Annotated in this window: 410 protein-coding genes and 7 pseudogenes (2 of these 417 cut by a window edge); 226 read left to right on the top strand and 191 right to left on the bottom strand. The window is 63.4% G+C overall.

Features of this window, described 5'->3' with window-relative positions; translation table 11 throughout:
• Window positions 1–399 carry the 3' end of a LacI family DNA-binding transcriptional regulator gene (locus ACP2YP_RS28835; protein ID WP_426419633.1) on the top strand. It extends 651 nt beyond the left edge of the window, so 399 of the gene's 1050 nt are visible here — the last part of the coding sequence; the start codon falls outside the window, past its left edge; it ends in the stop codon at window positions 397–399.
• A gap of 115 nt (window positions 400–514) precedes the next feature.
• Window positions 515–3031 carry an outer membrane protein assembly factor BamA gene (gene bamA / locus ACP2YP_RS28830; RefSeq protein ID WP_426419632.1) on the top strand — a complete coding sequence of 839 codons (2517 nt, stop codon included), beginning with the start codon at window positions 515–517 and terminating at the stop codon, window positions 3029–3031.
• On the opposite strand, the gene ACP2YP_RS28825 is transcribed toward bamA, so the two are convergent.
• The 6 genes from ACP2YP_RS28825 to ACP2YP_RS28800 all read right to left on the bottom strand — a co-directional run bounded on the left by ACP2YP_RS28825 (window position 3028) and on the right by ACP2YP_RS28800 (window position 9013).
• Entirely contained in the window at window positions 3028–4260 is a 1233-nt protein-coding gene (locus ACP2YP_RS28825; protein WP_426419631.1) for a Zn-dependent hydrolase, read from the bottom strand. The genes bamA and ACP2YP_RS28825 overlap by 4 nt on opposite strands.
• Window positions 4253–5038 carry an ABC transporter ATP-binding protein gene (locus ACP2YP_RS28820; RefSeq protein WP_426419630.1) on the bottom strand — a complete coding sequence of 262 codons (786 nt, stop codon included), beginning with the start codon at window positions 5036–5038 and terminating at the stop codon, window positions 4253–4255. The genes ACP2YP_RS28825 and ACP2YP_RS28820 overlap by 8 nt, the downstream gene beginning before the upstream one ends.
• Window positions 5035–5808, bottom strand: a complete 774-nt coding sequence (locus ACP2YP_RS28815) for an ABC transporter permease (protein ID WP_426426294.1) — start codon at window positions 5806–5808, stop codon at window positions 5035–5037. Before ACP2YP_RS28815 ends, ACP2YP_RS28820 begins: the two co-directional genes overlap by 4 nt.
• Window positions 5809–5878: 70 nt before the next feature.
• Entirely contained in the window at window positions 5879–6823 is a 945-nt protein-coding gene (locus ACP2YP_RS28810) for an ABC transporter substrate-binding protein (RefSeq protein WP_426419629.1), read from the bottom strand.
• Window positions 6824–6929: 106 nt separating this feature from the next.
• Entirely contained in the window at window positions 6930–7658 is a 729-nt protein-coding gene (hutC, locus tag ACP2YP_RS28805; protein ID WP_426419628.1) for a histidine utilization repressor, read from the bottom strand.
• The gene (locus ACP2YP_RS28800) at window positions 7655–9013 is read right to left on the bottom strand and encodes a formimidoylglutamate deiminase (RefSeq protein WP_426419627.1); all 1359 of its coding nucleotides are present in this window, start codon (window positions 9011–9013) and stop codon (window positions 7655–7657) included. The genes hutC and ACP2YP_RS28800 overlap by 4 nt, the downstream gene beginning before the upstream one ends.
• A gap of 98 nt (window positions 9014–9111) precedes the next feature.
• Here ACP2YP_RS28800 and hutI point away from each other — a divergent pair, with 98 nt between their 5' ends.
• Genes hutI through hutU form a run of 3 tightly spaced genes read left to right on the top strand, consistent with a single transcriptional unit; the run spans window position 9112 to window position 13557 of the window.
• Window positions 9112–10326 (top strand): imidazolonepropionase, encoded by a 1215-nt coding sequence (hutI, locus tag ACP2YP_RS28795; protein WP_426419626.1) that lies wholly within the window; start codon window positions 9112–9114, stop codon window positions 10324–10326.
• Complete coding sequence (hutH, locus tag ACP2YP_RS28790; protein ID WP_426419625.1) at window positions 10323–11882, top strand: histidine ammonia-lyase; 1560 nt, start codon at window positions 10323–10325, stop codon at window positions 11880–11882. The genes hutI and hutH overlap by 4 nt, the downstream gene beginning before the upstream one ends.
• Before the next feature lie 10 nt (window positions 11883–11892).
• Window positions 11893–13557 carry a urocanate hydratase gene (gene hutU / locus ACP2YP_RS28785; protein ID WP_426419624.1) on the top strand — a complete coding sequence of 555 codons (1665 nt, stop codon included), beginning with the start codon at window positions 11893–11895 and terminating at the stop codon, window positions 13555–13557.
• Between the two features lie 6 nt (window positions 13558–13563).
• Here the strand turns inward: hutU and ACP2YP_RS28780 are convergent, their stop codons facing one another.
• The 3 genes from ACP2YP_RS28780 to ACP2YP_RS28770 form a co-directional block, all read right to left on the bottom strand.
• A complete protein-coding gene (locus tag ACP2YP_RS28780; RefSeq protein WP_426419623.1) occupies window positions 13564–15570 on the bottom strand; it encodes a putative bifunctional diguanylate cyclase/phosphodiesterase in 2007 nt (668 codons plus the stop codon).
• Between the two features lie 335 nt (window positions 15571–15905).
• Window positions 15906–16889, bottom strand: coding sequence for a hypothetical protein (locus ACP2YP_RS28775; protein WP_426419622.1), 984 nt, complete (start codon window positions 16887–16889; stop codon window positions 15906–15908).
• Between the two features lie 163 nt (window positions 16890–17052).
• On the bottom strand, window positions 17053–17325 hold the full coding sequence (locus ACP2YP_RS28770; protein WP_426419621.1) for a hypothetical protein: 273 nt from the start codon (window positions 17323–17325) through the stop codon (window positions 17053–17055).
• A gap of 274 nt (window positions 17326–17599) precedes the next feature.
• Here ACP2YP_RS28770 and ACP2YP_RS28765 point away from each other — a divergent pair, with 274 nt between their 5' ends.
• Window positions 17600–18409, top strand: a complete 810-nt coding sequence (locus ACP2YP_RS28765; RefSeq protein ID WP_426419620.1) for an extracellular solute-binding protein — start codon at window positions 17600–17602, stop codon at window positions 18407–18409.
• On the opposite strand, the gene ACP2YP_RS28760 is transcribed toward ACP2YP_RS28765, so the two are convergent.
• The 5 genes from ACP2YP_RS28760 to ACP2YP_RS28740 form a co-directional block, all read right to left on the bottom strand.
• Window positions 18383–19081: an ABC transporter permease gene (locus ACP2YP_RS28760; RefSeq protein ID WP_426419619.1), complete on the bottom strand. Its 699-nt coding sequence runs from the start codon at window positions 19079–19081 to the stop codon at window positions 18383–18385. The genes ACP2YP_RS28765 and ACP2YP_RS28760 overlap by 27 nt on opposite strands.
• Window positions 19082–19245: 164 nt before the next feature.
• Window positions 19246–19950, bottom strand: coding sequence for an aquaporin (locus ACP2YP_RS28755; protein WP_426419618.1), 705 nt, complete (start codon window positions 19948–19950; stop codon window positions 19246–19248).
• Window positions 19950–20360: an arsenate reductase (glutaredoxin) gene (gene arsC / locus ACP2YP_RS28750; protein ID WP_426419617.1), complete on the bottom strand. Its 411-nt coding sequence runs from the start codon at window positions 20358–20360 to the stop codon at window positions 19950–19952. Before arsC ends, ACP2YP_RS28755 begins: the two co-directional genes overlap by 1 nt.
• 12 nt (window positions 20361–20372) lie before the next feature.
• Window positions 20373–20843 carry an ArsI/CadI family heavy metal resistance metalloenzyme gene (locus ACP2YP_RS28745; protein ID WP_426419616.1) on the bottom strand — a complete coding sequence of 157 codons (471 nt, stop codon included), beginning with the start codon at window positions 20841–20843 and terminating at the stop codon, window positions 20373–20375.
• 11 nt (window positions 20844–20854) lie between these two features.
• A complete protein-coding gene (locus ACP2YP_RS28740) occupies window positions 20855–21199 on the bottom strand; it encodes an ArsR/SmtB family transcription factor (protein WP_426419615.1) in 345 nt (114 codons plus the stop codon).
• An 825-nt stretch (window positions 21200–22024) separates the two neighbouring features.
• On the opposite strand from ACP2YP_RS28740, the gene ACP2YP_RS28735 reads away from it, so the two are divergent.
• The 4 genes from ACP2YP_RS28735 to ACP2YP_RS28720 all read left to right on the top strand — a co-directional run bounded on the left by ACP2YP_RS28735 (window position 22025) and on the right by ACP2YP_RS28720 (window position 26304).
• Entirely contained in the window at window positions 22025–22876 is an 852-nt protein-coding gene (locus ACP2YP_RS28735) for a 3-hydroxybutyryl-CoA dehydrogenase (RefSeq protein WP_426419614.1), read from the top strand.
• Window positions 22877–23009: 133 nt separating this feature from the next.
• Complete coding sequence (locus ACP2YP_RS28730) at window positions 23010–23474, top strand: group III truncated hemoglobin (RefSeq protein WP_426419613.1); 465 nt, start codon at window positions 23010–23012, stop codon at window positions 23472–23474.
• Window positions 23475–23738: 264 nt separating this feature from the next.
• Window positions 23739–24392: a ubiquinol-cytochrome c reductase iron-sulfur subunit gene (locus ACP2YP_RS28725; RefSeq protein ID WP_426419612.1), complete on the top strand. Its 654-nt coding sequence runs from the start codon at window positions 23739–23741 to the stop codon at window positions 24390–24392.
• A gap of 187 nt (window positions 24393–24579) precedes the next feature.
• Window positions 24580–26304: a methanol/ethanol family PQQ-dependent dehydrogenase gene (locus tag ACP2YP_RS28720; protein ID WP_426419611.1), complete on the top strand. Its 1725-nt coding sequence runs from the start codon at window positions 24580–24582 to the stop codon at window positions 26302–26304.
• A gap of 87 nt (window positions 26305–26391) precedes the next feature.
• Here the strand turns inward: ACP2YP_RS28720 and ACP2YP_RS28715 are convergent, their stop codons facing one another.
• The 7 genes from ACP2YP_RS28715 to xoxF5 all read right to left on the bottom strand — a co-directional run bounded on the left by ACP2YP_RS28715 (window position 26392) and on the right by xoxF5 (window position 34278).
• Window positions 26392–26655: a hypothetical protein gene (locus ACP2YP_RS28715; RefSeq protein ID WP_426419610.1), complete on the bottom strand. Its 264-nt coding sequence runs from the start codon at window positions 26653–26655 to the stop codon at window positions 26392–26394.
• Between the two features lie 58 nt (window positions 26656–26713).
• Window positions 26714–29026: a molybdopterin cofactor-binding domain-containing protein gene (locus tag ACP2YP_RS28710; RefSeq protein WP_426419609.1), complete on the bottom strand. Its 2313-nt coding sequence runs from the start codon at window positions 29024–29026 to the stop codon at window positions 26714–26716.
• A 1-nt stretch (window position 29027) separates the two neighbouring features.
• Entirely contained in the window at window positions 29028–29480 is a 453-nt protein-coding gene (locus ACP2YP_RS28705) for a (2Fe-2S)-binding protein (protein ID WP_426419608.1), read from the bottom strand.
• A gap of 626 nt (window positions 29481–30106) precedes the next feature.
• Window positions 30107–30670, bottom strand: a complete 564-nt coding sequence (gene gfa / locus ACP2YP_RS28700; protein ID WP_426419607.1) for an S-(hydroxymethyl)glutathione synthase — start codon at window positions 30668–30670, stop codon at window positions 30107–30109.
• 31 nt (window positions 30671–30701) lie between these two features.
• On the bottom strand, window positions 30702–31811 hold the full coding sequence (locus tag ACP2YP_RS28695; protein WP_426419606.1) for an S-(hydroxymethyl)glutathione dehydrogenase/class III alcohol dehydrogenase: 1110 nt from the start codon (window positions 31809–31811) through the stop codon (window positions 30702–30704).
• Window positions 31812–31872: 61 nt separating this feature from the next.
• Window positions 31873–32361, bottom strand: a complete 489-nt coding sequence (locus tag ACP2YP_RS28690; RefSeq protein WP_426426293.1) for a c-type cytochrome, methanol metabolism-related — start codon at window positions 32359–32361, stop codon at window positions 31873–31875.
• A 111-nt stretch (window positions 32362–32472) separates the two neighbouring features.
• Window positions 32473–34278: a lanthanide-dependent methanol dehydrogenase XoxF5 gene (gene xoxF5, locus ACP2YP_RS28685; RefSeq protein ID WP_426419605.1), complete on the bottom strand. Its 1806-nt coding sequence runs from the start codon at window positions 34276–34278 to the stop codon at window positions 32473–32475.
• 513 nt (window positions 34279–34791) lie between these two features.
• Between xoxF5 and ACP2YP_RS28680 the strand changes: the two genes are divergently transcribed.
• Entirely contained in the window at window positions 34792–35760 is a 969-nt protein-coding gene (locus ACP2YP_RS28680) for a helix-turn-helix domain-containing protein (RefSeq protein ID WP_426419604.1), read from the top strand.
• 41 nt (window positions 35761–35801) lie between these two features.
• Here the strand turns inward: ACP2YP_RS28680 and ACP2YP_RS28675 are convergent, their stop codons facing one another.
• From ACP2YP_RS28675 to ACP2YP_RS28665, 3 genes are read right to left on the bottom strand one after another with little or no spacing between them, the layout of a single operon-like run.
• A complete protein-coding gene (locus tag ACP2YP_RS28675) occupies window positions 35802–36728 on the bottom strand; it encodes a substrate-binding periplasmic protein (RefSeq protein ID WP_426419603.1) in 927 nt (308 codons plus the stop codon).
• Window positions 36725–37078, bottom strand: coding sequence for a c-type cytochrome (locus ACP2YP_RS28670; protein ID WP_426419602.1), 354 nt, complete (start codon window positions 37076–37078; stop codon window positions 36725–36727). The genes ACP2YP_RS28675 and ACP2YP_RS28670 overlap by 4 nt, the downstream gene beginning before the upstream one ends.
• Window positions 37079–37090: 12 nt before the next feature.
• Window positions 37091–38755 (bottom strand): methanol/ethanol family PQQ-dependent dehydrogenase, encoded by a 1665-nt coding sequence (locus ACP2YP_RS28665; RefSeq protein WP_426419601.1) that lies wholly within the window; start codon window positions 38753–38755, stop codon window positions 37091–37093.
• A 334-nt stretch (window positions 38756–39089) separates the two neighbouring features.
• Here ACP2YP_RS28665 and ACP2YP_RS28660 point away from each other — a divergent pair, with 334 nt between their 5' ends.
• From ACP2YP_RS28660 to ACP2YP_RS28645, 4 genes are all read left to right on the top strand, one after another.
• On the top strand, window positions 39090–39482 hold the full coding sequence (locus tag ACP2YP_RS28660; RefSeq protein ID WP_426419600.1) for a calcium-binding protein: 393 nt from the start codon (window positions 39090–39092) through the stop codon (window positions 39480–39482).
• A 172-nt stretch (window positions 39483–39654) separates the two neighbouring features.
• Complete coding sequence (pqqA, locus tag ACP2YP_RS28655; RefSeq protein WP_012029362.1) at window positions 39655–39735, top strand: pyrroloquinoline quinone precursor peptide PqqA; 81 nt, start codon at window positions 39655–39657, stop codon at window positions 39733–39735.
• A gap of 24 nt (window positions 39736–39759) precedes the next feature.
• A complete protein-coding gene (locus tag ACP2YP_RS28650) occupies window positions 39760–40662 on the top strand; it encodes a hypothetical protein (RefSeq protein WP_426419599.1) in 903 nt (300 codons plus the stop codon).
• 104 nt (window positions 40663–40766) lie between these two features.
• On the top strand, window positions 40767–40976 hold the full coding sequence (locus ACP2YP_RS28645) for a hypothetical protein (protein ID WP_426419598.1): 210 nt from the start codon (window positions 40767–40769) through the stop codon (window positions 40974–40976).
• A 132-nt stretch (window positions 40977–41108) separates the two neighbouring features.
• Here the strand turns inward: ACP2YP_RS28645 and ACP2YP_RS28640 are convergent, their stop codons facing one another.
• The 4 genes from ACP2YP_RS28640 to ACP2YP_RS28625 are packed head-to-tail and all read right to left on the bottom strand — an operon-like array spanning window position 41109 to window position 43929.
• Window positions 41109–41462 (bottom strand): hypothetical protein, encoded by a 354-nt coding sequence (locus tag ACP2YP_RS28640; protein WP_426419597.1) that lies wholly within the window; start codon window positions 41460–41462, stop codon window positions 41109–41111.
• Between the two features lie 47 nt (window positions 41463–41509).
• Complete coding sequence (locus ACP2YP_RS28635) at window positions 41510–42220, bottom strand: ABC transporter ATP-binding protein (protein ID WP_426419596.1); 711 nt, start codon at window positions 42218–42220, stop codon at window positions 41510–41512.
• Window positions 42210–42947 (bottom strand): ABC transporter permease, encoded by a 738-nt coding sequence (locus ACP2YP_RS28630; protein ID WP_426419595.1) that lies wholly within the window; start codon window positions 42945–42947, stop codon window positions 42210–42212. Before ACP2YP_RS28630 ends, ACP2YP_RS28635 begins: the two co-directional genes overlap by 11 nt.
• A 1-nt stretch (window position 42948) precedes the next feature.
• A complete protein-coding gene (locus tag ACP2YP_RS28625; RefSeq protein ID WP_426419594.1) occupies window positions 42949–43929 on the bottom strand; it encodes an ABC transporter substrate-binding protein in 981 nt (326 codons plus the stop codon).
• Window positions 43930–44016: 87 nt separating this feature from the next.
• Between ACP2YP_RS28625 and ACP2YP_RS28620 the strand changes: the two genes are divergently transcribed.
• Complete coding sequence (locus ACP2YP_RS28620; RefSeq protein ID WP_426419593.1) at window positions 44017–44376, top strand: hypothetical protein; 360 nt, start codon at window positions 44017–44019, stop codon at window positions 44374–44376.
• 97 nt (window positions 44377–44473) lie between these two features.
• Here ACP2YP_RS28620 and ACP2YP_RS28615 read toward each other — a convergent pair whose 3' ends face one another.
• Both ACP2YP_RS28615 and ACP2YP_RS28610 read right to left on the bottom strand, forming a co-directional pair.
• Window positions 44474–45292, bottom strand: coding sequence for a quinoprotein dehydrogenase-associated SoxYZ-like carrier (locus ACP2YP_RS28615; RefSeq protein WP_426419592.1), 819 nt, complete (start codon window positions 45290–45292; stop codon window positions 44474–44476).
• Between the two features lie 52 nt (window positions 45293–45344).
• Window positions 45345–46136, bottom strand: coding sequence for a quinoprotein relay system zinc metallohydrolase 2 (locus ACP2YP_RS28610; protein ID WP_426426292.1), 792 nt, complete (start codon window positions 46134–46136; stop codon window positions 45345–45347).
• A gap of 260 nt (window positions 46137–46396) precedes the next feature.
• On the opposite strand from ACP2YP_RS28610, the gene ACP2YP_RS28605 reads away from it, so the two are divergent.
• Both ACP2YP_RS28605 and ACP2YP_RS28600 read left to right on the top strand, forming a co-directional pair.
• Window positions 46397–47278, top strand: a complete 882-nt coding sequence (locus ACP2YP_RS28605) for a substrate-binding domain-containing protein (protein ID WP_426419591.1) — start codon at window positions 46397–46399, stop codon at window positions 47276–47278.
• Window positions 47275–47829, top strand: coding sequence for a PQQ-dependent catabolism-associated CXXCW motif protein (locus ACP2YP_RS28600; protein ID WP_426419590.1), 555 nt, complete (start codon window positions 47275–47277; stop codon window positions 47827–47829). The genes ACP2YP_RS28605 and ACP2YP_RS28600 overlap by 4 nt, the downstream gene beginning before the upstream one ends.
• 169 nt (window positions 47830–47998) lie before the next feature.
• Here the strand turns inward: ACP2YP_RS28600 and ACP2YP_RS28595 are convergent, their stop codons facing one another.
• The 6 genes from ACP2YP_RS28595 to ACP2YP_RS28570 all read right to left on the bottom strand — a co-directional run bounded on the left by ACP2YP_RS28595 (window position 47999) and on the right by ACP2YP_RS28570 (window position 52843).
• Window positions 47999–48298 carry a copper-binding protein gene (locus tag ACP2YP_RS28595; RefSeq protein WP_426419589.1) on the bottom strand — a complete coding sequence of 100 codons (300 nt, stop codon included), beginning with the start codon at window positions 48296–48298 and terminating at the stop codon, window positions 47999–48001.
• A 136-nt stretch (window positions 48299–48434) separates the two neighbouring features.
• Complete coding sequence (locus ACP2YP_RS28590) at window positions 48435–49049, bottom strand: hypothetical protein (protein WP_426419588.1); 615 nt, start codon at window positions 49047–49049, stop codon at window positions 48435–48437.
• On the bottom strand, window positions 49046–49894 hold the full coding sequence (locus tag ACP2YP_RS28585; protein WP_426419587.1) for an ABC transporter permease: 849 nt from the start codon (window positions 49892–49894) through the stop codon (window positions 49046–49048). The genes ACP2YP_RS28590 and ACP2YP_RS28585 overlap by 4 nt, the downstream gene beginning before the upstream one ends.
• Window positions 49891–50697, bottom strand: a complete 807-nt coding sequence (locus tag ACP2YP_RS28580; protein ID WP_426419586.1) for an ABC transporter ATP-binding protein — start codon at window positions 50695–50697, stop codon at window positions 49891–49893. The genes ACP2YP_RS28585 and ACP2YP_RS28580 overlap by 4 nt, the downstream gene beginning before the upstream one ends.
• The gene (locus ACP2YP_RS28575; protein WP_426419585.1) at window positions 50694–51677 is read right to left on the bottom strand and encodes a YVTN family beta-propeller repeat protein; all 984 of its coding nucleotides are present in this window, start codon (window positions 51675–51677) and stop codon (window positions 50694–50696) included. Before ACP2YP_RS28575 ends, ACP2YP_RS28580 begins: the two co-directional genes overlap by 4 nt.
• Window positions 51662–52843, bottom strand: coding sequence for an ABC transporter substrate-binding protein (locus ACP2YP_RS28570; protein ID WP_426419584.1), 1182 nt, complete (start codon window positions 52841–52843; stop codon window positions 51662–51664). Before ACP2YP_RS28570 ends, ACP2YP_RS28575 begins: the two co-directional genes overlap by 16 nt.
• Before the next feature lie 127 nt (window positions 52844–52970).
• Between ACP2YP_RS28570 and ACP2YP_RS28565 the strand changes: the two genes are divergently transcribed.
• Window positions 52971–53474: a DUF3280 domain-containing protein gene (locus ACP2YP_RS28565; RefSeq protein ID WP_426419583.1), complete on the top strand. Its 504-nt coding sequence runs from the start codon at window positions 52971–52973 to the stop codon at window positions 53472–53474.
• A gap of 167 nt (window positions 53475–53641) precedes the next feature.
• On the opposite strand, the gene fghA is transcribed toward ACP2YP_RS28565, so the two are convergent.
• On the bottom strand, window positions 53642–54487 hold the full coding sequence (fghA, locus tag ACP2YP_RS28560; protein WP_426419582.1) for an S-formylglutathione hydrolase: 846 nt from the start codon (window positions 54485–54487) through the stop codon (window positions 53642–53644).
• 88 nt (window positions 54488–54575) lie between these two features.
• Window positions 54576–55196, bottom strand: coding sequence for a response regulator (locus tag ACP2YP_RS28555; protein WP_426419581.1), 621 nt, complete (start codon window positions 55194–55196; stop codon window positions 54576–54578).
• A gap of 205 nt (window positions 55197–55401) precedes the next feature.
• On the opposite strand from ACP2YP_RS28555, the gene ACP2YP_RS28550 reads away from it, so the two are divergent.
• The 5 genes from ACP2YP_RS28550 to ACP2YP_RS28530 all read left to right on the top strand — a co-directional run bounded on the left by ACP2YP_RS28550 (window position 55402) and on the right by ACP2YP_RS28530 (window position 62213).
• A complete protein-coding gene (locus ACP2YP_RS28550) occupies window positions 55402–56760 on the top strand; it encodes a histidine kinase (protein ID WP_426419580.1) in 1359 nt (452 codons plus the stop codon).
• A 181-nt stretch (window positions 56761–56941) separates the two neighbouring features.
• Window positions 56942–59401 (top strand): TonB-dependent receptor, encoded by a 2460-nt coding sequence (locus ACP2YP_RS28545; RefSeq protein WP_426419579.1) that lies wholly within the window; start codon window positions 56942–56944, stop codon window positions 59399–59401.
• A gap of 135 nt (window positions 59402–59536) precedes the next feature.
• On the top strand, window positions 59537–59944 hold the full coding sequence (locus ACP2YP_RS28540; RefSeq protein WP_426419578.1) for a hypothetical protein: 408 nt from the start codon (window positions 59537–59539) through the stop codon (window positions 59942–59944).
• Window positions 59945–60096: 152 nt separating this feature from the next.
• Complete coding sequence (locus tag ACP2YP_RS28535) at window positions 60097–61560, top strand: GH1 family beta-glucosidase (protein WP_426419577.1); 1464 nt, start codon at window positions 60097–60099, stop codon at window positions 61558–61560.
• A gap of 350 nt (window positions 61561–61910) precedes the next feature.
• On the top strand, window positions 61911–62213 hold the full coding sequence (locus ACP2YP_RS28530) for an HU family DNA-binding protein (protein WP_084805933.1): 303 nt from the start codon (window positions 61911–61913) through the stop codon (window positions 62211–62213).
• Window positions 62214–62288: 75 nt separating this feature from the next.
• Here ACP2YP_RS28530 and ACP2YP_RS28525 read toward each other — a convergent pair whose 3' ends face one another.
• The 3 genes from ACP2YP_RS28525 to ACP2YP_RS28515 are packed head-to-tail and all read right to left on the bottom strand — an operon-like array spanning window position 62289 to window position 65247.
• Window positions 62289–62444, bottom strand: coding sequence for a hypothetical protein (locus ACP2YP_RS28525; RefSeq protein WP_200472933.1), 156 nt, complete (start codon window positions 62442–62444; stop codon window positions 62289–62291).
• Between the two features lie 4 nt (window positions 62445–62448).
• Window positions 62449–64854 carry an endopeptidase La gene (gene lon, locus ACP2YP_RS28520; protein WP_426419576.1) on the bottom strand — a complete coding sequence of 802 codons (2406 nt, stop codon included), beginning with the start codon at window positions 64852–64854 and terminating at the stop codon, window positions 62449–62451.
• 9 nt (window positions 64855–64863) lie between these two features.
• The gene (locus ACP2YP_RS28515; protein ID WP_426419575.1) at window positions 64864–65247 is read right to left on the bottom strand and encodes an Hsp20/alpha crystallin family protein; all 384 of its coding nucleotides are present in this window, start codon (window positions 65245–65247) and stop codon (window positions 64864–64866) included.
• On the opposite strand from ACP2YP_RS28515, the gene ACP2YP_RS28510 reads away from it, so the two are divergent.
• Window positions 65246–65419 (top strand): hypothetical protein, encoded by a 174-nt coding sequence (locus ACP2YP_RS28510; protein ID WP_426419574.1) that lies wholly within the window; start codon window positions 65246–65248, stop codon window positions 65417–65419. The genes ACP2YP_RS28515 and ACP2YP_RS28510 overlap by 2 nt on opposite strands.
• A gap of 14 nt (window positions 65420–65433) precedes the next feature.
• Here ACP2YP_RS28510 and ACP2YP_RS28505 read toward each other — a convergent pair whose 3' ends face one another.
• Window positions 65434–66003: a ferritin-like domain-containing protein gene (locus ACP2YP_RS28505; RefSeq protein WP_426419573.1), complete on the bottom strand. Its 570-nt coding sequence runs from the start codon at window positions 66001–66003 to the stop codon at window positions 65434–65436.
• A 150-nt stretch (window positions 66004–66153) separates the two neighbouring features.
• Between ACP2YP_RS28505 and ACP2YP_RS28500 the strand changes: the two are divergent.
• The 5 genes and pseudogenes from ACP2YP_RS28500 to ACP2YP_RS28480 all read left to right on the top strand — a co-directional run bounded on the left by ACP2YP_RS28500 (window position 66154) and on the right by ACP2YP_RS28480 (window position 71354).
• Window positions 66154–66775: pseudogene (locus ACP2YP_RS28500) on the top strand (MarC family protein).
• A 171-nt stretch (window positions 66776–66946) separates the two neighbouring features.
• Window positions 66947–67600 carry a class II aldolase/adducin family protein gene (locus ACP2YP_RS28495; protein ID WP_426419572.1) on the top strand — a complete coding sequence of 218 codons (654 nt, stop codon included), beginning with the start codon at window positions 66947–66949 and terminating at the stop codon, window positions 67598–67600.
• A gap of 12 nt (window positions 67601–67612) precedes the next feature.
• Window positions 67613–69400 (top strand): chloride channel protein, encoded by a 1788-nt coding sequence (locus tag ACP2YP_RS28490; protein WP_426419571.1) that lies wholly within the window; start codon window positions 67613–67615, stop codon window positions 69398–69400.
• Between the two features lie 127 nt (window positions 69401–69527).
• Window positions 69528–70844, top strand: coding sequence for an alpha/beta hydrolase (locus tag ACP2YP_RS28485; RefSeq protein WP_426419570.1), 1317 nt, complete (start codon window positions 69528–69530; stop codon window positions 70842–70844).
• A gap of 132 nt (window positions 70845–70976) precedes the next feature.
• Window positions 70977–71354, top strand: a complete 378-nt coding sequence (locus tag ACP2YP_RS28480) for a hypothetical protein (RefSeq protein WP_426419569.1) — start codon at window positions 70977–70979, stop codon at window positions 71352–71354.
• Between the two features lie 971 nt (window positions 71355–72325).
• Here ACP2YP_RS28480 and ACP2YP_RS28475 read toward each other — a convergent pair.
• Window positions 72326–72544, bottom strand: a complete 219-nt coding sequence (locus ACP2YP_RS28475; protein WP_426419568.1) for a hypothetical protein — start codon at window positions 72542–72544, stop codon at window positions 72326–72328.
• Window positions 72545–72768: 224 nt separating this feature from the next.
• Between ACP2YP_RS28475 and ACP2YP_RS28470 the strand changes: the two genes are divergently transcribed.
• The 4 genes from ACP2YP_RS28470 to uraD all read left to right on the top strand — a co-directional run bounded on the left by ACP2YP_RS28470 (window position 72769) and on the right by uraD (window position 75382).
• On the top strand, window positions 72769–73047 hold the full coding sequence (locus tag ACP2YP_RS28470) for a hypothetical protein (protein WP_426419567.1): 279 nt from the start codon (window positions 72769–72771) through the stop codon (window positions 73045–73047).
• A gap of 90 nt (window positions 73048–73137) precedes the next feature.
• Entirely contained in the window at window positions 73138–73551 is a 414-nt protein-coding gene (locus ACP2YP_RS28465; protein WP_027531871.1) for a DUF3830 family protein, read from the top strand.
• On the top strand, window positions 73552–74487 hold the full coding sequence (gene puuE, locus ACP2YP_RS28460) for an allantoinase PuuE (RefSeq protein ID WP_426419566.1): 936 nt from the start codon (window positions 73552–73554) through the stop codon (window positions 74485–74487).
• A 7-nt stretch (window positions 74488–74494) separates the two neighbouring features.
• A complete protein-coding gene (gene uraD, locus ACP2YP_RS28455; protein WP_426419565.1) occupies window positions 74495–75382 on the top strand; it encodes a 2-oxo-4-hydroxy-4-carboxy-5-ureidoimidazoline decarboxylase in 888 nt (295 codons plus the stop codon).
• Here the strand turns inward: uraD and ACP2YP_RS28450 are convergent.
• Both ACP2YP_RS28450 and ACP2YP_RS28445 read right to left on the bottom strand, forming a co-directional pair.
• A complete protein-coding gene (locus ACP2YP_RS28450) occupies window positions 75379–78105 on the bottom strand; it encodes a molybdopterin-dependent oxidoreductase (protein WP_426419564.1) in 2727 nt (908 codons plus the stop codon). The two genes, uraD and ACP2YP_RS28450, sit on opposite strands and share 4 nt — an antisense overlap.
• Window positions 78102–78929 (bottom strand): FAD binding domain-containing protein, encoded by an 828-nt coding sequence (locus ACP2YP_RS28445; RefSeq protein ID WP_426419563.1) that lies wholly within the window; start codon window positions 78927–78929, stop codon window positions 78102–78104. The genes ACP2YP_RS28450 and ACP2YP_RS28445 overlap by 4 nt, the downstream gene beginning before the upstream one ends.
• Before the next feature lie 147 nt (window positions 78930–79076).
• Here ACP2YP_RS28445 and ACP2YP_RS28440 point away from each other — a divergent pair, with 147 nt between their 5' ends.
• Window positions 79077–80426 carry an 8-oxoguanine deaminase gene (locus ACP2YP_RS28440; RefSeq protein ID WP_426419562.1) on the top strand — a complete coding sequence of 450 codons (1350 nt, stop codon included), beginning with the start codon at window positions 79077–79079 and terminating at the stop codon, window positions 80424–80426.
• A 100-nt stretch (window positions 80427–80526) separates the two neighbouring features.
• On the opposite strand, the gene ACP2YP_RS28435 is transcribed toward ACP2YP_RS28440, so the two are convergent.
• The 4 genes from ACP2YP_RS28435 to ACP2YP_RS28420 all read right to left on the bottom strand — a co-directional run bounded on the left by ACP2YP_RS28435 (window position 80527) and on the right by ACP2YP_RS28420 (window position 85233).
• Entirely contained in the window at window positions 80527–81603 is a 1077-nt protein-coding gene (locus ACP2YP_RS28435; RefSeq protein WP_426419561.1) for a BMP family ABC transporter substrate-binding protein, read from the bottom strand.
• A gap of 79 nt (window positions 81604–81682) precedes the next feature.
• Complete coding sequence (locus ACP2YP_RS28430; RefSeq protein WP_426419560.1) at window positions 81683–82600, bottom strand: ABC transporter permease; 918 nt, start codon at window positions 82598–82600, stop codon at window positions 81683–81685.
• Window positions 82587–83678, bottom strand: coding sequence for an ABC transporter permease (locus tag ACP2YP_RS28425; protein ID WP_426419559.1), 1092 nt, complete (start codon window positions 83676–83678; stop codon window positions 82587–82589). The genes ACP2YP_RS28430 and ACP2YP_RS28425 overlap by 14 nt, the downstream gene beginning before the upstream one ends.
• Window positions 83662–85233 carry an ABC transporter ATP-binding protein gene (locus ACP2YP_RS28420; protein ID WP_426419558.1) on the bottom strand — a complete coding sequence of 524 codons (1572 nt, stop codon included), beginning with the start codon at window positions 85231–85233 and terminating at the stop codon, window positions 83662–83664. The genes ACP2YP_RS28425 and ACP2YP_RS28420 overlap by 17 nt, the downstream gene beginning before the upstream one ends.
• Window positions 85234–85813: 580 nt before the next feature.
• On the opposite strand from ACP2YP_RS28420, the gene ACP2YP_RS28415 reads away from it, so the two are divergent.
• Window positions 85814–86944 (top strand): hypothetical protein, encoded by a 1131-nt coding sequence (locus ACP2YP_RS28415; RefSeq protein ID WP_426419557.1) that lies wholly within the window; start codon window positions 85814–85816, stop codon window positions 86942–86944.
• A gap of 170 nt (window positions 86945–87114) precedes the next feature.
• On the opposite strand, the gene ACP2YP_RS28410 is transcribed toward ACP2YP_RS28415, so the two are convergent.
• From ACP2YP_RS28410 to ACP2YP_RS28385, 6 genes are read right to left on the bottom strand one after another with little or no spacing between them, the layout of a single operon-like run.
• Window positions 87115–87600, bottom strand: coding sequence for a nucleoside deaminase (locus ACP2YP_RS28410; protein ID WP_426419556.1), 486 nt, complete (start codon window positions 87598–87600; stop codon window positions 87115–87117).
• A gap of 13 nt (window positions 87601–87613) precedes the next feature.
• Window positions 87614–89146, bottom strand: coding sequence for an ABC transporter ATP-binding protein (locus ACP2YP_RS28405; RefSeq protein WP_426419555.1), 1533 nt, complete (start codon window positions 89144–89146; stop codon window positions 87614–87616).
• Complete coding sequence (locus tag ACP2YP_RS28400) at window positions 89143–89826, bottom strand: cysteine hydrolase family protein (protein ID WP_426419554.1); 684 nt, start codon at window positions 89824–89826, stop codon at window positions 89143–89145. Before ACP2YP_RS28400 ends, ACP2YP_RS28405 begins: the two co-directional genes overlap by 4 nt.
• Before the next feature lie 11 nt (window positions 89827–89837).
• Window positions 89838–90764: an ABC transporter permease gene (locus ACP2YP_RS28395; RefSeq protein ID WP_426419553.1), complete on the bottom strand. Its 927-nt coding sequence runs from the start codon at window positions 90762–90764 to the stop codon at window positions 89838–89840.
• 1 nt (window position 90765) lies between these two features.
• Window positions 90766–91878 carry an ABC transporter permease gene (locus ACP2YP_RS28390; RefSeq protein WP_426419552.1) on the bottom strand — a complete coding sequence of 371 codons (1113 nt, stop codon included), beginning with the start codon at window positions 91876–91878 and terminating at the stop codon, window positions 90766–90768.
• Window positions 91875–92987, bottom strand: coding sequence for a BMP family ABC transporter substrate-binding protein (locus ACP2YP_RS28385; protein WP_426419551.1), 1113 nt, complete (start codon window positions 92985–92987; stop codon window positions 91875–91877). Before ACP2YP_RS28385 ends, ACP2YP_RS28390 begins: the two co-directional genes overlap by 4 nt.
• Window positions 92988–93391: 404 nt before the next feature.
• Between ACP2YP_RS28385 and ACP2YP_RS28380 the strand changes: the two genes are divergently transcribed.
• The 6 genes and pseudogenes from ACP2YP_RS28380 to ACP2YP_RS28355 all read left to right on the top strand — a co-directional run bounded on the left by ACP2YP_RS28380 (window position 93392) and on the right by ACP2YP_RS28355 (window position 100558).
• A complete protein-coding gene (locus ACP2YP_RS28380; protein ID WP_426426291.1) occupies window positions 93392–94654 on the top strand; it encodes an allantoate amidohydrolase in 1263 nt (420 codons plus the stop codon).
• A gap of 128 nt (window positions 94655–94782) precedes the next feature.
• Window positions 94783–96156: a hypothetical protein gene (locus ACP2YP_RS28375; protein ID WP_426419550.1), complete on the top strand. Its 1374-nt coding sequence runs from the start codon at window positions 94783–94785 to the stop codon at window positions 96154–96156.
• Between the two features lie 257 nt (window positions 96157–96413).
• Window positions 96414–98483 carry an alkaline phosphatase family protein gene (locus ACP2YP_RS28370; RefSeq protein ID WP_426419549.1) on the top strand — a complete coding sequence of 690 codons (2070 nt, stop codon included), beginning with the start codon at window positions 96414–96416 and terminating at the stop codon, window positions 98481–98483.
• A gap of 87 nt (window positions 98484–98570) precedes the next feature.
• Window positions 98571–98738, top strand: a pseudogene (locus ACP2YP_RS28365) (hypothetical protein); the annotation flags it as partial.
• Between the two features lie 186 nt (window positions 98739–98924).
• Window positions 98925–100130 (top strand): sulfotransferase, encoded by a 1206-nt coding sequence (locus ACP2YP_RS28360; RefSeq protein ID WP_426426290.1) that lies wholly within the window; start codon window positions 98925–98927, stop codon window positions 100128–100130.
• The gene (locus ACP2YP_RS28355) at window positions 100127–100558 is read left to right on the top strand and encodes a hypothetical protein (protein WP_426419548.1); all 432 of its coding nucleotides are present in this window, start codon (window positions 100127–100129) and stop codon (window positions 100556–100558) included. The genes ACP2YP_RS28360 and ACP2YP_RS28355 overlap by 4 nt, the downstream gene beginning before the upstream one ends.
• Window positions 100559–100574: 16 nt before the next feature.
• Here ACP2YP_RS28355 and ACP2YP_RS28350 read toward each other — a convergent pair whose 3' ends face one another.
• Window positions 100575–101894 (bottom strand): dicarboxylate/amino acid:cation symporter, encoded by a 1320-nt coding sequence (locus ACP2YP_RS28350; RefSeq protein WP_426419547.1) that lies wholly within the window; start codon window positions 101892–101894, stop codon window positions 100575–100577.
• Window positions 101895–102046: 152 nt separating this feature from the next.
• Entirely contained in the window at window positions 102047–103060 is a 1014-nt protein-coding gene (locus ACP2YP_RS28345; protein ID WP_426419546.1) for a formamidase, read from the bottom strand.
• A gap of 236 nt (window positions 103061–103296) precedes the next feature.
• Here ACP2YP_RS28345 and ACP2YP_RS28340 point away from each other — a divergent pair, with 236 nt between their 5' ends.
• The 3 genes from ACP2YP_RS28340 to ACP2YP_RS28330 are packed head-to-tail and all read left to right on the top strand — an operon-like array spanning window position 103297 to window position 107244.
• Window positions 103297–103965, top strand: coding sequence for a TetR/AcrR family transcriptional regulator (locus ACP2YP_RS28340; RefSeq protein WP_426419545.1), 669 nt, complete (start codon window positions 103297–103299; stop codon window positions 103963–103965).
• 8 nt (window positions 103966–103973) lie between these two features.
• Window positions 103974–105839, top strand: a complete 1866-nt coding sequence (locus ACP2YP_RS28335) for an adenine deaminase (RefSeq protein WP_426419544.1) — start codon at window positions 103974–103976, stop codon at window positions 105837–105839.
• Between the two features lie 13 nt (window positions 105840–105852).
• The gene (locus ACP2YP_RS28330; RefSeq protein WP_426419543.1) at window positions 105853–107244 is read left to right on the top strand and encodes an NCS2 family permease; all 1392 of its coding nucleotides are present in this window, start codon (window positions 105853–105855) and stop codon (window positions 107242–107244) included.
• 8 nt (window positions 107245–107252) lie between these two features.
• Here ACP2YP_RS28330 and ACP2YP_RS28325 read toward each other — a convergent pair whose 3' ends face one another.
• Window positions 107253–107474 carry a hypothetical protein gene (locus tag ACP2YP_RS28325; protein ID WP_027531895.1) on the bottom strand — a complete coding sequence of 74 codons (222 nt, stop codon included), beginning with the start codon at window positions 107472–107474 and terminating at the stop codon, window positions 107253–107255.
• Between the two features lie 347 nt (window positions 107475–107821).
• Here ACP2YP_RS28325 and ACP2YP_RS28320 point away from each other — a divergent pair, with 347 nt between their 5' ends.
• Window positions 107822–108019, top strand: coding sequence for a hypothetical protein (locus tag ACP2YP_RS28320; protein ID WP_426419542.1), 198 nt, complete (start codon window positions 107822–107824; stop codon window positions 108017–108019).
• 21 nt (window positions 108020–108040) lie between these two features.
• Here ACP2YP_RS28320 and ACP2YP_RS28315 read toward each other — a convergent pair whose 3' ends face one another.
• From ACP2YP_RS28315 to ACP2YP_RS28305, 3 genes are all read right to left on the bottom strand, one after another.
• On the bottom strand, window positions 108041–109429 hold the full coding sequence (locus ACP2YP_RS28315) for a vWA domain-containing protein (RefSeq protein ID WP_426419541.1): 1389 nt from the start codon (window positions 109427–109429) through the stop codon (window positions 108041–108043).
• A 6-nt stretch (window positions 109430–109435) separates the two neighbouring features.
• On the bottom strand, window positions 109436–110383 hold the full coding sequence (locus tag ACP2YP_RS28310) for an AAA family ATPase (protein ID WP_426419540.1): 948 nt from the start codon (window positions 110381–110383) through the stop codon (window positions 109436–109438).
• 147 nt (window positions 110384–110530) lie between these two features.
• Window positions 110531–110731 (bottom strand): hypothetical protein, encoded by a 201-nt coding sequence (locus tag ACP2YP_RS28305; protein ID WP_426419539.1) that lies wholly within the window; start codon window positions 110729–110731, stop codon window positions 110531–110533.
• Window positions 110732–110957: 226 nt separating this feature from the next.
• Here ACP2YP_RS28305 and ACP2YP_RS28300 point away from each other — a divergent pair, with 226 nt between their 5' ends.
• Window positions 110958–111932 carry a quinone oxidoreductase family protein gene (locus ACP2YP_RS28300; RefSeq protein WP_426419538.1) on the top strand — a complete coding sequence of 325 codons (975 nt, stop codon included), beginning with the start codon at window positions 110958–110960 and terminating at the stop codon, window positions 111930–111932.
• A gap of 39 nt (window positions 111933–111971) precedes the next feature.
• Here ACP2YP_RS28300 and ACP2YP_RS28295 read toward each other — a convergent pair whose 3' ends face one another.
• Both ACP2YP_RS28295 and ACP2YP_RS28290 read right to left on the bottom strand, forming a co-directional pair.
• A complete protein-coding gene (locus ACP2YP_RS28295; RefSeq protein WP_426419537.1) occupies window positions 111972–112247 on the bottom strand; it encodes a hypothetical protein in 276 nt (91 codons plus the stop codon).
• Between the two features lie 100 nt (window positions 112248–112347).
• A complete protein-coding gene (locus ACP2YP_RS28290) occupies window positions 112348–112956 on the bottom strand; it encodes a S24 family peptidase (RefSeq protein WP_200472974.1) in 609 nt (202 codons plus the stop codon).
• A gap of 164 nt (window positions 112957–113120) precedes the next feature.
• Between ACP2YP_RS28290 and ACP2YP_RS28285 the strand changes: the two genes are divergently transcribed.
• Window positions 113121–113651 carry a GcrA family cell cycle regulator gene (locus ACP2YP_RS28285; RefSeq protein WP_426419536.1) on the top strand — a complete coding sequence of 177 codons (531 nt, stop codon included), beginning with the start codon at window positions 113121–113123 and terminating at the stop codon, window positions 113649–113651.
• Between the two features lie 49 nt (window positions 113652–113700).
• Entirely contained in the window at window positions 113701–114264 is a 564-nt protein-coding gene (locus ACP2YP_RS28280) for a hypothetical protein (RefSeq protein WP_426419535.1), read from the top strand.
• A gap of 46 nt (window positions 114265–114310) precedes the next feature.
• On the opposite strand, the gene ACP2YP_RS28275 is transcribed toward ACP2YP_RS28280, so the two are convergent.
• Window positions 114311–114667, bottom strand: a complete 357-nt coding sequence (locus ACP2YP_RS28275; RefSeq protein ID WP_426419534.1) for a hypothetical protein — start codon at window positions 114665–114667, stop codon at window positions 114311–114313.
• Window positions 114668–115333: 666 nt separating this feature from the next.
• On the opposite strand from ACP2YP_RS28275, the gene ACP2YP_RS28270 reads away from it, so the two are divergent.
• Together ACP2YP_RS28270 and ACP2YP_RS28265 are read left to right on the top strand one after the other, a co-directional pair.
• A complete protein-coding gene (locus ACP2YP_RS28270; RefSeq protein WP_426419533.1) occupies window positions 115334–115519 on the top strand; it encodes a hypothetical protein in 186 nt (61 codons plus the stop codon).
• A 147-nt stretch (window positions 115520–115666) separates the two neighbouring features.
• Window positions 115667–116008: a phasin gene (locus tag ACP2YP_RS28265; RefSeq protein WP_426419532.1), complete on the top strand. Its 342-nt coding sequence runs from the start codon at window positions 115667–115669 to the stop codon at window positions 116006–116008.
• Window positions 116009–116220: 212 nt separating this feature from the next.
• On the opposite strand, the gene ACP2YP_RS28260 is transcribed toward ACP2YP_RS28265, so the two are convergent.
• From ACP2YP_RS28260 to ACP2YP_RS28250, 3 genes are all read right to left on the bottom strand, one after another.
• The gene (locus ACP2YP_RS28260) at window positions 116221–116397 is read right to left on the bottom strand and encodes a hypothetical protein (RefSeq protein WP_426419531.1); all 177 of its coding nucleotides are present in this window, start codon (window positions 116395–116397) and stop codon (window positions 116221–116223) included.
• A 75-nt stretch (window positions 116398–116472) separates the two neighbouring features.
• Window positions 116473–117303 (bottom strand): alpha/beta fold hydrolase, encoded by an 831-nt coding sequence (locus ACP2YP_RS28255; protein WP_426419530.1) that lies wholly within the window; start codon window positions 117301–117303, stop codon window positions 116473–116475.
• Window positions 117304–117444: 141 nt separating this feature from the next.
• Window positions 117445–119241, bottom strand: coding sequence for a ShlB/FhaC/HecB family hemolysin secretion/activation protein (locus ACP2YP_RS28250; protein ID WP_426419529.1), 1797 nt, complete (start codon window positions 119239–119241; stop codon window positions 117445–117447).
• 129 nt (window positions 119242–119370) lie between these two features.
• On the opposite strand from ACP2YP_RS28250, the gene ACP2YP_RS28245 reads away from it, so the two are divergent.
• Both ACP2YP_RS28245 and ACP2YP_RS28240 read left to right on the top strand, forming a co-directional pair.
• Complete coding sequence (locus ACP2YP_RS28245) at window positions 119371–120588, top strand: FecR family protein (protein ID WP_426426289.1); 1218 nt, start codon at window positions 119371–119373, stop codon at window positions 120586–120588.
• A 64-nt stretch (window positions 120589–120652) separates the two neighbouring features.
• Window positions 120653–123397 carry an EAL domain-containing protein gene (locus ACP2YP_RS28240; protein WP_426419528.1) on the top strand — a complete coding sequence of 915 codons (2745 nt, stop codon included), beginning with the start codon at window positions 120653–120655 and terminating at the stop codon, window positions 123395–123397.
• Between the two features lie 19 nt (window positions 123398–123416).
• On the opposite strand, the gene ACP2YP_RS28235 is transcribed toward ACP2YP_RS28240, so the two are convergent.
• The gene (locus tag ACP2YP_RS28235; protein WP_426419527.1) at window positions 123417–123677 is read right to left on the bottom strand and encodes a hypothetical protein; all 261 of its coding nucleotides are present in this window, start codon (window positions 123675–123677) and stop codon (window positions 123417–123419) included.
• Between the two features lie 242 nt (window positions 123678–123919).
• On the opposite strand from ACP2YP_RS28235, the gene rocF reads away from it, so the two are divergent.
• The 4 genes from rocF to ACP2YP_RS28215 all read left to right on the top strand — a co-directional run bounded on the left by rocF (window position 123920) and on the right by ACP2YP_RS28215 (window position 127275).
• On the top strand, window positions 123920–124897 hold the full coding sequence (gene rocF / locus ACP2YP_RS28230; RefSeq protein ID WP_426419526.1) for an arginase: 978 nt from the start codon (window positions 123920–123922) through the stop codon (window positions 124895–124897).
• Between the two features lie 160 nt (window positions 124898–125057).
• Window positions 125058–126329: a sulfite dehydrogenase gene (gene soxC / locus ACP2YP_RS28225; RefSeq protein ID WP_426419525.1), complete on the top strand. Its 1272-nt coding sequence runs from the start codon at window positions 125058–125060 to the stop codon at window positions 126327–126329.
• Entirely contained in the window at window positions 126316–126876 is a 561-nt protein-coding gene (locus ACP2YP_RS28220) for a c-type cytochrome (protein WP_426419524.1), read from the top strand. Before soxC ends, ACP2YP_RS28220 begins: the two co-directional genes overlap by 14 nt.
• Window positions 126877–126990: 114 nt before the next feature.
• Window positions 126991–127275 (top strand): hypothetical protein, encoded by a 285-nt coding sequence (locus ACP2YP_RS28215; protein ID WP_426419523.1) that lies wholly within the window; start codon window positions 126991–126993, stop codon window positions 127273–127275.
• A gap of 3 nt (window positions 127276–127278) precedes the next feature.
• Here the strand turns inward: ACP2YP_RS28215 and ACP2YP_RS28210 are convergent, their stop codons facing one another.
• Together ACP2YP_RS28210 and ACP2YP_RS28205 are read right to left on the bottom strand one after the other, a co-directional pair.
• Window positions 127279–128493 (bottom strand): mandelate racemase/muconate lactonizing enzyme family protein, encoded by a 1215-nt coding sequence (locus ACP2YP_RS28210; protein WP_426419522.1) that lies wholly within the window; start codon window positions 128491–128493, stop codon window positions 127279–127281.
• 391 nt (window positions 128494–128884) lie between these two features.
• Window positions 128885–130132 (bottom strand): NRAMP family divalent metal transporter, encoded by a 1248-nt coding sequence (locus ACP2YP_RS28205; protein WP_426426288.1) that lies wholly within the window; start codon window positions 130130–130132, stop codon window positions 128885–128887.
• Window positions 130133–130468: 336 nt separating this feature from the next.
• On the opposite strand from ACP2YP_RS28205, the gene ACP2YP_RS28200 reads away from it, so the two are divergent.
• Window positions 130469–130513: a hypothetical protein gene (locus ACP2YP_RS28200; protein ID WP_426426286.1), complete on the top strand. Its 45-nt coding sequence runs from the start codon at window positions 130469–130471 to the stop codon at window positions 130511–130513.
• 50 nt (window positions 130514–130563) lie between these two features.
• Here the strand turns inward: ACP2YP_RS28200 and ACP2YP_RS28195 are convergent, their stop codons facing one another.
• Window positions 130564–130749, bottom strand: a complete 186-nt coding sequence (locus ACP2YP_RS28195; RefSeq protein ID WP_426419521.1) for a hypothetical protein — start codon at window positions 130747–130749, stop codon at window positions 130564–130566.
• 244 nt (window positions 130750–130993) lie between these two features.
• On the opposite strand from ACP2YP_RS28195, the gene ACP2YP_RS28190 reads away from it, so the two are divergent.
• Together ACP2YP_RS28190 and ACP2YP_RS28185 are read left to right on the top strand one after the other, a co-directional pair.
• Window positions 130994–131254, top strand: coding sequence for a hypothetical protein (locus ACP2YP_RS28190; protein ID WP_426419520.1), 261 nt, complete (start codon window positions 130994–130996; stop codon window positions 131252–131254).
• A gap of 388 nt (window positions 131255–131642) precedes the next feature.
• The gene (locus tag ACP2YP_RS28185; protein WP_426419519.1) at window positions 131643–131900 is read left to right on the top strand and encodes a hypothetical protein; all 258 of its coding nucleotides are present in this window, start codon (window positions 131643–131645) and stop codon (window positions 131898–131900) included.
• Window positions 131901–132263: 363 nt separating this feature from the next.
• Here the strand turns inward: ACP2YP_RS28185 and ACP2YP_RS28180 are convergent, their stop codons facing one another.
• Entirely contained in the window at window positions 132264–133535 is a 1272-nt protein-coding gene (locus ACP2YP_RS28180) for a hypothetical protein (protein WP_426419518.1), read from the bottom strand.
• 378 nt (window positions 133536–133913) lie between these two features.
• On the opposite strand from ACP2YP_RS28180, the gene ACP2YP_RS28175 reads away from it, so the two are divergent.
• From ACP2YP_RS28175 to ACP2YP_RS28125, 11 genes and pseudogenes are all read left to right on the top strand, one after another.
• Complete coding sequence (locus ACP2YP_RS28175) at window positions 133914–134105, top strand: hypothetical protein (protein ID WP_426419517.1); 192 nt, start codon at window positions 133914–133916, stop codon at window positions 134103–134105.
• A 554-nt stretch (window positions 134106–134659) separates the two neighbouring features.
• Window positions 134660–135229, top strand: coding sequence for a hypothetical protein (locus tag ACP2YP_RS28170; RefSeq protein WP_426419516.1), 570 nt, complete (start codon window positions 134660–134662; stop codon window positions 135227–135229).
• 291 nt (window positions 135230–135520) lie between these two features.
• A complete protein-coding gene (locus tag ACP2YP_RS28165) occupies window positions 135521–136006 on the top strand; it encodes a hypothetical protein (protein WP_426419515.1) in 486 nt (161 codons plus the stop codon).
• Window positions 136003–136329 carry a hypothetical protein gene (locus ACP2YP_RS28160; protein WP_426419514.1) on the top strand — a complete coding sequence of 109 codons (327 nt, stop codon included), beginning with the start codon at window positions 136003–136005 and terminating at the stop codon, window positions 136327–136329. Before ACP2YP_RS28165 ends, ACP2YP_RS28160 begins: the two co-directional genes overlap by 4 nt.
• 29 nt (window positions 136330–136358) lie before the next feature.
• Window positions 136359–136673: pseudogene (locus tag ACP2YP_RS28155) on the top strand (phage terminase large subunit); the annotation flags it as partial.
• Window positions 136674–136974: 301 nt separating this feature from the next.
• Window positions 136975–137433, top strand: a complete 459-nt coding sequence (locus tag ACP2YP_RS28150; RefSeq protein WP_426419513.1) for a hypothetical protein — start codon at window positions 136975–136977, stop codon at window positions 137431–137433.
• Window positions 137434–137550: 117 nt separating this feature from the next.
• Complete coding sequence (locus ACP2YP_RS28145) at window positions 137551–138075, top strand: hypothetical protein (protein ID WP_426419512.1); 525 nt, start codon at window positions 137551–137553, stop codon at window positions 138073–138075.
• A 71-nt stretch (window positions 138076–138146) separates the two neighbouring features.
• Entirely contained in the window at window positions 138147–138413 is a 267-nt protein-coding gene (locus tag ACP2YP_RS28140; protein WP_426419511.1) for a hypothetical protein, read from the top strand.
• Window positions 138410–138898 (top strand): hypothetical protein, encoded by a 489-nt coding sequence (locus ACP2YP_RS28135; protein WP_426419510.1) that lies wholly within the window; start codon window positions 138410–138412, stop codon window positions 138896–138898. The genes ACP2YP_RS28140 and ACP2YP_RS28135 overlap by 4 nt, the downstream gene beginning before the upstream one ends.
• Window positions 138864–139085, top strand: a complete 222-nt coding sequence (locus tag ACP2YP_RS28130) for a hypothetical protein (RefSeq protein ID WP_426419509.1) — start codon at window positions 138864–138866, stop codon at window positions 139083–139085. The genes ACP2YP_RS28135 and ACP2YP_RS28130 overlap by 35 nt, the downstream gene beginning before the upstream one ends.
• Before the next feature lie 75 nt (window positions 139086–139160).
• Complete coding sequence (locus tag ACP2YP_RS28125; protein ID WP_426419508.1) at window positions 139161–140156, top strand: phage tail protein; 996 nt, start codon at window positions 139161–139163, stop codon at window positions 140154–140156.
• Here the strand turns inward: ACP2YP_RS28125 and ACP2YP_RS28120 are convergent.
• Window positions 140142–141134 (bottom strand): acyltransferase family protein, encoded by a 993-nt coding sequence (locus ACP2YP_RS28120; RefSeq protein WP_426419507.1) that lies wholly within the window; start codon window positions 141132–141134, stop codon window positions 140142–140144. The two genes, ACP2YP_RS28125 and ACP2YP_RS28120, sit on opposite strands and share 15 nt — an antisense overlap.
• 71 nt (window positions 141135–141205) lie before the next feature.
• Between ACP2YP_RS28120 and ACP2YP_RS28115 the strand changes: the two genes are divergently transcribed.
• The 9 genes from ACP2YP_RS28115 to ACP2YP_RS28075 all read left to right on the top strand — a co-directional run bounded on the left by ACP2YP_RS28115 (window position 141206) and on the right by ACP2YP_RS28075 (window position 146809).
• The gene (locus tag ACP2YP_RS28115; RefSeq protein WP_426419506.1) at window positions 141206–141892 is read left to right on the top strand and encodes a hypothetical protein; all 687 of its coding nucleotides are present in this window, start codon (window positions 141206–141208) and stop codon (window positions 141890–141892) included.
• Window positions 141893–141894: 2 nt separating this feature from the next.
• The gene (locus ACP2YP_RS28110; protein ID WP_426419505.1) at window positions 141895–142044 is read left to right on the top strand and encodes a hypothetical protein; all 150 of its coding nucleotides are present in this window, start codon (window positions 141895–141897) and stop codon (window positions 142042–142044) included.
• Window positions 142044–142295 carry a hypothetical protein gene (locus tag ACP2YP_RS28105; protein WP_426419504.1) on the top strand — a complete coding sequence of 84 codons (252 nt, stop codon included), beginning with the start codon at window positions 142044–142046 and terminating at the stop codon, window positions 142293–142295. Before ACP2YP_RS28110 ends, ACP2YP_RS28105 begins: the two co-directional genes overlap by 1 nt.
• The gene (locus ACP2YP_RS28100; protein ID WP_426419503.1) at window positions 142286–142669 is read left to right on the top strand and encodes a hypothetical protein; all 384 of its coding nucleotides are present in this window, start codon (window positions 142286–142288) and stop codon (window positions 142667–142669) included. Before ACP2YP_RS28105 ends, ACP2YP_RS28100 begins: the two co-directional genes overlap by 10 nt.
• Window positions 142666–142965, top strand: a complete 300-nt coding sequence (locus ACP2YP_RS28095; RefSeq protein ID WP_426419502.1) for a hypothetical protein — start codon at window positions 142666–142668, stop codon at window positions 142963–142965. The genes ACP2YP_RS28100 and ACP2YP_RS28095 overlap by 4 nt, the downstream gene beginning before the upstream one ends.
• A gap of 64 nt (window positions 142966–143029) precedes the next feature.
• Complete coding sequence (locus tag ACP2YP_RS28090; protein ID WP_426419501.1) at window positions 143030–143458, top strand: GNAT family N-acetyltransferase; 429 nt, start codon at window positions 143030–143032, stop codon at window positions 143456–143458.
• A 215-nt stretch (window positions 143459–143673) separates the two neighbouring features.
• The gene (locus ACP2YP_RS28085) at window positions 143674–144942 is read left to right on the top strand and encodes a CaiB/BaiF CoA transferase family protein (RefSeq protein WP_426419500.1); all 1269 of its coding nucleotides are present in this window, start codon (window positions 143674–143676) and stop codon (window positions 144940–144942) included.
• A gap of 64 nt (window positions 144943–145006) precedes the next feature.
• On the top strand, window positions 145007–146236 hold the full coding sequence (locus ACP2YP_RS28080) for an acyl-CoA dehydrogenase family protein (protein WP_426419499.1): 1230 nt from the start codon (window positions 145007–145009) through the stop codon (window positions 146234–146236).
• A gap of 9 nt (window positions 146237–146245) precedes the next feature.
• Complete coding sequence (locus ACP2YP_RS28075) at window positions 146246–146809, top strand: flavin reductase family protein (protein WP_426419498.1); 564 nt, start codon at window positions 146246–146248, stop codon at window positions 146807–146809.
• A gap of 24 nt (window positions 146810–146833) precedes the next feature.
• Here ACP2YP_RS28075 and ACP2YP_RS28070 read toward each other — a convergent pair whose 3' ends face one another.
• Window positions 146834–147742 carry an NAD(P)-dependent oxidoreductase gene (locus ACP2YP_RS28070; protein ID WP_426419497.1) on the bottom strand — a complete coding sequence of 303 codons (909 nt, stop codon included), beginning with the start codon at window positions 147740–147742 and terminating at the stop codon, window positions 146834–146836.
• 166 nt (window positions 147743–147908) lie between these two features.
• Between ACP2YP_RS28070 and ACP2YP_RS28065 the strand changes: the two genes are divergently transcribed.
• The 6 genes from ACP2YP_RS28065 (at window position 147909) to ACP2YP_RS28040 (ending at window position 154258) form a co-directional block, all read left to right on the top strand.
• Window positions 147909–148892 (top strand): ABC transporter substrate-binding protein, encoded by a 984-nt coding sequence (locus tag ACP2YP_RS28065; RefSeq protein WP_426419496.1) that lies wholly within the window; start codon window positions 147909–147911, stop codon window positions 148890–148892.
• 78 nt (window positions 148893–148970) lie between these two features.
• Window positions 148971–150665 carry a dihydroxy-acid dehydratase gene (gene ilvD / locus ACP2YP_RS28060; protein ID WP_426419495.1) on the top strand — a complete coding sequence of 565 codons (1695 nt, stop codon included), beginning with the start codon at window positions 148971–148973 and terminating at the stop codon, window positions 150663–150665.
• 117 nt (window positions 150666–150782) lie between these two features.
• A complete protein-coding gene (locus ACP2YP_RS28055) occupies window positions 150783–151628 on the top strand; it encodes an ABC transporter ATP-binding protein (RefSeq protein WP_426419494.1) in 846 nt (281 codons plus the stop codon).
• Window positions 151625–152410, top strand: coding sequence for an ABC transporter permease (locus ACP2YP_RS28050; protein ID WP_426419493.1), 786 nt, complete (start codon window positions 151625–151627; stop codon window positions 152408–152410). The genes ACP2YP_RS28055 and ACP2YP_RS28050 overlap by 4 nt, the downstream gene beginning before the upstream one ends.
• Complete coding sequence (locus ACP2YP_RS28045; protein ID WP_426419492.1) at window positions 152407–153174, top strand: ABC transporter permease; 768 nt, start codon at window positions 152407–152409, stop codon at window positions 153172–153174. The genes ACP2YP_RS28050 and ACP2YP_RS28045 overlap by 4 nt, the downstream gene beginning before the upstream one ends.
• A gap of 37 nt (window positions 153175–153211) precedes the next feature.
• Window positions 153212–154258: a peptidase M29 gene (locus ACP2YP_RS28040; RefSeq protein ID WP_426419491.1), complete on the top strand. Its 1047-nt coding sequence runs from the start codon at window positions 153212–153214 to the stop codon at window positions 154256–154258.
• Here the strand turns inward: ACP2YP_RS28040 and ACP2YP_RS28035 are convergent.
• Genes ACP2YP_RS28035 through ACP2YP_RS28015 form a run of 5 tightly spaced genes read right to left on the bottom strand, consistent with a single transcriptional unit; the run spans window position 154255 to window position 159980 of the window.
• The gene (locus ACP2YP_RS28035) at window positions 154255–155247 is read right to left on the bottom strand and encodes a 3-hydroxybutyryl-CoA dehydrogenase (RefSeq protein WP_426419490.1); all 993 of its coding nucleotides are present in this window, start codon (window positions 155245–155247) and stop codon (window positions 154255–154257) included. The two genes, ACP2YP_RS28040 and ACP2YP_RS28035, sit on opposite strands and share 4 nt — an antisense overlap.
• A 3-nt stretch (window positions 155248–155250) precedes the next feature.
• Window positions 155251–156339 carry an NAD/NADP octopine/nopaline dehydrogenase family protein gene (locus tag ACP2YP_RS28030; protein ID WP_426419489.1) on the bottom strand — a complete coding sequence of 363 codons (1089 nt, stop codon included), beginning with the start codon at window positions 156337–156339 and terminating at the stop codon, window positions 155251–155253.
• Window positions 156336–157862, bottom strand: a complete 1527-nt coding sequence (locus ACP2YP_RS28025) for a class I adenylate-forming enzyme family protein (protein WP_426419488.1) — start codon at window positions 157860–157862, stop codon at window positions 156336–156338. Before ACP2YP_RS28025 ends, ACP2YP_RS28030 begins: the two co-directional genes overlap by 4 nt.
• A 2-nt stretch (window positions 157863–157864) precedes the next feature.
• Window positions 157865–159154, bottom strand: coding sequence for an acyl-CoA dehydrogenase family protein (locus tag ACP2YP_RS28020; RefSeq protein ID WP_426419487.1), 1290 nt, complete (start codon window positions 159152–159154; stop codon window positions 157865–157867).
• A 7-nt stretch (window positions 159155–159161) separates the two neighbouring features.
• Complete coding sequence (locus ACP2YP_RS28015) at window positions 159162–159980, bottom strand: alpha/beta fold hydrolase (protein WP_426419486.1); 819 nt, start codon at window positions 159978–159980, stop codon at window positions 159162–159164.
• Window positions 159981–160174: 194 nt separating this feature from the next.
• Here ACP2YP_RS28015 and ACP2YP_RS28010 point away from each other — a divergent pair, with 194 nt between their 5' ends.
• From ACP2YP_RS28010 to ACP2YP_RS27995, 4 genes are all read left to right on the top strand, one after another.
• Complete coding sequence (locus tag ACP2YP_RS28010) at window positions 160175–160936, top strand: SDR family NAD(P)-dependent oxidoreductase (protein ID WP_426419485.1); 762 nt, start codon at window positions 160175–160177, stop codon at window positions 160934–160936.
• A 43-nt stretch (window positions 160937–160979) separates the two neighbouring features.
• Window positions 160980–161816 carry an enoyl-CoA hydratase family protein gene (locus tag ACP2YP_RS28005; RefSeq protein WP_426419484.1) on the top strand — a complete coding sequence of 279 codons (837 nt, stop codon included), beginning with the start codon at window positions 160980–160982 and terminating at the stop codon, window positions 161814–161816.
• Between the two features lie 97 nt (window positions 161817–161913).
• Complete coding sequence (locus ACP2YP_RS28000) at window positions 161914–164265, top strand: bifunctional salicylyl-CoA 5-hydroxylase/oxidoreductase (RefSeq protein ID WP_426419483.1); 2352 nt, start codon at window positions 161914–161916, stop codon at window positions 164263–164265.
• 52 nt (window positions 164266–164317) lie between these two features.
• A complete protein-coding gene (locus tag ACP2YP_RS27995) occupies window positions 164318–165568 on the top strand; it encodes a flavin-dependent oxidoreductase (RefSeq protein ID WP_426419482.1) in 1251 nt (416 codons plus the stop codon).
• Between the two features lie 8 nt (window positions 165569–165576).
• On the opposite strand, the gene ACP2YP_RS27990 is transcribed toward ACP2YP_RS27995, so the two are convergent.
• Both ACP2YP_RS27990 and ACP2YP_RS27985 read right to left on the bottom strand, forming a co-directional pair.
• On the bottom strand, window positions 165577–166035 hold the full coding sequence (locus tag ACP2YP_RS27990; protein ID WP_426419481.1) for a cupin domain-containing protein: 459 nt from the start codon (window positions 166033–166035) through the stop codon (window positions 165577–165579).
• A gap of 30 nt (window positions 166036–166065) precedes the next feature.
• Window positions 166066–167241 (bottom strand): ABC transporter substrate-binding protein, encoded by a 1176-nt coding sequence (locus tag ACP2YP_RS27985; RefSeq protein ID WP_426419480.1) that lies wholly within the window; start codon window positions 167239–167241, stop codon window positions 166066–166068.
• A gap of 252 nt (window positions 167242–167493) precedes the next feature.
• Between ACP2YP_RS27985 and ACP2YP_RS27980 the strand changes: the two genes are divergently transcribed.
• From ACP2YP_RS27980 to ACP2YP_RS27970, 3 genes are all read left to right on the top strand, one after another.
• Window positions 167494–168012: a MarR family winged helix-turn-helix transcriptional regulator gene (locus tag ACP2YP_RS27980; RefSeq protein WP_426419479.1), complete on the top strand. Its 519-nt coding sequence runs from the start codon at window positions 167494–167496 to the stop codon at window positions 168010–168012.
• Between the two features lie 149 nt (window positions 168013–168161).
• Complete coding sequence (locus ACP2YP_RS27975; RefSeq protein ID WP_426419478.1) at window positions 168162–169853, top strand: benzoate-CoA ligase family protein; 1692 nt, start codon at window positions 168162–168164, stop codon at window positions 169851–169853.
• A gap of 21 nt (window positions 169854–169874) precedes the next feature.
• On the top strand, window positions 169875–170333 hold the full coding sequence (locus ACP2YP_RS27970; RefSeq protein ID WP_426419477.1) for a RidA family protein: 459 nt from the start codon (window positions 169875–169877) through the stop codon (window positions 170331–170333).
• Between the two features lie 21 nt (window positions 170334–170354).
• On the opposite strand, the gene ACP2YP_RS27965 is transcribed toward ACP2YP_RS27970, so the two are convergent.
• From ACP2YP_RS27965 to ACP2YP_RS27955, 3 genes are all read right to left on the bottom strand, one after another.
• Complete coding sequence (locus ACP2YP_RS27965) at window positions 170355–171083, bottom strand: CBS domain-containing protein (protein WP_426419476.1); 729 nt, start codon at window positions 171081–171083, stop codon at window positions 170355–170357.
• 96 nt (window positions 171084–171179) lie between these two features.
• Window positions 171180–172154 (bottom strand): CHAD domain-containing protein, encoded by a 975-nt coding sequence (locus ACP2YP_RS27960; protein ID WP_426419475.1) that lies wholly within the window; start codon window positions 172152–172154, stop codon window positions 171180–171182.
• A 15-nt stretch (window positions 172155–172169) separates the two neighbouring features.
• Window positions 172170–173702 carry an AAA family ATPase gene (locus ACP2YP_RS27955; protein WP_426419474.1) on the bottom strand — a complete coding sequence of 511 codons (1533 nt, stop codon included), beginning with the start codon at window positions 173700–173702 and terminating at the stop codon, window positions 172170–172172.
• A gap of 196 nt (window positions 173703–173898) precedes the next feature.
• Between ACP2YP_RS27955 and ACP2YP_RS27950 the strand changes: the two genes are divergently transcribed.
• Both ACP2YP_RS27950 and ACP2YP_RS27945 read left to right on the top strand, forming a co-directional pair.
• Window positions 173899–174738 (top strand): universal stress protein, encoded by an 840-nt coding sequence (locus ACP2YP_RS27950; RefSeq protein WP_426419473.1) that lies wholly within the window; start codon window positions 173899–173901, stop codon window positions 174736–174738.
• 71 nt (window positions 174739–174809) lie between these two features.
• Entirely contained in the window at window positions 174810–177500 is a 2691-nt protein-coding gene (locus ACP2YP_RS27945) for a GNAT family N-acetyltransferase (RefSeq protein WP_426419472.1), read from the top strand.
• A 10-nt stretch (window positions 177501–177510) separates the two neighbouring features.
• Here ACP2YP_RS27945 and ACP2YP_RS27940 read toward each other — a convergent pair whose 3' ends face one another.
• Window positions 177511–177999, bottom strand: a complete 489-nt coding sequence (locus tag ACP2YP_RS27940; protein WP_426419471.1) for a phage holin family protein — start codon at window positions 177997–177999, stop codon at window positions 177511–177513.
• Complete coding sequence (locus ACP2YP_RS27935; RefSeq protein WP_426419470.1) at window positions 178000–178275, bottom strand: hypothetical protein; 276 nt, start codon at window positions 178273–178275, stop codon at window positions 178000–178002.
• A 179-nt stretch (window positions 178276–178454) separates the two neighbouring features.
• Here ACP2YP_RS27935 and ACP2YP_RS27930 point away from each other — a divergent pair, with 179 nt between their 5' ends.
• From ACP2YP_RS27930 to ACP2YP_RS27890, 9 genes are all read left to right on the top strand, one after another.
• Window positions 178455–179591, top strand: coding sequence for an ABC transporter permease (locus ACP2YP_RS27930; RefSeq protein ID WP_426419469.1), 1137 nt, complete (start codon window positions 178455–178457; stop codon window positions 179589–179591).
• Window positions 179592–179593: 2 nt separating this feature from the next.
• Entirely contained in the window at window positions 179594–180364 is a 771-nt protein-coding gene (locus ACP2YP_RS27925; RefSeq protein WP_426419468.1) for an ABC transporter ATP-binding protein, read from the top strand.
• A gap of 3 nt (window positions 180365–180367) precedes the next feature.
• Window positions 180368–181471: an ABC-type transport auxiliary lipoprotein family protein gene (locus ACP2YP_RS27920; protein WP_426419467.1), complete on the top strand. Its 1104-nt coding sequence runs from the start codon at window positions 180368–180370 to the stop codon at window positions 181469–181471.
• A gap of 142 nt (window positions 181472–181613) precedes the next feature.
• Window positions 181614–182327: a helix-turn-helix domain-containing protein gene (locus ACP2YP_RS27915; protein WP_426419466.1), complete on the top strand. Its 714-nt coding sequence runs from the start codon at window positions 181614–181616 to the stop codon at window positions 182325–182327.
• 97 nt (window positions 182328–182424) lie between these two features.
• Window positions 182425–182559, top strand: coding sequence for a hypothetical protein (locus ACP2YP_RS27910; protein WP_426419465.1), 135 nt, complete (start codon window positions 182425–182427; stop codon window positions 182557–182559).
• 245 nt (window positions 182560–182804) lie between these two features.
• Entirely contained in the window at window positions 182805–183533 is a 729-nt protein-coding gene (locus ACP2YP_RS27905) for a Crp/Fnr family transcriptional regulator (RefSeq protein ID WP_426426285.1), read from the top strand.
• 670 nt (window positions 183534–184203) lie between these two features.
• The gene (locus ACP2YP_RS27900; protein WP_426419464.1) at window positions 184204–185175 is read left to right on the top strand and encodes a TRAP transporter substrate-binding protein; all 972 of its coding nucleotides are present in this window, start codon (window positions 184204–184206) and stop codon (window positions 185173–185175) included.
• A gap of 64 nt (window positions 185176–185239) precedes the next feature.
• Window positions 185240–185788 (top strand): TRAP transporter small permease, encoded by a 549-nt coding sequence (locus ACP2YP_RS27895; protein ID WP_426419463.1) that lies wholly within the window; start codon window positions 185240–185242, stop codon window positions 185786–185788.
• Complete coding sequence (locus ACP2YP_RS27890) at window positions 185779–187071, top strand: TRAP transporter large permease (protein WP_426419462.1); 1293 nt, start codon at window positions 185779–185781, stop codon at window positions 187069–187071. Before ACP2YP_RS27895 ends, ACP2YP_RS27890 begins: the two co-directional genes overlap by 10 nt.
• A 93-nt stretch (window positions 187072–187164) precedes the next feature.
• Here ACP2YP_RS27890 and ACP2YP_RS27885 read toward each other — a convergent pair whose 3' ends face one another.
• The 3 genes from ACP2YP_RS27885 to ACP2YP_RS27875 form a co-directional block, all read right to left on the bottom strand.
• A complete protein-coding gene (locus tag ACP2YP_RS27885; protein ID WP_426419461.1) occupies window positions 187165–187863 on the bottom strand; it encodes a molybdate ABC transporter substrate-binding protein in 699 nt (232 codons plus the stop codon).
• Window positions 187860–188096, bottom strand: a complete 237-nt coding sequence (locus tag ACP2YP_RS27880) for a hypothetical protein (protein ID WP_426426477.1) — start codon at window positions 188094–188096, stop codon at window positions 187860–187862. Before ACP2YP_RS27880 ends, ACP2YP_RS27885 begins: the two co-directional genes overlap by 4 nt.
• An 83-nt stretch (window positions 188097–188179) precedes the next feature.
• Complete coding sequence (locus ACP2YP_RS27875) at window positions 188180–188347, bottom strand: hypothetical protein (protein ID WP_426419460.1); 168 nt, start codon at window positions 188345–188347, stop codon at window positions 188180–188182.
• On the opposite strand from ACP2YP_RS27875, the gene ACP2YP_RS27870 reads away from it, so the two are divergent.
• Window positions 188346–190436, top strand: coding sequence for a molybdopterin-dependent oxidoreductase (locus ACP2YP_RS27870; RefSeq protein WP_426419459.1), 2091 nt, complete (start codon window positions 188346–188348; stop codon window positions 190434–190436). The genes ACP2YP_RS27875 and ACP2YP_RS27870 overlap by 2 nt on opposite strands.
• Before the next feature lie 132 nt (window positions 190437–190568).
• A complete protein-coding gene (locus tag ACP2YP_RS27865; protein ID WP_426419458.1) occupies window positions 190569–191351 on the top strand; it encodes an enoyl-CoA hydratase/isomerase family protein in 783 nt (260 codons plus the stop codon).
• A 954-nt stretch (window positions 191352–192305) separates the two neighbouring features.
• Here ACP2YP_RS27865 and ACP2YP_RS27860 read toward each other — a convergent pair.
• The 3 genes from ACP2YP_RS27860 to ACP2YP_RS27850 form a co-directional block, all read right to left on the bottom strand.
• Entirely contained in the window at window positions 192306–192734 is a 429-nt protein-coding gene (locus ACP2YP_RS27860; RefSeq protein ID WP_426419457.1) for a GlcG/HbpS family heme-binding protein, read from the bottom strand.
• Window positions 192727–195702: an FAD-binding and (Fe-S)-binding domain-containing protein gene (locus tag ACP2YP_RS27855; RefSeq protein WP_426419456.1), complete on the bottom strand. Its 2976-nt coding sequence runs from the start codon at window positions 195700–195702 to the stop codon at window positions 192727–192729. Before ACP2YP_RS27855 ends, ACP2YP_RS27860 begins: the two co-directional genes overlap by 8 nt.
• Before the next feature lie 105 nt (window positions 195703–195807).
• Complete coding sequence (locus tag ACP2YP_RS27850; protein WP_426419455.1) at window positions 195808–196542, bottom strand: GntR family transcriptional regulator; 735 nt, start codon at window positions 196540–196542, stop codon at window positions 195808–195810.
• A gap of 133 nt (window positions 196543–196675) precedes the next feature.
• Between ACP2YP_RS27850 and ACP2YP_RS27845 the strand changes: the two genes are divergently transcribed.
• From ACP2YP_RS27845 to ACP2YP_RS27820, 6 genes and pseudogenes are all read left to right on the top strand, one after another.
• Window positions 196676–197878, top strand: a complete 1203-nt coding sequence (locus ACP2YP_RS27845) for a pyridoxal-phosphate-dependent aminotransferase family protein (RefSeq protein ID WP_426419454.1) — start codon at window positions 196676–196678, stop codon at window positions 197876–197878.
• Between the two features lie 55 nt (window positions 197879–197933).
• Window positions 197934–199238 (top strand): MFS transporter, encoded by a 1305-nt coding sequence (locus ACP2YP_RS27840; protein ID WP_426419453.1) that lies wholly within the window; start codon window positions 197934–197936, stop codon window positions 199236–199238.
• A 171-nt stretch (window positions 199239–199409) separates the two neighbouring features.
• A complete protein-coding gene (locus ACP2YP_RS27835) occupies window positions 199410–200609 on the top strand; it encodes a pyridoxal-phosphate-dependent aminotransferase family protein (protein ID WP_426419452.1) in 1200 nt (399 codons plus the stop codon).
• Window positions 200610–200666: 57 nt separating this feature from the next.
• Window positions 200667–201461, top strand: a complete 795-nt coding sequence (locus ACP2YP_RS27830; protein WP_426419451.1) for an enoyl-CoA hydratase/isomerase family protein — start codon at window positions 200667–200669, stop codon at window positions 201459–201461.
• A 132-nt stretch (window positions 201462–201593) separates the two neighbouring features.
• Window positions 201594–202580: a Bug family tripartite tricarboxylate transporter substrate binding protein gene (locus tag ACP2YP_RS27825; protein WP_426419450.1), complete on the top strand. Its 987-nt coding sequence runs from the start codon at window positions 201594–201596 to the stop codon at window positions 202578–202580.
• 325 nt (window positions 202581–202905) lie between these two features.
• Window positions 202906–203703: pseudogene (locus tag ACP2YP_RS27820) on the top strand (YdcF family protein).
• Window positions 203704–203734: 31 nt separating this feature from the next.
• Here ACP2YP_RS27820 and cysN read toward each other — a convergent pair.
• The 4 genes from cysN to ACP2YP_RS27800 all read right to left on the bottom strand — a co-directional run bounded on the left by cysN (window position 203735) and on the right by ACP2YP_RS27800 (window position 207857).
• Entirely contained in the window at window positions 203735–205606 is a 1872-nt protein-coding gene (gene cysN, locus ACP2YP_RS27815) for a sulfate adenylyltransferase subunit CysN (protein WP_426419449.1), read from the bottom strand.
• Window positions 205606–206505, bottom strand: coding sequence for a sulfate adenylyltransferase subunit CysD (gene cysD, locus ACP2YP_RS27810; RefSeq protein ID WP_426419448.1), 900 nt, complete (start codon window positions 206503–206505; stop codon window positions 205606–205608). The genes cysN and cysD overlap by 1 nt, the downstream gene beginning before the upstream one ends.
• Window positions 206506–206529: 24 nt before the next feature.
• Window positions 206530–206670, bottom strand: coding sequence for a hypothetical protein (locus ACP2YP_RS27805; protein WP_426419447.1), 141 nt, complete (start codon window positions 206668–206670; stop codon window positions 206530–206532).
• Window positions 206671–206927: 257 nt separating this feature from the next.
• Window positions 206928–207857: a dTDP-4-dehydrorhamnose reductase family protein gene (locus tag ACP2YP_RS27800; protein ID WP_426419446.1), complete on the bottom strand. Its 930-nt coding sequence runs from the start codon at window positions 207855–207857 to the stop codon at window positions 206928–206930.
• A 285-nt stretch (window positions 207858–208142) separates the two neighbouring features.
• On the opposite strand from ACP2YP_RS27800, the gene ACP2YP_RS27795 reads away from it, so the two are divergent.
• Both ACP2YP_RS27795 and wecB (ACP2YP_RS27790) read left to right on the top strand, forming a co-directional pair.
• Window positions 208143–209429 (top strand): class I SAM-dependent methyltransferase, encoded by a 1287-nt coding sequence (locus ACP2YP_RS27795; protein WP_426419445.1) that lies wholly within the window; start codon window positions 208143–208145, stop codon window positions 209427–209429.
• 36 nt (window positions 209430–209465) lie between these two features.
• Window positions 209466–210548 carry a non-hydrolyzing UDP-N-acetylglucosamine 2-epimerase gene (gene wecB, locus ACP2YP_RS27790; protein WP_426419444.1) on the top strand — a complete coding sequence of 361 codons (1083 nt, stop codon included), beginning with the start codon at window positions 209466–209468 and terminating at the stop codon, window positions 210546–210548.
• A gap of 100 nt (window positions 210549–210648) precedes the next feature.
• Here the strand turns inward: wecB (ACP2YP_RS27790) and ACP2YP_RS27785 are convergent, their stop codons facing one another.
• The 3 genes from ACP2YP_RS27785 to ACP2YP_RS27775 form a co-directional block, all read right to left on the bottom strand.
• Window positions 210649–211422, bottom strand: a complete 774-nt coding sequence (locus tag ACP2YP_RS27785) for a glycosyltransferase (RefSeq protein WP_426419443.1) — start codon at window positions 211420–211422, stop codon at window positions 210649–210651.
• A 41-nt stretch (window positions 211423–211463) separates the two neighbouring features.
• Window positions 211464–213974, bottom strand: coding sequence for a YfhO family protein (locus ACP2YP_RS27780; protein ID WP_426419442.1), 2511 nt, complete (start codon window positions 213972–213974; stop codon window positions 211464–211466).
• A gap of 293 nt (window positions 213975–214267) precedes the next feature.
• On the bottom strand, window positions 214268–215461 hold the full coding sequence (locus ACP2YP_RS27775) for a CaiB/BaiF CoA transferase family protein (RefSeq protein WP_426419441.1): 1194 nt from the start codon (window positions 215459–215461) through the stop codon (window positions 214268–214270).
• A gap of 363 nt (window positions 215462–215824) precedes the next feature.
• Between ACP2YP_RS27775 and ACP2YP_RS27770 the strand changes: the two genes are divergently transcribed.
• Complete coding sequence (locus tag ACP2YP_RS27770; RefSeq protein WP_426419440.1) at window positions 215825–218341, top strand: NF038122 family metalloprotease; 2517 nt, start codon at window positions 215825–215827, stop codon at window positions 218339–218341.
• 106 nt (window positions 218342–218447) lie between these two features.
• Here the strand turns inward: ACP2YP_RS27770 and ACP2YP_RS27765 are convergent, their stop codons facing one another.
• Window positions 218448–220202 carry an acyltransferase family protein gene (locus ACP2YP_RS27765; protein WP_426426284.1) on the bottom strand — a complete coding sequence of 585 codons (1755 nt, stop codon included), beginning with the start codon at window positions 220200–220202 and terminating at the stop codon, window positions 218448–218450.
• A gap of 393 nt (window positions 220203–220595) precedes the next feature.
• On the opposite strand from ACP2YP_RS27765, the gene ACP2YP_RS27760 reads away from it, so the two are divergent.
• Window positions 220596–221348, top strand: coding sequence for a class I SAM-dependent methyltransferase (locus tag ACP2YP_RS27760; RefSeq protein ID WP_426419439.1), 753 nt, complete (start codon window positions 220596–220598; stop codon window positions 221346–221348).
• Between the two features lie 9 nt (window positions 221349–221357).
• On the opposite strand, the gene ACP2YP_RS27755 is transcribed toward ACP2YP_RS27760, so the two are convergent.
• From ACP2YP_RS27755 to ACP2YP_RS27745, 3 genes are read right to left on the bottom strand one after another with little or no spacing between them, the layout of a single operon-like run.
• Window positions 221358–222362, bottom strand: coding sequence for a glycosyltransferase family 2 protein (locus ACP2YP_RS27755; RefSeq protein ID WP_426419438.1), 1005 nt, complete (start codon window positions 222360–222362; stop codon window positions 221358–221360).
• 1 nt (window position 222363) lies between these two features.
• Window positions 222364–223449, bottom strand: a complete 1086-nt coding sequence (locus ACP2YP_RS27750) for an ATP-grasp domain-containing protein (RefSeq protein ID WP_426419437.1) — start codon at window positions 223447–223449, stop codon at window positions 222364–222366.
• Entirely contained in the window at window positions 223356–224252 is an 897-nt protein-coding gene (locus tag ACP2YP_RS27745) for an NAD-dependent epimerase/dehydratase family protein (protein WP_426419436.1), read from the bottom strand. The genes ACP2YP_RS27750 and ACP2YP_RS27745 overlap by 94 nt, the downstream gene beginning before the upstream one ends.
• Before the next feature lie 433 nt (window positions 224253–224685).
• Between ACP2YP_RS27745 and ACP2YP_RS27740 the strand changes: the two genes are divergently transcribed.
• The 3 genes from ACP2YP_RS27740 (at window position 224686) to ACP2YP_RS27730 (ending at window position 227398) form a co-directional block, all read left to right on the top strand.
• The gene (locus tag ACP2YP_RS27740) at window positions 224686–225615 is read left to right on the top strand and encodes a hypothetical protein (RefSeq protein WP_426419435.1); all 930 of its coding nucleotides are present in this window, start codon (window positions 224686–224688) and stop codon (window positions 225613–225615) included.
• Window positions 225616–225846: 231 nt separating this feature from the next.
• Window positions 225847–226767 carry a class I SAM-dependent methyltransferase gene (locus tag ACP2YP_RS27735; protein WP_426419434.1) on the top strand — a complete coding sequence of 307 codons (921 nt, stop codon included), beginning with the start codon at window positions 225847–225849 and terminating at the stop codon, window positions 226765–226767.
• 127 nt (window positions 226768–226894) lie between these two features.
• The gene (locus ACP2YP_RS27730) at window positions 226895–227398 is read left to right on the top strand and encodes a tetratricopeptide repeat protein (protein ID WP_426419433.1); all 504 of its coding nucleotides are present in this window, start codon (window positions 226895–226897) and stop codon (window positions 227396–227398) included.
• A 134-nt stretch (window positions 227399–227532) separates the two neighbouring features.
• Here the strand turns inward: ACP2YP_RS27730 and ACP2YP_RS27725 are convergent, their stop codons facing one another.
• Together ACP2YP_RS27725 and gspD are read right to left on the bottom strand one after the other, a co-directional pair.
• Window positions 227533–228129 (bottom strand): prepilin peptidase, encoded by a 597-nt coding sequence (locus tag ACP2YP_RS27725; protein ID WP_426419432.1) that lies wholly within the window; start codon window positions 228127–228129, stop codon window positions 227533–227535.
• 4 nt (window positions 228130–228133) lie between these two features.
• Window positions 228134–230530, bottom strand: a complete 2397-nt coding sequence (gspD, locus tag ACP2YP_RS27720; protein WP_426419431.1) for a type II secretion system secretin GspD — start codon at window positions 230528–230530, stop codon at window positions 228134–228136.
• A 135-nt stretch (window positions 230531–230665) separates the two neighbouring features.
• Between gspD and ACP2YP_RS27715 the strand changes: the two genes are divergently transcribed.
• The 9 genes from ACP2YP_RS27715 (at window position 230666) to gspM (ending at window position 238383) form a co-directional block, all read left to right on the top strand.
• On the top strand, window positions 230666–232354 hold the full coding sequence (locus tag ACP2YP_RS27715) for a GspE/PulE family protein (RefSeq protein ID WP_426419430.1): 1689 nt from the start codon (window positions 230666–230668) through the stop codon (window positions 232352–232354).
• Window positions 232355–232572: 218 nt separating this feature from the next.
• Window positions 232573–233784: a type II secretion system F family protein gene (locus ACP2YP_RS27710; protein WP_426419429.1), complete on the top strand. Its 1212-nt coding sequence runs from the start codon at window positions 232573–232575 to the stop codon at window positions 233782–233784.
• A gap of 9 nt (window positions 233785–233793) precedes the next feature.
• Window positions 233794–234264, top strand: a complete 471-nt coding sequence (gene gspG / locus ACP2YP_RS27705) for a type II secretion system major pseudopilin GspG (RefSeq protein ID WP_426419428.1) — start codon at window positions 233794–233796, stop codon at window positions 234262–234264.
• Window positions 234227–234766 (top strand): pilus assembly FimT family protein, encoded by a 540-nt coding sequence (locus tag ACP2YP_RS27700; protein WP_426419427.1) that lies wholly within the window; start codon window positions 234227–234229, stop codon window positions 234764–234766. The genes gspG and ACP2YP_RS27700 overlap by 38 nt, the downstream gene beginning before the upstream one ends.
• The gene (locus ACP2YP_RS27695; protein WP_426419426.1) at window positions 234744–235142 is read left to right on the top strand and encodes a type IV pilus modification PilV family protein; all 399 of its coding nucleotides are present in this window, start codon (window positions 234744–234746) and stop codon (window positions 235140–235142) included. Before ACP2YP_RS27700 ends, ACP2YP_RS27695 begins: the two co-directional genes overlap by 23 nt.
• Window positions 235139–235843 carry a hypothetical protein gene (locus ACP2YP_RS27690; RefSeq protein ID WP_426419425.1) on the top strand — a complete coding sequence of 235 codons (705 nt, stop codon included), beginning with the start codon at window positions 235139–235141 and terminating at the stop codon, window positions 235841–235843. The genes ACP2YP_RS27695 and ACP2YP_RS27690 overlap by 4 nt, the downstream gene beginning before the upstream one ends.
• The gene (locus tag ACP2YP_RS27685) at window positions 235840–236754 is read left to right on the top strand and encodes a general secretion pathway protein GspK (RefSeq protein WP_426419424.1); all 915 of its coding nucleotides are present in this window, start codon (window positions 235840–235842) and stop codon (window positions 236752–236754) included. Before ACP2YP_RS27690 ends, ACP2YP_RS27685 begins: the two co-directional genes overlap by 4 nt.
• A gap of 1 nt (window position 236755) precedes the next feature.
• The gene (locus ACP2YP_RS27680; protein ID WP_426419423.1) at window positions 236756–237793 is read left to right on the top strand and encodes a PilN domain-containing protein; all 1038 of its coding nucleotides are present in this window, start codon (window positions 236756–236758) and stop codon (window positions 237791–237793) included.
• On the top strand, window positions 237790–238383 hold the full coding sequence (gene gspM / locus ACP2YP_RS27675) for a type II secretion system protein GspM (protein WP_426419422.1): 594 nt from the start codon (window positions 237790–237792) through the stop codon (window positions 238381–238383). The genes ACP2YP_RS27680 and gspM overlap by 4 nt, the downstream gene beginning before the upstream one ends.
• A 9-nt stretch (window positions 238384–238392) precedes the next feature.
• On the opposite strand, the gene ACP2YP_RS27670 is transcribed toward gspM, so the two are convergent.
• Window positions 238393–241965 carry an autotransporter domain-containing protein gene (locus tag ACP2YP_RS27670; RefSeq protein WP_426419421.1) on the bottom strand — a complete coding sequence of 1191 codons (3573 nt, stop codon included), beginning with the start codon at window positions 241963–241965 and terminating at the stop codon, window positions 238393–238395.
• Window positions 241966–242309: 344 nt separating this feature from the next.
• On the opposite strand from ACP2YP_RS27670, the gene ACP2YP_RS27665 reads away from it, so the two are divergent.
• Window positions 242310–242993, top strand: a complete 684-nt coding sequence (locus ACP2YP_RS27665; RefSeq protein ID WP_426419420.1) for a hypothetical protein — start codon at window positions 242310–242312, stop codon at window positions 242991–242993.
• A 3-nt stretch (window positions 242994–242996) separates the two neighbouring features.
• Here ACP2YP_RS27665 and rffA read toward each other — a convergent pair whose 3' ends face one another.
• Complete coding sequence (rffA, locus tag ACP2YP_RS27660; RefSeq protein WP_426426283.1) at window positions 242997–244079, bottom strand: dTDP-4-amino-4,6-dideoxygalactose transaminase; 1083 nt, start codon at window positions 244077–244079, stop codon at window positions 242997–242999.
• Between rffA and ACP2YP_RS27655 the strand changes: the two genes are divergently transcribed.
• Window positions 243969–244319, top strand: a complete 351-nt coding sequence (locus ACP2YP_RS27655) for a hypothetical protein (protein ID WP_426426476.1) — start codon at window positions 243969–243971, stop codon at window positions 244317–244319. The genes rffA and ACP2YP_RS27655 overlap by 111 nt on opposite strands.
• Window positions 244316–245896, top strand: coding sequence for a hypothetical protein (locus ACP2YP_RS27650; protein ID WP_426419419.1), 1581 nt, complete (start codon window positions 244316–244318; stop codon window positions 245894–245896). The genes ACP2YP_RS27655 and ACP2YP_RS27650 overlap by 4 nt, the downstream gene beginning before the upstream one ends.
• 19 nt (window positions 245897–245915) lie before the next feature.
• Here the strand turns inward: ACP2YP_RS27650 and ACP2YP_RS27645 are convergent, their stop codons facing one another.
• From ACP2YP_RS27645 to ACP2YP_RS27620, 6 genes are all read right to left on the bottom strand, one after another.
• Window positions 245916–247127 (bottom strand): glycosyltransferase, encoded by a 1212-nt coding sequence (locus ACP2YP_RS27645; RefSeq protein WP_426419418.1) that lies wholly within the window; start codon window positions 247125–247127, stop codon window positions 245916–245918.
• Window positions 247124–247891 carry a class I SAM-dependent DNA methyltransferase gene (locus ACP2YP_RS27640; RefSeq protein ID WP_426419417.1) on the bottom strand — a complete coding sequence of 256 codons (768 nt, stop codon included), beginning with the start codon at window positions 247889–247891 and terminating at the stop codon, window positions 247124–247126. The genes ACP2YP_RS27645 and ACP2YP_RS27640 overlap by 4 nt, the downstream gene beginning before the upstream one ends.
• Window positions 247888–249009, bottom strand: coding sequence for a DegT/DnrJ/EryC1/StrS family aminotransferase (locus ACP2YP_RS27635; RefSeq protein ID WP_426419416.1), 1122 nt, complete (start codon window positions 249007–249009; stop codon window positions 247888–247890). The genes ACP2YP_RS27640 and ACP2YP_RS27635 overlap by 4 nt, the downstream gene beginning before the upstream one ends.
• Entirely contained in the window at window positions 249006–249452 is a 447-nt protein-coding gene (locus ACP2YP_RS27630) for a hypothetical protein (protein WP_426419415.1), read from the bottom strand. Before ACP2YP_RS27630 ends, ACP2YP_RS27635 begins: the two co-directional genes overlap by 4 nt.
• 101 nt (window positions 249453–249553) lie before the next feature.
• Complete coding sequence (locus ACP2YP_RS27625) at window positions 249554–250735, bottom strand: CgeB family protein (RefSeq protein ID WP_426419414.1); 1182 nt, start codon at window positions 250733–250735, stop codon at window positions 249554–249556.
• A gap of 146 nt (window positions 250736–250881) precedes the next feature.
• Window positions 250882–252105 (bottom strand): phenylacetate--CoA ligase family protein, encoded by a 1224-nt coding sequence (locus ACP2YP_RS27620; protein ID WP_426419413.1) that lies wholly within the window; start codon window positions 252103–252105, stop codon window positions 250882–250884.
• 86 nt (window positions 252106–252191) lie between these two features.
• On the opposite strand from ACP2YP_RS27620, the gene ACP2YP_RS27615 reads away from it, so the two are divergent.
• Window positions 252192–253343, top strand: a complete 1152-nt coding sequence (locus tag ACP2YP_RS27615) for an AGE family epimerase/isomerase (protein WP_426419412.1) — start codon at window positions 252192–252194, stop codon at window positions 253341–253343.
• Here the strand turns inward: ACP2YP_RS27615 and ACP2YP_RS27610 are convergent.
• The 4 genes from ACP2YP_RS27610 to ACP2YP_RS27595 form a co-directional block, all read right to left on the bottom strand.
• On the bottom strand, window positions 253340–254179 hold the full coding sequence (locus ACP2YP_RS27610) for an ABC transporter ATP-binding protein (RefSeq protein ID WP_426419411.1): 840 nt from the start codon (window positions 254177–254179) through the stop codon (window positions 253340–253342). The genes ACP2YP_RS27615 and ACP2YP_RS27610 overlap by 4 nt on opposite strands.
• A 125-nt stretch (window positions 254180–254304) precedes the next feature.
• Window positions 254305–255588 (bottom strand): ABC transporter substrate-binding protein, encoded by a 1284-nt coding sequence (locus tag ACP2YP_RS27605; protein ID WP_426419410.1) that lies wholly within the window; start codon window positions 255586–255588, stop codon window positions 254305–254307.
• A gap of 44 nt (window positions 255589–255632) precedes the next feature.
• Window positions 255633–256706, bottom strand: coding sequence for a branched-chain amino acid ABC transporter permease (locus ACP2YP_RS27600; protein WP_426419409.1), 1074 nt, complete (start codon window positions 256704–256706; stop codon window positions 255633–255635).
• A gap of 3 nt (window positions 256707–256709) precedes the next feature.
• Complete coding sequence (locus ACP2YP_RS27595; protein ID WP_426419408.1) at window positions 256710–257603, bottom strand: branched-chain amino acid ABC transporter permease; 894 nt, start codon at window positions 257601–257603, stop codon at window positions 256710–256712.
• A gap of 80 nt (window positions 257604–257683) precedes the next feature.
• On the opposite strand from ACP2YP_RS27595, the gene ACP2YP_RS27590 reads away from it, so the two are divergent.
• The gene (locus tag ACP2YP_RS27590; protein ID WP_426419407.1) at window positions 257684–258049 is read left to right on the top strand and encodes an endonuclease domain-containing protein; all 366 of its coding nucleotides are present in this window, start codon (window positions 257684–257686) and stop codon (window positions 258047–258049) included.
• A gap of 68 nt (window positions 258050–258117) precedes the next feature.
• On the opposite strand, the gene ACP2YP_RS27585 is transcribed toward ACP2YP_RS27590, so the two are convergent.
• Window positions 258118–260049 carry a long-chain fatty acid--CoA ligase gene (locus tag ACP2YP_RS27585; protein WP_426419406.1) on the bottom strand — a complete coding sequence of 644 codons (1932 nt, stop codon included), beginning with the start codon at window positions 260047–260049 and terminating at the stop codon, window positions 258118–258120.
• The gene (locus ACP2YP_RS27580; protein WP_426419405.1) at window positions 260046–260867 is read right to left on the bottom strand and encodes an ABC transporter ATP-binding protein; all 822 of its coding nucleotides are present in this window, start codon (window positions 260865–260867) and stop codon (window positions 260046–260048) included. The genes ACP2YP_RS27585 and ACP2YP_RS27580 overlap by 4 nt, the downstream gene beginning before the upstream one ends.
• A gap of 338 nt (window positions 260868–261205) precedes the next feature.
• Between ACP2YP_RS27580 and ACP2YP_RS27575 the strand changes: the two genes are divergently transcribed.
• Window positions 261206–261883: a Crp/Fnr family transcriptional regulator gene (locus ACP2YP_RS27575; RefSeq protein ID WP_426426282.1), complete on the top strand. Its 678-nt coding sequence runs from the start codon at window positions 261206–261208 to the stop codon at window positions 261881–261883.
• Window positions 261884–262011: 128 nt separating this feature from the next.
• Here ACP2YP_RS27575 and ACP2YP_RS27570 read toward each other — a convergent pair whose 3' ends face one another.
• The 4 genes from ACP2YP_RS27570 to ACP2YP_RS27555 all read right to left on the bottom strand — a co-directional run bounded on the left by ACP2YP_RS27570 (window position 262012) and on the right by ACP2YP_RS27555 (window position 266943).
• Window positions 262012–262932 (bottom strand): glycosyltransferase, encoded by a 921-nt coding sequence (locus ACP2YP_RS27570; RefSeq protein ID WP_426419404.1) that lies wholly within the window; start codon window positions 262930–262932, stop codon window positions 262012–262014.
• Window positions 262929–264080 (bottom strand): acyltransferase family protein, encoded by a 1152-nt coding sequence (locus ACP2YP_RS27565; RefSeq protein ID WP_426419403.1) that lies wholly within the window; start codon window positions 264078–264080, stop codon window positions 262929–262931. Before ACP2YP_RS27565 ends, ACP2YP_RS27570 begins: the two co-directional genes overlap by 4 nt.
• Window positions 264081–264714: 634 nt before the next feature.
• Window positions 264715–265977, bottom strand: a complete 1263-nt coding sequence (locus ACP2YP_RS27560) for an MFS transporter (RefSeq protein ID WP_426419402.1) — start codon at window positions 265975–265977, stop codon at window positions 264715–264717.
• A 123-nt stretch (window positions 265978–266100) separates the two neighbouring features.
• Window positions 266101–266943 carry a uroporphyrinogen-III synthase gene (locus ACP2YP_RS27555; protein WP_426419401.1) on the bottom strand — a complete coding sequence of 281 codons (843 nt, stop codon included), beginning with the start codon at window positions 266941–266943 and terminating at the stop codon, window positions 266101–266103.
• 145 nt (window positions 266944–267088) lie between these two features.
• On the opposite strand from ACP2YP_RS27555, the gene purU reads away from it, so the two are divergent.
• Entirely contained in the window at window positions 267089–267952 is an 864-nt protein-coding gene (gene purU, locus ACP2YP_RS27550; protein ID WP_426419400.1) for a formyltetrahydrofolate deformylase, read from the top strand.
• Window positions 267953–268048: 96 nt separating this feature from the next.
• Here the strand turns inward: purU and ACP2YP_RS27545 are convergent, their stop codons facing one another.
• Complete coding sequence (locus ACP2YP_RS27545; protein ID WP_426419399.1) at window positions 268049–269389, bottom strand: hypothetical protein; 1341 nt, start codon at window positions 269387–269389, stop codon at window positions 268049–268051.
• Window positions 269390–270013: 624 nt separating this feature from the next.
• Here ACP2YP_RS27545 and ACP2YP_RS27540 point away from each other — a divergent pair.
• The 4 genes from ACP2YP_RS27540 to ACP2YP_RS27525 all read left to right on the top strand — a co-directional run bounded on the left by ACP2YP_RS27540 (window position 270014) and on the right by ACP2YP_RS27525 (window position 275890).
• Window positions 270014–272062, top strand: coding sequence for a hypothetical protein (locus ACP2YP_RS27540; protein ID WP_426419398.1), 2049 nt, complete (start codon window positions 270014–270016; stop codon window positions 272060–272062).
• A gap of 249 nt (window positions 272063–272311) precedes the next feature.
• Window positions 272312–273346, top strand: a complete 1035-nt coding sequence (locus ACP2YP_RS27535) for a polysaccharide biosynthesis protein (RefSeq protein ID WP_426419397.1) — start codon at window positions 272312–272314, stop codon at window positions 273344–273346.
• A 103-nt stretch (window positions 273347–273449) separates the two neighbouring features.
• Complete coding sequence (gene wecB / locus ACP2YP_RS27530; RefSeq protein ID WP_426419396.1) at window positions 273450–274589, top strand: non-hydrolyzing UDP-N-acetylglucosamine 2-epimerase; 1140 nt, start codon at window positions 273450–273452, stop codon at window positions 274587–274589.
• A gap of 59 nt (window positions 274590–274648) precedes the next feature.
• Complete coding sequence (locus ACP2YP_RS27525; RefSeq protein WP_426419395.1) at window positions 274649–275890, top strand: glycosyltransferase family 4 protein; 1242 nt, start codon at window positions 274649–274651, stop codon at window positions 275888–275890.
• A gap of 208 nt (window positions 275891–276098) precedes the next feature.
• Here ACP2YP_RS27525 and ACP2YP_RS27520 read toward each other — a convergent pair whose 3' ends face one another.
• From ACP2YP_RS27520 to ACP2YP_RS27510, 3 genes are all read right to left on the bottom strand, one after another.
• The gene (locus ACP2YP_RS27520) at window positions 276099–277415 is read right to left on the bottom strand and encodes a lipopolysaccharide biosynthesis protein (protein ID WP_426419394.1); all 1317 of its coding nucleotides are present in this window, start codon (window positions 277413–277415) and stop codon (window positions 276099–276101) included.
• Between the two features lie 141 nt (window positions 277416–277556).
• A complete protein-coding gene (locus ACP2YP_RS27515) occupies window positions 277557–278855 on the bottom strand; it encodes a hypothetical protein (RefSeq protein WP_426419393.1) in 1299 nt (432 codons plus the stop codon).
• An 87-nt stretch (window positions 278856–278942) separates the two neighbouring features.
• Window positions 278943–279329 (bottom strand): glycosyltransferase family 2 protein, encoded by a 387-nt coding sequence (locus tag ACP2YP_RS27510; RefSeq protein WP_426419392.1) that lies wholly within the window; start codon window positions 279327–279329, stop codon window positions 278943–278945.
• Between the two features lie 314 nt (window positions 279330–279643).
• Between ACP2YP_RS27510 and ACP2YP_RS27505 the strand changes: the two genes are divergently transcribed.
• The 3 genes from ACP2YP_RS27505 (at window position 279644) to ACP2YP_RS27495 (ending at window position 282755) form a co-directional block, all read left to right on the top strand.
• Window positions 279644–280810: a glycosyltransferase gene (locus tag ACP2YP_RS27505; protein ID WP_426419391.1), complete on the top strand. Its 1167-nt coding sequence runs from the start codon at window positions 279644–279646 to the stop codon at window positions 280808–280810.
• Window positions 280811–281242: 432 nt separating this feature from the next.
• Window positions 281243–282175, top strand: a complete 933-nt coding sequence (locus tag ACP2YP_RS27500; protein WP_426419390.1) for an NAD-dependent epimerase/dehydratase family protein — start codon at window positions 281243–281245, stop codon at window positions 282173–282175.
• Window positions 282176–282182: 7 nt separating this feature from the next.
• Window positions 282183–282755: a sugar transferase gene (locus ACP2YP_RS27495; RefSeq protein WP_426419389.1), complete on the top strand. Its 573-nt coding sequence runs from the start codon at window positions 282183–282185 to the stop codon at window positions 282753–282755.
• Between the two features lie 9 nt (window positions 282756–282764).
• Here the strand turns inward: ACP2YP_RS27495 and ACP2YP_RS27490 are convergent, their stop codons facing one another.
• Entirely contained in the window at window positions 282765–283685 is a 921-nt protein-coding gene (locus ACP2YP_RS27490) for an NAD-dependent epimerase/dehydratase family protein (RefSeq protein WP_426419388.1), read from the bottom strand.
• Window positions 283686–283728: 43 nt separating this feature from the next.
• Here ACP2YP_RS27490 and ACP2YP_RS27485 point away from each other — a divergent pair, with 43 nt between their 5' ends.
• Window positions 283729–284280, top strand: a complete 552-nt coding sequence (locus tag ACP2YP_RS27485) for a hypothetical protein (RefSeq protein WP_426419387.1) — start codon at window positions 283729–283731, stop codon at window positions 284278–284280.
• A gap of 126 nt (window positions 284281–284406) precedes the next feature.
• On the opposite strand, the gene ACP2YP_RS27480 is transcribed toward ACP2YP_RS27485, so the two are convergent.
• Window positions 284407–284688, bottom strand: a complete 282-nt coding sequence (locus tag ACP2YP_RS27480; protein ID WP_426419386.1) for a hypothetical protein — start codon at window positions 284686–284688, stop codon at window positions 284407–284409.
• Between the two features lie 529 nt (window positions 284689–285217).
• Here ACP2YP_RS27480 and ACP2YP_RS27475 point away from each other — a divergent pair.
• The 6 genes from ACP2YP_RS27475 (at window position 285218) to ACP2YP_RS27450 (ending at window position 290978) form a co-directional block, all read left to right on the top strand.
• The gene (locus tag ACP2YP_RS27475; protein WP_426419385.1) at window positions 285218–286396 is read left to right on the top strand and encodes an ABC transporter substrate-binding protein; all 1179 of its coding nucleotides are present in this window, start codon (window positions 285218–285220) and stop codon (window positions 286394–286396) included.
• Window positions 286397–286470: 74 nt separating this feature from the next.
• Window positions 286471–287340 (top strand): branched-chain amino acid ABC transporter permease, encoded by an 870-nt coding sequence (locus ACP2YP_RS27470; protein WP_426419384.1) that lies wholly within the window; start codon window positions 286471–286473, stop codon window positions 287338–287340.
• 8 nt (window positions 287341–287348) lie between these two features.
• Window positions 287349–288377, top strand: a complete 1029-nt coding sequence (locus ACP2YP_RS27465) for a branched-chain amino acid ABC transporter permease (protein WP_426419383.1) — start codon at window positions 287349–287351, stop codon at window positions 288375–288377.
• Window positions 288374–289129, top strand: coding sequence for an ABC transporter ATP-binding protein (locus ACP2YP_RS27460; protein WP_426419382.1), 756 nt, complete (start codon window positions 288374–288376; stop codon window positions 289127–289129). Before ACP2YP_RS27465 ends, ACP2YP_RS27460 begins: the two co-directional genes overlap by 4 nt.
• A complete protein-coding gene (locus ACP2YP_RS27455; RefSeq protein WP_148775284.1) occupies window positions 289122–289838 on the top strand; it encodes an ABC transporter ATP-binding protein in 717 nt (238 codons plus the stop codon). Before ACP2YP_RS27460 ends, ACP2YP_RS27455 begins: the two co-directional genes overlap by 8 nt.
• 21 nt (window positions 289839–289859) lie before the next feature.
• Complete coding sequence (locus ACP2YP_RS27450; RefSeq protein WP_426419381.1) at window positions 289860–290978, top strand: cobalamin-independent methionine synthase II family protein; 1119 nt, start codon at window positions 289860–289862, stop codon at window positions 290976–290978.
• 61 nt (window positions 290979–291039) lie between these two features.
• Here ACP2YP_RS27450 and ACP2YP_RS27445 read toward each other — a convergent pair whose 3' ends face one another.
• The 4 genes from ACP2YP_RS27445 to ACP2YP_RS27430 form a co-directional block, all read right to left on the bottom strand.
• Entirely contained in the window at window positions 291040–291765 is a 726-nt protein-coding gene (locus tag ACP2YP_RS27445) for a site-2 protease family protein (protein ID WP_426419380.1), read from the bottom strand.
• Window positions 291762–292691, bottom strand: coding sequence for a DUF2167 domain-containing protein (locus tag ACP2YP_RS27440; protein WP_426419379.1), 930 nt, complete (start codon window positions 292689–292691; stop codon window positions 291762–291764). Before ACP2YP_RS27440 ends, ACP2YP_RS27445 begins: the two co-directional genes overlap by 4 nt.
• Window positions 292692–292841: 150 nt before the next feature.
• Window positions 292842–294560 carry a caspase family protein gene (locus ACP2YP_RS27435; protein WP_426419378.1) on the bottom strand — a complete coding sequence of 573 codons (1719 nt, stop codon included), beginning with the start codon at window positions 294558–294560 and terminating at the stop codon, window positions 292842–292844.
• 98 nt (window positions 294561–294658) lie between these two features.
• Window positions 294659–295747, bottom strand: coding sequence for a TIGR02281 family clan AA aspartic protease (locus tag ACP2YP_RS27430; protein WP_426419377.1), 1089 nt, complete (start codon window positions 295745–295747; stop codon window positions 294659–294661).
• A 180-nt stretch (window positions 295748–295927) separates the two neighbouring features.
• On the opposite strand from ACP2YP_RS27430, the gene ACP2YP_RS27425 reads away from it, so the two are divergent.
• From ACP2YP_RS27425 to ACP2YP_RS27395, 7 genes are all read left to right on the top strand, one after another.
• Window positions 295928–297280: a hypothetical protein gene (locus tag ACP2YP_RS27425; RefSeq protein ID WP_426419376.1), complete on the top strand. Its 1353-nt coding sequence runs from the start codon at window positions 295928–295930 to the stop codon at window positions 297278–297280.
• Window positions 297281–297340: 60 nt separating this feature from the next.
• A complete protein-coding gene (gene metK / locus ACP2YP_RS27420) occupies window positions 297341–298537 on the top strand; it encodes a methionine adenosyltransferase (protein WP_426419375.1) in 1197 nt (398 codons plus the stop codon).
• A gap of 125 nt (window positions 298538–298662) precedes the next feature.
• Complete coding sequence (gene ahcY / locus ACP2YP_RS27415; protein ID WP_426419374.1) at window positions 298663–300084, top strand: adenosylhomocysteinase; 1422 nt, start codon at window positions 298663–298665, stop codon at window positions 300082–300084.
• A 150-nt stretch (window positions 300085–300234) separates the two neighbouring features.
• A complete protein-coding gene (locus tag ACP2YP_RS27410) occupies window positions 300235–300654 on the top strand; it encodes a nuclear transport factor 2 family protein (protein WP_426419373.1) in 420 nt (139 codons plus the stop codon).
• A gap of 50 nt (window positions 300655–300704) precedes the next feature.
• Window positions 300705–302171, top strand: coding sequence for a flavin-containing monooxygenase (locus ACP2YP_RS27405; protein WP_426419372.1), 1467 nt, complete (start codon window positions 300705–300707; stop codon window positions 302169–302171).
• 135 nt (window positions 302172–302306) lie between these two features.
• The gene (locus ACP2YP_RS27400; protein WP_426419371.1) at window positions 302307–302969 is read left to right on the top strand and encodes an AAA family ATPase; all 663 of its coding nucleotides are present in this window, start codon (window positions 302307–302309) and stop codon (window positions 302967–302969) included.
• The gene (locus ACP2YP_RS27395) at window positions 302938–303567 is read left to right on the top strand and encodes a phasin family protein (protein ID WP_426419370.1); all 630 of its coding nucleotides are present in this window, start codon (window positions 302938–302940) and stop codon (window positions 303565–303567) included. Before ACP2YP_RS27400 ends, ACP2YP_RS27395 begins: the two co-directional genes overlap by 32 nt.
• A gap of 118 nt (window positions 303568–303685) precedes the next feature.
• Here ACP2YP_RS27395 and ACP2YP_RS27390 read toward each other — a convergent pair whose 3' ends face one another.
• On the bottom strand, window positions 303686–304912 hold the full coding sequence (locus ACP2YP_RS27390; protein WP_426419369.1) for a YbfB/YjiJ family MFS transporter: 1227 nt from the start codon (window positions 304910–304912) through the stop codon (window positions 303686–303688).
• A 36-nt stretch (window positions 304913–304948) separates the two neighbouring features.
• Window positions 304949–305659, bottom strand: coding sequence for an SDR family NAD(P)-dependent oxidoreductase (locus ACP2YP_RS27385; protein WP_426419368.1), 711 nt, complete (start codon window positions 305657–305659; stop codon window positions 304949–304951).
• Between the two features lie 205 nt (window positions 305660–305864).
• Here ACP2YP_RS27385 and ACP2YP_RS27380 point away from each other — a divergent pair, with 205 nt between their 5' ends.
• The 3 genes from ACP2YP_RS27380 (at window position 305865) to ACP2YP_RS27370 (ending at window position 308170) form a co-directional block, all read left to right on the top strand.
• Window positions 305865–306788: a LysR family transcriptional regulator gene (locus ACP2YP_RS27380; RefSeq protein ID WP_426419367.1), complete on the top strand. Its 924-nt coding sequence runs from the start codon at window positions 305865–305867 to the stop codon at window positions 306786–306788.
• A 153-nt stretch (window positions 306789–306941) separates the two neighbouring features.
• Entirely contained in the window at window positions 306942–307097 is a 156-nt protein-coding gene (locus ACP2YP_RS27375; protein WP_014493894.1) for a hypothetical protein, read from the top strand.
• A 143-nt stretch (window positions 307098–307240) separates the two neighbouring features.
• Window positions 307241–308170 (top strand): aspartyl/asparaginyl beta-hydroxylase domain-containing protein, encoded by a 930-nt coding sequence (locus ACP2YP_RS27370; protein ID WP_426419366.1) that lies wholly within the window; start codon window positions 307241–307243, stop codon window positions 308168–308170.
• 30 nt (window positions 308171–308200) lie between these two features.
• On the opposite strand, the gene ACP2YP_RS27365 is transcribed toward ACP2YP_RS27370, so the two are convergent.
• Together ACP2YP_RS27365 and ACP2YP_RS27360 are read right to left on the bottom strand one after the other, a co-directional pair.
• Window positions 308201–309028, bottom strand: a complete 828-nt coding sequence (locus tag ACP2YP_RS27365) for a molybdenum storage protein subunit alpha (protein ID WP_426419365.1) — start codon at window positions 309026–309028, stop codon at window positions 308201–308203.
• A 13-nt stretch (window positions 309029–309041) separates the two neighbouring features.
• On the bottom strand, window positions 309042–309854 hold the full coding sequence (locus ACP2YP_RS27360) for a uridine kinase (RefSeq protein WP_426419364.1): 813 nt from the start codon (window positions 309852–309854) through the stop codon (window positions 309042–309044).
• Between the two features lie 133 nt (window positions 309855–309987).
• On the opposite strand from ACP2YP_RS27360, the gene ACP2YP_RS27355 reads away from it, so the two are divergent.
• A complete protein-coding gene (locus ACP2YP_RS27355) occupies window positions 309988–310446 on the top strand; it encodes a YybH family protein (RefSeq protein ID WP_426419363.1) in 459 nt (152 codons plus the stop codon).
• A gap of 65 nt (window positions 310447–310511) precedes the next feature.
• On the opposite strand, the gene ACP2YP_RS27350 is transcribed toward ACP2YP_RS27355, so the two are convergent.
• From ACP2YP_RS27350 to galE, 3 genes are all read right to left on the bottom strand, one after another.
• The gene (locus ACP2YP_RS27350) at window positions 310512–311213 is read right to left on the bottom strand and encodes a fumarylacetoacetate hydrolase family protein (protein WP_426419362.1); all 702 of its coding nucleotides are present in this window, start codon (window positions 311211–311213) and stop codon (window positions 310512–310514) included.
• Window positions 311214–311248: 35 nt separating this feature from the next.
• Entirely contained in the window at window positions 311249–313051 is a 1803-nt protein-coding gene (locus ACP2YP_RS27345; RefSeq protein ID WP_426419361.1) for an ABC transporter ATP-binding protein, read from the bottom strand.
• A gap of 119 nt (window positions 313052–313170) precedes the next feature.
• Window positions 313171–314184 carry a UDP-glucose 4-epimerase GalE gene (gene galE, locus ACP2YP_RS27340; RefSeq protein WP_426419360.1) on the bottom strand — a complete coding sequence of 338 codons (1014 nt, stop codon included), beginning with the start codon at window positions 314182–314184 and terminating at the stop codon, window positions 313171–313173.
• A gap of 127 nt (window positions 314185–314311) precedes the next feature.
• Between galE and ACP2YP_RS27335 the strand changes: the two genes are divergently transcribed.
• A complete protein-coding gene (locus ACP2YP_RS27335) occupies window positions 314312–315349 on the top strand; it encodes a glycosyltransferase family 4 protein (RefSeq protein WP_426419359.1) in 1038 nt (345 codons plus the stop codon).
• A 457-nt stretch (window positions 315350–315806) separates the two neighbouring features.
• The gene (locus ACP2YP_RS27330) at window positions 315807–316736 is read left to right on the top strand and encodes an IS630 family transposase (protein WP_426419358.1); all 930 of its coding nucleotides are present in this window, start codon (window positions 315807–315809) and stop codon (window positions 316734–316736) included.
• On the opposite strand, the gene ACP2YP_RS27325 is transcribed toward ACP2YP_RS27330, so the two are convergent.
• The 5 genes from ACP2YP_RS27325 to ACP2YP_RS27305 form a co-directional block, all read right to left on the bottom strand.
• Entirely contained in the window at window positions 316733–317614 is an 882-nt protein-coding gene (locus ACP2YP_RS27325; protein WP_426419357.1) for a Pnap_2097 family protein, read from the bottom strand. The two genes, ACP2YP_RS27330 and ACP2YP_RS27325, sit on opposite strands and share 4 nt — an antisense overlap.
• Before the next feature lie 553 nt (window positions 317615–318167).
• The gene (locus ACP2YP_RS27320) at window positions 318168–318422 is read right to left on the bottom strand and encodes a phosphopantetheine-binding protein (RefSeq protein WP_426419356.1); all 255 of its coding nucleotides are present in this window, start codon (window positions 318420–318422) and stop codon (window positions 318168–318170) included.
• 22 nt (window positions 318423–318444) lie between these two features.
• A complete protein-coding gene (locus ACP2YP_RS27315; RefSeq protein ID WP_426419355.1) occupies window positions 318445–319215 on the bottom strand; it encodes an SDR family oxidoreductase in 771 nt (256 codons plus the stop codon).
• Window positions 319216–319430: 215 nt separating this feature from the next.
• Entirely contained in the window at window positions 319431–320735 is a 1305-nt protein-coding gene (locus ACP2YP_RS27310) for a beta-ketoacyl-[acyl-carrier-protein] synthase family protein (RefSeq protein WP_426419354.1), read from the bottom strand.
• Entirely contained in the window at window positions 320722–321279 is a 558-nt protein-coding gene (locus ACP2YP_RS27305; protein ID WP_426419353.1) for a 3-hydroxyacyl-ACP dehydratase FabZ family protein, read from the bottom strand. The genes ACP2YP_RS27310 and ACP2YP_RS27305 overlap by 14 nt, the downstream gene beginning before the upstream one ends.
• A 374-nt stretch (window positions 321280–321653) precedes the next feature.
• On the opposite strand from ACP2YP_RS27305, the pseudogene ACP2YP_RS27300 reads away from it, so the two are divergent.
• Both ACP2YP_RS27300 and ACP2YP_RS27295 read left to right on the top strand, forming a co-directional pair.
• A pseudogene (locus ACP2YP_RS27300) lies at window positions 321654–322142 on the top strand (IS630 family transposase); the annotation flags it as partial.
• Between the two features lie 198 nt (window positions 322143–322340).
• Entirely contained in the window at window positions 322341–323228 is an 888-nt protein-coding gene (locus tag ACP2YP_RS27295; RefSeq protein WP_426419352.1) for a reverse transcriptase domain-containing protein, read from the top strand.
• Between the two features lie 37 nt (window positions 323229–323265).
• Here the strand turns inward: ACP2YP_RS27295 and ACP2YP_RS27290 are convergent, their stop codons facing one another.
• Complete coding sequence (locus ACP2YP_RS27290) at window positions 323266–323796, bottom strand: D-glycero-alpha-D-manno-heptose-1,7-bisphosphate 7-phosphatase (RefSeq protein WP_426419351.1); 531 nt, start codon at window positions 323794–323796, stop codon at window positions 323266–323268.
• Window positions 323789–324859 carry a lipopolysaccharide heptosyltransferase II gene (gene waaF, locus ACP2YP_RS27285; protein ID WP_426419350.1) on the bottom strand — a complete coding sequence of 357 codons (1071 nt, stop codon included), beginning with the start codon at window positions 324857–324859 and terminating at the stop codon, window positions 323789–323791. Before waaF ends, ACP2YP_RS27290 begins: the two co-directional genes overlap by 8 nt.
• 278 nt (window positions 324860–325137) lie before the next feature.
• Here waaF and ACP2YP_RS27280 point away from each other — a divergent pair, with 278 nt between their 5' ends.
• From ACP2YP_RS27280 to ACP2YP_RS27255, 6 genes are all read left to right on the top strand, one after another.
• Window positions 325138–325404, top strand: coding sequence for a type II toxin-antitoxin system Phd/YefM family antitoxin (locus ACP2YP_RS27280; protein ID WP_426419349.1), 267 nt, complete (start codon window positions 325138–325140; stop codon window positions 325402–325404).
• A gap of 8 nt (window positions 325405–325412) precedes the next feature.
• Window positions 325413–325679, top strand: coding sequence for a Txe/YoeB family addiction module toxin (locus ACP2YP_RS27275; RefSeq protein ID WP_426419348.1), 267 nt, complete (start codon window positions 325413–325415; stop codon window positions 325677–325679).
• 399 nt (window positions 325680–326078) lie between these two features.
• On the top strand, window positions 326079–327059 hold the full coding sequence (gene rfaD, locus ACP2YP_RS27270; RefSeq protein ID WP_426419347.1) for an ADP-glyceromanno-heptose 6-epimerase: 981 nt from the start codon (window positions 326079–326081) through the stop codon (window positions 327057–327059).
• 28 nt (window positions 327060–327087) lie between these two features.
• Window positions 327088–328572, top strand: coding sequence for a D-glycero-beta-D-manno-heptose-7-phosphate kinase (gene rfaE1, locus ACP2YP_RS27265; protein ID WP_426419346.1), 1485 nt, complete (start codon window positions 327088–327090; stop codon window positions 328570–328572).
• Window positions 328569–329858 (top strand): O-antigen ligase family protein, encoded by a 1290-nt coding sequence (locus tag ACP2YP_RS27260; protein ID WP_426419345.1) that lies wholly within the window; start codon window positions 328569–328571, stop codon window positions 329856–329858. Before rfaE1 ends, ACP2YP_RS27260 begins: the two co-directional genes overlap by 4 nt.
• Window positions 329859–329941: 83 nt before the next feature.
• Entirely contained in the window at window positions 329942–331864 is a 1923-nt protein-coding gene (locus tag ACP2YP_RS27255) for an SDR family NAD(P)-dependent oxidoreductase (RefSeq protein WP_426419344.1), read from the top strand.
• Here the strand turns inward: ACP2YP_RS27255 and ACP2YP_RS27250 are convergent.
• A complete protein-coding gene (locus ACP2YP_RS27250; protein ID WP_426419343.1) occupies window positions 331842–332615 on the bottom strand; it encodes a glycosyltransferase family 2 protein in 774 nt (257 codons plus the stop codon). The two genes, ACP2YP_RS27255 and ACP2YP_RS27250, sit on opposite strands and share 23 nt — an antisense overlap.
• 103 nt (window positions 332616–332718) lie before the next feature.
• Window positions 332719–333678: a lysylphosphatidylglycerol synthase transmembrane domain-containing protein gene (locus ACP2YP_RS27245; RefSeq protein ID WP_426419342.1), complete on the bottom strand. Its 960-nt coding sequence runs from the start codon at window positions 333676–333678 to the stop codon at window positions 332719–332721.
• Between the two features lie 212 nt (window positions 333679–333890).
• Between ACP2YP_RS27245 and ACP2YP_RS27240 the strand changes: the two are divergent.
• The 6 genes and pseudogenes from ACP2YP_RS27240 to ACP2YP_RS27215 form a co-directional block, all read left to right on the top strand.
• Window positions 333891–334323: pseudogene (locus tag ACP2YP_RS27240) on the top strand (NAD-dependent epimerase/dehydratase family protein); the annotation flags it as partial.
• Between the two features lie 7 nt (window positions 334324–334330).
• Entirely contained in the window at window positions 334331–335743 is a 1413-nt protein-coding gene (locus tag ACP2YP_RS27235) for a mannose-1-phosphate guanylyltransferase/mannose-6-phosphate isomerase (protein ID WP_426419341.1), read from the top strand.
• 182 nt (window positions 335744–335925) lie between these two features.
• The gene (locus ACP2YP_RS27230) at window positions 335926–336930 is read left to right on the top strand and encodes a Gfo/Idh/MocA family oxidoreductase (protein WP_426419340.1); all 1005 of its coding nucleotides are present in this window, start codon (window positions 335926–335928) and stop codon (window positions 336928–336930) included.
• A 10-nt stretch (window positions 336931–336940) separates the two neighbouring features.
• Complete coding sequence (locus ACP2YP_RS27225; RefSeq protein ID WP_426419339.1) at window positions 336941–338128, top strand: DegT/DnrJ/EryC1/StrS family aminotransferase; 1188 nt, start codon at window positions 336941–336943, stop codon at window positions 338126–338128.
• Between the two features lie 240 nt (window positions 338129–338368).
• A complete protein-coding gene (murJ, locus tag ACP2YP_RS27220) occupies window positions 338369–339895 on the top strand; it encodes a murein biosynthesis integral membrane protein MurJ (protein WP_426419338.1) in 1527 nt (508 codons plus the stop codon).
• Between the two features lie 852 nt (window positions 339896–340747).
• Window positions 340748–341128 (top strand): DUF1127 domain-containing protein, encoded by a 381-nt coding sequence (locus tag ACP2YP_RS27215; protein ID WP_426419337.1) that lies wholly within the window; start codon window positions 340748–340750, stop codon window positions 341126–341128.
• Between the two features lie 142 nt (window positions 341129–341270).
• Here ACP2YP_RS27215 and ACP2YP_RS27210 read toward each other — a convergent pair whose 3' ends face one another.
• The gene (locus ACP2YP_RS27210; protein WP_426419336.1) at window positions 341271–342788 is read right to left on the bottom strand and encodes a hypothetical protein; all 1518 of its coding nucleotides are present in this window, start codon (window positions 342786–342788) and stop codon (window positions 341271–341273) included.
• A gap of 249 nt (window positions 342789–343037) precedes the next feature.
• On the opposite strand from ACP2YP_RS27210, the gene ACP2YP_RS27205 reads away from it, so the two are divergent.
• The 3 genes from ACP2YP_RS27205 to ACP2YP_RS27195 all read left to right on the top strand — a co-directional run bounded on the left by ACP2YP_RS27205 (window position 343038) and on the right by ACP2YP_RS27195 (window position 347446).
• Window positions 343038–345347 carry a xanthine dehydrogenase family protein molybdopterin-binding subunit gene (locus ACP2YP_RS27205; protein ID WP_426419335.1) on the top strand — a complete coding sequence of 770 codons (2310 nt, stop codon included), beginning with the start codon at window positions 343038–343040 and terminating at the stop codon, window positions 345345–345347.
• A 122-nt stretch (window positions 345348–345469) separates the two neighbouring features.
• Window positions 345470–345922: a cytochrome c gene (locus tag ACP2YP_RS27200; RefSeq protein WP_426419334.1), complete on the top strand. Its 453-nt coding sequence runs from the start codon at window positions 345470–345472 to the stop codon at window positions 345920–345922.
• A 240-nt stretch (window positions 345923–346162) separates the two neighbouring features.
• The gene (locus ACP2YP_RS27195; RefSeq protein WP_426419333.1) at window positions 346163–347446 is read left to right on the top strand and encodes a cystathionine gamma-synthase family protein; all 1284 of its coding nucleotides are present in this window, start codon (window positions 346163–346165) and stop codon (window positions 347444–347446) included.
• Window positions 347447–347453: 7 nt separating this feature from the next.
• Here ACP2YP_RS27195 and ACP2YP_RS27190 read toward each other — a convergent pair whose 3' ends face one another.
• Window positions 347454–347828, bottom strand: a complete 375-nt coding sequence (locus ACP2YP_RS27190) for a VF_A0006 family four-cysteine protein (RefSeq protein WP_426419332.1) — start codon at window positions 347826–347828, stop codon at window positions 347454–347456.
• A gap of 163 nt (window positions 347829–347991) precedes the next feature.
• On the bottom strand, window positions 347992–348411 hold the full coding sequence (locus tag ACP2YP_RS27185) for a CHRD domain-containing protein (protein WP_426419331.1): 420 nt from the start codon (window positions 348409–348411) through the stop codon (window positions 347992–347994).
• A gap of 153 nt (window positions 348412–348564) precedes the next feature.
• Here ACP2YP_RS27185 and ACP2YP_RS27180 point away from each other — a divergent pair, with 153 nt between their 5' ends.
• Window positions 348565–349491, top strand: coding sequence for a c-type cytochrome (locus ACP2YP_RS27180; protein WP_426419330.1), 927 nt, complete (start codon window positions 348565–348567; stop codon window positions 349489–349491).
• A 106-nt stretch (window positions 349492–349597) separates the two neighbouring features.
• Here the strand turns inward: ACP2YP_RS27180 and ACP2YP_RS27175 are convergent, their stop codons facing one another.
• Entirely contained in the window at window positions 349598–349843 is a 246-nt protein-coding gene (locus tag ACP2YP_RS27175) for an Lrp/AsnC ligand binding domain-containing protein (protein WP_014493934.1), read from the bottom strand.
• 115 nt (window positions 349844–349958) lie between these two features.
• Window positions 349959–351941, bottom strand: coding sequence for a PAS domain S-box protein (locus ACP2YP_RS27170; protein WP_426419329.1), 1983 nt, complete (start codon window positions 351939–351941; stop codon window positions 349959–349961).
• Window positions 351942–352206: 265 nt separating this feature from the next.
• Between ACP2YP_RS27170 and thiD the strand changes: the two genes are divergently transcribed.
• A complete protein-coding gene (gene thiD / locus ACP2YP_RS27165; RefSeq protein ID WP_426419328.1) occupies window positions 352207–353007 on the top strand; it encodes a bifunctional hydroxymethylpyrimidine kinase/phosphomethylpyrimidine kinase in 801 nt (266 codons plus the stop codon).
• A 49-nt stretch (window positions 353008–353056) separates the two neighbouring features.
• Here thiD and ACP2YP_RS27160 read toward each other — a convergent pair whose 3' ends face one another.
• Window positions 353057–353377 carry a DoxX family protein gene (locus tag ACP2YP_RS27160; protein ID WP_426419327.1) on the bottom strand — a complete coding sequence of 107 codons (321 nt, stop codon included), beginning with the start codon at window positions 353375–353377 and terminating at the stop codon, window positions 353057–353059.
• A 1-nt stretch (window position 353378) separates the two neighbouring features.
• Entirely contained in the window at window positions 353379–353759 is a 381-nt protein-coding gene (locus tag ACP2YP_RS27155) for a DUF4267 domain-containing protein (RefSeq protein ID WP_426419326.1), read from the bottom strand.
• Window positions 353760–353879: 120 nt separating this feature from the next.
• On the opposite strand from ACP2YP_RS27155, the gene ACP2YP_RS27150 reads away from it, so the two are divergent.
• From ACP2YP_RS27150 to ACP2YP_RS27135, 4 genes are all read left to right on the top strand, one after another.
• Complete coding sequence (locus ACP2YP_RS27150) at window positions 353880–354452, top strand: TetR/AcrR family transcriptional regulator (RefSeq protein WP_426419325.1); 573 nt, start codon at window positions 353880–353882, stop codon at window positions 354450–354452.
• Window positions 354453–354661: 209 nt separating this feature from the next.
• Entirely contained in the window at window positions 354662–355474 is an 813-nt protein-coding gene (locus ACP2YP_RS27145) for a UDP-2,3-diacylglucosamine diphosphatase (protein ID WP_426419324.1), read from the top strand.
• Window positions 355474–356532 carry a glycosyltransferase family 4 protein gene (locus ACP2YP_RS27140; protein ID WP_426419323.1) on the top strand — a complete coding sequence of 353 codons (1059 nt, stop codon included), beginning with the start codon at window positions 355474–355476 and terminating at the stop codon, window positions 356530–356532. Before ACP2YP_RS27145 ends, ACP2YP_RS27140 begins: the two co-directional genes overlap by 1 nt.
• Window positions 356533–356596: 64 nt before the next feature.
• Complete coding sequence (locus ACP2YP_RS27135; protein ID WP_426419322.1) at window positions 356597–357580, top strand: threonine/serine dehydratase; 984 nt, start codon at window positions 356597–356599, stop codon at window positions 357578–357580.
• Between the two features lie 227 nt (window positions 357581–357807).
• Here the strand turns inward: ACP2YP_RS27135 and ACP2YP_RS27130 are convergent, their stop codons facing one another.
• The 3 genes from ACP2YP_RS27130 to ACP2YP_RS27120 form a co-directional block, all read right to left on the bottom strand.
• Complete coding sequence (locus ACP2YP_RS27130; protein WP_426419321.1) at window positions 357808–359607, bottom strand: caspase family protein; 1800 nt, start codon at window positions 359605–359607, stop codon at window positions 357808–357810.
• A gap of 112 nt (window positions 359608–359719) precedes the next feature.
• On the bottom strand, window positions 359720–359869 hold the full coding sequence (locus ACP2YP_RS27125; protein WP_426419320.1) for a hypothetical protein: 150 nt from the start codon (window positions 359867–359869) through the stop codon (window positions 359720–359722).
• Window positions 359870–360118: 249 nt separating this feature from the next.
• Window positions 360119–361435, bottom strand: coding sequence for a hypothetical protein (locus tag ACP2YP_RS27120; RefSeq protein WP_426419319.1), 1317 nt, complete (start codon window positions 361433–361435; stop codon window positions 360119–360121).
• A 75-nt stretch (window positions 361436–361510) separates the two neighbouring features.
• Here ACP2YP_RS27120 and ACP2YP_RS27115 point away from each other — a divergent pair, with 75 nt between their 5' ends.
• Complete coding sequence (locus ACP2YP_RS27115; RefSeq protein ID WP_426419318.1) at window positions 361511–362707, top strand: MFS transporter; 1197 nt, start codon at window positions 361511–361513, stop codon at window positions 362705–362707.
• On the opposite strand, the gene dgcA is transcribed toward ACP2YP_RS27115, so the two are convergent.
• Entirely contained in the window at window positions 362677–363672 is a 996-nt protein-coding gene (gene dgcA, locus ACP2YP_RS27110) for an N-acetyl-D-Glu racemase DgcA (RefSeq protein WP_426419317.1), read from the bottom strand. The two genes, ACP2YP_RS27115 and dgcA, sit on opposite strands and share 31 nt — an antisense overlap.
• 134 nt (window positions 363673–363806) lie before the next feature.
• Between dgcA and ACP2YP_RS27105 the strand changes: the two genes are divergently transcribed.
• Genes ACP2YP_RS27105 through ACP2YP_RS27095 form a run of 3 tightly spaced genes read left to right on the top strand, consistent with a single transcriptional unit; the run spans window position 363807 to window position 366620 of the window.
• Window positions 363807–364940 carry an MlaE family ABC transporter permease gene (locus tag ACP2YP_RS27105; protein ID WP_426419316.1) on the top strand — a complete coding sequence of 378 codons (1134 nt, stop codon included), beginning with the start codon at window positions 363807–363809 and terminating at the stop codon, window positions 364938–364940.
• Between the two features lie 2 nt (window positions 364941–364942).
• Window positions 364943–365725 (top strand): ABC transporter ATP-binding protein, encoded by a 783-nt coding sequence (locus ACP2YP_RS27100; protein WP_426419315.1) that lies wholly within the window; start codon window positions 364943–364945, stop codon window positions 365723–365725.
• A 16-nt stretch (window positions 365726–365741) separates the two neighbouring features.
• Window positions 365742–366620 (top strand): MlaD family protein, encoded by an 879-nt coding sequence (locus tag ACP2YP_RS27095; RefSeq protein ID WP_426419314.1) that lies wholly within the window; start codon window positions 365742–365744, stop codon window positions 366618–366620.
• Window positions 366621–366848: 228 nt separating this feature from the next.
• Here the strand turns inward: ACP2YP_RS27095 and ACP2YP_RS27090 are convergent, their stop codons facing one another.
• Window positions 366849–372557 carry a negative regulator of septation ring formation gene (locus ACP2YP_RS27090; RefSeq protein ID WP_426419313.1) on the bottom strand — a complete coding sequence of 1903 codons (5709 nt, stop codon included), beginning with the start codon at window positions 372555–372557 and terminating at the stop codon, window positions 366849–366851.
• Window positions 372558–372950: 393 nt separating this feature from the next.
• Between ACP2YP_RS27090 and ACP2YP_RS27085 the strand changes: the two genes are divergently transcribed.
• Together ACP2YP_RS27085 and ACP2YP_RS27080 are read left to right on the top strand one after the other, a co-directional pair.
• On the top strand, window positions 372951–373325 hold the full coding sequence (locus ACP2YP_RS27085; RefSeq protein ID WP_426426280.1) for an Hpt domain-containing protein: 375 nt from the start codon (window positions 372951–372953) through the stop codon (window positions 373323–373325).
• Window positions 373326–373505: 180 nt separating this feature from the next.
• Window positions 373506–373826: a 2Fe-2S iron-sulfur cluster-binding protein gene (locus tag ACP2YP_RS27080; RefSeq protein WP_426419312.1), complete on the top strand. Its 321-nt coding sequence runs from the start codon at window positions 373506–373508 to the stop codon at window positions 373824–373826.
• A gap of 10 nt (window positions 373827–373836) precedes the next feature.
• Here the strand turns inward: ACP2YP_RS27080 and ACP2YP_RS27075 are convergent, their stop codons facing one another.
• A complete protein-coding gene (locus ACP2YP_RS27075) occupies window positions 373837–374304 on the bottom strand; it encodes an acyl-CoA thioesterase (RefSeq protein WP_426419311.1) in 468 nt (155 codons plus the stop codon).
• Window positions 374305–374486: 182 nt separating this feature from the next.
• Between ACP2YP_RS27075 and ACP2YP_RS27070 the strand changes: the two genes are divergently transcribed.
• Both ACP2YP_RS27070 and ACP2YP_RS27065 read left to right on the top strand, forming a co-directional pair.
• Window positions 374487–375515, top strand: a complete 1029-nt coding sequence (locus ACP2YP_RS27070) for an NAD(P)/FAD-dependent oxidoreductase (RefSeq protein WP_426419310.1) — start codon at window positions 374487–374489, stop codon at window positions 375513–375515.
• Window positions 375516–375622: 107 nt separating this feature from the next.
• Complete coding sequence (locus ACP2YP_RS27065; protein WP_426419309.1) at window positions 375623–376240, top strand: DUF2147 domain-containing protein; 618 nt, start codon at window positions 375623–375625, stop codon at window positions 376238–376240.
• Window positions 376241–376270: 30 nt separating this feature from the next.
• Here the strand turns inward: ACP2YP_RS27065 and ACP2YP_RS27060 are convergent, their stop codons facing one another.
• The gene (locus ACP2YP_RS27060; RefSeq protein ID WP_426419308.1) at window positions 376271–377416 is read right to left on the bottom strand and encodes a hypothetical protein; all 1146 of its coding nucleotides are present in this window, start codon (window positions 377414–377416) and stop codon (window positions 376271–376273) included.
• Between the two features lie 344 nt (window positions 377417–377760).
• Here ACP2YP_RS27060 and ACP2YP_RS27055 point away from each other — a divergent pair, with 344 nt between their 5' ends.
• A complete protein-coding gene (locus ACP2YP_RS27055) occupies window positions 377761–378117 on the top strand; it encodes a hypothetical protein (protein ID WP_426419307.1) in 357 nt (118 codons plus the stop codon).
• A gap of 17 nt (window positions 378118–378134) precedes the next feature.
• Here the strand turns inward: ACP2YP_RS27055 and garD are convergent, their stop codons facing one another.
• The 11 genes from garD to ACP2YP_RS27000 form a co-directional block, all read right to left on the bottom strand.
• The gene (gene garD / locus ACP2YP_RS27050) at window positions 378135–379676 is read right to left on the bottom strand and encodes a galactarate dehydratase (protein WP_426419306.1); all 1542 of its coding nucleotides are present in this window, start codon (window positions 379674–379676) and stop codon (window positions 378135–378137) included.
• 112 nt (window positions 379677–379788) lie between these two features.
• Window positions 379789–381237: an aldehyde dehydrogenase family protein gene (locus tag ACP2YP_RS27045; protein ID WP_426419305.1), complete on the bottom strand. Its 1449-nt coding sequence runs from the start codon at window positions 381235–381237 to the stop codon at window positions 379789–379791.
• Between the two features lie 26 nt (window positions 381238–381263).
• Window positions 381264–382622 carry a glucarate dehydratase gene (gudD, locus tag ACP2YP_RS27040; protein ID WP_426419304.1) on the bottom strand — a complete coding sequence of 453 codons (1359 nt, stop codon included), beginning with the start codon at window positions 382620–382622 and terminating at the stop codon, window positions 381264–381266.
• A gap of 26 nt (window positions 382623–382648) precedes the next feature.
• Complete coding sequence (kdgD, locus tag ACP2YP_RS27035; protein WP_426419303.1) at window positions 382649–383593, bottom strand: 5-dehydro-4-deoxyglucarate dehydratase; 945 nt, start codon at window positions 383591–383593, stop codon at window positions 382649–382651.
• 127 nt (window positions 383594–383720) lie between these two features.
• Window positions 383721–384626, bottom strand: coding sequence for a LysR substrate-binding domain-containing protein (locus tag ACP2YP_RS27030; RefSeq protein WP_426419302.1), 906 nt, complete (start codon window positions 384624–384626; stop codon window positions 383721–383723).
• Window positions 384627–384752: 126 nt separating this feature from the next.
• Window positions 384753–386105, bottom strand: a complete 1353-nt coding sequence (locus tag ACP2YP_RS27025; RefSeq protein ID WP_426419301.1) for an MFS transporter — start codon at window positions 386103–386105, stop codon at window positions 384753–384755.
• A 219-nt stretch (window positions 386106–386324) separates the two neighbouring features.
• Window positions 386325–387923, bottom strand: coding sequence for an alkaline phosphatase family protein (locus tag ACP2YP_RS27020; RefSeq protein ID WP_426419300.1), 1599 nt, complete (start codon window positions 387921–387923; stop codon window positions 386325–386327).
• Window positions 387924–388093: 170 nt separating this feature from the next.
• Window positions 388094–389287, bottom strand: coding sequence for a DUF1501 domain-containing protein (locus ACP2YP_RS27015; RefSeq protein ID WP_426419299.1), 1194 nt, complete (start codon window positions 389285–389287; stop codon window positions 388094–388096).
• A 15-nt stretch (window positions 389288–389302) separates the two neighbouring features.
• Window positions 389303–390778: a DUF1800 domain-containing protein gene (locus ACP2YP_RS27010; RefSeq protein WP_426426278.1), complete on the bottom strand. Its 1476-nt coding sequence runs from the start codon at window positions 390776–390778 to the stop codon at window positions 389303–389305.
• Window positions 390779–391032: 254 nt separating this feature from the next.
• The gene (locus ACP2YP_RS27005) at window positions 391033–392985 is read right to left on the bottom strand and encodes a hypothetical protein (protein WP_426419298.1); all 1953 of its coding nucleotides are present in this window, start codon (window positions 392983–392985) and stop codon (window positions 391033–391035) included.
• 104 nt (window positions 392986–393089) lie between these two features.
• Window positions 393090–394172 (bottom strand): lysylphosphatidylglycerol synthase transmembrane domain-containing protein, encoded by a 1083-nt coding sequence (locus ACP2YP_RS27000; RefSeq protein WP_426419297.1) that lies wholly within the window; start codon window positions 394170–394172, stop codon window positions 393090–393092.
• A 425-nt stretch (window positions 394173–394597) separates the two neighbouring features.
• Here ACP2YP_RS27000 and ACP2YP_RS26995 point away from each other — a divergent pair, with 425 nt between their 5' ends.
• The 3 genes from ACP2YP_RS26995 (at window position 394598) to ACP2YP_RS26985 (ending at window position 399156) form a co-directional block, all read left to right on the top strand.
• The gene (locus ACP2YP_RS26995) at window positions 394598–395104 is read left to right on the top strand and encodes a ferritin-like domain-containing protein (RefSeq protein WP_426419296.1); all 507 of its coding nucleotides are present in this window, start codon (window positions 394598–394600) and stop codon (window positions 395102–395104) included.
• Window positions 395105–395235: 131 nt separating this feature from the next.
• Window positions 395236–396651 carry an MFS transporter gene (locus ACP2YP_RS26990; protein ID WP_426419295.1) on the top strand — a complete coding sequence of 472 codons (1416 nt, stop codon included), beginning with the start codon at window positions 395236–395238 and terminating at the stop codon, window positions 396649–396651.
• A gap of 105 nt (window positions 396652–396756) precedes the next feature.
• The gene (locus ACP2YP_RS26985) at window positions 396757–399156 is read left to right on the top strand and encodes a bifunctional diguanylate cyclase/phosphodiesterase (protein WP_426419294.1); all 2400 of its coding nucleotides are present in this window, start codon (window positions 396757–396759) and stop codon (window positions 399154–399156) included.
• Between the two features lie 4 nt (window positions 399157–399160).
• Here ACP2YP_RS26985 and ACP2YP_RS26980 read toward each other — a convergent pair whose 3' ends face one another.
• Window positions 399161–399595, bottom strand: coding sequence for a hypothetical protein (locus ACP2YP_RS26980; protein ID WP_426419293.1), 435 nt, complete (start codon window positions 399593–399595; stop codon window positions 399161–399163).
• A gap of 60 nt (window positions 399596–399655) precedes the next feature.
• Between ACP2YP_RS26980 and ACP2YP_RS26975 the strand changes: the two genes are divergently transcribed.
• Window positions 399656–400243 carry a hypothetical protein gene (locus ACP2YP_RS26975; protein WP_426419292.1) on the top strand — a complete coding sequence of 196 codons (588 nt, stop codon included), beginning with the start codon at window positions 399656–399658 and terminating at the stop codon, window positions 400241–400243.
• Window positions 400244–400308: 65 nt separating this feature from the next.
• The gene (locus tag ACP2YP_RS26970; protein ID WP_426419291.1) at window positions 400309–400908 is read left to right on the top strand and encodes a YdcF family protein; all 600 of its coding nucleotides are present in this window, start codon (window positions 400309–400311) and stop codon (window positions 400906–400908) included.
• A gap of 67 nt (window positions 400909–400975) precedes the next feature.
• Here the strand turns inward: ACP2YP_RS26970 and ACP2YP_RS26965 are convergent, their stop codons facing one another.
• Window positions 400976–402319 (bottom strand): PLP-dependent aminotransferase family protein, encoded by a 1344-nt coding sequence (locus tag ACP2YP_RS26965; RefSeq protein ID WP_426419290.1) that lies wholly within the window; start codon window positions 402317–402319, stop codon window positions 400976–400978.
• A 185-nt stretch (window positions 402320–402504) separates the two neighbouring features.
• Here ACP2YP_RS26965 and ACP2YP_RS26960 point away from each other — a divergent pair, with 185 nt between their 5' ends.
• A complete protein-coding gene (locus ACP2YP_RS26960) occupies window positions 402505–402738 on the top strand; it encodes a DUF1127 domain-containing protein (RefSeq protein WP_426419289.1) in 234 nt (77 codons plus the stop codon).
• Between the two features lie 898 nt (window positions 402739–403636).
• On the opposite strand, the gene ACP2YP_RS26955 is transcribed toward ACP2YP_RS26960, so the two are convergent.
• The 3 genes from ACP2YP_RS26955 to ACP2YP_RS26945 all read right to left on the bottom strand — a co-directional run bounded on the left by ACP2YP_RS26955 (window position 403637) and on the right by ACP2YP_RS26945 (window position 405291).
• Complete coding sequence (locus ACP2YP_RS26955; RefSeq protein WP_426419288.1) at window positions 403637–404098, bottom strand: hypothetical protein; 462 nt, start codon at window positions 404096–404098, stop codon at window positions 403637–403639.
• Window positions 404099–404272: 174 nt separating this feature from the next.
• Window positions 404273–404698: a universal stress protein gene (locus tag ACP2YP_RS26950; RefSeq protein ID WP_128950824.1), complete on the bottom strand. Its 426-nt coding sequence runs from the start codon at window positions 404696–404698 to the stop codon at window positions 404273–404275.
• 56 nt (window positions 404699–404754) lie between these two features.
• Window positions 404755–405291, bottom strand: coding sequence for a SixA phosphatase family protein (locus ACP2YP_RS26945; protein ID WP_426419287.1), 537 nt, complete (start codon window positions 405289–405291; stop codon window positions 404755–404757).
• Between the two features lie 195 nt (window positions 405292–405486).
• Here ACP2YP_RS26945 and ACP2YP_RS26940 point away from each other — a divergent pair, with 195 nt between their 5' ends.
• The 9 genes and pseudogenes from ACP2YP_RS26940 (at window position 405487) to ACP2YP_RS26900 (ending at window position 419033) form a co-directional block, all read left to right on the top strand.
• Complete coding sequence (locus tag ACP2YP_RS26940) at window positions 405487–406947, top strand: NAD(P)/FAD-dependent oxidoreductase (protein ID WP_426419286.1); 1461 nt, start codon at window positions 405487–405489, stop codon at window positions 406945–406947.
• A gap of 87 nt (window positions 406948–407034) precedes the next feature.
• Window positions 407035–407535: a peptide-methionine (R)-S-oxide reductase MsrB gene (gene msrB, locus ACP2YP_RS26935; protein WP_426419285.1), complete on the top strand. Its 501-nt coding sequence runs from the start codon at window positions 407035–407037 to the stop codon at window positions 407533–407535.
• 190 nt (window positions 407536–407725) lie between these two features.
• On the top strand, window positions 407726–409993 hold the full coding sequence (locus ACP2YP_RS26930; RefSeq protein WP_426419284.1) for a flagellar hook-basal body complex protein: 2268 nt from the start codon (window positions 407726–407728) through the stop codon (window positions 409991–409993).
• 34 nt (window positions 409994–410027) lie between these two features.
• Window positions 410028–411908, top strand: coding sequence for a flagellar hook-associated protein FlgK (gene flgK, locus ACP2YP_RS26925; RefSeq protein ID WP_426419283.1), 1881 nt, complete (start codon window positions 410028–410030; stop codon window positions 411906–411908).
• A 20-nt stretch (window positions 411909–411928) separates the two neighbouring features.
• Window positions 411929–413818 (top strand): flagellar protein, encoded by a 1890-nt coding sequence (locus ACP2YP_RS26920; protein ID WP_426419282.1) that lies wholly within the window; start codon window positions 411929–411931, stop codon window positions 413816–413818.
• A gap of 73 nt (window positions 413819–413891) precedes the next feature.
• Window positions 413892–414674, top strand: a complete 783-nt coding sequence (locus tag ACP2YP_RS26915) for a hypothetical protein (RefSeq protein ID WP_426419281.1) — start codon at window positions 413892–413894, stop codon at window positions 414672–414674.
• A 10-nt stretch (window positions 414675–414684) separates the two neighbouring features.
• Window positions 414685–416288, top strand: a pseudogene (locus ACP2YP_RS26910) (hypothetical protein).
• A gap of 16 nt (window positions 416289–416304) precedes the next feature.
• Window positions 416305–417540: an ATP-grasp domain-containing protein gene (locus ACP2YP_RS26905; protein WP_426419280.1), complete on the top strand. Its 1236-nt coding sequence runs from the start codon at window positions 416305–416307 to the stop codon at window positions 417538–417540.
• A complete protein-coding gene (locus ACP2YP_RS26900; protein ID WP_426419279.1) occupies window positions 417537–419033 on the top strand; it encodes a pyridoxal phosphate-dependent decarboxylase family protein in 1497 nt (498 codons plus the stop codon). The genes ACP2YP_RS26905 and ACP2YP_RS26900 overlap by 4 nt, the downstream gene beginning before the upstream one ends.
• A 71-nt stretch (window positions 419034–419104) precedes the next feature.
• Here ACP2YP_RS26900 and flbT read toward each other — a convergent pair whose 3' ends face one another.
• Entirely contained in the window at window positions 419105–419530 is a 426-nt protein-coding gene (gene flbT / locus ACP2YP_RS26895) for a flagellar biosynthesis repressor FlbT (protein ID WP_426419278.1), read from the bottom strand.
• A 324-nt stretch (window positions 419531–419854) separates the two neighbouring features.
• Between flbT and ACP2YP_RS26890 the strand changes: the two genes are divergently transcribed.
• The 5 genes from ACP2YP_RS26890 (at window position 419855) to ACP2YP_RS26870 (ending at window position 428183) form a co-directional block, all read left to right on the top strand.
• Complete coding sequence (locus tag ACP2YP_RS26890) at window positions 419855–422095, top strand: DUF1522 domain-containing protein (protein WP_426419277.1); 2241 nt, start codon at window positions 419855–419857, stop codon at window positions 422093–422095.
• 320 nt (window positions 422096–422415) lie between these two features.
• The gene (locus ACP2YP_RS26885) at window positions 422416–424656 is read left to right on the top strand and encodes a DUF1522 domain-containing protein (RefSeq protein WP_426419276.1); all 2241 of its coding nucleotides are present in this window, start codon (window positions 422416–422418) and stop codon (window positions 424654–424656) included.
• A 244-nt stretch (window positions 424657–424900) separates the two neighbouring features.
• Window positions 424901–427141, top strand: a complete 2241-nt coding sequence (locus ACP2YP_RS26880; RefSeq protein WP_426419275.1) for a DUF1522 domain-containing protein — start codon at window positions 424901–424903, stop codon at window positions 427139–427141.
• A 292-nt stretch (window positions 427142–427433) separates the two neighbouring features.
• The gene (gene flaF / locus ACP2YP_RS26875; RefSeq protein ID WP_027534793.1) at window positions 427434–427802 is read left to right on the top strand and encodes a flagellar biosynthesis regulator FlaF; all 369 of its coding nucleotides are present in this window, start codon (window positions 427434–427436) and stop codon (window positions 427800–427802) included.
• Window positions 427803–427814: 12 nt separating this feature from the next.
• Complete coding sequence (locus tag ACP2YP_RS26870) at window positions 427815–428183, top strand: hypothetical protein (protein WP_426419274.1); 369 nt, start codon at window positions 427815–427817, stop codon at window positions 428181–428183.
• A 14-nt stretch (window positions 428184–428197) separates the two neighbouring features.
• Here the strand turns inward: ACP2YP_RS26870 and ACP2YP_RS26865 are convergent, their stop codons facing one another.
• From ACP2YP_RS26865 to ACP2YP_RS26850, 4 genes are all read right to left on the bottom strand, one after another.
• Window positions 428198–428557, bottom strand: a complete 360-nt coding sequence (locus ACP2YP_RS26865) for a hypothetical protein (protein ID WP_426419273.1) — start codon at window positions 428555–428557, stop codon at window positions 428198–428200.
• Between the two features lie 160 nt (window positions 428558–428717).
• Complete coding sequence (locus tag ACP2YP_RS26860; protein ID WP_426419272.1) at window positions 428718–429215, bottom strand: hypothetical protein; 498 nt, start codon at window positions 429213–429215, stop codon at window positions 428718–428720.
• Between the two features lie 11 nt (window positions 429216–429226).
• Window positions 429227–429595, bottom strand: coding sequence for a flagellar assembly peptidoglycan hydrolase FlgJ (flgJ, locus tag ACP2YP_RS26855; RefSeq protein WP_426419271.1), 369 nt, complete (start codon window positions 429593–429595; stop codon window positions 429227–429229).
• A complete protein-coding gene (locus tag ACP2YP_RS26850) occupies window positions 429595–430731 on the bottom strand; it encodes a flagellar basal body P-ring protein FlgI (RefSeq protein ID WP_426419270.1) in 1137 nt (378 codons plus the stop codon). The genes flgJ and ACP2YP_RS26850 overlap by 1 nt, the downstream gene beginning before the upstream one ends.
• A 269-nt stretch (window positions 430732–431000) precedes the next feature.
• On the opposite strand from ACP2YP_RS26850, the gene ACP2YP_RS26845 reads away from it, so the two are divergent.
• Window positions 431001–431414, top strand: a complete 414-nt coding sequence (locus ACP2YP_RS26845; protein WP_426419269.1) for a flagellar assembly protein FliX — start codon at window positions 431001–431003, stop codon at window positions 431412–431414.
• Window positions 431415–431585: 171 nt separating this feature from the next.
• Here the strand turns inward: ACP2YP_RS26845 and ACP2YP_RS26840 are convergent, their stop codons facing one another.
• Window positions 431586–431954, bottom strand: a complete 369-nt coding sequence (locus tag ACP2YP_RS26840) for a winged helix-turn-helix transcriptional regulator (RefSeq protein ID WP_426419268.1) — start codon at window positions 431952–431954, stop codon at window positions 431586–431588.
• Window positions 431955–432109: 155 nt separating this feature from the next.
• Between ACP2YP_RS26840 and ACP2YP_RS26835 the strand changes: the two genes are divergently transcribed.
• Complete coding sequence (locus tag ACP2YP_RS26835) at window positions 432110–432721, top strand: NAD(P)-dependent oxidoreductase (RefSeq protein WP_426419267.1); 612 nt, start codon at window positions 432110–432112, stop codon at window positions 432719–432721.
• A 213-nt stretch (window positions 432722–432934) separates the two neighbouring features.
• Window positions 432935–433300: an RNA polymerase-binding protein DksA gene (gene dksA, locus ACP2YP_RS26830; protein WP_008142458.1), complete on the top strand. Its 366-nt coding sequence runs from the start codon at window positions 432935–432937 to the stop codon at window positions 433298–433300.
• A gap of 283 nt (window positions 433301–433583) precedes the next feature.
• On the opposite strand, the gene ACP2YP_RS26825 is transcribed toward dksA, so the two are convergent.
• Complete coding sequence (locus ACP2YP_RS26825; RefSeq protein WP_426419266.1) at window positions 433584–433982, bottom strand: winged helix-turn-helix transcriptional regulator; 399 nt, start codon at window positions 433980–433982, stop codon at window positions 433584–433586.
• Between the two features lie 92 nt (window positions 433983–434074).
• Here ACP2YP_RS26825 and ACP2YP_RS26820 point away from each other — a divergent pair, with 92 nt between their 5' ends.
• Both ACP2YP_RS26820 and ACP2YP_RS26815 read left to right on the top strand, forming a co-directional pair.
• Complete coding sequence (locus tag ACP2YP_RS26820) at window positions 434075–435103, top strand: SDR family oxidoreductase (protein WP_426419265.1); 1029 nt, start codon at window positions 434075–434077, stop codon at window positions 435101–435103.
• Between the two features lie 78 nt (window positions 435104–435181).
• The gene (locus ACP2YP_RS26815) at window positions 435182–435961 is read left to right on the top strand and encodes a 2-keto-4-pentenoate hydratase (RefSeq protein WP_426419264.1); all 780 of its coding nucleotides are present in this window, start codon (window positions 435182–435184) and stop codon (window positions 435959–435961) included.
• A gap of 257 nt (window positions 435962–436218) precedes the next feature.
• Here the strand turns inward: ACP2YP_RS26815 and flgH are convergent, their stop codons facing one another.
• From flgH to flgF, 4 genes are read right to left on the bottom strand one after another with little or no spacing between them, the layout of a single operon-like run.
• On the bottom strand, window positions 436219–436983 hold the full coding sequence (gene flgH / locus ACP2YP_RS26810) for a flagellar basal body L-ring protein FlgH (RefSeq protein WP_426419263.1): 765 nt from the start codon (window positions 436981–436983) through the stop codon (window positions 436219–436221).
• Window positions 436984–436992: 9 nt separating this feature from the next.
• A complete protein-coding gene (gene flgA / locus ACP2YP_RS26805; RefSeq protein WP_426419262.1) occupies window positions 436993–438126 on the bottom strand; it encodes a flagellar basal body P-ring formation chaperone FlgA in 1134 nt (377 codons plus the stop codon).
• 10 nt (window positions 438127–438136) lie between these two features.
• A complete protein-coding gene (flgG, locus tag ACP2YP_RS26800) occupies window positions 438137–438925 on the bottom strand; it encodes a flagellar basal-body rod protein FlgG (protein ID WP_426419261.1) in 789 nt (262 codons plus the stop codon).
• A gap of 15 nt (window positions 438926–438940) precedes the next feature.
• The gene (gene flgF / locus ACP2YP_RS26795; RefSeq protein WP_148751395.1) at window positions 438941–439702 is read right to left on the bottom strand and encodes a flagellar basal-body rod protein FlgF; all 762 of its coding nucleotides are present in this window, start codon (window positions 439700–439702) and stop codon (window positions 438941–438943) included.
• 385 nt (window positions 439703–440087) lie between these two features.
• Here flgF and fliL point away from each other — a divergent pair, with 385 nt between their 5' ends.
• The 5 genes from fliL to ACP2YP_RS26770 all read left to right on the top strand — a co-directional run bounded on the left by fliL (window position 440088) and on the right by ACP2YP_RS26770 (window position 443797).
• Window positions 440088–440588, top strand: coding sequence for a flagellar basal body-associated protein FliL (fliL, locus tag ACP2YP_RS26790; RefSeq protein ID WP_426419260.1), 501 nt, complete (start codon window positions 440088–440090; stop codon window positions 440586–440588).
• A 30-nt stretch (window positions 440589–440618) separates the two neighbouring features.
• Window positions 440619–441821 carry a flagellar motor switch protein FliM gene (gene fliM / locus ACP2YP_RS26785; RefSeq protein ID WP_212302942.1) on the top strand — a complete coding sequence of 401 codons (1203 nt, stop codon included), beginning with the start codon at window positions 440619–440621 and terminating at the stop codon, window positions 441819–441821.
• Entirely contained in the window at window positions 441818–442264 is a 447-nt protein-coding gene (locus tag ACP2YP_RS26780; protein WP_200473255.1) for a DUF6468 domain-containing protein, read from the top strand. Before fliM ends, ACP2YP_RS26780 begins: the two co-directional genes overlap by 4 nt.
• 9 nt (window positions 442265–442273) lie before the next feature.
• Window positions 442274–443032 (top strand): MotE family protein, encoded by a 759-nt coding sequence (locus tag ACP2YP_RS26775; protein ID WP_426419259.1) that lies wholly within the window; start codon window positions 442274–442276, stop codon window positions 443030–443032.
• Window positions 443033–443599: 567 nt separating this feature from the next.
• The gene (locus ACP2YP_RS26770) at window positions 443600–443797 is read left to right on the top strand and encodes a hypothetical protein (RefSeq protein ID WP_426419258.1); all 198 of its coding nucleotides are present in this window, start codon (window positions 443600–443602) and stop codon (window positions 443795–443797) included.
• A 20-nt stretch (window positions 443798–443817) separates the two neighbouring features.
• On the opposite strand, the gene ACP2YP_RS26765 is transcribed toward ACP2YP_RS26770, so the two are convergent.
• Window positions 443818–449715 carry a VCBS domain-containing protein gene (locus tag ACP2YP_RS26765; protein WP_426419257.1) on the bottom strand — a complete coding sequence of 1966 codons (5898 nt, stop codon included), beginning with the start codon at window positions 449713–449715 and terminating at the stop codon, window positions 443818–443820.
• Between the two features lie 358 nt (window positions 449716–450073).
• Here ACP2YP_RS26765 and ACP2YP_RS26760 point away from each other — a divergent pair, with 358 nt between their 5' ends.
• Both ACP2YP_RS26760 and ACP2YP_RS26755 read left to right on the top strand, forming a co-directional pair.
• Entirely contained in the window at window positions 450074–450766 is a 693-nt protein-coding gene (locus ACP2YP_RS26760) for a FecR family protein (RefSeq protein WP_426419256.1), read from the top strand.
• A 64-nt stretch (window positions 450767–450830) separates the two neighbouring features.
• On the top strand, window positions 450831–451498 hold the 5' portion of the coding sequence (locus tag ACP2YP_RS26755; RefSeq protein WP_426419255.1) for a tetratricopeptide repeat protein. 184 nt of this gene lie beyond the right edge of the window; 668 of the gene's 852 nt are visible here — the first part of the coding sequence; it begins with the start codon at window positions 450831–450833; its stop codon lies off the right edge, out of view.

Genomic DNA, 451498 nt, shown 5'->3' with positions numbered 1-451498 from the left:
CACCAGATCCTGTCCAGCGAGTATCCGAACTTGCGCGCGCTACCGGTCATCGAGGGCCGCGACGACAGCGCGCGCACACGGGAGCTCACGGCCGCGCTGCTCGCGCGCCATGCCGATCTCCGCGGCCTATATTGCTGCGGCGCCGGAAACCGTGGCATCGCCGATGCGCTCGAGGCCTCGGGCCGTGCGCGCGAGGTGGTGTGGATCACCCATGAGCTGACGCAGTACACGCGGCGTTTCCTGGTCCGCGGCACGCTCGATGCCATCATTAACCAGGATCCCGGCCACGAGGCGCGGTCTGCGGCACGCGTCCTGCTCGCGCATTGTTCCGGCGAGCCGATCAGCCCCGACCAGGAGCGCATCCGCATCGACATTTTTCTGCGGGACAATCTGCCGTGACCCTGGGGGCATCGGCTCAATCAAACTCAATCCCCGGAAACACTGCAGCAATCTGAAAGCCACACCGCGGCCACAGCTTTCCCGTTTCAGAGCATAGGTGCTCTTGAGGTGTGGAATGTCGGTTTTGCGGGCTTGGCTTGTCGCGGCGGTCGTGGGTGGCGTGTCGATTGCAGCTTCACTTCCGCTGGTGCTGTTGCCGCAGCCGGCTGCGGCGGCGCAAGCCACGGACGCGATCGCGGTCGAAGGCAATCGCCGCGTCGAGGCCGAGACGGTTCGCTCCTACTTCAAGGCGGGCCCCAACGGGCAGTTCGATCAGGTCGCCCTCGACGACGGCCTCAAGGCATTGATCGAGACCGGCCTGTTTCAGGATGTGAAGGTCAACCGGGTCGGCGGCCATATCGTCGTGTCGGTGGTGGAAAATGCCGTAATCGGCCGCGTCGCGTTCGAGGGCAACAAGAAGATCAAGGACGAGCAGCTCTCGGCCGAAATCCAGTCCAAGCCGCGTGGAACCTTCTCGCGCGCGATGGTGCAGTCCGACACGCTGCGGATCGCCGAGATCTACCGCCGCTCGGGCCGATACGATGTCCGCGTCACGCCTGAAATCATCGAGCAGCCTAGCAATCGCGTCGATCTCGTCTTCACGGTCGAGGAGGGCGTCAAGACCGGCGTCAAATCGATCGCGTTCATCGGCAACAGCGCTTTCTCGGCCGCGCGCCTGCGCGACGTGATCAAGACGCACGAGAGCAATCTGCTGAGCTTCCTCAGCAGCGGTGACCTCTACGATCCGGACCGCGTCGAGGCCGACCGCGACCTGATCCGCCGCTTCTATCTCAAGAACGGTTTTGCCGATGCGCAGGTCGTGGCGGCGCTGACTGAATATGATCCGGACAAGAAGGGTTTCCTCGTCAGCTTCAAGATCGAGGAGGGCCAGCAATATCGCGTCGGCACGGTCGACTTCCGCTCCAGCATCGCCAATTTCGACGCAAGCTCGCTGCGCGGCTTTTCGCGCGTCAATGTCGGCTCGCTCTACAATGTCGAATCGGTCGAGAAGTCGACCGAGGAGATGCAGATCGAGGCCTCGCGCCGTGGCTATGCGTTCGCCGTGGTGCGGCCGAGCGGTGACCGCAATTTCGAATCACACACCGTCTCGGTGGTGTTCAACATCGACGAGGGGCCGCGCACCTATATCGAGCGCATCAGTCTGCGGGGCAATACCCGCACGCGTGACTACGTGATCCGGCGCGAATTCGACCTCTCCGAGGGCGACGCCTACAACCGCGCCCTGGTTGATCGCGCCGAGCGGCGGCTGAAGAACCTCGACTATTTCAAGAACGTCAAGATCACCACGGAGCCCGGGTCCTCCAGCGACCGCGTGATCCTGATCGTTGACATGGAGGAGAAGTCGACCGGCGATTTCTCGATCTCGGGCGGCTACTCCACGACCGACGGCGCGCTTGCCGAAGTCTCTGTCTCCGAGCGCAACCTGCTCGGAAAAGGGCTCTTTGCCAAGGCGTCGGTGACTTACGGCCAGTATGCCCGCGGGGTATCGCTGTCCTTTGTCGAGCCGTATCTGCTCGACTACCGGATCGCGCTTGGATTCGACACCTACTGGCGTCAGCAATTGTCGAACAGCTATACGAGCTATGGGGTGACGACGCTGGGCTTCTCGCCGCGCCTGGGCTTCGCGTTGCGCGAGGACCTGTCGCTTCAGCTCCGCTACTCGCTCTATCAGCAGAGCATCACGCTCGCCAGCGCCTACAACAATTGCAACAACAATGCGGCCAACACATCATTGGCCTTCAATCCGACGCCGGCCTATATCCAGAGCGTGCTGGGTGGAGTGGACCCGACCAACTCGACGAGTTCAGGTCTCTACGGCTACGGCTGCTACGGTGACGGTGAATCGAGCCTGCCGGTCCGAAAAGAATTGGCGAACGGCCCGACCTGGACCTCGGCGCTGGGCTACACGCTGGCCTACAACACGCTCGACAATACCAAGAACCCGACCGACGGTCTGCTCGTCGACTTCAAGCAGGATTTTGCCGGCGTCGGCGGCGACGTCACCTATCTGAAGACAGCGTTGGACACCAAGTACTACACGTCGCTGGTCTCCGAGATCGTCAGTGTGATCCATCTCCAGGGTGGCGTCCTCAGCAAGATCGGCAACAACGATCTGCGCATGCTGGATCACTTCCAGATGGGACCGAACCTCGTACGCGGCTTCGCTTCCAACGGCATCGGTCCGCGCGACATCACCTACGCGAGCTTCGGCGCCACGGGCGATGCGCTGGGCGGCACGAAGTACTGGGGCGCGTCCATGGAGTTGCAGATGCCCTTCTGGTTCCTGCCCAAGGAGGTCGGCTTGAAGGGCGCCGTCTATGCCGATGCCGGCTCACTCTGGGGTTATCAGGGACCGACCTCGTGGACGGCCACGGGCGAGGTCAATACCAAGGCTTGCCCGACCTGCGGATTGCAATATGACGACAGCAGCGTGGTGCGCTCGTCAGTCGGCGTCGGTCTGATCTGGGCCTCGCCGTTCGGCCCGCTGCGCTTCGACTACGCCGTGCCGCTCACGAAGGGCAAATACGACGTGGTGCAGGAGTTCAGGTTCGGCGGCGGTACGTCGTTCTAGCCTGCCAAAATCCGCAGACAGGAGTCGACGAACACCTGCGCGCCGGTGACGATGTCGGCATCGGCGGTGTTCTCGGTCCAATGGTGGCTAATGCCGCCGATCGAGGGCACGAACAGCATGCCAGCGGGCATGATGGTCGCGAGCATCTGTGCGTCGTGGCCGGCGCCGCTCGGCATGCGCAGCGATCGTCCGCCGGCCAGGGCCTTGCTCGCGGCCTCGATCGCATCCTGGAAGCGGGACTCCATCATGGCGGGCGCGCCCACGCGGATCCGCTCCACGGTGACGGTGCAGGGGCCTTTGGCATTGGCCTCGTCCGCCATCGTTCGCAGCAGCTCCTCCAGCGGCGCGATCACGGAAGGATCGTCGTCGCGGATCTGGAACAGCATCTCGGCGCCGCCGGGAATGATGCTCGGCGCGCCCGGATCGAGCGTGATGCGGCCGGTGGTCCAGACCGTGCGCGGCCCGCATGCAGCGGGGAAACGCTCGTCGATCGCCACGCAGAACTTTGCAAGCGCCAGGCCCGCATCCTTGCGCACGGCCATGCGCGTGGTGCCCGCGTGGTTCTGCTCACCCGCAAAATTGATGCGGTACTGCCAGATGCCGACGATGGAGGTCACGACGCCGATCGCGAGCTTGCCGCTCTCGAGCGTGTCGCCCTGCTCGATATGCGCCTCGAGATAGCCGACGTGCCGTCCCGGCTCGGCAGCGATGCGCGCCCGTCCGGCCAGCCCCATGTCGGCCAGCGCGTCACGCATGGTGCGTCCATCAGTGCGGTCGCGCGCAGCGTCGATGTCGGGTTCGGTCACCTGCCCGATATAGGAGCGCGAGCCGAGGAAGCTGCCGAAATGACCTTCCTCATCACACCACGCAGCGACTTCGACCGCGCCTTTCACGGAAGGATCGGCATTGAGCACGCGCGCGGCCTCGAGCGCATAGACGACGCCGAGCGGGCCGTCGAGCCAGCCGGCATAGTTCTGGCTTTCCAGGTGTGATCCGGCGAGCAGTTTTGGTCCAGCCTTCGCGCTGGTGCCGAGGATATTGCCGATGCCGTCGATCGCCCCCGTAAGGCCGGCCTCGGGCAGCTTCCGCACCAGCCAGTCCAGCGATTGCTTGTGCGGCTCGGAGAAGGTCGGCTTGTGCACGCCAGTCTTGTAGGCGCCGAGGGTACGCAGCGCATTGAGATCGGCGAGGACGCGCTCGCCATTGGCGCGCGGCTTGGTGTCAGGCATGTTCGGCAACCTTCAGCGCCTCGGTGCGGATCTCCTCGACCAGCCGCTCCTTCAACTGGACGAATTCCGGCGTGGTCTTGATCTTGTAGGAGCGCGGATGCGGCAGGTCCACATTGATCTCGGCCTTGATCCGGCCGGGGCGGGCGCTCATGACGATGACGCGGCTGCCGAGGAAGATCGCCTCCTCGATGTCGTGGGTGACGAACAGAACGGTCTTCTGGTCGCGCTCCCAGATGCCGAGCAGCATCTCCTGCATCAAGGCGCGGGTCTGGTTATCGAGCGCGCCGAAGGGCTCGTCGAGTAGCAGGATTTTCGGGTCATTGGCGAGGGCGCGCGCGATCGCCGTGCGCTGCTGCATGCCGCCCGAGAGCTGCTTCGGCCAATGGTTCTCGAAGCCGGACAGTCCGACCTGGCGGATGAAGGCGTCCGCGAGCTTGTTGCGTTCCGCCTCGGACACGCCGCGCTCGCGCAGGCCGAAGGCGATGTTCTCGCGCACAGTGAGCCAGGGAAACAGCGTGTAGGACTGGAACACCATGCCGCGATCCGCGCCGGGGCCGGTGACCGCGCGGCCATCCAGCGTGACGTGCCCGCTGGTCGGACGGTCGAGGCCGGCGACGATGCGCAGCAACGTGGACTTGCCGCAGCCGGAGGGCCCAAGGATGGTGACGAAGTCGTTATTGCCGATGATGAGATCGGTGGGCTCCAGCGCTCTTGTGGGAGCGTTGCCGTGGCGCGCTGGGAAGGTTCGCGAGACCTGTTCGATCTTCAGCGTGGTCATGCGAGCCTCCACGGAAACAGCCAGGCGTTGAACGCCTTGAACATGAAGTCCGAGAGGAGGCCGATCAGCCCGATGACGATGATGCCGAAGATGATCTGGCCGGTGTTGAGCAGTGCCTGGCTATCGGTGATCATGTGGCCGATGCCGGAGGACGAGCCGATCAGCTCGGCGACGATGACGTAGGTCCAGGCCCAGCCCAGCACCAGCCGCAGGATCTCCGCGATTTCAGGCGCCGAGGAGGGCAGCAGCACGCGGCGGATGATGCCGCGGTCGCTGGCCCCTAACGTATAGGCGGCTTCCACCAGATCGCGCCGCGTCGCGCCGACTGTCACCGCAACCATCAGAATGACCTGGAACACCGAGCCGATGAAGATGACCAGCAGCTTCTGCAACTCGCCGATGCCGGCCCACAGGATCAATAGCGGAATGAACGCGGAGGCGGGCAGATAGCGCGCAAAGGAGACGAATGGTTCGAGGAATGCCTCGACCGGCTTGTAGGCGCCCATCAGCACGCCGAACGGCACCGCGATGATTGCGGCGAGCGCAAAGCCGCCGACGACGCGCCAGATCGTCATGCCGATGTCGAACAGAAAGCCCTGCTTGGTGAGCAGGTCATAACCCTCCTGCATCATGGTCAGCGGGTTGGCGAGGAACGTCTTCGACACATGGCCGCCGAAGGTCGCCCACGACCAGAGGGCGACGAACAGCACGAAGAACGCGAGGCCATAGGCCACGCGCTGCCTCGATGTCACGGAATCCAGGGGACGCATCAATAGTCTATCCGAATGGTCGATCTTGTGCTGGTCCCACCGCGCGGCAGGACCAGCAGCTTATCTAGGCTTACTTGATGAAGCTCGCATCGTAGAGGTCCTCGACCTTCGGCGCGGCCTTGATGATGCCGATCTCGAGCAGGAGGTCGGCCGCATCCTTGTTGAAGGCGAGGAAGTCACCCGCGAAAAACTTCTGGTTCGCGGCCTTGTCCTGCCAGCGCAAGTACTTTGCCGAGTTGCCGAACGCCTCGCCGGTCTGCTTCACGTCGGCGCCCATGATCTCATAGGACTTGGCCTGATCCTTGGCGATCATGTCGAGCGCTTCGAAATAGCTGTTGGCCAGTGCCTGCGCCGCCTTCGGGTTTTCGCTGAGGAATTTTGGCGTGCAGCCGAACGTGTCCATCACGATCGGATAATCGAGCGTGGTCGCGATGATCTTGCCCTTGTCGGGAGCGGCGCGGACCGTTGACAGATATGGCTCATAGGTCATCGCGGCGTCATTCTGGCCGGAGACGAAGGCTTGCGCAGCCGCAGCCGGCTCGAGGTTCACGACAGTGACGTCCTTCACGGTAAGGCCGTTCTTCTTCAGCATCCAGGCCAGCGCGAAATAGGGCGAAGTGCCCGGCGCGGAGGCTGCGACGGTCTTGCCCTTCAGCTCCTTGATCGACGTGACGTCGTTGCGCACGGCCATGCCGTCGGCGCCAAAGCTCTTGTCGAGCTGGAAGATCTGCTTGGTCGCGACACCGTTGGCATTCCAGGAGATCCAGGTCTCAACCGTGGTCGCCGCGCACTGCACGTCGCCGGAGGCAATGGCGAGGTGGCGGTCTTTCTGCGGGATCTTCTTGATGGTGACGTCGAGACCATTCTTCTTGAAGATGCCGGCTTCCTTCGCCAGCGTCAGCGGCGCGAAGCCGGTCCATCCGGAGATGCCGACGCCGACCTTGACGTCGTCGGCGAGCACGGGAGTGGTGGCCGCGAGTGCAATGATTGTCGCAAAAACTGTCGAACTACGCATGATTATCATCCTCTTGCCGATCGATGGTTTGACGTCCTGTTGATCTCTGTCGGCCCCTACGGACCGTTGCCCGAAGCGTTGCACGATTTGTGCCGCCATCGTGCTCTCAGCCTCCCTTGAACCGGGCGACAAGGCGGTGAGAAACACCGGGATAGAGCAGGCGCACCGCGGTGATCGTACGCGCACTGCGCCAGGTATAGCGGTCGATCACGAGGCATGGCGCGCCGACCGCGATGTCGAGTGCTTCCGCGGTGCGATCATCCGCGATAATGGCGCTGATCGTATGCTCGGCCTCTGTCCATGGGACATGATGAAGCAGCCACGAGCCCGGCGGCTCGCGCGAGAAATCCGCCGTCGCCGCATCCGGCACGGACGCGAGATCGATCAGCCTGTCCTCAACGGCGAAGGGCACGTTGTCGGCGCTGTGACGGCAGGAGATCGCGACCACCTTGCCGGCTTTCTTGACGCCAAGACGCTCGCGATCGGCGGCGGTCGCAGCGCGCAGCTTGCGGCCGATCAGTTCGTAGCCGTAGCCTCGCCCGAGTGCGGTGATCTCGGCCCGGATGTCTGCAATCTTGAGCACAGCCGACTGATGCTGCGGCCGGCGGACGAAAGAGCCGGCGCGGCGCCGGCGCTCGATCAGGTCGGCCTGCGCGAGCTCCGACAACGCCTTGTTTACCGTCATGCGCGAGCAGCCGTAGCGCGCGACCAGCTCGTGCTCGAATGGAATGCGGTGGCCTGGCGGCCATTCGCCGGTCAGGATACGCTTTTCGATGTCGGCGCGGATACGCTTGTAGAGCGTTGGCTTGTCGGCCGCGTCGATGGCGAGGCTCATGCGACGAGCCTCCGCACGGATGCGTTGAAACGTTCGCGCGCGGCCTGACGCAATTGATGACGCCCGCTTTCAACGACTTTGTTGCCGCCGGCCCAGACGCAATCGATCGCGCCACTGCCTGCCGCAAAAATCCAGCCGTCGATCACGGCGTCGCGCGCGCGTCCCGCGAGCGACGGATGCGCAATGTCGAGCGTGACGATATCGGCGCGCGCGCCCGGCGTGAGGCCCGCACTCGGCTGCGCCAGCGCCCGGGCTCCGCCCGCAAGGGCATCGTCGAACAGTGTGCGCCCGGTCGAACGGCCGGCGCCGCCGGAAAGCACATTGCGCGCGCAATGCTTGAGCCGTTGGCCATATTCGAGCTGGCGCAGCTCGTCGGCGACGCCGACCAGCACGTTCGAATCGGTGCCGACACCGAACAGGCCGCCCGCGTCGAGAAATTCCCGCGCCGGAAAGATGCCGTCGCCGAGGCTAGCTTCGGTTATGGGGCAGAGGCCGGCCACAGCACCGGTCGTCGCGAATGCACTGACTTCCTCGTTCGTGGTGTGGGTTGCGTGAATGAGGCACCAGCGTTGATCGAGCGGCGCATGCTCCAGAAGCCATTGCACCGGCCGTTGTCCGGACCAGGCCAGGCAATCCTCGACTTCCTTCACCTGCTCGGCGGCGTGAATGTGCACCGGTCCGCCTTCGGCGAGCGGAATGACCGCCGCGAGCTCGTCCGGCGCCACCGCGCGCAAACTGTGCGGCGCGATGCCGATATTGGCGCCCGGCAAGTTTGCGATCGCCTTGCGCGAGGCAGCCATCAGCGTGGTGAACTGATCGACAGAGCAGATGAAGCGGCGCTGGCCGTCATGTGGCGCCGCACCGCCGAATGAGCCGTGCGCATAAAAACTGGGCAGCAACGTCAGCGCGATGCCCGATGCCTCGGAAGCCTGCGCAATGCGCGCGGCCATCTCGGCGGGATCGGCGTAGTGCGAGCCGTCGCGATCATGATGCAGATAATGAAACTCGCCGACGCGGGTAAAACCCTGCTCCAGCATCTCGACATAAAGCAGTGTCGCCACGGCGGCGACATCGTCCGGCGTCATCGCCAGCGCAAAACGATACATCGTCTCGCGCCAGGTCCAGAACGTGTCGGTGGAATTGCCGCGCAGTTCGGCAAGTCCCGCCATGCCGCGCTGGAAGGCGTGGCTGTGCAAGCTCGTAAGTCCTGGGAGCGCGATGGCGTGGCGCTCGTCCCCGGCAGCCGGCGCCACGCCCGGCGTCACCGCCGCGATCGCGCCGGCGGTGATCACCACCTGCACGTCATTGGCCCAGCCCGAGGGCAGGAGCGCGGAGGCGAAATGCAGTCGGGACATGATGACACGCCGGCTGGACAGAACCGCCTTACGATTATATGTCTAGACATATAAGTCAAGCATCCCAGGGCGCAGGGACTTCGCGAAGGGACGGTGGCATGGCAGAGCGCTTCGACCGGATCTGGCATAACGCCCGGCTCGCCACGATGCGGGCCGATCGTCACGATCTCGGCGAGATCGAACATGGCGTGATCGCTGCGCGCGGCAGTCGTATCGTCTATGCCGGCCCGCAAGCGGACTTTGCGGTGGATGCGGACGCCATCGAGCGGATCGATTGCGAAGGGCGCTGGATCACGCCCGGCCTCGTCGACTGCCACACCCACCTCGTCTATGGCGGCAACCGTGCGCACGAGTTCGAACTGCGCCTGAAGGGCGCGAGCTACGAAGAAATCGCGCGCGCCGGCGGCGGCATCGTCTCGACGGTGGCCGCGACGCGCAAGGCGAGCGAGGCCGAGCTCACAGCGCAGGCATTGCCGCGGCTCGATGCGCTGATCGGCGAGGGCACCACCACGGTCGAGATCAAGTCCGGCTATGGCCTCGATACCGAGACCGAGATGCGGCAACTCGCAGCCGCGCGCAGCCTCGGCCGTCAGCGGCCGGTCGCGATCCGCACGTCGTTTCTGGGCGCGCACGCGCTGCCGGTGGAGGCCGATGGCAACAAGGATCGCTATATCGATCTCGTCTGCAACGAGATGCTGCCGGCGGTGGCAAAGGCTGGTCTTGCCGATGCGGTCGATGCTTTCATGGAAGATATCGCGTTCTCGGCCGAGCAGACCGCACGCGTGTTCGAGGCGGCAAGGGCGGTCGGGCTGCCGGTCAAGCTGCACGCCGATCAGCTGTCGAACCTCGGAGGTGCCGCGCTCGCCGCAAAATTCTCAGCACTCTCGGCCGATCATCTCGAGCACACTGATGAAGCCGGCGCCGCCGCGATGGCCGAGGCCGGAACGGTCGCCGTGCTGTTGCCCGGCGCCTTCTACTTCATCCGCGAGACGCAGAAGCCGCCGCTCGAGGCGTTCCGCCAGCACGGCGTTCCCATGGCATTGGCCACCGACTGTAATCCCGGCAGCTCGCCGCTGACCTCGCTGTTGCTCGCGATGAATATGGGCGCGACGCTATTCCGGATGACCGTCGCCGAATGCCTGGCCGGCGTCACTCGCGAAGGCGCGCGGGCGCTCGGCGTGCTCGATGAAACCGGCACGCTGGAACCCGGCAAATGGTGCGACCTCGCGATTTGGGACGTCGAACGTCCCGCTGAGCTGGTCTACCGGATCGGCTTCAATCCGCTGCACCACCGGGTTTGGAGGGGCCAGTGACGGAGCCGGGCGCAGCGATCGTCGTCAAACCGGGAATGGTCAGCCTCGACGATCTCGCGCGCGTGCTTGCTGGGCAGCCCGTCGTGCTCGATGCCGCGTTCTGGCCGCGCGTCGAGGCTGCCGCGGCAATCGTCGCGAAGGCTGCGCAGGCTGCTGCTCCCGTCTATGGCATCAATACCGGCTTCGGAAAGCTGGCGTCGAAGCGGATTCCGCCGGACCAGACCGCGCTGCTCCAGCGCAACCTCATCGTCTCGCATTGCTGCGGCGTCGGCCCGGCCACGCCCGAGCCGATCGTGCGGCTGATGATCGCACTCAAAATCGTCTCGCTCGGGCGCGGCGCCTCCGGCGTCCGTCGCGAGGTGATCGAGCAGCTGCAGGCCTTGCTGGCATGCAGAATCTATCCGCTGGTGCCACAGCAGGGCTCGGTCGGCGCCTCCGGCGATCTTGCGCCGCTCGCGCATATGACGGCGGTGATGATCGGGGAAGGGCAGGCGGTCGTCGATGGCAAGATCGTATCCGGCAGCGAGGCGCTTGCCGCGGCCGGTCTTGCGCCGCTGACACTGGGGCCCAAAGAGGGGCTCGCGCTGATCAACGGCACGCAATTCTCGACGGCCTACGCGATCGCCGGCGTGCTGCGCGCATTTCGCCTCGCGCGCGCCGCGCTCGTCACCGGCGCGCTGTCGGTCGACGCCGCCATGGCGTCGACGGCGCCGTTCCGCCCGGAAATCCAGGCGCTGCGCGGTCATCCCGGCCAGATCGCCGCAGCCGCGACTCTGACTGCGCTGCTCGATGGCAGTGACATTCGCCTGTCGCATCTTGAAGGCGACGAGCGCGTACAGGATCCCTATTGCCTGCGTTGCCAGCCCCAGGTTGCGGGCGCCGCGCTCGATCTGATAACGCAGGCCGCGCGCACGCTGATCACCGAGGCCAATGCCGTCACCGACAATCCGCTCGTGCTGGTCGAGACCGGCGAGATCGTCTCCGGCGGCAATTTCCACGCCGAGCCGGTGGCCTTTGCCGCCGATACGATCGCGCTGGCGCTGTCGGAGATCGGTGCGATCAGCGAGCGGCGCATCGCGACGCTGGTCGATCCCGCGCTCAATTTCGGCCTGCCGCCGTTCCTGACGCCGGATCCCGGCATCAATTCCGGCTTCATGATCGCCGAGGTGACGGCGGCGGCGCTCTATGCCGAGAACAAGCAGCGCGCGGCGGCCTGCTCGATCGACTCCACGCCGACCAGCGCCAACCAGGAGGACCACGTCTCGATGGCCGCGCATGCCGCACGGCGCCTGTCAGACATGGCCGACAATCTCGCCGCGATCCTCGGCATCGAGCTGTTGGTTTCAGCCCAAGGCATCACGCTGCGCGCGCCGCATGCGACCAGCGGGCCGCTCGTTGCCGTCATCGCCTTACTTCGCGAGCAAGTGCCTGCGCTCGGCGCAGACCGCTACATGGCCGGCGATCTCGCCAAGGCCGCTGCGTTGGTCGAAGCCGATGCGCTGCCCGCCGCGGCGATCGCTTCGCTTGCATCCGATCCGTTCCCAAGACTCGACTGAAGAGGTCTTCATGAACCGCCGACTGGACAACGACCGCACCATCCGCGCCCCGCGCGGCAGCGAGATCAGCGCCAAGAGCTGGCTGACGGAAGCGCCCTTGCGCATGCTCATGAATAACCTCGACCCTGATGTCGCGGAGCGCCCGAGCGAGCTCGTCGTCTATGGCGGCATCGGCCGCGCTGCGCGCGACTGGGAGAGCTTTGACCGGATCACCGCGGCCTTGCGCAAGCTGGAAGGCGACGAGACGCTGCTGGTTCAGTCCGGCAAGCCGGTCGGCGTGTTTCGTACCCATGCCGACGCGCCGCGCGTGCTGATTGCGAACTCCAACATCGTGCCGCACTGGGCGACGCTCGATCATTTCAACGAGCTCGATCGCAAAGGCCTGATGATGTACGGCCAGATGACGGCGGGGTCGTGGATCTATATCGGCAGCCAGGGCATCGTGCAGGGCACCTACGAGACCTTCGTCGAGGTCGGCCGTCGCCATTATGGCGGCAGCCTTGCGGGAAAATGGATTCTCACCGCCGGTCTCGGCGGCATGGGCGGCGCGCAGCCGCTGGCGGCGACCATGGCCGGCGCGTCGATGCTCGCGGTCGAATGCCAGCCGAGCCGCATCGAGATGCGCTTGCGCACCGGCTATCTTGATCGTCAGGCCGCGACGCTCGACGAAGCGCTGGCGATCATGGCGGAGGCCGCGAAGACCAAGAAGGCGGTCTCGGTCGGCCTGCTCGGCAATGCCGCGGAGATCTTCCCGGAGCTGGTCTGCCGCGGTGTCAAGCCCGACATCGTCACCGACCAGACCAGCGCACATGACCCGATCAACGGCTACTTGCCGAAGGGCTGGACGCTGGCCGATTGGGAAACCAGGCGCGCGTCCGATCCGAAAGCGGTGGAGCGAGCGTCGAAGACATCGATGGTCGAGCACGTCCAGGCCATGCTGGACTTCCACGCGCAGGGAATCCCCACCCTCGACTACGGCAACAACATCCGCCAGATGGCGCAGGACATGGGCCTGAACAACGCCTTCGATTTCCCGGGCTTCGTACCCGCCTATATCCGTCCGCTGTTTTGCCGTGGCGTGGGGCCGTTCCGCTGGGCCGCGCTGTCGGGCGATCCCGAGGACATCTTCAAGACCGACGCCAAGGTCAAGGAGCTGATGCCTGACGACAAGCATCTGCACAATTGGCTCGATATGGCCAGAGAACGCATCAAGTTCCAGGGCCTGCCGGCGCGGATCTGCTGGGTCGGCCTCGGTGATCGCCATCGCCTCGGCCTCGCCTTCAACGAGATGGTCGCGCGCGGCGAACTGAAAGCGCCCATCGTGATCGGCCGCGATCATCTCGACAGCGGCTCGGTGGCAAGCCCCAACCGCGAGACCGAAGCGATGAAGGACGGATCGGATGCGGTGTCCGACTGGCCGCTGCTCAACGCGCTGCTTAATTGTGCCAGCGGCGCGACCTGGGTGTCGCTGCATCACGGCGGCGGCGTCGGCATCGGCTATTCCCAGCACGCCGGCATGGTGATCGTCGCCGACGGCACGCCGGAAGCGGCCAAGCGCATCGAGCGCGTGCTCTGGAACGATCCGGCCAGCGGCGTCATGCGCCATGCGGATGCGGGCTACGACATCGCGATCGACTGCGCCCGTGACAAGGGGCTCGATCTGCCGAGCCTGTAAGTCAAGTCAGGCAACTACCTTGGCGGCTGTGTGGTCCAGGCGCTGGCGCTCCTTCGCAAGATAGTCGTCGATCGCAGCGCCCGGCATCGGCTTGGAGAAATAGTAGCCCTGGATGAGGTCGCATCCGAGCCGACGCAGGGTATCGAGCTGGGCGCGCGTCTCGACGCCCTCGGCCACGCAGGCGATCTGCATGTCGTCGCAGAGGCCCGTCAGCGACTTGATGATCTTGAGGCTCACCGGATTTTCGTTGACGTCGGCGACGAAGCTGCGGTCGACCTTGATCTTGTCGAGCGGTAGACGGTGCACGTGGCTCAGCGAGGAATAGCCGGTGCCGAAATCGTCCAGCGAGATACCGCAGCCCATGGCCTTCAGCGTTGCGATCGACTGCTGCGCGCGAACGAAATCGAAGGTGACGGCCGTCTCGGTGATCTCGAAATCGATCCGGTGCGGCGGCAGGCCGCTCTTCTCGATGATGGAGATCAGCGGCAAAATGCCCTCGGCGGCGCAGACGTCGTGGGCGGAGAGATTGAACGACAGGCGGATGCGGCCGGGCCAGGTCTTTGCGGTCGCGAGCGCGCGCGCCAGCAGCACCTGCGTCAGCGGCCGGATCAGGCCGATGCGCTCGGCCGCCGGAATGAAATCGGCCGGCGACACCCAGCCGAGGCGGGGACTTTGCCAGCGTGCCAGCGCCTCGAAGCCTGCGGTATGCTCGCTCACGGCATCGACGATCGGCTGGAACACCAGCTCCATCTCGGCGTGGAAATCCGCGCTACGCAACAAGTTCTCGATCACGCCGCGGCTGCGGATCTCCGCCTCGAGCTCGCCCGAGAAGATCACGGTGCGGCCGCGCAGATGGCGCTTGGCGTGGTAGAGCGAATAGTCCGCGCATTCATAGAGCGCTTCCGGCGTCGTTGCCGAGCGCGGGTACAACGCAAAGCCGATCGAGCAGGACAGACCGGTATGCGCGGTGTCGAGCTGGTAGGGCAGCTTGACCTGATCGCCGATGCGTTCGCCGAGCCGCGCCAGATCCGCGCCCTCGGGGTCGCCGCACACGACGAGGCCGAATTCGTCGCCGCCGAGGCGGGCGAATTCCACCCGCTGCGGGCCAAAGCCCTCGCAGACTTCGCGGATGCGGCGGCCGGCCTCGATCAGGACGCGATCACCGACCGAATGGCCATAATTGTCGTTGATCGGCTTGAAGCCGTCGAGGTCGATGATGCCGACCGCGACGCGAACGTGTCTGCGCTCGGCATCATTGAACGCGCTCGCCAACTCGGCGAAGAAGCAGCGTCGGTTCGGCAGCTCGGTGAGGGCATCGAGATTGGCGAGGCGGAAATTCTCGTCCGACAGCGCCTGCGTCTCCGCCTGCTGCGCGAGCAGCGATTTTCGGTTGGCGACAAGATCGGCGAAGTCGCGATAGTAGATGAACAGCACCGTCACCATCGCGCCGGAAACCAGCAGATTGTTGACGGCCATCGCCTTCAACGTCGGCTCGCCGGTAACGAAGTAGAAGAGCACGTAGGGCACGTCGACGACGAGTGTCACGATCAGGGCCGCCGATCGCAGATGCATCAAGCAGAAGATGCAGCCGATCACGGTCACCGCCATGTAGAAAGCGACCTGGCTCTTGGCGAAGGGATCTCCATAAGGGTAGAGGGCGAACGACCACGCGGTAAAGCCCGCTGCGAGCGGTGCCGCGATCCAGTTGGTCAGGCGCAAATTGCGCAGGATGTCGGCGTCACTGCGCACGACGTGACGCTGGCGCAGCCACCAGAAGGTCCGAAAGCCTGCTACCGCGACCAGCACGCCCGGCACGATCATGCTCAGCGAGGCCGGCGCCAGTGGCACATAGGTATAGGCCACCGCGATCGTGTTGGTGATCAGGATGAAGTAAAGCAGCGGGATCTGCTTGGAGAAGGCGTCGAACTGCGCGCGCGTCAGATCCGGATCGGTCGGCACACGGAACAGCCGCACGGCGGCGGCGAGGTAGGTTTTCAAATCGACGGCAGGCATTGCAATACGCGCCCCAAATCCCTTCAAAACCGAGGCGATCTTGCACAACGGGGGTAAAGAGCGCGTTAGATGAGTTCGACGAGAAAACGCCAGCGCTGGTTGCACGCTACCGCAGGATTTTCCACCCGCGTGCAGAGGTGACGCCGTGTTAAGGATGTGCGGCGGAAGCGGGCGGTGTCTCGCGCGGCAGATCGTGATCGCGGCTACGTTCTGCTAACCATAGCCGTCCTCGGCTGCGTCGTGCTACCGATCGTCGCGGCGGCCATTGCCGACGAGCGCCGCGCAGCGCGATGAGCAGCAACTGCCTCACGTTCGAAAAACTCCGCGCCATGCGATCAGGCGAGGGCGGCCTGACGTTCCCGCACCGGCTCGCGGGTGCGATCGGCGCCACGCGGCTCGGCGAGCCGGGTGAAGCTGCGCTGGCCCGCAGGCACGGGCGCCTCGACGATCAGGCCTTCGCAGACGATCTGGCCACCGAGCATCTTGAATTCGAGCTTGTCGTAGCGCGGCATCGTCTCGCCGGGCTCTGGCGGCAGCAGTCCGATGCGCCCCTGGATATTCAGCGTGGCATCGCCTGTGCCGTGAAGCCGCGGATTCCACATCCTGATCCCGGTCTCGGCCCAGCGTTGCCGGATCAATGCGGCGCGATCGGCGGGCTCCACGGCTTTTGCACGAGCCTTTGGCGCGCTGGGACTTTTCGGAGCGGGTGACACGGGTGCCGGCTCGATGTCCGTGGCGGCAACCGGCGCGTCGCCGATCGTCTCCTCGGCGACAACGGGCGCGGGGACCTCAGCGTCGACTAGGATGACGGGCGTCTCATCGACGGCAACCGATTCGAGCTCCACGGAAGCGACGGATGCGGGTTCGCCTTCAGTGACGAGCTCGGAGGGCTCGACTGAAACCGTCTCCGTCGCGACAGGCACCAGCTCCTCGACGACCGCCTCGACATCGGCCGGAAGTTCCGGAGATGCATCGCTGACGATAAGGGGCTCAGGCGTCTCGACTGCTTCGACTTCGACAGCGGACACTGGTGCCTCTTCCACGATGTCGGGTTCGACATTCGTCAGGAGTTCCGCAGGCGGATCGCTGGTGATGAGTTCGGGCGCGTCGACCGTCTCGCTCGCAACATCAACCGAGGAGGTTGAAACTTCTTCCTCGATGACAGAGACAGTGGTGTCAGTCCCGGCGACCGGAGCAGCTGCTGTGATGAGGGCAGGCTCTTCATCCGTGGCGATCGGCGCCACGTCGAGGCTGCCGTTGTGCGGCAGAGGCCGAAGCCGATTGAACGCCCATTTCACCGCAGGAATGCGGCTCAGCAACGATATCAGTCTCGAAAGCACTGGGAGTTGTCCAAGAGGTACTCAGGCCGTTGGCAATCGCTGATTCGCCAGCAATGTGAAAAACTGCCCCGGCCGTCACACCTCTGTCAATTGAGGCGGGACCAATTGTAGAACATCTGCACAGCCTCGCGCGCCACGGTGTTCATTCGAAATGCATCGACGCGAGCGGATCTTCGTCGCGGTCGGGCTGGTGCGTTGGCGCAAGCGGGATGGCCGCGTGCAACGTTCTGCGCATGTGCGGATGCGCGAGGGCGCGCTTGTGGACGAGCGCTATGGTGAGCGCTTGGCATTCCGTTGGTTCACCGCCCCAGGCACAGTCGATGCTTGACGACTGTCCGGGCCGGGCCTGCGCCGGGCCGGCGATCGCAAGCGACAAAATGATCCGCAGGGCGGCAACGATGCTTGTCTTGGTCATGGGACGCTCCAAACCGTTTCATCCTAGGGATCGGTCGGGACACGCGATATTCCCCGCCGCGACATGATTGCACGCCGGCTCACGCGGGGTTCAACGGCCGTGAGGCAGGCGTGAGGCGCGTTCCCTGTCGCAAATGACTGTTCGGGAAGCGGCCCGACGCGCAGGGCGACCGCAAGGACATACTGCCCCGGCCGCTAAATCTGCGCCGAACGTCGGGCTTTCCTGCGTCATCCTTCCCACCTAATTAGAACCGTCTGGGGAGTGGGAAAACGCAATGAAGAAGCTTGCCGCGATCGCAGCGGTTCTGGTGTGGTCGACATGCGCCTATGCGCAGGACCGCAGCATGACCGTGGCCTCGACGACATCGACGGAACAGTCGGGCCTGTTCGGCTATTTGCTGCCGCTGTTCTCGAAGGCCGAAGGCATCGAGGTGAAGGTCGTTGCCGTCGGCACCGGCCAGGCGCTGGACATCGGGCGGCGCGGCGATGCCGACGTGGTGTTCGTCCATGACAGGCCGGCCGAAGACAAGTTCATGTCCGAAGGGCAGGGCGTGAAGCGTTTTGACGTCATGTACAACGATTTCATCATCGTCGGCCCGAAGAGTGACCCCGCGAAAATAGCCGGCGACAAGGACGTCGCTGATGCCCTGCGCAGAATCGCGGCTGCAAAAGCGCCGTTCATCTCGCGCGGCGACAAGTCCGGCACGCATGCGGCAGAGCTGAGATTATGGAAAGAGGCGGGCATCGACATCGCGACCGGCAAGGACAGCTGGTATCGCGAGATCGGTCAGGGCATGGGGCCGGCGCTGAACATGGCGTCGTCGTCGAATGCCTATCTTCTGTCAGATCGCGGCACCTGGCTGTCGTTCAAGAACAGGGGCGAGCTTGCGATCCTGACCGAGGGCGACAAGCGGCTGTTCAATCAGTACGGCGTCATGCTGGTCAATCCGGAAAAGCATCCGAACGTGAAGGCAAAGGACGGGCAGGCCTTCATCGACTGGCTGATCTCGCCCAAGGGGCAGGATGCGATCGCCGGCTACAAGGTCGGCGGCGAGCAGCTATTTTTCCCCAACGCGTCCCACTAGCAGGAAGGCGACAGTCGAGACGGCGACGCTGAGCGCGAGCAGGATCAGCCCGAGGCCGAGCGCCAGCGGCAGGTCGCCCTTGCTGGTCTCCAGCGCGATCGCGGTGGTCATCGTGCGGGTAAAGCCACGAATGTTGCCGCCGACGACGATGATGGCGCCGACTTCGGCGATGGCGCGTCCGAACGCCGCGAGAAAGGCCGTCAGCAGCGAGGTCCGGCCGAGTGCGAACAGCAGGCCGATACTGCGTAGCGTCGATAGTCCGTCGATCCGCGCGAGGTCGCCATATTCCGCCCACAGCAGGCTCGCCGGCCGGTGCACCAGCGCAACCACGATCGGGGTCGCTAGCAGCGCCTGCGCGATCACCATGGCCGTCGGCGTGAACAACAGGCCGGCCGCGCCGAGCGGACCGGACCGCGACAGCAGAAGATAGAGCGCAAGCCCGACCACGACCGGCGGCAGGCCAAGCAGCGCATTGGTCAGGACGATGATGACCTGCCGCCCGTGAAAGCGGGTGATCGCAAGCAGGGCTCCGAATGGTGCACCGATCAGCAGTGCGACGATGCTGGCCGTCAGGCTCACGCGCACCGACAGGGCGACGATGCCGATGAGCTCGGGGTCGGCCTCGCCAATCAGCGCGAACGCCGCAACGATGGATTGCGCGAAGTCGTTCATCCGGCCTCAGGCGTCAGCGCCAGGCCGAATGTCCTGGAATGGTCGATGTCGTGGCTGCGAAGTTGCTTCACACGGGTCCCTGCCGTTCGTGCCGACAGTCAGAGAATACAGGGGACCAGCGGTTTGGAAACTCTATTCATTCGCAAGCAAATGCCGCGTCGGCGTCAGGTCGGCTCCTGGGACGCCATTGGCGTCGCGCTTCGCTTCGTGGAAGCTCCGCCCCACAGCCAGCTTGCAAGCGGAATGACGAGGATCGCCCCGATGAGTTGCGCGGCAATGAAGGCCGGAACGCCCTGCGGGGCGATGCCTGCAAAGGTGTCGGATAGGGATCTGGCAATGGTGACGGCAGGATTGGCAAACGACGTCGAGGCCGTGAACCAATAGGCCGATGTGATGTACAGGCCGACCGCGTAGGGAACGGCTGCCGAGGCTCGCGATGCGACGCCAAAAATCGTCAGCAGCAGACCGAAGGTCGCCACGGCCTCGGCGAGCCACTGTCCTGTCCCGCTGCGTTCCGTCAGCGACATCTGGAGCACGGGAAGCCCGAACATCAGATGTGCGATCCACACGCCGATGATTGCACCGGCGATCTGCGCAGCGGTGTAGATCGCAGCATCAGTCCAGGCCGTCTCACCGCGCAGCGCGAAGACGAGGGTCACCGCCGGATTGAAATGAGCGCCCGATACGGGGCCAAACATCAGGATCAGCACGACGAGGATCGCCCCTGTGGCGATCGTATTGCACAAGAGTGCCAGCGCGACGTTTCCGCCCGAGAGCTTTTGGGCCATGATCCCGGAGCCGACCACCGCGGCGAGCAGGAACGCCGTCCCGAGCCACTCGGCAAATGCGCGCTGTGCAAGGCCCGGCATCAGACGCCGCGATCCAGTCGGACGCGCTCGCCGTCCTCCTTGACGAACTCGCCCTGCTGCGGAGGCAGCAGATCCAGCACCAATTCGGAGGGACGGCAAAGCTTCACGCCTTTCGGCGTGACCACGATCGGCCGGTTGATCAGGATCGGATGGGCCATCATGGCGTCGAGAAGCTGGTCGTCGGTCAAGGCCGCGTTGCCAAGCCCGAGCTCGGCATAGGGTGTGCCCTTCTCGCGCAGCAGCTCGCGCAACGAGACGCCCATGCGTACGGCAAGCTGCTGCAACAAAGCGCGCGACGGCGGCGTCTTGAGATATTCGATCACATGCGGCTCGATGCCGGCGTTCCTGATCATGGCAAGCGTGTTGCGCGAGGTGCCGCAGGCGGGATTGTGATAAATGATCGCGTCCATCGCCGATCCCTTTCAGCAGCAGGCCTGTGACGGCTTCGGCGCGGCTTGCGGCGCACAGCAGGCGGATGTCTGCTCATGCGCGACCCGGGCGCGGTTCTCGCCGCTGCCGTCGCCGTAATCGGTGCTCTCGCCGGTGGTGTGAAACGTTTCCCAGGCGATGCCGGCGGGATCGTCGATCCAGGATTTTTCCGACCTGGCATAGCAGCAGGCCGTCTGCCCCTGTTCGATGATGTTGCCGCCGGCCTGGCGCAACCGCGCATAAACCTCTTGCAGCTCATCCCCGGTCTCGACCTGGATGCCGAGATGGTCAAGACCCGGCGCGCGGCCGCGCGTCGAGATCGCGAAATTGACGCGAGGGTCTTCGAGCATCCATTTGGCGTAGTCGGATTTCACCACCGAGGGCCCGCTTGCGAACAGGGCCGAATAGAATCCGATGGAGCGGGAGAGATCGTCGACGGACACGTGAACGTGCAGGCGCTTCATGCTCTGTCCTTTCAAGCCAAAACTTTGCTGCGCTTTCGCGCGGGTTTCGAAGACGGGGCGGGCGCGCACGACACGCCGCCACAGCAGTTTTCGGTGAGGAAGCCGACCAGCGCATTCATGGTCTCGAACCGCGCCGCATAAATCATCGAACGCCCCTCGCGCCGGACCGTGGCGAGCCCGGCCATTCGCAGCCGGTCGAAGTGGAACGTCAGCGTGTTGGGGGCGAGATCCAGCGCTTCCGCGATCGCGCCTGCGGCCATGCCCTCGGGGCCGACCTGCACCAGCAGGCGGAAGACATCGAGACGATTGTCCTGCGCCAAGGCGGCGAGCGCCATGACCGCATTTGTCTTTTCCATATTTCAACGATTATTGAAATGATGGCGGCGCGTCAACTTAAATCTCGGCTGTCCCGACGGGCAAAACACCTCGTCGCCCGCGGCCACCCCGGTCAGTCAAGCCCTGGCTGCAAAAATATTCTTCTTTACCGAAATTCGGAAATGTCGTATGTATCGTTTCATCTCACCCAGCACGAGGGACGGATCGCGAGTCGTCCGGTACGTGGGTGAGTTGCGGTGGACGCGGGCGCGTCGGCACGCAAGGGTCGGGAGCAGGGCGAGCGGAGGATTGAGCCGAACCTCGTGAGCACCTAGCCGCGTGTGACGAACGGCGCGTGTTGCGTACGGCAAAACCGTGTGGTCCTGACTGTCGTCGCTACAGTCAACCCTTGCGGAAGGCGGCAACGGGCCAACCGGCTCCTCGCCGTCAACTTTTCGCAAGGCGACGGAGGCCAAAGGAATTCGGCTCCGGGGAGGGCGCGGCATAAGCCGTCAAACCATTCGCGCAGGGAAGGTCGGGATGTCTCGGCTGCCCTGTACGCCGCTGTGCAGTTCTCCATTGCGCTACACGCGCACAGCGGACCGCGGGTGCCAGCCGGCGCCCGATCTTCCCTGCGCCCTCGGCATTTGAGGGAGCAAAACGAGCCGCAAAACTCGGGCCAATCCGGCCGCGAGACCGCTAAATCGTGTCTTTCGCGGGTGGGAGGCGGCTTTATTCTCGCCACGGATGCTTTAAGGAAGAGCCTGGATGCGGCGCAGCACCTAAGGCGCCGCGGGTCGGAATTCAGGTCAAACCGGGTACGCTGCCGTAAGGCCGCGCCCGCTCAACGAGAAGGACGTCATTCTATGATCAATACCGTTGGCATCATCGGAGCAGGGACCATGGGCAACGGCATCGCCCAGATCTGCGCCGCGGCCGGGCTTTCGGTCGTGATGGTCGACATCTCGGATGCGGCGGTGAACCGCGGCATTTCGACCGTCGGCGGCAGCCTCGAGCGCCTGGTCAAGAAGGAGAAGATGTCGGCGGCCGATCGCGAGACGACGCTCAAGCGCATCACCGGCACGACCGACCGCGCGAAACTTGCCGATTGCGATCTCGTCATCGAGGCCGCGACCGAGAACGAGGAGCTCAAGGTCAAGATCCTGAAGGACCTCTGCGCCACGCTGTCGCCGCGCACGCTGGTTGCGACCAACACCTCGTCGATTTCGATCACCAAGCTTGCGGCCGCCACCGATCGCCCCGATCGCTTCATCGGCATGCACTTCTTCAACCCGGTTCCGGTGATGGCGCTGCTGGAGCTTATCCGCGGCTTGCAGACCTCCGACGACACCCACGCCAAGGCGCTCGATTTCGCCCAGCGCGTCGGCAAGGTGGCGATCACCGCCAAGAACAGCCCGGGCTTCGCCGTCAACCGCATCCTGTGCCCGATGATCAACGAGGCGATCTTCGCGCTCCAGGAGGGGATTGCGACCGCCGAGGAGATCGACGCCGGCATGAAGCTCGGCTGTAACCATCCGATCGGGCCGTTGGCGCTGGCCGATCTCGTCGGCCTCGACACCATGCTGTCGGTGATGGAGGTCTTCTATAAGGGCTTCAACGACCCCAAATACCGTCCCGCCCCCTTGCTCAAGGAAATGGTCGATGCCGGCCATCTCGGCCGCAAGACCGGGCAGGGCTTTTACACCTACGGCGCCTGATCATGGCGCGGGCGGCGGATGATGATCATCCGCCGTCCATCCCGCAATTTGCGCCAGGACAAAGACGTCGCGCGCAATTGGCCCGACAATGAACCGGCGGCTCGCGGGAATAACGAAACGGAAAACGAAGGACATGTCGGATCGACTGAAGGCCGAGCGGGAAGCTGCGGCCACGCGCCGGAACCTGCTGACCCAGGATGCGATCGAGCGTACCGGGATTACCGAGGAGATGATCGGGGAACTCGTCACCCGCTTCTACGGACGCGTCCGCGAGGACGCGCTGCTCGAGCCGGTGTTTGCGATCGTGCAGAATTGGGACCAGCATCTCGCTAAGCTTAGGGATTTCTGGTCGTCGGTCGTGCTGATGAGCGGCCGCTATCACGGCTCGCCGATGCGGGCGCATGTGCCGCTGAGCCTGGTCGGCGATCATTTCGACCGCTGGCTCGATCTGTTCGAACAGACCGCGCGCGAGGTCTGCCCGCCGGCGGCGGCTGCGCTTTTCATCGACAAGGCCCGCCGCATCGCTGACAGTTTTGAGATGGCGTCAGCCACCATCGCCGGCCGCATCGCGTCGCCGCGTCACGCGCTCAGGTCCTGAACACGACAGGCCTGCCTGTAAAACGTGCAGTTGAATCGCTTTGCGGTTGCGTCGTGCTATCAACAACCCGTCGCACCAATTCCCGCATCATCGGTCTGATCTGCAAAATCATCATGCCGATCGCGCGGCACAACGTTGAAATAGCAAAAACGCGTTTGAAAGCGTGCAATCGCGCTCAATCAAAGCGAGCAAAGCCATATTGATGCACTGCGGCGCCAATTCTTCGCCTTCATTTCGGCAGAGTTCCAGCGCCCGCTAGCATGCATGTCGCGCACATCGTTCAACACTGCATTCTCATCCTCCGACAGCACTGCGGAGTCTGAAGCCGACGCGCTCACGGAGCAAACGCGGCGAACGCTGCTGCTCGGCGCGCTCGCCACCACCGCCTGTCTCGGCTGTTCCGCGCCGGCGCGTGCGGGAGAGGATCCGCCCGGCTCCGACGAGCGGCCGCAGAAGGGCGACGTGCTCGTGTTCTCCGAAGGCGACAGTGAGGGAAAGCTTATCAAAGCCGCTGATCTGACGGCCGGCGGTCCGCCGGTGCATGCCTGGCCGCAGGATCCCAAGACGTCGGTGGTGCGCAGCGCCTCGCGGCTCAACGAGATCCTGATCATCAGGCTCGATCCTGCCGAGCTCGACGAACAAACGCGCGCGCGTGCCGTCGACGGCATCATCGCCTATTCGGCGATCTGCGCCCATGCCGGCTGTCCCGTCACCGCCTGGGTCAAGAGCGATGTCGGTGACAAGGAGGTGCTCAAGTGCATGTGCCACAACTCCGAATACGATCCCCGCGTCGGCGCACAGGTGGTGTTCGGGCCGGCACCGCGGCGGCTTGCCGCGCTGCCGCTGGCGCTCGCTGACGGTTCGCTCAGCGTCGCGGGCGGATTCATCGGAAAGGTAGGGGGCGCGCAGCCGGGATGATGACGATGCGGGGTGTGCCCGCGTCACGAGAGGCCGCATCCGCCGATGGGCGGACGACGGGACGAACGACAAGAATTCAAAACAAGAATTCAACGGATGAAAAAGGGGAACGTTCATGAAACCGTCCATGAAAACGTCCAAGAAAACGTCCAAGAAAACGTCCAAGAAAACGTCCAAGAAAAAGTCGATGACCAGGAAGCAATTGCTGCTGTCCGGCTTCGTCGCCTTCACATGTGTCGCCGCGACCGCCGCGATCGCCGGCCCGATCGAGAGCTATGCGCCCGTCACCCAGCAGCGCCTGGAGAATCCGGAACCGGGCAACTGGATGCTCTATCGCCGCACCTATGACGGGCAGGGCTATAGCCCGCTCGACCAGATCAACACCTCCAACGTCAAGGATCTCACGCCGGTCTGGACGTTCGCCACCGGCGTGGTCGAGGGCCACGAGGCGCCGCCGATCGTCAACAATGGCGTGATGTTCGTGGCAACGCCGATGGGGCAGGTGATCGCGTTGAACGCGAAAACCGGCGATGAATATTGGCGCTACAAGCGGCAACTCCCCGACGATCTGTTCCAGCTGCATCCAACCAGCCGCGGCGTCGGCCTGTGGGAAGACAAGCTCTATCTCGCCACCACCGACGACCACGTCGTCGCGCTCGACGCCAAGACCGGCAAGGTGGTGTGGGACACCAAGGTTCAGGATTACAAGAAGGGTCAGTACATGACCCTGATGCCTTTGATCGTCGACGGCAAGGTCATCGTCGGCGGCTCCGGCGGCGAGTTCGGCGTGCGCGGCTATGTCGCCGCCTATGATGCCAAGGATGGCAAGGAGCTGTGGCGGACCTTCACCATTCCCGGCGAAGGCGAGCCCGGTCATGACACCTGGCAGGGCGATGACTGGAAGAACGGCGGCGGCTCGGCCTGGATGACCGGCACCTATGACAAGGACACCAAGACGGTCTATTGGGGCGTCGGCAATGCCGCGCCGTGGCCCGGCGAGATGCATCCCGGCGACAATCTCTACACGTCGTCGGTGCTCGCGCTCGATCCAGGCAATGGCAAGATCAAGACCTATCACCAGTACCACCAGAACGATTCCTGGGACTGGGACGAGGTCGACGCGCCGATGCTGATTGACCTGCAGCGTGACGGCCGCGGCATCAAGAGCCTGGTCCATCCCGGCCGCGACGCGATCTTCTGGGTGCTCGAGCGCACGCCGACCAAGATCAACTACATCGCCGGCTGGCCGTTCGTCTCGACCGACGTCTGGAAGGGCATCGACGAGAACGGCAAGCCGATCCTCGATCCCGCGCACAAGCCGGTCGTCGGCAAGCGCGTCGAGTTCTGCCCGTCACTGTGGGGCGGCAAGGACTGGCCGTCGGCGGCCTACAGCCAGAAGACCGGCCTCGTCTACGTGCCTGCCAACGAGAACTTCTGCGGCGGCTTCACTGGCGAGAAGATCGCGCTCAAGCCCGGTGAGCTCTGGCTCGGTACCAAGCCGGAGGACATAGGCCTGAAGACCAAGCCGGGCGCCGATCATTTCGGCGAGCTCCAGGCCTGGGATCCCGCGACCGGCAAGAAGGTGTGGCAGCACAACTTCCCGAAGTCGCAGCTGTTCGGCTCGGTGACGGCGACCGCAGGCGATCTCGTCTTCGCCGGTGGCACCAACGATCGCAACTTCCGTGCCTTCAACGCCCAGACCGGCGAGCTGTTGTGGGAGCAGAAGACCAACTCCGGCATCATGGGCATGCCGATGTCCTATGAGATCGACGGCACGCAATACATCGCGATCCAGTCGGGCTGGGGCGTGGACGCGCAGCGCATCCAGGACGCGCTCGCGACTAACAACATCGGCATCGAGTCCAACGTGCCGCAAGGCGGCGTGATCTGGGTGTTCGCGCTGAAGAAGTAAGCTCCGCGGCGGATCGAAGACGGCGGAGCAGCGGGGGGTGGCGAGATGCGGCGGACGGCAACGTCCGCCGCATCTTGCGTGCGGGGCTTACTTCCCCTGGCGCTCGACCTTGTCCTTCTCCCTCTGATTCATCTCCCGAACCTTCGGATCGGAGGTGCTCTGCCCGGTGGTCTGGGTCGTGGAGGCGGGCGGGGCGCTGGCGTTGGGGAGCGAGTTCTGGTCGGGCGCGGTGGGACGCGTCGCCGTGGTCGGCGGCGTGGCGGTGTTGCTCTGGGCGAACGCGGCTGTATCAGTCAAAAGAAAGGCGCTCGACAGCAGTGAGACTGCGAGCGCCCTTGGAATGTTGGTCATCGATCTGCTCCTGTCAGATCGAAGAGAAACGGCGCGAGGCCGCCGGATGTTCCGCGTCTCAGGCTTCCAATTGCTTGCCGATCGGGAGCGCGCGGATGCGCTTTCCGGTCGCGGCGAAGATCGCGTTCATCAGCGCCGGCGCGAACGGCGGCACGCCGGGCTCGCCGACGCCGCTCGGCGGCGTGTCGGGTCCGGGCGGCACGATGTAGACGTTGGTCACCAGCGGAGATTCGTCCATTCTGATGACCTGGAAGTCGTCAAAATTCTTCTGCTCCACCTTGCCGTCCTTGAAGGTGACCGCGCCATATTTGGCGAGGCTCAGGCCCATGATCGCCGCGCCCTCGATCTGCGAAGCAATGCGCTCGGGGTTGACGTAGGTGCCGCAGTCGATCGCGGTGTCGACCCGTGGCACCGTCAACTTGCCCTTGTCGTCGACAGCGACCTCGACGATGGTCGCGATGTAGCTGACGAAGCTGCGGTGCACGGCGATGCCGAGGCCATGCCCCTTCGGGACCTGGCGGCCCCATTCGCCCTTCTCGGCGACCAGCTCGACCACCTTGCGCAGGCGCGCAGTGTCGATCGGGTAGCTGTTATAAGGCTCGCCGTAGTTCCACATGTCCTTCACGTTGGGCTTGACGATCCGCGGCGTGCCGATTAGCGCGAGCAGCGTCTCCTTCTGGTCTCGCCCGGTCGCGTTCGCGATCTCGCCGACCATCGACTGCACCGCAAAGGCGCGCGGGATGTTCGAGACCGAGCGGAACCATCCGATGCGGGTGAACGCCGCGGCTTCCGGGTTCTCGCAACTGATATTCGCGATCTCGAACGGCATGTCGACAAGACCCATGCCGAGCTCGAACGCCGCCGCGTGGTTGGCACCGGCGGCGAAGGTCGAGGCGATGGTCGGCGCCACGCTGCGGTGGCGCCAGGCGGTCACCTTGCCGTCCTTGTCCAGTCCCGCCTCGATCCGCTCCACCGAGACGGTATGCAGGAAGTCGTGGTGGAGGTCGTCCTCACGGGTCCATTGAACCTTGACGGGCGTGCCGAGCTCCTTCGACAGCAGCGCCGCCTCGAGCGCAAAGTCGCATTTCGACTTACGGCCGAAACCACCGCCGAGCAGCGTGACATTGACGGTGACATTGCCTTCGGGAATGCCGAGCGTCTTGGCGACGTCCTCGCGCGTGCCGCCGGGGCTCTGCACCGGCGCCCAGATCTCCGCCTTGTCGCGCTTGACGTCGGCGACCGCGACCGGCGGCTCCATGCTGACATGGGCGAGGTGCGGCAGGTAATATTCGCCAATCACGACCTTGTCGGCCGCTTTCAGCGCGGCATCCGCGTCGCCCTCCTGGCGCACGACGAGGCCCGGCTTGCGCGAGGCCTCCTCGAGCTCCTTGCGATAGGCGACCGAGTCGTATTTGCCGTTGGCGCCGTCGTCCCAGACGAGCTTCAGCGCGTCGCGGCCCTTGATCGCGGCACCGGTGTTGCGCGCGATCACCGCGACGCCGCCGAGCGGTTGGAATTTCGACGGCCACGGCCAGCCGCGCACCTGCATGACCTTCTCGACGCCGGGCACCTTCAGCGCCGCGTCCGGATCGAACGAGATGACTTTGCCGCCGGTCACCGGCGGGCGCGCGATCACGGCATATTTCATGTTGGGCAGGCGCACGTCGGCGCCATAACGAGCCTTGCCGGTGGTGATGTCGTGGAGATCGACGATGCCGACCTGGCCCTTGCCGAGATAGCGGAAGTCCTTGGGGTCCTTCAGCTTGAGGCCTTCGATGCTCGGCACCGATTCCTTGGCGGCGTCGGCTGCGAGCTCGCCGAAGCCGAGCTTGCGGCCGCTGGCGCTGTGGACGACCTCGTGATTGACCGCCTTGACCTCGGTCGCTGGCACGCCCCAGCGTTTGGCCGCGGCCTGCTCCAGCATGGTGCGGGCGGAGGCGCCGATCTGGCGCATCGGGATCAGATAGTGCCGCGTGCTGCGCGAGCCGTCGGTGTCCTGGTTACCGAACTTGACCTCGTCGCCATGGGCCTGCTGCACTTTCACCTTGGACCAGTCGGCCTCCATCTCCTCGGCCACGATCAGCGGCAGGCTGGTGCGCACGCCGGTGCCCATCTCGGCGCGGTGGGCGAGAATGGTGACGGTGCCGTCGGGCGCGACCGCAACGAACACGCGTGGATCGACCACGACGCCATGCGGCATCTTGCCGGCGCCGGTCTCATAGGCAAAGGCCTGGCGCGACATGACAGGTGCGGCGAGCACGAAGCCGCCAGTGACACCGAGCCCCTTCAGGATGCTGCGGCGTGAGACCTTCTCGACCTTCAGATTCTTTTCGAAGCCACGAAGCTTCCGGGGATTGCCGATGAAATTCATGTCACACTCCCGTCGATGCGAGATGGACGGCGTTCTCGATGCGCTGGTAGCAGCCGCAGCGGCAGATGTTGCCGGCCATCGCCTCGCGGATCTGGTCATGCGATGGCTTGGGGTTCTCCATCAGGAGCGCCGCGGCCTGCATGATCTGGCCGGCCTGGCAGAAGCCGCATTGGGGAACATTGACCTCGCGCCAGGCCTTCTGGACCGGATGATCGCCGTCGGGATGCAGCCCCTCGATCGTGGTGACTTCGCGCCCCGCGACGTCGTTGATCGAGGTGATGCAGGAGCGGACCGCCTCCTTGTCGACGATGACAGTGCAGGCGCCGCACAGGGCCTGGCCACAGCCGAATTTGGTGCCGGTCAGCCCGGCTTCGTCGCGCAGGAACCAGAGTAGCGGGAGATCCGGGTCGCCGTCCCAGCTCTGTTCCTGGCCGTTGATCTTCACCTTGATCATGATCGTCCCTCGCTCTTCATAAGCTCGATGATTTCAGGATTTGCCGATGTCGATCGGCGAAATGGTCCGTACGTCGTGCCGCCGCATCTCCGCCTGTTATCCTCCGCGGGCAAATCCCGGTAGGAAGCTGGAATGCGAATCGTCATGTGCGGATGTGCTCGATACCTCCCGTTTTGTTCTTAATTGATTGAATGTCGCGCGGCATCATCACGACGAAATCGTAGCAGACATCGCGCCGGGCCGGCGTTCACAGCCAAGTGTTCTTAGCGAGCTGTTCTCGACGTGAAGAGATTCATCTGAGGTTTGTCAAAAGCAGGGCGCGGCAACGCGTCGCGCGATGGGCAATTGCAGAATCTGAGGCGCGGTGAAAAAAGCTTCGTCCGCCAGAGGGACTGCGCGGACGAAGCAGTAGTCCTCAGTCGAGGGAGGGAGAATCGCAGAGACGCTGACTTCAAGCAGGAAGAGGGCGGCACTGCGCAGTCATTCAGAGACCAGGACTGAGGGAACGGAACGCGCTCGCATACGCAAAGTGCACAAGCGGCAAACTCGCCGCAAATCATTCGAGAGCCGCAGCCGTCCGGCTCGCTGGTGACCAGCGAGCGGACGGGCAGCGTCTGGCGGCTTTGTCAGGCGGCTTTGGCCTTCGCCATGTGGGTCGCGATCGCATCCATCAGCGCCGGCGACAGGCAGTCATAGGGCTCGAGCCCGATTTCCTTCAGCCGCGACCGGATGCCGGCCATCTGCTCAGGCTTGACGCCGGATTCGATCACCGAGGAGACGAAGGCGGCGAATTGCGGCGCCTGCGAGCCCTGCTCCTGGAACAGCTCCGGATGGATGAAATCGAGCCCGTAGAACGGATGGTTCTTGTTCTCGATGCGGCCGAACATGTGGGTCCCGCAGGCCTTGCAGGCGTGACGCTGGATCACCGCCGAGGCGTCGACGATCTGGAGCTTGTCGCCGTTCTCGAGCACGGTGACGTTCTGGCGCGGCACCACGGCTACGACCGAGAAGGTCGCGCCCTGCGGCTTCCAGCACTTGGTGCAGCCGCAGGCGTGGTTGTGCGCCACGTCGCCCTTGATGCCGACCTTGACCTGATGGTCTGCGCATTTGCAGACGAGCGTGCCGCCGGCAAAGTGGCCGGTGCCTTGTTTGAGACCGTTGTCGATCGAGGGGTGGAGTGCAACAGTCATGGGTCGATCCTCCTTTGGTGTGACGCTTGAGTTAGAACACGACGACTGAACGAATCGATTTGCCCTCATGCATCAGGTCGAAGCCCTTGTTGATGTCTTCGAGCTTGAGCGTGTGGGTGATCATCGGGTCGATCTGGATCTTTCCGTTCATGTACCAGTCGACGATCTTCGGCACGTCGGTGCGGCCGCGCGCGCCGCCGAAGGCGGTGCCGCGCCAGTTGCGGCCGGTGACGAGCTGGAACGGACGGGTTGCTATCTCCTTGCCGGCTTCGGCGACGCCGATGATGATCGAGGTGCCCCAGCCGCGATGGCAGGCTTCCAGCGCCTGGCGCATCACCGTGGTGTTGCCGGTGCAGTCGAAGGTGTAGTCGGCACCGCCGTCGGTCAGGGTCACCAGGTACGGGACGATGTCGCCGGTGATCTTCTTGGGGTTGACGAAGTCGGTCATGCCGAACCGGCGGCCCCACTCCTCCTTGGAGTCGTTGACGTCGACGCCGATGATCTTGTCGGCGCCGGCCATCTTGGCGCCCTGGATCACGTTCAACCCGATTCCGCCGAGGCCGAACACGACGACGTTGGAGCCCGGCTCGACCTTGGCGGTGTTGACGACGGCGCCGACGCCGGTGGTGACGCCGCAGCCGATATAGCAGCTCTTGTCGAAGGGAGCGTCCTCGCGGATCTTCGCCACCGCGATCTCCGGCAGCACCGTGAAGTTGGAGAAGGTCGAGCAGCCCATATAGTGGTAGATCGGCTTGCCCTTGTAGGAGAAGCGGCTGGTGCCGTCAGGCATCACGCCCTTGCCCTGCGTCGCGCGGATCGCGGTGCAGAGATTGGTCTTCTGGCTCAGGCAGCTTTTGCACTGACGGCATTCCGGCGTGTAGAGCGGAATGACGTGATCGCCCGGCCTCACCGAGGTTACGCCTGCGCCGATCTCGCGGATGATGCCGGCCCCCTCATGGCCGAGGATCGACGGGAAGATTCCTTCGCTGTCGAGACCGTCGAGCGTGTAGGCGTCGGTGTGGCATATGCCCGTCGCCTTGATCTCGACCAGGACTTCGCCGGCCTTCGGCCCTTCCAGATCGACTTCGACGATCTCGAGCGGTTTTTTCGCTTCGAAAGCGACAGCGGCGCGTGTCTTCATCGGTAACTCCTCAAATTCTCGCAGGATGCCAAGACTTAGGTCTCTGCCGGGCTGCAAACGTTCACTTCTTGCCCATGCACGAGTCTTCGTTCTTGGTATAGGCGTCGTTCTTGTCCTCATGCTTGCCGGGACGGGCGCGGCCCCAGGCCTCGTTGGAGCGGGCGCGCAGATAGACGTAGAGATCGTCCATGTAACAGGCGACGTTCGGGTTATCTCCGAAGGCCGGCATCACGTTCTCTGCGGCGGTGGAGATATTCTTGCGGCCCGAGGCGACGACGCCGAGAAAATCGGCATAGCCCATCGTCTTGAGCGAATCCTTCAGTGCGGGCGCATAGGTCGAGCCCATGCCATCCGGGCCATGACACACATGGCAATCCGAGTGATAGCGGCGGTATCCGGAATAGGTGTACCAGTCGACGGAGTCGCCGTTGATCTTGTAGGTCGGGTTACCGTCCTTATCCAGCCATTCGCCAGTTTCGTTCTGCTTGACGGCGGTCGGGTCGCCCGAGCCGTCCGCGACAGCAATTCCTCCGGACGCAACGAGGATCATCATAGCAATGACAGAGCGGATTTTACGCAAGAGGTGTTCCTCGGAGGCATCGGGTGGAGACGAGCCGGCGCGTGGAGTTGATCCACGCGCCGGAGCGATACGGAGGTGGGGCTAGTTCGCGGGCAGCGAGAACACGGTCAGCGTGCCGCCGAGTGCCGTGTAGTTGCTGAGCGCGGCGTAGCCACCGACTGCACCGAGACCTGCGGTCGGATCGGTCAGGCCAGCCGCCAGACCGATGCCGGCCCAGCCGCCTACGCCGGAGAGCACTGCGACGTACTGCTTGCCGCCGTTCTCGTAGGTGGTGACGTTGCCGATGATGCCGGAGGGAGTCTTGAACTTGTAGAGCTCCTTGCCGGTCTTGGCGTCGACCGCCTTCAGGTAGCCTTCGAGCGTGCCGTAGAACACCACGCCGCCGGCGGTTGCGAGCGCACCCGACCAGACCGAGAACTGCTCCTTGTTCGACCAGACGATCTTGCCGGTCTTGCCGTCCCAGGCGATGAAGTTACCCATATGGGTCTCGCCCTGCGGCGGATACATCGAGAGCGTCGCACCCACATAGGGCTGGCCCGCGGTGTAGCTCACCTTGAACGGTTCGTAGTCCATGCAGACGTGGTTGGTCGGGACGTAGAACAGCTGCGTGTCGGGCGAGTAGGCCGCCGGCTGCTCGTCCTTGGTACCGAGCGCGGCCGGGCAGATGCCCTTCACGTTGTGATCTTCGCCGGCCTTGTCGGTCGAAGCTGCATCGAGCACCTTCGGACGGCCATAGGTGGCGGAGTTCTTGTCCATGTCGACGCCGGAGGTCCAGTTCACCTTCGGATCGTACTTTTCGGCGACCAGCAGCTCGCCGTTGGTGCGATCGAGCGTGTAGCCGAGACCGTTACGATCGAAATGCGTCAGCAGCTTGCGCGGCTGGCCGTTGATCGACTGATCCGAGAGGATCATCTCGTTGACGCCGTCATAGTCCCATTCGTCATGGGGCGTCATCTGGTAGACCCATTTGGCGAGGCCGGTGTCCGGGTTGCGTGCCCAGATCGTCATCGACCATTTGTTGTCACCGGGACGCTGCTTCGGATTCCAGGTCGAGGGGTTGCCCGATCCGTAATAGACGAGGTTCAGCTCGGGATCGTAGGAGATCCAGCCCCAGGTCGCGCCGCCGCCGATCTTCCACTGATCGCCTTGCCAGGTCTTCAAGCTGGAGTCCTTTCCGATCGGCTTGCCGAGCGCAGTGGTCTTGTCGTCGACCAGGATCTGGTCATCCGGTCCTTCCGAGAAGCCGCGCCAGGCCAGCTTGCCGGTCTTGATGTCGTAGGCGCTCATGTGGGCCTGAACGCCGAACTCGCCGCCGGAGATGCCGATCAGCACCTTGTCCTTGACGACCATCGGTGCCGAGGTGCCGGTCTCGCCCTTGCTCGGATCGCCGTTCTTCGCGGTCCACGCAACCTGACCGGTCTTGGCGTCGAGCGCGACGAGGGTCGTATCGGCCTGATGCAGGAAGATCTTGCCGTCACCGAAAGCGAGGCCGCGGTTGACCGTATCGCAGCACATCACCGGGATGACGTTCGGATCCTGCTTCGGCTCGTACTTCCAGACGATCTTGTTCTCCTGCGAAAGGTCAATGGCGTAGACCTTGTTCGGAAACGGCGTATGGACGTACATCATGTTGCCGATGATCAGCGGGCCGCCTTCGTGGCCGCGCAGCACGCCGGTCGAGAAGGTCCAGGCGACCTGGAGCTTGCCGACATTTTGTGCGTTGATCTGGTTCAGCTTGGAATAGCGGCTGTTGGCGTAGTCGCCGGTCGGCATCACCCAGTCCTTCGGGTTCTGCGACATCTTGAGGACCTCGTCATTGGCCGAGGCGCTCCCGACGGCGAGAGCCGCCGCGGAGCCAAGAAAGGTTGCCAGTAGCACCTTGCGCATAGTCATTCCTCCGTTGGTCTTGTTTATTGTTTCCGAAGCATTGCTCAATCACCGGGCTTCTCGTCCGGCGTCTGCTCGTGCAGGGCGGTCACGTGGGGGACCAGAAACGATGCTGTGCTGTTTCCTCCTCCGATGAGAGCTACGGGTCCACGTGCAGGAGCGGCCCGTTCTTTTTGTTCCTGCCGCAATTCCTAACGAGTTCGCCAACAGGAAACTTGCCCAAGAGTGAACCCGCTTTGCTCGACAGCGCACGGAGGCAAAGTTTTTGATGTTTGCGGTAGCGAATTCAGCGGCTTCCGTCTCGCCCAGCGCCACGCGCAACGCGCAGGTTCCGCTTGACGAGGGTGCAACTAAGGCGGAGGATTAACTTGCAAGGGTGGCAAAGGAACGATGGCGCTCGTTTCAAAAGTCCGCCCAAATTTGAGGTAAACGTCACGCAATCATGGCTGAGGGCTTCAGCAGGCGCTGGCCGCGATTCGCGTTGATGCTCCGGGATCACCAGTGGCTGGATTAATGTCCGACACAATTCACACGCTCTCGACAACCGGACTGACGCCGAAGCGACAGATCCAGAGCTGGATCGATGGGCTGACGAGTCTGTGCGGACACTTCGATGTCGATCCGCTGGAGGCATCCTCGCTCGAAGGCCGCATCGACTACACCAGCGTCTCGCGCCTGAAACTGTGCCAGATCGAGGTGAGCCAGCATCGCATCGCGCACACGCTGGCGCGTGCCAAGGCCAATGAACACCCCTACATCAAGATCCACTTCCAGACCTACGGCGTGTCTTACTTCGAGCAGGAAGGCCGCCACATCGAGCTGAACCCTGGCGACATCATCGCCTATGACGTCTCCTGTCCGCATTCGATCATCAGCCCCGCCTTCACGCGCCACGATGTGGTGATCGTGCCAAAGTCGCTGCTGCGCGATCGCGGCTTCCCGTCACAGCGGATGCCGGCCTGCAAGCTGTCGTCGCGCACGGGAACGGGGCGGATCGCCCATGATTTCGTCCATGCCACCTTCGACGAGGCGGCGAAGCTGTCGGCCAACAGCGCGGTCGGCGTCGCCGATTCGCTGATCGACCTGTTGCTGCTGCCGCTGCGCGAAGCCGACACGATGTTCGATCGGGTCGGGCCCGAGGCGATGTATGTGCGTGCCCAATTTTTCATCCGCGAGCACCTGCGCGATCCCGATCTGTGCATCGACCAGATCTCCGCCGAGCTCGGCTGCTCCAAGCGCTATCTGCACATGCTGTTCTCAGAGCGCGGCACCACGGTGAGCGATTACATCTGGCAGGCCCGCCTTCAGAACTGCCGCCAGGAGCTCGAGGCCCACGGCGGCAAGACCATCACCGACGTCGCGTTCTCCTGGGGCTTCTCCAGCTCATCGCATTTCAGCCGCGTGTTCCGGAAATATTTCGGCGTGGTGCCGTCTTCGATCCACAAGGGGCAACAGGGCGCTGTTGCCGTCGACGAGAACTAAGTGGGCACTGGTGTGGCAACGCGGCGCTTTGCGACTGGCCGTCACCGCTGAATGATCTTCCCCCAGACGTCGCCGAGGATCGCGGGCTCGCGCGGCGGCAGATAGGTCAGGCCAGCCTGCTTGCCGAATTCGGCGATCTTGCCCTCGGCGGCCAGATCCGTCAGCACCTTGTTGATGGCGTCGACCAGCGCTCCATTGCTAGCGAGCCCGACATAGCCGCGATTGGCCCCGATCGGATAATAATAGCCGGAGGCTGATATCGCCGTATCAGAATGCGCGGCGCGGTGGGCGTCGTAGCGCGCGAGATCGATCAGCGTCGCATCGTAATCGCCGCGATCGAGCGCGCCCAGGAGGTCGTCGCGGGCGGGCACGAGATGGGTGATGTTGTCGATCAGCCGTCCCTTGTCGAAGGTCATCAGGATGGCGTCGCCGAGCGATCCGCTTTCGATCGCGAGGCGCAGGCCGGCGAGGTCGCCGATATCGCCGATCTTGCGGTCGCGCGCTTTCGGCCCGAGCACCACCGTCATCGGCGAATAGACGTAAGGCCGGCTCGGAGCGAGTACGCCGAGCGCAACGCGGCGGCGCCGGTCGTCGCGCGTGGCGCCCGCGAAATCCGGCAAGCGCGCCGTCTTCAGGCCGGGCTTGACGAGGGAATCCGTCGTCAGCGCGTAGCCGCCAACCAGCGAGCAGCGGCCGTCGGACAGCAGGGCATTGGCCTCGAGCTGCGGGCTCGAATCTTCGTCCAGCTTGCTCTCGAACCACTGGATTTTGAGCGGGCGTCCCATTCGCTCCGCGATCGCCTGCGCCAGCAACACGTCGAAGCCCGAATCCGGCTTGCCGCGGTGATGCGCAGAGAGCGGCGGCCGGTCCTCGTCGAGACAGATGCTGAGGGGTTCTGCCGCCCACGCGAGCGTTGCCGGAGCCACAAGCATTGCGGCGAGACCGAGTGCTGCCAGCCGGCCCCTCATGGCTTCCTCCGGCTCGAGATGAAGGCCCAGAGATTTCCGATCTCGTCGTCGCTCAGGATATCGCCCCAGGGTGGCATCTTGTTGTTCTTGCCGTTCTTCACGGTGGTGACGAAGCGCGTCCTGTCGTCGGGAAAGGCGCGCAGGTCCGGCGTGATGGTACCGGAATTCATCATGTTGGGGCCGTGGCAGTGCGAGCATTTCTCGGCATAGGTCGACTTGCCGTGGTCGATCTGCGCCTGCGGCGGATTGCCGTTCGAATCATCCGCGGCGCTAACGGTCGCCGCAAGCGCGACCGTCAGCACCGCGACGGCGGCGAGGATCGCCACCGTCTTGTGAGATATGTCCCTCAACGTCTCTTGCCGCTACTGCTTCACCGCAAAGACCCACAGCGAGCCGCCGGGCGGCACTTTTGCAAGCCGCTCGTCGCCGGAGAACAGCGAGTAGACGCCGCCATAGCCGCTAGTGACGGCGATGTACTGGACGCCGTCCTGCTGCCAAGTCACCGGCTGTCCCTCGATGCCGGAGCCGGTCTGGAATTGCCAGAGCTTCTTGCCGGTGTCGGCGTCGAAGGCCTCGAACTCGCCGGTCAGCGCACCCGTGAACACGACGCCGCCCGCGGTCGACAGCACGCCGGAGAAGCGCGGGATGTCGCTTGCCGCCTCCCACTTCGCCTTGCCGGTCATCGGATCGATCGCCTTCAGATGGCCGCGCGCGCCGTCACCCCATTCCCAGGGATCGGTGAGGTCCATGCCGAGATACCATTCACCCTGCTTGAAGGTGACCGGCTCCGACTTGTACCTGCCGCCGAAGGCGAGCGTGTTGGCATAGGCGAGGCCGGTCTGCGGGTTGAACGACATCGGCTCCCAGTTCTTGCCGCCGAGGATCGACGGATAAACCGTGACCTTCTTGCCGTCGCGCGCATCCTTGACGACGTCGGTCTCGATCGGCTTGCCCGTCTTGAGATCGACGCCGGTCGCCCAATTCACCTTCACGTAAGGATTGGCCGCGAGCACCTTTCCGTTGGTACGGTCGAGCACGTAGAAGAAGCCATTGCGGTTGGCATCCATCAGCACCTTGGTCGGCTTGCCCTCGACATTCATGTCGGCGAGGACCATCTCGGCCACCGAGTCATAGTCGAACGGATTGTTCGGCGAGAACTGGTAGTGCCACTTGATCTTGCCGGTCTTGGGATCCATCGCCAGCACGGAGCAGGTGTAGAGATTGTCGCCGGGGCGCACCGCCGCGTTGAACGGGCCGGGATTGCCGATGCCCCAATAGACCGTGTTCAGCTCGGGATCATAGGACCCCGTGATCCAGGTCGAGCCGCCGCCGAGCTTCCAGGTGTCGCCCTTCCAGGTGTCGCCGCCGGGCTCGTCCGGCGAGGGGACCGAATGCGTGCGCCAGAGATGCTTGCCCGTTGCCGGATCCCAGCCGTCGATGAAGCCGCGGGTGCCGAACTCGGCGCCGGAGATGCCGGTGATGACGACGCCGTCGGCGACGAGCGGTGCCACCGTCATCGAATAGCCTTCCTTGATGTCGGCCGCCTTCTGCCGCCACAGCTCCTTGCCGTCCTTGGCGTCGATCGCGATCACGTTGGCGTCGAGGGTGGTACGGAACAGCTTGCCTTCGTAGAGCGCGCCGCCGCGGTTGATGATGCCGCAGCAGACGATGCGCGGCGTCTCGGCCGGATATTCGATCTTGGATTTCCAGATCTGCTTGCCGGTCTTGGCGTCGACCGCCATGGTCGCGTTGTGAGAGGTCACGTAGATCACGCCCTGGTACACCAGCGGCTGCGATTCCTCGCTGCGATCGTCGTTGAAGGAATAATTCCAGACCGGGACGAGGTTCTTGACGGTGTCCTTGTTGATCTGGTTCAGCGTCGAGAAGCGCTGGAGATTGTAGCCCATCCCGTAATTGAGAACGTTCGACGTATCGGTTGCGCCCTTGACCAGTTGATCGGTCGTCTGTGCGCTCGCAACCGAGCATGCGGATATGACGAGGCTCGCGGCCATCGCAAAGCGTTTCATCCGTTCCTCCCAATATGCGCGCCTTTTGACGCTGCGGGAGCAACACTCCGCCCGAATGTAAAAACCGTCAATACGAAAGTCGAAAGCACGCTGCCGATATGTTGGACGCCAGATGCCAGGCTTGGTGCGGTAATCTTCGAAGAATTCTGCTCGTCTTGCGCGAATGCGCTGCACCAATTTCCACGCCGCGAAGATTGGCGCAGCGCGAGAATTTTAGCCCGACCCGGCTCCGTCGCGGGCGAAGCATCGCAATTCGGCTTGAACCCGGGCCGGCTTGCGGACTTATGTTGTCGCTATCCCCAGCGAATCGGGGCTCATGGTGAGGGAGGTCTGAATGATAACGCGTCGCTCAGTTGCGCTGGCGCTCACGTTTGCTGCGCTCTCCGGTCCGGCCTGGTCGGCATCCGGCGGCGCCGTCAAGATGTTCGACACGGACAATGACGGCACGCTCGATCTGGCCGAGGTGAAGAAGGCGGCCGCCGCGCTGTTCGCAAAGCTCGATTCCGACCATGATGGAACGCTCGACGTGCGTGAATTGCGTGGACGGTTAACGGCAAAAGAACTCGCCGCCGCCGACCCTGATCACGACGGGACGCTGACGCTCGACGAATATCTTGCCGTGGTGGAGCAGCGCTTCAACGCTGCGAATCCCGACAAGGACGGAACGCTGGATGCGAAGGAGCTGAACTCGCGCGCGGGTCGCGCACTGCTGCGGCTTTTGCGTTGAGAACAGCCGCGCTTGACTGGGAGCGAAGGTCGTTTGCCCGAGAGTGAACTGTACGGGTGTGACGCGACAGTTCGCTGTGTTCGTGGTCCGATTCCACGCTTGCGCTGTGCGTGAGGCAGCCCTAGGTTTTTGCCCGGCGCGATGTCGCGCTCAATACTTGGGGAGACCCCGAATGGCTTGGAAAGCTCCGAAGATCGTGGAAGTGCCGGTCGGCATGGAAATCAACATGTACGCCTGCGCTGCGCGCAAGTAAGACTGACGACCTGCCGCGGCTTCGATGGCGAACACCGTCGAAGCCGTGGTAGTGTTCGTGATGCGCATTGGAGCCCGCACAATCTGGATGGCGATCGCGTGCACGCTCACGCTCGTGCCAATGTCCGCGAGGGCCGAAGAGGGCTTCGACAGCGAGCATATCTTCGGCTTCATGATCGGCAGCGATGTCGGCAATCCCGGCGAGCGTGAATTCCAGACCGAGACGACGGGACGCTTCGGCAAGGGCGGTGGCACCTATCGCGCGCTCGGCCATGAGGTCGAGATCGAAATCGTGCCGCTGCCGAATTTTCGCATCGAGGTCGGCGCCACCACCACGCTGCACGACATCACCGGCGTTCCTGATATCGACGACCGCCGCCAGTTCAACTTCCAGGGCCTCTCGCTCGACCTGCGTTATCGCCTGCTCGACCATGGGAGCGCCCCGTTCGGGATGACCATCGCCGCCGCGACCCATGGCGATCGCATCGACGAGGTCAGCGGCGCCAAAGGACGGATGTACGGCACCGACTTCACGCTCGCCTTCGATCGCGAGCTGATGAATTTCGCGGTCGGCGCGCTCAATTTGATCTACCAGCCGCAATGGTCGCGCTTCGACGTGTCGGGGCTGTCCGAGAAGAGCTCCACCATCGGCGCCGCCTTTGCCGGCATGGTGCGCGTGAGCTCCAACGTGCTGGTCGGCGGTGAGATGCGCTACTTCCGCCAGTATGAAGGCATCGGCCTCGGCGAGTTTTCGGGGCAGGCGCTGTTCGTCGGCCCGACCGCCTACTTCCAGCTCTCCGAGCAATCGCGGCTCACCCTGAGCTGGAGCATGCAGGCCTGGGGCCGTCCGGCCGGATCGGGAGCCAATCTCGACCTCGTCAATTTCGAGCGGCATCAGGCGCGGCTGGTGTTCGGGGTGAATTTCTAGCGGAGCGGGTCCCAGCGCGTCCCTCACGTCGGATTGAAACTTCCGGCTCCTCGGGACGTATCCCTTTGTGCTAATCTGAACCGTGCCCGCGCGAGGATCCCGGCATGAATCCGATCGACCTGGTGGTGACTGTGTGTGCGGTGCTCTCGCCCGCGACCTGCGAAGAGCAGCATCTGGTGTTCAACTATGCGGGGTCGCCGACGCAATGCGCGATGGCCGCGCCGCCCTATATCGCGCAATGGGTCGGCGAGCACCCGAAGTGGCAGGCCGTGCGCTGGCACTGTGAATATCCGCACCCGAACGACAAGGCGTGACGTGACCTCGCTCATCCAGCTCCTCATGGTGAGGAGCGCGGAACGCGTGTCTCGAACCATGAAGGCCCGCGTCTCACCCAGCCGCCATCCTTCGAGACGCCTGCTCCGCAGGCTCCTCAGGATGAGGGCAGTCTACTTGGTGCAGTCCTTCAGATCCTTGTCGGCGATCGAGAACACTGCATCGGCCTTGATTTCGATGTCGCGAACGACGCATTGCCGCGAGTTGGGGTAGCTGACCTTGGCATCATAGCGGCCGGGCTCGACGCCGGTGATGCGCAGACGCTCGTCGTGGTCGACTTCCTTGTCCTTGTCGTTCAGGCACTGGTTCGGGCCCCAGTCGGTCTTGCCAACAGGTGCGAGCTGGAAGCCCGAGATCGTCTCGCTGGTCAAATTCCAGAGCCGGATGCCCTTGCCCTTGGTCTGCGCGAGCGCCGCGCCTGGCAACGCAACCAACAGGATGCCGATCGCAATCAGCTGATGGCGCATGGTGACCTCCCTCGACGATCTCGCTGGGTCCAGTTGACCACGAGTTTTCATTTCGATTCAAGCGGCAGTGCTGCGAGCTCCGCCCTGATCCTGGCAAGGTCAGCCTCGCTGCGTTCGGCGCGCGGAATCGAGATCGGCACCTCCTGCACGATGCGCGCGGGGCGCGGCGACAGGAAGAACAGGCGGTCGCCGAGACGGATGGCGTCGTCGATGCTGTGCGTCACGAGCAGCGTCATAACCGAACGACTAGCCACCAGCGTCGCGATCTCGTCGCGCAGGCGGCCGGCAAGCGCGTCGTCGAGCGAGGCGAGGGGCTCGTCGAGTACGAGCAGGTCGGGCTCGACTGCGAAGGCGCGGGCGAGCGCAACGCGCCGGGCGAGGCCCAGCGACAATTCGCCCGGGAAGTGGCTGCGATGCGCGTCGAGCTCCAAAATCCTGAACAGCTCAGCAAGCTTTGCTTCTGAGATGTCGGGCGCGGCTAACCGAACGTTCTGCTCGACCGAACGCCACGGCAACAGCCGCGGCTCCTGGAACACCATGCCGATCCGCGCCTCCGGCGGCCGCGCGACATGGCCGTCAAAGTCGCGGTCGAGCCCGAGGATGATGCGCAGCATCGTGCTCTTGCCGCAGCCGGATGGTCCGATCAGCACGCCGACCTCGCCGGATTGCAGCGCGAAATTGACGGGCGCCAATACCTCCTGCGTTCCGCCCGCGGCACTTCTAAACGTCTTGCCCGTGATCTCGACCTCAAGCCGCACGGGGCCGCCACCGCGTTGCGCGGGCCTCGAATGGCTGCACCAGCGCTGTCTCGATCACGAGCACGACCGCGGCGAATGTCAGGGAATAGGCCAGTAGCCGCGGCGTGTCGAACAGCTGGAAGGCAACGCCGATCTCGAAGCCGACGCCATTCGGCCGTCCCAGCAGCTCGGCGACCAGCACGATCTTCCACACCAGCGACAGGCCGGAGCGGGCGGAGGCCGCGATGTACGGCGCAAGCTGCGGCAGCACGACATGGCGGAACGCGCGCCAGCGCGGCATCGCAAACACGGTCGCCATTTCATCCAGCGAGCTGTCGAGCGCGCGCGTGCCTTCGCGCAAGGTGACGACCGCCGTCGGCAGCTTGTTGATGGCGATGGCAGCGATCGCCGCGGCCTCAGTCAGGCCGGCCCAGATATAGGCGAGCACGATCACCACCAGCGCCGGCAGGTTCAACAACAGGATCAGCCAGGGATCGCCGAGCCGGTCGGCGAGCTTAACCCGTCCCATCAAATAGCCGATGGCGCTGCCGAGCGACATCGCCAGCACGAAGGACAACGCGACGCGCGCCAGCGTTGCACCGAGATGCAGGAACAGCGCGCCGCTCGCGGCTTCCGCGATGATGACGTCAAGCACGGCGGGCGGGGAGGGCAGCTTGGCGCCTCCGACGAACAGCGCGGCGGTCCACCAGATCGCGAGAAACAGGGCGAACGAGAGAAGGCGCAGCACCTCAGTCTCCGGGGACTGCGTGATAGAACGTGCCGGGATCGAGCTCGGCTGTCGGACCGACCAGGTCGCGGCCGCCGATCTCGGCCAGCACGCGATAGAGCACGCGCGCATCCGCTTCCTCATCGTTGATGTTCCGGCGTGGAATGCCGTCACGATAGCGGTCGCGGTAGGTCTTGAGCATGGCCGGATCGGTCGCGCCGGTGAGCGGGGCGATCTTGTCCCAGGCCGCATCCGAGGCGACCAGCAGCTGCTTGGCCTTGCGGGTCATGGCGATGAAGCGCGCCACGGCGTCGCGATGGCTCGCGGCCCAGCTCTCGTCGAAGACGTAGCCGACGGCGGAGACCGCGCCCTTGGCGCCGAGTTTCGGCAAAATCTCCTCGATGCCGGCGAGGCGGCGAAAACCCTTGGCCTCGAGCTGGGCACAGAAATTCCAGAAGTTCAGGCTCGCATCCATTTCGCCGTCGAGCGCCTTCGCGGCAATCAGAGGCGGCGCGCCATAGACGATCGTCGCCTCCGACTTCAGGTCGATGCCGTCCTGCTTCATCCGCGCCTGCAGCAGCAGCCAGCTTTTGTCGATCGGGCCGCCGCCGACGGCGAGCTTGCGGCCCTTCAGATCGGCCAGCGTCTTGATCGGCGAGGAGGCCTGCACCATCACCGCGCCGAGCGCGCTGGAATAGGGATAGAAGGTGAGCTTGGCGCCGAGCGCACGCTCGCGCGACACCCAGAGCCAGTCCGACAGCATGATGTCGGCATTGCCGGCGCGTAGCGCGATCTTGCCGGCCTCGGGGCTCGCAAGCTCGGTGACTTCCAGCGCCAGGTTGGCCTCCTTGTCGAGCCCGGCCTCGCGGATGGCGGCCAGTTCCCAGGAGAACGTTCCGGTCTTCTGCACAGCTAGGCGGATGGTGTCCGCGGCATGAGCCGGCGTGCCCAGCGTCAGCGCCAACGTCGTTGCGAGCGCCAATATTCGTGCCAAAACTCTCATCACCTTGTGAGCCATTTCCTCGACGGGAGTGCTTTTCAGGACAATAGGCATAGCATAGCTTCCATCGCAACCAGCGGGAGGACGCTCATGCGTTTTGCGGGACAGGTACGACCGATTGTCGCCGCGCTGGTCGTGCTCGCGGCAACCGCCTGCGCGGCGCGGGCCGAAGACGCCAACGATTATCCGACGTCGGCGCGCGCGGAATATGTCTATGGCTGCATGAAAGCCAATGGCGAGACGCGGCAGGCGATCGAGCAATGCTCCTGCTCGATCGACGTGGTCGCCTCGATCGTCTCCTACGAGCGCTATGTCACTGCCGAGACCGCGCTCAGCATGTCCCAGGTCCGCGGCAATCTCGGCACCCAGTTCCGGACGTCAGAGCAGGCGAATGCGGCGGTGAATGATTTGCGGCGGGCGCAGGCCGAGGCTGAGGTGAGGTGTTTCTGAATAAGGACTGTCATTCCGGGGCGCGCGAAGCGCGAACCCGGAATCTCGAGGTTCCGGGTTCGGTCCTGCGGACCGCCCCGGAATGACGAGAATAAGCCTAAGTCCCCGGCTTCTCGACGTCCCACTCGTTCCGGAACACGTGTCCGTCCGTGTCCTTGGCCTCCGCGCGGAATCGCTTCGCGCCGTTGGAGACATAGGTGAAGCGCAGATTGGGATCTTCCGAGATCGAGATGCCGCCTTCCATCGACAGCACGGGGCTGTCGTCCTGGGTCAGCGTCAGCTGGTTGATGAAGAAGGCGGGAATATAGAGCTGCGTGACCTGGTCCATCTGCAGGCCGGAATTGTTGGGATGGCCGATCATGATCTGCGCTTCGCGAATGCGGCTCGCCGGCGCCTCCTCGCGCGCGAATTGCCGGTAGCGCATCTGGCCGAGGCGGCTTTGTGCCTCTTCCGCGTTCTTCCCCGCCGGGGCCGAGCAGCCGCCTGACGCCTTCACATAGGTCTTGGAGACGTAAAGCTGGCCGTCGCTGAGCTCGGCGACGGCATGAACGTCGGTGTAATTGTTGACGCGCACGCGCGTGGAGATCTCGGTGACATTGGCGTCCGCGCCAAGCTCGAATTTTGCGGCCATCGGCGCCGGGTTGCGGTCGATCACCAGCGTGATCGAGCGGATGCGGCGGGCATCGCCCGGCGACAGCTTGCTGCGCAGGGTCACCGGTACGATGGCCGCGTCCTCCGCGCGATACGGCATCTCGATGGAAATGACGTCGTTGCCGTCGTTCATCGGACGATTGCTGAAGATATCCTGCACCAGGCCAGGCCAAGGATCGTAGGCCTCTTCGGCGCTCGCAGGCAGCGCGAAGGCGATGCCGAGCAGTGCGGCGATCAGGAGCAGGCGTCGTTTGCATCCCATCATGGTCAAGGTCCTGTGCGGACGACACAGTTATTCGACAAAGGTAGTGCGTCCGCTACTCCCATTCAATTTCCGAAAATGCTGCGGTTGCGTTGCGGGCGTTGTAATCGTCGAACAGTTCCCAATGCGAACGCTCCGTCGCGGCCGCCTTGTCAGCCGCAGTCCGGATCGATTCACCCTTCTTGTTCGAGGCGCGGACGTCCGACAGCAGCGTCGAGAGATATCGCCGTTCATCGGCGAGCGCGGCAGGCCAATCGCTCACAGGGCCGTGACCGGGAACGACGTGGACCGCCGGAACGGCTTCCAGCTCCTTCAGCAGGCCGAGCCAGCCGCGGATGCTGCCATCCACCACCGGAATGTGGCGGAGAAAGACCAGATCGCCCGCGAACAGCGTCTTCGTGGTCTCGTCGAACACCGTCAGATCATTGTCGCTGTGCGCGGCCGACCATGCCCGCAAGGTCAGCCGGCGCGATCCGAGATCGAGCGTCACGGTGTCCTTAACAAGCAGGGTGGGCGGCACGATCTTCACGGGATCGATCAATTCGCTGCCCATGATGCGCTTAAAATTGTCGAGATAATATGGGCCGCGCGTCGCCAGCGCCTGCGGCAGCCTGCTGTGGCCGACGAAGCTGGTTCCGTCCGCGACGAAAGCCGCATTGCCGAAGACGTGATCGGGATGGCCGTGGGTGTTGATGACGTAGCGGATTGGCTTGCTGGTGCGCGCCCGCACGGCCTCCAGCAGCGCCTCGCCTTCACGAAGGCTGCCGCCGGTATCGATCACCGCGACCGCATCCGCGCCGACGATGAAGCCGACATTGGCGATGTCGCCCTCGTTCTCGCGGGTCATCAGCGCGTTGGTCCCGGAGTGCACGAAGATTCCCGGTGCGACTTCGCTCACAGGCAATTCGGCTGCCCCGGCGCGTGCTAGCGTCGCTATCCCCAGCAGGGACAGGGCTGCGATCTTTGACGTGAGATGCGACACTTTTCCGCCTCAGTTCAGGCCTTGCCGCACTGCACTGCAGCACAACAAGCCAACGCAAAGCTTGGCAAACATGGTGCGTCCTACGTTGCATGGATAGCATTCGGGCGAAATGAGGAGGAAGCGCGATGATGGAGGCCGGACGACATCGTCGCTGGTTGTTTTCGCTGTGTGTGATGACGGCGTCTTGCTTGATCGGTGACGCTGCCGTCGCGCAAACGACTGATAGTGGCGATCTCTCGTTCGAGCTGGTCGACCCCAAGGTGCTGCGCGTCTGCGCCGACCCGCGCAATCTGCCGTTCTCCAACGAGAAGGGCGAAGGGATCGAGAACAAGCTCGCCGAGCTGTTTGCGGACAAGCTTCAGAAGAAGCTCGACTACGTCTTCTTCCCTCAGGCCACCGGCTTCGTGCGGATGACGCTGGGCGCGCATCGCTGTGACGTCATCATGGGCTTCCCGCAGGGCGACGAGCTCGTGCAGGGCACCAATCCTTACTATCGGACGTCGTACGCGCTGGTCGCGAAAGCTGGCAGCGGGCTGGAGGACGTCGACACGCTCGAAGATCCGAAGTTGAAGGGCAAGCATGTCGGCATCGTCGCCGGCACGCCACCGGCGACCAACATGGCGATCGCAGGCCTGATGGGCGATGCAAAGCCCTATCCGTTGATGATCGACACACGCTACGACAATTCGGCGCAAGCCATGATCGACGACCTTGCTGCCGGCAAGATCGATGCCGGCGTGCTGTGGGGACCGATGGCGGGGTACTACGCCAAGAAGGCCGGCTCGCTGCACGTGACGCCGCTGGTGAAGGAAACCACCGGCCCCAAACTGGTCTATCGCATCGGCATGGGCGTGCGCGCCGCCGACCAGAACTGGAAGCGGCAGCTCAACAAGCTGATTCAGGAGAACCAGGGCGAGATCAACAAGATCCTGCTCGACTTCGGTGTGCCGTTGCTGGACGAAAACGACCGGCCGCTCGGTGCGGAGACGGCCAAGAAGGCGCCATGAGGCGACATCTTGCCGCTGCGCTCGTCGCCGTCATGCTGGCGGCGCCGGCTTTGGCGCAGCAGCAGGAGCCGTTCGAGCCTGAGGGCTATCGCGCCGACAATTATCGCGCGCCGGTGCCGGCGACACTCGAAGGCACACGCGTGCTCACGACCGCGGAAGCCGAGGCGATCTGGCGCGCGAAGAGCGGTGCCTTCATCGACGTGCTGCCGCGCGCCCCGAAGCCGAAGAACCTTCCCGCAGGCACGGTATGGCGAGACATGCCGCGGAAAAACATTCCCGGCAGTATCTGGTTGCCGGACACCGGCTACGGCGCGCTGTCGCCGGCCATGGACGATTATTTCCAGCGCGGTCTCGCGCGCGCCTTGCACGACGATAAGTCCGCGCTGCTCGTGATCTATTGCCTCGCTGATTGCTGGATGTCCTGGAACGCCGCCAAGCGCGCGCTGGCTTACGGCTATTCCAACGTCGCCTGGTATCCCGAGGGCACTGACGGCTGGGAGCGTGCGAAGCTCCCCACCGAGGAAGGGCAGCCGGAGCCGCGGCCTGAGTAGCAGCGATCGAGCGCAGGTGCGCTCCCTCGCCCCGCTTGCGGGGAGAGGGTTGGGGTGAGGGGGACTTTCCTCACGGACGGTAAGAGTTGGCCTCGCGGAGACTCCCCCTCACCCGGATCGCAAGAGCGATCCGACCTCTCCCCGCAGGCGGGGAGAGGTAAAGGCGGAACTACTGCTTCTGCAACTTCGTCAACGTGCCCGCGCCATCGGTGTCGGTCGCGGTGTACGTCACCCTGTCGCCGGCATGGACGGCATCCAGCATCGCGGCGTCCTTGGCCTTGAACTGTTGCAGCGCGCCGGCGCCGCCGGCACTGCCGCCGACCGTACCTTTCTGGGTCTGCTGGATCGAGATCGTGTTGTTGAGCCGATCGATCCTGGTGACCATTCCGGTCATGTCGTCAGCAAAGGCGCTGGATGCGAGCATCGTGATGGCTGCAGCGCTTGCGAGCATGAATTTTGCTGTTCCCATCGAGGCCTCCCGGCGTTGGAGATTCACATCCACAAGCCATCCTAGATCGATTTGGTTCCGGCAGATAGCGCGACAAACATTAATGATCGCGTTGATATCGCGGGAACTTTTATGAAAGTCGTCAGCAGGGCTGACGCTATTCCATTTCCTGCTGGATGACGCGGCCGAGCGCGAACAGGCGTTGGTCGATCATGGTCGGAACCTCGCAGACGAAGCGCACCACCTTGCGGCGGTCCTCGAAGATGCGGGTCTCCCAGATCAGCTGGTTGCTCATGGCGTCGACCTTGGCGTCGTCACGCGGCGTTGCGTCCTGGAGCGCCTGGAGCTGGACGGTCTCCTCGCGGATCCTGTCGGCGGCCTCGCGCTGCTTGCGGCTGACGCGTTCGAGCCCGCTCATGACCTGCGAGCGCTGGGCATTCAGCGTGTCGAACAGGCCGGTGAACAGCAGCTTTGCGTTGGTCGTCTTGTCGGCGGCGGAACCGGTCAAAAACTCCTTCACCAACTTCTCGGCCTCGTCCAGCGGCGTCTTGCGCGCGGCGAGCTTCGAGACCAGCGCGCTGACCTTGCTGTCGTCCTTCCACTTGCTCTCGGCGTCGTCGAGCGCCGGGCCAGCCCAGACCGCCGCGAGCGAAATGTCCGGCACCTTGGCCTGCGCACAGGGCCAGTCGGGATAGCGCGGATCGGCTGCGCGTGCGGCGGCGGTCGAGACCGCGAACGCAAGGGCTGCCATGGCAAGTGTCCGAACCATCATCCTTCGCCTCCGGCAGGCCCGCGCCGTGCCAGCCCGCGCGAGGGATCATAGGCATAGATCGCCGCGATCATGAAGACGATCGTGCAAGCTCCGACCACGGCCAGCGAGACCCAGTTGACCTGCCCGTACAGCGCGAAGCGGATCAGCTCGACCGCATGGGTGAACGGATTGGCCTGGCAGACATAGTAGAGATAGGGGCTGCCCTCCTGCACCCGCCAGAGCGGGTAGAGCGCCGAGGAGGCAAAGAACATCGGGAAGATCACGAAATTCATCACGCCGGCAAAATTTTCGAGCTGCTTGATGCCGGAGGAGATCAGCATGCCGAGCGAGCCCAGCATCAGCCCTGACAGGATCAGCGCCGGCAGCACGGTGAGATAGCCGATCGGGGGAGGCGTGATGTCCCAGAACCAGGCGATGATCAGGAACGCATAGACCTGGAGCAGCGACACCGCGGTGCCCGCGAGCAGCTTGCAGAACAGGAGGAAGCCGCGCGGCAGCGGGCTCACCAGCAGCGTGCGCATATTGCCCATCTCGCGGTCGTAGACCATCGAGAGCGAGGACTGCATGCCGTTGAAGAGCTGGATCATCGCCATCAACCCCGGCGCGATAAAGACCTCGTAGAGGATGTAGGTCTCGTAAGGCGGGATGATGGAAATGCCGAGCACCTGGCGGAAACCGGCGGCGAAGATGAACAGCCACACCAGGGGGCGCACCAGCGCCGAGACGAAGCGCTCGCGCTGATGCAGGAAGCGCAGGCCCTCGCGCCAGACAATGCCGGTGAGGCAGGTCATGTACTCGCTGGCCGAGAAGCCGCGCGGCGCATCGCGCGTGGTGATGCTGCTCATGCGCCGCCCCCCGGCATGGTTTGCGCGCCGGTCAGGCGCATGAAGGCGGTATTGACGTCCTGCGCGCCGGCCTCGGTAATGACGCGGCTCATCGGCCCCCGTGCCAGCACCTTGCCCTGGTGCAGCACTACGAGGTCGTCGCCGGCCATGATCTCGTCGAACAGATGCGTGGCCCAGAGCACGCCGATGCCTTGCTCGGTCACGAGCTGGCGGACATGGCTGATGATATCGGCCCGCGCCTTGACATCGAGCCCGACGGTCGGCTCGTCCAGCAGCAACAGCCGCGGCCGGTGCAGCAGCGCACGGGCGATCTCCAGCCGCCGCATCTGGCCGCCGGAGAGATCGCGCACCTTGCTGCCGGCGCGGTCGGAGAGGCCAATGCGCGCGAGCAGCTCGGCGCTGCGCGCGGCCGCCTCGCGACGGCTGATGCCGTGGAGGGCGGCGTGATAGAGCAGGTTCTGTGTCAGCGACAGATCGAGATCGAGCGTGCGCGGCTGGAACACGACGCCAAGCAGCCTCAGCGCCTCGCCGGGCCTGCGGCTGATATCATGGCCGAAAATGCCGACGCGACCGGTCTGGATGCCGAACAGCCGCGTGATCAGCGAGAACAGCGTGCTCTTGCCGGCGCCGTTCAGGCCGAGCAGCGCGGTAAAACTCGCGGGCTGCACGTTGAAGGAGACGTCGATCAGCGCGCGACGCGGGCCGTAAGAATGGCTGACGCCGTCGATCGACAGCGCGGGCACCGCGGCCGGATCAGGCCGTGGCGTCTCGCGAGGTTCGGCGATGGGGGCGGGGCTGGTCATGGCGCGATCGTGATGCCCCAGGGCAGTTCGCCCACCTGAATGGTCTTGATCACCTTTTGCGCGGCAACGTCGATGACGGAAACGTCGTTGGACACGCCATTGGTGGTGAGCAAATATTTTTCGTCCGGCGTGAACGCCATGTGCCAGACGCGCTGGCCGACCAGCAGATATTTCGTCACCTTGCGCGAGGCGACGTCGACCACGGCGACGCGGTTGGCGGGGCCGAGCGCGACGAAGGCGGTCTTGTCGTCCTTGGTCATGCCGATGCCGACCGGCTGGATGGCCTCTTTTCTCAAGCCGGGAATCTCGAAATTGACCTTGCCGATGACCTCGTGTTTCTGCGGGTCGACGATCGACACGGCGCCGCCGATCTCGGAGGACACCCACAATTCGGAGGCATCGTGCTTGAACTCGGCAAAGCGCGGCCGCGCATCGACCAGCACGTTGGCGACGATCTGGCGCGAAGAAGTGTCGATGAAATGCGCCATGTTGGTCGTCTCGGACGTGTTGATCAGAATCTTGCCGTCGGGGCTGATGGTCATGCCCTCGGGCTCGACGCCGACCTGGATGTCGCCGAGGCGTGCGCGCTTCTCGAGGTCGATCACGGTCACCGTGTTGTCGTTCTCGTTGGCGACATAGAGTGTCTTGCCCGCGGCATCCTGCGTGAATAATTCGGGGTCAGGACCGGAGGGCAGGGTGTCGACAACGGCTTGCGTCTTGGCATCGATCACCTGGATAGTGTCGTCGTCGCCGACCGCGACCATCACGAATTTTCCGTCGCGCGAGAACTCGATCCCGCGCGGGCGCTGGCCGACCTTGATGGACTTGGTCACGGTCCAGCTGTCGGTGTCGATCACCGACACCGTGTTGCTCTTCTCGTTCGAGACATAGGCGATGAAGGCATGGGCGGGCGCTGCCGCCAGCACCAGTCCGGACAGCAGTCCCGCACGCAACATCCGTGTCTTCATTTCAGCTTGCATTTGCTCTCCGGGCGATCGTAGCCGAGCGTGTCGAGCTCGGAGACCTGGTGCAGAAACCCTTCCTGCGGCGACACCGACACCACCATGCGGCCATCGACCAGCAGGATCGGCTGGCGCAATTGCAGATTCCAGTCGCGCAGCGTCAGCTTGGTGCCCTTGAAAGCGGCGACCGAAAAATCCGGACCCTTGATAAAATCCGTGACCTTCTTGACGTCGCCGGAATGGGTGCGCGAGGTGGCCTCGCCAATCATGCGCACGGCCGTCCAGGCCTGCATGTCGAGCGCGGTCATGCGCCGCGAATTCAGCTTCATGAAGCGGTTCTGCATCTGCGTCGCGCCCCATTGGTCCTGTGCGGCGTCCCAGCTGCGCGGCACCAGGCCGGCCGAGCCCGCGACGGGGCGGGGGTCCCAGGTGCGGTAAGGCAGATAGGCTGCGAACACCTCGCTCTCGTCGGCGGCGACCAGCACGTCGTAGGCGGGCGCCTGCTGCGTGAACACGGGCATCTGCCGCTGGATCAACGTCACGCCGGAGTCCGTGCGGCGCGCGCCGCCGGTGTCTTCGAAGGTACGCTCCTGCACGATCTTGGCGCCGAATCGCGTGGCAGCGCGACGGAGTGCAGCGGCGTAGAGCTTGTCCTCGTCATGCGAGCCGACCACCAGCAGCCAGCGCGGCCATCGCTTCCACACCAGGTACTGGCCGAGTGCGTCGGCCAGCATCGAGCGTGTCGGTGCGGCGTGGATGACATTGGCGCGGCAATCGGCCTCGCGCAGCCGCTCGTCGATGGCGCCGGCGTTGAACAGCAAGGTGCCGCGATCGCGCAAGGCGTCGGCGACCTTCAACAGCGCATCGGCAGGCAGGTCGGTGATGATGAAGCCGTTGTGCTCGGCAAGCGCGGTCGCGGCCTGGACCACGTCCTCACCTTGCCTGATGCGGCGCTCTTCAAGCGTGAAGCGCTGGCCCAGGAATTTTCCGGTGGTGTTGTTGTCCTCGATCGCGAGCTTAGCGCCAGCGACGCCGTCATTGTCCGCGGGCTGCTCGACCAGCGAGAGCGTCGATCTGGTGCCGGCTACACCGAGATAGCCGACGCCGATCGTGACCGGGTCGGCCGCGAGCGCTTGCATCGCTGCCAGACACAGACCGATCGGGCCGAGCAACCATCGGATCATGCTTCCTCCTGACGTTCTCCCCGGCTTGACCGTCGGTGAAGAATTGTCTCTGTTGAAGCATGACCGATTTGGCCGGGCTTGCAACCCCGCATTTGGTCGTCGCGACACGACAAGCGGAATCACGATTATGCGAACGCTGATATGTTTCGCGGCTTTGCTGCTGATGGGTTCGCCGGCGTTCGCCGATCCGCCGAAACTTGCCGTGTTCGATTTCGAGCTGATCGACACCAGCCTGCCCGGCGAGTTCTACGGCTCGAAGTCGGAAGAAGTGCGGCTCGCGCATATCAGCGACCAGCTGCGCAAGGAACTGGCTGAGTCAGGCCGGTTCCAGCTGCTCGACATCGCGCCGGTGCGGGACGCCGCCCGTCACGCCAATCTGCAGGCCTGCGGTGGTTGCGACCTCAAGCTTGCCGGACAGTTAGGTGCGGACCTCGAGATCACCGGCATGGTGCAGAAGGTCTCGAACCTGATCATCAATCTGAACATCTATCTGCGCGACGTGAAGACCGGCAAGATGATCACGGCGGCCAGCGCCGATATGCGCGGCAACACCGACGAATCCTGGTCGCGCACGATGAGCTACTTGATCCGCAACCGCCTGCTCGCGCCGAATTACGGCAAGCCGGAGTAGGTCTCTTCGCCTCTCCCCGCGTGCGGGGAGAGGCCGGAATTTGCGAAAGCAAATTCCGGGTGAGGGGGAGTCTCCGCGAGTCCAACTCTCACTGCCTTTGCCGAAGCAGACCCTCACCCCAACCCTCTCCCCGTAAGAACGGGGAGAGGGAGAGGAGAGAGCGCTCCTCACCCCTTCAATCTCTCCGCATGCCAGTGCAGGTGGTCGCTCATGAACGTCGAGATGAAATAATAGCTGTGGTCGTAGCCCGGCTGACGCCGCAGCGTCAGCGGGATGTTGGCCTTGGTGCAGGCCGCCTGGAGCAATTCGGGCTTGAGCTGCTCTTTCAGGAAATTGTCGGCCTCGCCGACGTCGACGAGGAAGCCGGAATACTTCGCGCCGTCCTCGATCAGCGCCACCGTATCGTGGTTGCGCCAGGCGTCCTTGTTCGCTCCGAGATAGCCAGTCAGCGCCTTGATCCCCCACGGCACCTGTGATGGTGCCACGATTGGAGCGAAGGCGCTGGCCGCGCGATAGCGGTGCGGGTTGCGCAGCGCCACGGTCAACGCGCCGTGGCCGCCCATGGAATGGCCCATCACCGATTGCCGCTTGGCATCGACCGGAAAATGTTCCGCGACCAGCTTCGGCAGCTCGTCGGTGACATAGCTCCACATGCGGTAATTGCGTGCGAACGGCGGTTCCGTGGCGTCGACATAGAAGCCGGCGCCAAGGCCGAAATCATAGGCATTGTTGGCATCGCCCGGCACGTCGGGTCCGCGCGGGCTGGTGTCGGGGGCGACGAAGATCAGGCCAAGCTCGGCGCAGGCTTTGCGGAATTCGCCCTTCTCGGTGACGTTGGCATGGGTGCAGGTGAGACCGGAGAGATACCAGGCCACGGGCAGCCTGGCGCCGTCGGCATGCGGCGGCACATAGACCGAGAACACCATGTCGGTTCCGGTCGCCGCGCTCGCATGGCGATACACGCCCTGGACGCCGCCATAGGACGTGTTGGTCGAGACAGTCTGGATCGCCATGCCGTTGTGCTCCGTGGCATCTCACCACATCAAGAATGCAATGCTTGTGTGACCGAAATTTGTGGCGCGCGCCAAGTCTAACGCAAGATCAGGCCACACCGCTGTCGATCGCCAGCCGTACCAGCTCGACCGAGGTCTTCACGCCGAGCTTCTGGCGCATGATCGAGGAGGTGTTCGCGACCGTCTTGTAGGACGATTGCACCAGCCAGGCGATCTCGGACAGGCTCTTTCCGGCGCTGAGCAGCCGTAAAATCTCCATCTCGCGCGCATTCAGCTTCGACAGCGGGCTTTGCGCCAGTGCGGGCCCTGCGAAGGCGATGCTGCGCGCGATCGCGCTCGGAAGGTAATTGCCGCCTCCGCCGACGGCGTGGATCGCCTCGACGAGATCGTCGGGGTCGCCGGTCTTGGAGACGTAACCCTTGGCGCCGCATTCGATCGCGCGCGCGGCGAAGGCCGGATCGTCGTTCATGCTGAACATGATGATGCGGGCCTCGGGCGCGCGTTCGAGGATGCGGCGCGCGAGCTCGAAGCCGGAGACGGTCGGCAGGTTGATGTCGATGATACAGAGATCGGGGCGCTCGACGATGAAGACGCACTCGCCGTCCTCGGCATCGGCGGCCTCCAAGATCTCGATCTCACCTTCGTCGGCCAGCACGGCGCGGCAGCCGGAGGCGACAATGGGATGATCGTCGACGATCAGAATGCGCATAAGCGTTCCCCGCGACAGCGCGTTCCCTGATAGAACTTGCCTGTTTTGCGCCGCATGATGCCGAACGAGGCGAGACGCGCGCGTCTCATGTCGGATCATGCAACCCGGCCGGGATTGCTGTACGCTTCCGATTAGATATCGGGCGCTTCGTCTCTGTCAACGCTATCGGACGGACGAGCGATCCTTCGTGAGGCAGGCGAAAGCAATGTGGCAAAATCTATCCTTGCGCGGGCGCATCAACCTCCTGCTGGCGCTGCTGCTTGCACTCGGGCTCGCCGTCAACATCGCCCGCCAGGTCGCGGAGGCCGGTCCCCGCGTGCAGGCCGAGGACCAGAGCGTGATCCGGCTGGCGCGCGAGTTCATCGAGATGATCGTTGCCGATCTCAACGAGGCTCCGGATCCCGACGCCAGGCTGGACCAGATCGCGCGAGACCTCAATCGCCTCCGCCATGTCAGCATCGCACTCCGCGACGCCGGCGGGAACCCGCTGACGCCACCGCGGCCCGATACCGATGACGATACGTCAGGGCCGCCGGCCTGGTTCGTCAGCCTGGTTCATCCCGAGCAGACCGCCGTCAGCGTGCCGGTCTTGGTCCGTGGCAAGCCCGGCTCGCTGGTGATCACTTCGCATCCCAATGACGAGATCGCCGAGATCTGGGACGCCATCGTGACGCAGCTCGAGGTCGGTTCTGTCATCGCGCTGGCGCTGTTCCTGGTGATGATGACGGTCGTCGGCCGGGCGCTCGCGCCGCTGGAGTCGCTCACACAGACGATGGGCGAGCTCGAGGGCGGCCGTTACGACGCGCGCGCAACGCCCGGCGGCGCGCCAGAGTTGGCTGCGATCTGCACCAAGCTCAATCATCTCGCGGCGACGCTTGGCGAGGCGGTCGAGGACAAGCGGCGGCTTGCCGAGCGCGCGGTGTCGCTGCAGGACGTCGAGCGCAAGGAGATCGCGCGCGAGCTGCACGACGAATTCGGGCCGTATCTGTTCTCGTTGCGCGCGCATGCCAGCGCTTTGGCGAAGCTCGCCGACGGGCGAGCGCCGAGTGCAGACGCCGTGCGAAAACACGGCGGCGCGCTTCTCGAGCAGATCAACGCGCTGCAGCAGTTCACCCGTCGCGTGCTGGAGCGCTTGAGGCCCGTCGGCCTTGCCGAGCTTGGCCTTGGCAAGGCGCTGGAATCGCTGTCGCGGCTGTGGCGGGAATCGTATCCCGACGTGACCATCAAGACCACGATCTCGCCGGCGCTGGGGGTTACGGGCGAGACCGCCGACCTCACCATCTACCGGGTCGTGCAGGAGGCGCTCACCAACGCGTTCCGCCATGCCGGCGCTACCGCGATCAATGTCGTGATCGAGCCGGCGGAGCAGCCAGGCCGCGACGGCCGCTGCTGTGCCCGGGTGCGGGTCAGCGACAACGGTTGCGGTTTCGAGCCGGGCCAAAAACTCGGCTTCGGCCTCGTCGGTATGCGCGAGCGTATTCTGGCGCTGGGTGGCACGCTCAACGTGGCGTCGGGCGAGGGCGGCGTCACCGTGGAGGCACTGGTTCCAACCGCGGCGGCTTGATCGCGCCCGGTTAAATCGGGGACAATTTTTCAATCGGGAAAAATTCCCGATTTCGTCGGGAAAACGGGCGCGGATTGTGCCCGACCTTTTGTGGCTGGTGCGTGAGCCGCCGCCGACTACACTCGTCACAACCAAACGGCGAAAACCAAAATAGCCGAAGGTTACGGGTGGGACAACGGGAATGCGCAAGCTGGGACACGCGCGACGTCTGCTGATGGTCTCGACCGGGTTGGTGTCTGGACTCTGTTTCGGGACCAACGCCCGCGCTGCGCAGGACGAGGAGACCAACGTTCAAAACCTGCCCGCGATCGAGGTGGTGGCGCCGCAGCCAACCGCCCGGCGTGCACCGTCACGGCCGGTTGCGCGGACGGCTGCAAGCGTCGGCAAGCCCACGACCGGCAGGATTTACGTCTATCCGACAGCGCCTGGTGCCGGCAGGGGTCTCGAGGTCGACAAGGTTCCGTCGGCGATCAACGCCGTTGACGCCAACCAGATCAAGCGCACCGGCTCGCTCAACGTCACGGATGCGCTGCGCGACAACATCGCCGGGGTCAGCATCAGCGAGGTCACCGGCAACCCGTTCCAGCCAAACGTCGAGTTTCGCGGCTTTGTCGCCTCGCCCGTAACAGGCACGCCGCAAGGCCTCGCGGTGTACCAGAACGGCGTGCGCATCAACGAAGCCTTCTCGGACGCCGTCAACTGGGACCTGATCCCGACCGCGGCGATCAGGTCCGTGACGCTGGTGACCAATAACCCCGCCTTCGGCCTCAACGCGCTCGGGGGCGCGATCAATCTGCAAATGAAGGATGGTTTCACCTATCAAGGCGCAGAGCTTGATGTCATGGGCGGTTCGTTCGGCCGCATCCAGGGCTCGGCGCAATGGGGCAAGCAGGTCGACCAGAACTACGGCATCTACGCCGCGCTCGAAGGCCTGCACGACAACGGTTTCCGCAACTTCTCCCAATCGGACGTGCGGCGCTTCTACAGTGACGTCGGCTACAAGGCGGGCGACAGCGAATTCCACGTCAATATGGGGGTCGCCAAGAACGATTTCGGCGCCAACGCCACCGTTCCGGCCGAGCTCCTGGATAAATATTGGGGCGCGACCTACACGACACCGCAGACCAGCTCCAACCGCGTCGGCTATCTCAACCTGACTGCCAAGGCCGACGCGACGCCGACCTGGACGCTCGAAGGCACCGCGCATGTGCGCAGGTACGAGCAGAAGGTCGTCGACGGCAATCCAACCAACGTCGGCGCGTGCACGGCGGACGCGACGCTGCTGTGCTTCGGCGACGGCGCGACGCCCGCGAATGGCACCAATGGCGTGCAGCTTGGCAATCCCTTCGCGTCGGGAACGATCCTCGGTGAGATCGACCGCAGTTCGATACGGTCGACCAGCTTTGGCGTATCGGGGCAGGCCACCAACACCGATCGTTTGTTCGGGCACGAGAATCGCTTCGTGATGGGCACAAGCTATGATGCCAGCGTCACGCGCTACGATGCCGTCGCCGAGATCGGTTCGATCGGAGAGAATTATGTCGTGAGCGGCGGTGGCCTCTTCCTGGGGCCGACCGGCACGATCGACACCGGATTTGCCGGTCCCGTCTCGCTGCGGACCGTCAATCAATATAACGGCGTGTATGCGATGGATACGTTCAACGTCACGGATGCCTTCGCGATCACCGGCGGAGGCCGCTTCAACGTGGCGCGCATCTCGCTGGAAGACCAGCTCGGCACCGCGCTCAATGGCGACTACACCTACACCCGCTTCAATCCGGTGATCGGCGGGACCTACAAGATCACGCCGGAACTGACCGCCTATGCCGGCTACTCCGAGGCGAACCGCGTGCCGACACCGCTCGAGCTCGGCTGCGCCGATCCGAACAATCCCTGTCTCATCGCCGCATTTCTGGTCTCCGACCCGCCGTTGAAGCAGGTCGTGTCCAAGACCGTGGAAGCGGGCCTGCGCGGTAGCAAGGAGCTGAACATCGGCACGCTCGGATGGAAGATCGGCGGCTTCCGCGCCACCAACTATGACGACATCCTGGCCGTCCCCGTTCCCGACCGGACCGGCTTTGGCTATTTCACCAACGTCGGCAGGACACGGCGGCAGGGGCTCGAGGCCGAGGTCAACATCAAATCACCGACGCTTCAGTTCCAGGCGAGCTACAGCTTCGTCGATGCCCGCTTCCTCGACGCATTGACGCTCGGCTCGAACAGCCCGTTCGCCGATGCCGCCGGCAACATCCACGTCCTGCCCGGCAACCAGATCCCCGCGATCCCGCGTCACCGCGTCAAGGTCGGTGTCGAATACGCCGTCACCGACGAGTGGAAGGTTGGCGGTCATGCGCTGTTCGTCTCCAGCCAATACCTGGTCGGCGATGAATCCAACCAATATTCGAAGCTGCCGTCCTACACGGTCTTCAACCTGCACACGTCCTATCAGGTCACCAAGAACTTCCAGCTCTACGGCAAGATAGACAACATCTTCGACAACCGCTACGCGACCTACGGACAGTTCTTCGACACCGGCGCTCTGCCGAATTTCACCAACGGCGGAAACCCCTTCACGGACCCACGCTCGCTGAGCCCGGCAAGGCCAAGGGCGTTCTATGCGGGCGCGCGGGTGACGTTCTGAAGCGGGGTGGAGGAGCCGACGAGCGACTACCGTTTGTGTCGCTCGCTACCGGAATGACACGGGTCGCGCAATTAACCGATCCTTAGTGCTAACCGTGCGGATGATCGGCATGGGTAGACCAAGGGAGACTGTCCCATGCTGAAGGACGGTACCTACGCGGCGTGGTACAAGACGCCGCTCGACCAGGGCACCGGCATCGTCCATGTCGCAGACGGCCAGATTTGGGGCCGCGACAGCCTGATGACGTATCATGGCTCCTGCAAGGTCGATGGCGATCGCTTCACCGCGACCGTGTCGACGAAGCGTCATACCGAAGGACGTGTCACCGTCTTCGGCGTCTATGATGAACTGACGCTGGACATCGAGGGCACGTGCCCCGGCAAGGTCGCGACCTACACGGCGACGGCCGGGCAGGCAGGGGGAGTCGTCCTCCAGGGAACGCTCATTCGGACGGAACAGCCGGCGGCGGTACCTGAACCAACAGGGCAGGTTCCGGCGTTCGATCCCGGCAAGTTTCCAAAGCTGCCGAAGCGCTCGCGCTGAGCGCTGAAGCCGTCGCGGCGCGCCGCTTCGCCTGCATCGACATGTCGCGCCCCCGGGGCAATTCTGCATCCTCAAACTTCGGTGCTGGCGCTTTTCAAACCGCCTGCAGCCCGGCATTGTGCCGCCGCATCAATCGTCTCGGGGCAGCATCAATGTCGGACAAGGTCTCGCGTCGCCGGTTCGCGAAATTGGCGGGGCTTTCCGCAGCCGGAATGGCCAGTCCCGTGTCGTCAGTCGAAGCCAAGCCGACGTCGTCACCGCGCAGCGCCGGCGGCTTTCCGCAAAATTTCCTCTGGGGCACGGCGACCTCGTCCTATCAGGTCGAGGGCGCGGTCGACGAGGACGGGCGAGGGGCCTCGATCTGGGACAAGTTCGTCCGCATCCCCGGCAAGATCGAGGACGGCACCACCGGCGACCGCGCCAACGAGCATTATCACCGCTACAAGGACGATATCGCGCTCATCAAGCAGCTCGGCTGCAAGGCCTATCGCTTCTCGGTGGCCTGGCCGCGGGTGTTTCCGGATGGAGACGGCAAGCCGAACCCGAAAGGGCTCGACTTCTATAATCGCCTGATTGACGAGCTTCTCAAGAACGGCATCGAGCCCTGGCTGACGCTCTATCACTGGGACTTGCCGCAATCCCTGCAGGACCGTTTTGGCGGCTGGCGCTCGACCGAGACCTGCAAGATCTTTGGCGACTATGCGGCCTATGTCACCGAGCATCTGACCGATCGCGTTAAAAACGTCTTCACGCTGAACGAGAGCGGCCGCTTCGTCTATTTCGGCTATGGCATCGGCATCGATGCGCCGGGCCTGACCTTGCCGCAGGCCGAAGTGAACCAGATCCGGCACAACAGCGCGCTCGCGCACGGGCTCGCCGTGCAGGCGGTGCGCGCCCATGGCCGCAGCGGCACGCGCGTCGGGCCGGCCGAGAACATCGATGCCTGCATTCCCGCGATCGATACGCCCGAGAACGTCCGCGCCGCCGAGATCGCGCTGCGCGAGATGAACGCCGGTTATCTCAACGTCATCATGACGGGCCGCTACACCGACGCGTTCCTGCAATACGCCGGCGCCGACGCGCCGAAATACACCGACGCAGAGCTGAAGATCATCTCCTCGCCGGTCGACTTCCTCGGCCTCAACATCTACGCGCCGCAGCACTACATCGTCGCTTCCGACCAGGGTGCGGGCTTCGTGCCGCTGCCGATCCCGAAAGCCTTCCCGCACATGAATTCGGACTGGCTGCGCGTCGGCCCCGAGACGATCTACTGGGTGCCGAAGCTCGCTGCAAATATCTGGAAGACGGATGCGATCTATATCAGCGAGAATGGTACGTCCGGCGACGACCAGGTGATGCAGGACGGCAAGATCTACGACACCGACCGCATCATGTATCTGCGCAATTATCTCGCCCAGCTCCAGCGGGCCACCGCGGAAGGAGCGCCGGTGCGCGGCTACTTCCTCTGGAGCCTGATGGACAATTTTGAATGGGTGTTCGGGCTCAACAAGCGCTTTGGGCTCTATCACGTCAATTTCGATACCCAGGTGCGCACCCCGAAACTGAGCGCGAGCTTCTATCGCAACGTCATCGCGAACAACGCTGCGGGAGCGTAGGTCGTCTCTCCCTGCAGGCGCGGAGAGGTGACGCAAGACTGTGCCGCCACCGCGATGCGGCGATCCAGCCTTATTTTTCAGGGTGAATCGCGCTCCTCCTCCGGCCAAGAGGCCGGTCGTCGCTTGTCGAAAGCATCGAATCAGCTTTAGCAACGCTGCTTGCGGGCCTTTGAAACAAGGCAAAAACCGCTGCCCGAGGCACCTTCCGGTCAGGAAGTAGCTAAAAAGCAGGGGTTTTTTGCCACAGGGGGCCAGAAAAGCCCGTAAAACCGCGACAAAACTGTGCAGAAGGCTCTAGGCCTTCGCCGGTTGGTCTAATATGCAACCGGCAACGAATCAGAGGAGACACGATGCCGACCCAAATGTCCAAATCGCAGTTGATCGAAAAGATCGCGACCGCCACCGAGCTTTCCAAGCGCGACGTCAAGAGCGTCATGGAGACGCTGACGGACGTCGGCCACAAGGAGCTCAAGAAGAACGGCCTGTTCCTGGTGCCGGGCTTCGCCAAGTTCGTGGTCATCAAGAAGCCCGCGACCAAGGCTCGCAAGGGCACCAACCCGTTCACGGGCGAAGAGATGATGTTCAAGGCCAAGCCGGCCCGGAAGATCGTCCGCGCCCGCCCGGTCAAGGCCGCCAAGGACGCCGTGGCCTGATAGCGCAAAGGCCCCCTCGATGAGAGGGGGCCTTTTGTACTGAGTATGTGACCGCGAGGGCTGAGTCGGAGGGGTTCAGCCCTTGCGGCGCTTCACCCGGACCGGGATCGGCTGAAGCCGCGGCTCGGGTCCTGCGAGCGCATCGCGCACCCGGTCGATGGCACGATCGAGCAACTGACGCAGCCGCTGCGTCGTCCGCGATCGCTTCGCTTCTTCCAGCAGTTTCTTCATCGCATCACTCCGCCGCTTCGACCTTCGTATCGACCTTGGCCTCAGCCGGCTCGAGCACTGCGGCGATGGCCTCGTCGACACGCTCCAGCCAGATGAATTCGAGGTTGTCCCGCGCGCTCTTCGGGATGTCGTCGTAGTCCCGCTTGTTGCGCGCCGGCAGCATCACCCGCCTCAGTCCAGCAGCGGCCGCAGCCACCACCTTCTCCTTGATGCCGCCGACCGGCAGGACCAGCCCACGCAGCGAGATCTCGCCGGTCATCGCGGTGTCGCTCCGCACCGTGCGATTGGTGAGCAGTGACGTCAGCGCCGTGAACATCGCCACGCCCGCGCTCGGTCCGTCCTTCGGGGTTGCACCCGCCGGCACGTGAACGTGAATGTCGCTCTTCTCGAACACCTGGGGATCGATGCCGAGCTGCGTGGCTCTGCTCTTCACCAGCGTCAGCGCCGCCTGCACGCTCTCGCGCATGACCTCGCCGAGCTGGCCGGTCAGGATCATCCCGCCGCGGCCGGGCACGCGCGAGGCCTCGATGAACAGGATGTCGCCGCCGACCGGCGTCCAGGCCAGGCCGGTGGCCACGCCGGGAATGCTGGTGCGCTGCGCGATCTCGCCTTCGAAGCGCGGCTGGCCGAGCACCGTGGCGATGTCCTGTGGCGTCACCACGACCTTCGCAGCCGTGCCTTCGGCGACCTGCACCGCGGCATGCCGGAACAGCTTGCCGATCTCGCGCTCGAGGTTACGCACGCCAGCCTCGCGGGTGTAACCCTTGACAATCAGCTTCAGCGCCTCCGGCTCGATCTCGGCCTGCTCGACCGTCAGGCCGTTGGCCTCCAGCTGCCGCCGCACCAGATAGCGCTGCGCGATCTCCAGCTTCTCTTCCTGGGTGTAACCGGCCAGGCTGATCAGCTCCATGCGATCCAAAAGCGGACCCGGAATCTGGTCCAGCATGTTGGCGGTCGCAATGAACACCACGCGCGACAGGTCGAAGGGCACGCCCAGGTAATTGTCCCGGAACGTCCCGTTCTGCTCGGGGTCGAGCACCTCCAGCATGGCGGCCGAGGGATCGCCCTGCACGCCACGGCCCATCTTGTCGATCTCGTCCAGCATCATGACGCAGTTGCGAGCGCCCGCCTTCTTGATGCCCTGGATGATGTTGCCGGGCAGCGCACCGATATAAGTGCGCCGGTGACCGCGGATCTCGGCCTCGTCATGCACGCCGCCCAGGCTGACGCGCACGAAGGGGCGATCCATCGCGCGTGCGATGGACTGGCCGAGCGATGTCTTGCCGACGCCTGGCGGGCCGACGAAGCACAGGATCGGCGCCTTGCCCTGCGGCGCCAGCTTGCGCACCGCCAGATATTCGATGATCCGGCTCTTGATCTTCTCCAGGCCGAAATGATCGGCATCCAGGATGCGACGCGCCTCCTTGATGTCGATCGGCTTCTCCGCGGGCAGCGCCCACGGCAGCTCGATCAGCCAGTCGAGATACGTGCGGACCATGCCGGATTCACCGGCGGCCTCGGGCATGCGCTCGTAACGGCGCAGCTCCTTCTTCGCGTGTGCATCCGCTTCCGGCGGCATGTTGGCCTTGGCGATGGCAGCCGTCAGCTCGGCGACCTCGGCGGCCTTGCCGTCGCCTTCGCCCAGCTGGCGCTGAATGGTCGCCATCTGCTCGCGCAGGATCGCCTCGCGCTGCCGCTCGTCGAAGCTGGCCCGGGTCTTCTGGCCGATCTCATTGCTGATGCGCAGCACCTCCAGCCGCTCGGCCAGATGCTTCGACACCTTCTCGACGCGCAGGGCGAGGTCGATGGTCTCCAGCACCTCCTGCTTGTCCTGCGGCTTGATGTCCATGAAAGAGGTCGCCAGATCCGCCAGCGCGCCGGGCGCGGTGGTGCTCTGGAACATCGCGACCAGCTCGGGCGGCGCCTGCGGCAGCAGCTCGATCGCCTCGATGGCCTGGCGCTGCAGGTTCAGCGCCCGTGCCTCGATCTCGGGCGAGGACGTAGTCGGCTCCGGGATCTGCTGGATCCGCGCGGCCGGGAACGGCGTCCCCGGCAGGAAGTCGAGGATGCGCGCGCGCTGCACGCCCTGGCAGACAATGTGATGGGTGCCGTCGGGCGCGGTGATGTAGCGCACGATGTTGGCGATGGTCGCGACGCGATAGAGATCGTCCGGGCCGGGCTCCTCGGTCTCGGGACTGCGCTGCAGGACGATGCCGACCGGTCGCTGCTCGCGCAGCGCCTGCTGCGCGGCGGCGACGGACTTCGGCCGCGCGATCGCGATCGGCGCGATGGCGCCGGGGAACAGCACCATCTCGCGCACGGGGACGATGATCAGTGCGTCTTCGGGGATCTTCACGTCAGTATTGTTCTGGGAATTGGTCTGTGCGGTATTCATCTGTTCGGTGGCCATGATCGACCCTCAGGATTTGGCGAGGCGCAGTGCGACGCAGCCGTCCATGACGAAGCGGCTGATGGCGTAGCGGCCAAGGGGCAATGCAATGCGGCGCTCAAAACGCCCCTGCGGCAGCTCGAGCCGGTGGATGCGGGCGTTGCGAAGCTCCGGCGGCAGCGTGCGCTGGCCGGAGATGACGAGCGCACCGTCCTGGATCACCGTCTCGACATTGTCCGGATTGACGCCGGGGAGCGCGACCAGGATCAGGAGCTCATGCTCGGTCTCGAGCACGTCGATCGGGGGCTCCCAGCAAGCCTCCTGGCGGCCGAACTGCTGCCGCATCCGTTCGGCGCGGTTGAGCGAGTCCAGGGCTTCGGACAGCATCCAGTCGAAGGGATTTTTGGGTTGCATGGCAAAACTCGGGGAAGGCGCTGCGGTTGGAAAAAGACGATATGGGGATGGTTCCCCGGAAATCCAGCATCGTGCGCTTGCAGCATGCCTGGCCCTCGGACGCGAGCAGGCCCTTGCCGTCAAACGCATCGACGCCGCGGAGACGTTCCGCGGCGTCGAAGGCTTTAGTTAGGCACGGCCTGCCGATCAGGCCGCTTCGCGGTACTCGGCTTCCGCTTCGAGGTTGATAACGGAGGTGGCGAGCTCGGACAGCGTGTGATCAGTCGCCTCTTCCTCGTCCAGCGTCTCCTGAAGCAGCCTTGCGGCGTCAGGCATGCCGAGCTCCTCGGCCCACGTGCGCAGCGTGCCGTAACGGGAGATCTCGTAGTGCTCGACGGCTTGGGCCGCGGCGAGCAGGCCGGCGTCGAGGGCAGGGGCATTCTTGAAGTCCTTCATGTTCTCGGCGCCCTCCTCGGTGATGCCGTTGATCGCCTCGCAGGGCTTGCCGCGCGCGGGCTTGCCCAGCATCTTGAAGATCTGGTCGAGACGTTTGACCTGGCCCTGGGTCTCGCGCAGATGCTTGTTGAAGGCGGCCGAAAGGTCTTTTGAATGGGCGGCCTTGGCCATCTTCGGCAGCGTCTTGATGATCTTGTTCTCGGCGAAATAGATGTCTTTCAGCGTCTCCAGAAACAGGTCGCTCAGCATCTTAGGCGCCTGACGCGGGCGGCGCGATGCGGTCTTTTTCTTAGGTGCACGTTTCTTTGCTCGTTTGGCCATGGATCCTCCTCTTGAGGCGACACGGGAAGGCACGTCCTTCCTCAATCCTCACGCGATCAAGAGCCGGCGTCTGCAAATGTTCCTCGCGAAGGTCCTCGCGAGCCGCTATGGCTGGCCGTCCGACCCACGCTCGCCCGAGACGCCCAAGCCATGCTCGACTTCGCCCTGTCCGCCTTCGTGACGCTGCTGCTGGTGGTCGATCCGGTCGGCCTCGCGCCGGCCTTCCTTGCCGCGACCGGGGGCATGCCCGACAAGATCAAGCGGACGGTCGCGCTGCGCGCGCCCTTCATCGCGGCCTCGATCCTGGTCGTGATCGCGCTGGCCGGAAACTGGCTGCTGCGCCAGCTTGGGATTGGCATCCCCGCGTTCCAGATCGCCGGCGGACTGCTCCTGTTCGGCGTCTCCTACCAGATGATCTTCGGTGACCGGCCGCATCGCGAGGCGCGGGAGGCCGACAAGGCGACCGCAGAGCATGCCTCCGATGTCGCCGTGTTTCCGCTCGCCATCCCCATGATGGCCGGCCCCGGGGCGATCGCGACCACGCTGCTGCTGGCGGGCGATGTCGGTTATGGGGCGAAGCTCGCGATCATTATGGCGGTGGTCCTCTCGGTCTGCCTGATCTGCATGCTTTGCTTCGTCTCGGCGAGCCTGATCGCGCGGACGCTGGGGCGCACCGGAAATGCCGTGCTGTCGCGTGTCCTCGGCATGCTGCTCGCGGCCAGTGCAGTTCGTGATCAACGGGATTGCGGCCGTCCGGGCGGGCCTGTCATAGAGCTGCGACAATCTGTTAATTGTTTGATTTTACAATAGATTTCTGAGATTGGCCGGGCCGCCAGCAAGACGGTGCCTGATCCTGTCCGCTTTTTCTTGCAGTGCCATATTGCTTTGACGTACTCCCGGTCTAACAAGCGCCCATCGCCAAGAGGGTCGAGATGAAATCGAGATGTCGATGACAGAGGACGAGCTCGCCAAGAGACAGGCCATCATCGACGCCTGCCGCCGCATGAACGCGCTCGGCATCAACCAGGGCACCTCCGGCAATATCAGCCTGCGGCATGGAAAGGGGCTTCTGATCACGCCCACCAGCGTGCCCTATGACGCCATGACGCCGGACCAGATCGTGTTCATGGCGATCGACGGCTCGCATGCCCCCGACCAGAAGCCGTCCAGCGAGTGGCGCTTCCATCTGGACATCCTGAAGGCGCGCGCCGACGTCAACGCCGTCGTGCACGCCCATCCGACCTATTGCACCATCCTAGCGATCATGGGCATGGACATCCCGCCGGTGCACTACATGATCGCGGCCGCCGGCGGCGACAACATCCGCTGCGCGCCCTATGCCACCTTCGGCACGGCAGAACTGTCCGAGCATGCCGTGCGCGCGCTGGTCGGCCGGCTCGCCTGCCTGCTCGACCATCACGGCATGATCGCGCTCGGCAAGACGCTCGACAAGGCGATGTGGCTCGCCGTCGAGGTCGAGACGCTGGCGCGGCAATATCATGGCTGTCTCCAGATCGGCAAACCGCCGCTGCTGTCGAGCGCTGAAATCGAACGGGTCCGCCGTCGCATGGCCGGCTACGGCCTGTCGGAAGGGTAGGGCTGGCAGACGGTGTTCGCGCGGATCAGATATTTCGTCGACGGCAAGGGGACGAACCGCACCATGGTCCGGCTGCGCGCACTCCTGCGCAGCAACGAGTTCTACCTGATCCCGCTCTCGCTCGTAATCGGCACGCTGGCCGGCGCGATCGTGACGCTGATGGCCGAGATCGCGCAGATCGCCCATGTCGTGATCTACGGCATTCCGATCGACGTGCGCCTCTCCGCCAATACCTATATCAATCCATGGGCGGCGATGATCGCGCCCGCGCTTGGCGGCCTGCTGCTCGGCGTCATGGAGTGGTGGCGGCGGCGGCTGAAGCTCTCGAGCGCGGTCGACCCGATCGAGGCCAATGCGCTGCGCGGCGGCAACCTGTCGATGCGCGACAGCGTGGTGGTGTCGAGCCAGACCCTGATCTCGAACGGCTGCGGCGCCTCGGTCGGCCTCGAGGCCGGCTACACCCAGATCGGCTCGGGCATCGCCTCGCTGTTCGGCAAGTTCTTCAATCTCCGCCGTACCGACCTCCGCTTGATCGTCGGCTGCGGCGCTGCGGCGGCGATCGCGGCGGCCTTCGGCGCGCCGATCACCGGCGCGTTCTACGCCTGCGAGCTGATCGTCGGGGTCTATTCGGTCGGCAGCGCCGCGCCGATCCTGGCGGCCTCGCTTGCCGGCGCCTTGACCGCGCAATGGCTTGGCGGCGCGCCTTATTCGATTGAAATCCCCAAGGTCAGCGCCGTCGGCGTCGAGCAATATCTTGCGCTGATCGGGCTCGCGCTCGTCACCAGTGGCGTCGGCATCGCGGTGATGCGCTCGTCCTCGATGTTCGAGCGGCTGTTCAAATGGCTGCCGGTCTGGCTGCGTCCGGTGATCGGCGGCCTCATCGTCGGTGGCTTCGCCATCGTCACGCCGCAGGTGCTCGCGGCCGGCCACGGCGCCATGGTGCTCGATCTCTTCCACGACATGACCATCGGCCTGATCGCGATCATCATCGCGCTGAAGGTGACGGCCTGCCTGATCTCGCTGGCCTCGGGCTTCCGCGGCGGTCTCTTTTTCGCCTCGCTGTTCGTCGGCAGCCTGATCGGAAAGTTCTTCTCCGCGGTGCTGCTCTTGATCAGCCCGAACTTCGTGATCGATCCGCTGGTGGCGATGCTGACCGGCATGGCCACGCTGGGCGTCGCCATCGTCGGCGGTCCCTTGACCATGTCGTTCCTCGTGCTCGAGATGACCCGCAATGTCGACGTCACCGCCGTGGTGCTGGCCGGCTGCATCGTCACCTCGATCTGCGTCCGCTTCATGTTCGGCCACTCCTTCTCGACCTGGCGCCTGCATCTGCGCGGCGAGACCATTCGCAGCGCCAACGACGTCGGCTGGCTGCGCAACCTCACCGTCGAGCGTCTGATGCGCTCCGACGTCGGCAAGGTGCCGTCGACCACCACCATCGCCGCGACAAGGAGTGAATTTGCGCTTGGGTCGCGGCCCGGCATCGTCATCGTCAACAATGCTGACGAATATGTCGGCCTCGTCCTGCTGCCCGATTTGTTCTCCAGCGATCTCGACACCATCGCCGATGACATCCAGGTGATCGAGCTCGCGCGCCTGACCGAGATCGTGCTGATTCCGGAAATGAACGTGAAGAGCGCGATGGCGGTGTTCGACGAGGCGGAGGCCGAGATGCTGGCGGTGGTCGATTCCACCGACAGCCGCAAGGTGGTCGGCTTCCTGACCGAGACCTTCGCCCGCCGCCGCTATGTCGAGGAAATCGACAAGGCGACGCGCGGCGTGTTGGGAGCGCTGTCCTAAAGCGCCCACCCCTGGGCAAGTTGACGCTGGCACGCGCAGCGGACTTGCCAGATCGTTCACAACCTCTAGGCTAGGGACCGACGGCCGGGCTGCCGCCAGGGCCGCGCTCCTCGACGAGGGACGTGCGATGTCTGACACGCTTCGCCTGTTGCTTGCCTTGCTCGAACTCGGGCCCCGTTTGAAGGATCTGCTGGGCGACAAATGGCCCCCTTACGCCGAGGAATTGCAGGAGCTCGCCGGGCGCGCCGGCCACGGCGAAGATCCGGATCAGCTTCGCCAGTCGCTCGACCTGCTGGTCGTGCGGTTGCTTACGGAGTCGCCGGCCATGGAACTTGTCGAACGCGTGATGGCAGACATGGCAGCGCCGGTGGCCGCCAAGGAGACCGTGACGCGTCGCGGCCGGGTGTCGCCCGTCGTCCCGGACACAGTCCGGCCGACCACGGATGAGACGACCGGCGTTGTCACCATCCCCGTGTTCTACGGCACCGACCGCGCCCGCGGCGACGACACACCGGCGCATTATTTTGGCGGCGCGCGCGGCACGCTGTCGCTGGGGATCGCAGAGGTCAGCGTGCCCACGCGCGGCCGCGACCTCGGCGACCTCGCCAGTCCCAGTTGGTGGCGTCTCGAATTCTCGGCCAATCCGGAAAAGCATGTGATTCTCACGGCTGTCGCGGCGCTTGGCCGGGACGCCTTCGTCACCAGCCTGAAGGACTCGCTTGCGGCGGCGGGCGAGCACGACGTCCTGATCTTCGTGCACGGTTACAACGTGACATTCGAGGATGCGGCGCGGCGGGCCGGGCAGCTTGCAGTGGATTTGAAATTCGCCGGCCGGACGCTGCTGTACAGCTGGGCGTCGGCGGCGGACACCAAGAAATACACCGTGGACGAGAGCACGATCGATTGGTCGCGCGACAATTTCGAGGCGTTTCTCCAGCTCGCGCTCGGCGAGGTCGGTGCCGGCAAGGTTCACATCATCGCCCACAGCATGGGCAACCGCGCGGTGATCAACACGCTCGAACGCGTCACGTCCTGGCAGCTGCCGGCCGGCGCCGCAAAGCTCGGCCAAATCATCTTTGCCGCGCCCGACATCGACCGCGACCGCTTCGTCCAGCTCGCCGCAAAATTTAGAGGCTGCGCCGTGCGCGTCACGCTCTATGCCTCGTCGCGCGATGTCGCGCTGCTGGCCTCGAAATTCGTGCACGGCTACCCGCGTGCGGGTGAAGCCGGCGAGATGCTGACGGTTGTTGACGGCATCGACACCATCGATGCGTCGCTGGTCGACACCAGCCTGGTCGGCCTGCACCATTCCTATTTCGGCGAGAAACGCTCGATCCTGAACGACATGTTCAACCTGATCTCGCAGCAACTCGCGCCCGACCAGCGCTTCGATCTTCAGGCCGCAGGCGATGCGCGCCGGAAGTATTGGAGCTATCGGGCCTAGAGGATTTACAATGGTTCGAGGCGTGGCAGATTGCCGCGATCACGAAACCATTTCAGCACTTTTCGCGTTATGTGTTGTTTCCATATCTCTTCTTTGGCGAGAACAGAGGGCGCTAAAATGCGTGACAGGTCCGTGAATTCGAGAATTGGCCGCAAAACTGCGCTGGCCGCGCTCACCACTCTCGCCATGGTCGCAGCGTCCATATCGCCGTCGGCTGCCGCGTCTCCGACAGCGGCCAAGTCAACGGCCAAGGCAACGGCCGCGGTGGCAGGGCAAGGCTCGTCCAGCGCGACCGATTTCAGCGCCGCGCGGCGTCGTCACTACTACCGGCGCGGACCGAACGCCGCCGGCCTTGCCTTCATGGGCGTCGCGGCCGGTCTGATCGGCGGCGCGATCGCCGAGAGCCGACGCCAGGAGTATTATGACAATTATTACTATGGCGGCCCGCGCTATTATGGTCCCGGCTACGGTTATTATGGCGGTCCGCGCTACTACTACGATCCGTATTGACGGTTACCGTTGCCCGGCGGGCAAAACAGCTGCACCGCCTGTCAATCCCTCCCGGTAAAAACATTCCGCTTTACCGAAATTCGGAAATGGCGTATCTGTCGCGGCATCCCGGCTCATCCTTGAGGGGCGATCGTACGTCGTCACTGATTGCGAGCCGGGCTTGCGGTGGACGCGGCAGCGTCGGCACGAGAGGTGCGGGCAGGGCGGGTAGTCCCTGTGAGCCCGAAACCGCGCGCGGATGAGCGGCGCTGTCAAGTTCGTCTCGCCAACATTCTTGCGGCGCGTGTGCACACTGCCGCGAGACCCTGTGGCACCAGGCGAGCGCGCGTACGGCAAAACCGTGTGGTCCTGGCCGTCGTCGCTACGGTCAAGCTTTTCGCGGAGGTGTGGGGCGCCCAACCGGGTCAACCGCATCGTCAATTCGCGAAGCGGGGGAGGCCAGAAGGAATTCGGCTCCCGGGAGAGCACGGCATAAGCCGTCAACCCATCGCGCAGGGAAGGCCGAGTGATTGGCACCACCTGTATGCTGCTGTGCGGTTTTCCTGCGCTACACACTCGCGCAGCGGACCGCGGGTGCGAAGTCAGCACCCGGCCTTCCCTGCGCCCTCTTGGATAAGAGGGTGGCAAGAGACTGGAGAGATCAAGCAAAGCTCGGGCGACTTGCGCCGCGAGGCTTCGAAGGTGTGCCTGGAGCTACACACTCGCTGTCATCGCCCGCGAAGGCGGGCGATCCAGTACTCCGAGACGGTTGTGATCGATCCGAGAGGCCGCGGCGTACTGGATTCCCCGCCTTCGCGGGGAATGACAGCGTCATTTGGAGAGCGAAACCGTTGCCTCTTGCTCCGTCATTGCGAGCGCAGCGAAGCAATCCAGAATCTTTCCGCGCGGGCGGTCTGGATTGCTTCGTCGCAAGGGCTCCTCGCAATGACGACGTGGAAGCAGTTGCGCTCTACCGCTCTATCGCTTCCGCTTCACCGTCCGGCTGGCGCCGACATTGCGCCGTTGGCGTAGCGCGACCAGTCGGGTGTGGTCGGCTGCGATGGCCACATGGCCGCATTGGAGTCGCGCACCGACTGGGTGATGGGCGCGGGCTGCGCCTTGCGGACGTGATGGCGATCGCTTGCCGCGGCGGTCTGGATGGTGACGGCGGTGATCAGCGTGGCGCTGAGAATGGCAAGAGTCTTTTGCATGGTTGTTTCTCCCGTGACGACGGCCCGGTCTTGAGATGTGTCATTGTCGTCGCCGCTGACATGGCGACGCGTCCGGCCGAATATCACCGTCGCCGGCTTCACGATGGAGCGAGCAAATTTTTTGGTCCCGGCTAAATATTCGGCAACCGCCCCGCCGGGCGCGGTGGACTTGCCCCCCGCAATCCGGTTGAATGGGGCCAATCGAGGTTTCAGGCGCGACAACGATGTCGAAATATCTGCTGGTCCTGCTTTTGGTCGCCTCACCGGCTGCGGCGCAGGTCAAACTGACCCCCAAAATCTCGGCCGCGCATCCCGACCCCTGTGCCCCGATCGGGCGCACCGCGGACGGCAAGCTGGTCTATTCCATGAAATGCGAGAACCTGCCGGCGCCGCCTGCGCCACCGCCGCAGGCGGAACTGAAGGAGGCGCCCGCACCCACCGCCGAGCCGGAGCCGGAGGTACGCCGAAGCGGCATTCTCGGCTGGTCTTACGACCGCAGGTGAAGGGTCCGGCGCCACTTGCGCGAAGCCCGCTGGAATGCTCTTTGCTTGCAAGTTCCCCGTGGGCCATGGCCCCCGATCCAGAGAGATGAGATGAGCAAACTCGTTATCCGCGCCGGCGATTTCACCTTCGATGCCCGCTTCGAGGAGCAGGCGGCGCCCAAGACCGTCGCGGCGTTTCGCAAGGCGTTGCCGTTCGAGAGCCACATCATCCATGTGCGCTGGAGCGGCGAAGGCGTCTGGATGCCGCTCGGCGATCTCGACTTCGGCGTCGGCTACGAGAACCACACCAGCTATCCCGCGCCCGGCCAAATCATCCTCTATCCCGGCGGCATCAGCGAGACCGAGATTCTGATGGCGTATGGCGGCGTGCATTTCGCCAGCAAGATGGGCCAGCTCGCCGGCAATCACTTCATCACCGTGACCTCGGGCCTGGAGAATCTCGCGACGCTGGGCAAGAGCGTGCTGTGGAAGGGCGCGCTGCCGATTCGCTTCGAGGAAGTCTGAGTGACTGATACAAGCTACCCGCGCGATCTCCGCGGTTACGGCCGCAATCCGCCGCATCCGCAATGGCCCGGCAACGCGCGGGTCGCGGTGCAGTTCGTCGTCAACTTCGAGGAAGGCGGCGAGAACAACATTCTGCACGGTGACCGCGCCTCGGAAGCGTTCCTGTCCGACGTGCTGGGTGCACAGCCCTGGCCCGGCCAGCGTCACGCCAATATCGAATCGATGTTCGAATATGGCTCGCGCGCCGGGTTCTGGCGGCTGTGGCGGATGTTCAACGAGCGGAAGTGGCCGACCACCGTGTTCGGCGTCGCCACGGCGCTGAAGCGCAATCCGGAAATCGTCGCAGCGATGAAGGAGTCCGGCTGGGACATCGCCAGCCACAGCCTGAAATGGATCGAGCACAAGGACATGACGGAAGCGCGGGAGCGCGCCGAGATTGCCGAGTCGATCCGCGTCCACACCGAGGCGACCGGTTCGCGGCCGCTCGGCTGGTACACCGGGCGCTCCTCGATCAACACCAACCGGCTTCTGATGGAGGAAGGCGGCTTCCTCTATCTCTGCGATTCCTATGCCGACGATCTACCCTATTGGGTCAAGGGCGCGAAGGGCAAGCAGCTCATCATTCCCTATACGCTCGACGCCAACGACATGCGCTTCATCAATCCGCAGGGGTTTGCCGAGGGCCAGCAGTTCTTCACCTATCTGAAGGATGCCTTCGACGTGCTCTATGCCGAGGGCGAGACCGCGCCGAAGATGATGTCGGTGGGGCTGCACTGCCGTCTCGCTGGTCGGCCCGGCCGCGCCGCGGGCCTGATCCGCTTTCTCGACTATATCGGCAAGCACGAGCGCGTCTGGGTGCCGACGCGGCTGCAGATCGCGCAGCATTGGCATGACAGGCACGCCCATCTTGCCGCCGATGCATTCGAGATCGGGTAAGGCTGCGATGTCGCAGATCTCGCTCGCCGATCTCAACGCTGCAAGCCAGGCCGACTTCGTCGCCGCGCTCGCCAACGTCGTCGAATATTCGCCCTGGATCGCCGAGCAGCTCGCGGCGCAGCGGCCGTTTGCCGGCGTCAACCAGCTGCATGCCGCGCTGATCGCGGCGATACAAGCTGCGGAACCCGATGTGCAGCTGGCGCTGATCCGGGCGCATCCCGATCTCGCCAACAAGACCCAGCGCGCGGCAGGCCTGACGGTGGAATCGACCGACGAGCAGAACAGCGCCGGCCTCGACCGGCTGTCGGAGGCCGAATATGCGGCGTTCGAGCGCGTCAACAACGGCTACCGTGAAAAATTCGGCTTTCCCTATATCGTCTGCGTGCGCCGCCACACCAAGGATTCCGTGCTGCGCGACTTCGAGACGCGGTTGCGCAACATTGCCAAGACCGAGACGCGACGCGCGATCGAGGAGATCGGACGGATCTCGGCGCTGCGGCTCGATCAGCTCGTCGTCGCCGACGACAAGCTGAAGGTGCACGGCCGGCTCTCAACCCATGTGCTGGATAATCACGCCGGCAAGCCCGCGCCTGGAATTGCGGTGGAGCTGGTCGAGCTCGCGAATCTCGGCGAGAGCCGCGTGATCGCGCGTGCGGTGACCAACGCCGACGGCCGCACCGACCAGCCGCTGATCGGCGGTCGTCCGCTGCCGATCGGCCGCTACGAGCTGCGGTTCAACGTCGCCAGTTATTACGCCGAGCGAAACGTGCAGCTCCCCGATCCGCCGTTCCTCGACGAGATTCCGCTGCGCTTCGCGATCAGCGAGCCCGAGGGGCACTACCATGTGCCGCTGCTGGTGACGCCCTGGAGCTATTCGACGTACCGCGGGAGTTAGTCGCCGAACTTCTCGTGCAGGGCTGGAAACAGCCGGTCTGGCTTGAAGGGTGGTGCGGTGAAGCGGGCACCGGTGGCATCGGCAATCGCGTTGCCGAGCGCGGCGGCGACCGGATTGTACGGGCTCTCACTCATCGACTTCGCACCTAACGGTCCGATGCTATCGGATGTCTCGGCGAACAACACTTCCGTGCGCGGCACATCCGCGAAGGACGGCAGATGATAATCGCGGAATTTGGGATTGGTGACGCGCCCCGTAGCATCGATCACCATCTCCTCGTAGAGCGCCGCACCGAGCGCTTGCGCAACGCCGCCCTCGACCTGGCCGCGGCACTGCATGGGATTGGCGACGACGCCCGCATCCGCCGCCTGCACGCTCCTGAGAATCTTGATCTCACCGGTGCCCTTGTTCACGGCGACGCGAAAGCCCTGCACATTGAAGCCGACGGATCTCGGCGTTCCCTCGGAATTGCCGTGCGCCACGAGCGGACGACCCGCCTCGCGCGCGAGCTTCGCCAGCTCGGTAAAGGACATCCGCCGTACGCCGCTGACGACGAATTCACCTTCGAGCGTGCAACTCGCTGCATCGCAAAGCCATGCGTTGGCGGCGGCCGCCTTCAATTCGGTCGCAAGCTGCATGGCGGCTGCCTGCGTCGCCTTGCCGGCAACGAACGTGCCCGTGCTGCCATAGGCGCCGGTATCGTGGCCGCCATGGGCGGTGTCGGATTGGCGCAGGCGGATCCTGTCGACGGTGGTCGCGAGAACTGTCGCAGCGATCTGCCGGTGCACGGTGCTGGTGCCATTGCCGAACTCGGCGGTGCCGACGGTGAGATCGAAGCCGCCATCGTCGTTGAGCGCGATCATCGCGTCGGCGATATGGCCGGCGGGAGGCGCGGTGTCGATCATGGTCAGCGCGATGCCGTCGCCGGTCAGCCATTCCGGCGACAATTCGGGCTGTGCCTGATCGACCTGCATCGCGCGCTCGACGAGGTCGATGCACTGGTCGAGCCCGTAGGAGCCGTAAAGCACGTCGTGATAGTCGGACGCAGGCGGCGACAGCATGGGATCGCCGCGCCTGACGATATTGCGGCGGCGCATGTCGTAAGGGCTGATGCCGAGTTGCTTGGCCAGCTCGTCGATGGCGGCTTCCACCGCGATCACGGTCTGGGGCAGGCCATATCCGCGAAACGCGCCTGCCGGCACCGTGTTGGTGTAGACCACGAACCCGTCGACCCGCTTGTTGGGGCAGTTATAGACGGCGATGGACTCGGACACCGCGTGGAACATCACGGAGCCGCCGTGATTGCCGTAGGCGCCGGTGTTGGAGAGCACGTCGAGTTGCAGCGCGGTGAGCTTGCCGTCGGCATCGGCGCCGGCCTTGATGTGGACCCGCATCGGGTGCCGCGTCGACGTCGCGATGAACTGTTCTTCGCGGGTGAGCTCAAGCTTGACGGGCCGACCGGTCTTCAGCGCAGCGAGTGCCAAAATATCCTCGACGAACATCTCCTGCTTGCCGCCAAAACCGCCGCCGACGCGCTCGCAGAACACGCGGACCTTGTCCATGGGAAGCCCAAAGATGTCCGAAAGCGCCCGCCGGGTCAGGAACGGCACCTGCGTCGAGGTGCGGACGTTGAGGACGCCAGCATCATCGAGCCAGGCGAGGCCGCCATGGGTCTCAAGCGCTGCGTGCTGCACACGGTGACTGTGGAAGGTGGCATCAAAGGCGACCGCGGATGTGGCGAGCGCCGAGGCGACATCGCCGAACTCGCCATGTATCTCCGCGACGAGATTGCGTTGCGCGTCGGCAACGCGGTTCGTGGTGGTGCGATCGGGATGAACGAGGGGAGCGCCCGGCGCCATCGCCTGTTCAGGATCGATCAGCGCAGGCAAAATCTCGTAGTCGACCTTCAGCCGGCGGCAGGCCTCCTCGGCAGCGCCTTCGCTGTCCGCGACGACGGCGGCGACCTTCTGGCCGACGAAGCGGACGATTTCGTCGAGGATGCGGGTGTCCTCGGGGTCCATCCAGTCCTTCTCGTGCCGCGCCGTCGAGAACAGCACCGGAGGCGCATCCTCATGCGTCAGGATCGCGTGCACGCCGGGTACAGCCATCGCCGCCGATCTGTCGATCGCGACGATCCTGCCATGCGCATGCGGCGAGCGCAGCAGCTTGATGTGCAGCAAGCCGTCGATTTGGGTGTCGAACGTATAACGCGCCGTGCCGCGGACGACGTCCGGGCCCGCGGGCGCCGGCAGACTGCGGCCGAACGCGCCGCCGGCCTCGACGCTGTCCTCGACATTGGTCTTGCCGTTGATCGCGTCCTCGATCGCGCGATAGCCGGTGCAGCGACAGATGTTGCCCTTCAGCGCGGCGCCGAGATCGGTGCGCTGCGCCTGGTTCAACGAGGCGCAGGTGAGGATCATGCCGGCGGTGCAGAAGCCGCACTGGAAGCCCTGCGCGTCGAGGAAGGCCTGCTGCATCGGGTGCGCGCCATGCTCGCCGCCAAGACCTTCGATCGTCGTGATCGCGCGCCGCTCGGCGCGAAACGCAGGGATCAGGCAGCTGTGCACGGGCTCGCCGTCGAGCAGCACGGTGCAGGCGCCGCAATCACCGGCGTCGCAGCCTTTCTTCACCCCGAACTGGCCGAGCTCGCGCAAGAACGTGCGCAGGCACTGGCCGGCGCGTGGCGTTTGCGGAAATGTCGCGCCATTGACCTCGAAGCTCATGGCGGCGCTGCACCCAGAAGCTCGGCGCGGATCTCCTCTGCGAGCCGCAGCGTCATGTGCTTGCGCCAGAGCGGCTTGCCGTGGATGTCGGCATGGTAGAGATCGTCGGTGATTGCCTCGGCGATTGCCGTGCGGAGCGCGTTCGCATCGGGCGGCTTTGGAAACGACAACGGGATCGGGCGCACGGTCGATGCGGTCACGGTCAGCTTCAGCGTGCCAGCGCTGTCGAGGCTTCCGATCAGAAGTGCTGCGGAGCGGCCGACCGGGGCGAGCGAGATCTGGCGAAACGCGCAGCGACGCTTCAGTGCGGCAAGTGGAATGTCGATCTGCCGCAGCAGATCGCCCGGCGCCAAACGGTTGCGCTGGTTGCCCGTCACAAATTCGGCGACGGGAATCCTCTGCTCGCCACCGCCGGCCTTCCAGATCGTGCAGACGCCGTCGAGCGCGGCGGTGAGCGAGATCATCGGCCCTGCCGGCAGCGACATGCAGAGATTGCCGCCCACCGTCGCCGTCTTCCAGATTTTGAAGGAGGCGAGAAAAGCGCGGCAGCATTGGCTGATCAGCGGTGCTGCGAGCCAGTCGGTGGGGCAGGTGAGCGCATCGAGTTGCGAGATCGTGCAGGTGGCGGCGATGCTGAGGTGGCTCTCGGTGATCGTCAACGCCGGCCATTTCAGATCGGTGAGATCAATCAGCCGCGTGAGGTGGATCTGCGGCTCCGAGAACAGCCACGTGCCGCCCGCGAGCCAAGCATCACCTGGCGTCCAAACGGGCAACTGCGCGCGCGTTTGCGGACGGGCGACTGCTGTGATGGTATTCAAGTCCATGGCTGCGCTTAGGCCGGGTGAATTGTGTCGAGGGAAAGTCTTGCAAGACCAGCGCCAACTGGCAACAACAAGTCGCAGCAATAACGCTCTCGCGATGGCCTCTGCCTTGCAGGCCATTCGTTAACGAGGGTGAGGAGAAACAGGATCATGAGCATCGCAAAGCCGATCTGGATCAGGGATCCCCTGGCCATCCTCGCTGATGGCGCCGGGCGCGGAATCGTCGTTAAAGATGGCCGTATCGTTGAACTCGTGCCGGCCGGCGGAACACCGGCGACCGCCGATGCCACGGTGTTTGATGCGAGCGAGCACGTCGTGTTACCGGGCCTGATCAACACCCATCATCATTTTTATCAGACGCTGACGCGGGCGCTGCCGGCGGCGATGGATCGCGAACTGTTTCCCTGGCTCAAGGCACTCTATCCGGTGTGGGCGAAGCTGACGCCGGAATCGCTCGAGCTTGGCGTCACCGTAGCGATGGCCGAGCTGCTACTGTCGGGTTGCACCACCACGACCGATCATCACTATGTCTTCCCGGCGGGGCTCGAAGAATCCGTCGACATCGAGGTCGGCGTCGCAGAACGGCTTGGCGTGCGCGTGCTGCTGACGCGCGGCTCGATGAACCTGTCGCAGCGCGACGGCGGCCTGCCGCCGGATAGCGTTGTGCAGGATGAGGACACCATCCTCGCCGACAGCGCGCGCGTGGTCGCCAAGCATCACCAGCCCGGTGCGGATGCGATGGTGCAGATTGCGCTCGCGCCCTGCTCGCCGTTCTCGGTGACAACGTCGCTGATGCGCGCTACCGCCGATCTGGCCGACAAGCTCGACGTGCGCCTGCACACCCATCTCGCCGAGACCGAGGACGAGAACAAGTTCTGCCAGCAGATGTATGGCTGCCGCCCGCTCGACTATCTCGAACAATGCGGCTGGCTCAATGCGCGGACCTGGCTCGCCCACGGCATCTTCTTCAACGCCGACGAGATGAAGCGCCTCGGCAAGGCGAAGACGACCATCAGCCATTGCGCCTGCAGCAATCAGCTGCTGGCGTCCGGCTGCTGCCCGGTGTGCGAGATGGAGGAGGCCGGCGTCGGGATCGGGATCGGCGTCGATGGCTCGGCGTCGAACGACGGCTCGAATCTCATGCAGGAAGTGCGTGCCGCGTTCCTGCTGCAGCGGGCGCGCTACGGCGTGACCAAGGTGAGTCACAAGGATGCGCTGCGCTGGGTCACCAAGGGCTCGGCGGCGTGCGTGGGCCGGCCGGAACTCGGCGAGATCGCGGTCGGCAAGGCCGCCGACCTCGCGCTGTTCAAACTCGACGAGCTGCGCTTCTCCGGCCATGGCGATCCGCTGGCTGCACTGGTGCTGTGCGGGGCGCATCGGGCCGATCGGGTGATGGTGGCGGGGAATTGGGCCGTGGTCGACGGCGCGATCCCGGGACTGGACGTTCCGGACCTCATTCGCCGCCATAGTTCCGCGGCGCGGGCGATGCAGGCGGGGTAAAATAGAAAGAGGGGGCGACCACAAGTGCCGGGTGCTTCTGGCCACCCCCTCCGAACCTCCTCCGGGAGGAGCAGGTGATTTAGTCAATGCAAGAAGCGTGCTACTTGCCCGGCAGCTTGTCGTCGATGCCCTTGACGTAGAAATTCATGCCGAGAATCTGGCCGTCGTCGAGGTGATCGCCGCCCTTGCACTCGACCGGCTTGCCGTCCTGCCCAACGACCGGGCACTTGAAGGGATGCAGCTTGCCCGCGGTGATCGCGGCCTGGGCATCCTCGGCGATCTTCTTCACATCGTCAGGCATGTTGGTGTAGGGCGCCATCGCGAACATGTGGCTGTCGAGGCCGCCCCAGGTGTCTTCCGACTTCCAGGTGCCGGCGAGCTCGGCCTTGACGCGGTCGATATAGTAGGGCGCCCAGGTGTCGAGGATCGAGGTCATCTGGGTCTTGGGCCCGAACTTGATCATCTCGGAGTCCTGGCCGAAGGCGAGCTTGCCGCGTTCGCTGGCGATCTGCATCGCCGCTGGCGAATCCGTGTGCTGCATGATGACGTCGGCGCCCTGGTCGATCAGCGCCTTGGCGGCGTCGGCCTCCTTGCCCGGATCGAACCAGGTGTTGGCCCAGATGATCTTGACCTTGATGTTCGGATTGATGGTCTGTGCCGCGAGGATCGTCGCGTTGATGCCGGAGACGACCTCTGGGATAGGGAACGAGCCGATATAGCCGAGCACGCCGGACTTCGACATCTTGGCCGCGATCAGGCCTTGAATGTAGCGGCCCTGATACCATTTGGCCGAATAGGTCGACATGTTCTTGTCGCGCTTGTACCCGGTGGCGTGCTCGAAATGCACGTTCGGATATTTCTTGGCGACCTTCAGTGTCGGGTCCATGTAGCCGAACGACGTCGTGAAGATCAGCTTGTTGCCGGCACGGACCAGCTGCTCGATCGCGCGCTCGGCGTCGGGACCCTCCGGCACGTTTTCGAGATAGGTGGTTTCGATCTTGTCGCCGAGCTCCTTCACCAGCGCCTGGCGGGCGAACTCATGCTGATAGGTCCAGCCGAGATCGCCGATCGGGCCGAGGTAAATGAAGCCGACCTTCAACTTGTCGGCGGCGGAGGCTGCGCTGACGCTCCCGGCAAGCAGAAGGCCGGCAGCCAGCGCAAGAAGTGATTTCCTCATCATCAATCTCCAAACAGTCGGGGAAAGCTACGATCCGCAACGTGCGCGCCCCATCGCGCACGCCGCGGAAATCAAAAACCTAGCGGTCAGGCACGAACACGGTGCCGAGCGCGGCCGGCGCGGTCGAGCCGCCGGTGCGCGCGCGGGAGAGCAGGACCAGAACGATGACAGTCGCGAGGTAAGGCAGCGCCGACATGAACTGGGAGGGAATGCCGACGCCCCAGCCTTGCGCATGCAGTTGCAGGATCGTCACCGCGCCGAACAGATACGCCCCGATCACCAAGCGTCCCGGCAGCCAGCTCGCGAATACCGTCAGGGCCAACGCAATCCAGCCGCGGCCGGCGGTCATGCCGGGAATAAAGAACGGCGTGTAGGCGAGCGGCAGATAGGCTCCCGCAAGTCCGGCGCAGGCGCCGCCGAACATCACGGCAAAAGTCCTGATGCGCAGCACGGGATAGCCGAGCGCGTGCGCCGAGACGTGGTTGTCGCCGCAGGCGCGCAGGATCAGCCCGGGCCGGGTCCGGTACAGGAACCACCAGACGCCGACGACCAGCGCCACCGAGAGATAGACGAAGGCGTCCTCGCCGAACACGACCCGGCCGATCAGCGGGATGTCGGTGAGGCCGGGAATGTAAAGATGCGCTGCCGGCGTAATGCGCTCGCCGACAAAGCCGGCGCCAATCAGGCCGGAGAGCCCGATGCCGAAGATTGTGAGCGCAAGACCTGTTGCGACCTGGTTGACGGCAAGCCCGAGCGCCATCAGCGCGAAGAGCAGCGACATCAGGATGCCGGCGACAATACCGCAGAGCGCGCCGATGACGATCGAGCCAGTCAGCCAGGAGCCGCCAAAGCCGCAGGCCGCGCCAACGATCATCATGCCCTCGACGCCCAGATTCAGGACGCCGGAGCGCTCGGTCACGAGCTCGCCGGTCGCCGCGATCAGAAGCGGCGTCGAGGCGGCGAGCACCGCGAGGATGATGGCTTCAGCCAGTTCCACGAGCCACCTGTCGGTTCGGGAGGACCAGCTTGAAGCGGTAGAGAATGAGGGAATCGCAGGCGAGCACGTAGAACAGCAGGATGCCCTGGAAGACCTTGGTGACGTCCAACGGGATCTTCATTGCGATCTGCGCCTGCTCGCCGCCGATAAAGGTCAGTGCGAGAAAAAGACCTGCAATTAATATTCCAATCGAGTTCAACCGGCCGAGGAAGGCGACGATGATTGCGGTGAAGCCGTAGCCGGGCGAGATGCCGGGCTGGAGGTGTCCGACGGGACCGGCGACCTCGATGATGCCGGCAAGGCCGGCCAACGCGCCCGACACCGCGAAGGTCAGGATGATCAGCTGGTTGGCGTTGAAACCTCCGAACCGCGCCGCGCGCGGCGCGGCACCCACCACACGGATCTCAAAACCCTTGATGGTTCGCCCGAGCAGGATTGCTGCTGCCGCAACGACCAGCAACGCGATGATCGAGCCGAGATGCAGCCGGCCGCCTTCGATCAGCAATGGCACCGTCGCCACAGGATCGAACTCGGCCGTGGTTGGGAAGTTGAAGCCGTTCGGATCGCGCCAGGGACCGCGAACAAGATAGTCCAGCAGGAGGTCGGCGACATAGACCAGCATCAGGCTGGTCAGGATTTCACTGGCGCCGAACTTCACCTTGCAGATTGCCGGGATCAGCGCATAGAGCGCGCCTGCGGCCGCGGCGAGCATGAGCATTGCCGGCAGCACCCAGGCGCCGGCGTCGGTGCCTTGCGTCTTCACCGCGATCCAGCTTCCGGCGACGGCGCCGATCAGGAATTGTCCTTCGGCGCCGATGTTCCAGGCGTTGGCGAGATAGCACAGCGACAGCCCGATCGCGATCATCACCAGTGGCGTCGCCTTCACCGCGATCTCCTGGAGCGAATAGCCGTCGGTCAGGGGCGCGATGAAATAGGCTTGCAGGGCGAGCAGCGGATTCTTGCCAAGGATCGCAAACAGGATGGTCATGGTCACGATCGTCATTCCGATCGCAATCAAGGGCGAGACCAGCGCGATTGTGTTGGAGCGCTCAGTGCGCTTCTCAAGCACCAACTGCATGCGAGGCCTCCTTCGGCTCCGGGCTGCTGCCGCCCATCAACAGGCCGAGCTTCTCGCGTGTCGCATCGCGCGTGGCGAGCGGCTCCGACAGGCGGCCGTGGAACATCACGGCGATACGGTCGGCGATCTCGGCGAGCTCGTCGAGATCCTGGCTGGTCACCAGTACCGCGGCGCCCGCGGTTGCGAGATCAAGCAACGCCTGGCGAATGACGGCGGCGGCACCGGCATCGACGCCCCAGGTCGGCTGGCTCACCACCAGCACCGCCGGGTTGCGCAGGATCTCGCGGCCGACGATGAATTTTTGCAAGTTTCCGCCGGAGAGGGATGCTGCTTCCGGATCGCGCTTGGCCTTGCGCACGTCGAATGTTTCGGTCGCCTTGTCCACGGTCTTCAGCATGGCGGCGGTGTCGATGAATCCGTGGTTGACCATGCCGCTGGCGGCGTGTCCGGTGAGCAGCGCATTCTCCGACAGCTTCATGCGCGGCGCGGTGCCGTGGCCGAGCCGCTCTTCGGGCACGAAAGCCGCGCCGAGCTTGCGCCGTTTGGTGATCGAGAGGTGGCCGGCGGCGATGCCCTCGATCACGACCGTGCCGGGGTCCTTCGACAGCCGCTCGCCGGACAATGCGGCGAACAATTCGTCTTGGCCGTTGCCAGCCACTCCGGCAATGCCGAGGATTTCGCCGCCCTTCAGCTCGAGGGAGATGTGCTCGAGCCGCACTCCGTGCGCCTCGCTAGGGGCGAGCGAGAGATCGTTGACGACCAGTCGCGGTATCGTGGTCTGCCGGCCGGCGGCTGCCTTCACTTCCCTGATCTCGCCGCCAACCATCATGCGTGCGAGCGAGGCGGCGGTCTCGAGCCGAGGATTGCAGGTCTGGATCTTCTTGCCGCCACGCAGGATCGTGGCGGTATCGCAGAGCCGCTTTACCTCCTCGAGCTTGTGGCTGATGTAGAGTATGGCGCGGCCCTCGGCCTTGAGCCGTTCCAACACGATGAAGAGCTGATCGGCCTCCTGCGGCGTCAGCACCGCGGTCGGCTCGTCCAGGATCAGGAATTTCGGGTCCTGCATCAGCGCGCGGACGATCTCGATGCGCTGGCGTTCGCCGACGGACAGCTGCCAGACCTCGCGCTTGGGATCGAGCGGCAGGCCATAGGTCTTCGACACCTGCTCCAGCCGCGCCGACATGTCCTTGAAGGATTCCTTGCCGCCGAGGCCAAGCGCGACGTTCTCGGCGACGGTGAGATTGTCGAACAAAGAAAAGTGCTGGAACACCATGCCGATGCCGCGGCTGCGCGCTTCCGACGGGCCGGACAGCACGATTCGATCGCCCTGCCAGCGAATCTCGCCGGCAGAGGGCTGGATCAGCCCATAGATCGCCTTCACCAGTGTCGACTTGCCGGCGCCGTTCTCGCCGAGCAAGGCGTGGATTTCCTTCAGCCAGATGTCGATGTCGATGGAATCGTTGGCGAGGAAATCCCCATAGCGTTTGGTGAGCCCAACCGTCCTGAGCAACGGGGACTCGCCGGAATGCAGGCCGTTAGGCGTCGGATCAAACATTCGCTGATGCGCTTGCATGGGATGAAGTGCCTCAATAGTGGGCTAGTTTGAACCGCCGCGTAAGGTGTGAAAAAGCGTCATCCCTTGCTCAACGCTTCGGCAGGAGGCCGGTCGCGTGAGTCGCGGCCGTTTCCAGACGCAAGGCGTCCCAACAGCCCCTTGCATGGCCTTTGCGGTCGCGCGCTGCACGCGGCGGCTGTTGCAAATTTGTGACGGTTCAAGCCAAATCGGAACCCGATATGCACGCTTGACGTGAAATTGAGCAAAGCCGCGCTCTTCCTCGTATGCACTTCGCCGCGACCACGACGGCGGTCTTCGACAGCCGCGCTTGGATTGTCGCGTCGACGCAAAAGGCAAACAGAATCAAACAGGAATGTTCGGCAATGGCGTCTCCGGCGTGGTCGAGAGCCATTGATGGTGCGGCACCAAATCTCCCAAAATTCCGCAGCGAAACGCTGCGCGCTGCCGAAACAAGCGGCATGCCCTGAAAAAAGTTGAGGCTTCTCACCTCGGGACTTCGGCGCAAGGGTCGCACCAAGGGGCGTTGATTTTTACGTGTCCAAACTTGGGGGTATTGAGGATGTCGTTTCGTTTCAAGGCAATTGCAGCAACGGCGCTGTCACTTGCTACGCTGGCCATCGGTGGCTGGGCTCACGCGGCGGATCTGCCGGTCAAGGCGACCAAGAAGGCGCCTGACCTCCCGTTCTTCCTGGTGATCGATAACCGCGTGTCGTTCTCCTACATCTTCACGGCGGCCCAGCCTGGAGCGTGGTCGCTCAAGCCGGACGGCACGGTAAACGCCAAGACTGCAAAGCAGGTCTATTCGTTCACCCACTTCGATGCTTGGGCTTACGGTACAAATTTCTTCACCATCTCGCTGTTCAAATCCGACCAGAACGATCCGGCGGGGCCGTGTACTTCAACGGGAGTGATCCAAGATCCCTTGAACGGCTTTGCTACGGTAGCGGCAAACTGCGCCGGCGCGACCGAAATCTATGGACTGTTCCGATCGACCCTTGGCTGGAATCAGCTCTTTGACACCAAGGCCTTCAGCGTGGGCCCGCTGCACAACATCTCTTTCGAAGCGGGTATGGATGCCAATACCGAGAACAGATATTTCGGTGCGGCTAAGCGCGATGTGGTCGCCGGTTTGGAATTTGCCTTCGACCTGCCTTACAAGGGGTATTTCAACGTTTCGCCGCTGGTCTACTGGGAGTTCTATAACCACAATTCGTTCAGCCAGTGCGGCGCCGGATGGAGTCCGAACAATCCGGGCGTGACCTGTCTCGCGAACGGAAACACGAGTTACAAGCCGACGTGGGCAATCGAAACCAACTACTACATGGACTTGGGCTTCCTGCCAGAGAACATGCAGTATTTCTCGATCAGCGGCCGCTTGGCATGGTATGGCGCTAAGGGCACGGACACGGAGGGGTTGCCGTATAATCCGGGTAACAACGTTTATAACACCAAGGTGGAATTCAACTCCGAGCCGATCCGTTTGACCATGGATGCTTCCAAGGCGATCTGGGGTCCGAAGTATTCTCACTTCGTCGACGTGTGGGTGGCTTACCGTTACTGGCAGAATAAGTTCGGGCTCGATCACAACGCCCCATCGATCGCGTGTTCCGCCACCGTGGGCGGTGTAGCCCGGCCTAGCGGAGCCTGCACAGAGTCCTCGCTTTACTCTGGCATCACCGTGAAGTTCTGATCGCCCAACGATCTCAGGTAAATGGAGATGACGCCGCGCGGGAACGAGCGGCGTCATCCGTTTTTGAAGTGCCAGAGCGCAGGCTGGATTGGTCGAGGGTGTCATCCACCTCGTTGCTGTCCGCGAATGGGGAGGCGTGGAGGGTTATGATTCAGCGTCTGTAGAGACGCCTACCTCGTCCACACGCCGTCGTGCAGCGCTTCGGCCTCGTCTTCGAGCAGCGGGCCAACCACCGTCGTCGGCCGCTGGCCGCTGGCAAAAACCTCGCGGCAGGGCAGGTCGAGCGTCGGGTTCTCCGGGTGATTGCCGGTGACGCCGCGCAGGCGGTGCTCGCCGAGGCCATAGACCACGCGGCCGATGCCGGCCCAGTAGATCGCACCAGCGCACATCGCGCAGGGTTCGGCGGAGGAATAGAGCGTCGCCGTCGCCAGCACTTCGCGGCTCAGCGTGCGGCACGCTTCCGTGGCGGCCAGACGTTCGGCATGCCCGGTGCCGTCGTGGTCCGGCATGTAGCCATTCTCGGTCTCGATCAGCACCTTGCCGTCGGCATCGACGACGATGCAGCCGAAGGGATGGTTGCCGTGCGTGAGGGAGCGGCGGGCGACCGCGAAGGACAGACGCAAAAAGTGCTCGTCGCGTTCACTCTGGCCGTCCATCGATGCTCCGCGGTCAGTGGCCCGCCATGTGCCGGCCGACCTCGGTGAGATCGGCGTTGCTGGTCCGTGCTTCATACACGAATTCGCCGTGGAACATCACCACCAGCCTGTCGGACAGTTCGAGCAATTCGTCGAGATCTTCGCTGACCAGCAGCACTGCGGCACCGCGGTTGCGCGCAGCCATGATCTCGGCGTGGATCTGCGCCACGGCCGCGAAGTCGAGGCCGAAGCAGGGATTGGCTGCGATCAATACCTCGACATCGCCCGCAAGCTCGCGGGCGAGCACGGCGCGCTGCACGTTGCCCCCTGATAGCGCCGAGATCGGCGTATCCGGTGTGCGGGTCTTGATCTTGTACTGACCGATCTTCTTCTTCGCGTCGTCGCGGAAGGCGCCGCGGTTGAGCCACCAGCCCCCGCTCGCGAAGGGCGCGCGGTCGAACTCGCGGAAGGCGATGTTGTCGGAAACGCTCATGCCGCCGACGCAGGCGTTCTTCAACGGCTCCTCGGGCAGGAGCGACATCTTGTGGCGCCGCATCTCTTCGCGGCTGGCGTGATAGGGATCGCCTGCGACGCGGATTTCACCGCCCTCCGCTTCGCGCTGGCCGGCCAGGACTTCGACCAGCTGGCGCTGGCCGTTGCCGGAGACGCCGGCGATGCCGACGATCTCGCCGGCGCGCACGGTGAGGGAGACGTCATGCACGGCGATGGCGCCGGCATCGTCGAGCGCGCGGACCTTTGCCAGCTCTAACCGCGCCTGTCCGGCCTCGCCGGTCCGCGGCGGCTGCACGGTCAACTCCTCGGCGCCGATCATGGTGCGCGCCATTGCGTCCGGCGTCAGCTCGGCGACCCTGCCGGCACCGGCGAGCTTGCCGCGGCGCAGGATCGTGACCTCGTCGGCGAAGGCCATGACCTCGCGGAACTTGTGCGTGATCATCAGGATGGTCAGCTCGCCCTTGACGACCATGTCGCGGAGCATGCCGAGCACCTCGTCGGCTTCGGCGGGCGTTAGCACCGAGGTCGGCTCATCCAGGATCAGGAAGCGGCGCTTCAGATAGAGCTGCTTCAGAATCTCGCATTTCTGCCGCTCGCCGGCCGAGATGTCGGAGACTTTTGCAGAGAGCGGCACCTTGAAGGGCATGCGGGCGAGGAACGTTTCGAGCTCCTTCATCTCCTTCGGCCAGTTCACCACGGCGGGCACGTCATCGCGAGCCAGCACGAGATTCTCGGCGACTGTCATGGCCGGCACCAGCGTAAAATGCTGGTAGACCATGCCGAGGCCGAGCGCATGCGCGTCCTTCGGATTGGCGATCGCCTGCTCGCGGCCGCCGACGAGGATGTCGCCTTCGGTCGCGTGGTAATAGCCCATGATGCATTTGACGAGGGTCGACTTGCCGGCGCCGTTCTCGCCGAGCAGCGCATGGAACGAGCCGGGCCGCACCTTCAGCTCGACATTGTCCAGCGCCAGGAAATCGCCGAAGCGCATGGTCATGGCGATGGCATCGACGCCGAACGCGCCGGATGGCGGAGGCGGTTCGCCGATGATCACGAAATCGCTCCGATGAAGGCATCCGACGTCGAGACGGCGCCGAACACGCCGCCCTGCATCTTGATCATCTTCAGCGCATGGTCGTGGTTGCTCTTGTCGGTCGCGCCGCAGCAATCGTGCAGCAGCACGCATTCGAAACCGCGGTCGTTGGCTTCGCGCATGGTTGTGTGGACGCAGACATCGGTGGTGATGCCCGTGAGAACGATGTTCTCGATGCCGCGCACGCGCAGCATCAACTCCAGATCGGTGGCGCAGAACGAGCCCTTGCCGGGCTTGTCGATGACAGGCTCGCCCGGCATCGGCGCGAGCTCCTCGATGATGTCCCAGCCGGGCTCACCCCGCACCAGGATGCGGCCGCACGGGCCGGGATCGCCGATGCCGGCGCCGATCTGGCGCGAGCGCCAGCGCTTGTTGGCTGGCAGGTCCGAGAGATCCGGGCGGTGGCCCTCGCGGGTATGGATGACGTGAAAGCCTTGGCTCCGCATCGCCGCGAGCAGCTTCTTGATCGGCTCGATCGGTGCCCGCGTCAGCGACAGATCATAGCCCATCTTGTCGACATAGCCGCCGACGCCGCAGAAATCGGTCTGCATGTCGATGATGATGAGCGCGGTGTTTTGCGGGCGGAGATCGCCATTGTAGGGCCAGGCGTAGGGCTCGGACTTGATATAGCGCTCGGGCATGATTTCGCTTTCTAGCGGGTGATCGACAATTCGGCCGGGGCTCCGGTCAGCGTGCGTTTCGGCGAGCAGGTGATGATCATGATCGCCAGCGTCAGGATGTAGGGCGCGGCGTTGAAGAGGTGATAGCCGGAGGTAACGCCGACCGATTGCAGCGCCGGTCCGAGCGCCGCGGCGCCGCCAAAGGCGAGCGAGGCCCACAGGCAGAGCAGAGGATCCCAGCGCGCGAAGATCACGAGCGCCACCGCCGTGATGCCTTGGCCCGAGGAGAGGCCCTCGTTCCAGCTCCCGGGATAAAACAGCGAGAGGAATGAGCCGCCCATGCCGGCGAGGAAACCGCCGACCATGGTCGCACGCAGGCGGATCAGGAGCACGGAGTGGCCCATGGCACGCGCGGCGTCTGAGCTCTCGCCGGCGGTGCGGATGAGCAAGCCCCAGCGCGTGGTGCGGAACGCCCAATAGAGGATCGGTGCAAGCGCGACGCCGATCAGGAACAAGACGTTGACGCGCAGCGCGGCGCGCAGCTGCGGAATGTCGCTCCACCAGCCGAAATCAATCGCCGGCAGGCGCGGCGCGGTCGGTTCGATCAGCGGCTTGCCGAGATAGAAGGCGAGGCCAGTACCGAACAGCATCAGCGCGATGCCGACCGCGACGTCGCTGACGCGCGGCAGCGAGCAGATGCCGGCATGCAGCGCGCCCAGAAGGGCGCCGGTGACGCCGGCGGCGAGCACGCCGAGCCACGGCGATCCCGTGAGGTAGGAGATGCCGTAGGCGCTCATCGCGCCCATCACCAGCGTGCCTTCAAGGCCGAGATTGATGCGTCCCGCGCGCTCGGTGATGCATTCGCCCAGGCTAACGAACAGGAAGGGCGTGGAGACGCGGATGGCGCCGCCGAGCACGGCGAGCGGGACGGTCCAGAGTCCGATCGATCCGTCTGCCATCTCAGGATTTTCCCTTCAGAATACCGATGCGGCCGTAGAGCGCATCGCTGGCGAGCACGAAGACGAAGATGATGCCCTGGAGTACCAGGACGGACGCGTCGGGCAGTCCGAGGCGGCGTTGCAGGAGGCCGCCGCTGGCGCTGATGCCGCCGAGCAGGATCGCGACGGGAACGATCGCAAGCGGATTTTGCCGCGCCAGGAAGGCAACCAGAATGCCGGTGAAGCCATAACCGGCGGCGAGATTGGCGTTAGTGCGGCCTTGCACGGCCGCAACCTCGACCATGCCGGCAAGTCCTGCGGCGCCGCCGGCGAGGAAGCAGATGGTCAGGATCAGCTTGCTGACGCCGAGGCCGACGATCTTGGCGGCGCGGATGTTGCCGCCGGCGACGCGCGCGGCGAAACCGAAGACGGTGTGATAGATCAGGATGTAGGCGGCGATCGCGGCGATCAGGCCGAAGACAAGGCCCCAATGCACGTCGGTGCCGGGGATGGAGCCAATCATGTTGGTGGCGCCGATCTCGCGGGTTGACGGCTTGTTCAGGCTCGCGGGATCCCGCATCACGCCTTCGACGAGGTGATTGAGGATTGCGAGCGCGATGTAGACGAGCAGCAGGCTCGAGATCGTCTCGTTGACGCCGCGATACTGCCGAAGCGCGCCTGCCAGCATGATCCACAACCCACCGCCGATGACGCCGGCGACGACCATGGCAATCTGTACGACGAGCGGCGGCAGGCCCTGAAGCAGCAGTGCGGCGCTCGTCGCCGACAGCGCGCCAATCAGCAATGCGCCTTCGCCGCCGATGATGACCATGCCGAGTTGCGCCGGCAGCGCCGTACAGAGCGCGGTGAGGATGAGGGGCGCAGCACGCGTCAGTGTATTCTGCCAGGAGAACCAGGTGCCGAAGGCGCCGTAGTACATGTAGAAATAGAGGTCGAGCGGATTCTTGCCGAACATCGCGACGAAGATGCCGAACACCACGAGCGCGCCGGCGAGCGCCGCGCCCGGGATCAGGATATATTCGATCGTGCCGCCGTGGCGTTGGAGAAAGCCGGGGTCGGCGGCCGGGGCAATTGTCCCGACCGCCTCGGCAGAATCCGCCGCTTCCGCTGTCACGAAGTCGCTCCGATCACGCCCTCGACGAGGTAGTCCATCTTCTCGAGCTCGGGATCCTTCTGGCCGCGATCGGTGCCGGCTGCGATGACCGTCTTGCCCTTGTTGTCGACCAGTCCTCCCTTGAAAATGGCGTAGCCATCCGCGGACAAGAACTTGGCCTTGACGTCGTCAGCATGCTTTCGCGCTTCCGCGCCGACGGCTTCGCCATAGGGTGAGGTCTTGACGATCTCCTCCTTGAGGCCGCCGCGATAGAAGTTCGGGATGTTCTCGCCGGCGGCGATCATCTTGACGAACTTCGGGTAAAGCGCTTCCCAATTCCACTCGGCGCCGGTGAGATACGCCTTCGGCGCGAGCGGCGACTGGTTGACGTGATAGCCGCACACCATGGCGCCGCGGCGAGCGGCATTCTCGACCATGGTCTTGGGGCCGTCGACGTGGCAGGTGAGGACGTCCACGCCTTGGTCGATCAGGCTGTTGGTGGCCTCGGCTTCCTTGACCGGCATCGACCAGTCACCGGTGAAGATCACTTGCGTGGTGGCCTTGGGATTGGCGAGCTTGGCGCCGAGCGCGAAGGCGTTGATGTTGCGCAGCACCTGCGGGATAGGCTTTGCGGCAACGAAGCCGAGCTTGCCGCTCTTGGAGGTGTAGCCGGCGACGATGCCCGAGATGTACTGCGCTTCGTCGATATAGCCGAAATAGCTGCCGGCGTTCTTCGGGTCCTTGTCGGTCCAGAGGCCGCCGCAGTGCTCGAAGCGCAGCTTCGGGTACTTGGTGGCCATCTTGATCATGTGCGGATTGTAGTAACCGAACGAGGTCGGGAAGAGCAGGGTGGCGCCGTCGAGGTTGATCATGGACTCGATCGTCTTCTCGACCGCGTCAGTCTCCGGCACCTTCTCTTCCTCGACGACCTTCAGTCCGGGGATCTTCTTCAGCGCCGCCGCGCCCTGCGCGTGTGCCTGGTTGTAGCCGTAGTCGTCGCGCGAGCCGACATAGATGAAGCCGATGGTCGTGTCGGCCGCGAAGGCCGGGCGGGCGCCGGCTGCCGCGCCGAGGGTGAGGGCGGCACCGCCCTGCAACAAGTGACGTCGTGAAATCCTGCTAAAATCCATTGCTTGCTCCCCTTGGCGGCTGGACCGCCTTAATCTCGCGGCTGCGCCGGTCTGGCGGAGCCCGGGCTAGGATGTCGCAAGCTTCATGCCAGAGGCTGCGGAGCGGGCATTTCGAAATAAATCATTGAAAATAATCAAGTAAAACTAACGCAGAAATCCTGATCAGGAAATCGGCAGATTAAATCATGAGCAGTATTATCAGATTGTATGCAAGGGAGTTAAGCAGCCTTAACCGGCTCTCACGTGTGCATGATGGGACCGGCGCGGTCGGCCGACCACCCGCATTCATGCTAACCACGCGCTGGCTTGAAGCGGTGCCGGCCGCCTGAATTCGCTGGCACTGAACTTGTATCGATTGAAGTTGGGACCGCTGCACGGTCTCCAGGATGGAAAGCTTGACCGAGATGGCTGCCGTGACCGCCGTTCAACATGCATCGCTCGGCGAGAAGATCGTGCGCCGGATTAACGAGCTCGCGGCGATCTCGGAAGAAGACGGCAAGCTCACCCGTATCTATCTCACGAAGGAGCTGCGCACGGCCTCGGACCTCATCCTCGGCTGGATGCGTGAGGCCGGCATGAGCGCGCATCTCGATGCGATCGGCAATGTCTGCGGCCGCTACGAAGGCGAGCGGCCCGGCGCCGCCTGCCTGATGCTTGGCTCGCATTACGACACGGTGCGCGACGCCGGCAAATGGGATGGGCCGCTGGGCGTGATCACGGCGATCGCCTGCGTCGCCGAGCTCAACCGCCGCGGCAAGCGCCTGCCGTTTGCGATCGAGGTTGTGGGCTTTGCCGATGAAGAGGGTGTGCGCTTCGCCTCGACCCTGCTCGGCAGCCGCGCCGTGGCGGGCACTTTCGACGAGAGCGTTTTGAACACGCGCGACCGCGATGGCGTGTCGATGCGCGATGCGCTGATCGAGTTCGGTCTCGACCCTGACCATATCGGCGCGGCGGCGCGCGCGCGGCGCGAGCTGCTGGCCTATCTTGAATTGCACATCGAGCAGGGGCCGGTGCTGGAAGCGCAGAATCTGCCTGTCGGCGTCGTCACCGCGATTGCGGGCGCGACACGGCTGGCGGCGCGGCTCACCGGCACGGCTGGTCACGCCGGCACCGTGCCGATGGCGCTGCGACGCGACGCGCTCAGTGGTGCTGCCGAATGCATCGGCGCGATCGAGCAATTTTGCCGGACCGACGAAGGGGGGCTGGTCGGCACCGTCGGCTATATCCAGGCGAGGCCCGGCGCCACCAATGTCATTCCGGGCGAAGTATCCTTCACCATCGACATGCGCGCGCCGACCGATATGCATCGCAAGCGCGCGGTCGCCGACGTCGTCCGCCAGATCGAAGCGATCGCAAAGCGCCGGCAACTGGCGCTTCAGCTCGACGTCACCCACGAGAACCGCACCGCACCTTGCGCGCCCTGGCTGAAGGATCAGTTCGCACAGGCGATCGCCGCCGAAGGTTTTTCTGCCTTCGAGCTGCCGAGCGGAGCAGGGCACGACGGCATGGCGATGATCGACATCGCCGATGTCGGCATGATCTTCGTCCGCTGCCGCGGCGGCATCAGCCATCATCCGGACGAGCATGTGGAGCTGGCGGACGCCGATGCCGGCGCGCGGGTGCTGCTACGGGTGATCGAGAATTTCAGGCCGCGGGAGGGTAGATGAGCTCAGGTAAGGATGCTCAGGAGCCCGCAAGTTCCCGGGTAGAGAGACGAATCAGCAGCGTTTAGAATAAGCCAGCACCGAACCGCAGCCAGCACCGAACCGCCCGAGATATTGGCCGACTTAAGCATATGAACAGCGATATTCCTTTTCCGTCACACCGAGAGAACCGGTTTTACCAGGGCAAGGCTGCGACCTTTGTCGCGAATGCGCTTCAGGCGGTCAACTTTCTCGGTGATCGGTTCCTGAGACAGTCGCATCATTCGTTGTCGGCCATCGAGGACCTCTACCGGCACTCGATGGACAGCGCCTTCTCCGTAACCGAGTCCTTTCTCGTCACGGGCGCACCGCACGCCTCCGCCTATTACCCGCGCGACTTCGCCTGGTTCTATCCCGACGTTCTCGACCCTGAAACCATCATGGATGCACAGGATGCGGTGCGCCGGGCGCGACTGCTCGAAAAGAGCGTGCGCCTGTTGCTGGAGGCGGTTCGCGCCGACGTCGTCACGACGACCATCGTTCCCGCGGGACGCGGCCGGTATCTCGGCGTGAATTATTTCTCGCGTCCCTCGGATACGCTGCTCGGCATCCTCGCCGGCCTCCAGCAGATGCTCTCCGCCGAGGAGCGGACGTCGTCCTATCTGGCGATGTCGCAATGCGCGCATGCCGGTCGTCTGTTGCTGGCTGAATACGGCGGCGATCTGAAGCGCGCGATCCTGAAGCTCGCAAGCGAGCTCGAGCCGTTCGAGGCTGACGGCGCCAGATATTTGCTGTGCGATGCCAGCGGGCCTCGCTCTGCGGCAACGGACACCCGCGCCGAGCGCCGGCGTTTTGTCACCAATGCCTGCGTCTACACGACCTTCGTGTGGGGCGTGCAGCTTGGCGTCGTCGACGAGAACGAGCTGAAGCGGGCGCTCGGGCGCGACCTCGCACAGTACAAGCAGGACCTGCTCCGCCTGTTCGGCAAGGACGGCTATATCAGGCATTCCCTCGATGGTCCGGCGGGCTCGCCAGTATCCTCGGTCGCACTCGATTTCGTCAGCGTGCATCGCGGCTTCTGGGATATGAGCGATGCGAGCGAGCGCGCCTTGTTTGCGGCCACGACGGATTTGATCATCGCCGAACCGCGCTTCCGCATCCCCAGCACGTTCCACTTCCTGGTATCGGCGGATAATCCACGGAACAAGATGATCCACAAGATCGCGGCGCCGGCCTATCAGGGGCGCTCGTCCTGGCCGACGTTCAATGTCGAGTTCGCGGACCGCATGCTGGACTTTGACGAGTTCGCGGGGAGCGATACCTACCGCGCCTGCGCGCAAGGGATACTGAAGGACATTCGCACCGCGACCGAAGTCCACGGCGGTTATCAGGAGCTGATCTCCGAGCAGGGCCTGAAATATCGCACCTGGGCCTACAAGGGCGCAGTGGCCCATTCCTGGTTTCCGCGCTTCCTGTCGGTCTGGAACAGGGCGTACGGAACGCCGCTCCTCCAGTGGAACGACTGAAGGCACCTCAGCGCGTGCTTGGTTTCCTGCTCTCGCTGCGGCCCTTGGAAACCTGGAACCCTCGGGTGGCATCGCCAGCAAGTCATTGACAGCAATCCGTAACCGCCGGCCGATTGTGACAACGTGTCCCTGCACGCTGTCACAATCGCGTAATGCAAGTGACATTCTCACGCAGCATGTCTGACAAGTGCGACCCCTAGCTTGAAGTGCACTGAAACAATTTTTTCAGTGTTCAGAAACGAACAGAGGGGTGTGCAATGCTTTCGAGAACGACACGACGTCTACGCGATCGCACCGTGGTCACCGCCGCGATCCTGTCGCTGATGGGATATGACGTTTATGCGGCGGACGCCAATTCGCTTGGGGGGAGCAACCGGAACGGCGATCGGACTGAGTCGCCGATCAAGCATGTGATCGTTATCCTCGGCGAAAACCGCACGTTCGACCACGTTTTCGCCACCTATGAGCCGGCTCGTCCAGGCGAGCGTGTCGACAACCTCCTCTCCAAGGGCATCATCACCAAGGATGGCTTGCCTGGACCCAACTACGCCAAGTCGGCGCAATTCTCCGCCGTGGTCAACAACACCTACTCCATCAACCCCGGCCAGAAGACTGCCTACAACAGCACGACCAACAAAGTGCAGGCGCCGGGAACCTCCTACGCGCCGCAATCTTGCTACACCTCCGTTGATCAGGCCGCGCTCAATGGGCCCGGGTGCGTCGCAACGCTGCAAATCGCCCAGCAGGCGGATTACGGCCTCCGCCAGCAGGATCTGCCGCTGCTCACGACGGGCGCCACGGGACTTCCCGGCAATTCGCCGGACTCGCGCATACTTGATTTCGACAATCTGCCGAACGGAGCCTATCCGCTGGTGACACTGGCGCAGACCGGCGAAACCCCGACCAGCCTCTACAAGACCTATGGCGGCAGCCCGGTGCACCGGTTCTACCAGATGTGGCAGGAGCTGGACTGCGACGTCGCCAAGGCCACGCATCACAATCCGAGCGGCTGCCAGGCCGACCTCTTCACCTTTGTGGAATCGAGCGTTTCCTCGGGGAGCAACGGCAACCCGACCCCGCACGCCCTCAAGGAAGGCGCGATCGCGCTCGGCTTCTACAACGTCGCCAAGGGCGACGCGCCCTATTTGACCGAGCTTGCGCGCAAGTACACGCTCAACGACAATTTCCACCAGAGCGTGATGGGCGGCACGTTCGCCAATCACATGATGATCGGCTACGCCGATGCGCTCTATTATGCCGACGACAAGGGCGACCCCGCGAAGCCTGATCACGTGCTGGTCCCGGGTTCCAACCCGCCGCAATATGTCAACGAGATCGAGAATCCGAACCCGGCGCCTGGCACCAACAACTGGTATCTCAACGATGGCTATGGCGGCGGCAGCTATTCGAACTGCTCCGATCCGAACCAGCCGGGCGTTGGCCCGGTCGTCACCTACCTCAACGCCATCCATGTGTCGCCGCGCTGTGCGCCGAACGCCTATTACCTCCTCAACAACTACGTTCCGGCGTATATCGGCAGCGGTGCCACCGATCCGATCAACAATGGCCCCTTCACCTTGCCGCCCGTCATCAAGCAGCGGCACATCGGCGACGCGCTGACCCAGGCCGATGTCTCCTGGGCCTATTTCGGCGAGCGCTGGAATGACTTCAAGACCGCGCCGGGTGAAGGCACCAATTTCGGTGCTCTGGACCCGGTCGCCTATCTCTATTGCAACATCTGCAATCCGTTCCTGTTCTCCGCCTCGGTCATGACCAATGCGGCGCAACGCAATGCGCACATGAAGGATACGCTCGATCTTTACGACGCCATCGCCGATGGCAATCTTCCGGCCGTTTCTTTCGTCAAGCCGAGCACGTTCAACGACGGACATCCGTCGTCCTCCCGTGTGGATCTCTTCGAGTCCTTCACCCAGAACATCGTTGACAAGGTGAAGTCCAACAAGGAGCTGTGGAAGTCCACCGCGATTGTCATCACAATGGACGAGGGGGGCGGCTACTACGATTCCGGCTATATCCAGCCGGTCGACTTCTTCGGCGATGGCACGCGGATTCCGTTGCTGGTGGTGTCGAAATACTCGCGCGGCGGACACATGTCGCATGAATACGGCGATCACGTTTCGATCACCAAGTTCATCGAGCGCAACTGGCATCTCAAGCCGCTCGGGCCCAAGACGCGCGACACGCTGCCCAACCCCATAGCGTCGGACGACAATCCCTACGTTCCCGTCAACCGGCCGTCGATCGGCGATCTCTTCGGCAATTTCAACTTCGCCGATCGTCGTGACGATGACCGCGACGACGACTGACCACAACTGATCGGTCCACCGATCGACCCGGGGGCTAATTGGCCACCGGGTCGATTTCATCATTCAGCGTGTCATGGAGTCATTTGCGTGGATGTTGCGCTCTCGAGGAGTGCCGCTTCGATCGACGTCGCGCGTGACGCGTTTGCCGGAGGCGACGTGACTGCCGCGGAACAGATCTGCGCCAGGATTCTCGGCCAAAATCCCTCAGAGTGGCGGGCCTGGGCGCTGCTGACAGAGACGGCGCTCCTGCGGGGCAGGCAGGATGCAGCAGCCGTCAGCGTCGATCGGGCCGTCGCTTTAGCGCCGACAAACCCGATTGCGCTGGTGTTGCGCGCGAAATGCCTGTTCATGACAGGTGATACGCGCCAGGCCTGTGCGGCGACCGACGTCGCGGCACAGCATCTCGACGATGCGCCGGATGCGCTCGATGCGGTCGGTGCGATGTTCGGTCTGCTCGGGCTACAGCAACGGGCGAGAGACCTCTTTCGTCGCGCCGTCCTCGGGCGGCCGGACGTGCCGCAATATCTTTTCAACCTGGCCGCTACCGAGCGGATGATCGGCGCACTCGTCGATGCCGAAATGCATTGCGACGCGGCCATTGCCAGCGACCGCCATTACGGCCTTGCGCACTATTTGCGGTCGGACCTGCGTATCCAGAGCGCCGATCGCAACCATATCGACGAGATGGAAACGCTGATCGGTAAGGGTGGTTTGTCTGCTCCGAGTGAGATCATGCTGCGCTTTGCGGTCGGCAAGGAGTGCGAGGACATCGAGCTCTGGGGGCGCGCCTTCGATCATGTCGAGGCTGGCTGCAACCTGCAGCGCCGATCGCTTCCTCGCGACCCCGCCGCCGAAATTGGCGAGATCGATGCCATCATCCAGGCGCACACGCGACGCTGGATCGAAGCAGCGCCGCGCGGCTACGCCGACGCTGCGCCTGTCTTCGTCACCGGACTGCCGCGCACCGGCACGACGCTGGTAGAGCGCATCATCGCGAGCCACTCGGCGATGCATTCGGTAGGCGAGACCGGCGCGTTCGCGGCCGAGATGCGCCGTGCCATGGCAGAGCGGCCGGGCGGCCGCGACCCCGAAGGCATCGGCAGGCGCTATCTGGATTCGGCCGCGGCGCTTCGCGTGCCGGCCAATGTGCGTTTCATCGACAAGACGCTGGACAATTACCTCTATTGTGGTCTCATCCACGCAGCGCTGCCGTCTGCGAAGATCATCCTCGTGCAGCGGCATCCGATGGACTCGTGCTGGGCGATCTACAAGGCGCACTTTCGCGGCAAGTTCTCGTTCTCATATCAGCAGACCGAGCTTGCGGACTATTACCTTGCGTACCGCCGTCTGACCCGGCACTGGCGCACCGTGCTGCCAGCGAATACACTCATGGAAATCAACTACGAGGACATTGTGCGGGATCAGGCGGCGGCAAGCCGGGGTATCATCGGCTTTCTCGGGCTTCCCTGGGAAGATGGGGTGATGCGCTTTCATGAAAGCCCGGTGCCATCGGCGACTGCCAGCGCCGTTCAGGTGCGCCGCCCGGTCTACGCGTCTTCGGTCGGAAAATGGCGTCACCATGCCGAACGGCTGAGGCCGCTTCGCGAACGCTTGGCACGCGAGATTCCGGAAGCGGAGCTGGCGTGACGATGCTGCGGCTATCGATGCTCCTCGTGATTGCGTCTGCCGTCTTCCTGGCCTTCGGTCGAGCCGCGTCAGCCGAGGTGAAGGTCGAAGGTAAACCGGAGGCCGTGCATCTCGAAGTCCAGAGCGCTTCGCTCCGCGATGTGCTAACGGCGCTGCAAGAGCGCTTCAATCTGCGTTATCGCACCCTCGATGCGCTCGACACGCCGACGACGGGAGTCTTCGATGGACCATTGCGGCGCGTGGTGGCCCGGCTCCTCAGCGGTCATGATTATGCGATGGAGGTCACCGCTGACGGCCTCGACGTACTGGTGCTGGCGCCGCAACAACCCGGCGCCGCCCCGGTCGCTGCGGTGACGCCGGCAAATGCGGCCAGGCCTCCGCTGACGCGCGAGGAACGCAGGCATTTCGAGCGCGGGCACCTGCGCTAGGACGAACGACAATGCCTTAGCCTGCGGTCACATCCACCAGCTCGCCGCCCTCCAGAACCTTGGCTGCCTTGGCGCGGTCGAGGTCGCCTTCCCAGGCGGCCACGACGACTGTCGCCACGCAGTTGCCGATCAGGTTGCCGACTGCGCGCGCCATGCCGATGAACCAGTCGACCGACAACACGAGCACGAGGCCAATCGCCGGAATGCTCGGCACCGCGTTCAGCGTCGCCGCCAGGATCACGATGGCCGATCCCGGTACGCCATGCGCGCCCTTTGACGTGATCAGGGAGACCCCCAGCACCAGCAGGAGATCACCGAAGGACAGCGGCGTGTTGGTGGCCTGTGCGATGAAGACGACGGCAAGCGTGAGATAGATCGAGAAGGCGTCGAGATTGAACGAATAGCCGGTCGGGATGACCAGGCCGACGACCGAATCTTTCACGCCCATGCGCTCCAGCTTCTTCATGATCTGGGGCAGCACCGCGTCGGAAGAGGCGGTCGCGAGCACGATGGTCAGCTCCTCGCGGAGGTAGGCAAGGAATTTGAGGATGTTGATTCCGACGAGCGCCATCACGCCGCCGAGCACGCCCAGCACGAAGATGCCGACCGAGACGTAGAACAGCATGACCAGCGAGACCAGCTGCTTCAGCGAGCCGACGCCGTATTTGCCGACGGTGTAGGCGACCGCGCCGAGCACGCCAAGCGGTGCGACGCGAACGATAAGTCCCATGACGCGAAACAGCACGGTGGAGGCCGCATCGATGATCGAGGTGACGAGCTGGCCTTTTTCGCCGCCGACCAGCGCGAGGCCGACACCGAATAGCACCGCGAAGAACAACACTTGGAGCACGTCGTTGCGCGACAGCGCATCAAACGACGTGCTCGGAATGACGTTGAGCAGGAATGCGCCGACACCTGCGCCCTGCAGCTTGTGGGCGTTGTCGGCATAAGTGTTGAGTGCCTTGGCATCGAGCGTCGAGGGATCGATATTCATGCCATGGCCGGGGCCGAAGAGGTAGGCCAGGATGAGGCCAACCACGAGCGCCACCGTCGTCATCGTCTCGAAATAGACCAGCGCCTTGACGCCGACCCGGCCGACCTTCTTGAGGTCGCCGGCGCCGGCAATGCCGTGGACGACGACGCAGAACACGATCGGTGCCACGATCATCGAGATCAGCTTCAGGAAGGCGTCGCTGAGGATCTTGAGGCTGATGGCGAAATCCGGGGCGACCACGCCGAGGACGATGCCCAGGATCAGGGCCGCGAGGACCTGAACGAACAGCGAGGCGTAGAGCGGCTTACGCTCGGCGGCCGGGGCCGCGGCAATGGTCGACATGACAAGTCCCCCGATTCTGACGACGTTTGGTCCCAAGAAGGAGCAACTAGCGTGCCAGATTGTCGCGGATTATCCAGGAAAACGTCTGGATTTCCGGCCTTGTATCCCCGATACGGCGCCGGTTGCTGCGCCGGGTCCGGGGCTCGAAGCTTTCACTCCGCTGCCTTCGCGGTCTCGCCGAACATCCGTGTCGGCGCGGCGAAGCCGCAGGAGGTGCCGTCGGTGACCTTGACCTGATCCTCCCATGGCAACCGGTAGGTGCCCGTGACCATGTCCTGCATGAAGGTGTAGGGGCAGTCCATCGCGCCACCCTTCACCGCGACATAACCGCGGTGCCAGAGCTGGTAGACGTTGTTTTCGACGCCCCAATTGATGCGGGCTTCGCGCACAAGGTCGGGCCGGACCTCGGCGGTGATGATCTCGTCGGCGCGGCCGGTGGTGCCGTGCGCCAACACAGTGCCGTCGAAATTGACGATCATGCCTTCGCCCATGGAATCGAACGAGCCGTCCGAGCCGCACATGCAGACATTCGCGGTGACCATCAGGTTCTGGAACGAGTTGGCCTGGTTGGTGAACCGCCAGGCATCGCGGATCGGTGCGGTGTAGCCGGCCGTGCGGATCATGATCTCCGCGCCCTTGTAGGCGCATTCTCGCGCCATCTCCGGGAACATGCCGTCGTGGCAGATGATGAGCGCGACCTTCGCGCCGTTCGGACCCTCGATCACGGGAATGCCGATATCGCCCGGCTCCCACGGCTCGACCGGAATCCAGGGATGAAGCTTGCGGTAATAGAGCTTGATCTCGCCGTGGTCGTCGATGATCAGGCCGGAATTGTAGGGGTTGCCGTGCGGGTTGAACTCCATGATGGAGAAGCACCCCCAGATGTTGTTGTCGATGCAGGCCTTCTTGAATGCCGCGACCTCGGGCCCGTCGAGCCGGCACATGATCTCGGGATTGGTGTCCATCGAGAGGCCGTGCAGCGAGTATTCGGGGAACACCACCAGGTCCATGGTGGAGAGATTGCGGCGCGCCTTGCCGACCATCCAGACGATACGCTCGGTCTGCTTGGCGAGATCGGCCTTGGTCGCGACGATTGGCAACTGCAATTGAATCAGTCCGATGACCACGCCCTCAGGCGATTTGTTCAACCCGCCAAGCCCGTTCATGATCAGCTCCCTTGCCGTTCCCTTGCCGTCTGCGCGGCGTCGTTGCGCGCGATCAGTTCTCGGCAGAGCAAATCCGATTTTGGCGCTGCGCAAAAGTCCATTTTTCAGGCGGCGGGTGACAGTCGTGCTCGCGTGGGCCGCCGGCCGCCAAGGGCATGCCGACGCCCATTGTTGCGGCGCGGCGTGCCTCAAGTCTCGGCTTGACCCTCCAATCCGCCTGATGTCAGACTTATGACATGAGTACAGCAAAGCGACATATCGCCAGCCTTCGCGACGAATATGCCGAGATGACGCGGCAGCGCATCGTCGCAGCCTTTGTCGAGACGCTGGAAGACGAGGCGGCCGACGACATTTCCATGGCCGCGGTGGCCAAGCGCGCGAAGGTGGCCGAGCGAACCATCTATCGGCACTTCAAGACCCGCGCGGAGCTGTTTGCGGCTGCCGGCGAGTGGATCGAGGACAACGTCTTCAGCTATATTCCCTTTACCTCGCCCGACGAACTGCCGGATATTTTCCGCAAGCTGTGCAAGCGATTTGATCGCCACCCGCATCTGGCGCGTGCCATTGCGATGACGCGGGCTGGCCGCCGGGTGCGCGCTGGTTTCCGTCGGCACCTGATCGACCAGCATCGCAAGGCGATGGCGCCGCTGGTGCGGCATCTCCCCGCAAAGGAGGTCCGCCAGGCGGAGGCGCTCGCATCCTATCTCAACAACGTGCTGGCCTGGAACGCGATGCGTGAGGACTTTGGCATGTCCAGCGCCGAGATCGCCGACGCGATCGAGTGGGCGCTCACGACCCTTTTGAAGGATGTCCGTCAGCGCAACGCCGCTGCGGCGTGCAACGGCAAGGCTGGCAAATCGCCGCGCAAGCGAACCACTGCGCGCGAAAGCACCGGCGTAGAGTGAGGCAGGCCATGAATGCGATCCCCGACGACCTCCTGATCAATGCGCCCGACGAGGTTCGCATCCGCCAGGACCTGGTGCTGACGGCGCTCGGCCGGCGCCCGGCCGATCGCTCCTTGCGGGTCGGCAGGTTGCTCGATGTGCACAGCCGCACCTGGAGCGAGGATCAGGAGATCGTCTTCAAGGGACGGCGAATCGCCTGGGTCGGGCCGGCCGGCAGCTATCCCGGCGAGGTCCGCGAGCGGGTGCATCGGCCGGATCTTGCGGCCGTCCCCGGCTTCGGCGAGGTGCACAAGCACATCGAAAGCTCGCATCTGACACCGGAATGGGAGGCGGCGCTGGTGCTGCCGCATGGCAATACCTGGACCTGCGAGGCGAGCCACGAGTTCTCCAATGTCAACGGCGCCCGCAATCTCGCGTTCTGGTTCGAAGCACGCCGCCGCGGCTCGCCGCTCAAGATATTTCCGCAGCCGGGATCGGCGGTGCCGCCGACAGCCTATGAGTGGGGCGGCGGCTGGTATGGCCACGACGAGCAGGCGCGTTTTATGGCCGAGAGCCTGATGGTCACCGGGCTCGACGAAGTCATGGATTGGCCGGCGGTGTGGAATCCCGACAATCCCTCCTACAAGCGGCTCTGGGGGATGATCGAGGCGACGTTCGCAGCGCGCGGCGTCGTCGAAGGCCACGCCTCCGGCCTGCGGGATCTGCCCTCCATCAACGCCTTTGCCGCGGCCGGGCTCGCTTCCGACCACGAAGTGCAGACGCCGGAGGAGACCTGGGACAAGCTCACCCGCGGCTTGTTCGTCGAGCTGCGTGTCTACGCGATGGAAGAGATCGTGAAGTGGCTGCTCGCAAAGGGTTTGCAGGACTGGTCGCAGATCGCGTTCACGACGGATGACCGCAGTGCCAGCCACACGCTCGAGCTCGGCGCCAGCGATCACAATGCGCGGGTCGCGATCGAGGCCGGTCTTGCGCCTGAAATCGCAATCCAGTGTCTTACCATCAACCCGGCGCGGCACATGCGCCTCACGCCGTTCGTCGGCAGTCTGGCTCCAGGGCGTTTCGGCGATGTCGTGCTGCTCTCGGACGTAGCCAAGCTCACGATCGCCGAAGTGTGGGCCGATGGCGCGCAGGTCTCCGAGGGCAAGCGCTATCTTGGTCAGGTGCCTGAAATCCAGTGGCCAGATTGGGCAACGAAGACCGTCAACATCAGGCGCATAATCAAGCCTCAGGATTTCGAGCTGCCGGCCGAACCTGGCCGCACCACGATGAAGGCGGCGGTGATCCGTCCCTTCCATTGGCATCCCGAATTCTACACGCTCGAACTCCCGGTGCGTGACGGTGCCGTGCAGCGCGACGAGAGCGAGGCCATCACTAAATTCGCCATCGTCGATCGCTTTTCCGGCGACGGGCGCGTTGCAAAGATGTTCTGGCGAGGCTGTGGTCCGCGCACGCCGGAGACGGCTGTTGCGTGCTCGGTGGCGCACGACAAGCACAACATCTGGGTGGTCGGCTCGTCCGACGCGGCGATGGCAAAGGCGGTCAACGGGCTGATCGAGCTTCAGGGTGGCTGGGCGCTGGTGCGCGAGGGCGAGCTCGTTGCCACCGTGCGTTTCGAGGTCGGCGGGCTGATGAGCTGTCGTTCGGCGCACGCGCTCGATGCCGAGATGCAGGCGCTTTATGCGGAAGGTCGCAAGGTCGACTGGATGTACGAGCCGACGTTCCGGCCGCGCTGGTATCCGGGATTCCCGGAGCGGCTCATGTTTGCAACGCTGACCTGTGCGCCATGGAGCTGGGTGCTGGTGGCACCATGCGAGCAGGCGCCGCTCGGTTTCATCAATGTGCAGACCGGCGAAGCGCATCCGGTGGTCTGGTAGGGGGAGGACTGCGATGAACGAAATGACGAAGCCGAAAGCCGCTCCCGCCGAGCCGGCACCGGGCGCAGCCTTGGGACTGCTTGATCGTACCTTCGGCCTCACCGAGCGTGGCACGAGCGTCGGCCGCGAGGTGATGGCCGGCGCGACGACGTTCGCGGCGATGGCCTATATCATCGCCGTCAACCCTGCGATCATGTCCAACGCCGGGATGGACCGTGCCGATCTCGTCAGCGCCACGGCGCTCGCCGCAATCTTCGGCTCGGTGATGATGGGGCTGTGGGCCAATCTGCCGCTTGCGGTGGCGCCCGCGATGGGCTCGAACGTTATCTTCACCTATGTCATCGTCAAGCAGATGGGCATGCCCTGGCAGGGCGCGCTCGCCATGGTCGCCTTCACCGGCGTGCTGTTCCTGATCCTCAGCCTGTCGAAGCTGCGCGAGAAAGTCGCGAGGGACGTGCCGGAAGCGCTGAAGATCGGAATCCAGGCGGCGGTCGGTACCCTCATCGTCTTCATTGCGCTACGGGGCGCCGGATTCGTGGTCCAGAATCCGTCAACCTATATCGCCATGGGCTCCTTGCGCAGCCCGCCGGTGCTGCTGACGCTGTTCGGCCTTCTGCTCACGCCGGTGCTGGTGGTGCGCCGGGTGCCGGCGGCGCTGATCCTGTCGATCGCGGTGCTCACGCTGATCGGCTTCTTCGTCCCAGGCGCCAACGGCAAGATGGTGACGTCAGTGCCATCAGCCATCATGGCGTGGCCGCGCTGGCCGACCAGCACCTTCATGGCACTCGACATCGGCTATCTCTTCAGCCATTTCGTCGTCGCGCTGCCGCTGCTGTTCTATTTCCTGTGCGCCGAATTCTTCTCGACGCTGGGCACGCTGATCGGCGTGACGGGGGCGGCCAATTTGCGCAAGCCAGACGGCTCGATCCCGAATGCCACCGCCGCATTTGCGACCGATGCGACGGCTTCTATCGTCGGGCCACTGCTCGGAACCTCCGTCGTCACGGCCTATATCGAATCCATCACCGGTGTGCAGGCCGGCGGTCGCACCGGCCTGACCTCGTTGACCGTCGCGGGATTCTTCTTTCTCGCGCTGTTCTTCTGGCCGATCTTCGTCATCATCCCGCCGCAAGCGACCGCGCCCGCACTGGTGCTCGTTGGTGTGCTCATGATGCAAGGACTTGCCCGCATCGACATGACCGATCTCGTCAACGCCGTTTCAATCGTGCTGACGCTGCTGATCACCGTGCTGACCAATAACCTCATCAACGGGATGGCGTTGGGCACACTGAGCTACATCGCTCTGGAAGTGGCAGTCGGCCGGCGGTCGCAGATTCCGGCGATGGTGTGGGGACTCGGGGTTGTCTTCGTCGCATACGCGATCGTGATCGCACAGATCTTTTGACGCGTACGTTAAGCCGCGAGGTCCAGCAATCGGCATGATCCGCGCACCAGCACCTTGCGTCCGATCGGGGTCATCGCGGGCACGCCATCATCAATGACAACGAGACCAAGCTTGACGAGGCTGTCGACGAGATAGGCCTTCGAGAGGCGATTGTTCGCTACGGGATTGCGAAGTGTGCGCAGGGCTGCCCATTGATCTGGCGAAAGATCGAAGTCGAAATCGTCGTTCATGCTGCCTCAAGCGATAGTCACGTCCGTGCGCCCCTGTTAGCGGCGCTGCATGAAGACCATGCGACGACAATGAGTCGGGAATTCGGTGAGCTGTTTAGAACTTCTCTTCACGAATTGCCGCAGTCTGTTGCGCCACAATAGTTAAGATTGTTCGGATACGAATATCGCCCCATCGCTGATCACTAATTGATGATTTTGCTTGATGTTGCGCTGCGACGCAGCGCTGCACAGGAAGCGTTGCTGCCTCATTCTGCGTCGCGATATGCACAGAAATTGATGAGGCGAGCCGGCCAGCGTCTGTTAGCCTGATTCGCGGGGAATGGCTTCATACACAGGAGTGTGAGTGCATGAACAGGCTGGTGGAAGTTCGCAGTCAGGAATCCCTGTGCCGTGAGCGTGCGGCGCTCGATTTTGAGCGTCGGGTTTTCTGGCTTGCGCAAGCCCAGGAATGGGAAAAGCGCGCGCTCGACGAAATTGCCTATCACTTTCGCGAGTGCAATGTCGCTCACTTGGAGCTTGAGCGCTTGGAGCTTGCGCGAAGCTGACGTTGGCCGCGAGCTAAGGACTTACTGGTAAGTCGCAACGATATCGGAGACCGCGCGCTCAAGCTGCTGCGCGGTGGCGCATTGCCGCACTACGCTGCAAAAGGTCGCATAGCGCGGCATCTCGGAATCGCCAAAGCCCCAGGCTAGCCGTCCTTCGGGGTTGAGCCAGACCAGTCGCTTCGAGCGTTCGGAGATTCGGCGCAGAATGTCCGCACGTGGGTCGAGATTGTTGCTGCGGGCGTCGCCGAGCACGATCACTGTGGTCTGCGGCGTCAGCGTGCTCATGAAGTCTTTTTCGAAATCGACCAGCGAAGAGCCGTAATCGGACGAGCCGAAGCCGACTTTGGACATGATCTCGGCCATTGCTTCTTCGGGGGACTTCTTCTCCAGGATCTCGCTGACCTCGATCAGATGCGACGAGAATGCGAAGGAGCGGACGTCGTCCACGACCTCATGCAGCGAGTGGATCAGGAGCAGGAAGAAATCCGAGACTTGCGCAACCGAGCCGGAGACGTCGCATAGTGCCACAATCTTCGGCCGATCGCGGTGCTTGCGCTTCCACGCGGTGAGGAAAGGTACGCCACCCCAGGCGGCGTTACGGCGCAGCGTGCGGCGGACATCAAGGTGACCGCGGCGCTGCCGCTTGCGCGGCTTCGAATAGCGCTCACGCAGGCGGCGCGCGATCTGGCGGATGAGCGCCCGCATCTCCGCGACCTGGCGCCGCTCGATGCGGGCCAGCGGCGCGTTGCGCAGGATTTCGTTGCGGAGGTTTTCGGCCTCTTCGCGGGCATAGAGCGCAAGCCCTTGCGAGACCGTGTCGCGCACCGCTTCGCGCAGGGCGTCGAGCGCGGTTTGCAGGCGTTCGGCCAGCGACGGGTTGGTCGCGGTCAGCGCGTCGAGATCGTCGCGCAAGCGCTGAAGGCCCATGGCGTCGAGGATGCGGCTGGAGAAGATGCCGCGCTGGGTCGAATAGCGGATGTCGGACAGAGAGGCCGCACCGGAGGCGCTGGCGATCGCGGCTTGGATTGCGTTGCGGTCTTGCGACAGCAACATCTGGGCAAGCGGACCCAGGCCCTCGCGAGGTTGACCTTCGCCGACCTCACTCATCGAGCCTGATGACGGAGACTGATCAGCCTGTTGATCCGCATCCTGCGAAGCATCGTCGCTATTGGGCTCGGGCTGATCCTGCCGCGGCTCGGGCTGGCTGAAGAACAGATCGAAACAGTCGCCGAGCGCGAGCTTCTCGTCCTGCGACTTGGCGAGCGTCAGAAGCAGTGCGTCGCGCAGGATAGCACGGTCGGAAAAACCGACCTGCTTGACGGCGCGCATCGCATCGATGCTTTCGGCGGGCGAGACATGGACGCCGGCCCCGCGCGCCGCCCGAAAGAAACGATGGAGGTTCTCGCGCATCGGGCGTCAACCGAAGACGTTGGACCGTGCCGCCTTGGCAATAAAGGTCGTGATCTGCGGGTGAGCTGCCTCGATATCGGCCTCGTATTTCAGGAGCACGTTGAGGGTGTCCTTGACGATCTCGGTGTCGAGCTCGGAAGCCTGAAGCAGCACCAGCACGCGCGCCCAGTCGATGGTCTCGCTGACCGAGGGCAGCTTCTTCAAATCGAGCGAACGGATCTCGTGGATGAAGCCGACCATCTGCCGGCGCAGGGTCTGCGAGATGCCGGGGACACGGCTCTCGACGATGCGCTCCTCCAGCCGCTGCTCGGGGAAGCCGATATGCAGATGCAGGCAGCGCCGCTTCAGGGCGTCGCCGAGATCGCGCTCGCTGTTGGAGGTGAGGATCACCGTCGGCGGCGTGATCGCCGAGACAGTGCCGAGCTCCGGGATCGTGACCTGGAAGTCCGAGAGGATTTCCAGCAGCAGCGATTCGAATTCGGCATCCGACTTGTCGATCTCGTCGATCAGCAGCACGCAGCCGCCCGGCTGCTCCAGCGCCTGGAGAAGGGGACGCGGCTCGACGAATTCCTTGGAAAAGAAAACGTCGCCGAAATCGTGGAGCTGGCCGAGCGCGTCATGCAGCGTCTGCGCACCGCCGAGGACTTCGCCGAGCTTGTCCTTGAGGATCTGGGTGTAGAGAAGCTGCTTGGCGTATTTCCACTCGTAGAGCGCCTTGGCTTCGTCGAGGCCTTCGTAGCATTGCAGCCGGATCATCTTCATGCCCCGCCAGGCCGCAACCGCCTTGGCAAGCTCAGTCTTGCCGACGCCCGCGGGGCCTTCGACCAGAATCGGCTTCTCGATCTGTTGCGACAAATAGACTGCGGTCGCGATCTGCCGACTCGCGATATAGCCCTGCGCGGCGAGGCCGCTCTCCACCGCCTCGATCGAGGTCGAGGCCTTCTGTTCAGCCACGAAAGGGCGCTCCCAAAGGTCTTGCTTGAGGCTTGTTCTGCCTGCGTTCCCGGCAAAGAACAAGCCTCGTTTGGGACGGGCCTGATCCGCGCCGACGGCTGCTTTTTCCGTTCAGCGCAAATACTTAAGGGGCGACTTATGGTGCGGTCAGTGCCGCAGCAGCTCGCCTTTGCGGATGGTCTGCCGCACCTCGGCGCCGCAATCGGCGCATTCGTAGACGAAGTCGATCTTGGCAAGGCTCCAGTGCGGTTCGACCTCGCGCACATACATCGGCAGGAACCCCATGCACGTCGGGCAATTCACAGGCGCGATTTCGATATCCTGATGATGCTGTACATAAGCTGGCATCTCGGCTCTCCTTCGCAGGCGACCACCAAACCCGCGCAAAAGGCTACTGCCGGTCGCGCAGTTACCGTCATCAACTCTTTCGAACAGAGGCGGAACGGCGAAGGTTTGTCGTTCGCTGTGACATTCTTGTTACGTCTCGGTACTGTAACGGGCGGACCAGATGCCTATTTCTCCGGCCAATCCGCTTTTCTCGGACCATCAACGCAACGATAAGGGAGCAACGCCCATGACCCATGCCATTCGATTTCACAAGACCGGCGGTCCGGAAGTCCTGGTCTGGGAGGAGGTCAATGTCGGCAAGCCGGGGCAGGGCGAGGCGCGCATCCGCCACACTGCCGTCGGTCTCAACTTCGTCGACATCTACAACCGCTCGGGTGTGTATCCCGCGCCATTGCCGAGCGGGCTCGGGAGCGAGGCCGCGGGCGTGGTCGAGGAGGTAGGGCCAGGCGTCACCGATCTGAAGCCGGGCGATCGCGTCGCCTACGGTGCATCACCGCTCGGCGCCTATTCCGAGGCGCGGCTGATCCCCGCCGACCGGCTGCTGAAGCTGCCTGACGGCGTCGACGACAAGACCGCGGCTGCAATGATGCTGAAGGGGCTGACCACGCAGTACCTGATCCGGCAGACTTATCGCGTGAAGGCCGGCGACACCATTCTGCTGCATGCGGCGGCCGGCGGCGTCGGCCTGATCCTGAGCCAGTGGGCAAAACATCACGGCGCGACCGTGATCGGCACCGTCAGCAGCGACGAGAAGGCAAAACTCGCCAAGGCGCATGGCTGCGACCATGTCATCATCTACACGCGCGAGGATTTCGTGAAGCGCGTCGACGAGATCACCGGCGGCAAGAAGGTGCCGGTGGTCTATGATTCCGTCGGCAAGGACACGTTCCTGAAGTCGCTGGACTGTCTCGCGCCGCTCGGCGTTGCCGCGCTGTTCGGTGCGTCCTCCGGCGCGGTCGAGCCGCTCAATCTTGGCCTGCTCGCCCAGAAGGGCTCGCTCTACGTCACCCGCCCGACGCTGTTCACTTACGCCGCCAAGCGCGAAAACCTGGTCGCGATGGCGAACGAGCTGTTCGATGTCGTGAAGTCCGGTGCAGTCAAGATCGAGGTGCACCAGACTTACGCGCTAAAGGACGCTGCCAAGGCGCACGCCGATCTCGCCGCGCGCAAAACCACGGGATCGACCGTTCTGACGGTGTGATCTCAGATTGAACAGTGGCGCAGGCTCCCTGAGCCTGCGTCACGCCTTCTCGTGCTTGCGCAGGTCGCGGACGTGATCGTGGCGGATCGCCTGGAGGTCGACCTCTTCAGGCGGAATCTGGGGAAGGGCGGCCTCGGCCAGGATGGCCTCGGTCACGTCCTCGACCGAGTTCTCTGCGATTTCGTGGATGAACGAGATGTTCTGGTACTCGCCTGAGGTGATGCGGGAGATGATCTCGCGCCTTGTGATCTCCGGATCGACGATCGCCTCGCGACCGCGCCGCCCGTAGTCGATCATCACGACGAAATACTGCATGAAACGATCCTGCTGCGCACCCAAGGCCGGGTGCGCAGCAGATTATTTCCGAAAAACGGAATTAAGTCAAGCCGGATTTCCAAAAATCGGAAATCGATGCCTACTTGCCCTTCTTGCGGGGACGAGCCGACCTGGCGCGCAGCCGCTCTAGCTGCCCCTTCGGCATCGAGATGCAGATCTCCCCGACCCAATCGAGCTTCACGCCGACGATCGGTTTGGCGTTGAAGCTGGTGAGGTTGACGACGGAGGGAGATTTGCCCCGCTCGATGGTCTTCAGATAGCGCTCGCCGGTCTTGAGCCGAACCACGGCCTCCTCGCCGTAGAAGCTCGACAGGGGATGGCGCTGGTCCTTGTAGACCACGATGACGTCACCGCTCTGGTACTTGGGCAGCATCGAGTCGCCGACGATCTCGAAGGCGACGGTCTCTTCCATGATCGGGAAGGGCAATGCGATGTCGCCAAGTCCCTCCGGGGGGACCTGTTCGTAGTCGGGCTCGATCACGGCCCCGGCGCCGACCCGGCCCATGATCGGCGCAAGATTGAGCTCGAGATATTCCATGATCGGAACAATTTCCGAGGCCTTCACAAGACGTTCGCCGCCAAGGATTTCCGACACCGCGCCCGGGCGAACGCCCATGGCCGCGGCCAGCCCGCCCTTGCTCTTGCCCGTCTTCTCCAGGCCCCGCTCGATCATCGCAACGTCCAACATGGTGATTCCCTCGATTGCCCATTGGCTCTGCCTCTTGTAATCCGAAATTCGGAATTGATGCAATTATGAATATCAGAATTAGCGCTTGACTTTATCTTCGGAATAACGGAATGTCCGTTCCACCTCCGGATCGTGCGATTCGGGGCGCATCACAGGACAGCAGCATGGAACCGGGCCATTGGCCGTCGGAGCATTCCGACGCGCTTTGCGATTATTTTTTCAAGGGACTGTCATATGCCGAGATCGGAAGGGAGATTAACGCAAGGTTTGGAACGGCTTACACCCGCAATGCGGTGGTCGGTCGCGCCAAGCGGCTCGGGCTCGCCGAGCCCGAACGGACCAGTCCATCGATCGTGCCGTCCTTGCCGGGCGAGCCCGGTCCGCACTCGCCGCCTCGTGTTGCAATACCCGGCCTGAACCTGCCGCCGCCATCGGCACTAAAGCCGGCCAATCCGGTCAAATTACGCTGCGTCGGTGTTCAGCCGCGACTGATCACGCTGCTCGAGCTCGAGCGAGGCGAATGCCGCTATCCCTATGGCGGTGACAAGGAGGGAGAGGAGATCAGCTTCTGCGGTCACCCGCGTCAGCCCGGCTCGAGCTATTGCGCGCCGCACGCGCATCTGACCCGCGGTCCCGGAGCAGTCTCCGGCCGTACCGCCGGTGCGGTCATGCTGAGGCTGGTCTCCGCCGCCTGACCAGCCCGGCCAGTGTCCCTTCTGACGTCAATTCGCAAGGAGTTATCGAGTGGCACGTGCCAGACGCAACATGTCCTACAAATTGACCGGGCTTCACGACCGCCGATCGCGCGACCTGCCGTTCAATGCAGAATTGGCGGAGGTCGAGGTCGACAATCCGCTGGCGCTCGATCCGGACGAGAAGATCGTGGCGATGCGGTCGATCCGCAACGATCCGCTCGGCCGGCTGCACTCGCACCACCAGATCGACGAGTCGCAATATCGGGGTGGCCGGGCCTACCAGAGCGACTGGGAGCGGGCGGAACGGGGCCCGCAGGCCATGGATCCGACCCGCGAATATGTCGATGGCACGCGCTCCCGCGAGCCCGTCACCGAGAGCCAACGCCAGGCCGTATTACGGCTGAACCGGGTCGAGCGCGAACTCGGCACCGACGGCGCCGCGCTGGTGCATGACGTGCTGGTGCTTGGTTTGACCATGGACCAGATCGGGGAGCGACGCGCCGTGCGTACCCAGCGCTGGAACGACTATTTTGCGCGGCGTTTTCGCGAATGCCTCGACCGGCTGGCGCTGGTCTACGGCTTTGCCACCGATGCGTCGGCGCGGCGCCGCTGAATGTGGCTGCCGGCGGCTTCCGCCGCCGGCACTGTTCCGTCGCTCCTCACGGATGCGGCACAATCTGGTAGGGCGTGGTGTAGGGCTCGACGCGAAGCGAGGCGTTGGCCAGCAGCCCGATCTTGGCAGTTGGCGCCTGCTGCATCTCACCGTTCTGTCCGCGGTGCACGTTGTACTGCCAGACCGTGAGGTCGCCCTTCTGCGCCAGTGCGTGCGCGACCGCGCTCGCGTCATTGCCGCCGAGCGCCTGGAGCTCCTCGGGCGACAGCCCGATGATGATCTCGTCCTTGATAGTGACGATCTTGAAAAGGTTCATTTTGGTCTCCTGCGCCCATGCGCACTGTGCCGAGAGTGTCAGAAGCGCCACCGCGGCGCCCTTGATGAGATCGCAGCGAGAAAGCATGCCGTCGTCCTTTGGTGCTGACGCGCGCCCGAATCAAACAGTTCATCAGCCATGGCGCCCGTGATCTGCGTGGCCGTATCGCAACCGCTTGGTCGTACGATCTTGAACAACGGTTCACGGAGCGAGAAATATCGGGAGCGATGAACCCCGACGTGGGGCCTGCGGCCCGCATCAGGATGCTGGAGACCGGCTGCGAAGTCGACGTGCATTTGGCGGGAGATGCAACTGCCGAACTCGGAGCTCAACGATGACGTGTATCGCTGAAGAGGCTCTGGTCCGCGGTTGCCAGTTTCCGATCATCCAGGAAACAGGGTGAAACACAGGTCTAATTGACAGCGGTCAGGTCTGTGTGGTGACTGATTGCTGCTTCTTGACGCAGGTGGGTGACGGCAGCGCGTATTCCTGTTATTCGGAATCGCCGTGGCGCGATGCCGACGAAGCATCGCTAAGTCTACGGTTTGGCTTGCCTTAGGGGTTGTTCCTTGTCATAATTGCAACTTCTCGGGTCGGGTCGAGTCTCTCCAGAAGTGCAGCTCAGCGTACCAATCTGCTGGGGTGCCCCCGACCAGAGTTCGTCGTCGCCATGGCGTTCGGTGACGGCGTGCAGTTCTTGATCGGGCTCCCGGCGCCCGACCCCGAAGGGCCCAGTCCTGTCATAGGTGCGAGATGAAGAACCTCAATTTCGCGGCTGAACTGCACCTTAAGCTCGGCGCGCCCGCGAACGGTACTGTTGAAAGTCTGCGCCTGCTGCGCGCCTTTCTCAAGCTCGCCCCCCGGCAGCGCTTTGAGGTCATCAGGCTCGTCGAAGACCTCGTCACCGACGAAACCATCCCCGAACATCCGCTGTCTTGAGCCCGGCCACGGGCCGACATTGCGCTTTGGCCACCTTTCAGACCGGAAAGCGGGCCGCCAGCTGGCGTCCGTTGCCGGCGTTTGGCCGCTGGAAGGCGGTGCGACAAATGTGGTAATCAGTCAGGAAAAAGAGGGAGGAGTGCGACCATGATCGAACCGAAGCTCGAAGTTCCGGCCGAACTGCGCGACCTGGCTGAGAAAACCATCGACCAGGCCGAGAAGGCATTCGGGATGTTTTTTGATGCCGCCACCAAATCGATGTCGTCCGTTCCCGGAGCGAGCGCGGACGTGTCCAAGCAGGCACTTGCCTTCACCGAGCAGAACATGAAGGCGGCGTTCGAACACGCTCGCAAGCTGGTTCACGCAACCGACCTTCAGGAAGCGATGCGGATTCAGTCCGAATTCCTGCGCAGCCAGTTCACCAATGCCGGCGATCACATGCGCCAGATGACCGGCAACTTCATGCAGCCGGGCAAGGACAAATCCTGACAAGGGAAAGTTCTGATTTCCCGCGCCACGGCCGTGTGCTTACAAATTGATCTTGCGCAGTGACGCGCTGCGCATTTCAATTCCGGTGCAGGTCCATGATGGGCCACCGGATGAACCTCATTCGCCGTCCGTCATCCTTTCTGCGGATCCCTGTCGGTTCACCCGGCAGGGATTTGCATTTTGAGGGCTTGTTTGCGGGCTTGGCGCAAAGCTCAGCCGCAGCACGATCCCGGAAATTGCGAGAGGTCGATGCGGGCGATGATCGACCGCAGCAGCCTGCGGGCCGAACGATAGAGATGGCGTACGAGCCCGGGCACCCGCGCCGGGGGCAGGCCAAGGCCTCGAGTATCAAGGCTCGTGGTATCAAGCTTTTCGATCTGGTGCGACACGTGCCTCTCCATGCTGTACCGCCCTTCTATCGCGGCCGGCATGGAGCTGCGTTGATCTGCCGCAAAGGATCCCGGCTAGTAGTCGCCGGGATTCATGATCATCGGAGAGGTCGTATCGGCCGGCGCGAGCGCGCTGCTGGCGCTGTCGCGCAGGAAGCGGTCAAGTGTCGCCTGGATCTTCTCTTTGACCGAGTCGGGCCCGCGATCGCTCATCTCGGCATGCTGCGCACCGGTATGGATGATGTCGATGCCGCGCGCCCTGGCCTCTTCGGGTGTTGGCAGCACGCCGGGGTCGGTCTGGAAATGCGGATCCTTGGAGCGGAACGACAGGATCTTCATGCGGTCGTTGAGCACGAAGGGCACCCTGAGATTGTCGAGCGTGATCACCTTCGACACGAGCTCGGGATGCTGCTGGGCGACATACATCGAGACGTCGCCGCCGTTGGAATGACCGACCAGCGTGATGTGATCGTAGTCAGCGTTCTCCTGCCGCCCCTTCAACGTGTTCAGCACGTAGAGGATGTTGGCCTCGCAACGCATATAGACCTCGCGCCGGCCGACATATTGCTGGCCGACACGGGTGATCAGAGGCGGATCGCTCGGCAGATCCTGCTGGATGCTGGCAACGAGATAGCCGCGCGCGGCGAGTACGTTGGCGAGGAAGGAATATTCGGTGGCCTTGACCGTGTTGCCGTTGCTGATGATGGCGACCGGAAGCTTCCAGAGGCCGAGATTGGCCTTGGTCTCGTAGTCGCGCCGCACCGCGATCTCGACCAAGATCGGCCGCTGACGCGCGGCGTCGAACAAGGACAGCATGTCGTGACGGATCGCGAATTTGCTGACGACGACATATTGGCCCGCCGCGAGGACGCAGAGAAAGGCCAGGATTGCAAACACCCTCTTCATGGTTCCGTCTCAATCACTTTTGACTGAACATGGCTATTGAAAACCCCCGGATCGAGCGATCGTGAACACGTTACGGGACTAAATTTAGGCAAGTCTGTGAGAAGGACCCCAAAGGGCCGCATCGAGGCAAAGATCGCGCGGCTAGAGGCAACCGCCTCTGCCGCGTTCGGGGCAAAGCCGGAACGCGCTCGACAGGGTGAACAAGAAGCGCGGGCTGCGGCGCTCATTGTCCGGCGCCCGGTAGCTCAGGGGCACGGCCACGCCGAAATCCGCCTGGAAATCCTGCGGCAAGAAGAACCGCACGCCGGCACCGGCCGACGTCAGCACAAGGCCATCGCTCAGACGGTAGCCGTCGTTCCAGGCTGCGCCGGCGTCGCCGAAAGCGTAGAGTTGGTAGCCGCTCCAGTAGCGGAAATTGAGCTTCTGGTCGAAGCGCAGCTCGAGCGAGCCAGCAAGACCGTTGTCGCCGCTGATCTCGGCCGCACCATAGCCGCGGCCGAAGGCTGCGCCGCCGAGATAGAATTGCTGCGAGGTGAACAATGGCCGCGACGCGGTCTGGCTCGCGGCGGAGAGCTTGAGCGACCAGGCGTCGTTGAGGGTCTGGTAGCGCGTGAACCAGAGGTTCAGCACGGAGAAGTTCGAGGAGGCGCCGTCGCGCGACAGCAAATCGTCGGTGAGTTGCGAGGCGCCGAACACGTCGAGGCCCTGGCGATAGGTCAATGTCGCGTAGTTGGTGCCGCCGAAGGGATCCTGGAGGCGGTAATCGGCGGTGAGGCTCGCAGTCCTGATGTGGTCGTTGTACCAGGGGCCGTAGAGATCGTGCTCCGACACGTTGCTGAAAGTCCCAGCCATGGTGAGCGTCAGTCCCGACGATTGCGACATGAAGGGCACGGTGCTTGCCCGCACCTCGAAAGCCTCCGTCGTGGTGATGTCACTGTCGAGACGGCGCGCGTCGCCCGGCCGGACTGCGCTGTAGAGGACGGAGGCGCCGAGGCGTACGCCGTCGACGCCGACCGGTGCGTCATAGGATAGCCGCGCGAAGCCGAGCTCGCGCGGATCGTTGGCAATGGTCGACAGGTTGACCGCGAGCGTGTCGCCCGGCGTGAGGTAGGAGTTGAAGGCGCCCGTCGCATAGGTCTGCCACGGACCGACCGACGATGAGCCGAGATTGTCCAGGCCGAACGAGGTGAAGACGTGCCATGTTTTCAGATAGACGGTGAGGCGGAAGCGACCGGTCGCACCACCGATCTCCTCCAGCGCGGTATCAGTGATCCGAACGCCCGGCCGGCCGTTGATGAGGAGGAGCTGGCGTTCAAGCGTTGCCAGCCGCGACGGCTGCTCGGCCAGGACCGGCCCGAGCATGGGCCTCAGGCCGAACTGCTCGGCGCCGTCCCCCTTTAGATCGGCTTGCACGATGGCGCCTTCGATCACCTGGATCCGGACGCACCCGTCGGCGATGTCCTGCGGCGGCACGATCGCGCGGCTCAGATGGAATCCCTCGGCCCGGTAGAGATCACTGATCGCGCCGGCAATCGCAGCGAGGTCGGCTTGCGAGACTTTCTTGCCGAGATAGGGCTGATAGAGGGTCGCGATACGATCGTGGGGGATGACGTGGCCGCCGCCAATGTTGATGCTGCGCAGCACGAATTGCGTGCTGGTGTCGCCGCCAATGTTCGGCTGGCCTACCGAGGGCAGCCTCACCGGAGGCCGGCGAAGAGATTCCTGCTCGGTTTGGTTTTCAAAATACTTCTCCGGCTGGCGCGGATCGAACTCCGGCTGGTTCGCCTGCTGCGCGAACGCCTGCGGAGTTCCCGCAAGCGTCGGTCCAAACAGCACGAGCACGGCAGCGAGATACAGTCCAACCGCGCCAAGCGCGGACCGTTCTCCGTAGTTTGACTGAGAGGTCTTCAGGCGCCGGTAAGGATTCAGTAGCCACATGATTTTTCATAGTTTTTTATGGTCAACGATTGGTTAACGCGTGCTCCGGACTCGCCGGGTTTCGCTAAGCCAATCTTGAGTGATCTCGGATACGCATCAGGCTCGCGGTAACTCAGGCTGAGGGTCATGATGCTCGTTCGAATTGGAATGCGGTGCGCCTTGATGGCAGTGCTGGTCCTGGGGACGGCCCCGGGTGCATACGCTGCGGATGACGGCGTCTGGTCGGTCAGCAAATCGTCGGGCGAGGTCTGGCTCGCGACCAGCGGCGCCCAGCAGGTGTCGTTGAACCAGGAAGAGACGCTGAAGCCGGGCGATACCATTCGCACGGGGCGCAACGGGCGCGTCCTGCTCGTGCGCGGCGAAGAGACGATTTTGATCTCTCCCAATTCGGTGGTCGGTGTGCCGGCCGAGAAGAGGGAGGGGCTTTCGACCACCATCATCCAGCAGGCGGGTTCGATCCTGCTCGAGGTCGAGAAGCGCAACGTCAAGCATTTCGAGGTCGAGACGCCTTATCTCGCCGCGGTGGTCAAGGGAACGCATTTCAGCGTCACTGTGGGGGCTGGCAGCACCAAGGTCGGCGTGCTCCGCGGCCAGGTTGAAGTCTCCGATTTCAAGACCGGCCAGATTGCCCAGGTCATGCCGGGGCAGGTGGCCACCGCCTTCGAGCACGGCAAGCCGGGTCTCAGCCTGAGCGGCTCCGGCACGCTCAATCCGATCGAGCAGGGCAAGCCGCGCGCGTCGACGATCGAGCGCGTCCCTGTGCCGAAGTCGGGCCTGCCGGTGCCGCGCAATGCGGCGAGCGGCCATGCGATCCATGCGCTTGGTACGATCGACAAGGGTACCAAGACGGCCGGCGCGCCGACGCAATCGCGCCAGGCAAGCGAGGTTCACGCGCCCAAGTCCGGCGTCGTGCGCATCTCGAGTTCGCTCGGCGAGGTCAAGCTGAACTTCCACAAGGTCACGAACGGTCTCGCCCACGACGCCGTCGCACCGGGGCGGGTGCGTAACGCGAATGCCAGCACCGACACGGTGTGGAGCGAGAGCAAGTCGAGCGCGACGAACGCTGCCGCCAACAGCTCGACCATCACGGCGGTCACCGTGAGCAGCAGCACACCCGCTTCCAGCGCCACATCGGCGTCATCGAGTGTGGCGACGACTGTTGCGGCTACCAGCGGATCGACCAGCGATGCGCTCAGCGGGACCTCCGGAAGCGGGAGCAGCGGGACTAGCGCAACCGGCAACGGCGGCAAGGGCAATAACGGCAACGGGAATAACGGCAACGGAAATAGCGGAAACGACAATAGCGGCAACAACGGCAACCACTACGGTTGGTACAAGCATCACTAAGACCGTGCTGTCGTCATAAAGGGGGAGCACTTGGCGGCGTGTGCCGCTGGTGCAGGGGAGCAAGTTGAAACGCTATCGGCCACATATCCTTGTCGTGATCGCGCTCGCAGTCGTGCTGTCCACGGGATGGCACGGCGCGCTTCGCAACGCGCTCACCGACCTGCGCTTCGCCTGGCAGTCGCGCTCCGCCAGCGGCAACGTTGTCGTGGTGGCTATCGACGCCCCCTCGATCGATCAGATCGGCGCGTGGCCCTGGCCGCGCAGCCTGCACGCCGACCTCCTGCACAGGCTCGAAGCCGCCGGCGCGCAGGACGTGGCGTTCGACATCGATTTCAGTTCGCCGTCGGATCCAGCTTCCGACGAGGCCTTCGTCACTGCGCTTCGGGAGGCCGGCGGCTCGACGATCCTGCCGTCGTTCAAGCAGCCGGCGCCAAATGGTGGCGCGGCGCATGTCAACCGCCCGCTGAAATCGTTCAGCAATCAGTCGTGGCCGGCTGTCGTCAATGTCGCGGTTGAATCCGATGGACTCGTTCGCCGCTATCCGGTCGGGGAGAAGCTTGGCGATGCGCAAATGCCGTCGATGGCCGTCGTGCTGGCCGGGCAGGACGCCAATCGGCGGCCGCCCTTCCTGATCGACTTCGGCATTCGGGCGGCCTCGATTCCGAGTGTTTCCTATGTCGACGTGCTCCGAGGAGACGCCGCGGCGCTCGACAAGCTGAGGGACAAGAAGGTCATCGTCGGTGCCACGGCACTCGAATTGGGCGATCGGTTCAGTGTTCCAAATGGCCGCATCGTTGCGGGGCCCGTCCTTCAGGCATTGGCGACAGAATCGGTCCTTCAGAACCGGATGCTGCGCTGGACGTCCGATGCCGGCATGATCGCTGGCCTCGGCGTGATCTGTCTGCTGATGATGTATTCATGGCGCCGTGCTGCACCAGGTGTCCGCGTCGCGATCCTGGTCGCAGCCGGAGCAGGCATCGAACTGACTGCGGTGCTTGTGCAGGAACGTTGGCCGCTTGTCATCGACACGTCGTTGTTCCACATCGCGGTCGTCGCCTATCTGACCGCGATCGCGCTGGACGAGATCGATTTCCGCAGTCTTTTGGGTCGCATCGCGGAAAGCCGTTTTCACCGTATCGCGATGTCGCTCGGCGATGGTCTGGTCTGCACCGACGCAGATCACCGGATCACGGTCTGGAATCCCGGCGCGAGTGCGATCTTTGGCTACATGCCGACAGAGATGATCGGTCGACCGTTCGAGATGCTTTGCGCGCTTCCGACCGAAGCCGGCACAAAGACCTTAGCCATCCGCGACGCCGCGCGGCAGGCGCTGCTGGTCCCCGGTGGGGCCGTCGTCGTCGAGTTCGAGGGCAGGCGCAAGAATGGCGACACCTTCCCGGTCGAGGCGAGCTTCTCAGGTTGGCAGGGAACGGATGGCTTCCAATACGGCGCGATCCTGCGCGATATCTCCGTGCGCAAGCGCGAGACCGAACGCGTCAGATATCTCGCCGAGCATGATGCGCTGACCGGTCTTGCCAACCGCAACACGCTGCATGCGAGGCTTGCCAGCCTGATCACCGTGGCGCAGCGGCGGCCCTCCGAAGTCGCGCTGCTCGTGCTGGGACTCGACGGGTTTCAGCAGATCAACGACATGCTTGGACACTCGATCGGCGATCTCGTGCTGCGGGCGGTCGCTGAGCGCCTGCGGACCGAGGTCGATGGCAGGGCGGTGGTCGCCCGGCTCGGCGGCGACGAGTTTGCGATTGCGCTGAATTGCGATGAGAGCGACGAGCCGATTGCCGCATTCGCTGAGCGGATTGCACGCGCATTCGAGGCGCCGCTTGTGACAGGCACGCGCCAGCACCGCGTCAGGATCAGCATCGGCGTCGCGGTCTATCCGGAAGGCGGACAAAGCGCGGATGACCTCCTGAGCAACGGTCATCTGGCGCTGAGCCGCGCCAAGGCGACCCGGCGTGGCAGCCATGTGATCTTTGAGAGCGCGATCAGGCAGGAGCTGGAGAACCGGCTGACGCTAGAGAGTGAACTCGCGCTTGCCGCCGACCGCGGCGAGTTCGAGCTGTTTTACCAACCTCAGGTTCGCCTGATTGATGGTGGCCTGGTCGGAGCTGAAGCGCTGATCCGCTGGCGGCATCCGGTGCGCGGCTATGTCTCGCCCGGAGAGTTCATGCCCGTGGTCAACACCTCGGCCCTGTCCGAACGGATCGCGCACTGGGTGATGGAGACCGCCGGCCGGCAGGCGCGTGCGTGGGAGCTGTCGGGCAACGCTGTACGCGTCGCAATCAACCTCTCGCCCTCGCAGCTCCAGTCCGGCGATCTCGCGCATTCGGTTGCGGAGTTGCTGAAAACGACCGGGCTTACCCCCTCGCTGCTCGAGATCGAAGTCACCGAGGACATCCTGCTGCATGACGAGGGCCGGGTGCTCGACATGTTCAAGCGGATCCAGCAACTCGGCGTCCGCATCCTGTTCGACGATTTCGGAACGGGCTACGCAAGCCTGAGCTACCTCAAGAAGTTTCCGCTCGACGGGCTCAAGATCGACCGCTCGTTCGTGTTCGATCTGCTCGCGGATTCCGACGACGCGGCGATCGTCGGCTCGACCATCGGCCTCAGCAAGCAGCTCGGTCTTACGGTGGTTGCCGAAGGTATTGAGAATCGCGCCACCGCGGATTTCCTGGTCAGCATGGGCTGCGAAGAGGGGCAGGGCTACTTTTTCGGCCGTCCGATGCCTGCCGGCGCGTTCGAGAAGCAATTTCTGGCGGCCAAATTCGAAGCTGTCAGCGCTGCCTGAGCTGTCACGCCTTTGATTGTCAGCGCCGGCGCGCAACCGCTACGCCAACGAGGAAAGCGACGAAAAGACTGGCCAAGGGTGCTTCGCGCGTGATCGCCGCCACCGTCGAGAGCGGCCGTCCGGGCCTTCGCGCTTCATCGATCACATAGCTGAGGCGATCGACGGCGGCACGCAAACCTCCGGCGACCTCGCCGATGGTGTGGGACACGTCGGTCGCAGCATCGATGGCGCGCTCGGCCATGCCTGGCTGAGGATTGGGCTGCGGTATGTCCGTGCTCAAGCGCGACCTCCAGACCTGACGAAGAAACTGAGGCCGGCACCTTTGGCTATCCGCGCGTGCGCTCGTTTTGAACAGCGGGCCCGAAGACCTTTGGCTATCCGCGACAGGCGCCGTTTTGAACGGCGGGTGCCGGCCTTGCAGAGGAAATGCGGCGTGCGGGAATTTGTTCCGGCTTCTCCGTGAAACGACGGGTGCGAATCTCTGTTACGCTGGTGCAGCCTTGCTGATCTCAGGAGATAGCCGTGACCGATCGAACCAGCACGGATCGAGCCCGGCGCATCGCGTTGCTGGGGGCGCCCATCGATATGGGCGCTTCCCAGCGCGGCACTTTGATGGGTCCCGCGGCGCTGCGTACTGCCGGCCTCGCAACGCTGCTCGAAAGCCTGGATTTCGAAGTCGTCGACTACGGCGATCTGTCCGTGGCCGAGGTCAGGGATCTCGTCGACAGGCCGCCGGAGAAGGCCAATCACTACCGCGAAATCCAGCGCTGGACGCGCATGCTCAGTCGCCGCGGCTATGAGATCGCGCAAACCGGTGCCTTGCCGATCTTCCTTGGGGGCGATCACACGCTGTCCATGGGTTCGGTCAATGCGATGGCGCGGCATTGGCAGGAGCGTGGACGCGAGCTGTTCGTGCTCTGGCTCGACGCCCATGCCGACTACAATACGCCGGAGACGACGATTACAGCCAATATGCACGGCATGTCGGCGGCGTTCCTGTGTGGCGAGGCGGGCCTCGACGGCCTGCTGGGCGATGATCCGCGCGCCTCGATTGATCCCGACAGGCTCGACCTGTTCGGCGCGCGTTCGATCGACAAGCTCGAAAAGGAGCTGATGCGTGCACGCCGGATCAGGGTTGTCGACATGCGCCAGATCGACGAGTTTGGCGTCGCGGTGCTGATCCGGCGCGTCATCGAACGTGTCAAGGCGAGCAACGGCGTGCTGCATGTCAGCTTCGATGTCGATTTTCTTGATCCCTGCGTTGCGCCAGGTGTCGGCACCACGGTGCCCGGAGGAGCGACCTATCGCGAGGCGCATCTGATCATGGAATTGCTGCACGATTCCGGCGTGGTCGGGTCGGTCGACATTGTCGAGCTCAATCCGTTCCTGGACGAGCGCGGCCGCACTGCACGCACGGCGGTCGAACTGATCGGCAGCCTGTTCGGCCAGCAGATCACCGATCGGCCGACACCCAGCAATGCAATCGCGCCGGGTGAGTGACACGCGAGCCGTTTGTGCATTGCGAAGAATGGAACTGCTGTCGCGGCCGGCGGATTTAGGTCAGTCCTGATCTAAATTGCCTGCTTTTGAAATGCACGCGAATTGCAAATGCGCTTCGCGGAAGGTTTCATGCGGGCCGAGCTTTATCCGAGGGTCCGCTATGAGCAGCACGATCGACACCCGCGACAAACCCACGAGGTCCACACGGCGCCGCTTCCTGCAAGGGAGCAGCGCCGTGGCAGGTAGCCTTGTTCTCGGCGCCAGTGGATCGGACGCCGCGGAGACCGAAAATCTTCCGCCCAATGTCCCCGATTGGATGAAAGCGCCGGGCGATCCGATGGGAAGCCAGCCCTATGGCGCGCCGTCGCCGTTCGAGAAGGGCGTCGTCAAGAATATCTCGAAGAACCTCAAACAGTACATCTCCGCGTCCGGCCGGACGCCATTGCAGGAGCTCGATGGCATCATCACGCCGAATGGCCTGTTCTACGAGCGGCATCACGGCGGCGTTCCGACCATCGACCCGGCGCAGCACCGGCTGATGCTTCACGGCCTCGTCGAACGGCCTCTGATCTTCACCATGGACGATTTGCGGCGCTTTCCGTCGGAGTCGCGCATCCACTTTCTCGAATGCTCCGGTAATCCCGGTTACACCAAGCCCTATGGCAAGACGGCCTCGGACCTCGTTGGCCTGCTGAGTTGCGCCGAATGGACCGGCGTCAACCTGAAGCTGGTGCTTCAGGAGGCCGGGCTGAAGCCGGAAGCCAAATGGATCATCGCTGAAGGCGCCGACGCTGCCGCGCTGACTCGAAGCATCCCCATCGAGAAATGCCTCGAGGATGCCATGATCGTCTATAGCCAGAACGGCGAGCGGCTTCGTCCGCAGCAGGGTTATCCGTTGCGGCTGCTCCTGCCGGGTTTCGAAGGCAATATGAACGTGAAGTGGCTGCGGCGCCTGCACGTAACGGCGGATGCTGCATACTCGCGCGAGGAGACCTCGAAATACACCGACCTCCTGCCGGACGGCACGGCACGTGAGTTCTCCTTTTACATGGAAGCGAAATCGATCATCACGCGTCCCTCGGGCGGCCAGCATCTGGGCGCACCCGGCTTCCACGAAATCACCGGCATCGCCTGGAGCGGCCACGGCAAGATCAAGCGGGTCGAGGTGTCCGTCGACGATGGTAACAGCTGGCAGGACGCGCAATTGCAGGAGCCGGTGCTGACGCGTGCCCTCACGCGCTTCCGCCTGCCCTGGCAATGGGACGGCAAGCCCGCGGTGATCCAGAGCCGCGCAATCGACGAAACAGGGTATGTGCAGCCGACGCTCGCCGAGCTGCTTGCGGTACGCGGTGAGAATTATTTCTACCACAACAACGCGATTTGGCCCTGGCGCATCGCCGCCGACGGGGAGGTGACCAATGCGCTGGCGTGAGATATGCGGCGGCGTTCTCGCAATCTTGCTCTGCGCTTCAGCGAGCACCGCGCGGGCGCAGAGTCCTTCCGCGCAGGCGCAAAGTCGTTATGGCATCGGGCGACCGGCCACAGCTGCTGAGATCGCGGGCTGGAATATCGATGTCGGGCGCGATGGTAGCAATCTGCCGAAGGGAAGCGGTTCAGTTAGGCATGGACGCGAGGTGTTCGCTCAGCAATGTGCGTCGTGTCATGGCGACAATGGCGAGGGCGGTCTGGGCGATCGCCTCGTCGGCGGGCAGGGCACCATCGGGACTGCCAAGCCGATCCGCACAGTCGGAAGCTTCTGGCCTTATGCGCCAACGTTGTTCGACTATATCCGTCGCGCCATGCCGCAGAACGCGCCGCAGTCATTGAGTGATGAAGATGTCTACGCGGTGTCCGCCTATGTCTTGAACCTGAATGGGCTGGTAGGAGCGGATGCGACGCTCGATGCCAAATCGCTCGCAGCGATCAAAATGCCGAACCGCGACAAGTTCGTCGGTGATGCTCGACCTGACGTAAAGTGAATGAAGCGAAATGGTCAAGTTCCAGGCATTGGCTCGGAACTTGCCTCAGTCAGGTGCGGAACTCGCGGGCCGCATTTGAATTAACCTGCGTGAGGAAAAACTATGGGTCGCTCGATGACAACTGGCCGCTTCGCAAATTCCATGTCCTCAGCGCTTCGCCATCCCGGCGTGATCGCGTTGATTGTGGCCGGCGTGACGATTGCTGCGATGTTGATCGTTGATCACGGGCCGTGGAACCGCGCCAAGACCCAGCCGGCTCATGTGGCGATGTATGCGACCACGGGCGAAGCTGCTCACGCGGCAGGCGCGAAGGTGCTTCCGACCGAACCGAAATCGCCGGTCGAACCGGAGCGGCCGGGGCCCAAGACGTCCCCGACCGTCAATCCGGTGACGCCGTAAGCGTCAGTTCTTGCGGCCGTAGCTGAGGAGCCCGCCTGTGGTCTTTGGCGGATGGGCGCGAAGGGCCTCTTCGTTGGGCTGGGTGCCCCAGCCCGGACGGTCCGGAATGATCAGATGGCCGTTCTGGATCTCCGGCTCATGCGTGAAAAGTTCGCGGTCCCACGCCAAGCGGTCGATGTCGATCTCCATGATGCGCAGGTTCGGCACCGCCGCGCAGAAATGCGCGTTCATCATCGAGCAGAGATGGCCGTAGAAATTATGCGGCGCGACGTTGACCTCGAACGCTTCCGCGGCTGAAGCGATCTTGATTGACTGCCACACGCCATTCCAGGGTGTGTCGATGATCGCCACGTCCATCGCTTGCTCGTTGAAATAGGGCAGGAATTCGCGCAGGCCCAAGAGCGTCTCGCAGGACGAGATCGGATGCGGACTCTGCCTGCGGATATAGCCGAGCGCTTGCGGATTGAAGCTGTCGATCTCGATCCAGAACATGTCGAGATCTGCGATCGTGCGCAGGATCTTCAAATAGCCTTCGGTCTTGGCGTTGAAGTTGCAGTCGAGCAGGATGTCGACGTCGGGACCCGCGCCGTCGCGGATCGCTTCTAGATGCGTGCGCAGGTCGCGCAGGATCTTGCGGTCGACATTGATCTCGGGCGCAAAGGGCGAGCCGAAGCCGGGCCGCCAGCCGGTCGGTTTGCCGTCGTCATAGGAAAAGATGTTGGTCTTGAGCGCGGTGAATTTCTTCTCGCGCACCTCTCGGCCCATCGCCTTGACGCCGTCGAGGTTTTCGATCGGCGGCTTGTACCAGGACGGATGATTGATCCGCCAGGTCGCGCAATGCGACCAGTAGACCCTGACACGGTCGCGGACCTTGCCGCCGAGAAGCTCGTAGCAAGGGACGCCCAGGCATTTCGCTTTGGCATCGAGCAGCGCATTTTCGATCGCGCCGAGTGCTTGCGCCACGACACCGCCGGCCGCAGGGCGGGTGGCCGCAAACAGTTCGGCGAAGATGCGCTCATGCTGGAAGACATTCTGGCCGATCACGCGCGCGGAGAGGCGCAGGATCGCGGCACCGACGCCCGGCGAGCCGAAGCCTTCGTCGAACTCGCTCCAGCCGACGATGCCGTCTTCCGTCGTCACCTTGACGAAATGATAGTTTCTCCAGCCGGCGTCGCAGGCGAGGATATCGAGACTTGTTGCTTTTGATGATTTTGTCATGTCGCTCCCTATCGCCCGGCCGGGCGTTGTTTTTCTTATGGCGCGGTCACAAGCCCGGCCCAAGCCGCAATTGTTAAACTAACCACCGACTGCCGTGAAGCCTGCAAGCGCTTGGCCGGGCGTCGAACCGATCAAGGCGGGAATGCAGTTTTTAGCCATGATCTCGGTTTTGGCGCTCCTCACGATGAGTGGGGCCGCCGTTTCCGATCGGTTTCTGACAGCCGATCAGCGCGTCGCGCAAGAGGTGGAGTAGCGCGCACGCGCCAGGGCGCTTTGTCTTTGGGGAGAGAGCAATGCTTTCAGTCGACCAGTTCTTGCGGTTCATCAGCGTGCCGGCCGTGTTCGCGGCCTTCGTCATCGCCTCGCAAATTTCGGCAGCGCTGTCGCCGCTCTAACCCATCGCGGAGGAGCCGAGCAAGGCGAGGACGGCAAGCGCCATCAGCGCGGTGCCGAGCCAGCCTACCGTGACGAGCCACGACCGCGCCTTGAAGCGCCCCATGATTGTCCCGTTCGAGACGATCAACATCATCATCGCCATGATCGGGACGGCGACGATGCCGTTGAGCACGGCGCTCCACACCAGCATGTGGATCGCACTGATGCCGGTGAAACCAAGCCCGAAGCCGATCACGGTCGCGGCTGCGATGATGGTGTAGAAGCCGACCGCCTTCTCCGGCTTTGCCTCCAGCGTGGCACGCCAGCCGAAAATTTCCGCAACGCCATAAGCCGCCGACCCGGCCAGCACCGGGATCGCCAGGAGGCCCGTGCCGATGATGCCGAGCGCGAACAGCACGAAGGTGAAGTCGCCGGCGAGCGGCCGCAGCGCCTCGGCCGCCTGCGTCGCCGAACTGATGTCGGTGACGCCGTTGGCGTTCAGCACCGCGGCGGTGGTCAGGATGATGAAGAAGGCGATGCCGTTCGACAGCAGCATGCCGACGGTGGTGTCGGCCTTGATGCGCGCGATCTCGGGATCACCGCCGCTCGGCAGGTCGCGCAGCGGCTTGTCGCGCTTGCCCTGGTTCATCTCCTCGACCTCTTGCGAGGCCTGCCAGAAGAACAGATAGGGGCTGATGGTGGTGCCGAGGACTGCGACCACCATCATGAAATAATCGGCGTTGACGGTCGCCTTCGGCCACACCGTGGCAAGCAGCGCCGTGCCCCACGGGATCTTCACGGTGAAGGCGGTGGCGACATAGGCGAACAGCGATAACGTCAGGAATTTCAGCACCGGCGAATAGCGTCGATAGGGCACGAACACCTGGAGCAGGGTCGAGCCCGCCGCGAAGATCAGCGCGTGCTCGTGATTGAGCCCGCCGATGACCAGCGAGAGCGCCTCCGCCATCGCCGCGATGTCGGCGGCGATGTTGAAGGTGTTGGCGGCAACGAGCAGCCCCACGAGTCCCATCACGATCCAGCGCGGCGCGAGCTGCAGGACGTTGGCGGCCAGCCCTTTGCCGGTGACCCGGCCGATCCGCGCGCTGACGAGCTGGATCGCGATCATGAACGGCGTGGTCAGGAAGACCGTCCAGAGCAGCCCGTAACCGAATTGCGCGCCGGCCTGCGAATAGGTCGCGATACCCGACGGATCGTCGTCGGCCGCGCCGGTGATGAGGCCGGGACCGAGCCGCCGCAGCCACATCGGAGCGGACTTGGCCGGCGCGTCGGAGCGGCCATGCCTGGGGCGGCGGTGTTGCGATCGGTTCGACAGGGCTGACCTTCCGGAAATGACGAATTCAAGGCTCAAGCGCGATCATAGCCGCAAAGTTCCTCGGCCGGCCAGCGACATGCCGTGCCCACGGTCTTTCGCCGGCGGCGGTCTAGCTCCGCTTCAAGACAAGGCCGTGACCCCGCTTACGGCGCTGCGCACTACCCTTGCGAAAAAGCACGTTGAGATTGCAGGGAGCTTCATGAGCCATTGCCGGAACGGCGGAGGCGCGATGGCGTTCTCCTGTCGCTGCAACAGGCTGTCGACAAGGTGGGCAATTCGGCCGCCGCCGTCCGCAAGGAGCTGGCGGTTTAAGCCGGCCCTTTTCCGTCAGATGATTCCGCTCGCCGTCATCGGGGGGCGGGCTACTTGATGCTGACGAACATGCCCCAGGCGGCGGCGAGCGCCGCGCCGGTGAAGACGACCACCGGATTGTCGCAGAACGTGCCGCCATAGCTGCACACGTTCGAGCCGAACTGGCCGAGCTCGTGATGGCTCGCGGAATAGAACAGTCCTGACAGTCCCAGCAATGCGGCGGCGACGTAGTACATCGCGCATGTCTCCTCAAGACGTGTGTGCCAGCATGGCGCGGACAAATTTCATTTCGTCGAATCCGCTTCGTTGCTTTTGATTAAAGTTTGACCCGTCGGGGAAAGCAGCTGCGCCGATCGCGGCCGCGATTGAACCTGCGACCCCGCTTGCGACACCAAGACAGGCAGAGCTTTAGCCATGGCTGCCGCGACCCTGCTGGGCAATTCGGCCTGGTCGTCGCAGCGCTGGTGAACGGATGTTGTCATGAACCCCGCGCTCGATCTCCTCTATCGCCTCGTTGCGCTCGCGGTGTGCGTCTACTGCGTCCGCAAGGCCTGGTATGGCTATGTCGATCGAAAGATCCTGTTCGTCAGCGACGACTGGCTGGACTGGTCGCGGTGGTCGCGGCAGGAGTTTTGCCGGGACACCATGCCGATCCGGTACTGGATGCAGATGGGCGGCACGGCCTTCGGCGCGCTGCTCTGCCTCGTCGGTGCGATCATCGGGTGGCAGCCGAACGTCTGAAGCGCGCGTTGGTGTCGCGCGATGCAGCCTGCACCGAAACCGTTTTGAAACAGTCCTGAAACCAGATCATCCTGAACGCCGTCGCCGTTGGGCCCGACCAACGGAGCGAAAAGGAGATCACCATGATCCAGGTCGGCTCGAAGGAAGAAGTCGCGTTGCTGCTGGCGTTGTTCGGGACCCATACCCAGCCCGTCAGGAGACCTAAGCCGAAATCGCAGCAAGGCTGAGATTAAGAACCCATGCCGGGTCCATATCGAGCGGAAGCTGGCGGAGGAGTGAGGCGCCCAGGCACTTGCCCTGGTCGCTTGAAGAGCTGGCATCGGTTTTGCTGCATGACGTCCTAGTCCCCGGCCCGGCCCATCCGGCCGTTTCAGATTGAGGCGATCACATGCAGTCAACGTCCCGTTTCGAAGCGGCCGCGTCCTTGCAGCTCCACGCCCTGATCTCCGATCTGCACTGGCGCGTCCAGATGCTCGAGAGCGACATTGCCGAGGAGGAGCGCACTGCCGGGAATGCCGATCCCGGCAGTGCCACCTATTCGATGCTGGCCCTCGCGTTGCGCGCGCGCAGAGACAATCTGCTGACCTCGATCGCCTTGCTGCAGGGACGTGAACAGCGCGCGGCGGAGTTGTCGCGCGCTGCGTAGCGGCTGGCAGCTCGGTTGGGAACTTCCGGTTCTGAAGGTGGTTTGGTCAGGTGGTCGGCCTGTCCGCCGATTGACCGGCCTGGAATGGCGGCTCCGGCGCCCAAGCCCCGTCCGTGCCGGGGCCGTTTTTTGCGCTTTGACACGTCGGGCAAAACACTGGCAGAATGCCATCATCGGAAAATCGAAAAAGTCAGGTCGAGCCCGCGCGGAGGCCATCCGCCGCGGGTTTTTTGATGAGCTCCGAACGTTCAGCAATGCGCTAGGGGCAGCGATATTCGCTACGAAAGACGATTGGCACCAGTTCAAGGCCGCTTAGCATGAAAGCCCCGCCGAAGCGGGCTTTCACTTTCGTATATTCGGAGCCTATGCCTCCCCCGGCGTAGCTGGAATCAGCGCTCGTTTTGGCGTCAGATACCAAATCAGAAAAAGTAAGCCGGCCCCGTGGGAGAGAAGAGCCGTCGTCAGCGGAATATTGATGAACTGCTGGACTGCCATGGCAGACGAGAGAAGGACGAAGCGGGGCGGCAATCGCGCTGCCATTGAACTCGCAACTGCGATAATGGTGCCGCAGATCAGAGCTGACACGGGCGCCCACTTCACGCCGACTGAAGCAACTCCTTCCGTCGAGAGCATGGAGGCGTTGAAGTTTCCGAGCGGGTAAGCCTGCGCGATTTCGACGCCGAGCTGGGGGTCATAGGCGCACCCAACTATAGCCCTGATAAAGCCAACCTGGCAAAAATGGGTCGGCGCATGATTGGCGAAGAACGCATTGTAAACGTCAAGCGAAATCGATGGAATCGCGGCCAGTCGAAAATTGATCAGTCCAAATACTTGATAGACTGACCTGTGCGCAGAGGATTCGACAACCAGCGCGACCAGACCCAACGTAACAGGGAAAAGGATGGAGACAATAACGGCGCACCTTGCCTCAAAAAGCCGGCTCAAGCCAAAAAGAAACGCGAGCCAGAACGGGGCCAGCAATGCAAATTTCGTAAGAGTGATGGGGTACAGCGCAAGCATGAGGGCTAGAGCGGCGCACGCCATGACGGGGCGCTTCAACTCCACATAGGAGGCGAAGGCAAGGGGCAGAAGAGCGGATAGAACGATCCCGTTCGCGTATCTAATCGGAGCAGGAAACTCCAAGTCGGTCCGGAACCTGTAGATATCCGTTACCGCTATGAGACGAAAATTGTAGCATGCAGCAGCAATTACCGCGCCAGCGGAAATGAGCAAAAAAACATCCGGCAACCGTTTGGCTACTGCAACGGGGATCTCAAATCGAGGCAATTCTCGTGTGCCATTCGATGCCAAGAAGACGATCATCAGCCCAGAAATGAACGCTGATGCGATGGCCAACGGGTGGTCATACTGAAGTCGCGAGAACGGCGCGAGGCAGAGAAACCCGAATACGATCCAAAAAAAATAGAAAGCAACGACGTATCCAAAAGAGAATTCGCTGCGCTGCAATATCCAAAAGCAAATAGCTGCGAAGACGACGGGGGCGACCAATGCAGGCCCCACCTGCGCGGCATCAAATCGCGGCAGGATGAGGAGGACATTCCCGAATGTCTCTCCGACGCATGCAAGAGATATGCAAATTGAAACGCAGGTCGCCCAAAATAGCCCGGCGCGCATCAGTTGTCATCACGTGCGGGAATGACGTTTTTGAGCACTATAAAGTCAAGGCCTAAGACAATCACTGGTGCAAGCAGGCCCCAAAGAACGACCGACATGATCTCCCCATCTACTTAGGTTCCCGCTCGACTCTTTACACGAAATTCAAGGAATTTGCGCGCATCTTCTTATGGGCTTAATCAGAGGTCAAAGACCGTCCGCATCGTTCGTTTGACACGTCGGGCAAAACACTGGCAGAATGCCATCATCGGAAAATCGAAAGAGTCGGGTCTGGCCCGCGCGGAGCAATCCGCCGCGGGCTTTTTGATGTTGGACACCCGGCCTCGCGCCCAGAGGAACAGTCCGCGGCCTCGGATCTTGTACCGTCAGGAGGCTTCCATGCTGACAGACGCTCAGATCGCCTTGCTTTGCGACATCGGCCAGTCCATCGCCTTCAGCGATGACAGGCACGGCGAGGTGTTCGAGCTCATTGCGGACGGCTACGTCGAGAGGGATGGCAACATCTTCAAGCTCACCGCGAAGGAGGAAGCGGTCGTGATGGATCGCGGTGTGGGGTTGGACGAGGCGTGATCTCGGTTTAACCGAAATTAGGTTGACACGTGTCGGGCAAAACACCGGCACAATGGCGTCATCGGAAATCGGAAAAATTAGGTCGCGCCCGCGCGGAGGCAATCCGCCTCCGCGGGCTTTTCTTTGGAGCCGGCATTCGCTTGACGTCGCTTGGTGGCCAATAGCGGATGTCCAATGGCACTTGGTCAGGCATCGGCTTGTGATCCTAGCGGAAGTTTGCTCTAGCCGGAGCCAACCTGTCGTGCTCTTATTCAGGAGTGGCTTTTCTTTGGTCGCGCGGTCGCCTACTTCGTGGCGCGCTAACCCCGTGGAGTGGCAGCCATGGTGCAGAACCTCATAGCCGCATTTGTCGTAGTGGCTTTGATTATCATGGGCGTGCTTGCTTATGCCCAGAAACATGAAGGGTGCTTGCGCGGACGCTCGCTCCAAACCTTCCAGCCCTGCGGATCAGTCAGCACTGACATATAGCGCTGCCCGCGACGCCGCGGCAAACCTCGCGAGACCTTGATTAGACGGCCTGGGTCTGGTTGTGGCCCACTAGGCGCGATCGGGCAGTGACCGCTTTCAGTCCGACACCAGTCCTGATGCTGACGCCGGAAACTTGGCGAATTCATTCGTTTGCACGTCGGGCAAAACACTGGCAGAATGCCATCATCGGAAAATCGAAAAAGTCAGGTCGAGCCCGCGTGGAGGCAATCCGCCGCGAGCTTTTCGATGTCGGACACTCGGCCTCGCGCCCGGAGGAACAGTCTGCGGCCCCGGATCTTGTCCCGTCAGGAAGCTCCATGCTGACAGACGCCAAGATCGCCGTGCTCTGCGACATCGGCCAGTCCATCGCCTTCAGCGATGAATTGCAGGTGAAGATGCGCGTCGCTGAAGCCATCATGCACGAGCAGATCGGGCGGGACGAGGACTGCACCTTCGTGGCCGAAGAGATCATAAAGATGCGTGTGGTCCTGAGTGGCCTTGTTCGAGAGCGGAGCGCGCTGGGCGACAACGAGCCCATTCTCGTGCGTAGCCCTTTCATTCGCCGTCGTTCACGGGCAGTGGCACGGTCTCGTGTTGCCAAACGACGTCTTGTGCCCCACGGCTTTGAGCAGAGACGGGGTCACGCACACCCGTGAAAGGACATCGACAATCTCAGGCGGTTTCCAGCGCCATGGGTAATGGAAGAAGAGAAGGAGTGTTTTGAGGTCAAGGATGCGAGCGGCTTTATGATCTGCCGCGTTCATCATCGAGATGACCTGCACTCGTGGGGCTATCAGTACGCGCACCAATACCTGTCGCGCGATGAGGCAAGGCGGATCGCGAGAGCAATCTCCCGATTGCCGGAGTTGCTGAAGCGTCCTCAATATTAACATCGCTTCGGTTTATCCTCACAAAGAAGTTGACCCGTCGGGCAAAACACTGGCAGAATGGCATCATCGAAATTTTGGTTCAGCCCGCACGGCGCAATCCGGAGCGGGCTTTTTCATTTCGACATAGGCTTTGACACGTCGGGCAAAACACCGGCAGAATGGCATCATCGAAACGAGTTTGTCAGGCCCGCGCGGGAAGCATCCGCTGCGGGCTTTTTCGTTTCGATTGCAGGAATCGGACGGCGTCCCGCGCATCGCGGCCTCGCCCTCGTTGAAACGCGTTCATGGAGCGCCGACAAGCGCGCCGCCGTCCGAACCACTTTATTGGCCGAGCACGCGCGAACGTGCCGGCCCGCGGCGCGAGCCTTTGCTTGTGCCGCCGCGGTCTCCGGAGACGGGGATAAGGTTCGCGCCGAAACGATCGCGCGTCGTCTCGCGATCTGCCGCATTGTTGTTTTCGTTGGAGAGAAGATGACCGTCTATCTGATATCGCTCGCGCTTGCGGGCCTGGTCGCGATTGTCGTGTGGGAGATTTTTGCATGAGCGATGGTCTTGAAGACGAGCCTGGGGTCGCGCAAGTCTACCGGCCCGTCGCCAGGAAGGCGTCGAAAGCACGAACGCTAACCGAGATCCGATCGCTGGCGCGCAGCCACACCAGGACGGCTATCCGTGTCCTCGTCGGCGTCATGCGCAGCGACGATGTGACGCCGGCGGTGCGTGTCTCGGCCGCCAACGCGATCCTCGATCGCGGCTGGGGCAAGGCGACGCAACCGCTCGAGAACGGCGAGGACGACGTGCTGGAATTGATCCACCGGATCGAACGCATCATCGTGCATCCGGAACGTACTAAGGGCGAGGATGCCTAGCGCTATCGCTCGAGAAGAGGCGCGCTTCCATGTCGACCCTGAAAATTCCAACGGCTAAGATTTTTGCGCCGTTGCTGAAGCCTGCGCGCTACAAGGGCGTTTACGGTGGACGCGGCTCGGGCAAATCGCATTTCTTCGGTGAGCTCCTGGTCGAGACTTGCCAGGCCGAGCGCGGCACGCTCGCGGTGTGCATCCGTGAGGCGCAGCGGACGCTGGCGCAATCGTCGAAGCGGCTGATCGAAGGCAAGATCGCAAGCCTCGGGCTCGGCCACGGTTTCAAGCTCTATAGCGACAAAATCGAGACGCCCGGCGACGGGCTGATCATCTTCCGCGGACTCCTGGACGATGCCGGCAAATACCGGCTGATGATGAAAGCGAGGGATGCCGTCACGTCAAAGCCGATACCGCCGGTGCAAAGGCCGGGCATGGCGGCCAGCCGGGGTGAGCGCGATCAGCATGATCTGCGTGCGTTGAGCGCCCGGCTCTCCAGCTCAGGCGATCTCAAGGACGCGGTCGCGCTCTACCAGGCGAAGACAGCCGGCCGGCGGTGAGGGAGTCTGCGCGAGCAGCTCTTCGCCGAATGAAAGGCAATGAGGGTTTTTTTCTGGCTCTGAAGAGACGGTGTGCATACAGGAAAGGATGCCCATGCTGTTGAGACGTATTTTGCCCGTCATGATTGTCGCGACAGGCCTTCTCCGATCGGTCGATGCATTTGCCGGTGACTACGCCGTTTCCTATGCCTTCGACGGTGAGACGGAGGAGGGTGTCGCCACGGGTGCAACGAACCCGCTCAACGAAGTGGGAACCACGAACGAATGCCAGTATGACAGGCCTTGCACGATAGAGCTGACGAAGTCGGATCTGACGATATCGTTGAACGTACAACGTTCGGGGCGCCATAAGGTGGTCGTCTTTGCCGACGGCGGTCGTAGCCGCAGTATCGGTTGTTGCTATTTTTCGGGCGGGGAGCGGCGCGCCGAAGGCGACCTTACTCAGCCAACGCTTTGGCTGCGCATCTACGATGGGCACGCTCGCAAGAGAAACGAAGTCGTCCAAAATATCCATTTGGGGCTTCTGTATCTCCAATTTTCAAGTTTGAGATAGTTCGGCGTTCGAGAACGCCGCTAATCCACCTTCGCTGTCTTATTCGTCAGCCGTATCCTCCCGCGATCCTTGTCTTGATCGCGGGGCCGGGTCGGCATGCTTCCACAGGAGCTCATGATGGCCACCATCGAGCGACAATACCTGCCTCCCCTGAATCCCGAGACGACGATCGCGGAGGCGGATCGCCCACGTGTGTACGATATCGTTCGCAAGCAGTTGGCCGATCTCCTGGAAGGAGATCAGTCCTACTATCCGGATGGAGTCCAGAAGGATTGGCAGGCGCGGGCCGAAGATCTTGACGGCTTGATCGGATCGATTTCGAGCTTGCGAGGACGTGTCAACGATCCGGCTGATATCCTTGGAGATGTGATCAGACATCTTGGTCGGCATGCAGAAGACTTCCGCGACCGAATCAAGGGGGCAGGGCCATCCGATTCAATCGAGCTGCCGCCGACGCCGTCGCCCACAACCCGGGACAAGAACGAGCTGTACGTTGATCCAAATCCATTTGCTCCGCCGATGAAGGCTCTTCCGCGGCCGCGGCAAGAATGGCCGGTTTCGTCGACCGCTGGAGGCGCCGCGGGCAGCGGGACGACTACGCCGGAGCGGCGCATCGCGCCACCAATATTCTTCCCGTTTTAGGGAAGCTTCCGTCGGTCTTCTCGCCGTACCGACCGGCCGAGCAAAGTGAATCTAGCATAGGAGAACGCTCCATGAGCGAGGACGACAGAAATTTCATCGAACGCGCCGCCTCCATCACTGGAAATCTCTACGGCGAGCCGATGTCACCGGATCGGATCGCGGAGAACTTTGCGCTCTACGGCTTGACGAAGCGCGTCGCCGCGCTCGAGCGGTTCGATGCCGAGCTGGGCGGCGAGATCGATTCGAGCCCCCATAGCTTGCGGCGGCGCGTTCAGCTCGTCGATCTGCGCCGGCGTATGGGTACTCTCCACGAGGCGCTGCGCAACGCGAAGCGATGACCCATCCGTTGCTGAACGCGCTCGCGCAGGCGCGGCGGCGCGACGCGCCGATGTTCGTGAGATGGTGCGAGCTGAACAACGTGGCTCCTTGTCCGGCGACGCCTTCGTCAGTGGCGCGCTTCGTGGGCGATTGTGCATCCCTTGGCGCGGATCGCCTCTGGCCAGCCGTGCAGGAGATATCGCGGATGCACGCGTCGCTGGGTCTTGCCGATCCCACGCTTGGCAGCCCCGCCGCAAACGCGATGAGCGCAGTTGCGGCGGTCGCTCCGCCGCGATCCTGGCCGAGACAGTTCAAGCAACGGTTCGGCTCGCTGCCTTATGACATCCAGGCCTATCTCGCAGCTCACGAGACTCAGCGCGAACGTGCGCTTCGGCGAGCGCAGAACGAAGCGGCAGCCGCCAGCCGCAAGTCGGCGGCGCTTGAAACCCAATTGAAGGACGGAACGAGACATGGCGACGAAGCAGCAGCGCGCGATGAGACTTGAAGAGCGGATCGAGGACCTGCGCGCCGAGATCGATGGCATCATCGACGAACGGGTGGCGAAGATCGCAAGCCAGAGCCCCGGAGTGCCACCCGGCGTGATCCGCAACCTGCTCACGGCCCGCGCGCCGGCCTGCCGCTGTGCGCAATATCTCGAGCTGTGTGGCAGCGAGGCGAAGAATCCGGACTGACAGTCGCAGGGCAGGTGATGCCCTCCGCAACCATAGCGGCGACGATGATGCGCGCCTATAAATCAAGGAAGCAAGATGACTCTGTATAAGTGGTCCCAAACGGCCTCTGCCGACGCAACGGCGGACTCGACGATCAACTGGGCCGAGGGGCAACCCCCCTCCAGCGTCAACGATTCCGCGCGGGCGATGATGGCGGCAATTGCGAAGCACCGCGATGATATCGCCGGCGCGATCGTGACAAGCGGGACCAGTACCGCCTACGTCGTGAACTCGTACCAGGTGTTTCAGTCGCTCCCGCAACTGAACGGCCAGATCATCGCCTTCACGCCCCATACGACAAATGGCGCAACGGTCACGATCAACGTCGATGGTCTTGGTGCCAAGCCGCTTCGGTCCGCGCCAGGGGTTGAATTGCCGGCCGGTACAATTGTCCAGGGGACGCCGTATGCGGCGCTCTACAATAACGGCGATGGGGCCTTCTATCTGGCCGGTTTCTTCAACAATCCCTACAACGTCCCGATCGGCGCTTGCATCGATTTCTTTGGCGCGACGGCACCGAACAGCTCGTTTGTGCTGACGTATGGTCAGGCTGTCTCCCGAACTGGGTACTCGACGCTATTCTCGCTATTTGGGACAACATATGGTGTCGGGGACGGCTCAACGACCTTTAATATTCCGGACTGCCGGGGTCGCGTTATCGCAGGCAAAGATGATATGGGCGGGTCTGCGGCTTCGCGGCTTACATCAACCTATTTCGGAGGTTCGGCGACCAATCTTGGCGCGGTAGGTGGCTCCGAAAGTCACACTCTTACGACGGCTCAACTTGCATCGCATGCACACGCGAATAGCCTGACCGATCTCGGACATCAGCACGGCGGCGGCCAAGCCAGCACTCAAAATGCCTTTGGAGGCACTAACTCAGGTGCCCAGACCACTTGGGGCGGCGGGGCGGGAAATACGGGCTCTGCGACTGCGGGGATCACGATTACAAACGCCTCTGCCGGCAGTGGCAATCCCCACAACAATACTCAACCCACAATCATCGCTAATAAGCTTCTACGCATAATTTGAGGCTGGCGCAGCCGTTGTAGTCAACCTTCCAAGTTTCATGAAGCTTTGTTCGATGGCAACATAGAAGGTCCATGCCATCGGTAGCGTAAAGATGACGGCGAGACCAAAGATAAACATCCAGTTGTCTGAGGATCTTGCGGCCAGCGACAGGCCTATCGGATGTAGCAAGTAGAAACTATACGAAATTCGTCCAATGAAGCGAGCGGGCGGAGTATCCAAAATAGCGAAGAGACGATCTTTGGGGTTATTTGCAATCAAATAGATCAATGCAGCTGAGCCTAGTGTTTCGCCCAATATCGTAATCGCTGTTTGCTTGCGAAGGCCGCAAATAATGAGAATGGTAACAGCTAACGCTGCGTATCCGATCAGCGAGATTCGTTCTGCGCGCAGTGCGCAATAGACAAGAACTCCGACCACGAAGGCGTAAAGAGGTGCCAAATTAGTGAACCCACCTAATAGATGAACATAGGGTCCCCAAGATGAACAAGCGGTTAGGATCACGCAAATTGAAACGAGAGGCCTGGCGCCGAATCGTTGGTACGCCAGAAAGGATGCAAGGATTAGGGGAGATGCTGCACATTCAACGGTCATTGACCACATTGCGCCGTTTATGTCGCTGCGGATCATAAGTGCGTTCATGAGGACGTTTAGCGCATCAAAAGAGGCTTCGAATCCCACGACAAAGCCGAATCGCCAATGAAGAAACGTGAGCAGCAAAACTGTTGAGGCGGCGGCGGGCAGGAGGCGAAATAGTCGATTGATGAAGAATCTGCTCGGATTAGGATTTCGGTCGAGTGATCGCGCCAAGACAAAGCCGCTGAGCACAAAGAACAGCACAACCGGAGCCATACCGGTGACGACAGTGTCGTTCCGCAAGCCGTATGAATGATAGGCAACGACGGAAACCGCGGCTAGGCCCCGAAGCGATTCAAGGCGGGGAAGAAACTCGGCTTGGCGATCTGTATCGCGCTTTGGCATAGCTGCGCGTTTTCCAAATATTGCTGATTTGTATCTTACCGTATCGCCTCACCTCTAACCTGAGTCAACCCATGGTAGACCTCAACGCCCTCTCTGCGGCGAATGCGAAGCGCTGGGCGAATGCCAAGCCGACCCGGAAAGCAGAGGCTGGGAATGCTGCGTTGCGCCTTTACAAGGCGAAGCAGCGCTATCAGGCGGTCGAGCGACAGACGGGCGTTCCTTGGCCCGCTATCGCCGTCATCCACGAACGGGAATCGTCCCAGCAATGGAATGCCTCCCCGGCCCAGGGCGATCCCTGGAATCGTGTCTCGGTTCACGTCCCGGCTGGTCGAGGTCCTTTTGACTCCTGGGAGGCGGCCGCAATCGACGCGCTGGTCAAGTGTCCGCCGTTTCTGGCGCGCCACAAGGATTGGACCATCGCCGGAGCGTTGACTGCGCTCGAAGCCTACAACGGCATTGGCTACGCAGCTCGCGCTGTGCCTTCGCCCTATCTCTGGTCGGGGACCAACCAGTACCGGGCCGGAAAATACGTGCGCGACGGCCTCTACGATCCCGGCAAGGTCGATCCGCAGCTGGGATGTGCGGCGCTGCTGATAGCGCTGACGGAGCTCGATCCGGACATCAGCTTTGCAGGGACAAGGATCGCAAAGAGTTCTGCGAGCGGCGTTCCGGCCACGCCTTCACTGACGAACCCGTCCAAGGGCTCGATCGGCGCGTTCGTCGTCAATTTGATCCAAGCCATCTTTAGAAGGAAATGAACATGCAGACCATTTTTGACGTCATCGTTTTCGCCGCCGGCTTCGGCGCCTGCTGGACTTGCAAGGACACGATGCTCAGGTTCGTGACCGGAACCGAGGCCCAGGTCAAATCGCTCGAGACCAAGCTCGCTTTGCTGCGGGCCATGCTGTGATGCTTGTCCGGATCAAGGCGGCCTGCCTGCACTCCGTGACGATCGCCTGGAGCTACTGCATCGCGCTCGCCGGTGCATTGGCCATGATCGTCGATGACCTTGCCGACGCCCTGGGCGATCCCGGCATCAGGGATCAGATCAGCGCAGCGATCGGCGACGTCAAGGTCACGGGACGCATCCTGCTTGCGATCTCCGTCGTGACAATCATCGCCCGGCTGCGAACGCTGAGGAGAACAAACTCATGTGGATGACGATCATCTCGTTCCTTGGCGGTCCTGTCGTGAGGGCGCTGATCGACGCTTACAGCACGAAGCTGAAGGCCGAGAACGTCGACAGCAAGATCGCGGCGGATCTCGCCGCGAGCGAGATAGCGGCGCAGACGGCCGAAACCAAAGCCGTCATGCAATATCGAACGGCGGAGCTCGGCTATTGGCACGAGCCGGATAAGTTAATTGGATATTGCGTCACGATCTATTTCGCAAAACTCCTTGTCTGGGACAAGGTTCTCGGCCTCGGATCAACAGATCCCCTGGCGGGGTTCGCGGCGATCACCGCCAATCTCGTCGTCTCCTTCTACTTTGCCAAGCGTGGCTTTGAGAATGTTGCAAGGATCATCAGGCGGTGAAGATGCCAGATGACGAAATCAGGGCGATCGTGGCCGAGACGCTCGCCGAACAGCACAGGCTCCAGCAGGACAGCATCGATGCGATCGTGTTGAAGGCGCTGGCATCGGTGCTGGCTTCCTTTGGCATCGAAGATGATGACCGGAAGGAGGTGAGGGCGGATTTCCAACACCTGCGGCGGTGGCGTAAGAGCGTGGAGCAGGCGCAGAGCTACACCTTCAAGGCTGTAATTACGGTGATTGCGACCGGCCTGATGGGGGCCGTCTGGCTCGGCGTGAAGGTCGTGCTGAGCAAGTGAGCTTCTCGCGGCGGTGACGTCGCCGCGTGGTGGATCAGGTCGGTGCGATGTTGTGGGGCAAGCCATGTACAGAATTCGTATGGTCGATGCATCCGATGATGACGTTGCCGACACCTTAGATGATCTGCATCGCCTGACGTTCTTCGATGCCGCGGCCATGCCGCAGTTCGAGCTCGGAGTGTGGTGGCTCGCTTATCACGGCGATGATGCGATCGCCTTTGCAGGCGTCGTGCCGTCCACCTATGGACGCAATAGCGGTTACTTCTCCAGGGTCGGAGTCCTGCAGCGGCACTGGGGCAAGGGGCTCCAGCTCCGGCTGATGCGGGCCGTTGAAGCACGAGGGCGGCGCATCGGATGGGACAGTATCGTTTCGGACACAACGGACAATTGCTTCTCTGCGAATAACTTCATCAAGGCGGGCTATCGGCTTTTCGAACCCGAGGTGCCCTGGGCCTGGTCGCATACGCTCTATTGGCGGAGGTCGCTTCGCTGAACGGGGGTTTCCCGTGGTGCGGAAGGTGGTTCAAATGGCGCGCGCCGACGCAGGCGCAGCCTTGTTCACTTGGACCCGGCAGCTAGACCGCTGCCGGGTCCTTTTTGCGTATTGAAGCGTTGTTGCTGAAGCACTTGCGAAGTCGGCCCTCCCGGGCTTTAAGTTCGCTTGCAGGAAATTCGGCGAGCATAAGCCGATGTAAGGGAGCCCCAGGGATGTCCACCAAGCCTCAATTGCCGGAACGTCCGCTGCGGGCGGCGGGAGGACCGTCCGCACTTGATGGTCTTCTGGTCGTGGATTTCACGCGCGTGGTCGCGGGTCCCGCCTGCACACAGACGCTTGCCGATTTCGGCGCGCGCGTCATCAAGATCGAAAATCCCGATGGTGGCGACGATACACGCGCTTATGAGCATGCCGAGATCGGCGGGGAAAGCGCGGCCTATCTCAGCCTGAACCGCAACAAGAGCGGCATCGCGCTCGATCTCGCCGTGCCGGAGGCGCGCGAGATCGCGCTGGATCTGATCCGCAGGGCGGACGTGGTCGTTGAGAATTTTTCCAGCGGGGTGATGAAGAAGTTCGGCCTGGACTATGAGACTGTGGCGCCGCTCAACCCGCGACTGGTCTATTGCTCGATCTCGGCTTACGGACGCACCGGGCCATTCGCCTCGCGCCCCGGCTTCGATCCGATCACGCAAGCCGAGAGCGGCTTCATGTCGCTCAACGGGTTTGCTGATGGCCCGGCAGTTCGGACCGGCCCGCCGATCGTCGACATGGCGACGGGGATGTCGGCCTGCAATGCCATCCTGCTGGCGCTATTGGCGCGGGACCGGCTCGGCCGCGGGCAGCATGTCGAGGTCGCCCTGTTCGACGTCGCCATGGGAATGACCGGCTTCTACGGCATGGCCTATCTGATCAATGGCAAGAATCCCGGCCGGTTCGGCAATTCGCCGAGCGGGTCTCCGACCGTGGGCGTCTACGAGGCATCCGACGGTCCGCTTTACATGGCCTGCGCCAATGACCGGCTGTATCGGCGGCTGGTGGTCGAGGTGATGAACCGTCCGGATCTGATCAACGACGCCAAATTTGCGACGCGCAAGGCGCGGTCCGAAAACAAGGAACTCCTGCGTGCCGCCATCGCCGAGGTGTTCGCAAGCGACACGCTCGAGAACTGGATGGCGAAGATGAAGCTGGCCAATATTCCGGTCGGCTATCTCCGGACCGTCGAGGAAGGATTCAACGCGCCCGAAGCACGGGAACGCGCACGCCTGAGCCGGATACCGCATCGCACGGCGCAGTGGGTGCCGAACATCGAGCCGCCGATCAACATGAGCCTGACGGCGGCAATTGATCCTGTGGCCGCACCGATGCTGGGCGAGCATACCGAAGACGTCATGCGCGAGACGCTTGGTTACGACCAGAATCGGATTGCGGCTTTGACCGAAAAGGGGGCATTCGGGCTGCGAAAGGCCACGACATCGGACTGAGCGCGGCACCAGCTTGATTTGGCAAGGTTCCCGCCGCATAAATAGTTGAGAGCGAGGGACACGAATGGCGCCTGGTCAAGAGCCGAGTATGGGTCAGTCGGTAGCGACAGACTCCGGCGAACGAGCCTATGCGGCGATGATTGCCAGGGCCCGGTCGCTGCTGCCGCAATTGCGGGAACGTGCGGCTCGCACGGAGGAGCTGCGGCACCTGCCGCCCGAGACCGAGCGGGACCTGCATGATGCCGGCCTGTTCCGGATGCTCCAGCCGAAGCGCGTCGGCGGCGCCGAACTCGACTACGTCGCCCTGATCGATTGCGCCGAGTTGCTCGGGCGGGCCGACGCGTCGGTGGCCTGGAACCTGGCCAATCTGGCAAGCCACCACTGGATGCTCGGCATGTTCGAGCAGCGCGCGCAGGATCTGGTCTGGGGCCGAGATCCGGACGTGCTGATTGCGTCATCCTTTATTTTTCCCGCCGGCCGCGCGCGGAAGGTCGAGGGCGGATACCGGCTGCACGGAAGCTGGCCGTTCTCGTCGGGTGTCGGCTCCTGCGCGTGGAACATGCTGGCAAGCGTCGTCTCGTCCGACGACGAGGCTGACGGTATCGAATACCGCATCTTCCTTTTGCCCAACGCCGACTACAGAATCCTGGATACCTGGAACGTCGCAGGATTGCGCGGCACCGGGTCGTCGGATGTCGAAGTCAGGGACGCCTTGGTGCCCGAGCATATGACGGTCGCTGTCGGTGATTTGGCAGGGGGCGCAACGCCCGGAAGTGGTGTGAACCCCAATCCGCTGTACGCGCTGCCGGTGTTCTCGCTGTTTCCTTATGTTCTCTCCGGCGTCGCGCTCGGGAATGCGCAGGCCTGCCTCGACGATTATGCGGAGGTCGCGCGTCACCGCATATCGACATACAACCGCGCCAAGCTGAGCGACTTCCAGAGCACGCAAATCAAGATCGCGGAGGCTTCCGCCAAGATCGATGCTGCGCGCCTCATCATGCGCGCGGCCTGTCTAGAGGCGATGCAGGATGCGCGACGCAACCGCACGCCCGACATGGCAACCAAGACCAGATATCGGCGCGATGGAGCGTTCTCGGTCAATCTGTGCACTGATGCCGTCTCGATGCTGTTCGCGGCGAGCGGGGCGCGCGGCCTGTTCACGACGGGGGTGTTGCAGCGGCAGTTCCGCGATGCGCACGCGATCAATTCGCACCTCGCCTTCAATTTCGATGCGGCCGGAACCAACTATGGACGTGTGGCGCTTGGACTGCCGTCCGAGAATCTCACCTTGTGAGGCCGGCGGATGAATGATTTGCCAAAGCAGCCGGCCGTTCCCGATCCAGCCAACGAGCTTGCGAGCGACAGCTCACAGATTGATCCCCGCGATTTTCGCAACGCGCTCGGCACGTATGGAACGGGCGTAACGATCATCACAGCTACGGCCGCCGACGGTAAACCGTTTGGCATCACGTGCAACTCGTTTGCGTCGGTCTCGCTGAATCCTCCCCTGGTCCTCTGGAGCCTCGGAGTCTATTCGTCGAGCCTGACCGTGTTTCAGAACGCCAGCCATTTCACCGTTCACGTGCTAGGCACATCGCAGCAGGCGCTTGCAAACAAATTTGCAAAGTCGTCCGAGGACAAGTTCGCTGGCGTGGACTGGACGCCGGGCCTCGGCAACGCGCCGGTGCTTGCCGAGAGCGTGGCCAACTTTCAGTGCCGATCTGTCAATCGCTATTATGGCGGCGATCACGTGATCTTTCTCGGCGCGGTCGAGGCCTATGCCTACAACGCAAGAGAGCCGCTACTGTTTGCGCGAGGGACGTATGGCCGGTTTCTGACTGACGGCGAGCGCAAGAAGTCGCCGTAGGGCGATCCAGGAACGCTGGTCAGTTCAACGGTCTGTGGCCGAGAGCTTGTAGATTTCCAGAGCGTCCGCGCCTGCGCCGCGTGCAGCCTTGGCCAGCCTGAAGATCTGTCCCGCGAGGGTCGCCATCGGCACCGGCGTTGACGTTGCCTGGGCGACATCGGCGACCGTGTCGAGGTCCTTGAGCATCGTCGCGATGTGGCCGAGCGGCGGTGAGTGGATGCCCTGGACCATGCGCGGCACGAAGAGCTGAAGCGGGATCGAATCCGCAAAGCCGCCGGCGAGCGCCTCGGGCAGCCGGCTTGCATCAATCCCTGCATTCGAGGCAAGGCGCGTCGCCTCCGCAAGCACGGCCATTGCGCATCCGACGATCACCTGGTTGCAGAGTTTTGTGGTTTGCCCGGCACCGGTCGGACCCATGTGGGTGAACCTGCGGGCCATGGCCAGCACATAGGGCCGTGCCCGCTCGATGTCGGCGGCCTCTCCGCCGGCCATGATGGCCAGCGTGCCTTCTTCGGCGCCCTTGGTGCCGCCGGACACCGGTGCGTCGATCCAGCCTGCACCGTTCGCCGACTTCAATCGCGCAGCCAGTTCGCGCGCGGCGTCGGGGTGGATCGACGAGAAATCGACCACGAGCTTGCCTACGCCGGGAGCTGCCGCAAGACCTTCCTGCCCGAAGATCACCTCTTCGACGGCGGCGGCATCCGTCACGCACATGAAGACGATGTCGCAACTCGCCAACAGGTCACGAGGCGTGTCTACGCGCTTGGCGCCGGCCTCGACGAGCGGAGCTACTTTGCCTTCCGAACGGTTCCAGACGCTGACGTGATAGCCGGCCTTGAGCAAGCGTCGGGCCATCGGCATCCCCATCAGTCCGAGGCCGAGATAACCGAGCTTCTCGACGCCTTGCGGGTTTGCCTTGCTCGCATCAGCCATAGGTTGCCTCCTTGTGTCGCAGCGCGACCGCTGCGTACCATACAGAACGCATCCCGCAGCGAAACCGGCCGGCATGCATGGCTTGCTTGATTGTTTGAACCATGAAACATTTGGGCCGGTCGGGTTGGGTGGCGTCGGTCGGCGCCGGAGCAACGGAGTGGGCACGATGCGGGCAGTTTCGAGGTGGATGCTGGCAGCCGGGGCTGCGGCGGCCATGATTGCGGGCGCAAGCCCCTCACGGGCTCAGCATACGATCCGCGTGGGCTGGACTATCCCGGCCGAGGAATCCAAATACTGGATGATGCGCAGGCCGGCCGAATTTCCCGATATCGGCAAGACCTATAACATCGAGTGGACCCAGTTTCAGGGTACCGCGCCGATGACGCAGGCCTTGGCGGCCGGCGCATTGGATTGCGCGACGCAGGCGCCCCTCTCGCTTGCCAATGGCGTGGTCGGCGGCAATCTCAAGGCCTACATCGTGGCGCAGCACGTCTTCGAGAAGCCCGGTGGCTTCTCCGTGTATTGGGCGGTCATGGATGACTCGCCGATCAAGACGATTGCAGATCTCAAGGGCAAGACGGTCGGCATTTCCGTCATCGGCGGCGGCACGCAAGGCCCGTTCAACCTGCTCCTGAAGCAGAACGGCATCGATCCGGCCAAGGACGTCAAGCTGGTCGAGGTCGGCTTTGCCGTCTCCGAAGATGCGCTGCGCCAGGGCCGGGTCGATGCGGTCAACATGAACCAGCCGTTTGCGGCGCGTGCGGAGGCCAAGGGCGGCACTCGAAAGCTGTTCTCGCTGTCGCAGGCCATGCCGAACATCGTGCACATTCTGGAAGCTTGCCGCGCCGATTTCGTCGACAAGAACCCGGAGCTGGTCAAGGCCTATGTCCGCGACATCACGTCGGGCATGAAGAAGGCGCTGGCGAACCGCGAAGAGACGTTGAAGGTTGTCAATGAAGTCTTGAAAGCGCCCATCCCGGTGCTCGAGACCTATCTGCTCAAGGATAACGATTTCGGCCGCGATCCTGGTGCGGCGCCGAATTTCCCGGCGATCCAGAAGATGCTCGACATCTATGCGGAAACGGGAATGCTGCCGAAGCTGGATGTCGCGCAGTTCAAGCACCCGACGATCGTCGCGCCAATGCAATAGGCGATCGGGCTGTTCGCTGGACCAATGAGGTCGCAATGTCCCGCCGGGCGCGGGACATTGCATGAAGATGATGCAGGCATGAAGAAGTTGCGATCACGGATAACGACCGACGGCCTCGACCGGGCTCCGCACCGTGCCTTCATGCGCGCTATGGGGCTGGACGACGCGGCCATTGCCAAGCCGATGGTAGGCATCGTCAGCATGAAGGGCGAGCAGACGCCCTGCAACATGACCCACGATTTCCAGGTGGCGGCCGCCAAGACCGGGATCGAGGAGGCCGGTGGCACGCCCCGTGAATTCTCGACCATCTCGGTGTCCGACGGCATCAGCATGAATCACGAGGGGATGAAATTCTCCCTGTTCTCGCGAGAGCTGATCGCCGACTCCATCGAGGCCGTCGTTCATGGCCTCGCCTACGACGCGCTGATCGGATACGGCGGATGCGACAAGACACTTCCAGGCGTGATGATGGGCATGGTTCGTTGCAACGTGCCATCGATCTTCATCTATGGCGGCAGTTCGCTGCCAGGGCGTGTAGACGGGCGGACCCTGACCGTCCTCGACTCTTATGAGGCTGTTGGCAGCTTCATGACCGGAGAGATCGACGCTGCGACGCTCGAGCGGATCGAGCGCGCCTGCTTGCCGACCATTGGCGCCTGCGCCGGCCAGTTCACCGCGAACACCATGGGAATGGTGTCGGAGGCGATGGGCCTGACCATTCCCAATGTGTCGATGGTGCCCGGTGTCTATGCCGAGCGCGCGCAGATATCGCGGCGCGCGGGGCGGTTGATCATGGAGATGCTCGAACGAGGCGGGTCGCTGCCGCGTGACATCGTGACGCGGAAATCTCTGGAAAATGGAGCCGCGATCGTTGCCGCCACGGGCGGATCGACCAATGCCGCGCTGCATCTGCCTGCGATTGCGAACGAAGCCGGCATTGCGTTCACGATCGATGATGTCGGCGAGGTCTTTGCCAGAACACCGTTGATCGGAAACCTGCGGCCGGGGGGCAAATACACGGCGAAGGATGTTTACGACATCGGCGGTGCGGCCGTTGTGATCCGCGAGTTGATTCAAGGCGGGCATATCGACGGCAGCTGCCTGACCATCACGGGCCGTACGCTCGCCGAAGAATATGGCGCGGCCAACGCGCCCGATGGCGAGGTTGTTTACGCGGCTGGCTCGCCGATCATGCCGGACGGAGGTGTGGCGGTTCTGAAGGGCAATCTCTGTCCCGATGGCGCCGTCATCAAAATCGCGGGCCTGAAGAGCCAGTTCTTCGAGGGCGTGGCGCGGGTCTTCGAGGATGAAGAGGCTTGCGTCGCGGCTGTTCGTGGCCGTAGCTACAAGGCTGGCGAAGTTTTGGTGATCCGCAATGAAGGGCCGGTGGGTGGTCCCGGCATGCGCGAGATGCTCGGCGTTACTGCGCTGATCTACGGCCAGGGCATGGGTGAGAAGGTGGCCTTGATCACGGACGGGCGGTTCTCCGGCGCCACGCGCGGCATGTGTATCGGCTATGTATCTCCGGAAGCGTTTGTTGGCGGCCCGCTGGCGCTTGTCTGCGATGGCGACAAGATCCGGATTGATGCCGCCCGGCGTCGCATGGACTTGCTGGTCGATGAGCAGGAACTCGCTGCACGCCGACGCGATTGGAAGCAAGGCCCGCCGCGTCATCGCGCAGGTGCTCTGGCGAAATATGCGCGTCTGGTCGGCCAGGCACCGGGTGGAGCGGTCACGCATGAGGGACCGGCGGAGTGGCCGTGGTTCGACTGAGCGCGTGCGAAAATGGCGACCTGTTTGGCAAGTTTCTTGCTAAGCTCGTGCCGCTGATGGAGGAGATTCGGCAGATCGGTTGCGTGACGTTCGCGCGTGAGTGAAGCGAGAGACGGGATGAAGGTTGTGCCTTCGAGATCGAGCGAATGGATGAGACCGGTGACATCACAAAAGCCGGCTTCTGCGATCATCGAGATCGACCGCGTCTCGCAGGTCTTCCAGACCTCGGCGCGCAAGGACCATTTGGCATTATCAGACATCTCCCTGACGGTCGAGGAGGGGGCGTTCGTCTCCATCCTCGGGCCATCCGGTTGTGGCAAGTCGACGCTGCTTTACATCGTCGGTGGCTTCGTCAGCCCGACCAGCGGCGCGGCACGGATGAAGGGACAGGCGATCACTGGGCCGGGGCCGGATCGCGGGCCGGTATTCCAGGAGTTTGCGCTGTTTCCGTGGAAGACCGTGCTGGGCAACGTGATGTATGGTCCGCGTCAGCAAGGTGTCCGAGCCGCTGAGGCAGAAGCACAGAGCCGCGCTCTAATCGAGATGGTCGGTCTCAAGGGTTACGAGAACTTCTATCCGAAGGAGTTATCGGGCGGCATGAAGCAGCGCGTCGCGTTGGCCCGGACGCTCGCCTACCATCCCGAAGTCCTGTTGATGGACGAGCCGTTCGGCGCGCTCGACGCGCACACCCGGACGCGCTTGCAGAACGACCTTCTGAACATCTGGGAGCGTGACCGCAAGACGGTGCTATTCGTCACCCACTCGGTCGACGAAGCCGTCTTTCTTTCGGACAAGGTCGTGATGATGTCGAAATCTCCCGGCCGCATCCGGGAGGTCATCGATATCGACCTGCCGCGGCCGCGGCGCCGCAACGAGCTGTTGCTCGATCCGCGCTACCAGAAATACGTTGTCGAGATCGAGCGTATGTTCGATGAGGTCGACGAGAGCGGATCACCGTCGTGATCTCGCCGGCGGCATTGGTGAAACGTGGTGCGCCAGTGCTTGCCTGCATCGGGTTGCTGGCGGTGTGGCAGGTCGCGTCGCTCGCGTTGAAGAACGATAGTTTTCCGACAGCGCTTGAGGCGATCCGCGCAATCCCGGATATTCTCGGTGACAAGGAATCTCTGATCAATATCCTAGCCTCGCTACGCCGCATGGCGATCGGGTTCGGCATCGCGGTGCTGGTTTCGATTCCAGTGGGCCTGCTGATGGGCCGTAGCCGGGCAGTCGCAGCCTTCTTCAATCCGCTGCTGATGGTGATCTATCCGGTGCCGAAGGCCGCGCTGATGCCGATCATCATGCTGTGGCTCGGCGTCGGTGACATCACCAAGACGCTGGTGATCTTCCTCGGGGTCAGCCTTCCGGTGATCTATCACAGTTTTGAAGGCGCCAAGGCCGTCGAGGAGAAGATGCTGTGGTCGGGTGCGGCGATGGGGCTTCCGCCCTTGCAGCGCCTGGTCCGGATCGTGTTGCCGGCCGCGCTCCCCGAGATCCTGACCGGGTGCCGCACTGGCCTGGTGCTGGCGCTGATCACGATGATCACCAGCGAGATGATCGCGCGCCAGTCGGGGGCAGGGAACATCCTGTTCAATGCGCTCGATATGGGCCAATACGATACGGTTTACGCGATGATCATCATTGTCGGTGCAATGGGCATCTGTCTCGATTCGGTCTTCGAGCGCGTTCGCGCAAGGCTCGTGCGCTGGTCCGAGCCTCAGTTCGACATGCCGCTGAGCTTCTCATGATGCCACGTTCTCTCTCAGCAAACGTCGTCTTTGGGCTCGCGCCAATCGTGCTGGTGATCGCGCTGTGGCAGGGCCTCGTGTCATTCGGATTCGCGCCGGCGGTTTTGCTGCCGCCGCCGCGCATCGTCTTCAGCCGGCTGCTCCAGCAGCTCGTGACATGGACGTTTCAGCAGGAGATCGCGGCGACCCTGATCCGGCTGTTCGCCGGCTTCGCAATCGCAGTCGTGCTTGGCGTCAGCATCGGCATAGCGGCCGCTGCCAGTCCGGCGATCAACGCCATTGTTCGGCCGATCGTACGGGTGCTGGCGCCGCTGCCGAAGGTCGCGCTCTATCCGGCGCTATTGCTGTTGCTTGGCTTCGGCCACGGGTCGAAGATCACGCTGGTGACCGCGGACGCGCTCTTTCCCATTCTGCTGTCCACCTACTACGGGGCGTCTACGGTGGAGCAAAAGCTGATCTGGTCAGCCATGGCGGCGGGAACGCCGCGTTATGAAATCCTGTTCAAGGTCGTCTTGCCGGCAGCGATGCCGTCGATCCTGACCGGGTGCCGGATCGGTCTTGTCATTTCCTGCATCGTGGTGTTTTTGGCTGAGATGATCACATCGACGGACGGCTTGGGGCATGTGCTGGTCACGGCGGCCCGCACCTTCCAGGCGGTCGACATGTTCGTGCCCCTGATCACGATTTCGCTGCTGGGGTTGATGCTGAATGCGTTGTTGGGCGCCCTGAGGTCGTACCTCTTGCGAGGCTTCCCCGAAGCGTGAACCGACGAACAAGAAACCAGAAGACCGGGAGTGAACCATGCTGGCTGATCGTATCGAGGCAAAGTGGATCGACGCGTTTTGCGAGATCTTTGACCGATGCGCGGTCAAGGCTGGCGATACCGCAGCGATCCTCTCGGAGACGCAGTCGCGCGCTTTGAATGTGCACCTGGCAGAGCTGGCCTTGCTTCGAATGGGAGCGAAGCCGTTTCACGTCGTCATGCCGACGCCGCGTAACCGCAACATCGTTCCGGTCCGCTCAACCGGCGCCAGCGAAGCGATCCAGCGGCTCGGCCCGGTCATCACTGCGCTTCAGCAAGCTGGCTTCGTGGTGGATTGCACCATCGAGGGCCTGATGCATGCGGTGGAGACGCCCGAGATCCTGAAGGCCGGCGCGCGCATCCTGGTGATCTCCAACGAGCATCCCGAGGCGCTGGAGCGAATGGTGCCGGATCCGGCACTGGAGAAGCGCGTTCGGGCGGCGGCCAAGATGTTGCGCGGGACCAAGCGGATGCGGGTCACCTCGAAGGCTGGCACGTCACTTGATGTCGACATGGTCGGTGCGTCCACGGTCGGCGTGTGGGGCTGGACCGACAAGCCCGGCACGCTGGCGCATTGGCCGGGCGGCATCGTTGTCAGCTTCCCGAAGAGCGGGACGATCAACGGCACGCTGGTGATGGCCCCGGGCGACATCAATCTCACGTTCAAGCGCTACCTGACGTCGCCGGTGAAGATGACGTTGAAGGATGATTACGTGGTCGAGCTGGAAGGCGAGGGCACGGATGCGGCAATGATGCGCGCCTATCTCGCCGCCTGGGGCGATCGGGAGGCCTATGCCGTGTCGCATGTCGGTTTCGGCATGAACCCGGGGGCGCGCTACGAGGCGCTGTCAATGTATGACCAGCGCGACACCAACGGCACTGAGATCCGCGCCGTCTCCGGCAATTTTCTGTTCTCGACCGGTGCCAATGAGTTTGCCGGCCGTTATACCGCGGGCCATTTCGACCTGCCAATGATGGGAACGACCATCGAGCTTGATGGCGTCGCGGTGGTGCGGGAAGGCGTGCTTCAGGACGTTTTCGGCTAGCTGCGATCGAGCACGGGCGGGCGAGCGAGGTCGAAGTGCCGGAGCAGGTCCACCATGGCCTGGAGGCGCCTTGCGCGATAGGCGTCAACGTCCATGCCTGAATAATCGAGGAAGCCGGCGCCCGTGCGCAGGCCGATCCGGCCCTCATGCATGTTGCGCGAAATGACATCCGGCGCCCGGTAGCGGTCGCTGCCGAGTGCGCCCTCAAGATACCGGCTGGCGTAATACAGAATGTCGCCGCCGCCCCAGTCGATGAATTCCAGCAACCCGAGTACGGCATAGCGGAAGCCGAAGCCGTAGCGGATAGCCTTGTCGATTTCCTCCGCGCTGGCGACGCCTTCCTCGACCATGCGCGCAGCTTCGTTCATGGCGAGAGCCTGGATGCGGGGGACGATGAAGCCCGGTGTCGCCGCGCAGACGACAGGCACCTTGCCGATGCCTTCGAGCAGCGCCTTGACCTCGTCAATGATGGCGGGATCGGTAGCTTTGCCGGGCGAAACCTCGACCAGTGGGATCAGATAGGCCGGGTTGAGCCAGTGCACATTGAGGAAGCGGCGGGGATTTACGATCGCGCCAGAGAGATCGTCGACGAGGATGGTTGACGTCGTCGATGCAATGATCGTGTCAGGGCCGACCAGTTTTGAAGCCGTCCCCAGCACCTCCCGTTTGAGCTCGACGACCTCCGGAACGCCCTCGAACACCATTCCGGCTCCGGCTAGTGCGGTGCTGCTTTGGCTGGCCGGCACCACTGAAACCCGCGTGATCAGCGGATCAACGTCGGTCTCGGTCAGCAGCCCGAGCTTGGACAAGCTGGCAAAGGTTTTCCTGACCTCGCCGAGTGCATCCGCCTCAAGCTTGGCGAAGTCCTCGGTTGAACGGGCCTTGATGTCGATCATCGTGACCGTGTGCCCCGCATAGGCGAACGCGACGGCGATACCGCGGCCCATGCGGCCGGCGCCGAGACAGGCAATGTTGGCGCGGCTGTTCATCGGTCAAAATCCCTCGCGAAGCAGCATCTGCAATTCGGCCTTGTGAAGCTTGCCGAGCCCCAGGGTCTCCAAGGTCCGGCCGCCTTGCGTAAAATCCTCGCCGCAGATTGCGCCGCCGATGGCCAGGAACGCCTTGGCGAGCGGTGTGGCCACGCCCGCCAACCCGGCGACGGACACCAGCAGCGAAAGCCCCAGCCGCAGATCCTCGCGCATGTAGCGGTGCTCGGTCAGCACGATCCGCTCGCGCCAGTCGCCGGAATCGGTCAGCCGGTCATGCGAGCCGCGGCCATACATCCAGATCTCGCCTTCCCTCGCGTAATGGTGCGCAAGCGGAAAATGCGGGGCGCCATATCCGAGCGCCTTCCGCACGGCGATCCGCTCGGCGTCGAGGGCGTCGGTCACTCGCCGGATCGCGGCTTGCGTTCCCTCCTTGTGGATGTCCCACCGCTCGAAATGCTCGATCGGACCCGCGTTCATCACGATCAGCGGCGGATGGATGATGCAGCCTGCATTCATCAGCGCGCCGGACAGCGCGTCACCGCAAGGCTCGATCACATCGGGGAAGGCGCGTCCAATCACCTCGAGCGCACGTGGCGCCTGATCGAGTGGGAACACGCCGACCGGCAGCCGCTTGGCGCGGATGGTGATCGCGACCTCGAATGGCCCGTGCTTTCGGGTGAGCCATGGCAGTGTACCGGTTTCAGCGAAGCTCGCTTTGGCACGATTGCCTGCGTCCCGCATCGCCTGCGCGAATATCATCGAGCCGAATGTCGCTGGCGGCAGAAACACGACCTGGCCATCCCGCAGATGTGGAGCGAGGAGACGCGCGATATCCTGCTGAGCGAACGCGGGGGCGGGGCACAGGATCAGCTCGGCATCGCTGACGGCTTCGGCGATGTCGGTGGTTACCAGCACCAACTTCACTTCGCGCTGGCCATTGTGGTCCTTCAGCAGGATGCGCGACCCGGCGGCACGATGTGCTTCGACCTGTTCTGCGTCACGGCGCCAGAGTCGGGTCTCATGCCCCGACAGTGCAAAGTCGCCCGCGGCCGCGAAAGAGCCGTTCCCCCCACCCAGAACCGCGATCTTCAAGTTGCTTCTCCTTGCGCGCGCGACTGCGCATCAAGCTGCTTCAGCAGGAAATGCTGGACCTTGCCCAGCGCCGTGCGCGGCAGGTCCGTGACGAAGACGATGTCGCGCGGAACCTTGTAGCGGGCGAGCTGGGCCTGAACATGCGCTCTCAGCTCATCCGCTTCGAGCCGGCAGCCGGATCGTCGGATGACATAAGCGATGGGGACCTCGTCCCAGCGCGGGTCTGGCCGGCCGATCACTGCGCATTCGCTGACGTCTGGATGTTCGAGCAGGACGCGCTCGACCTCTGCGGGATAGACGTTCTCGCCGCCGGAAATGATCATGTTCTTCTTGCGGTCGCGGACCCAGAAATAGCCGTCCGGGTCGCACAGGCCGATATCGCCGGTGCGATACCAGCCGTCGTGCAGCGCGTCTCGCGTGGCGTCCGCATTGCCCCAATATTCGAAGAAGACGTTGGGGCCGCGGACCGCGATCTCGCCCGGCGCGCCCGCCGGCACCTCGTTGCCGGCCTGATCGATCACCTTCGCTTCACAGCACAGGCCGGCAAGTCCGGTCGATCCCACGCGCGAGAGATCGCCGCCGAGGCGGGTGTAGACGGCGATGGGGCAGGTTTCCGTCGAGCCGTAAACCTGTAGCACCGGCACGCCGCGTGCGACGAACCGATCAATCAGGTGGGGCGGCACGATGGTCGAGCCGGTGGCAACGGCCTTCAGCGATGAGAGATCGGTCGTGGCCCAGGCGGGGTGCTCGCTGACGGCCTGGATGATCGCCGGCACCATCACCGTCAGGGTCGGCCGATCATGCGCGATCGCGGCAAGCGCCTTGTTCGGCGTGAAGCGGGCATGGATTGTGACGGTCGCGCCAAGCTGAAGTGCCGCGGTCGTCTGAATATTGAGCCCGCCGACGTGGAAGAACGGCAGCACCGTCAGCACATGATCGTCGGATGTCATGTTGTGCATGTGCTGGCTCATGACGCCGTTCCAGAACAGCGCCTCCTGGCGCAGCACCGCACCCTTCGGCCGCCCGGTTGTTCCCGACGTGTAGACGATGAGCAGCGGGCAGGAGAGATCGGTGTGCGGGTTGCGTCCGCTGCTTCCCTTACGCGCCAGCAAGCTGTCGAAGGTCATGCCGTGTGGTGGCGCAAAATCGAGGCCGACGACAGTGGTGCCCGGCGCGAGTTCGGGAAGGACTCCCTCAAACGCCTGCTCGAGCACCAGCACCCTGGCGCCGGCATCGGTGAGGATGAAGAGCTGTTCGGCGACCGCCAACCGCCAGTTCAGCGGCACCAGCATCGCGCCGAGCCGCGCACATGCATAGAGCAGGACCAGATAGTCCGGCCGGTTCAGGCTGAGGATCGCGACGCGGTCACCGCGGCCGACACCGAACTCCTGCTTCAAGGCTGTTGCGGTCCGTTCGATGCGATCAGCGAACGCCGCGTAGCTCAGCCGCTCCCCCTCGAAGGCGATGGCGGTCTTGTCTGGCGAAAACGCCGCGTTGCGATCGATCAGACTGCAGAGGTCCACCGTCAGTCGTCCGTTTCGCCAGCCTCGTACAGCGCCTCGCGACCGATCCGGTCGAGGCAGAGCTCGGCCGTCCAGGGCAGCATCAGCGAGCCGCAGCGGCTGTCGCGATAGATGCGCTCCAGTGGCAGTGAGCGGAGCATGGCCTGCCCGCCGCAGGTGCGGATCGCAAGCGCGGCGAGCTCATTGGCGCCTTCCATCACCGAATATTGCGCGGCGTAGGCGCGCAGCACCTGCTCCTTGCTTGGATTGGCGTGTGCTTCGGTGACGGCCTGGAACCAGATCGCCTTGATCTGCTCGAGCTTGATCTGCATCTGCGCAACCGCGATCTGCTTGGTCGGGTACATCCGGCGCTTGACCGGAGGCATGCCCGGCACCTCGCCGCGCAGATAGCGCACCGTGAAATCGTAAGCGGCTTGCGCGAGGCCCATATAGGTCGGTGACAGTGTCAGGAACATATGCGGCCAGCGCAGCGCGGCCTGGAAATAGACGCCGCGCGGCATCAACGCGGAATCCTCCGGCACGAACACATCCTTGAACAGCAACGTCCGCGAGACCGTGCCGCGCATGCCGAGAGGATCCCAGTCACCGACGACGGATACGCCTTGCGACTTCGCGGGGATCGCGAGGTACAGCGTATTACGACGCGAGGCCTTCTCGCCTTCCTCGATCTCGGTGCAGAGCACGCCATAATAATCGGCGTGGCCGGACAGCGATGCAAAGATCTTCTTGCCGTTGACGATCCAGCCGCCTTCGACAGGCTTTGCTTCCGTACCGAAGGCGACGCCGCCGGCGGCTGCCGCGCCGCCCTCGGAGAAGGGTTGCGAATAGATCGCGCCGTCCTCGACGATGCGCTTGTAGTGGATGGCGCGCCGCTTTTCGTGTTCCGCGCGGGTCTCCGCGTCCATATCGAGGTCGTCAGCCAGCGGCCCGGACCACAGCGTCGAGCAGACATGCATGTTCCAGGTCAGCGCGGTCGCGCCGCAATAGCGACCGATCTCCGCCGCGGCCAAGGCATAGGTCTGATAGTTCGCGCCTAATCCGCCGTGCTTCTTCGGCACGGCGATGCCGAGCAGACCGACGCGGTGCAGGTCGCGATAGTTCCCGGTCGGGAAGACCGCCTCGCGATCGTAGCTCGCTGCGCGACCTGCGAACACGCTCTGGCCGATCTCGCGCGCCCGCGCGATGATGCCCGCTTGCTCGTCGCTCAGGCGGAACGCCACGGGATCGAAGATCGGCGCATCCAGCGCGACCTTATCGGTGGTGCCAATAGTCTTGCTGACTTGCATGGTCATTGCGCAGTCACCCGTGTTTTGCAGCAACGGAATCGACGAAGCTGCCGAGAGCTTTGTCGAATGCGTCAGGCCGCTCGAGGTTGGCAAGGTGGCCGACGCCGGGGAGTTCGACATATTCGGCTCCGGGAATGTAGGTTGCCGTTTTCGCCATCATCGGCGCGGGCGCGTTGTTGTCTTTGGAGCCAGACAGCAGCAGCGTCGGCACGGAAATGTCCTTGAGCGTGCTGCGTTGGTCGAATCCGACCAGCGCCAGCATCATGGCGCGATAGCTCGCCTCTGGCACGCTTCCCATGCACTCGCGCGCAAGCTCCATGCCTTTGGGATCGGGATCGTCGCCGACGAGCTCCTTCACCAGGGAGGGTGCCAGAGACTTCATGGTCTCGCCGCGATCGAGCGGGCCCAGCCGTGCCGCGATGAACGATTTCTGCCAGTCGCCGCCAGCCTTGCCGAAGGCCGGGCTGGTCTGTGCGAGGACGACAGCGCGCGCCAGTTTCGGCGATTGCACCAGCCATTTCTGGACGATCATGCCGCCGATCGAATGGCCGACCAGAATGGGGCTTGTCGCCCCGATCTGCTCGATGAATTGCTGGAGTGCATCGGCCAGGGCAGCGATGCTGACGCTGGGGAGCGGCGCCGAGCCGCCATAGCCCGGCATGTCCCACGCCATCGCGCGGAAACGATTGCCGAATGTGGCAAGCTGCTGCTGCCAGGCCCGCGCTGCGCCGCCAATGCCATGCAGGAAAATCAGGGGTATCGCACCCGGATCGCCCGCGGCTTCATAGGCGAAGCGTTCGTCCCTTGTTATCATTGGGGCAGGCTGCGACACGCGACATCCTTTTGCTTGGCCAGGCGATGCTAACAGGCCTGTGGGCGATGGGAAGAGATAATTTTATACTTAAAGCAATTTTCAGGCCGCTCTCTCGCGCGGGCGTTTGCGGCGTCGATCCGCGCTTTCGTTGCAAAAGTTTGAAGGTTAAAATATATCGGAGGAACGATCAGCAGATCTTGAGGGAGCCGCGCATGTCCGGATTACCGCATTCGCCGCACGCGCTGGTGACTGGTGGCGGTCGCGGCATCGGCCGCGCGATTGCGGCGTCTCTTGTCGGCGCCGGTGCCACCGTGACGGTGCTCGGCCGGAATGCCGCTACTCTCGAAGAGGCGGTGAGCGCGGGGGCCGCGCATTTTGCAGCCGTTGCCGACGTCTCGGACGAAGCTGCGCTGAAGGCAGCGGTCGCCGCAGCGCATGCGCGAAAGCCGATCGATATTCTGATCGCCAACGCCGGCAGCGCCGAATCCGCGCCATTTGCGAAATCGGACGGCGCGCTTTTTGCGCGCATGATGGTCGTCAATTTCATGGGTGTTGTCCATGCCGTCCAGGCAGTGCTTCCGGGGATGAAGGATCGCCCCTATGGGCGCATCGTCGCGATTGCATCGACGGCCGGGCTCAAGGGTTATGCATACGTAAGCGCGTACACGGCGGCAAAGCACGCCGTGGTCGGTCTTGTGCGTTCGCTTGCGCTGGAATTGGCCGGCAGCAACGTAACCGTGAATGCGGTCTGCCCCGGCTTCACCGACACCGATCTGGTTGCCGGCAGCATCGACAACATCATGAAGAAGACCGGGCGAACCCGCGAGCAGGCGATCGCCGAGCTCGCAAAGCACAATCCGCAGGGGCGCCTGATCACACCTCAGGAAGTATCCAATGCCGTGCTGTGGTTGTGCAGCGAGGGTGCCGGTGCGATCACAGGGCAGGCGATTGTCGTCGCCGGTGGCGAAATCTAGTGTGCGTGGCACAGGCGCAGAACAAGAAAGCTGAGGAGATCTCATGAGCAGACCAGCCAATCCTGTCACCGTGCCGCTCGTGGACTATTCGCCGCAACACTTCCTGCTGGCCGTGGTCGACGGCGTTGCTACCGTGACGCTTAATCGTCCCGAGCGAAAGAACCCGCTGACCTTCGAAAGCTACCGGGAGCTGACGGACTTCTTCCGGGCCTGCGCGTTCGATGACGCGGTCAAGTCCATCGTCGTCACCGGCGCCGGGGGCAATTTCTCGTCCGGAGGCGACGTGTTCGAAATCATCGGCCCGCTGGTGAAGATGGACACCAAGGGGCTGACGGCGTTTACCCGTATGACCGGCGATCTCGTCAAGGCGATGCGGGCCTGCCCGCAGCCGATCGTGGCCGCGGTCGAGGGCATCTGCGCCGGTGCCGGCGCGATCATCGCCATGGCGTCCGACATGCGGCTTGCCGCGAGCGGGGCCAAGGTGGCATTTCTGTTCAACAAGGTGGGTCTTGGCGGCTGCGATATGGGCGCCTGCGCGATCCTGCCGCGGATCATTGGCCAGTCCCGCGCCTCCGAGCTTCTGTACACCGGCCGGTTCATGACCGCGGAAGAGGGCGAGCGCTGGGGCTTCTTCAGCCGCATCGTCACGCCGGAGCAGGTGCTGCTCCAGGCGCAGCTGCTGGCCAAGCAGGTCGCGGAAGGACCCACCTTCGGCAACACCATGACCAAGCGGATGCTGGCGATGGAGTGGGCGATGTCGGTGGAGGAGGCGATCGAAGCGGAGGCCGTTGCCCAGGCCTTGTGCATGACGACGGCTGATTTCGAGCGCGCCTTCGAGGCTTTTGCCAACAAGGTCAAGCCGGTCTTCAGGGGCGACTGAGCGGCCTTTTCCTGCGGGAAGCGTGGAACGGGGACTTGCCAGAAATTATTTTAGGCTTAAAATAGTTTTCATGGCCGGGTGAATTGGCGAGGCTCCCATGAAAGTCGCGATCATCGGTGGTGGACCTGCGGGTCTCTACGCAGCGATCCTGCTCAAGAAGCAGCGCCCGAGCGCCGATATCACCGTCTATGAGCGCAACCGCGCCGACGACACCTTCGGCTTCGGCGTGGTGTTCTCGGACGCCACGCTGGACAATTTCGAAAAGCACGATCTTCCCAGCTACCGCCGCATCACCCAGGAGTTCGCCTACTGGGACGATATCGCAGTGCATTTTCGCGGCACGGTGCACCGGGTCGGCGGCAACGGCTTTTGCGGATGCTCGCGGCAAAAATTGTTGCTGATCCTGCAGGAGCGGGCGCGCGAGCTCGGCGTTAGCCTGCATTTCGAAGTGGATATCGACGATGAGTCGCGCTTTGCCGATGCCGATCTGATCCTGCTTGCCGATGGCGTCAACAGCCGTTTCCGCGAGAAATATGCCGAGCACTTCCAACCGGAAGTCGACCTTCGCACCAACAAGTTCGCCTGGATGGGCTCGACCAGGCCGCTCGACGCCTTCACCTTCATCTTTCAGGAGACGGAATGGGGACCCTTCATCGCCCACGCCTACCAATATGAAGCGGGGCACTCGACCTGGATTTTCGAGACCGATCCGCAGACGTTCGAACGTGCGGGCCTGACGGGACTGAACGAGACCGAGTCCGCCGCGCGGATGGCCGAGATCTTCGGCTGGTTTCTCGATGGGCACAAGCTGCTCACCAACCGGTCGATGTGGCGCAATTTCCCGATGATCCGCAGCAAGCGCTGGGTCAAGGACAACATGGTTCTGCTCGGCGATGCCAAGGCGAGCGCGCATTTCTCGATCGGCTCGGGCACCAAGCTCGCGATGGAAGACGCCATCGCGCTGGCCGAAGCGATGGCAAGGGCACCCGACATCAAAGCTGCACTGGATGTCTATGAGCACGGCCGCCGCGAAGAGGTCGAGAAGACCCAGCACGCCGCCGACGTCTCGCTGGTCTGGTTCGAGCACGTCGACCGCTTCTGGGATTTCGATCCCGTGCAATTCGCCTTCGGCGTGATGACGCGCTCGAAGGCCATCACCTACGACAATCTAAAACTCCGCGCGCCCGATTTCGTCGCCGAGGTCGAGAAGTCCTTCGCCAGGCAGGTGCGTAGCCATGGTTTCGACGTCAGCACCGACAAGCCGATGGTGCCGCTGTTCCAGCCATTCCGCTTACGCGAGATGGAGATCGCCAACCGCGCCGTGGTGTCGCCGATGTGCATGTATTCGGCGAAAGAGGGGGTGCCGACCGACTTTCACCTGGTGCATTACGGCTCGCGAGCCATCGGTGGCGCCGGCCTGATCTTCACCGAGATGACCTGCGTCAGCCGCGACGCCCGGATCACGCCCGGCTGCGCCGGATTGTGGAATGACGAGCAGGAGACTGCATGGCGGCGCATCGTTGATTTCGTCCATGGCAATTCGGCTGCAAAAATCTGCCTGCAACTCGGGCACGCCGGCCGCAAGGGCGCGACCAAGCTGATGTGGGACGGCATGGACCGTCCGCTGGAGGAGGGCGGCTGGGAGGTATTCTCGGCATCGCCGCTCCCCTATTTCCCCGACAGCCAGGTGCCGCGCGAGCTCGATCGCGCCGGCATGAACGCCGTGCGAGACTTTTTCGTTGCCGCGGCCGAGCGCGGCGAGCGCTGCGGCTTCGATATGCTCGAACTACACTGCGCCCACGGCTATCTGCTCGCGAGCTTCATCTCGCCGCTGACGAATAGCCGTACGGACGAATATGGCGGTTCGCTCGAAAACCGGCTGCGCTTCCCGCTCGAGATATTTGAGGCACTGCGGGCGGTGTGGCCGAAACACAAGCCGATGTCGGTGCGCATCTCAGCGACTGATTGGGCGGATGGCGGCATCACCGGCGATGATGCGGTGGCCATTGCGCGTGCTTTCGCCGAAGCCGGTGTCGATCTCGTCGACGTCTCGACGGGGCAGACGGTTCGCGATGCGCAGCCGGTCTATGGGCGCATGTTCCAGACGCCGTTCTCCGACCAGGTCCGCAACGAGGCGCGGGTGGCGACCATGTGCGTCGGCAACATCACGACCGCGGACCAGGCAAATACGATTTTGGCCGCCGGCCGGGCAGACCTCGTCGCGTTTGGGCGGCCGCATCTGGTCGACCCCTTCTTCACCATGAAGGCGGCGGCCTGGTACGGCGCAAACGACGCATTCTGTCCGCCGCAATATCTGCCCGGAAAGGACCAGATTTTCCGCAACAGCGTGCGCGATCGGCAGGATCTCGAGGAGCTGCGAATTAAGGCTAAGCCCAAGACCCGGGCCGAGCTCAAGGCGGAGGCGACAAAGCCGCTTGCGGCGGAGTGACCGCCCGTGCGACGTTAACTCAATTGCCTGTGTATTGAGTGGAGTAGGGGCGATGAAGGCGATTGTCGTCGGCGGCGGTATCGGTGGTCTCACCACGGCTTTGATGCTGCGGGCCCGCGGCATCGGGTGCGAGATTTTCGAGCAATCCGATACGATCCGCGAGCTCGGCGTCGGTATCAACACGCTGCCGCACGCCATGCGTGAGCTTGCCAGTCTTGGCCTGCTGCAGAAGCTCGACGACGTCGCGATCCGTACCGACCAGCTCTACTATCTCAACCGCCATGGCCAGGAGGTCTGGCGCGAAGCCCGCGGCGTCGACGCCGGCCACGACGTGCCGCAGTTCTCGATTCACCGAGGCCGTCTCCAGGGCGTCATCCATCGCGCCGTCGAGGAGCGGCTGGGAGCGGAGGCGATCCACACCGGCTGCCGGCTCGGCGCCTTCACGCAGGACGAGGGCGGCGTCACTGCGTACTTCTTCGATCGTGTTGGCTCGCATATCCATACCGCGCGCGGCGATATTTTGATCGGCGCGGACGGCATCCATTCGCGCGTGCGCGACACGCTGTTTCCGAACGAGGGACCGCCGTGCTGGAACGGCCTGATGCTGTGGCGCGGTGCACGCGACTGGCCGCTGTTCCTGACCGGCAAGTCGATGATCGTCGCCGGTGGCCTCAACGCCAAGGTGGTGATCTATCCGATCGCGGAGGGATCGAGCCCAGCGAGCCGCCTCACCAACTGGGCGGTGCTGGTGAAGGTCGGCGAGGGCAATGCGCCGCCGCCGCGGAAAGAAGACTGGTCGCGCCCGGGCCGGCGCGAGGAGTTGATGCCGCATGTCGCGCGCTTCTCGGTGCCCTATATCGACGTGAAGAGCCTGATCTCGGCGACGCCCGAATTCTACGAATATCCCACCTGCGACCGTGATCCCTTGCCCTATTGGTCGTCCGGGCGCGTCACCCTGCTCGGCGATGCTGCGCATCCGATGTATCCCGTTGGCTCCAATGGCGCTTCGCAGGCGATCCTCGACGCGCGCTGTCTTGCGGATGCGCTGGTGCGCGCCGAGCATCCGCGTCAGGCCTTGATGGAATACGAGAAGAAGCGCCTGCCGATGACGGCGGACATCGTCCGCTCCAACCGGCGCGGCGGCCCCGAGGGCGTCATCGACGCCGTCGAGCAGCTTGCGCCCGACGGGTTTGACAATGTCGACAACGTGCTGAGCTATTCCCAGCGCGAGGCGATCGTGCGCGGTTATGCCAGCAAGGCCGGATTCGCCGCGGTGCCGGGACTCGCGGCGGTGCGCGCCTAAAGCAGCTGTTAGCCGGCGCCGGGCGGCGGCGGCAGGAAGTGGATGTTGAACTCGGCGGCCATCGCCACCACGTCCTCCGGCTTCTGTTCCTTCATGTTGTGAAGGCCCCAGAACAGGTCGAACAGCTTTTTGGTCGGCGAGACCCAGAACAGAACTTTTGCGGTCTGTTCCGACTTGTTGAAGATGCCGTGCGGCACGCCCATGCCGAGACGGATCAGATCGCCGGGCGTTGCCTGCGCCTCCGAATTGCCGAGCACGAAGTCGAGCTTGCCCTCCAGCATGTAGAGATATTCGTCCTGGTCGGGATGAATGTGTGGCGGCACGAACGTGCCCGGCGGCAGCGTGGCGTGCCAAGAGAAGCTGTTCTCGGTGTTGCTCTTCGGCACATAGGTCTGGCCGAGGATGTTCCAGGAGATGCCCTGGATTCCTTCATTGGCCCGCGTGATGCCGGTGATTTCGCTCTTCATTGCAGTCCTCCCTGAACGCGACGCGCGGCCTTAGTTCGCCGCCTTGCAATCCTTGGCATAGCGGTCGCCGTAGTTCTCGAAAACCTTCTGGACGATCTCGGTCTGGAATTTGCCGTCCGGGCGCTTGGCGACCTTGGTCAGGTAAAAATCCTGGATCGGATAGCCGTTGGTGTTGAACTTGAACGACCCCCGCAGCGACGTGAAGTCCGCCTTCTTCAGCGCAGCCGCCACGGCCTCCTTGTTGGAGAGATCACCCTTCACGCCCTTGACCGCGCTGTCGATCAGCATCGCAGCGTCGTAGGCCTGGAAGGCGTACGTGCCGGGCACGCCATTATAGGCGGCCTCATAGGCGGCAACGAACTTCTTGTTCTGGGGATTGTCGAGATTGGGCGCCCAGTTCGCGCCGCCAAACATGCCAACGGCTGCATCCTGCTGCGCCGGCAAGGTGGATTCATCCACGGTGAAAGCCGATAGCACCGGAATGCTGTCGGCGAGACCGGCCTGCTTGTACTGCTTGACGAGGTTGACGCCAAGGCCGCCCGGCATGAACGTGAACAGCGCATCGGGCTTCTGCGACGAAATCTTGGAAAGCTCCGGCTGGAAGTCCAGCGTGTTGAGCGGCATATAAGACTCTTCGACGATCTCGCCCTTGTAGTCGAGCTTGAAGCCTGCGACCGAATCCTTGCCGGCCTGATAGTTCGGCACCATCAGATACATCCGCTTGTAGCCCCGATCCTGCGCGACCTTGCCGAGGATCTCGTGGACCTGATCGTTCTGATAAGACGTCACATAGAAGAACGGGTTGCAATCCTTGCCGGCAAAGGTCGACGGGCCGGCATTTGGGCTGATCAGGAAGGTCTTCGATTCCGTCACGGGCCGGTGGATCGCCTGGAGGATGTTGGAGAAGATCGGTCCGACTACGAAATCAACCTTGTCGCGCTCCAGAAGGCCCTTGACCTTGGTCACGGCGGCATCCGGCTTGAGTTCGTCGTCGACCACGACCACCTCGACATCGCGTCCGCCCATCTTGCCGCCGAGGTCCTTCACGCCGAGTGCAAAACCGTCGCGAACCTGCTGGCCAAGTGCTGCGGCGGGGCCAGACAGGGTCACGATAACGCCCAGCTTGATCTTCTCCTGAGCGAGGGCAGGGCTCATCGCGGTGCCGAGCAGCAACGCGGTCGCAGCCAAGGTCAGTTGTGTCTTCATAATCTATCCCCCGTGACATCAGGGCTTGCGTTGCAAGCCGCGTACTCCGATGCAAGCTTATGCCGATGACGGCGCCTGCGGCAAGCCAAGCTCAAGGCCTCACCGTCTTGCGGGCAGCGGTGCATGCAAGCGTCGCGCCAATTATTTGAAGCCTAAAGAAACTGGCGTGCGGTCGATTGTTGCAGCTTTGGGCTTGCGGCCGGCGTCGATTTATTTGAAGCTCAAAACGTTGGGGAATCCGTGCCGGCGCCAATGCCAGCCGTGAGTGACTGCATCGAGATGCTCGATTCCGAGACCAAGGCCGTCGAAACGCCGGAGGACCATGCCGAAGAGCTTCGGCTGTGGCTGCGCCTGCTCACCTGCACGACCCTGATCGAGGGAGAAGTCCGCGGCCGGCTGCGGCAGCGCTTCGATGTCACGCTGCCCCGTTTCGATCTGATGGCGCAGCTCGACAAGGCGCCCGACGGCATGACACTGTCAGATGTCTCCAAGCGCATGATGGTGTCTAACGGCAATGTCACCGGCCTCGTTGAGCGCCTGGTGGAATCCGGCCATCTCGACCGCCGCACCTCGGAGACTGACCGCCGCGTCCAGGTCATCCGCCTTACGAAACTCGGCCGGGCCGAGTTTCGCAGGATGGCTGCGGAACACGAGACCTGGATCGCCGACCTCTTCGCCGACCTCACGCCAAAGGACGTGCGCGAGCTGATGCGGTTGCTGGCCAAGACCAAGGTGTCGGCGCAGAAATCGGCCGGGCGTCGCCGGCTCTAGGCGCGGGCCGACGCGCCCTTCTCATCCCCCCTTGCCGCATGAAAATGCATGGGATGCCCAAAATCCACTATTGCGCCGAATTGTTTTAAGCCTAAAATGTTTCCCGAGTTAGTGCTGCCGGGTGCTTTCCATGCGCAAAGGAGCGTGCGATGGCCAACGCCGCCAAGGTTCAAGTCTCGGGCTCGCATGACGGCAACGCCGCGACCGCCCATGTCGATACGTTCGCGCGGCAGCATCTGCCGCCGCCTGAGTTCTGGCCGGAATTCATCTTCACGCGGCCGGAGCTGCTCTATCCGCCGCGTTTGAACTGCGTCAGCTATTTCCTCGACCGCTGGGTCGAGCAGGGGCATGGCGATGCGCCTTGCGTCATCAGTCCCGCCGTCAGCTACACCTATCGCGAGCTTCAAGCGTTGGTGAATCGTATCGCCAATGTGTTGGTCGGCAAGCTCGGTCTTGTCACCGGTGGCCGCGTGCTGCTGCGCTCCGCCAACAGTCCGATGATGGTCGCGACGTATCTTGCAGTGATCAAAGCCGGCGGCATTTGCGTGGCGACCATGCCGCTGCTGCGCGCCAAGGAGCTGTCCTATCCGATCCAGAAAGCGGAGATCACGCTCGCGCTCTGCGACGGAAAACTCTCCGATGAGATGGAGAAGGCGAAGCTGGCTGCGCCCGGTCTCAAGCACGTGGTCTATTGGGGCAATGGCGCGGTCGACTCGCTCGAGGCGTTGATCGCGGACGCGAGTCCGGAGTTCAGGGCCGTCGACACCGCCTCTGACGATATCTGCCTGATCGCCTTCACGTCGGGCACGACCGGCGATCCCAAGGGCACCATGCATTTCCACCGCGACATGCTGGCGGTGTGCGACGGCTACGCGCGTAACATCCTGCGGGCCGAGCAGAAAGACCGTTTCGTCGGCTCCGCGCCGCTGGCCTTCACCTTCGGTTTCGGCGGCGTGCTGTTCCCGATGCACATCGGCGCGTCCTTCGTCGTGCTGGAGAAGACGACGCCCGACGATATCCTCTCAGCAATCGAGCAGTACAAGACCACGGTCTGCTTCACGGCGCCGACCGCGTATCGCGCCATGATCGCCAAGCTTCCGGGCCGTGACATCTCCTCGCTGCGGAAGTGTGTCTCCGCAGGCGAGACGCTGCCCAAGTCGACATTCGATGCCTGGCTGAAGGCCACCGGCATCAAATTGATGGACGGGATTGGCTCGACTGAGCTGCTGCACATCTTCATCAGCGCGACCGAGGACGACATTCGTCCCGGTGCGACCGGCAAGCCCGTGCCCGGCTATGAGGCGAAGATCGTTGACGATGACGGCAACGATTTGCCGCCGGGCACGATGGGGAAGCTCGCGGTGCGCGGGCCGACCGGCTGCCGTTATCTCGCCGACGAGCGGCAGCGGAAGTATGTCCAGAACGGCTGGAACATCACCGGCGATACCTATCTGATGGATAGCGACGGCTACTTCTGGTACCAGTCGCGCTCTGACGACATGATCGTGTCATCCGGGTACAATATCGCGGGCACGGATGTCGAAGCAGCGCTGCTCACGCATCCGTCGGTTGCCGAGTGCGGCGTCGTCGGTGCGCCGGACGAGGCGCGCGGAATGATCGTGAAGGCCTATGTCATTGCCGCGCCGGGCGTGACGCCGGATGCAAAGCTTGCAGCCGAGTTGCAGGAGCATGTCAAACGTGAGATCGCGCCTTACAAATATCCACGCGCGATCGAGTTCGTGACGCAACTGCCGAAGACCGAGACCGGCAAACTGAAGCGCTTCGCCTTGCGGCAACTGGCGCAGGCGGCGGCGACGTCTTCGGGCGCCGCGGCAGAATGAGATGAGGATCAGGAATTGTCCGTGACGACGCCGAAAGGCCCACAACTTGCGGTGCTGCCGTCTGCTGCCGAGGCTGACACCAGCCCCAGGGTGCAGGTGCTCCAGCCCTCAGGCTGGCCGATGCCGAAGGGCTATGCCAACGGCATGGCTGCCGAAGGGCGCATCGTCGTCACTGGAGGCGTGATCGGCTGGGATGCCGAGGAGCATCTCGCGGTCGGCTTTGTCGCGCAGGTGCGCCAGACCCTGAGCAACATCGCGGAAATCCTTGGCGAGGCTGGCGCGCGGCCTGAGCACCTCGTGCGCCTGACCTGGTACGTCGTCGACATGGAGGAATACCTGACGAATCTGAAGGAGCTCGGCAGGATCTACCGCGCGGTCTTCGGTGCGCATTATCCCGCGATGGCGCTTGTCCAGGTCGTCCGCCTCGTCGAGAAGACGGCGCTGGTCGAGATCGAAGCCACCGCCGTTATTCCTCGCTGAACTGTGCTCAGCTTGCCTTGGTTAGCTTGCCTTGGCGAGATCGTCGTCCTCGGGCGAATTCAGATAGACGCCTGACATGGTGTCGACCCAGCACAGATGGTCGTGCACTTTCTTGACGCCCTCGACATTCTCCGCGGCGACGACCGCGGCCTGCCGCGCGCGGTCCTCGGTGATGACGCCGCTGAGGTGGACGATGCCGTCGCGGACGATGACGTTCAGCCCGAACGGACACCAGTCGTTCTTCTCCATCGCATCGATGATGCGCCCGCGGATGTGATCGTCGTCGGCGGTCGGATCCGGCACTTCGCGCGCGAGGCCGGCCACGGCTTGCAGCAGGTTGGCGCGTGACACGATACCGACGACGTTGTCGCCGCGAACCACCGGCAGCCGCTTCACGTTGTTCCGTTCCATGAGATCGACGATCTCGGCGAGCGCCGTGTCTTCGGTGATGGTCACAGGCGAGGCGGTCATGACCTCCGACACCCTGCGGCCGTGCTCATGGACGAAATCGCTGGCCGTCGTACCGGGGCCGAGGATGAACCGCAGCCAGCGGCCGCGCTTGCGCCCGGTGCCGATTTCGCTACGGCGGATGAAGTCGCCTTCCGAGACGACGCCGACCAGCTTGCCGTTGTCGTCGACGACGGTGAGGCCGCTGACGTGGCGCTTCAGCATGATGTTCGCGGCCTCGACGATGCTGGTGTCGGGCGTGATCGAGATAACCGAGCGGGTCATGACCTGGTGGGCGCGCATGGGGGCTCCGCAAGTTCACACAAAATATCGATGTGCAAAGCTTAGATCAGCGGCGGAGGCTTGGTTTGACTCAGGTCAAGCAGCGCTGGTGTCGAGCTAATCCTCCGGCTCCGAGTCCGGTGTCAAGTCGGAGGAGCGGATGGGCTTGGCCTTGTCCAGCTTGCGATAGGCCGTCGAAGCCGTTCGCAGCAGCTTCTTTTCTCGCTTGCGGTCGAGGAAGCGAATGCCGGCCTCTGGAGCGGCCTCGTTCAACGACGCGGCGAGCGCTTGACCGCGCGCATCGTCGTTCAACTGTCCGAGCGATTTTTGCGCCCTGCGCAATTGCTTGAGGATCGACTTCTGCTTCGTCAGCGACTTGTCGGCGAAGAGATCCTGCAGCGACTCGATCGAATAGGTCACTCGCTTGTTGAGAATCCGCAGCTTGTGCCGTTTCTCGACGTCGAGCTTGCGCAGTTTCCTGGCTTTTCTGAGCAGCGTATTTTCCCATTCGGCCAGTTGCGCCGTCGCATGGTCGGCAAGCGCGCAGCGGCGCAGCCGGATGGCTTCCTTGCTGCGCCTGGTTGACCAGGGGCCGCTCTCGATCCAGCTCGAGGTCTGCTCGACCAGGCGGCGATATCGTGCCGATTTCAGCGCGCGCGCCAGCAGGCGATGGCTTTCAGCCCGCTTCTCGTCCCAGCGCTGGAGCTCGGCGATCACGGCGAGCTCGTCGCCAACCTCAGCCACGACGCATTCGATGGCAACGTCGAGGTCCCGCACCAGGCCGAGCTGACTGTTCAGCCATTTCAACTCGGCCCAGACTTTGGGGCGGAGCGCATCGTCGACCATGGGAGAAAAGAAGCGAATGGCGGTCCGCAGACGGCTCAGCGCAACTCGGATCTGATGCAGCGCCTCCGGATCGCCACGACAGGTCCCGTCATGCTGGGCGAGGACGGCGGCGAGGTGACGGCGGGCGATGATCCGAAAGGCGGTGTCGCAGGCCATGCCGGGGCTCAGGCGCCCGGGCAGCATGTTACGGCTTGCCGCCGGCCTGACGCGGGCGGTCGCCGTCGAACTCGTGGTGGGTCGCGCCATCCTAGCCCGCGCCAATCAGATTACCTTACCTGCCTCAGCGATCGTGTCCTGGCAGCTCTGGAGCGTCTGCGCTTGTGTCCCGGATGCATCGATGGTCGTCCAACCGATATGGCCGATATTATAGTGCTCTTGCAACGCGGCAACCTCTTGCGTCGCATCGGATGCGTCGCCGCGGCGACCGCCGATTCGGGCCTGCCGGGTCGCCAGATCCGCCACCAGGAAGAGGCCGGTGAGAGGCACATTGCAATCCCGGGCCAGCGTGGCGAAGGCGTCTCGCTCGAAACCTCGGGCGAACACGCCGTCGACGATCGCCGAATGGCCGTGGGCCAGCACGCGCCGGGCGCGCTCGGCCAATGCCTCGTAAACCCGGGCCGCAAGCTCTGGCGTGTATGCGGATGGCGGCAGCCGGTCCGTGTCGGCGACACCGAGCATCTGTTTGCGAATGACGTCGCTGCGCAGCACGACGGCGCCCGGCTGCGGAGCGATGGTTGGCGCGAGCGCGCGTGCCAAAACCGTCTTCCCGGTGCCCGACAGTCCGCCTACCGCGATGAGGCGGGGGCCGGGAGGCTGTATCAACGCCCGGGCGAGCTCAAAATAGCGGCGTGCCTCGTCGAGAATGCTGGCATCGTCGGAATGCGGCGGCTTCAGCCGTGCGAGCGCTACCTGTGCGCGGATCGCTGCGCGAATGGACATGAACAGCGGCAGCGCGCCGAGCGCGTCGAGGTTTTCCAGCGGCGTCGCGGCAAGATACTGGTTCAGGACGGTGTTGGCTGCCAGCGGCTGAGCGTGGCGCAGCAGATCCATCAGGGTGAAGGCGAGGTCGTAGAGCACGTCGACAGTCGCCATCTGCGCGTCGAACTCGATGGCGTCGAACAGCACAGGCTGCTGTTCGATCAGCACGATATTCGCAAGATGCAGATCGCCGTGACAGCGGCGCACGAAGCCTTGGCGGCCGCGTTCTTCAAGCAAGTTGCGGGTGCGCAGGAACGCCGCGTGTGAGGCCTGCGCAAGCCGCTCGATCTCCGCGGCCGGCACATGATTGCCATTCCGCAGGCCAGAGCTGTTGCCGTCGATCAGGGCGGGGATGGAGCAAATCCATGCCTCATCGTCGGCGGGCGTTGCTGCTGCATGCGAAGCCGCGATCGCGTCGGCGATGGACGACGCAAAGTCCGCATCGAACTGTCCGGCCTTCGCCAGATGATCCAGCGTCCGGCTCTCGTCGAAACGTGACATGTCGACGGCATATTCGATCGGCCGGCCGTGGCCGGCGACCTTTACCGATCCGTCCGGCTCTTCCGTGATGGCAACGATGCGACGATAGATCTGGGGCGCGTGCGGCCGATTGATCCGGAGCTCCTCCTCGCAGGCCGCCTTGCGCTTGTCGAGGGTAGAATAGTCGAGAAATGGATATTTGACTGCCCGCTTGATCTTCAGCGCGCGCGTCCCGTCGAGGAAGACCGAAGCCGCGTGCGTGTCGATCCGCTTGACGCCGGCATGCGCGGTCAGTGCCGCGAAGATCCGTTCCTGGGTCGCAGAATTGTCTGTCATTCCTGCCGGCATATTGCAGATGGGGGCGCCAAGCGGTCCGGCCGTAAACCAGGGTAACCCTTAAGTCGAGACCGCGACCAGTCCTTGACTTCCGTCAAAGGCTGTCGTCGGCTGGTGACTTCGGAGTTTTCCCGGCTTGATGAGGATCAAGCATCCGGACCGAAGACGGCCTATTCTGGCCGGCAAGGAGAATCCGATGCCCATCAAGGACGTCTTTCTGCCGCTCGTTGGCGAGCCGCGTGCACCCACACTGGCCGCAATTGAAAAGTGCGTCGCCGTTGCCGCCGACCTCGGCGCCAGGATCACCGGCCTCGCGCTCGAGGACGATGTTTTCGTGCGGCCGAAGGTGGTATTTCCCGATGACCCGGAGGCCGCCGAACTCAGCGTTGTGCGCGAGGCCGGCGATATGCAGCAGCTCCTGAATGCATTCACCAATGCGGCCTCGCGTACCGGCATTCGGGCCCAAAGCCGATCGGGCAGGGTCCCGGCGGACCAGATCGCATCGACCCTGGCCGAGCATGCGCGCTTTAGCGACCTCACTTTGATCCCCGTGAAGCCGCACGACAGCCGAACCGAAAACATCGTTGAAACGTTCCTGTTCCAGTCCGGCCGGCCGCTGCTGCTCTGTCCGGAGCAGCATGTCGAGGCGCTGCGGCCGGAATTCGAGAATGTTATGATTGCCTGGGATCACTCGGCGCGGGCTGCGCGTGCGGTCGGCGACGCATTGCCGATCATTCAGGCCGCTACCTCAGTCCGCGTGGTGACTGTGGCGGACGACAAGACTGAAGCGATCGCGCAATCCGGCCTGAGTCTCGTTCACCACCTCCGGGAACACGGGGTTTATGCGTCTTTCGAAACCGTGAAAGGCAGCGGCAGCTCGATCGGCAAGGTGCTGGGCAGTTGCGCGCAATCCCATGCCATCGACGCCATCGTCATGGGCGCCTACCATCACTCACGCCTGAACGAGGTCGTCTGGGGCGGTGTGACCAAGACCGTCATCGGCCAGCCACCGTGCTGGGTGATGATGTCGCACTAGGGGCATTTCAACGCATATCCGGGTTAGCTTCGTAGCAGTCGGACCTGTCGCCCGAACGGACGAATGCAATCATGTCGACTTACCGCCTGAAAAACCTGTTGTCGCCCCGATCGGTCGCGCTGGTCGGCGCAAGCTCCCGCCCGGTCTCCGTCGGACGCGCGGTCCTGGAGAACATTCGCAAGGCGGAATTCAAGGGGCTGTTCGGTTTGGTGAACCCGCGCCATGCCGAGATCGGCGGCGTTGCGGCGGTGAGCAGTCTCGAGCAGTTGCCATTCGTGCCCGAGTTGGTGGTCATCACAGCGCCCGCGCGAGAGGTCCCCGACATCATCGACCAGGCCGGCCGTCGCGGATCGGCCGGCGCCCTGATCGTCTCGGCTGGGCTCGGTCATGGGCCTGGATCGCTCCAGGAAGCCGCCGTCGCTGTCGCCCGCAAATACGGCATGCGGCTGATCGGCCCCAACTGCCTCGGCATCATGATGCCCGGCGTAAGCCTCAACGCGAGTTTCGCGGCGCATATGCCGGGGGCTGGAAACCTCGCGCTGATCTCGCAGTCGGGCGCGATCGCGGCCGGGATGGTGGATTGGGCTACGCAACGCGGCGTTGGCTTTTCCGGCATCGTCACGATCGGCGATCAGATCGATGTCGATATCGCGGACCTGCTCGACCATTTCGCGATGGACCACAAGACCCGCGCGATCCTGCTCTACATCGAGGCCATCAAGGACGCGCGGAAATTCATGTCGGCGGCGCGCGCGGCGGCGCGCGTGAAGCCCGTCGTCGTGGTGAAATCGGGCCGCATGGCACAGGGCGCGAAGGCGGCCGCCACGCATACGGGCGCGCTCGCAGGCGCCGACGCGGTCTATGATGCGGCCTTCCGCCGCGCCGGCGTCCTCCGGGTGTCCGATCTGCGCGAGCTGTTCGATTGTGCCGAGACGCTCGGCCGAATCAGATCGCCGGCGGGTAAGCGCCTCGCCATTCTGACCAATGGTGGCGGCATCGGTGTCCTGGCGGTCGACCGGCTGGCGGACCTCGGCGGAATTCCCGCGCCCATGACACCCGATACGCGTGAGAAGCTCGATGCGGTGCTGCCGCCAACCTGGTCGGGCGCCAATCCCGTCGATATCGTTGGCGACGCCGATGCGTCGCGCTATGCCGCGGCGCTGCAGGTGCTGCTCGACGATCCAGGCAATGACGCGGTCCTCGTGCTCAACGTGCAGACCGCGATCGCATCGGCCGCGCAGATCGCGACGACCGTGACCGAGCTCGTCGGCAAATATCGGGAGAAGCACCGCAGTTGGGCCAAGCCCGTGCTTGCGGCCTGGGTCGGGGCCGATCAGGAGATCATTGCGACGCTATCAGGCGCGGGCATCCCGAACTATCCGACCGAAGATGACGCGGTGCGCGGCTTCATGCATCTGGTCCGGCATCGCGAGGTGGTGGACGAGTTGAGCCAGGTTCCCCCGGCGATGCCGGACACCTTCGTGCCGGATGTCGCGGCTGCGAGGCAGATCGTTGCGACGGCCATCGCTGACGGACGCAAATGGCTCGAGCCCGTCGAGATCAAGCATCTGCTTGGGTGTTATGACATCGCCATGGTGCCGACCTATGCGGCCGCAGATGTCGAGCAGGCGGTCGCCCATGCGGATGAGATATTCGTGCAAGGGGCGACAGTCGTGCTCAAAATCATGTCGCGCGACATCGTGCACAAGTCCGATGTCGGCGGTGTCGTGCTCAATCTGACCACGCCGGATGCAGTGCGCGCGGCGGCTGTCGATATTCTCGCCCGCGCCAAGAAGCTGCGGCCGGAAGCCCGCATTGATGGTGTCATCGTGCAAGCCATGGTCGTCAAGGCCAAGGCGCGCGAGCTGATCCTGGGCCTCGCTGACGATCCGACTTTCGGCACCGTCGTCGTGTTCGGCCGCGGCGGGACGGCCGTGGAGATCATCAACGACAAGGCCCTGGCGCTGCCGCCGCTCGATCTGCAGCTCGCCCGCGACCTGATCGAGCGCACCCGTGTGTCGCGGTTGTTGCCAGCGTACCGGGACGTGCCGGCTGTCAAGCAGGACGCAGTAGCTTTGGTGCTGGTCAAGCTGGCGCAGATGGCGACGGACATCCCCGAAATCCGCGAGCTCGATATCAATCCGCTGCTCGCGGATGAAACCGGCGTAACTGCTGTTGATGCCCGCGTCGCGGTGGCGCCGCCCCAGCGGAAGTTTGCGGGCTCCGGTCCCGCCAATTTCGCCGTCCGCGCTTATCCGTCGCAATGGGAGCGTCGCCTGGCCCTCAAGGACAGTTGGCGCATCTCGGTGCGGCCCCTGCGTCCCGAGGACGAGCCGACCATCCACGAATTTCTGCGCCACGTCACGCCCCACGATCTCCGCTTGCGCTTCTTCGCGCCGATGAAGGAGTTTACCCATGAGTTCATCGCGCGCCTGACCCAGCTCGACTACGCGCGCGCCATGGCGTTTATTGCGTTCGATGAGAACAACGAGATGGTCGGCGTGGTGCGGCTTCACTCGGACTCGATCTACGAGAGCGGCGAATACGCGATCCTGCTGCGGTCCGACCTCAAGGGCAGGGGGCTTGGATGGGCCCTGATGCAGCTGATCATCGACTACGCCAGGTCGGAAGGGCTCAAGACCATCTCGGGCGACGTGCTCAAGGAGAACGTCGTGATGCTGGAGATGTGCCGGCAGCTCGGCTTCGAGATCAAGCCAGATCCGACCGAGCCTGACATCTGCGACGTCCGGCTGAAGCTCTGAGGCGCGGCGGCTACGAGCGCACTTCGGTCGCTGCGTCTGCGGCGGGCTCTCTGGCCGTCTTTCGCATGTTCTTGACGATGATTGCGATCAGCGGCACCAGCACCGGCACGATCGTGCTGAGCGGATGATGCACCGCGCCGGTCAATTGGGCCTGAAATGTCCGGGCTTCGACCTGGAGGGCCTCGATCGACGTGCCGTGGATTTCATTGGCGAGCTCGATGTCGCGGCCCGAGGGCGGGCGTCCGGCGACGATGAACAGGACCGCCGCGATGGCGAAATTGATCGCTCCCAGGACGGCGGCTGCGGTGATTGCGCTCCAGATCTGGACGAGGGCGAAATAGGCGGACAGCTCCAGCATCAGGAGCCCGAACGCGGCGATCAGGGCCGCAAAGGCGCGCAGACCGAGTCCGATCAGCAGGTGCCGGAGCCTGATATCCGCGATGATCCTGTCGGTGCGCCACAGGGCACGCAGATGCTTGACGACATTCTCCGTATTCACCTAGTGCCTCCTCAGCATGAAGCCGACGACTACGCCGAGCGCAAAGACGGACGCGAGCGAGGCGACAGGGCGTTCTGTGATGAGATCATGGAGCTGCTCCTGCTCCTCGCTGACGGTTTCGCCAAGTTCGGCCAGCGCGGCGTTGATCTGATCGGCGAGGACCTCGGTACGGTCCTTTGACGTCTCGAACATCTCCTCGCCGGCGGTGCTCAGCAGACGTGCGACGTCGACCTTCAGTGCTTTCAGCTCGTCGCTCATTCTGCCGGTGTCGAACATTGGCGGTCTCCATTGAATGGCGAGAGCCTATGCGGGCGGGCCTGACGGCCATTGATTTGGGTCAAGGGGACGAGAGCGGACCTGTTTGAGGCAGGTCTGTTTGAGGCAAGTCAATCGAGCCGCCCTATGCCGGCCTAGAACACAACCATTGGGGCTGGTCGTCCCATGAGGATATGCGCGTGAATTCGGAACCTCTGCTGCTGGCAACTCCCTTGGGTGGTGCGCTCGAATTGCGGCCCGAGGGGTCGTGGATCGCGGCCAATGTCGCAAAGCTTGAAACTTTATCCCGATCGGTCGGGGCGGATGTCGATCGATCGCGAGCCGTGACCCTCGACATGTCTGGCATCAGCGCGCTCGACACGCTCGGTGCCTGGATCCTGGAGAAATTGTCGCGCAAGGCGGCATCATCCGGCAGGCCGGCCGAGATCATCGGTGTGGCAGATCATTTCAGCGGCCTGCTGGAGGAGGTGCGGCAGGTCAATCGCCACACGCCGGCGCCGGCGGCCGTGCCCAATCCGGTCCTGCTCAGGCTGAACGATCTCGGCAGGGCCACGATCGGTGCCCGCGATGACGTTACGATCTTTCTGCAAATGCTCGGCGCCTTGTTCATGGCCGCGATCCGCGTCGTGCGCAGGCCGCGCTCGCTGCGGCTGACATCGCTGGTCTATCAGCTCAACCGGATCGGGTTTCAGGCGATTCCCATCGTCGCGCTGATCACCTTCCTGATCGGCGCCATCATTGCCCAGCAGGGGTTCTTTCATTTCCGCAGGTTCGGCGCAGAGTCCTACACCGTTGACATGGTCGGCATCCTCGTCCTGCGCGAGCTCGGCGTGCTGATCGTCGCCATCATGGTCGCAGGACGTTCGGGAAGCGCCTACACCGCCGAGCTCGGCTCGATGAAGATGCGCGAGGAGATCGACGCGCTCTCGACCATGGGGCTCGATCCCGTCGACGTTCTGATCTTGCCGCGCGTGGCCGCGCTCGTTATCGCGCTGCCAATTCTCGCCTTCATCGGATCGATTGCCGCGCTCTACGGTGGCGGCCTGGTTGCGCAGTTCTACGGTGACATGGGGCCGGCGATCTACATCGCGCGGTTGCATGAGGCCATCTCCGTCACCCATTTCGAGGTCGGCATCCTGAAGGCGCCGTTCATGGCGCTGGTGATCGGAATCGTCGCCTGCAGCGAGGGATTGCGCGTCAAGGGCAGCGCGGAGTCGCTCGGTCGGCAGACGACCACGTCCGTGGTGAAGTCGATCTTCCTGGTGATCGTGCTTGACGGCCTGTTCGCGATCTTCTTCGCCTCGATCGGGATGTGACCATGCCCGGACCTCAGGAGGAATTCGCGATCCGCGTCCATGACCTCGTGGTGGGTTTCGGCCGTCAGACCGTGCTCGATTATTTGTCGCTCGACGTCCGCCGCGGCGAGATCCTCGGGCTGGTGGGCGCGTCCGGTGGCGGCAAGTCGGTGTTGATGCGCACCATCATTGGCCTCATCCCGCGTCGCAGCGGCACCATCGAAGTGATGGGACAGCCGATCAGTGGCGCGCATGACCGCAGCCGGGCAGCGACATGGGGCATCCTGTTCCAGCAGGGCGCGCTGTTCTCGTCGCTGACGGTCCGGCAGAACGTTCAATTTCCGCTTCGCGAAAATCTCGCAGTGTCACAGGAGCTGATGGACGAGATCGCGATCGCCAAGCTCGAGATGGTCGGGTTGCGTGCGCAGGACGGCGACAAATATCCGTCGGAACTGTCCGGCGGCATGACCAAGCGCGTGGCGCTGGCGCGCGCGCTCGCGCTCGACCCGCCGATCCTTTTCCTCGACGAGCCGACGTCCGGCCTCGATCCCATCGCCGCCGGAGATTTCGATGTGTTGATCCGGACGCTGCAAAAGACCCTGGGGCTGACCGTCTTCATGGTCACCCATGACCTCGCCAGCCTCACCACGGTGTGCGACCGCGTTGCGGCGCTCGCCGACGGCAGGATCGTGGCGATCGGTCCGATGCGCGAACTGCTGCAATCCGAGCATCCCTGGGTGCGGGCCTATTTCCACGGCAAGCGCTCGCAGATGCTTCAACACGAGATGAGATGAGACATGGAAACCCGCGCTCCCTACGTGCTGATCGGCAGCTTCGTGCTGGCCGCGATCCTCGCGGTGTTCGGCTTCGTCTATTGGCTGAACAACAGCGGCGGGATCGGGCCGCGCACGAATTACCACGTGCAGTTCCAGGGGCCGGTGCCGGGCCTGCTGGTCGGTGCCGGCGTGCTGTTCAACGGCATCCGCGTCGGCGAGGTGACGCAGCTCGGCCTTGCGTCTGACAATCCGCGCTTCGTCAATGCGACGATCTCGGTTGCCACGACGACGCCGGTGCGCACCGACACCAAGGTTGGGCTCGATTTCCAGGGGCTGACCGGCGTGCCGGTGGTGACGCTGGAGGGTGGCATGATCGTCGCCAAATCCGGCGAGCGGCTGACGCTGATTGCCGAGGCCGGCGCGGGCCAGAGCATGACCCAGGCGGCGCGCGATGCCCTGCGGCGCGTTGACACCGTGCTGGAGGACAATTCAGGCCCGCTCAAGGACACCATCGCCAATCTCAAGACGTTTTCCGATGGTCTTGCGCGCAACACCGGCAAGCTCGACGGCATTCTGGCAGGCCTCGAGAAGATGACCGGCGGAGGTGCGCCCGCGCAGAAAATCACCTATGATCTCCGCGCGTCCCAGAATCTCGGGCCGGCCGGCAAGGCGCTTTCGGCGTCGCTGGCGATTCCCGAGCCGACCGCTGTCGCGATGCTCCAGACGCAGCGCATGCTGTTCTCACCGGTTGGCGACAACCAGGGCTTTGCCGACTTCCTGTGGGCCGACAGCATTCCAAAGCTGGTGCAGGCGCGGCTGATCGACAGCTTTGAGGACTACGACATCGCGCATGCCCCGCTGCGGACGACTGACCTGGGGCAAGCGGACTACCAGCTCCTGATTGACATCAGGCGCTTCCGGATCGCCACGGAGGGCGAGACCCGCGTCGAAATCGGACTGTCGGCGCGGATCGTCGACAAGGCTGGCAAGGTGATCGCATCGCGCCTCGTCGAGACCAGCGAGAAGCTCGACAAGGTCGAGCCGGCTGCAGCGGTCGCAGCGTTCGACGTGGCCTTCGCCCGCATTGCCAGGGAGCTGATCGGCTGGACGGTGCAAGCGGTCTGACATTCGAGCTCTTACAATAGAACAGGCGGGAATGTCCGCCAAAATTGATCTGGGTCAATCGACTTTGGCGCCGTGCAGTAAAATGCAGCCCGCGCGGTGGACTCGGCCAGAGACGGAGGACAGCCGGCGCTTGGAGCGGTGGATGAGGACTCCCGTGGTGACGATCGAGCCGAATGGTCATTTCTGTAGCGATTGCGCGGTCCGCAGCTTCGCGGTTTGTTCGTCGCTGGACCCGGCCGAGCTGAAGGAGTTCGAGCATCTCGGGCGCCGCGTCCATTTCGCCACGGGAGAGACCGTGTTCTCCGAGGAGGACATCACGACCTCGTTCTACAATCTGCTCGAGGGCGTCATGCGGCTCTACAAGCTGCTGCTTGACGGCAGGCGGCAGATTGTGGGCTTTGCGCTGCCCGGCGATTTCCTGGGGATGAATATTTCGGGCCGTCACAATTTCTCGGCCGATGCGATCGGCACGGTGGCCGTGTGCCAGTTCGCCAAGGTGCCGTTCGGTCGCTTCATTGAGGACCGGCCGCATCTGCTCAGGCGAATCAACGAGCTGGCGATCCGTGAGTTGAGTCACGCGCGCGACCACATGGTCCTGCTCGGCCGTCGCTCGGCGGATGAAAAGGTCGCGACGTTTCTGCTCGGCTGGCGCGAGCGGCTGATTTCGCTCAAGGGATCGTCGAATACGGTCCCCCTTCCGATGAGCCGTCAGGACATTGCAGACTATCTTGGCCTGACCATCGAAACCGTCAGCCGCACCTTCACCAAGCTGGAGCGGCACGGAGCGATCGAGATCGTCCACGGCGGAATCAGCCTGCGCGACCCCGCACGGGTCGAGGCCCTGGCGGCGGCCTGAATTCTGGCCCTGCCGACCGCCCGCTCATTTTTGATTCCGATCAATGACACCGGTTGCGCGTCGCGAATACTGGCCTGAACAAGGTTGGGAGGGTACAATGCCGATTGACACGCTGCTGGTCACCATTGCCGTCGTGGCCGTCTTTGTCGCATTTGCGGCCGCGCTGGCTTGGGCGGACCGACAGACCAATTCAGTTCGGCTCGATTCGGATGCGGAGCGCCGAAGTTCCTGAGATCACTGTCGCATTCTGACGCGACAGCCAGGGGTGTTTGGTTGGCAGGCTCAACTGTGGCTTGCTCTCTCTGCAACTCTGCATGGTCTAAAACGCATCGGCGCACCCTGCGGGTGCGCTTCCGCGCGAGACCGCGGCATTTAAACAGCATTTGCTTCAAATTGTGTCCGTGCTTTCCGGTTGAAAAGCCGGGCAACACTGACTACGCAGGAACTCCAGTGCCTCGCAGTCTTAGGAGTCCCGGCGTGCCTCAGGACAAGACCGGCGACCCCCGGCAGCCGTCGGGTAACAAACTCGCGGTTCTGCGCAAGCACCCGATCTTCGCGGATCTGGAACCGGACGCGCTTGATCAGCTCTGCCGCTATGCCAAGCACAGCACGGTCAAGCGTGGTGCGACGATCGCCGCCAAAGGCGACCCCGGCAACAATCTGTTCGCGGTGATCTCCGGAACAGTGAAAATTTCCTCTTCGTCGCCAGATGGCCGGAATGCCATTCTCAATCTGATCGGTCCCGGAGAAATCTTCGGTGAGATCGCCGTGCTTGATGGTGCACCGCGGTCGGCGGATGCGACCGCCAATACCAATTGCGAGCTCTACATCATCGATCGCCGCGACTTCCTTCCGTTCGTGAAGAGTCAGCCGGCGCTGGCGATGAAATTCATCGAACTGCTCTGCGCGCGGCTGCGCTGGACCAGCCAACAGGTCGAGCAAGTGATCCTGCAGAATCTGCCGGGCCGGCTGGCGAGTGCGCTGCTCGGCCTCACCGAAGAGCGCAAGTTCGACTCCGGCAGTGGCACCCTCGCGATCACCCAGCAGGAGATCAGCGAGATGGTGGGAATGACGCGCGAGAGCATCAACAAGCAATTGCGCGCGTGGTCTGGACGCAACTGGGTTCGCCTTGAGCACGGTGCCATCGTCGTGCTCGACATCGATGCGCTGCGCGAGCTTGCCGAAAGCGGCCTCGACGGCGAGTGATCTAGCCGCACGCCACGCTCGAGCAGGTACATGGTGGCGTCATAGCCGGCATGGGCGTTTCCCTCGAGTTGGTTCGTTACGTTTTCGAAGCATCTCGAGGGGGCTCTGCCCACGACGTCAAGTAACGCTCCCTCATGGTCATATTCGGAAAAAATGAACTTTCTGCCGATCGTCCCCGGAGGCACCGCGTGGTCGATCAATGCAACTCCAGCATCGATCAATGCCGCATTTGGCTTGGACTCAGAATGCCGCCCGCCCTAGGGACGACACTGGCGATATCGCGCCGATGCGGCGCGTTCGTACAGGATGAGGCCATGGTCTCGCCCGAACCTCAAGCCGCAATCAATAGCGGTCGAGCACAAAACCAGAGGAACGCCATGGATACGATGAGCATCGTTACCGCGCAACCAGCATTGGCCGCTGACGCGGCCCGATCGCCGGGGAGCCGGCAGTTGCCGCACAGGTCCCCTGCAGGAGCGGGCACGATGAGCGTCGCGCTGTCCCGCCCGGGCAGACATTACCAATCAGCCAACGCCCCTCGACTTCGCCACGCAATCCTACGAAGGTGGTGCAGTTGCAGCGCTTGACTTCACACCTGAAGTGGAGCGACCCAAGGCGGCCCGCAGCACGTGCCCAACGACGATATAATCAAATCAGGAGGAAACCCCAGATGAAGACATTAATCGGTATCATCGCAGCCGCTGCATTGGCAGTGTCGGCGCCACTCGCAACCGCACGCGATTTCCGCTCTGCCGACATCCACCCGGCCGACTATCCGACCGTCGAGGCCGTCAAGTTCATGGGCAAGCAGCTCGCGACGGCGAGCGGCGGCAAGCTCGGCGTAAAGGTGTTTCCGAATGGCGCCCTGGGCTCCGAGAAGGACACCATCGAGCAGCTCAAGATCGGCGCGCTCGACATGATGCGGATCAACGCATCGCCGCTGAACAACTTCGTGCCGGAGACCATCGCGCTGTGCCTGCCCTTCGTCTTTCGGGACACCCAGCACATGCGCAACGTGCTCGACGGGCCGATCGGCGATGAGATCCTGGCGGCCATGGAGCCTGCGGGCCTGGTCGGTCTTGCCTATTACGACAGCGGCGCCCGATCCATTTACACCGTCAAGGCACCGATCAAGTCGCTTGCAGACCTCAAGGGCCTGAAGATTCGCGTCCAGCAGTCCGACCTGTGGGTCGGCATGATCGAGAGCCTCGGAGCCAATCCGACGCCGATGCCGTATGGCGAGGTCTACACCGCCCTCAAGACCGGTCTGGTGGACGCCGCCGAGAACAACTGGCCTTCCTACGAGTCCTCGCGCCATTTCGAGGCCGCCAAGTTCTACAACGTCACCGAGCACTCGCTGGCGCCGGAAGTCCTCGTGATGTCGAAGAAGGTCTGGGACACGCTCAGCAAGGAGGATCAGGCGATGATCCGCAAGGCGGCCAAGGAATCGGTGCCGGTCATGCGCAAGCTCTGGGACGAGCGTGAGCAGGCTTCGCGCAAGACCGTCGAGGCAGCCGGCGTTCAGGTCGTCGCGATCGCGAACAAGCAGGAATTCGTCGATGCGATGAAGCCGGTCTACGCCAAGTTCGCCGGCGACGACAAGCTGCAGAGCCTCGTCAAGCGCATCCAGGCCACGAAGTAAGACCATAGCGCATCGGGGCCGGCGTCGCTGCGAGGCGGCACCGGGCCTCTGCAGGGAGACGCCGATGACAGACCCACACGTCGCAGACCACGAGCAGGAGGTAGAAGGACGCCCGTCGACCGGCTTGCTGTCGCGGATCAATGCCGTCGTCGCGCGGCTCGGCATGTATCTGTCCGTGACCGGCCTGCTCATCATCGTCACCATCGTGTTCTACCAGGTGTTCGGGCGTTACGTGCTCAACTCCAGCCCGACCTGGACCGAGAACCTCGCACTGGTGCTGATCCTGTACGTCACCCTGATCGGCGCCGCCGTCGGGGTGCGCGATGCCGGGCACATCGGCATGGACAGCTTGCTGGTGATGCTTCCGGATCGTGTACGCGAGAAGATCGAGCTCGTGATCCACGTCCTGGTGGCGATCTTCGGCGTTGCGATGGTCTACAACGGCTGGATCCTCGGCGCGTCGGTCGGGACCGTGAAGATCCCCAATCTCGGCCTACCGGAAGTCGTCCGCTACGTGCCGCTGATCGCCTCCGGCGTCCTGATTGTGTCCTTTTCAATCGAGCACATCATTGCTCTCCTGCGTGGCGAAGAGGTCGTCCCCTCATGGAACTGATTATTCTCGGCGCCACCTTCTTCGGCTTCCTGGTCCTCGGCGTACCCGTTGCTTTCGCGATCGGACTGTCGGCGATTTGCACCATCCTTTACGAAGGCCTGCCGGTCGCCGTCATCTTCCAGCAGATGATGTCGGGAATGAACATCTTCTCGTTCCTGGCTATCCCCTTCTTCGTGTTCAGCGGTGAGCTGATGCTGCATGGCGGCGTTGCCGACAAGATCGTGCAGCTCGCCAAGAATCTGGTCGGACACATCCGCGGCGGTCTTGGCATGTCGAACGTGGTCGCCTGTACGCTGTTCGGCGGCGTCTCCGGCTCGCCTGTGGCCGACGTCTCGGCGATGGGCGCGGTGATGATCCCGATGATGAAAAAGGAAGGGTTCGACACCGACTACGCCGTCAACGTCACCACCCACGCGTCGCTGGTTGGAGCCTTGATGCCGACCAGCCACAACATGATCATCTATGCGCTCGCCGCCGGCGGCAAGGTCTCGATCGGCGCGCTGATCGCGGCCGGGCTTCTGCCGGCGCTCGTGCTGATGCTGTGCATGCTGGTCGCCGCTTACGCGGTCGCAGTGAAGCGCGGCTATCCCGCCGGCAAGTTCCCGGGCTGGGCCGAGGTTTTCCGCTCGTTCGCGGCCGCTCTGCCCGGCCTGCTGATCGTCGGCATCATCCTTTCGGGTATCCTGTCCGGCGTTTTCACGGCAACTGAATCTGCCGCGGTTGCCGTCACCTACACGATCGTGCTGACGTTCTTCATCTACCGGACCATGACCTGGAATAACTTCCTGCATGCGGCCGCCAAGGCGGTGAAGACGACGGGCGTGGTGCTGCTGCTGATCGGCGTCTCCACCATGTTCCAGTATCTGATGGGGCTCTACGAAGTCGCCGACTTCGCCGGCGACCTGATGAGCAGGGTGTCCACGCAACCCTGGATGATCTTCCTGCTCATCAACATCATCCTGTTCCTGCTCGGCACGTTCATGGACATGGCTGCGACCATCCTGATCTGCACCCCGATCTTCTTGCCGATCGCAATGAAGGCGGGCATGGATCCGGTGCAGTTCGGCATGCTGATGCTGATCAACTGCGCGCTCGGGCTGAACACCCCGCCGGTCGGAACGACGCAGTTCGTCGGCTGCGCCATCGGCGGCATCTCGGTGGGCGCGGTGATGCGCACCATCCTGCCGTTCTACGCCGCCCTGATCGCGGCGCTGATGTTCGTGACCTACGTTCCTGCCTTCTCGCTGTGGCTGCCCCGTCTGTTGATGGGATACAGGGGATAGCTGTCGTGCGTTCGCCGGCATTGCCCGGCGAACCGCGCTTGCGATAGTTTGCATCACAGCATCAGGGAGAATCTGCACAAATAGCGCTCGCATCTAGCCGGTAAAGCCCGCGCGCTGGCGCAGATCTCTCTGGTCTGCGCCAGTCAGCAGTGCGATCAGCGCGGCGGCTTCGTTCGGATGCGCCGCTTGCGTGGTCACGCCGGCCGTATACATCGTGACGAGCTCGCATCCCGGTGGCAGCGATCCGGACAGCGCGATGCCATCGGTTGCGATGATCTCGGTCGCCTGCGTGCATCCGATCGGCCACGTCGCGGTGGACGTCGCCAGTTCGCGCATCGCCGTTGCGCCGTTGGGAAAGATCTTCAGCCGCGATGTGACCTCATAGGCGATGCCGAGCTGATCCAGCACCTTTGCGACGTGCTGGCCCGCGGTCGACGCCTTGGTGTCAGGAACGTAGATCGCGTCTGCGGACCGCAGCGCTTCGCACAGATCGGCTTCAGTCTTCGCAATCACCTTGGGATCGCGGCTGCGAACCGCCAGCGCGGTCTCGACCCGGCCGACATCGGCGATCGAGGACGGGACGACAAGCTTCTCTGCGGCTAGCTTCGCAAGGAGGGCCTGCGTCAGGATCACGAGATCAGCTGGCGTGCTCGCGCGCAGCTTGTCCGCCATCACACCAACCGCGCCGAATTCGCCATCGATGCCGAAGCCGGTCTTCGCCTCGAAGGCCTCGCTGAGGCCGCGTACCAGGCCTTGCGCCGCGCCGCCGCTCAAAATGTTCACTGTGGTCACGATGCAAGCTCCATGGCTGCGATGATTTTGTCCGGTGTGATCGGCAGGTCGCGCACGCGCACGCCGAGGCAATCATGGACTGCGTTCGCGATCGCCGCTGTCACCGGGCCGTGCGCGGCTTCGCCGGCGCCGACCGGCTCGACGATACGGACCGCGTGCGCAGGATAATCTTGCGCCAGGGACGGGCTTGCGGAGAATGTGGTGAGCAGGCCGGCGGCCAGCGCCAGCATCAATTGTCGGGCCCTCACACCCACCTCCCTGGACTCGTTCTTGTTGGCCGGCACTGTAGCGGCAGCGGGCGCAAACTGTCGACGCCTCACAAAGTCGATTTCCGCCGGAATATCGGGCCGTATTCGGTGTGGCTGCGGGTCATCTCGCGGTCGCGGGAGGAACACGCCTCGCGCATGGTTTGAGCATTTTGCATGGGCGTTGCCGGATAAATGCCCTCGGCTGCCCGGTATTTTGGTGTTACGAAATTGGTCATGAACCAGCACACCAAGATCGAGATCCGCCACTCCACCTGTCCGCACGATTGCCCGTCGGCCTGTGCGCTCGATATCGAGGTAGTCGAAGGCCGCAGCATCGGCCGCGTCCGCGGTTCGAAAAAGCAGACCTACACGGCTGGTGTGGTCTGCGCCAAGGTCGCTCGCTACGCCGAGCGCATCCATCATCCCGAAAGGCTGATGTATCCGTTGCGCCGGACCGGGCCCAAGGGCTCCGGTCAGTTCGCGCGGATTTCCTGGGACGAGGCGCTCGACGAGATCGCCGATCGCTTCAATCAAGCCGAGCGCGAGTTCGGCGCGCAGTCGATCTGGCCGTACTACTACGCCGGCACAATGGGGCTGGTGATGCGTGACGGCCTCAACCGCCTCACGCATGTGAAAAAATATTCGCGCTTCTATTCGACCATCTGCTCCAACATCGCGCGCGTCGGTTATGCCATCGGCACCGGCAAGATCGCCGGCGTCGATCCGCGCGAGATGGCGCTGTCCGACCTCGTGGTGATCTGGGGCACCAATCCCGTCAACACGCAGGTCAACGTGATGTCGCATGCCGCGCGTGCGCGGAAGGAACGCGGCGCCAGAATCGCAGCCGTCGACATCTACGACAACGAGACCATGAAGCAGGCGGACATCAAGATCCTGCTGCGGCCCGGCACCGACGGCGCGTTCGCCTGCGGCGTCATGCATGTTCTCTTCCGCGACGGCTATGCCGACCGCGCCTATATGGACAAGTACACCGATTGCCCGGATGAGCTCGAGGCGCATCTGAAGACGCGCAACCCCGAATGGGCCTCTGCAATCTCTGGCGTGCCGGTGGCGGAGATCGAGGCCTTCGCCAAGGCCGTCGGCGAGACCAAGCGGAGCTTCTTTCGGCTCGGCTACGGCTTTACGCGTTCGCGCAACGGCGCGACGCAGATGCATGCGGCGAACTGCATTCCCGCGGTGACCGGCGCCTGGCAGTACGAGGGCGGCGGCGCCTTCTTCAACAATTACGCGCTGTGGCACTTCAACGAATCCGTCATCGAAGGTCACGACGCGCTCGACAAGTCGACCCGCGCGCTCGACCAGTCGCAGATCGGCCGCATCCTCACCGGCGATGCCGAGGCCCTGCTGGGCAAGGGCCCGGTCAAGGCGATGCTGATCCAGAACACCAACCCGATGACGGTGGCGCCGGAGCAGGCGCTGGTGCGGCAGGGCTTTGCGCGCGAGGACCTGTTCGTCGCGGTGCACGAGCAGTTCATGACCGAGACGGCTGAGATGGCCGACATCGTGCTGCCGGCGACCATGTTCATGGAGCATCACGACCTCTATTACGGCGGCGGCCACCAGCACATCTCGGTCGGCCCGAAGCTGATCGACCCGCCTGGCGAATGCCGCTCCAACCACCAGGTGCTGCAGGCGCTGGCGCCGCGGCTTGGCGCAGCGCACAAAGGCTTCGAGATGACGCCGCGCGAGTTGATCGACGCGACGCTGAAGCTCAGCGACCACGGCGACATCGCCGGCCTCGAGGCCGATATCTGGCGCGATCTGCAGCCGGACTTCCGCACCTCGCATTATCTCGATGGCTTCGCTCATCCCGACAAAAGATTCCATTTCAAGGCGGACTGGGCGCATCCGCCGTTCGGCCGGACCATGGGCGATTTCGATAAAATGCCGTCGCTGCCCGACCATTGGGCCGTGATCGAGCACACCGATCGGGCCCATCCGTTCCGGCTCGCGACCAGCCCGTCGCGCAGCTTCCTCAACACCACCTTCAACGAGACCCCGTCCTCGAAGGTGCGCGAGGGCAGAGCGAGCGTGATGATGCATCCGCTGGATGCGGCCTCGCTCGACATCGCCGACGGCGACGCCGTGACGCTCGGCAACACCCGGGGCGAGACCACGCTGATCGCCGCACTGTTCGACGGGGTCCGGCGCGGCGTGCTGATTGCGGAGTCCGTGCATCCGAACAAGAATCATATCGGTGGCCGCGGCATCAACATGCTGACGGGAGCCGAAGCCGTTGCGCCGATCGGCGGGGCTGCGTTCCACGACAACAAGGTCTGGATCAGGAAAGCAGTCGCGGCCTGAGCCGCGCTCGCGCATCGATCGCGCGCAAATTTGTGTCGAGGCGCTAAGGTGGCGCCGCCTGACAGATTGCTGTTGCACCGCGCACGCGAGCTGCCGCAAATGGCTGCAGACCGGGAGCAAGGATATAGCGTCATGACCGACACCACTGGCGTCATCACCGAGAAGCGCGGGCAGGCGTTCTGGATCACCATCAACCGGCCGGAAAAGCGCAACGCGCTGAACGGCGACGTCATCGCCGGCATCGCACGCGGCTATCGCGACGCGGATGACGACAAGGACGTCCGCGTCATCGTGCTGACAGGTGCGGGCGACAAGGCATTTTGCGCCGGCGCGGACTTGCAGAATTCCGGTGCGGCTTTCGCGATGGATCATTCCAAACCGAACGTCGATTATGCCGATCTGCTGCGCCTGTCGCAGAATGCGACCAAGCCAGCGATCGCGCGCGTCGGCGGTGTCTGCATGGCCGGCGGCATGGGGCTTCTCTGCATGACCGACATGGCGGTTGCGGCCGATCACGTCATCTTCGGCCTGCCGGAGGTGAAGGTCGGCGTGTTTCCGATGCAGGTGCTGAGCCTGTTGCAGGACATCGCACCGCGACGCCTCGTCAACGAATGGGCGCTCACCGGCGAGCCGTTCGATGCGAAAGCCGCGCAAGCGGCGGGCCTGCTCAACTACGTCGTGCCCACGGCCGAGCTCGACGCCAAGGTCGACTGGCTGATCGGCCGCATCGTCGACAAATCCCCGACCGCGATCCGCCGCGGCAAATACGCCATGCGCGCCATCGCCTCGATGTCGTTCGACGAGAGCATCGCCTACACCGAAAGCCAGATCGCACTGCTGGCGATGACCGAGGACGCCAAGGAGGGGCTGAAGGCATTTGGCGAGAAGCGCAAGCCGGTCTGGACGGGAAGGTAGAGGGGACGCTCTGGTGTCCCGCACGCGCTGCAACGCGTGAGCGTTGCTGCGCAGAGCCGGGACCCAGAAGGCCGCACGGTACGGTGCTGCATGGGCCCCGGCTCTGCAGCGCATCGCCGAAGAGGCGCTGAACTGCGTCCAGGGCACGAGAGCGGTTTCCACCGATCTCAATTCGATTTTCAAACAGCAGACACACCTTCGCCTTCTCGCGGCGTATTCCGCCCGAGCTTTGCTCGCCGCTTCACGCCCTCTCCGAAGAAAGGGCGCAGGGAAGGCCGGGTGCCGGCTGGCACCCGCAAAACTCCCGTGCGAGAATGATGCACACGCAAGGCACAGGAGCGGTACAGGGCAGCCAAACATCCGGCCTTCCCTGCGCAGTGGTTTGACGGCTTATGCGCGCTCTCCCCGGAGACGAATTCGGTCTTGCCTCCGTCGCCTTGCGAAAGTCACGGGCGTCGCCCAGGTTGAAGCGACGCCGCATTCGCAAGGCTTGGCCGTAGCAACGACGGCCAGGACCACACGGTTTTGCCGTACGCGAGCTTCCCTGCGTCGCCCCCGAGGGCTATGCAGGGCATCGAGCGCCGTTCGTACAACGCGGCTTGCAAGTCGCTCACGGGGTTCGGCTCAATCCATCGCCCCGCCCTGCGTCTCACATCCGCGACGGCGCTGCCCAGCGTCCACCGCAGCCCGATCCGCGGTTCGTGACGACGTACGACCGCCCCTTTCGCCGGATCAGGATGGGCAATGTGTACGATAAAACCGAATTTCGGTAAAGCGGAATATTTTTGGGAGCGGTGGTTGACAGCGCGGTTGGATGTTTTGCCCGTCGGGTAACACAAGATTTGGCGTCATTCCGGGGCGCGCGTAGCGCGAGCCCGGAATCCATTTGTCCGCATCGCGCGCCGCGCGATGGATTCCGGGTTCGCGCCAAGCGGCGCGCCCCGGAATGACGAGCTACCCCGCGTTGGCTTTCAGCCCGGCCGCCTGGATGCCGGCCACCGCGCAAGCCTCGTCGTTGTCAGACGTGTCGCCGGAGACGCCGACGGCGCCAAGGAGCGTCGTGCCGTCCATGACCAGCACGCCGCCGGGGACCGGCACCAGCGCGCCTTTTGCAATCGTGTTCATGGCGTCGATGAAATAGGCCTGCTCCTGCGCGCGCTGGTACAGCGCGCGCGAGCCCATGCCCATCGCGAGCGCGCCATAGGCCTTGCCATGGGCGATCTCGGCGCGCATCAGGCTGGTGCCGTCCTGGGCGGCTGCGATTTTGAGCACGCCACGCGCGTCGAGGATCGAGACGACCAGCGGCTTCAGCTTCAGTTCGGTGGACTTTGCCAAGGCGGCGTCGAGGATTTTTCGGGCGGTATCGAGCGTGAGGTCAGCCATGGCTGGGTTCCTTTGTAGCGGTTGAATTGGAATTGGTCTCGGCGCGATCGAGGCTCATCGCCAGCACGCGGGCGACGTGGAGCGCCTCGCGTTGCGCGCCGTCGTGAATCTGGTGGCGGCAGGAGGTGCCGTCGGCAACGACCAGCGTCGTCTGGTCTGCGCGCCGCACCGCGGGCAGCAGCGACAGCTCGGCCATCTCGATTGAGGCGTCATAGGTGTCGGCGCCGTAGCCGAACGCGCCGGCCATACCGCAGCAGCTGGACTCGATGGTCTCAACCGCAAGGCCGGGGACGAGCCGCAGCACCTGCTCGACCGGCTTGAAGGCGCCAAAGGATTTCTGGTGGCAATGGCCGTGCACCACGGCTTTGTCGGCGACGGTGCCGAGTGGCAGTTGCAGCCGGCCGGCCTCGGCCTCGCGCACCAGAAATTCCTCGAACGTCAGCGCATGTGCGCCGACCGCCTTGGCGTCGTCGTCCTTGCGCAGTGAAGCCAGCTCGTCGCGGAGCGTCAACAGGCAGCTCGGCTCGAGACCTATGATCGGCACGCCGCGGGCGGCAAAGGGCGCGAAAGCGGCCACGAGACGGTCGAGCTCGGACCTGGCTTCATCGACCAGTCCGGCTGAAAGGAACGTGCGGCCGCAGCACAGCGGGCGACTGCCGCTGATGGGCTTCGGCAGATGTACGCGATAGCCACCGGCCGCGAGCACGCGTAGCGCTGCCTCGAGATTCTCGCGCTCATAGATGCGATTAAAGGTGTCGGCGAACAGCACGACCTCGCAGCCGGTTTCCGGACCGACGCTGTCGGCCGGCGGCACAAACAGGTCGCTACGGAAGGCGGGCAGGGCGCGGCGCGCGCTGATGCCGGCAAAGCGCTCGAACAGCTTTCGCAGCAGCGGGCTGTGGTTGCGCAAATTCGCCAGCGGCGCGAAGCGCGACGCGAGGTCGGCGTAACGCGGGAGATAGCCGACCAGCCGATCGCGCAAGGTCAGGCCGTGGGACGCGGCGCGCGCGGCCAGCACCTCGATCTTCATCTTGGCCATGTCGACGCCAACAGGACATTCGTGGCGGCACGCCTTGCAGGAGACGCAAAGCTTGAGCGTCTCCATCATCTCGTCGGAGGACAACGCATCGGGGCCGAGCTGGCCGGAGATCGCGAGCCGCAGCGTGTTGGCGCGACCTCGCGTGACATCCTTCTCGTTGCGCGTGGCACGATAGGACGGGCACATCACGCCGCCCTCGAGCTTGCGGCAGGCGCCGTTGTTGTTGCACATCTCGACCGCGCCCTGGAAACCGCCGCCGGCGCCGGGATAAGCGGACCAGTCGAGCTTTGTCTTGAGGTCGGCGACGCGATAGTTCGGCTTGAAGCGGAACAGCGAGCGGTCGTCCATTCTGGGCGCGTCGACGATCTTGCCGGGGTTGAGCACGCCGTCGGGATCGAAGCGATGCTTCACCTCCCTGAAGTCGGCGACGAGGCGCTCGCCGAACATGGTCTCGTGGAATTCGGAGCGCACCAGGCCGTCGCCGTGCTCGCCGGAATGCGAGCCCTTGTATTCGCGCACCAATGCGAACGCCTCCTCGGCGATGGCGCGCATCGCCTTGACGTCTTTCTCCAGCTTCAAATTCAGCACGGGCCGCACATGCAGGCAGCCCTCGGAGGCATGCGCATACATCGTGCCGCTGGTGCCATGCCTGGCAAACACCTCGTTCAGCCGTTGGGTGTAGTCGGCGAGATGCGGCAGCGGCACGGCGCAGTCCTCCACAAAGGAGACGGGCTTGCCCTCCTGCTTCATGGACATCATGACGTTGAGGCCGGCGGCGCGGAAATCGGCAATGCCGCTCTGAAGCGCGGGCTCGGTGATCTCGACCACGCCGCCCCATTTGCGCGTGTCGTTATTCCAGGCGAAGCCGAGATCGCCCATCAGCTCGCCGAGCTGCTTGAGACGCAATAGATTGTCGGCCTGGTCCTCCTCGGCGAACTCGACCACCAGCACGGCATCCGGATCGCCCTTGATCGCGGCCGAGATGATCGGCTGGAACATCGCGATGTCGCGGCCGAGCGCGAGCATTGTGCGGTCGACCAGCTCGACCGCGATCGGCTTGAGCTTGACCAGATGCTGGGCCGCATCCATCGCCTCGTAGAAGCTGCCGAAATGGCAGACGCCAAGCGCCTTGTTGCGGATCACGGGCCACAGTTTTAGCTCGACCTTTGTGGTGAAGGCGAGCGTGCCTTCCGATCCCACCAGGAGATGCGCCATGTTGTTGCGCGCATTGCGCGGGGTGAGCGCATCGAGATTGTAGCCACCGACGCGGCGCTGCACCTTTGGAAAGCGCGCCGCGATTTCGTCGGCCTCGCGCGTGCCGAGATCGAGCATGTCGCGTAACAGGGCGCGCATGCTGTCGTTCGCGTCGAGATCGGAGAGATCGCGCGAGACCTCGCCAAAACGGCTCAGCGTGCCGTCGGCGAGCGAGGCCTCCATCGACAGCGTGTTGTCGCGCATGGTGCCGTAGCGAAGCGAGCGGCCGCCGCAGGAATTGTTGCCGGCCATGCCGCCGATGGTGGCGCGGGAGGCCGTGGAGACGTCGACCGGAAACCACAGGCCGTGCTGTTTGAGCTGGCGGTTGAGGTCGTCGAGCACGATGCCGGGCTCGACCACGCAGGTCCGCCCCTCGACGTCGAGCGACAGGATGCGGTTGAGGTGCTTGGAGAGATCGACCACGAGGCCGTCATTGACGGTCTGGCCGCATTGCGAGGTGCCGCCGCCGCGCGGGGTGACCTTCACGCCTTCGTCGCGGGCGATTGCCAGGGCCTTGAGGGCCTCGTCCATCGTCTTGGGGACGACCACGCCTGACGGCACGATCTGGTAGAACGAGGCGTCGGTGGCGTAGCGGCCGCGGCTGAAGTCGTCGAACAGGACGTCGCCGGTCATGTCCGCGCGCAGGCGCCGTTCGAGCGAGGAGGCGTTTGTCATACGTAGTCCCGGAGTGATCCAGCGCGGCGCGCGCCCTGCTGGATTATGCATTCTTGTTTCCGACCGATCATATTATGAATTCAAAATGAGCAAAGCGGCCGTCCCTCAAGGCGCCGCCGCATCCTCTTGCGGCTCGGTCAGATGCTCGATCGCCGCCGTCCGCTTGTTGCGCAGGTGCTGAAACAGGATGTCGCTGAGCTCACTGCCGGCGCGGCGGCGCAGCGCGTCGAGGATGGCCTCGTGCTCGCGCATCGCCTCCGCCCAGCGCTGCCGCTTGCGGGCAAAATTTGCGGAGTAGCGGACCCGGCGGATTCTCCCGGCGAAATTGGCGTAGGCGGTCTTCAGCGTCTCGTTGCGGGCTGCTGCGACGATGCTCTCGTGGATGCGTTGGTTGGTCTGGAAATAGCCGTGCATGTCGCGATGCAGATAATGGCCGTACATCTCGTAATGCAGCTGCTCGATCGCGGTGATTTCCTCATCCGTAATGACCTCGCAGGCAAGGCGCCCGGCGAGACCCTCAAGTCCCGCCATCACGTCGAACAGCTCTTCCAGGTCGCGCTGGCTGAGCTGGCGGATTCGGGCGCCGCGGTTGGGCAGCAGCTCGATCAGGCCCTCGGCGGCGAGCACCTTTAAGGCCTCGCGCAAGGGTGTGCGGGAGATGCCGAACATCTCGCAGAGCTGGCGCTCGGGAACGCGGGCGCCGTCGGGAATGTTGCCTTCCACGACGTAGTCGCGCAGCCGCAGCAGGATCTCGCCATGGAGCGAGGCGGCCTCGCGGTCGCCGCCATTTGTGGCGGGCGGGGTGATCGGGACCCCGGTGTCGGGAATCGTGGATTTCATTTGCAGCACAATAATTTGCCCATTTGGTCGCGTCGACGTCCACAATCGAATACCAAATTTCGATTGAAATGACAAAAAATGAATGCAAAATAAGCGCTCAAGCCGGCCAGAATCTGACGCCAGGGAGGTTTTCATGCATCAGGGACGCCATTTCCTCCAGATTCCGGGCCCGAGCCCGGTCCCGGAGCGCGTCCTGCGCGCCATGGACATGCCGGTGATCGACCATCGGAGCGCCGAGTTCGGCGAACTCGGCCGCACTGTGCTCGAAGGCAGCCAAAAGATTTTCCAGACCAAGGGTCCTGTCATCATCTTCCCCTCCTCGGGGACGGGCGCCTGGGAAGCTGCGATCGTCAACACGCTGTCGCCGGGCGACAAGGTGCTGATGGTCGAGACCGGCCATTTCGCAACGCTGTGGCGGCAGATGGCGGGCCGCTTCGGCATCGAGGTTGATTTCGTGCCCGGCGACTGGCGCCACGGCGCCGATCCGGCCGTGATCGAAGCAAAACTCACCGAGGACAAGGCGCGAGCGATCAAGGCTGTGATGGTCGTGCACAACGAAACCTCGACGGGCGCGACCAGCCGCATCGCCGAGATCCGCGCCGCGATCGACCGCAGCGGCCATCCGGCGCTGCTGATGGTCGACACCATCTCCTCGCTCGGCTCGGTCGACTACAGCCACGACGAATGGAAGGTCGATGTCAGCGTCAGCTGCTCGCAGAAGGGCTTTATGCTGCCGCCGGGCCTCGGCTTCAACGCGATCTCCGAGAAGGCGCGCGCGGCGGCGAAGACCAACAAGATGCCGCGCTCCTATTTCGACTGGGAGGAGATGCTCAAGCCGAACGCCAACGGCTTCTTCCCCTACACGCCGGCGACCAACCTGCTCTACGGCCTGCGCGAGGCGATCGCGATGCTGCTCGAAGAGGGGCTCGACAACGTGTTCGCGCGGCATCAGCGGCTGGCGGCCGCAACGCGTGCCGCCGTCAATCATTGGGGCCTCGAAGTGCTCTGTCAGGAGCCGTCGGAATTCTCGCCGGTGCTGACCGCGGTGCTGGTGCCGCCGGGCCATGACGCCGACCAGTTCCGGAAGATCGTGCTCGAGAATTACAACATGTCGCTCGGCTCGGGCCTGTCGAAGGTGGCCGGAAAGGTCTTCCGCATCGGCCATCTCGGCGAATGCAATGCGCTGACGCTGCTCGGCGCGCTCACCGGCGTGGAGATGGGCCTGTCGGTCGCCGGCGTGCCGCACCGCTCCGGCGGCGTCGACGTCGCGATGAAGCTGTTGGAGCAGCGCCCGCAGGGCAACGCGTCACCGCATCTGAAAGTGGTCGGCACTTAAACCGCGCAGGGACACGCGGGCTGACAATCATAAAAAGCGATCAGGAGGGGTGGAGATGGGAATTCGGTTCAAGGCCACGCATGTCGTGCTGGCGATGCTCTGCGCGATGTATTTCATCACCTATGTCGATCGGGTGAACATCGGCACTGCGGCGAGCGAGATCCAGAAGGAGCTCGCCCTCTCGAACACCCAGCTCGGTCTCGTGTTCTCCGCCTTCGCCTATCCCTATCTGCTGTTCCAGGTGATCGGCGGCTGGGTCGGCGATCGCTTCGGGCCGCGCAAGACGCTGTTCTGGTGCGGCATGATCTGGGCGGTGGCCACCATCTCGACCGGCTTCGTGAATGGTCTTACCGCACTGTTCGTCGCACGCTTCGCGCTCGGCTTCGGCGAGGGCGCGACGTTCCCGACCGCGACGCGCGCGATGCAATACTGGACGCCGGCAAACCGCCGCGGTTTTGCGCAAGGCCTGACCCATTCCTTCGCCCGGCTCGGCAATGCGGTGACGCCGCCGGTGGTGGCGCTCCTGATCCTGTGGCTGACCTGGCGCGGCGCCTTCGTCGTGCTCGGCTTCGTGAGCCTCGTCTGGGGCGTGATCTGGGTCTGGTACTTCCGTAACGAGCCGAAGGAGCACGCTTCCATCACCGAGGCTGAGCTCGCTGCATTGCCGCCGCGCCCGACTGGCGAGCGGCCGCGCGTGCCGTGGGGGCCGCTGTTCGGGCGGATGTGGCCGGTGACGCTGACCTATTTCTGCTATGGCTGGTGCCTGTGGCTCTATCTCAACTGGCTGCCGCTGTTCTTCAAGAACAACTACAATCTCGACATCAAGAACTCGGCGCTGTTCGCCTCCGGCGTTTTCTTCGCCGGCGTGATCGGCGACAGCGTCGGCGGCGTGATCTCGGACAAGATCCTCGATCGCACCGGCAATGTCCGTCTGGCGCGGCTCAGCGTCACCGTTGCGGGATTTGCGGGGGCGCTGCTCTCGCTGTTCCCGATCCTGTTCGTCCACGACATCACGATCGTCGCGCTGTGCCTGTCGGCCGGCTTCTTCTGTGCGGAGCTCGTGATCGGCCCGATGTGGTCGATCCCGATGGACGTCGCCCCGAAATATTCGGGGACCGCGTCGGGCCTCATGAACACCGGCTCTGCCTTTGCCGCCATCGTCTCCCCGCTGGTCGCGGGCTTCGTGATCGATGCGACCGGAAACTGGTACCTGCCGTTCCTGATGTCGATGGGGCTGCTGCTGCTCGGCGGCGCCTCGGCCTTCCTGATGCACCCGGAACGCCCGTTTACGGAGGCCGAGGGGCGGGCGCCGTCCGGCAAGGTGTGGCCGCGGAGTAGGGGCGTTCACGCCCGGCCATGACGCTGTGGGAAGCTTCGGGGCCCCAAATCTCCGATGTCAAATGCCCCGGCGAAAGGGGGCGGCGGAGGGTCTCCGGTTATGCATGGAAGTCGCCCTTTGGAGAGGGGACAGGGCGGTCAAATGGTGCTATTCGGCGGCCATCAAAACAAGGCTAGACCGGGAAGGACGCCTATGACCGTGCATACTGGAAGGCATTTTCTCCAGATTCCAGGACCGACCAACGTGCCCGACCGCGTGCTGCGGGCGATGGACATGCCGACGCTGGACCATCGCGGTCCGGAGTTCGCCGAGCTCGGTTTCGCGGTTCTCGCCTCGATGCAGCGGGTGTTCCGCACCAAGCAGCCCGTGATCATCTTCCCCTCATCCGGTACCGGCGCCTGGGAAGCGGCCATGGTCAACGTGTTCGCCCCCGGCGACAAGGTGCTGATGTGCGAGACCGGCCAGTTCGCCGTGCTGTGGCGCGGCATCGCCGACAAATTCAAGCTCGACGTCGACTTCATCCCGAGCGACTGGCGCCATGGCGCCGACCTCGCCGAGATCGAGAAGCATCTTGTGGCCGACAAGCAGCACGCGATCAAAGCGGTCTGCGTCGTCCACAACGAGACCTCGACCGGTTGCGTGACTCCGCCCGCGGAAGTGCGCAAGATCCTCGACCGCACAAAACATCCGGCGCTGTTGATGGTCGACACCATCTCCGGCCTCGGCTCGATGGAATACGAGCACGACGCCTGGGGCATCGACGTCTCGGTCGCGGGCTCGCAGAAGGGCCTGATGCTGCCGCCGGGCCTCGGCTTCAACGCCGTCTCGGAGAAGGCGCTCAGCGTTGCCACGGCGAATCCCGGTATGCGTTCTTATTGGGACTGGCAGGAAGTGATCAGCTTCAACAAGCTCGGCACCTTCCCCTACACGCCCGCCACCAATCTGCTCTACGGCCTGCGCGAAGCGGTGAAGATGCTGGAGGAGGAAGGGCTCGAGAACGTCTGGTCCCGCCACAAGCGCCACAGCGCAGCGACGCGCGCGGCGGCCAAGGTCTGGGGCCTCGAGACGCAGTGCGTCGATCCTGCCGCGCATTCACCGGCGCTGACCGGCGTGCGCGTGCCCGACGGCCACGACGCCGACGCCTTCCGCAAGGTGGTGCTGGAAAACTTCGACATGTCACTCGGCACCGGCCTGAACAAGGTCAAGGGCAAGGTGTTCCGCATCGGCCATATCGGTCATTTCAACGATCTGATGCTGATGGGTACGCTCGCCGGCGTCGAGATGGGCCTGGATCTTGCAAAGATTCCGCACCGGAGCGGCGGCGTGCTGGCGGCGATGGACGTCCTGAAGGGACGCGACGCGGTGCCGATGGCCAAGGCTCATGTAGCCTAGAGGCTCAAGTGGCTTAAAAGCCGAGGTGATTTGAACTAACTGGAAAGTGAGCGCGCGATGAACGCACCGACGACCAACGAAGACCTGCTCTACTCCGTCACGGACGGCATCGCGCGGATCACCTTCAACCGCCCGCAGGCGCGCAACGCCATGACCTTCGCCATGTATGACCGCATGGCGGAGATCTGCACCGAGATCAACACGGACCGCTCGATCAAGGCGCTGATCCTGACCGGCGCCGGCGACAAGGCGTTTGCCTCCGGCACTGACATTTCGCAATTCCGCGCGTTCAAAACGGCACAGGATGCGCTCGACTACGAGGCGCGCATCGACCGCGTGCTCGGCACGCTCGAGCAGTGCCGCGTGCCGGTGATTGCGGCCATCGCGGGCGCCTGCACCGGCGGTGGCGCCGGCATTGCCGCCTGCTGCGATCTCCGCATCGGCACCGAGACGACGCGCATGGGTTTCCCGATCGCGCGCACGCTCGGCAACTGCCTGTCGATGTCGAACATCAGCCGCGTCGTGTCGCTGGTGGGACCCGCGCGCACCAAGGATCTGATCTTCAGGGCGCGGCTGGTCGAGGCGCAGGAAGCACTGTCGCTCGGCCTGCTCACCGAAATCGTGCCCGACGTCGAGACGCTGCAGCGCCGCGCCGACGAGACTGCAAAGCTCGTCGCGAGCCATGCGCCGCTGACGCTCGAAACGACGAAGGAAGCGGTGCGCCGCATCCGCCCCACGCTGTCGCGCGAACAGGGCGAGGATCTGATCCTCAAGGCCTATATGAGCGAAGATTTCCGCGATGGCATGGACGCGTTCCTCAACAAGCGCACGCCGAACTGGAAGGGCAAGTAGCGCGCGCCTCGTCAGCCGAAATTCATATGCGGCGGAACGTCCGCCTGCTTGAACTCGCGATCTTTAGTCCGCACAATGCATCGATAGATTTCCCGACGTCACAAAGCCAATAAGAACCAGGGGACGAAACTCGTGCGAATTCCAGCGAAAGCCGTCGGCGCTGCGACGGCCTTGTTGTTGAGCGCGCCGGCGTTTGCCGGCTGGGAGCCCGCCAAGCCGGTCGAGATCGTCGTGGCGGCAGGCGCGGGCGGCGCCTCCGACCAGATGGCGCGGATGATGCAGGCCGCGATCCAGAAGAACAATCTGATGAAGCAGCCGATGGTGGTCTCGCTCAAGGGCGGTGCGTCGGGCGCGGAAGCGCTGATGTACATGAAGTCCAGCGAGGGCGATCCGAACAAGGTGCTGATCGCATATTCGCTGATCTACATGCTGCCGCTGTCGGCCAAGATTCCATTCAACTGGCACGAGCTGACCCCGGTCTCGGTGATCGCGCTCGACCAGTTCGTGCTGTGGGACAACAGCGCCGGCCCCAAGACGGTCAAGGAATTCGTGGCGGCGGCGAAGGCGGCAGCCGCGCCGTTCAAGATGGGCGGCACCGGCTCCAAGCGCGAGGATCACGTGCTCACCGTTTTCCTCGAGCAGAAGACCGGCGCGAAATTCTCCTATCTGGCCTACAAGTCCGGCGGCGAGGCCGCGACCCAGCTCGTCGGCAACCACACCGAATCCAACGTCAACAATCCTAGCGAAAATCTCGAAGTCTGGCGCGCCGGCCAGGTGCGTCCGCTCTGCGTGTTCGACAAGGAGCGCATCGCCTACACCAGCAAGGTGACGGATACGCAGTCCTGGGCCGACATCCCGACCTGCAAGGAGGAGGGCATCGACGTCCAGTATCTGATGCTGCGCGCGATGTTCCTGCCCGGCAAGGTCACGCCGGAGCAGCAGGCGTTCTATGTCGAGCTGTTCCACAAGGTGACGCAGACCGCGGAGTACAGGGACTACATGGAAAAGCAGGCTTTGAAGCCGATCTTCCTCACCGGCAAGGACATGGTGCAATTCCTCGAAGAGGACGATGCGATCAACAAGTCGCTGATGACGGAAGCCGGATTCGTCGTGAAGTAGGTTTTCTTCTTCCCCCTCTCCCCGCAAGAAAGGGGAGAGGGAGAAGCGAAATCACTCCGTCCCTGACGGGCTTTGTTGTTTTTGGACAAGCGCATCCGGTATCCTTGACGGGAACGGATCTCCCTCGCGTCGGCTTTTCGCCGTCGGGCCGCTGACGCGTGCAGCATTCTGGGAAATCATCGCGATTCCCGACATTCGCAATCAATGCGCCGAACTGGCTGCGCGCTTGGCTCGCGCCTGAACCTCGCCTGGTTGCCTGGGGGCGAAGCCTGCTTCCTCCGTCAATCGATGATATGACCACCATCTTTGTGGCCGGAGGAAAACCGTGTTCTTCGTTCTGCAAGACGCTCGGCATCATCGCGCTGCCGCTGAATTTCCTGATCGGCCTTGGCGTACTCGGCTCGCTCCTGCTCATGACGCGATTCCTCAGGCTCGGTCGCACGCTTCTTGTCCTGTCTGCATTGATGCTCGCAGTATGCGGGTTCGCACCGGTCGGAAACCTGCTGCTCTATCCGCTGGAGTCTCGCTTCCCGGCCTGGAGCCCGTCCCAAGCCGCGCCGGATGGCATCATCGTTCTCGGTGCGTCGATCGACGTCGATCTGTCCGCGGCCCATGGTACGCCGGTCGTAACGACCGCGTCCGACCGGATCGTCGTGACCGCTGTGCTGGCCCGGAAGTATCCTGGCGCGCGCGTGGTCTTTACGGGGGGCAATGCCAATCTGATCTCCGGCGAGGCGAAGGAGGCCGACTTCGCGGCCGGGCTGTTCGAAAGCCTGGGGATCGACAAGAGCCGGCTGATCCTGGAAAGCCGCGCCCGCAACACGTACGAGAATGCACAGTTCACCAAAGCCATGGTCGATCCGAAGCCCGGCGAGCGCTGGCTGCTCGTGACCTCGGCCTTTCACATGCCGAGGTCGGTCGGTCTGTTTCGGAAAGCGGGATTGTGGTCGAGCCTTGTCCGGTCGACTGGCGTGTCGGCACCGGACGGGACGTCGTCTCGTTTACGGATATTGCAGAGGACGGCCTGTCGCGGACCAACATCGCAGTCCGCGAATGGCTCGGCCTGATCGCCTATCGGGCCGCCGGCCGCATTGACGAGTTGCTTCCGGGACCGCAGGGCTGAGACCTCAGCCCAAGGCCGGCCCCAAGGCACCTCAAAGGCGCCGGAGGAGTTCGATGATCTGATCGGCGAGCTCGTCCGGGCGGTGACCGACCGTCTCCAGCCGGATTTCCGGGCGCTCGGGCGCTTCATAGGGCGCATCGATGCCGGTGAAGTTCTTGATCTTGCCTTCCTTCGCCTTGGAATAGAGCCCCTTCGGGTCGCGCCGCATGCACTCTTCGATGGGCGTGTTGACGAACACCTCGATGAAATCTCCCTCGGCGACGAGGCTGCGGACCATGTCGCGCTCGGCCCTGTAGGGGGAAATGAACGAGCAGATCACGATCAGGCCGCTGTCGACCATGAGCTTGGCGACCTCGCCGACGCGGCGAATATTTTCGACGCGATCTGCTTCCGTGAAGCCGAGGTCCCTGTTGAGCCCGTGGCGGAGATTGTCGCCGTCGAGCAGCATGGTGTGATTGCCGAGCGCGAACAGCTTCTGATCGAGAATGTTGGCGATCGTCGATTTGCCCGCGCCGGACAGGCCGGTGAACCAGATGATCCGCGGCTTCTGGTTCTTGAGCGCGGCGCGCTCGGCCCTGCCGATCGAGAGCGGCTGCCAGGCGATGTTGCTGGCGCGCCGCAACGGAAATGCGATCATGCCGGCACCGACGGTGCGATTGGTGTAGCGATCGATGACGATGAAGGCGCCGGTCCGGCGGTTGGCCTCATAGGGATCGAAGGCAACCGGCAGCGCCGTGGCGAAATTGCAGAACGCGATCTCGTTCAGGCCGAGCGTGGTCGCGGCAAGGTGCTCGCGGGTATTGACGTCGATGCGGTATTTGATCGCGGTGACGCTCGCCGACGTGATCGTCTGAGTGCCGATCCTGACGACATAGTTGCGCGCCGGCACGAGCGGGTCCTGATTCATCCAGATCAGATGGGCGGCGAACTGGTCGGCAACCTCGGGACGTTCGGTCGGCTTCGCCAGGATGTCGCCGCCGACGATGTCGATCTCGTCCTGAAGCGTGATCGTCACGGCATCGCCAGCTTCCGCCTTCGACAACTCGCCGTCGTAGGTCACGATCTCCTTGACACGGCTCGCATGGCCGGATGCCGACACCACGATCTCGTCGCCGGGCGAGATGCTGCCTGATGCCACCGTTCCAGTGAAGCCGCGGAAATCGAGATTGGGGCGGTTGACCCACTGCACGGGAAAGCGGAACGGCAGTCCGGACGTCTCGCTCGCGACGTCGATGCTTTCGAGATAATCGAGCAGGCAGGGGCCGTGGTACCAGTCGGTATTGCCCGAGCGGTCGATGATGTTGTCGCCGTAGCGCGCCGACATCGGAATCGGAACAATCGAGGAGAAGCCGAGGCCGGTGGCAAAGGCGACGTAGTCGCCGACGATGCGATCGAACACGTCCTTCTTGTAATCGACCAGATCGATCTTGTTGACGGCAACGACGACGTGCTTGATGCCGAGCAGCGAGCAGATGAAGGAATGGCGCTTGGTCTGCACCAGGACACCCTTGCGGGCGTCGATCAGGATAATGGCAAGCTGCGCGGTCGAGGCACCGGTCGCCATGTTGCGCGTGTACTGCTCGTGGCCCGGCGTGTCCGCGACCATGAAGGAGCGCCGCGGGGTCGTGAAGAAGCGGTAGGCGACATCGATGGTGATGCCCTGTTGCCGCTCGGCCTCGAGCCCGTCGACCAGGAGCGCGAAATCGATGTCGTCGCCGGTGGTGCCATGTTTGGCGCTGTCGCGCGCGAGCGCGGCCAGTTGATCCTCGAAAATCAGCTTGCTGTCGTGCAGCAGCCGCCCGATCAGGGTCGATTTGCCATCGTCGACCGAGCCGCAGGTGATGAAGCGCAGCTGGTCCTTGGTCCCGGTCGAATGCGGCTCTCGAAGAACGGAGGTGTCCATCAGAAATAGCCCTCGCGCTTCTTCTTTTCCATCGAGGCAGCCTCGTCGGAATCGATCAGGCGCCCCTGCCGTTCGGAGACCGTCGCCGTCTGCATCTCCGCGACGATGTCCTGGATCGTTGTCGCCGACGAATCGATCGCGCCGCTGAGCGGGTAGCACCCGAGCGTACGGAAGCGGATCATCCGCATTTCGGCCGTCTCGTTCGGCTCCAGCGGGAGGCGGTCGTCATCCACCATGATGAGCGTGCCGCCGCGTCGCACGACGGGGCGCATCCTGGCGAAATACAGCGGCACGACCGGGATGTTCTCGAGCATGATATATTCCCAGATGTCGAACTCGGTCCAGTTCGACATCGCGAACACACGCATCGTCTCGCCTTGCCGGATGCGGGTATTGAAGAGATTCCACAGCTCCGGTCGCTGGTTGCGCGGATCCCAGACATGGCCGGCGGAGCGGAACGAGAAGATGCGTTCCTTGGCCCGGCTCTTCTCCTCGTCGCGCCTTGCGCCGCCGAACGCCGCATCGAACTGGTAGAGATCCAGCGCCTGCTTCAGGGCGTCGGTCTTCATGACCTGGGTGTGCAGATAGGAGCCGGAGGCGATCGGGCCGATGCCGCGCTCGACGCCCTCCTTGTTCACATGCACGATCAGATCGGCGCCGATGCGCTTGGCCGTCTCGTCGCGAAACGTAATCATCTCCCGGAACTTCCACGTGGTGTCGACATGGAGCAGCGGGAAGGGGAGCCTGGCGGGATGAAACGCCTTCATCGCCACATGGAGCATCACGCTCGAATCCTTGCCGATCGAATAGAGCATGACCGGCTTCTTGAACTCGGCGACCACGTCGCGCATGATCTCGATCGATTCAGCCTCGAGGCGGCGGAGATGTCGGGGGAGCATATTTCGTCTTTTGATCCAGTTGCGCTATTCGCCGACGCGTCCGCCCAATGCAACGAAATGACCGTTGCGATAGGCCGGCTTGAAGTAACGAACGTCCTCTCCGTCCACAATGCAGCCGCCGGCCGCCAGAAGCACCGCGTGCCCCGCGGCAGTATCCCACTCCATGGTCGGGGCCACACGTAGATAGACGTGCGTCTCACCTTATGCAACCGTGCAGAATTTAAGCGACGATCCGGACGGCCTCAGTTCCGGGATCCGGCGCTGGCTGATCCATGCCTTTGTGGCATCGTCGAGGTGCGACCTGCTTGTGACGGCCCACAAGCCTTCGGGCGAGGGTACCACCGAGGATGCGCGCGTCGGTGGCGTCTGCATGGCCGGCGGCAAGGGGAGTGAGGGTGTGTGGGCCCTACGACCGCTGGCGTTCAATGCCCATCGTAGGGCGTTGGATCGTCATGCATTTCCCTGATCATGGTTTGCCAGTCGGGTGCATGGAATCCGGTTCGCTTGGCGAAGTTGCTGCCATCAAGCCTGCGATCGCAGAAAAACTCATCGTCGCGCTCGAGGGTCACGTCGAGCCCGTATTGCGCGTTCACGATCTGCAAAAGCTCGTATTTGCTGATCGCCTCCGAGGCGACGTGCCAGACGCCATCGACGTCCGCATGTTCTGTAATCAATTTTCCGACCAGATCCGACATGGCGTTGGTCGTAAGGCCGGTATAGAGAGCGCCGGCGAATCCCTTCGCGTGTCCGCCGCGTTGCTTCAGGAACCATTCGATCAGACTTGAACGTCCGCGCAATTCCCTGCCGACGATGGATGACCGGATGGTCAGGCAGCCGGGCCCTGAAACTTCGCCCAGCAACTTGCTGCGTCCGTACAGATCCTCGGCATCGGTCGGCGAATTTTCCGAAAACGGACCCTTCCGGCCGGCGAACACGCAATCGGTGCTGAATTGTATCAGGCGGGCGCCGCGCTTCCTGCAAAGTGCCGCGGCTCTGTGCGGAAGCATCGCGTTGGCCGCGATCGACGTAATGGCATCCTTTGCCTGATCGATCTGCTTGATGACGCCGACCGCATTGATCACGACATCAGGATTTGCCGTCTCGATCGCGGCCTGGAGGGCCGCGTCCTGCAGAACATCCACATTCGGCTGGATCTGGTGTGCGCCAGCCAGAGCCAGTCGGGCCGCGGGCGTGTCGGGAATCGAAGACGAACGAACCGTTCCGGAAACCTGAAAGCCCTGCGCCGCCAGCCTCTGGACAAGCTTGTGCCCAAGCATGCCGGTCGCCCCGAGCACGAGCACGTGCGGGGCGCGGCGAGCCGTGTGTGGATCAGGCGGCAATTCCGACGACATTCTTCATTTCCACTCACGATTGACGTGGCCGAGCATCTCTGCGGATGGCATCTATCTCGCCGGTCTGTCAAGAAAATCCGGACCCCGCGTAGGCAGGCCCGAAGCTGAGGCAGGTCGATGTGGCATTTCTGGTTCGTCCGGTGGTTAGGTCCCGCTTGACAAGTTCGAGCCATCATGCGCACGGCTGGTGCTTTGGGGCTTGTTGGCTAGAAAGTGCGCCAACTGCCGCGGATTTGGACCTAATCTCGGGGCTCGCCCCCATCAAGTAGGACCTCGACAATCGTTATGGAAAGATTGCATCCGATTGTCCCCCAGAACGGCCGATGTGCATTTTGTGAGGCAGAGGGTCTGGTAGAAGTCATTGATTTCGGCGACGTGGCGCTGGCCGGCGGGTTCTTGAAGGAAGAAGCGTTCGCCAGGGAATCGAAATTCCGGCTGCGGATGTGTTTCTGCCCGAGCTGCTACGCGGTCCAGGTTCCCGACAAGGTCGATCCGAGTCTTCTCTTCGCCGACTATTTCTACTTTTCGTCGGCGATCCGGACGCTAAGGGAGCATTTCAACGACTACGCGACGGAGGTGGTGGCGCGATTTGTCACGCCGCACCACGCCACGGTGCTCGAATTCGGTTGCAATGACGGCATCCTCCTGAAGCCGCTGGCGGATCAGGGTATCGCCAATCTCATCGGCGTCGATCCTGCGCTCAATATTCTGAAAACGATCGACGATCCGAGAATCAACACGGTACATGGCTTCTTCAACGAATCGCTCGCCGAGGAGTTGATCGGGCGTTTCGGCAAGGCCGATTTGGTTCTCGCCAACAATGTGTTCGCGCATATCCCTGACATCAATGGCGTGACGCGGGCGGTAGAGAAGATCCTGAAGGACGACGGTGTCTTTGTCTTCGAGGTGCACTATCTCGGCAAGATCATCCAGGATCTACAGTACGACATGATCTATCACGAGCACCTGTATTATTACTCCCTGCTTGCGATCGAGAATCATTTTGCTCGTCACGGCATGACCGTCTTCGACATCAAGCCGATACCGATTCATGGCGGCTCGATGCGCTACTATGTTTGCAAGAAGAACAGTTTCCACGCCAAGGACATCTCGGTCCGCGTGCATAATCTGCGGAACGAGGAGCGGGCGCTTGGCTATGACCGTGCGGAGACCTACACGACCTTTGCCGCAAACTGCGCCGACCGTCGCCAAAGGCTGATGGATCTGCTGACGCGGCTGCGCGCAAAGGGCCGTAAGATCGCCGGATACGGCGCGTCCGGCCGTGCCAACACCATTATCCAGTATTGCGGGATCGGGCGCGAACACCTCGAATACATGATCGATGATGCGCCAGCAAAGCACGGCTATTCGACGCCTGGTTCGCATCTCATGATCCGCAGCAACGACGTGCTGCGCACGGATCCTCCGGATTATCTGCTGATCTTTGCCTGGAGTTTCTTCAACGAAATTGCGGCGAAGAGCGCGGATTACGTCGCGCAAGGCGGCCGGTTGATGGTACCGCTTCCCGATGTGCGGATAACCTTTTATCCGACATCGGATGACCTGCTCTAGAAAAACTGAACTGCCCGGTAAAAGTCGGAGACTAGAATGAAAGTTATGTCGATTTTCGGCACGCGGCCGGAAATGATCAAGATGTGGTCGACGTTCAAGAAGCTCGATGCCCTGAACTTCGAGCACATCATGGTTCATACCGGCCAAAATTTCACGCCGGAGCTCAAGGATTTCTTCTTCCGCGATCTCGAACTGCGCGAGCCGGATCATCAGCTCAATATCGACACCTCGAGCTATTCGCGCGAAGTCGCCGACGTGATCATCAAGTCCGATCAGTTGTTCGAACAGCACAAGCCGGACGCGTTGCTGATCCTCGGGGATACGTTCAGCGGATTGTCGGTGATGCCGGCGGCACAGCGCGGCATCAAGATCTTCCACATGGAAGCCGGGCTGCGCGCGTGGGACAAGCGGATGCCGGAGCAGCGCAACCGCATCCTGATCGACCACATGAGCAGCATCTTGCTGCCGTTCAATACCTATCACCGGGAGAATCTTCTCCGCGAGAACATTCATCCCTCGAAGATATTCCTGTCCGGCAATCCGACCTTCGAGGTGATGCGTCACTTCCTGCCGCAGATCCAGGCCTGCGACGTTCTCAAGCGCATGAACCTGTCGCCGAAGGGCTACATTCTGGTCACCGCGCATCGTAGCGAGAACGTCGACAATCCGGTCTATCTCGCGCGCCTGTTCGAGGCCTTCGGAGAGATGGCGCGCCGCTTCAAGCGCGAGGTGATTTATCCCATGCACCCGCGCACCAAGAGCAAGCTGAAGGACATCAAGATCGCGGACGGCGTTCGCGTCATGGCGCCGCTCGGATTTTACGATTTCAACAAGCTGCTTTCAGAGAGCTTCTGCGTGCTTTCGGATTCCGGCACCGCCCCGGAAGAGGCGTTGTTCTACAAGGTGCCGTGCGTCAGCCTGCGCATGACCACGGAACGACCGGAGACTGTCGAGGCTGGCGCCGTCGTGGTCGGCGGCATGGAAGTGTCCAACCTCGTGGACGCCGTGGAAACGGTGACCGGTCAGGATTGGCAGGTACGCTACGACTTCAACGAGAACTTCGCGGCGTCCTCGGTTGTCGTCAACTGCATCCGCAGCCAGATCACCAACTGGTTCTGAGCGGGCTGAAGACGCGCGCCGAACGGGTTGCCGGCCTCGAGGGGAGGCCGGCTATCCCCGACCCTGGATGCTGGAGACCAGGTGACGGTCTCCGGCGACATCATCTTTTGAAGATGTAATGGAGATAGCGCCAGTAGATGCTCCACTGGTAGGTGAATTTCGACTCCGATCCCTCCTCTTGTCTCGCGGTCAGGATATAGGGCACTTCGGCGAAGCTGAAGCCCATCTTGCCCGCAAGGTAGACCTCCTCGATCAGGACGATGAAGCCTCGCTCTGTTGTCGGGATTCTGGCCCAGGCCTGCGTACGGATCGCGCGAAAGCCGTTCGTAAAGTCGGTGATCGGCAGGCCCATCACCATCCGGGCAAGCAGATTTCCCGCACGAGAAATCCAATAGCGCTGCCAGGAAACGCCTTTGACGGCGCCCCCCTTATCGTACCGGGTCGCCTTCACCAGATCGATATGGCGCCGCATGGGTTCGAAGAAGTTGGCGATGAAATGCGGTGCCTGCGTTCCGTCCGCATCCATGACCAGCGCGTATTCGAAACCATTTTCAGCCGCGACCCTGCAAAGGGTCCGCTGGGCTGCGCCGTAACCACCGTTCTGAGCATGGCGCTCGAGAACGAGCGAGGGGAACTTGCGCTGGAGCTGAAGCAAGATCTCCCAGGTTCCGTCACTGCTGCCGTCGTCGACGGCAATGATCGCCGTGCGCGTGGGGACCGTGCTCAGGAATGAAGAAATGTTGGTCACGCAGTTTTCGATCGCGGCCGCCTCATTGTAGGTGGGCAGGGCAATACAAAAGCTCGGCAGCTTTTCGGCACTCTCTGCCGGGTGGGAGCTCGCAGCTACGGACGAGGCGTCGGCGGGGGCTTGCAAGTGCAGATCTCCAACAGGGCTAACCACCGATACAGGATCCACTATCTGGCCTGCCGGACCTGTGCAGAAGCGCCGTCAGCGGCCCTTCCCATCAAGGCCGCCAGCCGCGGATCGATCCACTGCCGGAATAGAACGAGACAAAGCAGGACGGCAAGCCCAATGCCCGAAAATATCTTACCTATCAAGAATGTCCGGGGGGCATAGCGCATCTCGACGACATGCTTGCCCGGGTCCAGCAGCACGCCCCGGAAGGCCTGATTGACCAGGCCGAGATGACGCTCCTCTCCGTCGACCCAAACCCTCCAGTTCGGATGCCAGGCATCGTTGAGCACCAGGACGCCCTTTTGCGACACGCTGGCCGAGATCTCGAGCCGGGTATGGTCGTAGCGGGTGATTTCGGCATGCTCGGGTTGGCTAGGGGCCTCCGTGCTCGGGCCCAGAATTCCACGTGCTCTTGCCTCCGCTATGAAAGCGGGATCGTCGGAGGTCGCAACCTCGCGCGGCGACCTGTCGATATCCAGCGGTGTCTGATGTCCTTCGGAAACCTGGTGGACAATGAGCGCGCGCGGCAGCGGATTGGGGTTTTCGACGATTGCGAATTTGGCGTCTTCATAAATGGTCTTCCAGCCGGAATCTGCCACGAAGTGACGAAGCCGCTCGTATGTCGTCGGTAACACCAGAAACCTGACGCCGAGAAAATCGAGCCCGCGAAGATTGAGAAAATCGGCGTCAGGTGCCAGCACCAGGGTCGCGAACGTCTCCCAACGATGGGCCGGATTGGGCAGGATCAGACGATTGAAGAGATCTTCATATCGGGGAAACAGCTGAAAGTTCATCGACCCGATCTGGTAAAGTCCGTAAGCGCTTCCGAATTCCGGCGGAACGCCCGGCTGCCCGTAACTCGCGACCCGGTGCAGACCGCCTTGCTTTTGCAGGACGCCGATGAAAGGCGCGGGCTCCAGGAAACGGTCGTATCGCTCCGGTCTGAAGTGATTCAGGTCGAATGTGAGTTCGCCCCATGACAGCACGACGATGCTCGACGCCACGATGATCGGAGCGATCCGTGTCCGTCTCAAAATCATCAGTGCCACGCCTGCCTCGAGGAGGGCCAGCGTCACCGCAAGATAGAGCGGGTATTCGATGTTCTCCTTGCCCCAAAGGAGCGTTGTATAAGCGAATGCCCCCCCAATCACCGCCGCGCCGACGAGCAACGGGATCAACCGCACTCCGCCCTCCTGCAGGCCATGCAGCCCGAATGCGACGATGATCGTGAAGATCAACCCGATGCTGATCCATACATACTGCTCGCCAAGGTTGCCGAGCACCGGAATCGCATTGATGACCGAGGATACGCCGGCTAATCCGTAAACCCGTGCGATCAACAACAACAGCACCGCGCACAGGGGAATGATGATGGTTCGCTGAAAGACCGGCCATGGCCGCGCAATTTGGGTGGCGAGCAGAGCGCCAATGATGCCCTGGTGGAATGCGATATTGCCGCGCATCAGCGCGAGTTGGGGCGTGGCGGCGACATAGGACTCGAAGGCATGCTTCGGTGTGAAGAGCGAGATCAGATTAAAGAGGTTAGTCGGGAAGAATTGCCGTTTTGCATAGAAGTCGCCGGTGGCCATGTATTTCAGCGCTTCGAAAATCGGCAGATACACAATTGCGAGCGTGAGCAGGGCCAGCGCTACGCCGCCAAGCTGGCCCGCGATCAACCCGCCGGCGGCCCTGGAAATCGAGCGTGGTCCGCGCTCCCGCGAGATTGAATGGCCGACGGATGCAGCAGCGCCAACCAACAGAGCGGTCGCCATTGTCAGGATCGTCGTTGGCAGAAACGTCGTGGCGAGGAGCAATCCCGCCCCGCACGAAATTCCGGCAATCTTCAATGCGCTCGGACGCCGTGCGAAGCTCACGAGTGCCAACGTCAGAACGGGAAAATAGAGCCACGTCTGCGAGACGTTCGAGCCCATATTGGCAACGTAATAACCATTCAGCAGATAGGTGACGCCACCGGCCAGCGCCGCGATGAATGAGAGCCGGAATTCGATCGCAAGCAGCACGAGCAGGCAAAAGACGGCGACCAGATTGAAAAACAGGAAGGTGGCATGGAACGCCCCGTCACTGCCGCCAAGGAGCGCGGTGGCGATCGTCAGGGGTGATGTCTTGATATCAACGAGGGTTTCGGGACCATATGAACCAGTCGCCGAATACGGGTTCCAGTAGATCGATTGCCCATCGCGAAAGCTGCGTCGGACGAATTGTATGCCGGGCTCGGACTGGAATGCGGCGCCTCCCGGATCAGTCAGCCCGTCAAGGATGCTACGGTTCTCCCGCTCGGGAAATAACTGAACCTTCCTTTGCTGGTCGTAGGTGACGTTGACGACATTTGCGTTGCTCAAGCTGGCCTTGAGGAAGATGACGTCCGGAAATGCGCATACGATCAGGCAGACTGCGGCCAGCGCACAACGTCCGAGAAGTTTTCGGTCGTTTGGATCGGATCTGTGTTCTGCGAAAATTCCAAAAACCGAAAAGCCCCGCCACCCCAACATCACGATCGATCCGCTTCACTCGTAGTGCGGCCGCTGGCGCCAACGCGGCGGCTGTTGTGGCTCCTGTCGCGCAGCATAGCACGACCACGCGGCGAGACGCGACGGTCAGTTCGGATTCTGACAAATCACGGTCCCATTTGCGCAGGGCGGCCAGACCGCCCCCGATTCGTCAATTCGCCATTTGAGTAGCCAACAGAGTTCTGGCGGGGTGCCTCGTGGAATCGGGGCTGACGGCTGCGAGCGCCTGAGGCTCGAGCCGGCCAGTTTGCTGCAATGCCGGGCCGCGCTGACGTCTACACCACCTTGGCCTGCCTTAGCTTCGCGATCTCCTCGGCATTGAAACCGAACTCGGTGAGCACCTCGTCAGTCTGCTCGCCGAATTCCGGCGGCCGCGCCACCATCTTGCTAGGCGTGCGCGACAGCGTGACGGGCTGGCCGACCAGGCGGATATGGCGGTCTTCTTCGTTCGGCACGTCCTGGGCGATGCCGAGATGCCTGACCTGGGCGTCCTCGAACATCTGGTCGATGGCGTAGATCGGCCCGCAGGGCACACCGGCCTCGTTGAGTTCACGGACCCAGGTCTCAGTCGATTTCGTCACGGTACGTTTCTCCATCTCGGCGTTGAGGGCGTCGCGGTTCTTGGAGCGGGCAGGCGCCGTTGCATAGTCGGGATGGCTATAGAGTTCCGGCGCGCCGATCGCCTGCGCGCAGCGTTCCCAGATGCGCCCGCCGGTGGTGGCGATGTTGATGTAGCCGTCCGAGGTCTTGAACACGCCGGTCGGAATGCTGGTCGGGTGGTTGTTGCCGGCCTGCTTGGCGACCTCCTTCTCCATCAGCCAGCGCGCGGCCTGGAAGTCGAGCATGAAGATCTGGGCCTGAAGCAGCGAAGTCTGCACCCACTGGCCCTCGCCCGAAACCTCGCGCTCGAGCAGCGCGGTGAGGATGCCTATGGCGCAGAACAGGCCGGCGGTGAGGTCGGCAACGGGAATGCCGACCCGCATCGGGCCTTCGCCCGGCGCACCGGTGATCGACATCAGCCCGCCCATGCCCTGCGCGATCTGATCGAAACCCGGCCGCTTGTGATAGGGGCCGTCCTGGCCGAAACCGGAGATGCTGCCATAGACGATGCGCGGGTTGATCTCGCGCAGGCTCTCATAGTCGATGCCGAGTTTCTTCTTCACGTCGGGTCGGAAATTCTCGACCACAACGTCGGCCTTGGCCGCGAGGCGCTTGAACACATCAAGGCCCTTGGGGTCCTTCAGGTTCAGGGTCATCGCCCGCTTGTTGCGGTGCAAATTCTGGAAATCCGAGCCCTGGCGCGGGCCGCCCGGCTGCTCGCCGGCAGCGTCTTCCAGCAGCGCGTCGATCTTGATGACATTGGCACCCCAGTCCGCGAGCTGGCGCACACAGGTGGGTCCGGAGCGGACGCGGGTCAGATCGAGCACGGTGAAGCGCGACAGGGCCTGTGAGGCATGCGGGGCTGGCATTTTCGGGAAGCTCCGGGGGGAGGGGGCGTAGGCTGATCTTCTGATCGGCCAAATTGAGTAGAAATTCAATGGCTGATGGTGCGGTCGGGCCGGGCCGAACCCGCTATGCGACGACGGCGCACTCTCGCCCGAATGCCTCCGCAATTAACGGTAATCAACGGGATTGCCGGGTGGCACATCAATGGACGAATGGTTTCCGCCGCTGACCGCGTTTGTCGGTTCTATTGAAACTTCAAATTAACACTGTAGGATCATTTTTTCGGGTTCCGAGCTTGATGCTGCCGGTGTCGAGGGTAGCGATTCCTTTCGAGCCGCACCTTCGCGTCCCATCCGATCACCGGAACCCGAAGTCGAGACGACACGATGACACGGAAATCTACCCAGGACGACCTGCTCTCCGACGATCCCTTCTACACTGTCGCCGGCAACAGCATTCAAGGGAGCTACATTCCCGCCAGTTCGGGAGGCTCGAGCAGTGGTTCGACGACCGGCTCGGTCATCTCGGCCGCCTCCGGCGGCATTACGATCAACCTGATCCTCGATGCGGCGGCACAGGCCGCGCCGACCAGCTTCAAGAACGGGTTGCTGCAGGCGGTTTCGATTCTGGCTGCCAACATAACCGACAAGATCACGGTCAACATCAACATCGACTACAGCGGCACGGGTGGCGGCGCCGCGGCCGGCCCTGATAGCGGCGACTATGAGAGCTACGCGTGGACCCGCTCGGAGCTGGTCAACCATGCGAGCACAGGCGGCACCACGTTCAACAGCCTGCCGACCGGAACCTCGATCCAGGGACAGTCGAACGTTGCTGTCTGGAACGCAGAGCTCAAGCTCTGGGGTGTTCTTGGCGCCAACGACACGACGACCGACGATGCCAGCGCGAATTTTTCCACCGACATCAATTCCAACCTACTGGTCGGTGTCGCGCTGCACGAACTGACGCACGCGATGGGGCGCATTCCCTACGGATCGGCGCCCGACATCTTCGACCTGTTCCGATTCACGAGCCCCGGCGTCCGCTTGTTCCAGGGCGGCGCGACCGCGCCCGCGGCGTATTTCTCGTTGGACGGGGGTGTCACCAAGCTCGCCGACTACGGCCGGAGCTCCGATCCGAGCGACTTCCTCAACAGTGGAGTGCAGGGGTCGAACGACCCCTTCAACGAGTACTACACCAGCACCACTCTTCAGGGATTGACCTCGGTCGATCTAAAGCAACTCGATGCGCTCGGGTTTCATCTCGCGGTCAACTCGCCGACGACGATCGAGTCCTTTGGTTCGACCAGCCTCGTGCAGGCCGGCAGCAACTATTTCATGAATCCTGTTGCCGGCGGGGCCGGGCCTGAACTCAAGTACAACGGCTTAGCGGTTGTCGCAGGACAGTTCGGCGGTTACGTGCCGATTGGCGCTGAGCAAACGGCCACCGGGTACGACGTTGCATGGAAGATGACCGGCGTCGATCAATACACGGTCTGGAGCACGGATAGCAGTGGCAACTACATGTCGACGCTTGCGAGCGCGGTTTCGGGCGCCAGCTACGCGCTAGAATCGCTCGAAACGGCATTCCATCAGGATTTGAACGGCGACGGCACGATCGGCGTCGTCACGAGCGTGATCGAGGCGTTCGGCGCGACGGAGCTTGTGCAGGTTGCGAACAATTACTTCTTCAATCCCGTCGCTGGCGGGACCGGGCCGGAGCTGAAGTATCAGGGTGCGCCGGTCGTTGTGGGCGAATTCGCAGACTGTACGCCGATCGGCGCCGAGCAGACTGCGACCGGCTACGAAGTGGCATGGAAAGTCGTAGGCACGGATCAGTACGGTGTCTGGTACACCGACAACAACGGCAATTATCTCTCAAACATCGGTGTGGTATCGGGCAGCAGCAGCGCGCTGAACTCGTTGGAGCCCAGCTTCCATCAGGATTTGAACGGGGATGGTGTCATCGGCGTCCCCAACCCAACGGGGACTGTGATCGAGTCTGCCGGCTCAACCACCCTGACGGAGCTCGGCAACAACTACTATTTGTACACCGGCGGCGCGGGGCTCGTGCTGAAATATCAGGGTGCACCGGTCGCGGACGGTCAGTTCGCTGGTGTAACCCCCATCGGTGCGGAACAGACCTCAACCGGTTACGAGGTGGCGTGGAAGGTCGCGGGCACCGATCAGTATGGTGTGTGGTACACCGACGCCAGCGGCAACTATCTCTCCAATATCGGCTTGGTGTCGGGGACCAGCAGCATGCTGGAATCGCTTGAGCCGAGTTTCCACCAGGACCTCAATCTAGACGGCATCATCGGTCCGCCGCCGGGAACGACGGTGATCGAGATGGCTGGCTCGACGAGCCTGACGCAAGTTGGCAACAACTACTTCATGAATCCTGTTGCGGGAGGCGCCGGGCACTATCTCATGTACAACGGCTCTGCCGTAACTCCGGGGCAGTTCGGCACTGCGACCCCAATTGCTGCGGAGCAGACGGCAACGGGCTACGAAGTCGCGTGGAAGGTTGTTGGCACCACCAATTATGGGGTCTGGTACACCGACAGCAACGGTAACTATCTCTCGAATATCGGGCTGGTCTCCGCGACCAGCAGCACGCTGGAGTCGCTTGAGACCAGCTTCCACCAGGATTTGAACGGCGATGGTACGATCGGCCCTGCAGCGGCCGGCGCTGTGGCAACAAGCCCCGCGGCATCAAGCGATTGGCTCCGCGAATTTTTCGCTGCCCCGAGCGGCACTCTGGCGGATCTCGTGCATGCGGCGCAGACAGGCAGCTCTCAGCTTCAGCATGAGCAAGGCGCGGCGGTCGACGCACACGACACGGCTGGATATCTAGCCCATTTCCTTTCGGCACAGGCGAACGCCAATCTGTTTGATCACTAAGGCGCGATGAGCTCAGGATAAATTTTAAGTATCGTCTTTTCGGAAAACCGCTTCGCGCTTTTCCAGATCACGCTCTGGCTCAAGGCAGGGCCGAGCGCCCGGGCAGTCAATTCAGTTGCAGGATCTGCAGCACCGAGCGCGCGCCTGAGCTTGTAAAATGGCCGTAGTCCCATGCCAGCAGATCGGATTTTGAATCCGGAGTGTGCGTGAGGCATCCCTCGACGTTGCACAGGGCGTCGAATACCGAGATAAATCGCACGCCCTCCTGTTGGGCGATCGCCTTGAGCACCGCGTCGGCGCTCTGGTAGGCTTTCGCTGCCGGTGGCATGCGGTCCGGCAAACTGCGGTTTTTGAACCAGAAGCGGAACGTCGCCGACGGCAGGTCCGGCGCCCAGACGGGTGCGGGGCCAAGTATGATGACGTCATCGACCGTTTGCCTTAATTGGGCAACCGCTCTCCGGATCGCTTCGGCCTGATTGACGTTCATTTGCCAGACGACGCCATAGTTCAGCCACGCCGCGAAAATGATGACGCGACGAGGTTTCAGGCGTTTGATTTCGGCGATGATGTTGGCGTTGCTCTGATCGCATACCGATTGCGGAGCAGTTTGTAGCGATGGCAAGCAACTATTTCGCGTGAATTGCGCTGCCTCGGCGCCGACCGAACCCAACCCACTGTAGAGCCGTGCGGCGTGTGAATCTCCCCAAAACAGGGTCGCTCCGATTCGGCATTCCGGTCCGTATGATTCAAACGGCGTTGTATCGTACACCCAGCAGGCTGGAACGCGTCCGTCCGTTTTGGGATCGTACTCAGCTAACTCCAGGAAGGATCTGATTTCCAGCGGAAGGCGCTCCGGAACTCCTCTATCGAGGAAAACCAAGGCGGATAGACCCGCAAGTCCAACCATTACCATACACGAGGCGACGACCCCCGACCGCTTGAACTTTCCAAAGCGGATCGGCTTCTCCACCCATTGGTACGTCAGCACTGACAGCGTCAGGCTGGCTGCGACAATGACAACGCGTAGTTCGAAGGAGTCCGTTCCGTTGATCGCGGCAAACGATAATAGTGGCCAATGCCAGAGATAGAGCGGATAGCTGATCTTGCCCACCAACTCGGGCAGCTTGCGATCCAAGATGCGCGAGCCGGAGGCGATGACAAGGAGGGCCCCGGCGACCGGCGGCACCGCGGCAGCCCCCGGGAATGATGATGTTTTCTTGAGGAGAAGAGCGCTTGCGGCGATCAGGATGATGCCGAGCGATGACAGAATGGCATTTTTCGCGGGTTTGCGAAGAAACATAAAGAGGATTCCGCCCGCCCCGAGCTCCCAGAGCCGCGAGAATGGCGAATAGAATGCAGCTGCCGGCGAATAGCGGGCTGCGTAGCAGCTATAGGCAAATGATGCCGCGACGACGGCGCAGAGCACCGGGACCAGCAGTCTTTGACGCCTGCTCAGGGTCATCAGCAAGACCGGCCAGAGAAGATAGAACTGCTCCTCGATGCCCAGCGACCAGAGATGCAACAGCGGCTTCGTCTCCGCCGCCGGATCGAAGTAACCGACTTCGCTCCAAAACGTCAGGTTCGGGAAAAACAAAGCCCCTGATAGTGCGTGCAGTCCGAGCGCACGATAGGCCGACGGTGTCAGAACGACCCATCCGGCGGCCAGTGTTGCAGCGATCGTGAGAGCCAGCGCCGGCAGAATTCGGCGAGCGCGGCGAACGTAAAAGTCGCCCAGTGTAAAAGCGCCGGCCTCGATGCGGGAGACGATGTTTCCGGATATCAGGTAGCCACTGATAACGAAAAAAATGTCGACGCCGATGAAGCCTCCTGGCACCATGCCCGGAAATGCATGGAATGACACGACCAAGACAACCGCCAAAGCGCGAAGCCCGTCGATGTGAGCCCGATAATCCGATATTCCGTCTTGCTGCATCGGTCGCCGATATAGCCTAAACGCCTGCACGGCAGCAACCGGATGCTATGTTGTGAACAGGCGAGCACGATCGTTAAAATGACATTTCCACGGATGCCTGGATCGGCTATTCGTAAGACGTTTGCAAAGGCATAGGCTGTAGTGAGAGCAACCGCATTTCATAAGGGGGCCCATTGCGACGCCGCAGACATTCTTCCGGCAACAGATGCCTGTCCGATCTGTCTGTCAGTCGAGCCGCGCGAAGCGGTCTTTCGGATTCAAGCTGCACCTGACATTGTCATGCTCGAATGCCGCAGGTGCCGCGGCTGTTCAGCGTCGCATATGCCGAAGGACGATGTGCTCGCCAAGTATTACGCAGAGTACTATGCCGACACCGAGCTAAAGACCACGACGTCGAATGCCGCCTATTTTGCTCGCCACCTGATGGCGCCAATGACCGGCCTGAAGGCGGCGGGGGCGTTGCGCATTCTCGATTACGGCGGTGGTGACGGAAGCGTTGCCTATGCGATAGCGCGTAGGCACCTCGACAAGTCCGGGGATTGCGACATCCAAATCGACGTAGTGGATTTCGAGGCGCCGCGCGCATCCGAAGAGGGCCGTATCACCCTCCGGGGCTGCAAGGATCTCGGCGAGGTCGGAGGCGACTATGACCTCATCCTGGCCAGCGCTGTGCTGGAACACGTTCCGCAGGTGAACGCCGTCATTCGCAGATTGGCGGCCTTGGCGCGCCCGGGGACGTATTTCTACGCCAGGACCCCGTTCATGATCCCGCTGGCACGCCTGATCGGGACATTCGATTTGACCTACCCGGCCCATGTTCACGACATGGGAAGCTCGTTCTGGAATCGGTTCGTCCAAACCTTCGAGTTGCAGGCCGAGACGATCGTTTCTCGCCCGTCACTGATCGAGACGACGCTTCTTGAAGCGCCGGCGCGAACCATCGCCGCTTTCGCGATGAAGCTGCCCTCTCATCTTGAACTCGCGCTGAGACGCCCCCGGCCAACGGACCCTATCTGGACGCTGGTGGGCGGATGGGAGGTTGTCCTCCGCTTTACCGGGGAGCGGCAAGGTTGATCTCGCGTGTCACCGCTGCTGGAGCAGTCTGGCATTCTCGCTCAGACTGCGCGACAGCGTCAGGTTGCGCATGTCCCTTACGAAATAAAGCGGACGCCGCTTGGCCTCGTCGAGACACTTCCCGACGTAAATCCCGACCACGCCGGTCATAAAGATCTGGACGCCGCCGACGGCGACGACGGCCACGATCAGACTGGTGTATCCCGGTACCTTGATGATGTCGTACAGGCGCGCGATGGTGATGACCAATCCCGCGAGCATCGCCAGCGACGAAATTGCGAAGCCGAAAAGCATCACCAATCTCAGCGGGGTCTGCGAATGCGCGAGAACCATTGTGCCGCCAAGTTTGATCAGCTTTCTCAGCGTATAGGAGGATTTTCCATACGAGCGCTCATGGTGGGGAACTTCGACCTCCGCGACTTCGAATCCCATGATGCTGAAGCTTGCTGGCAGGCACCGCATCTGCTCCCGCATGTCACGGAAGCCGGCGGCAATCTGGCTCGAGAAGATGCGAAAATTGCCGATGGTCCAGTCCATGTCGAAGCCGGCCAGCAGGCTGAACGTCGCGTAGAATAGCCGCGAGCCGATCCGCTTCATGACGCCATGACCTTCCTTGCGTCGGGTCGCGACCGCCATGTCAAATCCTTCGAGCACCTTCGCATAGAGGCGCGGAATGTCCTCGGGGGCGTCCTGAAGGTCGCAGTCCATGACGACATACCATCGCGCGTCCGCATGATCGATGCCGGCGGTGAGGGCGTAGTGCTGTCCGAAATTACGGCTGAGCTGAATGCCTTTGATCCGAGGATTGCCGGCGCACAATTCGGCGATGATGGGCCAGACATTGTCGGGCGCGCGGTCGTCCACGAGAACGATCGAGAAAAGAGGCGTGATCGACTGGAGTGCTGCAACGAGCCGCCTGCAGAGTTCACGCAGGACCTCGGCGCCCATATAGACGGGTACGATGACCGCGATCTCGTCGCGGATCTCCTGGCGATTGATGTCGATGTCGTTCACCTCAAACCGAATCCTTCCAATAGGGACTGGTACCCTCAATCGTCGCCCGCTTCACCACAAGTTCGGTCGACGTCCGATATACGGTTGCATCATATATGGTCGCGCGATCCATTGGCACCCCCTGCGCGAGGTGCCGCACGATCCGCAGTGGATCATTGAAGCCGATGGCCACGCGCATCGCCGTCGAGCCCGACAGCCTGGCGTTGATCTCGAATATCTGGGGGCCGAGCTCCGGGTGAAGGCGAAGCTGGGCGTTCACCGCGCCTGCCCCCTTGATCGCGGTGCCGAAGTCTTCGATGAATCGAAGGATCTCCGCCGACCTGACGGCTGTTGCACGGATCGTTCGTCCGTTCTCCAGCGTGCGTTCCATGGCAATGGCGTCGCGCAAGATGCCGTTCCAGTCGTAGAGAAATCCGATCGTTATCTCGGGTCCCTCGACGTAGCGCTGCAGGCAGTAGTCGGGACGGCGCTCGGCCGTAAAAGCATCCAGGTCGCGGCGGTCGCTGAGAACGACGATACCCTTGCTGCCTTGTCCGCGCCGCGGCTTGGCGATCAGCGGGAATCCGAGCTCTTGGGGGACGGCCGCATCGCAGGTCGGCGGCGCGTTCAGCCCACGGGCTGCGACAAAGGCTGCGGTGGCCAGCTTGTCGTCCGCAGCTTCGATCAAGTCGGCCGGCGCAAGTGCTACTTTCGCTCCAGCAGTCTCGAAGCGTTTTCGTTCGCGTGACAGCAGGATGATTTCGGAGTCGATGCCCGGCAGCAGAACGTCGATGCTGTTGGCGTGCAGTTGCGATACGAGGGAATCCAGATAGTGAGGAGAGGCGACCAGGGGCAGCTTCGCGAACGCATCGACCATATGCCGGGCCGGACAATCATCTGCGGCGTCGATGCCGAGGATCCAGATATCGTCCCGCTGGTTTTGTGCGGCCCGCAGGCCGTTGATCGCGCCGAGCCCGACATCGCCGCTGATGCCCGTTATTGCCACCCTGATCGTCACGTGAGGAGATCTGTTAAGTGGTCGGGAAGCGAGCGAAATCGTGGGTGATGGCGCTTGGCAAGCCGGTTCTCGAAGACTGGAACCGGACAATGCACCTGCACCGTTTCGTCGACGGTCGGGCTCGAACTGCTCAGCGCGTTTCGAATCAGCTCGGCGAGTTCGAACAACCCGTAGGTATCGTCGGAGAAGGCATTGAGCACCGACTCCGGGTTGCCAGATTTGTTGTCCGCCATGGCGATCGCGAGAGACGCGACATCCATGACATGGACGAAGTTCTGACGATAGGCGCGCGGCCCTCGAAGCACCATCGGCTGGTTGTGTTGCGCGCGTTCGACCAGCGTCGGCAATAGCGTCGTGGCGACCATCCCCGAACCGTAGATCGAGGACGCGCGCAGGTGACAGAGCGAGACGTCCGGTCGTCGCCTTGCTACGTCGTCCAGAACGATCTCCACATGCCGCTTACTGCGTGCATAGGAATCCGCGGCTCCGTCACCCTCGTCGATGACCTCGGCTGCTTCCGAGATGCGCCAATTCGTCGAGGTCGGGCGTCGATAGACAGCGATGCTGGAGACATGAATCACCCGCCGCAGCGATTTTGCCTTCAGCAGGACTTCGGCGAGAGTTGTTGCTGCTTCAACGTTGTCGCGTGCAAATGCATCCGACCGCGACGGTATGGCTGCCGCGCAGTGGATCACGGTGCCGATGGTGTTCCAGGGCAACTGATGTAAGGCGGCTGGATCGTTCAACTCGGCCGGGAAGTCGATGCCGGGTCCTGGGCGGCGCGAATGTGTTCTTATCTCCAGACCGGCGTTTCGCGCCAGGCTCGCGACGTGAGATCCGACGAACCCGGCCGCGCCGGTCACGAGAATAAGGGGAGGCTCGTTCACTGACATGGAACATGACCACTAACATGCTGCGTCACTTCCGCATAGTGGGTTCCGCCGGGTCGGATGACGTGGCGGAGAAGTCGGTTGGGGGTAGGCAATTGTACGGCCTATTCGTAACACAGCCCAGAGCAAGGCGGGAAAATGCTTGCCATCTTGTCGAACCTTTTGCGGGGTTGCACAACTTAACCAATGGAGGTCTTTGGTTGCGGGGCCCGGGGAGAGTCGTCGGCACATTTCGGCCAACGCATTCAATGTGCGGTCCCTCCGACAGTAAGAATCGTCCATAGAATACAACGAGGAGGGAATTATCACCGCGACCGGACCGCGGATGACGTCTGCATTTCTCACGGGCGGACTCGATACCTGCCCGGCGATACAATTATCAAGTCACGCAAAAATCTCAGTAATGAAGAACTTTGCTCGCCAAAGGAGACAGAACATGCGTCACATTGCATTGCGTGCTTTAGTCATCGGCTTGTTCATTCCATTGCTAGCCTCAGCACCGGCCCACGCCCAAGCGACTCGAACCTGGGTCTCTGGCGTCGGCGACGACGCCAATCCCTGTAGCCGTACCGCCCCCTGTAAGACTTTCGCGGGTGCGATTTCCAGAACCGCTGCCGCCGGCGAAATCAACTGTCTGGATCCCGGCGGGTTCGGGGCAGTTACCGTTATCAAGTCGATGACGATTGCATGTCAAATGGGAACGGCCGGTGTCCTCGTATCGGGTACCAACGGCATTATCTTTTCGGGGGGAGCGAATGACTATCTTTACCTGAAGGGACTGGATATCGAGGGCCTCGGCACCGGGCTCAGCGGCATTTTGTTCAACTCCGGCGCGCTTCTCCACGTTGAGGATTGCATAATTCGCGATTTCCTCACTGCGGGGATCACGATTCAACCGGCTGCGTCAGCGAAGTTTGTGGTGACCCGAACGACGCTCTTCAACAATGGCAACGGCTCGACCGGAACCGGCCTCATGGTCAAACCGAGTGCCGGCGGCACCTCCGGAGCTATCGATCACGTGATTGCCGACCGTAACACCACGGGTATTCAGGCTGATGGAAGTGGCGGCGGCGTTGTCAATATTAGCGTCAGTGACTCCGTGATCTCCGGCAACGCGTTGGTTGGAGCGAATGCGACCACTTCATCCACTGCGGCGGGAATGATGCTTCGGCGCGTGGCTGTCACGGGCAACGGCACTGGCCTCCAGAACGCCAGCGCGTCTTCATTCATGCGTGTAGGTGACTCCCTGATCACCGCGAATGGAACGGGCGTCAATGGAACCGTGAGCTCATATGGCACCAACCAACTTGACCAGAATGGTGCCGACGGCACCTTGACGGCAATCCCGGCCCCGGCCTTGAAGTAGCGACCAAGCTGCGTTTGCGAATTCAAGCTTGAAGTTTGGGCCGCAGATTTTCATGGCGCTCCGACTTTGCGGCCGTCGGAGCGCCAGTCTCATATCCTGGATTTGCATTACGCCGATCGGATTTGGCCGTGGCATCGCGATGGACTGATCGGGTTCTAGCTAACCCTGCGGACGATGCTATAGTAACCGGATGATCCTTCGATATCTCCCTGGGAATGAGCGCGTCAGTCCATGCACGGCATGAGCAGCAGCCTGCCATCGCGGCGTTGCCTGGTTTGCAACGCGGTCGAACGGATTGATGAGGGGAGGGTATGGCCAACGGGGTGGCAGTGTCCCGCTTGCGGCCATGTCGTTCCACAAGCAGCCGGCATTCCACTATTTGCACCGGAACTTGCCGATAGCGTCAACGGCTTCGATCCCAAGGACTTCGCATATCTGGCCGAGCATGAGCCCGGCCATTTCTGGTTTGTCGCGCGCAATCTTTTGCTAGTTGGTTTGGCCGACAAGTTCTTTCCTCAAGCTCGCCGCTTTCTGGAGATCGGCTGCGGCACTGGCTTCGCGCTCAGTGCCTTTGCCCGGTCCCGTCGTTGGGAACGTCTGGTGGGCTCCGAATTGCACCCGGCGGGGCTCGCTTACGCCAGGCAAAGGTTGCCCTCGGAGGTGGAGTTCGTTCAGATGGACGCCCGGGACATTCCGGCCGTCGCTGCCTTCGACCTGACCGGTGCATTCGATGTGATTGAGCATATCGCCGACGATGAGGCGGTGCTGCGCGCATTGCGCGCCGCGACCCAAACTGGCGGGGGAACGATCATTGCGGTGCCGCAGCATCCGTGGCTGTGGAGCCGGGCCGACGAAATTGCGCATCATGAGCGCCGGTACCGGCGCGGCGAACTGGAGGCGAAGCTGCAGCGCGCTGGCTTCGATGTCTTGTTCTCGTCATCGTTCACATCGCTGTTGCTGCCCCTGATGGCGGCCAGCCGTCTGGCGCCTCGGAGTTCGTCGGCGGACGACGAGGACGCTTATGAATTCGGGCTGGGTTCTTTGGCCAATGGTGCGCTGCTGGCAGTCCTTCGCGCAGAAGTCCGTCTAACGCTGGCTGGTGTCAGATGGCCGGCAGGAGGCAGCCGCGTGGTGGTCGCGCGTGCAGTCTAACGGAGACGCTCCGTCCGTTTCGCCGCGTCGGTAGACCTCTCTCGCCTGCGCATGCTAAGGGTGGGCCGGGATGAAGGACACAGAGAGAAGAGATCCTCAACGTCACTGCGTCGTTGCTCGAAGGCCCATGTTGGGTCCGCGAAGGATTTCGTTCGCCGTTGTTGTTGTGGCAGCGTTGCTCCTGCCGGCGATTCCCGCCCACGCGCAATCCCTCGGCCAGGGCGTCGCGGCCCTCAAGCGGCAGGATTATGTGACGGCCTCGCGGGTCTTCATTCCGCTCGCCGAGCGCGGCAACGTGGCGGCGCAGTCCTATCTCGGCTTCCTGTTCGAGACCGGCCGCGGCGTGCCGCAGAACTACACGGAAGCTGCGATGTGGTACCGGCGGGCGGCGGAGCAGGGCGACAGCCGCGCGCAATATTCGCTGGGGCTGCTCTACGACCGCGGCCAGGGCGTGCCGCAGGATATCGTCGAAGCCTCCAAATGGCTGAACCTGTCGACCGCTGCGTCGCCGCCGCGGGTGCGGGAGTCCAGGGCCCGGATCCGCGACGCCGTCACCACCAAGATGACGCGCGGGGAGATTGCCCAGGCCCGCCTGCGGGCGCTGGAATGGGCGCCGAGCCGCGAGCACTGACCCGGGGGCCTGGGGTTCCACGACCCCTCGGACCAAAAAAGTCGAAAACAACCCCATGCACAGTAGACGATCGCAGTCGGCGGGATGCCTCACGCCTGCGCCGCGATGAGGATTCACCCTGATCGCGTCGGGTCTTAGCCGGGCCAGCCGCCGAGCCAGTTCAGATACCAGGTCTCGCCAAGCCATCCGATCCAGATCGACGGCGCCAGGAACAGGCCGAACGGCAGGAAGGCGGTCCCGCGCAGCGATTTCCTTTGAACTGCAGCATTGGCAACATAGGCGCCGATCGCGAGCAGCGCCGCGAGCTCGATCACCGCGGCCACCGTCGCAAGATCGAGCCATGCCCCGCTGACCGCGGCGAGCTTGACATCACCAAGCCCGAGCCCGTCGCGGCCGCGCCAGTACCGGTAGGCCAGCATCAGCAGCAGCAGCGGAAGCGCCACGGCCACGGCGCGCGCGACCGGCCAGAGCAGCGCCTCGGCACCGACGTCGGGTACAAAGGCGGCGGCGCGGAGCAGCGCGAGCGCGAAGGCGGCCCCGGTCAGCTCGTTCGGGATCAGATAGTGGCGGGCATCGTTTGCAGCGATGGCGAGCATGAGAGCGGCCAGGAACGCACCATAGAGGCCTTCCGCGGCGGAGGCCGTGACGAGGCTTGCGAACACGGCGACGAGCAGTGCGAGGCTGAGGACGAGCGGGGCGCGTATCCCGTCATGCGCATCTTCCCCGGTCACGCCGTCAGCGCGCGGCCTTGGGTGGGCTGACGGTGACCACGGGATTGCTGGTCCCGACCAAGCGGCTGTTCATCTTGCTGCGCATCTCCTCGGCGATGACACGCGCATCGACGCCGTCCTTGATGACGGTTGGGCGGATGAACAGGATCAGCTCGGTCCGTGCGCGTGCGGTGGTCTGGTGCGAGAAGGCGTCGCCCATGCCGGGAATGGAATCCAGGATCGGCAGGCCCTGGCGCTGCTTGTTCTCGCTTTCGCTGATCAGGCCGGCGAGCAGCACGGTCTGGCCGCTGGTCACCGCGATCGAGCTCTTGACCCGGCGCTGCGAGATGGTCGGCGTCAGCGAGTTGCCGCTGCCGGCGGCCACGCTCGAGATCTCCTGCTCGATGTCGAGCACGACATTGCCGTTGGCATTGGCGCGCGGCAGCACGCGCAGGATGATGCCGGTGTTCTTGTAGTCGATGGTGTTGACCACGGTGTTGTTGGCGGTCAGCACGGTCGCGGTGCCGGTCGAAAACGGCACCTGGTCGCCGACCTGCAACGTCGCCGGCTGGTTGTCGAGCACCACCAGCGACGGGTTCGACAACACCTTGACGTCGGTGACGCCGTGCAGCGCGTCGAGAATGACACGCGGGGAGTTCTCCGAGCCGATCAGGAAGTTGAAGCCCGGCAAGACACGTCCGAGCAGCGCGCCGGACGCGGCGTTGACGGCGTTGGATGCCGCTTCGACGGCGCCGCTGCCAACTGTCGCGGCATTGCTGACGCCGGGGATGGTGTTGGAGATCGAGCCCTTCTGGCTCGCCAGGAAGAACTGCACGCCGTAATTCAGCTGGTCGTTCAGCGTCACCTCGGCGATCGTCGCTTCGATCGCGATCTGGCGCTGCGGCCGGTCGATCTGGCGGATGGTCTGCTCGACGACGCGCTGCGCGTCCTGGTTGGCATAGACGAGAACGGCGTTGTTGGTGACGTCGGCGGTGATCCGCACGTTCTGGAGGATGCCGTTGATACCGGACTTCGAGCCGGCGCCGTTGGCTCCTCCGAAGCTGTTGTCCTGCGCCGGCGTCGCGGATGCCGCCGGAGCGGGAGCGGGACGGGCGCCGAGCGCTGAGCCCGCCGGTCCGGTCACCGGCGTCGCAGCACCTGAAGCGGCGGTCGGCAGCGCGCTCAGCGAGGCGACCGGATTGCCTGATAACCCGGAGGACGACGTCGCGATGCCCGCACCGGGAGCGACCTGGCTCGACGCGCTGTCGAGCGTTGAGTTGCTCGCCGCGCTCTGGTTGAACAGCATCTCGTTCAGCATCGCCACGACCAGCTTGGAATTGCCATAGCGCAATGGATAGGATTTCAGGTTCACGCCGTCGGTATCGGAACGATCGAGCCGCGCAATCCAGGTCTGCGCGCGCTTCAGATATTCCGGCTTCTGGCTCACCACGAGGATCGAGTTGAGCCGCGCGATCGGCTGCAGCTTGATGACGCTCTGGCCCATGCCGCCTTCGCCGGAATCCATGATCTTCTCGATCTCGGCGATGACAGGCTCGGGCGAGGAATTGCGCACCGGGAAGATGCCGACCGATTGTCCACGCATCCAGTCGGCGTCGAATGACAGAATTGTGTCGACCGCGGTCGCCCGGTCGGTTCCGCTGCCGCTGACGATCAGGGTGTTGCGGGAATTGTCGGGGCGCATGGTCGAGGCTTTCACGCCGAAAGCATCGAGCAGCTTGAAGATGTTTTGCGCCGACGTGTAGCGCAACGGCACGACGGTGATGCCCTGGCCGGCTTCGGTGCTTGCCGAGCGGTCGATGCCGCCGGGCCCGGCTTCCGGCGCCGGCAGCAGGCGGTAACCGGTGCGGTCGCGCACCAGCGCCACGCCGGACATGCGCAGCGCATTCTCCAGCACGTAGATCGCGTCCGCCTTCGGAACCGGACGCACCGAGGCGAGCGTCACGGTTCCCTGCACGCGGGGATCGATCGTATAGCCGACATTGAGGACGTCACCGAGGATGACCTTGGCCACGGTCGCGACTGGTGCATTCTCGAAATTGAGGTCATACCCGCTGCCGCCGTGGTCGTCGCGCTCGGCCAGCGTGCCGCCCTGCGGTGCACCATCGCTCAGATAGATCGCAGGTTTCGACGATCTCGGCTGGCCAACCCCGGTTGCCCCGGCATCCGCAGGTTGCCGCGGCTGGAGGTCGAGGCCGCGGATCTTGTCGACGATATTCTGGGCGCGCGGGTCCTTCGGGTCCGCCTCGACCGACTGGTCCGCAGTGACGATGCAGGCTGCAAGCAGGAAGGAGGACGACAGCAGGACGAGCACTCCGGCCAACGCTGAGCGTCGGCGCAAAAGCGGCTGGACCACTTCAAACAAGATACGCCTGCCAACGCTGGAAGTGACTGGAAACGGCATCCGATCCCCCTTGGTTCGGACGCGCAATAATTTGCGCCACGATTATGTTTTTGCTAATGAATAAGTCAAGGGTAAAGGACTTCCGTCGGCCGCGGGGGCTGTTGCTTTCAGGTAACAAGGCAAGCTGTGAGAGCGATGCGAGACCTTTCCGCAGAGAGCTTCCGGCAACATCTCATCGAGAAATATTCGCTGCCGCCACGGGCCCGCGCTCGCGCCGAGAGCTCGACCAATCCGGCGCTGACGCGCCCCTTGCTCGAATTGTGGGAAGCGACCGATCTGTCGGCGGCCGAGTTCGCCGACGAGGTGTCCAACTATTTCGGCCTGGCGCGGCTCGGCCTGCCGCAATTGCTCACGACGACACCGTGCCTCGACGGATTTTCCCGCCGCTTCCTGCGTGAGTCCACCATCTTTCCGTTCCGTGCGCCGAACGGCGGTTTTCGGCTGGCGATCGCCGACCCCTCGGACACCGCGGCGGTGCGCGCCGCCGAGATCGTGTTCGGCGAGACGGTCGAGGTCGTCGTCGCATCGTTCGAGGACATCACCACGGTGCTCGATCAGCGCGCCGAGGCGGGCGAGGCGAGGGCGGACGACGACGTTCGCAGCATCGGGCAGCAGTCCGACGACGACATCGAGAGCCTGCGCGATCTCGCCAGCGGTGCGCCGGTCGTGCGCGCGCTCAACGATCTCTTGGAGCGCGCGGTGGATTTGCGCGCCAGCGACATTCATGTCGAGCCGTTCCGCTCCGGGCTTACGGTGCGCATGCGCGTCGACGGCCTGTTGCGCGCGCTGCCGTCGCCGCTAGGCATTCCGCCGCAGGCGCTGATCTCGCGCATCAAGATTCTCGCGAGCCTCAACATCGCCGAGCGCCGCCTGCCGCAGGACGGCGCGGCGCGCGTCCGCGTCGGCCGCAACGAGCTCGACGTCCGCGTCGCGACCATGCCGACGCAACATGGCGAGAGCGCCGTGATCCGTCTGCTGCCGCGCGACCGCGGTCTGCTCGAGATGAGCAAGCTCGGCCTGCGGACTCGCGACGAGAGCGCGATGACGCGCCTGCTCGCGATGCCGCATGGCATGATCGTGATCACCGGACCGACAGGCAGCGGCAAGACCACCACGCTTGCGACCATGCTGTCGATCCTCAACGAGCCGACGCGCAAGATCCTCACCATCGAGGACCCCGTCGAGTACGAGATCCCCGGCATCAACCAGTCCCAGGTCAAGCCGTCGATCGGCCTGACCTTCGCCTCCGCCATGCGCGCCTTCGTGCGTCAGGATCCCGACGTGATCATGGTCGGCGAGGTCCGTGACGCCGAGACCGCGCATATCGCGATCCACGCTGCGCTCACCGGCCACCTCGTGCTGACGACGCTGCACACCGAGACCGCGGCTGCGGCCGTGCCGCGCCTGATCGATCTCGGCATCGAGGGTTTCCTGCTCAAGTCGACGCTGCGCGCGGTGGTGGCGCAGCGGCTGGTCCGCATGCTGTGCGACCGTTGCAAGGTGCCGCACGCACTGACCGAGGCCGATCTCGCCAAGGACCCGCGCTTTGCCGTGATCGGCTTCAAGTGCGGCGAGGTCGTGCACGAAGCCGGCGGCTGCGAACGCTGCGGCGGCACCGGCTATCGCGGCCGCAACGGCGTGTTCGAGATCCTCGAAATGTCCGACGAGGTCCGTGCGCTGATCGGGCCGCAGACCGACTCCCACTCCATCGACGCTGCTGCGATGCGGGGCGGCATGACGACAATGCTCGAGGATGCGGTCGCCAAATGCCGGGCCGGGTTGACGACCGTGCCCGAGGTCTTCCGCGTCACGACGGTGCGTTAGGGCATGATGAGATCAGGTTCATATGTCGCAACGAGGGAGGTGCGCCCCCTCCCCCGCGCGCGGGGGAGGGTTGGGGAGAGGGTGTCTCTGCAATCGAGAACCCCCAAGAGGAGAGAACCCTCACCCGACGCTTCGCGTCGACCTCTCCCGCAAGCGGGAGAGGTGCACCGAGCGCGCGGACAATCCATTAGACCCAAATTCATCCGGCTTTAAAAACCATGCCGAACTATCGCTATCGCGCGCTCAATGCCAACGGCGAACTGGTCTCCGGGGCCGTCGCCGCGCCGGCGCCGGGCGACGTGGCGCAGCGGATCGAGCGGCTCGGCCTGGTGCTGGTCGACAACGTCACGCAGGAACAGGGCGGCGTAGCGCGTGGCGCGCTCAGCCTCTTCAACAGGCCGAAGGCCGAGGACGTCACCATCTTCACCCGCGACCTTGCGCTGCTGCTGCGCGCCGGCGCCCGCATCAATGACGGGCTGGAGCTGCTCGCTGCCGATCCGGATTTCGGACGGCTGAGGTCCGTCGTCGCCGACATCCGCGCGCGCGTCGTCTCCGGCGAGAGCTTTGGCGAGGCGCTGGCGCGGCATGAGGGACTGTTTCCGCCGATGTACGTCGCGCTGGTGCGGGTCGGCGAGGCGTCGGGATCGCTGGACCAGGTGCTGGAGGTGCTGGCCGGCGAACGCGCGCGCGGCGAGGCGCTGAAGCGGCGCCTGACGGATGCGATCCGCTATCCTGTCTTCGTGCTCGGCGCAGCCGGATGTGTGCTGCTGTTCTTCCTGACATTCGTGCTGCCGCAATTCGCCAGCGTCTTGCAGGATTTCGGCGCCAAGGTCGATCCGATCGTCGGCGTATTCCTGGACATCTCGACGTTCCTGCGCGGCAATTCCGAGGCGGTGTTGGCCGGGCTTGCGACCACTGTCGCAGCGACTTGGCTCGTGCTGCGGCAGGAGCGTGTCCGCCGCGGACTAGCCAATGCGATCGTGCGGCTGCCGGCGATCCGCAACGTGATGGGCGCCTACCGCACAGCGCTGTTCTGCCGCAATCTCGGCCTGCTGCTCGGCAGCGGTGTCAACCTTACGACCACGCTGCGCATCCTCGTCGACATGATGGCGACGACCGGATCGTCCGCGGTTTGGAGCGATGCCGCCGACCGTGTCCGCCATGGCTCAAAACTCTCCGATGCGCTCGCCGAGACCGAGGCGTTGCCGCCGATGGCGGTGCGCATGTTGAGATTGGGCGACGAGACCGGGCAATTGCCGATGCTGTCCGGCCGGGTCGCGGAATTCTACGAGGCCAAGCTGCAACGCACGCTCGACCGCGCGGTCGGTATTGCCGGACCTGCGGCCATCATCGCGATCTCACTCGTCGTCGGCGGCCTGATCACATCGGTGATGACGGCGCTGATGTCGGTGAGCCAGATTGTCGGTTAGACGGATGTAATGGAGGGGTATGAAGTGACCAGATATCCATCGTCAAGGCGACGCCTGCGGCGCGCCCCCTGCGGAGAGGCCGGCTTCACCCTGGTCGAAATGCTCGTCGTCATCACCATCATCGGCATGATCATGGCGTTGGTCGGCCCGCGGGTGTTGAACTATCTCAGCGAGTCCAAGGCCAAGGCGGCGAAGATCCAGATCGAGAGCTTCTCCAGTGCGCTCGATCTCTACTATCTCGATCTCGGCCGCTATCCGACCTCGAATGAAGGCCTGATTGGGTTGACGCGCAGCAACAATCAGGCCGGCTGGAACGGGCCCTACTTGCGCGGTGGGGTGGTGCCCAACGATCCCTGGGGCCACGTCTATGTCTATCGTTCACCGGGCGCGAGCGCGCCCTACGAGATCATCTCGCTCGGATCAGACGGTCAGGAAGGTGGCAGTGGAACGGCAGCCGACATTGTCAGCGGCGCGCGGTAAGCCCGTTCGTGACGCACAGGCGTTCGGTGCGCAAGGCTTCGATGCACAAGGCTTCGATGCACGAGGCTTCGCGCTGATCGAGATCCTGTGCGTGCTCGCGATCATCGGCCTGCTCGCGGCGATCATCCTGCCGGCGATCCCGCGGTCAACGACGCGGGCGAAGCTCGAGAGCTACGCAGTCGAGACCGCGGCGCTGCTGAAATCCGATCGCAACAGCGCGCTGCGCCGCCAGGTCAGGGTCGCAACCCAGGTCGACGCGGAGGCGCGCGCGATCCGCTCCGGCGTCACCGGACAGACCATCCGCCTGCCGCGCGACGTGATCGTGCAGGCGACGCTGGCCGCGCGCTGCGCCGATCTCGCCACGGGGCGGTCGATCGATTTCTTTCCGTCGGGCATGTCGTGCGGCGGGACGATCGCGCTGGCGCGGCCGGGTATGGGTTACGAGGTGCGCGTCAACTGGCTGACCGGAGGCGTCGAGATTGTCCCGCAGAAGCTGCTCTGACGGCGCCGCCGGCTTCACGCTGATCGAGGCGCTGGTCGCGCTTGCGATCATCGCCGTCGTGCTTGGAACCATCGGCTCGGTCATCGCCGTCACGACGAAGGGCACGCGCTCGATCGACCAGCGCCTGGCGCTGGCCGGCACCGCCGAGACCTTGCTTGCGGACCTCCCGGCGCGTGGATTGCTGAAGCCCGGCCGGCAAACCGGACAGCTCGCCGGCAGCCGTTGGCGCGTCGATATTGCGCCGATGAATGTTGCCGGCGGCAATCCCGATACCGATCGCTTCGTGCCGCTGGCAGTCAATCTGCGGCTCCAGCGCGCCGACGGTAGCACGATCCAGGTCACGACGGTGAAGCTGGTGCCGAGGCCAACGCAATGAAGCACCTGCACCGCGCGTGCGCGTCCGAGGCGGGCTTCACCCTGCTCGAAGTACTGCTGGCGACGCTGCTGATGACCGTGATCCTGGCCGCGCTCGCGACTGTGACGGCACAGTGGCTGCCGAACTGGAATCGCGGCATTGCGCGGGTGCAGCGTGCGGAGCGCCTCGCCACCGGGCTCGACCGAATCGTCGCCGATCTCTCCGTCGCCGAGCAGATGACCGTGAACGGCGACGCCAGGACGCCGGTTTTCGACGGCGCCGAATTGTCGGTGACCTTCCTGCGCACCGCGCTCGGCCCGAGCGCGCGCCCGGGCCTGGAATTCATCCGCCTGATCGAGAAGGCCGACGCGCAGGGGCTGGCACTGGTGCGCGAACGCGCGCCGTTCCAGCCGATGCCGACCGACGGGCAGATCCGTTTCGTCGACCAGGTCGTGCTGATCCGTGCGCCGTTTCGCGTCAGCTTCTCCTATGCCGGGCCCGACAGGCAGTGGCAACCGACCTGGCACGGTCAATCGCAACTGCCGGAGCGCATCCGCATTTCGGTGCGGGACGGCGCCACCGGTCAGGTGTTGGCGGTTTCGGCCGCCGTGCTGCCGCACATCAACGCGCCGGCCGAATGCGCACGGGCCAAGAATCCGACTACCTGCGTGACGGCTGGCACAAGGCCGCAACAGGCGCAGAAAGAGGAGCAACAGCTGTGAGCGGCGCGGCGCATAGCCGGGGAGTGCTTCGCGACGACCGCGGCTTCATCGTGATCGTGGTGCTCTGGATGCTGGCTGCGCTGGCTACGCTCGCCCTGATCTATCTGACCTATGTCACCAACACCGCGGTCACGGTCGCCATCAACACCGACCGCCTGCAGGCCGATGCCTTGGTGAACGCTGGCCTCGAGCTCGCGGCCTATCGGCTGACCGCGCAAGGCGAGGCGACGCGCCCGACCAGCGGCACCTTCAACGCTCGCGTCGGGGCGGGCCGGGTGGCCGTGACGTTCCGCTCGGAGGCCGCGCGCATCGATCTCAACGTGGCGCCGAAAGCCGTCCTTACCGGCCTGATGATCGGGCTCGGCGTCTCCGCGTCCGATGCGGCAGTTTACGCCGAACGGATCCTGGCGTGGCGGTCGTCGACGGAGCCCGGCCAGGACAATCCGGAGGATTCCTACTATCGCACGCTCGGCGCGCCCTATCTGCCGCGCCACGCGCCGTTTCCGCACAGCGACGAGCTGTGGCTGGTGCGCGGCATCCCGCCGGCGGTGATCGAGCGCGTGCTGCCCTTCGTCACCGTGTTCAGCAACATGCGCACCGTGAACGTGCTGGATGCCGCGCCGCAGGTGGTGGCGGCGTTGCCGAATATGACGCCGGAGACCCTGCAACGCCTGCTGCGCGACCGTGCCGATCCCAACGTGGACCCGCGGTCCCTGATTGGGCTCGCCGGCACCGCCAGCGCGACGATCGAGGGTTCGAAGGCCTACCGCGTGACGGTTGCCGCCGAGGCGCCGTCGCACCGGCGGAGCTCGGCCGAGATCGTCATCCTGCTTCTCGAAAGCGGCGATGAGCCTTATCGTGTATTGTCGTGGCACAACGCCTTCGACGGCTCTGCCGGAAAGCCTCTGTGAGATGAGTTCGCTCAATTCCATTCGCGCCATTCTCGATGCCTGGACCGGCACGGTGGCAGGTGCTGCGGTGGCCGGACTGCAGCGAATGGTCGCGCCGCGCCTGGTGCGGCTGGTCGAAGGCGAGACCGGCGCGTTCGCGCTGGAGACCGCGAAGCCGGAGAACGCGCCGAAGGAGATCGCGTTCGAGGACGGCAAGTTCACCGGCGCCAATCTCGCGCCAATCGTCCGCGGCTGCCGCGTCGAGATCGTGCTGCGGCCGGCGCGCTTCCTGTTCCGTCCGCTGGAGCTGCCGGCGCGGGCGGCCGATTTCCTCGACGGCATCGTGCGGGCACAGATCGATCGGCTGACGCCGTGGAGCGCGGGCGATGCCGTGTTCGGTTGCAGCGCGCCGGTGGCGCAGGGCAGCGAGGGCATCACCACGATGATCGCGGCCGCACCGCGTCGGCTGGCGATGGGCTATGTCGGGGCAGTGTCCGGATTTCATCCGTCCGCGATCGCGGTCCTGACCGAGCCGGTCGAGGGCGGGCGCGTCAAGGTGTTCGAGCAGAAGTCGCGCGGCGCGATCGACCCCGTGCGGTTGACCCGAACCTTGCAGGCGGTGCTGGCCGTCGCCGCGATCGCCGCCGTATTCGGTTCTATCGTCGCGGGCTATCTGGCCGACAGCTTGAGTGCGCAGGAGAGCGAGCTCGAGCAACAGATCACCCAGCGCCGCGCCGCGATCCGCGGTGCCGACGGCGGCGAACGATCGCCGCTGGCGTTGCTGGAGCGGCGCAAATACGACTCGCCGGCGAGCGTGATCGTGCTGGAATCGCTGAGCCGTCTGCTACCGGATCACACCTATGTCACCGAGATGCATTTGGCCGGCAACAAGCTCCAGATCGCCGGCATCACCCGCGATGCGCCCTCGCTGATCCCGCTGATCGAGCAGTCCCAGCACTTCGCCCGCGCGACCTTCTACGCCCCGACCACGCGCAGCTCTACCGATCCCGGCGAGCGCTTTCACATCGAGGCGCAGATCGAATCGAGGAACGCGCCATGAACAGCAGCGTGAGCAGCGGTGGGATGGCAAGCGGAAACGCGGTCGCACGGTGGCTGAGCGGCTCGCCGCTGATCGCGGTCACGCTCTATCTCGCGGTGACGGCCGGGCTGTTGCTGATGGCGGGCCTGTCGATCGCCGACGTCATCGCCCACCGCCAGGCCCTGGCCCAGACCTCCGACCTGCTTGACCAGCTGCGCGGCCGCAAGGGCGCCGCCAAGAATGCCGCGGCCCTCTCGGCCGAACATCCCGGCACGCCGTTCCTGGAGGGACCGACGGTGACGGTCGCAGGCGCCAATTTGCTGCAGCGGGTTGCCGCCGCGGTCGGCAATGTCGGCGGCTCGGTGCAGTCCTCGCAGGTCGACGTCTCAGGCGCCCAAGTGAAGGACGGCTTCGTCGGCCTCGTGGTCAGCTGCGAGCTGGAGCAGCCCGCGCTGCAGAAGGTGCTCTACGATCTCGAGGCCGGCATGCCGTTCCTGTTCGTCGACCAGCTCGACGTCCAGGTGCCGCAGACCACCGCGCTGAGCGAAGCCGGCACTGGTCGCGTCAGGGTGATCCTGGGCGTCTCCGGCCAGTGGCAGGCGGGGAAATAGGGCGGCAGCTCACCAGCTGTACTTGAACACGCCCTTGCCGGAATAGCTGGTGACGTTGCCGGAGAACTCGCCGTCGAAGGTGCCGGCGATCGAGAAGCCGCTCAGCCATTTCATTTCCGCGCTGGTGCTGACAAGCGCAGAATCGGCGTCGACCCTGGCGCCGTTCACGACGAAGCTCGTGCCCGGCAGGGTCTGGAACAGCGCAGTGACGGCGCGGCTCGGATTGTAGTCGTGTGCCCAGGCGGCGCGGCTGCGCAGGGTCAGCACGCCGTCCTGCATCGCGTAGGATTTGTCGGTCCGCAGGCCGAGCTCGGAGCGGGTGTCGGTCACGGATTGCGAGGCGTAGTTCAGGGCGAACAGGCCGCCGCCATTGAGGCTGATTTCGGAATAGTTGGGCAGGCTGAAGTTCGTCACCTGAGCGGCCGCATAGGGCGTGATGCCGATCAGCGGCGTCGTGAAGCGATAGCCGCCCTCGAAGCGCGCCGAGAAGGTGTCGGCCTTGAACCGGCCCTGGACCTGGTCGGCGCCGGCCAGCGCGACGGTGCGGTTGGTGGTGACGTCGTGCCAGCCATAGGCCAGCGCGGCGGCGATATAGGCCGGGCCGAAATTGTGTCGGCCATAGACGCCGGCCTGGAACAGGTCGGCGGAGCCCGCGCCCATGGCGTTGGCAAGCGAGTAATTCAGCCCGCCGCCGCCGAGCGAGAAGCCGACGAGCGTGTCCAGCGAAATCCGATAGTCGGCGCCGGCCGCGCCGCCCCAGACCCGCGCGGTGAGGTCCTGCGAGCCGACCGCGGCATTGCCGCCGACCTGCGCCGAGCCGCCATAACCGGCCGCCCAGACGCTCCAGCGATTGATCGGCTGCGACGACAGCAGCGGCGCCTTGGTCGCCATCGCAAAAGCCTCGCGCTCGCGCGCGGTCGCCGGGCGCATCGACGCATAGGCGGTCGCGTCATCGCTGTCGGCGTATTGCGCGACACTGCCGGCCTTCGTGAAGCCGCTGGAGCGCCCGACGACGGTCGGATCGAGCATCAGGTCGAGGAACTGGCCGTCGGCGTTGATCGCGGACTGGATGATGCCGGTGCCGAGCTCGCCCGAGGCGGTGGTCTGCCCCGCAGGCGTCAGCGTGGCGAAGGCCGCGGGGATGCTGCCGGTCGAATTGAAGAAATTGGTCAGCGTGTTGGCGACGTTCTGCTGGTTGACGGTCCCGCCGCCGCTGCTCGGCGTGAAGTTGATCCCGATATTGAGGAACACGTTGTTGGTGTCGTAGCCCAGCGTCGCGTTGATCGACGGCATGTTGGAGAGGACGGCCGAATTGAAGGTCGAGCCGCCCAGGCCGCCGGCCGCGGTCAGGATCGTGTACTGCTTCTTGACCGTGCCGGAGAGGAAATTCGCGCTCACCGTTGCACCGCCGAGCGAGGCGGCGCCGGTGACGCTGGCGAGGCTGGCGCTGCTGGAGGAGACCTGGACCATATAGGTCGAGGCTGCGGTGAAGCTGAGGGATCCGTTGATCGCCAGCGTCCCGGTCGGGCTCGCCGCGCTGCCCGGCGCCAGCGTGCCGCCGGTGACCGCGACATTGCCGACCGTGCCGGAGCCGGCGAGCGTGCCGCCGGCATTGACGGTGCTCGCGCTGACGATCGAGCCATCGACGACAAGCTTGCCCCCGTTGACAGTGGTTGCGCCGGTATAGGTATTGGCACCGGCCAGCGTCTCCGCGCCGCCGGCCATGGTGAGGCCGCCGCCGGCGCCGCCATCGCCGATGATGCCGGCGAAGGTGCCGTTGCCGTTGGTGATGGTCAGCGTGCTGGCGCCGATATTGACATTGCCGGAGCCTGCCAGCGACTTGATTGAAGTGCCGGCGCTTAAGCCAGAGATGTCGAAGATGCCGTTGGCGATGACGTTACTCGAGGTCGCGATGCTGCCGTCGCTGCCGCCGAAATTGACGAGGTCGAGCTCGCCGCCGCTCGCGACGGTCGTGGTGCCGGTATAGGTGTTGGTGCCGTAGAGCTGCTGCGCGGCCCCGTTTGCGATCACGAGATTGCCTCCGGTGCCGCCCGCGATGCCGCCATCCTGAATCGCGCCGCCGAAGAAGCTGCCACTGGTGATCGTCAGTGTCTTCGATCCAAGTGCGACAATGCCGCCACCGGTCAACGAGAACAGAGCGTTCACCGAGGTGCCGGAGGTTATTTGCGAAATGTCGAACGTACCGCCTGCGCCTGGCGTGAACGTGACGCTCGCCGAGCTTGCAATCGATCCGCTGCCTTTCAGCGCCAGCGTCGCTCCGGCATCGATCTGCGTTGTGTTGGAGTAGGTGTTCACGCCCGAGAGCGTTTGCGTGCCACCGAACACCTCGAGCCCACCGGCGCCCTGAATCACGCCCGCGAACTCGGTCGAGCCGTTGGTGATGAACAGCCCCTTGCTGCCCATGTTGACGACACCGCTCGAGCTGCCGGCCAGCGTCGTGATCGCGATGGATGACGGGGTAATTGCGGAGATATCAAGCGTCCCATTCACTGTGACGACGCTGGAGCTAGAGATGCTACCGTTACCGGACAGCGCCAGCGTTCCGGCCGAGATCGTCGTCGCCCCGGTGTACGTGTTCGTTCCAGTCAGCGTCAGCGTGCCGGTGCCGACCTTGGTCAGTCCGCCGCCGGTGCCGGAGATCACGCCATCGAGCTGGGTCGAGGTGTTGAGGCTGCCGGTGGCGAGCCTGTTGGCGCCGAGCGCGTAGTTGCCAGCGCCTTCGATCGAGCCGGACGTCATGCCGCCGCTGGTCAGGCCGGAAATGTCGACGGTGCCGCCGGCATTGGCGACGAAGCGCGCGCTGCCGCCGGTGCTGGTGCCGGTGAAGCTCGTGGTGCCGCCGTTCTCGGTGGTGATGGTGGAGGCGCCTGCGGTGGCGGAATTGCTGAACGTCAGCGAGCCGCTGTTGTCGATCGTCGCCGTACCGGCGGTAGATGACGAGTTGAAGGTCACAAAGCCGGACGCGTTAGTCGTGATGTTGGACGCGTTCGCCGAGCTGGTGTCGTTGAAATTGATTACCGCGTTGTTGACGATCGTCGCGGTGCCGGCGGTGCTGCTGTTGTTGAACTCGATGTCGCCGCCATTGGTGATGTGCGCCGTGCCCGCGGTGCTCGTGTCGTTGAAGCTCATCGCACTGCTGACGTTATAGGTTACGAAGTTGCTGCCGCCGCTCGCGGTGCTCGAGTTCAGAAACACCATGCTGGCGCCGACGTTGAACGACTGCGCGTTGGTCGAATTGTTGGAGAAGCCCGCGCCGTTCACGACGAAAATGTCGTTGGTGTTGATGGTATAGGCTTGGGCGTTGGGTGCGGCCGTGAACACCACGGCGCCGATGTTGACGAGACCGTTGCTGTCGACCGTGGTCAGGCCGCTGTTTGTGAAGGTGGCGGTACCGTCCGGTACGGTCGGGGTTGGGCTCCAATTCGTGCCGTCCGTCCACTCGGTGGACGTTCCACCGACCCAAGTGCCGTCGACGGCGTGCGCGGCGACGACGCCAAGCGCCGTGGTCGCGAGCAGGGTCGCCAGCGAGTGCCAGACGACGGCGCGCAGCCGGCCGTCCATCCTTCCTCGCCCTATGATCGATCCTGCCATCGGCCCGTCACAAATCGCCAAAATAAATCAACGCAATCGAGCAATCGGCAACAGCCTGCCTCGGCGGCATGATCTCACGGCGTCGCAACCGGTCGCAATGAACGGCCATCAATTTGCATAGAGTTCCGGGCCGTTGCGTTTGCAATTTCAGCAATCGTGGCCGTTTGGCAACAATTTCATGCATCGCAACATGCAAGAAGCCGCAGCCGCTCCAGCCGGATCGAAAGGGACGGCGGCGGGTTGATAGTGGGGCCTGTCAGGACTAGTTTGCTGCTTCTGGCTTGCCGCAAGCTGGCCGATGGCAGGGGAGTTCGATGTCGGGGTGGCTGGGATCGGTCGGATTGGCCGTGTTGTGCGCGGTCCTCGGGATCACCGAAAGCGTTGCGGCCACCTCGTCGCGCATGGACATCCTGTCTGACGAAGCCGCCAGCAGTCCTGCCGAGAGCGTCGACGTTGGTGCGGTCAGATCAATTGCCCGGCCGGCGCCGGCTACGAGCAAGCCTGCGCCTCGCGGCAATCCGCTCTGGTCGGTGCCGCTGTCGGCGCTGACCGGGACCCAGGAGCGCCCGATTTTCTCGGCGACGCGGCGGCCGCCGCCACGCGCGGTTGCAGCCGCCCCGGCCGAAGAGGCCCAAACGCCGCCGCCGCCGAAGCCGGTCGGGGCGCCGCCGCCGCTGATGCTGGTCGGGGCCGTGGTGGGCGAGGGTGATGCGATCGCGGTCCTCGTCAACCGCACTGACCAGAAGATCATTCGGCTGCGGCAGGGCGAATCGCTTGACGGCTGGTCGCTGGCCTCGGTCCAGCCGCGCGAGGTGACACTCAAGCAGGGCGATCGCAGCGAGGTGCTGGCGCTCCAGCGGCTTGACGGATCGTCTGGACCTGCAACTGGGCCTGCGGAGAGCGGCGGCAAGCCGACGATGCCGACGACGGCCAGCACGTCGTTCGCGCCCTTCGTGCCGCGCGCCACGCCGAAGAACGGCGAGGCGGACGGGCTCTGAGCGCTATCGTCCGAGAACCGTTCCGAGCGTGTCGCAGATTCGCTGTTGATGCTGCTCTTGCAGGCCAATCCAGAACGGCAGCCTGATCAGGCGCTCGGACAAATCGGTGGTGCGCGACAAATCGCCGTGCGCGCGCCCGAAATGCCTCCCGGCGGGCGCCGAATGCAACGGGACGTAATGGAAGACCGCCTGGATTTCTGCTTGCCGCAACTTTCCGAGCACGGCGCCGCGGTCGGCGCCTTGCGGCAGCAGCACATAATAGAGGTGGCCATTGTGTTGGCAGTGAGCGGGCACAATTGGGCGCCGCAGCAAGCCCCGCTGCGCGAGCGGTGCGAGCATGGCGTGATATCTGTCCCAGATTGCGACCCGCTCGCGGGTGATATGCTCGCCCTCTTCCAGCTGAGCCCACAGGAAAGCCGCAGTCAGATCGCTCGGCAGCAGCGACGAGCCAATGTCTTGCCAAGTGTATTTATCCACTTCGCCGCGGAAGAAGCGGGCGCGATCGGTGCCTTTCTCGCGCATGATCTCGGCGCGCAACCCAAGTGCGGGATCGTTCACCAGCAGACACCCGCCTTCGCCCGACATGATGTTCTTGGTTTCATGGAAGCTAAAGCTGCCGAGATCGCCGATGGCGCCGAGTGGGGTACCCTTGTAGCTTGCCATGATACCTTGCGCCGCATCCTCGACGATGCGCAGATCGTGGCGTTTCGCGATCGCGACGATCGCGTCCATCTCGCAGCCGACGCCCGCATAATGCACTGGCGCAATCGCGCGCGTACGCGGGGTGATCGCGGCCTCGATCTGCCGTTCGTCGAGGTTGAGGGTGTCTTCGCGGATATCGACAAACACCGGGACCGCGCCGCGCAGCACGAACGCGTTCGCGGTCGAGACAAAGGTGAACGAGGGCATGATCACCTCGTCGCCACTCTTGAGGTCGAGCAGCATCGCGGCAAGGTCGAGGGCCGAAGTGCAGGAGTGCGTCAGCAACGCCCGCGCACATCCGGTGCGCTGCTCGATCCATTGATGGCAAAGCTTGGTGAAGCGACCGTCGCCGGACACGTGAAGGCTGTCAAGCGCATTCTGGATGTAGTCGTGCTCTTTTCCGGTCGTGTAGGGCCGATTGAAGTTGATGAACTCGGATGCCATTTGCTCAAGCCGTTGAACCACCTTAAGACCATCGCTAACGCTCCGGTTCGAATCGACATTGGCGTTTCCCGTTGCGGAAATCAACGGGTGATCGTGTGCAGTCCTGTGGAACGGCGCAAACCCATCGCGGGCATTCGCGACGGATCGCGGCGTGTTTTCGCGGGGAAGGATGCAGCTTGACCGACACGCGAGTTGACGCGCCAGGCATGACGGACGGCCCCAGGAACGAAGAGGGCAGCGGCCGCCTTCACCGGCTCATTCACGGCTGGTCGGCAAATCTGGTGCAGATGCTTCTGGCGCTGACGCAGCAGCTGCTCCTCATTCCCGCATTCCTGCATTTCTGGAGCAGCGACATGCTCGCGGCCTGGCTAGCGCTTTTTGCGGCCGGAAGCCTCGTCATCGCCGCGGATGCGGGCTTGCAGCTTCGCTCCATCAACCGGTTTCTCGCCTTCAAGTCCTGCGTCGATTGCGACGGGCGTACGGCGAGCTTCTACGCGCGCATGATGCGGATCTACTTGCGCATCGTCGTGGTGCTCGGCGCGCTGCTGATCGTCGGCACCGAGCTGTTTCCGCCCGCCGCAGCGCTCGGCTTTCGGGGGCTGCCGACCTTCGACACCGCGATGCTCGCGATCACTGTCGGCACGCTGCTCGCGCTGCCAGCCAACCTGGTCGCCGGCCTCTATCGCGTACGCGGCAAATACGGCCGGGCCGTGTGGGCGCAAAACGTCGCGCTCGGGCTTGGACAGGTCGGGCAACTCGCTGCGGTTGCCTGGTTCGGCAGCCTGCTCGCGGTCGCGATTGCCTATGTCTCGACGCAGATCCTGTTTGCGCTGTTCCTGATTGCCTATGACGCGCCACGCCAGTTGCCGTTCCTGCGGCGCGGCCGTGGCCGCTCCGCTTCGTCCTTGTCCTGGCGCTGGAGCCGCGGGCAGTTCGGCCTTGGTTTTCCCTTCTTCATCGCCAACCTCACCGAGCTTGCGCTCGCCAATCTCCCGATGCTGCTGGTCAGTGCGATGGCCGTCGATCGCATGGCGGTGGCGCAATGGGGCCTGGTCCGCGTGATCTCGAGCTTCTTGAGAGGCGTCTGCATCCTGATCACGTTGCCGATCGGCGCCGAGCTCGGTCACGACCATGCGATCGGCGACAAGGTGCGGCTGCGCAGGCACTATGCCCAGGGCTCGCTGCTCGTTACCGCCATGGCCAGCGTGATCGTCGCGGGCTTGTTGCCCTTCTGGTCGGATTTTTGGACCCTGTGGACGCATGGCACCGTTCCGAACGATGCTGCGCTCGCCATCACGCTGCTGCTCGGTTCCGCTGTCGTTGCGCCCTCGCTGATGGCGTTCGTCTTTGCCAATCACAGCAATCGCGGCGATCTCCTGGTCCGCACAAAGGGAATGCAGCTGATCGCATTCCTGATCCTGTCGGCGTTGCTCATTCCCAGGCTGGGGCCCCTCGGCGCGGCAATCGCGATCGTGGCAAGTGATCTCCTGACCCAGTTCGGAATCCTGACGATCATCATCATGCGCCAGACGCTCGCCCATCCGCTTCGTCACATGCTCGCCCTGAGTGCGAGCATGGTGACGATCATGCTCAGCGGATGGGGGCTTGGCGTGGCGATCCAGGCCGTGGTGCCGGGAACGGGGATGCTCCGCTTCCTGGCGGAATGCGCGATCTGGCTCGTCATCGTGACTGTCGCGGCGAGCTCGTTGCTCATTGAGCGCGTGCGCCTACGCGTATTGGCGGCGGTGCCGAATTGAAGCAGGGGCGGCCGTGCCGTCAGTCGATTTGAGGGTAACGGCGATATCTCAGCCGCATCAGGTGCCGGGCAAGCTGCTGATGCCCTGCGTCGATCCGCTCCGCGAAGTAGGCCAGCCGTTGCCGGCCCGCGATGGCGAGCCGGGCGCGCTCTTCGGCCGAACAGGCCTTCACAATGGCTTTCGCGAGCGAGGTCGGATCGTCGTAGTCGAACAGGATGGCTGCGTCGCCGGCTTGCGCCTGGAAGGCTTCCGGATAGATCACCGGCGTGCCAACAGCCCACGCCTCGAGCGGCGGCAGATTGGTGGGGCCGAAATAGGTGGCCATCACCAGCGCATTGGCGCCGCGATAGAGCGCGCCAAGCTCCGCGGAGGGGACGAAGCCGAGTATGTGCACGGAATCGCCCAGACCATGCTGCTCCACCAGCGCCTCGAACGCAGCGCGCGCGCCGCGATCGGAGCCGCAGAGCACGAGCCGGTGCCTCTCGCCCCGATCCCTGAGCAGGCGCATCGCAAGCAGGACGGTTGCATGATTCTTGTGCGACCAGAATTGCGCCGGATAGAACAGATAGCCGGGCTCTATGCCGTGCTTCCTGAGGATCGAGGCGTCCGCGGCCTGATCGGGCGCGTCTGTTCGCGACACGTAGAACGACGGCGAGAACGGGATGCAGACGGCGTGGTCGCGCTCCATGGCGTAGCGCCGGCACAGCATGTCGATCAGTTCGTCAGCGTTGGTGACCACCACCGCGGCCTTGGTGGCAGCGCTGCGCCACACGATGTCGCGGCGCTCGAACTGGCCGAATTCCCGCACCTCGTCGAATTCAGGGCTGTCGCGGAAGCAGCCGTCGAAGATCGTAATGATGAACGGAAGCTTGTAGAGCACCAGGTTCCAATTCGACGTGGTGGTGAAATAGACGGTATCGACACCGGCCCTGATCAGCTTCTTCTCGAATGGCGCGCAGATCCGCATGGTATATTGCAGCAGGTCGAACACACCGGAATATTTGAGGAGCAGGAACAGGCGGTCGAGCCAGCCAAGTTTCAGATACACGCTGCTGACGCCGAGATCGGCGAGGATCGCGATATTTTCGAGCAGTGTCGTGAACACGGTGACGTCGATATTGGCGGTCCTCGCCCAGTCGCGCATCCACATGACGTCGGTGAGCGACTGCTGGAAGCCGCCGCCGACGTCGAGCGGCAGCTCGAGAAAAATCCCGACGTGGTAGCGCTTCACGGCTGCGCGGCCTTTCTCGCGATGGAATAGGCGGCCCAGTCCTTTGTGTTCGGCACGGCGTCGGACAGCCAGGCATGGCTGCCGGCCGGCTCGAACCCGCTATGCCTGAGTGCGGTTTCGATCTCGAAGGGGAACCAGTAGCGCATGCGATGGGTCTCGTCGACGCGCCGGATCGTCGAGCGCTCCATGTCCTCACAGAACAGGGTGTAGTTGACGAGCACCGTCGCATTCCGCTCGTCATGGTCTGATTGCGCAATCCGGGTCAGGCGCAGCGGCTTCTGCTCGATCACCTTGACGCGCGTCTCGACGCCTTGCGCCAGCACGGCGCCGCCATACCAATAGTCGAAAAAGAAGATGCCGCCCGGCTTCAGCGCGGCATGCGCCGTGCGGAACATCGCAGCCAATGCCTCGCGGCTGGTCTGATAGCTGGCGACGTGGAACAGCGACACCACCGCGTCGTAGTCGCGTTCCGGTCCGGTCTCGCAGGCGTTGCCCTGCCGGAACGGAATCGAAAGCCCGGCCTGCGCGGCGCGCGCCTTGGCGCTTGCGATCATCTCGTGGCTGAGGTCGATGCCGGCAACGTTCCACCCATTGCGGGCGAATGCGAGGGCATGCAGTCCGGTGCCGCAGCCGAGATCGAGCAGTCTGCCTGAGGAAACGCCGTGGTCGCGCAGGCGCGCTTCGACGAACGATGTCTCGGCCGCGTAATCCTTGTCCTGATAGAGCAGGTCGTACCACGGCGCGTAATCCGCGAACACCGTCACGCCAAGATCTCCTTCAGCGCCTGTGCGGAGCGCGCGATCTCGTCGTCGGTCAAGGCAAGTCCGCTCGGCAGGTAAAAACCACGCCGGGCGATGTATTCCGCGTTGGGATGGGATTCATCGCGCATCAGGCCCATCCGGCGCAGCACCGGCTGCTCGTGCATGCACCAGAAGAACGGCCGCGTGCCGATGCCCTTTTCGCCGAGGCGGCGCATTGCCTCCTTGGCGTCGAATGGCACGCTGTCGTCGAGCACGACGCCGTAGACCCAGTAGATGTTGTCGGCATAGTTGGTGCGAGCGACCGGGCGGCGGATGCGGCCGACGCTGGCGAGATGCTCGTCATAGAGCCGGCCGATCCGGCGCTTGAGCTCGACCGTGCGCGGCAGGCGCTCGACTTGGGCGACGCCGAGCGCGGCCTGCAAATTGGTCATGCGCGCGTTCCAGCCGAACTCCTCGTGGACGAAGCGCTGCTGCGGCTGGAAGCAGAGATTGCGATAGCCTTGCAGGCGATCGGCGAGCGCGTCGTCGTCGGTGAGGATCATGCCGCCTTCGCCGGTGGTGACATGCTTGTTGGGATAGAAGCTGAAGGTCGAGACGTCACCGAAGCTGCCGCAGGGCGCGCCACGATAGGTCTGACCGTGCATCTCGGCGGCGTCCTCGATCACTTTCAGATCATGCTTACGCGCAAGCGCCATGATCGGCTCGAGATCGACCGGCAGGCCGTAGATGTGCACCAGCATGATCGCGCGCGTGCGCGGCGTGATCGCGGCCTCCACGCCCTCGACCGTCATGTTCCAGGTTGCGGCATCGCAGTCGACCCCGACCGGGACGAGACCTGCGCGCACGACAGCTGAGGCGCAGCTGATGATCGTGAAGGTCGGGAGGATGACTTCGGAGCCTTCCTCGAGGCCAAGTGCATGGACGGCGATGTCGAGCGCAACCGAGCCGTTGGTCACCGCGACGCCGTGGCGCCGTCCGGCAGCCTCCGCCATCGCCTGCTCGAAGCGCTTGATGAACGGTCCTTCCGATGAGATCCAGCCGGTGCGGATGCATTCGGCGAGATAGTCGGCCTCGTTGCCATCGAGCAGCGGCGTGTTGACGGGAATGAACGGCGCAGTCACAGGCCCGGACCCTTGATCCGGGTTTCCGACTGGGAAACTTCAGGAAACCTCGTCTTGTCGTTCTCGCCGGAATAGGGGCCCTGCTTGATCTCGAACATCTCGACCGGCTCGAGTACGTGGAAGCCGTGCGCGCCGCTGCACAACAGGATGATGTCGCCGGCGCCGAGCACGCGGCTTTCCAGGTATTTTTCTTCGACCGTGTAGAAATCGACCTGGAGCTTGCCCTTCTGAATCAGCAGCACTTCCTGGGTGTAGTGCACTTCCCGCGTCACCTTGTTGTGGCGATGCGGCTCGATGCTCTTGCCCTTCGGATGGCTCATATAGGCGAGCTGCTGCGACAGTTCTGGCGACGAAAAGAAGTGGATACCCGGCTCGCGAAACGAGGCGCGCACGATGATCGCATAGAGCTGGTCGCCGAATCGAACATGTTCGACGTGTTCCATCTGGGCCTCGACAAAAAAACGCTGCAATTGTAGTGACATAGCGTCACGCAGGAGCACTTTGGCCATTTTGGCCGGGACCGTCAAGGGCGCGCCGGTGGCTCCTATTCGCGGCCGGCGAGCTGCAAGATCGTGCTCACGCGCTGGCGGAACGTGTGGGTCGAAAGCGTGCGTGCCTGTCCGGCTGCAGCGATCGCCATGCGCGTGGGCTCATCGTTGAGATAGCGATCGATCAGCGCGATACAGTCGTCGGCCGAACGCCAGACAGCGACCTCGCGGCCGGGCTCGAACAGCGTGTGAAGATTGTCCTTGAAGTCCGTGAGCAGGAAGGCGCCGATACCGGTTGCTTCGAACAGGCGCGCATTGCCGGCTTCGGGGCCGGCCATGTCGATATGCGAGTTGAGCGTCACGCGCGAGGCTCGCAGCGCCTGATACATGTCCACGCCCCACACCTCGCCCTGATAGCAGCGGTGAAGCGGTGACGAGGCGGGCAGTGTATGCAGGCCGCTGCCGAACAGTTTCAGATCGTAGCGCCGCGCGACGGCTTCCAGCTGCGCCACGCGCTGCTGGTGATCGGCCGATACGGCGCCCACGAATGAGACGTCGATGCTGCGCGCCGGTGCAGGCGGAAGAACGTCGAGGATCGTGGGCTCGAATCCCAGATGGATGACCTCCGAGCGGGCGCCTTGTTGACGAAAGAAATCCACCACCGCGGCGATTTGCGAGATCAGCAGATCGTAGACCGACCAGTCTTCGCCGCGCGAGGGCACAATTCCAACCTGGCCGACCATGGTGGGGCGGCAGATCTGCTTGATCCGGCGCACCAGGCGCGTGTCGACGTGGAACAGATCCTGGTTGAGGATCAGGTCCGGCTTGAAGTCCTCGATCTGCGCCAGCAGGATCTGTTCGGACTGCGCGTCGAGGCGCGGGCTCAGACCGATCTTGCGGGCGAGCGGCCTCAGCACCGGCTTGAATGGCGCGACGGCGCGTTGCAGCCATCCCGGGATGGCATCGCTCACGGCGGCGCCCGGCGGCGGCGATGGGGTCACGCTGATGCCATGTTCGCGCGCCCATGCCGTCTGCATCCAGCCATTGTTGACGTGGATGTTGGCGGCCGTGTGCCCGAGGGCTTCGAAATTGCGCGAGTAGAAGTCGGCCACGCCGAACAGGCTGGCACTGCGCGCTGCCATCTGTGCGTCGTAGTTCGCATTCTCGAGGCCCGGATGGCGCCGGTACAGCCAGGCGAGAAAGCGCTGATAATCTGCGTTGAGGATGAGAACGCGCACGGGGCTAGGGCGTCCCGTTCGCGAATTTGCGAGTATTGTCTCGACGGAGGCTCATTTGCGGGTCGCATAGCCCATTCGCGGACCGTGCACAATATCCGGGCGGCCTGATATCCGGCGGCGCGGACGCGATCGGTGCTGCGCGGGACCTACCGCTCATCCGCGATCACCTTGCCGTCGTTCGGCAGCGCGCCGGGGCTGACCAGCTCGACTGCGCCGCCGAGCTTGGTCACGGCCCGCAGGCTGGCCGCGATCTCCTCGCGCAGCGCATCGCCTGATGTGTCCGCCTCGGCCTTCAGCGTCATCGCATCGGCCTCGCCCTGGCGGGTGACGACGAGGCGCAGCCGTCCGAGCGCGGGATGGCGCCTGCCAATCTCGGCGACCTGCTCGGGGCGGACGAACATGCCCTTGACCTTGGTGGTCTGGTCGGCGCGGCCCATCCAGCCCTTGATGCGCATGTTGGTGCGACCGCATCTGCTTGAGCCCGGCAGCGCCGCGGTGAGGTCGCCGAGCGCGAGCCGGATCCAGGGATGGTGCGGATCGAGCGAGGTCACCACGATCTCGCCGACATCGCCGGGTGACACGGGATCGCCGGTGCCGGGTCTGACGATCTCCATGATCAGATCCTCATTCACGACCATGCCCTCGCGTGCCTCGGTCTCAAAGGCGATGAGGCCGAGATCGGCGGTGCCGAAGGCCTGGTAGGCGTCGATGCCGCGCGCCTTGATCTCGGCCTGAAGCGAGGGCGGAAAGGCCGCGCCCGAAACCAGCGCGCGCTTGATCGAGGAGACGTCGCGGCCCGCGGTCGCCGCGGCATCGAGCAGGATCTTCAGGAAGTCCGGGGTGCCACTGTAGCCGACGGGACGGTAGGCCTCGATCAGCTCGAACTGCTGCTCGGTGTTGCCGGGGCCGGCGGGGATCACCGCGCAGCCCAGCGCGCGCGCCGAGGCATCGAAGATGAAGCCGCCGGGGGTGAGGTGGTAGCTGAAGGTGTTGAGCACGATGTCCTCGGGGCGGAACCCAGCCGCGAACAGCGCCCGCGCGCCGCGCCAGGGGTCGGCCTGCCATCCCTCCGGCTCGAAGATCGGGCCGGGAGAGGTAAAGAGGCGGGCGAACGACCCCGGGGCCGCAGCCACGAAGCCGCCGAAGGGCTGGAAGGCCTTGTGCAGGGCGGGCAGTTCCGACTTGCGCAGCACCGGAAGGCCCGCCAGCGCCGCCCTGGAGGTCACCGAGGCGGGATCGATGCCCTTCAGCCGCTCGGCATAGGCGGGTGCACTCAGCGCGCTGCGCAGGACGCCTGGCAGGCGGGCGAACAGCTCGGCCTCGCGCGCCGCTGGCTCGCGCGTCTCGAGGGCGTCGTAATGGGCGGTCATGGCAGGTCTTTCCGGGTTGGCATCCGTTGCACGCCGCTGCTCGCATGGGTATCAGACGGCCATTGGCGGGGCGTGGAGAGGACGCGATGGCGGACGAGAGCATCATTCCGGCGGAAGAGGCGGTCGAAATCGTCGCGCGCCTGAAGCGCCGCATGATCGAGGACGCGATCCCGCTGTGGTCGACCGTCGGCTGGGACCATGAAGCGGGTGGCTTCGTCGATCGGCTGCACCGCGATGGGACGGCGGACAGAGCCGCGCCGCGGCGCGTGTTCGTCCAGGCGCGCCAGATCTGGTGCTACGCCAAGGCGGCGCAGATGGGCTGGTATCCCGAGGGGCGCGCCATCGCGCTGAAGGGGCTCGAGCACCTGCTGGGGCACGCCAAGGCGCCGGACGGCCGGCCTGGCTACGTACACCGGCTGACGCCGGAGGGCGCGGTGCTGGATTCGCGACGCGACGCCTACGACCACGCCTTCATCCTGTTTGCACTGGCAACGGTCTATGCGCTCGACAAGGACGCGCAAGTCCGCGCCGAGATCGACGCGCTGCTCGCCTTCCTCGACGGCCATCTGCGCTCGCCGCATGGCGGCGTGCATGAGAGCCTGCCGGTCTCGCTGCCGCGCCGGCAGAATCCGCAGATGCATCTGTTCGAGGCGATGATCGCGTGTTTCGACGCGACCCACGATCTGTCGTTCCAGAATCGCGCCGGTGAATTCTTCGCGCTGTTCCTGGCCAATCTCTACGACAAGCGGAAGTGTGCGCTGGGCGAATATTTCGAGGAGGACTGGTCGAAGATCGAGCCTGTCAGCGTCGAGGCCGGCCACCAGGCCGAATGGGTCTGGCTGCTGAAAGGGTTTGAACGCATCACGGGCTGCCCGACCGGACAACGGCGCGCAGAGCTGCTGGCCACTGCGCTGCGCTATCGCGACGCGGCCACCGGCTGTCTCGTCGACGAGGGCGATGACACCGGCAACATCCGCCGCGCGACGCGCCGGCTGTGGCCGCAGACCGAGATCGCGAAGGCGTGGATCGCGCAGGCCGAGTCCGGCGAGGCGGGCGCGGCGGAGGAAGCGCGCGCGGCGCTGGTGCGGCTCGAACGGCATTATCTCAGCCATCCGGTGCGGGGCGGCTGGTACGACCAGTTCGACCGCGACGGCACATCGCTGATCGACACCATTCCTGCGTCGTCGTTCTATCATGTTCTCTGCGCGGTCACCGAAGCGGAGCAGGTATTGGGTTAGAGCCAGCGCTTGCGGCGCTTGAAACTCTTGAGGTTCTTGAAGCTCTTGCGCTGGTCGCCGGCGCCGCCGAGGTAGAATTCCTTGACGTCCTCGTTGTCGCGCAATTCGTCGGCAGTGCCGTCGAGCACGACCTTGCCCTGCTCCATGATGTAGCCGTGGCTTGCCACCGACAGCGCGGCGCGCGCGTTCTGCTCGACCAGCAGGATGGTGACGCCGAGGTCGCGGTTGATCTTCTGGATGATTGAGAACACCTCTTTCACCAGCAGCGGCGACAGCCCCATCGAGGGCTCGTCCATCAGGATCATCTTCGGGCGCGCCATCAGCGCGCGGCCGATCGCGAGCATCTGCTGCTCGCCGCCGGAGAGATAGCCGGCCAGTCCCGTGCGCTCCTTCAGGCGCGGGAAATATTTGAAAACCATGTCGAGGTCGGCATCGACCTCGCGATCCCTGCGGGTGAAGGCGCCGAGCTTGAGGTTTTCCAGCGACGTCATGTCGGCGACGATGCGCCGGCCCTCCATGACCTGGAAGATGCCGCGGCGGACGATCTTGTCGGGATCGATGCCGTTTATCCGCTCGCCCTCGAACAGGATCTCGCCGCGCGTGACCTCGCCGTCCTCGGTCTTGAGCAGCCCCGAGATCGCCTTCAGCGTGGTCGACTTGCCGGCACCGTTGGCCCCCAGCAGCGCCACGATCGCGCCCTTGGGCACGTCTAGGCTGAGGCCGCGCAGCACCAGGATGACATCGTCATAGACGACCTCGATGTTGCGCACGGCGAGGAGCGGCGGCGCGGCGACAACGGTTGGCTTGGCGTGGGCTGCTTCGAGGATTTCAGTCATGTTGTGTGTCGCCAATTTGCTACGCTCGTCATGCCCGGGCTTGTCCCGGGCATCCACGTACTTCGTTCTGAGTGGTCAGGCGTGGATGGCCGGGACAAGCCCGGCCATGACGTCTGAGATCGAAATTACCAGCCCAGCAGTTCCGGCTTGCGCGGCAGCTCGACGGTCTTGACCTTCTCGAGCTTGATCGCGCCCTTGGCCATGAGGTCGTTGAGGTCGCCGTCGGTCGCGCCTGTGATCTTGGTGCGATAGAGCTCGACCTTCAGTGTGCCGCGATGGTCCTTGTCGGTCCAGGTCGAGGGCGTGCACACGCCCTCCATGCCAGCCGGCACCCAGTCCTTTTTCTGATAGAAACCCTTCGCGACGTTGTCGCCCGTGGCGCCGCCGTTCTTGGTGGCCCAGTCGAGCGCCTCCTTCATGTAGAGCGCCGAGCAGACGGCGGCGATGTAGTGTACCGGTCGATAAACCTTGCCGGTGGGGTCGGATATCTTGGAGATCTCCATCACCGTCTTCATGCCGGGCGCATCGCCGCCCCAGCTCACTGCGGTGCGCAGCGGGAAGATCACGCCATTGGCCGCATCGCCCGCGGTCTTGGCGGCGTTCTCGTCCATGCCCCAGACATTGCCGAGGAACTGGATCTCGACGCCGGCGGTCTTGCAGGCCTTCATCACCGAGATGTTGGAAGCCGCAGTGTTGCCGAGATAGGCGTAGTTGGCGCCCGAGGATTTCAGGCTTAGGCACTGTGCGCTGTAGTCACCCGGCGCGAGCGCGAACACCAGCGGCGGCAGCACCTCGAAGCCGAGCTCCTGCGCCATGGCTTCGCCGGCGGCCTTCGGCGCGTTCGGATAGGGGTGATTGGCGCCCATGTGCACGAATTTCGGCTTGCCGGGCTTGCCCTTGGCCTTCCAGTCCTCGGCCGCCCAGATCAGCATCGCGCGCAGCGAGTCCGAATAGCTCGGGCCGTAGAAGAAATTGTATGGCGCGGGCTTGGCCTTGCCGCTGGTGCCTTCGGGATCGGTGAGAGCGGCGGCGTAGGAGCCGGAGAGGTCGGGGATCTTGTCCTGGGCGAGGAAGCCGGTCAGCGCTTCGGTGTCCGCGGTGCCCCAGCCCATGATCGCGGCGACCTTGCTGTCCGGTGCCGACCACTTCTTGTAGAGCGCGATCGCCTTCGGCACCTGATAGCCGTAATCGTTGGTGTCGACGTTGAGCTGCTTGCCGCCGACGCCGCCGTTCTTGTTGACCCAGGCAAACGTGTCGGCGACCGCCTGACCGTAGGGCGTGCCGACGTCGGAGGTGCCGCCGGAATAATCGGCGAGATGCCCGATCGCGATCTGTGCCTGCGCGCTCGCGGAGAATGCCGCGATCACAAGCGCGAACGATGCGGTGCTCAAAAGGGACTTCATCTTCATGGGTCGGTTCCTCCGGTTTATTGTTTAAGTGAAGCAGCCCGCGCTCAGTGCGAGAACGGGTAGAGTTTCCAGTACGCCTTGATCTGCCGCCAGCGATGCGCGAGGCCATCAGGCTCGAACATCAGGAATGCGATGATGATCACCCCGATCGCGATCTCGCGCAGGAAGGTGATGTTGTTGTTGAGCGACAGTGCCTTGTCGATCGCGCCACCTTTCAAATACAAGCTGATCAACTCCATCGTCTCAGGCAGCAGCACCACGAAGGCGGTGCCCATCAGCGTGCCCATGATCGAGCCGGTGCCGCCGATAATGATCATGGCGAGGAACAGGATCGAGCGCTCGATGCCGAAGCCTTCCTGCGAGACGACGAGCTGGTAGTGCGCGTAGAGCGCGCCGGCGATGCCGGCGAAGAAGGCGGCGAGCCCGAATGACAGCGTGCGGTATTTGGTGAGGTTGATGCCCATGATCTCCGCGGAGAGATAATGGTCGCGGATCGCCACCAGCGCGCGGCCGTCGCGCGTGCGCATCAGGTTGGTGACGAGGATGTAGCTCGCCAACACATAGGCCAGCACGACATAGAAGTATTGCCGGTCGCCGCGGAGCGCATAGCCAAAGATCGAGAACGGCTCGGCGCTCGCCGGCACGGAGCCGCCGGAAAACCATTCGGCGCGTGAAAAGAAGTCGAGCAGGATATATTGCGCGGCCAGCGTCGCGATGACGAGGTACAGTCCCTTCAGCCGCGCCGCCGGAAGGCCGAAGATCAACCCGACCAGTGCGGTGACGACACCCGCGAGCGGGATCGCGAAGAACACCGGGATAGGTGCGTTGTTGGAGATGTAGGCCGAGGTGAATGCGCCGAGCAGGAAGAAAGCGGCATGGCCAATCGAGATCTGGCCGGTGAAGCCGACCAGGATGTTCAGGCCCAGCGCCGCGATCGAGAAGATGCCGATCTGGATCAGGATGCTGAGCCAGTAGCCGCCGAGGAATTGCGGCACGAGACAGAGCAGCAGCACGCCGAGAATCGCACAGTTGCGGCTGGTCGTGGTCGGGAAGATCGTGGTGTCGGCCGCGTAAGAGGTGCGGAAATCGCCAGCAGGGATGAGGGCAGGGCCGGCCATGGATCAGATCCGCTCGATGTCGTGGGTGCCGAACAGGCCGTAAGGCTTGATCATCAGCACGATGATGAGGACGTAGAACGGCGCGATCTCGTAGAGATTGCCCCAGTGCAGATACTCGCTGTCGACATATTGCGCGATGTTCTCGAGCAGACCGATGATGATGCCGCCGAGCACGGCGCCGCCGACGGAATCGAGCCCGCCGAGGATGGCTGCCGGAAACACCTTGATACCGTAGGCGGCAAGGCCCGAGGACACGCCGTTCACCACGGCGACGACGACGCCCGCGACCGCGGAGACGGTGGCCGAGATCGCCCAGGCCATCGCAAACACGCTCTTCACGGAAATGCCGAGCGACTGCGCCACTTGCTGGTTGAACGCAGTGGCGCGCATCGCAAGGCCATACTTCGAGGCGCGGAAGAACCAGGCCATGCCGATCATCATCGCGACCGAGACGACCAGGCTCATGGCATAGACGGTCTGGATCTGGAGCCCGAACAGGTCGACCGACTGGCTCTCGAATACGCGCGGGAACGGCTGCGGGTTGACGCCGAACATCCATTTCAGCGTCGCCTGTAGCACGGTGGAGAGGCCGATCGTCACCATGATCACGGAGATGATGGGCTCGCCGATCATCGGCCTGAGGATCAGGATCTGGATCGCGATGCCGAACACGAACATGAACACCAGCGTCATCGGCATGCCGATCCAGAACGGCACCTGGTATTTCGCGAGCAGCGCCCAGCACACCCAGGCGCCGACCAGCAGCAATTCACCTTGCGCGAAATTGACGACCTGCGTCGCCTTGTAGATCAGCACGAACGACATCGCGACCACGCCATAGAGCGTGCCGACCACGAGGCCGTTGACCAGGAGCTGGATGAGGAAGGCGGTGTTCATGTATGGTGGACCTTTCGCCTCTCCCCGCTTGCGGGGAGAGGCCGACGCGCGAAGCGCGGCGGGTGAGGGGGAGCCTCCGCATGCGAGGTGCTGATGAATCCAAGACCGAGCGCGCAAGAAGCTTGCGCGCCGCGTTGACGGATGCGGAAGGAAAACTCTGGTATCGCCTGCGCGCCCGCAGACTGAATGGCTACAAGTTCGTTCGGCAGGAGCCGATCGGGCCTTACACCGTCGACTTCATCTGCCGTGAAAGTAGACTGATTATTGAAGTGGACGGCGGGCAACACGCTGACAGTCCGCGCGATGCAGTACGCGACAAATGGCTGATTGACCGAAACTATCGGATCCTGCGGTTCTGGAACAACGACGTTTCGAGCAACCTGGCTGGCATTCTCGAAACGATCGTCACCGCCCTTGCGGAGGCTCCCCCTCACCCGGATCGCTGACGCGCTCCGGCCTCTCCCCGCAAGCGGGGAGAGGCGAAGGGCAGCACGGTTCGCGACGGATACCTGCATCACTCCGCAGCCTCCGCCATGGGGCCGTGCCCGCCCAGATCCACGACCCGCAGCGTGGTGCGCACCCTCTGCGTGGTGCCGTCCTGGAAGCGGATCACGGTGTCGACGGGGATGTCGGGATCGCCGCGGTAGATGGCATCGATGATGCCTTCGTATTTCTCGTTGATGACGCTGCGGCGCACTTTTCTTGTGCGGGTGAGCTCGCCATCGTCGGCGTCAAGTTCCTTGTAGAGCAGCAAAAAGCGCGAGATGCGTTGCGCCGGCGGCAGCGTTGCGTTGACGGTCTCGACTTCCTTGCGGAGCAGGGCATAGACCTCGGGCCGCGAGGCGAGGTCGCTGTAGGTCGTGAACGAGAGGCGGTTCTTCTCCGCCCATTTCGAGATGATGGAGTATCGGATGCAGATCATCGCCGCGAGCGCATCGCGGCCGGCCCCTAGCACCACGGCTTCGGCGATATAGGGCGAGAATTTCAGCTTGTTCTCGATGAATTGCGGCGAGAAGCGCTCGCCGCGCGAGGTCTCGGCGAGATCCTTGATACGGTCGATGACGACGAGCTGGCGGTTCGCGTTGAAATAGCCGGCGTCACCCGACAGCATCCAGCCATCCCTGATGTCGGCGACGCTGGCTTCCGGGTTCTTGTAATAGCCGAGGAACATGTTGGGATGCCGCACCACGATCTCGCCGACGCCGTGGACGTCGGCATTGTCGATGCGGATCTCGACGCTGTCGGCCATCGGCACGCCAGTCGTGTCAGGGTCGACCTTGCCCGCGGGATGCAGCGTGTAGGCCCCTAGCAGCTCCGTCTGGCCGTAGAGCGTGCGCAGCGGCACGCCCATGGCCTGGAAGAACTTGAAGGTATCGGGCCCGAGCGCAGCGCCGCCGGTGGCAGCCGAGCGCAGGCGCGTGAAGCCGAGACGGTCGCGGAGGGCGCGGAACAGGATCGCATCGGCAAAACCCGAGCGCTTGCCTTGTTCGAGCGCGGCGAGACCGGACTTCATGCCGATGTCGAACAGGCGCTGCTTGAACGGCGTTGCGTCCATCACCTTGGCGCGGACGTCGGCGGCGATCGATTCCCAGACCCGTGGGGCAAAGAGCACGAATGTCGGCGCGATCTCGCGCAGATCGTTCATCATGGTGTCAGGCTCTTCGACGAAGTTGATCTTCATCCGGCAGAGCAGGCCTTTGCCGAGCACATAGACCTGCTCCATGATCCACGGTAGCGGCAGCACCGAGACGTATTCGTCGTCCGGCCCCTTGGGATCGAAGGCGAGATAGGTCGCGCAGTGGCCAAGCACGCGGCCGGCGGCGAGCATCGCGAGCTTTGGATGCGAGGTGGTGCCCGACGTCGTGCAGAGGATGGCGACATCCTCGCCCTTGGTCGCGTCGACGAGTTTGTCGTAAAGCCCCGGATCGCGCGCGGCCCGGGCACGGCCGAGCTCGGCGAAGTTTTCTGCCGATATCAGCCTGGGATCGTCATATTTCCGCATCCCGCGCGGGTCGGAATAGATGATTTGCTTCAGTCGCGGCACGCGCTCGGCGAGCGCCAGCAGCTTGTCGACCTGCTCCTCGTCCTCAGCAAACACGAGCTGCGCCTCGCCATAGTTGAGGAGATAGGAGGCCTCTTCATCGAGCACGTCGCGATAGAGCCCGAGGCTCAATCCGCCGATCGCGTGGGCGGCCACCTCCGCCGCAACCCAGTCCGGCCGGTTGTCGCCGATGATGCCGACGACATCGCCGCGGCCGAGGCCGAGCTCGACCAGCCCGAGCGCGAAGTCGCGCACGCGGGTCTGGTAATCGTTCCAGGTGAAGGGGCGCCAGAGGCCGAGATCCTTTTCACGCAGCGCGATCTCGTTGCCATGCTCTTGGGCATTGAGCCGGAGCATCTTCGGATAGGTATCGGCCTGCGCGACGCGGGCTGCGTAGTCCATCATGCCGCGCTCTCCTGCGCCGGCGGAGCATCGTCGGGATCGACCAGCACCTCGTCCTCCTCGCCGAGATAGGCGCGCCGGACGTGGGGATCGGCAAGCACCGCGGCCGGGTCGCCCTCAGCGATCTTGCGGCCGAAATCCAGCACCATGACGCGGTGAGAGATGTCCATCACCACGCCCATGTCGTGCTCGATCATCACCACGGTCATCCCGAACTCCTCGTTGAGGTCGACGATGTAGCGGGCCATGTCCTCCTTCTCCTCGAAATTCATGCCGGCCATCGGCTCGTCGAGGAGGATGAGGCGCGGCTCCAGCGCCATGGCGCGGGCGAGTTCGACGCGTTTGCGCAGGCCGTAGGAGAGGGTGCCGGCGGTCGCTTTGCGCACCGACTGGAGATCAAGAAAGTCGATGATCTCTTCCACCTTGCGGCGGTGCTCTAGCTCTTCCTTGCGCGCGCCGGTGAGCCAGTACAGCGAGCCCGTGAGAAAGTTGTTCTTCAGGAGGTGATGGCGGCCGACCATGATGTTGTCGAGCACGCTCATGTGGTGGAACAGCGCGAGATTCTGGAAGGTGCGGCCGATGCCGAGTGTGGGACGTGCATTCGGCGTCAGGCCGGTGATGTCGCGTCCCCCGTAGAACAGCTGGCCTTCGGTCGGCTTGTAGCGGCCGGAAATACAGTTCACGATCGAGGTCTTGCCGGCCCCGTTGGGGCCGATGATCGAGAACAGCTCGCCCTCATTGATGGCGAAGCTGACGTCGGTCAGCGCGCGAACGCCGCCGAACCGCAAGGACACGCCGCGCACTTCGAGACTGGTAGCCACCAAACAAATCCCTCCCGGTGATGGCGCGTTCAGCGGCGCTCTTCGTCCGTTCCCGTCGGGCAATCCTAGTACGGTCGTGCCGGTGAGGCCATGCAGCACATGGTCCCGGCCGGAGCCGCGCCACCTTCGTACCCGTTTGGGATCAAAAGCCGCATCGCCCGAGGTGGCTCTCAATAGGGGAAAGCGCTATTTTGAAATGTCTCCGGCCTGACAATTCTGCGACAAAGTTTTTCGGGTGGGCAGCGGCCTACATCTTTCGTCGGATGGTGGCCGAAACGATTGTGCTGCAGTGCAGCAGAGGAATGGGGTGGCGAAACGGTGCGGCTGGCCTCGAGATCATGATTTCAGAGGATCAACTGAAGCGCGTCGCCGCTTGGTCGCGCGAGCTCACGCCAGCGGAGATCGAGGTCGCCCGCGCCGGGATCACGGAGCGGTCCTACGGCACCGGGGAGACCGTGTTCATGCGGGGCGACAAATTCGACTATTGGGCCGGCATGGTGAGCGGCCTTGCCCGCATGGGCGGGGTTTCGCGCGACGGCAAGGAGACGAGCCTTGCGGGACTCACGGCGGGCGCCTGGTTCGGCGAGGGCAGCGTGCTCAAGAACGAGCTGCGCCGCTACGACGTGGTCGCGCTGCGCGACAGCCGCGTGGCGTTGATGGAACGCTCCGCCTTCATGTGGCTATTCGAGAACAGTGTCGGCTTCAACCGCTTTCTGGTGCGCCAGCTCAACGAGCGGCTCGGCCAGTTCATCGGCATGCTCGAGGTCAACCGCACGCTCGATGCGACCTCGCGCCTTGCGCGCGGCATCGCCTCGCTGTTCAACCCGATCCTCTATCCGGAATCGACCGCGCATCTGGAGATCACCCAGGAGGAGATCGGTGCGCTTTCCGGCATGTCGCGCCAGAACGCCAACCGCGCGCTGAACCGGCTGGAGAAGGAGGGGCTGCTGCGGCTGGAGTACGGCGGCGTCACCATTCTCGATATCGGGCGGCTCAGGAGTTACGGGGACGCATGATGACCGGTCCTTTCCGGTACCATCTGGGCTGCTGGTTACTTCTGATGTCCGATCAACCGACGTCTGATCCAACGGGCATTGCCGCAATCGAATTGCGGTTCAGCGCGCGCCTCTGAGGTCGGCGTGGCTCACCAGCGCAACAATCTTTTCAATGATTGCTTAACGGGCTGTGGAACACTGGCACGGGCAAGCAGCGAGAGTGACCTCATATTAACCGAGGATTTTTCGTAATGGCGAGCGGCCAGCAAAGATTTTGCAAAACCATCCAACCGGCCGGCACGCAGGTGCCCTCGTGCAGCGATTAGATGGGCATTTGCCAACGAGCTGTTTTTTCGCGCGCGCAACTCGGGCGGACAAAACGGTCCGTCAAAGTACTTGTTGGCCATATAGATGAACTCATTCACCATTTTGTCGGAGACTATGCCTCTTACCGACATCGATCCGGAATGGATGCGATAGAGCGCGACGACGTCCTCCAAAAAATCAATACGGCCGAGTGATCCTACGCGCGTCCAAAATTCCATGTCGGGGGAGAGCCGGCAATTAGGGTCCCAATTTCCGACTTGCTCGTACACGCTGCGTCGGAACAGTGCGCCAGGACCAATGTAACACTCATGATCGATAGTGACCGCACTCAACTCGAAAGGACGATTGACGCGCTCTTGAACTACGCGGCCTTTGAGATCAATCAAGTTCGAATTGGGAAATGCCGCAGCGGCGTCTGGGTGGCCTTCAAGATGATTGACGATCCGCGTCACCACATCGGGTGGTAGAATATCGTCGTCACTCAGATAACCAAGATAGTCTCCGCGAGCCCGCGACCAACCTGCGGAGAGGGCCGCGGTTTGCCCAGCATTGGCCTGCGTAAGAACGGTGACGCGTGGCGGCAACGTCGCGAGATAATCGCGGGTTCCGTCCGTTGAGCCGTCGTCGACAACGATGTACTCGATTTTCTCCCACGTCTGGTTCAGAATCGATTTGATCGTCTCGGGCAGCAAGCCAACACGATTGAAAGTGGGCGTTATGATGCTGACTAACGGCACGTTCATTCGATTCTTCCGGAGATGATGCGAGCAGGATCGGATGTCAGAAGGGTGCTAGATGGCGTCCCATAAGCTACAGGCGCTCTCTTTGCAAAATAGAACCGCTCTGCGATCAGGTAAGAAATGAGCGCCAACAGCACGGCGCCGACGAAACTGAGCAAGGCGAGAATCGCAAGCGGAACAACGTCCCCGACGCCGGGAAATACAAAATATTGTCTTGCGCGAAAGACGATCACTATCGCGACGGAGTGAAGAAGATAGAACGAATAGGATATCATCCCAAGCCAAGCGAGCGGTCTCCACGAAAGCGTGCGAGCCAACGCTCCTCGTTTGCTCACAGCTTTACATAGGACTATGATGCTCAGGCCCGAAAACAGCCAGGTAAATTGCCAGTCGTTGATGTAGCCGAGTGCGAAAAGGGTCGTCGTAAGCAGGTAGATCGAGACGATTGCTGCATCTGGGCAAACATTGGCAACACTTTCGACTCGCTCGCGGCTCAGGCATCCAACGCCAGCCCCGACAAACAGGAAAACGAAAGATCGGAGGTCCAACCCGAATAGCAGCGGACCGTAAGCGAAAATCAGGCCGCCCACGATTGTAGACGCAATTGCGGGCAATCCGGCCCATCGTCCGATCAGCAGGACAATAGGAAAGAGCAGGTAAAACACCATCTCGTAGAACAACGACCACGTCACGTTGTTGAAAACGATACCGGGTATTCCCAAGAGCGGAATCGCATTGAGGAAGAACAAGTTTCCGATCAAAGTTTGGATGTCGGGAAATCGCGCGCCAATAAATACGCCTCCAGCAAGACAGATCATCAAGGCGAGCAAGAACGCCGGGTAGACCCGCACGATACGGTTCCTGATGAAGGTCAGATAAACATAGTCAGCGCTTTGCGAAATCTTCGAGATTAGAAATCCACTCAATATAAAGAAGATCGAGACGCCGTGGTGAGAGTGATAAAGCCAATACAACGCTTTATCGAACAAGCTCGGAAAGTTTGCTAGTGGAACGCTATTTGGATTGGCGCCGCGAAAAATTGCAAGATAACTGCCAAAGAAATGCACGTTGAAGGTCAGAATCACAGCAACCGCACGAATGCCATCAAGGCTTTGATTCCGCTTGTTGGTTGCGTGAGTCGGTAGTCGCATCTAGATAGACTCTTGTAGATAGACACTCGCGTGGGCGAGCGACGGATTAGAAGATCGAACTCATGCGGTTCCGCCCCAGCGATCAAGAGCCGCTCAAATTGACTGTCGGAATGAGCCGCTTCGAGCGCTGCTAACCCCCCTATTCTACCATCGTCTCCGAGACTACCATCATCCCGGGGCGGTCACACGTCTGAGTCCGTTTAGGCTGTACTAGCCAATCCCGCGTTGAGCAACTATGATTCGCTCTTTCGTGAACCGTGATTGCTTCATCTCCTCCTCCCCGAAGGCGATGGACTCTACCCGTTTATGGAGGAAGTTCAGAGGGGCTCAGGTCAGGTGCTGTGGCCGCAATATCCCTTGTCGACCTAAGAGCGCTCGATGCGGCGGTCACGGCCTCGCCAATGTACTCCTCCTCCGGAGCGTGGAAGGAACCAAGCTTCCAGTCGCCCGGCGTTGCTGTTGCGGAACGGATCTGTGGCCCGACCAAAGGAGCGCGCCGGTTTCATGCACCACCCGCAGGCCTTCGGCCAGCAGTAGCTCCAGTCTGTCGCCGAGCGACTGTCATCAGGATCCCAACCGGAATGCGATTACAGATCAGCCGCTAGGTCGTCCTTCAAGGTCGATTCGCTACCCGTCAGCCCGCATTGGCCGGGGCGTGCGCCGGCCACAGATCCTCGCGCCAGCGCACCGCGATCGCCAGCATCGCGATGATGCCCGCGACCGCATAGATCGAGCCCATGGCGGAATAGCCAACCAGGTCGATCAGGCTGCCCGCCGCAAGCAAGCCGATCGGCAGGCCATAGATCACCATCATCCGCACGCCCATGACACGGCCGCGCAGATGGGCGCTCGCCGTGCGCATCAGGATCACGGCCGCTGAGATCATCGACATGCTCTGGGCGATGCCGGCGAGCACGAGGCAGGCCATGGCGACCGGCATGGTCCTGATCTCGACGAACACCAGCAGCATCGCGTACCAGGCCAGCGTCGCGCCGATCAAAAGCCGCGCGATGCGGACCCCGCTGACGAGGCTCAGCGTGATGGAGCCCGTCAGCGAGCCCACGGCAAAGCTCGCCGAGAGATAGCCGAGACCGGTCTGGTCGGTGTGGAAGATGTCGCGCGCAACAAAAGGCAGCAATCCGTTGGTGATCGGAAAGGCCGTGAGGTTGGCCAGGAAGGCGACGCACAGCGCCGCGCGCATTCCAGGACCGTTCCAGGCGTAGACGACGCCTTCCTTCAGTTCACCCAGCAATCGCGAGACGGCGTGGCTGTTTGCGGGGAGATCCGTCGTCGTGACCGACTTTTCCGGCCGGCTCAGGCAGAACATCAGAATCGCTGCGATGAGATAGAAGCTCGCGATCGCGGCATAGACGAAGCCGATGCCGAGGAGGGCGAACAAGCCCGCGCCGGTCAACGCGCCGGCAATGCGCGCGCTGTCCTGGGTCGTGCGCGCGAGGCTGATGGCGCCGACGAGTTGCTCGGCCGGCATGATGTCGGCAAGGAGTGCCCCGCGCACGCCGAGATCGGACGGGCGGATCAAGCCCATGATCGCGACGATGATCATGACGTTGAGCGGGGCGAGATGGTGGGTCAGCGCCAGCACCATGATGGTCGAGGCGAGCACGGTGTAGGTGAGGCGCAGCACGACCAGGAGGTCGCGATGACCCATGCGGTCGCCGACCATCCCGAGCACGGGCGCAATCAGCGTCCCGACATATTGCAACGAGGCCATGACGGTCAGCAGCAACACCGAGCCGGTCTCGACCATGATGTACCAGCCGAGCACCAGCGTCTCGACTTCGAACGCCCATGAGGTGAGGAGGTCGGACGGCCACTGGAAGCGGTAGTTGCGAATGCGAAATGGTGCGAGCGCCGAACGCCGCGTGGTTGTGCTCACAACGCGATGACTCGTGTCAAGGCGATTCCTTGCCCTTGTTGTTTCTTCTTGCTGTTCGGCAACGTAGCGACGACGATCCGCGTGTCAATCGCGGCAGCCGCGGGCCGCCCCTGCGCCCGGCTCTTACCTCGCCGCAGCTCTCGGCCTCCGCTCCGCGAGCGCCGTAGCCATCGCCGAGATCAGTGGACGCATGAAATAGGCGTCGTCCGCAGGCGAGATGTCGGTGCGCAGGCCGTGCGCGGCAAGCTCACCTGAGACTGCAGGTCCCACCGAAGCGATCAACGTGCGCTCGAATCCTGCGCGCAACTTGGCCTCGCTGCCATGGGCCTTGGCGGCCTCGATCAGGCGGCGGACCTGGCCGAGATTGGTCAACGCGACGGAGTCGATTCGTCCCTCAGCCATGTCGTCGATGGCGGCGACGATATTGGCGTCAGCGGCTTTGGAATCGTAGACGTAAGGCAAAACGGTATCGACCTCGGCGCCCTGCGCGGCCAGCGCACCGGTCAGCGCGCTGTGGTCCTTGTCCGGATAAAGCTGAAGCCCGAGGCGTCGTCCCTTCAAGTCGAGCTTGCTCAGCATCTCGATCACGCCCTCGGTGGTCGGTTTCTCTGTGGTCTGCTGCGCCTCGAGCGAGATTTCGCGCAGCGCCTTGCCGGGCTTCGGGCCGCGCGAGAATTTTCGCGATTTGGCCAGCGCCGCGACAAAGGCCTGATCGAGGCCGCGTGCGCGCGCGAGCTTCATGATCCGCCGCAGGCCTTCACCGGTCATCAGCACGAGGTCGTCAAGCGGCGTGTCGATGGCGCGACGGATCCAGGCCTCGACCGGGGCGGGGTCGGGTGCGTCCTGGATGGTGAACATCGGGCACTGCACGACCTCGGCGCCTTGCTCGGCCAGGAGTTTTGAAAACTGCGCCTCCTCGCGGGTTTCCAGGATCAGGATGCGGGTGCCAGTCAAACGGTCAGCCATGGGCGTGCTCCCGTGAGCAAAAATCGCAATCGTCCGTTCATCTTGACACCGTCGTCGGGATTGGCGCAAGGGTCGCGTCGGTGCTAGAGCAGGACGCAAATCGCGGGTCATTCCGCGGCGTTTGCACAAACCGTCATCGAGAGCCATGCCCGATCATCAATATGTTCTGACCCTGTCCTGTCCGGATCGACCCGGCATCGTCTCGGCGGTGTCGACCTTCCTGGCTCATAATGGACAGAACATTCTCGACGCCCAGCAGTTCGACGACGTCGAGACCAAAAAATTCTTTATGCGCGTCGTGTTCACCGCGGCCGATCTTGCCGTGGAGCTGTCTGCGCTCCAGACCGGCTTTGCCGCGATCGCCGAGCGTTTTGGCATGGAGTGGCAGATGCGCGACCGCGCCGCGCATCGCAAGGTGATACTGCTGGTGTCGAAGTCCGACCACTGCCTGGTCGACATCCTCTACCGCTGGCGCACCGGCGAATTGCCGATGACTTTGGCCGCGATCGTCTCCAACCATTCGCGCGAGGTCTATGCCGGGCTCGATTTCGGCGGCATCCCGTTCCACTATCTGCCTGTCACCAAGGAGACCAAGAGCGAGCAGGAGGCGCAAATCCTCGATCTCGTCGCCAAGACCGGGGCCGATCTCGTGGTGCTCGCCCGCTACATGCAGATCCTGTCGGACGACATGTCGGCCAAGCTCTCCGGCCGCTGCATCAACATCCATCACTCGTTCCTGCCGGGCTTCAAGGGCGCAAAGCCCTATCACCAGGCTCATGAGCGCGGCGTGAAGCTGATCGGCGCGACCGCACATTACGTCACGCGCGACCTCGACGAAGGCCCGATCATCGATCAGGACGTCGAGCGCATCAGCCATCGCGACACGCCGGAAGATCTCGTCCGCAAGGGCCGCGACATCGAGCGCCGCGTGCTGGCGCGTGCGATCCGCTATCACCTCGACGACCGCGTCATCCTCAACGGCCGCAAGACGGTCGTGTTCGTGGACTAGGCACGTATCGCAACGCCAATCTGCCGATCCGGCAGGACCTCCCGGCCGTCACACCGAGCGTAGCGCGTGGGGGTATTTCAACGACAGTTTTGCGTCTCACTTCCGGGGGGAGCGGCGGAGGCCTGATCGTGCAGGCGGTCGTTCGAACATCGCGCGCGGCATCACGTACCAGAGCAGGAAAAGTAACCCGGCCCCATGCGTCAGGAGCGTGGTCGACAAGGGGACGTTGAGGAAGACCTGCGGCAGGATCGCGCTGGAAATCAGGACAAAGTTGGCTGGCAGATCCGCAGACAGACGATTGCCGAAAGCGAAGACCAGTCCACATGCAAACGCTGCGATCGGTGCAAGCATGGGGCCGACAGAGGCGACGCCTTCGGTCGCAAACAGCGACGCATTCAGATATCCCAGTTCATAAGTTCGATTCATCACGATCGACAGCGGCTCGTTGTAGGCGCAGGGAACGAACGGCTTCAGGAGTCCGATCTGACAGAAATAAGTCAGCTCGTGCCTGGAGAAATAATCATTGTAGATATCGAAAGCGTTCGACGGGATGATCATCATCCGAAAATTGACTGTGTAGAAGAGGGTCGGCAATACCATGAGAATGGAGGTCAGGAGTCCTGCAAGCATCGGCAGCAACAGGGACAGAATGACGGCCGTTCTGGGTCTGAAATATCTAGCGAGAACGGCAACAAAGACGAGCCAAACTGGCGTAAAAATAGCGAACTTGGTCAGCGTAACCGGATAAAACAACAGGGAGAGAACCAGCACCGCACCCGCTCGCCAGATGTTTCCTTGCGCAACGAAACAGGCAAAAGCGAAGGGCAACAAGGTGGTGGTGGTGATCCCGATCGCGTACCTAAGTCCGGCGGGAAAGCCGAGCTTGTCGCGGTAGCTGTAGATATCCTCGATGGCCACAATTCTGAAATTGTAGATTGCGCCCGCTATGATCGTCGCCAAAGACACCAACAGGATGAGCGTCAGCAAGTGCTCGAACATTCTCGCCGGCAGTTCGTATGCCCTGCCAACGGGCGAGACGATCAGCGTGGCAGGGACAAGAAACGCAGCAGCCGAGAATGCCGCAGACCATCCAGCCAATCCGTGATCATAGTTGAAGTCGCTGAAGCAATTTATCCAGAGATAGCCGAGGATCATCGAATAGAGGTAGAATCCGACCAGGTACCCGGAACTGAAGCGAGCTACCAAAAAGATCACTCCGACAAGGCCGTAGGCCGCGACCACTGCGGCTGCCACCGGGAATCGAGCCGGGTCGTAGAAAATATGGAACGCGGCGGCGCTAAAATAATTACTGCTGAAAGTTATGACGGCTCTCAAAGAGAAGCCGAGGGTGACAATGTACAGGCAGATCAGGACGCCGATTCCGCCCGGAGTTTCGATGAGACCGTCAATTGCTCGCCACCTATCCTTTAAAGTCATTCACCTTATTCCTTAGGGGTCGAACGACCTCAATAGTGGCGAGGGGAGCGCCTGGCAACCGGGCGGAGCCGGCATCGCTTGCGGGCCACCATGTCCTACATCTTCGGAGACACCATCGCGCCGAGCATGCCGTCGATCGCATGACGCGGTTAGCATGCAGGACATTCCGAATGGTTTTCGTCCAACAGAAAGATCTTCTCAATGGCGAATCTGTTTCCCCTCGCCTGGCGCAGCCAGTCGACGTCTCCGGTCAGGTCAAGACGATGAAGTGTTCCTCGCAAGAACTCGCGCGCCGTGACCCTAAACGTCATTTACAACTCCAGCCGGACGTCAGGAATAGAAGAGCGAACAGTACTTGAAAGCCAGTCGCTGTAGAAGGGGAGGCGACGCTGGTTTTCGGGGACCGCGTGGCAGCGAATTCGGCAACGTCGCTGCGGACGCTGCCGGAATCGGCGGTCAGACCCGCGGCGGAGACCGCGCCTCGCTCACTTGTCGATGCCCCAATCGACGTATAAACGATCCGCTCAAGCTTGCGAATTTTCGCTCGTGTTGCCGCCGAACCGCTCCGGAGGCCGGACCCAGATCGACCCGATTGTGAGCCTCCTTGTAATGTCGAGAAAATCCGTGACGATGCCTGACCGCCCCGACTGGGTTCTTGGGGTGGGGTTTGCCCTGTTAGGCGCGGTGCTGGGCGCTGCCGTGCTTCACCAGTCGAGCATGCTGTACTTCTATCAGGCGTTCATGCCGGAGATGGTCTATTCGGCTTGTGGTCACGGCTTCGTGCGCTCTCCGGTCACTCCCCCGCCGATGGTCGATTTCCTGTTCGGGCGCAGCGCCGTGTTCGACTGCGCGACGATCGGGATCGTTCCGGAAGAGCCGGCCGGTAACTTCTTTCGTTTGCAACTTTACCTGGGTTGGGCGGTCTCTGCCTTGTGGCGCGTGACGTCAATTCGCTACTCGAACCTTTGGCCGCTGGTTTCGACGCTGGTCGGTGCATATGCGTGCGGTTGCTTCGTTCTCGTTCGTCTTTTCTTCGCGAGATGGCCCGCCGCGGCAGGCGCAGCCCTCCTGGCTCTGTCGCCGGTCATGCTGTCGATGGTTCCATATTTTCGGGACTTCTCCAAGGCGCCATTCTTCATCTGGGCTCTCGTGTTTCTGATCTTGACCATGCGCGCCGAGTTGCTGCGCATGGCTTTGTTGTGGGCGGCCCTTTCCGGCGCAACTGTTGGCATGGGAGTTGGCTTTCGCTCCGACGTTTTCATCCTGTTGCCGATCGGAATCATCGGATTGGTGGTCAGTTCGGGGCCGAAGAGATGGAAAGCCGGGGTTGTGACGATCGCCGTTTTCGCGGCATCAGCCATGCTTGCCGGCGCGCCGCTGTTGGGGGTTGGAAAAGCCGGAGCATCCGGTACTTTGCTGATGCAGGGCTTGTCAGATCCATTCCAGAGTTATCTGGATTTGGGGCCTGTGCCATATTCGCTTGGAGCGCGTTATTCAGACGAGATCGTGCTGTCGTCCATCGCCGCAGACTTGCGTCCTGCTGATCCAGGTTGGGATGCGGGGGAAGGAAAGCTCGGCCACACGGTTTCCCAAGCCATAACACGGTCTGGTTCTTACGTGCTCAGTTGGCTTCCTTATTTCGCCGGCGATGTGACGACGCAAGCACTGAAATCCGCCGCCTGGGTAATCGTGTTTCCGGAGCTCGTGGCGCCCGGGCGTGTCAACCTGGATCCAGGTGTTCCGGTGCGTGCGGCCCCGCAGATCGCGCGCTTGTTGAATCGGCTCTACGATCGGCTGGCGAACTCATGGGTCGCGATCATATGTGCGGCAGGATTTGTCGCGTTCTTCTGGCGAGAGGCGGCAGTCAGGCCGCGTGAAGCGTTCGCTCTGTTTCTGATGTTCGGCGCGCTGTTGACATATCCGGTGGTGCAGTTTTCGGTTCGGCATGTCTTTCAGCTCGAGTTTATCTGGATACTGGCAGTTCTCTCGTTTTTCAGCGTTCCCTTCGAATGGACACGGCTTCGTGGCGTTTTGCCTCGCTTCCTAATCGTTGCCGCGATCACGCTAGTCGGGCTGATCTCGTTATATGCTGGCATGACGATGTATCAGGATCGCGTCCTGCGGCATCAATTCGAAGCATTGCTGGCCGAGCCGAGAGAGCCAATTGCCCTCGTCTCAAAACCTTCCGCAGGCGAGACGGCGGTCTTCAGTCTGCCGCTGCCCGACAGACATCGGGCGCTTGTCGAAAGCGCCCCGGACAGTATGACTCCCAAACTTGGCGAACAGGGCCTGCAATGGGATGTGCGTGCCGCCGGAGACCGTATCCTGCTGACTTTCGGCGGAGAGAACTGCCCGCAGGGCAGGGCGACGGTTTCATATCAATACGCGAAGCGCGAAGGCATATGGCAACCTCTCGATCACAGCATCTCGGTGGACCTTCCGCAGGACCGGGCTTCGTTCAGCACGGTGTTGGTGCCGGCGTTCTATCGGCCGACCCAATATCTGTCCGATATCCAGCTTCCGGCCGAATACTCGGCCTGTCTGCTCAAGGCTGAGAGAGTGATCGGGCCAACGAAACTTCCGATTCTTCTGGACGCCGCGCTTGTCCCGGGATGGCAGAATCGGCCCTTGCATCGTGCCTTCGGGGGATTCTCTACATTCGAGACCAATTGACAGGTCGGCGCGGGCGATGGTGATGCCGAGGGCTCAAGCGCCGGTTTGGTTGAATTCGGTTCGGATCCGCCCCGAACCGGGCGTTTGGCTGCTCAATTTGCGTTTAAATCCCGTATCGGCCTAATAAGAGGGCAATGGGCGGTTGCGGAAGCGCGGGGGGTTCTGTAGCAGTCTCCAGAAGGCCGAGCCGAGTTCGACTGCAAAACGCTCGCAGCGCCGCCAACTTTGATAGATCGCTTGGGAACGTCTATGTTCGAAGACAAATGCTTGCTCATCACGGGTGGCACCGGGTCTTTTGGCAATGCAGTGTTGCGTCGCTTTCTCTCGTCCGACATTCGCGAAATTCGTATTTTCAGCCGCGACGAGAAGAAGCAGGACGATCAGCGCAAACTATACAACTCCGACAAGCTCAAGTTCTATCTTGGCGATGTCCGTGACTACTCGAGCCTTCTCGGCCCGATGCGCGGCGCTGATTTCGTGTTCCATGCCGCCGCGCTGAAGCAGGTGCCGTCCTGCGAGTTCCATCCCATGGAGGCGGTCAAGACCAATGTCGTGGGAACAGAGAATGTGCTCGAGGCGGCGATTGCGTCCAACGTCAAGCGTATCGTCTGCCTCTCGACCGACAAGGCCGTGTACCCGATCAACGCGATGGGAATATCGAAAGCGCTGATGGAAAAGGTGATGGTCGCCAAGTCGCGCAATCTCGATGCGCGATCGACGCTGATTTGCGGCACGCGCTACGGCAACGTCATGGCCTCGCGCGGCTCGGTCATTCCGTTGTTCGTCGACCAGATCCTCGCCGGCAAGCCCATCACCATCACCGATCCGAACATGACGCGCTTCATGATGTCGCTCGGCGACGCAGTGGATCTCGTGCTCTACGCGTTCGAGCACGGCGACAACGGCGACATCTTCGTCCAGAAAGCCCCGGCTGCGACGATCGAAATTCTTGCCAAGGCGATGGTGAAGGTTCTCGGCCGTCCCGATCACCCAATCCAGATCATCGGCACCCGTCACGGAGAGAAGCTGTACGAAACGCTGCTCAGCAGGGAGGAGCGCGCCAGCGCGCAGGATCTGGATCTCTACTTCCGTGTGCCGCCTGATCTGCGCGACCTGAACTACACGAAATTCTACGAAGAGGGCGAAACGCAGATATCGATCAGTGAGGACTACAATTCTCACAATACCGAACGCCTCGATGTCGCCGGCATGGTCAAGTTGCTCAACACCCTTGATTACATCCGCACAGTCGTTGCAGGCCGCACCCCCGTCAACGAAGGATGACGAAGCGGGGTGGTAGGCCCGACGAAGCCGGGCGCGCCGATGCTGCTCGTAACTGATAGGTGGTCGTCATGGTGCGACGTATGAGATGCAGGATGTCGGGTTCATGAATGCTGGCAAGCTGAAAGTCGTTACCGTAATCGGCACCAGACCCGAGATCATCCGGCTGTCGCGCGTCATCGCCAAGCTCGATCAATTTTGCGATCACACGCTGGTCCATACCGGACAGAATTACGACTACGAGCTGAATCAGATCTTCTTCGACGATCTTGGCATCCGGAAGCCCGACGTCTTTCTCGGAGCCGCAGGTGCGACCGCGGCCGAGACGATCGGTAACGTCATCATCGCAACGGACCGGGTCCTGGCGGAGCGGGGCCCGGAAGCACTGCTTATCCTCGGCGACACGAACAGCAGCCTCGCGGTGATCGCAGCCAAGCGTCGCCGGATTCCAATCTTTCACATGGAGGCGGGTAACCGCAGCTTCGACGATCGCGTTCCGGAGGAGATCAATCGACGGATCGTCGATCACACCGCAGATATCAACCTCACTTATTCGACCATCGCCCGCGACTATCTGCTCCGCGAGGGATTGGCGCCCGACCGCGTCATCAAGACCGGGAGCCCGATGTTCGAGGTGTTGGAGCACTACCGTCCGCAGATCAATGCTTCCGACGTACGGGCGCGGCTCGGGCTTGAGCTCGGGCGCTATTTTGTCGTCAGCGCGCATCGGGAGGAAAACGTCGATTCCGAGACGAATTTCGCCAAGCTCCGGGAGATGCTCAATGCGGTTGCCGCGCAATTCAACCTGCCGGTCATCGTCTCAACCCATCCGCGCACCCAGAAGCGGATCGACGCGAGGGGCATGTCGTTCCGGCCGGAGGTCCAGCTGCTGAAGCCGCTTGGATTCAGCGACTATGTCAATCTGCAGATCGGAGCCCGTGCCGTACTTTCAGACAGTGGCACCATCACCGAGGAAGCGTCGATTCTCGATCTCCCGGCGCTGAACATTCGCGAGGCGCACGAGCGCCCGGAAGGCATGGAGGAGGGAACCGCAATGATGGTCGGCCTCGACGTGGATCGCGTCATGCAGGGGATTGCGATTCTCGATGCGCGAGAGCGTGGCGCCGATCGCGCCCTCCGGCTCGTATCCGACTATGCGACGCCCAATGTGTCCGACAAGGTCGTTCGCATCATTCATAGTTATACCGATTACGTCAAAAGGGTTGTCTGGAGAACGAATCGTTAGAAGACATCGCGCCGGACGCTGCCGGTTGTCCGCCGTAAGATAGCCTGGAATGGTGTTCCTTGAAGTTGCTTGTCGTCAGCCAGTACTTTTGGCCGGAAAATTTCAAGATCAACGATCTCGTGGAAGATCTTGTGGCGCGGGGTCACGAGGTCACGGTCTTGACCGGGACGCCCAGCTATCCCAACCGTAGCGGATTTGCCGATTTCTACGCCGCGCCCGAACGGTTGGGACGATACAAGGGCGCGCGGATCCTGCGCGTTCCGCTGCTGGCTCGATCTGCCGGGCCCGGGCTCTTGCTGAACTATCTGAGCTTCGTCGTGACCGCTTCTCTTCTTGGTCCGATCAAGCTCCGATCAACACCCATCGATTGCATCTTCGTGTTCGAGCCGTCTCCGGTCACGGTCGGCATTCCGGCGATCCTCCTACGTCGGCTGCGCCGGGTGCCCATGGCCTTCTGGGTGCAGGACCTGTGGCCTGAAACGTTGTCTGCCGTCGGCGTCGTGACATCGCCCCGGTTGCTCGGGCTCATCGGCCGTCTGGTCCGGTTCATCTACAATCGCTGCGATCTGATCCTGGCGCAGTCGCGCAGCTTTGTTCCGCGGATTACCGGCAATTGCGATCATCCGGAACGCATCGTCTATTTTCCCAACTGGGCTGAACTGATCTATGAAGCGCGCGATCAGGCTGCTGCGCCCGAGGTCCCGCCGGCGCATGGCAAATTCACGGTGATGTTCGCCGGCAACATCGGTGACGCGCAGGACTTTCCCGCGATTCTCGACGCCGCCGAGCATTTGCGCGGCCGTCCGGGTTTCCGCTGGGTCCTTATCGGCGACGGCCGCATGTCCGATTGGGTCGCTTCCGAAATCAGTCGTCGTGGTCTTGGTGACGTGGTCTTGATGCTTGGACGGTTTGCAGTCGAACGGATGCCGTCATTTTTTCGCCGCGCCGATGCATTGCTCGTCTCATTGAAGTCGGACCCGGTGTTGTCCTCGACGATTCCCGCCAAGCTGCAGACCTATCTCGCCGCCGGTGTTCCAGTTCTCGCGATGATGAACGGCGAGGGCGCGGCACTGGTCCAGCAGGCAGGAGCCGGTCTGGTGTGCCCCGCCGGTGACGCGAAAGGACTGGCCGATGCCGTCGTGCAGCTGGCGAGTTTGACGCCGGATGAGAGGCGCGCGATGGGAGCGCGCGGACGCGAACTTGCAATGTCCGAATTCGATCGCAAGAAGCAGATCGACAAAGTCGTGAGCTGGTTGTCCGAATTGCGCTATTCGGATGACGGGAAGCGGGAGGCGCGTTAATTGGAGCGGCTTCGACCATCGAAGCCCGTCGCCCGATCCGCAGGTCGCAGAAGCAGTTGATCGTCAACGCGTCCGAAGCGTTTACCAGACCCGCGACCCGTTGCGATGTGATCTCACTTCGGTTTAACGATGGTATACCGCCTGCCGTCACCCCAAGACGGACGACAGGATTGCCGCGGCCTTTGTCGGTGCTCGGAGTCCATCGTCATTACAGCGACGTCTTTCGCAGGCTTTTCGGTGTGTGAGACAATAGCCGGCCAACGCGCAAGGGATTTATCAGCCTCGCACTCGCAGTGAGCCCGAAGAATTTTCTGACAAGAAGGACATTCAAGAGCGCTTGTGCGGTCGAACTCGCGGCATATACGGTCGCGACGCCCAAGATCCCGTAGTTGAACATGGCCCAAACAGCCAGCAGCACCGTCAGGCTCGCGATGAGCAACGTGCTGACCATTGCGACCTTCTGCCTGCCCAGGAGAATGAGCGCGTAGCCGGCAACGCCGCCGGCCGAGAATAAGACTTGGCCAAGACCCAGCATGAGTGCGGCGCTGAAGGCCCGCGAATACGCCTCTCCCCAGATCATCAGTATCAAGCTTCGTCCGAAGCCGGCGAACAGGACAAATCCAACAAGCGCCACGAAGGTCGCGCCGGTGGCTGAGAGAGTTAGCAGCCATTGCAGGTACAGGCGGCGGTGTCGCGCCCAGTTGGTCACGATGTGGGGCAGGATCGTGAGCGATACGATCGTGAGCGGGACCGCAAACAGGGCTCCTATTCTCAGAGCCAATCCGTAGCATGCGACGTCTGCAGGTTGGCCGCCGAGCCCCACGACCCAGATGTCGAGCTGGGACGCTGCAACGAAACTCATGGCCGTTACAAGATTTGGCCAGCTTTCCGCGAAAATGTCCGAGGGGGGCGCCGGCGTGGTCGGCACGCGCTGCCAGGTGCGCATTGTTCGTCCCAATTCCACCAGTCCGAGCACGATCCCGGCAATCGCCGCGAGCACGCTGGCGGTCAGAAGGTGCGAGATGGACAGGGGGACTTTGAAGGCGAGCGCAAATACGAGATAGGCGCTCATGATCAGCCCCTGAAGGGCGGGCAGGAACGAAGCAGCCACCATGCGGTAGAGTGCACGATGGATTTCTGCCAGCACGCCAAGCAGAGCGCCGGCTGCAATCATTGGAATTATGAGCGGAACGAGATTCCAGATCTGCGGGCTCAATGGGTTCGCAGCCTGGCCGAAAGCGAATGCACAAATTCCGACCACGCATCCGACAGCCAGGCCAGAGATGATGGACATCTTTATCGTCTCGATGGCGACGGTCCGGGCTCGTCCCGTGTCTCCAACCGCCATCGCGTGTGAGACGATCCCGGGGATCGTCACGGGCAGCCCCAATTGAGCGAGGACAATGCTCACACTGACGACAGCCTGGACGAAAAAGAACACGCCGACGTCGTGCAAACTCAGGCCCAGTGGGAGCAGCAAGCCGATCCCGGCGCCGGTCGCGAGTTGGAGGACTTTGCCGGCCATGGCCGCGCCGCCGGATCGGGCCGCATTTCCTCCGCTCGAAGGTCCGTCCGTCTGGCGTTTGCGTAAGAAGGTCACGGCCGCATCTCTATGATCCGTTGCCCATGCTATCGACGTCTGCCCCTGACTTCGCACGAAAGCTGGCTAGAGCTGATCCTTGGCGGGGTAATGATCCAAAGCGGCGGATGACGAGGGCGACGTTCTGATGGGACTTAGCTGGAAAAAACCGGCAACGAAAATCAGCAAAAGCACCAGGAAGCCGAAAAACGTGTCGGCCGACTGCAACAGTTGATTGTTGGCCGGAAAATAAAAGACCATCGTGTTCAACAGATAAAACATCGATAAGGCAACGACGGATCCCGTCATCAAGAGACTGCGCCATACCAGGCCATAAAGGGCACCAATCATCAGAACCACGATCAATGAACCCGGTACGCCGAAATCCGAGATGAACCACGTGAACGCTGAGTGCCAGGTTGTCCAGAGACTCCAATCGTATTTCTGTTCAATGACCGGAAGAAGCGTGTGGAAGTACCAGCTGTCGCCGAGGAGGACCTTGGCCTTCCTCAAGATGACCATGGAGTTGGTAAGCCCCCACCCGAGTCCATAATCGGTTTCTACCAGCGCGAGGGAAAGTCCATAGTAGCCGACGCCGAGATATCGCGTCACCGTCTCGTAGCCCGAGTACAGCGCCGGCGGAAGGATTCCGTAAATCGCTCCGGATCTCTGCGCGTCGAGATTCAAAAGCGTGAAGTGGCCTATATTGGAGGGGGGATCGCGGAACGAGATGAAGAAGACGAAGATCCACAAGAACAAGGCCGTGCCAACGACCGCGGAGGAGAGCAAGATCCAGATCGTGCGGCGTGAGGTCAGTCCTGAAAAGACGTAATATAGCCCAAAGGTCAGCGGCAGCAGCACCGACAACTGGAATAGACCGCGATTGACGCCGATGTGAGTGTAGATCAGCAAAAAAGTGAGACAGGCGAAGATGTACGCAATCCGGTAGGGCCACCCCAACCGACGCCAATGCTGAATTGCTCCAGTCAGCGCAAGAAAGAACAACGGGCTGAGCAAGGCGAATGCGTACTCGAAATAGGTCCACCATCCTCGCGTGTAATTCCTCGTAACGAAGATATCGTAGTTGTAGTTCGCGCGCGATAGTTGAAGCGAAACCGGTGGAAGGAGCGAGTCGGTTCGCGCTATCGACAAGATCAGCACGCTGAGAACCATGAACAGAATTGCAACTTTGATCGTTGCGGTTTCGCGATGAGTTGCGATGGGCGATCGCCAGGGCAGGGGTGCGAAGGCGCCGCCGATCGCCCCAATTAAGAACAAAGCGATAGCTGCCGTGAGGTAAAGGTAGAGGTATTCCGGATGTTGCACCGGCCAGGGCCACGGGCCGAACCGAAAGGCCAGAACGGTCAATGCAAGATAGATCGTCATGGCAACTGGCGCGCCGGTCAGCCGAAGGGCGCTGAGACGCCCGGGAGTCTTAGGAACCATGTGCGCAGAGCCCTGTAACGATGAGAATCATGACCGCATCAGTTGCTGCGTCGAAAGCGTCCAACCGGGCGGGCGATCGTTTGCTTCAGCTGAAGGGGGGATCTCCGCGCGAACCAGTCTCGACATCGCCTTCGTGTCGTCGTCGCTCAGGTAGCCGAGATATGTTCCGGTCGATGCGTTCCACCATGCCGTCAACGCTGCGACTTGTCCGGCGCTCGATTGCCGTAAGACTTTGACCCTCGAAGGAAGCGTTGCGAGATACTCTCCGGTCGAGTCGGTTGAGCCATCGTCGACGACGATAAATTCGGTATTGCGATAGCTTTGATTGAGTATCGAGTTCACCGTCTCCGGCAGATGTTTGGCGCGGTTGTAGGTGGGCGTCACCAAGCTTATCAGTGGCAGTTCCGTCAACATATGTCTCCAACTTTATCCCTGCCACACCGGAGAGTTGCCGGTGATCCGTGATTACTACAGGCTGGCTATCTGGCGCAATTCCCAGTAAATCATCGAATTCCGCTTTGCGACTTTCGGCTCGGGGGACCCGTTCGCTTTGCGGCCGTCGTGGCTGCGGTCATGGCACGGCGTCGATCTCCGTCGTGCTACTGACACATTTGCCTTGACTCGTAATCGCGTTCCTTTTGGAAGGAAATACTCCGCGCCTGACGTTGCCAAATGTCGATATTGTCGCGACAGTATCGCTCACTTCCTGCGCGCGAAACCAGATCATCATGAAAGTCTTGGCATTTAACAGGCACTATCTGCCGGGCTTCAAAGCGGGCGGTCCGATCAGGTCGCTGGCGAACATGGCGGAAGCGCTCGGCGACGAGATTAGATTTCTCATCGCGACAACCGATCGCGACCTGGGGGACGCCGAACCGTATCCGGAGGTTGATACGAATGCCTGGATCAAAATCGGCAAGGCCGAGGTTCGATATTTTGCGCCCGGAGACATTTCCATCCGGGCCATCCGCGCCCTGATTGAAGAGGTGCGGCCTGACTGCATTTACCTCAACAGCTTTTTCGATCCTGTCTTCAGCTTGCGCGTCCTGATCGCTCGGCGAATAGGTCTTATTCCGCGCATCCCGTTGCTTCTTGCGCCGCGTGGTGAGTTCTCGCTTGGAGCTCTGACACTAAAGAGCCTGAGGAAATCGGCGTACATCAAGGGCGCCTCAATGTCTGGGTTGACGCGCGATGTCATGTGGCATGCTTCGACGGCAATCGAGGCTGAGGATATTTCCCGGGAGATGTCGATCGGCTCGTCTTCGATCGCAGTCGGATCTGATCTGGCCACCGCGCCGCCTGCAAATGCAGCCTCAGTCTGGAAGCCGCGTGAGAGGGGTCGTCCATTTCGCCTCTGTTTCTTGTCCCGCATATCGCCCAAGAAGAATCTGACCGGCGCGTTGCGCGCGGTCGGCCTCGTGAAAGCGAGCATCGTCTTCGATATCTACGGGCCGAAGGAGGACGAGGCCTATTGGGCGGAATGCCAGCAGCTCATTGACGAGCTGCCGCCGAATGTCATTATCGCTTATCGCGGTGAAGTCCCGCATCAGGACATCGCATCGGTCTTTGCTTGCTACGACCTGTTTTTGTTTCCGACTTTAGGCGAGAACTACGGGCACGTCATTTTCGAGGCAATGAGCGTAGGGCTTCCTGTGCTTACCAGCGATCAGACCCCCTGGAACGATCTGCGCGAAGCGGGCGCAGGATGGGCAATCGCGCCAGACCCCGGCAGCGTCGCGGCCTGCATCGATGAGGCGGCGCATTGGACCTTGGCCGAACAGTCCGCAGCGAGAGCTGCGTGTATCCGATATGCTGAACTTATCTTGCAGGATTCGCAAAGCATCGAGCAGAATCGCCAGTTGCTCCTTGCCGCCGCGAGGATTGGTGTCCGGTGATCGACCTCCGTGCCCGATCTCTCGTGAACTCCGGCGCAATGCAGCGCTCTGCAGGGGTGTTCCACCCTGGCCGAACGGGGAACTCCTCGCCGGATGATCATCGCTCCACCGCGGGTATCGCCAATGTCCCGATCCGTTGGCAACTGTCGTGGGGATTAGGGCCGGACTGGCTGCCAGGTTCACGACGATGGAACATATTTCGGTAATTCTGTGCGCGAATCGGGATTCCTAGCTTTGAAACGCCCGGCCGACAATGCTTCGGCTGATTCGTGGCAGGACTGCGGGCGGGCCCACCAACGGCGCTGGGCCGCGTCCGATCCAGCCAGCTCCTCATCAAAATGCTTCGGCGCTTGGTCGTATCGGGCCTTTACCGTGGGTTGCGTATCCGCTTAAGACATTCGGCAGAAGTGGTTAGCGAGTCAGGACAATAGGATGCCGTTTCGGATACTGGTAACCGGCTCTTCGGGCTTTATTGGCGAGGCGGTCTGTTCCGCCTTGTCGTCCGCCGGGCATCATGTTAGGGCGGCGTCGCGCAAGCCGGGCAGAGCGGGGAACAATCTGGAATGGGTGAAATTGCCCGATCTCGAAACCCAGGTGGACTGGCATCCGCTCCTGGAGGGCATCGACATCGTCGTGCATCTGGCCGCAATCGCCCACCGGAGCCGCGTCGATAGCGGCAACTACACGCGAGCCAATCGTGTTGCGACAAAAGGCTTGGCAGAGGCCTGTCAACATCACGCGGTCAAACGTTTGATTTTCATGTCGTCCATCGGTGCCCAGGCGGGCTCGGCCGCAGATGGCCTCGTTACGGAAAATGACAAGGCGTGCTGCCCGGTCACGGCTTACGATCGAGCAAAGCTCGAGGCGGAAGAGGAAATTAAACGCTCTGGCGTGCCATTTACGATTCTCAGGCCCGTGATCGTCTACGGCCCGGGAGCCAAGGCCAATATCGCGTTGATCGTCCGTATTGCGGCGCTGCCCATTCCGCTACCCTTTGGGGCGTTCCGCAATCGACGCTCTCTTCTATCAATTAAGAATCTGTCAGAAGCAGTCTTGTTCTGTCTCAGTGGATCCGCCACGCTGAACCAGACCTTCATCGTTTCCGATCCGGAGCCCATCACTATCGCCGAAATCTTTGCCACGCTAAGAGAAGGAATGGGACGTTCGCCTGGACTCATTTCGATACCGCCGCAGGTACTCAAAGCCATGGTGTTTGCAACAGGGCGCCGGTCGCTTTGGGATCGGATCGGACGGGAGCTCGTTGCAAGCTCTGCCAGCTTGCAGAAGGCTGGATGGTCTCCTCAAGTTGAGACCAAAGCGGGTCTCCGTGCCATAGTCGGGCCGCCGTCGGGATCGTTGGAGTAATTGATCAATGAAGCGGGCGTTCGATTTCGCAGCCTGCGCGCTGTTTCTTTTGATTTCCTGGCCGGTGCTCCTCGTCATCGCCATCGCCATTCGGCTCCACAGTCCGGGTGCGGCGATCTTTGCACAGGTTCGCGTCGGAAAAGACGGGCATCCATTCACCTGTTACAAGTTTCGGACGATGCGTGCGGGAACCGCGAATGTTCCCACCCATCAGGTCGAGGCGTCGTCGGTCACCTCGCTCGGTGAGTACCTTCGGCGTTTCAAGGTCGATGAAATCCCGCAGCTCTACAACGTGCTGGCTGGCGATATGAGTCTGGTCGGACCTCGGCCTTGCTTGCCGTCCCAGGTGGCCCTAGTTGAGGCGCGCAAGCGATTAGGAGTCCTGACGATTCTGCCTGGTATTACGGGCCTTGCGCAAAGCCGGGATATCGATATGTCGGACCCCAAGCGTCTGGCTGAAGTGGATGCCGAATATGTCCGTAGCCAGAGCTTTGCCGGAGATCTGAAGCTGATCTGGTCGACCCTTCGCGGGCATGGCGTGGGAGTCGATCGTGTCGTTCGGGACAAGACTTCTGGCTAGCAACGCGAGCTAGCCGGATCCTGCGTTCAATGACGATCGAGACGGCTTTTTGACCGGCGATTGATCGAACAAGGGGTGAAAGGCCCGGGGCTTCCAACCGAAATCCTGGGACGCAGGTTTCGAATCGAAAATCATGTCCTTCGTCATGCGAGTGCCCATCGCCACATTCGCCGTTGGAAAGAGTGGTTTCGCGAAAACGAAGGCCGCCTTCCAGAGGGCCGCTGGAATCGAGACGGTGCGTTGGGGTACCCCCATTCCTTCAAAAATCCGACCGATCATTTCGCGATAGGTCAGCGTCTCGCCGCCCGGGAGGGAGTAGAATTTGTTCGCAGCGGAAGCGGTTGATGCTGCTGCGATGGCGCCGATAGCCAGATCCTCGGCATGCACTGGTTGTCGGAGGCCCGAACCGCCGCCGACCAACGGCATGAAGCCAAATCGTCGGATGAGACGCGAGAGCGGTGTAATGTTGGTGTCGCGGCCGGGGTCGTAGATCAATGTCGGACGCAAGATCGTCCATTCGACGTCGTTGCGTGCACAAGCCAGCGCGATCTTGTCTTCGGCCTCGGCGAGCCTTCCCAGCAGTTCTCGCTCTTCAGCGACCTCACTGTCTCGCTTGGTCATGACACTGGTGGAACTGAATACGACGATCCGCTTCAGTGAAGGATTGAAGATGTGGGGAAGCGCGTCCGCCAACAGAATGGCATCGGCGGTGCAGTAGAGCGTCGTGAATGCCGGGAAGTTCAGGGCTTCGGGCTTTGCCAGGTCACCGCAAAACCAGTCGACGTCTGCAGCGCTTTTTTGTGATCTGGAGAGGGCGAGCGGCCGTTGTCCGCTCTGCAGCAGCAGCCGGAGAATATGGCCGCCGACCAGCCCCGTGGCGCCAATGACCAGGCATCTTTTTTCGTCCGCCGAACCCATTTCGTAAATCATTTTTTGAGTGATCCAGATTCGCACGCCCGGAGAACAGCGTCCAGTGGCACGCGTGAAGCTCACTCCGCTCCGCGGGTGGCATCAAGCACCCGATCCTCGCAATTCCTTCGGGACTTACCTGCGCCATGTTGCTTCAACGTCGGCAGGCCGTCAATCCGGTGCCGCGATAGAGTCCCCGCCGCGAACTCCCCTCGTCGAGACAATCGAACTGGATCGCGAAAATAGTGTTGAAGCCAAGCGGAATTTAGCGGGACGCCCAGGCAACGAGAGCGTGACATTCACTATCTCGGATGCGACGCGGCGCATGAACGAACTGGCCGTGCAGGGGAAGAAATACGGCTTCATCTTCATCGACCACTGGCACGGATATCAGGCTACAATCGACGCCGCCGAGCTCGCCAAAAAGCTGCGGGTCGATGGCGGTTTCGTCATGTTTCATGATTTCCTCGATCCCGGGAATGCGGATCGGCGGCACGTCTATGGCGTTTACCAGGCCGTGCTCGACCGAATAGTTGACGACGATCGCTTTTCCTTTGCGGGCGTCTCCGGGTGCTGCGCGATCTTTCAGTCTGCCGAGATTCAAAACGCGGGATGAATGTGTAGAAGCTGAGGGATTCAGCCGTGAAGGTTGGCATCATCACAAATCGGTAACGTCTTCGGCGTTCAAGAGGGCGTAACATCATCGTTCGGCCAGTCATGTGACGCGTAATTAAAAGCCCGGTTAACGAACCCCGTCCTTTGCATTGGTCGCTCCGGTCGATTGCTCGGCCCCCGCCTTCTCGCGCTCGGCAGCCGGGACTTGGCGCAGGCGTTGGCGTTCCTTCATCCATGCGTCGTATTGCGGGGTGCCTGGTCGCGGTGGGGCGTCCGCCGGGAGGCCGCCGGCCCATCGCGGGACATAGTCGCCCATGCCGGCCGACAGCTTCTCGTTGACTGTGCCGCAGCCGGACAGGCCCGCGGCAAGCCCGACGAGAAGCAGGAGAGAATGGAAACGCATGGACATCGTGCGGGCGCCGGGATCGGAACGGTGGTCAGACGCCGGATAACCAGCGCTGGGGAATGGTAGCCTTCAACAAGGTAATATTGGCTTATTCGAGGTAGGTATCAAAATACCAAACGAGATGAGCGCCCCGTTTGCCAATGTTCAAATTCTGCAAATGAAAGACGAAATCCTCCATCCACCGCCAGGTCGCGTTTTCTAAACTACGGCCATCGGCTCGCGACAATCTGGCTTGGTCGGAGACCGGGCTTTTTCGTTGACAGGTCCATTTTATTTGTACAATCGTACAAATGGACGCGACCAGGATCGAGGCGCTCGGGTTACCCCGGCGTAACCCCGACATCGCACTCCACACTTGGTCATCCGGGACGCGCGGCTTGCGCCGAATGGTCGCCAAACGTCCGATTGACAATGAGGGCGCGAAAGACGCCTTGTGACGCGCGACATCGCTCGTGCGCGGGTTAAGGTGAGGCAAGGACCGGGCACTCGGTCCGGCGCACAAGAGGTCAGGAATGAAGGGGAGGGACATCTGATGTTCGAACGTAAGATTTTCTCACGGACCGCTGCAGCGGCCGCCATCGCGGGCCTTGCGGCCGTCGCGCCGGCCAAGGCGGAAGACACCGTCAAGGTCGGCCTGATCCTGCCGATGACCGGCGGCCAGGCCTCGACCGGCAAGCAGATCGAGAACGCGATCAAGCTCTATATGCAGCAGAAGGGCGACACCGTCGCCGGCAAGAAGGTCGAGATCATCCTCAAGGATGACGCCGCGATCCCGGACAAGACCAAGACCGCCGCGCAGGAGCTGATCGTCAACGACAAGGTCAATTTCATCGCCGGCTTCGGCGTGACGCCGGCCGCGCTCGCGGCCGCGCCGCTCGCGACGCAGGCCAAGATTCCGGAAGTCGTGATGGCGGCCGGCACCTCCATCATCACCGAGCGCTCGCCCTACATCGTGCGCACGAGCTTCACGCTCGCGCAGTCCTCGACCATCATCGGCGACTGGGCGGTGAAGAACGGCATCAAGAAGGTGGCGACGCTGACCTCGGACTACGCGCCGGGCAATGACGCGCTGAACTTCTTCAAGGAGCACTTCACCGCCGGTGGCGGCGAGATCGTCGAAGAGGTCAAGACGCCGCTCGCCAACCCCGACTTCGCGCCGTTCCTACAGCGCATGAAGGACGCCAAGCCCGACGCGATCTTCGTGTTCGTGCCGGCCGGCCAGGGCGGCAACTTCATGAAGCAGTATGCCGAGCGCGGCCTCGACAAGGCCGGCATCAAGGTGATCGGACCGGGCGACGTCACCGACGACGATCTCCTCAACAACATGGGCGACGCCGTGCTCGGCACGGTCACCGCGCATCTCTACTCCGCCGCACATCCCTCGCAGATGAACAAGGACTTCGTCGCCGCCTACAAGAAGGCGTACGGCACCCGTCCGGGCTTCATGGCGGTGAGCGGCTATGACGGCATTCACCTCATCTACGAGGCACTGAAGAAGACCAATGGTGATACCGACGGCACCAAGCTGATCGAGGCCATGAAGGGCCAGAAGTGGGAGAGCCCGCGCGGCCCGATCTCGATCGACCCCCAGACCCGCGACATCGTGCAGAACATCTACATCCGCAAGGTCGAGAAGGTCGACGGCGAGCTCTACAATGTCGAGTTCGCAACCTTCGAGGCCGTCAAGGATCTCGGCAAGACCAAGAAGTGACGCGCGAAAGCGCGTCGTCCCGGAGCGCGCCCGGAGCGGGCTCCGGCCATGACGACTAACACCAAGCTGAGACGATGACCTCAATCCTCACCAACCTGTTCGATGGCGTTGCCTACGGCATGCTGCTGTTCGTGCTCGCCTGCGGGCTCGCGGTTACACTCGGGCTGATGAACTTCGTCAACCTCGCCCATGGCGCCTTCGCCATGGCCGGCGGCTATGTTTGCATGGTGCTGGTCAACAGGATGGGATGGCCATTCTTCGCCGCGCTGCCGCTCTCGTTCGTCTCGGCTGCAGCGATCGGCATCGTACTTGAACGCACGCTCTACCGTCACCTCTATGCGCGCAGTCACCTCGACCAGGTGCTGTTCACGATCGGACTGACGTTCATGTCGGTCGCGGCCGTCGATTACATCCAGGGCTCGTCGCGCGTGTTCATCAATCTGCCGGCCGCGCTGCAGGGCCAGTTCGACGTGTTCGGCGTCGGCATCGGCCGCTACCGGCTGATGATCATCGTGATCTGCGGCCTGCTCACCATCGGTCTCCAGATGGTGCTGGCCAAGACCCGCTTCGGCAGCCGCCTTCGCGCCGCCGTCGATGATCCCCGTGCTGCGAGCGGCCTCGGCATCAACGTGCCGCAGGTGTTCGCCTTCACCTTTGCCTTTGGATGCGGGCTTGCCGGTCTCGGTGGTGCGCTGAGCGCCGAGATCCTCGGCCTCGATCCGTATTTCCCGCTGAAATTCATGATCTACTTCCTGATCGTGGTCACCGTCGGCGGCTCGTCCTCGATCACCGGCCCGTTCCTGGCCTCGCTCCTGCTCGGCATCGGCGACGTCGCCGGCAAATATTACGTGCCGAAAATGGGACCCTTCGTGATCTACACCATGATGATCGTGATCCTGATCCGGCGCCCGAACGGCCTGTTCGGCCGCACGGCTGCGCGTTGAGTTTGCCGATGAACGCTTCTTCCGACGTCGGTTACCACGCCCAGCGGCAGGCGCGCTGGCATTATGGCGAGGCCGCCTTCTGGCTCGTCGTGCTCGCTTGCGGCTTCCTGTTTCCCACGCGCTATCTGATCATGACCGACATCCTGCGGCTGGCGCTGTTTGCGATGTCGCTCGATCTCATCCTCGGCTATGCCGGCATCGTATCGCTCGGTCACGCCGCCTTCTTCGGCGTCGGCGCCTATGCCGCCGGGCTGCTGGCGCTGCATGGCATCATCAACGAGCCGGTGCTGGCGCTGATCGCCGCGGGCTTGGCTGCGATGGTGCTCGGCTTCGCCACCAGCTTCCTGGTGATCCGCGGTGTCGACCTGACCCGGCTGATGGTGACGCTCGGAATCGCGCTGCTGCTGGAGGCACTCGCCGAGCGCTTCTCCAACATCACCGGGGGCACCGACGGCCTGCAGGGTATCGAGATGCAGCCGATCTTCGGTGAGATCCCGTTCGACATGTTCGGCAAGGCCGGCTTCTTCTATTCGCTGGCCGTTCTGTTCGTGCTGTTCCTTCTCGCCCGGCGCATCGTGCATTCGCCGTTCGGTCTGTCGCTGCGTGCGATCAAGAACAATCCGCTCCGCGCCGCTGCCATTGGCATCCCCGTCAACCGCCGCCTGATCGCGATCTATACGCTCGCGGCGTTCTATGCCGGCGTCGCAGGTGCGCTATTCACCCAGACCACCGCGATCGCCTCGCTCGACGTGTTCGCCTTCGACCGCTCCGCCGATCTGATGCTGGTGCTCGTCATCGGCGGCACCGGCTATCTCTATGGCGGACTGATCGGCGCGGTGATCTTCCGCATATTGCAGGAGGTGTTCTCCACGATCACCCCGCAATATTGGCAGTTCTGGATCGGCCTCGTGCTGGTTGTGATCGTGCTGGTCGGCCGCCAGCGCCTGCATCGCTGGGTGCTCTATGTGCCCAACCTGGTCATCAAGCAGGTGATGGGGCGCAAGGCCGTCGTCGCCGTGCCGGAGAGCGACGCATGACCATCGCGCTTGAAACCCAGAATCTCGAAAAGACGTTTGGTGGCCTGCGCGTCACCCGCGACCTGTCGCTGAGGATTGAGCAGGGCGCCCGCCATGCGCTGATCGGTCCGAACGGCGCGGGCAAGACCACTGTCATCAACCAGCTCACCGGCGTACTCAAGCCGAACTCGGGCCGCATCCTGCTCGAAGGCCAGGACATCACCGATCTGCCCGTGCACAAGCGCGTTCTGCGCGGCCTGTCGCGCACCTTCCAGATCAACCAGCTCTATCCTGATCTCACCCCGCTCGAAACCATTGGCCTGGCCGTCTCCGAGCGCCTCGGCCATGGCGGCGACTGGTGGCGGCGAATGGGCACCCGCAACGACGTCAACGACGAGATCGCCGATCTCCTGACCCGTTTCCATCTGCTCGATGTCATGAACGAACAGACCGTGACGCTGCCTTACGGCAAGCAGCGCCTGCTCGAGATCGCGGTCGCGATCGCCGCCAAGCCGCGGGTGCTGCTGCTCGACGAGCCCGCCGCCGGCGTGCCGGAGAGCGGGCGCCACGACATTCTCGCGGTCGTAGGTAGCCTGCCGCGCGACGTCACCGTGCTGCTGATCGAGCACGATATGGATCTCGTGTTCTCCTTTGCCGACCGCATCTCGGTGCTGGTCTCCGGCGCGCTGCTGACCGAAGGCCCGCCCGACCAGGTCGCGCGCGATCCGCAGGTGAAAGCGGTCTATCTCGGCGAGGAGGCGGTCAATGTCTGACCTGCTCGCAATCGATTCACTTCGCGCCGGCTATGGCGAGGCCGTGGTGCTGCCCAACATGTCCCTGCGCCTTGCCGAGGGTCAGGTGCTGGCGCTGCTCGGGCGCAACGGCACCGGCAAGACCACGCTGATCAATTCCATCGTCGGCGTCACCCGCCGTTTCTCCGGCAACGTCACCCTCGGCGGCACCGACGTCACGACCATGCGGCCGGACCAGCGGGCGCGCGCCGGCATTGGCTGGGTGCCGCAGGAGCGCAACATCTTCCGATCGCTGACAGTGGAGGAGAACATGACCGCGGTGGCGCAGCCCGGTCCCTGGACCGTCGAGAAGGTCTACGAGATGTTCCCGCGGCTGAAAGAGCGGCGGAGCAATTTTGGCAACCAGCTCTCCGGCGGCGAGCAGCAGATGCTGGCAATCGGCCGCGCGCTGACCCTCAACCCCAAAGTCCTGCTGCTGGACGAGCCAACCGAGGGCCTGGCCCCCATCATCGTCGAGGAGCTTCTGAAGGCGATCGGCACCATCACCCGGGCCGGCGGCATCTGCTCGATCATCGTCGAGCAGAACGCGCAAAAGATTCTGGGGCTTGCCGACCGCGTTGTGATATTGGAGCGCGGAACGATCGTCCACGACGCCCCGAGCGCCGCGCTGAAGGCCGACCCGTCGGTCCTGGAGCGCCACCTCGGCGTCGCAGGGGCGGCGGCCCACTAAAAAATCCTCGGGAGTCAATAAATGCAGCGAACCAAAGCCCCCTTCCGTGCTGACGAAGTCGGCAGCCTCCTGCGCCCCGCCAAGATCAAGGAAGCCCGCGCCAACCTCGAGAAGGGCGAAATCTCGGCCGAGGATCTGCGCAAGATCGAGGACATGGAGATCGAGAAGGTCGTGCACAAGCAGGCCTCGGTCGGCCTGAAGCTCGCGACCGATGGCGAATTCCGCCGCTCCTGGTGGCATTTCGACTTCCTGGCCAAGCTCACCGGCTGCGAGCTGTTCCATCCCGACGCCGGCATCCAGTTCGCGGGCGTTGAGACCCGGCACGATGCGGTGCGGGTGATCGACAAGCTCGACTTCCCCGATGACCACCCGATGCTGGACCACTTCCGCTTCCTGAAGAAATACGCCGACCAGGCCCACGTCACCGCCAAGATGACGATCCCGTCGCCGGCCGTGCTGCATTTCCGTGGCGGGCGAAAGGCGATCTCCAAGGATGTCTATCCGGATCTCGACGCCTTCTATGAGGATCTCGGCAAGACCTACCGCAAGGCCGTGAAGGCGTTCTACGACGCCGGCTGCCGCTATCTGCAGTTCGACGACACAGTGTGGGCCTATCTCTGCTCGCCGGACGAATTGCAGAAGGCGCGCGAGCGCGGCGACAATCCGGAAGGCCTCCAGCAGATCTACGCGCGTATCATCAACTACGCGCTTGCCGAGAAGCCCGCTGACATGGTGGTGACCACGCATGTCTGCCGCGGCAATTTCCGTTCGACCTGGATTTCTTCGGGCGGCTACGAGCCGGTGGCCGAGACCATGCTCGCCGGCACCAATTACGACGGCTACTTCCTCGAATATGACTCCGACCGCGCCGGCGGCTTCGAGCCGCTGCGTTTCCTGCCCAAGGGCAACAAGGTCGTCGTGGTCGGCGTCATCACCTCGAAGTTCGGCGAGCTCGAGAAGAAGGACGACATCAAGCGCCGTCTCGAAGAAGCCTCCAAGTTCGCTCCCTTGGAGCAGCTTGCGCTGTCGCCGCAATGCGGCTTTGCCTCGACGGAGGAGGGCAACATCCTCTCCGAGGAGGAGCAGTGGGCCAAGCTCAGCCTTGCAGTCGAGATCGCCAAGGAAGTGTGGGGCCAGTAAGCCCCACGCGGTCTGCCGCATGATTGGCGAGTAACTGGCGCCACATTCTCAGTGACGTCATCTACCCCGTCCGCATCATCGGTCCCAGCATCTCGTGGACATCGTAAGTCATGACCGCGAGTAGTGCTGCGAGCGCGAGATAAGCGCCGCCATATTCGAGCTTGGTCTGCAGCGGCACGCCGTAATAGGCGACGTTTTCCGGCGCGTGCGGATCGTAGCGCCACGCGCTGATAAGTTGCGGCGCTGCCAGGATGGCCACGATGAGCAGCATCGGGCTTGGCCGGTACAGCATCAGCGCAACCAGGATCGGCACGCCGACGAACCAGATCCGCGGGCTGAGTACGGCCGTCACCCGGCCGCCGTCGAGCGGCGAGATCGGCAGCAGGTTGAACAGATTGAGGAACAGCCCGGTGTAGGAGATCGCAAGCAAGAGCCCGCTGTCTTCCGATCTCGCCCAGAGATACACCGCGAGCGCGGCGACCGTCCCGACCACCGGGCCTGCGATTGCGATATAGGCTTCCGTCTCCACGTCGACCGGCTTGTCTTTCAGCGCGATCCACGCACCGACGAACGGAATGAAGGCCGGCGCACCCACGTCGAGGCCGCGCTGACGCGCCGCGATGTAGTGGCCCATTTCATGCGCGAACAGCAGCGCGATAAACCCCGCCGCATAGCGCCAGCCCCATATCGACGCGTAGACCGCGAGCGACAGCAGCATGCTGCCGCCGCTGGTGGCGAGCTTTCCCCATTTCAGACCGGAGAACAGCAGCAGAAAAAGAGTCTTCATGCGGAGCCGCCGGCGGAATCGTCGCGCGGCTTGCGGCGGAAGAATTTCACCACACCTGTGCCGAACACGGCTGCGCCGATGAAGATGGCCTTGGCGAATTTGAGCACGAAGGCGAGCAGCACGGCAAGCAGGCCGAGCTTCTTGGCGGCGACGCCGCCGACCAGCGCAAGCAGCCCGTATTCGGCGATGCGGTCGGTCGAGGCGCTGAAGTCCTCGTAGCGCTTGCCGGATTGATAGGTGAGGTTGGCAAGCAACTCATGGGCAGCGGACTTGTCGGTCGCTATCCTGGTCGAGTCCGACAGCAGATTCAGGCTGAAATACCCTTCGCGCCCCAAAGCGTAGGTGTTGTAGTTGACGTCCTTGCGGGCATCGTCCGGCGTGCCCTTGTCCTTGCCGAGCACCGACCATACCAGGCGATGGGATGTGGCATCGTAGTTCGGCGGCTCGATCCAGCCGATCACTTCCATCTCGGGGAATCCGCGGGCAGCGCGATCCTTGTTGGACTCGTCGACACCCTCTTTGAGATTTTTCAGGAGGTCGTCGGCGTTCCAGTCCTTGGCGGCATCATCCTTGATGTAGCCCTCCTTGATGTAGGTGATCACGACCAGCCATCGGTCGTTCTGCCTTGTGCCGAGCACAAGACCGACGAAATTCGTGTCGTGAACCGTATTACCGAGGGCGCGCATCACCCGCATGCCTTCGGCCTTCGGCACGAAGAAGTCGCCGGCCGGCAGTTTCAGCGTGGCCTGGTCGATCAGCGCAATATCTGCGGGACCGGCGGTGCCGGCATTGCCAGCGGTCTGCCAAGCGGCGGCCAGTTCTGCTTTGCGCGCTGCCTCGCCGGACGGAGCGCCTTGAGAGAAGCCGGGCAGTGACCCGAAGATGACAAAGAGAATAACGCCCACGGCGGCAATGAATTTTCGCACCAGATTTCCCCAGCAATCAGCCCACCGATGATCGGTGTCACCTATACTGTAGGATAATGATATGCGGTAGAATAGAGCAGCCGCAGGTTGCATTCGACTATCTCGTCGGCTGTTGCAATTTTGGCTCGTCTCCGCGTTCTGCTTGGATGCTCATTTCTCAGTCAGATAGACCTCGCCCAGCAGCGACGAGTTCGACCACGGTACCTGCTTGTTCTTCGTGCCCGAGACCACCTCGGCCCGCACCCGCGTCAGCATCTGCTGCACCTCCAGCCCCGGCGTGCCGATGTGGCGGGACAGTGCCGCGGAGAAGGGCGAATTGGCGCCTTCACCGTCGAGCGCGACCTGGCCCGGTGCGGTCGCGAACGCGATCAGTGTGCCGGCGCCCAACGTCGCGCCTGACCCGAGGCTCGACGGAGCCGCGAGGCCTGGTGCCCCCTCGATGCCACGGCTGCTGCTGGCGGCTGCGATCTGCTGCGCCATCGGATTGTTGCGGCAGGCATCGAAAATCAGGATGTTGGTACGAACCTGGTCGTCGAGGCCGGCCATGATCGTGTCCATGTCGATCATCGCCGCGGTCATGCCAGTGCCCGGCTTGAGCTCGACATCGACGGGAATGAGGTAGTTGCGATCGTCGACCTGAACGCCGTGACCGGCATAGTAGACGACTGCGACCTGCGCCCGCGCCGCCTCACGCAAAAATTCGCGCGTCATCCTTTGCATCGCGGCGCGGTCGAGATCGACGCCCTCCGACACAATGAAGCCGATGTCGCGCAGGCTCTTGGCGACGGCGCGCGCGTCGTTCGGTGGATTGGGCAGTGCCTTCACATGCGCATAGGCGCCGTTGCCGATGACCAGCGCCATGCGAGTGCCGGGAGCGGTCGGTGCGGGCGAGGGCACCGGTGTTGCGCCGGTTTGCAGTGGGGCAGGGACTTCCGCTGGCTGCGTCGCCGGCAAGGGCGCATCGCGCGGGATCGGCGCGGCTGCATCGGTTACCAGCGACAGCCGCACTTTTGCGGTGGCCTGATTGGCCTTGCTGCCGGCGTCCGAGGCCACGATCGCGAGCGTGGCGTTGTAGTCGTCTTTCGCACGCGCGTAGTCGCCCTTGGCCTCATAGGCCAGCGCGCGATGGGTGTAGGCGGAGATCAGCACGCTGTTCGGCGGCGTCATGATGTTGACCGGCGGCTTCTCCTTGGCGAGCCGGATCGCCTCAGAGCCGTCGGCAATGGCGCGATCGAGATCGTTCTTCGCGCGCCAGATCGCGGTGCGGTTGATCAGCGGTTGCGGCAGCGTCGGATCGAGCCGGATCGCCTGGTTGATGTCGGAGAGCGCGCCATCGAGATCGCCGAGCGCTTCCTTCGCGATGCCGCGGTTCTGGAACGAGAATGCCGATCTCGGATCGGCCTTGATCGACATGTCGTAGTCGGCGATCGCCTTGGCGTAATCGCCCTTGCCGCGCCAGGCATTGCCGCGGTTATGGAAGATGATGCCATCAGGCGCCCCGTGCTTCAGCGCATCGTCGAAATCCGCAATCGCGATGTCGTAGTCGCCCTTGTCATAATAGGCCGAGCCCCTGAGATTGTAGACCGCCTGGCTCGGCTGCAGCCGGATCGCTTCGGTGGTGTCGGCAATGACCCTGGCGTAGTCGCCCTTCTTGTTCCAGCCCACCGCGCGCCAGAAATAGACGGTCGCGAGCTGCTCGCCCTTGAAAACCTTCAGCGCGATGATCTTGCTGCAGGTGTCGACCATCTGGTCCGCCGGCGTGGTCTCGGTGGTGCAGAGCGGCCCGAGCTGGCTGCGCGATTGGGCGCATGCGGGTGCGGACCACAGCGCTGCGGTGAGCAGGCAGAATGCCAAAAACAGGCGGCGCATGGGAGCCTCGGATACCGGCGACGCGACAGAAAGGGAACGTACCCCTTTGTCGCCCCCAACGGATCGCCGGTTCAGATCCCGTCGTTGCGGACGCGGTCTTACTTTTTCGGTTGGCGGGTGCGGATCTCGATGGAGCCCCCGGCCATCTGAACTTCGAATCGCGACAGGAAGCTCATGCCAAGCAGGCCATCGACGCCGGCGCCGTAGCTCTTGTCATCCGTGTTCTGGACCGCTACGGGCACGTTGGTTGCTTCCAGCTTGCCGAGCGCAACCTTGTCGGCCCTGGAGAGCTTCGCCCTGCTCTGGCCGTTGGCCGTCATGAGCGTGATCTCACTGGCGCCTGCGTCGGGGATTTTGGCGCGGCCGGCAAAAGTGGATTTCACGGACACGTAGGTCGCACCGGTATCGAGGATGAATAGTCCGGAAACGCCGTTGATCGTTGCCTTGACTGTAACGACGTCCTTCTGTCCGCGGAGAGGGAAGCTCTCCTTACGAAATCCCGTCGACGCGGCGCAGTGGCCCTGGCTTTCGTAGTCGGCGATGATCTTCCGCGTCTGGGTGGTATCGCGGATGGCCGGATCGAGCGCTACCCATAGGCTGATCGGCGCCGTGGCCTCGCAGAACTGCTTGAGCGCGGCATAGGCGCCTGCCATGCGCAGAAACACGCGGCTCGAAATCGATTTCTTGTCTGCGCCATAGAGCTCGATGGCATCCGAATAATCGGCCAGCGCACGGTGGTAGTCTTGCAGGCCTTCAAGCGCGACGCCTCGCAAGTAATGCGCGTCGTGATTGGTCGGTGCGCGCCGCATGAACTCGTCGGCGACCTCCACGGCCCGGGGATAGTCGGTGAGCTTGAGATAGATATCGATCGAGCGATGCAGTGCCGTGATCGGCGCGCCGCAATTCATGACGAACTTATAGAGCCCGTTCGCGCCCTCTCGCCGGTAGCCGAGCTTGTCCAGCATCAACGCGAGATCGCTGATGCTTTTCTGGTCGCACGGCTCGCGCTTCAGCTCTTCCAGGCGCAGCCAGACAAACGGATCGCGCGCGGCCGCCACGGGCAAGGCGCCGATCCTTTCGTAGACTGGTGCGAACAATTCGTCGGGGTTCTCGTCCAGGTAACCTGCGCATGCGCCGCCCGATACTGCCGCCAGAAAGCAAGCGGCGAGCCAAAACAACCTGAACATATCCTGCCCCGACCATCCCCGTTCGCCACGTATACCAACAAGTGTAGGCGCGGCCAAATGCACGATGGGGTGTACCGAGGAATCGATTGGGGAGTGGAGTAATTCCTAAGGGTATTCCCTGAGTGGGCAGAATTTGCTAGCAGGGAGGTCCCAACTCTCCTGCCCACCATCTTCCCATCCATGAAAAACGACGAAATCCTGAGCGAAATCACCGAGTTCTGCCGCAAGGCGGACATGGCGGAATCGACGTTTGGCCGGCGTGCCGTGAACGATGGGAAGCTCGTGCAGCGCCTGCGCGAGGGCAAGCGCATCACCATCGACACGCTGGAGCGGATCCAGGCCTACATGGCCGCGTCGACCGGAGGCCTGCCGCCGCCGCGGGGACTTCAGGTGCCCCCGGAAAAGCGCGATCCGCGCGGCAATTTCCGCTTCTTCGAAAACCGGCAGAAATATTTGCTGTTCGTCCACACCTGCAGCGAGAAGCGCGTCGTCGCCGACCGGGTGGCGCTGGAGCTTGCCACCATCCATCCGCGGCCCCCGGCGTTGCGGATCTTCGACGCCGGTGTCGGCGACGGCACGGTGCTGGCGCGGGTGCTGCGTGCCACGCACCAGCGTTATCCGCACATGCCGTTCTATGTGGCCGGCAAGGAGCTCAGCCTCGAGGATTTGCGCCTGACACTGGAGAAGGTGCCGGACCGCATTTTCGAGCATCCGGCGTCGGTGTTCGTCTTCACCAACATGTTCTACTCGGAGGCGCCCTGGCTCACGCCGGCGTCGCCCGCGGCAGCCGCGGCCACCGTCTGGCATGAGGTCCCGCTGCGGGGCGCCTCATCAGGCGAGTTCGAGCAGCAGATCGCCGAGCTTCGGCCGTTCCTGGAGCAGAACTGGCGCGCCGCGATCAGCCCGCGCACGGCCATGCCGCTGTATGAGCGGCCGGTGGTCCTGGTGCTCTACCGCGAGGACCACCGGTTCCTGCTGGATTCGACCATTCCGCGACCGGGCCAGACCGAAGCCAATTTCGATCTCGTCATCGCATCCCAGCCATACCGGGCCCTGTCCTCGGTCAATTTCCGGGCCAAGCGGATCATTGCACCGCTGGCTCGGGCGTTGCGCCCGGGCGGTCGCCTGATCGGTATTCACTCCCATGGTCACGATCCCGGCATGGAAATGATCCAGGCGATCTGGCCCGGAGAAAATCCTTTCTCGGTGAGCCGTCATGAGCTATTGCGCGCCGTTAAGTATGAGCTTGGGTCGTTGGGCCGCGACTTAAATTTTAATGCTTACGCGGACAACCGTTCGATCTTCAGGTATGATATGGAAGCGCTGCCCAACGAGGTGACGGGTAGCATCGGAACCTCGACGGCCTTTGCAGCGTGGAATGCGGCGGTGTATGTCGCTCAGATTGAGGACGACCGGTTGACAGATATGACTCAAAGCGGCCGCACTCTGGATGCCGCCAGGGATGTGCTGCGTAAGTACAACGGGCTCTGGTTTCTCGACGAATCCTACGTCATCTCGCGCCGGCGTGATTGACATAATCCAAGGGTAAACATCGCAAACGTCCGCCTGGAGTGGCGGAACAAGGGGTTACTGATGCGCGCGTCCTATCTTTTCACCAGCGAGTCCGTGTCCGAAGGCCATCCGGACAAGGTTTGTGACCGGATTTCCGACGAAATCGTCGACCTGTTCTACCGCGAAGGGCCGAAAGCCGGGATCGATCCGTGGGCTATCCGCGCCGCCTGCGAGACGCTGGCCACCACCAACAAGGTCGTGATCGCCGGTGAGACGCGCGGTCCGAAGTCCGTTACCAACGAGCAGATCGAGAGCGTTGTTCGCGACGCGATCAAGGACATCGGTTACGAGCAGGACGGCTTCCACTGGCAGAAGGCCGACATCGAGATCCTGCTGCATCCGCAGTCGGCCGACATTGCACAGGGCGTCGACGCGCTGCAGCCGGGCGAAGTCAAGGAAGAGGGCGCTGGCGACCAGGGCATCATGTTCGGTTACGCCACCAACGAAACGCCCGACCTGATGCCGGCGCCGATCTTCTACGCCCACAAGATCCTGCGCCTCATCTCCGAAGCCCGTCACTCCGGCCGCGAGAAGGTCCTGGGTCCCGACTCCAAGAGCCAGGTCACCGTGCAGTACGAGAACGGCAAGCCGGTCGGCGCGCGCGAGATCGTGGTGTCGCACCAGCATCTGGTCGAGGACATCTCGTCGAAGCAGATCCGCGACATCGTCGAGCCCTATGTGCGCGAGGCGCTGCCGAAGGACTGGATCACGCCGAAGACCATCTGGCACATCAACCCCACCGGCAAGTTCTACATCGGCGGTCCCGATGGTGACTCCGGCCTGACCGGCCGCAAGATCATCGTCGATACCTACGGCGGTGCGGCCCCGCATGGCGGCGGCGCATTCTCCGGCAAGGATCCGACCAAGGTCGATCGCTCCGCGGCCTACGCTGCGCGCTACGTCGCCAAGAATATCGTCGCCGCTGGTCTCGCCGACCGCTGCACGCTGCAGCTCGCCTACGCCATCGGCGTCGCGCGTCCGCTGTCGATCTACATCGACACCCACGGCACCGGGAAGGTGTCGGAGGACGAGCTCGAGAAGGCTGCCGCCAAGGCGATGGACCTCACCCCGCGCGGCATCCGCAGCCATCTCGATCTCAACCGCCCGATCTACGCGCGCACCTCGGCCTACGGCCATTTCGGCCGCACGCCCGACAACGAGGGTGGTTTCTCCTGGGAGAAGACCGATCTCGTCGAGGCGCTCAAGCGCGCGGTCTGATCACCGACGTTGTTCCGGGGCGCCGCGAGAGCGGCGAACCCGGGATCGCTAATCCATCAAATCGAGATTTCGGGTTCGCCTCGAGGGCGACCCGGAATGACCAATTCAACAACAGGACCTCCGCAATGAACGCGAAGCCCGGCTTTACCGATTACATCGTCAAGGACATCTCGCTCGCCGATTTCGGCCGCAAGGAACTCTCGCTGGCCGAGACCGAGATGCCCGGCCTGATGGCCACCCGCGAGGAGTTCGGCCCGAAGCAGCCGCTGAAGGGCGCACGTATCGCCGGCTCGCTGCACATGACGATCCAGACCGGCGTGCTGATCGAGACGCTGGCAGCGCTCGGCGCCGACATTCGCTGGGTCTCCTGCAACATCTATTCGACGCAGGACCACGCTGCGGCTGCGATCGCCGCCGCCGGCATTCCGGTGTTCGCGGTCAAGGGCGAGACGTTGACGGAATACTGGGACTACACCGCAAAGCTGTTCGACTGGCACGGTGGCGGTCACCCGAACATGATCCTCGATGACGGCGGCGACGCCACCATGTACGTCCATCTCGGTCTGCGCGCCGAGAACGGCGACGCCGCGTTCCTGGACAAGCCGGGTTCGGAAGAAGAGGAAGTCTTCTTCGCGCTCTTGAAGAAGCAGCTCAAGGACAAGCCGAAGGGCTACTTCGCCGAGATCGCCAAGAGCATCAAGGGCGTTTCCGAAGAGACCACCACGGGCGTGCATCGTCTCTATGACATGCAGAAGGCCGGTACGCTGCTGTGGCCTGCGATCAACGTCAACGACAGCGTCACCAAGTCGAAGTTCGACAACCTCTATGGCTGCCGTGAATCGCTGGTCGACGGCATCCGCCGCGGCACCGACGTGATGATGTCGGGCAAGGTGGCGATGGTCGCGGGCTTCGGCGACGTCGGCAAGGGTTCGGCCGCCTCGCTGCGCCAGGCCGGCTGCCGCGTCATGGTATCGGAAGTCGATCCGATCTGCGCGCTGCAGGCCGCGATGGAAGGCTACGAGGTCACGACGATGGAAGACGCCGCGCCCCGCGCCGACATCTTCGTCACCGCGACCGGCAACAAGGACATCATCACCATCGAGCACATGCGCGCGATGAAGGATCGCGCCATCGTCTGCAACATCGGTCACTTCGACAACGAGATCCAGATCGCGGGTCTGCGTAACCTGAAGTGGACCAACATCAAGCCGCAGGTCGACGAGATCGAATTCCCCGACAAGCACCGCATCATCATGCTGTCGGAGGGCCGCCTCGTGAACCTCGGCAACGCGATGGGCCATCCGTCCTTCGTGATGTCGGCGTCCTTCACCAACCAGACGCTGGCGCAGATCGAGCTGTTCGCCAACAACAAGGACGGCAAGTACAAGAAGGAAGTCTACGTGCTGCCGAAGACGCTCGACGAGAAGGTCGCGCGCCTGCATCTCGCCAAGATCGGCGTCAAGCTCACCGAGCTTCGCAAGGACCAGGCCGACTATATCGGCGTGAAGCAGGAAGGTCCGTACAAGTCGGACCACTACCGGTACTGAGCCGATTGCCTCAAAACATCAGAAGCCCCGGAGCGATCCGGGGCTTTTTTGTTGTCCTGCCGTCTGATACGCTCACAGGTAGAGCCACAAAAAGCCTGCCATTTTTGCCGCGGGTGGCCGCCTTCGTTCATTACATTTGGAGGGAACGCGATGTCCAGTGAAGCCAATGTTCGGTTGCTGACGGAAGCCTATCGGTTATGGAATGACAGCAAGGGCCAAAGCGTCGACCATTGGTTCGACAGCGTCATTGGTCCGCAGATCAGCTTTGGATCTATACCGCGTGGCGCCGAGCCGGTGGCGTTTGCCACTCAGTACGACGACCGCACCAAGCTTCGCGGCTATTTCGATGGTCTGCTGGCGGACTGGACCATGCAGTACTACACGGTTGACGAGTTTGTCGCGCAAGGCGATGCCGTTTTCGCGCGCGGCACATGTGCCTGGACCAACAAGCGAACTGGAAAGGTCGCGGAGACGCCGAAGGTCGATTTCTGGCGCTTCAAGGACGGCAAGGCGGTTGAATTCTACGAATATTTCGACACCGCTTGCGTTGTCGACGCCGCCACTGCCTGACGGTTGCAATTCGACCCGGCGCCGCCCATCCTGTGGCGAGGGAGAACGCCATGGCCGAAGCCAAAGAACATTTCGACGTGCTGATCGTCGGTGCCGGCCTGTCCGGCATCGGCGCGGGCTATCATCTTCAGAGCAAGTGTCCGACCAAAAGCTACCTCATTCTGGAGGGCCGCGACTGCATCGGCGGCACCTGGGACCTGTTTCGCTATCCCGGCGTCCGCTCCGACAGCGACATGTTCACGCTCGGCTATTCGTTCAAGCCGTGGACTGATCCGAAGGCGATCGCCGACGGGTCGCAGATCCTGAACTATGTGCGCGAGACCGCCACCGAGAACGGCATCGAGAAGCACATCCGCTTCCGCCATCGCGTCAAGCGCGCGGCGTGGTCGACGCCTGAGGCGCGCTGGACTGTCGAGGTCGAACGCACGGCAGGCGAGGGGGCGGCCGAGCTCGTTCGCTTCACCTGCAATTTCCTGTTCATGTGCTCGGGCTATTACAAATACGAGGCGGGCTATACGCCGGAGTTCAATGGCGTTGCGGATTTCGCCGGCCGCATCGTGCATCCGCAGAAATGGACCGAGGACATCGACTACGCGGGCAAGCGTGTCATCGTGATCGGCTCGGGCGCGACCGCGGTGACGCTGGTGCCGGAGCTCGCCAAGACGGCGGCGCAGGTCACCATGCTGCAGCGCTCGCCGACTTACGTGGTGTCGCGCCCGGCGCAGGATCCCGTTGCCAACAAATTGCGCCGCAATTTGCCGGCGCGGCTGGCCTATCACCTGATCCGCTGGCGCAATGTGATGTGGGGGATGTTCTTTTTCCAGCTCAGCCGGCGGCGGCCGGACAAGGTGAAGAACCTGATCCTCGGGGGTGTGCGCATGGCGCTCGGGCCGGACTACGACATCGCCACTCATTTCACGCCGCGTTACAACCCCTGGGATCAGCGGCTCTGCCTCGTGCCCGACGGCGATCTTTTCAAGGCGATCCGCGAAAAGCGCGCCGCCGTGGTCACCAACGAGATCGACGGCTTTACCCGCGATGGCATCCGCCTGAAGGATGGCAGCGAGCTTGCGGCCGACATCATCGTGACGGCGACGGGCCTCGTGCTTCAGGTCGTCGGCGGCCTCGAGATCAGCGTCGACGGCCGCGCCGTCGATTTTGCCAACACGCTGACCTACAAGGGCATGATGTATGCCGACGTGCCGAACATGGCGTCGGCCTTCGGCTACACCAACGCGTCCTGGACGCTGAAATGCGATCTCACCTGCGAATATGTCTGCCGGCTCATCAACTACATGGACCGGCACAATTTCCGCCAGTGCATGCCGCACAATGACGACCCCGAGATCAGCGCGCAGCCGTCGCTCGATTTCACCTCGGGCTACGTGCAGCGCTCGGTCGCCAAGATGCCGAAGCAGGGCTCGAAGCAGCCGTGGCGGCTGTACCAGAACTACGCCCTCGACGTCGTCTCCTTGCGCTTCGGCCGGATCGACGACGGCGTGATGCGATATTCCTGATCTCCGTGTCTTCCCGGGGAAATCTACCCGTTGCTTGAGACGAATCGCGACTTGCGGTAGTGTTTTGTTGCGGTATGCAACTTAATTCCGACGGCGACCGAATTCCGCTTCGCTGCCGTGAAGGGAGGGAAGGACATGTACGTCCTCGCTCTGGTTACGCAAAAGGGCGGTAGCGGCAAGAGCACGCTGGCTGCGGGACTCGCCGTGGCCGCGATGAAGCACGCAGAGCGCGTCGCTCTCGTCGAAGCGGACGCGCAAGGAACGATCTCGAAGTGGAAAGAGCGGCGAGAAAGTCGCTATCCCCTCGTCAATTGCATTGCCGATCCCGGTGAGATCGAGCCGGTGCTCGCGCGCCTTGAGGCGGATGGAACCTGGCTTGCGATCATCGATACCCCCGCCACGAACAACAGCCTGTCGATGCGGGCGATCGCGAGGGCCGATCTTTGTCTGATCCCCGCGCGTCCAAGCCCGGCTGATATCGAGGCCGCCATTCCGACGCTGATTGCCATTCGCAAGCTCGACCGCCGCTTTGCCTTCGTGCTCAATCAAACGCCGCCGCGGGGCGGCCGGCTGAGCGAGGCTGCAACGTCGCTGAACTCGCTCGGCCTGCTTGCACTTCCCTTTATCGCGCAGCGCAACGACCACCAGGATGCGCTTGGCGCAGGATTGGGCGTGAGCGAGTTCGCTCCGAACGGAAAAGCCTCGGACGAAATTGTTGCGCTCTGGGATTGGATCTCGAAGCATCTCATCGTGGAGTCGCCTGATCATGGGCAAGCCGCACTCAAGACAGCCTGCTGAAGTTGCGCGCGCCAGGCGTCGTTCACTGGTGGAGCTGACGGAGGCGGCGAGACGCACCATCGACGAGGGCCTGCTGGGGGTATCGCCCAGCCCGGTCGCGGTTGCCCGGGACGATGGACCGCAGGTCGAGCAGACAGCGAAGTCACCTGCTCAGACGGCCGTTCCAGCGGCAGTCAACGGGAGTGTCGCGATGCCGCCATCTGCGAAGTTGGCGTCGCGCTCCGCGCAATTGCAAGATTCCAACAGCACCACCACGGATATCGCCGTGGAAATTGCCAAGGACATGCAGGCTTGCGCCCTGGAGACAATGAAGGCAGGTGTGCACGCTGCATTGGATTACACGAGGGACCTTGCCAGTCCGGAAAGCGACCTCCTGAAGGGACCAGCCGCTGAGTGTCACGCGATCGTACTCGAACTGATGAAAGTGAATGCGGGCGCGACGTTGCAATATACGCGGGAGTTGAGCCGCGCCAGAACGCTCTCGGAATTGATTGAGCTATCGAGCAGTCATGCGCGAAAGCAGTGCGAGCTGGTCTTGCAGCAAGCCGAATTGCTGAAATCGTTTGCTCACAGCACCACAAAGCCAAGCGCCAGGTAGCGGTCGCAAAACGGCAAAGCAAGGCTCGAAACTGGATCAGCGGCGTGTTGGAAAAGCGCGCAAATCCCGGCCTGACGAGCGGAGCGCATAGTTGCGCGCTCGCGTGCCGTCATCGCGCTCAGGATCTGCGGGGGACGATCAGGGGGAGGCCAAGATCGATCGCGAGCGCGAGGGCCACCGCGGCGGCGCCGAGCCCGAACAGGATCAGATAGTCGCCGCCGGTCTGCGCGTAGATCCAGGAGAAGCCGTAAGCGGCGGCAGCCTGGAACAGCGCGAAGCTGGTGGTGGCGTGGCTCCATGTCGCGCGCTGCTGGTCGGCCGAGTGCGGGACGAGCTCATGGATACGCCCCAGCACCAGCGGCACGATGCCGGGCGTGAAGCCGCCGACCACCACGCTCGACACGATCAGCGAGAGGGGCGCGGTGCTGACGGTCGGGAGCAGCACGGCAGCCGTCTCGATCAGGAAGGCCGCGCGTAGCGCCGGACCGAAACCTGATCGGTCGCCGAGATGGCCGGTGACGAGCGGGCCGACGATCGCACCGAGGCCGTACAGCACCCAATAGCGTGATCCAGCGGCAATGCCCTGGCCGAGGCCGCGCGCCACGAAATCGACGATGAAGACCATGTGCGGTACCAGCGCCACCGCGTTCAGGCCGTATTGGACCAGCAGCGCGCGGACGGCCGGCGATGCGCGGCGGTGCCTGGCTTGAAGCGAGGACGCAGCATCATCCTTCGCTTCGGCGGGCCAGTTCCACCAGCTTGCCAGCGTGAGCACGGCGGAAAGCACGCCGAGGCCATACCAGCTCTGCTGCAGGCCCTGTTGCAGCAATAGCGGCACCAGCGTGCCCGATGCGGCGACGCCGAGGCCTACGCCGGCAAAGATCACGCCGCCGACGATGCCGCGCCGGGCCGGCGACGTGTGCGGCAGAATGACGGAGGCTGCCAGCACCATGATGATGCCGCCGGTGAGGCCAGCGAGGAAGCGCCAGGCGAAGAACCAGGTAATGGATACGGGCGCCGAGCTGGCAAAGAAGGAGAGGGTGGCCAGCAGCATCATCGCCCGCAGCGCGCGGACCGCGCCGATGCGGGTGGCGACAGCTCGCGCCGCCAGTGCGCCGGCGAGGTAGCCCGCGAGATTCGCCGCGCCGAGATAGACGACGTCGGAGGCGCTGAACCACTTCGCCGCGATCAAGGCGGGAATCAGCGGCGTGTAGGAGAACCGGGCGAGGCCAAGTCCGACCAGCGATGCGGATAGTCCCGCCACCGCATAGCGCCAGGTTGAGCCCGGCCGCTCATGCGGCCGGGCGTGGACCCGAGGCTTGGTGTCTGCATTCAATTCGGTCATGTCGACCTCCTGCGTATTTGCTTGCCCGGCCGGCTTTCAGTGGCCGGCGCTCTGGCCGCCGTCGACATGCAGGATCTCGCCGGTGACGAACGAGGCGCCCTCGAGATAGAGCACGGCATCGACGATGTCGGACATCTCGCCCATGTGACCGACCGGGTGCATCGCGCCAAGTTGGGCGTGCGTCGCGACCGGGTGCATCGGCGACTTGATGATGCCGGGCGCAACCGCGTTCACCCGAATGCCCCGCTTGGCGTACTCGATCGCGAGCGACCTGGTCGCGGCGTTCAGCCCGCCCTTGCTCAGCGAGGCCAGCACCGAAGGTACGTTGGAGTTGGCCTGATCGACCAGGGTGGTCGTGATCTGGACGACGTGGCCAGAACCCTGCTTCTCCATCTCGGCAATGGCGAGCTGCGTGATGTTGAAGAAGCCGGCGACGTTGGTGCCCATCACCGCTGCATAGTCGTCGGCGGTGTATTGAGTGAACGGCTTTGCCAGGAAGATGCCGGCATTGTTGACCAGCGTGTCGACCCGGCCGAAGCGGGCGACGGCCTGCGAGACGACGCGCTCTGCGGTCTTCCGGTCGGCGATGTCGCCGGGAATGGCGAGGACATCGTCGTCGCCCGACGGCTTGACGGACCGTGCGGTGGCGACGACGCGATAATTGCGGTCGCGAAAACCCTGGACAAGCGCGGCGCCGATGCCCTGCGATGCACCGGTGATGATGGCGACCTTCTGTTCGATACCCATGACGGGCTCCTGTTGTTGATCCGCGCCAGCACTGGCTGGCTTGCGCGTTCAAGTACGCCCCGGCTGCCCGGCTGCGAATACGCGCGGTCCGGCAGACATTCTTTCGCGGCGCGTATGAATGCCGAATCGGCGTCTGGCGGCAGTTGTCGCGGTTGGGGCAAGCGCTTAATTTGCCAGTGGAATTTGACAGGGGCCGCGGTAAGGCATGGATCGTCTGGATGCGATGAAGGTGTTCGTCCTTGCAGTGGACGAGGGCAGCCTGGCGGCCGCAGGCCGCAAGCTTGGCCGCTCGCCGGCGGCCGTCAGCCGCGCCATCGCCTTTCTGGAAGAGCGGGTCGGCGCCGAGCTGCTGCATCGGACGACGCGGTCGATCAAGCTGAGCGAGGAGGGCGCGCGCTACGTCGCGGTCTGCCGCCGCGTGCTCACCGAATTGGAGGAGGCCGACGACATTGCGGCCGGACCGCGCACGGCGCCGCGTGGCCTGCTCACGATCACAGCCCCCGTGGTGTCGGGCGAGATGGTGCTGCGGCCGATCCTCGATGCGTTTCTGGATGTCTATCCGACGGTGTCGGCAAAACTCCTGCTGTTCGACCGTGCGGTCAATCTCATCGAGGAGGGCGTCGATATCGCGCTCCGCATCGGTCCCCTCGCGGATTCGGCGATGGTGGCGATGCGGGTCGGCGAGATCAGCCGCGTCGTGGTGGCCGCGCCGCGCTATCTGAAGCAGCACCCACGCATCACCGAGCCCGGCGATCTCGCCAAGCACCAGATCGTGGCGATGGCCCATCTGCCAAATTCCTGGACCTTTGCGCCACAGGCAGGTTCATCGGTACCGCGAACAGTCCAGTTCACGCCGCGCTTCACCGTCAATAGCACCTCAGCGGCGGTGGCGTCCGCCGTTGCAGGGCGAGGCGTCGCGCGGATGTATTCGTATCAGGTAGCCGAGCAGGTCGCGCGCGGCGAGCTCGAAATCGTGCTGACGAGCGACGAAGATCCGGAGATGCCGGCGCATCTGATCGCTCCGCAAGGCCGGCTCTCGGTGCCCAAGGTTCGTGCCTTCACCGACTTCGCCGTGCCGCGGCTGAAAAAGCATTTTGCGCAGCTCAAGAAGAGCCTCAAGGCGCGCTAGACATTGCGGCCGCGTCGCGGCTGCCAATGCGTTGTTTTGCGTATACGGAGGCCGGGCTGAATCGGCGATGGTTCCAGAACGGTTAACGCCGATTTAACGGATGAGTCCTAGCCTGTCTCGGCCGGGGTTACTCGCAAGGCCGAGGTGAGCCCAATGGAAGCCCAGAAGATCGCGGTCGACGCCGTCGTCGCGCTGACCGATTGCGATCGCGATGCCGTCATCGCCTTCATCCGCCGGCTCTATCTCGCCGGCGTCACCGACCCCAAGCGCCTGACCTTTAAGGGTCTCCAGGCGCTGTCCCGGGCGTGATTCGGCTCGTTTCGGTCCATTTTACCCCAGGTTCCGTGCCCCAGCTCTCCCCAGCGTGACCGCAACCCCCGGTGAATATCTTGCCGGTGGGGTCGGGCCGCGTTAGATCACGTCCCCGGCTGGGTCACTCGGGATTTGGGGAAATGCTGAAGCAGCTTTTTGCGCCGCAACTCGTCATTTTGTATGTGCTTGCGGCATCGACGATTTACGTTCACTTCCGGGGCAAGCAGCGACTGCGCTTCGCACGCCAGCTTGGCGATCACTCGACCTATCTCGCACCTTACAACGTGCTGATGTATGCGGGCTCGGCGGTGCCGAACAAACCCGTCATTGCCGTCGAGCAGTTTCCCGAGCTGAAGCCGCTCGCCGATAACTGGGAGACCATCCGCGACGAGGCCGTCCGCCTGTTCGACGAAGGTTTTATCCGCGCGGCAGCGAAGAACAATGATTGGGGCTTCTACTCGTTCTTCAAGAGCGGCTGGAAACGGTTTTACCTGAAATGGTACGACGACTTCCTGCCCTCGGCGCGCACGCTGTGCCCGAAGACGGTGGAGCTGCTCAATTCGATTCCGAGCGTGCACGGCGCGATGTTCGCGATGCTGCCGCCGGGCGGCAAGCTCGGCGCGCATCGCGATCCCTTCGCCGGCTCGCTGCGCTATCACCTCGGTCTCGTCACGCCGAACTCGAACAAGTGCCGCATCCTGGTCGACGGCGTCGAATGCGTCTGGCGCGACGGCGAGGCCTTCATGTTCGACGAGACTTTTATCCACAGCGCTGAGAATGCGACCGACGTCAACCGCATCATCCTGTTCTGCGACGTCGAGCGTCCCATGAAGTTCGGCTTCATGACTGCGATCAACCGCTGGGTCAGCCATCACATCGTCAAGGCATCGGCGACCCAGAACGTCGACGGCGAGAGCGTCGGCGTGCTCAACAAGGTGTTCGGCAAGCTCTACGAGATCCATCTCGGCAGCCGCAAGGTCAAGGAGTGGAACCGTAACGTCTACTACACGCTGAAATACTCGCTGACGGCGCTGATCCTCGGCCTGATCGTGCTATCGGCGCTGCGGTGATGTCGGTTTTTTGCAGACCTTGCCGTGATGTCACACCGGCTTGGCGCCAGTATTGATGATTGATCCGACATGCTGCCCGCGCAGTGCTGCGCTGATCCGGCCCGGCACGAGGCCGTTGACCACCTGCACGCGCGCGATGTGCCGTGCGTTCGCCATCACCTCGAGCAGCGCGGGATCGAACGGCAGCGTGCCCGTCAGCTTCGCGAGCTCGGCAAAGCTGGTCTCCTTCAGGAGCTCGGCTTTCTTGCCGTCGGCGCCATTGGGATCGGTGGTGTAGACGCCGTCGACGTCCTCGACGATCGTCAAGCTCGCGGCCCCGAGCGCGTCGGCGAGCAGGAAGGCGCCGGTGTCGGCCCGATGCAGCGGGATGCGCGAGGTCGGGAATTCGTGATGGTGGTACGGCGGGAACGCGCTGCCGACGACCGCGCGCGCTGCCTGGAGGTGGATCGCGAGCTGGCTCGCGATGGTGCCGTGCTCGATATAGGAGACGCCTTCCGGCGCGAGGAGGCTTGCAAGGATGTGGCCGTTCTGGCCGGCCTCACTGGCCGCGAGCGGTGCGAGCGAGCCGACCGGCAGGCCGAGGTCGAGACCGACGCTGTAGAGATGGCGGGCGCGGATGCCGGCGCCGGTCAGGATCAGCAGCCGATGCTCGGGCAGCAGCGCGCGCAATTCCTCGACGAGCGGCAAGATCGCTTCGTGGCCACGGTCCATAATGCGGCCGCCGATCTTGATCACTTGCAGCCAGGGCAGCAGCTTGATCGGGCGGTTGCCGGCGACGGGGCGGGTGAGATCGCTGTCGAGCAAGGTCTGGCGCGCGAGCGGCGAGGCGATGTGCTTGATCTGGTTGGTGTCAGCCATGACGGGGCTCTCTTCAGCTCGCGGTGATGATGGTGCCGACATGCTCGCCCGCGAGCGCGCGGGTGAGATTGCCGGGAACGAGGCCGTTCACGACCTGCACCTGGCGGACGTGGCGCGCGGCGGTGAGGAGATCGAGCACCGGGAATTCCAGGATGGAATCCTGGAGACCCTTGGCCTTCATTTCCGCCACCGAGATTTTTGGAATGAAGGTCGCTTTCTCTGACGTCTTCGGGTTCGCGGTGTAGAGGCCGTTCTCGTCCTTCACATAGATCATCGCCCTGCAGCCGAACTGCTCGGCGACGAGGAAGCATCCGGCATCGGTGCGGTAGGGCGGGATCACGCCTTCGGCCGCGGGCCGCATCCACAGGCTATAGGGGGGCATGCCGCTGAAGATCACCGCGTTCACCTCTGCGAGGAATAGCGGCACGGACGAGAGCCCGGCGCTGCTGACGGCGGAGATGCCGTGCTTGGCCAGAAGCTGTCCGAGCATCGCAGCGTTCTGGTCGGCCACGGAGGCGCCGAGTTGCGACAGCACGCCAGCTGGCAGGCGAAGACCTGCCGCGATCGAATAGAGATGCCGCGCGCGGGTGCCGGCGCCGGTTCCGATCAGGAGCTTGTGTGCCTTGCGCGCGGCGACGATCTCCTCGACGATCGGATAGACCGCGGCGCGGCCGCGATCGATCATGCTCTGGCCGCCGATCTTGATGACCGTTGCATCTGGCAGGATGCGGAAGTCCGAAGCTTTCTCCGCGGCCGCGACAAGCTGTGGGTCGGTGAGCGAGCGCTGCATCAGCAGCCCCTCGAGCTCCGTGATCGTGTTCGACATCCGAGACATCCTCTCGCTTTATGATGCAGTCTCTGCGGCGGACCTTCCGGTCCGAGCCTCGCGAATCTTGCTGCATAGTTCCGTCCGTGGCAACAAGGTTGCCGCGATTTAGCGGCCAAACATGGAGCAGGCAATGGCCCCGTTGCCACTTGCGAACATCGACACCGAGCAATTCTTCCGCGAATGGCTGGACACCTTCGAAGGCTATGTCCGCGAGGTCGACTACGCCTCGGCTCGGCCGCTCTTCCATCCTGATGTGCTGGCCTTCGGGACGCATAACGATGTCATCCCGGGCGTCGATCAATGGGTCTCGTCCCAATGGAACAACGTCTGGCCGAAGACGACCGACTTTCGGTTCGTGCTCGAGCAGACCTCGATCCTGGCGTCCCCCGATGGCACGATGGCGACGGTGATCGCGCCGTGGACCAGCACGGGCTATCATCCCGATGGCAGCGCGTTTCCACGGCCGGGCCGGGCGACGATGGTGTTTTCGAGGAGTGCCGATGGCTGGCTGTGCGTGCATTCGCACATGTCGCTCAACCGCGGTGTGCCGCAGGCGAGCCACGCCAGCCGGCCGGTGAAGGCCTGGTAGAGCGATCGGAAATGGAAAGGCCCCGGACGATTCCGGGGCCTTTTGATTTCGAGCTGTTGTGCAGGTTATTCCGGCTGGCCGATCGTGACCTTCAGCGTGCCGACGCCGTCGACGCCGCATTCGAGCTTGTCGCCGGGCTGGAGCTGCGACACGCCGGCCGGCGTGCCCGTCATGATGATGTCGCCGGCGGCGAGCTTCACCTGCTGGGACAGCTGCCAGATGATCTCCGGCACGTTCCAGATCAGCTCGCTGAGGTCGCCCTTCTGCGCTTCCTTGCCGTTGACGGTGAGCCAGATCTTGCCCTTGGAGGGATGGCCGATCTTCGAGGCCGGCTGCACCGCGGAAGCCGGCGCCGAGCCGTCGAACGACTTGCCGACCTCCCACGGACGCTCCTTTTTGCGCGAGGCGATCTGGAGGTCGCGGCGGGTGAGGTCGATGCCGACGGCGTAGCCGTAGACATGGTCGAGCGCCTTCTCGGCGGGGATGTTGAGACCGCCGCTCTTCATCGCGACGATCAGCTCGACCTCGTGATGCAGGTCTTTCGTGAGCGGCGGATAGGGGACGGTGTCGCCATCGGGCACCAGCATGTCGGCGTGCTTGGCGAAGAAGAACGGCGGCGCGCGCTCGTCATTGCCCATCTCGCGGATGTGCTCGAGATAGTTACGGCCGACGCACCAGATGCGGCGCACCGGATAACGGCCGGCCTCGCCGACGACGGGAAGCGAAGCCTGGGGCGGAAGCGGGATGACGTAGGAGGCGGCGTTCATGAAGCGATCTCGCTGCTCTTGAGGTGGAGGGAACTCTATGCGGTGGCGCTGATCGGCGCCAGAGCGCCGGCGTCGCGATGTTGCAGGCGGAAGAACGAGGCGTAGCGGCCCGAGCGGCGCAGCAGCTCGTCATGCCGGCCCTGCTCGACGATCTCGCCGCCCTCGACCACCAGGATCGCATCGGCGTGCATGATGGTGTGCAGACGGTGCGCGATCACGATGGTGGTGCGGTTCAGGCAGAGATGCTCGATCGCCTCCTGCACCTGCCGCTCGGACTCGGAATCGAGCGCGGCGGTGGCTTCGTCCAGCAGGATGAGCGGCGCGTTCTTGATCAGCGCGCGGGCTACCGCGATGCGCTGGCGCTGGCCGCCCGAGAGCTGCGTGCCGTGCTCGCCGACCGGCGTGTCGTAGCCGAGCGGGAAGCCCATGATGAAATCATGCGCGCAGGCGGCCTTCGCCGCCTCGATGATCTCGTTGTCGCCCGCGCCCGGTTTGCCGAAGGCGATGTTGTTGCGGATGGTGTCGCGGAACAGATAGACGTCCTGGCCGACATAGGCGGTCTGCGCCCGCAGCGATTTGCGCGACACCGCGCCGATCGACTGGCCGTCGATCACGATGTCACCTTGCGTCACCTCGTAGAAGCGCAACAGCAGCGCTAGCACGGTCGACTTGCCGCCGCCGGAGGGGCCGACCAGCGCGGTGACCTTGCCGGGCTCGGCGACAAAACTCATGCGGTTGAGCACGGTTTCATTGGCGCGATAGGAGAAGCTGACGTCGCGCAGCTCGATCCGCGCATCGGAGAGCTTGAGCGCCGGCTTGTCGTCGTCGGAGTGCTCGCTGGCCGGGCTGTCAACGACCTCGAGCAGCATGCGCGCGCCGACGAGCTGGCTGTTGAGGTCGATGTTGAGCCGCGCCAGCCGCTTGGCCGGCTCGGTCGCCATCAGGAACGCGGTCATGAAGGAGAAAAACGCCCCGGGCGTGGCGTTGAGCGCGACCACGCTGTAGCCGCCATAGAGCAAGCAGCCGGCGACCGCGAAGCCGCCGAGCATTTCCATCAGCGGGTTGGAGCGGTTGGCGACGCGGGCCATCTTGTTGGCGTTGCGCTCGACGATCGCGATGTTCTCGTCGATGCGCTTCTGCATCGTCTCTTCAAGCGTGAACGCCTTGACCGTGCGGATGCCTTGCAGCGATTCCTGCATGGTCTCCATGATGTCGGCGGTGCCGGTGAACTGGTTGAAGGCGAGACCCTTGATGCGCTTGACCAGCTTGCGCAGCACCAGCATCGCCGGCGGCACCGCGACGAGGCCGATCAGCGACATCAGCGGATCCTGCCACACCATCACGCCGATCATGGCGAGCAGCATCATGAGGTCGCGCCCGATGGCGTTGACCAGCATGTTGAGCACGTCGGTGATGGATTTGGCGCCGGCCGTGAGCCGCGCCAAAAATTCCGACGAATGCCGCTCCGAGAAGAAGCCGACGCTTTCGCGCATCAGCTTGGCGAACAGCTGGCGTTGGTTGGTGGCGAGGATGGCGTTGCTGATTTTGGTCAGGATCACCATGTGGCCGTAGGTCGCCACGCCCTTGATGAACAGCAGGATCACCGTGATGCCCGAGAACATCGCGATGCCCGGGATGTTCTTGTCGACATAGGCCTGGTTGATGACCTGGCCGAGCACGTAGGTCGCGCCTGCGGTGGCGCCGGCGGCCGCCGCCATCAGCGCGAAGGCAACGAGGTAGCGCCGCCAGTAGACGACGCCCTGTTCCGTGACCAGGCGGCGAATGAGGACCATCGCCGCATAGGGATCGTCGGTGATTTTCTTTGGAAACTTGGCCATCCGGTGTCCATTGACGGCCAAGGCGAAAAGCCTGCCCGCGCGTCAGGGATCGAATGGCCTCTGTGCCCGCTAAAGCTCCGCTTTTCAAGCCCAATTAAGGGCTTGCGCCTGGAGGGATTTTAGGCCGAGACGGCGTGGCGGAGCTCGCCGTGGCGCTCGCGGAACAGCTTGTCCTCCCAGGCCAGCGCGTGTGCCGCGATGGTCTCGAGGTCCTCATATTGCGGCTTCCAGTCGAGCAGGCCGCGGATGCGGCTGGTGTCGGCAACCATGGTCATGATGTCGCCGGGCCGGCGCGGAGCGTATTGCACGGCAAAGCTGCGGCCCGACACCCGGCGCACGGCGTCGATGGTTTCCAGCACCGAATAGCCGCGGCCATAGCCGCAGTTCAGCGTCGTCGAGGCGCCGCCATTGCGCAGGTAAGCGAGCGCCGAGCGATGCGCCTGCGAGAGGTCCGTGACGTGGATGAAGTCGCGGATGCAGCTGCCGTCCTGGGTCGGGTAGTCGGTGCCGAACACGTCGATCTTGGCGCGCTGGCCGGTCGCGGCTTCGACCGCGATCTTGAGCAGATGCGTGGCGCCGACGGTGGCAAGGCCAATGCGGGCCTGCGGATCGGCACCCGCGACGTTGAAATAGCGCAAGGTCACGTACTGCATGCCGTAGGCGGCGGCGACGTCGTGCAGCATGATCTCGGTCATCAGCTTCGACGAGCCGTAGGGCGACAGCGGTCGCGTCGGCGCGTGCTCGGGCACCGGCACCTGGTCCGGATTGCCGTAGACGGCGGCGGTCGAGGAGAAGATGAAGCGGCTGATGCCGCGCTTGACCGCGACGTTGAGCAGATTGCGCGCGGTCATGAAATTGTTGCGGTAGTAGCCGAGCGGATCGCGCATCGACTCCGGCACGACCACCGAGCCGGCGAAATGGATGATGCTCTCGATGTTGTGCTGGGCGATCACGCCTTCGAGCAAATTCTCGTCGCCGGCATCGCCAATGAACAGCGGCACGCCTTCCGGCAAGTAAGCGGAGAAACCGGTGGAGAGATCGTCGATCACGACGACGTCCTCGCCGGCTTCCGCCAGCGCCAGGACCGTGTGACTTCCGATATAGCCGGCGCCGCCGGTGACTAGCACAGTCATGATCTCACCCGTCTTCGATCAACGCACCAAGTTAACGTTTGCGCGGTGAAGAGGGGGTTTCGGTGCAGCTGAACTGGTCACTATGCTTAATGTTGCGTATAGGGGGGCGCACCAGACGGAGCATGACGTGGCGAATTCCCCGGACGATCTGCAAGTGATCGTGCCAAATCTGCACAGGCGCTATTCCGGGGTCACCGCGACCAACCGGATGGTGGCGCCGCGGCTGGCAAAGCTCTATCGCGCCGCATGGTTCGGCTCGGACGTGCCGGAGGGGATTTCGCGGCTGAGCCTCGCCGATGTCCTGAAACTATGGCGGCGCAAGTCGCCCCTGATCTGGCATGCGCGCCGCAACAACGAGATGATCGCAGGCGCGCTGCTGCGCGGGCTCGGCTGGCCGCTCAAGCTGGTGTTCACCTCGGCGGCGCAGCGGCATCACAGCTGGATCACGCGCTGGCTGATCCGGCAGATGGACGCGATCATCGCGACATCAGATCTCTCGGCCTCGTTCCTGAAAGTGCAATCGACCGTGATCCCGCACGGCGTCGACACCGAAACCTATGCGCCGCCGGTCGACCGCGCCGCGGCCTTCGCGGAAAGCGGGTTGCCTGGCCGTTACGCCATCGGCTGTTTTGGTCGCGTGCGCGCGCAGAAGGGGACCGACGTATTCGTCGATGCGATGTGCGGGTTGCTGCCGCGCCATCCGGATTTCACGGCGGTCATCGTCGGACAAGTCACGGCCGAACAGACGCCCTTTGCGAACGATCTGAAGAAGCGCATCGAAGCCGCCAATCTGCAATCGCGCATCGTCATCACCGGCGAGTTGCCGATCGAAGCGGTGCAGCGCTGGTATCAGCGGCTGACGATCTACGCCTTCACCTCGCGCAACGAAGGTTTTGGGCTGACGCTGATCGAGGCGATGGCGGCCGGCAGCGCGCTGGTCGCCGCACGTGCTGGAGCTGCCGAGCTCGTGGTCGAGGATGGCGTGTCCGGCGTGCTGATCCCAACCGGTGATGCGGACGCGCTGGCGGCGGCGCTCGAGCCGCTGATGCGCGATGTGGCCATGGCGACTGCGATGGGCGAGCGCGGTCGCGAGCGCGTGCTCGAATGGTTCAGCCTCGATGCCGAGGCGGCGCGGATCGGCGAGGTCTATCGGCCGCTGCTCTGAGCGAGCGCAGATCGAAAACGCAAAAACAACCCCATGCACAGTAACCGTTGGCAGCGGAATCAATCGCTTGCCGGGCAGGTACAATGCGGATGCGGATTTTACGAATTTCGCTTGACGCGTCGGGCAAAACACGGGCATGATGGCATCATCCCAAAAGCTCTATAAGCCGATGCGAGCGAGCCAGAGACCCGGACCCGTCGCCGAAAGCTCGGGATAAGTCCACGACTGACTGCCTACTTCGACTTGCGAGGCTGCAAATCTGCAACTAGACGACCGATTCCTTGGACTTGGCGGTCATGGAACGAGATGCTTGTTCGCGGATTCCTCGTTTGCGATTGACTGAACGAGGAGTTTCACCATGGCAGGATGGCGGCAAGCGGTCGAGTTGGCGATGACCGATGAGGAGATTGCGACGTTGACGGCTCTTTCGCGGTCGAGGACCGAACCCGCGAGACGGGTGTCGCGGGCCGCGATGCTGCTTGCCTACCGCGAGAACCCGTCGTTCTTTGCGGTGGGACAAAAACTTGGCGACCATCATCAGACGGTCCAACGCTGCGTCGAGCGGGCGGTGGCTGACGGTGCATTGGCGGCGCTCGACGATCGCCCGCGCCCGGGCAAGGAGCCGGTGATCACGCCGGAGGCCAAGGCCTGGCTGGTATCTTTGGCGTGCGACAAGGCCAAGAACCACGGCTATCCGCACGAGTTGTGGACGACGCGACTGCTGGCCCGCCATGCGCGCGAGCACGGACCGGGGGCGGGACATGAATGTCTCGCCCGTCTGGTGCGGGGCACGGTGTGCAAGCTTCTCGGCCAAGAGGAAATCAAGCCGCACAAGGTGCGCTACTATCTGGAGCGTGGCGATGCCGAGTTCGAGCAGAAAATGGCGGAGGTCCTGTGTGTCTATCGCGAGGTCCAGGTCCTGAAAAAGGCCGCAGCCAAGTCGAAGAAATCGGGCAAGCCGGTGACGATCGTCTCCTACGACGAAAAGCCGGGGATCCAGGCCATCGCGACGACGGCGCCGGATTTGCCGCCCGTGCCAGGCGTCCATCCGGCCTTTGCGCGCGATTTTGAATATCGACGTCATGGCACGCTCAGCTTGTTGGCTGGAATTGATCTGCTGACCGGCAAGGTCCACGCGCTCGTCAAAGACCGCCACCGCAGCCGCGAGTTCGTCGAGTTCCTCAAGCTTCTCGATGCCGCCTATCCGGCCAGGACCGCGATCAAGTTGATCCTCGACAATCATTCCGCGCATATCTCGAGAGAAACCAGGGCTTGGCTCGGCACGCGCCCGGCGGGCCGCTTCGAGTTTACGTTCACGCCCAAGCACGGCTCCTGGCTCAACCTCGTGATCGCTTACAAAACCTCGGCCGTCAGCGGTCGAGGTTAGTTTCGGTGGGCGTGCGCGACATTCTGCCGAAGTACAAACTGCTTGCTAATGCGGGCGCCGTCGGAGCTCCGAAACAGGTCCACACTGTACGCCTCGAGCCCGGCAACACCGGACTTCGGTGCAAGAGCGCAGTTAATGGTCTCTGTTATGTTGGCGTTTCCATAATAAAAGATGTCCCGCCCAATCGGCGGGCAACCGATAACAAACCAGTCAAACGATCCTCGGGAGCTAACAAGGTCTGTTCTGGAAACGCAGATGTCAGCTATCGTGGGATATGAAGCAAAATAAAGCAGGTTGGCGCCGTTGAAGTCCATATATCCATTAATCTGATACTCAAATGACCAGTCAGCTTGTGCCGCAGTATCAAATTCCACATCACCGAACTGATGCACTGGGAGCGCAGCGTTTCGCAGCAACCGGTGTTGTACGACAAACGATGGAACTTCCTCGATGTCCTTGATTGGGCAGTTCAGTGGAATAACCGGCGCGCTCAGCAAAAGGCGTTTGTTCGATGTATTGTGTTCTCTCCGCGAAAACATGGAGACCAATCTCAGTGAGATGAGAGCGTCGGCGATAGATAGCTGCGTTTCGCTGATAAAGATGTTTTCCCCGCAGCGGACCATGCTCGTAGATCCTCGAAGCTCATCGCTTTCGTTGATAGCCGACAATGGCTTGGATGAGGTCCACGTCACGCGAACAAACGAAGCATAAAGCCTGTTTCCACTTTCGTCCGTGATGAAGCGTGAGCGCTTGCCAAGGCCGGAGCAAATTAGGTTCCAGTGAACGTCACCGACATGGCGAAGCATCCAATTTTCGGACAGGCCGCAAGGCCCCAGGTGCGGCATGCCAATTAATACAGACGGAATTTCGCGGCTCATCACTGTCTCTGTTATCTCTCTGGAGCGCATGTTGTCTGACTATTATTAATCATCCGAGCTCCTATTTCCTGTCCGGCGTCAGAATCGAACCGATGCAAACGAGCAATGATCTTTGAGAGCCCTTTGCGCACAATCGAAGCGTAATCTTCATCACGATGACTCAAGCAGATCGTGTGTGCTGAATCCGAACGTCGATCTTGGCTCGATCGAATTTTGATAGGCCAAGTCTAAAATACTCTGCGCTTGCCGCAAGGCGCGTCCATTCCAGAAAGAACGTGAACACTTGTAGCGGGCGTCGGACCGCGGCAACGATTCCGCCGGATACGGCCCCGCCGGAGCAGACGCCGTCCCGGATACCTTTGCCCTTTCGCACGACATCGTGCGTACCCAGACCCGCCCGCCGTGAGAAGGGCGGTCTGGCAACGCCAGACGTGTTTCTGCGACCGGTTTCGATCCGCAAGGATCGTCAACGCGAGCCCGATCGGTGGATTTATTTGTCGGCGAACCGATCCCGAAGCGCATGACCACGATCAACAGGGACGCTTGGATCAGATCATGACTGTTGATGTGCCAGCGTCTTGTGCAGCAAGTCGACGATATCATCAATCGTGTTGATATCGGTTATCTCTGAGCGCGGCACTTTTGCTCGCAGTTCGCGCATCAGCTCCGAGATAATCTCGACGAGGTCGAGGCTCGTACCACCGTACTCCTCGAGAGGTTTCGAGGGATCGAGAGAACCGAGCTCTAGGTTGGGTATTATTGCTACAACTTTTTGTTTAACGGCAATCATGATTTCGTCTCGGGACATATTCTCGCTCCTGATTTGACTGTTAGAATCCGGCACCGTGTGAAAACGCTTGGCCACGATCGACGGTTATGACCTGTCCCGTAACGGCATCCATCCAGCCGCTGCAGAGAGCCACAACGGAATGAGCGATTTCATCGGTGGTCATGAATGCGTCAGGCCTGTCTGATCGGATCGCTTCGAGTTTTTGACCGCCAAGCGTGGCTTCGAGCGATTCAGTACGAACGATACCCGCCCGAACGACGTTGACCCGCGTTCCTGCGGACGCATAATGATGGGCCAGATATCGAGCCAGCGTTTCCAGGACCGCCTTCGAACAGGCGATCATGTCATAGTTTGCGATGTAACGGTCTGGACCAATAGAGGACAGCCCGATGACGTATTTCGGAGGCGCCCCGAAGATATCCCGAATTTTCTCTGTGTACGCGACCAACGGCCACGCCGTGTACTCGATGCTGGCGAGTAGGCCGCGCCGCGTGTACTGGGCGGGGGACGCAGTTACATCCGCGAATGCCACGTTCGATATGAATATATCGATGCCAGCATGATGCTCCCTAAGGGTCGTCAATAACGTTTGCGTATCTTGATCTCGAGCTGCATCGGCCTCAATGAGAATCGGCTCTGGCGCGCCGCAATTTGCGTAGCTCCGTCTCAGCTCATTCTCATCGGCAGATCCCCACTTATGCGTAAGCGCACAAATGGCTCCGAGTTTTCCGAACGCAAGCCCCATTGCTCGCCCTATGCCGCGGGTTCCACCCGTTATCAGAACCACCTTTCCGCGAAGATCGTTGCGCATGATTTATGGTATCCGATCCGGGGCGCGGGTGAGGGAGATTGCCTGTCCATTTACGAACGACGATTGCCGCCAGGACTGCTGCGTCTTCTCGCTCGGGCCGATAGTCACAGTTTCGCGCCCCATCCCGCCATCCGAGAATCCGAGGACAACGGCATTGCTAATTATTCCGCGATGCAATCGACTCGATCCACGAGAGCCGCCCGTTATAAGCAGATTCATCTGGCGATTCCGATGTCATCACAGTGTCCGACAATGATCGAGGCATTGAGACCGCCGAACCCGAATGCGTTCTTCATAAAATATCGGACAGGCCAATCGACGCTTTCGTTGGCACAGACGTCCAAGTCGATTGCGGAATCGATTTCGTCGATGTTGATGCTGGGATGGAGTCGACCGCTGCGCATCTGCAATATTGCGCCAACAAGCTCGACGATAGCGGACGAATATAACGTATGTCCAATCATCGATTTTGTGGCATTCATCTTCAAGTGGTGCGCATGCCTTCCAAAAGCGCTTTTGATAGCCTTGATCTCGGAAACATCTCCGAGCGGAGTCGAAGTGAAATGGCCGTTGACGTAGTCGATTTGCTCCGGAGCCAATCCGGCGTTCGTTAGCGCGCGCTGTATCGCGCGCGTCTGGCCCTCTTCGGACGGCTGGGGAAGATAGCTTCCATCTGACGTCGTATCGACGGCGAGTATTTCTGCATACACGCGAGCGCCCCGCTCCTTCGCGTGGTCCGCGCTTTCGACGATCAATGCGGCACCACCGTGGGCCGGCACGAACCCTTCACGGCGAACGTCGAAAGGTCGGCTCGCGCGCTCCGGCTCGTCATTGAAACTGTCTTGGCTGATAGCGCCGATCAGAGCCATGGCTTGCATGTCGATCGGCGCAAAATCCCAAGGTGGACACACTACGACGGCGGCGCGCGCGCCATGGTGCCGCACCTCGTCGACTGCAACTTTCAAGGCGTGCGCGCCGCTTGCGCAGGCGGCACCGACCAAAATCCCCGTTCCTCTGGCCTGCAACACGGCCGATACGCAGCCAACATGGGTCGTATCGTGGGAGTGTACCGCATACAGCGGATCGATAAAATCCGGCTCGTCGTCGAAAGTGTGCTGATTCTGCAAACGATATTGATTCTGCAGGTTGTGGCCGCCCACAACGACCGCGGTGTGGTGAGCGTCGATATCGCCCGGGGACAGGCCAGCGTCCGACAGGGCGTCGAGTGACAATGTCACTGCAGCGCCGACAGACCACGGCAACTTTGGGAGCATGCGGCGCGCCAAACGCAAGGCGGTTGATGCCTCGCGGCGTTTCCCGATCGCGTCAAGCTTGCCGAGCATATCGTAATTGGCAAGTTCGCCGCCTATCTTGCTGTAGATATTGTCCGATTGAAACGACGACCACCGGCTGATTGCAGACCTGCCTGAGACCAGCGCCGTCAAGTAGTTCTCTAACGTGTCCCCAAGTGGCGTGTTTACGGCCATGCCGGTAACCACAACACGGCTATCCAAGGACATGAAACTCTCCCATGGCGCCGCAGCACAACCTGTCGCGTGCCCACACCTGGCCAGAAAAGCAACAGCTCAAAGTATCGCGGTCGTCCATCCTGACCTGTATGCCGAGGTCATCATCCGGGTGCGCCGAATTCGGAAAAACGGCGTGATGGATATGCGTCGCTCGAACTCTTACGCACGTTTCCGGGTTGGCCACGCGGTCCGGCGCATAAAGCAAACTGCACAGGCACACCGCCGCTTGGGCGATCGACTCGACCAGCAAAACGCCGGGGTAAATTGGGTCACCTGGAAAATGTCCCGCAAATACCGCATCGTCGACGGCAAGATGTCGAACAGCGCGCAACCGCTCGCCGGAAAGGTCAACCCGCTCGATTTTATCGATGAGCATGAATGGCGGGCGATGCGGCAACAGGCATTCCAGCGGCGGAATGTCCCGAATGGAGTTGCCAATGTCGTCCGTGGGCCAAAGCGATCCCGCCCGAAGCGCGCGTATTCTCTGCTTGAGATGATCAGGGGCGAGCATCCGCTCCCCCCAGGTCAGAAACAATCGCCGCTAGATCTTCTCCGGCTATTGAGCAAGCACACATCAACATTCCCCGCGCCAGAGTCGCGAATGAGCAGTTAGCCCCGAGCTCGTCCGGGCCCGAGTGAAAAGTCGGGTGATTGGCAAGCGAATTCGGAGACTGCGTCTCCATCGCCTTCGCCTAGCAGTACCCGTGGATTATTGCAGGCTTGTGAAGGCGGTAACGGCCAACCGGAATGTCCTGCGCAAGGAGAGCGTCAGTCTTCAGCCGATCGAAATAGCGGCTGCATTGACTATCTCAATCTCAAGTCCACGCGGTGTACGTTGATGTGTTGCATGCATGTAGCAGCTAGACGACCGATTCCTTGGACTTGGCGGTCATGGAACGAGATGCTTGTTCGCCGGATTTGCCGCCCGTGCCAGGCGTCCATCCGGCCTTTGCGCGCGATTTTGAATATCGACGTCATGGCACGCTCAGCTTGTTGGCTGGAATTGATCTGCTGACCGGCAAGGTCCACGCGCTCGTCAAAGACCGCCACCGCAGCCGCGAGTTCGTCGAGTTCCTCAAGCTTCTCGATGCCGCCTATCCGGCCAGGACCGCGATCAAGTTGATCCTCGACAATCATTCCGCGCATATCTCGAGAGAAACCAGGGCTTGGCTCGGCACGCGCCCGGCGGGCCGCTTCGAGTTTACGTTCACGCCCAAGCACGGCTCCTGGCTCAACCTCGTCGAGGGCTTCTTCTCCAAGTTCGCCCGCTCCGTCCTGCGTCACATCCGGGTGACATCAAAGCACGAACTCAAACAACGCATCATGGCCGGAATCGACGACGTCAATCGCCATCCCGTCGTCCATACTTGGTCCTACAGACTGGCCGAGGCCGCCTGATATGATTCGAACCAAGAAAACGCTGACCTAGCATGTCGCTGTTGGTAACCGTTTCTTGCCTCGAACGACCTCCTAGACGGTGATTTGTCAGGAGCCGAGCGCGTCGCGCGATAGCGCGCCAGCCGCAAAGCTCCAACTGCCAGAAGATCGGTCTGTGACCATCGGTTGACGCCCGTTCAATCAGGCTTAGGTGCACCCTTGCTCGACCCTACGCCTGGGAGAACTGAATCTCATCGTTTCCCAAAGCCAGTTAAAATACTTTCTAAGTCAAATCTGTGTGCCGCATGGAAGGACTCGCGCAATGCTACGTCCAATCCTGGGCGGCCGGGTCTTGATGGGCTAACGGCTGAGCAGTTTGCCTTTCGAATAGATGAGCGGCTCGCTGCCCTTGCTGCTGAGCTGCGCGCCGGCGAATACCATCCTTCAAGACTAAAGCCGGTTTTTATCCCAAAACCGAACTCATCCAAAGACAGGCTTATCTGCATTCCAGTCATTCGCGACCGGATCGTTCAGAAAGCAATATTGAACCATCTCGTTACGAAGCAAAAACTGCCCGTAGAGAACGAATTTTCGTTCGGCTTCCTCAAAGGAAGAGGGACCGCGAACGCGTTGGATCGAGCTGTCGAATTGCGACGCAGATATGATTGGTGTCTGAAAACAGATATCGAGGCATTTTTCGATCGCATACCCCGTTCCGAAGCAAAATGGCGCGTCAGCAAATCGCTCGGGAAAAGCAGTATCAAGAGAGTGGGACGTAAGCAGATTGCCAAGATAGAGAAGCGACTGGAGGAGGAGTACAGTTTCGAAAATCTCCGCAAAGAGCGGACCAATTTTCAGCAAGCAACCGTCGATTTGTGGAGATCCATATCGTCTTACCTGAGCATATACCGCAACACATACGATTGGACGACGCTTGACAGCGAGCTCAGGCGCGTTGGACGAAAAGTTATGGAGGGATTATTTGAGGACGTTTTCGGCGCTGGTATTCTCAGCCGCGTTACGCCTGAAGGCAGAGAGTTTTTAGGCTTAGGGACTTTAGACATTCCGGATGGCGCCGGCGATCTCGATGCAATGAAAGACGCATGAAGCATAAACCGCAGGTCAGATCGAGTTCTCCCGCCCTCTACCCCCGCCTAATCTTTGCAATCACCTCGGTCACGAATGCGTCGAGGTCGCCGCCTTCAAAGCGAAAGCCCGGCAGTCCGAGCGCTTGGCCTGCCTCGAGGTCCCGGGCCTGATCTCCGATCACAAAACTGCCGTCGAGCTGCACGGGCCAGTGCTGGACGAGATCGCGCAACATGCCGGGCGCGGGCTTGCGCCAGTCATGCTCCCCGATGTAGCCGGCGACCGTTCCATGTGGATGATGGGGACAGAAGCGGATGTCATCGATCCGCGCGCCGTCGCGGGCGAGCTCGTCGCGCATCCAGCCGTGGAGCCGGTTCACGTCGTCTTCGGTGAAGAGGCCGCGCGCCACGCCGGACTGGTTGGTGAAGACGAACACCCAATAGCCGGCCTCGTTGAGACGGCGGATGGCCCTGGCGACGTTGGGCATCCAACGGATGCGGTCGCGCGTGCCGATATAGCTATCGTCGTGGTTGATGACGCCGTCGCGATCGAGGAATGCGGCGGGCTTCGCCGCGCCGCCGTCAGACATTGGCAAGTCCCTGCGTCCTGGCCAGCACGTCTCGTGCGATCTCGACCACGTCCTGCGCCGCGATGTCACGCATGCAGCGGTGGTCGTTGATCCGGCAGATCGTGCTCTGGCAGGGCTGGCAGGCGAGCACGCTCTTGGTCTGGACCACGGTCGCGGCGAGGCCGTTGAGGGGCGCCCAGAGATAGGGGCTAGTCGGGCCGAAGATGCCCAAGGTGGGCGTGTCGAGCGCGGCCGCGATATGCATCAGGCCCGAGTCGTTCGAGATCGCGACGCCGGCCGCGGCCATGGCGAGGACGCCGTTGCGCAGATCGTTGCCCGTGAGATCCCGCACCCCCGGGCCACCGGCTGCGACGATCTCCTGGGCGAGGCCCTTTTCCGCGGGGCCGCCGACCACCCAGACCTCGAGCCCGCGCTTGACCAGCAGGCGGGCGGCCTCGGGATAATAGGTCCAGCGTTTCGACACCCCGACCGAGCCGGGGGCGAGCGCGACCGCGGCCCCGGCGCTGAGGCCATTGGTCTGCCGCCAGTGGGCGATCTCCTCGGCCGGCACCCGCAATTGCGGCACCGGCCATTCCGGCGGCAGGGGCGCACCGTCGGGCCGGGCCAGCGCGGCGTTCTTGTCGATGAAGCGGGGCAGCTTCTTCTCGCCCCAGCGCCAGCGGTTGAGCAGGCCGAACCGGAACTCGCCAACGAAGCCGACCCGTTCAGGGATGCCGGCCAGCGCTGGCGCAATGGCGGCCTTCCAGGTCCGCGGCAGCACCAGGGCGGTGCCGTAGTTCCGCTCGCTCAGGAGCCGCGCCAGGCCGAGCTGGCGGCCGACGGCGAGGCGGCTGCGGGGCAGGTCCCAGAGGATCCCCTGGCGGACGCCGGGCATGTAGTCGACCAGGGGGGCGCATAGGGACGTGGTCAGGAGATCGACCGGCCGATTCGGCCAGCGCTCCTTCAGCACCCGGACAACGGTATGGTTCCGGACGAAATCGCCGATCCACATATAGGGGACGATCAGGATCGGGCGGGTGTCGCTCCGATCCTCAGTTCCGCTAAATTGCGAATCATTGTTCATTCGTTGATTGTGCCGCGGGCGCTTTGATGTGGCGGTTCGGTTAGCCGCTCCCGGCCGATAGGTAAAGCCGGCCAATACGCGGCTGGCGGGCGTCTGACGTATCGTCAAACTAACTGAGCGGGATTTCAGCCGATGGATTCGGCGCCTTCGTCGCCCCAGAACCTCAAAAGTTAGCAGCATCTTACGGTAGTTTAATACCTGTATGACTTAGGTCACCGTTGACAATTGGTCTTTCATGTACAATTTTCTGTACAGATGCGTACAAGGGGAGTTGTACGATGGCACACGTTTCTTACACAGAACTTCGTGGCAACCTAGCTGCATATATGGAGGCGGTTTGCGATCAGCGATCCCCCCTGGTCGTTACGCGTCAGAACGCACGCAGCGTCGTTTTGATATCTGAAGAGGAATATGAGGGTCTTATGGAGACAGTTCATCTCCTAAAGAGCCCAGCTAACGCTACTCGTCTTCTGCGTTCCATTAAGGAGGCTGATGACGGCAAGCTAGTCAAGCGCGACCTGATCGAGCCCACCAAGCTAGGCTAAGCGGTTGGATGATAACCGCTTGGACCGAGGATGCTTGGCAGGAATATCTTGAGTGGCAAAAAGAGGACGAAAAAATCCTCGAAGTGATCAACAATTTGGTCCGAGATATCAAGCGCGATCCATTTAAGGGGCTTGGGAAACCTGAGCCCCTTAAGCACGCTTTGCAGGGATGGTGGTCCCGCCGGATTACCGGAGAACACAGGTTAGTCTACCGGGTTAGCGGCAGGGGTGAATCTCAGCAGATCGATATTGCCCAATGCAAATATCATTACTGAGCAGATTTGGCCTTCTTGGCTTTCTTTTTCACTTTCGGCTTTTCCTTCAATGGCTTTGGCGGCGTCTTCAGGCCGCTACGTAGCGTAGCTGCCGCCACCCCGAGGTGGCCTTACTTTTTGGGTGGGGCCACGTACCAATGCAGCGTTAGAAGCGCGGCGAAAGCCCCGGACAAGGCCAGAATAACTGCGAAGGTGATTGAATATTTGCGAAACCGCTGCGCTTGCCCGGTCTGAATAATAAGCATCTGCCGAAAATACACGCTCTGGTGAATTAGGGCACCCCCTAGTTCGGCCTACGACATTGGGGGGCGAATACAGACGGTCCCCAAAACCGCTTACACTTTGGCAGATCATGCGCTAGGGCAAGGCCGGACCCCAAACTCGGGCAGGGATTTTGGAATGTTGCTGGTGACCGGCGGGGCCGGTTTTATCGGGTCGAATGTCGTCGCCGCGCTGAACGAGGCCGGCCATAGCGATGTCGTGGTCTGCGATCTCCTCGGCAGCGACGGCAAATGGCGCAATCTCGCCAAGCGGCAGCTTGTGGATATCGTTCCCCCGGCCGAGCTGTCTGACTGGCTGAAGGGCCGCAAGCTCGATGCCATGATCCATCTCGGGGCGATTTCCGAGACCACCGCGACCGACGGCGATCTCGTGATCGAGACCAATTTCCGCTTCTCGATGCGCCTGCTCGACTGGTGCACGGCCAATGCGGTGCCGCTGATCTACGCGTCGTCGGCAGCGACCTATGGTGACGGCGCGGAAGGCTTTGACGACGATGCCTCGCTGCCGGCGCTAAAGAAGCTGCGGCCGATGAATCTCTACGGCTGGAGCAAGCAGCTGTTCGATCTCGCCGTCGCCGGGCGCGTCGCGCGCGGCGAGAAGCTGCCGCCGCAATGGGCCGGCCTGAAATTCTTCAACGTGTTCGGCCCGAACGAATACCACAAGGGCACGATGATGAGCGTGCTGGCGCGCCGCTTCGACGACGTCAAGGCAGGCCGCGTCGTGCAATTGTTCAAGTCGCACCGCGACGGCATCGCCGACGGCGACCAGCGCCGCGATTTCATCTATGTCGACGACGTCGTGCGCGTGATCCTGTGGCTGCTGGCAACGCCTGCGGTGTCGGGGCTGTTCAATGTCGGCACCGGCAAGGCGCGCAGCTTCAGGGAGCTGATGTTAGCTGCGTATGCCGCGCTCGGCACCAGGCCCAACATCGACTATGTCGACATGCCCGAGCAGATCCGCGGCAGCTATCAATATTTCACCGAGAGCAAGGTCGATCGTCTCTACCGCGCCGGCTATAACGGCGGCTTCACGACGCTCGAGGACGCGGTGAAGGCTTATGTCGGGGATTATCTAGACCGGCCCGACCGTTTCCGTTAAGGCCCCAAGGATCTGAGGCCCAATCACCATGCCGACGCCCATTCTCGATTTCGATGCCCTCGCGCAAGCCATCTCCGGCCGCACGGTGCTCTGCATCGGCGACGTCATGCTGGACGAGTTCGTCTACGGCGAGGTGTCGCGAATTTCACCGGAAGCGCCGACGCCCGTCCTCGCGGCCCAACGCAGCGAGATCCATATCGGCGGTGCCGGCAACGTCGCGCGCAATATCGTCTCGCTCGGTGCGCGCTGCGTCTTCGTCGGCCTCGTCGGCGAGGACGATGCGGGGGCGCGGCTCAAGGCGGCGCTGGCGGACCATGCCGGCATCGAGAGCGCGCTGGTGTGCGACCCGTCGCGGCCGACCACGCGAAAAGTCCGCTTCGTCTCCGAGCATTTTTCCACGCATATGCTGCGCGCGGATTGGGAGCAGGCGCAGCCCGCCTCCGATGAGGTCGAGACCAGGCTGATCGAGGCGATCCTGCCGCAGATCGCGCGCGCCGATATCGTGCTGTTGTCCGACTACGCCAAGGGCGTGCTGACCGCCCGCGTGATCCGCCATACCATCGACGCCGCGCGAAAACTCGGCAAGCCCGTGATCGTCGATCCCAAGAGCCTGAACTGGGCGATCTATCGCGGCGCCACGCTGCTGACGCCCAACCGCAAGGAATTCTCGGAGGCCACCCGCAGCCGCGCCGACACGCCGCAGAGCATCGTCGATGCCAGCGAGGACGTGATGCGGCTGGCCGATTGCGAGGCGATCCTGGTCACGCAGGGCGAGCACGGCATGACGCTGGTGCCGCGCAAGGGTGAGGCCGTCCATGTTCCGGCTTTCCCGGTGAAGGTGCGAGACGTCTCCGGCGCCGGCGACACCGTGGCCGCCGCGCTCGCGGTCTCGATCGCGGCGGGGGCGGACTGGGACACCGCGCTGCGCATGGCGAGTGCGGCCGCCGCGGTCGCGGTCGGCAAGCAGGGCACCGCCAGCGTGAGCGCCGACGAGCTGCGGCGAAAGATCCTGCCGCATGCCACTCTTGCGGCCGAGGAGAAGGTCGTGAGCGCACCTGATACGCTCGAGGCCCAGCTCGCGGAATGGAAGGGGCAGGGGCTGCGCGTCGGCTTCACCAATGGCTGCTTCGACATCCTGCATCCCGGCCACGTCAAAGTGCTGACCGCGGCGCGCGCCGCCTGCGACCGCCTGATCGTAGGCCTGAACAGCGACGCCTCGGTGCGGCGGCTGAAGGGCGCGGATCGCCCGGTCCAGGACGAGCGGGCGCGTGCCGAAGTGCTGGCGGCGCTCGAGGCCGTCGATCTCGTCGTCATCTTCGAGCAGGACACGCCGATCGACCTGATCACGCGCATCACGCCGAGCGTGCTGGTCAAGGGCGGCGATTACACCCGTGAGCAGGTGGTCGGCCACGAGGTCGTCGAAGCCGCCGGCGGAACGGTCGTGCTGGTCGACATTCTCAAGGGTTTCAGCACGACCGCGCTGGTTCATCGCGCGCGCGGAGAGACGAAGTGACGGAGCTCGCGCGGGAGACGATGTGGGGGACGACGCTGCGGCGCTTGCGCAGTCCGGCGGCATGGTCCGAGACGGTCGATCTGTTTGCCATCCTGACCGCGGCCTCGCTGCCGTGGTCGACGTCGCTGGCGGCGATCTTCAATGTGGCGATGCTGGTTTGCATGGTGCCGTTTCTCGACGTCAGGGACTTCCTGCAGTCGCTGAAGCGACCGATCTGCGCGCTGCCGATCGCGCTGTTCCTGCTCGCGCTCGTCGGCACGCTGTGGTCGGGCGCGTCCTGGGGCGCGCGGTTCTACGCCGTGAACCCGACGACGAAGCTGCTCGTGCTCCCGGTCCTGATCTATCATTTCGAACGCTCGTCGCGCGGGCACCTCGTGTTTATCGCATTTCTGGTGTCCTGCGCGCTGCTGTCGGTGATGTCCTGGCTCGTGTTTCTCCATCCCACGCTCTCGCTGAAGCCGCCTGATGAACCCAATTCGCGCGGCATCTTCGTGAAGAACTACATCGACCAGAGCCAGGAATTCACGCTGTGCGCGGTCGCGCTGGCGTTTCCGATCGTGAAGCTGCTGCAGCAGAAGAGGGTCTGGCTGGCCGCGCTGCTGGCGGCGATCGCGCTCAGCTTCTTCGTCAACATGGCCTTCGTGGTGATCTCGCGCACCGCACTCGTGACCGTACCGATCATGCTGGCGGTCTTCGGGCTGCTGCATTTGAAATGGCGCAGCGTCCTGATCATCTTCGCGGCTCTCGTGGCCCTCGCCGCGCTGGCATGGCAGACCTCGTCGAAGCTGCACAACACGATTGAGACATTCTCCGTCCAGTACGAGCTCTACAAGGACGAGGGCATCCCGACATCGATCGGACTTCGGCTCGAGTTCTGGCGCAAATCGCTGGGATTCTTTGCCGAGGCGCCGCTTGTTGGTCATGGAACCGGCTCGACGCGCGGCCTGTTCGAGCAGGCTGCGACCGGGGGTCCCTACCAGGCCTCGAACGAGGTGATCGGCAATCCCCATAACCAGACGCTGAACGTCGCCGTGCAATGGGGCGTCGTCGGCATCATCATCCTGTATGCGATGTGGGCGGTGCATCTCCTCCTGTTCCGCGGCGACGCGCTCGCCGACTGGATCGGGTTGCTGGTCGTTGTCCAAAACGTATTCACCTCGCTGTTCAATTCCCATCTTTTCGACTTCCATGAAGGGTGGATGTACGTGCTCGGTGTCGGTGTCGCCGGCGGCATGGTGCTCAATTCGCGCCGGAACGGCCGGAGCCCGGGAGAAGCGCGCGGCTGAGCTTCGGAGCGCTGGCAAGTCCCGGCGAGATGCGCTATCAGCGCGGGCAGGTTGTATGCAGAACTGGAGATATTCGGCCGCAGATGACGCGTCTTTCGCATCTTACCTTGCGTAACTTCCTGATCGCGCTTCACGACCTGGTGGCGACGGCCGCGGCCCTGTTCGTTGCGTTCTATCTGCGCTTCGAGGGTGGCGCGGGCTTTACCGCCCGCTTGCCGCTGCTGCTGCAGATCCTGCCCTATTTCCTCGCCTTCAGCGTGGTCGTCTTCTACGTCTTCAACCTGACGACAACGAAGTGGCGCTTCATCTCGCTGCCCGATGCGCTGAACATCATCCGCGTCGCCACGGTGCTCACCGTCGCTCTTCTCGTGCTCGACTACGTCTTTGTCGCGCCGAACGTGCATGGCACCTTCTTTCTCGGCAAGATCACCATCGTCCTTTACTGGTTCCTGGAGATCTCCGCGCTGAGCGCGCTGCGGCTGACCTATCGCTATTTCCGCTACACCCGCGTGATGCGTCACGTCAGGACCGAAAATGCCGCGCCGACGCTCCTGATCGGGCGCGCCGCCGATGCCGAGGTCGTGCTGCGCGGCGTCGAGAGCGGTGCCATCAAGCACCTCCGCCCGGTCGGGGTGCTGTCGCCGTCCCGGGCCGATCTCGGCCAGCTCATCCGCAACGTGCCGGTCGTCGGCGCGATAGACGACATCGAGGACGTGATCGCCAGCTTCGCCAAGCGCAACAAATCGATTGCCCGCGTGGTGATGACGCCCTCCGCCTTCGAGCCGGAATCGCGTCCCGAATCCGTGCTGATGCGGTCGCGTCGGCTTGGCGTGATCGTCAGCCGCCTGCCGTCGCTCGAGCAGGGGGACGTGCCGCGGCTCACCTCGGTTGCGGTCGAGGACCTGCTGCTGCGGCCGAGCGAAACGATCGACTACGCGCGTCTCGAAGCCCTGATCAAGGGCAAGAGCGTCATCGTCACCGGCGGTGGCGGCTCGATCGGCTCGGAGATCTGCGAGCGCGTGGTTGCGTTCGGCGCGGCGCGTCTCCTGATCGTCGAAAATTCGGAACCGGCCCTTTACGCGGTCACCGAGACGCTCGCCGCGCGCGGTTCCGACGCCAAGATCGAAGGCCGGATCGCCGATATCCGCGACCGCGAGCGCATCATGCGTCTGATGGCGGAGTTCAAGCCGGACATCGTGTTCCATGCCGCCGCGCTCAAGCACGTTCCGATCCTGGAGCGGGACTGGAGCGAGGGCGTCAAGACCAACATCTTCGGTTCGATCAACGTGGCCGATGCCGCGCTTGCGGCGGGTGCCGAGGCCATGGTGATGATCTCGACCGACAAGGCGATCGAGCCGGTCTCGATGCTCGGTCTGACCAAGCGCTTCGCGGAGATGTATTGCCAGGCGCTCGACCACGACCTGGTGGCGCAGGCCGGCGGCGGCAAGCCGGCGATGCGGTTCATCTCGGTCCGGTTCGGCAACGTGTTGGCTTCGAACGGGTCGGTCGTGCCGAAGTTCAAGGCGCAGATCGAGGCCGGCGGTCCGGTCACCGTGACGCATCCCGACATGGTCCGCTATTTCATGACCATCCGCGAAGCCTGCGATCTCGTCATCACGGCCGCCACCCACGCGCTCGGCGCCAGGCGTTTCGACGTTTCGGTGTACGTGCTGAACATGGGCCAGCCGGTGAAGATCGTCGATCTGGCGGAACGGATGATCCGGCTCTCGGGCTTGCAGCCCGGCCACGACATCGACATCGTGTTCAGCGGCATGAGGCCGGGCGAGCGGCTGAACGAGATCCTGTTCGCCTCCGAGGAGCCGACGGTCGATATCGGGGTCGCAGGCGTCATGGCGGCGAAGCCGAACGAACCGCCGATGCAGACGCTGCGCAAATGGATTTCCGCGCTCGAGCTCGCCATCGCGCATGACGATCGCGCCACCATCAGGACCATCCTGAAGGATGCCGTTCCGGAGTTCGGCGTCAACGCGAGCGTGGCATCCTGAGGGACGCCGGCGCGCGGAGCTGAAGGATCCGCCGGGCAAAGCGCAGGAAGAACGCGGCGTCGATGGCCGGTGCGTTCAGATGCTGCCGGCGCGACCGCAGGCACTCCAGATTGCCGCGCAAGGTCACGCGCCAGCCGCTGGTGCTGATGCCGCCCATCTGGAAGTCGGCGATCACGCGTGGAAGGTAGGCGACCCTGTAGTCGTTCAGCGCCAGCGCACGCAGCATGTAATCGTAGTCGGCGGTCGTGACGTAACTCAGATCGTAGTCGCCGACCGTCTCGGCGACCTGGCGCCGCATGTAGAACGTCGGATGCGGGGGGACCCAGCCGAGCTGAAACGAGTAGCGACCGAACCCTCCGGCACGCCAGGCGCGCACGAGGGTCTTGGATTGGTGATCGGTGACCATGTCGAGGTCGCCATAGACGACATCGGCCTGTTCCAGCGCCGCCGCGATCGCCGCCAGCGCGCTGTCGTTGTGGAAGGTGTCGTCCGAATTGAGGAAACCAATCGCGTCGCCTTTGAACAAATGCAGCCCCTTGTTCATGGCGTCGTAGACACCCTTGTCGGGCTCGGAGATCGCGCGGATCTCGCTGGAGCCGAACGACTCCACAATCTTCAGCGTCGCATCCTTTGAGGCACCGTCGACGACCAGCATCTCCTTGTCGGGATGGGTCTGGGCGAGGAAGGATTCGATGGTGGCGCCGATCGTCGCCTGGGAGTTGTAGCTGGCTGTGATGACGCTGATCTTCATTCCGGATCCGTGATGCTACGCGCCAGAGATTATAGGAAACAACCCTGAAGGTTTATAGGTGACCGCTGCGGTCGCGGTGCTTTCGTGACGGCCCCGTGAACGCTCATTCACGCGCCCCGATCGGCGCCGAGCCCTGCGCGGCTTTCTCCGCGCTGAGGATCCAGACCAGGCCGCCGAATGCGCCGACGATGAAGAAGACCGCGCCGAACAGCAGCGAGACGTTGACGCCCTCATTGGCCGCCAATCCGGCGAAGCCGAAGGCGAGCCCCATGCTCGCTTCGCGCACGCCCCAGCCGGCGATTGAGATCGGCATCAGTGTGATCAGCATCACCGGCGGCACCAGCAGGAAGACCTGCGCGAAGCTGACCGGCGCTGCGATCGACTGCACCACGCACCAGGCGATGACGACGGCAAGCACGTGAACCAGCAGCGACAGGATCGCGATGACAGGTCCGCGCGTGCGGTCGAAGATCACACGATTGGCGATCACGGCGCAGGCATGGATGTGGTGGGTGGCCCACCAGGTCTTCAGCCACGACCATTTCAGCGCGCCGAAGATCAGGAAGCCGATGCCGCCGGCAAGCGCGGCGAAGTCGACGAGCAGCAGCGCCGAGCGGCCGTGCGGATCGGTGATGAGCGTGTAGCTCCAGGGCAGGCTCGCGACGATGAGGATCGCCAGCGCAACGAGGCCGATCGCGCGATCGACGAAGATCGAATAGGTCGCCGCACGCCATCCGGCGCCGGCGCGCGCCACCAGCCATAGCCGCACCGCATCGCCGCCGATCGCCGACGGCAGGGTCTGGTTGAAAAAGGAGCCGATCACGTTGTAGCGCATCGCGCGGCCGAGCTCGAGCGGCGCACCGCATGCGGCGCTGACCTCGCGCCAGCGCAGCACGCCGACGAAGATTTGCAGGAACGTCACCGCGATCGCCATGCCGATCCAGAACAGGCTGGTCGCGTTGAAGCGCGAGAACAGCTCGGTCAGGTCGACCTTGCGCAGCGCCAGATAGAGCAGCGCCGCGGAGATCAGGATTTTGGCCGTCGACAGCAGGATTTGGCGCATCTCGCCCGCTTGAACAGGGTTTGCGAAGATTCGTGGCAACCCGACGCGAGGCGCCGAATTCGGCCGCTTTGGTATGGTTTCGGCGCCGATCTTGCAATAGCTCTGATGGGGCAGCTGTCATGGAAGAGCTGTCATGGAGCGCGGCGGCCTGTTGCGCCCCCTCGATACCGGCTAACGAGGCGCCGCCGGCTGGCTGTGGGGGGCGCTTGGGATCGCATCTGCGGGGCTTTCTCAACCTGCGCGAAGGCTGCCGGACGTGCGGTTGTCGTCATCTCGTCTACGCCTCGTCATCGTCCGTTTATGGCGCCAACACTAAATTGCCGCTTTCCGTGGGGCCGGCCTGATATGGCCAAGTTTCTGTTTGTAAGCGCCATCATGGCGGGCCAGCCGAGCCGGCTCTTTAACCATGGCAAAATGCGCCGCGACTTCACCTGTATTGACGACGTGACCCGTGTAGTATCCAAGCTGATCGATCTTGGGTCTGCGGCCAATCCGGCTGCCGCAAATGCGCAGCCGGGAGACGTGGTGGAAACGTTCGCGGATGTCGAGGATTTGATGCGCGACACCGGCTTTGCACCGTCAATGCCGATCGAGCACGGGGTCCGCAATTTTGTCACCTGGTATCGCGACCACTTCAAGGTTTGAAATGACGATGGACAAACGCATTATCCCCCTGATCATGTGCGGCGGCGCCGGCACGCGGCTGTGGCCGGCTTCGCGCGAGGTGCGCCCGAAGCAGTTCCTGCCGCTGTTCGGCGCGCGCTCGACCTTCCAGGACACGCTCTCGCGCGTCTCGGACGCCGCGCTGTTCGATCGCCCCATCGTCATCACCAATGCGTCCTATCGCTTCATGGTGCTGGAGCAGCTTGCCGAGATCGGCATCGAGGCCGACGTGATCCTCGAGCCGATGCGGCGCGACTCCGGTCCCGCGATCGCCGCCGGCGCGGTGTTCGCGCAAAATCGCACCAGTGAAGCGATCGTGCTCGCGCTCGCGGCCGACCATGTGGTGCAGGACAATGCCGCCTTCGTCGCCGCCTGCCGCGAAGGCCTCGTTGCCGCGAGCACGGGGCGCATCGTCACCTTCGGCGTCAAGCCGGAGCGGCCGGCGACCGAATACGGCTATATCAGCCCGGGTGAGGTGATCTCCGGTGAGGTGCACGCGGTCGCACGCTTCGTCGAGAAGCCGGATGCGGTGAAGGCCGCCGACTACGTCAATTCGGGCTATCTCTGGAACAGCGGCAACTTCATGTTCCCCGCGGCCCTGCTGCTCGACGAATATCGCAAGGTCGATGCGGCAAGCGTGGAGGCGGTCTCCAACGCTGTGGCCAATGCGGGGCGCGATCTCGGCTTCGTGACGCTGGAGCCGCGGGCCTTCGGCGCGGCGAAGGCGATCTCGATCGACTATGCGGTGATGGAGAAGACCTCGCGCGCAGCCGTGGTGCCGGTGTCCTGCGGCTGGTCCGACGTCGGCTCCTGGCGCGCGGTGTGGGAGCTGTCCGACAAGGACACGCAAGGCAACGCGGCGCACGGCACCGCCGTGTTCGAGGATTCGCGCAACTGCAACGTCACGAGCGATCATGCACTGGTCGCGCTCGAAGGTGTCGATGACCTCGTCGTCGTGGCAACCGCGGATGCGGTGCTGGTCTCGCGGCAGAAGGACGCCAATGGCCTCAAACGTCTCGTGACCAAGCTGAAGGCGGTCGCGCCGAAGGTTACCGAGGAGCATCTCAAGGTGCATCGGCCCTGGGGCAGCTACCAGTCGGTCGACAATGGCGAGCGCCACCAGGTCAAGCGCATCGTGGTCAAGCCGGGCGGGCGGCTGTCGCTGCAGAAGCATCATCACCGCGCCGAGCACTGGATCGTGGTTCGTGGGGCCGCCCGCGTCACCGTCAACGAGACCGTGAAGATGGTGCACGAGAACGAGTCGATCTACATCCCGATGGGCGCCGTCCACCGGATGGAGAATCCCGGCAAGATCATGCTGGAACTGATCGAGGTCCAGACCGGCTCCTATCTCGGGGAAGACGACATCATCCGGATTGAAGACGACTATCAAAGGTCGTAACCAGCAAACTCCGAATCACGGGATCCGGGCCTGAAAAATCCGCCTCAGGCGGCTTAAGGCCCGGAGAACGTGTAACTTTTTGAATCAAATCGTGTCCGGGCAATTTGGCCGGCATTCGCCACAAATGTGGCACCCGTGCTAGAAGCGGCCCGGGGATTTGCGTTGAATCGGGGTTCGATCAGATGAGTTCCAAAGGGTCACAATCGGCACAGGCCGGCTTGCGCGTCGGCGTCATCGGCGCGGGCGTGATGGGCAGCAACCATGCGCGCGTGCTGAGCGGTCTGCCCGGCGTCAGCCTGGTCGGGGTGGTCGATCCTTCGCCGGCGCATCGGACGCGCGCGACCGAGCTCGCCAATTGCGCGAGCTTCGAGACGCTCGACCAGCTCCTCGCCGAAGGCGTCGATGCCGTCACCATCGCGGCGCCGACCCATCTGCATCACGAGGTCGCGCTCGCCTGCATCGCCAGGAACATCCATGTGCTGGTCGAGAAGCCGATCGCATCGACGGTGGCCGAAGGCCGCGAGATCGTCGCCGCCGCGCAAATGGCCGGCGTCACGCTGATGGTTGGCCATGTCGAGCGCTTTAATCCGGCGGTCGCCGCCGTCAAGCAGGCGATTGCGGGCGAGGACATTCTCTCGATCGCGATCACCCGCGTCGGTCCGTTTCCGCCGCGCATGTCCAATGTCGGCGTCGTCATCGATCTGGCCGTGCACGACATCGACCTGATCCGCTGGTTCACCGAATCCGACATCGTCGAGGTGCAGCCGCAGCTGTCGAGCGCGGTCGCCGAGCGCGAGGACATCGCGCTGCTCCAGTTCCGCACCGCCAACGGCGTGCTCGCGCACATCAACACCAACTGGCTGACGCCGTTCAAGGCGCGCAGCGTCACGGTCGCAACCCGCGGCAAATATGTGATGGGCGATCTGCTGACGCGCCAGGTCACCGAATGCTTCGGCTTCAAGCCTGATGGCAGCTACTCGATGCGGCATCTGCCGGTCGGCCATGACGAGCCGCTGCGTGCCGAGCTGATCGCCTTCCTCAAGGCCGTGCGTAGCGGCGAGACGCCGGCGGTCACGGGCGACGAGGGCGTCGCCAGCCTCGAGATCGCGACGCAGTGCCTCGAGACGCCGTCGCGGCCCGCAGCCACGTCGCCCGCCCGCAAGGGCCCGCGTCGCGTCGCCGGCTAAAACCCTTTCCATGTCGACCACGCAAGAAGGCGCCGAGAATCAGGTCATGAACCAGCATCTGCGTTCCGAACCCATTCCCTTCATCGACGTCGCCTCGCAGCGCCAACGGCTCGGCGCCTCGCTCGATGCTGCGGTCAAGCGCGTGCTCGACCATTGCCAGTTCGTCAATGGACCCGAGGTCGCCGAGCTCGAGAAGCAGCTTGCAGCCTATTGCGGCGCCAGGCACGTGATCGGCTGCGCCAGCGGCACCGATGCGCTGCTCATGGTGTTGATGGCGAAGAACGTCGGTCCCGGCGATGCCGTACTTTGCCCGTCGTTCACCTTCATCGCGACCGCGTCGCCAGCGGCGCGGATGGGCGCGACGCCGGTTTACGTCGATGTGGACGAAGCGACCTTCAACATGAGCCCGGAGTCGCTCAAGCGCGGTATCGCGACCGCGCGGAAGGCCGGCCTGAAGCCTGTTGCGATCATTCCGGTCGATCTGTTCGGACAGCCGGCCGACCACGATGCCATCGCCGAGATCGCCAGGGACGAAGGCCTGTTCGTGATCGATGACGCCGCGCAAGGTTTTGGCGCAAGCTACCAGGGCCGCAAGCTCGGCACCTTCGGGCTCGCCACCACGACCAGCTTCTTCCCGGCAAAGCCGCTCGGCTGCTTCGGCGACGGCGGCGCGATCTTCACCGACGACGACGAGCTCGCGGCCACGCTGCGCAGCATCCGCGTGCACGGGCAGGGCGTCGACAAATACGACAACGTCCGCCTCGGCCTGACCGGCCGGCTCGACACCATGCAGGCCGCGATCCTGATCGAGAAGCTGAAGATTTTTGACGACGAGATCGCCGCCCGCAACAAGGTCGCCGAGCGCTACGCGCGGGGCCTGTCCAACGTCGTGACCGTGCCGCGTCTGGCGCCGGGCAACACCTCGGTCTGGGCGCAGTACACCATTCGCCTTCCGAAGGGCACCGACCGCGACGGCTTCGCTGCCGCGCTAAAAGCCCAGGGCGTGCCGACCGCGATCTATTACGGCAAGTCGATGCATCAGCAGACCGCCTACAAGCAGTATCCGGTCGCCGAGGGCGGCCTGACGTCCTGCGAGAGCCTCTCGCAGGACGTCATCAGCCTGCCGATGCACGCCTATTTGACCGAAGCCGATCAGGAGCGAATCATCGCCGCCGTGCGCGGCGCGCTTTCGGCCTGATCTCGCCGTTCTGCTGCGTTGTCGCTTCACCTCTCCCGTAGGGAGAGGTCGGATCGCATCGTAAGATGCGATCCGGGTGAGGCGTTGCGGTCTCACCGAATGCTGCGGCCCCTCACCCGGATTGCTTCGCAATCCGACCTCTCCCCGTCGGGGAGAGGTGGACACCGAGCAAGCCTCTTTTTTGATCCCATCGTAGTTCAAAGGCTTATCGATAGACCGATAACGCTCTAAAACAGACGCATGCTCGGACGCATCTTCACGGTCGGTGGTTACACGCTGCTTTCGCGGCTGACGGGATTTGCCCGCGATATCATGCTCGCGGCGATCCTCGGCGCCGGCCCCGTGGCCGACGCCTTTTTCGTGGCGCTGCGGCTGCCCAACCATTTCCGCGCGATCTTCGCCGAGGGCGCCTTCAACGCCGCCTGGGTGCCGGCCTACGCCCATGTCCATGGCGAGCGCGGGGAGGGGGCGGCACGGCTGTTTGCCGACCGCATCTTCACGCTGCTGCTGGCCTCGCAGGTGGTGCTGCTGATCGTCGCCTGGCTGTTCATGCCGCAGGCCATGAGCATTTTGGCGCCCGGTTTCAGCGAGGATGCCGAGCAGCGCAAGCTCGCGATCGAGCTGACCCGGATCACCTTTCCCTATCTCCTGCTGATCACGCTGGTGACGCTCTATGGCGGCATGCTCAACGTGATGCAGCGTTTTGCCAGCGCGGCCGCCGCGTCGATCTTCCTCAATGTCGCGATGATGATGACGCTGGCGCTCGCTGCCTGGTTTCCGACCGCAGGCCACGCAGCCGCCTGGGGCGTCCTGATCTCGGGCTTTCTGCAGTATTTTTTGCTCGCGGGCGACCTCGCGCGCCATGGCGGCCTGCCGCGCTTTGCGCCGCTCAAGCTCGACGAAGACGTCCGCAGCTTCTTTAGGGCGCTTGGTCCTGCGACGCTGGGCTCGATGGGCACGCAGGTCGCGCTGTTCGCCGACACCATCATCGCGACCTTCCTGCCGGCGGGTGCGCTGTCAGCGCTCTATTACGCCGACCGTCTCAATCAATTGCCGATCGGCGTCATCGGCATCGCGATCGGGACGGTGCTGCTGCCGGAGATGTCGCGGCGAATCACGGCCCACGACCACGACGGCGCGATGAAGGCGCAACGCCGCGCCTTCGATTTCACGCTGCTGTTCTCGGTGCCGTTCGTGGCCGCCTTCCTCACTGTGCCCGGAGAGATCATGCGCGCGCTGTTCGCGCGCGGCGCGTTCTCCAAGGCCGACGCGGTCGCCGCGGGCGGCACACTTGCGGCCTACGCCATCGGCCTGATCCCCTTCGTGCTGATCCGGAGCGCTGTCGCGACTTTCTATGCACGCAAGGACACCGCGACGCCGGTCCGCGCCTCGCTGTCAGGGATCGCGGTCAACGTCGCCCTGAAGCTTGCCTTGATGGGATCGCTCGCACAGATCGGCCTCGCGCTTGCGACCGCCGTCGGGGTCTGGACCAATCTGCTGCTGGTGCTGTTCTTCGCCGTGCGACGCGGCTTTCTCGTGCTCGACCGCGCCTGGCTGATGTCGCTCGCCAGATTCCTGCTGACCGGGCTGATCCTCGCCGCCGCGTTCTGGCTGATCGCGCGCTTCAGCGGTACTGCACTGGGCGCGATGCACTTCCGGGACGAAGCAACGCTGGTGCTGTTGGCTGTCGGGGGCACGAGCGTGTATGCGCTCGCGATCCTCGTGCTGTTCGGTCGGAGCTGGCTGGTCTCGCTGGTGCGCGGCTAAGCGTGTATCGATACGGTCGTCATATCTGCTGTACCCGCAAAGATTGGAGCTGCAGTGGATGTGAGCGCACTTCGGCTACCGATCACGAGCGATCATTCCATGACTTCGCGCCACGACAAGCGGTCGGATGGAAGACATGGTTCTCGACGTTCGATGCGCTGTAGAAGCTCGCGGATGCGATCAAAGTCTGCGCCTGCGCGCCTCGAAGTAGGCCAAACATTCAAGAGTTCTTTTAGCCGATAACGGTGATGCTGCCCCTCATGATCGGGCATTTTAGATCGCTGTAGCCAAAGGCTGTACGTCAGACCGTTGTCCGTTTCGAACGACGCCCCATACGAGCCACCGTCACGGTACACATCTGCGGCATTACTTTTACCAGCTTCATAGTGCGACTCGTTCGCCTACTGATGACGACCAATATTGTGAGCGGCAGAGCATACTACAATAACTCTCTTTTTGATTGGGGGCCACGAACCGAGCTCTCAGATTAGCCGCAAAACGTCCGCCGTGTCACCGTAGGCGGATGTCGTGTTGGGTCTTCTGAACTGTAGCCATGATAAGTCAGGAGAGTCCGCACATCCCCCGGAGGGGTGAACGCGAGCAGCTCGCCTCCAGGGTGCAGCTGACTTGCGCACATCTCTTGATTTTGCGCGATTCCCGTGCTATTGGTAGCGCATGATTAAATGCTCGCGCAAAGTCAACTTCAACCAGATGACCCGCTTCGGCTGGGCCGTGGAAGGAGTCGTGCGCTAGCATTTCGTCGACGACATCTTTTCCACCAGGCCCCGCCGGCATCGGACGGGGCCTTTTGTTTGGCCACGCTCCCTGCCGGCACAACAGCAGGAGCATACGATGCCACCCCAACTAGCGGACTTTTCACCCGGGATTGCCGCAAAGCGCGGCCGGAAGCTCTCCATCGTTTCGGCGAAGAGCGCGGTCGACCAGGCGTTGGCAGCACGCCTCAAGGCGTCGGCTGCAGCGCTGGACAACGCTTTGGCGGACGAGGATGCCAGCGGACCACCGGCGCGAAGCGTCCTTGGTCTGCTCAAGCGATATTGGAGTGCGTTTCAGCAGTGGCGCCAGAGCCTGCGGCCCACCTTGAAGGACCTGAGCGACAGGGAGCTGATGGATATCGGCCTGACGCGCGGCGAGATCGATCACCTCACGCCTCAGCGCGCGATCGATACGCTGAGAGATAGCACGCGGTATCTCTTGAACCGTGGTGGGATGTAAATGGTCAACCGCGAGAGTGGACATGCGTTCAGAGAGCAAGCGGCAGTCGGTACCGCCGCTTGTTCTCACATGCTGTGGTTCGTCGTAGGGCCGCTACACGTTCATCATCGGCGTTTCGCAGATAGAGCGCCCGCCGACAGGACTAGTCGTTCCGCCGCAGCACGTCGATTCCCTGGACCGAATGCACCAGCCTATAGGGTTTGAGCAACTGTGACAGCTCGGCGTCGGCGCGCGCCCAATCGCCCCATCCGTCGCGGAGATTATCGACCAACACGATATCCGGCGGCATCTTTCGGAAATCCTCGATCAGCCAGTTGCGCTCCAGCGCCAAATAGTCCTTCAGCTTCGCCTCGGTCGCCGCGTCGACGAGAGTCTTCTCGCGCATCAGCCGCACGTACTCGCGAATGAACAGACCCTCCTGTCGGGACACCCAGGCGCCGCCGACGTCGCGCACCAGCGGATGGCCGATGGCGGCCTCGCCGCTCAGCACCAGGATCCGGGGATGCGGCTTGAGGGCGGCGACCGCTTCCCGGACGGCGTCGACATAGACGTTGCCGTTGAACCATTGCGCGCCGAACAAGAAAGTCGCGGCCAGGATCAGCGGTGCCGCCAGGCCAAAGCGGCGGCGCGATGGCGCGTCGTGCTCGACCAGCAACGCGTATCCCATCGCGAGCATGGCTACCGCCACCATCGGATAGGAATGGTAGGCCCAGCCGCGCCGCTGCAAGAAAAACGAGATCGCAAAGCCGCCAGCGGAAAGAACGGCCGCGAGCAGCAGCGAGTCGGGCCGTCGTCCCCACGTCGTGAACAGCACCGACAGCATCGCGACGGCGAACAGCAGCGAGGCCGCATTCAGGATGATGACGGAGAGCGGCATCGACCAGGGCAGATACGTATCGCGAACCAGCGGATAGATAACCGTGAAATATTCGGGATAGAGGAAGTACGTGCCGACACTGATGGTGGCTACCATCCCTCCCGCGATGATGTTTTCCGGCGCAAGCAACACAAGCCACGAACGCGCGCGAACGGCGCTCGCCAGTATGCACAACGCCACCGGCACAGTGAAGAACGGTTTGAACGCGAGCGTGATCCCGGCTCCCAGGCCGGCAATCAGGATCGCCCACAGCGGAACCGAAAGGCGGTCGCTGCGCAACGCATAAACCGCGAGTGCGGGCAGGAAGGTCAGCGTCGCCATATGTTCGCGCTGGCCGAACACGTACGTTGGCAAGATGGTCACGACGGCCGCGGCCCAGATCGTGAACGGTCGCCAGTTCGCCTGAGCCCATGCCGGCGACAGCCGCACGATCCGCGACACGGCATAGAGCGAAGCCATCGCCAGCAGCAGAAGCTGTGCATCGATGACATGTCTCGGATCGACGCCGAGCAGGCGGCCCAGCGCAACGCCGGGGAGATAGGCAAACGCCGCCATCGGCGGATTGATCTCAATGATATCGCGATAAAGATGCTGTCCATCCAGCATGCGCTCGCCGACCACGAGCAGCCAGCTGACATCGGTATTAAGCGGAACGTGCTGCCGCATCAGAATTGCGAACACTAACACTGCGCCGATCAGCAGCCAAGGCATTGCGGCCGGCCGTTCGCGGTCTTGCGGGCTGATCCGCGCGTGGCGGGAAACGTCTCCGATCTCCGATCTCATCTCTCAACTCTTGGGCCTATCCTGCGAGGATACGCCCCACGTTAACTGAGGTGCGTTAACGAGTGACTTTCGGGGCAAACCGGGGCACCGTCGCAGTGCCTGAAGGCCCCCATGCAATTTTGGGGACCTGATTGAACGGACGCTAGGGCGTGGAAAGCCCGCACAGGCAATTGCTAAAGCCATTTGCGCTCCCCCTCGTTCCACGGCAATATGGTTCGCAAAACAACCATAGGACGGGACAAGAAGAAAATGGCGGCTCCCATCAAGTTCGGCGTTGGCCAAAGCGTGCTGCGCAAGGAGGATGACGCGCTCATCCGCGGCAAGGGCCGCTATACCGACGATTACGCGCCGCAGGCTGCCTTACGCTGCCTGATGCTGCGCTCGCCACATGCGCATGCCAAATTCACCATCGATGCGGGCCGTGCTCGCACCCTTCCCGGGGTCGCGCTGATCCTGACCGCCGCCGAGGTTGGCGATCTCGGCAATCTGCCCTGCCTGTTCAATCTCGAGACCGATCCCTTCACTGGCCCGCCTTACCCGATCCTCGCCAAGGACGAGGTGCGCCATGTCGGCGACTCCATCGCCTTCGTCGTCGCCGAGACCATCGACCAGGCCCGCGATGCGATCGAGGCCATCGACGTCAAATGGAGTCCACAGCCCGCGGTGACCGGCGTCGTCAACGCCATCAAGAAGGGGGCGCCGCAGGTTTGGCCGGACAAGGCCGGCAACGTGCTGTTCGACGTCTCGATCGGCGACAAGGCTGCGACAGAAGCCGCCTTTGCGAAAGCGCATACGGTGGCCGAGATCGCAATCGTCAATCCGCGTGTGGTCGCGAGCTTCATGGAGACGCGCGCGGCGGTCTGCGAATATGACGCCAAGAACGATCATCTGACGCTGACGGTCGGCAGCCAGGGCAGCCACCGGTTGCGCGACATCCTCTGCCAGAACGTGCTGAACATCCCGACCGACAAGATGCGGGTGATTTGCCCCGACGTCGGCGGCGGTTTCGGCACAAAGCTGTTTCCGTACCGCGAATACGCCCTGATGGCGGTCGCGGCGCGCAAGCTGAAGAAGGCGGTGAAGTGGTCGGCCGATCGCTCCGAGCATTTCATGGGCGATGCGCAAGGCCGCGACAACGTCACCACCGCAAAAATGGCGCTGGCCGAGGACGGCGAATTCCTCGCGATGGATTGCGACCTGATGGGCGACATGGGCGCCTATCTCTCGACCTTCGGGCCCTACATTCCGCACGGCGGCGCCGGCATGCTGCCCGGTCTCTATGACATCCAGGCCTTCCATTGCCGGGTGCGCACGATCTTCACCAACAGCGTGCCGGTCGATGCCTATCGCGGCGCGGGCCGGCCTGAGGCGGCCTATGTCATCGAGCGTCTGGTCGATGCCTGCGCGCGAAAACTCGACATGACGCCGGACGCGATCCGCCGCAAGAACTTCATCCCGCCGAAGGCGCTGCCGTACAAGACGGCGACCGGGAAGGTCTACGATTCCGGCGACTTCGCCGCGCACCTGAAGCGCGCGATGGAGATCGCTGACTGGAAGGAGTTTCCCAAGCGCGCAAAGCTTGCCAAGAAGCATGGCCTGATCCGCGGCATTGGCCTTGCGAGCTATGTCGAGATCTGCGGCACCATGGGCGAGGAGACCGCCAATGTGCGGATGGACCCCAATGGTGATATCACCGTCCTGATCGGCACGCAATCGAGCGGGCAGGGCCACCAGACCGCCTATGCGCAGATCGTCGCCGAGCAGTTTGGCGTCGCACCCGAGCGCGTGCACGTCCACCAGGGCGACACCGCGATGATCGCCACGGGCCTCGGCACCGGCGGTTCGGCCTCGATTCCGTCGGGCGGCGTCAGCGTCGAGCGTGCCACGCGTGAACTCGGGCAAAAGCTGAAGGAGATCGCGGCGCAGGCGCTGGAAGCCAGCGCCGGCGATCTCGAGATCACTGACGGCATCGTGCGCATCGCCGGCACCGACCGTTCAATCTCGTTCGCCGATCTCGCCAAGCGTCCAGGCGCCGATCCCTCGAAGCTGAACGCCAGCGCGACCTTTGCCAGCGCCGACGGCACCTATCCCAACGGCACCCATGTCGCGGAAGTCGAGATCGATCCGGCCACCGGCATCATCAAAATCGTCAACTACGTGATCGTCGACGATTTCGGCAAGACGCTCAATCCGCTGCTCTTGGCGGGGCAGGTGCATGGCGGCGCCATGCAGGGCATCGGCCAGGCGCTGATGGAGCAGGTGGTCTATGGCGCCGGCGACGGCCAGCTCATCACCGCGACCTTCATGGACTACGCGCTGCCGCGGGCGGCCGACGGCCCGTCCTTCGTGTTCGAGACCAACAACATTCCGTGCACGACCAATCCGATGGGCGTGAAGGGTGCGGGCGAGGCCGGTGCGATCGGCTCCTGTCCGGCCGTCGTCAACGCCATCATCGACGGGCTCTGGCGCGAATTCAAGATCGACCACATTGACATGCCGGCGACGCCCGAGCGGGTGTGGATCGCGATCAACGAGCACCACCGGCGCCACAGCCTCTGATATCGGAAACCCCGCGCGGGAATAAACGCCCCCTGCGGGGTTCTAGTCAGAGATGGATCACGATGCCCGTGAAGCGGGTGGGACGGTTTTTTCTCAAACCGTCCGCTATGCGGAGAATAGACATGAGACGGACGATGATGATTGTCGCGGGTGCGCTGCTATTGGGCGCCGGCGCCGTCATGGCACAGCAGGACGTTGCTGTTGAGCAGGACAATCTGATGCGCTCGCAGGCCAAGAGCCTGTACGATGTGATGCAGAAGATGTCGAAGGGAACTATTCCCTACAATCAGAAAGCCGTCGACAAGGCGGTGGACGACCTGGAGGCCAGTGTCGCCAAGATCTCCAAGACATTCGAGGTCAATCCCAAGCAGGACGTCGTCAATGCGTGGTACGGGTCGTCGCAAAAGGTCTGGCAGAACAAAGCCGATTTCGATTCCAAGATCCCGCCGGTGCAGAAGGCGCTCGCCGATGTCAAAGGCAAGATCCACAACGTCGCGACGCTCAAGGCCGCCTACACCGAGATCAACGACCGCTGCAACGATTGCCACGAGACGTACCGGTTGAAGCTGAAGTAAGGCAGCGCGGCTCGTTTACCTGTAGCCTGGATGGAGCGAACCGCAATCCGGGCAAGCTGTCGAATCGGATGGACCTGCAGCTCCATCCGGTCCACGGCAGGTCAACTGCAATTTCTGTCCGCATGGCCTGACGGATCACCGTCAGAACGACTATGTTTGTTCGCGCCGTCGCGGCGTTGATGCGTCACGACGCCCGGAGTTCCGAGGCGGCGGCGATCGCAGTCAACAGCGAGACAGGCCATGGCAAAACCGTTCCCGTCGAAAACCCATATCGGCAACCATATGCTGCATCCGGAAACGCTGATGCTGACCTATGGCTACGATCCGCAACTGTCGGAAGGCGCCATCAAGCCGCCGGTGTTTCTGACCTCGACGTTCGTATTCAAGACGGCCGAGGACGGGCAGGACTTCTTCGATTACGTCTCGGGTCGGCGCGAGCCGCCGGCGGGCATGGGCGCGGGCCTGGTCTATTCGCGCTTCAACCACCCCAACAGCGAGATCGTCGAGGACAGGCTCGCGATCTATGAGCGCACCGAGAGCTGCGCGCTGTTCTCATCCGGCATGGCGGCGATCTCGACGACGATTTTGGCGTTCGTTCGGCCCGGCGACGTCATCCTGCACTCCCAGCCGCTCTATGGCGGCACGGAAACGCTGCTGACAAACACACTGGCGCGGCTCTCGATCGGCGCGGTCGGCTTTGCCGACGGCATTGATGAGGCGGTGGTCAACCAGGCCGCAGAGGAGGCCATGCGCAAGGGCCGGGTTTCGATGATTTTGATCGAAACGCCGGCCAACCCGACCAACGGCCTGGTCGATATCGCGCTGATGCGCCGCGTCGCCGACACCATCGGCAAGGCCCAGGGCCACACGCCGATCATCGCCTGCGACAACACGCTGCTCGGGCCGGTGTTTCAGCGGCCGATCGAGCATGGCGCCGACCTCTCGCTGTACTCGCTGACCAAATATGTCGGCGGTCATTCCGACCTGATCGCAGGCGCCGCGCTCGGCACCAAGGCGATCATGAAGGGCGTCAAGGCGCTGCGCGGCGCCATCGGCACCCAGCTCGACCCGCATTCCTGCTGGATGATCAACCGCTCGCTCGAGACCTTGAGCCTGCGCATGGAGAAGGCCAACAGCAACGCGCGCCTCGTGGCCGACTATCTCCGCGACCATTCCAAGGTGGCGAAGGTCCACTATCTCGGTCATCACGAGGAGAGCTCATCGGCAGGCCGCGTGTTCGCGCGGCAATGCTTAGGTGCGGGATCGACGTTCTCGTTCGACATCGTCGGCGGCCAGGCGGCGGCGGAGAAATTCCTCAATGGCTTGCAGATCTTCAAGCTCGCGGTCAGCCTTGGCGGAACGGAGTCGCTGGCGAGCCTGCCGGCGACGATGACGCATTCCGGCGTCCCCGCCGACATCCGTCACAAGATCGGCGTTCTGGATTCCACGATCCGGCTGTCGATCGGCATCGAAAATCCGTCGGACCTGATCGCGGATCTCGAGCATGCGCTGAGCGCGGCTTGAGCACACTTCAAAGCGGATTGGACGTGCGGCATGCCGACATGATGGCTGCGGCAGCCTCGTTGCTCTGTGCGCCCGAGAGTTGCCGGACCAGGCAGACATAATAACCCTTGTTCGATTCGTTCAACAGCGAGTCGCCGTTGACGACGAGCCAGTTGCAGGCCGAGCGGATATGCTGGACGGCAAGCGCCGATCTGGTATCGCGGATGGCGGAGAGCTCGCATTGAGCCTGCCTTTCCATCTCGGTTTGCGCGGCGGCGACTTCAGCCGACGAAAAAAGCATTCCCGCAGCAACAGCTACCGTCAGAATGGCTGACAGCGGGCGAGCCGCGTCACGGGACGCAAAGTGCGGCGGTCTATTCCATTCCATCGATGCTTTGGTCATGAACCACTCCAGGCGCTGCGGATCAAGGCGCGCCAATCGACATTCTAGCCTCGGAGCCGCCTTGGCTCCATCCGGACGTCGGATGCAATTTGCGCTGCCCGCAATCGAAAAGGCCGGTCGCGCAGCTCGCGCCCGGCCTTCGCCGATGAAGTTTTGGTAAAACTTACTTGGTCACCTGGCCGCGGATTTCGCCGCCCGGGTTCGCCGCGGTGTGAATGTTGACGTAGAGCTTGCCGGCGAGGAGATCGGAGGCCTGCGCGTCAGTCAACGTCGCCGAGCCCTCAGCCGGGCTGTTGGCCGCACCCGGGATCGGCACCATGACGTCGGCGTTCTTGCCGGCTTCGGCGGGGCCATGGAAATGGGCGGCGGTGGCGGGGCCGGAGAGGCCGGAATAGGTCAGCTTCCAGGTGAGCTTCTTGGTGGCGGCGTCATAGTTGATGTCCGCCATGCCGGTGCCGCTGCTGGTGGTGGCGGGCACTTCGGACTTGCCGTCCAGTGTCGCCTTGAGTTTCTCCGCGCTGGCCGGGCCTGCGAATGCGACGGCGGCTCCGAGCGCCAGCGTGGCAAAAAGCGCTTTGTTCATGGGTCTCTCCCTGTTGACGCCTGATTGCGGTCAACTTGCTAACAGTACGGTTCCGACTTTATTCCCGGATTCCGATCAAACCCTCTAAATTATTCGTGGCTGGAGCGGCTGCGGGATGATCCGTAAATTCGCTCGAGCTCGATGGGATCCTCCATGCTGCGACGAACAATTTCTGTCATTTTGATTATCGTTGTCGCAAGCCTCGTCGGCTACTGGTGGCTGACCGCGCCGACCGCTTTGGCCTTGCCGGCGCCGGCGCGCGGGCCCGATCTCGCCAATGGGCAGGAGCTGTTCAACGCCGGCGGCTGCTCATCCTGCCACGCCGTGCCCAATCAGCCCGATCGCCTGCGGCTCGGTGGTGGCCTGGCGCTCGGCTCGCCGTTCGGCACGTTCTATGCGCCGAATATTTCCCCTGACGCCACCGACGGCATCGGCCGCTGGAGCGAGGCCGATTTCGTCAACGCGCTGATGCGCGGCATCTCGCCTGAGGGCATGCACTACTTCCCGGCGTTTCCCTACACCTCCTATCATATCGCCAAAGTCGACGACGTCCGCGATCTCTTTGCGTATCTGAAGACGCTGCCGCCGGTGTCCGGCTGCGTGCGCGACCATGATGTGCCGTTTCCCTTCAACATCCGCCGCAATGTCGGCATCTGGAAATTGCTGTTCATGGATGTCAGGCCGTTCATGCCGGATGCAACGCGGTCCGCGCAATGGAATCGCGGCGCCTATCTCGTCAACGGCTTTGGCCATTGCGCCGAATGCCACAGCCCGCGCAACGCCCTCGGTGGTGTCATCCGTGGCGAGCGTTTTGCCGGCGGTCCCAATCCCGAAGGCGAAGGCTGGGTGCCGAACATCACGCAGAAGGGTATTGGCGGCTGGAGTGAGAAGGATATTGCCGACTTCCTCGAGACCGGCGACATGCCCGAAGGCGACAGCGCATCGGGCGCGATGCGGCCGGTGATCAAGAACCTCGCGCAACTGACACCGGAGGATCGCGCCGCGATGGCCGCCTACCTGAAGTCGCTGCCGCCGGTCGACGGCCCGACGCCGCCCAAGCGCAAGGAAGGTGGCGGCTAAGGCAGGCCCTTTCCAATTGACACGCCGGGATTGCGCCCGCGATGCAGCTGACGAGGTCGTCTAGCGCACCGGCATTGTCGATACCGACACCAGCCAATTGCGCCGGTTAGCTGGCGCCAAACGCCTTGAAGGTGATGATCGTGAGCGTGTCCTGGATGCCGGGCAGCACCTGCACCTTCTCGTTGATGAAGTGGCCGATGTCGGTGTCCTTGTCGACATAGAACTTCACCAGCAAATCGTAATGGCCGGCCGTGGAGTAGATCTCGGAGGCGATCTCGGCTTCGGCAAGCGCATTGGCGACCGTATAGGACTGGCCAAGCTTGCATTTGATCTGGACGAAAAAGGGAACCATTGCAGTCACTCCGAAGGCGTATTCTTCCGGGTAATAGGCCAAAACCGGCCGGATTTAGCAAGCGGACTTGCTGCCTGCGGGGATCAGCCGCCCGCGCGCCAATAGCGGTTTTGCCCTACGAAATCACCGGCGCCGCGGCGAAGGCGTCCCTGAGCCGCTGGGCGAGCTCGGCCTTGCGATAGGGCTTGGTCAGCACGACCGCCTGCGCCTGCGCGCGGCCCTGCTCGACCGGGGTCTCCAGCGCATAGCCGGAGGTGAACAGCACCGGCAGGCCCGGCCGAATCCGCCGGGCCTGGTCGGCGAGCTCCCAGCCGCTCATCCCGCCGGGCATGACGATATCGGTGAACAGCATGCCGATGCCGGGGTCGGCGCGCAGCCGCTGCAGGGCCTCCTGGCCGTTGACGGCGGCGACGACGCGATAGCCGAGCGCCTCGACCCGGAGGATCACCGAGGAGCGCACGAACGGATCGTCCTCGGCGATCAGGATGGTCTCGTGGCCGCGCGGTGCGGCTTCTTCGCTGTCCAGCACGTCGGTCGGCGATTGTCCGCCGCCGGCGCGCGGCAGGTAAATCCGGACCGTCGTCCCCAGGCCCTGTTCGCTATAGATCGAGACATGGCCGTCGGATTGTTTTGCGAAGCCATAGACCATGCTCAGCCCGAGCCCTGAACCCTTGCCGACCTCCTTGGTGGTGAAGAACGGCTCGAAGGCGTGCTCGAGGACCTCGGGCGTCATGCCTTCGCCGTCGTCGGTGACGGAAATCAGCACGTAGGCGCCGGATGCCACTTCCGGGTGCAGGGCGCGATAGTCCTCGTCGATTGCGGCGAGCTCGGTGCTCAGCGTCAGATGTCCGCCTGACGGCATCGCATCCTGCGCATTCAGCGCAAGGTTCAGCACGGCGGATTCGAGCTGGGCGCGGTCCGCAAAGGCCTGGATGGTGCCAGGACCGAACGCCGTCTTGATCTCGATGTTTTCGCGCAAGGTGCGCCTGAGCAGCTTGAGCATGGACTCCAGCAGCTCGCGGCAATCGATCGCCTTTGGCTGGAGCAATTGGCGGCGGCTGAATGCCAGCAGTCGTTGCGTCAGCTCCGCGCCGCGTTCGCCGGACTCGCAGATGTCGTCGGCAAATGGTCGCAAATCGGGCCGCGCCTTGAGCTGCTCGCTGAGATGCTCGGCGTTGCCGATGATGACAGTGAGGAGATTGTTGAAGTCATGGGCGATGGCTCCGGAGAGCTGGCCGACCGTCTCCATCTTCTGCGCCTGCTGGAGCTGCTGCTCGGTCAGCTTGCGCGCAGTGAGATCGTGGACGATGCCGACGAAGATCAGTTCGCCGTCCTGGATCGCCTGGCCGACCGACAGGTCCATCGGGAAGGTCGATCCGTCCTTGCGCAGGCCGACCGTCTCGCCGCCGGTCGCAAAATGCGAAGCCCGGCTGTCGGGCACGGCGCTGGCTTCGTTGGGGATCAGCACCCTGACGTTCCGGTTCATCACCTCTCTGGCCTGGTAGCCGAACAAGCGCTCGCAGGCCGGGTTGAACAGCAGGATGCGGTTCTGCGCGTCGAACAGGATGACGCCGTCGACCGCGGTCTCGACGATGGCGGTGAGACGCGTCACGCTCTCGCGCATCGCGCGCTGGGCGTCACGGACCTGCCGGAGCAACAGCGTCGCGTCCCGGCTCTTGATCTCCTCTTCCTCGAGCGCAGCCTGGACCTTTTGAAGCTCGAACGGGGAGGGGATCGTCAGGACTTTCGGCAGGAGCGGCCAGAGCGCGGCCGCGGTGAAGATCGACGCAACTGCGGTCGCGGCCTTGACCAGGCCCTCGATGCCATAGATCGGCACCCAGAGCGTGTAGATCGACAGCACATGCGTCAGGCCGCAGGCCATGATGAAGATCGCGAACGCCCAGAAGACCCAGCCGAATCTGAGGTCGCGCCGTTTGGTGACGAGGATCGCGAGCGCAAACGGGATCGAGAAATACGCAACCGCGATGCAGGCGTCGGAGGCGACGTGCAGCCAGATCAGCTCGGGCTCCCACAACAGGCAGATGCCGTGCGGTGAGAACATCGAGGAGTCGAGGAGACGTTCGAAAAGGGCCCACATGTTTGGTTCCCGAGAATTTGCAGGCCGCGGGCGGCCCGCAACATGGCGTCGCTGGCGAATCAATCAAAGGTTTCACTGATTTGGATGGACCCGCCAAGGCCGGGCGATGCCTAGGTTTTATTTCACCGGATATGCACGTTTCCGGGACGACAACGCTGCCTGACACCGCGCCTGCGTGATTCGCAGCTTGCTGGTGCTCGGAGCGCGCGGTAGGAGAAGCCATGACTTCGAAAAGCCTGGCTTGGAAAACCCTGGAAACCGCCCGATGACGACGCCCGTGGCGCTCACCATCGCCGGCTCTGATTCCAGCGGCGGCGCCGGCATTCAGGCCGACCTGAAGACTTTTGCCGCGTTCGGCGTCTACGGCGCGTCCGCGATCACGGCGCTGACGGCGCAGAACACCAAAGGCGTTACCGGCATTCATGCGGTACCCGCCGCGTTCGTCACCGCGCAGATCGATGCGGTGTTCTCCGATCTCGACGTCGGCGCGGTCAAGATCGGCATGGTGGCGCATGCCGAGAGCATCGATGCGATCGCCGCTGCGCTGGCGCGCTGGAAGCCTCGCCATATCGTGCTCGATCCCGTGATGGTCGCGACCTCCGGCGATCGCCTGCTGGCGGCGGAGGCGGTCGAGGCATTACGCACGAAGCTGATGCCGTTGGCGTCGGTGATCACGCCCAATTTACCGGAGGCGGCGGCACTGCTGGACGAACCGCTCGTGCGAAGCGAGGCCGAGATCGAAAGCCAGGGGCGTCGTCTTCTGGGGCTCGGCAGCCGCGCGGTCCTGATCAAGGGCGGGCACGGCGAGGGCACTGAGAGTATCGACTATCTCGTCAGCACCGACAAAACGATCGCGCTTGCCGCGTCGCGCGTCGCGACCCGCAACACCCACGGCACCGGCTGCTCGCTGTCCTCGGCGATTGCCGCGGGCCTCGCCAAGGGCGAGGATCTCGAGACGGCCGTGCGCAACGCCAAGAGCTGGATCAGCGCGGCGATCGCGGCGGCCGAACGCTTCAGTGTCGGACACGGCCACGGGCCGATCCATCATTTCCACAAGTTTTACTGAGGCTGGCCGCGAAACGGCGGCCGTGAGATCGGATTGGCAATATCGGCCCTCAAGGCAGGGTTCCTGCGAGAGCCATCAAGGTGGCAAAGACACCAAGCGGTACAAGGTGCGAAAATTCGCGATGGCGCAGAACGGTCAAAACCGCGGCCGAAATGATTGCCGCGGCTAGCGTCAGGCCAACAATGCGACTGGCAGGGAGCGCAATCAGAACGGCACACACCATCTCCAGTCCGCCGGTAAGGGTGCTCCACCAACGCGGGCAACCCCATCGAATGAAGCTGCTCTGCGTCGCGGGAGTGCCGATCGCGTTATAGAGGCCTGCGCCAAAGAGTCCGGCAATGAGCAGATAGACCGAAACAGCATGGATCATCTCAGGGCAAATCCATCATCATGGGGATGGCTGCCCAAACCATGACTGCCGCCGTGAGGCCGTGAATGCCGAAAGCGCTTCTTGCCGAGCCTTTGGCGGCAAGCACGAGCAGCATGTCGCCGACGGGGATGATGGCTTCAACGAGCAGGATGATGCCGACCCCGCGGCGGACACCCCACGCCATGAATGCCAGTACGGTCAATCCCGACGCGATGTCACGAACGCCCTTGAGGCGAAGCCACCAAACGGTGTTGGCGCCATATTCAGGGAGTGGCAGGCCGAAACTGCGTGTCGCAGTCGTCGGGCTCACGACATATTGGGTACCGATCGCGATAATCGCGAGGGCCACGAGCAGTGCCGTTCCAAGCGGAAGCCAATGCATCACAGTCGATTTTCCTAGCTTGAGTAAAATAATCTAGCATTGCTATATTATATATTCTAGCGTTGTTAGATCGTCAAGCGTCGATAATAAGGACCGACTATCTGCCCGGGAGATCGAAGGTTGGGTATCGCTGAGCGGAAAGACAGGCAGCGGGCTGATCGCGAACGCCGCATCATCGCGGCAGCACGCGTGATCGCGGAGCGCGAGGGATGGAACGCCGTTACGATCCGTCGCCTTGCCGACGAGATCGAACACAGTCAGCCGGTCCTCTATTCGCATTTCGAAAACAGGGATGCGATCGTTACGGCGGTTGCACTCGAGGGTTTCCGAGAGATCACGGCAGATCTTCGGGAAGCGGCAAGTGGATCGACCGGACGAAACGCCATCAAGAATGTCGCGACGGCCTATCTCGCCTTTGCACTCCGCAATCCCGCGCTCTATGAGGCCATGTTCATTCTTCCGACGGATTTGCGCTTCGCTGAAGCTGGGACCAGACCGGAACTACGGGCCGGCTTCGACGCCCTTGCGGCAGTCGTTACGCCGTTTTGCACCGACGTGGGTGCTGCGACCGAGGTTTTCTGGGCAGCCCTGCATGGACTCGCTGAACTCGAACGTTCGGGCCGAATTAGGCTCAGCGCACGTACCGAACGCATCGCATTCATTGTTCGGGCGATCGTCGTTTCCGGAAAATAGCTCGCCTGCTCGCGGATCGCGTCCCGTCTGATATGTGTCGCGCTCCGGCCCGGACTTTTGCGGACAACCCTTGCTCAACCATGTCGCCTGATTGTCGCATGGGGCTGATATTCGCGGAGAGGGCGAGGCAAGGTCTGATTCTTATCTGAGGTGCCTCAAAGGTTCAATCGTCATCCCCCTGTCACGGGATATTGTTACAGGCATGTCGCATGGGAAGTTACGATGTGAGTGACGAAAGCCCTGAAAGGCGCTTTCGCACGTTGTTCATCTCCGACGTTCATCTCGGAGCCCGCGGCTCGCAAGCCGATCTTTTGCTGGACTTTCTGCGCTACCATGACGCCGACACGATCTATCTCGTCGGCGACATCGTCGATGGCTGGGCGCTGAAATCGAGCTGGCACTGGCCGCAATCGCATAACGATCTGGTCCAGAAGCTGCTGCGCAAGGCGCGCAAGGGCGCCAAGATCATCTACGTGCCGGGCAATCACGACGAGTTCCTGCGCAACTATTACGGCACTCATTTCGGCGGCATCGACGTCGTCGAGAACACCGTCCACACCGGCGTGGACGGCAAGCGCTACCTCGTCATCCACGGCGATATCTTCGATCTCGTGGTGCAGAACGCGCGCTGGCTCGCCCATCTCGGCGACAAGGCCTACGACTTCGCGATCCAGATGAATCGCTTCGTCAACTTCTTCCGCCGCATGTTCGGCGTACCGTATTGGTCGCTGTCGCAATGGGCCAAGCAGAAGGTCAAGAACGCCGTGAACTATATCGGTGCGTTCGAGCAGGCGCTCTCGGCCGAGGCACGGCGTCATGACGCCGACGGCGTGATCTGCGGCCACATCCACTACGCCGTGATCCGTGACGAGAACGGCATCCGCTACATGAATTGCGGCGACTGGGTCGAGAGCTGCACCGCGCTCGTCGAGCACGATGACGGCCATTTCGAGATCATCACCTGGGCGGACCATTTGCAGAGGCCGGCGCAAGTCCCGCAGGTGGCAGCAAGAGCTGCTTGATGCGCATCCTGGTCGCGACCGACGCCTGGCACCCGCAAGTCAATGGTGTGGTTCGGACGCTGACCAAGCTCGCTGACGCCGCCAAGGGGCTTAGTGTCGAAGGTTTTGGTGTCGAGTTCACGTTCCTGACACCGCAATCGTTCCGTACCTTTGCGATGCCGAGCTATCGCGACGTGCGGCTCGCCATGCCGCGCCCGGCGCGAATCGCGAAGCTGATCGAGGAAGCGCGGCCCGACAGCATCCATATCGCGACGGAAGGGCCGATCGGCCTGATGGTCCGCCGCTATTGCCGGCAGCGCAAGCTGCCGTTCACGACCAGCTTCCACACCCGCTTTCCCGAATATGTCCGCGCCCGCGTGCCGGTTCCGGGCTCGCTGATCTGGCGGGCGCTGCGCCAATTCCACAGCCCGAGCCGCGCTGTGATGGCGGCTACGCCTGCGCTAGCCCGGGAGCTCGGCGAGCGCGGTTTCGACAATGTCGTGCTGTGGCCGCGCGGCGTCGACACCGATTTGTTCCATCCTCGCGCCGTCGACCTCTGCCTGCCGGCCCCGGTGTTCCTTTCGGTCGGCCGCGTCGCGGTGGAGAAGAATCTCGAGGCGTTCCTCGACATCGATCTGCCCGGCACCAAGGTGATCGTCGGCGACGGCCCGGCGCGCAACGCGCTGGAAGAGGCCTATCCCGACGCGATTTTTCTGGGCGAAAAGCACGGCGAGGAGCTGGCCGACATCTACGCGGCAGCCGACGTCTTCGTGTTTCCGAGCAAGACCGACACGTTCGGCCTGGTCCTGCTCGAGGCGCTGGCGAGCGGCCTGCCGGTCGCGGCCTTCCCGGTGAAGGGTCCCCGCGACGTCATCGGCGACGCGCCGGTCGGCGTGCTGGATCATGATTTGCGCAACGCCTGCTTCGCGGCGCTTGATATCTCCAGGCAGGCTTGCGTCAAATTCGCCTCCAATTACACTTGGGAAGCCTCGGCGAGGGCTTTTGTGGACAGCATCCGCGCGGTCGATGCGGTGCTGCCCGGCCGGACCGGTGCGGAACAGCCACGCTTCGTCGCCTAAGTGAGTGAAAACCTCGCGCGGAGGTGTCTTGCCCGCGCCTCATCCGGCGCGATAACATCCCCCCATGTCCGAACAGCCCCTTCCGATCGGCCCCGCCGATATCGATGCCGCAGCGCGCGTGCTTGCGCCCTTCGCCGTCCGCACCCCGCTGTTGTCGTTTCCGGTGCTCAACGAGCGCGTCGGCGCAAAAGTCTTCCTGAAGCCGGAGATGCTCCAACGTACCGGCTCCTTCAAGTTCCGCGGCGCCTTCAACAAGGTGTTCTCGATCCCGCAGGACAAGCGCGCCGGCGGCGTCGTCGCGTTCTCCTCCGGCAACCACGCCCAAGGCGTGGCGGCGGCGGCCAAGATTCTCGACATGCAGGCGACCATCGTGATGCCGGCGGACGCGCCGCTGTCGAAGCGCGAGCGCACCAAATCCTATGGCGCCGAGGTCGTGCTCTACGATCGCGACCGCGACGACCGCGAGGCGATCTCGCGCGGCATCGCCGAGAAGCGCGGTGCGACGCTGGTCAGGCCCTATGACGATCCCTTCGTGATCGCAGGCCAGGGCACCGCCGGCCGCGAGATCGCGGAGGACATGGCAACGCTCGGCCTCTCACCCGACATCGTGGTGGCGCCGGCCTCCGGCGGCGGCCTGATCGCGGGCGTCGCGACCGCGGTGAAGGCGCGCTATCCGCTGGCCGAGATCGTGGTGGCCGAGCCCGAGGCGTTCGACGATCACGGCCTGTCGCTGACCGCCGGCCATCGCGAGCCGCATGCACCGGCGGGCCGCACCATCTGCGACGCGCTGATGGCCCTGATCCCCGGCGAGATGACCTTTGCGATCAACAGCAAGCTTTTGGCGCGCGGCGTGACCGCATCGGACAAAGAAGTCGGCGCGGCCGTCGCCTTTGCCTATCGCGAGCTGAAGCTCGTGGTCGAGCCCGGCGGCGCGGTGGGCCTTGCCGCGCTGCTTGCGGGACGTCTCGACGTCGCCGGCAAGAACGTGGTCATCGTGCTCTCCGGCGGCAACGTCGATGCGGATCTGTTCGCCGAGCTGGTGGCCTGATCATTTGACATAAAGAAGGGGCAGAGCGTTGCCGCTTCTACCCCTTCTTTATGTTTGTTGGGTACGAACTTGCCGCTTGCTCGGTGCAACCTCTCCCGCTTGCGGGGGAGGTCGGCGCGAAGCGCCGGGTGGGGCTCTATCCGCATTGGAAGTGTCCCGTTGCGGAGACACCCTCACCCCAGCCCTCTCCCGCAAGCGGGAGAGGGAGTGCACCTTCTTCGTGGCGATCAGTGCACGAAACTGCGGTGGTTGTTGCCGCCGTTTGACTGGATCATCGACTGACGGACATTGTTGCCGTCGCCATTTCCCATAGCATTGAACTGCGGCCGGTTGTTCTGGACGCTGTTCTGGACGTTGTTCTGGACCTGCACCTTGTTCACCGGGTTGTTGATGAGCTTCACGCCGTTGTTGATGCGGATCGGGTTGTTCTGCGTCTGAACGTTCACCGGCTTCACATCGACCGTCGAGCCCTTGCCGACCGTCACCGGCATGCTCACGACCTTGCCAGGAGTGCCGGTGCTCGTGCCGGCATTGTTGTTGCCGGTATTCTGCGTGGTGGTGGTCACCGGCAGTGTCGTGATCTTGCCGATGCCGTTGTTGTTCGTCGTCGTGTTGGTCGGCGCGGGCAGGATGACGATCTTGCCCGGGGTCTGCGACGGCGTGCCGTTCTGCGGGTTGCCCGCCGGCAGATTGACGATCTGGCCGCCATTGCCAAGCTTGCCGATGACGTTGCTATCGACCGGCTTCTGCACGACCGGCAGGTTGGCGTTCATCTGCGAGCCGCCATTGCCCTGCTGGATCAGCGGCATGTATTTGGGTTGGCCGGGATTGCCGATCTTGAGCGTCGGGGCAATGTTCTGCGGAGCCAAAAACTTCGTTGCCTGCATCAGGGGGATCAGCTTCGGCTGCGTCTCGAGCTTCAGCGCCATCTGCGCATAGGGGCTGTTGCCGTAGCTGTCGTAGAAGGCCTTGTAGCCGACCGGCGAGTTCGCCAGCACCGCCTGGTGCCAGGCCTGCGTGATCAGCAAATTCGACAGCAGCCAGCGGATGTGGTCGCACAGCGGGTCGTGCGGATACATCTGGATGAACTCCTGATAGTACTCCGGCCGGCCCTCGGACACGACGTAGTCATAGGCCTGGCGCGTCGAACGGCTCGGCAGGTTGGAGGCCATCTGCACCACCGGCGCATTCACCGGCGCGCGGTTGGCGGCAACAGCGGTGTCACCGAAGAAGGTGAAGTCGCTCGTCAGCGACGAGCTCTCCCATGGAATCTGCGCGCCGCTGGTGGTCTGGTTCACCTGGAGCCGCACGCGCTTGAACAGCTGCTCGATCGGCACGTTGGGCTCGCGCGCGACGTTCAGGAAGGCCTGCGTGTAGGGGCTGTGGCCGCCACGGCCGTCGAGCGCTTCGGCGCCCGGCGCGGTCGAATAGCCGACGATCGAGCCGTTCGGCGCATCGACGATCGCGAGACCGCGGCCGGCGTCATTCACGTTCGGGAACGGGTTGTTGCGGCAGGCGTCGAGAATGACGATGCGCATCCGGCTCGGAATCGTCTCCAAGGTCGACATCACGTCGACCAGGCGGACCGAGTCGTTGACGAGGTCGGTCTGGTTCGACACCTTCGCATCGACCGGAACGAGGTAGTTCTCGCCGGCGAGCTGCACGCCGTGACCGGCGTAATAGACCATCGCCACCGTGTTGGGCCCGCGCGCCGACACTTTTGCGGAGAAATTCTGCACCACGCGCAGCATGTCGTTCTGGCCGAGGTCGGTCGCCGAGATCACCTCGAAGCCGGCCGAGTTGAGGAACTGCGCCATCGACTGCGCGTCATTGTCGGGATTGGCGAGCTGCGGTGCGTTCTGGTAGTTGGAATTGCCGATCACCAGCGCCACCCGCTGCTCCGGGCCTTGCAGCGCGGTCGGTGCGGGTTCGACAGGGGCGACTTGTGCGGAAACGGGGCTACAGGCGAAGCCGAACAGGCTTCCCAACAGGCTGGCCGTCATCAGGGCGGATCTCAGGCGGAACATGGCGTGCTCCCTCGGGGCTCATCTCGATGCGAGATTGGTTGCGAGGAAGCCTGACCGCGTTCGAGCCCTCCGTCCGTGATCGCGATCACCGTCATACGCTGCGTGATCTAAATCACGCAGCGATCTGGGAAAGCTCAGATGATGCCCGCCGGGCGCGCGTTATCATCGCGCTGCAGCGGCCATGGCCGACGATGGGCGCGCAGTGAGCTTCCTGCGCGTCCTGTTCGCCATGCTTGCGCAGATAATCCGCGAAGTTGCTCATGGTCTCGTCGACCTTGAGCAGGCGACGTGCAGGCGTCACAATTGAACGGCGCGGTCGGCAATGGCGCGAAATGCGTCGCGAGGCGCGAATGTGTATCTGCGATTCAAATTGCGAACCGGAATAGCGAGGCCATTGCCTCGTACTCCGTCATTGCGAGCGAAGCGAAGCAATCCAGAGTCTTTCCGGGGAGGGATTCTGGATTGCTTCGCTACGCTCGCAATGACGAACGCGGAGAGAGCCGTGAGGCTCTTACGAGAAGAACGCGATCTTCTCGGCCTGGGTCATGCGGCGGATCGGGGCGAGGGCGTCGTTGGCGGCGGGGCGGGGCTTTTGCACGATGCCGCTCGCCAGGATGGTGGCGCCGAGCGAGGGCTCGGGCAGGGGTGACGGCATCGGAAGCGACGCGGTCGGTGCTGCGCCGGATATCGCCGCGGCCGCCATGGCGGGGGCCGGCTGCTCCATCACTTCGGCGGCGGCTTCCGCAATGGCATCGGTGAGGCGCGCGAGCGATTCCATCGCGATCGGTGCTTCGGCAACCGGCTCCTCGACATGCGGCGCGATCGGTGCGTCCATGGCGACCGGCTCCGCGACCTCCGCGGCCATCGGCTCCGGCATCGGCTCGGGAATAGTCGCTTCCATCTCGATGGGCTCGACGATCTCGTCGAACTCCGGATCGGGCGCGGCCATCTCCATCGCGATCCGCGCGAGCACGGCGTCGTCCTCGGCCTCCGCGGCGGCATCGAGCGAGAACTCGTCGGTGATCCCGGCGACGGAAGCGGCGAGGCTGTCCTCGATCGCAGCAAAACTCTCGTCGACGGCGGCGTGGCTTTCGGCGATCTCGGGCTCGATCGCGACATCCATCACCTCCGCGGCGACGTCGCTCATATCAGCGGCTGCCTCAGGCTCGGGAGCGATGTCCTGCGGCGTCTCCGTAAAAGCCACGCCTGCTTCGCTCGCCATGGCCGCAGGCGCCTCTGTAACCGGCGGCGCGTCCGCCACTGGCGGTGCTTCCCGCGACGCTGCGACGCCGCCAGCATCGGTCTGCTCGATCCGGTCCTTGAGCAGATCGAAGGCTGCCTTGAGGTCGCCGCGCGGGTCGATGGTCGACACCTGGGCGCAGGCCGCTTCGATCGAGGCGAGCTGCGAATCAATCAGGTCGCAGATTCGCCCGTCGGCGCCGATCTCGCGCCAGCGCCATGAGATCTCCTTGATGATGCGCACGCCGCGCGGGATCGGCGCGAGGCTCGCCTCGAGTGCGGCCGGATCGAACGCCTTGCCGGCGGCGCTTTCTGCGTCCTCGATCGCGCGGCGGATCGCGACCAGCGCTTCGGGCAGGCGGTCCTCGACGACGGGTTGTCGCTGTGCCGCAAGGGTTTCTTCGATTTTCGCGACCGCGTCGAGCACCATGGCCGTGTCGGCATTGCGGTTGCGCTTGGCGTATTCGCCGAGGAACCAGCGGCCGCGCGCGGTCTCCATGAAGGCTTCGCGGATCGCGTCGTAATCCTGCTCGTTCGGCTCGGCCGCGCGGGCAGACATGGGCGAGAGGGCGAATGCTTCGTTGGCCATGACAATCTCGTCGCGCAAATCACCGCGCGTTACTGTAACGATCACCACGATATCGACCGAATCGCAATTGGTTTGATGCCACCCGAATCACAAATCCCCATCGCAGCAACCGTCAAGCGGCGATTCGCCGTGAGTCTCGCGCTGTTCTATTCGGCCGTGTTCGCGGTGTCGGGCACGCATCTACCGTTCTTCCCGGTCTGGCTCAAGGCGATCGGCGTCGATGCAGCCTGGATCGGGATCATCAACGCGCTGCCGGGGATCACGCGCTTCACCACGCTGCCTTACGCAACCGCCTTTGCCGAAAAGCGCTACGCGATTCGTGCCGGCATGATGGTCTCGGTCGTCGCGACGGCGGTGGGATTTGCGCTGGTCGGCTTGCAGCATGAGCCGCTGGCGCTCCTCCTGATCTATGCGGCCACTTGCATCATGTGGACGCCGGTCGTCCCGCTGACGGATGCGTACGCGTTGCGCGGCGTCATTCGCTACGGCTTCGACTACGGACCAATTCGGCTGTGGGGCTCGGCCGCCTTCGCCGCCGGCGCACTCGCCTGCGGCTATCTCGTCGACGTCATCGCCACGCGCGACCTGATCTGGATCATCGTCGCATGGGCTCTCGTTGCGGCCATCGCAGGCCTGTTGCTCCAGCCGCTCGACGATGTCAGGCGCAGGACCGCGGAAAAGCACGCCAGCAACGCCCTGCTGCGCGATGCCGGCTTCTGGTTGGTCATCATTTCGGCGGCGCTGATCCAGGGCAGTCATGCCGCCTATTACTCATTTTCGGCGATCAGCTGGCAGGCCCATGGGCTCGGTGGGTTCACAATCGCAGGACTCTGGACGCTGGGCGTGATCGCCGAGATCGTCGTCTTCGCGCTGTCGCCGCGCTTCTCGCTGCATCCATCGTCGCTGATGGCGATCGGCGGCGTGAGCGCGGTGCTGCGCTGGATCGTCACGGCGCAGGAGCCGCAGCTGGCGCTGCTCGCGATCGCGCAGCTCGGCCACGGCCTCACTTTCGGCATGACCATCGTCGGCACCATGAATTTGCTGGTGCAGCGCGTGCCGTCGCATCAGATTGCGCGGGGGCAGGGTTACTATGCTGCCTGCAGCGGATTGTTGGGCGCGACGACCTCGATCGCCTCAGGCGCGATCTACGCCCGCATCGGTGACGGCCTGTACTACGTCATGGCCGCGATGGCCGCGGCCGGTGCGATTGTGATCTGGTCGGCGCGGCATCGGCTCAAGGCTCAGCCCCAGAGCGAAGACTCCGGCGGATAGATCAGGCTGTCGTCGTAACGAAGCCCATGGTCGCGATCGCGCGCCAGCAGCAAGGGGCCGTCGAGATCGACGAAGCGGGCCTGCGGGGTTACCAGCATGGCGGGCGCCATCGACAACGAGGTCGCGACCATGCAGCCGATCATGATCTCGAAGCCGAGCGCCCGCGCGGCATCGGCCATGGCAAGCGCCTCGGTGAGACCGCCGGTCTTGTCGAGCTTGATGTTCACGGCGTCGTAGCGCGTGCGCAAGGGGGCCAGCGAGTTGCGGTCATGCACGCTCTCGTCGGCGCAGACCGCGAGCGGTCGCTTGATCCGCGCCAGCGCGTCGTCCCTGCCGGCCGGCAGCGGCTGCTCCACCAGGGTGACGCCGACGGCGGCGCAGGCGGCGAGGTTCTGCTCCAGATTGGCCTCGGTCCAGGCCTCGTTGGCATCGACGATCAGCTCTGACTCGGGCGCCGCTTGGCGCACGGCTGCGATCCGCAGCCCGTCGCCGTCGCCACCGAGCTTGATCTTGAGCAGCGGCCGGTGCGCCGCCCTGGCGGTCGCCGCCGCCATGGCCTCAGGCGTGCCCAGCGAGATCGTATAGGCCGTGGTGCGCTCGACCGGTTCCGGGCGGCCGAGCAGGTTCCAGGCCCGCAGGCCCGCCGCCTTGGCCTCCAGGTCGATCAGGGCGCAATCCAGCGCATTGCGGGCCGCACCGGGCGGCATGGCGGCCTGGAGGGCCTGCCGCGTCAGCCCGCCTGCCACGGCTGCCTGCATGGCCTCGATCGCGGCCAGCGTTGCCTCAGGCGTCTCGCCATAGCGAGGATAGGGGACGCATTCGCCGCGGCCGGTCAGGCCGTTCTGGCTCACTTCGGCCATAACGGTCACGGCTTCAGTCTTGGCGCCCCGGCTGATCGTGAAACTGCCGGCGATGGGAAACCGCTCGATTCGCGCGGCAAGGGCAGGAACTTTGCTGGAAGTCATTTTGAACTCTGGCGAAATCTGAACCTGCTGGTTACCTCTAGCAACTAACATTAACCAGTTGGGGATACCTTTTCTGGGTAAGGGCGCGTGCGCAACGATCTGATTTCCTCCGCCCAGGTCAGGGAGCGGACACCTTGAGCGGCGATCCGAAGCTGGAACGGATTGCCAAAGGCAACGCGCTGGCCCTCTGCGCCACCGGAACCTGGACCGCGAGCTTTGCGCCGGTCCTGGAGCGGATGGTGGCCGACGCCGAGAAGCTCGCCGGCAGCCCCCAAAGCATCTTCATCGACGTCTCCGAGGTCGCCAAGCTCGATACCTTTGGTGCCTGGCTGATCGAGCGGCTGCGCCGCAGCTTGACCCAAGGCGCCGTCGAGGCGCAGATCGCGGGGCTGTCGGCCAATTATTCGAGCCTGGTCGACGAGGTGCGGCGGGTCAGGGCGACCCCGGTGGTCGATAGAAGCACGATCACCATCACCGGCATGCTGGAGCAGATTGGGCGCACCGTCGCCGGCATCGGCGGCACGGTTGCGGGTTTGATCGACATGCTCGGCGCTGTGCTCGCGGCCGGGGGGCGCGTTCTGATCCACCCCCGCTCACTCCGCCTGACCTCGACCGTGCATCATCTGGAGCAGGTCTGCTGGCGCGCGGTGCCGATCATCGTGCTGATCACCTTCCTGATCGGCTGCATCATCGCCCAGCAGGGCATTTTCCATTTCCGCCGCTTCGGCGCCGACATCTTCGTTGTCGACATGCTCGGCGTGCTGGTGTTGCGCGAGATCGGCGTGTTGCTGGTCGCGATCATGGTCGCGGGCCGCTCGGGCAGCGCCTACACCGCCGAGCTCGGCTCGATGAAGATGCGCGAGGAGATCGACGCGCTGCGCACGATGGGATTCGATCCGATCGAGGTTCTGGTGCTGCCGCGCATGCTGGCGCTGGTGCTGGCGCTGCCGATCCTCGCCTTCCTCGGCGCGATGGCCGCGCTCTATGGCGGCGGGCTCGTCGCCTGGCTCTATGGCGGCGTCGATCCCGAAGCGTTTCTGCTGCGCCTGCGCGACGCCATCTCGATCGACCATTTCATCGTCGGCATCGTCAAGGCGCCTGTCATGGCCGCGGTGATCGGCATCGTCGCCTGCGTCGAGGGCCTCGCGGTGCAGGGCAGCGCGGAATCGCTTGGACAGCACACGACGGCGTCAGTGGTGAAGGGCATCTTCTTCGTCATCGTCATGGACGGCGTGTTCGCCATCTTCTTCGCCTCGATCGGAATGTGACGATGGCGCAAGAAGCTCAAAACGCGATTCAAAACCCCATCATCCGCGTCCGCGACATCACCGTGCAGTTCGGCGCGACGCGGGTGCTCGACGGCCTCAACCTCGACGTCAAGCGCGGCGAGATCCTCGGCTTCGTCGGTCCCTCTGGGGCGGGCAAGTCGGTGCTGACGCGCACCATCATCGGCCTGGTGCCGAAGGTCGCGGGCTCCATCGAGGTGTTCGGCGTCGATCTGGATTCCTCCAACACATCGCAGCGCCGCAACGTCGAGCGGCGCTGGGGTGTGCTGTTCCAGCAGGGCGCGCTGTTCTCCTCGCTCACCGTGCGCCAAAATATCCAGTTTCCGATGCGCGAATATCTGCGGGTCTCGCAGCGGCTGATGGACGAGATCACCATGGCCAAGCTCGCCATGGTCGGCCTCAAGCCGGAGGTGGCCGAGCGTTTCCCCTCGGAACTGTCGGGCGGCATGATCAAGCGCGTCGCTCTGGCTCGCGCGTTGTCGCTCGATCCCGACCTCGTCTTCCTGGACGAGCCGACCTCGGGCCTCGATCCGATCGGCGCCGGCGAGTTCGACGATCTGGTCAGGACGCTGCAGCGTACTTTGGGGCTGACCGTTTTCATGGTAACCCACGACCTCGACAGCCTTTACACCGCTTGCGATCGGATCGCCGTTTTAGGGAACGGTAAGATCATTGCGGCAGGGTCGATCGCCGACATGCAGGCCTCGCAGCATCCCTGGCTGAGGCAGTATTTCCATGGCAAGCGCGCCCGCGCGGTCGTGACTTGAGTAGCCGGAGCAGCTGATGGAAACGCGGGCGAATTACGTACTGATCGGATCCTTCACGCTGGCGGTGATCGCGGCTGCGATCGGCTTCGTGCTGTGGTTCCAGTCGCTGCACACCACCAAGCAGCGCAGCCCCTTCCGCGTCGTGTTCGAGGGCCCGGCCGCGGGCCTGCGCAACGGCGGCAGCGTCAATTTCAACGGTATCCGGGTCGGCGAAGTGGTCTCGGTGAAGCTCGACAATCCGCGGCGGGTTGTCGCACTCGCCATGATCGAGAACAACACGCCGCTCCGCAAGGACACCCTGGTCGGCCTCGAATTCCAGGGCCTGACCGGCGTCGCCGCGATCTCGCTCAAGGGCGGCGAGGAGGCGGCTCCGCCGCCGCCGCTCGACGAGGACGGCATCCCGACGCTGACGGCCGATCCGAACAAGCTCCAGGACGTCACCGAGGCGATCCGCGGCACGCTGCAGAACATCAACAAGATCGTCGCCGACAACCAGGAGTCGGTGAAGAACTCGCTGAAGAACCTGGAGACCTTCACCAACTCGCTCGCGCGCAACTCCGAGAAGATCGACGGCGTGATGGCCAAGGTCGACGGCGTGATGCTCAAGGCCGACAACCTCATGCTCGGCCTCAACACGCTCGCCGGCGGCAAGGACGGTGGCGAGCTGTTCCTGACCGTGAAGTCGATCCGCGAGCTCGCCGATGATTTCGACAAGCGCTCCGGCGCGCTGATGACCGACGGCCGCCGCACGCTCGGCGACATCAGCCGCGCCGTGAACAACTTTGATCGCAACCCGACCCGCGTCCTGTTCGGCGCCAGCAACAACGCGCCGGCCGCCGCGCCGGCGGCGGCCGAACCGTCGAAGCCGGCCGCAACGGAGCGCCGGCGGCAGTAGGCGGTTCGTTCGCGCTCTCTCCTCCGTCATTGCGAGCGTAGCGAAGCAATCCAGACTGTCTCCGCAGAGGGAGCCTGGATTGCTTCGTCGCAAGAGCTCCTCGCAATGACGGTGGTTGTGGGGGCGCCGCAATTCCCGTGCGCAGTGAGCCGCCGGCGTAATGACGCGCGCGAAACAAAAACGGAGGCCGTGAGGCCTCCGTTTGCATTCGCAACCTGCGAGCTTCGCTTACCCCAGCCGGCCCGCCGCATGAGCGAGCAGCGTGTACACCAGGCCCGTCTCCGAGGTCAGGTGGCTGCGCAGCTCCTGCGGGCCGCGGCCGTCGCGGGCGACTTCGTCGAGCAGGCGTTCGAACTCGCCGATGTAGCGGTCGACCGTGCCCTTGAAGTTGCGGTCGGCGCGATACTTGCGGGCGACCTCGTCAAAGGCCTTCTGGCCGGCGGGCGTGTACAGGCGCTTGGTGAAGGCCTTGTTCTCGCCGCGCTGGTAGCGGTCCCACATCTCGGTGGCGAGGTTGCGGTCCATCAGCCGGCCGATGTCGAGCGACAGCGATTCCAGCGGATTGCCGCTGCTCTGCGGGGCCTGCGGCTGCGGAGCGGGTGCAGCCTGGCGGCCGCGCGGGGCCTCACGACCGGTCGGAGCAGCCTGATTGGCGTCCGTGCGGTTCAACAGATCCGACAGCCAGCCGTCGCGGCCCTGGTCGTTGCCGCCAGGGGCCACCGGCGGTGCCTCGGTGCGACGCGAGACGGGCACGCCGAGATCCGGCGGCGGCAGGGTCGAGGCGCTGGTGCTTTCGCGGACGCGCGTTTCGCTGCTGCGGCCGCCGACGGTCGCCAGCATCGGCTCTTCCTGGCGCTGCACGCTGGCGCGGCCCGTCGTGGTGACGTCGAGGCCGCGGCCGTGCTGGGCCACGATGCGGTTGAGCTCGGCGAGCGCCTCGATCTGGTCGACGATCACCTTGCGCATCTGCGCCGTGCTCTCGGCGGCCTCCTGCGGCATTTCGAGCACGCCGCGGCGCAGCTCGTTGCGGGTGGCTTCGAGCTCGTTGTGCATCTCGAACGCCATCTGCTTCATGCTGGAGACGAGGTTGCCGAACTTCTCGGCCGACTGCTTGAACATCGCATCCGCCTCGTCGGTGGTCTGGCGGTAGATGTCGTGCATGGCCTCGATGGTCTGGCGGTGCTCCTCTTCGGACGCCGACCGCACCGCCTCGAACTGGCGGGTGATCGCGGCCGAGCCTGCGCCGGCGGTCTCCGCGACCACGCGAGCGATGTCGCGGGCACGCTCTTCGGCAGCGGCGAGCGACTCATCGAGCAGCCCGGTGAAGCGCGACAGGCGCTGGTCGAGATCGGTGGTGCGCAGGTCGATGGTGGTGACGAGCGATTCCAGCGCCTGCTTGCGCTCGGCGAGCGAGGCGGTGGTGTTCTTGTTGCTCTGCTCGACGACCTGCGCGGCATCGACGAGCGCCTTGCCGTGCGCGTCGAATTGCGTCGACAACTCGCCGAGATCCTGGAGCGCCCGCGTGGTCTTCGTGTTGAAGACGTTGAGCTGGTCTTCCAGGTTCTGCGTCGCAGCGCCGTTGCGCGAGGTGACGTCGTTCATCGCCGAGACGAAGTCGGCGACGCGCGTCACCAGCGCCCGCTCGAGCGAGTTGAGGTTGTCGTGCGCACCGGTCAGCACCTCCTGGAGCAGGATGTTGCCTTCGCGCAGACGCTCGAACAGGGCGACCGTGTCGGTGCGCAGGATCTTGCTGGTCTCCTGCATCTCGGTGACAGCCGCGATCGAGACCTGGCGCGACTGGTCGATCGCAGCACGCGAGGCCTGTTCGAGGTCCTTGAGCGACCTGCCGACCGCGCTGGTCGCGATCTCGCTTGCCGCGTTGATGGTGCGGGCGACTTCGTTGCCGTTGCCCATCATGGTCTGCGAGAAGGCGTGGCCGCGCGTCTCGATCGACTTCAGCGCGTCCGAGGTGACGCGGTCGATGTCGAGCGTGAGCTGGCTGGTCTTCGAGCCGATCGCGTCCACGAGCGAGCCGCGCTTGGCGTCGATCATGTTCGCGAGGCGGTCGGACTGCTGCTGCACATAGGTGACGATTTCGTCGGTCTTGCCGGTCATGGCCTGGCCGAAGCTGCTCGAGGCGGAGAGCACCGAGCGCTCGACGTCGGCCGAGCTCGACTTGACCCGCGAGCTCGCCTCGTTGGAGGCGTTGATCAACGCATTCTGGGCGTTGAGCGCGCTGGTCTGGATGTCGTTGGTCGCGTTGGCCGTGGCCGTGCTCAATGCGCGCTCGATCTCGGTCGAGATCGTGCGGATCTGGCTTGCGGCATCCGCCGAGGTCGATGTCAGCGAGGTCTGCGCCTCTCGCGCGCTGCTGAGAATGGTGGAGGCGGTATCAGCACCGACCGCGGTCAGCGTGCGCTCGATGTCGGTCGTCAGCGACTTGATCTGGCTCGCTGCGTCGGTCGACGCAGTGATCAGCGTGCCCTGGGCCTCGCGCACGCCGCTGGTGAGCGCCTCGATGGTGGCGCCGCCGGCGGTCGCCAGCGCGCGCTGCATCTCGGCTGCGAGCGAACGGACCTGGCCGGTCTGTTCGGCCGAGACCGCGAGCAGGGTGCTCTGGGCATCGCGGGCGCTGGCCGTGATCGTCTCGGCGGTGGTCTGGCCGACCTGCGACAGCGAGCGATGCACTTCGGCCGCGAGCGACTTGACCTGGCTCGCCGCATCCGAGGACGCATTGACGAGCGTGCTCTGGGCCTCGCGCGCGCCGGTCATGATGGACTCGGCCGTCGAGGTGCCCGCCATCGAGAGCGAGCGCTGCACGTCGGAGGACAGCGCCTTGATCTGGTTGGCGGTCTCGGTCGAGGCGGCGATCAGCGTGCCCTGCGCATCGCGGGCGCCGGCGGTGATCGATTCCGCCGTGGCGGAGCCGGCCAGCGACAGCGAGCGCTGCACGTCGGCGGTGAGCGTCTTGACGTGGTTGGCCGCGTCCGACGAGGCGGTGACGAGCGTGGTCTGCACCTCGCGGGCGCCGGCTAGTATCGAGGCCGCGGTGGCCGAGCCGGCTGCGGACAACGTGCGTTCGACGTCGGCCGCGAGCCCCTTGATCTGGTTGGAGGCATCGCCCGATGCCGCGACCAGGCTCGACTGCGCCTCGCGGGCGCTGGTCAGGATCGAGTTCGCAGCACCGGTGCCGACCGCGGTCAGCGAGCGTTCGACCTCGGCGGAGGTCATCTTGAGCTGGGCGTTGACGTCGGAGGAGACCGTCATCAGCGACTGCTGCGCAGTGCGCGCACCGGTCTGGATCGTCTCGCTGGTGTTGACCACGAGGTTGGTGAGCGAGCGCTCGGCGTCCTCGACATGCGAGCGGATCGCGGTCGAGATCATCTCGGCGCGGGACATCATGTCCTCGCTGGCCTGGCGGCCACTGCTTTCGATGCGGCCGGCGACGGCCTCGACACGCGAGCCGAGCAGGTCTTCGAACTGTGCCACGCGCACGTCGATGTCGTTGGCAACCGAACCGACCTTGGTCTCGATCGCCTGGTGGATGTCCTGGAAGCGTGCCGTGACCGTGTCGGTCAGATGCATGCTGCGGCCGTCGATGAGGTCGGCGACGCTGGTGATCCGGCGGTCGACCGCCTCGATCGCTTGCGCGGTGCCGTCCGTGAGCGTCGAGGTCAGTAGGGTGAGGCGGGTGTCGATCGACTGCACGGCCTGCGATGCGCCGTTGGTCAGCGCCGAGGTCAAGTAGGTCAGGCGGCTGTCGACGGACTCCAGCGCCTGCGATGCGCCGCTGTTGAAGGTCGTCGTCAGATGCGTCAGGCGTGTATCGATCGCCTGGATCGTCTGCGATGCACCGTCGGTCAGCGTCGTCGTGAGGTTGGTCAGGCGCGAGTCGATGGACTCGAGTGCCTGCGACGCACCGCCGGTGAGCGTCGTCGTGAGATGCGTCAACCGCGTATCGATCGACTGGATCGCCTGCGTCGCACCGTCGGTCAACGTCGTGGACAGCGTGTTGAGACGTCCATCGATGGTCTCGGTCACTGACCTGGCGCGGGTATCGAACGACTGCTCGAGTTCTGCGACCCGGCCGACAAGCTGCCCGTCGAAGGTCTTGATGTGGCCTTCGATGGTGCCGTCGAGGCTCGCGATCTTGCCGTTCAGCGAGGCGTCGAGGTTGGTGACGCGTTCGCCGATCGTGGTTTCGAACTGGACCAGGCGCTGGTCGAGCACAGCCGTGATCGCACCGCCGTTGGAGGTGAAGCGGGTGTCGAAATTGTCGACATAGGTCTTCAGCGACTCATGGATGTCCTGGGTGCGCTGGCCCATGCGCTCGACGATCTCGCCGCCGAACGTCTTCACGGTGCGGTCGAACTCGGAGATGTGGCGCGTGATCAGGGCGCCCAGCGTGCCGGAATCGCGGGCGAACTTCTCGACTAGCTCGGATCCCTGGTTCTTCACCAGCTCGTCGAACGCGCTCATCTGCAGCGACAGCGAGTCGTGCGCGGTCTCGGTCTGGCTGACGACCTTGGCGACGAGGGTGTTGACCGTGGCGTCGAGCGCTTCGCTCGCCTTGTCGCCGGAGGTCATGATCTGGCCCGCGAGGCGGTTGCCGGCGTCGTCGATCTTGGCGGAGAGGTCGTTGGAGCGCAGCTCGAGCTCGAGCAGCAGCGAGTCCGACGAATTCTTCAGCGAGTCATGCACCTGCTCGGTGCGCTCGGAGATGCCGTCGACGATCGCGGCGGAACGCTGCTCGAACTCGCCGGTGATGCGGTCGATGCGCTCGTTCAGCATCTCGTGGACGCGGTCGGCGAGGTCGACGAACTCGTCGTGGACGTGGCCGGTCTTGAAGTTGAGGCTGGTGGTCAGCCGCTCGCTGGCGTCGAGCACCGCGCGGGTGGTCTCGGCGCTGGCCTCCTCGAGGCGGTCGAGCAGGTCGCCGCCGCGCTCGCCGAGCGCCAGGATCATGTTGTCGCCGGCATGGCTCAGCGCGCCGGTGATATGGGCGCCGCGCTCTTCCAGCGCGCCGGTGATGGATTTCGCGACCTCGTCGACGCGCGAGGCGATCGCGTCCGAGATCAGCGCGATGTCGTGGCGGAGGTCGATCTGCACGCCGGAAATGGCGCTGCGGACCTGCTCGGCCTGGCCGACCAGATTGTCGCGCTGATGCGCGATGTCCTGGAGCAGGGCGCGGATGCGCACCTCGTTGTCGGAATAGGCGCGCTCGAGTGCGGCGACCTCGTTGGCGACCAGCGTCTCGAGCTCGCCGGCGCGCGCGATGGCGCGCTCGATGCCGTCGCCCATCGCCGCGACCTCGCGGCGGATGGCCTGGCCGACGGTGACCATGGAATCGGACGCCGAGCCTTCCGGCTCGGAGAAGCGGATCGCGACCTGCGCCATCGCCTGTGCGACCTGGCTCATCTGCTGGCCGCGCCAGACCAGGCTCGCGAGGAAGTAGAACAGCATGATCGGCGCGAAGAACATGGTGACGAGGCCGGCGATGGCCAGCACGCCGCCGCTCTGGCCCATCGCGGCCTGGATCGAGGGCAGGAAGCCGACCGTCAGCGCGGCGCAGGCCGCAAGCCAGATGATGGTGAAGATGGTCGCGCCGGCGTAGATGTTGCGGGCAGGGCGGCCCGTCTGCAACGACTGGAGCAGCCGGCCGATGGTCTCGCGGTCGTCATTGGCGGCGCGGCGCGACGAGCGCGGTTCCTCGATCGTATCGAACACGGTGGCGCGTTCGTTGGCGGCGGGGCGCGGCTCAAACGCCGGCTCGTCGAACACGGGAGGTGCGGGCGGCGTCACCGGAGGCGCCGTTTCGTTGCGCATCGATGCGTTGCGGCTGGTGTCGGCAGCCGTGTCGCTGATGTTGAGGGCTTCCTGGATCGCAGAAAGCGCAACTTCTGTGGGGTCTTTGACCTTTTTCGGAGTGTTCGCCATGTTCAGTCCGAGCCCTCGTTACTTTTACGCGTCCCCCCGCGAGCCCTGCGCGCTACGCAAGCCCACAGACCGGATCATGCCGCTTGCGCGGATCTCCGAGCCATCCCCACCCGGACGGCTTGTCCGCCAATTTCTGCAACATCCTATTGGCAGAGCGTCGCGAATGAAATGCCCACCATTAAGACAATCTTAATCATCGTTAACAGGATCGCGCCGTAACACCTTAGGCCTAAATGAAATTCTCCACCGAACTTGGCCGATTGCGGCAACTTTTCGTCAATAAACGGGCGGATTTGCGTAAAGCGGCCCAAACACTTCGTTAACCATTTCCATGCTTCGGTGGGGGCGAACCGCCGGACCGGCGGACCGTCGCGCGATGCCGGGGCCTGCGCCATGATGCCTGAACTGCAACGGATGGACTGGATGCCCTCGCCCCCGCTTGCGCCCATCGACAGCCCTCTCGACCTCGACCACCTCTCGCGCATGACGCTCGGCGATGCCGAGCTGGAGCACGAAGTGCTTGCGATGTTCGCCGAGCAGGCGGTTCGGCTGATTTCGGCGATGACGGCGCTGCCGGCCGAGACCGGCGCGCTCGCGCATAAGCTTAAAGGCTCGGCGCGCGGGATCGGCGCCTTTGCGGTCGCGGATGCCGCCGCCAGCCTGGAAACCGCGGTCCGGATCGGCCACAACCAGCCCCACGCCTTCGCCGCGCTGAAAGAAGCGGTCGCCGAGGTTCGCGCGGCCATTGCGGCGATCCTCAAGCACTAGGCCGGCGGCTCCCACAAGTGCGGGTGGACTGCGCACTAGTCTTTTGTTTGTTTTGACGCGTTTTCTGCCCGCGAACCGGTATCCACTTCGCTTGAAAACGCTATGGCGCTGCCCTGACCGACCCGTTATAGGACAGCCCGGACCCTCCTTTTTCCCCAGATCGCGGCAGCACGAGCACTCATGGCCAAAATTCACTTTGTCGACCACAAGGGCGAAACCCGCACGGTGGAAGTCGAGAACGGCGCAACCGTGATGGAAGCCGCCATCCGCAACAGCGTTCCCGGCATCGAAGCCGAGTGCGGCGGCGCCTGCGCCTGCGCGACCTGCCATGTCTATGTCGACGAAGCCTGGCGCGAGAAGGTCGGCAGCCCGACGCCGATGGAAGAGGACATGCTCGACTTCGGTTTCGACGTGCGCCCGAACTCGCGCCTGTCCTGCCAGATCAAGGTCTCCGACGAGCTCGACGGGCTCGTGGTGTCGACGCCGGAACGCCAGGCCTGATCTTTCTGACTTAAGCGTTCGGCGGCGCGACCTCGATGCCGCGCTTGTGCCAGGGTTTGAATTTCTCGATCACCTCTGCGGTCAGCGGTGCTGGCCGGCGCGTCGCCTCGTCGAGCAAGACGCCGACGGACGTTGCTGACGCGATGCACGTCCCGTTCGAAAACACGACCTGCTCGAAGGTTACTGACGTGCGTCCGAGCTTCACCACGCCGAGGCCGAGCTCGATCGTGTTCGGCCAGTGCAGTTCGGCGCGGAAATGGATGTCGAGCCGCACCATGATCCAGGCGAGCCCTGGCGGTGTCAGCCCGTATTCCGGGCTCTTCATCAGCGTGACGCGGCCGGTCTCGAAATAAGTGGCGTAGACCGCGTTGTTGACGTGCTGGTTCGGGTCGAGATCGCCGAAGCGGACGTTGTCGCCGAGGCGAAAAGGGAAGTCCTCCAGGCGCGGCGTCGTATCGAGGCGGCTTGGTGCGTTCACCGATTGATCTCCGTCATATCCAAGCTCGTTACAGCCCAGTTATTTTGACCCGGCAAGTGGGCGCGGCTGCGGGGCGCTCCCGCTTTTATGCCTTCCCTGATCCATCCCCGTTGGCTAGACAGGCAGGGTCACCTCGGCCCAAAGGGCGCCGTCCAACCGCTAACGACCGATAAAGAGACGACATGAGCGACGTGATCAAAACCGATGTGCTGATTATTGGCGCCGGCCCTTGCGGTCTGTTCGCCGCCTTCGAGCTTGGCCTTCTCGACATGAAGGCGCATTTCGTCGACATCCTCGACAAGGTCGGCGGCCAGTGCGCCGAGCTCTATCCGGAAAAGCCGATCTACGACATTCCCGGCATCCCGCATGTATCGGGGCAGGGCCTCACCGACGCGCTGATGGAGCAGATCAAGCCGTTCCACCCGACCTTCCATCTCGGCGAGATGATCGAGACCGTGGAGAAGATCGGCGATCCCGCGTTTCGCTGCACCACCGACACCGGCAAGGTGTTCGAATGCAAGGTGCTGGTGATCGCGGCCGGCGGCGGCTCGTTCCAGCCCAAGCGTCCGCCGGTGCCGGGGATCGAGGCCTATGAAGGCACCTCGGTGCACTACGCCGTGCGCAAGATGGAGACGTTCCGCGACAAGAATGTGCTGATCGTCGGCGGCGGCGATTCCGCGCTCGACTGGACGCTCAATCTGCATCCGCTGGCCAAGCGCATCACGCTCTTGCACCGGCGCGACGATTTTCGTGCCGCGCCCCACAGCGTCGAGCAGATGCGCGCGCTGGTGGCCGACGGCAAGATGGATCTGCGGCTCGGCCAGGTCACTGCGCTCTCAGGTGCCGATGGCCAACTGACCGGCGCCACCGTCAAGGGCAACGACAACAATGTCAGCGATATTGCCTGCGACACCATGCTGCCGTTCTTCGGACTGACCATGAAGCTCGGTCCGGTCGCGAATTGGGGCATTGCGCTGGAGAACAATCTGGTGCCGGTCGAGACCTCCGCGTTCGAGACCAACGTACCCGGCATCTTCGCCATCGGCGACATCAATACCTATCCCGGCAAGATCAAGCTGATCCTGTGCGGCTTCCACGAGGGCGCACTGATGTCGCAGAAGGCCCACCGCTATGTCTATCCGGAGAAGCGGCTCGTGTTCCAGTACACGACCTCGTCCTCCAGCCTGCAAAAGAAGCTCGGTGTCAACTGATCGCGACGGGAGCGGACGGGCGATGCGCCATGTTTCCGGTGCTGGAATCGTTCGCGAAATCGCCGTAGTCTGCGGCCATTCCAGTCGTGGCTAGCAAGGTGATCATAATGCGGCATCTCTCTTCCAGCTTTCGGCTGCTCCCGTTCCTCGCGCTCGCGCTGTCGCTCGGCGCGGCAAGCCCGGCTGCGGCGCAAGTCCCGGCTGCGGCGCCAGCGCAGCCAACCGCTGCGGGCCTTTGGCAGAAGGTCGAAGAAGGCAGGACGGTGGGCTGGTTCCTCTTCATCGACCACAACGGCATCTTCGAAGGCGTCATCGCCAAGACGTTTCCGCGGCCCGGCGACGATCCGAACGAGGCCTGCACGAAATGCACGGACGATCGCAAGAACCAGCCGGTGCTCGGGCTCTCCTTCATCCGCGACATGAAGCGCGACGGGTTGAAGTATGAAGGCGGCAACGTCGTCAATCCGCGCGACGGCAACATCTGGAAGGCCAAGATGACGGTGAGCCCGGATGGTCAGATCCTGACCATGCGCGGCTTCCTCGGCATTTCCCTGTTCGGCAAGGACGAAAGCTGGCAGCGTTTGCCGGATGCAAATATCGCCGAAGTCGATCCCGCCATCGTCGCCAAATATCTCCCCGCACAGGCCGCCGCGACCAAGCCGGCGCCCGCGCCCGCGGCCAAAAAGGGTGGCGCGATGATGATGGCGCCGGCAGCGAAGAAGTAGGCAGCTTTCACGCTGCCCGGGCAACGGACCTCAATACGTCCGCGCCTTCCTGCAAGGCGCATAGAACGTGCCGTTGCCGGCAACGACCCGCTCGAGGCATTGCCGGGGATCGGCGATCTCACCGTCAATCTGAAAATAATAGGCCTGCGATCCCAGGCTCAGGACGTAATGTCCCGGCGGAAGCTCGAGCTCCGCATCGCTGGCGTGAAGCTCGTACATCTCGGATTTCCCCGGAATCGGCGAGATCCGGAACGGATAGGAGAAATTGCGGATCACGCCGACGCCGTCTCCGCCCCCCGTCGTCTTGCCTGCAGCGTCGGTCGAAAACTCGCTGACCTTCGCGACAACACGGACCTCGACGCGCTCGGGGATCACATTTGCGATGTCCCGGCGGAACACGATGAACTTGACGTGGCCGTTCGGCAGATGCGGTCGATCGGGCCTCTTGAACTCCGGTGAAATCGCAATGCGCATGTCCGGCGCCATCACGCTGGTCGCGTTCAACTCAGCCAGCGACTTGTCGTCGATCAAGGCATAGATGCCGTAATCGCTCGGAAGCACGCGCGCCGGTGGCGGAGCGGCGGAGGGAACTATTTCCGGCTTGGCGACCGTGATCGTCGTCTCGGGCTTGGGCGTGACCTGCGCGATCTCCGGCGTCTGCGACGAAGTCAGCCGGCGCAGCGCGGCGATCTTGTCTCGATGCGAGACGATTGCGACGACTGCGCCAACGACGACAAGGATGGCTGCTGTGCGCTTGATCACCGGCAGGAGCGGGCCCGAGACCGCAGGCCGCTTGCTGCGGGACTTCCCGATCCCAGAAGGCAAAACGGTCGCCTCGCCGGATACCAGAAGAGTGCCTGCTTCGGCCACCCTGACCGACGTGAGTTGTTGTTGCGGCAAGCGCTCCAGCGGTGCCTGTTCGCGCGAAAACTTCTCGACCTCGTCGATCGCGATCTCGAGGGCCTGCTTCATCTTGTCGATGTTTTTCGCGTCGGCGTAGGTGAATTGTTGCTGGAGCTTGTAGCGGGCGAGATCGTAGACCATCTGCCGCCGGGCGTCGGCGTCGTCTTTCACCGTCTCGAGCATGCGCGAAATCACCAGCGCAAACTGCACCTGGTTTGCGGGCAAATCGGTCGGATCCTGTTCATCGGGAAGCAGGTCCTTCGAGTCGCTCATAGCGCTGACGGTCCAATGCCTGTCACGCCGATACCCAATTCTTCCATTTGAAACAGCCGGTTAAGCGAATAGCGGTCGCATCTGCGCCAGCTTCGTACACGTCCAGACACGACAAGGAAAGCCTCCGAAATGAGGTGCGGGGACCGTCGGCACGTCACAGATGCAGGACGTGCTGGCAGATCAAGCGGGACGGTCGCGCCGGTAGTTCCCCGGAATGCGTGCTGGCGCCGGATTTGCATAGCTGTCGGCAAATCTGCCGGAGGAACGAGTCGCCGCAGCCGCGCCTGTCGTGAGCGAGGTCGCCTGTTCCTCGCGGCGCTGACTTCGATCCGTGAGATGACGCTATGAGACTTGCAAGACTGTGTGCAGCGACGTTGCTGGGGCTGACGCTGCTGCCGGCGACATCGGCGATGGCGCGCGACGACGGACGCTACGCCAACTCGCCACTCAAACCCTGGTTCGAGAGTCTGCGCAGCGAGTACGGACAGTGCTGCTCGGATGCTGACGGCTATGTCGTCGCCGATGTCGACTGGGAGTCCGACAAGGGGCACTACCGTGTCCATCTCGATGAGGAGTGGGTCGTCGTGCCCGACGGCGCCGTGATCACCGAGCCAAACAAGATCGGCCGCACCGTGGTGTGGAAGCACTATATCGACGGCCACCCGCGCGTGCGGTGCTTCATGCCGGGCAGCATGACGTGACGCGCTGCTCCTGAACCTCAGGTCACCGGCGCCGGATTGAACAGCGTGAGATCGTTGTGGATTCCCCAGCGGTCCGACCACGGCTTGGTGCGGCCGGAGGCGACGTCGAGGATCAGGCGGAACAGGTCCCAGCCGGTTTCCTCGATCGTCTTCTCGCCGGTGGCAATGCCGCCCGCGTCGAAATCGATCAGATCTTTCCAGCGCCGCGCCAGCTCGGTGCGGGTCGCGACCTTGATCACGGGCGCGGCGGCGAGGCCATAGGGCGTGCCGCGGCCGGTGGTGAACACCTGCAAGGTCATGCCGGAGGCAAGCTGGAGCGTGCCGCAGATGAAGTCGGAAGCCGGCGTCGCCGCGAACAGCATGCCCTTCTGCGTCGCCTTCTGGCCAGGCGAAAGCACGCCGGTGATGGCGCTCGAGCCGGACTTGACGATCGAACCCAAGGACTTTTCCACGATGTTGGCGAGACCGCCCTTCTTGTTGCCGGGCGTGGTGTTGGCGCTGCGATCGGCACCGCCGCGGGCCAGATACGAGTCGTACCAGGCCATCTCGCGCACCAGCGCGCGACCGACGTCCTCGTTGATGGCGCGGCGGGTGAGGAGCTGGATGGCGTCACGCACCTCGGTGACTTCGGAGAACATCACGGTCGCGCCGGCGCGCACCAGAAGGTCGGCGGCGAAGCCGAGCGCGGGGTTCGCGGTGACGCCGGAGAACGCGTCGCTGCCGCCGCATTGCAAGCCGATCACGAGATCGGCGGCCGGGCAGGTCTCGCGGGTGCGCTTGTTCAGGATTTTCAGGCGGGCCTCCGCCTGGGTCATGATCGCGTCGACGATCGCGCCAAAGCCGTCGAAGGCTTCGTCCTGCATGCGCACGATGGCATCGCTGATGCCTTCGGGCACCAGCCGCTCGGGCGCAAGCTTCTCGCAGCCGAGACTGATGACCAGGATCTCGCCGCCGAAATTCGGGTTGAGCGCGAGGTTCTGCAGCGTGCGGATCGGCACCACCGCGTCGGGCGCGTTGATGGCGACGCCGCAGCCATAGGCGTGGGTCAGCGGCACGACGTCATCGACGTTCGGGTATTTTGGCAGCAGCTCGGTGCGGATGCGCTTCACCGCGTATTCCATCGTGCCCTTGACGCATTGCACGGAGGAGGAGATGCCGAGGATGTTCTTTGTCCCGACCGAGCCGTCCGGATTGCGGTAGCCCTCGAAGGTGAAACCTTCGAGCGGCGGCAGCGGTGGAGGCACGGCGGTGGAGATTTCCAGCTTGTCGAGGTCAGGGGCCTCCGGCATGCGGATGCGCGCCTCATCCACCCACTCGCCGGCCAGGATCGGCGAGAGCGCGTAACCGATCACCTCGCCATAGCGGATGATCGGCTGGTCTTGTGCGATGTCGACCAGTGCCGTCTTGTGCCCTTGCGGCACGAAGGCGCGCAGCGTCAGCCCGCAGGCAAAACGGGAGCCGGCGGGAAGCCCGAAATCATTGACCACGATCGCGACGTTGTCGCGCGCGTTGAGCTTGATGTAGCGGGGCTGTTCTTTCGCCGCGACTGACTGGTCCATGAGGACTCCGAAAGTGTAGGGTGGGTTAGCCGAAGGCGTAACCCACCATGCTTCCGCGCTGGGAGACGTGGTGGGTTACGCTGACGCTAACCCACCCTACGATATCAGCCTATCAACCCGGATACGTATAGGCGGTCTTCACTGTTGTGTAGAACTCGCGCGCATAGGAGCCCTGCTCGCGGGCGCCGTAGCTCGAGCCCTTCCGGCCGCCGAACGGCACGTGATAGTCGACGCCGGCGGTCGGCAGATTGACCATCACCATGCCGGACTCGCTGTTGCGCTTGTAGTGCGAGGCATATTTCAGGCTGGTGGTGCAGATGCCGGAGGCGAGGCCGAACTCGGTGTCGTTGGAGATCGCCAGCGCTTCCTCGTAGTTCTTGGCGCGGATGACGGCGGCAACGGGCCCGAAGATCTCCTCACGCGCGATGCGCATGTTGTTGTTGGCTTCGGTGAACAGCGCCGGCTGGAGGTAGTGGCCGGGCGTTTCGCGCTTGAGCAGCTCGCCGCCGAAGGCGAGCTTGGCGCCCTCGTCCTGGCCGATCTTGATGTAGCGCAGGTCCTGGTCGAGCTGGCTTTGATCGACCACCGGGCCGATATGGACGCCGGCCTTGAGTGCGTCGTCCACCGACAGGCCGTTCAGGCGCTCGGCCACCGCGGCGACGAAGCGGTCATGGATGCCTTCGGTGACGATCAGGCGGGAGGACGCCGTGCAGCGCTGGCCGGTCGAGAAATAGGAGCCGTTGATGGCGACTTCGACGGCGGTCTTGAGGTCCGCGTCGTCGAGCACGACCAGCGGATTCTTGCCGCCCATCTCGAGCTGGAACTTCTTCATCGGATTCGACAGCACGCAGGCCTGCGCGATCTTGCGGCCGGTCTGCACCGAGCCGGTGAAGGAGATCGCCGCAACATCGGGGTGGTCGAGCAGGGTCTGGCCGACCACGGAGCCGGAGCCGACCACGAGGTTGAAGACGCCTGCCGGAATGCCGGAGCGGGTGATGATCTCGGACAGCGCATGTGCCGAGCCCGGCACCAGCTCGGCCGGCTTGAACACCACCGTGTTGCCGTAGCAGAGCGCCGGCGCGATCTTCCAGGCGGGAATCGCGATCGGGAAATTCCAGGGCGTGATCATGCCGACGACGCCGACCGGCTCGCGGGTCAGCTCGACGTCGAGGCCGGGACGAACGGAGGCGCCTTTCTCGCCGATCAGGCGCAGCGCCTCGCCGGCGAAGAACGCAAAGATCTGGCCAGCGCGAGCGACCTCGCCGATGCCCTCGGGGAGCGTCTTGCCTTCCTCGCGGGCAAGCAGACGGCCGAGCTCTTCCTTGCGGGCGAGGATTTCGAGAGAAATCTTGTTCAGCGCGTCGTAGCGCACCTGCGGCGTCGACTGGGCCCAGGCGGGGAAGGCGGCCTTCGCGGCCGCGATCGCCTTCTCGGTCTGCGCCTTGTCGGCCTTGGCGTATTCGCCGACCAGATCGTTGGTGTTGGAGGGGTTGATGTTCTTGGTGACGCCTGAGCCGTCGACCCATTCACCGCCGATGAAGTTTTTGAGGATCGCAGTCATCTTTTTTCCTCCGAGGATGTCTTGTCTTACCGAACGAGGCAGGGCCGCTTGTCGTCAAACGTCCAGCCGGGGATCAGGTCCTGCATGGCCGTGGCGTCGTCGCGGGCGCCAAGTTCATGCTGCTTGTAGAGTTCATGCGCGGCCTCGATGGCCGCACGGTCGATCTCGATGCCGAGGCCCGGACGATCCGGGACCGCGATCTTGCCGCCCTTGATCTGGAGCGGCTCCTTGGTGAGCGCCTGGCCGTCCTGCCAGATCCAGTGCGTGTCGATCGCGGTGACTTTGCCGGGGGCCGCGGCGCCGACATGGGTGAACATCGCGAGCGAAATGTCAAAGTGGTTGTTGGAATGCGAGCCCCAGGTCAGGCCGTTGTCACGGCAGGTCTGGGCGACGCGCACCGAGCCTTGCATGGTCCAGAAATGGGGATCGGCCAGCGGGATGTCCACCGCACCGAGGCGCAGCGCATGTGAAAGCTGGCGCCAGTCGGTCGCGATCATGTTGGTTGCGGTCGGCAAGCCCGTGGCGCGGCGGAACTCGGCCATGATCTCGCGGCCGGAGAAGCCGGCCTCGGCGCCGCAGGGGTCCTCGGCATAGGCGAGGATGCCGTGCATATTCTTGCAGAGGCTGATGGCCTCGTCGAGCGACCAGGCGCCGTTCGGGTCGAGCGTGACGCGCGCATCGGGAAAGCGTTTTGCGATGGCCGTGACGGCCTCGATCTCCTGCTCGCCGCGCAAGACGCCGCCTTTCAGCTTGAAGTCGGCGAAGCCGTAATGGTCCTGCGTGGCTTCCGCCAGCCGCACGACGGTGCCCGGCGTCATTGCCTCCTGATGGCGGAGGTTGAACCAGTCGGGCTTGCCGGTCTCGCCCTTGACGTAGTCGAGCTTGGATTTGCGCCGGTCGCCGACGAAGAAGAGGTAGCCGAGCGTCTCGACGCTCTTGCGCTGCTGGCCTTCGCCGAGCAGCGCCGCGACGGGAAGATTGAGGTGCTGGCCGAGCAGGTCGAGCAGGGCGGATTCAATCGCAGTGACCGCGTGAATCATCACGCGAAGGTCGAACGTCTGCTTGCCGCGGCCACCGGCGTCGCGGTCGGCGAAGGTCGTGCGAACGTCTGCGAGAATGTTGTTCATCGCGCCGACGGTCTTTCCGATGATGAGATCGCGGGCGTCCTGGAGTGTCTGCCAGATCTTTTGCCCGCCCGGCACCTCGCCGACGCCGGTGTGACCGGCATTGTCGGTGAGGATGACGATGTTGCGGGTGAAGAACGGCGCGTGTGCGCCGCTCAAATTGAGGAGCATGCTGTCGCGGCCCGCGACCGGGATCACCTGCATCGTTGTGACGACCGGTGCGCCAGCGACGGGCGCGCCGGAGATATCAGTCTGGGCCATCGCACGCGCCTCCCTGTTGTCTTGCTTTATTCTGCCGCCTGTTGTGTCGATCCTGCGGCGGGCAGATTCTTCACCAGCGCGGTCAGTTCCGCAATCTCCTGCTCGGTGAGATCGGTCAGCGGCGGGCGGACCGGGCCGGAATCGCGGCCGATCACCTTCATGCCGGCCTTGATGATCGAGACTGCATAGCCCTTCTTGCGGTTGCGGATCGCGATCAGCGGCAGGATGAAATCCTTCAGGCCGGCGTGGATTGTCGCATGGTCGCGCTTGCGCACCGCGGCGTAGAAATTGGTGGCGAATTCCGGCACGAAGTTGAACACAGCCGACGAGTAGGTCGTCACGCCCATGTCGAGATAGGGCAGCGCAAACGTCTCGGCGGTCGGCAGGCCGCCGACATAGGTCAGGCGATCGCCGAGCTTGGTGTAGACGCGGGTCATCAATTCGATGTCACCGATACCGTCCTTGTAGCCAACGAGGTTCGGGCAGCGCTCGGCGAGGCGGGCGACCGTGTCGGGCTGGAGGATGGCGTTGTCGCGGTTATAGACGATGACGCCGATCTTCACGGAGGCGCAGACGGCCTCGACGTGGGCGGCAAGGCCTTCCTGCTCGGAATGGGTGAGGTAGGGCGGCAGCAGCAACAGGCCGTCGGCGCCGGCCTTCTCGGCGCCAACAGCGATCTCGCGGGCGATTGCGGTGCCATAGCCGGTGCCGGCGAGCACCGGCACGCGGCCGTTGGTCTCCTCGACGGCGACCTTGACCACCTCAGGCACTTCGGTCGGGGTCAGCGAGAAGAACTCACCGGTGCCGCCGGCGGCGAACAGACCTGCGACATCATAGCCGCACAGCCAATCCATGTTGGCGCGGTAGGTCGCCTCGTCGAAGGAATAGTCCGCCTTGAACGGCGTAACGGGGAAGGACAGGAGGCCGGATCCGATCTTCTGGGCCATTTCCTGCGGGGTCATCTTGCTCATGGGCGCTGCTCCCTGTTTCCGGTGTTGTGGAGGACGCAACAAGGCCGCGCGTCCATGCGCCGCTGTTTAGGAGACCGTTCGATGCGCGTCCAAGCCAAAGCCTATATCGACCGATGCGGATTGAGCATCAATCTTCCATCACCTCCGCGGAGGAGAATTCGCTGGCGATCTTGACCAGCGCGGACAGCAGCGGGTTCTCGTCGTCACGCCGCCAGACCATGAAGAGCTCGACCGGAACGCGGTTGCGCAGCTTGAGGGGACGCAGCCGAACGTCGGAGATTTTCAGGCCGGCGGCCGCAGCCGGCACGATGGCGAGGCCGAGGCCGGCGCGCACCATCGCGAGGATCGAGTGGATCTGGCTCAGGTGCTGGACATAGCGCGGCAGGATGTCGGCGCGGGTGAACAGCGCCACCAAGAGATCGTGGAAGTAGCGGCTTTCATAGGGCGAATACATTACGAAGGGCTGGCCGTCGAAATCCTTGATGGTGATGTTCTCGGCGTTCGCCAGCGGATGCTTCCTCGGGATCGCGGCGAGCAGGGGCTCGGCGACGACGCGGCGGCTCGCAAGCTCCGGCCGCGCGATCGGCGGCCGCAGCAGGCCGGCATCGATCTGACCCGAGCTCAGCGCCTCGAACTGATCGCCCGAGACCATCTCCTTCAGCGAGAAATCGACCTCCGGCAGCTTGGCGCGGCAGGCCGCGACCAGCTCGGGCAGGAAGCCGTAGGCCGCCGCGGCCGTAAAGCCGATCTTCAGCGAGCCGGTCTTGCCGAGCGCGATGCGGCGGGCGACCTGCGAGGCGCTTTCCGCGAGCTTCAAGATCCGGCGGGCTTCCGGCAAGAAGCTGCGCCCGGCCGGCGTCAGGCGCACCGAGCGGCTGGTGCGTTCCAGCAGCGGCGCGTCAATGATGTGCTCCAGCACCTGGATCTGCCGGGACAGCGGCGGCTGGGTCATGTTCAACCGCACCGCGGCACGGCCGAAGTGCAGTTCTTCGGCCACCGTGACGAAGCAGCGGAGCTGGTTGAGGTCGAACATCGATACATGCCTTAGATGAATAAGGCGTTTCCCCGGCACTTCTAGCATCGATCATCCCCAAAACAAAGACGGCGGCCTTGTGAGCCGCCGTTGAGTTGCCTGTCCCACTCCGATCACTCGGAGCGCTCAGGAGGAACGTTTGAGCACCACCCGCTCGATCTTGCCGACCACCACGAGATAGGCGACCGCGGCCACCAGCGCGTTGATGCCGACGAACACCAGTGCACCGTTGAAGGAGCCGGTCGCGGCCACGATGTAGCCGATCACGATGGGCGTCGTGATCGAGGAGAGGTTGCCGAAGGAGTTGAACAGGCCGCCGGAGACGCCGCCGGCCTCCTTGGGGGAGGTGTCGGAGACGACCGCCCAGCCGAGCGCCCCGATGCCCTTGCCGAAGAAGGCGAGCGCCATGAAGCCAACCACCAGCGCCTGGCCATCGACATAGTTGCAGGCGATGATCGACATCGACAGCAGCATGCCGCCGACGATCGGGATCTTGCGCGCCATGGTCAGCGATCCGGTCTGGCGCAGGATGGCGTCGGAGATGACGCCGCCGAGCACGCCGCCGATGAAGCCGCACAGCGCGGGCAGCGTCGCGACGAAGCCGGCCTGCAGGATCGACAGGCCGCGCTCCTTGACGAGGTACACCGGGAACCAGGTCAGGAAGAAATAGGTCAGCGTGTTGATGCAGTACTGGCCGAGATAGACGCCGAGCATCATGCGGTTGGAGAGCAGCTGGCGGATATGGTCCCATTTCGGACCGGAATCCGGCGCACGCTCGTGCGCCAGGTCGTTATCGGGCGCGTCGAGATCGACCAGCGCGCCGCCCTCCTTGATGTAGTCGAACTCGGCCTCGTTGATGCCGGGGTGCTCCTTCGGACCGTAGACGGTCTTGATCCAGGCGAGGCCCATGATGATTCCGAGCCCTCCCATCACGAAGAAGACGTAGCGCCAGCCGTAATCATGGGCGATCCAGCCCATCAGCGGCGCGAAGATCACGGTGGCGAAATACTGGCCGGAATTGAAGAAGGCCGACGCTGTGCCGCGCTCATTGCCGGGAAACCAGGCCGCGACGATGCGGGCGTTGGCTGGGAAGGACGGCGCCTCCGCGACGCCGACCAGGAGGCGAAGCGCGAACAGCACGATGATCGCGGTGCCAGCGCTGAAGAAGCCGACCCAGCCCTGCATCATCGTGAACAGCGACCAGACGATGATGCTGAAGGCATAGACGAGGCGCGAGCCGTAGCGGTCGAGCAGCCAGCCGCCCGGCACCTGCGCGACGACATAGGACCAGCCGAAGGCCGAGAAGATCCAGCCCATGGCGACGGGATCGAGATGCAATTCCTTGGAAAGCGCGGGGCCCGCGATCGAAAGCGTGGCGCGGTCGGCGTAATTGACCGTGGTGACCAGGAACAGCATGGTCACGATGAACAGCCTGACGCGAGACCTCCTCACGTCGGTTGCGGACACCACTGCGCTCATCAGGCGCCTCCTTAGAACTCGAAATGTTTCCTCAATGCGACTCCTAGAGGCGCATGCGGGAAAGTGTCCAAGTGCAAGGGAGTATCGATTGATGCCGTTTTTGAATTGATGGAACGGCAGGACGGGCCGTCAGGTCGTGCGCGCGTGGCCAAAGCAGCGGCAAGGTCTTTCACATGGCGTGGGGCGAGCCACGAAAGTGGCTCGCCCCGCTTGGTTCCGTCAGTTCTTGTCCTTCAGCCGGACGCCCGGCAGCAGGCGGGTATGATCCTCGCCGCGCACTGCCTCGAGCTCCTCCGGCTCCAGGCCGAGCGCCTTCAGGATGGTGGGCGCGACCTGCCTGTTCGCGACGCGCTCGCGGACGACTGTGGCATCGAGCTTCGGATTGGAGACGACAAGCAGGACATGCGTGTCGTCCTCGGCGAAGCCGCCGTGTTCGGCGATCTTCTTGCTGCTCCCGCTGTAGATCGTGCCGGCGATCGGCTGGATGATGATATCAGGCGTACGGCCGGCCGCCGGATCGCCGAACTGATCGACCAGCTGCTCACCGGCAAAGATCTTCTCGATGTGGGCCCGGTTGCTGGCCTTGCGGTCAGCTTCGAGGATCGCGACGGCCTTCTCGGCGTCGCCCTGATTCTTGAGCCAGATCAAGGCAACGTCATCGGCGGTTTCCTGGGCGAGCTGGACGCCGCCATTCGTCAGCAAGTCAGCCGGATCGGTCACGTCGGCGCGCACGCCGCCGCCCAGCTTCGGATTGGTGCTGCCGGTCAGCATGTGAAGCTTGTTCACGTCGATCGGCGACTGGCCGTGTTTGGCGCCGACGATGACCAGCGTGTCGCGGGCAACGTGCTGGTCCGCCAGCGCATCCAGCATCTGGCCAAGCGAGACATCGACAAAGTCGAGCGACGCCTGAAGTTGCGGGCTGGGCGTCGCCGCAGCATCCAGGTACCCGTCGGCGGTCACCTTCTGGCCGACGCTGATGGACTGGAAGTTCATGCCAAAGATGGCGGGAACGCCGACCTTGGTCTTGCCGGTGTGATCGAATCCCTTGATCCAATTGAGCACGGCAGTGACCTTGAACTGGTCATAGGTGCGCGTGAAGCTCGGGTCGGTGGTCCAGTCAACGCCCGGGTGCCCCGGAACCGAGAGCGAGTTGATCTCGGGCGCGTAGAGCTCATCGAGGCCCTTGCCGGACGGACCGCTGATGATCTCATAGGCCGGATGCTTGTCCGACCACGCCGTGCGCTTGCCCGCCGCATGGATGACTTCCATGATAGTGTTCAGCTTCAGGTATTGATGCGGATACACCACCTCGCACTTGCCGCCCTTCAGCCGCATCGGCAGATGCGCGGGGTCGATGTGGTCGGAGCCGGCCGGGCCGCCGCCGTCGAGCTTGGTGATGTCGTAGGCCAGATTCTCGGCGTAGAGCGCTTCGGTGCCGGGCTGCCCCTGGCAGTTGCTGCCGGGCGCGAACAGCGTGCGGTCGTAGGAGTCGTCGTAGAACACGCCATGGGTTTTCGGCGTGCCGCCGGTCATGAACGCAAGCAGGCCCGGGAAGGAGTCGGAGGGCCGGGAGGTGTGCGCATCGGCGAAATGCACGCCATGCGCAAGCAGCCTGGCGAAGCTCGACGAAGGGTGGGAACCGACATAGCGCTGCAGATCGACCTCATGCATGCCGTCGACGCTGATCAGCAGGACATGCTTGATGTTGTTGTCCCGATCATTATCGGCGCGCGCAAACGACGGCGCAATCAGGGCAAGGCCCAATGTCGAGGCACAGGCAATAGCGACGGCTGTGAGCGGCCGTTTTTGGATCGTCATGGATCGGCTCCCCGGTGAAGTGTTGATTTTCTTGCGAACAAGCGACGTCGTTCTGCGGCGTGTCTTGCAACCGCCGCAGCCTGCGTCAGTTTGAAGCGTTGGGAAAACTAGGTAACGGCGATGAACGTCGGATGACGCTGCGATGACCAGCGTCCCAATCTCGTGGCGCTTTAGACCAACGCGAGGTTGGTCGGACGCACACCCGGGAAGATGCGCTGGAGGCTCTCGTTGCCCAATCCGAAGACGTGGCCGAACAGGTCGGCAAACAGCGCGCGATAGTCGGTCAGCACCGGATAGTCGCGGTTCTGGAACAGATGCGGCTGTTCGACCTTGACCTGCTCGCCCAGAACGCGGCCGCCATTGATGCCGCCGCCGAGCACCCAATAGACGCTGCCATGGCCGTGGTCGGTGCCGCGGTCGCCATTCTCGCGGAAGGTGCGGCCGAATTCCGAGATCACGACCACCACCGTATCGCGCCAGGCCGCCGGGCCGACTTCCTCGGAGAAGCCGACCAGCGCGCGCCCGAGCTCGCCGAGCCGGTCGGCGAGATAGCCGTTGGCGGCACCCTGGTTGACATGGGTGTCCCAGCCGCCGACGTCGACGAAACCGAGGTTGAACTGCTCGCGCATCAATCGCCCGATTCGCCGCGCCGACAATTCGAAGCCGCGCGGCGAGACGGCGCCGCGGTTGGCGGCATTCATCTCCTGGGAAACCGAGCGGTAGACGTCGTCGCGCACGCGAAAGCCTTCCGACACCGAGGACGCAAGATTGGACTGGGCGTACATCTTTTTGATCAGATCGGCCTGGCGGTCGTCGACGCCGGGTTTGGCGACGTTGTTAATGCTGGTATTCGGCACCTGCGATTTGCCGCGGAAGATCAGCGGGAGCTGGTCGGTGAACGCGATCGGCTTGACGCGCGTCAGCTCGGTGGCGAGCCGGCTCATGAAGCCCGAACGATAGTCGCGCGAGCCGCCAGCGGACTGGCCGAGCTCGATCGTGTCCTGGGTCTCGAAATGGCTCCGGGTCAGGTCGTCGCTGGTGCCGGCGAAGGGAATGAAGGCAATCTCGCGCTTGGCCCAGAGCGGATAGATGCTGTCGCGCAAGGCTGGATGCAGTCCCCAATCGGCGTCGAGCGCGAGCGCGGCGTTGGGATTGCCGATGTCCGGCTTGGCGATGGCGAGCGTCGGCCGCGAGGCGCGGTAGAAATCACTCGAGACGGGCACGACGACATTCGCCGCGTCATAGGCGCCGCGCAAGAACACCACGAGCATGCGGGCATCGGTTGCCGGCGCGGCCCAGACGCGGCCTGCCACCGTGAGCGGAGCGAGTGCGGCAAAGGTCTTGATCAACTCGCGACGGTTCATGGTGATCTCCGTAGCTCAGTGCATGAATTCCGGTGACGACAGGAACAGCGTGTTCCAGTCCTGCGGTGAAATCGCCCGGTCAAGCGATGCCAGCGTCGCCGGGCCGAGCGTCTTGCGAAGGCCGTTGAAGTAGAGCGCGTTCTGGAGCAGTGGGAACGCAGGCTGCTCGACCGGGTTCGGTCCGTCGGATTTGAACAGGCCGGACGCACCCGATCCGATCTGGCGCGCGATCTCGAAGCGAACCATCATCTGTCCGGGGCCGTTCCACGACGCCGAGGTTAGCGCATAGCCGTCCGGTGTCTCGTGGTTGAACAGGCCTTCGCCGAGGCGATTGATCCAGCCCTGGATCGGCGCCGTGTTCAGGACCGCCCGGTCGTCATAGGCGAGACGGACCGCCGACAGCACGTATTGCACGGGGTCCTTGAACCGCGTGCCGGGTTTGAGCGCGGCTTCGAATTCGGGTGAATGGATCATGGTGGCGAGCACGGACGCAATGTCGCCGTCGGTGGATTTGAAGGTCTGCGCCATCCGGGCGACCAGCGCCTCCGGCGGATTGTCCGAGACGAAATAGGTCGCGATCTTCCGCGACAGATGGCTCGCGGTCGCCGGATGGTGGACCAGAATGTCGATGGCTTCGTCGACCTCGGCGAGCCCACGGCCCTTGATGGTGTGGCCGAGAAAGGTCTTGTCGCTGTAGTCGTGACGGGACGGATTGAATTCGAAGGCGCCCTCGCGCACGAGCTGGGACTGCAATTCCGGCTTGAGCTTCGGGTCTTCCGGCTTGGTGTCGATGCCGACCCCGGTGAGGATCTTCGCCAGTGCCTCGACGTCGGCCTGCGTGTAGCCGGAGCCGACGCCCAGGGTGTGCAGCTCCATGATCTCGCGGGCGTAGTTCTCGTTCAGATGGCCGGCCGCATTGTCGGCGTTATCGAGATAGCGCAGCATCGCGGGATGACGGACGGTCGCCGCGAGCAGGTTGCGAAACTTGCCGAGCGAGTTGGGACGAATGGCGTGGTCGACGTAGTCGCCGACCAGTACGCGCAGATTCGATTTGTACTGGTGAACGTTGAAATGATTGAACCAGAACCAGACCATGCGCTCGCGCAGCTGGTCGGGCGCATAGAGCGCACGCAGGATGGTACGCGCCGCGGCCTGCTTGGCGCGATCGTTCATCGCCTGCTGAAAGACCTGCTGCGCGGCTTTCTTCTGCTCGGGGTCGGCGACCTGATTGGCGCTCTTGGATTGTTGCTCAAAGGCAACCGCAATGTCGAACGGGAAGCTGTGGACGTCGGGCATCGCGTCGATCTGCGCCTTTGCCGCGTCGGGCAAAACCGGATCGCCGGCCGGACGCAATTGCTCCTGCAGCCAGCGTTCGGCACCAAGGCCGTGCATGTGCGCGGCACTCGCGGTGCTCACGCCAAAGGTCAGCCGATCGAGCAGAGCGAGATCGTGCGGATTGAGATCGTCGGCGCGGGTGGTGTTCGGGTGCATGCCCGCAGCGAGCGCCACGAACGCCGCGACGCTCGACCAGTGCAGCCGACGATATCCGCTTCTGCTATCCACGATCGGTCCCGACGGGTTCGGACTGCATGAGGAGGCCCAACATCCCATGACGCGTACGTCATCATGCGCCGGCCGGCTGAACCTGCCCTGAATGGAATGGACTCAATTGACGGCAGCGCGATCAATTTCCGGCGAGCGGCAACGATGCGCCGTTCCGGTTCCTGTGCCGTCCGCACCCCCTTCTATTGCTGCGCGCCGGGCAGGGGCGGAGCCAGCAGTCCGCGCGTGACCCCGGGCGGCACGGCATCCAGCCCGAGCACCGCGCTCGCGGCCGGCAGTGTGGCGTCCGCCATCGCCGCGTGGCCTTCGGCGCTCGGATGCACGGCGCCGCCATAGACGGCCGAGAGCACGCCCCAGGTCGCGTCGTGGATGTCGGTCGGCTGACTCGCCGACGGCAACCCTTGCGGATAGGTCATCGCCGCAAAATAGCTGTCATTGGCATCGCGGATCCAACGCGCGCGCGGCAGGTAGGCGCGATATTCCGAGGCGCCGCGGCCGCACAGCATCGGCTGGCTCGCCCCGCTCACGATATCCGGATTGAAGCTCTGGCCGTTCTCGGCGAAGCAGGTGCGATCGAATTCGGGATCATCGCCGGCATGGGCGCAAAAACCGTGATCGGCGAACGCAGCCTGATGCGTGTCGACGAAGGTCATGCGGTCAGCCTCGGGATCGCGGCACAGCGCGCCTTGCGTGCAGGTGGCGAGCCCCTTCAGCTGTGGCAGGAACTCGGTGTCGACGAAGGTCGAGACGCGGGCGAGACGTTGCGGATCGGCGTTGAAGGCGGGATGAATGTCGAAGCCGCCGCGACCGCCGCGGCAGGGCACGCCGCCGTCGGCCAGCGCCGGATTGGCATAGGAGACGTAGACCACGTGCGAGAGATCGCCGCCGACCAGCGGCTTTAGCGCCTCGCGCAGCTTGACGAAATTCTGCGGCAGCTCGCGCTGGAGCGCATCGCGGGAATCGTCGACGCTTGCCATCACGCCGGAGCGGCGGAATAGTGCACGCTCGGTCGCGGTATCGACGATGACGTCGGCGACGAGGCCGGAGAAGTAGACGTCGTTGGCGCCGATCGAGAGCAGCACCAGATCGAGATTGCGATCCGGCTGGCGTTTCCTGGCCGCGGTGAGCGCCTCGCGCAACTCCGCGACCTGGGCATTCACGCTGGTGTTGCAGACGCCGGACTTGCCGGGTGGGCATTCGCGGGCGCGCTGCGAGCCGAGCAGCCCGTCGCTGATGCTGGCGCCGGTGCAGGCGAGCGGCAGATAGGTGACGGCGATATGGGTGTAGCGCACCGCGAGCGCGAGCGCGGTGCGGGCCTGGTAGCTGTAGAGCGAGCGGTGGCAGGGCGAATTGAACCAGAGCGCGCTGTAGCGTTGCCAGTTGGCGAGCGTATCCGGCGCCTCGCAGGCGCGACCGCCCTTGAAGCCAGCGCGGCTCGGCCGGTAATACTGTCCGCCGGCGGTGCCGAGATAGGAGCGGAAGCAAAAGCCCTCGTCCGACAGCGCCAGCGGCCGGTCCGGATTGCCTTCGCCGGAGGCGATGCTGTCGCCAAGGCCGGCGATGAAGATGTCGCGGACCTGCATCTCGGTCTGGACGCGCTGGCCCGGATCGGAGCCGGCGGAGACGTCGACGCTCGCGACCGTCTGCTTGCCGTAGCGGACCCGCAGATTGACCGGTTCGGCGCAGTCGAAGGTCGAGGTCTGTGGTCCGTCGCCGTCGTCGAACGACCACGCGCAGGTGGCGCCGACCGGCACCGCGCCGGTCAGGCGCACGGTGACGGGGTGGTCGATCGGGGTGATGTAGTTCTCTTTGACGTTGTCGCGGGTGCAGGGCTGGTTGACCCGGCCCTGGAGGTCGATGCAGAGGCGGTTGACCATGTTGCGGGCCCAGCCGCGGCCCTCGCTCTGCAGCTCCAGCGACTGTTCGGCGGCGAGAATGCTGCGGTTACGCGCATTCTCGACATGCAGCAGGAAGTCGCGCTCCTCGCGGAACAGGCGGAAGCGGTTGCGGACCTCCCAGGTGATCTGCATGGCGCCGGCGTCCTGCGCGACGGCGCGCTGAAGCGGCAAAACGGTCAGGAGCCCGGCCAGCAGCAGGGCGCCCGAGAGACAACGGCGAAGGGAAACAGGGATCATGGCCCGCGTCTTCAACGGCAAAGTTGAGGCGGAAATAAGAGAGCATAGCTCCCCGGCCCTTTGTCTGCCGCTTTTACGGGCTGCCGGTGTGACCGCTGGCGGCCTTATCGTTTGCTGGCCTGGCGCACCAATCGCTCGCGCTCCATCGGCGTCACCTGCTTGGGCAGGTTGGCCTGCGCACAGGCTTCCGCCAGCCGCCGCCGCTCCTGCCAGGGCCGGACGACGTTCATCCAGAGCTCGCGGGTGCCCATGATGGAGATGGCGAGGCCGAACGGGATCACGAAATAGAGGATGCGGAAGACGAGCAGGGTCGCCAGCAGCTGCTCGCGGCCGAATTCGGGCAGTGCCACCAGCATGGCGGCGTCGAACACGCCGATCGAGCCGGGGGCATGGCTGGCGAAGCCCAGCAGCGTTGCCAGGATGAACACCACCGCGAGCGACAGGAAGTCGATCGGCGGATTGGCGGGTATCAGCAGGTACATCGCAAGAGCGCAGAAGCCGAGATCGACCACCCCGATCAGGATCTGCACCAGCGTCAGCGGCGCCGACGGCAGCACGACCTTCCAGCCCTTCTGGCCGAGCTCGCGGCGTTTGTCGCCCATGCAGAGCCAGACCAGATAGGCGACGATCGAGGCGAGGCCGCCGAGCGCGATCAGCCGATTGATCGACGACGGCAGCTGATCCATGTAAGAGGCCGCATCCGGGTGGATGGTCATGCCTATCGAGAGCACGAAGATGTTACCGAGCCAGAAGGTCAGGCCGGAAAGGAAACAGATCTTGGCGACGTCGATCGCATTCAGCCCGTAGTCCGAGTAAATTCGGAAACGGATCGCACCGCCCGTGAACACGGTGGCGCCGATGTTATGGCCGATCGAATAGGACGTGAAGCTCGACAGCGCTGCGATGCGGTAGGGCACGTGCTTCTTGCCGATCGTTCGCAGTGCAAAAAAGTCGTAGAAGGTCAGCGTACAGAACGCGAAGAACACGCAGATCGCGGCCAGGCCGATATGCCCGCGGGGAATTTCGGTCAAGGCGGTCAGGATGACGCCGGTATCGATGCCCTTGAGGGTCCGCAGCAGCGTGGTGACCGCGAAGGCGATGATTATCACGCTCGCAGCAATACCGAGCCGTCGCCAGCCGATCCATCTCTTGAAGCCGCGTTTCAGCGCGGGCAGCAGTCCGTGCATTCATCCTCCCGGCGGGGGGCAAGACCGACCGAGCCAGACATTGGCCAGTCGGTTGCGATCACTGCCCGAAATGGGCATCGAGCGCTAGGCATGTAGCTCATTTAAGGCAAAAACAGCGACTTGTGCAGCCCTTGACAACGACAGGTTCTGCGCCGGACCGGCTGTTTTTGTCATAAGTGGTTCACATGGCCCGCGCGTTAAGCATATGAGTCGAGGGATCGACTCGCATCGTGCACCCGCAAATTCAGATGGTTTCAAATTCTGCGGCCGCAAGCGTTGTTTCCGAAGCAAACGATCCCGGCATTTTTTGGAACGACGGCGCAGCGCCCAGGTTAGCGCCCCATCAGCAATCGAACACGGCAAAACACAGGCTTTTCGTGCAGGCCGGTGCTGCCATGTTCCCGAAACCTGCGAGGATCGGAGCGATGGGACTGTTCACAAAAGACATCAAGACCATGAACGACCTGTTCGTGCATCAGCTACAGGACATCTATTACGCCGAGCAGCAGCTCACCAAGGCGCTGCCGAAAATGGCGGATAAGGCGACGGATCCGCAGCTGAAACAGGGCTTTTTGACGCACCTCGAGGAAACCAAGCAGCACGTCACACGGCTCGAGGAAGTGTTCAAGATGCACGGTGCCCAGGTAAAGGCGGTCGACTGCCCCGCAATCGACGGCATCATCGAGGAGGCCGACGAGACTGTGGGCGAGGTCGCGGATAAGGCGGTGCTCGACGCGGCCTTGATCAACGCGGCACAGGCCGCCGAGCACTACGAGATCGTGCGCTACGGCAGCCTGATCGCCTGGGCCAAGCAGCTCGGCCGCAGCGACTGTGCCACCGTGCTCGCGAAAACGCTCGAGGAGGAGAAGGCAACGGACAAGAAACTGACGTCGCTTGCCGAGAGCAAGGTGAACCTGCGGGCGGCGAGCTAAGGCCAGGCTTGGCCGCCAGGAGAGCGCCGCGCGGTGGTCCCGCGCGGCGCTCTCATCATTCGGTCGTTGTCGAAGCATGACGGCGGGGTGGACGCGTATATGTCGCATGGGGCTGCAATCGAGGTGGCAGCATGCGAGCCAATACCATCAAATATGAAACCTTCGACGCGACTGGTGCCCCGCGCACCGCATCGCGCCTTGCAACCTCGCTCACGCTGGCGGCAATGAGCCTTGGCTATGGCGTGGTGCAGCTCGACGTCACCATCGTCAACACCGCGCTCGACGCCATGGGCAAGTCGCTCGGCGGCGGCGTTGCCGAACTGCAATGGGTCGTCAGCGCCTACACCATCGCCTTTGCCGCCTTCATCCTGACGGCCGGCGCGCTCGGCGACCGGATCGGCGCCAAACGCATCTTCATGGCGGGGTTCGCGATCTTCACTGCGGCCTCATTGGCGTGCGCGCTGTCTCCCAATGCCATTCTGTTGATCGGCGCGCGGCTGGTCCAGGGTCTGGCGGCGGCGATCCTAGTGCCGAATTCGCTGGCGCTGCTCAATCATGCCTATACGAACGACCGCGCGCGCGGCCGTGCCGTCGCGGTCTGGGCCGCAGGCGCGAGCCTGGCGCTGACCGCCGGTCCCTTCGTCGGTGGCGCGCTGATCACGCTGGTTGGCTGGCGCGCGATCTTCCTCGTCAATCTGCCCATTGGTCTCGCTGGTCTGTGGCTGAGCTGGCGCTATGCGACCGAGACCACACGGGCGCGCTCGCGTGAGATCGATCTGCCCGGCCAGCTCGCCGCGATCGGCGCGCTCGGAGCCCTCGCGGGCGCGATCATTGAGGGCGGCGGGCTCGGCTGGCGGCATCCGCTCGTGCTTTCGGCCTTCGCGGCGGCCGCGGTCCTGGCCACGCTGTTCGTCTGGCGCGAGGGCCGCACGGCGCAGCCGATGCTTCCGCTGTCCTTGTTCAGTCACCGGCTGTTTACCCTGACCACGGCCGTCGGCCTCCTCGTCAACATCGCGATCTACGGCCTGATCTTCGTGCTCAGCCTCTACTTTCAGCGGATCAACGGCCTGTCGGCGTGGTGGACCGGGCTTGCCTTCGTGCCGATGATGGGCGCGGTGCTGCCGGTCAATCTGCTGGCGCCGCGTCTTGCCGAGCGCATCGGCCCGTGCCCGACCATCGTTGTCGGCGCCTGCATCTCGGCGCTTGGCTGTCTTGGTCTGGTTTGGATCGAAGCGGGGACGAGCTATTGGGCGGTCTTCGCGCAGATGATCGCGATCAGCGGTGGACTTGGCCTTCTGGTGCCGCCTCTGACCTCGACTTTGCTCGGCAGCGTCGAGAAGGCACGATCCGGTATCGCTGCGGGTGTGCTCAACGCGACGCGGCAGACCGGCAGCGTCCTTGGCGTTGCGTTGTTCGGTTCGCTGGTCGCCTCCGACAGCGCGTTCATGACCGGCCTCCACCAGTCGCTAATCATATCGGCGGCCGTGCTGCTGCTGGCCGCCGGCGTGATCGGACTCGGCGCAAAGACTCAAGGCCGTGCAATGTGAGCAGCCGCACACATTCTCTGTTCACCATTCCGGGAGTCGGCGCATAGCCGGTTACCGACTGTCTACCTCTGCCGGTTCTAGTGCCCGATGGAAGAGGGGCCGGCAATGTATCAAGTTCTGTTTTGTCTCACGGACCAGCATGATTGGCGTCTGGTCGCACTCGGCGGCGCGGTTTGTCTGCTCGCCAGCGCGGCGGCAATCAGCCTGTTTTACCGCGCGCGTGCGGCGAGCGGGTCGGCACGTCTGGTATGGATCACGCTTGATGCCGTCGTCGCCGGTTGCGGCATCTGGGCAACCCATTTCATCGCGATGCAGGCCTATGGGCCGGGCGCCGGTGGTGCCTACAACATTCCCGTAACGGTTCTGTCGCTGATCTTTGCGATCGCAGTCACCTTCATCGGTCTTAGCATCTCGATTTCGACGACGCGCGGGGGTCTGGTCGCGGTCGGTGGCGCCGTCGTTGGCGCAGGTGTGGCCGCGATGCATTACACCGGCATGATGGCGTTCGAGATACCTGCCCATGTCAGCTGGACCACCGGGACCGTGACGGTGTCGATCTTGCTCGGCATCCTCTTTGGATCGGCCGCCTTGCACGTCGCGGGACGAGGCGATAGCCTCTCCAACGCGCTTGCCGCGACGATCCTGTTGACGGTCGCCATCGTCTCTCACCATTTCACCGCGATGGGCGCGCTGGAATTGACGCCAGATCCTACGCTTGTGATCAGCGGTCTTTCGATCCCGCCGCAGTCGTTGTCCATCCTGACCGCAAGCGCGGCGGCGGCCATTCTTGTCATCGCGCTTACGGCGGCCGTGCTCGACCGTCGTGCCAAGGGCGAGATCGGACGCCAGCAGGTCGTGCTCGACACCGCGCTCGAGAACATGTCGCAGGGACTGTGCATGTTCGATGCCGAAGGCAAGATCATCCTGTTCAACGAACGGTATGCGGCGATGCTCCGCCGCTCCGACATGCAGCTCGCCGGCCGCACATTGCTCGATGTGCTCCGCGAGGAGGCGGCAAAGGGGCAGTGGAATAGCGAGCCCGACCAATTCTTCGCACGCCTGGTCGAGGATGCCCGGGAGGGACGTACGACAACTGATGTTCTCCGCCGGTTCGACCGCTCGATCCGCGTCGTCAACCAGCCGATGCAGGGCGGCGGCTGGGTCGCCACTTTCGAGGACATCACCGAATGGCTGGAGGCGCAGGCCAAGATCTCGCACATGGCGCGCCATGACGCGCTGACCAACCTGCCGAACCGCGTGCTGTTCCACGAGCAGCTCGAACAGGGATTGCGCCGGGCCGGCTCGAACGACCAACTCGCGGTGCTCTGCCTCGACCTCGATCATTTCAAGGACATCAACGACTCGCTCGGCCATCCCATCGGCGACGCGCTACTCAAGGAGGTCGGCCGCAGGCTGAAGGCCATTGTCGGCGAGCACGACACCGTGGCCCGCCTCGGCGGCGACGAGTTCGCCGTGGTCCAGATCGGCCGCTCGGAAGAGACAGCCGCGCGAGCGCTCGCCGGCCGCCTCGTCGAGGTGATCTCCGCGCCTTACGAGATCGACGACCATCAGATCGTGATCGGCGTCTCGATCGGCATCTCGCTGTCGCCGCAGGACGGCAGCAATCCCGACGAGCTGTTGAAAAACGCCGACCTCGCGCTGTACCGCGCCAAGGCCGACGGCCGCGGCACCTATCGCTTCTTCGAGACCGGCATGGACGCGCGCGCGCAGGCGCGGCGCCTGCTGGAAATGGACATGCGGGCGGCACTCCAGCGCGACGAATTCCAGCCGTACTACCAGCCTATCCGCGACGTCGCGAGCGATCGCGTGGTCGCCTTCGAGGCGCTGCTGCGCTGGAACCACCCGCAGCGCGGCCTGATCTCGCCCATCAATTTCATTCCACTTGCCGAGGAGACTGGCCTCATCATCCAGCTCGGTGAGCTGGTACTGCACCGGGCCTGCGCGGATGCCGCGACCTGGCCGGATGACATCGGCGTCGCCGTCAACCTCTCGCCGGTGCAGTTCAAGAATCCGAACCTGATTGCGTCCGTGACCGAGGCGCTGGAGAAATCCGGGCTCGCGGCGCGCCGCCTTGAGCTCGAGATCACCGAGTCCGTGCTGCTCCAGAACAGCGAGGCGACGCTGACCACGCTGCACGACCTGCGCGCCATGGGCGTGCGGATCTCGCTCGATGATTTCGGTACCGGCTATTCCTCGCTGAGCTATCTGCGCAGCTTCCCCTTCGACAAGATCAAAATCGACCGTTCGTTCGTGTCCGAGCTCGCCACGCGCGAGGATTCGGTAGCGATCATGCGCGCCGTGACCGGGCTCGGCCGCAGCCTCGGCATCGTCACCACGGCGGAGGGCGTCGAGAACGACGCGCAGCTCGAGTTGCTCCGCCGCGAAGGCTGCACCCAGGCGCAGGGCTATCTGTTCAGCCAGCCGCGGCCGGCCTCCGACGTCGCGATGATGCTGGAACGGCCGCGGCTGCGCGTTTTGGCTTGATGAGTTAGCCGCGGCGCAGCGCGAAATGCGCGCCGCAGAAAGCCATCACGGCGCCAAGGCAGAGAGCCGCGAGGGCGGCCAGCACGCCTGCGGATGTCGGGACAGCGCTCGGCGCCGAGGCGGCCTGGCCTGCGCCCGCGAGCAGGAGCACGCCGACTGCGATCAGGAACTGCCGCATCCGGTGCGGGATCTGGCCGTCGACCGCGCTTTGCATCAACGTCGCCGTGAAATAGCCGCCGGAGAATCCGACGGTCGCAATCAGCCACCAGGCGATCGCAGCACCGGTCGGCATGAACTCATGCACGTCCGAGCGCCAGAGGCCGCCGAGGTCGAGCCCGTAGCGCGCACCTAACATATGTACGGCGAGCGCGAGCAGCACGCCCGAGACCACGGCGGCCCCAAGAATCAGGCGGCGCGGAAAATAGATCGTCTCAGCCATGCCCCGCTTGTAGGATGGGGGAGGGCGATCGCGCAAGCGGATCGCGAACGGGATTGACAGATGCAGGTTTCGGATGGGCGAGGCGCCCCGGTCACGAGCTATGCCTACAAGGCGTCGCTGATCGGCTCGGCGCATCGCTTCGAGCTGACCGATGAGGGATTGTCCTGGCGCATCGCCGGCCGCTCGGGCGTCTGGCGCTATAATGAGATCAGTGCTGTCAGGCTGTCGTTCCGCCCGGTCTCGATGCAGCAGCACCGCTTTCGCGCCGATGTCAGCCGCGCCAGTGGCGGTCGCATCGCGATCCTGTCGACGAGCTGGCAGACCGCGGCGCTGATGGCGCCGCAGGACAGCGGGTTTCGCGATTTTCTCGTCGAGCTGCACGCGCGGATGGCGAAGGCCGGCAGCCGGGCCGAGCTGACTGCCGGCCTCGGCCGCAAAACCTATGCGGCGGTGCTGGCATTCATGGCGCTGCTGGCCGTGGCGATGGCCGGGTTGTTGATCCGTGCGCTGATGATCGGCGAATTCGCCGGCGTCCTGTTCATTCTCGGCTTCGCCGCGCTGTTCGCCTGGCAGGTCGGCGGCTTTGTCCGGCGCAACCAGCCGCGCAGCTACAGCTTCGATCGGCTGCCGGCCGGCTTGCTGCCCTAGCGCTTGCAATCGGCCGCAATCAAAATTGACTTCGCAGCCGCGCGCCGGTTCTGCATCGTGCCGCGATGACAGTCACGGATCGCAGCACGCGCCTGCCGACGGCGGACGAGATCGCCGAGATCAATCGCACTCATCTCATCGATACGCCGCTCCGGCCGGCCGACTTGCTGTTTCTGTTCGGCACCCGCGAGGACGTTGCGCTCCGCGCCGAGACCGCCACGCGGCTGTGGCGCGAGGGCTATTTCCGCTGGTCGATTGTCAGCGGTGGCGTGACACCCGGCTCGGAGCAATCCGAGTGCACGATCATCAAGGCGGCGATGGTCGATGCGGGCATTCCAGCGGATCGGATCCTCGAGGAGCATCGCGCGATGAACACCGGCGAGAACGTGATCTTCTCGCTGCCGATCATCGATGCCGCGCTGGGACTGCACACTATCCGCAGCGTGATCTGCCTCGGCAACACCTGGACCGCGCGGCGCTATCCGATGACGCTGCACCGGCACTGGCCCGAGGTGACGAAGCTGCTGCTCACCGTCGACAGTTTTGCGACGCCGCGCACGCTCTGGCATACCGACGCCGAATTTCGCCGTCGTGTCCTGCACGAATGGGACAAGATCGAGCCGTACAAGGCGAGAGGATTCATCGCTGAATGGCCGGACGCCTGAGGGATTTCTTGTTTTGACGCGTTTTCTTCACGCGAACCGGGATCCACTTCGCTCGAAAACGCTTTGGTTACTCCGTCGAGTCGAAATCTTCCTCCTTGGTGCCGAGCAGCGAGACGATCGTGCGCAGGCCGGAATCGAGCTGCTCGAACGAGGGCGGGGCGAGCGCCAGCCGCACCGCGTTCGGGGCATGGCCATGCGCGACCGCGAAGGTCGAGGACGGCGTCAGCGCGATGCCGCGCCGGGCCGCCGCGGCGACGAATGTCTGCGAGCGCCAGTGCGGCGGCAGCGTCAACCAGAGATGATAGGAACGCGGATCGGCGGCGAGCTGGTAGCCGGCGAGCAGTCGTGCCGCGGTCTGCTGGCGGCGTGCGGCGTCGATGCGCTTGAGCCGGGTCAGCTCGGCGACGGTGCCGTCGGCCATCAACCGCTGGCCGGACGCGAGCGCGTGGCCGGAGGCGGTCCAGCCGCCGGTACGCACCGCGCTCATCACGCTCTCGCGCAAGCGCGCCGGCGTGACGAGGATGCCGAGGGCAAGACCCGGCGCGACCTTCTTGGAGAGGCTGTCGATGACGATGCAGCGGTCGGGCCCGAGGGCTGCGAGCGGCGTGTCATCGGCGAGGAAGCCGTAGACGGCGTCCTCGATGATGGTGAGATCGAGCTTCTCGGCAATGCGCATGATGTCGGCGCGCCGTGTCGCGTTCATGGTGACACCGAGCGGATTCTGGATGATGGGCTGGAGATACAGCGCCGACAGATGCGCCTCGCGATGCGCCTTCTGGATTGCGTCGGGTCGCGCGCCAAATTCGTCCATCGGGATCGGCACCAGCGTGATGCCGAGCCGCGCAGCGATGCTCTTGACGTAGGGGTAGGTGAGCGCCTCGACGCCGCAGCGGCCGCCGGTCGGAACGAGCGCCGCGAGCGCGGCCGCGAGCGATTGCTTGCCGTTGGCGGTGAACACGATCTGCTCGGCCTGCGGCGCAAAATCCTTGCGCGCGAGATAGGCGGCGGCGGCGGTGCGCGCGCTCTTGGTGCCGGTGCTGGTTGAGACGCGCAGCGCGGATTCGAGCGCATCGACGCGCTCGAGGCCGGCAAGGCTCTTGGCGATCATCGCCCATTGCTGCGGCAGCAGGGGATAATTGACCTCGAAATCGATGCGCGCATCGCGCGGTTCGGTGAGGGTCTCGACCTCGCGCCTGATGTCGCCGGAGATGAAGGTGCCGCGGCCGACCTCGCCGACCACGAGGCCGCGACGCAATAGCTCCGTATAGACACGGCTCGCCGTCGAGACCGCAATGCCACGGTCATAGGCAAAATTGCGCTGCGGCGGCAGCCGGTCGCCGGGCCTTAACGTGCCGTTAGAGATATCCACGGCAATGGCATCGGCAAGCTTCACGTATTCGAACTTGGACATTATTGCACCGAGAGCAATGTTTTACTTGCTCCGAGCAGTGTACTGGAGCATTTAAGTTCCATCAAGGTCCACGATTGAGCCGGGGAGAGCGAGAGCAATCCGACGGCAAATGAGGTGCAGATGCTCAGGCATTTGCGCCAACGGCATCCGCTTCGCCGCGCAGGACCAAAAGCCGGAGAAGAAACATGACCACAATCTCGCAAACTGCCGGGCGGAGTTTACGCCCATCCTCGAGCGGATTTTTTGCCACGCTCGTCACCGCCGCCTATGCGCTGCTCGACCGCCTGGAGCGCCGCTCCGCCGTCAAGACGCTGAACGAGCTCGACGACCGCGCGCTGCGCGACATCGGGATCCACCGCAGCCAGATCGAGGACGCGGTGTACGGGCAATTCAAAGCCGAGCTGACGCGGTATCTGTGAGCTTTCTCTATCGGGACGTCCCGCTAGGCCGGGCGTCCCGGTACGCACAAGTGCTTCCTCGTCGTCATTGCGAGCGCAGCGAAGCAATCTAGGTTGTCGCTGCGGAAAGATTCTGGATTGCTTCGCTGCGCTCGCAATGACGGAGCAAGCAGACACACTTTCGCCCTCTCGCGGCTTGTCTCGCCCGAGTCTTGCTTCGTTGCCTCACCCTCAATTGAAAGAGGGCGCAGGGAAGACCGGGTGCCGGCTGGCACCCGCGGTCCACTGTGCGATGGTTGCGCTACAAGAGGCTGCACAGCGGCATACAGGTGAAGCCGAGACATCCGGCCTTCCCTGCGCAGTGGTTTGAAGGCTTATGTCGTGATCTCCCCGGGGAGCGATGCACTATTGCCCCCGTCGCCTTGCGGATGACTGATACGCGCGCCCGGTCGGGCCACACGCATCGCCGCAACACTTGGCGCACAGACCCCGGGCGCCAGGACCACACGATTTTGCCGTACGCTGATCACACCGGTCGTGTGCGCGAGGTCTGCGCTCACGGTTGCCCGCCCTGCGAAGCCTTTCGCGCCGATGTGGCCCACGTCCACCGCCATCCAGCCCACGTTCGTGACGATCGCGATACGCCCCTCTTCCTTGGGCCGGAGTGAGCGACACATACGCCATTTCCGAATTTCGGTAAAGTGGAATATTTTTAGTGGCCGGTATCGACCAATGGATGGTGTGTTTTGCCCGCCAGGCAACGCAAGGTGTTGTAGCCGGGGAGTGATGAGCGCACAGCGTCTCTACATCGTCATTGCGAGCGTAGCGAAGCAATCCAGACTGCCGCCGCGGAAAGATTCTGGATTGCTTCGCTGCGCTCGCAATGACGGCGTGGCGAGAGCTCAGACCTACCGCGGGATCAAGCCAGCGCGACCTGGCCCCACACGCCGCCATAAGAGCGATCGTCCTCGGAGCGGTCAGGCTTGCGGCGAGGCCTCGCCGGAGCGCCGCGCTGGCGCCGATGCCGGACATCGAGGCGCTGCAGGTGCGTGACGACGTGGCCGGCGAGCGACGCGATCCGCGCCGCCGCCTGTTTGACGACGAACAGGATCGTGCTGATGCGACTGAGCACGCCGAGCAGGAACAGCACCGAGAAGATGTCGATATAGGCGAGGAAATCGCCGATCAGCATCAGCTCCGGCGGGATCGGGATGCTGTGATAGTAGGCGCCTATGAGGATGACGACGGGGATGAAGGCGATGACCTTCCGCAGCGTCAGCCTGTCCAGCAGCGCGGCCAGCTGCACGACCAGCACCTCCCATAACGCATCGCCGATTGCGAGCGGGACCTCGTAGGTCCATCTCCGCCACCATTGCTTCACGACATGGCTCCGAGCTGAGTGTCTGATCGCCAATCTCGTAGCAGGCTGCCCGAGCGAAAGGCCACGGCTGTCTCTCCATCGTCGTTGCGAGCGAAGCGAAGCAATCCAGAATCTTTCCGAGGCGGCAGTCTGGATTGCTTCGTCGCTTCGCTCCTCGCAATGACGGAGCGACCGTCAGTGCCTGACCACCAGCACCGAGCACTTCGCATAACGCACCACATGCCCGGCGTTCGAGCCGAGGAAATAGGTGCGCATCGCAGGCCGGTGCGAGGTCATCACGATCAGATCGGCCTTCATGTGCGCGGCTTCCTCCAGGATCTCGTGATAGATGCCGCCCTGGCGCACCACGCTGGAGATATGGGCGGCGTCGATGCCGGATTCGCGCGCGACGATGGCGAGTGCCTCTTCCGAGGTCTGGCGCTGCTGCTCGTCGAAGTCGGCCGGGACGTATTCGGCGAGCATCACCGGCGTCATCGGCAGCACGTTGAGCAGCCGGACCGATCCGCTCCAGTTCTGCGACAGCGTTGTCGCGGTCGCGATCGCAGGCTTTGCCAGATCGGTGTCGGCGAGGTCGATGGGCACGAGAATGGACTTGAACATCTGCGCCTCCCTAGTGACCAAGCTGCATCAACCGGTCGAGACGGCACCTCCGCGTCTCATCCCAGTCGAAGCAACTTGGGGCTGACGAACAGCACCAGTTTGCCGCGGCGGTAGGCCACGTCACCCCAATCCTTGACGTCAAAATCGAGGACCGCAAGCCCCGCGGTAGGAAGATTGTCGGCGAGCGCCTTGGCGCTGGCCCGATCGCCGCTGCCCATCAGCATCAGGCCGGCCTCGTGCATGCCCGGATTGTGCCCGACCAGCAGCAATCGCTTGGGATTGGCCGCGACGGTTGCAGTGCGAATGGTTTCGAGGATCTGCGCAGGATCGGCGCCGTAGAGTTCCGGCAGGATCTCGACCTCAGGCGCTGCAACGCGGTCCTTCATCGCCTGCCAGGCGACGTCCCAGGTTTGCCGGGCGCGGACGGCGTGCGACACCAGCACCGTCTCGGGGACGGGGGGATGGGTGGCGATCCAGTTGCCCATCTCGGCGGCGTCCCGCTGGCCGCGGTCGTCGAGCCGACGGTCCTGGTCGCGGCCGCTCGGCGCGTCGGTCTCGGTCTTGGCGTGACGCAGCAGCATCAAACGGCGCATGGCATTCTCGAATCGTTCCACGTCCAGAATAATCTACAGGTGCCGGTTGAGGACAAGGTGACAAGCGCCCGTACAGTCCTTTAAAGCGCGCTGAGACCAAGGCAAATCCTCATCGCGCTTTAAAATTCTGTTTTGAGCATGAACTTATCGGAAAACCGCTGCACACTTTTCCGGATCATGCTCTAAGAAAACGATATGAGCGAGACTTTCACAAGCGTGTCCCAGGAAGAAGCCGGCTTTCGTGAACGTGCCCGGCTGTCGTTCGATCTCGACGCCGATATCTGCGTGATCGGGGCAGGGCTTGCCGGTCTCTCCATTGCGCTGGAGGCGGCCCGGCTAGGCGCCAGCGTCGCGGTGCTCGAGGGCCGCCATATCGGCTGGAACGCCTCCGGCAACCAGCTCGGCACCGTGATGCCGGGCTTCGCGCTGCCGCTCACCGAGCTGATCGAGCGCATCGGCTTCGAAGACGCCAGTGAGTTGTGGACGCTGTCGAAGGAGGGCGCCGAGTTCGTCCGTGCCAATGCCACCGAAGAGAACATGCCAGGCATTGGCCTCACCGACGGCGTGCTGGAGGCCTCCAACGTCGATGCCGGCGACCGGCTGATCAGCCGGCTCCAGATGCTGAACGAGGATTTCGACACCGAGGCCGAGGGCTGGCAGGTCGATCGCGTTCGCGCGGCGCTCAAGACCGATCGTTACTTCCACGGCGTCTATTATCCCAAGGCGTTCCAGGTCGATGGCCGCAAATATGTGCATGGCCTCGCTGCGCTGGCGCGGCGGGCCGGTGCCCGCATCTTCGAGGATACGCCGGTCGTCAGTATCGACCATTCCGGCATCCGCAAGCGCATCGTCACGCCGTCGGCGCGGCTGCGCGCCACGCATATCGTGCTCGCCGGCAACATCCATCTCGGCGCGCCGTTGCGGCGGTTGTCGGAGACGCTGCTGCCGGTCTGGCGTTACGCCGGCATCACCGCGCCGCTCGGCGAGCGGGTGCACGAGATCATCGGCTTCAAGGGATCGGTGATGGATTCCGATGGCGTCGATCATTTCCGCATCGTCGATGGCGATCGCCTGATGTGGGAGAGCCCGGAGACGACCTGGGCGGCGCGGCCGCAGCGCTTTGCCGGGCCCGTCAGGCGGCGGATCCGGTCGATCTTCCCAGAGCTCGGCACTGTCGAGATCACTGAGACATTCGGCGGCGCCACCGGCCAGACCGTGCACGGCATGCCGCAGATCGGCCAGCTGCGCAAAGGCCTGTGGGTGGCGAGCGGGTTCGGCCGCCAGGGCATGAACACCTCCGCCATGGCCGGGCAGCTGATCGCGCGCAGCATCCTGTGGGGCGACGAGCGCTGGAAGCTGTTCTCGCCGTTCGAGCTGGTCTGGGCCGGCGGCACCACCGGACGGGTCGCGGGCCAGTTGGTCGGCATCTGGGGCAGGGCGAGTTCCGCCGCCGCCGGCTCGCTCGCCCGCTATCGCGAGCGGGCACGGGTCAAGGACAGGGAACGCGAGGCGCGGCTGGCCGAGGCCAACCGGGCCGCCGGCACCGGTCCGCGCCGTCCGCCGGCCGGGGTTCGGCCGCGGGTGGCTCCGGCGCCGCAGCCGGCTGCGACGCAGGAGACGGAACCGGCGTCCTACGAGCAGGGCGTCTCGCAATAAGCCCGAGAAAAATCCCGCCCGGAAGTGTAACGTCAGCCGTTAGAGCCCGTATCTCAGGGCGTGGACTTCCTGCGCACGGAGAATGAGATGTTTGACCGCCGCATCCTGTTGACGACCGTCGCCGGCCTGTTTGGCCTTTCCGCCTTCCGCTGGCTGAGAGCAACGCCGGCCCAGGCTGCCGAGAAGTTCGAGATCGAGAAGACCGACGCCGAGTGGCGGGCCCAGCTCACCCCGCAGCAATATGAGATCCTCCGCAAGGAGGGCACCGAACGGCCGGGCTCCAGCCCACTGCTGAAAGAGCACCGCAAGGGCACCTTCGCCTGCGCCGGCTGCGACCTGCCGCTGTTTGCCTCCGAGACCAAGTTCGAGAGCGGCACGGGTTGGCCGAGCTTCTACCAGCCGATCGAGGGCAATGTCGGCAAGACCGAGGACCGCACCTTCGGCATGTTGCGCACCGAGGTGCACTGCCGGCGCTGTGGCGGCCATCTCGGCCACGTCTTCGACGACGGTCCGAAGCCGACCGGATTGCGCTACTGCATCGACGGTTTCGGGCTGGTGTTCCACCCCGCGGCGCCGTCGGCGACGTAAGGCTTTATGTGACGCGTTCCCCCGGCAATTGTTGCCGGCCCGGCAATTGTGCCCCGGTCCTCCGACCGGGGCATGTCTATTTAAGCCATTGATTTTGTGACGATACCCGCATTGGCATAGGCCTTGCGACTGTCTCCCCGACTGCGGCCATGGTCGACCGGCCGCCGAGATCGGATTTGGAGACAAAGTTATGGGTATCTTCGATGCAATGAACACCTCGGTGGGTGGCCTGCAAGCGCAGTCCTACGCGCTTCAGAACATTTCCGGCAACATCGCGAACTCATCCACCACCGCCTACAAGGGCATCGGGACCTCGTTCGAAGATCTCATTCCCGACGCCTCCGTGCCCAACAAGCAGGTCGCCGGCGGCGTCACCGCGCACGCACAGGCGACCATCACCACCCAGGGCACGATCTCGTCCTCCAGCGTCGCCACCAACATGGCGATCACCGGCGACGGCTTTTTCTCGGTGCAGAAGGCGAGCGGCGTCGTCGACAACGTGCCGGTGTTTGACGGCGTTACCGACTATACGCGGCGTGGCGACTTCCAGGTCAACGCCAACGGCAACCTGGTCAATGGCGCCGGCTACTATTTGATGGGCGTCACAGTCGACCCGAAGACCGGCAATCCGACCGGCAGCGTGCCAACGGTGCTGCAGTTCCAGAACAATTTCGTCCCGGCGCAGGCGACGACCTCGATCCAGTATGCAGCGAACCTGCCGAGCCAGCCGAACACGGTAGCGAGCTCAACGGCGCAGAGCGGCACGTTGCTCGCGGCCGGCGGACTCAATCCGTCCGATTTCGCAGCCAACCCGCTGGTCGTGGGCACCCCGCCACCGCCCTTTGTCAGCGTGGGAGTCTCGGGTTCGGCGGCTACCGGCAATCTCCGCTCGGCCTATACAGCGACGACCGCAACGGGCTCGGCAGCGCTGCTGGACAGTTCTTCGGCCGCGGTCACCAGCGGCACCTCGCTCGATTCGGCCAACACGCCGCATCTGAACAGCACGCTGCTGACCAGCCTGGCCGGCACGCAGATGGTGGTCGGAAGCCAGACGATCAAGTTCGATGCTACCGTTTCCGGCACCTCGACAGTCGGCACCACGACCACGATCGGTCTGCTCTCGCCCACCGGCTCAAAGATGTCGGACATCCTGAACGCGATCGTGGCCGGGGCCGGCGGCACGCCCGCCGCCGCGTCGATGACGTCCACCGGCAACATCCAGATCACAACCAACACCACGCAAGATATCACGGTCACCGGCGCTGCGGCCGGTTTGCTCGGCATCAGCAGCGTGACGCGCGGCGGCAACGTGCTGTCCACGCCCGCGATCACCGGCGCAACGTTGTTGGGCGGCGCTGCGACGCCCGGCGGCTCGGAAGTCCTCTCAACGGGTTTCGTCGCCAACGATACCATCACAGTGGACGGTCAGACGCTGACCTTCATGGCGACGGGCGCGTCCGGCCCAAACCAGATCAACGTCGGCGATTCCATCTCAACACTGCTCAACAAGATTGACGCTCTGAGTGGTGCGTCAACTTCTACGAACTCCTCGATCTCCAACGGCGTGATCACGCTGCAAACCGGCGTCACCAATCCCACGCTGACGGTGACCAGCAACAACAGCGGCGCCTTCGCCGCGCTCGGCTTCACCTCGACGGTCCAGAAGAACCGCGGCGGCGGCGGCACTTCCGGTACGGGCGGCGTGCAGGGCAACGACATTGCGACCTTCACCAAGGAATCGATCAGTGGCGGTGCGGTGACAGCCTACAACGCGGCGGGTACCCCGGTGAACCTGCAATTGCGCTGGGCCAAGACCGACAGCGCCTCGCTGCCTGGCGGAGGGCATACCGACACCTGGAATTTGTTCTACCAGACCGACCCGAATGCGGCGGGCACGGCGGTCGGTTGGGTGAATGCGGGCCAGTCCTTCACCTTTGCCGCTGACGGCTCCCTCACCTCGCCGAGCGGCTCGGGCATTACCCTCAGCAACGTTAAGGTCAGCGGCCAGCAGCTCGGCACAGTCGCCCTCAACATCTCCTCAGGCGGCTTGACGCAATATGCCAGCACCAGCGGCGCGGTCACCATCAACACCATCACGCAGAACGGCTACGCCGCCGGTCAGCTCCGTTCGGTCGCCGTCAGCAACAACGGCCTCGTGGTCGGCACCTTCTCCAACGGCCAGAACCTCGACCTCGCCCAGGTGACGCTGTCGCACTTCAACGGCACCAACTATTTGAAGGCCCTCGATGGCGGCGCCTACGCCGTGACCGACCAGTCGGGTCCGGCGATTGCTGGTGCCTCGGGCACCATCAGCGGCTCGTCGCTGGAGGGATCCAACACCGACATCGCCGACGAATTCACCAAACTGATCGTGACCCAGCAGGCCTATTCGGCCAACACCAAGGTGATCACGACGGCGAACTCGATGGTCCAGGATCTCCTGAACGTGTTGCGCTGATTGGCGCGTAACGTAACCAAAGGCGGCAAGTAAGATGGGTTTGAGTTCAGCCCTTGCCAGTGCGATGAGCGGCCTGCGTGCCAACCAGGCTGCGCTGTCGATCGTCTCGTCGAACGTCGCAAATTCGCAGACGCCGGGTTACGTCGCCCAGACGCCGAACCAGATCGAAGTCACCACCGGTGATTTCGGCTCGACGGCGAAGACGACCGGCGTCAGCCGCGACATCGACAGCTATGTGCTGAACCAGCTGCGCACCGAGACCGGCGGCAGCGGCTATGCCGACCAGACGGCCAACATTCTGAAGCAACTTCAGAATGTCTATGGCACGCCCGGCAACAGCGGCACGCTCGAAACCGCACTGAACAATTTTACCAGCTCGCTCCAGGCGCTGTCGACCAGTGCGGGCTCGTCGTCGGCGCAGACGGTCGCGGTCAGTGCCGCGCAGGCACTGGCGACGCAACTCAACGTCACCACCAAAGGCATCCAGTCGCTGCGCTCCAATGTCGAACAGGATCTCAGCACCTCATCGCAAGCCGCCAATGCTGCGATGAGCCAGATCGCCGACATCAACACGAAGCTCCAGGGTTTGGCGCCGACCGATCCGTCCGCTGCGACCCTGATGGACCAGCGCGACCAGGCCATCAACAGCCTGTCGAAATATGTCGACGTCCGCGTCACCACCGACGGATCGAACCAGACCAACATCTACACGACCACCGGCATCCAGCTGGTCGGCGCGGGGCTCGCCTCGCAATTTTCCTTCACGTCTGCTGGCACGTTGGGCGCGACCTCGCTCTACAACCTCGATCCGGCCAAGTCCGGGGTCGGCGCGCTCACCATCAAGCTGCCGAACGGCTCGTCGATCGACGTCGCCGGCAACAACGTGGTGTCCTCCGGCCAGATCGCTGCCGATTTGAAGCTGCGCGACCAGACGCTGGTGCAGGCGCAGAACCAGGTCGACCAGCTCGCCGCGACGATGTCGAGCGCGCTGTCGGACAAGACCACGGCGGGCACCACCGTCTCCGGTCCGCCCGCCGGCTTCGACATCGATCTCGCCGGCGCGCAGCCGGGCAACACCGTCAACCTGACCTACACCGACTCCACCAACACGCAGCGCCAGATCACGCTGGTAAACGTGACCGATCCGGCGGCGCTGCCGCTGCAGAACGCCACCAACGCCAATCCGGTGCAGATCGGCGTCAATTTTTCCGGCGGCATGGGCGCGATCGCGTCGGCGCTCAACACCGCGCTATCAGGCTCGCATTTGACGTTCTCCGCGGCTCCGTCGCCGGCGACCGCGACGACACTGCGGGTCACGGATGACAACACCGGCCTCGCCAAGATCACTTCGGCGTCGAGCACCAAGACGGTCTCGTCGCTGACCTCGGGCGGTCCGCAACTGCCGCTGTTCACCGACGGCGGTAGTGCGCTGTACACCGGCGCGATCACGGCGTCGGGCTCGCAAATGACCGGCCTTGCCGGCCGCATCGCCGTGAATACGGCGCTGTCCACGGACCCGACCAAGCTGTCGATCTACAGCACCTCGCCGGTGACGCCCACGGGCGACACCACGCGCTCGGACTATCTCTATTCGCAGCTCACCCATACGGTGTTTTCCTATTCGCCGCAGACCGGTCTCGGCTCGGCGAGCCAGCCGTTCAGCGGCAGCGTCTCGAACTACCTCCAGCAATTCCTGAGCGTGCAGGCCAACGCCTCGACCCAGGCGACCGCGCTCCAGCAGGGCCAGAGCGTCGTGGTCTCGACGCTCCAGGCCAAGTTCAACTCGACCTCCAGCGTCAATCTGGACTCGGAGATGTCGAATTTGATCCAGCTCCAGAACGCCTATGCCGCCAACGCGCACGTCATGTCGGTGGTGCAGAGCATGATGAACACGTTGCTCCAGGCTCAAGTGTAACCAGTACAGGGCTCTGAAACATGTCGATCAGCAGCATCAACTACGGTTCGTCGGTCCTCGGCGCGCAGATCCGCAACATCAATCAGCAGCTCACCGACCTGTCGACGCAGCTCTCGACCGGCAAGCTGTCGCAGAACTATTCCGGCATGGGGACCAACGAAGGCTTCGCGATCGCCTCGCGCGCGCAGCTTTCGAACATCGCCGCCTATACCGACACGATCACCAACGTCAACGTCAACATCAACCTCGCCAACACTGCGCTGCAGTCGCTGACGACGATCCGCAGCACGGTGCAAACGGGCTCGGCGACCTCCTCGCAGGATCTCAACGTCAACGGCCAGACGGTCGCGCAGAACACCGCCGCCGCGCAGTTCGGCTCGATGGTCGGCGTGCTCAACACGCAGTCCGGCAACCGCTATCTGTTCTCCGGCACGGCCTACAATACGCAATCTGTCGCCAATGCCGGCGACATCATCAACGGCACCACCACGCAGGCGGGCCTGAAGACCGTCATGGCGGAGCGCCAGGCAGCGGACCTCGGCGCCAACGGCATGGGGCGGCTGGTGCAGTCGCAGACAGCGGGCGTGATCAGCGTGACGGAAGATTCTGCGACCTCTCCATTCGGGTTGAAGATTGCGGCGGTCTCCTCGACGTTGACCGGCGCAACGGTGACCGGCCCGAGCGGCTCGCCGGTGTCGTTCTCGGTCAATCTCAACGGCGTCAACCCGAGCAACGGCGACAAGCTCAGCGTCAAGTTCACGCTGCCTGATGGTTCGACCGAGCAGATCGACCTGACCGCCTCGACCGCGACGCCGACGCCGGTCGGCAGCTTTGCGATCGATGCAAGCACCCCCGTCAACCCAGCCAACACGGCGATCAATCTCAACACTGCGCTGAACACCGCGATCACGAAGCTCGCCAACACCTCGCTGGTGGCGGCATCGGCCGTGGCCGCCGGCGACAATTTCTTCAACACGGACAGCTCGGCGATCGGCGCTGCCAAGACCAACCAGGCGACCCCGGCGGCACCACTCAGCGGCGCCACCGCGCTATCAGGCACGGCGCCTTCGGACTCGATTGCGCCGGGCTTTTCCGCAGGCGACAGCATCACCGTCAACGGCACCACGCTGAGCTTCGTCGCCTCGGGCGCGACCGGCAACCAGCTCAACGTCACCGACAGCATCCAGACCCTGATGAGCAAGATCGACTCGATCACGGGCACCTCGAAGCCGTCGACGATCCATGGCGGCTCGATCACGATCAACACCGGCGACGCCGCGAGCCTGAGCATCTCGGGCTCGACCCCGGGCGCGACCGCCGCGCTCGGTGCGCTTGGCTTCAGCTCAACGCCGATCAGCGCCACGCAGCCGCCGCTGCGCGTCGGCTCGTCGCCGGCAAGTTCGGCGACGACGCTGGTGAACGGCTCGGCCACGACCGTGAAATGGTATACTGGCAATGACGGCCCGGGCTCGGCGCGCTCGACCGCGGTGGCGCGGGTCGACGATTCCGTCACGGTGCAATATGGCGCCCAGGCCGACGAGAACGCGATTCGCAGCCAGCTGCAGGCGATCGCCGTGTACGGCACGTTCTCGACCTCGCCGACCGGGCAGTATTCGGGCGCGCAGGTCGCGGCGCTGAGCCTGCGCACCACGCAGGCACTGACACCGCAGCCCGGGCAACAGAAGATCGAGGACATCCAGACCGACATCGCGATGGCCCAGAACACGATGAAGGACGCGACCACGCGCCAGACCCAGGCCAAGGCGCAGCTCCAGAGCATCGTCGACCAGGCCGAGTCGGCCTCGCCCGACCAGGTCGCGAGTGAGATTCTTTCGCTCCAGAACGCACTGCAGGCGTCCTACCAGACTACCGCCAAGCTCGCGCAGCTCTCGTTAGTCAAATACCTGTAAGGGTGCATTAAGACGCCGTTAACCATGCCTGTTTACCTCTTGGTGAGGATTTGAGCGGGGCGCGGAGCCGTCGATGTCGGACAAGATGCAATTGGTGGTGGCCACGCCGTGCTTCGGCGGGCAGGTGTCGAGCATTTACGCGAGCTCGATCTTCGCGCTCCAGCGCGCCGTGCACGGCATGTCCAATCTCGGGCTCAAGGTGCTGTTGCGCGACGGCGACGCGCTGATTACGCGTGCACGGGCCAATCTGGTCGCGATGTTCCTGGACGATCCCGACGCGACGCATTTCCTGTTCATCGACGCCGATATCGGCTTCAAGCCCGAGCAGGTGTTCCGGCTGATCGAATCCGGCGCCGACGTCGTCGCCGGCTGCTATCCGATCAAGCGGGTCAATTGGGACAAGGCGAGGCGGGCAATCCAGGCCGGCCGGACCGATGTGACCGCGGCCTCGCTCGACTACGTGCTCGAGATCGAGGATCCCGACCGCATCGTGGTGGTCAACGGTTTCACCCGCGTGCGCTATGCTGGCACCGGCTTTCTGATGATCCGGCGCCAGGCGCTGGAGGCGATGTGCCGCCATCCGGACTACGCCAATCTGCAATTCTTCCGTGAGCATTCGCACGACGCGCTGGTCGCGAGCCAGAACCGGTTCGCGCTGTTCGAATGCATGATCGATCCGGCGACCGGGACCTACCTCTCGGAGGACTTCGCCTTTTGCAAGCGCTGGACCGATATCGGCGGCGAGATCTGGGCCGACATCCAGAGCTCGCTCGACCATGTCGGTCCCTCGGTGTTCCACGGCGACATCGCCTCGCAATTCACGCCGGCCCCCGTGGCGGCGGCTGACGCGGCGTGAGCCTGTCGGGATGAGCATCGGCGCGTCCCGCCCGTCAGACATCGAGCGAGCATCCGAGGGCGGCTCGCGCTATCGCCTGCGCGATCTCTTCACGCCGCTGGATACGCTGCTCGTCTCCGGCGGAGACCAGCGGCTGGCGCTCGATCCGAAAGAGGGCGTCAATGCCTATGGCTGCGCGCCGTCGCCCGAACCCGAGACCTGGAATTTCGCGTCATCGACCGCATCGACAATCTCGCAGGCCGCCTATGACCGCGCTGCGCTGGCACGCGAGGAGCTGGTCCACAAATCGTTTTTCGACGAAGTCGAGATCGCCTTCGACCGGCGCTGCGAGGACCTGCGCGACGAATTGCGCGGGCACTTCCAGCTCCCGCCGCGCGTCGACGTCGTGTTCTCGCCATCGGGTACCGATTCCCAGCTGCATGCCCTGTTCCTGGCGCACGCGGTGCCCGGCTCTCCGCCGGTGACGATCGTGGTCGGGGCCGATCAGACCGGCAGCGGCACGGCGCATACCGCACGCGGGCACCATTTCAGCACGATGACGGCGAGCGGCGTTGCGGTGCGCATGACGCTGCAATTGCGGGCCTCGCCGGTGACAGCATCACGGTGCCGCTGCTCGACGTCACGTCCGGCCTCGCGATGCGCATAGATGCCGATGCCGAAGTCATGCGTGCAATCGAGAACAGCCTCGCGCAAGGCCGGCGCGTTTTGTTGCACATTATGGATTCGTCAAAGCTCGGCTGGCGCGCGCCGAGTGCCGCCTGTCTCGATGAGATCGCGCGGCGCTGGCCCCGCAAGGTTCAGGTCGTCGTCGATGCCTGTCAGGCGCAGCTCGGCCGCCGCCGGCTGCGGTCCTATCTCGATCGCGGCTACATGGTGTTGATCACTGGTTCGAAGTTCTTTGGCGGGCCTGCCTTCAGCGGCGCGCTGCTGGTGCCGAAGGGCCTGTCGCGCGCGCTCGACCGGATCGAAGGCATCGCGCCAGGCTTCTTCGACTATGTCGGCCGCTGCGACTGGCCGATGACGTGGACCGCGCTGCGCTCGCGCTTCGAACGCCGTCCGAATTTCGGCCAATGGCTGCGCTGGGAAGCGGCGCTGGCCGAGATCGGCAACTACTACGCCGTGCCCGGGGCGTTCCGCGCCAAGGCGCTGGCCGAGCTCGCGGCCGGCATCGACAGCATGATCGCGCTGTCGCCGTCGTTGCGCGCCGTCCCGGCAGCCTTCGGCAAGACCGATGCGGACGATGAGGAATTCGCCCAGCGCACCATCTTTCCGTTCACGCTGCGGCGCAACGGCAAGCCGGTGTCCATCGCCGACACCAGCGCCTTGCATCGCGCGCTGGCGCGCGACATGAACGACGACATCATCGGGAGCGCGGCGGACCGACAGGTTGCTGCGCAACGCTGTCTCGTCGGCCAGCCGGTGCGGCTGGAGCAACCGGACGGCGTGCCGCAGGCTGCGCTGCGCCTGTGCATCGGCGCGCGGCTCGTCACCGACGCCTGGACGGCCGACGGCGCGCAAGCGCAACGCAATGTGCAGCACATCCTCGATCGCATCGCCCACGTCCTGGTGAAGACCGAGCTGCTGCTTGACCATACCGCCGCTGTGCCGGCGTAGCCCTTATAGGTGTGAGATGTTGCATCCGCTTGCCGCGCCGAACTTTGCTGACCGTATCGGCTTTGCGCATTTGACGCGCCAGGCCTTCGAGGGTGTCGATCTGCACCCGTTGCGCGAGCGCCTGCTGGCGCGGATCGCGGAGGGGACGGCGCAGGCGGGCGAAGGCCTCGATCTGTCGCTGATTGCCCAGCTGATGGGCGAGAAGGAAGCCGGGCTCGTGATTCAGTCCGAGGTGCTCTCCTTCCACCAACTATTTCGTACGCCCGCCGCAGTGCCGAAGCCGGGCTTGCGCTTGCTTGCGCTTGCGGCCGACATCGACATGGGCGGCAACACGCCGATCGAATTTTTGCTCGAAGGCTCCGATATCGAGCTCCTGACGCTCTATGTGACCAAGACAATCGGCTTGCCGGAAACGCTGCCTGATCACGATGTTGCCATCGTGGTCGCATCCGATTCCGAGGAATGCCGCGAGGCGCTGGCCCTGATCCAAGAGGCCGCGCCGCGCTGGCCGCGGCCGCTGCTCAATCGCCCCGAGCTGATCGGCAATCTCGATCGCGACAAGCTCTATCGGTTGCTGGCTGATATCCCCGGTCTCGATATTCCCGTGACCGCCAACGCGACTCGCGCGCAATTGACGGCTCTCTCGGAGGGACGGATCGCTTGCGCGGAGATCTCGGGCGAATTGCAGTTTCCGATGATCGCACGGCCGCGCGGCACGCATGCCGGCGTCGGGCTTGCGAAGATCGACGATGCCGCGGCGCTCGCGGCCTATCTTGCCGAACGGCAGGAGCAGGACTTCTTCGTCGCGCGTTTCGTCAACTACGCGAGCCCCGATGGGCTCTATCGCAAGATTCGACTCACCATGGTCGATGGCAGGCCTTATGCCTGCCACATGGCGATCGCCGATCGCTGGGACATCTGGTATCTCAACGCTTATATGGCGTTCAGTGAGGAGAAGCGCGCTGAAGAAGCCATCTTCATGCAGGACTTCGATCGCGCCTTCGCAGCACGTCACAAGAATGCGCTCGACGAAATGAGCCGGCGCGTCGGCCTCGATTATTTCATCGTCGATTGCGCCGAGAACCAGAACGGCGAGCTTCTGGTATTCGAGGCCGACAACACCGCCGTCGTGCACAACATGGATTCGCCGGTGGTGTTTCCGTACAAGCCGCCGCAGATGCGCAAGATATTTGCAGCGTTCACGGCGATGCTGTCGCGGCATGCAAAAGCCGGTGTGGGGGGTGCAGCATGAACGAGATCATCCGCAATACGCAGGCATCTGTCACGAATGGATCGCTCGATCCGCAGGACTGGAGCGAGTTTCGTGCACTCGCCCATCGCATGCTGGATGAGGCGATCGATGGCATCGCCAATGTCCGCGCGCGTCCGGTATGGCAGCCGATCCCCGACGAGGTTCGCGCGGCTGTTCGAACCGACGTGCCGCGCGAGGCGACCGATCTCTCCGAGGTCTATCGCGAATTCTCCGAGCACGTCGCGCCTTACGCGACCGGCAATGTTCATCCCGGCTTCATGGGCTGGGTGCATGGCGGCGGCACCGCCGTCGGCATGGTCGCGGAGATGCTCGCGGCCGGCCTCAATGCCAATCTCGGCGGCCGCGATCACATGCCGATCGAGGTCGAGCGCCAGATCGTCGCGTGGATGCGCGGCCTGTTCGGCTTTCCGCAAGGCGCGAGCGGCATTTTCGTCACCGGTACGTCGATGGCCAATCTGATAGCGGTGCTGGTTGCCCGCACAAGCGCGCTCGGCGCACTGGCACGGCAACACGGCGTCGGCAATGACGGCGCGCTGCTCACGGCCTACGCGTCGAAGGCCGCGCATGGCTGCATCTCCCGCGCGATGGACATCGCTGGGTTCGGCACCGACGCGCTGCGCAAGATCGATGTCGATGCCGATCATCGCATCGACGTCGCCGCGCTGCGCGCGCAGATTGCGATCGATCGCGAGCTTGGATTCAAGCCGTTCCTGGTCACGGCATCGGCCGGCACCGTCGACATCGGCGCGATCGACGATCTCAGGGCGCTCGCGGATTTGTGTCGCGAAGAAGGCATCTGGTTTCATGTCGATGGCGCCTTCGGTGCGCTCGCGATCCTCTCGCCCGAGCTTGCGCCGCTGCTCGAGGGCATCGAGCTCGCGGATTCGATCGCGCTCGATTTCCACAAATGGGGGCAGGTGCCCTATGATGCCGGCTTCCTGCTGGTGCGTGCCGGCGAACGGCATCGGCAGGCCTTTGCGCAGCCGGCGGCCTATCTGAGCCGCGAGGCGAGGGGGCTTGCGGCCGGTGCCGTCTGGCCGTGCGATCTCGGTCCGGATCTGTCGCGCGGCTTCCGCGCGCTGAAGACGTGGTTCACGCTGAAGACATTCGGCACCGACCGGCTGGGTGCGGTGATCGCGCACAGCTGCGCGCTTGCAAGATATCTCGAGACGCGCGTGCTCGCCGAGCCCCGGCTCGAGCTGCTTGCGCCGGTCAATCTCAACATCGTCTGCTTCCGCTATCGCGCCAGCAATGCGGTCAATCGGGAGATTGTTGCCGATGTCCAGGAGTCCGGCATTGCCGCACCGTCAAGCACGACGCTGGACGGCAAGTTCGCGATCCGTGCCGCGATCGTCAATCATCGCACCGCCGAAACGGATATCGACGCGCTGGTGTCGGCGGTGCTCAAGTTCGGTGCGCAGCGGACCGGCGGATTGATCGAGGTCGACGCGCCGCCGCTCGCGGCGCAATAGAAGCGACCCGCTGACACGACAACGGCCCCGGAGATGATCCGGGGCCGTCGTCGTTTGCGCGGCTCTTGAGATCAGGCGGCGGAGCTGACGTCGCCCTCGGGATGCGTGGCCTTGTATTGGTCCCGCAGCTTGTCTTCATAGGCGATCAGCTTGCGGGCATCCTTCAGCGCCCGGTAGAGATCGCCGCTCATGATGTGGTTGTTGATGCCTTCGATGATCGGCCAGGCGCTCGGCACGGCGGTGACGATGTCGCGCACCAGGTTGAAATAGGTGCCGTGCTGGCCCTGCGGATCCGGCGAGATGTACATGAGCTGGACCGCTAGATAGACGAGCTTCGCCGGCGTATCGGCCGTCTCCGGCGTGAGGATGTCGCGCTCGCGCAGGATCGGCACGTTCTCGCCGTCGATCAGGAGGCGGGCGCGCTGGTCGGTGTTGGTAATCACGCAGTTACCGACAATGATGCGTTCGTGCGGTCTGAGCTCGACTTTGAGGGCCATGCCTGTTCTCCATCAACGCTTTTGTAACGAGCGGCGCGCGCGTCCCTTCAATGAAAGCTGGCCGCCTGATTTGGGTCCAATCCTTGCCGAATGTGGTTAACGGGTCGTAAACACAGGTCACGGCGTTCAAAAAGAAAGCGATTTCAGTGTCTTGCGAGATGGCAAACGCCACGGTCCGAAGGTTTGCCGGAGGCATTTTGGACCCGACGCAGACAAACCGGAGATTTCATTTCACGGATTGTTAGAGGCTTGGACACAACCGTCCGCCGGTCGTTTGATCAATCTCGGTCAAGCAGGACGCGTAGCTACCAGAAAGGTAACAGTATGTCCGGTATCGTTCTCTCCTCCTCGGTTCGTCAGAACCTGCTCTCCCTCCAGTCCACCGCCGACCTCCTCGCCACCACCCAGTCCCGTCTGTCGACTGGCAAGAAGGTGAACTCGGCGCTCGACAACCCCACCAACTTCTTCACCGCACAGTCGCTCGACAACCGCGCCAGCGACATCAACAATTTGCTCGATGGCATCGCCAACGGCGTGCAGGTGCTCCAGGCCGCCAACACCGGCATCACCTCGCTCCAGAAGCTGCTCGACTCCGCGAAGTCGATCGCCAACCAGGCGCTGCAGACCACGGTCGGCTACTCCACCAAGTCGAACGTCTCGACCACGATCGCCGGCGCGACCTCGACCGACCTGCGCGGCACCACGACCTACACCAGCACGACCGCGCTCTCCAACGTGCTGTTCTCCGGCACTGCCGGCGGTGCGACCGTTGCGACTGGATCGACGACGCTCGGCGGTGTTTCGGCTGGGCTGACCGGCAGCGCGGTAAAGGCTGGCGACAATACGGCGACCTTCGTCGACACCTTGACGCTGGCCGGTACTGCCGGCGCGGGGACCATCGCTGCTAACGGCGCACCGACCGATGGCGAAACGCTGACCGTTGATGGACATACGATCACTTTCAAGAAAGCGGACGTTCCGACCTCGGGTATCCCGTCGGGATCCGGTGCCACCGGCAATATCGTCACGGACGGTAACGGCAACTCCACCGTCTATCTTGGCGCCACGGCCGCAACGGGTACTGCGGCGGATGTGCTGAACGCCATCGACATTGCCAGCGGAGCTCAGTCGGTATCGATCTCTAATGGCGCTGCCACCCTGAGCGCCGGCGCGACTGCTTACAGTGTCGCCGCTGGAAAGGTTACCCTGAACACGGGTACCGGCGCTGATCTCAGCATTACCGGCAGGGCCGACCTTCTGAAGGCCTTCGGTCTGACGGGCGCGGCGGGCAGCGGCAACGTCACCGTCACCCAAGCGCGTTCCACCGCCTCCACGACGCTCGGAACCCTGATTCAGGACGGATCGACGCTGAACGTGGACGGCAAGACGATCACGTTCTCGAACGCGGCGACGCCTTCCGCAGTCGCAACGGGTTCGACCAAGGTCGGCAATTTGGTCACGGATGGAAATGGCAACTCCACCGTTTACCTTCAGTCCGGTTCGATCTCTGACGTTCTGAGCGCCGTCGATCTCGCGACCGGTGTGCAGACCGTCAAGACTGCCGGCGCCTCTGGCGCCTTGCAGACCACCGCGGGAGCCAAGAACTCCTCGGTCGTGGCCGGCGCGCTCAACCTCTCGACCGGTGCGAACGCGGATCTGTCGATCACTGGCACCAAGAATGCGCTGTCCTCGCTCGGTCTCACCGGCTCCACCGGCACCGGCACCGCCTTCACGGCGAGCCGGTCCGCGGCGTCAGGTGGCATCTCAGGCAAGACCTTGACCTTCGCCTCCTTCAACGGTGGTACGGCGGTCAATGTCACCTTCGGCGACGGCACCAACGGTACGGTCAAGACGCTCGATCAGCTCAACACGCAGCTTCAGGCCAACAACCTGTCGGCGACGATCGATGCCAACGGCCTGCTCACGGTCTCGGCGACCAACGACTACGCGTCCTCGACGATCGGATCGGCTGCCTCCGGCGGTACCATCGGCGGCACGATCACCACGGCCCTGACTTGGTCGAACGCTACCGCGCCGGTTGCTGACGCGGTTGCCCAGGCCACCCGTACCAACCTGGTGTCGCAGTACAACAACATCCTGACTCAGATCGACACGACCTCGCTGGATGCTTCGTTCAACGGCGTCAACCTGCTCAACGGCGACCAGCTCAAGCTGGTGTTCGACGAGACGGGCAAGTCGAATCTGAACATCACCGGCGTGACCTTCAACTCGAAGGGTCTGGGTCTGGCCGGCCTGGTGCAGGGCACCGACTTCATCGACAACTCCGCGACCAACAAGGTGCTGGCCAATCTGAACACGGCGTCGAGCACGCTGCGTTCGGAAGCCTCGACCTTGGGTTCGAACCTCTCCGTGGTGCAGGTGCGTCAGGACTTCAACAAGAACCTGATCAACGTGCTGCAGACCGGCTCGTCCAGCCTGACGCTGGCCGACACTAATGAGGAAGCGGCCAACAGCCAGGCGCTGTCGACCCGCCAGTCGATCGCCGTCTCGGCGCTATCGCTGGCCAACCAGTCGCAGCAGAGCGTGCTCCAGCTGCTCCGCTAATAGCGGCTGACATCGCAATCAAGCCATGGCGGCGGGGCTTCGGCCCCGCCGCTTTCTTTTTGCGTCGGCATTTGCTGTGCCTCTGATCAAGCTCCGAAAAGTAACCCTTGGTTATGGTTAATGGAGCGTAAGCGCAGAAAATCGCCAATGAATTCAGTCTGATTTCCGGCCTCGCGAAGGTCCACCGCTGATTTACGTGAACCGACGCTTATCCGGGCGAAGCGCGTTTCACCCTTTGTTAGCCATGTCCGCGCAGGCTGTCCGCGTCACTCGATCCGAAGCGATCGAACGAAGACGCGTAAACCAGAAGGGTAAGAGTTATGTCCGGTATCGTTCTCTCTGCGTCGGTTCGTCAGAACCTGCTTTCCCTCCAGTCCACCGCCGACCTCCTCGCCACCACCCAGTCGCGACTGTCGACCGGCAAGAAGGTGAACACGGCGCTGGACAATCCCACCAACTTCTTCACGGCACAGTCGCTCGACAACCGCGCCAGCGACATCAACAACCTGCTCGATGGCATCGCCAACGGCGTGCAGGTGCTCCAGGCCGCCAACACCGGCATCACCTCGCTGTCGAAGCTGCTCGACTCGGCGAAGTCGATCGCCAACCAGGCGCTCCAGACCACGGTCGGCTACTCGACCAAGTCCAACGTCTCGACCACGATCGCGGGTGCGACCGCTTCCGACCTGCGCGGCACCACGACCTATTCCAGCACGACCGCGCTCTCGAACGTGGTGTTCGACGGTAGTGCGGGCGGTACCACCGTTGCGTCCGGAACAGCCACGCTCGGCGGCGGGTCCGCTTCGCTGGTCGGATCCGCGGCGCCTGACGGCGCAGGAACTGCGGCCAAACTGGCTGCGGGCCTTACGCTCGCCGGTAGCCCCTCAGCGACAACCATTGCCGCCAAGGGCGCGCCTTCGGACGGCGAGACGTTGACGGTCGATGGGCACACGATCACCTTCAAGACGGCCGATGTTCCGACCGCTGCGCCCACAGGCTCGAGCAAGATTGGCAACATCGTTACGGACGGCAACGGGAACTCTACCGTCTACACGGGTGCCTCGTCTCCGACCGGCACGGTGCAGGACCTGCTCAATGCGTTCGATCTGGCGACCGGAGCTGGGAAACTTAACGCCGGTGGTACTGTCGTCGTCGCCGGCTCGGGCACTTTGGCTTCCGTTAGCGCAGGTGGTGTTCTTACCCTCACGACTGGTACCGGTGCTGATCTCAGCATCACTGGCCGGGCCGACCTCCTGAAGGCCCTAGGCCTGACCGGGGCAGCGGGCAGCGGTACCGTCAATGTGACCCAGGCGCGCTCAACGGCCGCAGGCACACTCGGCACTTTAATCCAGGACGGCTCGACGCTGAACGTGGACGGCAAGACGATCACGTTCAAGAACGCGGCGACGCCCACCACTGTCGCCTCGGGTTCCACCCAGGTCGGCAATTTGGTCACGGACGGCAACGGCAATTCGACCGTTTACCTCCAGGCCGGCAACGTCAATGACGTTCTGAACGCCGTCGATCTTGCGACCGGTGTGCAGACCGTCAAGACTGCCGGCGCCGGTGGTGCCTTGCAGACCACCAGCGGAGACAAGAACTCGTCGATCGTGGCCGGCGCGCTCAACATCTCGACCGGTGCGAACGCAGATCTGTCGATCACCGGTTCGGGCAACGCGCTGTCCGCGCTCGGGCTGACCGGCTCGACCGGCACCGGCACCGCCTTCACGGCGAGCCGCGCCGCGGCAACTGGCAGCATCTCGGGCAAGACGTTGACCTTCGCCTCCTTCAACGGCGGTACGGCGGTCAATGTCACCTTCGGCGATGGCACCAACGGTACGGTCAAGACGCTCGATCAGCTCAACACGGCGCTCCAAGCGAACAACCTGTCGGCCACGATCGACGCCAACGGTCTCCTCACGGTTTCGGCGACCAACGACTATGCGTCCTCGACGATCGGCTCTGCCGTCGCTGGCGGCGCGATCGGCGGTACGATCACGACCGCGCTGACGTGGACGAACGCGACCTCGCCGACTGTTGACCCGGTTGCCCAGGCCACCCGCTCCAACCTGGTTGCCCAGTACAACAACATCCTGTCGCAGATCGACACGACGTCGGTTGACTCGTCCTTCAACGGTGTCAACCTGCTCAACGGCGACCAGCTCAAGCTGGTGTTCGACGAGACCGCCAAGTCGAGCCTGAGCATCACCGGCGTGACCTTCAACTCGAAGGGCCTGGGTCTGGCCGGCCTGTTGCAGGGCACCGACTTCATCGACAACTCGGCGACTAACCGGGTGCTCACCAGCCTCAATGCGGCCTCGAGCACGCTGCGCTCGGAAGCGTCGACCCTGGGTTCGAACCTGTCGGTGGTGCAGGTGCGTCAGGACTTCAACAAGAACCTGATCAACGTGCTCCAGACCGGCTCGTCCAACTTGACGTTGGCCGACACCAACGAGGAAGCGGCCAACAGCCAGGCACTGTCGACCCGCCAGTCGATCGCGGTCTCGGCGCTGTCGCTGGCCAACACATCGCAGCAGAGCGTGCTCCAGCTGCTCCGCTAATAAGCGACGGAAATCACAAGGTAAATCCGGCGGCGGGGCTTCGGTCCCGCCGCTTTTTTGCGTGCGCAGGCACGGCGCAGAGCCCGTGAGTCCGGGCGGAGGAGGGGTGCTAACCCGGCATTAACCCTATCCCTTAAACCGGCGTTAACCATACTTTAAAGGACAGCCCCTAAAACTGGACAAAAGCCCGCTTTCCAGATCGGCGAGCCCCGATTCGTATCCGGTTCAAGAGGAAGACCCGCCAATGTCCAACATCGTTCTCTCGGCGTCGGTTCGCCAGAACCTGTTGTCGCTGCAGTCGACGGCCGACCTGCTGGCCACGACGCAGCAGCGCCTCTCGACCGGCAAGAAGGTCAACACGGCGCTCGACAACCCGACCAACTTCTTCACTGCGCAGGGGCTGGACAACCGGGCGAGCGACATCAGCAACCTGCTCGACGGCATCAACAACGGTGTGCAGGTTCTCCAGGCCGCCAACACTGGCATCACCTCGCTGCAGAAGCTGATCGACAGCGCCAAGTCGATCGCCAACCAGGCGCTCCAGACCACGGTCGGCTACTCGACCAAGTCGAACATCTCGACCACAATCCCCGGCGCAACGCCTGCGGATCTTCGCGGCACGACGAGTTATACCTACGCAACTGCAACCGGCAATGTCGTCACCAACGGTACCGCTGGCGGCACGACTCCGGCCACCACCACGACCACGCTGGGCGGCATCTCGCAGTCGCTGGTCGGTTCGGCTGCTCCTGACGGTGCCGGCACTGCGGCAAGCCTGGCGGCGGGTCTCACCCTGCTCGGCACGCCCAGCGCGACCACCATCGCCACGAACGGCGCTCCGTCGGACGGCGATGTGCTCGTCGTCGACGGCAAGACCATCACGTTCAGGGCTGGCGCTGCGCCGGCGGTGGCCAATGTTCCTGTCGGCTCAGGCAAAAACAACAACGTCGTCACCGACGGCAATGGCAACTCGACCGTCTACCTCGGCACGAACGCTGCCCCGGCCGCAACCGTCCAGGACGTAACGGATGCGATCGACCTCGCAAGCGGCGTGCAAAAGGCGGCCATCACGGGCGGCACCGCGACGCTGTCGAACTCGTCAGGCGCCAACGCCAATATCGCCGGCGGCCAGCTCACCCTCACCACCGGCACGGGCGCCGACCTCAGCATCACCGGCAAGGCCGACTTCCTCAAGGCGCTCGGTCTGACGACCGCGACCGGCTCCGGCAATGTCAGTGTGACCAAGGCGCGCCTGACGACCTCGGCGACGCTGGGCACGCTTGTTCAGGACGGCTCCACGCTCAATGTGGACGGCAAGACGGTCACGTTCAAGAACGCGGCCGTCCCTGCTGCCGCTCCGACGGGGTCCACCAAGATCGGCAACATCGTGACGGACAATAACGGCAACTCCGTCGTCTATCTTCAGGGCGGAAATGTTCAGGATTCGCTGAACGCGATCGACCTGGCGTCCGGTGCCGGCATCGTCAGCGGCGGCGCCGTGGTTGCGGCGAGCGGTTCGTCGCTATCCTCGGTCGTGAACGGCGCTCTCAAACTCAGCACCGGTACCACGGCAGACCTGTCGATCACCGGAACGGGCAACGCGCTGTCCTCGTTCGGTCTGACCGGTCCCACAGGCACCGGCACCGCCTTCACCGCGGGTCGCGCGCCGGGCGCAGGCAGCATCTCGGGCAAGACGCTGACCTTCACCTCCTTCAACGGCGGCACGCCCGTGAACGTCACCTTCGGCGACGGCACCAACGGCACCGTCAAGACGCTCGATCAGCTCAACAACCAGCTTCAGGCCAACCACCTGACCGCGACGATCGACGCCAACGGCGTGCTCACGATCACCACCGTCAACGAATACGCGTCCTCGACGCTCGGCTCGGTGACCGCCGGCGGCGTCGTCGGTGGCACGATCACTGGCACGGTTGCTTTCACGACCGCGCAGCCGCCGATCCAGGATCCCGTCGCGCAGACGGCGCGCTCCAACCTGGTCAGCCAGTTCAACAACATCCTGGCACAGATCGACACCACCTCGCAGGACTCCTCGTTCAACGGCGTCAACCTGCTCAACGGCGACACGCTGAAGCTCGTCTTCAACGAGACCGGCAGCTCGACGCTCGGCATCAACGGCGTGGTGTTCAATGCGGCCGGCCTCGGTCTCAGCAACCTCGTCAACGGCGTCGATTTCATCGACAACGGTGCCACCAACAAGGTGCTGGCCAGCCTGAATGCGGCCTCGAGCACGCTGCGCTCGGAAGGGTCCTCGCTGGGCTCGAACCTGTCGATCGTGCAGGTGCGCCAGGACTTCTCCAAGAACCTGATCAACGTGTTGCAAACCGGTTCGTCCAACCTGACGCTCGCCGACACCAACGAGGAAGCGGCCAACAGCCAGGCGCTGTCGACCCGCCAGTCGATCGCGGTCTCCGCGCTGTCGCTCGCCAACCAGTCGCAGCAGAGCGTGCTGCAGCTGCTCCGCTAATTTGACAGCGCAAGATCAAACCTCGAAATATCGCGGCGGGGCTAATGCCCCGCCGTTCTTTTGATGGAGATCGCTAAGACAAGATTAGCTCAGATCGTCTTGCATCATGCGAAGCACGTTTACAGCGTGCGTGCGCACGACTAGCCTTGCGATAACGGAAGCCGCTGTAACCCGTAATAATCCGGAGTGCTTCCAAGCACACACGTAAGCAAATCTTAAGCCGTGCTGCCTAGGTTGGGAAAGAAATCCTTAAGCGCGTTCAACGGGCTAGGTAACCTCCAAGGTGTGATTGATGTCGAATTCCGCTGCCTCGGCCTACGCGCGTGTTGCAACGACCACCGCATCTCCTCGTGACGTCGAGGCGCAAACCTTGCTGAAGGCAGCCAACAAGCTCCAGGACGCGATCAATGCCGCTGACCCCTTCAGCGAGCAGACCACGCAGGCGCTGATGTTCAACCGCAAGCTCTGGACGATTTTCCTCAGCGAAGCGATGCGCGAGAATAACCCGCAGCCGCTCGACGTCCGGCAGAAGATCGCCAACATCAGCGTGTTCGTGCTGAGCCAGACCGCGGCGCTGCAGATGAGCCCGCAGTTCGATCACTTCCGCCCGCTGATCGAGATCAACCGCAACATCGCTGCCGGTCTGTCCGGCCGGCCGTGACGGAGCCTCGTGATGTCCGACATCATGAGCATTTTGTCGACCGCGTATAAGTCCAACGCCCTCTCGAGCACGTCGGGCTCGTCCAAATACGTTGCGGTCGACTCCTCGCTGTACCAGGGCAACTGGAGCGGCACCTATCCAGACGGCAAGAAATTCTCGCTCAACATTTCGCAGGTGAACGGGTTTCGCGCCCAGATCCACTATCAAAGCGAAGGCACGTCGCAGTATCAGCAGGTTCTGATCAAGGATTCGTCGTTTCGCTTCGGCAACACGAAGTTCACACTGACCAATACCGGCACGGCGCAGATCAAGAACGCCGTCACTGATCCCGCGACCGGTTCGACTTATCTCGATACCGCGCAGGCCACGCACGACAGCTGATCGGCAGGCGTTCTTTAAGCGCTGAGGTCCGTGTTGAGCGGACGCGAAGGCTCCGACTTCAAATCCAGTGCGTGGAAATAGGCTCGCCGGCGCAGCATCGCCTCGTCCGGGAACTGATTGACCACGGCGTCGGTCCGGTCGTTGACGACCTGGAAGACCATGGATGCGGACGCCTGATCGAACACGACCTGGCGCGAGATGTTGGCATTGCTCTGCAGATCATTGCTCGCAGCCGCGATCGTATCGCTCGCGGCGACGGTCTGGCTCACCGGCAAATCGGTTTGCACGGCATCGTTCGCCGCCGAATTCGACGTCGTGACGATCTGTACGGGGGCCGGTATCCCCACCGGCCTGATGCTGAAATCTGTACTCATGGCAGCCTCCTGGTTGCCTTGTGCGAGTCAAATCCCAACCCCTCTCAATACGCAACCATGGAACACCGGGATTGAATATCCGGTAAGGAAACGTGACTAACCGCGCGATGCTTTCGCCGCGCGGTTTTTCGTAAAATTGGCTGGAGTTCTTCGTCTGGGCTCAGAGCGTGCGGCTGACCGCGAGCGGCGTGATGTGACGCGGGCCCGGCGTGGCGCGGCGTCCCGCCGCCGTGTAGGTGTTCGGCACGTTGCGCTTCTGGATCTCGGCATTGACGCCGCGCACGACGCTCTCGGAGACCGCATGCGCGGTCGCGAGCACGGTGAGATTGACCTGAAGCATGGCGCGGAAGGCGTCGTGGTGGCGGTGCAGCGTCGAGAGCAGCTCGGGCGCCGATTTCGAAAGCTGGGCCTGGTTCGCCTTCAACTGGTTGACAGCACCGACGTAACGCCGCGACAGCTCCTGCTTCTGGCTTTCGAGCGTCATCGCCTCGCGGACCTTGCCGGCGCGGACCAGCTCGGTCTCGCGCTCGATCAGGCCGAGCAGGGCGCTCATCGCGTCCATCAGGTCCTCGGCGAGCTTGCGCGCTGCGGCGCTCGCGGGCGTGTTGTTCGGGCGCTGTGCGGGCATCGGCTGACGTGACGCGCTGAAATGGTTCATCTCGTTTGACCTTATGCCGTCCGAAGAGTGGTTTTCGCCTGCTGGATGATCAGCGTACGGTAGACGTCGCGGGCGACGCCGACGCCACCGGCGCTGGCGAAGTTCTTGGAATATTGCTCGGTCAGCATCGAGCGCCAGACGCCGGTGCCCGGCGTATCGCCGAACGGGCCTTCGCCTTTCAGGCCCGAGGTCATCTGCGCGAACATGCTGTTGAGGAACATGCCCTCGAAATCGGTGGCGGTCTTCTGCGCCTTGGTCTGCACCTGTGGCGAGACCTTCTGAAGCGCGGCGGCGAGCTCGAAGTCGGGCCGCCCGTTGCGGCTCTCCACCGAGAAGGCCGGGTTGGCGACAGCGGTGGAGGTGGTCGTGTTGATGTGCATCACATCACCTCGATGTCGGCTTCGATCGCGCCGGCGGCCTTGATCGCCTGGAGGATGCTGATGAGGTCGCGCGGGCCGATGCCGAGGCCGTTGAGGCCGTCGACGAGCTGCTGCAGCGAGACGCCGTCCTTGACGACGGCGAACTTCTTGCCGTCCTCGGTGACGCCGACGCTAGAGCGCGGCGTGACCACGGTCCGGCCACGCGATAGCGGATTGGGCTGGCTGACCTGCGGGCTCTCGGAGATCGTGACCGTGAGATTGCCTTGCGCAACCGCGACGGTGGCGACGCGGACGTCGCGGCCCATCACGATGATGCCCGAGCGCTCGTCGATGATGATCTTGGCGGCGAGATCCGGATCGACCTGGAGTTGTTCGATCTCGGTCAGGAAGGCGACCACGTTGCCCTTGAACTCCGGCGGAATCGTCAGCTGCACCGTCGAGGGATCGATCGGCTCGGCGCTCTTGACGCCGAGATAGTCGTTGATCGCAGCCGCAATGCGCTTGGCTGTGGTGAAATCGGCGTTGCGCAGTGCGAGCCGCACGTTCGGCAGCCGGTTCAGCGCGAACTCGATCTCGCGCTCGATGATGGCGCCGTTGGCGATGCGGCCCACCGTCGGAACGCCGCGCACGATTTTCGCCGCTTCGCCCTCGGCCTGGAAGCCGGAGATGGCGAGCGATCCCTGTGCCACCGCATAGACGTTGCCGTCGGCGCCGAGGAGCGGGGTAACGAGCAGGGTGCCGCCGCGCAGGTCTTTGGCGTCGCCAAGCGCGGAGACGGTGACGTCCATGCGCGTGCCTTGCGTCGCGAAGGCCGGCAGATTGCCTGTTACCATCACGGCGGCGACGTTGCCGGTGCGGATGGTGGCGCCGCGGATGTTGACGCCCATGCGCTCGAGCATCGCTTGCAGCGACTGCTTGGTGAAGGGGATGTTGTTGAGGGTGTCGCCGGTGCCGCTGAGGCCGACGACGAGGCCGTAGCCGATGAGCTGGTTCTGCCGCACGCCTTCGATATTGGCGAGATCCTTGATGCGCGAGGTCGCGTTTGCAGCGGCAGCCGAGAGCGCCAGCGCTGACAGCGCGGCGCAGGCCACCCCAAAAACCCCGCTAAGAATCTTCACCCAACGAACGCCTGGCATCCTCTGCTCCCCGAGGCTCCTCACATCTTGGACCATCTGCGACACTCCCATGACGAGCTGGTCCGACGCTTTCCTTGCGAGCGCTGTGCCAACGCGGGGCAGAGCGGTTAGGCGATTGAATAGGTTGAATAAATCTCTTCGGATCGGCGCCAGCCGGCATTCGCCCTAAGGAGCGAAACTGCCGCCTGTCGGCAGATTTTGCCGGGCCGTTTACGCCCCGTTAACCATAGAGCGGCGAATGTGGCGCATCGATCACCCGGATTGCTCCGATGCGCATCTACGGACCGAATGGCACCACGCTTGGAACGCCGGCCAGCCAGGCCAGGCGAACGAGCTCCGGCACCTTCGTGCTGCCCGACACCTCGTCGGCGCAGGAGACGCGCAGCGCGGCCGCGCCCAAGGCCTCCGCCAACATCGATGCGCTACTCGCGCTGCAAGGCATCGAGGAAGATCCGGTCGAACGCCGCAAGCGCTCGGTCGCCCGCGGCAAGACTGCGCTCGACGTGCTCGACGATCTCAAGATGGGACTCCTGTCCGGCAATCTCGATGCGTCGACCGTGATGCGGCTGCGCGATGCGGCCGCGAACCTGAAATCGTCCTCCGGTGATCCCGGTCTCGATTCCGTGCTCTCCGAGATCGAGCTGCGCGTCGAGGTCGAGCTGGCCAAGGCCGGGCGGGCGTAGTCGTTATCCGTCACCCTGAGGTGGCCGCTTCTTCAGCGGCCCTCGAAGGGCGACGGCCCGGCTGCTGGCACTACGAGGTCGCCACATCACGGCCGTTCATCCTTCGAGGCTCACTGCACGGTGCTGCGCACCGCGCTGCTCGCACCTCAGGATGACGGATCCGGGTTTGCTCTAGGCCGCTTCCTCCTGCTGCGCGTCGTAGCGGCGCTGGGCGGCGAGCACGTCTTTCAGATTTTCCTCGGCCCAATCGCGCAATGGATCGACCGCGGCGGCGAGTGTCAGGCCGAGCTGCGTGATCGAATATTCAACCGTCACCGGCACGGTCGCGATGGCGCGGCGCTTGATCAGGCCGTCGCGTTCGAGCGACTTGAGAACCTGGCTCAGCATCTTCTGTGAGATGCCTTCAATCGTGCGGCGCAACTGATTGAAGCGCATCGGCTCCTCGCGCAGCAGCAACAGGATCAGCACGGCCCATTTGTCGCCGACGCGATCGAGGATCTGGCGCGTCGGGCAATTGGCAGCATAGACGTTTGCTTTCATCTTGGTTCTCGCGCTCCTTTCAGCTTGCCGGCTTCTCTTGCTGGCTTCTCTTGCTGGTTACTCCTGCGTAATCAGGTAAGCACAAAGTGCTCTCTTAACACCAGCATCCCTTGAGATATCTAGTATCTGCTAGTTACCACAAAAAGGAGCCTTCCATGAAAATCGCAGTTGCCGGTGCCTCGGGCCGGGCCGGTTCGGAAATCACCAAGGAACTGTCCCGCCGCGGCCATGGCGTCACCGCCATCGCCCGGAACCTGGAGAAAATCGCAGGCCTGACGAACGTCACGCCGACCAAGGGCGACGTGCTCGATCAGGCCGGTCTGACCAAACTCTGGGCCGGGCATGACGTTGCGGTAAGTTCCGTCCACTTCCTGGCGAGCGACCCGCGCAAGCTGATCGGCGCGGCCAAGGACTCCAAGGTCGGACGTTACCTGATCGTCGGCGGTGCCGGCAGTTTGGAGGTCGCGCCCGGCGTCAAACTGGTCACAACCCCCGGTTTTCCTGCCCAATACAAGGCCGAGGCTGAGGCGGGTGGGGCCTTTCTCGACCTGCTGCGGCAGGAAAAGGAGCTGAACTGGACTTTCCTCTCGCCCTCGGCGCTGTTCATCGAGGGGGAACGGACCACCAAGTTCCGGCTCGGCACTGACCAGCTTCTCGCAGATGCGAACGGCAAGAGCTGGATCAGCTTCGCCGATTACGCCATCGCGCTCGCCGACGAGATCGAGAAGCCGGCCCATCTGAGGCAGCGCTTCACGGTCGGCTACTAGGCCTTTGGCCGCCCCCGGGTTCTCACGGATAAACCTTCCTGTGCAAGGGCTTGGGGGCGGTAACTGCGCCATTAAGGAAATATTGTCTGTCACATGGGGTAGCTATATAAGCCCCGGCTCAACGGACCCTGTTCCGTGCGAGTCGTTGCTTAGACAGATAGGCCGCCCTTGGAAAAGTTGAAAAACTACCGACCGACCGAAAAAGAGCCTTTCATGAACGACCGGCAGAAGGAGTACTTCCGTATGAAGCTCCTCGCCTGGAAGGATGAGATCCTCAAAGAGTCCAAGCTCACCCTGCAGGCACTGCAGGAGGAGAACGTGAACCACCCCGATCTCGCCGATCGGGCATCGTCCGAAACCGACCGCGCCATCGAACTCCGCGCCCGCGACCGCCAGCGCAAGTTGATCGCCAAGATCGACGCCGCGCTCCAGCGTATCGAGGACAACACCTACGGGTATTGCGAGGATACCGGCGAGCCGATCTCGTTGAAACGGCTCGAGGCCCGGCCCATCGCGACGCTCTCGGTGGAAGCGCAGGAGCGCCACGAGAAACGCGAGAAGGTCTATCGCGACGAATAGAGTCCGAGCCGCAGTGATGCGGCTCTTTGTTTTTGGGACGCAAGGCGCCGCTTCGCGCCGTGGTTGGTATTTTGCCTGACGCTTGCCGCCGCGCGCTTCAACGCGCGAGCGCCATCACGAAAAATGACTCGCGATCAATGGGCTAGAGCCAGTTCCTGCAAGCTCACGTGAGTTCACATGAGAAACAGCCTTCACTTCAAGCGCGGGAGGTTTTGCGAGTCGCATCAACGAGATCGCCTCGGATGCTGAGACACTGATCATGCAGCATCAAGTTTCGCTGCAATCAGGCTTCATGCGACGCTGCAAGGCGTGCATCGCCATAAAGCCTGGACCAGCTCAATATTTCCTTAAACGCCGGCAGCAGGCCGTAAGCCGCATCCGTCAGCTCGTATTCGACCCGCAACGGCTTCTCCGCGAAGGCGGTGCGCGACACCAGCCCGTCCTGCTCGAGCTCGCGCAGCTGCGTGGTCAGCATGTGCTGGGTGATGCCGCCGATCGACCGCCGCAACGCGCCGAAACGAACCGCGCCGTTCATCAGCGCGAACAGGATCTCCAGTTTCCATTTGCCGCCGAGCGCATGGATGGCGCGCTTGAAATTGGCGAGCAGGGTGGGGTCCGGGCTGCAATCGCAGTCGCCGTCGCAAACGCTGGTCAGGTTTTCCATACCGGTCTCGAAATCCATTCTACTTGTTCCCTCCGGAGATAGTGACCAGATGCGGCCTTGAGCTGGGTGGCGGAACCAATGCCGGCCGGCGCAATGAGGGGAATTTGGCAATGAGCACTGTTCTGGTCACCGGCGGATCCGGCTTCGTCGGCATCCATGTCGTCCTGCAGCTTCTGGCCGCCGGTCATGCGGTGCGAACGACGGTGCGCCGGCCGGACCGGCAAGCCGATGTGTTGGCCATGCTGCGCGAGGGCGGGGCGGCGTCGCCCGAGAGCCTCTCCTTCTTCACCGCGGATCTCACGGCGGACGAGGGCTGGCAGGCGGCGGTCGCGGGCTGCGACTACGTGCTCCATGTCGCCTCGCCGCTGTCGACCAGCGTGCCCAAGGACGAGAACGAGATGATCGTCCCGGCCCGCGACGGCACGCTGCGGGTGCTGCGCGCGGCGCGGGACGCCGGCGTCAAGCGGGTCGTCATCACGTCCTCGGTGGCTGCGATCGGCTACGGCCACCCGCCAAGGGACAAGCCGTTCAATGAGACCGACTGGACCAATCTCGATGGCGCGGATGTGCAGCCATACCCGAAATCCAAAACGCTGGCCGAGCGGGCGGCCTGGGATTTCATCGCGCGCGAGGGCGGCGGGCTTGAATTGTCGGTGATCAATCCTGCCGGGATTTTCGGCCCGGTGCTGGGGCCGGATTTCTCCGGGTCGATCGAGATCGTCAAATCGCTGCTCGACGGTGCCATGCCGGCGGTGCCGCGGGTTTATTTCGGCGTCGTCGACGTGCGCGACGTCGCCGACCTGCATTTGCGGGCGATGATCGCGCCGGAAGCCAAAGGCGAGCGCTTCATCGCGGTCTCCGGCGAGACGCTGTCGATCCTCGACATCGGCAAGGTGCTGCGGCGGGAACTGGGATCGCGGGCGCGCCGGGTTCCGCGGCTCCAAGCCCCGGACTGGCTGGTGCGGCTCGCCGCGCGCCGGGTTTCCCTGCTGCAGGCGGTCGTGCCGATGCTCGGGCGCGTCAGGCATTCCACCAGCGCCAAGGCGAGGTCGGTACTCGGCTGGCAGCCCCGTTCCAACGATGAGGCGATCCTCGCCACGGCCGAGAGCCTGATCCGGCTCGGCCTGGTCAAGGCCTGAGAACCAACCGCGCTTGTCACGCCCCGGCGGGGATGCTCCACTGCCGCCCTTGATTGTGATGCGTAGGAGGCGGCGCCGATGGACAAAATTCTCGAAGCCGCAAAGGCGATCGCGCTGGCGCGCCGCAACCATGCGCCGCTCACGGCGCTCGAGGTTCCGCCTGATGACGAAGCCGAGGGCTATCAAGTCCAGCGCGCGCTGCATGATCTCCTTTTGAAGAATGTGGGGCCACTGGTCGGCTACAAGATCGGCTGCACCAGCCAGGTCATGCAGGAGTACATCGGCATCCCGCACCCCTGCGGCGGTGGCGTGTTCCAGAAGGGCGTGCACGACAGCGGCGTCAAGCTCGCGGCCTCCGACTATGTCCGTGTCGGCGTCGAATGCGAGATCGCCGTGCGCCTGAAGCGCAACCTCGCCCCCGGCGAGGCACCGTTCACCGCCGAATGGGTTGGCGAGGCCGTCGAGGCCTATCATCCCGCTATCGAGATCGTCGACGACCGCTACGTGAAATGGGAGACGATGGGCGCGCCGACGCTGATTGCGGATGATTTCTTTGCCGCCGGCTGCGTGCTGGGCGCCTCCGTTCCGCGCTCGTCGGTGCCGGACCTGAAGGCGGTCAAGGGCCGCGCCCTCGTCAACGGCGAGGAGGTCAGCCACGGCACCGGCGCCGACGTGCTCGGCCATCCCCACAACGCGCTCGCCTGGCTCGCCAACCACCTCGCCGCCGACGGCAGGGGTCTGCATGCGGGACAGCTCGTGCTGACCGGCAGCCTGGTGAAGACGCTGTGGCTGAAGGCCGGCGACAAGGTGCGGATGGAGCTCGATGGGCTGGGCGTGGTGGAGGCGGAGTTTACGTGAGGACCTCTCCGTCGTCATTGCGAGCGAAGCGAAGCAATCCAGAATCCCTCCGCGGCAAGACTGGATTGCTTCGCTGCGCTCGCAATGACGGCGTCTGAGCCAACGGCGTCGCTACAATTGCGCGGAGCTGATTCGCTGTACGCTGCCGCCATCGCCAAAATACATGCGGCCCTCGCCAGGGGAGCTAGCGAGGGCCGCGTCGTACATCGTCGTTCGCGCCTAGGTTCGCGAACACGATGTGGGAGCTCGGGAGAAGGCTAGAAGGGCAGCAGCACGTCCATGACTTGCTGGCCGTAGCGCGGCTGCTGCACATCCGTGATCTGGCCGCGGCCGCCATAGGCGATGCGGGCCTGCGCGATCTTGCTGGAATCGATGGTGTTGTCGCTCTGGATGTCTTCGGGGCGGACGATGCCGGCGACCACGAGCTCGCGGATCTCGTAGTTGACGCGGATCTCCTGCTTGCCTTCGACGACGAGGTTGCCGTTCGGCAGCACCTGGGTCACGACCGCGGCGACGTTGGTCTGCAAGGCTTCCGTGCGCTGCACGCTGCCCTTGCCATCGCTGGAAGCGGTGGAATCGGCGGTGAGGATGCGGCCGGGGAGGATCTTGTTGGCCTGCGTGATCGTTTTGGCGCCGATGAAGTCGGTGACGCCGGAATCTTCCTTATTGGTGCGGCTGCGCTGGGTCTCGTTGGAGAGGTTGGCCTTGTCGGTGATGTTCACCGTCACCGTCAGGAGGTCGCCGACATGGGTCGCGCGCTGGTCCTTGAAGAAGGCGCGGCTGCCGTTGCGCCATAGCGAGTTCGGATTGTAGGAGGCGACTTCCGGCTTGGGCATCGGCATCTGCACCGGCTTGTAGCCGGGCTGCGTCGTCGGGTTTTCGATCGCAGTGAGCTTGGGTTGCTCGCCGATCTGCGACAGGCGGTCGATCGAGGAGCAGCCGCTTGCCAGCGCGCAGGTTGCCAGCAGTATGCCGGAAACCGCGATGCGACGAAGACGGGAAGCCGAACTGAAAGCGGACATGACTTACTCTTACTTTGCCTGAGCTTGCGAGACGCGAGCTTGCGGGATCTGGGCTTGTGCGATCTGGGCCGGCGACGCGGGGGCCTGGACCAGGTTCCGGACGAGGGCATCAGTGTCGACGGGGGCAGGCGCTTCGTCACGCCTGAGCGAGGAGGTCTGCTCGACCGCAGCCGGCATCGGCGCGGACTGGCTGGCGCCCAGCACGGTCACCTGGCCGCGGCCGGTGACGACGCCGCTCAGCGTACGCTTGGTCTGCAAATTGAGGACGCTCACGGTGTCGCCCTCGGCGCCACTCTCGATCGCCTTGCCGCGGGTGGTGAGATAAATCCCCGGGACCTGGTAGATGACGGTGACGCTCTGGTCGCGCGACACGAATTCGGGCTTGGCGATGTCGGCGGAGCGGATCGGCGTGCCGGCGCGCATCGGCCGGCGAAGCTGCATACCGACGGCACGGTCGCGCAGTGTAGGCTCGCCCGTCACTTCGGCCTTTGGCCGTCGCTCCTGCGCGACGTCGGAGGATTTCAGCGTCTCGGTGCGTTCGACGTCGCGGGTCAGGACGGCGACTTCCACGGTCTCGATCGCAGTGCCGGTCAAGCGCAGCTTGGTCGGCGCCGGGTTGCTGTCGTTGTTGATCTCGAAGGCGAGATCGAAGCGGCCGCTGCGGGCGTCGTAGCGCGTCGCGACCGGCTGCAGCGCGCCGGTGTTGGAGGCATCGAGCCGCATGTCGGAAACGCCGCGGTCGAAGGTCACGGCGATATTGGCGGCCTCGCCAAGGCCGAAGCGGCGCTCGAGCGCGGAGGCGACTGCGTTTTCGAGATCCTTGTTGGCGAGCGTGCGGGCAAGCCGCGTGACCTGGACTTCCCTGATGTCGCCGGTCATCACGCCGATCACCTGCTTGGCGCGGAGCACACTCAGGACCTGGGCGACCGGCAGCGCGCCGGTGGTGCCGAGGTCGGGCGAGCGATAGACCGGGATCAGCGCGGCCGAGCCGGCATTGTCGATGAGGTCGCCGACCCGAACCACGTCCGAGCTGACCGTGACGCTGGCGCGCAGCGTCGGCGCCGCGATGCCGTCGTCGGCGGCCTGCGCCGGCAGCGCCAGCACGAGCAGGGCGGAGAGGGTAATGAGCGTGGTGCGGATCATGATCATCACCTCAGCGGAACAGCGCCGTGGTCGATTGCATCATCTGGTCGGCGGCGCTGATCACCTTGGCGTTCATCTCGTAGGCGCGCTGCGCGGCGATCAGGTCGCTCATCTCCGAGACGACGTCGACATTGGCCTGTTCGAGGCTTCCTTGCGTGATCTTGCCGTAGCCTTCGGAGTTCGCGGTGCCGTCCTGCGGCGCGCCGGACGACGTCGTCTCGGTGAACTGGTTGCTGCCGACCGGCTGCAGTCCCGCCTTGTTGATGAAACGGGTCACGCCGATCTGGCCGAGAATGGTGTTGCTCGACGAGCCCGGCAGCGTCACCGACACCTGGCCCTGCTCGTTGACGGTGATGCCCGAGGCGTTGTTCGGGATCGTGATGGTCGGCTGCACCGGGTTGCCCTGCGCGGTGACGACGCGGCCCTGGTTGTCCATCTGGAAGGTGCCGTCGCGGGTGTACTGGTAGGTGCCGTCAGGCATCAGGATCTTGAAGAAGCCTTCGCCGGACATCGCGAGATCGAGGTCGTTGCCGGTCTGCGACAGCGTGCCCTGCGTCATGCTGCGGGGGGTGCCGACGGTCTTGACGCCGCCGCCGATGTCGACGCCGACCGGCACGATGGTGCCCTGGTCCGAGGCCTGCGCGCCGACGCGGCGGATGTGCTCGTAGATCAGGTCCTGGAACGCCGCGGTCTGCTTCTTGAAGCCGGTGGTGCGCAGGTTGGCGATGTTGTTGGAGATCACCTGAACGTTCAGTTCCTGTGCCGCCATTCCGGTCGCAGCGGTGTGGAGCGCTTGCATGTCAGTGGTCCCTCATCAGGCCGGAACGTCGGCGAGCTTTTCGATCGCCGATTTGTGAAGATCGCTCTGCTGCTGGAGCAGGTTGGCGATCGCGGTGTAGCTGCGCATGACCTCGACCATGCGGCTCATCTCGCCGACCGAGTTCACGTTCGACTTCTCGATGTAGCCCTGCTGCAGGGTGGATTTGGCGTCGGTCTGCTGGTTGGCGGAGCCGGCGCCGTAGAGATTGGCGCCGAGCTTGGTCAGCTTGGCCGGGTCGTCGAACGTCACCATGCGGATCTTGCCGCGGATCGAGTCGGTCTTGGCGGTGCCTTCGAGCACGGTCACGGTGCCGTCCGGGGAGACGTTGATGTCGTGGTCGGTCGGCTGGAAGACGATCGGGCCGCCGGTGCCGAGCACCAGGTTGCCGTCGGAGGTCATCAACTGACCGGTGCTGCTGAGCGCGAACTTGCCGTCGCGGGTGTAACGCTCGGCGCCATTGGCCTGCACGGCGAAAAACGCGTTGCCGCTGATCGCCATGTCGAGCGGGTTGTTGGTCGCCTCCATCGGCCCCTGGCCGACGTCGCGGTAGGTGCCGCGGTCCTGCACATAGGAGACCCGGCGGTCGGAGCCGACGAAATTGTCCTCGTGCGCGTTCGAGTTGAGGTACTCCTCGAACAGCGAATGGTCGGCCTTGAAGCCGTTGGTGTTGGCATTGGCGACGTTGTTGGCGATGACATCCATCTGCCGTTCCAACGTCATCTGCCGTGACAAGCCGATCAGAAGCGCATTCTGCATCGGTCGATCTCCCCTGCGTGAGATCCGCCATTTCGCTCTCCCAAGCGCCTTGGCCGATCCCGTGAACGAGACCGTCGGGTTCTCCCAAATCGTTCGGTCTCGCCCCTCTCTCAGCGAAAGCCGTGCCAACTTGAAATAATATGGAATTACAACGGGTTGGCTATTTTCCGGCGGCGCGGGCGGGGGGCAGAAAGGTTCTGTTAGCCATGTTTGCCCGGCAGATTTTTCCTAGCGGAGGCCCAATCGAAAGGTTCCGTTAACCATTATTACCGTAGCGTTTGCTTGTAAGAGGAGCGCTTTGCGCTGGGGCATTTGTATCGCGTCACTGTCTGCCAGGAGGCTTCGCTCTTTCGACCCTTTTTGAGATGAGCGAGCCCGGACGATCATGGCAGAGAATGAAGCGGAAGGCGGCGCAGCCGCCGAAGGCGCGGAAGCCGCTGCCCCCAAGAGCAAGTTCAAGCTGATCCTGATCATCGTCGGCGCGCTGGTCGTGCTCGGCGGCGGTGCCGCAACCTGGTTCCTGTTCTTCCGCCATGGCGAAGACGAGCACCATGCCGAGGCGGCGCCCCCGCCGAAGCCGCCGGTCTTCGTCGAAGTGCCCGACATGATGGTCAACCTCGCCGGCGCGCCCGGCGAACGCGTGCAATATGTCAAGCTCAAGATCGTGCTCGAGCTGAAGGAAGAGAAGCAGGTCGAGGCGATCAAGCCGACGATGCCGCGCGTCACCGACATCTTCCAGACCTATGTGCGCGAGCTCCGCTCTTCCGACCTCAACGGCTCCGCCGGCATCTTCCGTCTCAAGGAAGAGCTGACCAAGCGCGTCAACGCCGCGGTCGCGCCGGTGCAGGTCAGCGCGGTGCTGTTCAAGGAAGTCGTGCTCCAGTGAGGATGCTGCGGAAGGGTACGGGCTAGCGTCATGGCCGGCAACGAGCAGATGGACCAGGATGCGATTGCCGCCCAATGGGAGGCGTCGCTCGATTCCGAGGATCCCGCGGAGGCCGCGAAGGCTGCTGCCGAAAACGAACTATCTGAGACCATGGCCCTGCAATGGGCGGCCATGGTCGAGGACGGCAGCCGCGATCTCGGCAACGGCAAGAACTCCGGCGAGCGGGTGCTGTCGCAGGAGGAGATCGACAATCTCCTCGGCTTCACCGTCGGCGACGTCACGCTCGACGACCATTCCGGCATCCGCGCGATCATCGATTCGGCGATGGTCTCCTACGAGCGTCTGCCGATGCTCGAAATCGTCTTCGACCGCCTGGTGCGGTTGCTGACGACGTCCTTGCGCAATTTCACCTCCGACAACGTCGAAGTCTCGCTCGACCGCATCACCTCGGTGCGCTTCGGCGATTACATGAACTCGATCCCGCTGCCTGCCGTGCTCTCGGTCTTCAAGGCCGAGGAGTGGGACAATTTCGGCATGGCAACGGTCGATTCCAACCTGATCTACTCGATGATCGACGTGCTGCTCGGCGGTCGCCGTGGCTCGAGCCAGCTCCGCATCGAAGGGCGGCCCTACACCACGATCGAGACCGAGCTGGTCAAGCGCCTGGTCGAGGTGGTGCTGGCCGACGCCGAGCAGGCGTTCCGGCCGCTGTCGCCGGTGACCTTCACGATCGACCGGCTCGAGACCAATCCGCGCTTCGCCGCGATCAGCCGTCCCGCCAACGCCGCGATCCTGGTGCGCCTGCGCATCGACATGGAAGATCGCGGCGGTAACATCGAACTGCTGCTGCCTTACGCGACCATCGAACCGATCCGGGCCGTCCTGCTCCAGATGTTCATGGGCGAAAAGTTCGGCCGCGACCCGATCTGGGAAGGCCATTTCGCCACCGAGATCGTGCAGGCCGAGATTTCCGTCGACGCGGTGCTCTACGAGGCCGACATTCCGCTCAAGCAACTGATGCGGCTGAAGGTCGGCGACACGCTGCCGCTGGACATGCGCGCCGATGCCAACGTCACCGTGCGCTGCGGCGACGTCACGATCACCGAAGGACGTATGGGCCGGGTCGGGGAGCGCGTTGCGATCCGCGTGACGAAACCCTTGCGCAAGCCAAGTACGACACTTGCGATGTTCGAGAAGGTGGACGAACAGAACAAGCTGATGGAGGCCCCATGAACCACTCCCTAGGAATGGCGATCGAGACGCTGGTGGCTATCCTGCTGATGCTCACGATCGGCTACTGCATCCTGCTCAACAAGCGGCTGACGCGGCTGAAGGCGGACGAGCATTCGCTGAAGGCTGTCATCGGCGAGCTCATCACCGCGACCGAGATCGCCGAGCGCGCGATCGGCGGGCTTAAGCTCGCGGTGCGCGACGTCAACGAGAATCTCGGCAGCCAGTTGGCCGCCGCCACGCAGATGTCCGACCAGCTCCACAAGCAGCTCGGCGAAGCCGACAACGTGGTGCGTCGCCTCTCCAAGATCGCGATCGCGGCGCGCCCCGTCACGAATCCGGACATGGCGACCGCGCCCGCGGCCAAGCCGTCGCCTGCGAAAGCGGTCGCAGCTGCCGCCGAAGCCTTCTCCGAGCGCCGAAGGTCTAACGGTCTTGCCGCATAAAGTCAGGGTATGAAGTCCTTTCGTAACATCCGCGTCATTCCGGTCGTCCTGGTTGCGGTCGCAGGTCTCGCCACGCTGAAAGTGGCGGGGCTCGTGATCAATGGCGGCTATGTCTTCGACTACCAGCCGAACCATGTGAAGAAGTCCTGGGCGCAGGAGAATTTGAATTTTCCCGGGGGCGAGGACCCTGACATCACCGGCTCGACGCCTGGCGCGCCGAAAGAAGCGCCGAAGCCGGCCGCGCCCGAGACCAAGCCCGAGGGCGCCCCGGTCAAGATGGACGAGGCCCAGCCGCAGGTCTCGCCGTCGGAGCGTGCGATCCTGGAACGGCTGCAGGCGCGCCGCCAGGAGATCGAGTCCCGCCAGCGCGAGATCGATATCCGCGAGAGCCTCTTGAAGTCGGCCGAGAAGCGCATTGAGAACAAGGTCGAGGAGATGAAGGCGGTGGAATCCCGCATCACCGCGACCCAGGCCGAGCAGAAGGCCGCCGAGGCCCAGCGCATGAAGGGCCTCGTCACCATGTACGAGGCCATGAAGCCCAAGGACGCCGCGCGGGTGTTCGACCGGCTGGAAATGGGCGTGCTGATCGAGATCGCCTCGGCGATCGCTCCGCGCAAGATGTCCGATATCCTTGGACTGATGTCGTCGGAAGCCGCCGAGCGGCTGACGGTCGAGATGGCGCGCCGTGCCAACGGGGGCGGGGATCAGGCTGCCTCCGCCGGCGATCTCCCCAAGATCGACGGCAAGCCGACGCAAAAGCCGAACTGAAAGCTCGAGCGGCGCGGCACGCTGCGCAGTCGCGCGGTCGTTCGACCTGCAGGCGGCTAGCGCCTTGCGCGTCTAGTTCGCGAACCGCTGTTGAGCCCTGCGACCAGTCGAGTTCAGCGGTTTCTCGACGAGAGGGAGCGTCTCGCAGTGCTGCTTGATCAGCGCAGCCTCCGTCATTCGAGTCACGAGATGCAGGGTGCTGTGGCAGCAGGAGCACTCATACACCTTCAGGGCGTAGCCCCGCGCGATTGGAAAGACGGCTACGACCGTTCTTGCCTTGCTACATACAATGCAATTGGCTTCTCCGCTCATTGATTGCCCCCAAAAGCTGACCAATCGATTCGCATCGCCGTAATCACATCTGATTCAGAGTCGTTGACGGACTGCAACTCCTCGGGGGTTGTGTGCGCGCAGCACGTCTACTCGCTTTGCGGATGCAGCGAACGCAAGGGGCATCCTCTAGGGCTGCGATGAGTTGACGCGTGCAAATGTGAAGTGGAGTACAGTGGCGCTGAAGAGTTCGTCCTAGGCTTCGACCATTCGCAATCCGCCGCGCGGGAGGAAGCCATGAACTACTCGTCCGCAGCAGAACGCGCAATCGAAGCCGTCAATCGGCTGCTCATCGCCGCGATGACGCTCGCCTGGACTTCCGCGCTTAGCCATCAGCATGCGTTGCCGCCCCAAGGGGAAGATGGCGATGCGGATGACGCTTGTCTCGAGCGGGAGAACTCCTCCACGCCGGATTGCGCGGGAAAGCAACACTGAACACAGTCGGCTTGCGGGCATCACACGATCAGATCGTGCAGCGCGTGGGCGCCAATTGTGCCTGCCCCGTGAGCCGGATCAATATGCGGCGGGGACAGTTCAGGCATCGGTGCGGCCCCGGATACGTGGACGACGCCAGCGTGTTCGTGATGACCGGACGGATCCGAGGGATCATCCCATCCTGCGCTGAGGTCACCCCGGCCATGCGAAACGCCATCCTTGAAGTGAAATGAGCCGCCGAACTGGTGCGAACCAAAAGGTGCTGAGCCAGGCGCCACATGACCAGCAGAAGGCGGATCGATATCCACCGTGCCGTGCCTGGGCGCGTCGTGCTGTCCGGATGCCTCGCTTGAATGCGACTGACTGGCGCCGCTGCCGGTCGGCGATTTCAGAAGGCTTGGGTCGAGCTTCGTATCTGCGCTGTCATTGCCGGTGCCGCCGTGGGCATGAGCATGGTCGGCGTTTTCTGGAGCCGATGCATCATGGTCCTCGTCACCGCTCTCGAGCGTATGCCCGCGCCGGGCGAGTTGTTCGGCCGCATCGTGCACAGAATTCAGCGCGGCGCGAGCGATGTCGGGCATCAGGCCGCTCCCGGCGATCACGTCATTTTTTCGGGCCGCCGTATCGGTGCTGTCGGGCATCGCTAGATGATCGAAGACAAAGCGGGTCTCGGTCGGTGCGGCCACATGGTGCAAGGTCATGGACAGGCCGCTCGGTGTGGGCATTACCGCGTCGATGTTGGTAATCTCGGCCGCGCGCGTCTGCACCCCGTCTGAACCGGAGAAGCTGGAATATTCGGTCCATCCAAATTGGTCCATAGCGGCAAGGACGCTGTAGGCTGCGTCGGTTGATCTGTCCGTCGAACTCCAGTCAGCGAGGAGCGTGCCGTCGCTGAGCGTCGTGCCGGACGAACTGGTCATCGTCACGGCGGTCGCGTCGCTTTGTGTCGCTGCGCTGAGATCGAACGGCCCACTGCCGGCCGCCAGCACAGGCGCCGCCACCGGCGTCAGGATGAAATCCGACGCGTCGATGGTTGCAATCCCCTGCAAATGGATTTCGAGCAGGCCGGAATTGCCGATGCGCAGGGTCTGGTCCGTTGGATTGACGTACACGATCGTTTCATTGGCCGTGCTGTCGTAGAGCCAAGCGATCGTGTGCGCCGGCACAGACGTGCTTGCGGGGCTCAAGGCCAGGAGAACGAAGCCAAGCGCGCCGAGAGCCGTCAAGTCGATCTTGTCGGTCCCCGATGTGAAATCGGTAATGGTGTCGAACTGGCCGGCGCTGGAATCGGCCACGGATAGATAAACGAAACGGTCGCTCCCATTGCCGCCGGTGAGATGGTCCGCACCAAATCCACCGATGATGGTGTCGTTCCCGTTGTTGCCGTTGATCGTATCGTTGCCCGAGCCCCCGTAGATCGTATCATCGCCGCCATTGCCCTTGATCGTGTCATTGCCGCAGCCGCCGTAGAGAATGTCGGCTTTGCCGGTGCCGTTGACTATATCTTTGCCAACGCCCGCGGAGATGATCTGGCCTGTGTCGTCACCGCCCGCGATGGTTTCACTTCCGTGAGCCGCAGGGGCGAAGGGAGGACCGCTTGTCACGACCGGTCCTGTGGCCAGGTTATCGAAATCGTTGGGGGCCGCGTCGCTGGCGCCATGGATGGCGATAGTCACGACCTGCGTTGCCCCGTCGCCGGTGGTTATGGTGAACGTGTCGGTCGGCGTATCGCCAACGTCGAGCGCCTGCACCACGTTATTGTTGTTGTCGAGCGGGTAGGTCCACAGGCCTGCCGCTGTCATCGCGAAGGTACCGTAGCCGTCGTCGCTTTCGCTGTTGGTCGGCGAACTCGTGAAGGTTTGACCGGCCGGGAGCGGGCGCGCCGTGCCATCGCGCGTGAAGGCGACGAGCTGCCCGGCGAAGTTCTGAGAATTGTCGAGCACCAGGCTGGTGTTGGGGCCGCCGGCGTTGGCAAAATCGGTGGTCGCAGCGCGAGCGGCCGCGATCGCCCCGGTGGCGCCGCCGGTCACGGTGCCGGAATTGGCCGGGGGGTCGGAGATTTCGGTGCCGGCGCCTCCGTTGAGGCTCGTGAACGACCACGCGGCACTGGTGTAGTTCCCGCTCAGATGCAGTGTCACATTGTTCGCGCTGATGCCGTCAGTAAATATGATCGTGCTGATGTCGGTGGCGGAACTGTACGAGACCGATGCGGACATGCTTCCCCCCACAAAGGGAAGCTGAGTGAGGTCGATCAAATCGGCTGATGTGAGGTGCGTGCCGATGCCGGCGCCCGTGATGACCCCTGCGAATTTTCCAAAGTCATCGATGATCAGCTTGCCCGCGCCCTGCTCGAAGTAAATTATCTGGCTGTCGGTCGTGCCGGGAGCAACCTTGCTGCCAAGCGCAAACTCGAGCGTGGTCCCGCTGTCGATCCAGAACTTCCCGACTCCGGTTATGGTGCCTGTCACGTCCAGGCGCACATTCGGATCGAGGATGATTGTGCCGTTGTTGGTGATGGGCCCGATGAAAGTACTATTGGCCGTTTCCTCCAACGTTCCGTCGTTCTCGAGCTTGCCCGAGTCGCTTACATCGAGGTCACCGGCGAGCTGCAGGGTTCCGCTGGCGGTGACGTCCGTCGACGCCGCGCCGTGCGGTATCGTAAGCGCCGCCGCATGGGCTGTGTCCGTGATGATGACCGTGTAAAGGGAAGGTGCATTGATGGTTGTGTGGGTGCTCAAGGTGGGAACAAACCTGCCGCTCCAGTTGTCTGGATCGCTCCAGTTGAGCGTTGGTCCCGGCCCGCCAACGATCAACGACTCCGAATCCTCGATGATTGTTATCGCCGTCGCCGCGGTGGCCACGGTCGGGTAGGTGTTTGAGCCGTCGCTCGACGTCACCGACAGATGCAGCGTGTCGGAGTCTTCTTCCTCCTCTTCCACTTCCTGGGCTGGCGTATAGGACAGTCCCGCCAGCAGCATGTTCACCGCCGCCGCGCTCCCCGACAGCGTAAGCGTCGCGCTGTCGTCGCCGGTCACCGTCACCCCGCTCAGGCTGCCGACATGCAGCGCTCCGTGCGATACGGTCAGCGTCGCACTCACCGTGTCATCGTTGTCCTCCGCCAGCGGCCCAACGCTCACCCCGATAACCGCCACGCCAGTGGCATCCTCGTTGACCGTCAGTGTCGTCGGCGCGCTTGCCGTCGGCGGCGCGGCAACCGAGTTCACCGTGATCGCGGTCGAGGCGGTAGCCGCCGTCGGGTTGGTGTTGGCGCCGTCGCTCGACGTCACCGACAAATTTAGAATATCGGAGCCTTCGTACTCCGAGGTCGGCGTATAGGTCAGTCCCGCCAGCAGCCCGTTGACTGCCGCCGCGCTCCCCGACACCGTCAGTGTGGCACTGTCGTCGCCGGTCACCGTCACCCCGCTCAAGCTGCCGACGTGCAGCGTCCCGTGCGATACCTTCAGCGTCGCACTCACCGTGTCGTCGTTGTCCTCCGCCAGCGGCCCAACGCCCACCCCGACAACCGCCACGCCAGTGGCATCCTCGTTGAGCGTCAGCGTCGCCGGCGCGCTTGCCGTCGGCGGCGCGGCAACCGGGTTCACCGTGATCGCGGTCGAGGCGGTGGCCGCCGTCGGGTTGGTGTTGGAGCCGTCGTTCGACGTCACCGACAGAACCAGCGTGTCGGAGCCTTCGTACTCCGTGGTCGGCGTATAGGTCAGTCCCGCCAGCAGCCCGTTGACGGCCGCCGCGCTCCCCGACAGCGTCAGTGTGGCACTGCCGTCGCCGGTCACCGTCACCCCGCTCAGGCTGCCGACATGAAGCGTCCCGTGCGATACCCTCAGCGTCGCACTCACCGTGTCATTGTTGTCCTCCGCCAGCGGCCCAACGCTCACCCCGATAACCGCCGCGTCAGTGGCCTTCTCGTCGAGCTTCAGCGTCGCCGGCGCGCCTGCCGTCGGCTGTTCGGCAACCGGGGCGACCGTCACGACCTCGGCTGCCGTCACCGTTGCGCTGATATCGCCTTCCGAATCGCGCTCGGTCGCCGCAATCGTCAGCGTGAAGCGTCCCTCGAATTCCGCCGGAGGCCTGATCTGCAAGCTCGACAGGTTCCAGCCGACCACGTCGTGCGAGGTGTTGCCTGCTGTCGCAGTAAAGCTATGACCGGGCAGGCCGGTGCCGTCGCTGAGCGTAGCGCCCACCGGGATGTCGCTCACGACAAGGGTATCGAGGCTGTTCGGAGTCGTCTCGCCGTTGGCGCCCGACAGGCTCTTGGCCGTCGCGCCAAGGTCTAGAGCAATCGCCGTGTCCTCATTGCCATGCGCGGCGACCGGGTTGAGGTCGGGCGCCGAGGGGACGACCGTCACCAGCTCGCTTGTACTCGCCGTGTTGGCATCCCGGTCGGTCGCCGTGAGGGTCAGGAAGAAATTGGTGTCGTTCGGCGGAACGATCTTGAGGTTCGAGAGGTTCCAGCCGTTCACCTCGACCGAGGTGTTACCGCTCGTCGCCATGAAGTTATTCGTGCCGTCGGTGAGCAGGGCCCCAGCCGGGATGTCGCTCACCACAAGCGATTGCACGTTGTTGCCGTGGCCCGGCACGCTGTTCACGGTTGCCGTGATCGTGCCCAGTGCGATCGCCGTGCCCTCGATGCCGCTCTCGGCCCGCGGCAACCACGTCACTATCGGCGGTGTCTCGTCGACCGCGATCGTTTGCGTTGCCTGTGGCGCGGGATTGCCGGCCGAATCCGAGACGTCCGCTGTCACCGTGTAGGTGCCATCATGCAGCAACTTGGCATCGGTCGAGCTGACGTTGACTGACCAGGTGCTATTCGTCAGCGTGGTGGTGAATGTGTCGACGACCTGGCCAGAGCTATCAACGATCTTGACCGTCACCGGCTGGCCATTCTCTGCGTCGGACGTTTCGCCGGCGATAACGAACCCGGTGCTCGCCGCATTGGCGTTGACGACGTTGTTACCGACGACGGTGTTGATTGCGATCGTCGGCGGTGTCTCGTCCACCCTGATCGCCTGCGAGGCATCCGCGGGAATGCCGGCCGAATTCGACACGTCCGCCGTAAGCGTGTAGATGCCGTCGGCCAACGCCCTGGCATTCGCCGGGCTGACGTTGATCGACCAGGTGCTGTCGGTGATCGTGGCCGTACCGCTGTATACGACGTGATTGGAACCATCGACGATGGTGACCGTAACGACCCGCCCATCCTCCACACCCGAGGTTGTGCCCGTGATCGCTACCCCGGCATTGGCTCTGCTGGCATTGATGATGTTGTCCGCGGCAACGGCGATCTGTCCGCCAATGCTGGTGATCGCCAGCGCTGGCGCAGGTATCTCGGGGACCGGGATGGCGACAAATTGCACCGGCGGCAGCAAATTCTGCGGCGCTGGCGCATCGGCCGGAATGAAGTTGATCGGCTGTAGCGGCAGGGATTTGACGAAGGGAGGTGTGCCCGACCCGTGGGGGCCTTGCCCTTCGAGATTGGCAAGCGCGTCCTGCTGTGCGGCCTGCAACTCCTCCATGCGAGTGGCGGTGTTCGTGACCTGGTTCACACTGACCGAGGAGCCGACTTTTTTGAGGACGATCGTTTCGCCGGGATCGTCGACGATGATGTGTCGCGGGATCGGCTCCTTGGTCACAAGCTCGAATGCACCGTGCGTAAGGTCCTTGTACGTAATCGTATCGTCGTCGAGGAGCGTTACGTTCGGGTCTGCGGCCTTGACCTCCTTGGTCGTCGATAAGAGCAATGCCGCGAGCGACAGCAGCCCGAAACGGCCGGTCGAGACTCGTTCGCGAGACGGAGAAACAGGTCTATCAAGAGAGCTGCTCTTCGCCGTCTTCACGCGGTGATGCCGGGCCGCGGCGGCTTCGCGCTCGTCCCCGTGCCTTGCAGCGGACGTGACGGACATTGTTCGACCTCGATTGCCCAAGCGGTCGGCCTCAGACGTCGCCGAATCGCTGCCGGCTTGCCGCGTCACGCGATCGGGAGCAATTTTGCGTCGGCAGCCCCAGCTAGGCCCGCTGATGGTCGTGGTTTCCGAGAATTCCGCCTGGGCTGATCACGGCAGAATTGCCGTCGTTTCGCCCGACGGCACGGCTTGCAACGAGAAGCTGTTTGAAATCGCCAAACACGGATAGTGGCTCTTTTGGACACGGCGATCATCCATTCGGATTAAGCCGGAATAACCATTTTGGCTGTGGTTGTTGTTGTGGCAGGCCTGCCATTATGCCCGATGGCTCTCGCCGACGCTGTCGGAGCCCGTTCGGATGCTCAAGGACAATATCTTCGAGAAGGAGGAGGTCATGGGCACTCGTGCTGCGACAATTCTCGTGGCAGGTCTCGTCCTAGCGCTGGCCGGTTCGTTGCCCCGCCCAGTCCAGGCGCAGAGCGATTCTCCGCGGCGTGCCGTCCTGGACTCGTCGTCAAAGCCAATCGGGAAGGTCGTGGTTGCCGATGGCCCGGTCATCATCGAGCATGCAGGCGCCGCCATCGTCCAGGCAAACGTCGCGGGCGAATCCATCCAGACGAAGATCGGCGATCCGGTCTATTCGGGCGATGTGGTCCGAACCGGCGCCGACGGACGGGTCGGCATCAATTTTGTTGATGGAACTTCGTTCAACTTGTCGAGCAATGCCCGCATGACGTTGGACGAATACGTCTACGACCCAGGTGGAAAGTCCAACTCGACGATCTTCAACCTGACCAGGGGGACGTTCGTTTTTGTTGCGGGCCAGGTTGCGAAGACCGGCAACATGAGGATCGAAACGCCGGTCGCCACGATGGGCGTTCGAGGCACCACACCTCACGTCGAAATCTCAGACGACGGAACCACCAGGTTTTCAACTCTTATCGAAGAGGGAAAGAGCAAATATACGAAGAAGTCCGGCGCAGCGGGGGCACCCCAACCTGACCAAAGGGCCGAGCACAGGCTCAATCTGACCATCTGCCGCGGGTGCTAGCATTGGTTCTAGCCCGCGCAGTCGCCAGATCTCAGAAGATCGGAAGCCTGACATGGAACCAAGATTGTCCGTTGCCAAAGGCGGAGTGGCGATTGTCGCCCTGCTGTTGGTCGGCTTGCCTGCTGCGTCCCAGAATTCCAAGGTGAAGGACAGCTATCTCAGCAACATCGAGCTGTGCAACGGGCAGGGTGCCACCCCGCTTGATGCTCGGATCGGTGCCTGCACGGCTTTCATAGAGGCGCGTCAAGGTCCGACGACGGCTCTGGCTATCGCCTATAACAATCGCGGCAATGCCTACACCGCAAAGGGCGACTACGACAGGGCCATCCGCGATTTCGATCAGTCGATCAGACTCAATCCGACATACACAAAGGCCTTCAACAACCGCGGCGTGGCTCACTTGAGGAAAGGCGAATATGAACTCGCGATCGGTGCCTTTGATGATGCGATCAAGCTCGATCCTGGCTATGGCGCTGCCTTCGTCAACCGCGCCGGAGCCTATCTGAAGAGAAATGATCCCCAGCGCGCGGCGCATGACTACGACGAGGCAATCCGTCTCCAGCCCGACTCGCAGGCGGCATGGAGCGGACGATGTTGGACCCGGGCGGTTCTCGGTGCCTGGCGAGCAGCACTGGAGGATTGCGACAGGGCGCTTCAATCGGGATCGACCAGCGCTGCCGTGTACGAATCGCGTGGGCTGATCCACCTGAAGATGGGTGAGTTCAGTGCGGC

The sequence above is a fragment of the Bradyrhizobium genosp. A genome (assembly GCF_049949275.1).
Lineage (GTDB): Bacteria > Pseudomonadota > Alphaproteobacteria > Rhizobiales > Xanthobacteraceae > Bradyrhizobium.
The sequence above is the reverse complement of the archived record's forward strand: the minus strand, read 5'-3'. Positions and strand labels throughout refer to the sequence as shown.

What these genes read in the sequence shown, in the direction of transcription:
- bamA (WP_426419632.1), top strand. Translation starts at nt 515, where the DNA reads ATGTCGGTTTTGCGGGCTTGGCTTGTCGCGGCGGTCGTGGGTGGCGTG.
- ACP2YP_RS28825 (WP_426419631.1), bottom strand. Translation starts at nt 4,260, where the DNA reads ATGCCTGACACCAAGCCGCGCGCCAATGGCGAGCGCGTCCTCGCCGAT.
- ACP2YP_RS28820 (WP_426419630.1), bottom strand. Translation starts at nt 5,038, where the DNA reads ATGACCACGCTGAAGATCGAACAGGTCTCGCGAACCTTCCCAGCGCGC.
- ACP2YP_RS28815 (WP_426426294.1), bottom strand. Translation starts at nt 5,808, where the DNA reads ATGCGTCCCCTGGATTCCGTGACATCGAGGCAGCGCGTGGCCTATGGC.
- ACP2YP_RS28810 (WP_426419629.1), bottom strand. Translation starts at nt 6,823, where the DNA reads ATGCGTAGTTCGACAGTTTTTGCGACAATCATTGCACTCGCGGCCACC.
- hutC (WP_426419628.1), bottom strand. Translation starts at nt 7,658, where the DNA reads ATGAGCCTCGCCATCGACGCGGCCGACAAGCCAACGCTCTACAAGCGT.
- ACP2YP_RS28800 (WP_426419627.1), bottom strand. Translation starts at nt 9,013, where the DNA reads ATGTCCCGACTGCATTTCGCCTCCGCGCTCCTGCCCTCGGGCTGGGCC.
- hutI (WP_426419626.1), top strand. Translation starts at nt 9,112, where the DNA reads ATGGCAGAGCGCTTCGACCGGATCTGGCATAACGCCCGGCTCGCCACG.
- hutU (WP_426419624.1), top strand. Translation starts at nt 11,893, where the DNA reads ATGAACCGCCGACTGGACAACGACCGCACCATCCGCGCCCCGCGCGGC.
- ACP2YP_RS28780 (WP_426419623.1), bottom strand. Translation starts at nt 15,570, where the DNA reads ATGCCTGCCGTCGATTTGAAAACCTACCTCGCCGCCGCCGTGCGGCTG.
- ACP2YP_RS28770 (WP_426419621.1), bottom strand. Translation starts at nt 17,325, where the DNA reads ATGACCAAGACAAGCATCGTTGCCGCCCTGCGGATCATTTTGTCGCTT.
- ACP2YP_RS28765 (WP_426419620.1), top strand. Translation starts at nt 17,600, where the DNA reads ATGAAGAAGCTTGCCGCGATCGCAGCGGTTCTGGTGTGGTCGACATGC.
- ACP2YP_RS28760 (WP_426419619.1), bottom strand. Translation starts at nt 19,081, where the DNA reads ATGAACGACTTCGCGCAATCCATCGTTGCGGCGTTCGCGCTGATTGGC.
- ACP2YP_RS28755 (WP_426419618.1), bottom strand. Translation starts at nt 19,950, where the DNA reads ATGCCGGGCCTTGCACAGCGCGCATTTGCCGAGTGGCTCGGGACGGCG.
- arsC (WP_426419617.1), bottom strand. Translation starts at nt 20,360, where the DNA reads ATGGACGCGATCATTTATCACAATCCCGCCTGCGGCACCTCGCGCAAC.
- ACP2YP_RS28745 (WP_426419616.1), bottom strand. Translation starts at nt 20,843, where the DNA reads ATGAAGCGCCTGCACGTTCACGTGTCCGTCGACGATCTCTCCCGCTCC.
- ACP2YP_RS28740 (WP_426419615.1), bottom strand. Translation starts at nt 21,199, where the DNA reads ATGGAAAAGACAAATGCGGTCATGGCGCTCGCCGCCTTGGCGCAGGAC.
- ACP2YP_RS28735 (WP_426419614.1), top strand. Translation starts at nt 22,025, where the DNA reads ATGATCAATACCGTTGGCATCATCGGAGCAGGGACCATGGGCAACGGC.
- ACP2YP_RS28730 (WP_426419613.1), top strand. Translation starts at nt 23,010, where the DNA reads ATGTCGGATCGACTGAAGGCCGAGCGGGAAGCTGCGGCCACGCGCCGG.
- ACP2YP_RS28725 (WP_426419612.1), top strand. Translation starts at nt 23,739, where the DNA reads ATGTCGCGCACATCGTTCAACACTGCATTCTCATCCTCCGACAGCACT.
- ACP2YP_RS28720 (WP_426419611.1), top strand. Translation starts at nt 24,580, where the DNA reads ATGACCAGGAAGCAATTGCTGCTGTCCGGCTTCGTCGCCTTCACATGT.
- ACP2YP_RS28715 (WP_426419610.1), bottom strand. Translation starts at nt 26,655, where the DNA reads ATGACCAACATTCCAAGGGCGCTCGCAGTCTCACTGCTGTCGAGCGCC.
- ACP2YP_RS28710 (WP_426419609.1), bottom strand. Translation starts at nt 29,026, where the DNA reads ATGAATTTCATCGGCAATCCCCGGAAGCTTCGTGGCTTCGAAAAGAAT.
- ACP2YP_RS28705 (WP_426419608.1), bottom strand. Translation starts at nt 29,480, where the DNA reads ATGATCAAGGTGAAGATCAACGGCCAGGAACAGAGCTGGGACGGCGAC.
- gfa (WP_426419607.1), bottom strand. Translation starts at nt 30,670, where the DNA reads ATGACTGTTGCACTCCACCCCTCGATCGACAACGGTCTCAAACAAGGC.
- ACP2YP_RS28695 (WP_426419606.1), bottom strand. Translation starts at nt 31,811, where the DNA reads ATGAAGACACGCGCCGCTGTCGCTTTCGAAGCGAAAAAACCGCTCGAG.
- ACP2YP_RS28690 (WP_426426293.1), bottom strand. Translation starts at nt 32,361, where the DNA reads ATGATCCTCGTTGCGTCCGGAGGAATTGCTGTCGCGGACGGCTCGGGC.
- xoxF5 (WP_426419605.1), bottom strand. Translation starts at nt 34,278, where the DNA reads ATGCGCAAGGTGCTACTGGCAACCTTTCTTGGCTCCGCGGCGGCTCTC.
- ACP2YP_RS28680 (WP_426419604.1), top strand. Translation starts at nt 34,792, where the DNA reads ATGTCCGACACAATTCACACGCTCTCGACAACCGGACTGACGCCGAAG.
- ACP2YP_RS28675 (WP_426419603.1), bottom strand. Translation starts at nt 36,728, where the DNA reads ATGAGGGGCCGGCTGGCAGCACTCGGTCTCGCCGCAATGCTTGTGGCT.
- ACP2YP_RS28665 (WP_426419601.1), bottom strand. Translation starts at nt 38,755, where the DNA reads ATGAAACGCTTTGCGATGGCCGCGAGCCTCGTCATATCCGCATGCTCG.
- ACP2YP_RS28660 (WP_426419600.1), top strand. Translation starts at nt 39,090, where the DNA reads ATGATAACGCGTCGCTCAGTTGCGCTGGCGCTCACGTTTGCTGCGCTC.
- pqqA (WP_012029362.1), top strand. Translation starts at nt 39,655, where the DNA reads ATGGCTTGGAAAGCTCCGAAGATCGTGGAAGTGCCGGTCGGCATGGAA.
- ACP2YP_RS28650 (WP_426419599.1), top strand. Translation starts at nt 39,760, where the DNA reads ATGGCGAACACCGTCGAAGCCGTGGTAGTGTTCGTGATGCGCATTGGA.
- ACP2YP_RS28645 (WP_426419598.1), top strand. Translation starts at nt 40,767, where the DNA reads ATGAATCCGATCGACCTGGTGGTGACTGTGTGTGCGGTGCTCTCGCCC.
- ACP2YP_RS28640 (WP_426419597.1), bottom strand. Translation starts at nt 41,462, where the DNA reads ATGCGCCATCAGCTGATTGCGATCGGCATCCTGTTGGTTGCGTTGCCA.
- ACP2YP_RS28625 (WP_426419594.1), bottom strand. Translation starts at nt 43,929, where the DNA reads ATGAGAGTTTTGGCACGAATATTGGCGCTCGCAACGACGTTGGCGCTG.
- ACP2YP_RS28620 (WP_426419593.1), top strand. Translation starts at nt 44,017, where the DNA reads ATGCGTTTTGCGGGACAGGTACGACCGATTGTCGCCGCGCTGGTCGTG.
- ACP2YP_RS28615 (WP_426419592.1), bottom strand. Translation starts at nt 45,292, where the DNA reads ATGATGGGATGCAAACGACGCCTGCTCCTGATCGCCGCACTGCTCGGC.
- ACP2YP_RS28610 (WP_426426292.1), bottom strand. Translation starts at nt 46,136, where the DNA reads ATGACCCGCGAGAACGAGGGCGACATCGCCAATGTCGGCTTCATCGTC.
- ACP2YP_RS28605 (WP_426419591.1), top strand. Translation starts at nt 46,397, where the DNA reads ATGATGGAGGCCGGACGACATCGTCGCTGGTTGTTTTCGCTGTGTGTG.
- ACP2YP_RS28600 (WP_426419590.1), top strand. Translation starts at nt 47,275, where the DNA reads ATGAGGCGACATCTTGCCGCTGCGCTCGTCGCCGTCATGCTGGCGGCG.
- ACP2YP_RS28595 (WP_426419589.1), bottom strand. Translation starts at nt 48,298, where the DNA reads ATGGGAACAGCAAAATTCATGCTCGCAAGCGCTGCAGCCATCACGATG.
- ACP2YP_RS28590 (WP_426419588.1), bottom strand. Translation starts at nt 49,049, where the DNA reads ATGATGGTTCGGACACTTGCCATGGCAGCCCTTGCGTTCGCGGTCTCG.
- ACP2YP_RS28585 (WP_426419587.1), bottom strand. Translation starts at nt 49,894, where the DNA reads ATGAGCAGCATCACCACGCGCGATGCGCCGCGCGGCTTCTCGGCCAGC.
- ACP2YP_RS28580 (WP_426419586.1), bottom strand. Translation starts at nt 50,697, where the DNA reads ATGACCAGCCCCGCCCCCATCGCCGAACCTCGCGAGACGCCACGGCCT.
- ACP2YP_RS28575 (WP_426419585.1), bottom strand. Translation starts at nt 51,677, where the DNA reads ATGCAAGCTGAAATGAAGACACGGATGTTGCGTGCGGGACTGCTGTCC.
- ACP2YP_RS28570 (WP_426419584.1), bottom strand. Translation starts at nt 52,843, where the DNA reads ATGATCCGATGGTTGCTCGGCCCGATCGGTCTGTGTCTGGCAGCGATG.
- ACP2YP_RS28565 (WP_426419583.1), top strand. Translation starts at nt 52,971, where the DNA reads ATGCGAACGCTGATATGTTTCGCGGCTTTGCTGCTGATGGGTTCGCCG.
- fghA (WP_426419582.1), bottom strand. Translation starts at nt 54,487, where the DNA reads ATGGCGATCCAGACTGTCTCGACCAACACGTCCTATGGCGGCGTCCAG.
- ACP2YP_RS28555 (WP_426419581.1), bottom strand. Translation starts at nt 55,196, where the DNA reads ATGCGCATTCTGATCGTCGACGATCATCCCATTGTCGCCTCCGGCTGC.
- ACP2YP_RS28550 (WP_426419580.1), top strand. Translation starts at nt 55,402, where the DNA reads ATGTGGCAAAATCTATCCTTGCGCGGGCGCATCAACCTCCTGCTGGCG.
- ACP2YP_RS28545 (WP_426419579.1), top strand. Translation starts at nt 56,942, where the DNA reads ATGCGCAAGCTGGGACACGCGCGACGTCTGCTGATGGTCTCGACCGGG.
- ACP2YP_RS28540 (WP_426419578.1), top strand. Translation starts at nt 59,537, where the DNA reads ATGCTGAAGGACGGTACCTACGCGGCGTGGTACAAGACGCCGCTCGAC.
- ACP2YP_RS28535 (WP_426419577.1), top strand. Translation starts at nt 60,097, where the DNA reads ATGTCGGACAAGGTCTCGCGTCGCCGGTTCGCGAAATTGGCGGGGCTT.
- ACP2YP_RS28530 (WP_084805933.1), top strand. Translation starts at nt 61,911, where the DNA reads ATGCCGACCCAAATGTCCAAATCGCAGTTGATCGAAAAGATCGCGACC.
- ACP2YP_RS28525 (WP_200472933.1), bottom strand. Translation starts at nt 62,444, where the DNA reads ATGAAGAAACTGCTGGAAGAAGCGAAGCGATCGCGGACGACGCAGCGG.
- lon (WP_426419576.1), bottom strand. Translation starts at nt 64,854, where the DNA reads ATGGCCACCGAACAGATGAATACCGCACAGACCAATTCCCAGAACAAT.
- ACP2YP_RS28510 (WP_426419574.1), top strand. Translation starts at nt 65,246, where the DNA reads ATGGCAAAACTCGGGGAAGGCGCTGCGGTTGGAAAAAGACGATATGGG.
- ACP2YP_RS28515 (WP_426419575.1), bottom strand. Translation starts at nt 65,247, where the DNA reads ATGCAACCCAAAAATCCCTTCGACTGGATGCTGTCCGAAGCCCTGGAC.
- ACP2YP_RS28505 (WP_426419573.1), bottom strand. Translation starts at nt 66,003, where the DNA reads ATGGCCAAACGAGCAAAGAAACGTGCACCTAAGAAAAAGACCGCATCG.
- ACP2YP_RS28495 (WP_426419572.1), top strand. Translation starts at nt 66,947, where the DNA reads ATGTCGATGACAGAGGACGAGCTCGCCAAGAGACAGGCCATCATCGAC.
- ACP2YP_RS28485 (WP_426419570.1), top strand. Translation starts at nt 69,528, where the DNA reads ATGTCTGACACGCTTCGCCTGTTGCTTGCCTTGCTCGAACTCGGGCCC.
- ACP2YP_RS28475 (WP_426419568.1), bottom strand. Translation starts at nt 72,544, where the DNA reads ATGCAAAAGACTCTTGCCATTCTCAGCGCCACGCTGATCACCGCCGTC.
- ACP2YP_RS28470 (WP_426419567.1), top strand. Translation starts at nt 72,769, where the DNA reads ATGTCGAAATATCTGCTGGTCCTGCTTTTGGTCGCCTCACCGGCTGCG.
- ACP2YP_RS28465 (WP_027531871.1), top strand. Translation starts at nt 73,138, where the DNA reads ATGAGCAAACTCGTTATCCGCGCCGGCGATTTCACCTTCGATGCCCGC.
- uraD (WP_426419565.1), top strand. Translation starts at nt 74,495, where the DNA reads ATGTCGCAGATCTCGCTCGCCGATCTCAACGCTGCAAGCCAGGCCGAC.
- ACP2YP_RS28450 (WP_426419564.1), bottom strand. Translation starts at nt 78,105, where the DNA reads ATGAGCTTCGAGGTCAATGGCGCGACATTTCCGCAAACGCCACGCGCC.
- ACP2YP_RS28445 (WP_426419563.1), bottom strand. Translation starts at nt 78,929, where the DNA reads ATGGACTTGAATACCATCACAGCAGTCGCCCGTCCGCAAACGCGCGCG.
- ACP2YP_RS28440 (WP_426419562.1), top strand. Translation starts at nt 79,077, where the DNA reads ATGAGCATCGCAAAGCCGATCTGGATCAGGGATCCCCTGGCCATCCTC.
- ACP2YP_RS28435 (WP_426419561.1), bottom strand. Translation starts at nt 81,603, where the DNA reads ATGAGGAAATCACTTCTTGCGCTGGCTGCCGGCCTTCTGCTTGCCGGG.
- ACP2YP_RS28425 (WP_426419559.1), bottom strand. Translation starts at nt 83,678, where the DNA reads ATGCAGTTGGTGCTTGAGAAGCGCACTGAGCGCTCCAACACAATCGCG.
- ACP2YP_RS28420 (WP_426419558.1), bottom strand. Translation starts at nt 85,233, where the DNA reads ATGTTTGATCCGACGCCTAACGGCCTGCATTCCGGCGAGTCCCCGTTG.
- ACP2YP_RS28415 (WP_426419557.1), top strand. Translation starts at nt 85,814, where the DNA reads ATGTCGTTTCGTTTCAAGGCAATTGCAGCAACGGCGCTGTCACTTGCT.
- ACP2YP_RS28410 (WP_426419556.1), bottom strand. Translation starts at nt 87,600, where the DNA reads ATGGACGGCCAGAGTGAACGCGACGAGCACTTTTTGCGTCTGTCCTTC.
- ACP2YP_RS28400 (WP_426419554.1), bottom strand. Translation starts at nt 89,826, where the DNA reads ATGCCCGAGCGCTATATCAAGTCCGAGCCCTACGCCTGGCCCTACAAT.
- ACP2YP_RS28395 (WP_426419553.1), bottom strand. Translation starts at nt 90,764, where the DNA reads ATGGCAGACGGATCGATCGGACTCTGGACCGTCCCGCTCGCCGTGCTC.
- ACP2YP_RS28385 (WP_426419551.1), bottom strand. Translation starts at nt 92,987, where the DNA reads ATGGATTTTAGCAGGATTTCACGACGTCACTTGTTGCAGGGCGGTGCC.
- ACP2YP_RS28380 (WP_426426291.1), top strand. Translation starts at nt 93,392, where the DNA reads ATGGCTGCCGTGACCGCCGTTCAACATGCATCGCTCGGCGAGAAGATC.
- ACP2YP_RS28375 (WP_426419550.1), top strand. Translation starts at nt 94,783, where the DNA reads ATGAACAGCGATATTCCTTTTCCGTCACACCGAGAGAACCGGTTTTAC.
- ACP2YP_RS28370 (WP_426419549.1), top strand. Translation starts at nt 96,414, where the DNA reads ATGCTTTCGAGAACGACACGACGTCTACGCGATCGCACCGTGGTCACC.
- ACP2YP_RS28360 (WP_426426290.1), top strand. Translation starts at nt 98,925, where the DNA reads ATGTTCGGTCTGCTCGGGCTACAGCAACGGGCGAGAGACCTCTTTCGT.
- ACP2YP_RS28350 (WP_426419547.1), bottom strand. Translation starts at nt 101,894, where the DNA reads ATGTCGACCATTGCCGCGGCCCCGGCCGCCGAGCGTAAGCCGCTCTAC.
- ACP2YP_RS28345 (WP_426419546.1), bottom strand. Translation starts at nt 103,060, where the DNA reads ATGAACGGGCTTGGCGGGTTGAACAAATCGCCTGAGGGCGTGGTCATC.
- ACP2YP_RS28340 (WP_426419545.1), top strand. Translation starts at nt 103,297, where the DNA reads ATGAGTACAGCAAAGCGACATATCGCCAGCCTTCGCGACGAATATGCC.
- ACP2YP_RS28335 (WP_426419544.1), top strand. Translation starts at nt 103,974, where the DNA reads ATGAATGCGATCCCCGACGACCTCCTGATCAATGCGCCCGACGAGGTT.
- ACP2YP_RS28330 (WP_426419543.1), top strand. Translation starts at nt 105,853, where the DNA reads ATGAACGAAATGACGAAGCCGAAAGCCGCTCCCGCCGAGCCGGCACCG.
- ACP2YP_RS28325 (WP_027531895.1), bottom strand. Translation starts at nt 107,474, where the DNA reads ATGAACGACGATTTCGACTTCGATCTTTCGCCAGATCAATGGGCAGCC.
- ACP2YP_RS28320 (WP_426419542.1), top strand. Translation starts at nt 107,822, where the DNA reads ATGAACAGGCTGGTGGAAGTTCGCAGTCAGGAATCCCTGTGCCGTGAG.
- ACP2YP_RS28315 (WP_426419541.1), bottom strand. Translation starts at nt 109,429, where the DNA reads ATGCGCGAGAACCTCCATCGTTTCTTTCGGGCGGCGCGCGGGGCCGGC.
- ACP2YP_RS28305 (WP_426419539.1), bottom strand. Translation starts at nt 110,731, where the DNA reads ATGCCAGCTTATGTACAGCATCATCAGGATATCGAAATCGCGCCTGTG.
- ACP2YP_RS28300 (WP_426419538.1), top strand. Translation starts at nt 110,958, where the DNA reads ATGACCCATGCCATTCGATTTCACAAGACCGGCGGTCCGGAAGTCCTG.
- ACP2YP_RS28295 (WP_426419537.1), bottom strand. Translation starts at nt 112,247, where the DNA reads ATGCAGTATTTCGTCGTGATGATCGACTACGGGCGGCGCGGTCGCGAG.
- ACP2YP_RS28290 (WP_200472974.1), bottom strand. Translation starts at nt 112,956, where the DNA reads ATGTTGGACGTTGCGATGATCGAGCGGGGCCTGGAGAAGACGGGCAAG.
- ACP2YP_RS28285 (WP_426419536.1), top strand. Translation starts at nt 113,121, where the DNA reads ATGGAACCGGGCCATTGGCCGTCGGAGCATTCCGACGCGCTTTGCGAT.
- ACP2YP_RS28275 (WP_426419534.1), bottom strand. Translation starts at nt 114,667, where the DNA reads ATGCTTTCTCGCTGCGATCTCATCAAGGGCGCCGCGGTGGCGCTTCTG.
- ACP2YP_RS28270 (WP_426419533.1), top strand. Translation starts at nt 115,334, where the DNA reads ATGAAGAACCTCAATTTCGCGGCTGAACTGCACCTTAAGCTCGGCGCG.
- ACP2YP_RS28265 (WP_426419532.1), top strand. Translation starts at nt 115,667, where the DNA reads ATGATCGAACCGAAGCTCGAAGTTCCGGCCGAACTGCGCGACCTGGCT.
- ACP2YP_RS28255 (WP_426419530.1), bottom strand. Translation starts at nt 117,303, where the DNA reads ATGAAGAGGGTGTTTGCAATCCTGGCCTTTCTCTGCGTCCTCGCGGCG.
- ACP2YP_RS28250 (WP_426419529.1), bottom strand. Translation starts at nt 119,241, where the DNA reads ATGTGGCTACTGAATCCTTACCGGCGCCTGAAGACCTCTCAGTCAAAC.
- ACP2YP_RS28245 (WP_426426289.1), top strand. Translation starts at nt 119,371, where the DNA reads ATGCTCGTTCGAATTGGAATGCGGTGCGCCTTGATGGCAGTGCTGGTC.
- soxC (WP_426419525.1), top strand. Translation starts at nt 125,058, where the DNA reads ATGAGCAGCACGATCGACACCCGCGACAAACCCACGAGGTCCACACGG.
- ACP2YP_RS28220 (WP_426419524.1), top strand. Translation starts at nt 126,316, where the DNA reads ATGCGCTGGCGTGAGATATGCGGCGGCGTTCTCGCAATCTTGCTCTGC.
- ACP2YP_RS28215 (WP_426419523.1), top strand. Translation starts at nt 126,991, where the DNA reads ATGACAACTGGCCGCTTCGCAAATTCCATGTCCTCAGCGCTTCGCCAT.
- ACP2YP_RS28210 (WP_426419522.1), bottom strand. Translation starts at nt 128,493, where the DNA reads ATGACAAAATCATCAAAAGCAACAAGTCTCGATATCCTCGCCTGCGAC.
- ACP2YP_RS28205 (WP_426426288.1), bottom strand. Translation starts at nt 130,132, where the DNA reads ATGTGGCTGCGGCGGCTCGGTCCCGGCCTCATCACCGGCGCGGCCGAC.
- ACP2YP_RS28195 (WP_426419521.1), bottom strand. Translation starts at nt 130,749, where the DNA reads ATGTACTACGTCGCCGCCGCATTGCTGGGACTGTCAGGACTGTTCTAT.
- ACP2YP_RS28190 (WP_426419520.1), top strand. Translation starts at nt 130,994, where the DNA reads ATGAACCCCGCGCTCGATCTCCTCTATCGCCTCGTTGCGCTCGCGGTG.
- ACP2YP_RS28185 (WP_426419519.1), top strand. Translation starts at nt 131,643, where the DNA reads ATGCAGTCAACGTCCCGTTTCGAAGCGGCCGCGTCCTTGCAGCTCCAC.
- ACP2YP_RS28180 (WP_426419518.1), bottom strand. Translation starts at nt 133,535, where the DNA reads ATGCGCGCCGGGCTATTTTGGGCGACCTGCGTTTCAATTTGCATATCT.
- ACP2YP_RS28175 (WP_426419517.1), top strand. Translation starts at nt 133,914, where the DNA reads ATGCTGACAGACGCTCAGATCGCCTTGCTTTGCGACATCGGCCAGTCC.
- ACP2YP_RS28165 (WP_426419515.1), top strand. Translation starts at nt 135,521, where the DNA reads ATGGCATCATCGAAATTTTGGTTCAGCCCGCACGGCGCAATCCGGAGC.
- ACP2YP_RS28160 (WP_426419514.1), top strand. Translation starts at nt 136,003, where the DNA reads ATGAGCGATGGTCTTGAAGACGAGCCTGGGGTCGCGCAAGTCTACCGG.
- ACP2YP_RS28150 (WP_426419513.1), top strand. Translation starts at nt 136,975, where the DNA reads ATGCTGTTGAGACGTATTTTGCCCGTCATGATTGTCGCGACAGGCCTT.
- ACP2YP_RS28145 (WP_426419512.1), top strand. Translation starts at nt 137,551, where the DNA reads ATGGCCACCATCGAGCGACAATACCTGCCTCCCCTGAATCCCGAGACG.
- ACP2YP_RS28140 (WP_426419511.1), top strand. Translation starts at nt 138,147, where the DNA reads ATGAGCGAGGACGACAGAAATTTCATCGAACGCGCCGCCTCCATCACT.
- ACP2YP_RS28135 (WP_426419510.1), top strand. Translation starts at nt 138,410, where the DNA reads ATGACCCATCCGTTGCTGAACGCGCTCGCGCAGGCGCGGCGGCGCGAC.
- ACP2YP_RS28130 (WP_426419509.1), top strand. Translation starts at nt 138,864, where the DNA reads ATGGCGACGAAGCAGCAGCGCGCGATGAGACTTGAAGAGCGGATCGAG.
- ACP2YP_RS28125 (WP_426419508.1), top strand. Translation starts at nt 139,161, where the DNA reads ATGACTCTGTATAAGTGGTCCCAAACGGCCTCTGCCGACGCAACGGCG.
- ACP2YP_RS28120 (WP_426419507.1), bottom strand. Translation starts at nt 141,134, where the DNA reads ATGCCAAAGCGCGATACAGATCGCCAAGCCGAGTTTCTTCCCCGCCTT.
- ACP2YP_RS28115 (WP_426419506.1), top strand. Translation starts at nt 141,206, where the DNA reads ATGGTAGACCTCAACGCCCTCTCTGCGGCGAATGCGAAGCGCTGGGCG.
- ACP2YP_RS28110 (WP_426419505.1), top strand. Translation starts at nt 141,895, where the DNA reads ATGCAGACCATTTTTGACGTCATCGTTTTCGCCGCCGGCTTCGGCGCC.
- ACP2YP_RS28105 (WP_426419504.1), top strand. Translation starts at nt 142,044, where the DNA reads ATGCTTGTCCGGATCAAGGCGGCCTGCCTGCACTCCGTGACGATCGCC.
- ACP2YP_RS28100 (WP_426419503.1), top strand. Translation starts at nt 142,286, where the DNA reads ATGTGGATGACGATCATCTCGTTCCTTGGCGGTCCTGTCGTGAGGGCG.
- ACP2YP_RS28090 (WP_426419501.1), top strand. Translation starts at nt 143,030, where the DNA reads ATGTACAGAATTCGTATGGTCGATGCATCCGATGATGACGTTGCCGAC.
- ACP2YP_RS28085 (WP_426419500.1), top strand. Translation starts at nt 143,674, where the DNA reads ATGTCCACCAAGCCTCAATTGCCGGAACGTCCGCTGCGGGCGGCGGGA.
- ACP2YP_RS28080 (WP_426419499.1), top strand. Translation starts at nt 145,007, where the DNA reads ATGGCGCCTGGTCAAGAGCCGAGTATGGGTCAGTCGGTAGCGACAGAC.
- ACP2YP_RS28075 (WP_426419498.1), top strand. Translation starts at nt 146,246, where the DNA reads ATGAATGATTTGCCAAAGCAGCCGGCCGTTCCCGATCCAGCCAACGAG.
- ACP2YP_RS28070 (WP_426419497.1), bottom strand. Translation starts at nt 147,742, where the DNA reads ATGGCTGATGCGAGCAAGGCAAACCCGCAAGGCGTCGAGAAGCTCGGT.
- ACP2YP_RS28065 (WP_426419496.1), top strand. Translation starts at nt 147,909, where the DNA reads ATGCGGGCAGTTTCGAGGTGGATGCTGGCAGCCGGGGCTGCGGCGGCC.
- ilvD (WP_426419495.1), top strand. Translation starts at nt 148,971, where the DNA reads ATGAAGAAGTTGCGATCACGGATAACGACCGACGGCCTCGACCGGGCT.
- ACP2YP_RS28055 (WP_426419494.1), top strand. Translation starts at nt 150,783, where the DNA reads ATGAAGGTTGTGCCTTCGAGATCGAGCGAATGGATGAGACCGGTGACA.
- ACP2YP_RS28045 (WP_426419492.1), top strand. Translation starts at nt 152,407, where the DNA reads ATGATGCCACGTTCTCTCTCAGCAAACGTCGTCTTTGGGCTCGCGCCA.
- ACP2YP_RS28040 (WP_426419491.1), top strand. Translation starts at nt 153,212, where the DNA reads ATGCTGGCTGATCGTATCGAGGCAAAGTGGATCGACGCGTTTTGCGAG.
- ACP2YP_RS28035 (WP_426419490.1), bottom strand. Translation starts at nt 155,247, where the DNA reads ATGAACAGCCGCGCCAACATTGCCTGTCTCGGCGCCGGCCGCATGGGC.
- ACP2YP_RS28020 (WP_426419487.1), bottom strand. Translation starts at nt 159,154, where the DNA reads ATGACCATGCAAGTCAGCAAGACTATTGGCACCACCGATAAGGTCGCG.
- ACP2YP_RS28010 (WP_426419485.1), top strand. Translation starts at nt 160,175, where the DNA reads ATGTCCGGATTACCGCATTCGCCGCACGCGCTGGTGACTGGTGGCGGT.
- ACP2YP_RS28005 (WP_426419484.1), top strand. Translation starts at nt 160,980, where the DNA reads ATGAGCAGACCAGCCAATCCTGTCACCGTGCCGCTCGTGGACTATTCG.
- ACP2YP_RS28000 (WP_426419483.1), top strand. Translation starts at nt 161,914, where the DNA reads ATGAAAGTCGCGATCATCGGTGGTGGACCTGCGGGTCTCTACGCAGCG.
- ACP2YP_RS27995 (WP_426419482.1), top strand. Translation starts at nt 164,318, where the DNA reads ATGAAGGCGATTGTCGTCGGCGGCGGTATCGGTGGTCTCACCACGGCT.
- ACP2YP_RS27990 (WP_426419481.1), bottom strand. Translation starts at nt 166,035, where the DNA reads ATGAAGAGCGAAATCACCGGCATCACGCGGGCCAATGAAGGAATCCAG.
- ACP2YP_RS27985 (WP_426419480.1), bottom strand. Translation starts at nt 167,241, where the DNA reads ATGAAGACACAACTGACCTTGGCTGCGACCGCGTTGCTGCTCGGCACC.
- ACP2YP_RS27980 (WP_426419479.1), top strand. Translation starts at nt 167,494, where the DNA reads ATGCCAGCCGTGAGTGACTGCATCGAGATGCTCGATTCCGAGACCAAG.
- ACP2YP_RS27975 (WP_426419478.1), top strand. Translation starts at nt 168,162, where the DNA reads ATGGCCAACGCCGCCAAGGTTCAAGTCTCGGGCTCGCATGACGGCAAC.
- ACP2YP_RS27965 (WP_426419476.1), bottom strand. Translation starts at nt 171,083, where the DNA reads ATGCGCGCCCACCAGGTCATGACCCGCTCGGTTATCTCGATCACGCCC.
- ACP2YP_RS27960 (WP_426419475.1), bottom strand. Translation starts at nt 172,154, where the DNA reads ATGGCGCGACCCACCACGAGTTCGACGGCGACCGCCCGCGTCAGGCCG.
- ACP2YP_RS27955 (WP_426419474.1), bottom strand. Translation starts at nt 173,702, where the DNA reads ATGACAGACAATTCTGCGACCCAGGAACGGATCTTCGCGGCACTGACC.
- ACP2YP_RS27950 (WP_426419473.1), top strand. Translation starts at nt 173,899, where the DNA reads ATGCCCATCAAGGACGTCTTTCTGCCGCTCGTTGGCGAGCCGCGTGCA.
- ACP2YP_RS27945 (WP_426419472.1), top strand. Translation starts at nt 174,810, where the DNA reads ATGTCGACTTACCGCCTGAAAAACCTGTTGTCGCCCCGATCGGTCGCG.
- ACP2YP_RS27935 (WP_426419470.1), bottom strand. Translation starts at nt 178,275, where the DNA reads ATGTTCGACACCGGCAGAATGAGCGACGAGCTGAAAGCACTGAAGGTC.
- ACP2YP_RS27925 (WP_426419468.1), top strand. Translation starts at nt 179,594, where the DNA reads ATGCCCGGACCTCAGGAGGAATTCGCGATCCGCGTCCATGACCTCGTG.
- ACP2YP_RS27920 (WP_426419467.1), top strand. Translation starts at nt 180,368, where the DNA reads ATGGAAACCCGCGCTCCCTACGTGCTGATCGGCAGCTTCGTGCTGGCC.
- ACP2YP_RS27915 (WP_426419466.1), top strand. Translation starts at nt 181,614, where the DNA reads ATGAGGACTCCCGTGGTGACGATCGAGCCGAATGGTCATTTCTGTAGC.
- ACP2YP_RS27910 (WP_426419465.1), top strand. Translation starts at nt 182,425, where the DNA reads ATGCCGATTGACACGCTGCTGGTCACCATTGCCGTCGTGGCCGTCTTT.
- ACP2YP_RS27900 (WP_426419464.1), top strand. Translation starts at nt 184,204, where the DNA reads ATGAAGACATTAATCGGTATCATCGCAGCCGCTGCATTGGCAGTGTCG.
- ACP2YP_RS27895 (WP_426419463.1), top strand. Translation starts at nt 185,240, where the DNA reads ATGACAGACCCACACGTCGCAGACCACGAGCAGGAGGTAGAAGGACGC.
- ACP2YP_RS27890 (WP_426419462.1), top strand. Translation starts at nt 185,779, where the DNA reads ATGGAACTGATTATTCTCGGCGCCACCTTCTTCGGCTTCCTGGTCCTC.
- ACP2YP_RS27870 (WP_426419459.1), top strand. Translation starts at nt 188,346, where the DNA reads ATGAACCAGCACACCAAGATCGAGATCCGCCACTCCACCTGTCCGCAC.
- ACP2YP_RS27875 (WP_426419460.1), bottom strand. Translation starts at nt 188,347, where the DNA reads ATGACCAATTTCGTAACACCAAAATACCGGGCAGCCGAGGGCATTTAT.
- ACP2YP_RS27865 (WP_426419458.1), top strand. Translation starts at nt 190,569, where the DNA reads ATGACCGACACCACTGGCGTCATCACCGAGAAGCGCGGGCAGGCGTTC.
- ACP2YP_RS27860 (WP_426419457.1), bottom strand. Translation starts at nt 192,734, where the DNA reads ATGGCTGACCTCACGCTCGATACCGCCCGAAAAATCCTCGACGCCGCC.
- ACP2YP_RS27855 (WP_426419456.1), bottom strand. Translation starts at nt 195,702, where the DNA reads ATGACAAACGCCTCCTCGCTCGAACGGCGCCTGCGCGCGGACATGACC.
- ACP2YP_RS27850 (WP_426419455.1), bottom strand. Translation starts at nt 196,542, where the DNA reads ATGAAATCCACGATTCCCGACACCGGGGTCCCGATCACCCCGCCCGCC.
- ACP2YP_RS27845 (WP_426419454.1), top strand. Translation starts at nt 196,676, where the DNA reads ATGCATCAGGGACGCCATTTCCTCCAGATTCCGGGCCCGAGCCCGGTC.
- ACP2YP_RS27840 (WP_426419453.1), top strand. Translation starts at nt 197,934, where the DNA reads ATGGGAATTCGGTTCAAGGCCACGCATGTCGTGCTGGCGATGCTCTGC.
- ACP2YP_RS27835 (WP_426419452.1), top strand. Translation starts at nt 199,410, where the DNA reads ATGACCGTGCATACTGGAAGGCATTTTCTCCAGATTCCAGGACCGACC.
- ACP2YP_RS27830 (WP_426419451.1), top strand. Translation starts at nt 200,667, where the DNA reads ATGAACGCACCGACGACCAACGAAGACCTGCTCTACTCCGTCACGGAC.
- cysN (WP_426419449.1), bottom strand. Translation starts at nt 205,606, where the DNA reads ATGGACACCTCCGTTCTTCGAGAGCCGCATTCGACCGGGACCAAGGAC.
- cysD (WP_426419448.1), bottom strand. Translation starts at nt 206,505, where the DNA reads ATGCTCCCCCGACATCTCCGCCGCCTCGAGGCTGAATCGATCGAGATC.
- ACP2YP_RS27805 (WP_426419447.1), bottom strand. Translation starts at nt 206,670, where the DNA reads ATGGAGTGGGATACTGCCGCGGGGCACGCGGTGCTTCTGGCGGCCGGC.
- ACP2YP_RS27800 (WP_426419446.1), bottom strand. Translation starts at nt 207,857, where the DNA reads ATGTCGTCGGAATTGCCGCCTGATCCACACACGGCTCGCCGCGCCCCG.
- ACP2YP_RS27795 (WP_426419445.1), top strand. Translation starts at nt 208,143, where the DNA reads ATGGAAAGATTGCATCCGATTGTCCCCCAGAACGGCCGATGTGCATTT.
- wecB (WP_426419444.1), top strand. Translation starts at nt 209,466, where the DNA reads ATGAAAGTTATGTCGATTTTCGGCACGCGGCCGGAAATGATCAAGATG.
- ACP2YP_RS27780 (WP_426419442.1), bottom strand. Translation starts at nt 213,974, where the DNA reads ATGTTGGGGTGGCGGGGCTTTTCGGTTTTTGGAATTTTCGCAGAACAC.
- ACP2YP_RS27775 (WP_426419441.1), bottom strand. Translation starts at nt 215,461, where the DNA reads ATGCCAGCCCCGCATGCCTCACAGGCCCTGTCGCGCTTCACCGTGCTC.
- ACP2YP_RS27770 (WP_426419440.1), top strand. Translation starts at nt 215,825, where the DNA reads ATGACACGGAAATCTACCCAGGACGACCTGCTCTCCGACGATCCCTTC.
- ACP2YP_RS27760 (WP_426419439.1), top strand. Translation starts at nt 220,596, where the DNA reads ATGCCGAAGGACGATGTGCTCGCCAAGTATTACGCAGAGTACTATGCC.
- ACP2YP_RS27745 (WP_426419436.1), bottom strand. Translation starts at nt 224,252, where the DNA reads ATGTCAGTGAACGAGCCTCCCCTTATTCTCGTGACCGGCGCGGCCGGG.
- ACP2YP_RS27740 (WP_426419435.1), top strand. Translation starts at nt 224,686, where the DNA reads ATGCGTCACATTGCATTGCGTGCTTTAGTCATCGGCTTGTTCATTCCA.
- ACP2YP_RS27735 (WP_426419434.1), top strand. Translation starts at nt 225,847, where the DNA reads ATGCACGGCATGAGCAGCAGCCTGCCATCGCGGCGTTGCCTGGTTTGC.
- ACP2YP_RS27730 (WP_426419433.1), top strand. Translation starts at nt 226,895, where the DNA reads ATGTTGGGTCCGCGAAGGATTTCGTTCGCCGTTGTTGTTGTGGCAGCG.
- gspD (WP_426419431.1), bottom strand. Translation starts at nt 230,530, where the DNA reads ATGCCGTTTCCAGTCACTTCCAGCGTTGGCAGGCGTATCTTGTTTGAA.
- ACP2YP_RS27715 (WP_426419430.1), top strand. Translation starts at nt 230,666, where the DNA reads ATGCGAGACCTTTCCGCAGAGAGCTTCCGGCAACATCTCATCGAGAAA.
- ACP2YP_RS27710 (WP_426419429.1), top strand. Translation starts at nt 232,573, where the DNA reads ATGCCGAACTATCGCTATCGCGCGCTCAATGCCAACGGCGAACTGGTC.
- gspG (WP_426419428.1), top strand. Translation starts at nt 233,794, where the DNA reads ATGGAGGGGTATGAAGTGACCAGATATCCATCGTCAAGGCGACGCCTG.
- ACP2YP_RS27690 (WP_426419425.1), top strand. Translation starts at nt 235,139, where the DNA reads ATGAAGCACCTGCACCGCGCGTGCGCGTCCGAGGCGGGCTTCACCCTG.
- ACP2YP_RS27680 (WP_426419423.1), top strand. Translation starts at nt 236,756, where the DNA reads ATGAGTTCGCTCAATTCCATTCGCGCCATTCTCGATGCCTGGACCGGC.
- gspM (WP_426419422.1), top strand. Translation starts at nt 237,790, where the DNA reads ATGAACAGCAGCGTGAGCAGCGGTGGGATGGCAAGCGGAAACGCGGTC.
- ACP2YP_RS27670 (WP_426419421.1), bottom strand. Translation starts at nt 241,965, where the DNA reads ATGGACGGCCGGCTGCGCGCCGTCGTCTGGCACTCGCTGGCGACCCTG.
- ACP2YP_RS27665 (WP_426419420.1), top strand. Translation starts at nt 242,310, where the DNA reads ATGTCGGGGTGGCTGGGATCGGTCGGATTGGCCGTGTTGTGCGCGGTC.
- ACP2YP_RS27630 (WP_426419415.1), bottom strand. Translation starts at nt 249,452, where the DNA reads ATGGAACACGTCGAACATGTTCGATTCGGCGACCAGCTCTATGCGATC.
- ACP2YP_RS27620 (WP_426419413.1), bottom strand. Translation starts at nt 252,105, where the DNA reads ATGACCGCCCATTACGACGCCCTCGAGACGCGCGAGCCAGCGGCGCGC.
- ACP2YP_RS27615 (WP_426419412.1), top strand. Translation starts at nt 252,192, where the DNA reads ATGGCGGACGAGAGCATCATTCCGGCGGAAGAGGCGGTCGAAATCGTC.
- ACP2YP_RS27610 (WP_426419411.1), bottom strand. Translation starts at nt 254,179, where the DNA reads ATGACTGAAATCCTCGAAGCAGCCCACGCCAAGCCAACCGTTGTCGCC.
- ACP2YP_RS27605 (WP_426419410.1), bottom strand. Translation starts at nt 255,588, where the DNA reads ATGAAGATGAAGTCCCTTTTGAGCACCGCATCGTTCGCGCTTGTGATC.
- ACP2YP_RS27600 (WP_426419409.1), bottom strand. Translation starts at nt 256,706, where the DNA reads ATGGCCGGCCCTGCCCTCATCCCTGCTGGCGATTTCCGCACCTCTTAC.
- ACP2YP_RS27595 (WP_426419408.1), bottom strand. Translation starts at nt 257,603, where the DNA reads ATGAACACCGCCTTCCTCATCCAGCTCCTGGTCAACGGCCTCGTGGTC.
- ACP2YP_RS27590 (WP_426419407.1), top strand. Translation starts at nt 257,684, where the DNA reads ATGCGAGGTGCTGATGAATCCAAGACCGAGCGCGCAAGAAGCTTGCGC.
- ACP2YP_RS27585 (WP_426419406.1), bottom strand. Translation starts at nt 260,049, where the DNA reads ATGATGGACTACGCAGCCCGCGTCGCGCAGGCCGATACCTATCCGAAG.
- ACP2YP_RS27575 (WP_426426282.1), top strand. Translation starts at nt 261,206, where the DNA reads ATGATTTCAGAGGATCAACTGAAGCGCGTCGCCGCTTGGTCGCGCGAG.
- ACP2YP_RS27570 (WP_426419404.1), bottom strand. Translation starts at nt 262,932, where the DNA reads ATGAACGTGCCGTTAGTCAGCATCATAACGCCCACTTTCAATCGTGTT.
- ACP2YP_RS27565 (WP_426419403.1), bottom strand. Translation starts at nt 264,080, where the DNA reads ATGCGACTACCGACTCACGCAACCAACAAGCGGAATCAAAGCCTTGAT.
- ACP2YP_RS27555 (WP_426419401.1), bottom strand. Translation starts at nt 266,943, where the DNA reads ATGGCTGACCGTTTGACTGGCACCCGCATCCTGATCCTGGAAACCCGC.
- purU (WP_426419400.1), top strand. Translation starts at nt 267,089, where the DNA reads ATGCCCGATCATCAATATGTTCTGACCCTGTCCTGTCCGGATCGACCC.
- ACP2YP_RS27545 (WP_426419399.1), bottom strand. Translation starts at nt 269,389, where the DNA reads ATGACTTTAAAGGATAGGTGGCGAGCAATTGACGGTCTCATCGAAACT.
- ACP2YP_RS27535 (WP_426419397.1), top strand. Translation starts at nt 272,312, where the DNA reads ATGTTCGAAGACAAATGCTTGCTCATCACGGGTGGCACCGGGTCTTTT.
- wecB (WP_426419396.1), top strand. Translation starts at nt 273,450, where the DNA reads ATGAATGCTGGCAAGCTGAAAGTCGTTACCGTAATCGGCACCAGACCC.
- ACP2YP_RS27520 (WP_426419394.1), bottom strand. Translation starts at nt 277,415, where the DNA reads ATGGCCGGCAAAGTCCTCCAACTCGCGACCGGCGCCGGGATCGGCTTG.
- ACP2YP_RS27515 (WP_426419393.1), bottom strand. Translation starts at nt 278,855, where the DNA reads ATGACGATCTATCTTGCATTGACCGTTCTGGCCTTTCGGTTCGGCCCG.
- ACP2YP_RS27510 (WP_426419392.1), bottom strand. Translation starts at nt 279,329, where the DNA reads ATGTTGACGGAACTGCCACTGATAAGCTTGGTGACGCCCACCTACAAC.
- ACP2YP_RS27505 (WP_426419391.1), top strand. Translation starts at nt 279,644, where the DNA reads ATGAAAGTCTTGGCATTTAACAGGCACTATCTGCCGGGCTTCAAAGCG.
- ACP2YP_RS27500 (WP_426419390.1), top strand. Translation starts at nt 281,243, where the DNA reads ATGCCGTTTCGGATACTGGTAACCGGCTCTTCGGGCTTTATTGGCGAG.
- ACP2YP_RS27495 (WP_426419389.1), top strand. Translation starts at nt 282,183, where the DNA reads ATGAAGCGGGCGTTCGATTTCGCAGCCTGCGCGCTGTTTCTTTTGATT.
- ACP2YP_RS27490 (WP_426419388.1), bottom strand. Translation starts at nt 283,685, where the DNA reads ATGATTTACGAAATGGGTTCGGCGGACGAAAAAAGATGCCTGGTCATT.
- ACP2YP_RS27480 (WP_426419386.1), bottom strand. Translation starts at nt 284,688, where the DNA reads ATGTCCATGCGTTTCCATTCTCTCCTGCTTCTCGTCGGGCTTGCCGCG.
- ACP2YP_RS27475 (WP_426419385.1), top strand. Translation starts at nt 285,218, where the DNA reads ATGTTCGAACGTAAGATTTTCTCACGGACCGCTGCAGCGGCCGCCATC.
- ACP2YP_RS27470 (WP_426419384.1), top strand. Translation starts at nt 286,471, where the DNA reads ATGACCTCAATCCTCACCAACCTGTTCGATGGCGTTGCCTACGGCATG.
- ACP2YP_RS27465 (WP_426419383.1), top strand. Translation starts at nt 287,349, where the DNA reads ATGAACGCTTCTTCCGACGTCGGTTACCACGCCCAGCGGCAGGCGCGC.
- ACP2YP_RS27460 (WP_426419382.1), top strand. Translation starts at nt 288,374, where the DNA reads ATGACCATCGCGCTTGAAACCCAGAATCTCGAAAAGACGTTTGGTGGC.
- ACP2YP_RS27455 (WP_148775284.1), top strand. Translation starts at nt 289,122, where the DNA reads ATGTCTGACCTGCTCGCAATCGATTCACTTCGCGCCGGCTATGGCGAG.
- ACP2YP_RS27450 (WP_426419381.1), top strand. Translation starts at nt 289,860, where the DNA reads ATGCAGCGAACCAAAGCCCCCTTCCGTGCTGACGAAGTCGGCAGCCTC.
- ACP2YP_RS27445 (WP_426419380.1), bottom strand. Translation starts at nt 291,765, where the DNA reads ATGAAGACTCTTTTTCTGCTGCTGTTCTCCGGTCTGAAATGGGGAAAG.
- ACP2YP_RS27435 (WP_426419378.1), bottom strand. Translation starts at nt 294,560, where the DNA reads ATGCGCCGCCTGTTTTTGGCATTCTGCCTGCTCACCGCAGCGCTGTGG.
- ACP2YP_RS27430 (WP_426419377.1), bottom strand. Translation starts at nt 295,747, where the DNA reads ATGTTCAGGTTGTTTTGGCTCGCCGCTTGCTTTCTGGCGGCAGTATCG.
- ACP2YP_RS27425 (WP_426419376.1), top strand. Translation starts at nt 295,928, where the DNA reads ATGAAAAACGACGAAATCCTGAGCGAAATCACCGAGTTCTGCCGCAAG.
- metK (WP_426419375.1), top strand. Translation starts at nt 297,341, where the DNA reads ATGCGCGCGTCCTATCTTTTCACCAGCGAGTCCGTGTCCGAAGGCCAT.
- ahcY (WP_426419374.1), top strand. Translation starts at nt 298,663, where the DNA reads ATGAACGCGAAGCCCGGCTTTACCGATTACATCGTCAAGGACATCTCG.
- ACP2YP_RS27410 (WP_426419373.1), top strand. Translation starts at nt 300,235, where the DNA reads ATGTCCAGTGAAGCCAATGTTCGGTTGCTGACGGAAGCCTATCGGTTA.
- ACP2YP_RS27405 (WP_426419372.1), top strand. Translation starts at nt 300,705, where the DNA reads ATGGCCGAAGCCAAAGAACATTTCGACGTGCTGATCGTCGGTGCCGGC.
- ACP2YP_RS27400 (WP_426419371.1), top strand. Translation starts at nt 302,307, where the DNA reads ATGTACGTCCTCGCTCTGGTTACGCAAAAGGGCGGTAGCGGCAAGAGC.
- ACP2YP_RS27395 (WP_426419370.1), top strand. Translation starts at nt 302,938, where the DNA reads ATGGGCAAGCCGCACTCAAGACAGCCTGCTGAAGTTGCGCGCGCCAGG.
- ACP2YP_RS27390 (WP_426419369.1), bottom strand. Translation starts at nt 304,912, where the DNA reads ATGACCGAATTGAATGCAGACACCAAGCCTCGGGTCCACGCCCGGCCG.
- ACP2YP_RS27385 (WP_426419368.1), bottom strand. Translation starts at nt 305,659, where the DNA reads ATGGGTATCGAACAGAAGGTCGCCATCATCACCGGTGCATCGCAGGGC.
- ACP2YP_RS27380 (WP_426419367.1), top strand. Translation starts at nt 305,865, where the DNA reads ATGGATCGTCTGGATGCGATGAAGGTGTTCGTCCTTGCAGTGGACGAG.
- ACP2YP_RS27375 (WP_014493894.1), top strand. Translation starts at nt 306,942, where the DNA reads ATGGAAGCCCAGAAGATCGCGGTCGACGCCGTCGTCGCGCTGACCGAT.
- ACP2YP_RS27370 (WP_426419366.1), top strand. Translation starts at nt 307,241, where the DNA reads ATGCTGAAGCAGCTTTTTGCGCCGCAACTCGTCATTTTGTATGTGCTT.
- ACP2YP_RS27365 (WP_426419365.1), bottom strand. Translation starts at nt 309,028, where the DNA reads ATGGCTGACACCAACCAGATCAAGCACATCGCCTCGCCGCTCGCGCGC.
- ACP2YP_RS27360 (WP_426419364.1), bottom strand. Translation starts at nt 309,854, where the DNA reads ATGTCGAACACGATCACGGAGCTCGAGGGGCTGCTGATGCAGCGCTCG.
- ACP2YP_RS27355 (WP_426419363.1), top strand. Translation starts at nt 309,988, where the DNA reads ATGGCCCCGTTGCCACTTGCGAACATCGACACCGAGCAATTCTTCCGC.
- ACP2YP_RS27350 (WP_426419362.1), bottom strand. Translation starts at nt 311,213, where the DNA reads ATGAACGCCGCCTCCTACGTCATCCCGCTTCCGCCCCAGGCTTCGCTT.
- ACP2YP_RS27345 (WP_426419361.1), bottom strand. Translation starts at nt 313,051, where the DNA reads ATGGCCAAGTTTCCAAAGAAAATCACCGACGATCCCTATGCGGCGATG.
- galE (WP_426419360.1), bottom strand. Translation starts at nt 314,184, where the DNA reads ATGACTGTGCTAGTCACCGGCGGCGCCGGCTATATCGGAAGTCACACG.
- ACP2YP_RS27325 (WP_426419357.1), bottom strand. Translation starts at nt 317,614, where the DNA reads ATGAGCCGCGAAATTCCGTCTGTATTAATTGGCATGCCGCACCTGGGG.
- ACP2YP_RS27320 (WP_426419356.1), bottom strand. Translation starts at nt 318,422, where the DNA reads ATGTCCCGAGACGAAATCATGATTGCCGTTAAACAAAAAGTTGTAGCA.
- ACP2YP_RS27315 (WP_426419355.1), bottom strand. Translation starts at nt 319,215, where the DNA reads ATGCGCAACGATCTTCGCGGAAAGGTGGTTCTGATAACGGGTGGAACC.
- ACP2YP_RS27310 (WP_426419354.1), bottom strand. Translation starts at nt 320,735, where the DNA reads ATGTCCTTGGATAGCCGTGTTGTGGTTACCGGCATGGCCGTAAACACG.
- ACP2YP_RS27290 (WP_426419351.1), bottom strand. Translation starts at nt 323,796, where the DNA reads ATGTCTGACGGCGGCGCGGCGAAGCCCGCCGCATTCCTCGATCGCGAC.
- waaF (WP_426419350.1), bottom strand. Translation starts at nt 324,859, where the DNA reads ATGAACAATGATTCGCAATTTAGCGGAACTGAGGATCGGAGCGACACC.
- ACP2YP_RS27280 (WP_426419349.1), top strand. Translation starts at nt 325,138, where the DNA reads ATGGCACACGTTTCTTACACAGAACTTCGTGGCAACCTAGCTGCATAT.
- ACP2YP_RS27275 (WP_426419348.1), top strand. Translation starts at nt 325,413, where the DNA reads ATGATAACCGCTTGGACCGAGGATGCTTGGCAGGAATATCTTGAGTGG.
- rfaD (WP_426419347.1), top strand. Translation starts at nt 326,079, where the DNA reads ATGTTGCTGGTGACCGGCGGGGCCGGTTTTATCGGGTCGAATGTCGTC.
- rfaE1 (WP_426419346.1), top strand. Translation starts at nt 327,088, where the DNA reads ATGCCGACGCCCATTCTCGATTTCGATGCCCTCGCGCAAGCCATCTCC.
- ACP2YP_RS27255 (WP_426419344.1), top strand. Translation starts at nt 329,942, where the DNA reads ATGACGCGTCTTTCGCATCTTACCTTGCGTAACTTCCTGATCGCGCTT.
- ACP2YP_RS27250 (WP_426419343.1), bottom strand. Translation starts at nt 332,615, where the DNA reads ATGAAGATCAGCGTCATCACAGCCAGCTACAACTCCCAGGCGACGATC.
- ACP2YP_RS27245 (WP_426419342.1), bottom strand. Translation starts at nt 333,678, where the DNA reads ATGCGCCAAATCCTGCTGTCGACGGCCAAAATCCTGATCTCCGCGGCG.
- ACP2YP_RS27235 (WP_426419341.1), top strand. Translation starts at nt 334,331, where the DNA reads ATGGACAAACGCATTATCCCCCTGATCATGTGCGGCGGCGCCGGCACG.
- ACP2YP_RS27230 (WP_426419340.1), top strand. Translation starts at nt 335,926, where the DNA reads ATGAGTTCCAAAGGGTCACAATCGGCACAGGCCGGCTTGCGCGTCGGC.
- ACP2YP_RS27225 (WP_426419339.1), top strand. Translation starts at nt 336,941, where the DNA reads ATGTCGACCACGCAAGAAGGCGCCGAGAATCAGGTCATGAACCAGCAT.
- murJ (WP_426419338.1), top strand. Translation starts at nt 338,369, where the DNA reads ATGCTCGGACGCATCTTCACGGTCGGTGGTTACACGCTGCTTTCGCGG.
- ACP2YP_RS27215 (WP_426419337.1), top strand. Translation starts at nt 340,748, where the DNA reads ATGCCACCCCAACTAGCGGACTTTTCACCCGGGATTGCCGCAAAGCGC.
- ACP2YP_RS27210 (WP_426419336.1), bottom strand. Translation starts at nt 342,788, where the DNA reads ATGAGATCGGAGATCGGAGACGTTTCCCGCCACGCGCGGATCAGCCCG.
- ACP2YP_RS27205 (WP_426419335.1), top strand. Translation starts at nt 343,038, where the DNA reads ATGGCGGCTCCCATCAAGTTCGGCGTTGGCCAAAGCGTGCTGCGCAAG.
- ACP2YP_RS27200 (WP_426419334.1), top strand. Translation starts at nt 345,470, where the DNA reads ATGAGACGGACGATGATGATTGTCGCGGGTGCGCTGCTATTGGGCGCC.
- ACP2YP_RS27195 (WP_426419333.1), top strand. Translation starts at nt 346,163, where the DNA reads ATGGCAAAACCGTTCCCGTCGAAAACCCATATCGGCAACCATATGCTG.
- ACP2YP_RS27190 (WP_426419332.1), bottom strand. Translation starts at nt 347,828, where the DNA reads ATGACCAAAGCATCGATGGAATGGAATAGACCGCCGCACTTTGCGTCC.
- ACP2YP_RS27185 (WP_426419331.1), bottom strand. Translation starts at nt 348,411, where the DNA reads ATGAACAAAGCGCTTTTTGCCACGCTGGCGCTCGGAGCCGCCGTCGCA.
- ACP2YP_RS27180 (WP_426419330.1), top strand. Translation starts at nt 348,565, where the DNA reads ATGCTGCGACGAACAATTTCTGTCATTTTGATTATCGTTGTCGCAAGC.
- ACP2YP_RS27175 (WP_014493934.1), bottom strand. Translation starts at nt 349,843, where the DNA reads ATGGTTCCCTTTTTCGTCCAGATCAAATGCAAGCTTGGCCAGTCCTAT.
- ACP2YP_RS27170 (WP_426419329.1), bottom strand. Translation starts at nt 351,941, where the DNA reads ATGTGGGCCCTTTTCGAACGTCTCCTCGACTCCTCGATGTTCTCACCG.
- thiD (WP_426419328.1), top strand. Translation starts at nt 352,207, where the DNA reads ATGACGACGCCCGTGGCGCTCACCATCGCCGGCTCTGATTCCAGCGGC.
- ACP2YP_RS27160 (WP_426419327.1), bottom strand. Translation starts at nt 353,377, where the DNA reads ATGATCCATGCTGTTTCGGTCTATCTGCTCATTGCCGGACTCTTTGGC.
- ACP2YP_RS27155 (WP_426419326.1), bottom strand. Translation starts at nt 353,759, where the DNA reads ATGCATTGGCTTCCGCTTGGAACGGCACTGCTCGTGGCCCTCGCGATT.
- ACP2YP_RS27145 (WP_426419324.1), top strand. Translation starts at nt 354,662, where the DNA reads ATGGGAAGTTACGATGTGAGTGACGAAAGCCCTGAAAGGCGCTTTCGC.
- ACP2YP_RS27140 (WP_426419323.1), top strand. Translation starts at nt 355,474, where the DNA reads ATGCGCATCCTGGTCGCGACCGACGCCTGGCACCCGCAAGTCAATGGT.
- ACP2YP_RS27135 (WP_426419322.1), top strand. Translation starts at nt 356,597, where the DNA reads ATGTCCGAACAGCCCCTTCCGATCGGCCCCGCCGATATCGATGCCGCA.
- ACP2YP_RS27130 (WP_426419321.1), bottom strand. Translation starts at nt 359,607, where the DNA reads ATGTTCCGCCTGAGATCCGCCCTGATGACGGCCAGCCTGTTGGGAAGC.
- ACP2YP_RS27125 (WP_426419320.1), bottom strand. Translation starts at nt 359,869, where the DNA reads ATGAGCAACTTCGCGGATTATCTGCGCAAGCATGGCGAACAGGACGCG.
- ACP2YP_RS27120 (WP_426419319.1), bottom strand. Translation starts at nt 361,435, where the DNA reads ATGGCCAACGAAGCATTCGCCCTCTCGCCCATGTCTGCCCGCGCGGCC.
- ACP2YP_RS27115 (WP_426419318.1), top strand. Translation starts at nt 361,511, where the DNA reads ATGCCACCCGAATCACAAATCCCCATCGCAGCAACCGTCAAGCGGCGA.
- dgcA (WP_426419317.1), bottom strand. Translation starts at nt 363,672, where the DNA reads ATGACTTCCAGCAAAGTTCCTGCCCTTGCCGCGCGAATCGAGCGGTTT.
- ACP2YP_RS27100 (WP_426419315.1), top strand. Translation starts at nt 364,943, where the DNA reads ATGGCGCAAGAAGCTCAAAACGCGATTCAAAACCCCATCATCCGCGTC.
- ACP2YP_RS27095 (WP_426419314.1), top strand. Translation starts at nt 365,742, where the DNA reads ATGGAAACGCGGGCGAATTACGTACTGATCGGATCCTTCACGCTGGCG.
- ACP2YP_RS27090 (WP_426419313.1), bottom strand. Translation starts at nt 372,557, where the DNA reads ATGGCGAACACTCCGAAAAAGGTCAAAGACCCCACAGAAGTTGCGCTT.
- ACP2YP_RS27085 (WP_426426280.1), top strand. Translation starts at nt 372,951, where the DNA reads ATGATGCCTGAACTGCAACGGATGGACTGGATGCCCTCGCCCCCGCTT.
- ACP2YP_RS27080 (WP_426419312.1), top strand. Translation starts at nt 373,506, where the DNA reads ATGGCCAAAATTCACTTTGTCGACCACAAGGGCGAAACCCGCACGGTG.
- ACP2YP_RS27070 (WP_426419310.1), top strand. Translation starts at nt 374,487, where the DNA reads ATGAGCGACGTGATCAAAACCGATGTGCTGATTATTGGCGCCGGCCCT.
- ACP2YP_RS27065 (WP_426419309.1), top strand. Translation starts at nt 375,623, where the DNA reads ATGCGGCATCTCTCTTCCAGCTTTCGGCTGCTCCCGTTCCTCGCGCTC.
- ACP2YP_RS27060 (WP_426419308.1), bottom strand. Translation starts at nt 377,416, where the DNA reads ATGAGCGACTCGAAGGACCTGCTTCCCGATGAACAGGATCCGACCGAT.
- ACP2YP_RS27055 (WP_426419307.1), top strand. Translation starts at nt 377,761, where the DNA reads ATGAGACTTGCAAGACTGTGTGCAGCGACGTTGCTGGGGCTGACGCTG.
- garD (WP_426419306.1), bottom strand. Translation starts at nt 379,676, where the DNA reads ATGGACCAGTCAGTCGCGGCGAAAGAACAGCCCCGCTACATCAAGCTC.
- ACP2YP_RS27045 (WP_426419305.1), bottom strand. Translation starts at nt 381,237, where the DNA reads ATGACTGCGATCCTCAAAAACTTCATCGGCGGTGAATGGGTCGACGGC.
- gudD (WP_426419304.1), bottom strand. Translation starts at nt 382,622, where the DNA reads ATGGCCCAGACTGATATCTCCGGCGCGCCCGTCGCTGGCGCACCGGTC.
- kdgD (WP_426419303.1), bottom strand. Translation starts at nt 383,593, where the DNA reads ATGAGCAAGATGACCCCGCAGGAAATGGCCCAGAAGATCGGATCCGGC.
- ACP2YP_RS27030 (WP_426419302.1), bottom strand. Translation starts at nt 384,626, where the DNA reads ATGTTCGACCTCAACCAGCTCCGCTGCTTCGTCACGGTGGCCGAAGAA.
- ACP2YP_RS27025 (WP_426419301.1), bottom strand. Translation starts at nt 386,105, where the DNA reads ATGAGCGCAGTGGTGTCCGCAACCGACGTGAGGAGGTCTCGCGTCAGG.
- ACP2YP_RS27020 (WP_426419300.1), bottom strand. Translation starts at nt 387,923, where the DNA reads ATGACGATCCAAAAACGGCCGCTCACAGCCGTCGCTATTGCCTGTGCC.
- ACP2YP_RS27015 (WP_426419299.1), bottom strand. Translation starts at nt 389,287, where the DNA reads ATGAACCGTCGCGAGTTGATCAAGACCTTTGCCGCACTCGCTCCGCTC.
- ACP2YP_RS27010 (WP_426426278.1), bottom strand. Translation starts at nt 390,778, where the DNA reads ATGCACCCGAACACCACCCGCGCCGACGATCTCAATCCGCACGATCTC.
- ACP2YP_RS27005 (WP_426419298.1), bottom strand. Translation starts at nt 392,985, where the DNA reads ATGATCCCTGTTTCCCTTCGCCGTTGTCTCTCGGGCGCCCTGCTGCTG.
- ACP2YP_RS27000 (WP_426419297.1), bottom strand. Translation starts at nt 394,172, where the DNA reads ATGCACGGACTGCTGCCCGCGCTGAAACGCGGCTTCAAGAGATGGATC.
- ACP2YP_RS26995 (WP_426419296.1), top strand. Translation starts at nt 394,598, where the DNA reads ATGGGACTGTTCACAAAAGACATCAAGACCATGAACGACCTGTTCGTG.
- ACP2YP_RS26990 (WP_426419295.1), top strand. Translation starts at nt 395,236, where the DNA reads ATGCGAGCCAATACCATCAAATATGAAACCTTCGACGCGACTGGTGCC.
- ACP2YP_RS26985 (WP_426419294.1), top strand. Translation starts at nt 396,757, where the DNA reads ATGTATCAAGTTCTGTTTTGTCTCACGGACCAGCATGATTGGCGTCTG.
- ACP2YP_RS26980 (WP_426419293.1), bottom strand. Translation starts at nt 399,595, where the DNA reads ATGGCTGAGACGATCTATTTTCCGCGCCGCCTGATTCTTGGGGCCGCC.
- ACP2YP_RS26975 (WP_426419292.1), top strand. Translation starts at nt 399,656, where the DNA reads ATGCAGGTTTCGGATGGGCGAGGCGCCCCGGTCACGAGCTATGCCTAC.
- ACP2YP_RS26970 (WP_426419291.1), top strand. Translation starts at nt 400,309, where the DNA reads ATGACAGTCACGGATCGCAGCACGCGCCTGCCGACGGCGGACGAGATC.
- ACP2YP_RS26965 (WP_426419290.1), bottom strand. Translation starts at nt 402,319, where the DNA reads ATGTCCAAGTTCGAATACGTGAAGCTTGCCGATGCCATTGCCGTGGAT.
- ACP2YP_RS26960 (WP_426419289.1), top strand. Translation starts at nt 402,505, where the DNA reads ATGACCACAATCTCGCAAACTGCCGGGCGGAGTTTACGCCCATCCTCG.
- ACP2YP_RS26950 (WP_128950824.1), bottom strand. Translation starts at nt 404,698, where the DNA reads ATGTTCAAGTCCATTCTCGTGCCCATCGACCTCGCCGACACCGATCTG.
- ACP2YP_RS26945 (WP_426419287.1), bottom strand. Translation starts at nt 405,291, where the DNA reads ATGCGCCGTTTGATGCTGCTGCGTCACGCCAAGACCGAGACCGACGCG.
- ACP2YP_RS26940 (WP_426419286.1), top strand. Translation starts at nt 405,487, where the DNA reads ATGAGCGAGACTTTCACAAGCGTGTCCCAGGAAGAAGCCGGCTTTCGT.
- msrB (WP_426419285.1), top strand. Translation starts at nt 407,035, where the DNA reads ATGTTTGACCGCCGCATCCTGTTGACGACCGTCGCCGGCCTGTTTGGC.
- ACP2YP_RS26930 (WP_426419284.1), top strand. Translation starts at nt 407,726, where the DNA reads ATGGGTATCTTCGATGCAATGAACACCTCGGTGGGTGGCCTGCAAGCG.
- flgK (WP_426419283.1), top strand. Translation starts at nt 410,028, where the DNA reads ATGGGTTTGAGTTCAGCCCTTGCCAGTGCGATGAGCGGCCTGCGTGCC.
- ACP2YP_RS26920 (WP_426419282.1), top strand. Translation starts at nt 411,929, where the DNA reads ATGTCGATCAGCAGCATCAACTACGGTTCGTCGGTCCTCGGCGCGCAG.
- ACP2YP_RS26915 (WP_426419281.1), top strand. Translation starts at nt 413,892, where the DNA reads ATGTCGGACAAGATGCAATTGGTGGTGGCCACGCCGTGCTTCGGCGGG.
- ACP2YP_RS26905 (WP_426419280.1), top strand. Translation starts at nt 416,305, where the DNA reads ATGTTGCATCCGCTTGCCGCGCCGAACTTTGCTGACCGTATCGGCTTT.
- ACP2YP_RS26900 (WP_426419279.1), top strand. Translation starts at nt 417,537, where the DNA reads ATGAACGAGATCATCCGCAATACGCAGGCATCTGTCACGAATGGATCG.
- flbT (WP_426419278.1), bottom strand. Translation starts at nt 419,530, where the DNA reads ATGGCCCTCAAAGTCGAGCTCAGACCGCACGAACGCATCATTGTCGGT.
- ACP2YP_RS26890 (WP_426419277.1), top strand. Translation starts at nt 419,855, where the DNA reads ATGTCCGGTATCGTTCTCTCCTCCTCGGTTCGTCAGAACCTGCTCTCC.
- ACP2YP_RS26885 (WP_426419276.1), top strand. Translation starts at nt 422,416, where the DNA reads ATGTCCGGTATCGTTCTCTCTGCGTCGGTTCGTCAGAACCTGCTTTCC.
- ACP2YP_RS26880 (WP_426419275.1), top strand. Translation starts at nt 424,901, where the DNA reads ATGTCCAACATCGTTCTCTCGGCGTCGGTTCGCCAGAACCTGTTGTCG.
- flaF (WP_027534793.1), top strand. Translation starts at nt 427,434, where the DNA reads ATGTCGAATTCCGCTGCCTCGGCCTACGCGCGTGTTGCAACGACCACC.
- ACP2YP_RS26870 (WP_426419274.1), top strand. Translation starts at nt 427,815, where the DNA reads ATGTCCGACATCATGAGCATTTTGTCGACCGCGTATAAGTCCAACGCC.
- ACP2YP_RS26865 (WP_426419273.1), bottom strand. Translation starts at nt 428,557, where the DNA reads ATGAGTACAGATTTCAGCATCAGGCCGGTGGGGATACCGGCCCCCGTA.
- ACP2YP_RS26860 (WP_426419272.1), bottom strand. Translation starts at nt 429,215, where the DNA reads ATGAACCATTTCAGCGCGTCACGTCAGCCGATGCCCGCACAGCGCCCG.
- flgJ (WP_426419271.1), bottom strand. Translation starts at nt 429,595, where the DNA reads ATGCACATCAACACGACCACCTCCACCGCTGTCGCCAACCCGGCCTTC.
- ACP2YP_RS26850 (WP_426419270.1), bottom strand. Translation starts at nt 430,731, where the DNA reads ATGCCAGGCGTTCGTTGGGTGAAGATTCTTAGCGGGGTTTTTGGGGTG.
- ACP2YP_RS26845 (WP_426419269.1), top strand. Translation starts at nt 431,001, where the DNA reads ATGCGCATCTACGGACCGAATGGCACCACGCTTGGAACGCCGGCCAGC.
- ACP2YP_RS26840 (WP_426419268.1), bottom strand. Translation starts at nt 431,954, where the DNA reads ATGAAAGCAAACGTCTATGCTGCCAATTGCCCGACGCGCCAGATCCTC.
- ACP2YP_RS26835 (WP_426419267.1), top strand. Translation starts at nt 432,110, where the DNA reads ATGAAAATCGCAGTTGCCGGTGCCTCGGGCCGGGCCGGTTCGGAAATC.
- dksA (WP_008142458.1), top strand. Translation starts at nt 432,935, where the DNA reads ATGAACGACCGGCAGAAGGAGTACTTCCGTATGAAGCTCCTCGCCTGG.
- ACP2YP_RS26825 (WP_426419266.1), bottom strand. Translation starts at nt 433,982, where the DNA reads ATGGATTTCGAGACCGGTATGGAAAACCTGACCAGCGTTTGCGACGGC.
- ACP2YP_RS26820 (WP_426419265.1), top strand. Translation starts at nt 434,075, where the DNA reads ATGAGCACTGTTCTGGTCACCGGCGGATCCGGCTTCGTCGGCATCCAT.
- ACP2YP_RS26815 (WP_426419264.1), top strand. Translation starts at nt 435,182, where the DNA reads ATGGACAAAATTCTCGAAGCCGCAAAGGCGATCGCGCTGGCGCGCCGC.
- flgH (WP_426419263.1), bottom strand. Translation starts at nt 436,983, where the DNA reads ATGTCCGCTTTCAGTTCGGCTTCCCGTCTTCGTCGCATCGCGGTTTCC.
- flgA (WP_426419262.1), bottom strand. Translation starts at nt 438,126, where the DNA reads ATGATCCGCACCACGCTCATTACCCTCTCCGCCCTGCTCGTGCTGGCG.
- flgG (WP_426419261.1), bottom strand. Translation starts at nt 438,925, where the DNA reads ATGCAAGCGCTCCACACCGCTGCGACCGGAATGGCGGCACAGGAACTG.
- flgF (WP_148751395.1), bottom strand. Translation starts at nt 439,702, where the DNA reads ATGCAGAATGCGCTTCTGATCGGCTTGTCACGGCAGATGACGTTGGAA.
- fliL (WP_426419260.1), top strand. Translation starts at nt 440,088, where the DNA reads ATGGCAGAGAATGAAGCGGAAGGCGGCGCAGCCGCCGAAGGCGCGGAA.
- fliM (WP_212302942.1), top strand. Translation starts at nt 440,619, where the DNA reads ATGGCCGGCAACGAGCAGATGGACCAGGATGCGATTGCCGCCCAATGG.
- ACP2YP_RS26780 (WP_200473255.1), top strand. Translation starts at nt 441,818, where the DNA reads ATGAACCACTCCCTAGGAATGGCGATCGAGACGCTGGTGGCTATCCTG.
- ACP2YP_RS26775 (WP_426419259.1), top strand. Translation starts at nt 442,274, where the DNA reads ATGAAGTCCTTTCGTAACATCCGCGTCATTCCGGTCGTCCTGGTTGCG.
- ACP2YP_RS26770 (WP_426419258.1), top strand. Translation starts at nt 443,600, where the DNA reads ATGAACTACTCGTCCGCAGCAGAACGCGCAATCGAAGCCGTCAATCGG.
- ACP2YP_RS26765 (WP_426419257.1), bottom strand. Translation starts at nt 449,715, where the DNA reads ATGTCCGTCACGTCCGCTGCAAGGCACGGGGACGAGCGCGAAGCCGCC.
- ACP2YP_RS26760 (WP_426419256.1), top strand. Translation starts at nt 450,074, where the DNA reads ATGCTCAAGGACAATATCTTCGAGAAGGAGGAGGTCATGGGCACTCGT.